The sequence below is a fragment of the Brevibacillus thermoruber 423 genome (genome assembly GCF_000454065.1).
GTDB lineage: Bacteria > Bacillota > Bacilli > Brevibacillales > Brevibacillaceae > Brevibacillus > Brevibacillus thermoruber.
The window spans coordinates 836-332,771 of record NZ_KE695654.1 but is presented as its reverse complement, the minus strand read 5'-3'; the positions used below and the strand labels follow the sequence as shown (position 1 = coordinate 332,771).

At 58.3% G+C, this 331,936-nt stretch carries 329 protein-coding genes, 14 tRNA genes, 1 rRNA gene, 4 pseudogenes, 5 riboswitches and 1 other annotated feature (1 of these 354 only partly in view); of the genes and pseudogenes, 245 read left to right on the top strand and 103 right to left on the bottom strand.

Going from position 1 to position 331,936, the window contains the following annotated elements; all coding sequences use genetic code 11:
* Nucleotides 1-75 precede the first annotated feature (75 nt).
* From M516_RS0121145 to M516_RS0120825, 62 genes are all read left to right on the top strand, one after another.
* Nucleotides 76-167, top strand: a tRNA-Ser gene (locus tag M516_RS0121145).
* A 26-nt stretch (nt 168-193) separates the two neighbouring features.
* Nucleotides 194-270: transfer RNA gene (locus tag M516_RS0121140), tRNA-Met, on the top strand.
* Between the two features lie 9 nt (nt 271-279).
* Nucleotides 280-364, top strand: a tRNA-Leu gene (locus tag M516_RS0121135).
* 10 nt (nt 365-374) lie between these two features.
* Nucleotides 375-451, top strand: a tRNA-Glu gene (locus M516_RS0121130).
* An 88-nt stretch (nt 452-539) separates the two neighbouring features.
* Nucleotides 540-615 (top strand) — tRNA-Val (locus M516_RS0121125).
* A 21-nt stretch (nt 616-636) separates the two neighbouring features.
* Nucleotides 637-713, top strand: a tRNA-Met gene (locus M516_RS0121120).
* Nucleotides 714-718: 5 nt separating this feature from the next.
* Nucleotides 719-795: transfer RNA gene (locus M516_RS0121115), tRNA-Asp, on the top strand.
* A 43-nt stretch (nt 796-838) separates the two neighbouring features.
* Nucleotides 839-914 (top strand) — tRNA-Phe (locus M516_RS0121110).
* A gap of 19 nt (nt 915-933) precedes the next feature.
* A tRNA-Thr gene (locus tag M516_RS0121105) sits at nt 934-1,009 on the top strand.
* Nucleotides 1,010-1,014: 5 nt separating this feature from the next.
* Nucleotides 1,015-1,089 (top strand) — tRNA-Gln (locus M516_RS0121100).
* 7 nt (nt 1,090-1,096) lie between these two features.
* Nucleotides 1,097-1,172: transfer RNA gene (locus M516_RS0121095), tRNA-Lys, on the top strand.
* Between the two features lie 75 nt (nt 1,173-1,247).
* Nucleotides 1,248-1,330, top strand: a tRNA-Leu gene (locus M516_RS0121090).
* Nucleotides 1,331-1,466: 136 nt separating this feature from the next.
* A tRNA-Gly gene (locus tag M516_RS0121085) sits at nt 1,467-1,542 on the top strand.
* Nucleotides 1,543-1,592: 50 nt separating this feature from the next.
* Nucleotides 1,593-1,669, top strand: a tRNA-Arg gene (locus tag M516_RS0121080).
* Between the two features lie 229 nt (nt 1,670-1,898).
* Nucleotides 1,899-2,852: an AAA family ATPase gene (locus tag M516_RS0121075; protein ID WP_029100881.1), complete on the top strand. Its 954-nt coding sequence runs from the start codon at nt 1,899-1,901 to the stop codon at nt 2,850-2,852.
* 14 nt (nt 2,853-2,866) lie between these two features.
* On the top strand, nt 2,867-4,075 hold the full coding sequence (locus tag M516_RS0121070) for a DUF58 domain-containing protein (protein ID WP_029100880.1): 1,209 nt from the start codon (nt 2,867-2,869) through the stop codon (nt 4,073-4,075).
* 4 nt (nt 4,076-4,079) lie between these two features.
* Nucleotides 4,080-6,305 carry a transglutaminase TgpA family protein gene (locus tag M516_RS0121065; RefSeq protein ID WP_029100879.1) on the top strand — a complete coding sequence of 742 codons (2,226 nt, stop codon included), beginning with the start codon at nt 4,080-4,082 and terminating at the stop codon, nt 6,303-6,305.
* 20 nt (nt 6,306-6,325) lie between these two features.
* Nucleotides 6,326-6,427, top strand: a riboswitch (purine riboswitch).
* A 173-nt stretch (nt 6,428-6,600) separates the two neighbouring features.
* Nucleotides 6,601-8,139: a glutamine-hydrolyzing GMP synthase gene (gene guaA / locus M516_RS0121060; protein WP_029100878.1), complete on the top strand. Its 1,539-nt coding sequence runs from the start codon at nt 6,601-6,603 to the stop codon at nt 8,137-8,139.
* A gap of 82 nt (nt 8,140-8,221) precedes the next feature.
* Nucleotides 8,222-8,323, top strand: a riboswitch (purine riboswitch).
* 123 nt (nt 8,324-8,446) lie between these two features.
* Entirely contained in the window at nt 8,447-9,817 is a 1,371-nt protein-coding gene (locus tag M516_RS0121055) for an NCS2 family permease (protein WP_029100877.1), read from the top strand.
* A 377-nt stretch (nt 9,818-10,194) separates the two neighbouring features.
* Nucleotides 10,195-11,499, top strand: coding sequence for a histidine--tRNA ligase (locus tag M516_RS0121050; protein ID WP_029100876.1), 1,305 nt, complete (start codon nt 10,195-10,197; stop codon nt 11,497-11,499).
* 47 nt (nt 11,500-11,546) lie between these two features.
* Nucleotides 11,547-13,166: a M1 family metallopeptidase gene (locus M516_RS0121045; RefSeq protein ID WP_029100875.1), complete on the top strand. Its 1,620-nt coding sequence runs from the start codon at nt 11,547-11,549 to the stop codon at nt 13,164-13,166.
* A 72-nt stretch (nt 13,167-13,238) separates the two neighbouring features.
* Nucleotides 13,239-14,771, top strand: coding sequence for a M1 family metallopeptidase (locus tag M516_RS0121040; protein ID WP_029100874.1), 1,533 nt, complete (start codon nt 13,239-13,241; stop codon nt 14,769-14,771).
* A 194-nt stretch (nt 14,772-14,965) separates the two neighbouring features.
* Nucleotides 14,966-15,454 (top strand): 5-(carboxyamino)imidazole ribonucleotide mutase, encoded by a 489-nt coding sequence (purE, locus tag M516_RS0121035; RefSeq protein ID WP_029100873.1) that lies wholly within the window; start codon nt 14,966-14,968, stop codon nt 15,452-15,454.
* On the top strand, nt 15,451-16,611 hold the full coding sequence (gene purK / locus M516_RS0121030) for a 5-(carboxyamino)imidazole ribonucleotide synthase (protein WP_029100872.1): 1,161 nt from the start codon (nt 15,451-15,453) through the stop codon (nt 16,609-16,611). Before purE ends, purK begins: the two co-directional genes overlap by 4 nt.
* The gene (gene purB / locus M516_RS0121025) at nt 16,604-17,899 is read left to right on the top strand and encodes an adenylosuccinate lyase (protein WP_029100871.1); all 1,296 of its coding nucleotides are present in this window, start codon (nt 16,604-16,606) and stop codon (nt 17,897-17,899) included. The genes purK and purB overlap by 8 nt, the downstream gene beginning before the upstream one ends.
* 705 nt (nt 17,900-18,604) lie before the next feature.
* The gene (locus M516_RS25330; protein ID WP_029100870.1) at nt 18,605-18,943 is read left to right on the top strand and encodes a TlpA family protein disulfide reductase; all 339 of its coding nucleotides are present in this window, start codon (nt 18,605-18,607) and stop codon (nt 18,941-18,943) included.
* Between the two features lie 9 nt (nt 18,944-18,952).
* A complete protein-coding gene (locus M516_RS0121010; RefSeq protein ID WP_029100869.1) occupies nt 18,953-19,645 on the top strand; it encodes an ABC transporter ATP-binding protein in 693 nt (230 codons plus the stop codon).
* Nucleotides 19,642-23,796 (top strand): FtsX-like permease family protein, encoded by a 4,155-nt coding sequence (locus tag M516_RS26065; protein ID WP_081656631.1) that lies wholly within the window; start codon nt 19,642-19,644, stop codon nt 23,794-23,796. Before M516_RS0121010 ends, M516_RS26065 begins: the two co-directional genes overlap by 4 nt.
* 278 nt (nt 23,797-24,074) lie before the next feature.
* Entirely contained in the window at nt 24,075-24,590 is a 516-nt protein-coding gene (locus M516_RS0120995; protein ID WP_029100867.1) for a sigma-70 family RNA polymerase sigma factor, read from the top strand.
* Nucleotides 24,591-24,744: 154 nt separating this feature from the next.
* Nucleotides 24,745-25,443 carry a response regulator transcription factor gene (locus M516_RS0120990; protein WP_029100866.1) on the top strand — a complete coding sequence of 233 codons (699 nt, stop codon included), beginning with the start codon at nt 24,745-24,747 and terminating at the stop codon, nt 25,441-25,443.
* Nucleotides 25,440-26,456, top strand: coding sequence for a sensor histidine kinase (locus M516_RS0120985; RefSeq protein ID WP_029100865.1), 1,017 nt, complete (start codon nt 25,440-25,442; stop codon nt 26,454-26,456). Before M516_RS0120990 ends, M516_RS0120985 begins: the two co-directional genes overlap by 4 nt.
* Before the next feature lie 93 nt (nt 26,457-26,549).
* Nucleotides 26,550-27,320, top strand: a complete 771-nt coding sequence (locus tag M516_RS0120980) for an ABC transporter ATP-binding protein (RefSeq protein ID WP_029100864.1) — start codon at nt 26,550-26,552, stop codon at nt 27,318-27,320.
* A complete protein-coding gene (locus M516_RS0120975) occupies nt 27,295-29,193 on the top strand; it encodes an ABC transporter permease (protein WP_029100863.1) in 1,899 nt (632 codons plus the stop codon). Before M516_RS0120980 ends, M516_RS0120975 begins: the two co-directional genes overlap by 26 nt.
* 306 nt (nt 29,194-29,499) lie before the next feature.
* Nucleotides 29,500-29,976, top strand: a complete 477-nt coding sequence (locus M516_RS0120970) for an Lrp/AsnC family transcriptional regulator (RefSeq protein WP_029100862.1) — start codon at nt 29,500-29,502, stop codon at nt 29,974-29,976.
* A 66-nt stretch (nt 29,977-30,042) separates the two neighbouring features.
* Nucleotides 30,043-31,593, top strand: a complete 1,551-nt coding sequence (locus M516_RS0120965; RefSeq protein ID WP_029100861.1) for an ABC transporter substrate-binding protein — start codon at nt 30,043-30,045, stop codon at nt 31,591-31,593.
* A gap of 31 nt (nt 31,594-31,624) precedes the next feature.
* The gene (locus tag M516_RS0120960; RefSeq protein WP_029100860.1) at nt 31,625-32,581 is read left to right on the top strand and encodes an ABC transporter permease; all 957 of its coding nucleotides are present in this window, start codon (nt 31,625-31,627) and stop codon (nt 32,579-32,581) included.
* The gene (locus M516_RS0120955) at nt 32,581-33,411 is read left to right on the top strand and encodes an ABC transporter permease (protein ID WP_029100859.1); all 831 of its coding nucleotides are present in this window, start codon (nt 32,581-32,583) and stop codon (nt 33,409-33,411) included. Before M516_RS0120960 ends, M516_RS0120955 begins: the two co-directional genes overlap by 1 nt.
* A gap of 18 nt (nt 33,412-33,429) precedes the next feature.
* Nucleotides 33,430-34,404 carry an ABC transporter ATP-binding protein gene (locus M516_RS0120950; protein WP_029100858.1) on the top strand — a complete coding sequence of 325 codons (975 nt, stop codon included), beginning with the start codon at nt 33,430-33,432 and terminating at the stop codon, nt 34,402-34,404.
* Entirely contained in the window at nt 34,401-35,384 is a 984-nt protein-coding gene (locus tag M516_RS0120945; RefSeq protein ID WP_029100857.1) for an ABC transporter ATP-binding protein, read from the top strand. The genes M516_RS0120950 and M516_RS0120945 overlap by 4 nt, the downstream gene beginning before the upstream one ends.
* 21 nt (nt 35,385-35,405) lie before the next feature.
* Nucleotides 35,406-35,987 (top strand): chromate transporter, encoded by a 582-nt coding sequence (locus tag M516_RS0120940; RefSeq protein WP_029100856.1) that lies wholly within the window; start codon nt 35,406-35,408, stop codon nt 35,985-35,987.
* Complete coding sequence (locus M516_RS0120935; RefSeq protein WP_029100855.1) at nt 35,984-36,514, top strand: chromate transporter; 531 nt, start codon at nt 35,984-35,986, stop codon at nt 36,512-36,514. The genes M516_RS0120940 and M516_RS0120935 overlap by 4 nt, the downstream gene beginning before the upstream one ends.
* 28 nt (nt 36,515-36,542) lie before the next feature.
* Complete coding sequence (locus tag M516_RS0120930; protein ID WP_029100854.1) at nt 36,543-38,153, top strand: gamma-glutamyltransferase family protein; 1,611 nt, start codon at nt 36,543-36,545, stop codon at nt 38,151-38,153.
* A 227-nt stretch (nt 38,154-38,380) separates the two neighbouring features.
* Nucleotides 38,381-38,572: a hypothetical protein gene (locus tag M516_RS0120925; RefSeq protein WP_029100853.1), complete on the top strand. Its 192-nt coding sequence runs from the start codon at nt 38,381-38,383 to the stop codon at nt 38,570-38,572.
* A 274-nt stretch (nt 38,573-38,846) separates the two neighbouring features.
* Nucleotides 38,847-39,299 carry a prepilin peptidase gene (locus M516_RS0120920; RefSeq protein WP_029100852.1) on the top strand — a complete coding sequence of 151 codons (453 nt, stop codon included), beginning with the start codon at nt 38,847-38,849 and terminating at the stop codon, nt 39,297-39,299.
* A gap of 225 nt (nt 39,300-39,524) precedes the next feature.
* Complete coding sequence (cpaB, locus tag M516_RS0120915) at nt 39,525-40,355, top strand: Flp pilus assembly protein CpaB (protein ID WP_029100851.1); 831 nt, start codon at nt 39,525-39,527, stop codon at nt 40,353-40,355.
* Nucleotides 40,356-40,358: 3 nt separating this feature from the next.
* Nucleotides 40,359-41,516 carry a CpaE/TadZ family protein gene (locus M516_RS0120910; protein WP_029100850.1) on the top strand — a complete coding sequence of 386 codons (1,158 nt, stop codon included), beginning with the start codon at nt 40,359-40,361 and terminating at the stop codon, nt 41,514-41,516.
* Nucleotides 41,517-41,528: 12 nt separating this feature from the next.
* Nucleotides 41,529-42,914, top strand: coding sequence for a TadA family conjugal transfer-associated ATPase (locus tag M516_RS0120905; protein WP_029100849.1), 1,386 nt, complete (start codon nt 41,529-41,531; stop codon nt 42,912-42,914).
* The gene (locus M516_RS0120900; RefSeq protein ID WP_029100848.1) at nt 42,892-43,818 is read left to right on the top strand and encodes a type II secretion system F family protein; all 927 of its coding nucleotides are present in this window, start codon (nt 42,892-42,894) and stop codon (nt 43,816-43,818) included. The genes M516_RS0120905 and M516_RS0120900 overlap by 23 nt, the downstream gene beginning before the upstream one ends.
* Nucleotides 43,819-43,822: 4 nt before the next feature.
* Nucleotides 43,823-44,761, top strand: coding sequence for a type II secretion system F family protein (locus M516_RS0120895; RefSeq protein WP_029100847.1), 939 nt, complete (start codon nt 43,823-43,825; stop codon nt 44,759-44,761).
* A 114-nt stretch (nt 44,762-44,875) separates the two neighbouring features.
* Nucleotides 44,876-45,091 (top strand): hypothetical protein, encoded by a 216-nt coding sequence (locus M516_RS0120890; protein WP_035290422.1) that lies wholly within the window; start codon nt 44,876-44,878, stop codon nt 45,089-45,091.
* A gap of 109 nt (nt 45,092-45,200) precedes the next feature.
* Nucleotides 45,201-46,637: a vWA domain-containing protein gene (locus M516_RS0120885; protein WP_029100845.1), complete on the top strand. Its 1,437-nt coding sequence runs from the start codon at nt 45,201-45,203 to the stop codon at nt 46,635-46,637.
* Nucleotides 46,638-46,659: 22 nt separating this feature from the next.
* Nucleotides 46,660-48,114 carry a vWA domain-containing protein gene (locus M516_RS0120880; protein WP_029100844.1) on the top strand — a complete coding sequence of 485 codons (1,455 nt, stop codon included), beginning with the start codon at nt 46,660-46,662 and terminating at the stop codon, nt 48,112-48,114.
* Between the two features lie 474 nt (nt 48,115-48,588).
* Nucleotides 48,589-49,389, top strand: coding sequence for a hypothetical protein (locus M516_RS0120875; RefSeq protein ID WP_051188326.1), 801 nt, complete (start codon nt 48,589-48,591; stop codon nt 49,387-49,389).
* 15 nt (nt 49,390-49,404) lie between these two features.
* Nucleotides 49,405-50,244 carry a hypothetical protein gene (locus tag M516_RS0120870; RefSeq protein WP_029100842.1) on the top strand — a complete coding sequence of 280 codons (840 nt, stop codon included), beginning with the start codon at nt 49,405-49,407 and terminating at the stop codon, nt 50,242-50,244.
* A 29-nt stretch (nt 50,245-50,273) separates the two neighbouring features.
* Nucleotides 50,274-50,990 carry a YciC family protein gene (locus tag M516_RS0120865; protein ID WP_029100841.1) on the top strand — a complete coding sequence of 239 codons (717 nt, stop codon included), beginning with the start codon at nt 50,274-50,276 and terminating at the stop codon, nt 50,988-50,990.
* A gap of 37 nt (nt 50,991-51,027) precedes the next feature.
* Nucleotides 51,028-51,441 (top strand): TadE family protein, encoded by a 414-nt coding sequence (locus M516_RS0120860; RefSeq protein ID WP_238551021.1) that lies wholly within the window; start codon nt 51,028-51,030, stop codon nt 51,439-51,441.
* Nucleotides 51,442-52,107 carry a Tad domain-containing protein gene (locus tag M516_RS0120855; protein ID WP_029100839.1) on the top strand — a complete coding sequence of 222 codons (666 nt, stop codon included), beginning with the start codon at nt 51,442-51,444 and terminating at the stop codon, nt 52,105-52,107.
* A 48-nt stretch (nt 52,108-52,155) separates the two neighbouring features.
* Nucleotides 52,156-53,466, top strand: a complete 1,311-nt coding sequence (locus M516_RS0120850; RefSeq protein WP_029100838.1) for a VWA domain-containing protein — start codon at nt 52,156-52,158, stop codon at nt 53,464-53,466.
* 131 nt (nt 53,467-53,597) lie between these two features.
* On the top strand, nt 53,598-53,798 hold the full coding sequence (locus M516_RS0120845) for a hypothetical protein (protein WP_029100837.1): 201 nt from the start codon (nt 53,598-53,600) through the stop codon (nt 53,796-53,798).
* A gap of 33 nt (nt 53,799-53,831) precedes the next feature.
* Nucleotides 53,832-54,032, top strand: coding sequence for a hypothetical protein (locus tag M516_RS0120840; protein WP_029100836.1), 201 nt, complete (start codon nt 53,832-53,834; stop codon nt 54,030-54,032).
* 52 nt (nt 54,033-54,084) lie between these two features.
* Complete coding sequence (locus tag M516_RS0120830) at nt 54,085-54,555, top strand: vWA domain-containing protein (RefSeq protein ID WP_238551020.1); 471 nt, start codon at nt 54,085-54,087, stop codon at nt 54,553-54,555.
* Between the two features lie 13 nt (nt 54,556-54,568).
* Nucleotides 54,569-55,333 carry a hypothetical protein gene (locus M516_RS0120825; RefSeq protein ID WP_029100834.1) on the top strand — a complete coding sequence of 255 codons (765 nt, stop codon included), beginning with the start codon at nt 54,569-54,571 and terminating at the stop codon, nt 55,331-55,333.
* 96 nt (nt 55,334-55,429) lie between these two features.
* Here the strand turns inward: M516_RS0120825 and M516_RS0120820 are convergent, their stop codons facing one another.
* The gene (locus M516_RS0120820; RefSeq protein WP_029100833.1) at nt 55,430-56,341 is read right to left on the bottom strand and encodes a LysR family transcriptional regulator; all 912 of its coding nucleotides are present in this window, start codon (nt 56,339-56,341) and stop codon (nt 55,430-55,432) included.
* Between the two features lie 94 nt (nt 56,342-56,435).
* Here M516_RS0120820 and M516_RS0120815 point away from each other — a divergent pair, with 94 nt between their 5' ends.
* Nucleotides 56,436-57,620: an MDR family MFS transporter gene (locus tag M516_RS0120815; RefSeq protein ID WP_051188325.1), complete on the top strand. Its 1,185-nt coding sequence runs from the start codon at nt 56,436-56,438 to the stop codon at nt 57,618-57,620.
* 18 nt (nt 57,621-57,638) lie between these two features.
* On the opposite strand, the gene M516_RS0120810 is transcribed toward M516_RS0120815, so the two are convergent.
* The 9 genes from M516_RS0120810 to M516_RS0120780 form a co-directional block, all read right to left on the bottom strand.
* Nucleotides 57,639-58,220, bottom strand: a complete 582-nt coding sequence (locus M516_RS0120810; protein ID WP_029100831.1) for a hypothetical protein — start codon at nt 58,218-58,220, stop codon at nt 57,639-57,641.
* 458 nt (nt 58,221-58,678) lie between these two features.
* A complete protein-coding gene (locus M516_RS24125; protein ID WP_051188324.1) occupies nt 58,679-59,326 on the bottom strand; it encodes a VanZ family protein in 648 nt (215 codons plus the stop codon).
* A gap of 129 nt (nt 59,327-59,455) precedes the next feature.
* On the bottom strand, nt 59,456-59,788 hold the full coding sequence (locus M516_RS25035) for a hypothetical protein (protein ID WP_081656629.1): 333 nt from the start codon (nt 59,786-59,788) through the stop codon (nt 59,456-59,458).
* Nucleotides 59,773-60,159 (bottom strand): RidA family protein, encoded by a 387-nt coding sequence (locus tag M516_RS25030; protein WP_081656628.1) that lies wholly within the window; start codon nt 60,157-60,159, stop codon nt 59,773-59,775. The genes M516_RS25035 and M516_RS25030 overlap by 16 nt, the downstream gene beginning before the upstream one ends.
* Before the next feature lie 126 nt (nt 60,160-60,285).
* Nucleotides 60,286-60,744, bottom strand: coding sequence for a hypothetical protein (locus tag M516_RS25325; protein WP_193747008.1), 459 nt, complete (start codon nt 60,742-60,744; stop codon nt 60,286-60,288).
* 43 nt (nt 60,745-60,787) lie between these two features.
* Entirely contained in the window at nt 60,788-61,231 is a 444-nt protein-coding gene (locus tag M516_RS26375; protein ID WP_420796332.1) for a WapI family immunity protein, read from the bottom strand.
* 788 nt (nt 61,232-62,019) lie between these two features.
* Entirely contained in the window at nt 62,020-62,352 is a 333-nt protein-coding gene (locus M516_RS0120790) for a hypothetical protein (protein WP_029100828.1), read from the bottom strand.
* 731 nt (nt 62,353-63,083) lie between these two features.
* Complete coding sequence (locus M516_RS0120785; RefSeq protein WP_029100827.1) at nt 63,084-64,199, bottom strand: aminopeptidase; 1,116 nt, start codon at nt 64,197-64,199, stop codon at nt 63,084-63,086.
* 215 nt (nt 64,200-64,414) lie between these two features.
* Nucleotides 64,415-65,614, bottom strand: a complete 1,200-nt coding sequence (locus M516_RS0120780; RefSeq protein ID WP_029100826.1) for an iron-containing alcohol dehydrogenase — start codon at nt 65,612-65,614, stop codon at nt 64,415-64,417.
* A gap of 315 nt (nt 65,615-65,929) precedes the next feature.
* Between M516_RS0120780 and M516_RS0120775 the strand changes: the two genes are divergently transcribed.
* The 8 genes from M516_RS0120775 to purN all read left to right on the top strand — a co-directional run bounded on the left by M516_RS0120775 (nt 65,930) and on the right by purN (nt 73,520).
* A complete protein-coding gene (locus tag M516_RS0120775; RefSeq protein WP_029100825.1) occupies nt 65,930-66,121 on the top strand; it encodes a hypothetical protein in 192 nt (63 codons plus the stop codon).
* Nucleotides 66,122-66,577: 456 nt separating this feature from the next.
* Nucleotides 66,578-67,297 (top strand): phosphoribosylaminoimidazolesuccinocarboxamide synthase, encoded by a 720-nt coding sequence (gene purC / locus M516_RS0120770; protein WP_029100824.1) that lies wholly within the window; start codon nt 66,578-66,580, stop codon nt 67,295-67,297.
* Nucleotides 67,290-67,538, top strand: coding sequence for a phosphoribosylformylglycinamidine synthase subunit PurS (gene purS / locus M516_RS0120765; protein WP_029100823.1), 249 nt, complete (start codon nt 67,290-67,292; stop codon nt 67,536-67,538). Before purC ends, purS begins: the two co-directional genes overlap by 8 nt.
* A gap of 3 nt (nt 67,539-67,541) precedes the next feature.
* Nucleotides 67,542-68,234: a phosphoribosylformylglycinamidine synthase subunit PurQ gene (purQ, locus tag M516_RS0120760; RefSeq protein WP_029100822.1), complete on the top strand. Its 693-nt coding sequence runs from the start codon at nt 67,542-67,544 to the stop codon at nt 68,232-68,234.
* Nucleotides 68,215-70,458, top strand: a complete 2,244-nt coding sequence (gene purL, locus M516_RS0120755) for a phosphoribosylformylglycinamidine synthase subunit PurL (protein WP_029100821.1) — start codon at nt 68,215-68,217, stop codon at nt 70,456-70,458. The genes purQ and purL overlap by 20 nt, the downstream gene beginning before the upstream one ends.
* Nucleotides 70,443-71,861, top strand: a complete 1,419-nt coding sequence (purF, locus tag M516_RS0120750) for an amidophosphoribosyltransferase (protein ID WP_029100820.1) — start codon at nt 70,443-70,445, stop codon at nt 71,859-71,861. Before purL ends, purF begins: the two co-directional genes overlap by 16 nt.
* A gap of 13 nt (nt 71,862-71,874) precedes the next feature.
* Complete coding sequence (gene purM, locus M516_RS0120745; protein WP_029100819.1) at nt 71,875-72,915, top strand: phosphoribosylformylglycinamidine cyclo-ligase; 1,041 nt, start codon at nt 71,875-71,877, stop codon at nt 72,913-72,915.
* Entirely contained in the window at nt 72,909-73,520 is a 612-nt protein-coding gene (gene purN / locus M516_RS0120740; RefSeq protein WP_035290418.1) for a phosphoribosylglycinamide formyltransferase, read from the top strand. Before purM ends, purN begins: the two co-directional genes overlap by 7 nt.
* Before the next feature lie 71 nt (nt 73,521-73,591).
* Here purN and M516_RS0120735 read toward each other — a convergent pair whose 3' ends face one another.
* The gene (locus M516_RS0120735) at nt 73,592-74,791 is read right to left on the bottom strand and encodes a CynX/NimT family MFS transporter (RefSeq protein ID WP_051188323.1); all 1,200 of its coding nucleotides are present in this window, start codon (nt 74,789-74,791) and stop codon (nt 73,592-73,594) included.
* Nucleotides 74,792-74,804: 13 nt separating this feature from the next.
* Nucleotides 74,805-75,035, bottom strand: a pseudogene (locus tag M516_RS24120) (GNAT family N-acetyltransferase); the annotation flags it as partial.
* A gap of 234 nt (nt 75,036-75,269) precedes the next feature.
* On the opposite strand from M516_RS24120, the gene M516_RS0120725 reads away from it, so the two are divergent.
* From M516_RS0120725 to purD, 3 genes are all read left to right on the top strand, one after another.
* Entirely contained in the window at nt 75,270-75,638 is a 369-nt protein-coding gene (locus M516_RS0120725) for a hypothetical protein (RefSeq protein ID WP_029100816.1), read from the top strand.
* A gap of 163 nt (nt 75,639-75,801) precedes the next feature.
* Complete coding sequence (gene purH, locus M516_RS0120720; protein WP_029100815.1) at nt 75,802-77,349, top strand: bifunctional phosphoribosylaminoimidazolecarboxamide formyltransferase/IMP cyclohydrolase; 1,548 nt, start codon at nt 75,802-75,804, stop codon at nt 77,347-77,349.
* A gap of 74 nt (nt 77,350-77,423) precedes the next feature.
* A complete protein-coding gene (purD, locus tag M516_RS0120715) occupies nt 77,424-78,692 on the top strand; it encodes a phosphoribosylamine--glycine ligase (protein ID WP_029100814.1) in 1,269 nt (422 codons plus the stop codon).
* 60 nt (nt 78,693-78,752) lie between these two features.
* Here the strand turns inward: purD and M516_RS25775 are convergent, their stop codons facing one another.
* Nucleotides 78,753-78,890: an EYxxD motif small membrane protein gene (locus M516_RS25775; RefSeq protein ID WP_162836716.1), complete on the bottom strand. Its 138-nt coding sequence runs from the start codon at nt 78,888-78,890 to the stop codon at nt 78,753-78,755.
* Nucleotides 78,891-78,902: 12 nt separating this feature from the next.
* Nucleotides 78,903-79,358, bottom strand: a complete 456-nt coding sequence (locus M516_RS25025) for a YgaP family membrane protein (protein WP_035290415.1) — start codon at nt 79,356-79,358, stop codon at nt 78,903-78,905.
* Between the two features lie 219 nt (nt 79,359-79,577).
* Between M516_RS25025 and M516_RS0120700 the strand changes: the two genes are divergently transcribed.
* The 9 genes from M516_RS0120700 (at nt 79,578) to M516_RS25020 (ending at nt 88,364) form a co-directional block, all read left to right on the top strand.
* The gene (locus tag M516_RS0120700) at nt 79,578-81,338 is read left to right on the top strand and encodes an adenine deaminase C-terminal domain-containing protein (protein WP_029100813.1); all 1,761 of its coding nucleotides are present in this window, start codon (nt 79,578-79,580) and stop codon (nt 81,336-81,338) included.
* A 683-nt stretch (nt 81,339-82,021) separates the two neighbouring features.
* Nucleotides 82,022-82,975: a branched-chain amino acid ABC transporter permease gene (locus tag M516_RS0120690; protein WP_029100812.1), complete on the top strand. Its 954-nt coding sequence runs from the start codon at nt 82,022-82,024 to the stop codon at nt 82,973-82,975.
* A 9-nt stretch (nt 82,976-82,984) separates the two neighbouring features.
* The gene (locus M516_RS0120685) at nt 82,985-84,274 is read left to right on the top strand and encodes a branched-chain amino acid ABC transporter permease (RefSeq protein WP_029100811.1); all 1,290 of its coding nucleotides are present in this window, start codon (nt 82,985-82,987) and stop codon (nt 84,272-84,274) included.
* 22 nt (nt 84,275-84,296) lie between these two features.
* Nucleotides 84,297-85,073 (top strand): ABC transporter ATP-binding protein, encoded by a 777-nt coding sequence (locus M516_RS0120680; protein ID WP_029100810.1) that lies wholly within the window; start codon nt 84,297-84,299, stop codon nt 85,071-85,073.
* Nucleotides 85,074-85,091: 18 nt separating this feature from the next.
* Nucleotides 85,092-85,799 (top strand): ABC transporter ATP-binding protein, encoded by a 708-nt coding sequence (locus M516_RS0120675; protein WP_029100809.1) that lies wholly within the window; start codon nt 85,092-85,094, stop codon nt 85,797-85,799.
* A 126-nt stretch (nt 85,800-85,925) separates the two neighbouring features.
* Nucleotides 85,926-86,585 carry a hypothetical protein gene (locus M516_RS0120670; RefSeq protein ID WP_029100808.1) on the top strand — a complete coding sequence of 220 codons (660 nt, stop codon included), beginning with the start codon at nt 85,926-85,928 and terminating at the stop codon, nt 86,583-86,585.
* A gap of 23 nt (nt 86,586-86,608) precedes the next feature.
* Nucleotides 86,609-87,325 carry an aminotransferase class I/II-fold pyridoxal phosphate-dependent enzyme gene (locus M516_RS24110; RefSeq protein WP_238551019.1) on the top strand — a complete coding sequence of 239 codons (717 nt, stop codon included), beginning with the start codon at nt 86,609-86,611 and terminating at the stop codon, nt 87,323-87,325.
* A gap of 51 nt (nt 87,326-87,376) precedes the next feature.
* On the top strand, nt 87,377-88,060 hold the full coding sequence (locus M516_RS25310) for an AzlC family ABC transporter permease (RefSeq protein WP_141669736.1): 684 nt from the start codon (nt 87,377-87,379) through the stop codon (nt 88,058-88,060).
* The gene (locus tag M516_RS25020; RefSeq protein ID WP_238551018.1) at nt 88,050-88,364 is read left to right on the top strand and encodes an AzlD domain-containing protein; all 315 of its coding nucleotides are present in this window, start codon (nt 88,050-88,052) and stop codon (nt 88,362-88,364) included. The genes M516_RS25310 and M516_RS25020 overlap by 11 nt, the downstream gene beginning before the upstream one ends.
* A gap of 40 nt (nt 88,365-88,404) precedes the next feature.
* Here the strand turns inward: M516_RS25020 and M516_RS0120650 are convergent, their stop codons facing one another.
* From M516_RS0120650 to M516_RS0120640, 3 genes are all read right to left on the bottom strand, one after another.
* Nucleotides 88,405-89,580 (bottom strand): MFS transporter, encoded by a 1,176-nt coding sequence (locus M516_RS0120650; protein ID WP_029100807.1) that lies wholly within the window; start codon nt 89,578-89,580, stop codon nt 88,405-88,407.
* Entirely contained in the window at nt 89,580-90,026 is a 447-nt protein-coding gene (locus tag M516_RS0120645) for a MerR family transcriptional regulator (RefSeq protein WP_029100806.1), read from the bottom strand. Before M516_RS0120645 ends, M516_RS0120650 begins: the two co-directional genes overlap by 1 nt.
* 177 nt (nt 90,027-90,203) lie before the next feature.
* Nucleotides 90,204-90,959, bottom strand: a complete 756-nt coding sequence (locus tag M516_RS0120640) for an IclR family transcriptional regulator (RefSeq protein WP_029100805.1) — start codon at nt 90,957-90,959, stop codon at nt 90,204-90,206.
* Nucleotides 90,960-91,172: 213 nt separating this feature from the next.
* Between M516_RS0120640 and M516_RS0120635 the strand changes: the two genes are divergently transcribed.
* Genes M516_RS0120635 through M516_RS0120615 form a run of 5 tightly spaced genes read left to right on the top strand, consistent with a single transcriptional unit; the run spans nt 91,173 to nt 96,183 of the window.
* Complete coding sequence (locus tag M516_RS0120635; protein ID WP_029100804.1) at nt 91,173-92,288, top strand: ABC transporter substrate-binding protein; 1,116 nt, start codon at nt 91,173-91,175, stop codon at nt 92,286-92,288.
* 8 nt (nt 92,289-92,296) lie between these two features.
* On the top strand, nt 92,297-93,391 hold the full coding sequence (locus M516_RS0120630) for an ABC transporter ATP-binding protein (protein ID WP_029100803.1): 1,095 nt from the start codon (nt 92,297-92,299) through the stop codon (nt 93,389-93,391).
* A 3-nt stretch (nt 93,392-93,394) separates the two neighbouring features.
* The gene (locus M516_RS0120625) at nt 93,395-94,237 is read left to right on the top strand and encodes an ABC transporter permease (protein ID WP_029100802.1); all 843 of its coding nucleotides are present in this window, start codon (nt 93,395-93,397) and stop codon (nt 94,235-94,237) included.
* A complete protein-coding gene (locus tag M516_RS0120620; RefSeq protein ID WP_029100801.1) occupies nt 94,234-95,034 on the top strand; it encodes an ABC transporter permease in 801 nt (266 codons plus the stop codon). Before M516_RS0120625 ends, M516_RS0120620 begins: the two co-directional genes overlap by 4 nt.
* Before the next feature lie 12 nt (nt 95,035-95,046).
* The gene (locus M516_RS0120615) at nt 95,047-96,183 is read left to right on the top strand and encodes a M20 family metallopeptidase (protein ID WP_029100800.1); all 1,137 of its coding nucleotides are present in this window, start codon (nt 95,047-95,049) and stop codon (nt 96,181-96,183) included.
* A 155-nt stretch (nt 96,184-96,338) separates the two neighbouring features.
* Here the strand turns inward: M516_RS0120615 and M516_RS0120610 are convergent, their stop codons facing one another.
* The 3 genes from M516_RS0120610 to M516_RS0120600 form a co-directional block, all read right to left on the bottom strand.
* Nucleotides 96,339-97,544 (bottom strand): branched-chain amino acid ABC transporter substrate-binding protein, encoded by a 1,206-nt coding sequence (locus M516_RS0120610; RefSeq protein ID WP_029100799.1) that lies wholly within the window; start codon nt 97,542-97,544, stop codon nt 96,339-96,341.
* A 273-nt stretch (nt 97,545-97,817) separates the two neighbouring features.
* The gene (locus M516_RS0120605; RefSeq protein WP_029100798.1) at nt 97,818-99,215 is read right to left on the bottom strand and encodes a HAMP domain-containing sensor histidine kinase; all 1,398 of its coding nucleotides are present in this window, start codon (nt 99,213-99,215) and stop codon (nt 97,818-97,820) included.
* Nucleotides 99,212-99,916: a response regulator transcription factor gene (locus M516_RS0120600; RefSeq protein WP_029100797.1), complete on the bottom strand. Its 705-nt coding sequence runs from the start codon at nt 99,914-99,916 to the stop codon at nt 99,212-99,214. Before M516_RS0120600 ends, M516_RS0120605 begins: the two co-directional genes overlap by 4 nt.
* Before the next feature lie 169 nt (nt 99,917-100,085).
* Between M516_RS0120600 and M516_RS0120595 the strand changes: the two genes are divergently transcribed.
* The 3 genes from M516_RS0120595 to pcrB all read left to right on the top strand — a co-directional run bounded on the left by M516_RS0120595 (nt 100,086) and on the right by pcrB (nt 102,253).
* A complete protein-coding gene (locus M516_RS0120595; RefSeq protein WP_029100796.1) occupies nt 100,086-101,132 on the top strand; it encodes a DUF3048 domain-containing protein in 1,047 nt (348 codons plus the stop codon).
* 110 nt (nt 101,133-101,242) lie between these two features.
* Entirely contained in the window at nt 101,243-101,533 is a 291-nt protein-coding gene (locus tag M516_RS0120590; protein WP_029100795.1) for a YerC/YecD family TrpR-related protein, read from the top strand.
* A gap of 18 nt (nt 101,534-101,551) precedes the next feature.
* Nucleotides 101,552-102,253: a heptaprenylglyceryl phosphate synthase gene (pcrB, locus tag M516_RS0120585; protein WP_029100794.1), complete on the top strand. Its 702-nt coding sequence runs from the start codon at nt 101,552-101,554 to the stop codon at nt 102,251-102,253.
* A gap of 105 nt (nt 102,254-102,358) precedes the next feature.
* Here the strand turns inward: pcrB and M516_RS0120580 are convergent, their stop codons facing one another.
* From M516_RS0120580 to M516_RS0120570, 3 genes are all read right to left on the bottom strand, one after another.
* Entirely contained in the window at nt 102,359-103,291 is a 933-nt protein-coding gene (locus M516_RS0120580; RefSeq protein ID WP_029100793.1) for a hypothetical protein, read from the bottom strand.
* Nucleotides 103,292-103,293: 2 nt separating this feature from the next.
* Entirely contained in the window at nt 103,294-103,683 is a 390-nt protein-coding gene (locus M516_RS24095; protein ID WP_051188321.1) for an RNA polymerase sigma factor, read from the bottom strand.
* A gap of 268 nt (nt 103,684-103,951) precedes the next feature.
* Nucleotides 103,952-104,782: a glycerophosphodiester phosphodiesterase gene (locus M516_RS0120570; RefSeq protein ID WP_029100792.1), complete on the bottom strand. Its 831-nt coding sequence runs from the start codon at nt 104,780-104,782 to the stop codon at nt 103,952-103,954.
* A 445-nt stretch (nt 104,783-105,227) separates the two neighbouring features.
* Between M516_RS0120570 and M516_RS0120565 the strand changes: the two genes are divergently transcribed.
* The 7 genes from M516_RS0120565 to M516_RS25305 all read left to right on the top strand — a co-directional run bounded on the left by M516_RS0120565 (nt 105,228) and on the right by M516_RS25305 (nt 114,876).
* Nucleotides 105,228-106,037, top strand: a complete 810-nt coding sequence (locus M516_RS0120565) for a VanW family protein (RefSeq protein WP_029100791.1) — start codon at nt 105,228-105,230, stop codon at nt 106,035-106,037.
* A gap of 226 nt (nt 106,038-106,263) precedes the next feature.
* Nucleotides 106,264-108,585 carry a DNA helicase PcrA gene (gene pcrA / locus M516_RS0120560; RefSeq protein ID WP_029100790.1) on the top strand — a complete coding sequence of 774 codons (2,322 nt, stop codon included), beginning with the start codon at nt 106,264-106,266 and terminating at the stop codon, nt 108,583-108,585.
* 42 nt (nt 108,586-108,627) lie between these two features.
* The gene (gene ligA, locus M516_RS0120555) at nt 108,628-110,643 is read left to right on the top strand and encodes an NAD-dependent DNA ligase LigA (RefSeq protein ID WP_029100789.1); all 2,016 of its coding nucleotides are present in this window, start codon (nt 108,628-108,630) and stop codon (nt 110,641-110,643) included.
* Between the two features lie 48 nt (nt 110,644-110,691).
* Nucleotides 110,692-111,573: a WD40/YVTN/BNR-like repeat-containing protein gene (locus M516_RS0120550; RefSeq protein ID WP_029100788.1), complete on the top strand. Its 882-nt coding sequence runs from the start codon at nt 110,692-110,694 to the stop codon at nt 111,571-111,573.
* A gap of 58 nt (nt 111,574-111,631) precedes the next feature.
* Nucleotides 111,632-112,702, top strand: coding sequence for a CamS family sex pheromone protein (locus M516_RS0120545; RefSeq protein WP_035290407.1), 1,071 nt, complete (start codon nt 111,632-111,634; stop codon nt 112,700-112,702).
* A gap of 309 nt (nt 112,703-113,011) precedes the next feature.
* Nucleotides 113,012-114,559, top strand: coding sequence for an L-glutamate gamma-semialdehyde dehydrogenase (pruA, locus tag M516_RS0120540; RefSeq protein WP_029100786.1), 1,548 nt, complete (start codon nt 113,012-113,014; stop codon nt 114,557-114,559).
* A 176-nt stretch (nt 114,560-114,735) separates the two neighbouring features.
* Nucleotides 114,736-114,876 carry a hypothetical protein gene (locus M516_RS25305; protein ID WP_193747005.1) on the top strand — a complete coding sequence of 47 codons (141 nt, stop codon included), beginning with the start codon at nt 114,736-114,738 and terminating at the stop codon, nt 114,874-114,876.
* On the opposite strand, the gene M516_RS0120530 is transcribed toward M516_RS25305, so the two are convergent.
* The gene (locus tag M516_RS0120530; protein ID WP_029100785.1) at nt 114,855-115,766 is read right to left on the bottom strand and encodes a diguanylate cyclase domain-containing protein; all 912 of its coding nucleotides are present in this window, start codon (nt 115,764-115,766) and stop codon (nt 114,855-114,857) included. The genes M516_RS25305 and M516_RS0120530 overlap by 22 nt on opposite strands.
* A 164-nt stretch (nt 115,767-115,930) precedes the next feature.
* Here M516_RS0120530 and asd point away from each other — a divergent pair, with 164 nt between their 5' ends.
* Nucleotides 115,931-116,779 (top strand): archaetidylserine decarboxylase, encoded by an 849-nt coding sequence (asd, locus tag M516_RS0120525; RefSeq protein ID WP_029100784.1) that lies wholly within the window; start codon nt 115,931-115,933, stop codon nt 116,777-116,779.
* A 136-nt stretch (nt 116,780-116,915) separates the two neighbouring features.
* Here the strand turns inward: asd and M516_RS24500 are convergent, their stop codons facing one another.
* The gene (locus M516_RS24500; protein ID WP_051188320.1) at nt 116,916-118,550 is read right to left on the bottom strand and encodes an S-layer homology domain-containing protein; all 1,635 of its coding nucleotides are present in this window, start codon (nt 118,548-118,550) and stop codon (nt 116,916-116,918) included.
* A gap of 216 nt (nt 118,551-118,766) precedes the next feature.
* Between M516_RS24500 and gatC the strand changes: the two genes are divergently transcribed.
* From gatC to gatB, 3 genes are read left to right on the top strand one after another with little or no spacing between them, the layout of a single operon-like run.
* Entirely contained in the window at nt 118,767-119,057 is a 291-nt protein-coding gene (gene gatC / locus M516_RS0120515) for an Asp-tRNA(Asn)/Glu-tRNA(Gln) amidotransferase subunit GatC (RefSeq protein ID WP_029100783.1), read from the top strand.
* 33 nt (nt 119,058-119,090) lie between these two features.
* A complete protein-coding gene (gene gatA, locus M516_RS0120510; RefSeq protein WP_029100782.1) occupies nt 119,091-120,563 on the top strand; it encodes an Asp-tRNA(Asn)/Glu-tRNA(Gln) amidotransferase subunit GatA in 1,473 nt (490 codons plus the stop codon).
* Between the two features lie 5 nt (nt 120,564-120,568).
* Nucleotides 120,569-122,002 (top strand): Asp-tRNA(Asn)/Glu-tRNA(Gln) amidotransferase subunit GatB, encoded by a 1,434-nt coding sequence (gene gatB, locus M516_RS0120505; RefSeq protein WP_029100781.1) that lies wholly within the window; start codon nt 120,569-120,571, stop codon nt 122,000-122,002.
* A gap of 107 nt (nt 122,003-122,109) precedes the next feature.
* On the opposite strand, the gene M516_RS0120500 is transcribed toward gatB, so the two are convergent.
* Entirely contained in the window at nt 122,110-123,855 is a 1,746-nt protein-coding gene (locus M516_RS0120500) for an RNA polymerase sigma factor (protein WP_420796331.1), read from the bottom strand.
* 198 nt (nt 123,856-124,053) lie between these two features.
* Between M516_RS0120500 and M516_RS0120495 the strand changes: the two genes are divergently transcribed.
* From M516_RS0120495 to M516_RS0120485, 3 genes are all read left to right on the top strand, one after another.
* Nucleotides 124,054-124,410, top strand: a complete 357-nt coding sequence (locus M516_RS0120495; RefSeq protein ID WP_238551017.1) for a hypothetical protein — start codon at nt 124,054-124,056, stop codon at nt 124,408-124,410.
* A gap of 144 nt (nt 124,411-124,554) precedes the next feature.
* Complete coding sequence (locus M516_RS0120490; RefSeq protein WP_029100778.1) at nt 124,555-125,283, top strand: ABC transporter ATP-binding protein; 729 nt, start codon at nt 124,555-124,557, stop codon at nt 125,281-125,283.
* Nucleotides 125,283-126,464, top strand: coding sequence for an ABC transporter permease (locus M516_RS0120485; RefSeq protein ID WP_029100777.1), 1,182 nt, complete (start codon nt 125,283-125,285; stop codon nt 126,462-126,464). The genes M516_RS0120490 and M516_RS0120485 overlap by 1 nt, the downstream gene beginning before the upstream one ends.
* A gap of 110 nt (nt 126,465-126,574) precedes the next feature.
* Here the strand turns inward: M516_RS0120485 and M516_RS0120480 are convergent, their stop codons facing one another.
* A complete protein-coding gene (locus M516_RS0120480; protein WP_029100776.1) occupies nt 126,575-127,546 on the bottom strand; it encodes an ROK family glucokinase in 972 nt (323 codons plus the stop codon).
* A 151-nt stretch (nt 127,547-127,697) separates the two neighbouring features.
* On the opposite strand from M516_RS0120480, the gene M516_RS0120475 reads away from it, so the two are divergent.
* From M516_RS0120475 to M516_RS0120400, 16 genes and pseudogenes are all read left to right on the top strand, one after another.
* Nucleotides 127,698-128,588: a diacylglycerol kinase gene (locus M516_RS0120475; RefSeq protein ID WP_029100775.1), complete on the top strand. Its 891-nt coding sequence runs from the start codon at nt 127,698-127,700 to the stop codon at nt 128,586-128,588.
* A gap of 90 nt (nt 128,589-128,678) precedes the next feature.
* The gene (gene rlmD / locus M516_RS0120470; RefSeq protein ID WP_029100774.1) at nt 128,679-130,115 is read left to right on the top strand and encodes a 23S rRNA (uracil(1939)-C(5))-methyltransferase RlmD; all 1,437 of its coding nucleotides are present in this window, start codon (nt 128,679-128,681) and stop codon (nt 130,113-130,115) included.
* 377 nt (nt 130,116-130,492) lie between these two features.
* The gene (locus M516_RS25770) at nt 130,493-130,669 is read left to right on the top strand and encodes a hotdog family protein (protein ID WP_193747004.1); all 177 of its coding nucleotides are present in this window, start codon (nt 130,493-130,495) and stop codon (nt 130,667-130,669) included.
* A gap of 102 nt (nt 130,670-130,771) precedes the next feature.
* Nucleotides 130,772-131,508 (top strand): annotated as a pseudogene (locus tag M516_RS26060) (enoyl-CoA hydratase/isomerase family protein).
* A gap of 165 nt (nt 131,509-131,673) precedes the next feature.
* Complete coding sequence (locus tag M516_RS24080) at nt 131,674-132,135, top strand: GNAT family N-acetyltransferase (RefSeq protein WP_029100772.1); 462 nt, start codon at nt 131,674-131,676, stop codon at nt 132,133-132,135.
* A 34-nt stretch (nt 132,136-132,169) separates the two neighbouring features.
* A complete protein-coding gene (locus M516_RS25300; RefSeq protein ID WP_152523448.1) occupies nt 132,170-132,364 on the top strand; it encodes a hypothetical protein in 195 nt (64 codons plus the stop codon).
* A gap of 118 nt (nt 132,365-132,482) precedes the next feature.
* Nucleotides 132,483-133,493 carry a LacI family DNA-binding transcriptional regulator gene (locus M516_RS0120445; RefSeq protein ID WP_029100771.1) on the top strand — a complete coding sequence of 337 codons (1,011 nt, stop codon included), beginning with the start codon at nt 132,483-132,485 and terminating at the stop codon, nt 133,491-133,493.
* A 371-nt stretch (nt 133,494-133,864) separates the two neighbouring features.
* Entirely contained in the window at nt 133,865-134,704 is an 840-nt protein-coding gene (locus M516_RS0120440; RefSeq protein WP_029100770.1) for a beta-keto acid cleavage family enzyme, read from the top strand.
* A gap of 103 nt (nt 134,705-134,807) precedes the next feature.
* A complete protein-coding gene (locus M516_RS0120435; RefSeq protein WP_029100769.1) occupies nt 134,808-135,830 on the top strand; it encodes a ketopantoate reductase family protein in 1,023 nt (340 codons plus the stop codon).
* Nucleotides 135,831-135,896: 66 nt separating this feature from the next.
* Nucleotides 135,897-137,219 carry a gluconate:H+ symporter gene (locus tag M516_RS0120430; RefSeq protein WP_029100768.1) on the top strand — a complete coding sequence of 441 codons (1,323 nt, stop codon included), beginning with the start codon at nt 135,897-135,899 and terminating at the stop codon, nt 137,217-137,219.
* Between the two features lie 68 nt (nt 137,220-137,287).
* On the top strand, nt 137,288-138,013 hold the full coding sequence (fabG, locus tag M516_RS0120425; RefSeq protein ID WP_029100767.1) for a 3-oxoacyl-ACP reductase FabG: 726 nt from the start codon (nt 137,288-137,290) through the stop codon (nt 138,011-138,013).
* Nucleotides 138,014-138,217: 204 nt separating this feature from the next.
* Complete coding sequence (locus tag M516_RS0120420; protein ID WP_029100766.1) at nt 138,218-138,811, top strand: YdeI/OmpD-associated family protein; 594 nt, start codon at nt 138,218-138,220, stop codon at nt 138,809-138,811.
* A 201-nt stretch (nt 138,812-139,012) separates the two neighbouring features.
* Entirely contained in the window at nt 139,013-139,732 is a 720-nt protein-coding gene (locus M516_RS0120415; RefSeq protein WP_029100765.1) for a CPBP family intramembrane glutamic endopeptidase, read from the top strand.
* Between the two features lie 53 nt (nt 139,733-139,785).
* On the top strand, nt 139,786-140,223 hold the full coding sequence (locus M516_RS0120410; RefSeq protein ID WP_029100764.1) for a GNAT family N-acetyltransferase: 438 nt from the start codon (nt 139,786-139,788) through the stop codon (nt 140,221-140,223).
* Nucleotides 140,224-140,377: 154 nt separating this feature from the next.
* Nucleotides 140,378-140,752 carry an iron chaperone gene (locus M516_RS0120405; RefSeq protein ID WP_029100763.1) on the top strand — a complete coding sequence of 125 codons (375 nt, stop codon included), beginning with the start codon at nt 140,378-140,380 and terminating at the stop codon, nt 140,750-140,752.
* 126 nt (nt 140,753-140,878) lie between these two features.
* Nucleotides 140,879-141,466 carry a restriction endonuclease gene (locus M516_RS0120400; RefSeq protein WP_413542000.1) on the top strand — a complete coding sequence of 196 codons (588 nt, stop codon included), beginning with the start codon at nt 140,879-140,881 and terminating at the stop codon, nt 141,464-141,466.
* 183 nt (nt 141,467-141,649) lie between these two features.
* Here the strand turns inward: M516_RS0120400 and M516_RS0120395 are convergent, their stop codons facing one another.
* On the bottom strand, nt 141,650-143,389 hold the full coding sequence (locus M516_RS0120395) for an ABC transporter ATP-binding protein (protein ID WP_029100761.1): 1,740 nt from the start codon (nt 143,387-143,389) through the stop codon (nt 141,650-141,652).
* A 172-nt stretch (nt 143,390-143,561) separates the two neighbouring features.
* Between M516_RS0120395 and M516_RS0120390 the strand changes: the two genes are divergently transcribed.
* The 3 genes from M516_RS0120390 to M516_RS0120380 all read left to right on the top strand — a co-directional run bounded on the left by M516_RS0120390 (nt 143,562) and on the right by M516_RS0120380 (nt 148,366).
* Complete coding sequence (locus tag M516_RS0120390; RefSeq protein ID WP_152523457.1) at nt 143,562-144,938, top strand: ABC transporter permease; 1,377 nt, start codon at nt 143,562-143,564, stop codon at nt 144,936-144,938.
* A 13-nt stretch (nt 144,939-144,951) separates the two neighbouring features.
* Nucleotides 144,952-146,460: an ABC transporter permease gene (locus M516_RS0120385; protein WP_035290396.1), complete on the top strand. Its 1,509-nt coding sequence runs from the start codon at nt 144,952-144,954 to the stop codon at nt 146,458-146,460.
* Between the two features lie 76 nt (nt 146,461-146,536).
* Entirely contained in the window at nt 146,537-148,366 is a 1,830-nt protein-coding gene (locus tag M516_RS0120380) for an ABC transporter substrate-binding protein (RefSeq protein WP_029100758.1), read from the top strand.
* 71 nt (nt 148,367-148,437) lie between these two features.
* On the opposite strand, the gene M516_RS0120375 is transcribed toward M516_RS0120380, so the two are convergent.
* Nucleotides 148,438-149,031 carry a hypothetical protein gene (locus tag M516_RS0120375; RefSeq protein ID WP_152523447.1) on the bottom strand — a complete coding sequence of 198 codons (594 nt, stop codon included), beginning with the start codon at nt 149,029-149,031 and terminating at the stop codon, nt 148,438-148,440.
* Between the two features lie 202 nt (nt 149,032-149,233).
* On the opposite strand from M516_RS0120375, the gene M516_RS0120370 reads away from it, so the two are divergent.
* From M516_RS0120370 to M516_RS24495, 10 genes are all read left to right on the top strand, one after another.
* Nucleotides 149,234-150,427 carry a helix-turn-helix domain-containing protein gene (locus M516_RS0120370; protein WP_029100756.1) on the top strand — a complete coding sequence of 398 codons (1,194 nt, stop codon included), beginning with the start codon at nt 149,234-149,236 and terminating at the stop codon, nt 150,425-150,427.
* A gap of 130 nt (nt 150,428-150,557) precedes the next feature.
* Nucleotides 150,558-151,724, top strand: a complete 1,167-nt coding sequence (locus M516_RS0120365) for an ABC transporter substrate-binding protein (protein WP_029100755.1) — start codon at nt 150,558-150,560, stop codon at nt 151,722-151,724.
* Between the two features lie 111 nt (nt 151,725-151,835).
* The gene (locus M516_RS0120360; RefSeq protein WP_029100754.1) at nt 151,836-152,717 is read left to right on the top strand and encodes a branched-chain amino acid ABC transporter permease; all 882 of its coding nucleotides are present in this window, start codon (nt 151,836-151,838) and stop codon (nt 152,715-152,717) included.
* A gap of 9 nt (nt 152,718-152,726) precedes the next feature.
* The gene (locus tag M516_RS0120355; protein ID WP_029100753.1) at nt 152,727-153,674 is read left to right on the top strand and encodes a branched-chain amino acid ABC transporter permease; all 948 of its coding nucleotides are present in this window, start codon (nt 152,727-152,729) and stop codon (nt 153,672-153,674) included.
* Nucleotides 153,667-154,452, top strand: coding sequence for an ABC transporter ATP-binding protein (locus tag M516_RS0120350; protein ID WP_193747003.1), 786 nt, complete (start codon nt 153,667-153,669; stop codon nt 154,450-154,452). The genes M516_RS0120355 and M516_RS0120350 overlap by 8 nt, the downstream gene beginning before the upstream one ends.
* A complete protein-coding gene (locus M516_RS0120345; protein WP_029100751.1) occupies nt 154,439-155,143 on the top strand; it encodes an ABC transporter ATP-binding protein in 705 nt (234 codons plus the stop codon). The genes M516_RS0120350 and M516_RS0120345 overlap by 14 nt, the downstream gene beginning before the upstream one ends.
* A gap of 33 nt (nt 155,144-155,176) precedes the next feature.
* On the top strand, nt 155,177-156,151 hold the full coding sequence (locus M516_RS0120340) for an agmatinase family protein (RefSeq protein ID WP_051188319.1): 975 nt from the start codon (nt 155,177-155,179) through the stop codon (nt 156,149-156,151).
* Between the two features lie 21 nt (nt 156,152-156,172).
* A complete protein-coding gene (gene hutU, locus M516_RS0120335) occupies nt 156,173-157,837 on the top strand; it encodes a urocanate hydratase (protein WP_029100749.1) in 1,665 nt (554 codons plus the stop codon).
* A gap of 94 nt (nt 157,838-157,931) precedes the next feature.
* Complete coding sequence (gene hutI / locus M516_RS0120330) at nt 157,932-159,218, top strand: imidazolonepropionase (RefSeq protein WP_029100748.1); 1,287 nt, start codon at nt 157,932-157,934, stop codon at nt 159,216-159,218.
* A 329-nt stretch (nt 159,219-159,547) separates the two neighbouring features.
* Nucleotides 159,548-160,696 carry a phosphodiester glycosidase family protein gene (locus M516_RS24495; protein WP_193747002.1) on the top strand — a complete coding sequence of 383 codons (1,149 nt, stop codon included), beginning with the start codon at nt 159,548-159,550 and terminating at the stop codon, nt 160,694-160,696.
* Between the two features lie 158 nt (nt 160,697-160,854).
* On the opposite strand, the gene M516_RS0120315 is transcribed toward M516_RS24495, so the two are convergent.
* Entirely contained in the window at nt 160,855-161,640 is a 786-nt protein-coding gene (locus tag M516_RS0120315; protein ID WP_029100746.1) for a DUF4362 domain-containing protein, read from the bottom strand.
* A gap of 89 nt (nt 161,641-161,729) precedes the next feature.
* Nucleotides 161,730-162,914, bottom strand: a complete 1,185-nt coding sequence (locus M516_RS0120310; protein WP_029100745.1) for an ROK family transcriptional regulator — start codon at nt 162,912-162,914, stop codon at nt 161,730-161,732.
* Nucleotides 162,915-163,159: 245 nt separating this feature from the next.
* Between M516_RS0120310 and xylF the strand changes: the two genes are divergently transcribed.
* The 7 genes from xylF (at nt 163,160) to xylA (ending at nt 171,880) form a co-directional block, all read left to right on the top strand.
* A complete protein-coding gene (xylF, locus tag M516_RS0120305; RefSeq protein ID WP_029100744.1) occupies nt 163,160-164,266 on the top strand; it encodes a D-xylose ABC transporter substrate-binding protein in 1,107 nt (368 codons plus the stop codon).
* Between the two features lie 63 nt (nt 164,267-164,329).
* Complete coding sequence (locus M516_RS0120300) at nt 164,330-165,871, top strand: xylose ABC transporter ATP-binding protein (protein ID WP_035290393.1); 1,542 nt, start codon at nt 164,330-164,332, stop codon at nt 165,869-165,871.
* Nucleotides 165,840-166,976 carry a sugar ABC transporter permease gene (locus M516_RS0120295; protein WP_231558734.1) on the top strand — a complete coding sequence of 379 codons (1,137 nt, stop codon included), beginning with the start codon at nt 165,840-165,842 and terminating at the stop codon, nt 166,974-166,976. Before M516_RS0120300 ends, M516_RS0120295 begins: the two co-directional genes overlap by 32 nt.
* Nucleotides 166,977-167,015: 39 nt before the next feature.
* Entirely contained in the window at nt 167,016-168,008 is a 993-nt protein-coding gene (locus M516_RS0120290; RefSeq protein ID WP_029100741.1) for a Gfo/Idh/MocA family protein, read from the top strand.
* A gap of 26 nt (nt 168,009-168,034) precedes the next feature.
* Nucleotides 168,035-169,579, top strand: a complete 1,545-nt coding sequence (xylB, locus tag M516_RS0120285; protein WP_029100740.1) for a xylulokinase — start codon at nt 168,035-168,037, stop codon at nt 169,577-169,579.
* Nucleotides 169,576-170,676 carry a M24 family metallopeptidase gene (locus tag M516_RS0120280; RefSeq protein ID WP_029100739.1) on the top strand — a complete coding sequence of 367 codons (1,101 nt, stop codon included), beginning with the start codon at nt 169,576-169,578 and terminating at the stop codon, nt 170,674-170,676. Before xylB ends, M516_RS0120280 begins: the two co-directional genes overlap by 4 nt.
* A gap of 34 nt (nt 170,677-170,710) precedes the next feature.
* Complete coding sequence (gene xylA / locus M516_RS0120275) at nt 170,711-171,880, top strand: xylose isomerase (RefSeq protein ID WP_029100738.1); 1,170 nt, start codon at nt 170,711-170,713, stop codon at nt 171,878-171,880.
* Nucleotides 171,881-172,033: 153 nt separating this feature from the next.
* Here xylA and M516_RS0120270 read toward each other — a convergent pair whose 3' ends face one another.
* The 4 genes from M516_RS0120270 to M516_RS0120255 are packed head-to-tail and all read right to left on the bottom strand — an operon-like array spanning nt 172,034 to nt 177,193.
* Complete coding sequence (locus M516_RS0120270) at nt 172,034-173,431, bottom strand: sodium:solute symporter family protein (protein WP_029100737.1); 1,398 nt, start codon at nt 173,429-173,431, stop codon at nt 172,034-172,036.
* A gap of 3 nt (nt 173,432-173,434) precedes the next feature.
* Complete coding sequence (gene speB, locus M516_RS0120265) at nt 173,435-174,400, bottom strand: agmatinase (protein ID WP_029100736.1); 966 nt, start codon at nt 174,398-174,400, stop codon at nt 173,435-173,437.
* Between the two features lie 27 nt (nt 174,401-174,427).
* Nucleotides 174,428-175,759 (bottom strand): aspartate aminotransferase family protein, encoded by a 1,332-nt coding sequence (locus M516_RS0120260; protein ID WP_029100735.1) that lies wholly within the window; start codon nt 175,757-175,759, stop codon nt 174,428-174,430.
* Nucleotides 175,760-175,816: 57 nt separating this feature from the next.
* Nucleotides 175,817-177,193 carry a sigma-54 interaction domain-containing protein gene (locus M516_RS0120255; protein ID WP_029100734.1) on the bottom strand — a complete coding sequence of 459 codons (1,377 nt, stop codon included), beginning with the start codon at nt 177,191-177,193 and terminating at the stop codon, nt 175,817-175,819.
* Nucleotides 177,194-177,573: 380 nt separating this feature from the next.
* Here M516_RS0120255 and M516_RS24490 point away from each other — a divergent pair, with 380 nt between their 5' ends.
* Nucleotides 177,574-178,077, top strand: a complete 504-nt coding sequence (locus M516_RS24490) for a cell wall hydrolase (protein WP_029100733.1) — start codon at nt 177,574-177,576, stop codon at nt 178,075-178,077.
* Nucleotides 178,078-178,122: 45 nt separating this feature from the next.
* Here the strand turns inward: M516_RS24490 and M516_RS24485 are convergent, their stop codons facing one another.
* The gene (locus M516_RS24485) at nt 178,123-178,953 is read right to left on the bottom strand and encodes a copper amine oxidase N-terminal domain-containing protein (protein ID WP_051188317.1); all 831 of its coding nucleotides are present in this window, start codon (nt 178,951-178,953) and stop codon (nt 178,123-178,125) included.
* A 316-nt stretch (nt 178,954-179,269) separates the two neighbouring features.
* Here M516_RS24485 and M516_RS0120240 point away from each other — a divergent pair, with 316 nt between their 5' ends.
* The 5 genes from M516_RS0120240 (at nt 179,270) to M516_RS0120220 (ending at nt 181,976) form a co-directional block, all read left to right on the top strand.
* A complete protein-coding gene (locus M516_RS0120240) occupies nt 179,270-179,554 on the top strand; it encodes a DUF4183 domain-containing protein (RefSeq protein ID WP_029100732.1) in 285 nt (94 codons plus the stop codon).
* A gap of 154 nt (nt 179,555-179,708) precedes the next feature.
* Nucleotides 179,709-180,113 (top strand): DUF4183 domain-containing protein, encoded by a 405-nt coding sequence (locus M516_RS24060; protein WP_035290389.1) that lies wholly within the window; start codon nt 179,709-179,711, stop codon nt 180,111-180,113.
* A gap of 128 nt (nt 180,114-180,241) precedes the next feature.
* Nucleotides 180,242-180,655 (top strand): BlaI/MecI/CopY family transcriptional regulator, encoded by a 414-nt coding sequence (locus tag M516_RS0120230; protein WP_029100731.1) that lies wholly within the window; start codon nt 180,242-180,244, stop codon nt 180,653-180,655.
* Nucleotides 180,656-180,658: 3 nt separating this feature from the next.
* Nucleotides 180,659-181,510, top strand: a complete 852-nt coding sequence (locus tag M516_RS0120225; protein WP_029100730.1) for a M56 family metallopeptidase — start codon at nt 180,659-180,661, stop codon at nt 181,508-181,510.
* A gap of 58 nt (nt 181,511-181,568) precedes the next feature.
* Nucleotides 181,569-181,976, top strand: a complete 408-nt coding sequence (locus M516_RS0120220; protein ID WP_029100729.1) for a DoxX family protein — start codon at nt 181,569-181,571, stop codon at nt 181,974-181,976.
* Between the two features lie 384 nt (nt 181,977-182,360).
* Here the strand turns inward: M516_RS0120220 and M516_RS0120215 are convergent, their stop codons facing one another.
* Both M516_RS0120215 and M516_RS0120210 read right to left on the bottom strand, forming a co-directional pair.
* Entirely contained in the window at nt 182,361-183,026 is a 666-nt protein-coding gene (locus tag M516_RS0120215; protein ID WP_029100728.1) for an MBL fold metallo-hydrolase, read from the bottom strand.
* On the bottom strand, nt 183,027-183,665 hold the full coding sequence (locus tag M516_RS0120210; protein ID WP_029100727.1) for a TetR/AcrR family transcriptional regulator: 639 nt from the start codon (nt 183,663-183,665) through the stop codon (nt 183,027-183,029).
* Nucleotides 183,666-183,922: 257 nt separating this feature from the next.
* Between M516_RS0120210 and M516_RS0120205 the strand changes: the two genes are divergently transcribed.
* The 6 genes from M516_RS0120205 (at nt 183,923) to M516_RS0120180 (ending at nt 189,612) form a co-directional block, all read left to right on the top strand.
* Nucleotides 183,923-185,311 carry an L-cystine transporter gene (locus M516_RS0120205; RefSeq protein WP_029100726.1) on the top strand — a complete coding sequence of 463 codons (1,389 nt, stop codon included), beginning with the start codon at nt 183,923-183,925 and terminating at the stop codon, nt 185,309-185,311.
* A gap of 223 nt (nt 185,312-185,534) precedes the next feature.
* Nucleotides 185,535-186,452, top strand: coding sequence for a homoserine O-acetyltransferase MetA (gene metA, locus M516_RS0120200; protein ID WP_029100725.1), 918 nt, complete (start codon nt 185,535-185,537; stop codon nt 186,450-186,452).
* A 174-nt stretch (nt 186,453-186,626) separates the two neighbouring features.
* Entirely contained in the window at nt 186,627-187,511 is an 885-nt protein-coding gene (locus M516_RS0120195; RefSeq protein ID WP_029100724.1) for a LysR family transcriptional regulator, read from the top strand.
* A 102-nt stretch (nt 187,512-187,613) separates the two neighbouring features.
* A complete protein-coding gene (locus tag M516_RS0120190) occupies nt 187,614-188,003 on the top strand; it encodes a CidA/LrgA family protein (RefSeq protein ID WP_029100723.1) in 390 nt (129 codons plus the stop codon).
* Nucleotides 187,981-188,676 carry an LrgB family protein gene (locus tag M516_RS0120185; RefSeq protein WP_029100722.1) on the top strand — a complete coding sequence of 232 codons (696 nt, stop codon included), beginning with the start codon at nt 187,981-187,983 and terminating at the stop codon, nt 188,674-188,676. The genes M516_RS0120190 and M516_RS0120185 overlap by 23 nt, the downstream gene beginning before the upstream one ends.
* Before the next feature lie 105 nt (nt 188,677-188,781).
* Complete coding sequence (locus M516_RS0120180) at nt 188,782-189,612, top strand: protein-glutamine gamma-glutamyltransferase (protein WP_029100721.1); 831 nt, start codon at nt 188,782-188,784, stop codon at nt 189,610-189,612.
* Nucleotides 189,613-189,809: 197 nt separating this feature from the next.
* Here M516_RS0120180 and solA read toward each other — a convergent pair whose 3' ends face one another.
* Together solA and M516_RS0120170 are read right to left on the bottom strand one after the other, a co-directional pair.
* Nucleotides 189,810-190,940, bottom strand: a complete 1,131-nt coding sequence (gene solA, locus M516_RS0120175; RefSeq protein WP_029100720.1) for an N-methyl-L-tryptophan oxidase — start codon at nt 190,938-190,940, stop codon at nt 189,810-189,812.
* Between the two features lie 227 nt (nt 190,941-191,167).
* Nucleotides 191,168-191,893: an ArsR/SmtB family transcription factor gene (locus M516_RS0120170; RefSeq protein WP_029100719.1), complete on the bottom strand. Its 726-nt coding sequence runs from the start codon at nt 191,891-191,893 to the stop codon at nt 191,168-191,170.
* 107 nt (nt 191,894-192,000) lie between these two features.
* On the opposite strand from M516_RS0120170, the gene M516_RS0120165 reads away from it, so the two are divergent.
* Nucleotides 192,001-192,603: a flavin reductase family protein gene (locus M516_RS0120165; RefSeq protein WP_029100718.1), complete on the top strand. Its 603-nt coding sequence runs from the start codon at nt 192,001-192,003 to the stop codon at nt 192,601-192,603.
* Between the two features lie 125 nt (nt 192,604-192,728).
* Here M516_RS0120165 and M516_RS0120160 read toward each other — a convergent pair whose 3' ends face one another.
* Nucleotides 192,729-193,172, bottom strand: coding sequence for an Hsp20/alpha crystallin family protein (locus M516_RS0120160; protein ID WP_029100717.1), 444 nt, complete (start codon nt 193,170-193,172; stop codon nt 192,729-192,731).
* A 196-nt stretch (nt 193,173-193,368) separates the two neighbouring features.
* On the opposite strand from M516_RS0120160, the gene M516_RS0120155 reads away from it, so the two are divergent.
* From M516_RS0120155 to motB, 4 genes are all read left to right on the top strand, one after another.
* Nucleotides 193,369-194,151 (top strand): IucA/IucC family C-terminal-domain containing protein, encoded by a 783-nt coding sequence (locus tag M516_RS0120155; protein WP_029100716.1) that lies wholly within the window; start codon nt 193,369-193,371, stop codon nt 194,149-194,151.
* Between the two features lie 159 nt (nt 194,152-194,310).
* Nucleotides 194,311-195,042 carry a ZIP family metal transporter gene (locus tag M516_RS0120150; RefSeq protein ID WP_029100715.1) on the top strand — a complete coding sequence of 244 codons (732 nt, stop codon included), beginning with the start codon at nt 194,311-194,313 and terminating at the stop codon, nt 195,040-195,042.
* A gap of 126 nt (nt 195,043-195,168) precedes the next feature.
* Nucleotides 195,169-195,969, top strand: coding sequence for a flagellar motor stator protein MotA (gene motA / locus M516_RS0120145; RefSeq protein ID WP_029100714.1), 801 nt, complete (start codon nt 195,169-195,171; stop codon nt 195,967-195,969).
* Complete coding sequence (gene motB, locus M516_RS0120140; protein ID WP_029100713.1) at nt 195,962-196,768, top strand: flagellar motor protein MotB; 807 nt, start codon at nt 195,962-195,964, stop codon at nt 196,766-196,768. Before motA ends, motB begins: the two co-directional genes overlap by 8 nt.
* Nucleotides 196,769-196,804: 36 nt before the next feature.
* Here the strand turns inward: motB and M516_RS0120135 are convergent, their stop codons facing one another.
* Nucleotides 196,805-197,212 (bottom strand): winged helix-turn-helix transcriptional regulator, encoded by a 408-nt coding sequence (locus M516_RS0120135; protein WP_029100712.1) that lies wholly within the window; start codon nt 197,210-197,212, stop codon nt 196,805-196,807.
* A 143-nt stretch (nt 197,213-197,355) separates the two neighbouring features.
* Between M516_RS0120135 and M516_RS0120130 the strand changes: the two genes are divergently transcribed.
* Both M516_RS0120130 and M516_RS24055 read left to right on the top strand, forming a co-directional pair.
* Nucleotides 197,356-197,913 carry a DJ-1/PfpI family protein gene (locus M516_RS0120130; protein ID WP_029100711.1) on the top strand — a complete coding sequence of 186 codons (558 nt, stop codon included), beginning with the start codon at nt 197,356-197,358 and terminating at the stop codon, nt 197,911-197,913.
* Nucleotides 197,914-197,983: 70 nt separating this feature from the next.
* Complete coding sequence (locus M516_RS24055; RefSeq protein ID WP_238551016.1) at nt 197,984-198,715, top strand: alpha/beta hydrolase family protein; 732 nt, start codon at nt 197,984-197,986, stop codon at nt 198,713-198,715.
* Nucleotides 198,716-199,243: 528 nt separating this feature from the next.
* Here the strand turns inward: M516_RS24055 and M516_RS24475 are convergent.
* The 3 genes from M516_RS24475 to M516_RS0120110 form a co-directional block, all read right to left on the bottom strand.
* Entirely contained in the window at nt 199,244-199,597 is a 354-nt protein-coding gene (locus M516_RS24475) for a hypothetical protein (RefSeq protein ID WP_029100709.1), read from the bottom strand.
* A 33-nt stretch (nt 199,598-199,630) separates the two neighbouring features.
* A complete protein-coding gene (locus M516_RS26370) occupies nt 199,631-200,083 on the bottom strand; it encodes a C39 family peptidase (RefSeq protein ID WP_081656622.1) in 453 nt (150 codons plus the stop codon).
* A gap of 209 nt (nt 200,084-200,292) precedes the next feature.
* The gene (locus tag M516_RS0120110) at nt 200,293-200,763 is read right to left on the bottom strand and encodes a low molecular weight protein-tyrosine-phosphatase (RefSeq protein ID WP_029100708.1); all 471 of its coding nucleotides are present in this window, start codon (nt 200,761-200,763) and stop codon (nt 200,293-200,295) included.
* A 97-nt stretch (nt 200,764-200,860) separates the two neighbouring features.
* Here M516_RS0120110 and atoS point away from each other — a divergent pair, with 97 nt between their 5' ends.
* The 3 genes from atoS to M516_RS0120095 all read left to right on the top strand — a co-directional run bounded on the left by atoS (nt 200,861) and on the right by M516_RS0120095 (nt 205,616).
* Nucleotides 200,861-202,714: a two-component system sensor histidine kinase AtoS gene (gene atoS, locus M516_RS0120105; protein WP_029100707.1), complete on the top strand. Its 1,854-nt coding sequence runs from the start codon at nt 200,861-200,863 to the stop codon at nt 202,712-202,714.
* Nucleotides 202,686-204,077 carry a sigma-54-dependent transcriptional regulator gene (locus M516_RS0120100; protein WP_029100706.1) on the top strand — a complete coding sequence of 464 codons (1,392 nt, stop codon included), beginning with the start codon at nt 202,686-202,688 and terminating at the stop codon, nt 204,075-204,077. Before atoS ends, M516_RS0120100 begins: the two co-directional genes overlap by 29 nt.
* 213 nt (nt 204,078-204,290) lie before the next feature.
* Nucleotides 204,291-205,616, top strand: a complete 1,326-nt coding sequence (locus M516_RS0120095) for a short-chain fatty acid transporter (RefSeq protein ID WP_029100705.1) — start codon at nt 204,291-204,293, stop codon at nt 205,614-205,616.
* Nucleotides 205,617-205,719: 103 nt separating this feature from the next.
* On the opposite strand, the gene M516_RS0120090 is transcribed toward M516_RS0120095, so the two are convergent.
* From M516_RS0120090 to M516_RS0120075, 4 genes are all read right to left on the bottom strand, one after another.
* A complete protein-coding gene (locus M516_RS0120090) occupies nt 205,720-207,063 on the bottom strand; it encodes a hemolysin family protein (protein WP_029100704.1) in 1,344 nt (447 codons plus the stop codon).
* 200 nt (nt 207,064-207,263) lie between these two features.
* Nucleotides 207,264-208,382, bottom strand: coding sequence for a site-2 protease family protein (locus tag M516_RS0120085; protein ID WP_029100703.1), 1,119 nt, complete (start codon nt 208,380-208,382; stop codon nt 207,264-207,266).
* Between the two features lie 119 nt (nt 208,383-208,501).
* Nucleotides 208,502-208,801 carry an iron-sulfur cluster biosynthesis family protein gene (locus tag M516_RS0120080; protein WP_029100702.1) on the bottom strand — a complete coding sequence of 100 codons (300 nt, stop codon included), beginning with the start codon at nt 208,799-208,801 and terminating at the stop codon, nt 208,502-208,504.
* 90 nt (nt 208,802-208,891) lie between these two features.
* Nucleotides 208,892-209,242, bottom strand: a complete 351-nt coding sequence (locus M516_RS0120075; RefSeq protein WP_029100701.1) for a DUF3905 domain-containing protein — start codon at nt 209,240-209,242, stop codon at nt 208,892-208,894.
* Nucleotides 209,243-209,377: 135 nt separating this feature from the next.
* On the opposite strand from M516_RS0120075, the gene M516_RS0120070 reads away from it, so the two are divergent.
* Nucleotides 209,378-210,214 (top strand): glycosyltransferase family 2 protein, encoded by an 837-nt coding sequence (locus M516_RS0120070; protein WP_029100700.1) that lies wholly within the window; start codon nt 209,378-209,380, stop codon nt 210,212-210,214.
* Between the two features lie 31 nt (nt 210,215-210,245).
* Here M516_RS0120070 and sspK read toward each other — a convergent pair whose 3' ends face one another.
* Nucleotides 210,246-210,380: a small acid-soluble spore protein K gene (gene sspK, locus M516_RS0120065; protein WP_218059943.1), complete on the bottom strand. Its 135-nt coding sequence runs from the start codon at nt 210,378-210,380 to the stop codon at nt 210,246-210,248.
* 87 nt (nt 210,381-210,467) lie between these two features.
* Between sspK and M516_RS0120060 the strand changes: the two genes are divergently transcribed.
* The 3 genes from M516_RS0120060 (at nt 210,468) to M516_RS0120050 (ending at nt 211,125) form a co-directional block, all read left to right on the top strand.
* Entirely contained in the window at nt 210,468-210,737 is a 270-nt protein-coding gene (locus M516_RS0120060) for a DUF3886 domain-containing protein (RefSeq protein ID WP_029100698.1), read from the top strand.
* Nucleotides 210,734-210,880 carry a hypothetical protein gene (locus tag M516_RS25765; RefSeq protein ID WP_160297061.1) on the top strand — a complete coding sequence of 49 codons (147 nt, stop codon included), beginning with the start codon at nt 210,734-210,736 and terminating at the stop codon, nt 210,878-210,880. Before M516_RS0120060 ends, M516_RS25765 begins: the two co-directional genes overlap by 4 nt.
* 65 nt (nt 210,881-210,945) lie before the next feature.
* A complete protein-coding gene (locus M516_RS0120050) occupies nt 210,946-211,125 on the top strand; it encodes a hypothetical protein (RefSeq protein ID WP_029100697.1) in 180 nt (59 codons plus the stop codon).
* Between the two features lie 117 nt (nt 211,126-211,242).
* On the opposite strand, the gene M516_RS0120045 is transcribed toward M516_RS0120050, so the two are convergent.
* From M516_RS0120045 to M516_RS0120035, 3 genes are read right to left on the bottom strand one after another with little or no spacing between them, the layout of a single operon-like run.
* Nucleotides 211,243-212,430 carry an ABC transporter permease gene (locus M516_RS0120045; RefSeq protein WP_029100696.1) on the bottom strand — a complete coding sequence of 396 codons (1,188 nt, stop codon included), beginning with the start codon at nt 212,428-212,430 and terminating at the stop codon, nt 211,243-211,245.
* Complete coding sequence (locus M516_RS0120040) at nt 212,427-213,146, bottom strand: ABC transporter ATP-binding protein (protein WP_029100695.1); 720 nt, start codon at nt 213,144-213,146, stop codon at nt 212,427-212,429. The genes M516_RS0120045 and M516_RS0120040 overlap by 4 nt, the downstream gene beginning before the upstream one ends.
* Before the next feature lie 27 nt (nt 213,147-213,173).
* Nucleotides 213,174-214,448: an efflux RND transporter periplasmic adaptor subunit gene (locus tag M516_RS0120035; RefSeq protein ID WP_029100694.1), complete on the bottom strand. Its 1,275-nt coding sequence runs from the start codon at nt 214,446-214,448 to the stop codon at nt 213,174-213,176.
* 219 nt (nt 214,449-214,667) lie between these two features.
* Between M516_RS0120035 and M516_RS0120030 the strand changes: the two genes are divergently transcribed.
* The 8 genes from M516_RS0120030 to M516_RS0119990 all read left to right on the top strand — a co-directional run bounded on the left by M516_RS0120030 (nt 214,668) and on the right by M516_RS0119990 (nt 221,869).
* Complete coding sequence (locus tag M516_RS0120030) at nt 214,668-216,029, top strand: glucose-6-phosphate isomerase (RefSeq protein ID WP_029100693.1); 1,362 nt, start codon at nt 214,668-214,670, stop codon at nt 216,027-216,029.
* Nucleotides 216,016-216,261, top strand: coding sequence for an excisionase family DNA-binding protein (locus tag M516_RS0120025; RefSeq protein WP_029100692.1), 246 nt, complete (start codon nt 216,016-216,018; stop codon nt 216,259-216,261). The genes M516_RS0120030 and M516_RS0120025 overlap by 14 nt, the downstream gene beginning before the upstream one ends.
* A 62-nt stretch (nt 216,262-216,323) precedes the next feature.
* A riboswitch (TPP riboswitch) is annotated at nt 216,324-216,437 on the top strand.
* Between the two features lie 174 nt (nt 216,438-216,611).
* Entirely contained in the window at nt 216,612-217,724 is a 1,113-nt protein-coding gene (gene thiO / locus M516_RS0120015) for a glycine oxidase ThiO (protein WP_029100690.1), read from the top strand.
* 235 nt (nt 217,725-217,959) lie between these two features.
* Nucleotides 217,960-219,027 carry a S1 domain-containing protein gene (locus tag M516_RS0120010; protein WP_029100689.1) on the top strand — a complete coding sequence of 356 codons (1,068 nt, stop codon included), beginning with the start codon at nt 217,960-217,962 and terminating at the stop codon, nt 219,025-219,027.
* A gap of 137 nt (nt 219,028-219,164) precedes the next feature.
* The gene (locus tag M516_RS0120005) at nt 219,165-219,566 is read left to right on the top strand and encodes a YugN family protein (RefSeq protein WP_029100688.1); all 402 of its coding nucleotides are present in this window, start codon (nt 219,165-219,167) and stop codon (nt 219,564-219,566) included.
* 200 nt (nt 219,567-219,766) lie between these two features.
* Complete coding sequence (locus M516_RS0120000; protein WP_029100687.1) at nt 219,767-220,216, top strand: NUDIX domain-containing protein; 450 nt, start codon at nt 219,767-219,769, stop codon at nt 220,214-220,216.
* Nucleotides 220,217-220,314: 98 nt separating this feature from the next.
* Nucleotides 220,315-221,115, top strand: coding sequence for an NAD kinase (locus M516_RS0119995; RefSeq protein WP_029100686.1), 801 nt, complete (start codon nt 220,315-220,317; stop codon nt 221,113-221,115).
* A 31-nt stretch (nt 221,116-221,146) separates the two neighbouring features.
* Entirely contained in the window at nt 221,147-221,869 is a 723-nt protein-coding gene (locus tag M516_RS0119990) for an MOSC domain-containing protein (RefSeq protein ID WP_029100685.1), read from the top strand.
* A gap of 36 nt (nt 221,870-221,905) precedes the next feature.
* Here M516_RS0119990 and M516_RS0119985 read toward each other — a convergent pair whose 3' ends face one another.
* The 4 genes from M516_RS0119985 to M516_RS24470 form a co-directional block, all read right to left on the bottom strand.
* Nucleotides 221,906-222,631, bottom strand: coding sequence for an exonuclease domain-containing protein (locus M516_RS0119985; protein WP_029100684.1), 726 nt, complete (start codon nt 222,629-222,631; stop codon nt 221,906-221,908).
* Nucleotides 222,632-222,643: 12 nt separating this feature from the next.
* Nucleotides 222,644-223,810, bottom strand: coding sequence for a DUF294 nucleotidyltransferase-like domain-containing protein (locus M516_RS0119980; protein ID WP_193747000.1), 1,167 nt, complete (start codon nt 223,808-223,810; stop codon nt 222,644-222,646).
* A complete protein-coding gene (locus M516_RS0119975; protein WP_029100682.1) occupies nt 223,707-225,047 on the bottom strand; it encodes an ammonium transporter in 1,341 nt (446 codons plus the stop codon). Before M516_RS0119975 ends, M516_RS0119980 begins: the two co-directional genes overlap by 104 nt.
* A gap of 207 nt (nt 225,048-225,254) precedes the next feature.
* The gene (locus M516_RS24470) at nt 225,255-225,836 is read right to left on the bottom strand and encodes an SMI1/KNR4 family protein (RefSeq protein WP_476577953.1); all 582 of its coding nucleotides are present in this window, start codon (nt 225,834-225,836) and stop codon (nt 225,255-225,257) included.
* 235 nt (nt 225,837-226,071) lie between these two features.
* Here M516_RS24470 and M516_RS0119965 point away from each other — a divergent pair, with 235 nt between their 5' ends.
* Entirely contained in the window at nt 226,072-226,629 is a 558-nt protein-coding gene (locus M516_RS0119965) for a histidine phosphatase family protein (RefSeq protein WP_029100681.1), read from the top strand.
* Between the two features lie 92 nt (nt 226,630-226,721).
* Here M516_RS0119965 and M516_RS25760 read toward each other — a convergent pair whose 3' ends face one another.
* Nucleotides 226,722-226,874 carry a hypothetical protein gene (locus M516_RS25760; RefSeq protein WP_162836753.1) on the bottom strand — a complete coding sequence of 51 codons (153 nt, stop codon included), beginning with the start codon at nt 226,872-226,874 and terminating at the stop codon, nt 226,722-226,724.
* A 151-nt stretch (nt 226,875-227,025) separates the two neighbouring features.
* On the opposite strand from M516_RS25760, the gene M516_RS24040 reads away from it, so the two are divergent.
* Nucleotides 227,026-227,412, top strand: coding sequence for a toprim domain-containing protein (locus M516_RS24040; RefSeq protein ID WP_044900356.1), 387 nt, complete (start codon nt 227,026-227,028; stop codon nt 227,410-227,412).
* Nucleotides 227,413-227,447: 35 nt separating this feature from the next.
* The gene (locus M516_RS0119950; protein ID WP_029100680.1) at nt 227,448-227,654 is read left to right on the top strand and encodes a hypothetical protein; all 207 of its coding nucleotides are present in this window, start codon (nt 227,448-227,450) and stop codon (nt 227,652-227,654) included.
* A gap of 34 nt (nt 227,655-227,688) precedes the next feature.
* Here the strand turns inward: M516_RS0119950 and M516_RS0119945 are convergent, their stop codons facing one another.
* Nucleotides 227,689-228,468, bottom strand: a complete 780-nt coding sequence (locus M516_RS0119945; protein WP_029100679.1) for an undecaprenyl-diphosphate phosphatase — start codon at nt 228,466-228,468, stop codon at nt 227,689-227,691.
* A gap of 225 nt (nt 228,469-228,693) precedes the next feature.
* On the opposite strand from M516_RS0119945, the gene M516_RS0119940 reads away from it, so the two are divergent.
* The 3 genes from M516_RS0119940 (at nt 228,694) to M516_RS0119930 (ending at nt 231,047) form a co-directional block, all read left to right on the top strand.
* Complete coding sequence (locus tag M516_RS0119940) at nt 228,694-229,593, top strand: CvfB family protein (protein WP_029100678.1); 900 nt, start codon at nt 228,694-228,696, stop codon at nt 229,591-229,593.
* Between the two features lie 519 nt (nt 229,594-230,112).
* On the top strand, nt 230,113-230,607 hold the full coding sequence (locus tag M516_RS0119935; RefSeq protein WP_029100677.1) for a hypothetical protein: 495 nt from the start codon (nt 230,113-230,115) through the stop codon (nt 230,605-230,607).
* Between the two features lie 95 nt (nt 230,608-230,702).
* On the top strand, nt 230,703-231,047 hold the full coding sequence (locus M516_RS0119930; RefSeq protein WP_029100676.1) for a hypothetical protein: 345 nt from the start codon (nt 230,703-230,705) through the stop codon (nt 231,045-231,047).
* Between the two features lie 255 nt (nt 231,048-231,302).
* Here M516_RS0119930 and M516_RS0119925 read toward each other — a convergent pair whose 3' ends face one another.
* Genes M516_RS0119925 through M516_RS0119915 form a run of 3 tightly spaced genes read right to left on the bottom strand, consistent with a single transcriptional unit; the run spans nt 231,303 to nt 234,788 of the window.
* Nucleotides 231,303-233,249, bottom strand: coding sequence for a TRAP transporter permease (locus M516_RS0119925; RefSeq protein ID WP_029100675.1), 1,947 nt, complete (start codon nt 233,247-233,249; stop codon nt 231,303-231,305).
* Nucleotides 233,250-233,780: a DUF1850 domain-containing protein gene (locus M516_RS0119920; RefSeq protein ID WP_029100674.1), complete on the bottom strand. Its 531-nt coding sequence runs from the start codon at nt 233,778-233,780 to the stop codon at nt 233,250-233,252.
* Nucleotides 233,781-233,786: 6 nt separating this feature from the next.
* The gene (locus M516_RS0119915) at nt 233,787-234,788 is read right to left on the bottom strand and encodes a TAXI family TRAP transporter solute-binding subunit (RefSeq protein ID WP_029100673.1); all 1,002 of its coding nucleotides are present in this window, start codon (nt 234,786-234,788) and stop codon (nt 233,787-233,789) included.
* Nucleotides 234,789-234,989: 201 nt separating this feature from the next.
* On the opposite strand from M516_RS0119915, the gene M516_RS0119910 reads away from it, so the two are divergent.
* From M516_RS0119910 to M516_RS0119900, 3 genes are all read left to right on the top strand, one after another.
* Entirely contained in the window at nt 234,990-236,276 is a 1,287-nt protein-coding gene (locus tag M516_RS0119910; RefSeq protein WP_029100672.1) for a sensor histidine kinase, read from the top strand.
* Nucleotides 236,277-236,280: 4 nt separating this feature from the next.
* The gene (locus M516_RS0119905) at nt 236,281-237,201 is read left to right on the top strand and encodes a response regulator (RefSeq protein ID WP_029100671.1); all 921 of its coding nucleotides are present in this window, start codon (nt 236,281-236,283) and stop codon (nt 237,199-237,201) included.
* A gap of 181 nt (nt 237,202-237,382) precedes the next feature.
* Entirely contained in the window at nt 237,383-238,438 is a 1,056-nt protein-coding gene (locus tag M516_RS0119900; RefSeq protein ID WP_029100670.1) for a tetraprenyl-beta-curcumene synthase family protein, read from the top strand.
* Nucleotides 238,439-238,448: 10 nt separating this feature from the next.
* Here the strand turns inward: M516_RS0119900 and M516_RS25755 are convergent, their stop codons facing one another.
* Nucleotides 238,449-238,622 carry a DUF5325 family protein gene (locus M516_RS25755; RefSeq protein WP_029100669.1) on the bottom strand — a complete coding sequence of 58 codons (174 nt, stop codon included), beginning with the start codon at nt 238,620-238,622 and terminating at the stop codon, nt 238,449-238,451.
* Between the two features lie 120 nt (nt 238,623-238,742).
* On the opposite strand from M516_RS25755, the gene M516_RS0119890 reads away from it, so the two are divergent.
* Entirely contained in the window at nt 238,743-239,363 is a 621-nt protein-coding gene (locus tag M516_RS0119890; protein ID WP_029100668.1) for a PilZ domain-containing protein, read from the top strand.
* Nucleotides 239,364-239,468: 105 nt separating this feature from the next.
* Here M516_RS0119890 and M516_RS0119885 read toward each other — a convergent pair whose 3' ends face one another.
* Nucleotides 239,469-239,672, bottom strand: coding sequence for a hypothetical protein (locus tag M516_RS0119885; RefSeq protein WP_029100667.1), 204 nt, complete (start codon nt 239,670-239,672; stop codon nt 239,469-239,471).
* 31 nt (nt 239,673-239,703) lie between these two features.
* Nucleotides 239,704-239,925 carry a hypothetical protein gene (locus M516_RS24035; RefSeq protein WP_035290384.1) on the bottom strand — a complete coding sequence of 74 codons (222 nt, stop codon included), beginning with the start codon at nt 239,923-239,925 and terminating at the stop codon, nt 239,704-239,706.
* A gap of 152 nt (nt 239,926-240,077) precedes the next feature.
* Between M516_RS24035 and M516_RS0119875 the strand changes: the two genes are divergently transcribed.
* Entirely contained in the window at nt 240,078-241,235 is a 1,158-nt protein-coding gene (locus tag M516_RS0119875; RefSeq protein ID WP_029100666.1) for a PQQ-dependent sugar dehydrogenase, read from the top strand.
* On the opposite strand, the gene M516_RS0119870 is transcribed toward M516_RS0119875, so the two are convergent.
* From M516_RS0119870 to M516_RS0119860, 3 genes are read right to left on the bottom strand one after another with little or no spacing between them, the layout of a single operon-like run.
* Nucleotides 241,210-242,253: an MFS transporter gene (locus tag M516_RS0119870; RefSeq protein WP_035290381.1), complete on the bottom strand. Its 1,044-nt coding sequence runs from the start codon at nt 242,251-242,253 to the stop codon at nt 241,210-241,212. The genes M516_RS0119875 and M516_RS0119870 overlap by 26 nt on opposite strands.
* Before the next feature lie 55 nt (nt 242,254-242,308).
* Nucleotides 242,309-243,184 carry a hypothetical protein gene (locus M516_RS24030; protein WP_051188314.1) on the bottom strand — a complete coding sequence of 292 codons (876 nt, stop codon included), beginning with the start codon at nt 243,182-243,184 and terminating at the stop codon, nt 242,309-242,311.
* Nucleotides 243,174-244,877, bottom strand: coding sequence for a sigma-54 interaction domain-containing protein (locus tag M516_RS0119860; protein WP_029100664.1), 1,704 nt, complete (start codon nt 244,875-244,877; stop codon nt 243,174-243,176). Before M516_RS0119860 ends, M516_RS24030 begins: the two co-directional genes overlap by 11 nt.
* Nucleotides 244,878-245,113: 236 nt before the next feature.
* Here M516_RS0119860 and M516_RS0119855 point away from each other — a divergent pair, with 236 nt between their 5' ends.
* The 3 genes from M516_RS0119855 to brnQ all read left to right on the top strand — a co-directional run bounded on the left by M516_RS0119855 (nt 245,114) and on the right by brnQ (nt 248,744).
* Nucleotides 245,114-246,034 (top strand): proline dehydrogenase family protein, encoded by a 921-nt coding sequence (locus M516_RS0119855; protein ID WP_029100663.1) that lies wholly within the window; start codon nt 245,114-245,116, stop codon nt 246,032-246,034.
* Nucleotides 246,035-246,321: 287 nt separating this feature from the next.
* Nucleotides 246,322-247,251: a DNA-3-methyladenine glycosylase 2 gene (locus tag M516_RS0119850; RefSeq protein WP_029100662.1), complete on the top strand. Its 930-nt coding sequence runs from the start codon at nt 246,322-246,324 to the stop codon at nt 247,249-247,251.
* A 143-nt stretch (nt 247,252-247,394) separates the two neighbouring features.
* The gene (brnQ, locus tag M516_RS0119840; RefSeq protein ID WP_029100661.1) at nt 247,395-248,744 is read left to right on the top strand and encodes a branched-chain amino acid transport system II carrier protein; all 1,350 of its coding nucleotides are present in this window, start codon (nt 247,395-247,397) and stop codon (nt 248,742-248,744) included.
* Here brnQ and M516_RS0119835 read toward each other — a convergent pair.
* Nucleotides 248,741-249,664: a DMT family transporter gene (locus M516_RS0119835; RefSeq protein ID WP_029100660.1), complete on the bottom strand. Its 924-nt coding sequence runs from the start codon at nt 249,662-249,664 to the stop codon at nt 248,741-248,743. The genes brnQ and M516_RS0119835 overlap by 4 nt on opposite strands.
* Before the next feature lie 158 nt (nt 249,665-249,822).
* On the bottom strand, nt 249,823-250,278 hold the full coding sequence (locus M516_RS0119830) for a DinB family protein (protein WP_029100659.1): 456 nt from the start codon (nt 250,276-250,278) through the stop codon (nt 249,823-249,825).
* 174 nt (nt 250,279-250,452) lie between these two features.
* Here M516_RS0119830 and M516_RS0119825 point away from each other — a divergent pair, with 174 nt between their 5' ends.
* From M516_RS0119825 to M516_RS0119810, 4 genes are all read left to right on the top strand, one after another.
* Complete coding sequence (locus tag M516_RS0119825) at nt 250,453-250,875, top strand: acyl-CoA thioesterase (protein WP_029100658.1); 423 nt, start codon at nt 250,453-250,455, stop codon at nt 250,873-250,875.
* 133 nt (nt 250,876-251,008) lie between these two features.
* The gene (locus tag M516_RS0119820) at nt 251,009-251,716 is read left to right on the top strand and encodes an HAD family hydrolase (RefSeq protein WP_029100657.1); all 708 of its coding nucleotides are present in this window, start codon (nt 251,009-251,011) and stop codon (nt 251,714-251,716) included.
* 83 nt (nt 251,717-251,799) lie between these two features.
* Nucleotides 251,800-252,663, top strand: coding sequence for a polyamine aminopropyltransferase (gene speE / locus M516_RS0119815; RefSeq protein ID WP_029100656.1), 864 nt, complete (start codon nt 251,800-251,802; stop codon nt 252,661-252,663).
* 288 nt (nt 252,664-252,951) lie between these two features.
* Entirely contained in the window at nt 252,952-253,416 is a 465-nt protein-coding gene (locus M516_RS0119810; protein ID WP_029100655.1) for an aminoacyl-tRNA deacylase, read from the top strand.
* 65 nt (nt 253,417-253,481) lie between these two features.
* Here the strand turns inward: M516_RS0119810 and M516_RS0119805 are convergent, their stop codons facing one another.
* From M516_RS0119805 to M516_RS0119795, 3 genes are all read right to left on the bottom strand, one after another.
* On the bottom strand, nt 253,482-254,366 hold the full coding sequence (locus M516_RS0119805) for a YitT family protein (protein ID WP_029100654.1): 885 nt from the start codon (nt 254,364-254,366) through the stop codon (nt 253,482-253,484).
* Nucleotides 254,367-254,515: 149 nt separating this feature from the next.
* A complete protein-coding gene (locus M516_RS24025) occupies nt 254,516-255,403 on the bottom strand; it encodes a GNAT family N-acetyltransferase (protein WP_051188313.1) in 888 nt (295 codons plus the stop codon).
* Between the two features lie 26 nt (nt 255,404-255,429).
* Complete coding sequence (locus M516_RS0119795; RefSeq protein WP_035290377.1) at nt 255,430-256,104, bottom strand: phosphopantothenoylcysteine decarboxylase domain-containing protein; 675 nt, start codon at nt 256,102-256,104, stop codon at nt 255,430-255,432.
* Nucleotides 256,105-256,316: 212 nt separating this feature from the next.
* Between M516_RS0119795 and M516_RS0119790 the strand changes: the two genes are divergently transcribed.
* Nucleotides 256,317-257,072 carry a DUF2087 domain-containing protein gene (locus M516_RS0119790; protein WP_029100652.1) on the top strand — a complete coding sequence of 252 codons (756 nt, stop codon included), beginning with the start codon at nt 256,317-256,319 and terminating at the stop codon, nt 257,070-257,072.
* Nucleotides 257,073-257,097: 25 nt separating this feature from the next.
* Complete coding sequence (locus M516_RS0119785) at nt 257,098-257,439, top strand: GIY-YIG nuclease family protein (protein ID WP_029100651.1); 342 nt, start codon at nt 257,098-257,100, stop codon at nt 257,437-257,439.
* A 173-nt stretch (nt 257,440-257,612) separates the two neighbouring features.
* On the opposite strand, the gene M516_RS0119780 is transcribed toward M516_RS0119785, so the two are convergent.
* Nucleotides 257,613-258,944, bottom strand: coding sequence for a glycoside hydrolase family 10-like protein (locus tag M516_RS0119780; RefSeq protein ID WP_029100650.1), 1,332 nt, complete (start codon nt 258,942-258,944; stop codon nt 257,613-257,615).
* A gap of 404 nt (nt 258,945-259,348) precedes the next feature.
* Between M516_RS0119780 and M516_RS0119775 the strand changes: the two genes are divergently transcribed.
* The 3 genes from M516_RS0119775 (at nt 259,349) to M516_RS0119765 (ending at nt 261,491) form a co-directional block, all read left to right on the top strand.
* Nucleotides 259,349-259,990, top strand: coding sequence for a futalosine hydrolase (locus tag M516_RS0119775; RefSeq protein ID WP_152523456.1), 642 nt, complete (start codon nt 259,349-259,351; stop codon nt 259,988-259,990).
* Nucleotides 259,987-260,817 carry a 1,4-dihydroxy-6-naphtoate synthase gene (locus tag M516_RS0119770; protein WP_029100648.1) on the top strand — a complete coding sequence of 277 codons (831 nt, stop codon included), beginning with the start codon at nt 259,987-259,989 and terminating at the stop codon, nt 260,815-260,817. The genes M516_RS0119775 and M516_RS0119770 overlap by 4 nt, the downstream gene beginning before the upstream one ends.
* Before the next feature lie 203 nt (nt 260,818-261,020).
* Nucleotides 261,021-261,491 carry a GNAT family N-acetyltransferase gene (locus M516_RS0119765; protein ID WP_035290374.1) on the top strand — a complete coding sequence of 157 codons (471 nt, stop codon included), beginning with the start codon at nt 261,021-261,023 and terminating at the stop codon, nt 261,489-261,491.
* A gap of 453 nt (nt 261,492-261,944) precedes the next feature.
* Here M516_RS0119765 and M516_RS0119755 read toward each other — a convergent pair whose 3' ends face one another.
* A complete protein-coding gene (locus M516_RS0119755; RefSeq protein WP_029100646.1) occupies nt 261,945-262,529 on the bottom strand; it encodes a LysE family transporter in 585 nt (194 codons plus the stop codon).
* A 77-nt stretch (nt 262,530-262,606) separates the two neighbouring features.
* Between M516_RS0119755 and M516_RS0119750 the strand changes: the two genes are divergently transcribed.
* Nucleotides 262,607-263,203 carry a helix-turn-helix domain-containing protein gene (locus tag M516_RS0119750; RefSeq protein ID WP_416358692.1) on the top strand — a complete coding sequence of 199 codons (597 nt, stop codon included), beginning with the start codon at nt 262,607-262,609 and terminating at the stop codon, nt 263,201-263,203.
* Between the two features lie 484 nt (nt 263,204-263,687).
* Entirely contained in the window at nt 263,688-264,068 is a 381-nt protein-coding gene (locus M516_RS25000) for a hypothetical protein (RefSeq protein ID WP_081656619.1), read from the top strand.
* A gap of 363 nt (nt 264,069-264,431) precedes the next feature.
* Here M516_RS25000 and M516_RS24020 read toward each other — a convergent pair.
* The 4 genes and pseudogenes from M516_RS24020 to rlmD (M516_RS0119730) form a co-directional block, all read right to left on the bottom strand.
* A pseudogene (locus M516_RS24020) lies at nt 264,432-265,024 on the bottom strand (YdeI/OmpD-associated family protein).
* 210 nt (nt 265,025-265,234) lie between these two features.
* Entirely contained in the window at nt 265,235-265,606 is a 372-nt protein-coding gene (locus M516_RS0119740) for a DUF4180 domain-containing protein (protein ID WP_029100644.1), read from the bottom strand.
* Between the two features lie 118 nt (nt 265,607-265,724).
* Nucleotides 265,725-266,108 carry a VOC family protein gene (locus M516_RS0119735; RefSeq protein ID WP_029100643.1) on the bottom strand — a complete coding sequence of 128 codons (384 nt, stop codon included), beginning with the start codon at nt 266,106-266,108 and terminating at the stop codon, nt 265,725-265,727.
* Between the two features lie 87 nt (nt 266,109-266,195).
* Nucleotides 266,196-267,587, bottom strand: a complete 1,392-nt coding sequence (rlmD, locus tag M516_RS0119730; protein ID WP_029100642.1) for a 23S rRNA (uracil(1939)-C(5))-methyltransferase RlmD — start codon at nt 267,585-267,587, stop codon at nt 266,196-266,198.
* Between the two features lie 226 nt (nt 267,588-267,813).
* On the opposite strand from rlmD (M516_RS0119730), the gene M516_RS0119725 reads away from it, so the two are divergent.
* The 6 genes from M516_RS0119725 to yhfH all read left to right on the top strand — a co-directional run bounded on the left by M516_RS0119725 (nt 267,814) and on the right by yhfH (nt 272,292).
* Nucleotides 267,814-268,155 carry a hypothetical protein gene (locus M516_RS0119725; protein ID WP_029100641.1) on the top strand — a complete coding sequence of 114 codons (342 nt, stop codon included), beginning with the start codon at nt 267,814-267,816 and terminating at the stop codon, nt 268,153-268,155.
* A 105-nt stretch (nt 268,156-268,260) separates the two neighbouring features.
* Nucleotides 268,261-268,773 (top strand): sigma-70 family RNA polymerase sigma factor, encoded by a 513-nt coding sequence (locus tag M516_RS0119720; protein WP_029100640.1) that lies wholly within the window; start codon nt 268,261-268,263, stop codon nt 268,771-268,773.
* Complete coding sequence (locus M516_RS24465) at nt 268,757-269,878, top strand: anti-sigma factor (protein WP_051188312.1); 1,122 nt, start codon at nt 268,757-268,759, stop codon at nt 269,876-269,878. Before M516_RS0119720 ends, M516_RS24465 begins: the two co-directional genes overlap by 17 nt.
* Nucleotides 269,879-269,891: 13 nt before the next feature.
* Nucleotides 269,892-270,194 carry a hypothetical protein gene (locus M516_RS0119710; RefSeq protein ID WP_029100639.1) on the top strand — a complete coding sequence of 101 codons (303 nt, stop codon included), beginning with the start codon at nt 269,892-269,894 and terminating at the stop codon, nt 270,192-270,194.
* Between the two features lie 133 nt (nt 270,195-270,327).
* Nucleotides 270,328-270,588, top strand: a binding site (T-box leader).
* Between the two features lie 92 nt (nt 270,589-270,680).
* Nucleotides 270,681-271,928, top strand: a complete 1,248-nt coding sequence (gene ilvA / locus M516_RS0119705) for a threonine ammonia-lyase IlvA (protein WP_029100638.1) — start codon at nt 270,681-270,683, stop codon at nt 271,926-271,928.
* A gap of 202 nt (nt 271,929-272,130) precedes the next feature.
* On the top strand, nt 272,131-272,292 hold the full coding sequence (yhfH, locus tag M516_RS24995; RefSeq protein ID WP_081656617.1) for a protein YhfH: 162 nt from the start codon (nt 272,131-272,133) through the stop codon (nt 272,290-272,292).
* 157 nt (nt 272,293-272,449) lie between these two features.
* On the opposite strand, the gene M516_RS0119695 is transcribed toward yhfH, so the two are convergent.
* Nucleotides 272,450-273,682 (bottom strand): aminopeptidase, encoded by a 1,233-nt coding sequence (locus M516_RS0119695; protein ID WP_029100637.1) that lies wholly within the window; start codon nt 273,680-273,682, stop codon nt 272,450-272,452.
* A gap of 191 nt (nt 273,683-273,873) precedes the next feature.
* On the opposite strand from M516_RS0119695, the gene M516_RS0119690 reads away from it, so the two are divergent.
* The 3 genes from M516_RS0119690 (at nt 273,874) to M516_RS0119680 (ending at nt 276,656) form a co-directional block, all read left to right on the top strand.
* Nucleotides 273,874-274,431 (top strand): hypothetical protein, encoded by a 558-nt coding sequence (locus M516_RS0119690; RefSeq protein WP_029100636.1) that lies wholly within the window; start codon nt 273,874-273,876, stop codon nt 274,429-274,431.
* A gap of 180 nt (nt 274,432-274,611) precedes the next feature.
* Nucleotides 274,612-275,175, top strand: a complete 564-nt coding sequence (locus M516_RS0119685; RefSeq protein WP_029100635.1) for a biotin transporter BioY — start codon at nt 274,612-274,614, stop codon at nt 275,173-275,175.
* 137 nt (nt 275,176-275,312) lie between these two features.
* The gene (locus tag M516_RS0119680) at nt 275,313-276,656 is read left to right on the top strand and encodes a cytochrome P450 (RefSeq protein WP_029100634.1); all 1,344 of its coding nucleotides are present in this window, start codon (nt 275,313-275,315) and stop codon (nt 276,654-276,656) included.
* Between the two features lie 154 nt (nt 276,657-276,810).
* Here M516_RS0119680 and M516_RS0119675 read toward each other — a convergent pair whose 3' ends face one another.
* The 3 genes and pseudogenes from M516_RS0119675 to M516_RS24010 all read right to left on the bottom strand — a co-directional run.
* Nucleotides 276,811-278,184: a sensor histidine kinase gene (locus M516_RS0119675; protein ID WP_029100633.1), complete on the bottom strand. Its 1,374-nt coding sequence runs from the start codon at nt 278,182-278,184 to the stop codon at nt 276,811-276,813.
* Nucleotides 278,185-278,904 (bottom strand): response regulator transcription factor, encoded by a 720-nt coding sequence (locus M516_RS0119670; protein ID WP_029100632.1) that lies wholly within the window; start codon nt 278,902-278,904, stop codon nt 278,185-278,187.
* Between the two features lie 324 nt (nt 278,905-279,228).
* A pseudogene (locus M516_RS24010) lies at nt 279,229-279,747 on the bottom strand (C40 family peptidase); the annotation flags it as partial.
* Nucleotides 279,748-279,752: 5 nt separating this feature from the next.
* Nucleotides 279,753-279,893, bottom strand: a riboswitch (cyclic di-AMP (ydaO/yuaA leader).
* A gap of 302 nt (nt 279,894-280,195) precedes the next feature.
* Between M516_RS24010 and M516_RS0119660 the strand changes: the two are divergent.
* The 7 genes from M516_RS0119660 (at nt 280,196) to prpE (ending at nt 285,644) form a co-directional block, all read left to right on the top strand.
* Nucleotides 280,196-280,609 (top strand): LiaF transmembrane domain-containing protein, encoded by a 414-nt coding sequence (locus M516_RS0119660; RefSeq protein ID WP_029100631.1) that lies wholly within the window; start codon nt 280,196-280,198, stop codon nt 280,607-280,609.
* Nucleotides 280,610-280,693: 84 nt separating this feature from the next.
* Nucleotides 280,694-281,389, top strand: a complete 696-nt coding sequence (locus M516_RS0119655) for a PspA/IM30 family protein (RefSeq protein ID WP_029100630.1) — start codon at nt 280,694-280,696, stop codon at nt 281,387-281,389.
* Nucleotides 281,390-281,476: 87 nt separating this feature from the next.
* Nucleotides 281,477-282,028, top strand: coding sequence for a class I SAM-dependent methyltransferase (locus tag M516_RS0119650; protein WP_029100629.1), 552 nt, complete (start codon nt 281,477-281,479; stop codon nt 282,026-282,028).
* Nucleotides 282,029-282,069: 41 nt separating this feature from the next.
* A complete protein-coding gene (gene liaF / locus M516_RS0119645) occupies nt 282,070-282,927 on the top strand; it encodes a cell wall-active antibiotics response protein LiaF (protein WP_029100628.1) in 858 nt (285 codons plus the stop codon).
* A 13-nt stretch (nt 282,928-282,940) separates the two neighbouring features.
* Nucleotides 282,941-284,101 (top strand): sensor histidine kinase, encoded by a 1,161-nt coding sequence (locus M516_RS0119640; protein ID WP_029100627.1) that lies wholly within the window; start codon nt 282,941-282,943, stop codon nt 284,099-284,101.
* Nucleotides 284,098-284,727, top strand: coding sequence for a response regulator (locus M516_RS0119635; protein ID WP_029100626.1), 630 nt, complete (start codon nt 284,098-284,100; stop codon nt 284,725-284,727). Before M516_RS0119640 ends, M516_RS0119635 begins: the two co-directional genes overlap by 4 nt.
* 95 nt (nt 284,728-284,822) lie before the next feature.
* On the top strand, nt 284,823-285,644 hold the full coding sequence (prpE, locus tag M516_RS0119630) for a bis(5'-nucleosyl)-tetraphosphatase PrpE (protein ID WP_029100625.1): 822 nt from the start codon (nt 284,823-284,825) through the stop codon (nt 285,642-285,644).
* Between the two features lie 141 nt (nt 285,645-285,785).
* Here prpE and M516_RS0119620 read toward each other — a convergent pair whose 3' ends face one another.
* Nucleotides 285,786-286,538: an N-acetylmuramoyl-L-alanine amidase gene (locus M516_RS0119620; protein ID WP_029100624.1), complete on the bottom strand. Its 753-nt coding sequence runs from the start codon at nt 286,536-286,538 to the stop codon at nt 285,786-285,788.
* A 152-nt stretch (nt 286,539-286,690) separates the two neighbouring features.
* Here M516_RS0119620 and M516_RS0119615 point away from each other — a divergent pair, with 152 nt between their 5' ends.
* Nucleotides 286,691-286,921, top strand: coding sequence for a YneF family protein (locus tag M516_RS0119615; protein WP_029100623.1), 231 nt, complete (start codon nt 286,691-286,693; stop codon nt 286,919-286,921).
* 16 nt (nt 286,922-286,937) lie between these two features.
* Entirely contained in the window at nt 286,938-287,123 is a 186-nt protein-coding gene (locus M516_RS0119610) for a hypothetical protein (RefSeq protein ID WP_029100622.1), read from the top strand.
* A 75-nt stretch (nt 287,124-287,198) separates the two neighbouring features.
* Here M516_RS0119610 and M516_RS0119605 read toward each other — a convergent pair whose 3' ends face one another.
* Nucleotides 287,199-287,966, bottom strand: a complete 768-nt coding sequence (locus M516_RS0119605) for a TSUP family transporter (protein WP_029100621.1) — start codon at nt 287,964-287,966, stop codon at nt 287,199-287,201.
* 194 nt (nt 287,967-288,160) lie between these two features.
* On the opposite strand from M516_RS0119605, the gene M516_RS0119600 reads away from it, so the two are divergent.
* The 3 genes from M516_RS0119600 (at nt 288,161) to M516_RS0119585 (ending at nt 290,393) form a co-directional block, all read left to right on the top strand.
* The gene (locus M516_RS0119600; protein ID WP_029100620.1) at nt 288,161-288,769 is read left to right on the top strand and encodes a superoxide dismutase; all 609 of its coding nucleotides are present in this window, start codon (nt 288,161-288,163) and stop codon (nt 288,767-288,769) included.
* Between the two features lie 306 nt (nt 288,770-289,075).
* Nucleotides 289,076-289,870 carry a dioxygenase family protein gene (locus M516_RS0119590; protein WP_029100618.1) on the top strand — a complete coding sequence of 265 codons (795 nt, stop codon included), beginning with the start codon at nt 289,076-289,078 and terminating at the stop codon, nt 289,868-289,870.
* 73 nt (nt 289,871-289,943) lie between these two features.
* Nucleotides 289,944-290,393 (top strand): carboxymuconolactone decarboxylase family protein, encoded by a 450-nt coding sequence (locus M516_RS0119585; protein WP_029100617.1) that lies wholly within the window; start codon nt 289,944-289,946, stop codon nt 290,391-290,393.
* A 162-nt stretch (nt 290,394-290,555) separates the two neighbouring features.
* Here the strand turns inward: M516_RS0119585 and M516_RS24005 are convergent, their stop codons facing one another.
* On the bottom strand, nt 290,556-291,002 hold the full coding sequence (locus M516_RS24005) for a pyridoxamine 5'-phosphate oxidase family protein (protein WP_081656616.1): 447 nt from the start codon (nt 291,000-291,002) through the stop codon (nt 290,556-290,558).
* A 229-nt stretch (nt 291,003-291,231) separates the two neighbouring features.
* Nucleotides 291,232-292,233 (bottom strand): metal-dependent hydrolase, encoded by a 1,002-nt coding sequence (locus M516_RS0119575; RefSeq protein WP_029100616.1) that lies wholly within the window; start codon nt 292,231-292,233, stop codon nt 291,232-291,234.
* Nucleotides 292,234-292,388: 155 nt separating this feature from the next.
* On the opposite strand from M516_RS0119575, the gene M516_RS24000 reads away from it, so the two are divergent.
* Complete coding sequence (locus M516_RS24000) at nt 292,389-292,712, top strand: MFS transporter (protein WP_044900381.1); 324 nt, start codon at nt 292,389-292,391, stop codon at nt 292,710-292,712.
* Nucleotides 292,702-293,814, top strand: a complete 1,113-nt coding sequence (gene mutY, locus M516_RS0119565) for an A/G-specific adenine glycosylase (RefSeq protein ID WP_029100615.1) — start codon at nt 292,702-292,704, stop codon at nt 293,812-293,814. The genes M516_RS24000 and mutY overlap by 11 nt, the downstream gene beginning before the upstream one ends.
* 315 nt (nt 293,815-294,129) lie before the next feature.
* On the opposite strand, the gene M516_RS25295 is transcribed toward mutY, so the two are convergent.
* The 3 genes from M516_RS25295 to M516_RS0119545 form a co-directional block, all read right to left on the bottom strand.
* A complete protein-coding gene (locus M516_RS25295; RefSeq protein ID WP_141669745.1) occupies nt 294,130-294,291 on the bottom strand; it encodes a YrzI family protein in 162 nt (53 codons plus the stop codon).
* A 135-nt stretch (nt 294,292-294,426) separates the two neighbouring features.
* Nucleotides 294,427-294,588, bottom strand: a complete 162-nt coding sequence (locus tag M516_RS25750; protein ID WP_176703334.1) for a hypothetical protein — start codon at nt 294,586-294,588, stop codon at nt 294,427-294,429.
* A 522-nt stretch (nt 294,589-295,110) separates the two neighbouring features.
* Nucleotides 295,111-295,335, bottom strand: a complete 225-nt coding sequence (locus tag M516_RS0119545) for a hypothetical protein (protein ID WP_029100614.1) — start codon at nt 295,333-295,335, stop codon at nt 295,111-295,113.
* 191 nt (nt 295,336-295,526) lie between these two features.
* Between M516_RS0119545 and fabL the strand changes: the two genes are divergently transcribed.
* The 6 genes from fabL (at nt 295,527) to M516_RS23995 (ending at nt 301,492) form a co-directional block, all read left to right on the top strand.
* The gene (gene fabL / locus M516_RS0119540; RefSeq protein WP_029100613.1) at nt 295,527-296,285 is read left to right on the top strand and encodes an enoyl-[acyl-carrier-protein] reductase FabL; all 759 of its coding nucleotides are present in this window, start codon (nt 295,527-295,529) and stop codon (nt 296,283-296,285) included.
* A gap of 123 nt (nt 296,286-296,408) precedes the next feature.
* Nucleotides 296,409-296,822: a GNAT family N-acetyltransferase gene (locus tag M516_RS0119535; protein WP_029100612.1), complete on the top strand. Its 414-nt coding sequence runs from the start codon at nt 296,409-296,411 to the stop codon at nt 296,820-296,822.
* 48 nt (nt 296,823-296,870) lie between these two features.
* Nucleotides 296,871-297,407 (top strand): DUF402 domain-containing protein, encoded by a 537-nt coding sequence (locus tag M516_RS0119530; protein ID WP_029100611.1) that lies wholly within the window; start codon nt 296,871-296,873, stop codon nt 297,405-297,407.
* A gap of 106 nt (nt 297,408-297,513) precedes the next feature.
* Nucleotides 297,514-299,307 carry an ABC transporter ATP-binding protein gene (locus M516_RS0119525; protein WP_035290363.1) on the top strand — a complete coding sequence of 598 codons (1,794 nt, stop codon included), beginning with the start codon at nt 297,514-297,516 and terminating at the stop codon, nt 299,305-299,307.
* Nucleotides 299,308-299,398: 91 nt separating this feature from the next.
* Nucleotides 299,399-300,607 (top strand): MFS transporter, encoded by a 1,209-nt coding sequence (locus M516_RS0119520; protein WP_029100609.1) that lies wholly within the window; start codon nt 299,399-299,401, stop codon nt 300,605-300,607.
* 21 nt (nt 300,608-300,628) lie between these two features.
* Nucleotides 300,629-301,492 carry an MFS transporter gene (locus tag M516_RS23995; RefSeq protein WP_051188311.1) on the top strand — a complete coding sequence of 288 codons (864 nt, stop codon included), beginning with the start codon at nt 300,629-300,631 and terminating at the stop codon, nt 301,490-301,492.
* Nucleotides 301,493-301,577: 85 nt separating this feature from the next.
* Here M516_RS23995 and M516_RS23990 read toward each other — a convergent pair whose 3' ends face one another.
* From M516_RS23990 to M516_RS0119480, 7 genes are all read right to left on the bottom strand, one after another.
* Nucleotides 301,578-302,003 (bottom strand): PH domain-containing protein, encoded by a 426-nt coding sequence (locus M516_RS23990; RefSeq protein ID WP_141669746.1) that lies wholly within the window; start codon nt 302,001-302,003, stop codon nt 301,578-301,580.
* A gap of 115 nt (nt 302,004-302,118) precedes the next feature.
* Nucleotides 302,119-302,970 (bottom strand): NAD(P)-dependent oxidoreductase, encoded by an 852-nt coding sequence (locus tag M516_RS0119505; protein WP_029100608.1) that lies wholly within the window; start codon nt 302,968-302,970, stop codon nt 302,119-302,121.
* A gap of 1 nt (nt 302,971) precedes the next feature.
* Nucleotides 302,972-303,802 (bottom strand): pyrroline-5-carboxylate reductase dimerization domain-containing protein, encoded by an 831-nt coding sequence (locus tag M516_RS0119500; protein WP_029100607.1) that lies wholly within the window; start codon nt 303,800-303,802, stop codon nt 302,972-302,974.
* A gap of 97 nt (nt 303,803-303,899) precedes the next feature.
* Entirely contained in the window at nt 303,900-304,583 is a 684-nt protein-coding gene (locus tag M516_RS0119495; RefSeq protein ID WP_029100606.1) for a zinc metallopeptidase, read from the bottom strand.
* A 249-nt stretch (nt 304,584-304,832) separates the two neighbouring features.
* Complete coding sequence (locus M516_RS0119490) at nt 304,833-309,365, bottom strand: glutamate synthase-related protein (protein ID WP_051188309.1); 4,533 nt, start codon at nt 309,363-309,365, stop codon at nt 304,833-304,835.
* 243 nt (nt 309,366-309,608) lie between these two features.
* A complete protein-coding gene (locus M516_RS25745; protein WP_162836754.1) occupies nt 309,609-309,749 on the bottom strand; it encodes a hypothetical protein in 141 nt (46 codons plus the stop codon).
* An 81-nt stretch (nt 309,750-309,830) separates the two neighbouring features.
* Nucleotides 309,831-311,123, bottom strand: coding sequence for a glutamate-1-semialdehyde 2,1-aminomutase (locus tag M516_RS0119480; RefSeq protein ID WP_029100604.1), 1,293 nt, complete (start codon nt 311,121-311,123; stop codon nt 309,831-309,833).
* Nucleotides 311,124-311,276: 153 nt separating this feature from the next.
* Between M516_RS0119480 and M516_RS0119475 the strand changes: the two genes are divergently transcribed.
* Nucleotides 311,277-312,131 carry a protein phosphatase 2C domain-containing protein gene (locus M516_RS0119475; RefSeq protein ID WP_029100603.1) on the top strand — a complete coding sequence of 285 codons (855 nt, stop codon included), beginning with the start codon at nt 311,277-311,279 and terminating at the stop codon, nt 312,129-312,131.
* Here the strand turns inward: M516_RS0119475 and M516_RS25740 are convergent.
* On the bottom strand, nt 312,110-312,268 hold the full coding sequence (locus tag M516_RS25740; RefSeq protein WP_193746999.1) for a hypothetical protein: 159 nt from the start codon (nt 312,266-312,268) through the stop codon (nt 312,110-312,112). The two genes, M516_RS0119475 and M516_RS25740, sit on opposite strands and share 22 nt — an antisense overlap.
* Nucleotides 312,269-312,352: 84 nt before the next feature.
* On the bottom strand, nt 312,353-313,384 hold the full coding sequence (locus tag M516_RS0119465) for a hypothetical protein (RefSeq protein WP_029100602.1): 1,032 nt from the start codon (nt 313,382-313,384) through the stop codon (nt 312,353-312,355).
* Between the two features lie 200 nt (nt 313,385-313,584).
* On the opposite strand from M516_RS0119465, the gene M516_RS0119455 reads away from it, so the two are divergent.
* The 5 genes from M516_RS0119455 to proS all read left to right on the top strand — a co-directional run bounded on the left by M516_RS0119455 (nt 313,585) and on the right by proS (nt 319,238).
* Nucleotides 313,585-314,595 (top strand): ABC transporter ATP-binding protein, encoded by a 1,011-nt coding sequence (locus M516_RS0119455; RefSeq protein WP_029100601.1) that lies wholly within the window; start codon nt 313,585-313,587, stop codon nt 314,593-314,595.
* The gene (locus M516_RS0119450) at nt 314,588-315,382 is read left to right on the top strand and encodes an ABC transporter permease (protein ID WP_029100600.1); all 795 of its coding nucleotides are present in this window, start codon (nt 314,588-314,590) and stop codon (nt 315,380-315,382) included. Before M516_RS0119455 ends, M516_RS0119450 begins: the two co-directional genes overlap by 8 nt.
* 3 nt (nt 315,383-315,385) lie before the next feature.
* Complete coding sequence (locus tag M516_RS0119445) at nt 315,386-316,183, top strand: ABC transporter permease (protein WP_029100599.1); 798 nt, start codon at nt 315,386-315,388, stop codon at nt 316,181-316,183.
* Nucleotides 316,184-316,471: 288 nt separating this feature from the next.
* Nucleotides 316,472-316,621: riboswitch (FMN riboswitch) on the top strand.
* Between the two features lie 259 nt (nt 316,622-316,880).
* Nucleotides 316,881-317,486: an ECF transporter S component gene (locus tag M516_RS0119440; RefSeq protein ID WP_029100598.1), complete on the top strand. Its 606-nt coding sequence runs from the start codon at nt 316,881-316,883 to the stop codon at nt 317,484-317,486.
* 285 nt (nt 317,487-317,771) lie between these two features.
* Nucleotides 317,772-319,238: a proline--tRNA ligase gene (gene proS, locus M516_RS0119435; protein WP_029100597.1), complete on the top strand. Its 1,467-nt coding sequence runs from the start codon at nt 317,772-317,774 to the stop codon at nt 319,236-319,238.
* A 66-nt stretch (nt 319,239-319,304) separates the two neighbouring features.
* On the opposite strand, the gene M516_RS0119430 is transcribed toward proS, so the two are convergent.
* Entirely contained in the window at nt 319,305-319,955 is a 651-nt protein-coding gene (locus tag M516_RS0119430) for an HAD family hydrolase (protein ID WP_029100596.1), read from the bottom strand.
* 89 nt (nt 319,956-320,044) lie between these two features.
* Entirely contained in the window at nt 320,045-320,662 is a 618-nt protein-coding gene (locus M516_RS0119425) for a winged helix-turn-helix domain-containing protein (RefSeq protein ID WP_029100595.1), read from the bottom strand.
* A gap of 193 nt (nt 320,663-320,855) precedes the next feature.
* Between M516_RS0119425 and bcp the strand changes: the two genes are divergently transcribed.
* From bcp to M516_RS0119400, 5 genes are all read left to right on the top strand, one after another.
* Nucleotides 320,856-321,326, top strand: coding sequence for a thioredoxin-dependent thiol peroxidase (gene bcp / locus M516_RS0119420; RefSeq protein ID WP_029100594.1), 471 nt, complete (start codon nt 320,856-320,858; stop codon nt 321,324-321,326).
* A gap of 88 nt (nt 321,327-321,414) precedes the next feature.
* Entirely contained in the window at nt 321,415-322,467 is a 1,053-nt protein-coding gene (locus tag M516_RS0119415) for a M42 family metallopeptidase (RefSeq protein WP_029100593.1), read from the top strand.
* Between the two features lie 11 nt (nt 322,468-322,478).
* The gene (locus M516_RS0119410) at nt 322,479-323,240 is read left to right on the top strand and encodes a class I SAM-dependent methyltransferase (RefSeq protein WP_029100592.1); all 762 of its coding nucleotides are present in this window, start codon (nt 322,479-322,481) and stop codon (nt 323,238-323,240) included.
* Between the two features lie 68 nt (nt 323,241-323,308).
* Entirely contained in the window at nt 323,309-323,869 is a 561-nt protein-coding gene (locus M516_RS0119405; protein WP_029100591.1) for a cob(I)yrinic acid a,c-diamide adenosyltransferase, read from the top strand.
* Nucleotides 323,870-324,278: 409 nt separating this feature from the next.
* Nucleotides 324,279-325,085: a GNAT family N-acetyltransferase gene (locus tag M516_RS0119400; RefSeq protein WP_051188308.1), complete on the top strand. Its 807-nt coding sequence runs from the start codon at nt 324,279-324,281 to the stop codon at nt 325,083-325,085.
* A gap of 42 nt (nt 325,086-325,127) precedes the next feature.
* On the opposite strand, the gene M516_RS0119395 is transcribed toward M516_RS0119400, so the two are convergent.
* Nucleotides 325,128-326,033 carry a complex I NDUFA9 subunit family protein gene (locus M516_RS0119395; RefSeq protein WP_029100589.1) on the bottom strand — a complete coding sequence of 302 codons (906 nt, stop codon included), beginning with the start codon at nt 326,031-326,033 and terminating at the stop codon, nt 325,128-325,130.
* Nucleotides 326,034-326,178: 145 nt separating this feature from the next.
* Between M516_RS0119395 and nth the strand changes: the two genes are divergently transcribed.
* The 3 genes from nth (at nt 326,179) to M516_RS0119380 (ending at nt 329,448) form a co-directional block, all read left to right on the top strand.
* Nucleotides 326,179-326,880 (top strand): endonuclease III, encoded by a 702-nt coding sequence (gene nth, locus M516_RS0119390; RefSeq protein WP_029100588.1) that lies wholly within the window; start codon nt 326,179-326,181, stop codon nt 326,878-326,880.
* Nucleotides 326,881-327,032: 152 nt separating this feature from the next.
* The gene (gene perR / locus M516_RS0119385) at nt 327,033-327,467 is read left to right on the top strand and encodes a peroxide-responsive transcriptional repressor PerR (protein ID WP_029100587.1); all 435 of its coding nucleotides are present in this window, start codon (nt 327,033-327,035) and stop codon (nt 327,465-327,467) included.
* Nucleotides 327,468-327,717: 250 nt separating this feature from the next.
* Nucleotides 327,718-329,448: a glycosyl hydrolase family 18 protein gene (locus M516_RS0119380; protein WP_029100586.1), complete on the top strand. Its 1,731-nt coding sequence runs from the start codon at nt 327,718-327,720 to the stop codon at nt 329,446-329,448.
* A gap of 105 nt (nt 329,449-329,553) precedes the next feature.
* Here M516_RS0119380 and M516_RS0119375 read toward each other — a convergent pair whose 3' ends face one another.
* Complete coding sequence (locus M516_RS0119375; protein ID WP_029100585.1) at nt 329,554-329,928, bottom strand: YgzB family protein; 375 nt, start codon at nt 329,926-329,928, stop codon at nt 329,554-329,556.
* A gap of 115 nt (nt 329,929-330,043) precedes the next feature.
* On the opposite strand from M516_RS0119375, the gene M516_RS0119370 reads away from it, so the two are divergent.
* Nucleotides 330,044-330,922, top strand: coding sequence for a hypothetical protein (locus M516_RS0119370; RefSeq protein ID WP_029100584.1), 879 nt, complete (start codon nt 330,044-330,046; stop codon nt 330,920-330,922).
* 245 nt (nt 330,923-331,167) lie between these two features.
* Nucleotides 331,168-331,936, top strand: a 16S ribosomal RNA gene (locus M516_RS0119365) (it continues 676 nt past the right edge of the window).

Here is a 331,936-nt window from a genome sequence, read left to right as displayed (position 1 = left end):
GTAGCTCAGTCGGTAGAGCAATCGGCTGTTAACCGATCGGTCGGGGGTTCGAGTCCCTCCCGAGGAGCCATATGCGGAGAGTTACCCAAGAGGCCGAAGGGGACGGTTTGCTAAACCGTTAGTATGCGAATAGCGTAGCGAGGGTTCGAATCCCTCACTCTCCGCCATCTTCCTTACAACATTCATAGTGCGTGGCGGTGTAGCTCAGCTGGCTAGAGCGTTCGGTTCATACCCGAAAGGTCGGGGGTTCAAGCCCCTCCACCGCTACCATCCTAAGTTGCGGTCGTGGTGGAATTGGCAGACACACCATCTTGAGGGGGTGGCGGGGTGACCCGTGCGAGTTCGAGTCTCGCCGACCGCACCATCAGAAACATGGCCCGTTGGTGAAGTGGTTTAACACAGCAGCCTTTCACGCTGTCATACAGGGGTTCGAATCCCCTACGGGTCACCATAGCAAAACGTACCTGGATCATGGGATCCGGGCCCGCAAAGGAATCGGAGTTTGTTGGGAAGAACCGGTTCGCTTTGCGGGGAGACGTGGAGGCTTAGCTCAGCTGGGAGAGCATCTGCCTTACAAGCAGAGGGTCGGCGGTTCGATCCCGTCAGCCTCCACCATTACTGCAGAATGATAATCGTCGCGGGATGGAGCAGTCCGGTAGCTCGTCGGGCTCATAACCCGAAGGTCGCAGGTTCAAATCCTGCTCCCGCAACCAAATATGGAGCTGTGGTGAAGCTGGAGTTCACGCCGGTCTGTCACACCGGAGGTCGCGGGTTCGAGTCCCGTCAGCTCCGCCATTTACTTGCCTCGGATCAAAATGGCGCACCGAGAACCGCTTACGGTTCGGTAGCTCAGTCGGTAGAGCAGAGGACTGAAAATCCTCGTGTCGGCGGTTCGATTCCGTCCCGAACCACCATTTCGTTTCATAGGATTTTGCCGGTGTAGCTCAATTGGTAGAGCACCTGACTTGTAATCAGGGGGTTGTGGGTTCGATTCCTATCGCCGGCACCACGTATTGGGGTATCGCCAAGCGGTAAGGCAACGGACTTTGACTCCGTCATTCCTAGGTTCGAATCCTAGTACCCCAGCCATGTTCATGAGCCATTAGCTCAGTTGGTAGAGCATCTGACTTTTAATCAGAGGGTCGAAGGTTCGAGTCCTTCATGGCTCACCAGTTTTTTTACAACCCCACAAGTGAGCAATGTACTCGCGCATCTTCCGTTTGCTTTGCGGGGACCCCATGACGCATGCGGGTGTGGCGGAATTGGCAGACGCACCAGATTTAGGTTCTGGCGGGCAACCGTGGGGGTTCAAGTCCCTTCACCCGCACCATAGCAGATCGGGAAGGTTTGCGGACAGTGCAAGCCTTTTATCACTGTGATACAGCAAGGACCAGCATCTTCTTCTGGAAGAGTCGCCTGCGTTGGCTGTGCTGTACTAAATCTTTTCATCATAATTACGAAACGATGCGGACGTAGCTCAATTGGTAGAGCGTCGCCTTGCCAAGGCGAAGGTCGCGGGTTCGAGACCCGTCGTCCGCTCCATTTTTTCTACTCTCTGTCCACGCGTGTCGGTCGGAGAGACAGTTGCTTGTGTGCCCTTAGCTCAGCTGGATAGAGCGTTTGACTACGAATCAAAAGGTCGGGAGTTCGAATCTCTCAGGGCACGCCATAACATTGCATATCGAACCGCAGAGTAGGAGATCTTCCTACTCTTTTTTTCTATAGGCGGTTTCTCAATTTTACAACTATTAACGAATTTTTCCTTGTATCTTCCAGAGTGATCCAGTACCTTAGGAGTAGGTTTCCTCGACGGAAGCCTCCGGATGATCAAGACAAGCGGCAGGCCATCGCTATTGCCGTAACTGGACGATAACGTGGGAACAGGAGTTGTGTCATCCATGAATCAAATCAAATTGGAGCAGCCTCATCCTGCTGTGGAAAAGTTGATTGGAAATATCGAAAAAGTGCTGATCGGCAAGCGGTCGATCATTGAATTATGCGTGACGGCCATCTTGGCAAACGGCCACGTTTTGCTGGAAGACGTTCCGGGTGTCGGCAAGACCATGCTGGTCCGCGCGTTGGCCCGCTCGATCGGGGGGGACTTCAAGCGCATCCAGTTTACGCCCGATCTGCTGCCGACGGACGTGACGGGGGTGGCGATCTTCAATCAAAAGAGCATGGAATTCGAGTTCCGTCCCGGTCCCATCTTCGCCAATGTGATTTTGGCCGACGAGATTAACCGGACATCGCCCAAAACCCAGTCGGCCTTACTGGAAGCGATGGAAGAGCGCTCGGTAACGGTAGACGGGGTGACGTATCGGTTGGCTGAGCCGTTTTTTGTCATGGCGACGCAAAACCCCCTGGAATACGAAGGAACCTTCCCGCTGCCGGAGGCGCAGTTGGACCGTTTTCTCCTGCAGCTTCGCCTGGGCTATCCCACGGTGGACGAAGAAATGCGCATGCTGAACCGCTTTGCCGAAACCAATCCGTTGGAACACCTGGAGCCGGTGATGACTGCGGACGATCTGGCCGTCCTGCAGCGCCAGGCTGCCGCCGTCAAGGTGTCGGAGGCGGTCAAGGAGTATATCGTTCGCCTGTGCCACCGGACGCGCGATCATCACCAGGTCTACCTCGGCGTCAGCCCGCGGGGCGCGCTGGCGCTGTTCCGAGCCGTGCAGGCGCTGGCGTTCGTGCGCGGCCGGGATTATGTCATTCCCGATGACGTGAAGGAACTGGTGCCTGTGACCTTTGCCCACCGGATCATTCTCAAACCGGAGGCGCGTCTGGAAGGAGCGACGATCGACCGGATTCTGTCCGCTATCCTGTCGGAAACCCGCGTGCCGGTCAGCTAGAGGCGGTGACGCGTATGAAAGAATGGACATCCGGGAAGATCAAGGCAATTGCGTTGATCGTGACCACTTACGCGTTTGCCAAGTTTCAGGGCGGTTTTGCCAGTTGGTTTTTGTTCTACAGCAGCCTGGTTTTTTTGGCGTACGAGCTGCTTGCCTATTTTCTCATGTTCGCCGGCCTTGAGGTTGAACGTGAAATCGACCGTACTCGCTTGCGGGAAGGGGAGGACGTGATCGTGACGGTCCGGCTAAAGCGAAGGATCTGGTTCCCGCTGGGCTGGAACATGGTGATCGAACCGCTGCCCGACCGGCTGGCCGGCGTGTTCGAGCCGCACCGTCAGCTCATCTTTCCCTGGTTCAAGCGCAGCGTGGAGTTTCGCTACGTCATCCCGGGACTGCCGCGCGGCTACTATCACCTGCAAGCGTGCGTCATCTGTGGCGGGGACTTTTTCGGGTTTATCGAGCGACGAAGAACGTATCCCCTCTTCAACGACTTTTTGGTCTATCCCCGTTACCGGGAGCTGACGAACTGGTCGTTGGGAGACGGCAACTTCAGCGGGACGGTTCACGTCTCGCACCGCCATTCGGATGATGTAGCGGCGGTGCGGGGCGTCCGGGACTATCAGCGCGGGGATCGGCTGAGCCAGATTCATTGGCGGGCGTCGGCCAGGGGAACCGGGCTGAAGACCAAGGAATTCGAGCACCAGGCGATGAACCAGGTCGTGTTCTTTCTCGACGTGGAAAAAGAGCGCTACCGGAACAAGCCACCTCAATTGTTTGAAACGGCGGTCAAACTGACGGCCAGCCTGACCGCGTACGCCAACCGCAACCAGTATCACTACGGATTGGTGTACAAGCAAAAGGACCGGGTGGCCATTCCTCCGGCCTGTTCCCCGGCCCACTTTTTCCGGGTATTTGACCAGTTGGCCCGCGTCATGCCGGAGGGGACGGACTCGTTTGTCCGCATCCTCAGCCGGGAAGCGCTGGAACAGCCGCCGGGCGTGACCCTGACGGTGATCACGGCCCGCCTCGACAAGGCGCTGGTCGCCCTTCTGACGCAGTTGTCCCAGCGGGGCCGGCGCGTCCATCTGCTGTATGTGCACGCCGATCCCCTGTTGACGCTCGAAGAGAAGCAGGCCCTGCGGCTGCTGGCTTCGGGCAGGGTCACCTGCAAGTCGGTGCCGATGAGCGATTTCGAAGAGTGGAAGCGGATCGGAGGTGCATGACGTCGTGAGCGTATGGAAGCGTCCCAAAGGATTCGAGTGGATCGCGGCGCTGCTCTTGTTTCTCATGCTGCGGGAGTGGCTGCTGCCGCTTCAGGAGCTGACAGACACCGGCACCCTGTGGCCGTTTTACGCGATTGCGGCTGGCGTTCTTCTGATCGACCTGGTGGTGCCGTACCGCTGGCTGACGTTTCCGGTCAAGCTGGTGGGCCTCCTGGTGATTTTGCACGACGGTTTTTTTGTCACCCCGTTTTTTGATGGGCAATGGCTGAGGGAGCTGTTCGTCCGGGTCGTGCACGACCTGCCGCTGGCGTTTCAGCAGGAGTGGACGTCCATGTCGCCGATCTCGCGCAATGCGCTGTTTGATCTGCTCCTCGCAGTGTTGATCTCGATGCTGTCGTATCTGGTGCTGGAACAGCGGCAGGGGCTCTGGTTCGTCTTTTTGACCGAGCTGTACCTGGCTGTGCTGGATACGTTCATGCCGTATGAAGCGGACGGGGGGATCATCCGCACGCTGGTGTACGGATTTTTGCTGTTGGCCGTCACCCATCTGTTCGCCATGGCCAACAAGGCGCCCATTACCGGCGGTAGGCGCTGGACGCTGTGGAGCTCCTTGATGGCACCGGTGCTGATTGTGGCGGTCACCGTCGGCATCGCCTGCGCGGCGCCGAAAAAGGAGGCTGCCTGGCCGGACCCGATCGCGTTTCTCACCGGAGAGGGGAGCGGTCTCGGGGCCGGGGTGATGAAAAAGGTGGGGTACGACAACAACGACGAGCACCTGGGCGGTCCGTTTACGCTGGACGAGACCGTGGTGTTCGTGGCCATTACCAATGAACGCTCCTATTGGCGCGGCGATTCCAAAGACGTCTATACGGGGAACGGGTGGCAGAAGGGGGACCGGGAGTTCGAAGCGATCCTGGACCCGAAAACGTATCGGTGGACCCACGCGCTGTTTGAGGGGATGGAGACGAAAGAGGTGAAGGCTTCGCTGGAATTCCAGGGGCCGAAGTTTCCGACCGTCTTTTACCCGGGGCAGTTGAAACAACTGACGGACTACACCCCGTCGAGGGCGACGCTGGTGTACGACAAGGAACATCAGCAGGTGGAAGTGCGGAACGGCACGATCAGACTGCTGAAGCAGTCCGGAGGGGAAGCGCTGGTGGGCCCCCATACGCAGCTGTTGAAGCTGGACAATTACCAACTGGTGGCGGAAGTGCCGATCATCAGCGAAAAGGCGATGGTTCAGGCGGGCACCGACTATCCCGAAGAGATCAAGCGGCGCTATCTGCAGCTTCCCGACCACCTGCCGCCGAGAATCCGCGAACTGGCCCAACAGGTGACCAAGGACGCGAAAACGCCGTACGAAAAGGTGCGCGCCATCGAGAATTACCTGCGCTCCAGCGGAGAATATAAATACGAGACCAAGGACGTGCCTGTGCCCGCGCCGGGCCAAGACTTCGTCGACCAGTTCCTGTTTGAGACCCGCAGGGGGTACTGCGATCACTTTTCCACCTCGATGGCGGTGATGCTGCGGACGATCGGCATCCCCGCGCGCTGGGTAAAAGGCTTTGCCCCCGGTCATCGGATCGGTAGCGACGGCAACGGGAACGAACTGCTGGAAGTGCGCAACAAGGACGCCCACTCGTGGGTGGAAGTGTACTTCCCGGGTCACGGCTGGATCCCGTTTGAGGCCACCAGCACGTTTTTGTCGCCGATCCGCGTGAAATACGACAGGCAGACGACGGAGCAGCAAGCGCCGCTCCCGCTGCCCGATCTTGGCGGAACGACGGCCGAGGATCGGAAAGACGGACGGCTTGACGAGCTGGAAGGAGCGGATGGCACGCCAAGCCCGTCGATTCGCATTCCGTGGCAGGTGTACGCGTTTGGACTGGGACTGCTGGCTGTGGGCGGGGCGGTGGCCTGGAAGCGCAGGCGGGACATCGCCGTCTGGTGGCTGCAGCGCCAGATGAGCAGCTATCCGAACGACCGGTACGGGGATCGCTACAAGCTGCTGCTGCGGTTGATGGAGCACCTCTACAGCCGTCGCGGCCAGGGAGAAACCTTGCGCGAATACGTCGGCCGCCTGACGATCTCCGGCGACAAGCGGCAGGACCTGTGGTACCTGACCAACTTGTACGAGCGCATGCTGTACGGCTACAAGGAAATCGAGGACAAGGCCCGCGCAGTGGCGGAACAGGTGATCGAACGGCTTACCCGTCAACTGAAACCTTGATCATTCACCCGCAGTCTGTTAGAATGACCTTCAATGAGACTCGTATAATCTCAGGGATAGGGCCTGAAAGTTTCTACCGCTCGACCGTAAATCGAGCGACTACGAGGAGAGGACTTCGGATTTTTGTACATGCAACCGCACAAGTGTACACAAACTGGGACTCTGCCTCCGCGTCGGTAAACCGGAGGCGACAGTCCCGGTTTTTTTGGTGCCGGACCTGAGCGGGTCGTACATCCGAGGGCAGGGTGGAAACTTCCGGTGACAACCTGGCGTAAACAGGAGAAGGAGGATATACATGGACAAGCCAATGGAAATGGTCGTCGTTCTGGATTTTGGAGGGCAGTACAATCAGTTGATCGCGCGGCGCGTTCGCGACCTGGGCGTGTACAGCGAGCTGCTGCCCTACAATACGCCGGTGGAAAAAATCAAGGAGATGCAGCCGAAGGGGATTATTTTCTCCGGCGGTCCTGCCAGCGTGTACGAAGAAGGGGCGCCCAAGGTGGATCCGGCCATTTTTGATCTGGGCGTGCCGCTTCTGGGCATCTGCTACGGCATGCAGTTGATGAGCCACATGCTTGCCGGCAAGGTGGAGCGCGCCGGGAAGCGCGAGTACGGCAAAGCGGAGCTTCGCCTGCAGCAGCCGCACAGCCTCTATGAGAAGTGGGACGAAACCGAAATCGTCTGGATGAGCCACTCCGACAAAGTGGTGGAGCTGCCGGAAGGGTTCCGCGTGGACGCGGTCAGCGAGAGCTGCCCGGTGGCGGCGATCAGCCATCCGGAGCGCAAGCTGTACGGCGTGCAGTTCCACCCGGAAGTGCGCCATACGGTAAAAGGAAACGAGTTTATTGCCAACTTCCTGTTTAACATCTGCGGCTGTGAAGGCACCTGGAGCATGACCACGTTTATCGAGGACGAGATCAAGCGCATCCGCGAAACCGTGGGCGACAAGAAAGTGCTGTGCGCGCTGAGCGGCGGGGTCGACTCCTCCGTCGTGGCGGCGCTGATCCACAAAGCGATCGGCGACCAGTTGACCTGCATGTTCGTGGATCACGGCCTGCTGCGCAAGGGAGAAGCGGAAAGCGTCATGGAGACGTTCGCCGAGAAGTTCTCCATGCGCGTGATCAAAATTGACGCACGCCGCCGCTTCCTCGACAAGCTGAAAGGCGTGACCGATCCGGAGCAGAAGCGCAAGATCATCGGCAACGAGTTCATTTACGTCTTTGACGAAGAAGCGTCCAAGCTGACCGACATGGAGTTCCTGGCGCAGGGCACGCTGTATACCGACATCGTTGAGAGCGGAACGGCGACGGCCCACACGATCAAGTCCCACCACAACGTGGGCGGCCTGCCGGAAGACATGAAGTTCAAGCTCATTGAACCGCTGAAAACACTGTTCAAGGACGAAGTGCGCAAGCTGGGGACCGAACTGGGGCTGCCGGACGAAATCGTATGGCGCCAACCGTTCCCGGGACCGGGCCTGGGCATTCGCGTTCTGGGCGAAGTGACGGAAGAAAAGCTGGAGATCGTTCGGGAATCGGACGCCATCCTGCGCGAAGAGATTGCCAAAGCCGGCCTGGACCGGGAAATCTGGCAGTACTTTACGGCGCTGCCCGACATGAAGAGCGTGGGCGTCATGGGCGACGTCCGCACCTACTCCTACACGGTGGGCATCCGCGCGGTCACCTCGATCGACGGCATGACGGCGGACTGGGCGCGCATTCCGTGGGACGTGCTGGAGAGGATTTCGACCCGCATCGTAAACGAGGTGGAGAACGTCAACCGCGTCGTGTACGACATCACCTCCAAGCCGCCGGCTACCATCGAGTGGGAATAACCGCATATTAAACGATAAGAAAATTTTAATGTTCGTATTTTCCGTTGACATCGATCATTCTTCCTGGTACACTTCTCGTTGTGAACAGGTAAAGAAGAAGGTTCGTATAATCCCGAGAATATGGCTCGGGAGTTTCTACGAGGCCGCCGTAAACGGCCTGGCTACGAACGAAACGTCAACGGGATACGTATGCAGATCTTATCATTCTGTTTTGCCCGGTGAGTTTTGTTCGGAGTCGAGGCGTTGCTTGCGCCTCGACCTTTTTCATTTGCCGCAAACCGCAAACAAGACTTGGGGGGACCTATCGGTGCGGAAGTATTTTGAGTTTGACAAGCTGGGCACCAACTACCGCCGCGAGACGATCGCCGGCATTACCACGTTTTTGGCCATGGCCTACATCCTGGCCGTCAATCCGTACATGCTCAGCGGGGCGGACCTGCCGCCGGAGCTGAAAGCGAACTATCCGGAATTCGGAGCCGTCTTCACCGCGACCGCGCTGGCAGCCGCCATCGGGACGCTGGTGATGGCCTTCGTCGGCCGTCTGCCGATCGCGCAGGCGCCGGGCATGGGGCTGAACGCCTTCTTTACGTACACCGTCGTGCTGACGATGGGCATTCCCTGGCAGCAAGCGCTGGCCGGCGTATTTCTCTCCTGCTCGATTTTCCTGCTGCTGTCGCTGACCGGCATCCGCGAAGCGATCGTCAACTCCATTCCGCAGGGGCTGAAACACGCGGTATCGGCCGGGATTGGTTTGTTCATTGCCTTCATCGGTCTGAAAAATGCCGGAATCATCGTCGACAATCCGGCAACGTTCGTCTCGCTTGGCCATCTGACGATCAAAGAAGGCATGAAACCGGAAGAGATTGTGGCGGTGAAAAACGCGCTCCTGGCCGTATTCGGTCTGATCCTCACCGCGGTGCTGATGTCCCGCAAGGTGAACGCGGCCATTTTTATCGGCATGCTGACGACCGCCATCGTCGGCATGATCTTCGGGCTGGTCAGCCTGCCGGAGAAGATCGTCTCCATGCCTCCGAGCCTGGCGCCTACGTTCGGCGCCGCGTTCCAGTACCTCGGCGATTTTTCCGCGCTGTTCAGCATGAAGATGCTGATCGTGGTGTTCACGTTCCTGTTTGTGGACTTCTTTGACGCGACCGGTACGCTGCTGGGTGTGGCCAGCCAGGCGGGGCTGTTGAAAGACGGCAAACTGCCGCGTGCGGGCAGCGCCCTGGCTTCCGACGCGATCGCCGGGATGGCCGGTGCGGTGCTCGGCACGTCCACGACGACCAGCTACATTGAGTCGGCTGCGGGCGTAGCCGCCGGCGGACGGACCGGATTTGCCTCCGTGGTCACGGGCGCGCTGTTCCTGCTGTCGCTGTTCTTCTCGCCGGTTCTCGCCGTGGTCACGCCTGCGGTAACGGCCCCGGCACTGATCATCGTCGGCGTGCTGATGGCGTCGCACATGGCGAACATCGCCTGGAGCGAGATGGAGGAAGCGTTCCCGGCCTTCCTGACGATCCTGATGATGCCGCTGACCTACAGCATCGCTTCCGGGATCGCCGCCGGATTCATCGTCTACCCGATCACCAAGCTGATGAAAGGCAAAGGCCGCGAAGTGCATCCGGTGATGTACGCGCTCTTCTTCGTGTTTTTGGCGTACTTCATCTGGCTGCGGGAATAGAAACACAATCACAAAGACTGTCCGCGTCTCGGCGCGGCAGTCTTTTTGTTTGCGCGGGACACCGGCGGGAGTGCACAGGGCTGCCGCCCAAACAGGAACAGGGAGGGCACCGGCGTTGGGGAAAACGGGCTTGCGTGATGGCGGGCAGGTGGTGTATGATGGAAAAAATTCATGTCAGGAGGAAGCACCGATGCTGCGTCTTCGCGTATTCCTTCAACTGCATCATCACGATTAGAGCGTTTGTATCTGTGGACGTGCAATCCATCCGCAGGTGCAAGCGCTGTTTGTGCTTGTGCCTGCGGGGTGAACGAAAGCCATGCGGGCCTTGTTTTTTCCCGCGTGGCTTTTTTGTTTGGATAAAAAAGGAGGAGATTGTCATGGAAACGACACTGCGCAACGTAAAGGGCACCAAGGATTTTCTGCCGCAGGAGCAGGGGCTCCGCAACTACATCCGGCGGACGCTGGAGGAGGTGTTTGAAACATACGGCTGCAAGCCGCTGGAGACGCCGATGCTGCAGTATTACGACCTGCTGGCGTCCAAGTACGGCGGCGGGGCGGAGATCGTCAAGGAGGTGTACCGCCTGAGCGACCAGGGGGAGCGGGAGTTGGCGCTGCGCTACGATCTGACGGTACCGCTGGCAAAAGTGGTGGGGATGAATCCGGAGATGCGGCTGCCGTTCAAGCGGTACGAGATCGGCAAGGTGTTTCGCGACGGGCCCGTCAAGCCGGGACGGTTCCGCGAGTTCGTCCAGTGTGACGTGGACATTGTAGGGACTTCCTCGATGCTGGCGGAAGCGGAACTGATCAGCATGGCGTTTGCGGCGTTTGAACGGCTGGGCCTGGACGTCTACGTGGAAGTGAACAACCGGAAGCTGCTGTCGGGGCTGCTGCAGGCGCTGGGCGTCGCGGAAGAGCAGGCGGAGGGCGTGATGCTCTCTCTGGACAAGCTGAAAAAGATCGGCGTGGACGGCGTGGTGGACGACCTGCGGCTTCGCGGCATCGACGAAGAGACGATTGCGGCCGTCGCGGCGTTCCTCCAAAGCGGCGAGCCGACGATGGACAGTCTGGCCGGCCGTTTTGCGGAGCCACTTGTGCAGGAAGGCGTCGCGGAGCTGCACGAGCTGTTTGCCTGTTTGAAAGGAGCGGGGGTGTCCGGGGACGTTCGCTTTGCTCCGTTTTTGGCCCGGGGACTCAGCATTTATACAGGGACGGTGTATGAAATCTTTCTGCGGGACGGGCGCATCACGTCCAGCATCGGCAGCGGCGGACGCTATGACCGCATCATCGGTCAATTCCTCGGCGGCGGACGGGAATATCCTGCGGTGGGCATCTCGTTCGGCCTGGACGTGATTCTCACCGCGCTCACGATGGGCGGCGCGGAGGGAGCCGACAACCGGGCAGACGTCTTCGTCGTGCCGCTGGGGACGGAGGCGGACGCGCTGGGATTGGCCAACCGGCTGCGGGCGGCCGGCATCCGGGTGGAGCTGGAGCTGTCTGGACGCCGGTTGAAAAAAGCGCTGGATTACGCCAACCGGGAGCAGATTCCGCTCGTCCTGATCTACGGGGAGAACGAGCGGGACGCCGGGGCGGTGACGCTGCGCGACATGCGCTCCGGGGAGGAGCGGACCGTGGCACTTGCGGGAGATCGGCTGGTCGACGCGATTGCGCAGCTTTTGTCCTAGCTTTTTTTTCCAGATGCGGTAGGATAAAAGGAAAGGAGGGGGGACGCGTGAGGAAGTGGGCGGGTTGGCTGGCAGGCGCCGCGCTTGTCTGGAGCGCGGCAAGCGGCGCCGGAGCAGGGGCGGCCGGAGGATACGGCGCAGACCGGGGCGGCGATGCCGGGGGAAAGACGCGGTATCTGGCGGATGTACGGGTCGAGCCGCAGCAGAAGCGGGTGACGGGCAGCGTCCAGGTGCGATTTTGGCCGCGTGACGGGAAAAAGGCGTATCTGCACGTCTATCCGTTTGCGTTTGCGGAACGTCATGACGGGCCGCTGTGGCAGGAATTTTTAGGAAAGGATGCGGTGCCCGGCACGTATCATATTACCAGGCTGTCCGTCCAGGGCAGGTCGGTGCCGGTCCAACGGGCAGGGACCGTGGTGGAGGTGCCGCTTGAGGGCGAGGCCGGATCGAGCGGTGTGAAGGGCGCGCCAGCCGATGGGAAAGGAGGGGCGGACGGCGTGAGTCGCGTGCCGTCCGCTTCCAACGGCGTGCCGCCCGCTGCCGGCGCGGCGGAGCCGGTCACACTGGAGCTGGCCTTTACAATGACGCTGCCGCACAATCAAGGCCGGATGTCGCTGGACGAACACGCCATCTGGCTCGGCAACTGGCTGCCCGTCCTGGCGGTCTGCGACCGGAACGGCTGGCATCTCGATCCGTACGAGCCGATCGGCGACCCGTTTTACAGCGAAACGTCAGACTATTCGGTAAATGTAACCGTGCCGGAGGGCTACCAGTTGGCCAGCACCGCCGACGATCGGCAGGAAGCCGGCTTCACTTCCGCTCCGGGGTTAAAGACGTACCGGCTGCGTGCCGAAAACGTGCGGGATTTCGCCCTGGTCATCATGGACCGGACGTATCAGCGCACAGAGACGACGGTTGGCGGGACGACGGTCCGCAGTTGGTGGCGGACGACGGACGACCCCGGTCAGGCCAGGCTCGTCCACGACGCCGCCGTGAAGTCGTTCGCGTACTTTCAGCACCAGTTTGGGCCGTATCCGTACAGGGAGTACGATGTCGTGCGAACCGGCGGAGGCATCAACGGCATGGAGTACCCCGGTCTGGTGTTCCTCGACGGCCGCCACTACGAACAGGTCTTTGCACAGTCGATCGCGGCCGTCGCGCATGAGACCGCCCATCAGTGGTTTTACGGCATCGTCGGGAACGACCAGGTGGACGAGGCCTGGTTGGACGAAGGCTTGTCGGAATACGCCTCGCTTTCGTTTCTGGAGCGTTGGTACCCGCAAATCGGCGACGCGCTGGTGGTGCAGCGACTGGTGCGGGGCACGGCCGCCGAAGCCTACGCGGAGAAGAAATTGCGGCCGTGGCAGCCGCTGCGCCTCTTTCCCGACAACGACAGCTACAGCGATCTGGTGTATTCCCGCACGGCAAGCATGCTGTGGCTGCTGCGGGAAGCGTGGGGCGAAGAGCGCCTGAACCGGATGCTGCGCCAGTTCGTAACGAGCCATCGGTTTGGCGTCGCCACCGGTGCAGACTGGAAGGCGGCCCTGTCCCGGGAGGCCGGGGAAGACGCGGAACCGTTCGTGGCCTACTGGCTGCAGCTTGACCAGAGCCGGGAGGCAGCCGCGGAGGCATGGCTGGACCGGCAGCGCGGGGCGAAGCGGCAGTAAACGGAGGGGCGGCTGGTACGGCTGCGCATGCACGTGAGCCGAACACGACAGCAAAACAGGCGGAGGGGTGTTATGAAGCGGTGGAGATTGGCGGTCAGTGCGGCGGTGGGAGCGGCGCTGGCTGTTTTTCTGTGGAGCAAGCCGTGGGCAGAGTGGACCGAGGCGGAGCTGCTGCCGCCGGAGCAGGTGTCCGCCCCGGCTGTGTACCGGGCGGATGTGCGGATTGATCCGCACGCGCACACCGCAGTCGGGACGCTTTCCGTCCGATTCGTACCTGGCGACGGCCAGGCCCTTTTTCATCTCTACCCCAACGCCTTTCACGAATCAGCCGATCTGAGCGGGGCCAACTGGGAGCACATCCTGGGCAAACAGCGGCTGCCGGGAGGAATCCGGATCACCGGGGTGAAGGTGGACGGCCGCCCGGTTCCGGTTCGGACGCTGGGCAAAACGGGAACGATCCTGCAGGTGCCGCTGGAAGGGGCGGCGGGCCGCCGGACGGAGGTGGAGATGGGCTTCGAACTGCGCGTCCCGTACAACAGCGGCAGGCTGTCGTACAACGACCACGCGCTGTGGCTGGGCAACTGGTTGCCGATTCTGGCCGTGCAGGATGAGACCGGCTGGCGGCTGGACCCTTATTACCCGATGGGCGATCCCTTTTACAGCGGCACGGCCAACTACCATTTGCGCGTCACCCTGCCGGACGGCTACAGCCTGGCGACGAGCGGAACGGAAAGTCAGGCGGTGGTGACCCGTCTTCGCCCGCAGGGGAAGTCGCATTACGAGGTGGACGCGTGGAATGTTCGTGATTTTGCCCTGGTGGTGATGGACGACAGCTACCGCCAGACGGTGAGCCGGGTGGGCGAAACGGTGGTGCGCACCTGGTGGCAGGAGGGAGACAGCGAGGAGACCGTGGCCCTGCTGCACGACGTGGCTGTACGGGCGCTGCGCTATTACGGAGAGCAGTTCGGCACGTATCCGTACCGGGAGTACGACGTGGTGAAGACAGGCGGCTTTTTCGGCGGCATGGAATACCCCGGCATCGTTTTTGTCCAGGGCGATACGTTCACCCGGCCGAACGGCATGGGAGCCGCCGTCGTCGCCCACGAGACCGCCCATCAGTGGTTTTACGGGCTGGTGGGAAGCGACGAGGTGCGGGAGGCGTGGGTGGACGAAAGCCTGGCCGATTACGCCGCGATGTCGTTTCTGGAAGACGAACGAATCGCCGCCGACGGCTATATCGGCTACCGGATGGAGCGGGGAAAAGTCTCGGAGCAGTACGCGAACAGGGGACTGCGCGTCCGGCAGCCGCTGGACCGCTTTCCCGACTGGAAGAGCTACAGCGATCTGGTCTATGCGCGGGGAGCGGCGATGTGGTGGAAGCTGCGGCTGGAGTGGGGGAAGGAGCGGCTGCATCGCGTGCTGCGCGACTACGTGCGGGAGCACCAGTACAAAGAGGCGGGCGGAGCGGAGCTGATCGAGGCGTTTTCCCGGGCGGTCGGGGAGGACGCGGCGCCGTTTTTCGACTACTGGCTGGGGATGGATCTGGAAAAACGGGACGAGGCGGAGGCGTGGATGCGCAGCGGACGTCCGTTCCGAATCTTTTAAAAACGAATATTTATATGACATGAAATTATTAACGTTCGGAATCAAGGTTGACAGGCAAACTCTCCCCCTGTTACACTGAAGATGTTGATATGCGTGTGATCCATACAAGCAAGCCCAGGCGATGACCGGCCGATGCGTGGCCGGAAGTCGTTTGGGTTTTCTTCTGACATTGACAGAGAGGGGCGAAGTGTGTCATGGTCAAACCGTTGGTGGGTGTCATCATGGGCAGCACGTCGGACTGGGAGACAATGAAGGACGCCTGCGCGATTCTGGACGAGCTCGCAATCCCGTACGAAAAGAGAGTGGTGTCGGCGCACCGCACGCCCGACTTGATGTTCGACTACGCCGAAAGCGCCAGGAGCCGCGGCCTTGAGGTGATTATCGCGGGAGCGGGCGGCGCTGCCCATCTGCCCGGGATGGTGGCGGCTAAGACGGAACTGCCGGTGATCGGCGTGCCGGTCAAATCGTCCAGCCTGAACGGTTTGGACTCGCTGCTCTCGATCGTGCAAATGCCGGGCGGCGTGCCTGTGGCCACCGTGGCGATCGGCAAGGCGGGAGCAGTCAACGCCGGACTGCTGGCGGCCCAGATCCTCGGGATCAAGTATCCGGAGATCCAGGAGCGGTTTGCCGCCAGACGGGACGCGATCCGCAAGAATGTGTTGGAGGCAAGTGAACTGGCATGACGAACAGAACCCCCATCAAACCAGGCGCAACCATCGGGATTCTCGGCGGCGGCCAGTTGGGGCGCATGATCGCTCTGGCCGGCCGGGCCATGGGATACCGCTTCGTCACGATGGACCCGACGGAGGACGCTCCCTGCGGCCAGGCGGCCGACCGGCAGATTGTCGCCCGGTACGACGACGTGGATGCGGCCATGCAGTTGGCCGAGATCAGCGACGTGATCAGCTACGAATTTGAAAACGTGGACGCGCGTGTGGCGGAAGTGCTGGAAAGCCGGGCCTATGTGCCGCAGGGCAGCCGTCTTCTGCGCATCACGCAGAACCGCATCCGCGAAAAGACGGCGATCCGCGAGCTGGGGATTCCGGTGGCGCCGTTTCGCGTGATCGACACGCTGGACAGCCTGCGGGCGGCGATCGGGGAGCTGGGCCTGCCGGCGGTGATGAAAACGGCCACCGGCGGCTACGACGGCAAGGGACAGTGGGTCCTGAGAAGCGAAGCGGAACTGGCCGAAGCGTACGAAGCCCTGTCCAAAGCGGGCACGGAGCTGATCGTGGAACAGTTTGTGCCGTTTCAACTGGAACTGTCCGTGATCGCGGCGCGCAATCCGTCCGGCGAGCTGGCCGTTTTTCCTGCGGCGGAAAATGTACACCGGGAGAACATCCTGCACCTGTCCATCGTGCCGGCGCGGGTGCCGGACGACATCCGGCAGCGGGCGGAAGCGATCGCCCGGACCATCGCCGAACGGCTGGACGTGGTCGGCCTGATCGCGGTCGAGATGTTTCTCACCGCAAGCGGGGAACTCTATGTAAATGAGCTGGCCCCCCGCCCGCACAACTCCGGCCACTACACGATGGACGCCTGCGTCACGTCGCAGTTCGAGCAGCACGTGCGGGCCGTGTGCGACCTGCCGTTGGGCTCGACGGAACTGCTCTCCCCCGTGGTCATGGTCAACATCCTCGGGGAGCACCTGCAGCCGGTGCTGGACCGCATCGGCCAACTGCCGCGGACGGCCAAGCTGCACCTGTACGGCAAACATGAAAGCAAGCCCAAGCGGAAAATGGGGCACCTGAACGTGCTGGCGCCCAGTGTGGAGGAGGCGCTGGCACAGATTGAGCGGCTCGAAATCTGGACGAACAAAGCGGAGGTACATCATGATTGATCGTTATACGCGACCGGAGATGCGCGCCATCTGGACGGAAGAGAACAAATTCAAGGCGTGGCTGGAAGTGGAGCTCCTCGCCTGCGAGGCGTGGGCCAAGCTGGGCGTCATCCCGGAGGAAGACGTGAAAAAGCTGCGCGAAAACGCCAGCTTTGACATCAAGCGGATTTACGAAATCGAGGAAGAGACGCGCCACGACGTCGTCGCCTTCACCCGCGCCGTCTCGGAAACGCTGGGCGAGGAGAAGAAGTGGGTGCACTACGGCCTCACCTCCACCGACGTGGTGGACACGGCGCTCTCCTACCTGCTTCTCCAGGCCAACAAGATTTTGGAAAAGGACCTGGAAGACTTTATCGCCATCCTCGCCGACAAGGCGCGGGAGCACAAGGACACCGTCTGCATGGGGCGCACCCATGGCGTGCACGCGGAACCGACCACCTTTGGGCTGAAGCTGGCGCTCTGGCACGAAGAGATGAAGCGCAACCTGGCCCGTTTCCGCGCGGCGAAGGAAGAAGTGGCCTACGGCAAAATCTCCGGAGCGGTGGGCACGTACGCCAACATCGACCCGTTTGTGGAGCAGTACGTCTGCGAAAAGCTGGGGCTGAAACCGGCGCCCATCTCCACGCAGACCCTGCAGCGTGACCGTCACGCCGAGTACATGGCGACGCTGGCGTTGATCGCCACCTCGCTGGACAAGTTCGCGACGGAAATCCGCGGCCTGCAAAAGAGCGAGATGCGCGAAGTGGAAGAACCGTTCGCCAAGGGGCAAAAGGGCTCGTCGGCGATGCCGCACAAGCGCAACCCGATCGGCTGCGAGAACATCTCCGGCCTGGCCCGCGTCGTGCGCGGCCACATGCTCTCCGCCTACGAAAACGTTCCGCTCTGGCACGAGCGCGACATCTCCCACTCCTCGGTGGAGCGCGTCATTTTGCCGGATGCGACGCAGCTGTTGAACTACATGCTGCGCCGCTTCATGAACATCGTGAAAAACCTGACCGTCTTCCCGGAAAACATGAAGCGCAACATGGACCGCACGTTCGGCCTGATCTACTCGCAGCAGGTGATGCTGAAGCTGATCGAAAAGGGCATGAGCCGCGAGCAGGCGTACGACACCGTGCAGCCGCGCGCTATGCAGGCGTGGGAGGAACAGCGCTCGTTCCGCTCCATTCTGGAAGAGGACCCGACCGTGACCGCCACGCTGACCAAGGAAGAGCTGGACGACTGCTTCGACTACCGCTATCACCTCAAGCACGTGGATACGATTTTCAAGCGTCTTGGACTGCTTTGATTTCTACACGCTACCCATACAAACGCTCCCGGCAGGAAGCCGGGGGCGATTTTTCTTTGAAGGGATTACCAAAATAAGGAATCCGTTATTTCTCTTGAGAAAGTCCTCAGCCAGTCCAAAAATACCCTCCATATTCCTTATTGTTGTTGATGACAGTAAATAAGAAATAAAACCTCCTATGAATGTAAAATAATGTCGAATATTAAAAAAACATCATGTAGAAAAAATATTTACAGAAAAGAATGAATTGAATAACATATAGTCGAGGAGTTAAATGGAAATGTTTTAAAAAAATCAAAACTGTTTGGGGTAGCTCCTATGTACGTATCTGCGACAACCCCGGCTTCATCGCTGGCCCCAAATATGTATGCGAGTATGTCACTACAAGAAATACGGCGGCGTCAAAACGTATATTCAGTACACGTATGACACGAGAAACTGAAGTGAGATGATGCTAACAACTTCGTCAGCAATGATCAGAGATTCATATCGAGACGACATCAAAATACATGCGTGGAAGCGGAAAAGGAGGCCTTCATGAAGACGACCTCCTTTTTCCTCTCTTTATGGGCAGACACATACTTTCATGTGGGGGATGAAATGATTTTTACTTCGTATATCGTCTTGGCTTTGGCATGAGGGATCTGCAAAGGAGACAAAGCGCCTTTTTTCCGGGAAAGGGATCAGCATGGGCAAATCGTAAAAATGCCGGATGAACAAGAAAAAAATACGTTGATGGTATTTACAAACGACATGTGCGGAACATGCAAACACGTGGTACCAGAATTAGATCATGTAAAAAGACATTACACCGATCTCAGAATTATTGTTGTGTCCAGTCCAATCTACTATGAAGAAGGCTTGCAGGTGCCAGATGGTGTTCATCTCATTCGTTCGGATGGGCTTATGAATACATACCTGATTCATTCGGTGCCAACCGCGATGCTAATCGACCGGGAAGGAATCATTTTAGCCACCCAATCCGTTTCCAGTTACGAGAATATTATGGACATGATTGGCCTATCGGCAGAAAAAGTAAGCTAGGGGGAACCAATGAGTACAGCCATCAAACTTGTGGACGTGGAAAAAACCTACCATGGTGACGGAGTGGTTACCCGAGCGCTTCAATCCGTCACCTTGACGCTGGACAAAGGACAATTTACGGCAATTCTCGGCCCCTCAGGGTCGGGAAAAACGACATTGCTTACCCTAATCGGCACGCTTGACCGACCGACGGCTGGAACAATCAGATACGGTGACGTGGACGTTCTGGCGTTGAAGGGGAAGCGAATTGCCGATTTCCGTTTTGAGCACATCGGGTTCGTGTTCCAACAATTTCATCTATTGCCTGCGTTGACAGCGCTGGAGAACGTGATGGCACCGCTGTTTTCGCGAAAGGTTTCCTATGACAAAAAAGCGAGAGCCCGGGAACTTTTGGCCTGGGTGGGGCTGGAGGCCAAGAGCGATGCACTGCCGTCCCAATTATCGGGCGGGGAACAGCAACGTGTGGCGATTGCCCGCGCGTTGGTCAATCGTCCAGACTGGCTGCTTGCCGATGAACCGACTGGCAATCTGGATACGAGAAACAGTGAAAACATCGTGAAACTGCTGCGAACCTATCAGCAGGAGCACGGTAGCGGCATTGTCTTGATCACGCATGATCAAACCCTAGCCGATCAAGCGGAGCGGATCATCGAGATGCGCGATGGGCGAATCGTGTCCGATTCCGGGAAGGAGACGGGATGATTCGGTACATTTGGACACAGTGGTGGCGTCACCCCGAACGCTTTCTCCTGCTGCTGGTCGGGATGTTGGCCGTCAGTTCCGTTCTCAGTTACTTTATCGGCGTTACGGAGAGCAGCAGCGGCACGACCCACGATATATTGCAAAAACGCTGGAAGGCGGCCTATCATCTGGTGGTTCGTCCCCCGGATACACGCAGTGTCACGGAACGGGACGGGCTATTGGAACCCAACTATCTGAGCGGTCTGCACGGGGGAATCAGCCTCGCGGATTACGAGGCGATCAAAAGAATGCCGGAAGTCGAAGTTGCCGCACCGCTGGCCCCTGTCGGATACGACACGACTGTTTTCTGGTTTGGGAAGATCAGCAAGCCAGAACAACCGGGAATCTATCGACATGTTGTGGAAGTATATGCCGACGATGGCGTACAACCCAATCTAATGATGCAACAGACAAGGTATTACACGGTCGGCCCTTGGAGCATGCCGACCGATTGGGAGCAGGCGCTGCGTGACTATGGGGTGGAAACATGGATACTAGATATGGGCGGAGGAATCAATCAACTGCTGGTTGTTGGCATCGATCCGCAGGCAGAAGCGGCGCTGGTCGGATTGGATCAAGCCGTGTTGCCGATCGGGAAAAGCCGGTATTTTACGGAACAGGACAAAGTGACAACGATAGATGCGGGAGACGGACGAAAGGTGATGAATGTGCCCATCCTGATGAGCAGCAGAATGGACAGCGACCTGCAGGTTATTTACAGGTACGAACGATTGGATCTCCCGTTTGCGACGAGTGAAGATGCCAACCGGACGATGGAAGAGGTGAAGAAGAACGGAGGGGTTTCCTATCTGCACCAACAAAAAAGCGCTGGAGAACGGCTGGAATATGTGTTTGACTCCCGGCAGATGCACCAATTGATTCTGGCCAGTTTGTCGGGCGTGGACCCTGAAACGGGAAAGCCTTTTTCACGCTATGATCACGGCGGCCAGTCGGCCGCTCTCGCCGGACTATTTTTGGAAAAGCCTTCTTCGCTTTCCCTGCGGAAAGTGAGCAGTCCTTACCCAGAGCGCTGGCCTTACGGGTACGAGGCGATACCCGTGCAGCCCAATATTCCGGCAGAGCTTCAGACATACTTCTTATTAATGAAGCCCGAGCGTTATCCCAACTCCTTTCGCTCCACCCAATTTTTTGTTGATTGGAAGAACAAGGATATAACCCCTTACTGGATAGGGTTTTACGATCCCGAGAAGTTACGTATTTCCAAAGAACCTGACAGCGAACTGCCCATGGAAACCTATCGGCCCGCTACTGGGCGGTTGGTGCTAGACAAAGACGACAAACCATTAAACCCCCCGGTACAGGTGAAACCGACTAACAATCCGTTTGGCCTTCTTACCAGTCCACCTCTGCTGTTGACTACCTTGGAAGCGGCAGCGGAGTTGTTGGGTGACAAACCGATTGCCGCGATTCGGCTGAAGGTAAAGGGAGTGCAGGAGGTAAGTGAAGAGAATAGGGAAAAATTAGAATTATTGGCGAGAGAGATCGAAAACAAGACAGGATTGATCGTCGATATGACCCTGGGATCGTCTCCCCAGCCCGTTCTCGTTCACATCCCGAAAAACGGGACATACGACGAGTTGGGGTGGATGGAGCAGTTTTTTATCAAGCTTGGGACGGCTTTTACCCTGGTTCAGGAGACAAAGCTGGGCTTTTCCGGGGTGATTGGTATCGTGATGCTCGTAGCTGTTGCCTACGTGTTCGCCACCAATCTGGTTACGCTGTACGCCCGGATAGACGAGTTCGGTCTGCTGCTTGCTGTCGGCTGGCGGCCCGGACGCGTGGCGGGCATGATGTTTGTCGAGGCGGCCCTGTTGGGGGGAGGGGCCGCGCTGGTTAGCTGGGCAATCGCGGGATTTGCTGTATGGCAGCAACAAGCTGCGGTGCCGGTGTGGCGTATTCTTTTCATTGGTTTGTGCGGTCTGGTCATTTATGTGCTGGCGGCGATTCCGGCTGCATGGCTAGTTCGCAAGATACCGCCGCACGTGATCATGCGGTATGGCGAGATGCGTCCCGTTACTCGACGGACCGTACGGGTGAAGGGAACGTTTTCTCTGGCCTTGGGCCATTTGTTGGCAAGGTATCGCCGCTGTCTGTTGTCCGTCTTTGCCATGGCAGTGCCCACCTGCTTTCTGGTCTTTTATGAGTTTGTCACGAACCGCCTGCAGGGAGTTCTGTACACGTCGTGGCTGGGGCAGTATGTGGCCGTTGAGATCGGGGATGCCCATTACATCGCGATGATACTCGCCTTGGCACTGGCTGTGCTGACAACGGCGGAGATCATGTGGCAAAACGTCATGGAACGAAAAGCGGAACTGCTTTTACTCAAGGCCGTCGGTTGGCGCAGCGGGGCTATTTTTCGCCTGATCGTATGGGAAGGGGTGATGTGCGGACTCCTCGCTTCCGGATGCGGGCTGGCTTTGGGATATGCCTTGATTGCGTGGATGTACCGTCAGTTGCCCGGCCTCGATGTCCTATGGCTGATGGGGGTCGGCTTGATTCCGATTTTGGCTGCCGTCCTCGGTGCTCTTTTCCCGGCGGTAATGGCCATTCGCCTAAGGCCGGCCGCAGGCATTCGCGGATCACAACGAAATCGTCAGCGTACGGAACGGAAGCTGCAGTTGACGATTGCTGTGCTGCTGGTTTCCAGCCTGTTAGGAGCCGCAGCCGGCACGACCCGATTGTGGCAGATGTATCTCCGGCAGGAGGCAGATACATCGATTTCTGCATACGCACCCAATCAGTCAACAGGGGACAGCGCCAAAGAAAGACCGGGCAAGGTTGGCGATCTGGCCGGATTTGATCCCCGTCCGGTTCCAGACGGGAGCAAAGGAACGTACCAGTTGGCATTTCACATGGATCAAAGCGGGAAGTTTACGGCTGAGGCGACGATTGTGGTGGAGAACCGTTCACCGGATACCTGGGATCGCTTGCTGTTTTACTTTATTCCCAACGCGTTTACCAACGCCAACAAGCCCCATACGGTAAAGGACGCGGCCGACGTGAAGATCGTCAGCCTCCACCTGGATCAGCAGAAAACGGATTACCAGCTTACACATGATACGCTCACCATTCCCCTGACGGAGGGGATGGCACCGGGCGAAAAGCGGGAAGTACGGATCTCGTACACGTTTACGGTCCCGAAGGACGGAATTCGTTTCGCCAGGAAAGGGCATCGCTATTACCTGGCCCAGGCCTATCCCATGCTGGCCACGTACCACAACGGATGGAACAAGCAGGATTTCCGGATCAGCAGCGAATCCTATCATACGGGTCACGCCGATTTTACCGTTTCCTACCACATTCCTACAGGGTATCTGTTCGTCAGTTCGTCTGATCAAGATCCGGTTGAAGCGACAGAGACGGGGCAGGTGACCATTTCTCGCGTCAGAGAAGTGTTTGCTGCGGTCGTAAACGGCCTCACCTGCGTTTCCGACACCGTAAGCGGAGTACAGATTCGCGTGTTTGGCGAGGAAGTGAACAGGGGGAAAATGGAGGCAGCACTCGCAACCGCCAGGGAGGCCGTGCCGTTTTTTATCAACAAGATCGGCAGCTATCCCCATCGCCAACTGGACATCATGCTGGACGATGGCGCCAGTATGGAGTATCCCGGCATCGTAACCGTCGCTCCGCAAGACGACCTTGCATCATTGAGGAAAACGGTCGTTCACGAGATTGTTCATCAATGGTTCTACGCCGTTGTGGCAAACGACCCCTATCACGAGGGCTGGCTGGACGAGGGCATCACTGAATTCGCGGTCTCTCTGTTCTTTCTTGGTCACGACAAGATGACAGAGGAGGAGGTTTTCGCTCAAGCCAACCGGGCTGCCGTCATTGCTGGTGAGAAGCCGTCCAATCTGCCGCTGGACCAGTATGACGGCGAAACCTACGGAGCGTTTTACGCCGTTCCGTCACTGCGGCTGTGGGAGTTGGTCTCCACGTACGGCGATGTGGAAGAAGGCTGGCGTTTTCTTCGCGCGTATTACGAAAGATATTCCTATCAACAGGTGGACACCAAGGAGTTTATCCGGTTTGCGACGACCTATTTCTCGGTGAAAGAGACGTATTTTTCCTCCTGGCTCAAACTGCGGTAAGCATGAAACATGGCTGGACGATTGCTACACTTACCGTTAGGCTCAAACCGAGCGAACGTACATTCAACCTTACCTCCGTTCTGAGGTAAGGTTTCAAACGTGAAGACAAAGGGCCTCCCCGCCGTCTTACTCCCGTTCATATCGTAACCGTGCGGTTCTCTCCCCACCTTACAAAAATGTAAGGTTCTTGAAATGTAACGCGATGGTTCGGGCAGCCGCCTGCTTTTACAATAAAGACAAATCATTCGGAATTCTTGATGAGGAAACGGGAGAAAACCATGAACACCACACGCACGCATGAACAATGGAATCATCAGCGCATTTACGAAGAGTATTCCGCCCACATTCACCGGTATTTCCGCTATCGCGTCAAAAACGTCTGGGACGTGGAGGATTTGACGACCACCGTGTTTGTCAAGGTGTACGCCAAGCTGGACCAGTACGACGGGCGGCATCCGTTTGGCGCCTGGATCTTCCGCATCGCCCACAATACCCTGGTCGACTACCTGCGCAAAAAGCGGGAGTGCCCGGTCGACACCGAGACGTTTGCGGCGATGAAGGCGAACGACAAGCTGCCGGAGGAGCGGCTGCTGAGCCGGGAATCCCATGACGCGCTGTGGAAAAACGTGCGGACGCTGTCCGTGGACCAGCGCCGCGTCATCTCGCTGCGCTACCTGGCCGACCTGAGAATGAACGAAATCGCAAAAATCCTGGGCAAGTCGGAAGCGTCCGTGAAGATTTTGCACTTCCGCGGCATCCGCAAACTGCAGCAGCTAATGGCTGCCCAAGGATAGGAACCCACCGAGGGATGGACGACAGCGCCATCCCTTTTCTTTCGTGTGCCCGCGCATCGCGGGGGCGAATCCGGGCGGGGGCCCGTCCGCTACTGCCGGCGGAACTCTTTTGGTATAGTACAACATAAGGAGTATGAGAGCGAGGAGTATGCCGATGTCGACGATCATGATTGTGGAAGACGATCCGAAAATCACGAAGCTGCTGCAAAACCAGTTGGAGAAATACGGCTATCACGCGGTCAACATCGAACACTTCGACCGGGTGATGGAGGTGTTTGCCGAGGTGAAGCCCGACCTGGTGCTCCTGGACGTGAACCTGCCCAAGTATGACGGGTTTTACTGGTGCCGGCAGATCCGGCAGGTGTCCAACTGCCCGATTCTGTTCATCTCCGCGCGGGAGAGCAAGATGGACCAGGTGATGGCGCTGGAGAACGGCGCCGACGATTACATTACCAAGCCGTTTGACTACGACGTGGTGCTGGCGAAAATCCGCAGCCAGCTTCGCCGCGCCTACGGGATGTACGCCGTCCAGGAAGGGGAGCGGACGGTGGAGGCGGCCGGGCTGAAGCTGTTTCCGGAGCGGATGGAGCTGGTGATGCACGACAGGAAAGTGGAGCTGAGCAAAAAAGAGGCGCTGCTCCTGGAGGCGCTGATCACCCAGTACCCGCGCGTCGTCAGCCGCGAACGCCTGCTGGAGAAGCTGTGGGACGAGCAGTTCGTGGACGAAAACACGTTGAATGTGTACATTACGCGCGTGCGCAGCAAGCTGAAAGACCTGAACCTGGACGGAGCGATTGAGACGGTTCGCGGCTCCGGCTACCGCCTGCGGGCCACCTGGGAGGACGGGCGATGAGGCTGTTTTGGAAAGACCAGCTCGTCTTTCTGGTGTTTTTCTTTGTCCAGTTGGCGCTGCTCGTGCTCATCTTTGCGCTGGACGGGTACTGGAACCCTTCGCTGATCAGCTACGCGGTGTTTCTGTGCGCGTTTTTTGCCGGCAGCTACCTGGTCGTCCGGTACCTGCTGAACCGGCCGGTCTACCAACGGCTGAGCCATCCCGTCCAGTCGCTGGACGAGCTGAACCAGCGGCACGGCAACGCCGCCCTGGGACGAGCGGTTGACCAGACGTTTCAGGAGCTGTACCGGCTGTTCAAGGAGCAGCTCCACGCCTACGAAACGAAGCAGCGGGAATACACGACGTTTATCCAGCAGTGGGTGCACCAGATGAAGACGCCGATCTCGGTCATTCACCTGCTGCTGCAGGATGATCCCGATCCGCGGGCGGAAAGCGTCCGCGAAGAGGTGGACCGGATCAAGCGCGGGCTGGAGACGGTTTTGTACATCGCCCGGCTGGACCGGTTTGAACAGGATTTTCTCATCGAATCGGTCTCGCTTAGGCAGTTGGTCCAGGCGGTGGTGTCGGAAAACAAGCGGCTGTTTATCCGCAATCAGGTGTATCCCGAAGTGAAGGTGGACGAGCGGCTTGCGGTGGAGTCGGACGAGAAATGGCTGTCGTTCGTGCTCAATCAACTGCTGACCAACGCCGTCCGCTACTCCGCGGGCAAAAGCAGCAAAGTGGGCATCCTTGCCTATCCGCGCGGGATGGATGTGGTCCTGGAAGTGCGGGACAACGGCATCGGCATTCCGCCGGAGGACGTCCACCGCGTGTTTCAGCCGTACTTTACGGGGGAAAACGGACGCCGATACCCGGAATCGACCGGCATGGGGCTGTATTTGGTCAAGGAAATCTGCGGCCGCCTGCATCACGGGGTGGAACTGGAGTCAAAGGTGGGCGAGGGCACGTCGGTCCGCATCGTCTTTGCCGCCGTCGTCCCAACCTTACAAGAACGTAAGGAGGATGAAAGCTAATTCGATAGCTTGGCTGCGCGCGCTTCCGTATAGTGGGAAGGAGAGCAGGAAGACTGCACGGTTTGAAACGCTCGAACGAAAGGAGAAGCGCACATGGACATGCTGCAAGTCAGGAAACTCAGCAAAATATACGGAGGCAAGGTCACGTATCGCGCGCTGACCGACATCGATTTTACCATTCGCAAGGGAGAGTTTGTCGGCATCATGGGGCCGTCCGGAAGCGGGAAAACGACGCTTCTGAACATGATCTCCACCATCGACAAGCCCACTTCCGGGGAGGTGCTTTTGAACGGCACCAATCCCCACCAGTTGAAGGGGAGCAGGCTGGCGCTGTTCCGCCGCCGGGAATTGGGATTCGTCTTCCAGGATTTCAACCTGCTGGACACGCTGACCATCGGGGAAAACATCATCCTGCCCCTGACGCTGGACGGCGAAAACGTGCGCGTCATGCAGGAGAAGCTTGAGACCGTGGCGGCCAAATTGGGCATCAGCGACATTCTGGACAAACGCACCTACGAGGTGTCGGGCGGCCAGCGGCAGCGGGCGGCCATCGCGCGGGCGATCATCCACTCGCCGTCGCTCCTTTTGGCGGACGAACCGACGGGCAACCTGGATTCGAAAGCCTCCCGCAGCGTGATGGAGACGCTGGAGGCGATCAACAAGAACGACGGCACGACGATGATGATGGTCACCCATGACCCGCTGGCGGCCAGCTACTGTCACCGCGTGATCTTCATCAAGGACGGCCAACTGCACAACGAGATGTACCGGGGAGAGAGCCGGCAGGCGTTCTTCCAGAAAATCATCGACGCCCTGTCGCTGTTGGGAGGGAACGCGCATGACCTTTCGACAATTCGCGTGTAACAACGTCTCCCGCAACAAGCGCACCTATGCCGCGTTTTTCCTGAGCAGCGTCTTTTCCGTGATGATTTTCTTCATCTATGCGATGTTTATCTTCCATCCGGAGATTGAGAACGGGGAGATTAACGCCAACGTGGCCAAGGGCATGATGGTGGCCGAGTACATCATCTACCTGTTTTCGTTCTTTTTTCTGTTTTACTGCGTCAGCGCCTTCTTGAAAAAGCGGGAGAAAGAGTTCGGCATCCTGTTCATGCACGGCATGACCCGCTGGCAGCGCAACGTGCTGATCTTTATGGAAAACCTCATCATCGGCTTGCTGGCGATCGTGTTCGGCATCGGCCTGGGGATGGTGCTGGGCAAGCTGTTCTTCCTGTTTGCCGGCTTTTTGCTGGATGTGGAGGCGCTGCCGTTTTACCTGCCGCTCAAGGCGATTGCCTTGACGGTGGTCGCGTTCCTCTTCCTGTTTGTCGCCATCTCCGTGTGTATCGTCCTGTTTTTGAAGCGGAGCAACCTGCTGGAACTCCTGCAGGGCAGCCAGCGGCCGAAGCGGGAGCCGACCGCGTCCGTCTTTCTCTCGCTGTTGGCGGCGGGACTGCTGGGGACGGCCTACGCCCTGGCGCTTTGGGCGGAAGGGACGTACGTCCCGGTGCTGCTGCTGCCGGTCAGCGCGATGACGATTGCCGGAACCTACCTACTGTTCACGCAGTTGAGCGTGTTCATCATCCGGCTGTTGAAGCGAAACCGCCGCGTATACTGGAAGCGCACCAACCTGGTGACACTTTCCGCCCTGGCGTACCGGATGAAGGACAACGCGCGGATGTTTTTCCTCGTCTGCATCGTTTCCACGGTGGCGTTCTGCGCGATCGGGACGCTGGCGGCCCTGGCCGGTTCGATTCAGGAAACGGTGGTCAAGACCAATCCGTTTGCGTTCGAATATCATTCGATGGCGGAAAACAAGCAGGAACAGCAGCATCTGGCCATGATTGAAACGGCGCTGAGAGAAGGCGGCTTTCCGTTTGAAAAGTACGCCCTGACGGTTCGCTACCTGCCCGTCCCGACCAGCGAGGACGAGCGGGACGCCTCGGTCGCCGTGGTGAAGCAGTCCGATTACAACCGCTTTGCCCGCGCGGCTGGCGCGGAGGAAGTGACGGTGGGAGATCGGGAAGCGGTCTACTTCCCGCGCTGGCCGGACGAGAAGCTGATCGAGAGCGGGACGCTGCAAATCGGGAACGTACGGCTGCAGCCCAAAGGGGTGGAGGGATTTCCCCTGCTCCCTTCGCTCACCGGCGGGCCGATCGCCGTCGTGCCGGATGAGCTGTATGATCGGGCAAAACCGGTGGCGGAGCAGCACAGCTATGGGTACGTCGTGGACAACTGGAAGGAGACGAAGGAGATTGGCGAAAAGCTGGAACAGGAACTGGGCGACGGACGTACCAGGTCGTATTCCCTTTCCGCCCGCGCTCCGCAGTACTACATCTTGAAACAGATGGCCAACACCGGCCTGTTCATCGGCCTCTTCGTCGGCGTCCTGTTCTTTGTCGCGGCGGCCAGCTTCCTGTACTTCCGCCTGTACACCGACCTGGAAAACGACAAGCGTCAGTATGGCGCCATCACCAAGATCGGGCTCTCCGAACAAGAGCTGTCCAAAATCGTCACGACGCAAATTGCCCTGCTGTTCTTCGCTCCCATCCTGGTGGCGATCGTCCACAGCGCCGTCGCGTTTGTGTCGCTGCAGAGCATGCTGAAGCTGATGCTCATCGCATCGGTCTTCAAACCGACGGTGATCGTGCTGGCAAGTTTTGTGCTGGTGCAATTCGTCTATTTCTGGATGATCCGCAACCGCTACCTGTTCCACTTGAAAAAAGCGGTGTTATAGAAAGCGGCCTGCGCAGATCCCGCGCGGCAGGAGGACCCTGCTGCCCGGGATCTTTGTCGTTGGAGGAAGCCGGGCGTGGCCCGTGATGCGGCTGCGCGAAGCCGGATGAATATGGCGAAACAGCATATGTTTTCAGAAAGTATATTGAAAATGCTGCGTAGAATAAATTTTGAGAAAACTATTGCACTTAGGTGAGAATCGTATTATAGTATCTAAACATAGACGATATTCGTCGGAAAATTTATTTTTATTGCCGCAATAGGTAATGACTTACAGGAAATCTGGTCGAAAAAAGGTAGGGGAGTTATGGAAGAGAAATATCATCGCTCACTGTATTCCCAACTGGACGATTTGGATTACGCCATCGCCCGCGCGCTGCAGGACAATGCGCGGCTGCCGTTTACGCAGATCGCCAAGGAATTGGGCGTCACGGAAAAGACCGTGCGGATACGCGTCCAGCAGATGCAGGACGAGGGCGTGCTCAGCCTGGTAGGAATCGTCAACCCGGTCAAGGCCGGAATCACGGTGCAGTCGCTGATCCAGGTGGCCGTCGAGGCGGACAAGCTGGACGACGTGGTGGCGGAACTGCAGGACATCTACGAGGTCAGGCTGGTCGTGCTGACCACGGGCGATTACCAGTTGATGATCCAGGTGTTGAACCGCGATTACGAGGAATTGTCGCAATTTTTAATGAATAAGCTCAACAAAATCAAGGGCATCACCAAGGTCAACGTCATCAACGAACTGAAAGTGCTGAAATCGCGCTTTCGCTTTATCCGCTGAAGACAATCGTTCCTGGCAGCAGGAGCGGTTGCCATATACATTCAACAAAAAGGAAGGGGAGGACTTATGTTATCGAAAAAGATGGGCAAAACGCTGCTGGCAGCGGTCTTGGGAACAGCGCTGCTGGCCGCCGGTTGTGGAGGAGGTGGCGGCAGTCAGACGGGGACCGCTCCGTCCGCCAGCACAGGCAAAAAAGTGATCAACATCGGGTTGAAAGCAGATCCGCCGACGCTCGATCCGAGCACCTCCACCGCGCTGGTCGACCGCATGGTGTACGCCAGCATTTACGACAAGCTGTTTGACATCGATCCGAGCGGCAAGATCGTGCCGATGCTGGTCAGCTCGTACGAAGTGTCGCCGGACGGCAAAACCTACACGCTCAAGCTGAAAGAGGGCGTCAAGTTCCACGACGGCACCGACTTTGACGCGGAGGCGGTCAAGTTCAACTTCGAGCGCAACATGAACGGCGAAAAGTCCAGACGCAAAAGCGAGCTGAAAGTGGTGGACTCCGTCACGGCAGTTGACAAGCACACGGTCAAGATTCAACTGAAGGAGCCGTTCGCGCCGCTGCTCTCCATCCTGGCCGACCGCTCGGGGATGATGGTCTCGCCGGCGGCTGTCAAACAGTACGGGGACGACTTCCTCAACCATCCGGTCGGCACCGGGCCGTTCGTCTTCGTCGAGCACGTCAAAGGAGACCACGTGACGCTGAAGCGCAACGACAACTACTGGAACGGCAAGGTGAACGTGGATGAGGTCACCTACAAGGTGTTCACCAACGGCACGGCCAAGGTGCAGAACCTGCGCTCCGGCATGCTGGACATCATCGATGAGGTACCGGTGAAGGAGATTCCGGCGATCAAAGGAGATGCCAACCTGCAGTTGGTGGCCGAACCCAGCATGGGCTACATGGGCTTCTATCTGAACAACAGCAAGCCGCCGTTTGACAACAAGTACCTGCGCCAGGCCGTGGAGCGGGCCATCGACCGGGAAGCCGTGGTCAAGGTGCTGTTCAACGGCTACGCGCTGCCGGGCCGTTCGCCGTTTGCGCCGGGCAACCTGGCGTACAGCAGCGAGCTGGACAAGCCGGTCAAGCCGAATCCGGATGAGATCAAGCAGCTTCTGGCCAAAGGCGGCAAGCCGAACGGATTCAGCTTCAAGCTGAACATCGCGACCTCGACGGAGAACGAACAGTTCGGCGCCGTGATCCAAAACATGCTGAAACCTTACAACATCAACGTGCAGTTGGAAAAGTTGGAATTCGGCCAATTGATCGAAAAAGGGGACAAAGGCGACTTCGAGGCGCTCAACCTGGGCTGGTCCGGACGCCAGGACCCCGACCAAAACTTCTATGATTTCGTCGTCACCGGCACCCCCAACAACGACGGCCGCATCAGCATTCCGAAGCTGGACGAGCTGGCCGCCAAGGCGCGCGTGGAGCTTGACGAAGCGAAGCGCAAGCAGATGTACGAGGAGGCGGTCAAGATCCTGCAGGAAGAAGCGGGCTACGTCTACGTCTACCACCAGTACAACCTGCTGGCGATGAGCAAGAAGATCAGCGGCTTTACCTACGTGCCGGACGGCCTGATCCGCACGGCGACGCTGGACAAGCAGTAACCGACACACCGTAGTACGGGGAGGAATTGTCATGATGTTTGTGGTGAGACGCCTGCTGCTGACAATCCCGATTCTCCTTCTGGTGTCGATCATGACGTTCTCCTTAATCCACTTGATCCCGGGCGATCCAGCCCGGGTCATTTTAGGACAAGAGGCGACACCGGAGGCGTATCAGGCGCTGCGGGCCGAATTGGGGCTGGACAAACCGATTGTGGTCCAGTACTTTTCCTGGCTGGGCAAAGTGCTCCAGGGGGATCTGGGCATGTCGATTACCGACCGCGTGCCGGTCTCCGAACTGATCATGCAGCGGCTGCCGGCCACCGTGGAGCTGACCATCGGCACGTTTCTCGTCGCGCTTCTCATCGCGTTTCCGGCCGGCATCCTGGCCGCGGTGCGGCGGGGAACGTGGATCGACTACACCAGCACGTTTGCCGCGTTGGGCGGCATGAGCATCCCCAGCTTCTGGCTGGCGATGATGCTGATCATTTACTTCGCCGTGGAAAATCAATGGCTGCCGTCTTCGGGCTACGTGCCGTTCAGCGAAAACCCGGCGCAGAACATCATGGCGATGATTCTGCCCTGTCTGGCCACCGGCCTGCGCGAATCGGCCGTCTTGATGCGGATGCTGCGCTCGTCCCTGTTGGAAGTGGTCAACATGGACTTTATCCGCACGGCCAAGGCCAAGGGGCTGAACGAGGTGCGCACCGTGCTCGGCCACGCGCTGCGCAACGCGCTCATTCCCGTGGTCACCACCTCCGGTCTGATGATTGCCGGCCTGCTGGGCGGGCTGGTCATCACCGAATCGATTTTTTCCATTCCGGGATTCGGCCGGCTGATCGTAGAATCGGTGTTTAAGCGGGATTACGTCACGGTCCAGGGGGCCATCCTGGTGTCGGCCATTCTGGTCGTGGCGGTAAACCTGGTGGTGGACCTCCTGTACGCTGTCATCGATCCGCGCATCAAGGCGGGGAAAGGGGCGGAAGGATAATGAACGCGATGCGAAAATTTGTGCGCAACGGCCTGGGCGTTCTCGGCGGGTTGATCATCCTCTCGCTGATCGTCGTCGCCATCTTCGCGGAGCAGATCGCCCCCTACGATCCCAACGCGCAAAACTACGACAAGGTGCTGATGCCGCCCAGCGCGGAGCATCCGTTCGGCACGGACGACCTGGGACGGGACATCTTCTCCCGGGTCATCTACGGCTCCCGCATTTCGATTGAAGCGGCGGTCATCTCCGTCGGCATCGCCATGCTGATCGGCGTGCCCATCGGCCTTTTGTCCGGCTACTACCGCGGCTTCTGGGACGAGTGGATCGTCATGCGCACCGTGGACGCGATGCAGGCGTTTCCGTTTCTGATTCTGGCGCTCGCCATCTCCGCCGTGCTCGGCTCCGGCTTCGGCAACGCCATGCTGGCGATCGGGATCGGCTTTTCCCCCGCCTTCGTCCGCATTACGCGGGGACAGGTGCTGTCGCTTCGCAACATGGAGTACATCCAGGCGGCCCGGGCGGTGGGCGTCAAGGACAGCCGGATCATTTTCCGCCACATCCTGCCCAACGCGCTCAACCCGATCGTCATCCAGGCCACGCTGGCGATGGCGGCGGGGATTCTGGCGGAAGCCTCGCTCTCCTATCTGGGGCTGGGCGTACAGCCGCCGACGCCGTCCTGGGGCAGCATGCTGAATCAGGCCCAGACGCTGATGTCCGTCGCGCCGTACGCCACCTTTTACCCCGGCATGGCAATCTTCCTGGTCGTGCTCGGCTTCAACCTGCTGGGCGACGGTCTGCAGCAAATACTAGATCCGCGGGTGCGGAAATAAACTGGGGAGGAGAGCCTCATGACGACCATACTGGAAGTGGAACAACTGAGAACGCGGTTTCGCACGGAAAACGGCGTCGTCAACGTGGTCGACGGCGTCGACTTCTCCATCCGCGCCGGCGAGACGCTTGGCGTCGTAGGCGAATCCGGCTGCGGCAAAAGCGTCACCAGCCTCTCGATCATGCGCCTGCTGCCGCCCAACGGCAGGGCGGAGGGAACGATCCGGTTCAACGGCACCAACCTGCTGGAGCTGTCGGAAAAAGAGATGCAGGCGGTGCGCGGCAACGAAATCTCGATGATCTTTCAGGAGCCGATGACCTCGCTCAACCCGCTGCACACGGTGGGCAGGCAGATCGAAGAAGCGATCCTGCTGCACTGGAAAGTGAGCAAGGCGCAGGCCAAGGAACGGGCGATCGCGATGCTGAAAGCGGTGGGCATGCCGCGCGCGGAAGAGATCTACGGGGAGTACCCGCACCAGCTCTCCGGGGGGATGCGGCAGCGCGTGATGATCGCGATGGCGATGGCGTGCGACCCCAAGCTGATCATCGCCGACGAGCCGACGACGGCCCTGGACGTGACGATCCAGGCGCAGATTCTCGACCTGATGCGGGAACTGAAGGAGAAGACGGGCACATCGATCATGCTGATCACGCACGATCTGGGCGTCGTCGCCGAGATGTGCGACCGCGTCATCGTCATGTACGCCGGGCAGGTGGTGGAGGAGACCGACGTGGAAACGCTGTTTGAACAGCCGAAACACCCGTACACCATCGGCCTGATGAGATCGATTCCCGAGCTGGACGAGGAGCGGGAGTACCTGGACACCATCCCGGGCGCGGTGCCGCTGCCCAACCAGATGCCGAAGGGCTGCCGGTTTGCCCCGCGCTGCGCGCAGGCCATGCCGATCTGTCACGAACAGCCGCCCGAGCTTTTGCAGTTGGACGGCCACAAATGCCGCTGCTGGCTGTACGCGGAAGGGAGGGATGAGGCATGAAGCCGCTGTTGGAAGTAAAAGGGCTGCAGAAGCACTTTCCGATCAAGTCCGGCTTTTTCAAGAAAACGACGGGATACGTGAAGGCCGTCGACGGCATCGACCTGCAGGTGTTTCCAGGAGAGACGCTGGGCATCGTGGGCGAGTCGGGGTGCGGCAAGTCGACCACCGGCCGGACCATTTTGCGGCTGCTGGAACCGACCGCAGGGGAGGTCTGGTTTGACGGCAAGGATCTCGCCAAGCTGTCCAAGGAAGAGATGCGGCGCATGCGCAAGGACCTGCAGATGGTCTTTCAGGACCCGTACGCCTCGCTCAATCCGCGCATGACGATCAAGCAAATCCTGATGGAGTCGCTGGAGGTGCACAACATCGGGACGCGGGAGGAACGGCTGAAAACCATCGAAGAGATCATCGAGATCGTCGGTCTTCGCAAGGAGCACCTGAACCGGCATCCGCACGATTTTTCCGGCGGCCAGCGGCAGCGCATCGGGATCGCCCGGGCGCTGGTGGTGAAGCCGAAGCTGATCATCGCGGACGAACCGGTGTCGGCGCTGGACGTCTCGATCCAGTCGCAGATTCTGAACCTGTTGAAAGATCTGAAAAAAGAGTTTAACCTGACCCTGATGTTTATCTCGCACGACTTGTCGGTCGTCAAACACCTGTGCGACCGGGTGGCCGTCATGTATCTGGGGCGGGTGGTGGAAATTGCCGACAAGCGGACGCTGTTCGACAATCCCAGCCATCCGTACACGCGGGCGCTGCTGTCCGCCGTTCCCGTGGCCAAACCGCGGCAGAAGCGGGAACGCATCCTGCTGACCGGCGACCTGCCCAGTCCGGCCAATCCGCCGAGCGGCTGCACGTTCCATCCGCGCTGCCCGCATGCGACCGACCTGTGCAAGACCAAAGCGCCGAGCCTGACCGATATCGGGGGAGGACAGTTCGTCTCCTGCCACCTGGTACATGCAGGCGAGCTGGCGACCTGACGGCGGGACGGAGGCATTCAGATGATCTACTGGCAGTTGTTTCTCGCGTTTTTTCGCATCGGCATTTTCGGCTACGGCGGCGGCCCGACGATGGTCCCCCTGTTTTACGCCGAGTGCGTGCAGAAGTACAAATGGGTAAGCGAAGAGGACTTTACCGACAACCTGGCGCTGGCCAACGCCCTGCCCGGCCCGATCGCCACCAAGCTGGCAGCGTTTATCGGGTACCGGGTCAAAGGCTGGAGCGGCGCGCTGGTGGCCAACTGCGCGGTGGTGCTGCCCATCGTGCTGGTCATGATCGCGCTGCTGCAGGTGATTTACCAGTGGAAGGACGCGCCCGGCGTGTACGGGATGATTCAGGCGATCCAGCCGGTGATCGCCGTCATGACCGGCGTGCTGACCTGGGAGTTTTTGCAGAAGGGCTGGCAGGGAGCGGGGAACAAGAGCGGCGTCGCCCTCATGCTGGTCCTGTCGCTGGTGGCCCTGCTCTTCCTTGACCTGCACCCCGGCATTGTGGTGGGCATTGCCCTGGCCGGTTCGTTTGCCTATTCCACCTGGGTGCTGCGGAAGCGGAAAACGCCGGGCGGCAAGGAGGGGGCGGCATGATTTACCTGCAGTTGTTCTGGGCGTTTTTTATCTCCAACATTCTCGGCTACGGCGGCGGGCCGCCCAGCATCCCGCTGATCCAGAACGAGGTGGTCGACCACTATCACTGGATGACGATGAAAGAGTTCGGGGAGGTGCTGGCGGTCGCCAATGCCCTGCCCAGTCCGATCGCCACCAAGCTGGCGGGTTACGTCGGCTACCAGGTGGCCGGCGTGCCGGGGGCGACGGTCGCGCTCTTGGCGACAATCGCGCCGACGGCCATCGCCATGATCCTGCTGCTGAACTTCCTCAACGTGTTTCGCAACGCGCCGCAGGTGAAAGCGATGACGCAATCGGTCCGTCCGATTGTCACCGTGCTCTTGGGCACGATGACGTACGAGTTTTTCCTCGGAGCCGTGGAGGGCATCGGCTGGATGCAGACCGGCATCCTGGCCATCGCCTCCTTTCTCCTGCTGGAAAAGTGGAAGCTGAACCCTGCGCTTGTAATCGCCCTGTCCATGGGTTACGGGTTTTTCTTCATCGGCTAACGATTACAGTTGAATCGGAGGTATACGTATGACACACTTTGACGCAATGGAGTACCCGTACGCGTCCCGGCGTATGACGACGTATGCGAAAAACGGCATGGTGGCCACCTCTCAGCCGCTTGCGGCGCAGGCCGGATTGGACATCTTGAAAAAAGGAGGGAACGCCATTGACGCCGCGATCGCCACGGCCGCCTGCCTCACCGTGGTGGAACCGACGGGGAACGGCATCGGCAGCGACGCGTTTGCGCTGGTCTGGACCAACGGGGAACTGCACGGGCTGAACGCGAGCGGTCCCGCGCCGCAGGCCATTTCCATCGAAGCGGTGAAGGCGAGAGGGCACGAAACCATGCCCACCTACGGCTGGATTCCGGTCACGGTGCCGGGGGCGCCGGCGGCATGGGCGGAGCTGTCCCGCCGCTTCGGCCGCCTGCCGCTCGCGGAAGTGCTGAAGCCGGCGATCGAGTACGCGGAAAACGGCTACCCGCTTTCCCCGACGCTGGCCCGCTACTGGGCGATCGCCTACAACAAGTTTTCCCAGGTGCTGAGCGGTGAGGAATTTGCCCCCTGGTTCTCCACCTTTGCTCCGGACGGTCGGCCGCCAAAAGCGGGCGAGATCTGGAAGTCGCCCGGCCATGCCGAGACGCTGCGGCAGATTGCCGAGACAGGAGCGGAAAGCTTCTATCGCGGCGAACTGGCGGAAAAAATCGACACGTTTTCCCGGCAGTGCGGCGGTTTCCTGCGCAAAGAGGATTTGGCCGCCTACCGGCCGGAGTGGGTCAAGCCGATCAGCGTCAACTACCGCGGCTATGACGTCTGGGAAATTCCGCCCAACGGCCAGGGCCTGGTGGCGCTGATGGCCCTGAACATTTTGAAGGGTTTTGCGTTTGGGGAGAAAGAGACGGTTGACACGTACCACAAGCAGATCGAGGCGATGAAGCTGGCGTTTGCCGACGGGTTCCGCTACATCACGCAGCAGGACAAGATGAGCGTGACCGTCGAGGAGCTCCTGTCCGACCGGTACGCCGACGAGCGGCGCCGCCTGATCGGCGAGCGTGCGCTCACGCCGGAGCCGGGCGACCCGCGCTCCAGCGGGACGGTCTACCTGGCGACGGCCGACGGGGAAGGCAACATGGTCTCGTTCATCCAGAGCAACTACATGGGTTTCGGCTCGGGCATCGTCGTGCCGGGAACGGGCATCGCGCTGCAAAACCGGGGCCACAACTTCTCGCTCGACCCCGCCCACGACAACCGCCTGGAGCCGGGGAAAAAGACGTACCACACGATTATCCCGGGCTTTTTGACCAAGGACGGCAAGGCGGTCGGACCGTTCGGCGTGATGGGCGGCTTCATGCAGCCGCAGGGGCACGTGCAGGTGGTGATGAACACGATCGATTTTCACCTCAACCCGCAGGCCGCGCTGGACGCCCCGCGCTGGCAGTGGCTGGAAGGGAAAACGGTGGAGGTGGAGCGCCACTTCCCGGAACATATCGCCCTCGCCCTGGAACAAAAGGGGCACCAGATCAAGTGGGGATCGTTTTCGAGCAACTTCGGCCGCGGCCAGATCATCTGGCGGGACGAAAACGGCGTGCTGATCGGCGGCACCGACATGCGCACGGACGGCTGCGTGGCCGCGTGGTAAGCGTTTGAGGCAGGCGAGAACCGGCAGTTAACAGAAGACAGACGAAGATCGCGTGAGGCGATAACAGGAATGCCAAAAGAACTATACCGTTCTTTTGGCATTTTTGCTATATTTTTCTTGTTCTTGGCAATGGTGAATGAGGCTGTCTGTCGGTACCGTCACAGAGAGCAGGGCGTTTGTCGTTGAAGGGAGGCAGGCTGCAAACTCATGGAAAGGGTGCAGGGATCTTGAGTGTAGGCCTTTACATCGGACTGATCGTGTTCAACTCTTTTCTGACAATCTTGGTGCTGCCCGGATTTGTGCGAAATTGGAAACGGCTCAAGACCCATGCGATGAAAGGCCGAGCCATTGCCGCGGCATTCACCGTAATCTGGCTGTGGCTGTGCATTCTGTACCAGACCGCTGTCTACCTAAGGTAGCGGTGCAGCGGTGAACCAATCGCGCCGATGCGCATCACCGCCCAGACCTTGTTTGTCATCTACCCGTACCGATTGAAACACCCCGGTTTTTCTCCACCATCCCCCCGACCATTCGTCGAACCGCCGGGCTGTCCGCCCTTCCTGCAGCCGGACGCGAAAAACGTCCCTGGGTCTTTTCGACCAAAAATTTTTCAAACCTTGCAACCTTTTCCTGACAAATTCCGTCGATGATGGTGAAAACACCCACCCCAAATAATGGGAAGGAGGGCATGGATTGCTGTCCCCGTTCGTGACCGTTCCCGTTTTTCTCATCATGGCCGTGTCCGTCTACACCGACCTGCGCCGACGCATGATTTACGACTGGCTCACGCTGCCGGGGATCGCGTACTTCCTCATCTTTCATGCCATCGCCCACCCCGGTCAATGGGTGACGTATGCGCTGGGCGCGATCGTGTTGGGCGGGATCTCGCTTGGCATGGCTGTCGTCAGCAGCGGCCAACTGGGGGGAGGGGATATCAAGCTGTTTGCGCTTGTGGGCTCCGCCGTGGGGTGGCAGGCCGGGCTGCTGATCATGGCCCTTGCCTACATCATCGCGGGATTTGTCGCCATTCCCCTGTGGGCCATCGGAAAAAGATGGGCGGCAGTAGGAAAATGGAAAGAGGTTCCGCTGGCTCCGTTCATAGCGGGGGGGACGATTCTCTTATACATGACGGCAGCCGCTGTCTGATCCACCCCGGGGAGACGGCCGTGCTGCGGCAAATCTTTTCCTTATTTTGTAACTTACAAATTGCTTTCGAAATCTTTCGACATGTTTCGCGGCTGGCATGATGGAGCATCCAGGAACCCCATCCTGCGCTTTCCGACCCAGTCGTGAGCCGATCCGCATGGTCTGACAGCATCATGCCGTGTCTCGCGGCTGACACCATTTATCCAAGGAGAGGGAATCATCTGCATGCTGGAATCCAAACGACGTGCCATCATTTTTCTCACATTGTCCTTTTTGCTTGCGGCTCTGGCGGGCTTTCTGTTTCTGAAAAAAATCAAGGATTTGAACGCCGAACTGGGGGAAATGGTGGAGATTTACGTGGCGAACGCCGACATTCCGTCCCGCTCGCTGATTCAGCCGGATCAGTTGACGACGAGGCCCATCCCGAAGAAATACGCGGATCAATCCTACGTGACCGACAAACTGAGCCTGAAAAACCAGGTGACGGTCGTTCCCCTGTCCAAGGGCGACGTCATTACCAAAAACATCCTCAAGCCCGCCAACATCGTCCGGGACCAAAATCACCGCCTGATTACGGTGTATGCCGGGGGGAACATCATCTTCGACCAGGAACTGGAGGCGCTGGACCGCGTGGATGTCATCATCTCGCACGAGGTGAACGGTAAGCCGGTGACGGAAGTGTTCATGAAAGACGTGCCGGTGGCGATGGTGGCCAAATCGGAGGGCAAGTTTAAAGGCGTGGCGCTGGAACTGCCATTTGAGGACGTGCCCCGGTTCATCCATCAGCAGAACTACGCTGAGCTCATGCGGATCCTGAAGGCCAATGTCGGCAAAGGAGAAGCGGCCATTCCCGAGCCGTTTCAAGAAACGAAACCCGGCCAGCAGGAGACGCCTGGCAAAAGCCCTGCGCCCGGAACCAAACCGGCCGCAAGTCCGGCGGCAAAACCGGCGTCACAGGCGCCGCAGACACCTCCTGCGCCGCAGACATCCCCTGCGACGGCGCCAAACGCGGGACAGCCCGCGAAGCAGCAAGCAGGAACCAAAACCGGAGGGTAAGGCATGAAAACGGAACTCAACATTCTCGTCGTAGCCGATTACGATTCGGTGAAAGACCTGTTGCGGGAATGGCTCGCTCCCTACGAGCATGTGCAGTACACCACATCGATGGAAGTGAAGAAAGAGATTGACCGGATCGGACCCGATGTCGTCCTGCTCGTGCAGCCGGAAGACGGGGCGGGGGTGGAACTGGTTCAGTACATACAGGGCGAGCTGCCCGAGGGAATTGTCATTTTTCTCACGGAAGAGCAGGATTTCGTCCTGCTGCGGGATGTCGTCCGCGCCGGTGCGGTTGAATACATCGTGATGCCCGACGAACTGGCGCTGCTGACGGACCGTCTGGAGAAAATCTCCGAGCTGGCGCAGATGCAGCAGCGCAAAAAGGGAGCGGACGCGTCCGGCAAGGCGTTGGTCCGCGGCCGGGGAAAAGTGTATTCCTTTTACAGCGGAAAAGGGGGGAGCGGCCGTACGCAGCTTGCCACCGGCTTTGCGCAGGCATTGAAACTGGAATCCACCGCCAGCGTCCTGCTGATCGACCTCAACCTGCAGTACGGCGGCGTGGAAACCTTTCTCTCGCTTGACAGCAGCCGCACGCTGGCCGATCTGATGCCGGTCATGAACGAGATGAACGAGAACCACATTCGCAATGTGGCGCAGCGGGAGATCCATTCCAAGCTGGAAGTCCTGGTCAGTCCGCGCGATGCGGAGACAGCGGAGCACATCTCGGAGGAATTTGTCACCCGGTTAATCCGCGCCAGCCGCCGCAGCTACGATTTTGTCATTGTCGACCTGCCGTCGTACATGAACGAGCTGACCTACACGGCGCTGACGGAGTCGGACCTGATCTACTACGTGATGAATCTCGACACGCCTTCGGTTCAGATCTACCGGCTCGCGGAAGAATTGTTCAGACGGCTTCGGATCGATACCGCCGGCAGGCTGGAAGTCGTCGTCAACCAGGTGGGCAGGGACAACGAATTGGCCGTCTCCGACTTGAAGGGGTTGATCACCGCCCCGATCACCGCCGAAATCAGCAGGGATCACCAGGGCGTTCAGGCGGCCGTCAATCAGGGGAAGCCGCTGCAAAAAGAAGCGAACGAGAAAAAGCTGTCTCCTGCGGCGAAGGACATTCGCAAATGGGTGCTCAGGAAATTGTCGTAAGGGGGGAGTTCGATGGCATTATTCCGACGCAGGCACGAAAAGACCCCGCCTGGCGATGAGGCGCCCCGGACCCTTGCATCTCCGCTTGCGGCTCCTTCCTACAATCCGTACCTGGACGAACTGGCGGAACATTACAAGGCCCGACTCTTGCGGGAGACCAACCTGGAACGGCTGACCAGCCTTTCGTCGACCGAGATGCGCCTGGCGATTGAGCGCCTGGTATCCCAATACATGTCGGAAGAAAAGGTCGTCATTCCGCGAAACGAAAAGGAACTGCTGCTCACCCGCCTGATCAACGAATCCGTCGGCCTGGGACCGCTGGAGCCGCTGCTGAACGACCCGGAGATCACGGAAATTTCGATCAACGGCCACAGTCAGGTGTACATCGAGCGGAACGGCCGCCTGGAACTGACCGATTTGAAGTTTCGCGACGAGGAGCATCTGCGCCACATCGTCGACCGGATCGTGGCGCCGCTCGGACGGCGGATCGACGAGAGCTCGCCGATGGTGGACGCCCGTCTGAAGGACGGCAGCCGCGTCAACGCGGTGATTCCTCCCATCAGCCTGAATGGCACGCTGGTCTCGATTCGGAAATTCCGCAAAGACCCCTACACCATGGATGACCTGATGCAGTTTGGCTCGTTCAACGAGGCGATGTCCCGCTTCCTGCAGGCGGTCGTCGAAGCGAAAATGAACGTGCTCATCTCCGGAGGCACCGGGAGCGGGAAGACGACGCTGCTCAATGCCGTAGCCTGCGCCATTCCCCCCTATGAGCGCGTCATCACGATCGAGGATTCGGCGGAACTGAGGCTGGCCCACCCCAACTGCGTCGGGCTGGAGGCCCGCCCGCCCAACATGGAGGGAAAAGGGGAGATCACCATTCGACAGCTCGTGAAAAACTCCCTGCGGATGAGGCCGGACCGGATCATCGTCGGGGAGGTGCGGGGCGCCGAAGCGTTTGACATGCTGCAGGCGATGAACACGGGGCACGAAGGATCGCTCACCACCGTTCACGCCAACTCGCCCCAGGATGCGTTCAACCGGCTGGAGGGCATGGTCGTGATGGCCGGCATGGATTTGCCGTCTTCCATCATTCGGGAGTACATCGTCAGCGCCCTCGACATCATCGTGCAGGTGACGCGTCTCTCCGACGGGACGCGCAAGATCGTCTCCATTTCGGAAGTGGTGACAACCGAAGAAAAACGCGTGGAAGTAAACGAAATCTTCCGCTTCCAGCGCACCGGCATCGGGAGCAGGGGGGAAGTGCTGGGGTACTTCGCCGCAACCGGCGTCGTGCCCCGTTCGCTGGAAAGACTCAGAACGTTTGGTATCGAGATTGACGAATCGCTGTTTGCGACAGGCGAGGTGAAACGACGTGAGCATCTCCATTCTGTTTAGTCTCTCCGTTCTGCTCGGGATATGGGGGCTCTATGAATACCTGGGATACCGGGCGAAAAAGACGGAATGGAAAAAACGAGCGGAAGAGTGGTACGATGTCAAATCCCAGCGCAAAAGTTTTCTCCTCGACTGGGGGGATCGCTTCGACCGTACCCCCCATGCCAGGCAGATACAAGGCAAGCTGATCAAAGCAAATATTTCCCTTGCCCCTTCCGAGTATTACGGCATTATGCTGGTTGGCGCGTTTGGGTTGGCCTTCTTTTTCAACAACGTCGTCGGGCTGACATTTCCCTACAATCTCATCGCCGGCTCCGCCGCCATGTACCTGCTGCAAAACCTGCTGTTTCTCGTGCGGCGAAACAAGTACCAGGAGCGCTTGAACGACCAACTGTCGGAGGTGTGCCGCCTGCTTGCCAACTCGCTGCGCGCAGGGCTTACGCTGACACAGGGAATTGAACTGGTGGCCAAGGAAATCCCGCAGCCAGCCGGGCAGGAGTTTACACGCATGGCGCGTGAAATGCGGTTGGGAGTCAGTTTTGACAAGGCGCTCGCCGATATGGAAAAGCGCATTCCGACCCGGGATTTTCGGATTTTTGCGGCCACGCTGTACATCCAGCGGCGCGCCGGAGGGAACCTCAGCGAAGTGCTGCAGGAGATGGCAGAAACGCTGGAGGATCGGCGGATCGTCAACCAGGAGATCAAGACGATGACCGCCGAACAGCGCTACGTCTCCATTCTGGTACCGATCATGCCGATCGCCCTGGTGCTGATGATGAACACGATGAACAAGGGGTTTATCGATCCGCTGTTCTCCGGCTTCGGACTGATCCTGCTGGGCGTGTTTATCCTGGGAACGATCCTGTCCTATGTGCTGGTCCGAAAAGTAACCAATATAAAGGTGTGAGACGATGGACGCGCTCATGGTCACCTGTCTGTTCCTGTGTTTGCTCTTTTTCGCCATTTTTTTGAAGGAAACCTACCGCTATTCCGTGGAGAAGGAAAAGCTGCTCACCCACATCCACGAAACCACGGGAAGACGGGGATACGAGATCCGCAAGCGGGAAACTTCTGCCGAAAAGTGGATGAAAAAACTGCTGCAGTACAGCGACGATTACGCGGCACTGGGGCAGAGGATCAACTTTTTCAGCGAGTCGCACGAGGTGGAGGAGTGGCTGCTGAAAGCGGGCCGCCCGTTGGACCTGAGCGTGGAACGCTTCCAGGGGACAAAAATCCTGCTCGCCCTGATTGGCGTCATCGCCGGTACCGTTTTCTTTGTCCTCGGCTTTCCGCTCGCTCCCTACGGCCTGATCGTCTGGCCGATGGTCGGCTACTTTTTGCCGATCATCCTGCTGAAAAGAAAGGCGAGGGAGCGGCAGGAGCGGCTTCGCTACGATCTGCCCGAATTTCTCGATACGGTAAGCGTGACGCTGCAGGCGGGCGTCAGCCTGGATCAATCGCTGCGCTCGGTTATTCAATTTTTTCCCGGACCGCTGCAGGAGGAGTTCTCCCGCTTCAATCAGGAGCTGGATCTGGGAGTGCCGCGGGAAAAAGCGTATGAGCAGCTGCTGCGGCGCAATGACAACCCGGAGTTTCAAATGCTGATCAAAGCGCTGATACAGGGGATGCGCCTGGGCGTTCCGATCGCGGTCACGTTCAAAATCCAGTCCGAGAACATGCGGCGCATACGCAAGGAGCTGATCAAGGAGAAAGCGGCAAAAGCCTCGCCCAAAGTAACCCTGATCACCACGTTTGTCGTGGCGCCTACCGCGATCGCCCTGATCGGCGGATTAATGGTGTTAAACATCTTGGAGAACACTTCGATGTTTTCCGACATGTTGAGCAAATAAAGCATGGACTTTGGGGGAGGTGATACCTTCGTCAGAATGGTTGTTTGAAGGGTTGGGAAGTTTGGAAGAATGCAGGATCACAAACATTTTTATCCATGAAGGGAGACATGAAACATGATGACAAACACGATTCAAAAATGGTATGCCAAGATGCTGGTATCCTTGAACAATCAAAAAGGGGCCCAGGCAATTGAGTGGATAGCGCTTGCGGGGGTGATTCTGGCTGTGTTTGCTTCGATTCAGTTGTTTTTTAAGGGGGATGATGCAGTTGGAAGTGCTGTTTCCAATACTCTGTCCAAAATCATCGAAGGCATTGGTGGAGGAGAATAATTAACAGATATATTGTTTGGCTAATAGGTGCTGGCAATCAGTCATCTGTTTTGCCAGCTTCTTTACATAATGAGTGGCTCAAACAAAAGGAGGAGGCGTTGCTTCTTTCATGAGAACATGCAAATCATTTTTTTTCCTTATCCTCCTCGTTTTTATTAGCGGTTTGTATGGTTGTTTTGCTGATAGGGAGGAACCGGTCGTTACAGAACCTTCTTCTAAAAAGCCAGAGTCACAATCTGTACAGCCTAATGACATTGATCATGAAGAAAACGCAACGTCTGGGGAAAGCCCCATCGACAAGGAAAAGCAGATCGAGGTACTCAAGGCTTTAATACCAGAAGGAGTGACTCAATTCCCCGAAACAGCAGAGGATTTTTATAACTTACCACCCGGACGCTTTTCAGGCGTTCAATATGGCAAGCAGAAAGAAGAGATCGATAAGGTGCTTCAGCAATTCCCCCATATCGAAAATCCAGATCGCGAAACGCTTGAGTTGTACTATCTCGCCCTGCTCGGTCTGTTTGCCGAAGATTATCCAGAACCGCAGGAAATTATCAACCAGATCAAGCTTGCTTCATTTGGCAGCCCGGAGATGGATGATCCCCGTTTTCAGTTCAAGGAGCAGTACAACGTGATGATCGTGCTGGACGCCAGCGGCAGCATGGGCAATATGGCGGGCGGCAAGACGAGAATGGAAGCGGCCAAGGAAGCGATCCGCTCGTTTGCCGCCTCCCTTCCCGCCGATGCCCGGGTGGGACTGCGCGTCTACGGACATGAAGGAACGGGATCGGAAGCAGACAAAGCGCTTTCCTGCAGCAAAAGCGATGTGATGTATCCCCTGCAGGCGTATGACCAGCAAAAACTGGACAGTGCGCTGGCGCAGTTCAAGCCTGCCGGCTGGACGCCGATTGCCCTCGCCCTCGAGCAGGCGCAGAAAGATTTGCAGTCGTACAAAGGGGAGCAGAACACCAATATCATCTACCTGGTCAGCGACGGGATCGAAACATGCGGCGGCGATCCGGTAGAAGTGGCAAAACAGTTGGCTGACTCTGACGTGACACCCATCGTAAACGTCGTCGGTTTCGGAGCAGACGGGGAAGCGCAGCGCCAGCTCAAGCAGGTAGCGGATGCCGCAGGGGGCCGCTATGTACTGATCCAGGATCAGCAGGAGTTGAAGAAGGAGTTTGAACAGGCAAGCAAGATCGCCCGAAAATGGATTGAGTGGAAACGTGGGGCAACTTATGATGCTTTATCAGAAAAACTCTCTCAAGGTGTAGAAATCAGTGTCTATGGATCCACCTGGCAGCGAATGTCAGTTCGCGAAAGCTATAATTTTCTCTCTGCCTTTTACGAATTAGAAAGACGCAAAATATTGGATAAAAGCACCATTACCAAACTGAAAGAGATCGAAAAAACACAAAGCAAATTGATTAAGCAACGAGGAGACGAAATGAAGACTTTCCTTGAAAATTTGAACGCCAAAACATATAAAGAAGCAATTGACGCGATCAACCGGCAATATAGCGAAAATGTAAAGAGAAATTAGCTGATGCAAGGAGGTGGAGGAGATGAACACACAAGTAAAAAAGGGACAAATGCTGTTCGCCATCCTTCTTGTATGTTTCATCAGTCTGTCAGCTTGTTCGGGAGAAGAGCAATCAACCAGCACAGGCTCGTCCGAGACCTCCTTGCAGAACAACGGCAAGGAAACGGCGGAGACGGCAGGCAGCAATCCTGACGGAGAGCCAATATCCACCAAACAAACCGCCACCAGCCGGGAAGAGCAGATCGAGGCGCTGAAAGCACTAATCCCGGACGGCCTGACCAAACTCCCGGAGACAGCGGAGGAGTTTTACAACCTGCCTCCGGGACGCTTTTCCGGTGTCTCGTATGGCAAGCAGGATGAGGAAATCGAAAAGGTGCTTCAGCAATTCCCGAACATCGAAAACCCCGATCACGAAATAATCAAACTGTACTACCTCGCCCTGCTCGGCCTGTTTGCCGAAGATTATCCAGAACCGCAGGAAATCATCAACCGGATCAAGCTTGCTTCATTTGGCAGCCCGGAAATGGATGATCCGCGCTTTCGGTTCAAGGAGCAGTACAACGTGATGATCGTGCTGGACGCCAGCGGCAGCATGGGCAACATGGCGGGCGGCAAGACGAGAATGGAAGCGGCCAAGGAAGCGATCCGCTCGTTTGCCGCCTCCCTTCCCGCCGGTGCCCGGGTGGGACTGCGCGTCTACGGACATGAAGGGACGGGAGCGGAAGCAGACAAAGCGCTCTCCTGCAGCAAAAGCGATGTGATGTATCCCCTGCAGGCGTATGACCGGCAAAAGCTGGACAGTGCGCTGGCGCAGTTCAAGCCTGCCGGCTGGACGCCGATTGCCCTCGCCCTCGAGCAGGCGCAGAAAGATTTGCAGTCATACAAAGGGGAGCAGAGCACCAATATTATCTACCTGGTCAGCGACGGGATCGAGACATGCGGCGGCGATCCGGTAAAGGTGGCAAAACAACTGGCCGACTCTGACGTGACGCCTATCGTAAATGTCGTCGGCTTCGGAGCGGACGGGGAAGCGCAGCGCCAGCTCAAGCAGGTAGCAGAAGCCGCAGGGGGCCGCTACGTACTGATCCAGGATCAAAAGGAACTGGAAAAGGAATTTCAGCAAGCCGAAGAAATTGCCCGCAAGTGGAGGAAGTGGAAGGATGGGGCCTCTTATGAAGCACTTTCAGCCAATTTATCGCAAGCAGTAGATATCAGTGTATATGGTTCCACCTGGTATCGATTAACCGTTCGTGAAAGCTATAATTTTTTCTCTGCTTTTATGGATATGAGAAGGCTGAAGATACTGAATGAACAGACGATAGAGGAACTGGAAAAAATTGATGAGCGGCATGAAAAATTGGCAATCCAAAGGGGCGACGAAATGGAAGCCTTTCTCGACGAGTTGAATGACAAGACGTACAGGGAAACCATCGATGCGATCAACAAGCAGTACAGCAAAAACGTGAAGGCAAAGTAACAAAAGGACAGGAGGGCAAAGGTCGTGCGAAGTAGAGGGAGAAGGTCTTGGTTGGCTGGTATCTTCGCCTTGTTGATTCTGTTGATGAATGTATTCCCGGTGGTGGTGCTGGCGCAGCCGTACGTACCGAGCCTGGGAGGGGGAACTTATCAGGCTCCCCAACTGCAAGCTCCCGATTTGCAGGCTCCCCAGCGGGAAACACCCCAATTGGAAGTACCGCAATGGGACGTGCCTGATTTGGAGCCGCCGCCTGGCAGTCCGCCTGTGCTGCAGACTCCGCATGGTGATACACCTCATTTGCAGCCGCCAGCAGGCAGTCTCCCTGGACTTCAAGCGCCCCGCGGCACAGTACCCGCATGGGAGTCTCCTGCTGGACGTGTGCCAGCCCTCCGCCCCCCTGGAGGCAGCGTGCCTGGCCTGCAGGCTCCAGATGGATCTTCGCCTTCCCCAACACCGGGAGCAGGGGTCCCCGGAGTGCATCCCCCGGGCAGCAATCCCCCCAGTCTGAACCCGAACGGCGGATCGGCTGATTCCGAGCCTTTTGGCGAGACCTTGACATACAAGATGATGGAGCTGTCCTTCAAGGATGTGATTGGCGGGACACTCAGCTATTCAGCCGGCTTGCTGGAAGGCGGAACCGTAACGGCCAGGCAGGGCGGAGCCGGCTATGCCAATTTTTTATTTCAGCTTGGGCTAAAGGGGATTGATATCGGCCTCCAGGATACGCCGTATGGCAATCTGACAGGGCTTGCGTTGGATGGCTTGGGTGCCAAAGGGGCGTATGACAGTTACAAATTTATTGTACAGAGAAATACGACCTCCATGTTAGGGGGAATAAGTGCACAGCGTTCGATTTCAAACAGCGTGCAAGGCGTTACAGGTGCTGCGGGTGCTGTACGAGTGCCCGGAATCGTTACCGGCTTAAATGTTGGTGTTGCTGCCATCAGTCTTCCATTTGACATGTATAATACGGTCAGCCAATTTCGGCAGGCGTATGATTCCAGGTTGGGTGAAGACAAGCAGAATGAAAAGTTTGTGGATGGGATAGGCAGCCTGGGAAGCACCTTTATGGACGCGGGGATTATCGCCTCCGTCATTCCGGGAGGACAGCCGATAGCGGTTGCGCTTGTCGTGACAGGGGGTGTACTCTGGGCAGGAAGCCGATTGGTAAAATGGTCCAACAAAGCCTCGGGAGGAGCGCTTTCAAAAGGAATCAGCTCGGTTCGCAAAGGAATCGGCAAAGCAATCGGATGGATGAAGTCCATCTTTTCTTAACGGAGGTCGTAGCACATGATTGTGAAAGAAACAGCAGAAGTCCGCAAACAAATCAACAACTACAAACGCTTCCTGGAAAAGCCGGAGCTGTTTAACCATGCGGCACTGCTCAACGACCAATTCTATTACAACGTACAGTACTGGCGAATTGGCAAAAAAGAAGCGGTCGGATATCTGATCCTGCGCAGCGACGGAAGTGTGCCGCCGCGTTCGGAAGCATTACCGGTAGTAGAGCGGTTTATGGTCCATAACAACTCGGCCACGAATTTTCTGACGACCTTGGCAATTGAAAAAGAAAAACCCGTATGGATGTACGAACAAAAGCGGGATTATCTGCGCCAGTTACTCCCTTATTGTGAACCAATCATGGATGTACAAACCCGCAAGGATGCTCATGATTTGATTGAGGTTTGCGAGTACATGATTGAAGGCCAGGATAAATTGCGAGAGATGTATGACACTGGCCTGCGCTATCACAAAGAAATGGTTGCACGCAATTATGTGGTGGAGGAAGACGTCAAATTGATACGGGAAATTTTGTACGAGTCCGATTTCCTGATGTACCAGGGCGTGCGCATGCAGGTGGACGTGCAGGATGCTGTAGATCGTCTTTACGCCTGGTTTCAATCCATGGAACGCAACCTGGGAGAACAGCGGAAAACCGTAACAAAGCTGCTTCATCTTCTGGGCGATTACAAAAGAAGCGGAGTCAGAAGAACGATGGAAAAGTCGGTTCGGGATATGGAAATAAAGGGGGTAACGTACCGGAATGTCGAGGAAATGAAGCAAGCTTTTGACGAGAAAAACAAGGAGATTTTACAGGATAAGGTTTTTGCGATTCTGCGCAATCCCTAAGCGTACGGGAACAAAGGAGGTGCAGATCAATGAATCCGATGAAAGAAAGCATACGGTTTTACACGCGACATATCGAAGCGCTGCTGCTTCTGTCGGGGGTGATTCTGTTTCCGTTTCTGCTGGTCCACAATTTTACGATCAATTACGTCAATTTTCTGGCTGCCCTGACCGGCGCCCCGATTGTGTCCAGCTTTTATAACCTCTTCCTGCTGCTTCTGTTTTTGACCGTGGTGCAAATCGTGTTTGCCCAATATGTGATAAGCGAGCTGGAGGGGGAGGAACGGCCGCTTCGCCATGCGTTCCGCACCTTTTTCGAGACAGCGTTCTCCGTGTTTCTGTTCGGGATCGTCTATGTGCTGGCGGTATGTTTCGGGCTTATGCTGTTTGTCGTGCCGGGGGTGGTTCTCTTGATCCTGTTTTACCTTACGCCGTTTCTGGTCGTGCTGAAAAAGAGATCGCCCTGGAAATGCATGCGGGCTGCCTATGAACTGGGAAAACGGCATTTTGTTCCGCTCCTCGGTCTGATCCTGCTGGCAAGTGCGGTCCAGTGGCTGATCAGCCTGGCCGGGCTTGTCTCCGTCACCTACATCACGACCAGCTTTGGGGCGGTCTTCTTCACCCAACTGCTGCTGACCGTGCTTGTCTTTCCGTTTTTGGCGGTCATGTTCACGATGTACACCTACAAGTGGAGCGAAGAGAGCGTACACCGCGCCAGTGCGGATGCGGCAGCGGCGGTGGAAGGGTAACATGGGCAGCAGCCAGCAAACGGAGGTGACATTACGGATGGGTGAATCGGTCCATTGCCTGAACAATGAAAAAGGCTCTGCCACCGTGGAGTTTATCGGGATTTTGCCGTTTGTCTTTCTCATTCTGCTGATTCTCTGGCAGTTTTTAACCGGTGTCTACGCCGTCATCATTGCCCAGTCGGCAGCAAATGAGGCGGCCAAAGTATATGCCGTCACGAGAAATTTGGACGAGGCGATGAGCGCCGCGCAGCATATCGTAAGCTCCGCCGGCGGGGGCATATCCTATGACAGCGGCGATTCGCACATTTCCGATGAGGGCAGCTACTTTACGGCGAGAATCGGTGTCGATCTCGACCTGTTCTTCATTCCTGACATAATCAAGCAGAACATGGCGGAGGAAGACAAAGTCATTTCGCTTGGCCGCGAGGTTCGGGGACGGGTGGTTCATTGAATGGGACAGGTGAAAAAGCTGCTTGGCAACCAGCGGGGAAATATGACCGTTTTCGTTCTGACGATTTTTTTCTTTCTGTCTCTCGTCATGTTCACGCTTCTCTTCAACATGTCCAACATCTTTGTAGACAAGGAAGTGGCGGCCAACAGCGCGCAGCAGGCGAGCATGGCGGCTGTGCAAATCATTTACGAAGAGGCGGAAGAAGCCATACGCGAATACGACAGGTCGATTGCAGGCATGCTGAACCCGGACTTTATCATGGGGGAAGTCGATCGGGAAAAGATGCGATTGCGCAGCGCTCATCCTGATTGGTCGGAAAGCGAGGTCCGCTACCATGCCATTGATAACGTGCTGCTTTCACACGTACCGGCAAATGGTTCGCTGTATGGTTTTCTCTATCAAGGCTTGGCTTCTGCACAAGATGAAATTCCCGAAGTAGTAGGGGAAATCTTGCAAGCCAACGGTGCGACGCGCAGCGGATCGGTCGTCACCATGTTTGACAGCGACATGCGGATCGAGGTGGAGACATCGGTCCGCTACCAGAGCGAAACTTTTGGACTGGCGTTCCTGAACACCGATACGGAACAGGTGAAGCAGACGGCGAAAAGCAGACGGATCGCTTTTGCCGAAGTGATGGGATGGGGCGGGAAACGCATCACCTTGTAAGCATGACGACACAGCAGACAAACAAGACGCCGGGGAGGCGATCACTACATGGCGTTCAAAAACAAATGGTCTCGAATGCTGGGCGGCTTGGTTCTGACCATGTCGCTTAGCGGTTGTTCATGGGGAGCAGCCGTTACAGGCTCAGCGCCGAACGCTTCCCGCTTGCCGCAAACCACGCAGGAATTGATCGCCGCACAACCGGGCCCGCTGGCCGGCACACATTTTTATCTGGCCCACTATCCTCAGCGCAGCGACATCGCGAACATACTGGATCGCCTGCCCCCCCTGGTAGACGGCTTGGATGAAGCGATGGTGCAGGCGTACGGGGAGAAGCTGCTTGCCCTGTTTGCCGAAGACTACGCAAGTCCGCAGACCGTTGTGGACCGCTGGCGTGTGGCGTCTTTCGGCAGCCCCGACATGGAAGATGCCCGGTTTCAATTCAAGGAACATTTCAACGTGGAAATCATTTTGGACGCGAGCGGGAGCATGGCCGGAAAAATCGGCGACAAGACCAAGATGCAGTTGGCCAAGGAAGCGATTCAAGCATTTGCGGAAAGCCTCCCCGAGGGGGCGAGGGTGTCCCTGCGCGTCTATGGACATAAAGGCAGCAATGCCGACGAGCACAAACAGCTCTCGTGCGGCAGCAGCGAGCTGGTCTATCCGCTGCAGCCGTTCGATGCGCAGAGGCTGGCGGAGGCGCTGCATCAGTTTGAACCGACCGGCTGGACCTCGATCGCCCGCTCCTTGCAGTTGGCACAGGTGGATCTGGCTGCGTTCGGAGCCGAGGACAACACCAATGTGATCTATCTGGTCAGTGACGGGATCGAGACGTGCGACGGCGATCCGGTCGCCGCGGCCAAAGAGCTTTCCCGGTCGCATATCATGCCTCTCCTGAACGTCATCGGGTTCGACGTCAATGCCGATGGGCAGAAACAGCTCAAGCAAATTGCCCAGGCGGCCGAAGGGTTGTACGCAAACGTGACGAATCAGGAGCAGTTCCAGGCAGAGCTGGAGAGAGCCCGGGGGATTGCGGAGAAGTGGGAAAAGTGGAAGCGGGACGCGCTGTCGGAAGCGGATGTGGTCCGCATCGACAGGCGCAAGTGGATCGACCGGTACGACCGGGATTGGTATGAAAAGAACTGGCGGGAAAGTCTGAACGTGGGGGCGGCGATCGAGTATTTGGCCGCCACCGGGAAGATCGGCAGCCAGGCAAAAACGTACCTGACCCGGATGCGGCAGGAGCGGGAGGCGTTGGTCACCCGGTCGAAGGAAGAGCTGACGGCCTATCTGTTGAACCTGACAGAGAAATCGTATGAAGAGATGAGGGCGGAAATCGAGCAGAAATACCGAGGGGAGTGAAGCAGGTTGGTCATGTTTGAAGGAAACTTTTGGATTCGTTGAACGTATCTTTCCAGTATAGTTCTCAAGCATGGTAACAGAGATGGTCATATGATTCGGCGCGATCCGCCAGATGAAAGGAGAGGGATGTCTTGACGGGAAAAGAAGAAAAGATGCAGCGGTTCTTGAACGTTTTGGGGATCTTTGTATATGGCATTTGCCTGCCGCTCTCTTGTCTCTTCATGGTTTTGGGTGAGCGGATTCCGTACGGTCTCATTGCAGCCTGGGTTCTCTTCCCGTATATGGAGCAGTCGGCCATGGAACAACTTCGTCGAAAGGAAGCGAAACGATGATGCTCCAACAATTGCGGATGGAAGGTGTGTAGCATGTCCAAGCAGGTACATAACTGGCAGCGATTTTGGAAGTTCATGATGATCTACTTTTACGCGTTTATCGTACCCGCCACCGTTTTGCTGGCAATTTTCCGGAAGGATCTTCCCTTCGAGCTGCTGATTCTTGCGGTCGCACTGCCGTTTATCAAGAGAAATCACCTGAATTTCGTCAAAAAGAAACATGGGTCAACCTAGTCCAGCCAACGCTAGAAACAGTGTGATCGAGGGAGGAGGGAAGCGGGCATGTGTGTCATCGTCGCGCAGTCGGCAGCCAATGAAGCGGCCCAAGTATACGCGATCACGCAAAATAAAGGCGATGCGCTGGCTGCCGCCAAGCACGTTCTCCATTCGGCGGGAGGGGGCGTCGGTTACAACAGTGGAGAATGTGATCGATCTGGTCAGTGACGGGATCGAGACGTGCGACGGCGATCCGATCGCCCCGGCCAAAGAGCTTTCCCGGTCGCATATCATGCCTCTTCTGAACGTCATCGGGTTCGACGTCAATGCCGATGGGAAGAAACAGCTCAAGCAAATTGCCCAGGCGGCCGAAGGGTTGTACGCAAACGTGACGAATCAGGAGCAGTTCCAGGCAGAGCTGGAGAGAGCCCGGGGGATTGCGGAGAAGGGGGAAAAGTGGAAGCGGGACGCGCTGTCGGAAGCGGATGCGGTCCGCATCGACAGGCGCAAGTACATCCAATACAGTTCTCAAACACAATAACGGAGATGGTCATATGGAAATGTTTATTGTCTGCCTGTTTTCATCAGTTCCACTACTGCTTCTGGTTTTTGGTTTTATGCGATCGTCGCGTGTATTGAAACGCATCGGCCTGCTCTCGTACATTGCCATGGTGGGGATTGTTTTTGCAGTTCATTGGTATTTCCATTCCGTTTATGGATTTCCTTTTTTTCTTTCCTTACAGGAATCGGCGGTTGCTATTGTCGTCCTTTTTCTGATGGGCGTTTTTTTTCTGTTATCTGTAATCATTGCCCACTTTAAAACCCCAAAATCGGTTCGCAATACAAAAGCGGTTTCCTTGTTCCTGCTGGCTCTTTTCGCACACGTGTCTGTTCTCTGTTTTTTCCTTTTTCCTGTGGGCGGCAAATGGGAATATGCAAACCTGTTGAATCGCGCGGCGAAAGTGTTTGAGAAGGAGGAGAACATCAGGGATGGCAAGATTCGTGTTGAACTGGTGTTTTCCGCCCCGAGACCATGTTGGCGGAACTGTTCCGATCAAGATTACCGCAATCTGTTTATGGTGAAAAATTATACGAATCAGCCGATGCACGTACAACTGAAGATTGAAGTGTTTAATGCCCGAAAGGAACCATTGGGCCACATTGAGTCTCTTGAAACCATTCTCCAGCCAGGTGAATACCGTCCGGTGATTGCCAAAGAGAGCAATGAAGAGCACAGCGTATGGGATCAATGGACGTTTACGTCAGATGAGCAAGTCGCTTATTTTCGATACTGGTATGACGCCAGACCAGAACGATGACGGTAGTGAAAGGCGGCGCCCTGTGCAAGGAAGCGGACAGCGTCGGAGGGGGAGGATCCGCCTCCTTGAACATGAGCGATAATGAGCGAAAGCCTGTCATTCCGGCTGCTTCTGAAACAACCGGATCACGTTTTGCAGCATGTCCCGATGAGGTGCCGTTTTCCGGTACACGGCACAGATCGGCAGGGTGAGGCGAAAGGCGGGCAGAGGGACGAGCCGCAGCTTTCCCCGTTCGACCGCTTCCTGCACGCTGGAGGCAGGCTGCAGGGCGATGCCGAAATCGGCCTGGACCAGTTTTTGCTGCGCAGCCAAACAGTCGGCGTCGATCCGCAGCCCGGGCCGGATGCCCGTCTTCTCGATCCATTGGTCCAGCATCGCGGTGATGTGCGAGGAAGGGCCTTTTCGCGCCGGGAAGGCAATCCACGGGATGTCGTTCAGGCAGAGCGGGGCGAGCGGTTCTCCGCCGCCGTCCTCGCCGGGAAACCAACGGCTGTGCGCTGCCCGGATCACCACCAGCGGTTCTTCGCCCAGCGGCACGTATTCGAGCCGCTCGTCCTTGTCCCGGAAGAAGCGGAAGCCCACGTCCGCTTCTCCTGCGGCGACGAGTTCGCTCACCTCCGCGCTTCCGACCATTTTGATGTGCAGTTGGCGCAGAGCGGGAAAGCGGTCGCGCAGCTCTTTCAGCCTGTCGGTAAACGGCGTTTCCGCCAAGGTGGCGGACATGGCGATGCAGGCGGTCGTCCATCCGCCTTTTTCCGCGTCCACGGCCGCCCGCAGGTCGCGGACGCTGCCCAAAACGGTCTCGGCGTGAGGCAGCAGCGTTTTTCCTTCCTTGGTCAACAGCAGGTGATTGCCGACGCGCTCGAACAACGTGCAGCCCAGCGCGTTCTCCAGGCGGTCAATGCGCCGGCTGACGCCCGGCTGCGTGACGTGCAGCACGTCGGCGGCGCAGGTGATGCTTCCGCACTTGACGACAGTGACAAACGTCTCCAGATCCTTCAGTTCCATATCATGATTATTTGTCATGACTTTTATAAAATCAAGTGATTTGTAATCATGAGCCCTCTCCCTGGATAATGGAACCAGAAAGGAGGGGAGAGGGATGGAGGCACACGCAACGGAACGGCAGCAGGAGCGGTTGGGCACACCGGTCCGCGTCCTGCTCGCCGCCACGTTTTTGATGAATGTCGGCAGTTTTGCCGTCGTGCCATTTTTGGCGGTCTACCTGACGCACACCCTGCACTTGTCCGCCTGGCAGGTGGGCAGCGTGCTGACGGTGCAGCTCCTGTGCGCGCGGCTGCTGCCGCTCGCGACGGGAATGGTCGGCGACCGGCTCAGCCACAGCCGCAACCTGGTGACGGGCGTGCTGCTGCGGGGGCTGGGGTTTGTCGGCCTGGCGCAGAGCGGCTGGTTTGGCTGGGTCTTTGCCGCCTCCGCGTTCGTGGGGATCGGCAGCGCCTGGTACGATCCGTCGGTCAGCGCCGTGTTTGCCGGGCAGCCGGAGCGGCAGCGAAAGCGGGCGTTTACGCTGTACAATCAGGCGCTGAATGCGGGCGCGGTGCTGGGGCCGCTGGCCGGCGCCGCGCTGATCGCCGTCGACCCGACCCTGCCGTTTTACTGGGGAGGCGTCGTCTTTTTTGTCATGGCCGCTCTGCTCTGGTATTACCGACGCCATTACCGGACAGTCCGGACGGAAAAACGCGTGCGGGACAGCATGAGCCGCCTGTGGGCGGACCGCCGGTTCGTGCGGTTCACCTGCATCATGGTCTTGTTTTGGGCGGTATACACGCAGTTGTCCGTCTCATTTCCGCTGGAGATGATGCGGATCAGCGGGGAGGAGCGGTGGGTCAGCGCGCTGTTCGTGGTCAACGGGACGTCTGGCGTCGCGCTGATGTTTCTATTGCGCCGCTTTATCGAACGGCGGCCGCCGCTGCAGGTGGTGCGGACCGGACTCTGGTGGCTGGGGCTCAGCTTCTGTCTCGTGCCGCTGGTTCCCGGCGCGCCGCTCGTCTGGCTGCTGTTCTGCATGCTGCTGTTTACCCTGGGGGAGACCATGGTGCTGCCCGGCTCTGACCTGGCCATTGCCGAGTGTACGGAAGGCGAGGATGCGGGGGCGTACTTCGGCATGTACAAGCTGTCCTGGGCAGCGGGCGGGACGGTGGGCAATTACGCCGGCGCCTGGTTGATGAACCAGGGCGGCGAGGTGTGGCCGTGGATGGTGTACGGCGCGGCGGGTTTCTGCGCGTGCGTGCTGATCGGGCGGCTGGAGCGGAATCCGGCCAGGTGAGCGCAACCCGTTCAGCCGTTAATCGTAGGCGAAGGTCACCACCTGGTTGAGCGCGGTGTCGACGCCGACCGCGATGGTTTTCAGGCCGTCGGTGTAATAGAAGAAGCGCCTGCTCGTCTCCGGGTCGTCAGTCGACGCCCTGACGAACCGGATGGCAGAGGGAGTCAGCAGCTTTTCGGTGCGTACGAATTCCGCTGCTTTTCGCTCCAGCTCCGCTTCGTTCAGGCTGCTGGTCGTCTGCTGCCCGTCCGGTCCGATGACGTCGATGGACAGGGAGAGCACCTGCCTGGTTTTGGGGTCGATGACGGCGTGAACCCCCGCGATCTCGCCCGCTTGCGCCTCCCGGGTCAGGATGGCGTGAACGGGCACCCCTCTGTATATGGGCGACCACGCGCCGTCTTCGGCCCTCTCAGCCGGGTCTTCCAGCGTGATGTTCCGCTCGCGGGTGTCGACGTCCACGTGAAAATACTGCCTGACGGCGGTCTGCGCGATGTAGGCCGCTTCCTCCTTTGTCAGGCCCTGTACGTCATCGGGCGAATCAGCGCATCCGGCCGCCAGGATGACGACCAGGGAAACCACTAGTCTCCGCCATTTTTTCATACCGGTGTTCCTCCAAGCTCGACAGTCATGATCCTCCACTATCGTAGCAGGGACGGGCGGTTTCGCAAATCGATTTTCCTTTCCGTTTTCTTACGAAGTTGTAATGTTCGCAGCAGAAAAAACAAGTAAATTGTGTATTCTCTAAAACAGGGATAAAATGGAAGTTGCTCGATAAACGAATCATGTAAAGGGGAGTCATTCACTTGTTCACCATTCGACCAGAACAACATGGGGATGCGGCTGCCATAAGAGACGTGCATACGCTAGCTTTCCAAAGAGAAAACGAACTATTACCCCAGGTTCGGTTTTCAACCTGCAAAGACCAAAGGAATTGAGCCGCCATTCCCGGTACCTGATGAAGTGTTCATGGTCTATGAAATCAAGAAGGGCTCGCTGAACGATCGTAGCGGCAAAGTGAAGTACCCTCCTGTCTTTGACGTTGTGACCTAGCTCATGCATCAGCAATCGATGGACGAGCTGTCAGCGTTCTCTTTCCGCGTGTTTGTGCCTGAACGCGAACAGACTTCATGCATGTATGCAAGCAGCGCATTCGGCGGGAGCTTTACCCTTTCCACCGAAACGGTAAACAGCCAGGCAAATATCTTGAACAGCAGAAAGCCGAACAGTACGCCCGTGAAGTTGTGGATAACGTCATTGATATCCACGTACCGATACGGAAACCCTAGCATGAGCGAAAGAAACAACTGCAACAGTTCAATGGTGACCCCCACTGTCAAACCGACAAGAACCAATTTTTTCAGATGAATGCGCGTAAGAAAAGGAATGCCGAATCCGAAAGGGATCGTCAGCAGCACGTTCAGCAACATTTCGCGATCAAATCCATTCCGCATGGAGCTGTCGCTGAACGGAATCAGATTGATTCCTTTTGAAAAATCGATGGCGGGCCCGGCGTGTATCGCAATTACGCGAGGATCAACGGGAATGGGAAACAACGTATACTTGAGGACATGCAGCACGTAGACGCAAAAGACAAAATAGAACAGCAAAAAGGGGTACCTCTTTTTCCGGGCAACCTTCAGAATCAACATAGACAGCAAGATGACAGCCATTCCTATGTAAAACGGTGAACCTTCAAACAGCAGCACGGGTTGCCCTCTCCTTTACCGGGTTATGCGTGAGCTTCGACATCTGGTGCATTCACAAAGAAAATCATATCATAAATGAAAAATAATGGGAGGATGCGCAAGGCTCGTGACCATGTACTTGTATCGAGGTTAGCGATCAAGACAACGATGGGCACGTTCATGGAGCGCGGTCGCGCTGGCAGGGAGCTCGACCTGCTTATGCGGCACGCCACCGGCGTTTCCAAAGCGACCAATGTTGCTCGATACACCAAGAACCTGCTTGAAGCCGACGTACCGAATCTGCTGATAGGCTGGCATCGCGACGTGGACGATATATGGCGTAAAGAACTGGTGCAATTTAAACCGGCCGTGTATACGGGAAGTGAGAGTGACCGCCAGGAAGACGAAGCAGTTCGACGGTTTCTCGAAGGAGACACCAATGTAGGCGGCGTCAAGCCGCCGATTCATCAGCGTGCTGCCCATGCTTCCACTTCAACCTTTATGTGGGGTTGAGCTAAAGCTGAAACATAGGCCATGGTCGTTGCAGGTGGATTCCCGTCATGGAATTCGTTCCACAACGCCAGAAATTTCTCCCGATCAATTGTTTCCGTTAGCCAAATATTTATTTTGATTATTCCTTCACACGTTACACCTTCACTACTTAAAATACGCGTCACATTGTTAAATGCGTTTCTTAGTTGTTCTTCAACATTTTCTGGTATATTTCCATCCAAGTCTGTTCCAACCTGCCCGGACAGAACGAGTAAATCCGCATCTCTTGGGATAATTGAAAGATGTGTATAAACTCCAATCGGAGGTGCTACATTGTCTGGGTTTTTTCGAATAACTTTCAAATTGATACCTCCTAACCAATTATTAGGGGATTATACCATATCTATGAAGGTTTTAACACAACATTATGTGTGACAAGGAGGAATCTGGATGAATCAGACGCAGGTAATTACAAAATGCTCAATATGTTAAATTCCTATGTGCAAAATACAGTAACCATCTGTTAAAGCTCTATCAGCGAGGTTTGCTAAATCTTTTAGTAGCTTAGTTAATTCAGTCCTATCGCATCGTATTTTTTCATAACCACCTTCCTCAATTCTTTCGCTGCTTGAGTGAGTGTATGCACCTTTAAGCTGAAAGGTCTGTGGAGCAAGGGAGAACAGGGTGCACCAGGAAAGACAGATGTCCCTGAGGAGAGCAGCGCCACCATCCTGGACAATTGTGACACCATGGTAATTAAGGCCGTAATCTGCGGGAAAATTCCGTTTTCCTGGATTATAGGTGGGTATCCACATAAGTGAGTCCCAGATGTATGTGATGATATCATCGTGAATCACAACTATTCCTTCGTGTGGAGGAGATAGATAAAACTGACGATCTACCATGATTTCTTTTCTGATTAAAAAAAATTCATGTGTTAATGGCATTCCATCAACCTCGGTATATGTAAAGTGTAGCCTGTAAAATCATCTATTCGCGAGGATTTCCGATTACAGGATAATTCTCTAACAGTAATTCAAGTTCTTTAATAAGTGGAGGTAAGCACGATTGATCTGAAGTAAAGGAAAAATGTAAGGTAGCCCCGATACCAGGAGGATAGGAAGTTTCACAATTCCATTCGAGGTGGCCTGTATTATCGATTTTGCAATCAAGATCAATGTAACTCTCCATCGACCTAAAAGTTGCGGTACCAGTTAAGTAACGGTCAATTGCTGTTAGATCGACCATAAAACTCCGGAACTCATCTGTTCTGAGTTGGGCTGGAAATGAGGCTTTGTATCCCGGAATTTCAGCTTCGATATTGCAGTTTAACCAGTTACCGTCCCAAAAATCTGACTGGTTTGGGTAGCTTCGATTGAAAGCCGTGATAGTGATTCGGGTATCCTCTCTACCCCTGATGGTTATCTGCAACATGATCACCCCAACTTGGTTTTTAATTAAATTGTCAGTAATACCAGACCCTTAAATAGAGGCATAATTATTCATTCAAATAGTTATGATTCTGGTTCGAACAAAGAGTATTTGCCGCCTGGAGTTGATACGAGCAAAAAGTCAATGTTACCTTGCAGTTGCCATCCTTCAAAAAAAGAACTGTCATGAAATAAGTCAAGAGTCAAACCGACATCAAAATGAATCGATAAATCAGAAGTTTCCGCATCATGGAAAATACGTGCAATTCTTTTTCCAACAAGCACATCTTTTACAGATTGATGTGAATACCTTTCGGGTACTTCTCTACAGTCTGTTTTACCAACTATAATGATCGTTGCTTCTTAAACGCCAAGGACATTCGATCATTAGCCAACCGCATTCAAAAATTATCCCTAACGGTAAGTTGGATTCAGTATTTACGTCAGTCACGTGCTGTCCAATGAAGAATGAAAAATCGATATCACTTTCTTTTGTCACCAAGGCAAGACCCCCTTACAAAGAAAAGTAGGAAGAGGAAGGTTAGTTAATTTTATCAGATACAGATTATTAACACACCGGTAATGAAGTAAAAAGGTGAGGTCTAAACGTGTTTGTAAAGCTTGAAATACACCAAAATAGGAGAAAGAGGCCTTCAGCCGAAAGCCTCTTTATATAAACGAGATGGTTTATGGTGTAGTGACTGAAACATTTTGCAACTCATATTCACTGTATAAACTCCCTTAATTATCCCTTTATTACTCAGATTTTGAGAAAAATTTGCATATTGTTAATTAAGTAATGAAGCGAAGTAGATTCCGCCAGAAGGGGGTTTCTAATCCTCCCCAAATGATCAGAAAGATTCCGGTAAAGATTGTGAGAGATCCCGAGGTCATTTTTGATTCAAAACGAATGGCACTAATTCCCCAATTTCCTACTTTTGTCATTGCTTCCTTACGATACTTTTCTGGATCAAATGAATTAGATGTGATTGATAAAGAAGATATTGGTTCGAATACTGTCGAAACAGTGTCTTCAGTTTTTTCCTTTAGAGTCTTGGCTTCATTCACCATAAGAAGGCCGACGATAATGAGGATGATCCCTATGATGATCTTTGGAGTTCTCATCTACTTACCTCCTTTGTGTCCTAGTTTGTAATACGAGATTTGGTAAAGAATGTTTCCATTTTTTATGTGGCTGAAGTTTTTTGATGTAATGAATGGAGAACGTTTTTGGGAGGATTGGAACTGTAACCTCTGCCCCCATCCAGTGCTCTTCATACTTGTTTATGCTACTTCCGATTGCTTCTGGCTGACCACCAGCCAGTATCTAACACATGTACTTGCTAGACAAATTTTACGTGGGTGATGTGTTCAGTAGAAGTAGCGTTTTCATTTGACATGCGTACATGAGTAAGTTAGTAAGTTATGACTTTTAATTTCATTTTATTATCTATTACGGAATAAAGTGGGTGAAGTTTGGGGCTGGATGCCAATCCCATCCGAAGCATGGCATTGGATCGGATCAGGAGACCAACAGCTTCGTATTCCCAACCGAGAGGCAGTAACGGGGGATGTGCTTGGGGTTACGTCGGAAAAAACACGCCCCCTGCTCGAAAAAAACAGGAGGCGTAAAAAAGAAGCAGATCACCCTTGCGCTCTGCAACTCAGTGATCTACTTCTCCAGCAATCGAGCCGTCCCCTTGTGGGAACGTCTATTGTGCAGACCGTAGGTGTAGGCGCACCCGCGGTCTTATGCGTTTATTCCAGTTCTACCACATATATAACGGTAAACGGATCTTCGCGATTCAGCCTATTCTTGAGTGCGTATACGTTGTCATACGCCCTTTTTCGCACGCTTACACCAGATTCTCCGGATTGAGCCCTTCCAGTTCCGGCAGGACAAACCGGCCGTCTTTGCGGATCAGGACGTCGTCGAACCAGATCTCGCCGCCGCCGTACTCCGGACGCTGGATCTGCACCATGTCCCAGTGGATGGAGGAGCGGTTGCCGTTGTCGGCCACGTCGTAGGCGTTGCCCGGCGTGAAGTGGAAGCTGCCGGCGATTTTTTCGTCGAACAGGATGTCCTGCATCGGATGCAGGATGTGCGGGTTGAAGCCGATGGCAAATTCGCCGATGTAGCGGGCGCCTTCGTCCGTATCGAGGATTTCGTTCAGCACTTTGGTGTTGGAACTGGTCGCCTCGACGATTTTGCCTTCCTTGAACGTAAGCTGCACGTCGGTAAACGAGGTGCTGTGGTAGTTGGTCGGCGTGTTGAAGTAAATCGTGCCTTCCACGGAGTCGCGAACCGGCGCGGTGTACACTTCGCCGTCCGGGATGTTCCGCTTGCCGTCGCACTTGATCGCCGGGATCCCTTTAATGGAGAAGCGCAGGTCGGTTTTCGGTCCGACGATGCGGACGCGGTCGGTCCTTTCCATCAGTTCCTTGAGCGGGTCCATCGCCTTGGACATTTTCGCGTAGTCCAGGTTGCAGACGGAGAAGTAGAAGTCTTCAAAGCCTTCCAGACTCATGTTGGACAACTGCGCCATCGACTTGTTGGGATAGCGCAGCACGACCCAGCGCTTTTTCGGGATGCGCTCGCCGAAGTGCACCTGCTTGTAGAAAATGCGGGAGTAGAGGCCCATCTTTTCTTCGGGGATGTCGGAAAACTCGTTGATGTTCTCAAACGCGCGCACCGCGATGTACGCGTCAACGTCCTGCATGCGCGCCAGCTCGTGCTTGGCGAACAGTTCCATGTGCTCCTCGCTGGTCCCCTGGATCAGTGCCCGCAGCACTTCCTGATCCTTCAGCGTCACCAGCGGGAGGGCGCCTACGGCAAACGCCTCGCGGACGAGAGCCCGCACCAGCGGCACCTGCAGGCCGGTATTTTCGATCAGCACTTTTTCCCCTTTTTGCAAATTGAGCGAATAGCGGATGAGACGGCTGGCCAGTTCGTTAATCCGTGGATCTGCCATCGTTTGGAACCCTCCATTAGTAAAAATTTTTTTACTATATCTGCAAGTATAGATTTTTCGCCGCACACATGCAACCAAGCTCCGCCACATGCATGGCGGAGCCGTATGTTTCAGGCTGCCCCTGCTGATTGGATGGGCTCACAGCGGGCCCGGCCGTCCCGAACGTCCGGACAGGCCGGCGTCCGGGAGGGGAGGCGGGCCGCTGCGCACGGGAGTCACAGGCACGCCTCGTAGATGGCGATGACATCCTGCTCATGCAGCGGCCGGGAGCTTGCCAGGTGGCCGGTGCCCCGTCCGCCGATGCGCACCGCTTCCCGCGCCAGCTCCGGCAGGGCGTCGCGCGTGACGCCAAAGTCGGAGAGGCGCTGTGTGATGCCCATCGCTTCGTACCAGCTGCGGACGGCCTGGATCGCAGCCCGTGCGGCGGCCTGGTCGTCCGCCTCCGTGACCCCGAAGCACTGACGCCCCATGCGGGCCAGCCGTTCCGGGCGGTCGGGCAGAATCACCTGTTCAAAGTACGGCAGGGACAACATGGCCAATCCCCGCCCGTGGGCCATGTCGTAATAGCCGCTCAGCGGGTGCTCCACGCCGTGCAGCGGATAGCCGGCTCCGCGCCCCGACAGGGTAAACGGGCTGATCGCCAGCGTACTCGTCCACAGCAGGGTGGCGCGCGCTTCCTCGTGATCGGGCTGGCGGATGGCCGTAAGCGAGTGTTCCACAACCAGTCGGATCAGCGTCTCCGTAAAGCCGTCCTGCACATGCGTGCCTTCCGCGCTGATCAGGTACGATTCGAACAGGTGGGCGAAGATGTCGGCGCACGCTTCCGCGGTGACGTGTGGCGGCACCGTGTAGGTAAGCGCCGGATCGAGGATCGCCACCTTTGGATACAGCCCCGGGCCGTTGATCGACGATTTTTCGTGGCTTTCCCAGTGGGTCAGCACGCTGATGTTGTTCGCCTCCGACCCGGTCGCCGCCACGGTGGGCACGGTCAGCAGGGGGAGCGCTTCCTGTACGGGCACCAGCTCTTTGGCCGTGCCGCTGGGATTGCCGCGCAGGTAATCGTAGATCGGCCGGCCGGAGAGAGCCACCGCCGCAATCGCTTTGGAGGCGTCCATCACCGAGCCGCCGCCGAGCGCGATTACAAAGTCGCATCCGTGTTCGCGGGCGAGCGCCGCTCCTTCGTCCACGGTGGTGGTGCGCGGGTTGGGTTCTATCTTGTCAAACAGCACGTACTCCACTTGTTCTTCCGCCAGCAGCGACTGAACGCGGTCCAACAGACCGGTCCGTTTGGCCGAACGGCCGCCGGTGACGAGCAGCGCTTTGCGGCCGAGCGCTTTCGCTTCCCGCCCCAACCGGGCGATTTCGCCGGTGCCGAAGAAGATCCGGGTCGGGAATAACACCTCAAACGGAAACATGCGGACTCATCCTTTCCCTGAAAAATTTACCCTCTACCAGTGTAGCACAAAAAAGGAAAGCCGCCGCAGTCCGAGCGCTTTCGCCCAACGGCTCTCATGCTGCGGCGCGTTTCCCTATCCCTGCAGGACGGGGAAGGGCGATGCATCGTGAGAGAGCGTTTCTCTGGATCAGCAGCATGCGTTCAGGAGCCGGGGATGCGACAGCAAAATGGATACATGTGGGCTGTGGCAAACAGGGATCTCCGGGATTTTTTTTCGGCAAGCTGGCCATCCTACATCGTAACAGCATTCCATGAAGACTGGAGGGGACTGGGGATGACTGCGGAAAACCGGTTTCCGCCCGCCATGCGAAATGTCGGCGATCCTGCCGAGATGAGCCCACTGGAAAACGAAAACGCCGCTCCGATGGTGGAGATCAGACAGCCGCTGCAGTACGGCGAAGCGCTTGAACACCGTGACGCGAAGTCCATTGCCGAGATGCGCGAAGAGCGGTTGGAGCCGGAGTGAACACAACGCCCTTCTTGTGAAAAGAAGGGCTTGTCTGCATGCGTTTATGCGCGTAAACGACATGAGCCGGAATCATTCGGCTGACAGGGGTTGAAGCGCAAGCGTAAACGTAAACGATTCTCCCAGTTTCATCACGTATTGTACCTGTAGAGTCCGGGCATCCGGACTTTTTCTCTTTTGCTGCGACAGGCAGCCGCCGATTGGCCCCACTTATCTCTGCAGGGCGGAGCGCAGTCCGAAAGTCCCCGCATAGGGAAAGAATAAGGCACACATGATTGTTTGCCGAATGATGAAATCGTCAACTTGAGGGATATTACATAAATTCCCGAACATTTGTCGAAGGTTAATCTGCTCATTTTCGTTGATAAATGCGTATGATTATGTTTTAATGGAGTTGAAATGTTCGTGAATATTAAGCGTTACGCAACCTTTTGATCGGGGAAGGTGACTCCGGAAGTGGAAAAACGGGAACAACTCTATGAAGGCAAGGCAAAGCGCATCTATCGTACGTCTTTAGCCGATCAATACTGGGTGGAGTACAAGGACGACGCCACCGCGTTCAACGGGGAAAAGAAAGGCACCATCGCCGGAAAAGGTGAGCTGAACAACCGCATCACCGCCATCTTTTTCTCACTGTTGAAAGAGCGGGGCATCGACAACCACTTTATCCGCCTGCTGTCGCCCACGGAGCAGTTGGTCCGCAAAGTGGAGATCATTCCGCTGGAAGTGGTCGTCCGCAACATCGCGGCCGGTTCCCTGGCCAAGCGGTTGGGATTGGCGGAGGGGACGGTCCTGCCGCACCCGGTCGTGGAGTTTTACTATAAAGACGACGCACTGGGCGATCCGCTGGTCAACCACTCTCATATCAAGGTGCTCGGAGTCGCCGGCGAAGACGAACTGGCCGTGCTGGAGCGAATCGGCCTGCAGGTAAACGAGGTCCTGCAGGGCTACCTGCGCAAGCGCGGCGTGATTCTCGTCGACTTTAAGCTGGAGTTTGGACGCACGCCGGAGGGAGAAATTCTCCTGGCGGATGAAATATCGCCGGACACGTGCCGGTTCTGGGATGCCGAGACGATGGAGAAGCTGGACAAGGACCGCTTCCGCCGCGATCTCGGCCATGTGGAAGAAGCGTATCGGGAAATGCTGAAACGATTGGGAGGAGAAGCACATGTGTAAAGCTGTGGTATACGTGACGCTGCGCCAAAGCGTGCTCGACCCGCAAGGACACGCGGTCAAGGGAGCGCTGCACACCCTCGGATTTGACGAAGTGAAAGACGTGCGCATCGGCAAGTACATGGAGCTGGAACTGGACACGGCCGACCGGGCGCAGGCGGAGGAGCGCGTCCGCGCGATGTGCGAAAAACTGCTGGCCAACACCGTGATTGAAGACTACCGCTTCGACATCGTGGAGGGCTGAGCCATGCGAGTAGCCGTAATCGTCTTTCCCGGGTCCAACGCCGACATCGACTTGTACAACGCCGTTGAAGACGTGATGGGAGTGCCGGTGGATTACGTCTGGCACGCACAGACCGACCTCTCCGCCTACGATGTCATCCTGCTGCCGGGCGGCTTTTCCTACGGCGACTACCTGCGCTGCGGCGCGGTCGCCCGGTTTTCGCCGGTGATGGAGCAGGTGGTCAAGGCAGCGGAGGAAGGCAAGCTGGTGATGGGCATCTGCAACGGCTTCCAGATCCTGACCGAAGTCGGTCTGCTGCCGGGCGCCCTGCTCCGCAACCGTTCGCTCAAGTTCCGCTGTAAGCTGTCGCCGCTGCGCGTGGTCAACAACGACACGCCGTTTACCCGCGACTACGCGGCGGGTGAAGTCATCCGCATCCCGATCGCCCACGGCGAAGGCAACTACTACTGCGACGACGAGACGCTGGCGCGGCTTCGGGCCAACAACCAGATCGTCTTCCGCTACGAAGGGGAAAACCCGAACGGTTCTTTGGACGACATCGCCGGCATCTGCAGCGAACGGGGCAACGTGCTCGGCATGATGCCCCACCCGGAGCGGGCCGTGCACGAATGGATGAGTTCCGCCGACGGACGGCGCCTGTTTACCTCGATTCTGAAGACATGGAGGGAACGCAACAGTGTCACAGCTCACTCGTAACGAACCGACCGCCGACCAAATCGCCGATCAGCGCCTGTACCGGGAGATCGGCCTGACTGACGAAGAGTATCAGCGCGTCGTGGACATCCTCGGCCGAAAGCCGAACTGGACAGAGACGGGACTCTACAGCGTGATGTGGTCGGAGCACTGCTCGTACAAGAACTCCAAGCCGGTGCTGCGCCGCTTCCCGACCAGCGGGCCGCGCGTGCTGCAGGGACCGGGTGAAGGCGCCGGGATCGTCGACATCGGCGACAACCAGGCCGTCGTCTTCAAGATCGAAAGCCACAACCACCCCTCCGCCATCGAGCCGTACCAAGGGGCGGCGACCGGGGTGGGCGGCATCATTCGCGACGTCTTTTCGATGGGCGCCCGTCCGGTGGCGCTCCTGAACTCGCTGCGCTTCGGGGAACTGACCTCGCCGCGCGTGAAATACCTGTTTGAAAACGTGGTGGCGGGCATCGCCGGCTACGGCAACTGCATCGGCATCCCGACCGTGGGCGGGGAAGTGAACTTTGACGCCACCTACGAGGGCAACCCGCTGGTGAACGCGATGTGCGTCGGCCTGATCGACCACGACAAGATTCAAAAAGGGGTGGCGACCGGCGTCGGCAACCCGGTCATCTACGTGGGCGCCAGCACCGGCCGGGACGGCATCCACGGTGCGACGTTCGCCTCCGAGGAATTGAACGACGAGTCGGAGAAAAAGCGGCCGGCCGTGCAGGTGGGCGACCCGTTCATGGAAAAACTGCTGCTGGAAGCCTGCCTGGAGCTGATCGACACCGGCATCGTCGTCGGCATCCAGGACATGGGCGCGGCCGGTCTCACCTGCTCCAGTGCGGAGATGGCCTCCAAGGCGGGCAACGGCATCGAGATGAACCTCGACCTGGTGCCGCAGCGGGAGGCGGGCATGTCCGCCTACGAGATGATGCTCTCCGAATCCCAGGAGCGCATGCTGGTCGTCGTGGAAAAGGGCAAGGAGGCGGAAGCGATCGCCATTTTTGACAAGTGGGGCCTGGCTTCGGCGGTCGTCGGCCGCGTGACGGACGACGGCATGCTGCGCCTGCTGCACCACGGCGAAGTGGTGGCGGAAGTGCCGGTGAAGACCTTGGCGGACGACGCTCCGGTCTACCACAGACCGTCGGCCGTACCCGCGTACTACGAAGCGAACGCCAACGTCGATCCGGTGGCCGCCATCCCCGAGCCGGCCGACGTCAACGAAACCCTGAAAGCCCTGCTGGCCCAGCCGACCGTGGCCAACAAGGCGTGGGTGTACGAGCAGTACGACCACATCGTCCGCGCCAACACGGCGGTCAAACCGGGGTCGGACGCGGCTGTGGTGATGATCCGCGGCACCCGCAAGGCACTGGCGATGAGCACGGACTGCAACGGCCGTTACGTCTACCTCGACCCGCAGGTGGGCGGCGCGATCGCCGTGGCCGAAGCGGCGCGCAACGTGGTCTGCTCCGGCGCGGAGCCGCTGGCGATCACCGACTGCCTCAACTTCGGCAACCCCGAGAAGCCGGAGGTGTTCTGGCAGTTTGAAAAAGCGGTCGACGGCATGAGCGAAGCCTGCCTCGCGCTGAATACGCCGGTCATCGGCGGCAACGTGTCGTTTTACAACGAACGCAGCGGCGACGCCATCTACCCGACGCCGACCGTCGGCATGGTCGGCCTGATCGCGGACGTCGACCACATCACCACCCAGGATTTCCAGGCCGAAGGGGACGCCATCATTCTCCTCGGCGAGACCTACGCCGAACTGGGCGGCAGCGAGTATCAAAAGTGGGCGACCGGCTCCATCTCCGGCCGACCGCCGCAGCTTGACCTGGCCAAGGAAGCGGCTGTGCAGAAGCTGGTGCTCGACGCCATCCGCCAGGGGCTGGTGAAATCGGCGCACGACCTGTCGGAAGGAGGACTCGGCGTCGCGCTGGCGGAATCGTGCTTCGGCAACGGGATCGGCGCAGCCGTCTCGCTGAAGTCCGACATGCGCAGCGACGTGCTTTTGTTCAGCGAGTCGCAGTCGCGCATTCTGCTCAGCGTCGCGCAGGAACAAACGGACGCCGTTCTGGCGCTGGCAAAGGAACGGGATGTGCCGGCACAGGTGATCGGAACGACCGGCGGCGAGCGACTGGTGGTGAACGTCAACGGAACGGAAGTCATCCATGCGCCGCTTGCCGACTTGAAAGCCGCTTGGAAGGATGCGATTCCATGTTTGATCGGTTGATCTGGGACAAACTGAACGAAGAGTGCGGCGTCTTTGGCATCTACAACCACCGGGAAGCGGCCCCGCTGACCTACCTGGGGCTGCACGCCCTGCAGCACCGCGGCCAGGAGAGCGCGGGCATCTGCGCCTCCGACGGCGAAACGTGGTACAAACACCGCGGCATGGGGCTGGTATCGGAGGCGTTTGGCAAGGGCGACCTGGAGAAGTTTCGCGGCCACATCGCCATCGGCCACACGCGCTACACCACGGCCGGTGCGAGCAAGATCGAAAACGCGCAGCCGCTCTTTTTCCGCTACGCCCACGGCAGCATGGCCGTCGCCCACAACGGCAACCTGGTCAACGCCTCCGTGCTGCGAAAAGAGCTGGAGGCCAAGGGCTCCATTTTCCAGACGACGAGCGATACCGAAGTGATCGCCCACCTGATCGCCCGTTCGCAAAGCCGGGACCTGGCGGAAGCGGTCAAGGAAGCGCTGCAGCACATCAAGGGGGCGTACGCGCTCTTGGTGATGAACGAGCGGCAGCTCATCATCGCGCTCGACCCGAACGGGCTGCGTCCGCTGTCCCTCGGCCGTCTGGGTGACGCCGTCTGCGTGGCATCCGAGACGTGCGCTTTTGACATCATCGGCGCCGAGTATTGGCGCGACGTCCAGCCGGGCGAGCTGATCGTCATCGACGAGGACGGCATCCGCGAGACGACGTTTACGGACAAAACCGTCCGCTCCATCTGCACGTTTGAGTACATCTACTTTGCCCGGCCGGACAGTGACATCGACGGGATCAACGTGCACATGGCCCGCAAGCGGCTGGGCAAGCAGCTCGCGCTGGAGGCGCCGGTGGAGGCCGACGTGGTGACGGGCGTGCCCGATTCCAGCATCTCGGCGGCCATCGGCTTCGCGGAGGCGACCGGCATCCCCTACGAGATCGGGTTGATCAAGAACCGCTACGTGGGACGCACCTTTATCCAGCCGACGCAGGAGCTGCGGGAACGCGCCGTTCACCTGAAGCTGTCTGCCGTGCGCAAAGTGGTGGAAGGCAAGCGGGTGGTGATGATCGACGACTCGATCGTCCGCGGCACCACCAGCAGCCGCATCGTCCGCATGCTGCGCGAGGCGGGGGCCCGGGAAGTGCACGTGCGGGTCAGTTCGCCGCCGGTGAAGAATCCCTGCTTCTACGGCATCGACACGTCCACCCGGGACGAACTGATCGCCTCCACCAAAACGGTCGAAGAGATTCGCCGCATCATCGGCGCGGACTCGCTGGCGTTTTTGTCGGTGGAAGGCATGATCGAAGCGATCGGCCGCACGGACGCGGCTCCCAACAACGGCCACTGCCTGGCCTGCTTCACCGGCCAGTATCCCACGGAGATCGAATTTGAGGCGGCACTGCCGGCAGACAAGTGTTAAGAGGGGAGAAACCATGAGCGAAGCATACAAGCAAGCAGGCGTCGACATCGAGGCGGGCAACGAAGCGGTAGAACGGATGAAAAAGCATGTGAAGCGGACGTTCCGTCCCGAAGTGCTGACCGATTTGGGCGGATTTGGCGCGCTGTTTCGCCTGGATGCGTCCCGGTACAAAAAACCGGTGCTCGTCTCCGGCACGGACGGCGTGGGCACCAAGCTGAAGCTCGCGTTTGCCATGGACAAACACGACACGATCGGCATCGACGCCGTGGCGATGTGCGTCAACGACGTGGTCGTGCAGGGAGCGGAACCGCTCTTTTTCCTCGATTACCTGGCCTGCGACAAAGTGATTCCGGAAAAGATCGAGGCGATCGTCAAGGGCATCGCTGACGGCTGCGCCCAGGCCGGCTGTTCGCTGATCGGCGGCGAGACGGCGGAAATGCCGGGCATGTACGCGGAAGGCGAGTACGACATCGCCGGGTTTACCGTCGGTGTCGCGGACGAAGAGAAGCTGATCACCGGTGCTGGTGTGCAGCCGGGCGACGTGCTGGTGGGGCTCGCCTCCAGCGGCGTGCACAGCAACGGCTTTTCCCTCGTGCGCAAAGTGCTGCTGGCTGATCGGGGGATGTCGCTGCACGATCACGTGGACGCGCTCGGCAAAACACTGGGGGAAGAGCTGCTGACGCCGACCCGGATTTACGTCAAGCCGATCCTTTCGCTGCTCCAGTCTTTCGAGATCAAGGCGATGGCCCACATCACCGGCGGCGGCTTCACGGAAAACATTCCCCGCGTCCTGCCCGAAGGAACGCAGGCGGTGATCGACGTCGGTTCCTGGCCGGTGCTGCCGATCTTCCGTCTGGTGCAGGAGGCGGGCGGCATCGCCCCGGCCGACATGTACCGCACGTTCAACATGGGCATCGGGATGGTGCTGGTCGTCAAGCAGGACGACGTCGTCGATGTGATCGGCACGCTGCAGCAATTGGGCGAGCAACCGTACCTGATCGGCCAGATCCGGGCGGGCGGGCGGAAAGTCGTGTACAACGGGGTGGCGTGGTGAAACGGATAGCCATTTTTGCCTCGGGCAGCGGTTCCAATTTTGAAGCGATCGTGCAGGCGACGAGAAGCGGCCGGCTGGAGGGCGCGGAAGTTGCGCTGCTCGTCTGCGACAAGCCGGGAGCCAAGGTGCTGGAGCGGGCGGAGCGATTGGGCGTGGAAGCGTTCGCGTTTGAGCCGAAAGCGTATCCGGACAAGGCGGCGTTTGAGACGAAGATCGTCGCCGAGCTGCGCAGGCGGGACGTTGCGCTGGTCGTGCTGGCCGGGTACATGCGGCTGGTGGGGCCGACGCTCTTGTCCGCCTACGAAGGACAGATCATCAACCTGCATCCCTCGCTGCTTCCGGCCTTTCCCGGCAAGGATGCGGTCGGGCAGGCACTCGCCTACGGGGTAAAGATAACGGGGGTAACGGTACATGTCGTCGATGCCGGCCTGGATACCGGGCCGATCATCGCACAGGTTCCCGTGGCGGTGCGCGAGACGGATACGGCAGAGAGTCTCGCTGCCCGGATCCATGAAGTGGAGCACGAACTGCTGGTCGACGTGATCGGACAACTGCTCGCCGGCCGGATGAGGCTGGAGGGGCGGCACGTGCGGCTGGAGAAGTAATAAGCGGCCCTCTGCGGCGGGAACGATTCCCGTGGCGGAGGGCCGTTTGTTTGCTTCGTGCCGCAGGGGCCTTATACGTATTTGCTGCGTCCCGCTCCGATCCCGGCGATCGTCATCAGCAGGCTGACCACCAGCAGCGTCAGCAGGGGGAGCGTCCACGAACGGGTCCAATCGTAGAGAATCCCGATCAGGATCGGCCCGCCGGCGGCCAGCAAATAACCGAAGGATTGCGACATGCCGGATAACGCGGAAGCCTGATGCGTGTCCGTTGTTCGCAGGACGATCATCGTCAGCGCCAGGCTGATGCTGGCCCCCAGCCCGATGCCGAGCAGCACAAGCGAGCCAAAGAGCAGCAAGCTGTTTCCGCCGCCCAGCAGCCCGCCGAATCCGGCCAGAAAGAAAAGGCCGATCACCAAGGCCATGCCCGACTGGTTGGGCAGGCGGGAGGCCAGCACCGGCGCCAGAAATGTGGCGGGCAGACTGACAAACTGCAGGATGGAGAGCATCCAGCCCGCTGTCGAGACGCTCATGCCGTGGTGATGCAAAATTTCCGGCAGCCAGGCAATGGTGCAGTAGAACGCAAACGACTGCAATCCCATGAAAACGGTAACCTGCCAGGCCATCGGCGAACGCCAGAGCCGGCCGTTGGCGGACGTTTTGCCCTGGTCGCGGGCGAATTTGCCGGAAGAACGAAGCTGCGGCAGCCAAACAACCAGGGCGATGAGGGCCAGCAGGGACCAGCCGGCCAGCGCTCCCTGCCATCCGAGATGCAGCGCCTGGGCAAGCGGGACGCTGAGACCGGACGCCAGCGCGGCGAAAGTGCCCATCGCGGTGGTGTACACGCTCGTCATAAGCCCGACCTTGTCCGGAAACCGCTGCTTGACAAGCCCCGGCAGCAGCACGTTGCAGATAGCGATCCCCAAGCCGATCAAGGCCGTTCCGGCAAATAACGCGGCGGTCCCCCCGAGCGAGCGGAGGACGATGCCGACGATCAAGGCGCACAGTCCCGCCCAGATGGTCCGTTCATTCCCGTAACGCTCCGCGATCTTCGGAGCGAGCGGAGACAGGACGGCAAAGGCGATGAGCGGCAGCGTGGTCAAAAAACCCGCCATGCCGCCGGACAGGCCCGTATCCGTTCGGATGGAGCCGATCAGCGGTCCCACGGAGGTGAGGGCGGGGCGCAGGTTGAAGGCGACGAGAATGATGCCCGCGACAAGAAGTATGTTTCCCGCCGGCAGGGGACGGGAAGCGATGTCTTCACGATTGGTCATGAGAGGATTCCTCCAGACGCCGTAAATTTTCACGCTGCAAGAACTTCACATGGGCTTCGCGAATATTCAGTGCAACGTCTTGTTCGGACTGCTCTTTCTGTGCAAACGGCATCCACGGTTTCAGTTCCGCAATGGACGCCTGGATGGCCTGAAACACTGCTTGTCCGTCTCCAGGCTGCGGCATTCGTATCAACAATCGGTCGGTGAAAAACCGGGTGGGAAATTCCAGCAGCATCGGATTCATGCGAAGATCTTCCTTCCATTATTTGCGTAGTAAAAGTTGTTAATTCTTTACGGGATGCACGTTTCCTTTCGCAAAAACACATAAGCGCCCAACCGACGGAGAAATGCTGCGAGGAACACCCGTGACGAACCCGTGCCTTTCCGGCCGGGGAGACGGCCTTTTTGGAAAAAACGTTCCCCACCCGGGCTTCCGCTACATACAGTAGAACGAAAGCGGAAAAAAGGAGGGGGCCACATGGGCGATTTCATTTCCGATCTGCTGGGGAAGCTGAGCAAGAAAACAGGACGGAACTGGACGCTGGAGGATATCGTGCGGCTGGCGCAAAAGCTGCCGAAGGGAGGGACCGGAAACATCGATGACGTGCTCAACGAGCTGTCAGACATGGGTCTCAACCTGAACGAGGAAACGCGGGAGCAGGTGAAGGAGCAGTTGAAAAACGGCAAACCCCCATCCCTCGAATCAATCAGCGACCTGGCGAACAAGCAGGCACAGGGAACGGACACCCCAAAGAAAGAGGCGTCGCAAGCGAGCGGGAGGGCGAAAGTCGATCCGCTTGCCGAACGATTGAAAAAATGGCAGGACGGGAAAAAGAAAAGGCGATAGACGTTTGATGCAAAAGGAACGCAGTCTCACGTGCCCCGGCACGGTGCGGCTGCGTTTGTTTTTGGGGGGAAATCTTGATAAAAACGTACAATTGTGTTTTAATTAACTTATAATGTTCGTGTTTTTTCTATTCTCTTTCCAAAAAAGTCAGGAGGTTCTATCCGTGAGTGTGAAAAAGGCACTGATCAGCGTTTCCGACAAGACAGGGTTGATTCCGTTTGCGCGCCGTTTGGCTGACGCCGGCGTGGAGATCATCTCCACCGGGGGTACGGCCGCCATGCTGAAAGAAGCGGGCATTCCCGTCATCGGCATTTCCGAAGTGACCGGTTTCCCGGAAATTCTCGACGGGCGCGTCAAAACGCTGCATCCGAATATCCACAGCGGCCTCTTGGCTGTGCGCGACAATGAAACGCACCGGCAGCAGTTGAACGACCTGCAGATTGAAACGATTGATCTGGTTGTCGTCAACCTGTATCCTTTTAAGCAGACGATCGCCAAACCGGACGTGACGTTTGCGGAGGCGATTGAGAATATCGACATCGGCGGGCCGACCATGCTGCGTGCGGCCGCGAAAAACCACCAGTACGTCACCGTTGTGGTGGACGCCGCCGACTACGAGCAGGTAGCCGCGGAAATCGAGAAGGAAGGCGATACGTCTCTGGACACGCGCCGCCGTCTGGCCGCCAAGGTGTTCCGCCATACGGCCGCGTACGACGCGCTGATTTCCCGCTATCTGAGCGAACAGGTGGGCGATTTCCTGCCGGAAAGCTACACGGTGACCTACGAAAAGGCGCAGGATCTGCGCTACGGCGAAAATCCGCACCAGCGGGCCGCGTTCTACCGCGAGCCGCTGGCGGCCGGGGCCAGCATCGCCCGCGCCGAACAGCTTCACGGCAAGGAACTTTCCTACAACAACATCAATGATGCTGACGCCGCTCTGGCAATCGTGCGCGAGTTTGCCGAACCCGCCGTGGTTGCGGTGAAACACTCCAATCCGTGCGGCGTAGGCATCGGTGCCGACATTCGCGAAGCCTACCAAAAGGCGTACGAGGCTGATCCCGTTTCCATCTTTGGCGGCATTGTGGCGGCCAATCGTCCGGTGGACCGCGACACCGCCCTGTTGATGAAAGAAACGTTTTTGGAAATCATCCTCGCGCCTGATTTCACTGAAGAAGCGCTGGCCGTGCTGACCGAGAAGAAAAACCTGCGCCTGCTGCGCATCCCGGCGCTGAACGAGTCCCGGGAGGCGGCGCAAGGCTTCCGCATCGCTCCGGTGGCGGGCGGAGCGCTGGTGCAGGAGTACGACGTGAAACAACTGGAAGATGCCGACATCCGCGTGGTGACCGACAAACAGCCGACCGCCGACGAACTGGCCCAACTGAAATTCGCCTGGAAGGTCGTCAAGCACGTCAAGTCGAACGCCATCGTGCTCGCCAGGGAGAACATGACCATCGGTGTGGGCGCCGGCCAGATGAACCGCGTCGGTGCCGCCAACATCGCCATCGCCCAGGCGGGAGAAAAAGCGAAAGGGGCCGTGCTGGCCTCGGACGCCTTCTTCCCGATGCCGGACACCGTGGAAGCGGCGGCGAAGGCGGGCGTGACGGCGATCATTCAGCCGGGCGGTTCGGTCCGCGACCAGGACTCCATCGACGCCTGCAACCGCCATGGCATCGCGATGGTGTTTACCGGCGTACGCCATTTCAAACACTAATCGTCCGGCACGAATCCATGGGAGCCGAACAAGAAAAGCGGGGATTCCAGAACCGCTGACAGGAGGGAGTACGGATGAACGTACTGGTAATCGGCGGCGGGGGCCGCGAACACGCCATCGTCTGGAAGCTGGCGCAAAGTCCCAAAGTGAAAAAGATTTTCTGCGCGCCCGGCAACGGCGGTACGGCGCAGTTGGCGGAAAACGTGCCGATTCCCGTTGACGATTTTGCCGCTCTGGCCCAGTTTGCCAAAGACGAGGGGGTTGACCTGACGGTGGTCGGTCCGGAAGACCCGCTGTTGGGCGGAATCGTGGACTTTTTTACGGAGCGCAGCCTGCCGATCTTCGGGCCGACCGCCCACGCGGCGAAGATCGAAGGAAGCAAATGTTTTGCCAAGCATCTGATGAAGCGCTACGGCATCCCGACGGCCCGGTACGAGTCGTTTCTCGACTACGAGTCCGCCCTGGCCTATGTGCGTGAACAGGGGGCACCGATCGTGGTCAAAGCAGACGGGCTGGCCGCCGGCAAAGGGGTGGTCGTCGCGGAAACGCTGGAAGCGGCGGAGGCGGCGCTCTACCGGATCATGAAGGAAGGGGTGTTCGGCCAGGCAGGGGCGCGCGTGGTGATCGAGGAGTGCATGCGCGGCGAAGAGCTGTCCCTGCTGTCGTTTGTCGACGGGGAAACGGTCAAGCCGATGGTGACCTCCCAGGACCACAAGCGCGTCTTTGACGGCGACCAGGGACCCAACACCGGCGGCATGGGCACCTACGCGCCTGTGCCGCACATGTCGGCGGAACTGGTGGAGCAGATCGTGGAAACCATCGTCAAGCCGATGGCCCGCGGCATGGCCCGGGACGGCATTCCGTTCCGGGGCGTGCTTTACACCGGCCTGATGATCACGGACGAGGGGCCGAAGGTGGTGGAGTTCAACGCCCGCTTCGGCGATCCCGAGACGCAGGTGATTCTGCCGCTCCTGGAGACCGATCTGGTAGACATCTGCACGGCTGCCATCCAAGGGGAACTGGCATCCGTCGACGTGCGCTGGAAGCAGGAGAGTGCGGTATGCGTCGTCATGGCCGCTCCCGGGTATCCGGGCGATTACCCCAAGGGAGAGCCGATCAGCGGGTTGGAGAAGGCGGGCGAGTCCGTTACCGTGTTCCACGCCGGCACCAAACAGACGGAGAAGGGCATCGTCACCAGCGGCGGCCGCGTCCTCGGCGTGACCGGGACGGGGCGGACGCTGGAGGAAGCGCGGGCTCGGGCATACGCCGCCGTTGAGCGCATCCGCTTCGAGGGGGCGCATTACCGCCGGGACATCGCGGACAGGGCGCTGCGCAGAAGCTAGATTCATGCAAATCGTGACAAGGACGTTTGCCTGCAGCGAAAAAAAGGGAGACCCGTCCGGTTACTGACGGTATCTCCCTTTCTTTTTGCCGGCTGCGTAAAAAAAGTACCCCATGACGGCGACACAGCCGATGATCAGGGCGATGACAAAGGCGTTGTGGGAAAACCACTCGTACAGCGGAGGTCCGACAAGTGACATGGGCAGTCCCTCCTAGGAATAGGTTGGATAGAGATGTTCGTCGCGGCTGTGGTGGTCGTCCGGTTTTTGTTCGCGCCCTTGGCTGCGGGAGGCTTCTTCGGCCTGGCGGTAGGAGACGTACTCCTGGACGGCCGCTTCGAGCTGTTTGTCTTCGGCCGACAGGTTGGCATGCTCCTGTTTGGGAGTCGTGCCGATGCCCATCTGCTTCAACCCCGCCTGGGCCCCCATGTCCTTGACTTTGCCCAGCATGTTTTGCAGACCGGCCCGATCGCGGCTGTTGACACCCATCGCGTACAGCATCGGACAAAAACGGGTGACGCCTTCCGCCACCTTCATGGCCGACAGCGCCATCAACAGCCAGGGGGTGCGGTACGGGCGGCGGCCCATCCGGCCGACTCCGTAGGCCAGCCCTAACAGGCCGACGGTGATGCGAATCACGGCATCCACGGTTCCGACGTTTTTTTGCATCGTTGTCCCTCCTGTCCTAACGGTTCCTGTTTGGTAGTGTGTGCCGGGAGGAAAAAAACACGCGAGGGAATTGTTGTTAGCAGCGATGCGGGGATACAGGATACCGGCGGGCGGACGGAGAAGTGTACACAGGAAGTGACCGAGCGTTCGCTAGAAAACGTCTGCTCAAGCAGAGGAATTCTCTATCCGTGCGCCAAACAGGGAAAGGAGTGCATACGTATGCGAGTCCGTCCGATGAACGAGGAGGCTTACCTGCGTCTGATACGGGTGGCGAAGCGGCAGGCCCCGGCCGACATGTGGATCAAAGGAGCGCGGGTGCTGCAGGTGTATACCAAGGAATGGCGGGAGGTGAACGTCGCCGTCGCCGGAGAGCGGATCGCCTATGTGGGGGAAAAGGAGCCGGAGGTGGACGAACACACGGTGGTGGTGGACGCCGCCGGGATGTACGCTGTGCCGGGGTACATGGAGCCGCACGCCCATCCGTTTCAGTGGTACAATCCGTTTACGCTGGCCGACTTCGCGCTGGAACGGGGAACGACCACCCTGGTGTCCGACACGATGATGCTGATGAGCCTGCCGTTTGCGCAGGTGGCGGAGATCATGGAGCGGCTGTCGGCCCATCCGGTCAAGCATTTTTTCTGGAGCCGGCTCGATCCGCAGCAGAGGCGGGCGCAGGCCGAACCGCCGTTTGACCGGGCAGGGCTGGCCCGCATGCTGGAGCATCCGCTGGTTGTCCAGGGCGGGGAACTGACCGACTGGCAGGGAGTGTTGAGCGAAGACGAGACCCTGCTGTTCGGGATCAAGCACACCCGCGATCTCGGCAAACGGATGGAGGGACATCATCCGGGAGCGTCGGCGGAGACCCTGAACACGGCGGCTGCCGCCGGGATCACCGCCTGCCACGAGAGCATCACGGCGGAGGATCTGCTGCGCCGCCTGCAGTTGGGGATGTACACCGCGCTGCGCCACTCGTCCATCCGGCCGGACCTGCCGGAGCTGGTTCGCGGCTGGCTGGAGATGGGGTTGCCCTGGTCGCCCCGCATGATGCTGACGTCGGACGGCAGCACGCCGCCGATGCATCGGCACGGCCTGATGGATTACACGATAAGGGTGGCGATCGAGGCAGGCGTGCCGCCGGAAGAGGCCTACGCGATGGCGACGCTCAACCCCGCCGTCTACTACGGCATGGACGCCGAAATCGGGGGTATTGCACCAGGCCGGCTCGCCGATGTTCTGCTGCTCGCCCGTCCGGAGGAACCGACGCCCGAGCTGGTCATCGCCAACGGACGGCGGGCGGCGGAAAAGGGGCGGCTGCTGGTGTCCACGGTGCAGCCCCAATGGGAGCGGTACGAGTTTCCGCCCGTCGACCGGCTGGGTAGGGACGTGGGGGCGGAAGCGTTTCGACTTCGCCACACGGGTGGACCGCTGCCGGTCCTGCACATGCGCAATGCGGTGATTACCACACTGGAGCGGGAGGAGCTGCCGGCCGACCGGGATGGCTGCGTTTCGTTGGAGAACGATCCCGAGCTGGCGGTGATCTGTTGTCTCAATCCTTACCGGGAGCGGCTGACACAGGCGCTGGTAAGGGGGTACAGCCGCTCTCTGGAGGCGCTGGCCAGCACCTACACCGCCTCCGACGACTGGCTGGTGATCGGGCGCGATCCAGAGGCCATGGCGCAGGCGCTGCGGCGCGTCCGGCAAATCGGCGGGGGCGTGGTGATGATGGACGAGGGACGGGTGGTCTGCGAATGTCCGCTGCCGCTCGCCGGAATGTTTTCTCCCGCGCCGATGGACGACGTGATCGGCATGGCGGAATCGCTGACGGACCTCTTGCGAAAAAAGGGGTACGCGCATTTGGACCCGCTCTATTCGCTGCTGTTTTTTACCGCCACCCATCTGCCGTATGCCCGGCTCACCGCCGAGGGGATCGTCGATGTGAAGTCGGGGGCCGTCATGGTGCCGTCCATCCTCCTTCCATGAGGGGAACACGTTTTCTCAACGGATCGCCTCAACGGATCGCTTTAATTAAATAAAGTATTGATATATTTATTTGATTTAAAAACAGGTTCATTTTTACGCTGATATATGCTTGAAAAATATGTTTTTGAAAATACCATTTTTCATCTCTTGTAAATTTCCTAATATATTTTACAATTAAGAAAGGCCAGACAGGAACGGTCCTGCGAGACGATCGGCCCATGGCGAGAATCCTCCCGGGGTGGACGTTTTACGGGCCGGACAGGTGATTTCATGGGTGGCGGTGGACGGGTGGTTCTGATATGATTATGCTAACCTGTCCCGCCGTGGAAGGGGTGCTTTGAGGGGACGGTTTCATCGTGGGCATTCGTCGATCGGGACGACCAGCCGACTCCGGAATCGCAGGGAACGCTGCTGAATAGGGCCAGACATCGCAGACTGCCGAACAAGCCTCTGCCAACCCGGGGCGACACTCAGGTGTGCGCCCTTTCTGTTTGAGGAGTTGTCCGGCGCGCGGACGAGCCTCTCGCCGACTGTGCTGCCGCTCAACGGAAAGACAGCGCGTCAGGCGAAGAACGCAGCGGATGTCCCGACAGCCGCCGGGCGGGAAGTCGTTTTTTGCGATCGTCGAATGCAGAAAATTTACAATTACCGCAAGTTTACAAAGGAATGAGGGATGGGAAAGTATGCTGCTCGACATTTTGCCTCAGGTGTTGGTTGACGGCTTGACGCTGGGCTTCATGTACGCCGTCGTTGCGCTCGGCTACACCATGGTGTACGGGATTCTGGAGTTCATCAACTTCGCTCACGGCGAGATTTTCATGGTGGGCGCCTTTGTGGGGACGGAGGTCCTGCTGATCACGGACGCCCTGGGAGCGCTGGAGGGGATGAATCCGTTTGTCGCGCTGTTTTTGACCCTGCTGATCGCGATGATCATAACCGGAGCCCTCGGCGTCGGGATCGAGCGGGTAGCCTACCGTCCGCTGCGCGGCGCACCGCGGCTCGTTCCGCTGATTTCCGCGATCGGCGTGTCGTTCCTGCTGCAGGACCTCGTCCGCTTTACGGAAGCCATTACCCGCAACGAATTTTATCTGAACAGTCCCATTCTTTTTACAGGTTCCATCCCGTTGGGCAGCATCGCCACGATTCCGACGAAGGCGTTGATCGTCATCGTGCTCGCCGTTGTGATGATGGTGTCGCTGACCTTGTTCATCAACAAGACCAAGTGGGGAATCGCCATGCGGGCCGTTGCGCAGGACCAGTCGACGGCGTCGCTGATGACCATTAACGTGGACAAAGTCATTATGCTTACCTTTTTGATCGGCTCCAGCCTGGGTGGCGCAACCGGGGTGCTGTTTGCGCAGAACTACGGCACGATTGACCCTTACATCGGCTTTATTCTCGGCCTCAAGGCGTTTACCGCAGCCGTCCTCGGCGGAATCGGCAACATCCGCGGCGCGATGGTGGGCGGCGTTCTGCTCGGCCTGCTGGAGTCCCTGTCCGGCGCGTACATGGGTCCGCTGACCGGCGGAGCGTTTGGCGCCGAGTACAAAGACGTGTTTGCGTTCAGCATTTTGATTCTCGTGCTTCTGTTCAAGCCGGAAGGGCTGTTTGGCGAAGCCGTAAAAGAGAAAGTGTAGGTGAAACGCATGGCAAACATGGTATGGAAGTCGTTCAAGGGGATTCCGCTTCCGGTTACGCTGATCTGGATCGCCGGGTTTTCCGCCGCGCTCCACTTTTTGGACAAATCGGTCATCGCGTTTCTGGGAATCTTGTGCTCCATTGTTTTGATCTACTACACCAACTCCTCGAAAATGGTCCGGATGCTCATCGGGGCACTGGTGCTCCTGGTCATCATTCCGCTGGTGGCGGGGGACAACCGCTACTACATGGAAGTGGCTTCGCAGGTGGGCATCTACGTGGCGATGGCGCTCGGCCTGAACATCGTGGTCGGCTTTGCCGGTCTGCTTGACCTCGGCTACGTCGCCTTTTTCGCCGCCGGTGCCTACGCGTACGCGATTTTTTCCACGTCCCAGGCCAACCAGTTCATTCCCGGCGACCTGTTCCCGCTGTCGGGCGAGTGGTTCTGGCCGTTCCTCATCGTCGGCTTGATCGTGGCCGCGATCTTCGGGATTTTGCTCGGCCTGCCGGTCCTGCGGGTGAAAGGGGACTACCTGGCCATCGTCACCCTTGGGTTTGGCGAAATTATTCGGATTATTTTCAATAACCTGGACAAACCGATCAACATCACCAACGGCCCGCAGGGGATTACTCCGATCCCGCAGCCGGAGCTGTTGGGGATGAAGATGGGGACGCCGTTCCACTTCTACTTTATCGTGCTGGTTGTCATCGCCTTTATCGTCCTGGCCAACCTCCGCTTTGAAAACTCGCGCATCGGCCGCGCCTGGATCGCGGTGCGGGAAGACGAGCTGGCGGCCCAGTCCATGGGCATCTCGCTGCTGAACACCAAGCTGGCCGCGTTTGCCACGGGCGCTTCCTTCGCCGGTGTGGTCGGCGTCATTTTCGCCGCCAAGCAGACGTTTATCGATCCGACCTCGTTTACGCTGATGGAGTCGATCGGGATTCTCGTCATGGTCATCCTCGGCGGCAGCGGAAGCATCCCCGGCGTGGTGCTGGGGGCGGCGTTCGTCACGGTGCTGCAGGTGCAGTTGCTGAAAGAGCTCTCCAATTTCCTGCACTCGCTGCAGCAGGCGGGCGTCATCAACCTTCCCAACCAGTTGGATCCGTCCAAGTTCCAGCGCCTGATCTTCGGCATCATGTTGATCCTCGTGGCGCTCTACCGTCCCAACGGATTGATTCCGGCGAAGCGCAGGAAGAACGACCTCGACGCCATCCGGGCAAGCAAATTCGCCGAGAACCGGCTGGGGATCCTGAGCAGGCTGTCGAAAGGCAAGCTGTCCCAGGGCAGCCAGTCGTAGCGGACAAGGAGGGAGCATCAGTATGGCACTGTTGGAAGCAATCGGCTTGACCAAGCGCTTCGGCGGTCTTGTCGCCAATCAGGACATCACGATCAAGATCGAGAAGGGGACGATTACGGCGGTCATCGGGCCGAACGGGGCCGGGAAAACCACGTTTTTCAACATGATCACCGGCTTTTACGAGCCGGACGAAGGCGATGTCCTGCTGAACGGGAAAAGCATCAAGGGACTGCGGCCGGACCAGATTGCCGAGCGGGGCATCACCCGCACGTTCCAAAACATCCGCCTGTTCAAGGAGATGACCGCCCTGGAAAACGTGATGGTGGGCACGCACAGCCGGCTGACGGCGGGGCTGTTGGGCATCCTGTTCAACATCAGGCGGGTGCGCGAAGAGGAAGAGCGGGCCCGCGTCGAGGCCTATCAGCTCCTGGAATACGTCGGGATCGCCCACGTCGCCAACGAAGCGGCCGGCAGTCTGCCGTACGGCTTGCAGCGCCGCCTGGAGATCGCCCGGGCGCTGGCGACCAATCCGCAAATCATCCTGCTGGACGAGCCGGCGGCGGGGATGAACCCGCGCGAAACGGCGGAGATGACCGAGTTTATCCGCCGGCTGAAAAACGAACTGGATCTGACCATCATCCTGATCGAACACGACATGAAGCTGGTCATGGGCTTGAGCGAATACATCCACGTGCTGGATTACGGACGCAAAATCGCCGAGGGAACGCCGGAGCAGATCCGCCACAATCCCAGCGTCATCGAGGCATACCTGGGCAAAAGCGCGTCGGAAGTGTCGTAAGCGGGGGAGGAATCAAAGATGGCATTGTTGGAACTGCATAACGTACACACCTATTACGGCGGTATCCACGCGTTAAAGGGGCTGAGCATCCAGGTCAACCACGGAGAAGTGGTGACGCTGATCGGCTCCAACGGGGCGGGCAAGTCGACCACGCTGAAGACGATCTGCGGCCAGACACGCGCGCGGGAAGGGAAAATCCTCTTTGACGGCAAGGACATCACCCAGATGCGCACGCACGAAATCGCCCTGCTGGGCATCGCCCACGTGCCGGAGGGGCGGCGCATTTTCCCCAAGCTGACGGTGCGGGAGAACCTGGAGATGGGCGCCTTCTCCGTAACGGACAAGAATCTGATTGAGGAAGGGATTGAGCGGGCGTTCCGCTACTTTCCCCGGCTGAAAGAGCGGATTAACCAGAAGGGCGGCACGATGTCCGGCGGGGAGCAGCAGATGCTGGCCATCGCCCGCGGCCTGATGATGAAGCCAAAGATCCTGATGCTGGACGAGCCGTCCATGGGGCTGGCGCCGATTCTGGTCGAGCAGATTTTTGACATCATCACGGAGCTGAATCGGGAGGGCATGACGATCCTGCTGGTGGAGCAAAATGCCAATCAGGCGCTCTCCGTGGCCCATCGCGGCTACGTCATCCAGACGGGAGAGATCATCCTGCAGGACGAGGCGGCCACCCTGCTGGCAAACCCGCAGGTTCGGGAAGCATACCTCGCATAGCGGTCAAACACCGATGGAGTCTACACGCCCCCATCGGTGTTTTTTTATGGTTGCCGCTGATCAGCTCCTGCCGGTTGGCCGATCAAGCAAAAATCAGGTACAGCCGTTCACAAGGAGTTGTTGTTCATGAATCAGGACATATCTGATAAAATGAAACGAAACATGATCCTGAGAGGAAGATTTTTAATGATATACAAAGAAATGGTTACTTTTGTGATTATTGCAGCTGCCGTTGTTGTTACAGGAGGGCCCCTTTACGGAAGCACCGATCAAACTGCATACAGCCAAGCACATCAAAGGCAGGAAGACGATCATGGGGCTGAAAACAAGGGGAAGGCGGGAACTGCGGTAAATATAAGCGGAGATGTTCATGAGCGTTTTACAACTATCGAACAGTTGAAAGACAGCTCTGAATTGATTGCTGAGGTTGAAATTGAAAAGTCGGACAGCTTCCCATACAAACATGTTGTGTTTACGCTGAGTGAAGCGAAACTGCTGCATGTATATAAAGGAGAGGTCCAAAACGACGAACCCATCAAGATTCTCGAAACCGGTGGATATAAGGATGGAACGGAATACACGTTTGAAGGCAACAAGGTATTTACGGAAAAGGAGACAGCGATTGTATTTTTGGAAAAGTACGAAGGTCCGATTGTTGATCACGCTTATGTAATAAAAGGGGGGGATCAAGGAAAATTTGTAACAGACGGTCATACAGGAAAACCAGCCAATGGCGTACAAAAGGGGCTGCAGGTAAAAACCATGGAAGAGTTGGACTTGGAATAGCATGGTATCAGACGGCCAGCCAGGTGAATCCTGGTTGGCCGTTTCCATGTGCCCGTTCCCTCCCCAAACGGCGACGGCTTCGCGCGGAGATAGCCCGCTACCTCAGGCAGGCGCGGGGAGTCGCCTGCACCCCGGACGAGATTGTGATCGCCGCCGGTACGCAGCTCTTGATCCAGCAGTTGTGCTGCCTGTTTGGCCTGGACGGCCGGGCGGTCGCCATCGAGGAGCCGGGGTATAACGGCGTGCGAATCGTCTTTCAGCATCTCGGCTTTGCCGTCACGCCGATTCCGCTGGAGGAGGACGGCATTAACGTGGAAGCACTGGAGGCGAGCGGCGCCCGGCTTGTCTACATCACGCCGTCCCATCAGGAGCCGTCCGGCATGGTCATGCCCTACGCGAAACGGATCAGGCTCCTCCAGTGGGCGGCCCGGACCGGCGTTTACATCGTGGAGGACGACTACGACGGCGAATTCCGCTACCGGGGAAAGCCGATTCCCTCGGATGCCGGCTTGTCGGTTACGGTCGAGGTGTACAGCGACAAGACGGCAGAGGAACTGACGGCGGCTGCGGCGTCGGCGGGCATCCGCGTCTATCCCACCGCGCCGAAGTGGTTCCGTCCCCCGCAAAATCGGCTGCCCGCCTTTCAATTCGGCTTCGGCGGCCTGTCGGTGGAGGAGATGGATGCGGGACTGCGGCTGCTGTACGAGGTGTGGAAGCCGTATTTGCACTCCTGCAATTGACAGAACTTACTGACAAGCGTAGAGTGTAGCAGTGTATGGAGGGTGAAGCGAGTGAACTCTGCGCGCACGTTGTTTGTCACAGGCATGATTCAAATTATCCCGGTCGCCGCCGCGGGGATCGTGGACGGGCTGGTGTTTGGCATCCTCGCCCGGCAGGCAGGTCTCGGCATCGCGGAAGCCTTGCTGTTTTCGCTCCTGGTCAATGCAGGGTCGTCGCAGTTTGCCGCCGTCGGCCTGATCTCGCAGGGGATTGTGGGCTGGCCCATTCTGGTCTCCACGGCTTTGCTGAACGCCCGTCACCTGCTGTACGGACTGTCGCTCGGGCCCCACTTTCGCGGGACGCCTCCGTGGAAGCTGTCGTTGATGGCGGCTGGCCTGAACGACGAGACGTACGCCCTGACATCCACCTATCTGGCGTCCGGCCAAAAGCCCAGCCTCTCCTTTTTTGCCGGTGCGAGCGCGGTCGACTATCTGATCTGGAACGCCAGTACGCTGGCCGGCGCCTGGTTTGGCGCGGTGTTTACGGAAACGGAGGCGTACGGCCTGGACTTTGCGTTTGTGGCCACGTTCCTCGGCTTTCTCGCGATCAATCTGCTCTCCCCGTTTCATGTGAAGGTGGCGGCCGGCGCTGCGGCTGTCGCCTGCCTCGCGTACTGGGGAGGCGGCGGGACGGCGGCGGTGATCGCCGGGACGCTGACGGCAGTGGTGATGGGAGCGGTGAGCCGTGAACGATAAGGTGCTGCTGATCATTGTCTTGATGGCCGTGATTACCTATCTGACGCGGTTTCCCATGCTGCTGATCAGCTCGCGCTGGGAGATCCCCGACTGGCTCCGGCGCGGACTGGCCATGGTCCCGGTGGGCGTGTTCAGCTCGCTGACCGTGCCGCCCATTCTCTTTCATGGGAATGACGGGCAGTGGAGTCCGGAGTACCTCGCGGCGGGGGTGGTTTCACTCGCCGTCGGCCTGTGGAGAAAGCAGGTCGTCTGGGCGCTGTTGGCCGGGGTGGGGGCGATTGTGCTGTGGCGGGCTCTTTTCTGATGATTCGGGAAGAGCGTGTAAAAAAAGGCGAGCTTGCGCATCAACGCAGGCTCGCCAGTTGTTTTTTGCCGGCGTACAGCGCCAGCATGCTGAACAGAACGGCCAGCGCGCCCGCGTAAAACGGGACGTGCGGCGAGTACCACTCGGCCAGCTTGCCGGCCAGCCAGGGCGCGACCGCGCCGCCGACGAAACGGACGAAGCTGTAGGCGGAAGACGCGATGGCACGTTCCACCGGCGCGACGTCCATCACCGATGCGGTCAGGACGGTGTTGATAATGCCCAGAATCGCGCCGGCCATGACGATGGCCAGTACCAGCGTCACTTGCGACGAAACGCCGAATCCCATGGCCGCCAGGTCTGCGGCCAACAGCAGCAGCATGGCGAACAGCGTGGGGACGGACCCGTAGCGCTCCTGCAGCTTCGGCGCCACGATCACCGAGGTGATGGCGAGCATCACACCCCAGAAGAAGAACACGTACCCCAGGCTGTGTTCGTCCATGTGCAGCACAAACGGAGAAAACGCCAACAGCGTAAAAAACCCGAAGTTGTACAGGAGCGCCGTCAGCGCCATGGTAAACAGGCCGCGGTGCCCCAACGCGCGGAACGGATCGAGAAGCGAGCTGCGCCGCTTCGGCTTGGGCACGTCGCTGAGCAGAACGAATACGGCGAGCAGCGCGATCGCCATCAGCACGGCGACGCCGAAAAACGGCCCGCGCCAACTGATGCCCCCGAGCAGCCCGCCAAGCAGCGGTCCCACGGACATCCCCAGACCGATGGCCGCTTCGTACAGGACGATCGCTCCCGCCGTGCCGCCGCTGGCTACGCTGACAATCACCGCCAGGGCGGTGGAGATGAAAAAGGCGTTGCCCATTCCCCAGCCGGCGCGGAACCAGACGATCTGCATCACCGAGTGGGACATGCCGCCGAGGAAGGAAAACAGGATGATTCCGGCCAGGCCGGCCAGGAGCGTCGCCTTGGGGCCGATCCGGCTGGAGACCCATCCCGTGACCAGCATCGTCAAGCCGGTCATCAGCATGTAGCTGGTGAACAGCAGGGATACTTCACTGGGCGTGGCATTCAGTTTGCTCGCAATCGCGGGCAGGATCGGGTCGACCAATCCGATCCCCATGAAAGCGACCACACAGGCAAAAGCGACAGCCCAGGCTGACTTGGGCTGCTGCATAATGATGCGCCATGCATGAGTGTGACTCTCCATCAGGGTTCCTCCTTTTCGTTTTCGATCTCCGCCTGCAGTTCCCGTTTTTTCCTGGCAATGCGGGTCAACTTCTCATCGTAGTTGGCCAGCAGTTCCGAGAGTTTGTTCATTTTTTCCTGCAAAAAGCCGCGCTTGGCCAGGAGCGTCCGCTCCAGTTCGGTCAGCAGGTTCAGCTTTTCTTCGGCGGACACTCCCTGGTAATAGCCCTGCTTCAACAGCTCGTATTTGTGGGCCAGGTCCATCATGTCCTTGATTTCCTGCAGCGACGCTCCCAACAGGTCGCGGGTGTTTTTGACGTGCAGGATGTGGGCGATGTCCTCGTCCGTGTACATGCGGTATCCGCTCTCCGTTCGCCCGGACGGATTGACCAGCCCCAATTCCTCGTAATAGCGAAGCGCCCTTTTCGTCAGGCCGGTTTTTTTTGCTGCCTCCTCGATGCGGTACAACGGGCTCCCTCCCATTCGCTTGCGTACTGGCACGACAACATGAAGACAGGTATTATGATACAAAACTGTAACGTTAACGTAAACGTTATTGTTTTCCGCTTATATGGGCCAGCCGCGTGCGCAAAAAAAAGCCCGGACCAGACCAAACGGCTGATCCGGGCGAAGCATGGGCAGCGCTCACGGACGGTACCCCAATTCCGCGGACATCTCTCGCACCGTCTCCAGCAGTTCCCTGAGGATCGCATCCTTCTGGGGAAGAACGCGGTCGGACGGGCCGATCACGCTGACCGATGCGGCCACTTCGCCGGTGGAATCAAACAGCGGCGCCGCCATCCCGGTGACGCCCACGTTGCGCCGGTCGGAGCTGAATTCGTAGCCCCGTTCCCGGATCTCCCGCAGCGCCAGCTTGATCTCGTCGGCTGACGTGAACGAGTAGGGCGTGTACGTCCGGATTCCCTCCGCCAGCACCTCGTCCTGAAACGATTCCGGTTTGTAGGCCAACAGCACGCGGGACGCAGAGGTGGAATAGAGGGGGAAACGGCGGTGCGTTTCGACCGTAAAGCGGATCGGGTGAGGCGAATCCACCTTGGTGACGTAGATGGCGTCGGTGACGTCCTGCACGCACAGCACGACCAGCTCCTGCGTGCGGGACACCAGGCGGTTGATATAGGGAGCGGCAAAGTCGACGATGTCGTGGTTTTTCAGCACCTTGTTGCCCAGCTCCAGCAGCGTGTAGCCGAGTGTGTACTGCCTGGTTTTTTCGTTTTGGCGGATAAATCCTTCCGCCTCCAGCGTCGCCAGCAGCTTGTGCACCGCTCCCTTGGAGAGCTGCAGCCGCTTGCTCAATTCCGTCACGCCGAGCTCCTTGGGCGCGTCGAGGAAGATTTTCAACAGCCGGCAGCTGTTGCGTACGGAAGACAGAAAATGATCCATGGACACGACTCCTCCGAAGTTCACATTTAGCAATAGTCTACCATAACCGGGAAGACTTTACGGTTCGAAAAGGGATAATCATCCCTTTACTCAGACTACCTTGAATTGTCAGTCTCTTCATGATAGTATATCACTAGAGTTCTCGGATAGGAAACGATGTTTTCTATTCGTGAACAATTTGTTAAAAACATACACATAACGGGGGATGAACACGTGAAGAAACAGGCATTATCGGTACTGTCCATTCTTGCTTTGACCGGTTCACTGCTCGCCGGCTGTGGGTCTTCCGCCGGGCAGCCAGCCGCGTCCGGCCAGCCTGCGGGGCAGGGCGGCGGCCAGGCACAGGCTCAGTTGGAGGACACACTGGTCGTGGCGGGCAACGGCGCCACGGTCGAACAGCTAATGAAAGACGAGATTTTCAAGAAGTTCAACGAGAAGTACCCGAACGTAAAGCTGACCTACGTCTCCGGCGTCTCGACCGAGATCGTGGCCAAGGTAAAAGCGCAGAAAAACGCGCCGCAGATCGACGTCACCATCGTCGAGGGCGGCGAACAGGAAAAAGGGCGCCAGGAAGGGCTGTGGGAGGCGCTCTCCGAGACGGACATCCCCAACATGAAAAACGTGCCGCAGGACCTGCGCGTCGCGGAAAACAGCGGGGTAACCGTCAACTTTACGCCGATGGGCATCTCCTACAACGCGGAGCTCGTCAAGGAAAAAGGCCTGCCGGTGCCCAAGTCGTGGAACGACCTGACCAGGCCGGAAGTGAAGGGCTACATCACGATGACCGACGTGGCCAGCAACTTCGGCCGCTCCACGATGATCATGCTGGCCTACGCCAACGGCGGTTCGGAGAAAAACATCGAGCCCGGCTTTGAAAAAATGAAAACGATTGCGAGCTACATGCCGACGTTTGCCAAGAGCGCGGCCCAACTGCAGCAAAACCTGCAAAACAAAAGCGCGGCCTACACCACCTGGACGATGGCCCGCAGCCTGACGCAGAAAGAGACGGGCCTGCCGCTGGAATTCGTCTTCCCGGAAGAGGGCGGCAACATCGTGCCGAACGTCGCCACGCTGGTCAAAGGGGCCAAGCACCCCAACGCCGCCAAAGCGTTTATCGACTTCCTGCTGAGCGACGAGGTGCAGATCATGTACGCGACCAAGCTCTACTACAACCCGGCCACGGCCGTGAAGCTGCCGGAAGACGTGGCCAAGCAGTTGGAGTTTGACCGCAGCAAAGTGGTGAACTTCGACTACGACACGATCAGCAAGGAAACGTCCGCGTGGCTCGATCGCTTCAACAAGGAGATCGCGCCGCTGACAGGAAAGTAGGTGTCCCTTTGAGCAAGGTAATTGACGTCGAACTGCGCAACATCATGAAGAAGTTCCAGAATAACGTCGTGGTTCGGGACTTCAACCTGCAGGTGGAGCAGGGAGAGTTTGTCTCGTTTCTCGGGCCGTCCGGCTGCGGCAAGACGACCACGCTGAACATGATCGCCGGATTTTTGGACCCGGACGAAGGGGAGCTCTTGATCAAGGGGCGGCGCATGAACGGCGTCCCCCCTTACAAGCGCGAACTGGGCATGGTGTTTCAAACCTATTCGCTGTTTCCGCACATGACGGTGGCGGAAAACGTCGCCTACGGGCTGAAGCTGCGCAAGGTGGGCAAAGCCGAGATGCAGGAGCGGGTGAAGCGGGTGCTGGAACTGGTCAAGCTGCCGCATGTGGCCGATCGCTATCCCAAGCAGTTGTCCGGCGGCCAGCGGCAGCGGATTGCGATCGCCCGCGCGCTGGTGATCGAGCCGTCGCTGCTCCTTTTGGACGAGCCGCTCAGCAACCTGGACGCCAAGCTGCGCGAAGAACTGCGCGACGAACTGAAGCGGCTGCACCAGGAGATCGGCGTGACCACCATCTTCGTCACCCACGACCAGGAAGAAGCGCTCTCCCTGTCGGACCGCATCGTCGTGCTGAACCACGGCCGCGTCGAGCAGATCGGCACGCCCGAGGAGATCTACAACCGTCCCGCCTCCGAGTTTGTCCACACCTTCATCGGCAAGACCAACCGCCTGGAGGGAGTCGTACTCGCCCAGGACGGCGAGGGTCTCACCGTGAAAACGGCGGGCGGCCTTATCGTCAGGGCGGCCCGGCAGCAGCGGGCGTTTGCCCCTGGCGAAAGAGTGGCGGTGTTTGTGCGGCCGGAAAAAATCCGTCTGGCGGACGGAGCGGCTGCGGATGAGGTCAACCACGCCAGCGGCCAGTTGATGATTGCCTCCTTTTTGGGCGCCTTTACCGAATGCGAGGTGAAGGCGGGAGGGCATCCCCTGTCCGTCAAGGTGCAGATGGACGGGCAGGGGATGCCGCTTACCCCCGGCAGGGCGGTCAACTGCCGCTGGGAGAGCGAAGACGTGCTGGTCATGCCGGTGGAGAGGGGATAGCCCATGAGCAAGCGTCTCTCCATTCTGCTGTTGACAGCGCCGAGCATGATCGTGCTCCTGGGCGTGTTTCTGATTCCGATGCTGCTGATGCTCCTGTTGAGTTTTCAGGACGACACGCAGGCGTTCAGCCTGCAAAACTACCTGCTGTTCATCCAGGACCCGTTTTACCTGGAGATTCTCTGGCGGACCATCCGAATCAGCCTCTGGACGGTGCTGTGCACGCTCCTGCTCGGCTTTCCCGTGGCCATGTTCATGGCGCAGGCCTCGGGCCGGATGCGGGGCGTCGTCACCATGCTGATTCTGGCGCCGCACCTGATCAGCGTGGTGATCCGCAACTTCGGCTGGGTGGTCGTGCTGGGCGAAAAGGGCTGGATCAACGAAACGCTGCTGAAGCTCGGCCTGATCGACCAGCCGCTGCGCCTGATGTACAACGAGCTGGGCGTGGTCATCGGCCTGACCGATTCGTTTATCGCCTACATGGTGCTGGCGATCGCCACCAGCCTGTACGCGATCGATCCGTCGCTGTCCAAGGCGGCGTCCATTTTGGGGGCGTCCCGCGTGCGGACGTTTTTCACCGTGACGCTGCCGCTCAGCCTGCCGGGAATTATCGCCGGCACGACGCTGGTGTTCAGCTTGTCGATGAGCGCGTTTGTGACGCCGGCGCTGATGGGGGGCACCTCGGTGAAGGTGATGCCGGTCATCGCCTACGAACAGATCATGTCGACGCTCAACTGGCCGCTGGGAGCGGCGCTGGCCTTCCTGCTGCTGGGCAGCACGATCCTGCTGGTCACCCTGTACACGCGGCTGATTGAAACCAAGCGATACAAAGAGGTGTTTGCGTCATGAAAAAGCTGAATGGGTACGGACTGATCACCTTCTTTGTGCTGCTTCTGGTCAACCTGCCGTTTCTGGTCATCATCCCCAGCTCGTTTACTTCGGCCGGCTACCTGTCGTTCCCGCCGGAGGGCTTTTCCTGGCAGTGGTACGCCAAGATTCTGGATCGGCCGGAGTTTATCGAGTCGTTCTGGTTCAGCCTGCAGCTTGCCGCGATTACGGCGGTGCTGGCGACGCTGATCGGCACGCTGGCGGCCTTTGCCTTGAGCAAGTACAGATTCCGCGGCAGCGGGGTCATCAACAGCCTGCTGCTGTCGCCGCTGACCGTGCCGTCGCTGATCATCGGGATCGCCGCGCTGCTGTTCTTTACGCGGATCGGAATTGCCGGCACGTTTACCGGCCTGCTCCTGGCCCACACGCTGATCTCCATTCCGTACGTGGTGCGGCTGGTGCTGACCGGCCTCAGCACGTTCGACTACACCCTGGAAAAGGCGGGCTACATGCTGGGAGCCCGGCCGCTTCGGGTGTTCTGGGACGTCACGCTGCCGCTTTTGCGGCCGGCCATCGTGTCGGGCATGATCTTTTCGTTTCTGACCTCGTTTGACAACGTGACGGTGTCGCTCTTCTTGGTGGCGCCCGACACGACGACGCTGCCGCTGGCCATTTTCACCTACATGCAGGAGACGCTGGACCCGCTGGTGGCCTCCATCTCCGCGGTCGTCATCCTGCTCAGCCTGGTGTTTATCGTCCTGCTGGAAAAGGTGTACGGGCTGGAGCGCCTGTTTGGACTCAATTCCCAATCCCATTAAGGAAGAGGCACGATGTCAATTCACTCGTATCTGCAACAACATCACCAACACCTGATCCAGCTCTTGGAAGCCTGCGTCAACATGGATTCCCCCTCACGCGACAAGGAGGCGGGGGATCGGATGGCGGAGTGGTTTGCCCGCCGCTTCGAGGAACTGACCGGCGGCAGGGCGGAGCGAATCCCCAACAGCGTCTACGGCGACCAGGTGCGCTGCGTGCTGGGAAGCGGCAGCAGACAAGTCCTGCTGATCGGCCACTACGACACGGTCTGGCCGCAAGGGGAAGCGGCCCGCCGTCCGTTTTTCATCCGGGAGGGAAAAGCGTACGGCCCGGGCGTCTACGACATGAAGGCGGGCGTGCTGCAGGCGATGTTTGCGCTGCGCGCGCTGGCGGAGCTGAACCGCCTGCCGGCTGACAAGCAGGTGGTGCTTTTGCTCAACAGCGACGAAGAAATCGGCAGCCCCACCTCGCGGGCACTCGTCGAACGGGAGGCGTCCCGTTCCCTGGCCGGCTTCGTGCTGGAACCGCCGATGGAGCCGGACGGCGCGCTGAAGACGTGGCGCAAAGGCAGCGCCCATTTTACCCTGCGCGTCCACGGCGTTTCCGCCCACGCCGGGGTGGACCACGACAAAGGAGTGTCGGCGATTGAGGAGCTGTCCCGGCTGGTGCAGTACCTGCACGGACTGACCGACTATGCGAGCGGGACGACCGTCAACGTGGGCCTGGTCAAAGGGGGAATCGGCTCCAATGTGGTGGCCGATTACGCCGAAGCGGAAGTGGACGTCCGGGTGAGGACGCTGGAGGAAGCGCGGCGGATCGAGCGGCTGTTTGCGGGACTGACGCCCAGCCTGTCCGGCGCGCGGCTGACGGTGTCCGGCGGCATTCGCCGTCCGCCGATGGAACGGACGGAGCAGATCGCCGCCCTGTTTGCCCTGGCCCGGAAGATCGGGGCCGAGGAGCTGGGCATGGCCCTGCAGGAGTCGGGCACCGGCGGCGTCAGCGACGGAAACTTCGCCGCCGCCTGCGGTCTCCCCACCCTTGACGGGCTGGGGGCAAAAGGCGGGTTTGCCCACTCGACGGAGGAATTTGTGGAGCTGGACGAGATTCCCAGACGCGCTGCCCTGCTGGCCCGGTTGATCGAAGAGGTGTAGCGCGTGTCGAGGAACAATCCTGTTTGTTGATGGACAACCCTTTTGCACAGCGTCTGCCGGCCCTGTCCGGCCGCTTGCGCAAAAGGGTTTTTTGCTGCGTTTAAGCCGGAAGACGCAAAAAAGGCGCCCGCTGAACGCAGGCGCCGGAAAGCGGGTCACTGTCCCGCTTCGCCGATAAACTCGGCTTTGTCTTTGCCGTACCGGTAGATATACACCTGGGAGTGCTTGTTGTCTCCTTTTTCGTCAAAGGTCACCTTGGTAAACAAACCGTTAAACTCGTTGGTGGAGCGGATGGCGTTCATCACCTGTTCGCGCGTCGGCTTTTTGCCGCCGTTATCCTTGATGGCCTGTTCGATGCCGTTCAGGGCGACCAGCGTAGCGTCATAGGCAAACGGAGAAAACGCGCCCGGCTCCTTGTTGAATGCCGTTTTGAACCGGTCCACCCACTTCTTGCCTTCCTCCTGGGAGCGGATGTCGCTGACCACGGTGGCGTAGACGATGCCTTCCGCAGCGGAGCCGGCGATTTTGTACATGTCGTTCGACTCCAGCCCTTCGCCGCCCATGAATTGGCCGGTGTAGCCCTTCTCGCGTGCCTGCTTGGCGATGATCCCCAGTTCGGCGTACATGCCGCCGTAGAAGACGAGGTCGGGCTTGTGCGCCGCCAGTTGGTTGACGATCGCGCTGTAGTCTTTTTCCCCGGGGTTGATGCCTTCATAGGCCACTTCCTTCACCCCCAGCTCCTTGAACGCCTTGCGCACCTCGTCAGCCAGCCCCTGTCCGTACGAGGTCTTGTCATGGGCGATGTAGACCGTGGTGACGCCCATCTTCTCCTTGGCGTATTTGGCGGCGGCCGGCGCGATCTGGTCGTTGCGCGCCACCAGGCGGTTCACGCTCTTTTTGCCCGCCTCCGTCAGTTCAACGCCGGTGTTGGCCGGGGAGATCATCGCTAGCTTGCCTTCCTCGTACTTGACGGAGGAGGGGATGGCGACGCCGGTGTTGTAGTGGCCGATCACGGCGTAGACGTCCGGGTCGGCGATCAGCATTTCCGCGTTGGAGACGCCGATTTTCGGGTCTGCCTGATCGTCCTGCGGGAAGAGCTGCAGGTCAAAGCCCAGCTTTTTGAAGTCTTCCGCGCGGTCCTGCACGGCCAACTGCGCCCCCAGCTTGATGCCGTCCCCCTCCAGCGACTGCGAGCCGGACAGCGGGCTTTGCGTGGCAATTTTGATTACGCTGGAGCCGGCGTTTCCGCCGCTGCCGGCATTGTCCCCCGTCGAAGAAGCGGAATTGCCCCCGCCGCAACCGGCGACGAGCGAACCAGCCAGCAATCCGGCAAGCAACAAGCGAACGGTTTGTGTTTTCATGACGTAACCCCCAACTCATTTGTGAGAAATATATTTTCTACTAACATATCAGGATAAAGGACAGGCGTCAACGAATATTCCGTATTGTTTGAAAATGGAAATTGTTTTGTACAAAGCGGGTGAACATCTGGAAGGTTCGACGGCGTTTCTTGTTTGGTCATAACATTTTTCGGCCGAATGCTCCGCCCTGCCGCTTCTGGCGGTCGGCCCTTCCACGGAAGAAAGAAAAACGGCCGGCCCGCATCAAAAAAGTCCCGGATGACCGGGACTTCTCTATTTCCTGTCGACCGGCAGCGTCACTGTAAAACAGGGGCCGTCCGCCTCGTTGCGCACGGAAATGCTGCCGCCGTGGGCTTCGAAGACGGCGCGGGCGATGGCCAGACCGAGGCCGTGCTTGCCCGATTTGCCTTTGCGGAAACGCTGGAACAGATGGGGCAGCAGGGCTTCCTCGATCGGCGGGCCGTCGTTGGAGATGGTGACGGTCACCGTTTCGCCCGCCTGGGAACCGGTGATCGTCAGCCGGCTGTTCGCGTAGCGCAGTTGATTTTCCAGGATGTTGACGAACGCCGTGCTGAGCTGCTCGCCGTCTCCTTCCAGCACCAGTTCGGAAGGCAGGCGCAGTTCCCAGGTGACGGCCGGGTTGAGCACGGAGAGGCGCTGCTGCAGGAGGCTGAACATCTCTGCCAGATCGACGCGTCCCATCTGCATCATCTGGGAGACCGACTCGATCTTCGTCAGGTAGAGGAGCTGGCCCACCACCTTTTCCAGCCGCTTGCTCTCCTCCATGATGATCTCCAGTCCCTTTTCCGCCTGGGGTCCCTTGAACACGCCTTCCAGCAGGCCGTGGGCATACCCCTGGATCGCCATGATCGGTGTCTTCAACTCGTGCGAGATGTTTTGAATAAAGTAGCGCTGCGACTCGTCGTATTCCTTCAGTTGGCTTTTCATCGACTCAAACGAGCGGGCCAGTTGGCCGATTTCGTCCTCCCGGTCCATCGTCAGCGGGATGTCAAACTGCCGGCGGGCAATCTTTTGGCACGACTCGTCCAGGGTTTGCAGCGGCTTGCTCAGATAGCGGCTGAACCAGACGGCCAACAGCCAGCTCACCAGCAGCAGGACGAGGAAGATGACCATAAACTGGCGGGTCAGAAGCGCGTTGATCTGGTTCAGCTCCCGCTCCTTGGAAAAGAGGACGAGGTAGTAGGGAAAGCCGTGGTAATCCATCAGCTTGCTGACAAACAGGTAGTCCTCCCCGCCCCGTTCGAGCGTGCCGTGCTGCAGCCGGTTCCGGGAAAAGGAGGCCGCCCCCCGGAACAGGTCGATCGTGTCCTCGTAGGAGAGATTTTCCGTCAATCGTTTGCCCAGCACATGGCCGTCCGCGGAAAAGACGATCATGTCAAACGAGTATTCGTAGCGCGACAGGAGCAATTGCAAAAAGTAGGGAGCGGCCGCGGGAACGGGGAGCAGTTCGTTGTGCTCGTTGAAGGCGATGTGTTCCGACAGGGTGTAGAACTCTTCCTCCAACAGGGCATACGTGTTGTTGACCAGGTACTGCTTGACGGCAAAGGGATAGACGATGCCCACGCCGATCCCCAGCACGCTGGTCAGCAGCATGAACAAAATCAGAATCTGCCGGGAGAGCGGCAGGTTTTTCAGGCGGAATTTGCTCATGGCCGGGTCAATCGGTAGCCGAAGCCGTAGACGGTCTCCAGCGGGAATTTGGGCATCTTTTTGCGGATGCGTTTGACCAGGTCATCCACCGCCCGGTCCGATCCGATGTAATCCTCTCCCCAGATGGCCGTCAAGATTTGTTCCCGGTTCAGGGCAAGCCCCTGGTTGTGCAGGAGGTAGACGATCAGCTCAAACTCCTTGGTGGTCAGCTCGATCGGTTTTTCCCCTTCCTTGACCAGCCGGCCTTTCTCCGAAATCAGGTACGGCCCCACCGCGACCCAGTCCTGGTACGTCTGCGGCTGGGCCGATGCGAGGGCAGGCCCCTTTTCGTACGTGCGCTGCAGCAGCTTTTGCACCCGGATGACCAGTTCCCGGGGCAAAAACGGTTTGGCCAGATAGTCGTCGCTGCCCAGCTCCAGCCCGATGATTTTGTCGATGTCCTGATCCCGGGCGGAGATGAAAATGATCGGCACGTCCGATTTGCTGCGAATCAGCCGCAGGAGCTCGTATCCGTCAATGTCGGGCAGCATGATGTCCAGGATCCAGATGTGGGGCTGTTCCGGCTCGTCCAGCACCGGCAGCACGTCGGCCCCGCTGGAAAACGCCCGGACCCGGAAACCGGCGCTTTCCAGATAGGACTGCAAAAGCCCCAGCAGATTGGTTTCGTCGTCCACGAGATAGACGAGGTAGGGAGTCTGCATGGTTCATTCCTCGCTTTGCCTCTGTCGTTTGGTAACATTGTAGCACAGCGCCGTTCGCGATGTGTGGGAGGGGCGTATGAGAATCGTGGAAAACGTGTGGAAGCAGGATTCTCCTGTCACGCGCAGAAAAGAGAGGAAGTCGAAGAGAAAACTGGAAAGGAGCGCTCCCATGCGACGACGCATCCCATTCACGTTGACGCTGCTGACTCTGGCGCTGCTCACGGCGTGCACCGGAAAGCCGGGCGACACCCCGCCCCAGCCGGAGCAGCCGCCCGCTCCCCGCGTGGAAACACCTCCGACCGAACAGCCGAAAGACGCCTACACCGCCCCGTTTACCGGCCTGGGAAGCCCGGTGAAGCTGGAACAGCGGCCGATCATGGTGATGATCAACAACGCGCCGCCCGCACGTCCGCAGTCCGGGCTGAACCAGGCGGACCTGGTGTACGAGGTGCTGGCGGAGGGGGAAATGACCCGTCTTCTCGCCGTCTTTCACAGCCAGCGGCCGGACGTGATCGGCCCGGTGCGCAGCATTCGCCCGTATTTTATCCAGATTGGCGTCGGACTGGATGCCGTGCTCGTACACGCGGGCGGCAGCCCGGAAGCGTTGGGGACGCTGGCCCGTTCCGACTACAGCCATCTGGACGAGATTCCCAACGGCCGCTATTTTTGGCGGGAAACGTTTCGCAAGGCGCCGCACAACCTCTACACCAAGCCCGACCTGATCGATCAGGCGATCCGCGACAAGGGCATGCGGACGCGGGGAGAACTGCCGCGCCTTTCCTTTCTGCCGGCCGATGCCGTGATTGCGGAGGGAGAGCCGGCCCGTCAGATCGACATCACGTTCCATCCGCTGAACAAGGCCGGCTTCCAGTACGACGCCGAGAAAAAGAAATACCTGCGCCTGACCGCAGGCAAGCCGCACCTCGACCTGACGACCGGCGAGCAGCTTTCCGCCGCCAACGTGCTGGTGATCGCCGCCCGACACCGCGTGCTGGACAAGGAAGGCCGGCGCCAGGTGGATGTCGTCGGACCGGGAGACGGTTATCTGTTTCAGCAGGGAACGGCGCGCAAGATCAAGTGGAAGCGGCAGGGCGGCGTCATCCGCGCGTACGAGGACGCGGCCTTGACCAAAGAACTGCCGCTGCTGCCGGGAAACACGTGGGTGGAGATCGTCCCCAACGCACCGTCGCTGTCCCACTATGTGAAATTCCAATAGGGACTTGCGAAGCGGCGGCATATCTTCTAAGATTAAGATAGCCTCGGGGCTTTAGTGCTTGAAAATTTTACAGCGAAAAACTTTCCCTGCGAAATGATGGGGTGATCGTGATGCAATTGGAAAAACTGAAAGGAAAAGGAATCGAGCAGCTTTTTGAAGCGATTCTCTCCCTGGAAACCATCGAGGAGTGCTATCGCTTTTTCGACGATCTCTGCACCGTGAACGAAATGCAGTCGCTGGCGCAGCGCCTGGAAGTGGCCCGCATGCTGCGCAAGGGCTACACGTACAACCAGATCGAAGCGGAGACAGGGGCGAGCACGGCGACCATCTCCCGTGTGAAACGCTGCCTGAACTACGGCAACGACGGTTACCAACTGGCGCTGGAGCGGATCGGCAAATAGAGTGGGAGGCAAACATCGGTGATTGACTATCGTGGCTGGCGCCATACCTTCAAACTGGACCCGGACAAAGCGATCGGTGACGAGGCGTTGGAAGCGCTGTGCGAATCGGGGACGGATGCGATCCTCGTCGGCGGCACCTACGGCGTGACGTACGACAACACGCTGGAGCTGATGTCGCGGATCCGCCGCTACGCGGTCCCGACCGTGCTGGAAATCTCCTCGCTGGATGCGGTGGTGCCCGGCTTTGACGCCTACTTCATCCCGCTGGTGCTCAACGCGGGCGATCCGGACTGGATCTTTGCGCCGCACGTCTCCGGCCTGAAGGCGTACGGTTCCTACATCCACTGGGAGGAGATCTTTACGGAAGGCTACCTGATCGCCAACCCGGCGGCAGGCGTGGCACAGTTGACCAAGGCCCGTCCGATCGCGGACAGCGAAGAGGCCAAGGCCTACGCCCAGGTGGCCGTCAACATCTGCCGCCTGCCCATCGTCTACGTGGAGTACAGCGGCACCTACGGCGACCCGGAGCTGGTCCGGGCCTGCCGGGCGGGAGCCGAAGGGGCGCATCTGTTCTACGGCGGCGGCATCCGCACGCCGCAGCAGGCGGCGGAGATGGCGGCGATCGCCGACACCGTCGTGGTGGGCAACGTGATCTACGACGACCTGCAGGCGGCGCTCGCGACGGTGGCTGCCGTCAAAGGCGTGCAGAAGAAGCGGTAAGGAAAAGGAAGGAGACTCATCGCGAGTCTCCTTTTCCATGTGCAGACACAGTGACGGATGGGGGAAGCCAACAATCTGAAAGCGTCAGAAATGACTGACGGCGAATCAGTCCAAAAAACCCTCTGCTGCTTTCAACAAATCTGCTTTCGTAGCATCCCCCGTTTTGGCGTAGAGCTGATACATGCGGCTTCGATTGGTGCCGGGAATCTTGCTGCCGATCCATTTCAACACCTGCATCTCTTCCCCCGACGGGTCTGTGAACGTGGCATACAGCGCGTCGAAGTCGGAAAGCGGCACTTTCTCCAGAGAGGTATAGGGAAAACCGACTTCTCCCGCTCCGGAGCCCACGTCATCAATCCAGACGGTGATCTGCCTGTCCTGGATGCGATATATCGCGTTTGCCTGCCTGATGAAATCCCGCTGCAGCGGAACCTGTTTCACCGCTACCTGCCTGTTGTTCTTAACGGCTTCCTCCCGCATCACCTGAAGGTATGCCTCTTCATCGTAGCTCGCTCGGTCTATTTCAAAGTTCAATGACCCTTCGACAAATCGGTAACCGCCCGCCAATTCTTCCGGAATGTCTGCAAACAGGCCCAACTGGTCTTGGAATGTGGAAAAATCGGAAATGACCAGGCTCTTTTGCTTGTAGTAATGGGATTCCATTTCCGGACGATCCGTTCGTTCATAGACAAGGTAAGCCGTTCCCGGCGAAAAGCGCTTTTCCAGTTCGGCCAATTCCTGATCAGCCTTTGTCTTCGCAGGCTGCATTCGCTCTTCTTTGCCGACGATCCGGGCCTCCTCGATTTTGTACGAGAAACGTCCGCTCCTGTCTGTTATCTCATCGATGTTCAGCGCTGCCAGACCTACTGAGGACGTAAAAGCCAGACTTCCCGCCAACGCAATCAGGATGCGTCTTTTTCGAGCTGCTTTTCGCCTCGTGACCAGCTTTTCGATGCGCTGCCGAATCCGGTCGTCAAGTTCCTCGGGAACCGGCATTTGTTTGTGGAATTGAGAAATCCCTTCCCATATCTTGTCCATGGTCAAACTCCCTCCGCTTCCAGACGGTCAAGCGGTGCCAACTGGTTGAGGAGAGCCTGCACATCCATCACCTCTTCCCGCGCCGGCGTTTCGTGTTCCGGCTCGTCGGACAGTTGCTGCGACAGTGTGAGAGCACGCTGCCGCTTCTGCAGTTGGGCTTTGCACTCATTGATCACGATGCGGATGAACCACGAGGAAAAATAGCGGTTGTCCCGCAGGGTTTCCAGATGGAGAAACGCTTTTTCCACCGCGTCGCAAACAGCGTCCATGCTGCTCTCCTGATCGTTCAGATACGAATAGGCAACGCGGTACGCCTTGTCCTTTACCTGCATGACTGCCTGTGCAAAGCTCTCACCATCTCCTTTTTTTGCCTTCTCGATGAAATCCGTCATCTCGTTGCCTCCTTCCTCCCATTTATTAGATAGCCGGACTCGCGAAATGGTTTTTCGTTCCCATCTGTTAATGTGGAAAAATTCCAATAAACGACATCTTTCATATGTTACTATGGTTGTTAAACGGCCAAAATCTCATATTTTCCCAATGGGTGAGTACCGCTTATGAAACAAAACAAATCCCGTCCGGCACCAAAAAAAGGGCGCCCGTACCCTGTGAGGCGGCCCTTTGCCTGCTTTTCCCGACGCATGGTGTGGCTGTTGGCGCTTATCTGCGATGGCTGCGCGGCACGTAATCCGGAAAGTCGGTAATGATGCCGTCGACGCCCGCAATCAGCAGCGGCTTCACCTCGTCCCGTTTGCGAACGGTCCAGGCGAAGACCTGCATGCCGCGTTCGTGGATGCGGTCTGTCAGATCGGCGGTCACCAGATTGCGGCTGGGGTTCACGTAGTTCGCATAGGTCGCAAACTCGTCCAGCATCGCGTCCGTCAGTTGACTCGCCTTGTTGGTCAGCACGCCGATCGGAATGTCCGGCAGGAGCTTGTGAAACCGTTTCAGCGAATCGAAGTGGAAGGACTGCACGATAACCCTGGCGCTGCGGGGCTTATCCATGCCGCGCTTCCGCAGGGCGTCGGCCACCCTTTTTTCCACGCCCGGATACAGCTCCGGCGACTTCAGTTCGATCAGGATGCCGACTTTGCCGCGGAATTCGTCCAGCACCTCGTCAAGGGTGGGGATCGGTTCCCTGGCAAAGGCGGAGTGGAAGAAACGGCCCGCATCCAGCCTGCGCATCTCCTTGAAGGTGAGGGCGCCCACCCTGCCGGTGCCGTCGGTCGTCCGGTCGATCGTATTGTCGTGGATGACCACCAGATGACCGTCCCTGGTGACCTGCACGTCAAGCTCGATGTAATCCGCCTTCATCTCCACCGCCTTGCGAAACGCGGCCATGGTGTTCTCCGGCGCGTAGCCGGAGGCGCCCCGGTGAGCGATCGTGTCTGCCCGGTGGTAAGTGAGATCGTTTGCGGCGGCCAAAGCGGCAGCCGGCTGAAACAGCGCCGTCAACAGGGCGGCGGACAAGGTGATTCCCGTGCGAAACATGCGCATCTCCTCCCCTGAATACCAGTATGTGAATGTGCGGACCTTTGGTTGCAGATGGAATGATTGGTCTATGAATGATCCTTGTGGTAAGGGGATGATTGAGAAGGCTTATATTGATCCGCTCGCCACTGCTTGATTACTACTATGCTGAAGCAGTCAATCAGTATCATTTGTTCCGGTCTGGTTTGGAGAGCTTGGGAATACCGGTTTGTATCTTGGATTCAACCGCTGCCGTTCATGATTTGTCATTACAGTACGCATCGCAATATCAGTTAGAGTCGTTTGACGCCTTGCACTTTGCGATGTCCCAGGTTAACAACTGTGACTATTTTGCAACACTTGATGGCGATTTTGTACATGGAGCATTTATAACAAATCCTGTTCACACACGAATACTTAAAATTGCGTAAATGATCCGAATTGACGCCGGAAAGGGAGGAAGCAAATGAGACCTGTCGCGCGAAGCCGGCTGCGGCTGGCGGCGGGAGTGTGTTTCTACCGCCTGAAACGGTACGCAGAGTGGCTGCTGGGGGGAAAGCGGTATTCGCGTAAAAAGCAAAGCGAATTCCTGCCCCATCTGCACATCCGTCATCAGACGCCGCTCCTGCGTCGGCTCAAGAATGTGGACATGTGGATGCAGCACAACAAAATCATCAATCTGCGCTTGGCTGCCGAACGGCTGGACGGGGTGATCGTTCGTCCCGGGGAGACCTTTTCCTATTGGCGGTTGATCGGCAAGCCGACGCGCCGGAAAGGGTACGTGGAGGGCATGCTGTTGTCACACGGCCGCGTGCTGGCCGGTGTGGGGGGAGGGCTCTGCCAGCTGTCCAACCTGCTGTACTGGATGACCCTGCATACGCCGCTGACGGTCACGGAGCGGCACCGGCACGGCTACGACGTGTTTCCCGACGCCGACCGGACCCAGCCGTTCGGCAGCGGAGCCACCTGTTTTTACAACTACCTCGATCTGCAAATCGCCAACCGGACCCGGCAGTCTTTCCAGGTGCGCGTGTTTCTCACCGACACCCACCTCGTCGGTGAGTGGAGAGCCGAATACCCTCCCACGCGGCGGTACGAAGTGTACGAGAAGGAACATGCCATTACCCCGGCCATCTGGGGCGGCTACGAGCGAACCAATGTCCTGCACCGCCGGGTGTACACGCTGGACGGGGAATGGCTGGATGACGAATTCATCGCGGAAAATCGCGCAATGATGATGTACGAACCGCTGCTGTCGTCCCATCAATCCCGCTGACAGCGATGCGGGGAAACGTTCGCGGATGGGCTGCCGGTGATTCCGGGCGCGCGGAGAAACGGACCGCTGCCGCTCCTGTGCGGGTACAGCGGTCTTTCCCGTTGGCAGGGATTGCCGGTTAGAGGTCTCGGATTCAACTGGAACTTGCCTTCGATCTGTGCGAAAATAGGAACATATGCTTTCGTTCGGGAGCGCTTTGACAGGCAAGAAAGGTGGACGTATACATATGGCAACAGTTGACCGAATTTTAGCCGGACTGAATCCGCAGCAGCGGGAAGCGGTCCTGACCACGGAGGGGCCGGTTTTAATCCTGGCAGGTGCGGGCAGCGGCAAGACCAAGGTGCTGACCCAGCGCATCGCCTACCTGATCAGCGAAAAACAGGTGGCGCCGTGGAGCATCCTCGCCATTACCTTTACCAACAAGGCGGCGCGGGAGATGCAGAGCCGCGTGGCGTCCATCGTCGGCGCGGGAGCGGAGGACATCTGGATCTCCACGTTCCACTCGCTGTGCGTGCGGATTTTGCGGCGGGACATCGACCGCCTGGGGATCAGCCGCAGCTTCTCCATTCTCGACGCGGGCGACCAGCTGTCCGTCGTCAAGCAATGTCTCAAGGAGCTGAATCTCGACCCGAAGCAGTACGAGCCGCGCGGCATCCTGGCCGCGATCAGCGGGGCGAAAAACGAGCTGACGGACCCGGCGGCATACGCCAAGCGGGCGGCCGATCCGTACAGCCAGATCGTGGCCAGGGTTTACGAAGCCTATCAGAAAAAGCTGAAGAGCAACCAGTCGCTGGACTTCGACGACCTGATCATGACCACGGTCCGGTTGTTCAAGGAAGTGCCGGAAGTGCTGGAATACTACCAGAAAAAGTTCCGCTACATCCATGTGGACGAGTACCAGGACACCAACCGGGCCCAGTACATGCTGATTTCCATGCTGGCTGACCGCTACCGCAACGTCTGCTGCGTCGGGGACGCCGACCAGAGCATTTACAAGTGGCGCGGCGCGGACATTTCCATCATTTTGAACTTTGAAAAGGACTATCCGGAAGCGAAAATGATCAAACTGGAGCAAAACTACCGCTCCACCAAGACGATTTTGCAGGCGGCCAACCAGGTAATCGCCCACAATGTCATGCGCAAGGAGAAAAAGCTCTGGACGGAAAATCCGGCCGGGGAGAAGATCGGCTGCTATCAGGGCGATTCCGAGCACGACGAGGCGTACTTCATCGTCGACACAATCAACAGGCTGATGCCCGCCTACAAGCGCTACGACAAGTTCGCTGTGCTCTACCGGACCAACGCCCAGTCCCGCGTGGTCGAGGAAGTGTTCATCAAATCGAACATCCCGTACACGATCGTGGGCGGCACGAAGTTCTACGACCGCAAGGAGATCAAGGACATTCTCGCCTATCTGCGGGTCATCTCCAACCCCGACGATGACATCAGCCTGGCGCGGATCATCAACGTGCCGAAGCGCAACATCGGGGAGACGACCGTGGAAAAACTGCAGACCTACGCCAACGCGCACGGCCTGTCGCTCTACGGCGCGATTCAGGAAGTGGGCTACATGGGGCTGCCGGCGCGCACGACCAACGCCATCCTCGCTTTTAACGAGCTGATCACCAACCTGATGCAGATGACCGATTACCTGACGGTGACGGAGCTGGTGGAAGAGGTGCTGAAGCGGACCGGCTACCGGGAGGCGCTGAAAGAGGAGAAGACGCTGGAAGCGACCGCCCGCCTGGAAAACATCGAGGAGCTTTTGTCCGTTACCCAGGAGTTTGAGCGGAAAAACGAGGACAAGAGCCTGCTCGCCTTCCTCACCGACCTGGCGCTGATCGCCGACATCGACACGCTGACGGAGGACGGGGCAGCGGAAGAAGACGTGTCCGCGGAAGGCCAGGTCGTCCTGATGACCCTGCACAGCGCCAAGGGGCTGGAGTTCCCCGTGGTCTTTCTGGTCGGCATGGAGGAAGGGGTGTTTCCGCACAGCCGGGCGCTGTTTGACGAGGGGGAAATGGAGGAGGAGCGCCGCCTCGCCTACGTCGGCATCACCCGGGCGGAAGAGCGCCTCTACCTGACCTGCGCCCGGATGCGCACCCTGTTTGGCCGGACCACGAACAATCCGCCTTCCCGCTTTTTGCAGGAAATTCCCGCAGAACTGCTGGACGGCAGCCCGGTGATCGAGGGACGCTTTGCCCGGACCGGCGTGTTCGGCCAGCGGGAAGCGGCCGGTCGTTCGTTTGGCGCGGCACCGCAAACAGGAGCGGGGCTGCGTTCCGGGACAGGCCCGCGGACGGGAGCGGGGACGGGCGCCTCGCCGTTTGCCCGGCCTGCGCAGCCCGCTGCCAAGCTGCCGGGTCACGGCGCGGCGGCAGGAATCGACTGGAAAGTGGGCGAAAAGGTGAAGCACGGAAAATGGGGCATCGGCACGGTGGTCAAGGTGAAGGGAAGCGGGGACGACATGGAGCTGGACATCGCGTTCCCCAGCCCGATCGGCATCAAGAAACTGCTGGCCAAGTTTGCCCCGATTGAACGGGCGTAACACAGGATGAAACATGAAACGGTATAGCAAAGGATGAATGAGATGGACCGATTGACGGCAGAAGCACGAATTCGCGAACTGCGGGAACAAATCGAGCGGCACAACCGTCTGTATCATGTAGAAGACCGACCGGAAATCACGGACCAGGAATACGACATGCTGATGCGGGAACTGCGCGATCTGGAAGACCTGTTCCCGGACATGGTGACGCCTGATTCGCCGACACAGCGGATCGGGGGCGAGCCGCTGCCCTTTTTTGAAAAAGTGGTGCACAAGACGCCCATGCTCAGCCTGAGCAACGCGTTTGACGACGAGGACCTGCGCGATTTTGACCGGCGCGTGCGGCAGACGGTGGGCAGCCAGACCGTCCACTACGTCTGTGAGCTGAAAATCGACGGGCTGGCCGTCTCCCTGCACTACGAAAACGGCGTATTCGTCAAGGGGGCGACCCGCGGCGACGGCACCATCGGGGAGGACATCACGCAGAATCTCCGGACGATCCGGTCCATCCCGCTGCGCTTGACCCGGCCGCTGACGCTGGAGGTGCGGGGCGAGGCGTACATGCCGCGCAGCGCGTTTGAAAAGCTGAACCGGGAGCGGGAAGAGCGGGGCGAAGCGCTGTTTGCCAATCCACGCAACTCGGCGGCCGGCTCGCTGCGCCAGCTCGATCCGAAAATCGCCGCGTCCCGCCAACTGGACACGTTTATCTACGGCATCGGCGAGCTGCAGGGCGAGAGCGTGGAATCGCACAGCGAAGGGCTCAACCTGCTGGAGTCGCTGGGCTTCAAGGTAAACCCGGAGCGGCGGGTGTTTGACAACATCGAGGACGTGATCGACTTCGTCCACGGCTGGACGGAAAAGCGGCGGAACCTGCCGTACGACATCGACGGCATGGTGATCAAGGTGGACAGCTACGCCCAGCAGCAGGAACTGGGCTTTACCGCCAAAAGCCCGCGCTGGGCGATCGCCTACAAATTCCCGGCGGAAGAGGCGGTCACGATTCTGGAAGGCATCGAGGTGTCCGTCGGCCGCACGGGGGCGGTCACCCCGACCGCCCTGCTGAAGCCGGTCAGCCTGGCGGGAACGACGGTCAAGCGCGCTTCCCTGCACAACGAGGACATCATCCGGGAAAAGGGGCTGTTGATCGGCGACCACGTGGTGGTCAAGAAGGCGGGGGACATCATCCCCGAGATCGTGGCCGTCCTGCCCGAGCGGCGAACCGGCGGGGAAGTGCCGTTTTCCATGCCGACGCACTGTCCGGAATGCGGCAGCGAACTGGTCCGCCTGGACGAGGAAGTGGCCCTGCGCTGCATCAATCCCATGTGTCCGGCGCAGATTCGCGAGGGCATCATCCACTTTGTTTCCCGGCAGGCGATGAACATCGAGGGGCTCGGAGAAAAAGTGGTGGCGCAGTTGTTTAACGCCGGCATCATTCACAGCGTCGCCGACCTTTACTATCTGCACCAGCAGCGGGACGTGCTGCTCGGCATGGAGCGGATGGGCGAAAAGTCGGTCGACAACCTGCTGGCGGCGATCGAAGCCAGCAAGGAAAACTCGCTGGAGCGGCTCCTGTTCGGCCTCGGCATCCGCCTCGTCGGAGCCAAGGCGGCACGCGTCCTGGCCGAACACTTCGGCGACATGGACGCCATCATGCGCGCCAGCGAGGAAGAGCTGACGCAGATCAACGAGATCGGACCGAAAATGGCCGCCAGCCTCGTCAACTACTTCCGGCAGCCGCAGGCGGAAGCGGTGATCGAACGGCTGAAGGCGGCAGGCGTCAACATGACCTACAAGGGCGTGCGGGCGGAGAGCGGAGCGGACCTGCCGCTGGCCGGCAAGACGATCGTCCTCACCGGCACGCTGTCCAGCATGACCCGCCAGGAAGCGGAGGAAGCGATCGCGCGCCTGGGCGGCAAAGTGACGGGCAGTGTCAGCAAAAAGACCGACTTGGTCATCGCCGGCGAAAAGGCGGGCTCCAAACTGGAAAAAGCGGAAAAATTGGGTGTGGCCGTCATGGACGAGGCCGGCTTTTTGCAGCTGCTGGAAGGGAACAAGTAGCCGTACGGCGATCACCTGCGGATGAGAATGGGAAAGGGTGTGGTAAGCATGAAACGCTTGCTGCGTGCGGGAATGGTCATAACGGTGCTGGCGCTTCTGGCAGGCTGCAGCGAGAGCGGGCGGAGCAAGCCGGTGACGCCTGCGGTGACAGCGGCCGCCATACCGGGTGACTTGACCTACCAGGACGTTCTGCAAAAAGGGGAAGTGGTGCACAACCTGACGATGACAGCGGATGCCCGGCATGTCTGGGTGGGCACCCACTCCGGTCTGTACAGCTCGACCGGCGAAGGCTTGTGGGGGCTTGTCTTCCCGCAGTTGGAGCAGGAAGACGTGGCGGGCTGGTTTGTCGATCCGCAGGACCCCCGGCAGATCTTCACGGCCGGAAGCGACGGGGTCATGCACTCCCAAGACGGGGGGAAAACGTGGACCCGGACGGGGGAAGGGCTCCCCAAGCCGGCCAACATCGGCAGCTTTGTCGGCATCCGTGAGGGCGACCAGATCCGGTTGTTCGCCTTTGTCACCGGCGAGGGCATTTACCAGTCGGCTGACGCGGGAGGCCGGTGGAAGCTGTGGCTGCCGCTGGACCAGGAAGTGTACGCGATGGATTACAATCCGCTGGAAGACCGCCTGTACGTGGCCGCACAGTACAACCTGCTCTATCACGAGAACGGGCAGTGGCACACGGAAACGGTGCCGGACGCGCAGCAGGTCTACTGTCTGGCCGTCGACCGGCAGACGGGAGTATTGGCGGTAGCCACCGAGCGGGGCATCATGGAAAAAGCGGACGGGGAATGGCGGCCGCTTGCGGCCAAGGCCCCGGAAAAGCTGATCGTGGTCGCGCCCGGAGCGGGCCCGTACAGGTGGGTGGGCATCGGTGAATCCGCCTTTGTGTACGCGCTCGCCGACGACAAGTGGACGAAGTGGAACTGATCATCCAGGCTAGAAACAAGGGCGTTTCGCCCTTTTGCAGATAAAGGGAGTACTGGTTATGAGAATGGAAAAACAATCCAAGTTCTATACGTTGGCGCTGACGGCAGTCCTGTCGGTTGTCACCGCGGGCTGCTCGCTCTGGCCCGGGGGCAACCAGGAAAACACCCTGCCGGCCAATCCCACCCTCTCTCCGGTGGTGGAGGTGTCGGAGGATTACTACGGGAGCATTCAGCCCTACAAGCCAAACCAGACGCGCGGCATGCTGGCGGAAACCCGCTACCGGATCGATTTCAGCCATCTGGAGCTGGGGATGCTGGAGATTGCCCGGGATACGTTTCCCACGGACGAGTATCTGTTTCAGGAAGGGCAGCAGATTAAACCGGACCAGGTCCGGGAATGGATCGCTCAGAACATGACCAAGGCTCCGAACGGACAGAAGAAGACGGGAATGCTCGTCCACGTGCTGGAGCACGACTATCTGGAGAGGCAAAAACAGCAGTTGTCCGGCATGGTGCTCGGCATCTCCCTGTCGCCGGTCTACCTGGACGCGACGGGTCAGGAGAAGACCTACACCACGGATGAACTGCGCGCCAAAGGGCAGCAGTTGGCCGCCCGCATCGTGCAGGCGGTCCGCGTAGACACGCCGCACGTCCCGATCGTGATCGCGCTCTACCAGGTGCCGGACAAAAACTCGTCGCTGGTACCGGGCCGGTTTATCATGTCCGGCACGGTCAACGCCAACGAATCGGCCGTGTCCAAATGGCAGAAGATCGACGAGGAGTTTTACCTGTTCCCGAGCGACGACGCGGAGAAAGCGTATCCGCAGCAGGCGCTGCAGTACGACAAGCTGATGCGGCAGACCCAGGCCTCGTTTTCGGAGTACATCGGCATGACCGGACTGGGCCGTTTCATGGGGGGGAAACTGACGGAACTGACGATCACCGCCACCGCCGAGTTCGACTCGCGAACGGAAGTGCTGCAGTTCACACAGTTTGCCGCTGCGGGAATCGATCAGTTGATTGACAAAGGCGTACACGTCAATCTGTACGTGCAGACGATCAACCAGCCGTTGGCCATCTACATCCGGCCGACCAGCGGCGAGCCGTACATGCACATTTACCGAAAATAACGATCATCTGCCGTGGGAAAACCGTACCGTTTGCGTACGGTTTTCGTTTGGCCGATGTCCGCCATGCTTCTTCTCCGGTAAGCAGCGGGGTGGCCGCGGTAAAAGAAAATCGGATGGATCGGACACACATGTGTGTATTTATGTGCAAACATTGAACACTTTTGTTCAATCATGTTGAAGCATATGCCGTGTTGATTTTCGGCAAAAATGCAAACACTATAGCGGTGGAGCAGGTCGTACAAGATTGGTATGATCCTTGCATATAATTTGGGGTGACAGTTTGGAGAACACGATAAGGAGGCGTCACAGATGCAAGTGGAATTCAAAAACGAACCGTTTACCAATTTTAGCTTGCCGGAGAACAAGCAGGCGTTTGAAGCAGCGCTTGCCAAAGTGGAAAGCGAGCTGGGCCGCGAGTACGATCTGATCATCGGCGGCGAGCGCATCAAGACGGAAAAGAAATCCCGCTCCATCAACCCTTCCAATAAAGAACAAGTGATCGGGATCGTTTCCCAGGCCGATCAGGCGCTGGCGGAAAAAGCGATTCAGGTTGCCGCCCAAACCTTTGAGAGCTGGAAAGCCGTTCCAGCGGAAGCGCGTTCCCGCTACCTCTACAAAGCGGCTGCCATTCTGCGCCGCCGCAAGCACGAATTTTCCGCGTGGCTGGTCAAGGAAGCGGGCAAGAGCTGGGCGGAAGCCGACGCCGACACGGCGGAAGCGATCGACTTCATGGAATACTACGGCCGCCAAATGGACAAACTGGCTCAGCGCCAACCGCTGACCCGCATTCCGGACGAAGACAACGAGCTGTACTACATCCCGCTGGGCGTCGGCATCGTAATCCCGCCGTGGAACTTCCCGCTGGCGATCATGGTGGGCATGACCACGGCTGCGATCGTAGCGGGCAACACGGTTGTGCTGAAGCCGGCATCCACCACGCCGGTCATCGCCGCGAAGTTCATGGAAATCCTGGAAGACGCGGGCGTTCCGGCCGGTGTCGTCAACTTCGTGCCCGGTTCCGGCAGCGAAATCGGCGACTTCCTCGTAGAGCATCCGCTGACCCGCTTCATCAGCTTTACCGGTTCCCGCGACGTGGGCCTGCGCATCAATGAGCTGGCAGCCAAACACCGTCCGGGCCAAAAATGGATGAAGCGCCTCATTGCCGAGATGGGCGGCAAAGACTCCATCATCGTGGACAACGACTGCGATCTGGAGCTGGCGGCCCAGGCCATCGTGACCTCCGCGTTCGGCTTCTCCGGCCAAAAATGTTCCGCATGCTCCCGGGCGATCGTTCACCAGGACGTGTACGACCAGGTGCTGAACCGCGTCGTGGAGCTGACGAAACAGCTCACCGTCGGCGACGTCCGCAATCCGGAATTCTACACCGGCCCGGTCGTTGACGAAAAAGCGTACAACAAGATTCTCGAGTACATCGAAATCGGGAAACAGGAAGGCAAGCTGATGGTCGGCGGCGAAAAAGGACCGGACAGCGGCTACTTCATCATGCCGACCGTATTTGCCGACGTTGATCCGCAGGCGCGCATCATGCAGGAAGAAATCTTCGGTCCTGTGGTGGCCTTCACCAAGGCGCGCGACTTTGACCACGCGCTGGAAATCGCCAACAACACCGAGTACGGCCTGACCGGTTCCGTGATCAGCCGCAATCGCGCTCACCTGGAAAAAGCGCGCACCGAATTCCACGTGGGCAACCTGTACTTCAACCGCAAGTGCACGGGCGCCCTGGTCGGCGTGCATCCGTTCGGCGGCTTCAACATGTCCGGCACGGACTCCAAAGCGGGCGGTCCGGACTACCTGCTGCTGTTTACGCAGGCCAAACTGGTTTCCGAAAAACTGTAAACCGCGAAACGACGAAGGCTGCCCCCATGCGGGGCAGCCTTTTTGCTGCGCCGGCCGCTCTTTTTGCCCGCACAAGGGAAAAGCAAGCCGAAAAACGGGCGGGTGAGTGGCGCTGGTGACCATTTATTTTGCAGGGGTGCCAAAATTGTTGGCGGTTCTCGCCGCTGCAGGGGGCGATGAAGAGGCGGCGCTGCGTTCACCACCGGCTGATGTCCCGGGGCTTGTCCGTGAAGCAGATTGTGGTGGTGCTGTACCTGGTCAGCCTGGCGGGTTCGACGTTGTCCCTTCTTCGCGTTTACTCCCTGGTCGGGGAGTAAAAGCGGTAGCCGTTTCGCCCGCCGCTCTTGGCCTTGTACAGAGCCTGGTCCGCGTGGCGCAGCAGTTGATCGGCGTCGGTGCCGTCGTGGGGAAAGAAGGCGATGCCGATGCTGGTGGTGATGGAAAACCGCTGCTTGGCTATCAACCACGGCTGCTGGAGCACGTCCAGGATGCGGGCTGCCACTTTGGCCGCCTCCGTGTCCGATTCCAGGGATGTCAGCAGGATCACGAATTCGTCGCCGCCGAGACGGGCGACCGTGTCCACATCCCGTACGCACGATGCCAGGCGTTTGGCCAGCACCTGCAAAAACTGGTCGCCGACGTCGTGGCCCCAGGTGTCGTTGATCTCCTTGAAATTGTCACAGTCGAGAAACAGGACGGCCAGGAGCTGATCCGAACGCTTTGCCTTGGCGATCGCCTGCTGCATCCGATCCAGCAGCAAGCGTCGGTTGGGAAGGCCGGTGAGCATATCGTGGTACGCCATGTGCTCGAGCTGCGATTCCAGCTTTTTGCGTTCGGTGATGTCCCGCGTCACGGCAAACACGTGGGTGCATGCGCCTTCGCTGTTGCAGATCGGGGTGAGGATGGTTTCACCGACGAACTCGCCGTAGGTGGTGAAATGGGTCGGCTTTCCGATCGCCACCGCCTGCCGGTACATGCTGTTGAGGACGGCCGCCTTTTCTTCCGGATTGGCCTCTTCGATCAGCTTGCCGTACGCCGCTTCCGTCAGGCGGGCCGCCTGCATGGCGGCCGGGTTCATCAGCACGTAGCGAAAGCGCGGTCCCTCTTCGACTGCCATGAGGAACACCATGTCGGACATATGTTCAAAAAAACGGGTCAGAACGCTGCCGTATTGATTGATCAGCACCTCAATGTCTCGTTGTCCCATTCCCCGGTCTCTCTCCTGTAGGTAAGCTTGTACCGCCATTATAGTATAGCAATCAGCCCCCTCAAAATGATGAGGCCATGGTCGGAGTCCGGGGTTTACGGCCCGCGTCAAGAAATGGTACAGTAGGGTTATGACCTTTGAACGGAATATTGAGGAGTTGTCGTATGCGCAAGAAGCTGCTTCCCGGCTTGATACACCGCCTGCCGCAGAATGCGATGTCGCGGACGATGGGAAAAATCACCGCGTCCCGCTTCAGCCGGCTGGCGATTCGCCATTACATCCGCCATTACAAGATAGACCCGTCCATCGTGGAAAAGCCGGTTAATGAATACCGCACGCTGAAGGAATTTTTTACGCGCCGCCTGAAACCGGGCGCCCGGCCGATTGCTCCGGGAGCGGATGTCGTCGTCAGCCCCGTCGACGGAACGGTATCGCAAATGGGGGACATCCGGGAGGGGACGCTGATTCAGGCCAAAGGCAAGCTGTACGGCCTTGCCGAACTGTTGGGCGATGCTCCGGAAATGGCGGAACGCTTCTACGGCGGCAAGTTCATCACGATTTACCTGAGCCCGCGCGACTATCACCGCATCCACATGCCCGTGGAAGGCAGACTGGTCCGCTACACGTACGTGCCGGGTCGCCTGTATCCGGTCAACCAACTGGGCATTGAACACGTGGACAGGCTGTTCGCCCGCAACGAGCGCCTCGTCACCTACATGGAGACGGAACAGATGGGCTGCGTCGCGCTGGTCAAGGTGGGCGCCCTGTTTGTCGGCAGCGTGAAAGTGGTGTACAACACCGCCACGACCAACGTCAAACACGGGCGGCAGACGAGCGGACCGATCCTGGGAGAGCCCTGCCTGGCCAAAGGAGACGAGCTGGGCTGGTTTGAGTTTGGATCCACAGTCATTTTGCTGTTCGAATCGAAAGAGCTGCAGTGGGCGCCCGAGGTGCGGCCAGGGGCCTCGCTTCTGATGGGACAGCGCTTGGCGACCAACCCCCATGAAGAGTGACTTCGGAACGGTAGGCCCTGTACAGAGATTCCCCGTGCGCTCAAGGAAGGAACCGTGATTGGCGGATTGGCGAACGTTCATGAAAAAAGGCGGCCTTGCAGGATGCAAGGCCGCCTTTTTGGCATGTAGCTTGCGATTATTCGATTGGCAGGGCGCCGAACATGGAATTGAACAGCACGGTCGCCACTTCTGCGCGGCTCGCGTTTTTATGGGGGGCAAACCGGTTGTCGGGGCTTCCTTTGACCAATCCGTTGGCGGTAGCCGTTTTGACGTACGGAATCGCCCAGTTCGGGATTTCCCGGGTGTCGGCGTAGGTCAGTTTGTATCCGTTTTCCATCGGCATCTGCAGACCGCGTACCAGAATGGTAACCATTTCAGCGCGGGAAATCTTTTGATTCGGACGGATGGTGCCGTCGTTGTACCCTTTGATCAATCCCGTTTCGACCGCAGTCTGCCAGGATTCCTTGGCCCAGGCGGGAACCTGATTCTTGTCTTTGGCGGTCAGGCTCTTGGCGGAAGGCTCCAGCCCCAGCGCCTTTACGGCCATCGTGACGAATTCGGAACGGGTAATGGGGTTGTTGGGCTTGAACTCGTTTTGCCCGTAACCGTTCACGATGCCCATTTCTTTCAGAAGCGAAATCTCCTGGAACGCCCAGTGGGTGTCTGGCACGTCAACAAACGGCGGTTCCTGCGGTGCGAGCGTCATGGCCACGAACTGGCCAATCAGACTGTTCTCCCCGAATTCTTCCACCAGGTCAGGGTGCTTTTCCAACTCTTCCAGCATGATGATCTGGTCCGCTGGAGGGAGTGGATACGTTACCTCTTTGTTGATGTTCCACATCTGGTCTTTCACATTCAGCTTGAAGAAGACGGAAGGGGCGCCGGAATTGTCGGAGAGGCCGCTTTCGGCGAGCACGCTGCCTGGCACGTTCACGGTCAGGCCAACCTGATCCTGAACGAACTCCTTCTCAGCGTTGATCCAGGCGTCACACACGATGGTTACGTCCCATCCTTCCGCTTTCAACTGTTTGACATCCAGTGACTTCAGCTCTTTTGCCATCTCGGCCAGGCCGTCTTTCACGCTGCCGTCATTCGCCTCATTACCCGGCATCGGGACCGGCGGAACGGATTCCAGCGCCTCAAAGAATTCGGGCTGCTTGCTCGCGTATTCGAGGGCAAACGCGAGGAAGTCAACCGCTTCCTGGAAGTCAACCGAGATGCGGACGTGAGTCGTTTCGTGGCTGCTTCCGTCAGCAAGTTCAACCGTTTCCTTGCCTACTGTCTTTACGTCTTTCAAAGAAAATTCCGTTTGCGCAAGAAAAGCTTCGAACACCTTTTTGAGAGCCTCGCCCGACTCCAAGGCTGTCTCTGCGGGTATCTCGTTGGTCACGCCGAGAAACTTGTTGTCGGAGGTGGATTTGAAGTACGCCTTGCTGCCTTCCGCGTAGATGTCGAAAGCGGGGGCATTTTTGCCCGGCCACAGGCCGGCGTTCAACAGCGGGCTCGGATCCTGCAGGGAGAACGTCGCATGGCCGCTTTCCGGACTTTTTTGCTGCACGTGGATGTTGACGCCGCTTTTCAACGCAGCAAGCAGCGCCTTGATCGATTCGTCTTCTACGGGCAGGTTGGTGTCAAGCGTCAGTGTGCTTTTGGACTCGAATGACTTGGTGTCCAATCCCTTTTTGACCGCCTCCGTATACAGAGGAGCATTCGGGGTGCACGCTGTCAGCAGCAGGAGGAAACTGATCGCAAGAAAAAGTAGTCGTTTCATAAGCCTCTCCCTCTCAAAATGATACTCTTGATGACGAAATCATTGTACATAAGCAAAACATAATAAAATAGCGGAAATAAATGGATGTATGTTCCATTTTTTGCGGAGAATGCCGAAATATTTGTGTTTTTGTCACCGCTGATGACGCGAAAATTGACTGATGCCGTTCTTTTCAAGTAAGATCAAAGTTATGTGATAGTTTCGGAGGTGGAATGGATGAGCGCCATTACCCGCAAGGAAGTGGAGCATGTAGCCAACCTCGCCCGCTTGAAGCTGACCGAGGAGGAAGCGGAGCGATACACGAAAGACCTGAACGCCATTTTGGAGTTTGCCGCCAAGCTGAACGAGTTGGACACGTCCAGCGTTGAGCCGACCAGCCACGCGACCGACGTGAAGAATGTCATGCGTGAGGATGTGAACCGTCCGTCCCTCTCGCGCGAAGATGCGCTGAAAAACGCGCCCGACCACGAAGACGGCCAGTTCAAGGTACCGGCTGTATTTGAATAACCGCAGACATACAGGAGAAGGGAGGACACCATCATGTCGCTGTTTGACAAGCGATTGTCGGAAATACATAGCGCTCTGCGCAAAAAAGAGCTGTCCGTCACCGACCTGGTGCAGGCGTCCATCGCCAGCGTCAAGGAGCACGACGAAGACATCCGTTCCGTTCTGTACGTGGACGAAGAAGGGGCCCTGGCTCAGGCCAAAGCATTGGACGAGCGCCTGGCCACGGGAGGAGAGGAGCTGGGCCTGCTCTACGGCCTGCCTGCCGGTTTGAAGGACAACATCGTCACCAAAGGCGTACGCACCACCTGCGCCAGCAAGTTCCTGTCCAACTACGACCCGATTTACGACGCCACCGTTACGAAAAAGCTGAAGGAAGCGGACGCGGTGATTGTCGCCAAGCTGAACATGGACGAGTTCGCCATGGGCGGCTCCAACGAAAACTCCGGCTTTTACCCGGTGAAAAACCCGTGGAATACCGAGTATGTGCCGGGCGGTTCCAGCGGCGGTTCGGCTGCTGCCATGGCATCCCGCCACTTCTTTTTCACGCTCGGCTCTGACACCGGCGGCTCCATCCGCCAACCGGCCGCTTTCTGCGGTGTCGTCGGACTGAAACCGACGTATGGCCGCGTCTCCCGCTTCGGGCTGGTGGCGTTTGCGTCGTCGCTGGACCAGATCGGACCGATTACGAAAAACGTGGAAGACGCCGCCTACGTGCTGCAGGCGATTGCCGGCCACGACGAGTACGACTCCACGTCGGCCAGCGTCGAGGTGCCTGACTACCTCTCCGCGCTGACCGGCGAGGTGAAAGGGCTGCGCATCGGCGTGCCCAAGGAGCTGATCGGCGAGGGGATCGACCCCGAGGTGCGCGAAGCAGTGCTGGCTGCGCTGAAGCAGTTGGAGAGCATGGGCGCTACCTGGAGCGAAGTCTCCATGCCGCACACCGAATACGCCGTGCCGGCCTACTACCTGCTCGCGTCCTCGGAGGCGTCGTCCAACCTGGCCCGCTTCGACGGGGTGCGTTACGGCGTGCGCGCCGAAAACGCCGCCAACCTGATTGAGCTCTACAAGGAGTCGCGCAGCCAGGGCTTCGGACCGGAAGTGAAGCGGCGCATCATGCTGGGGACCTACGCGCTTTCGTCGGGCTACTACGACGCCTACTACAAAAAAGCGCAGCAGGTTCGCACCCTGATTATCCAGGACTTCACCAACGTGTTTGCCGATTTTGACGTGATTTTGCACCCGACCACGCCGACCACGGCCTTCAAGATCGGGGAAAACATCGACGATCCGGTCAAAATGTACCTGGAAGACATCTGCACCGTGCCGGTCAACCTGGCGGGGCTGCCGGCCATCAGCGTGCCGTGCGGATTTGCCCAAAACGGCCTGCCAATCGGCATGCAGATCGTCGGCAAGGCGTTTGACGAATCCACCGTGCTGCGCGTGGCCCACGCTTACGAACAGGCGGCCGGCCATCACCTGCGCAAGCCGGAACGGGTGAGGGGGTAAGAGTCATGAGCCAGTTTGAAACCGTCATCGGCCTGGAGGTACACGCCGAGCTTTCCACCAACAGCAAAATCTTCTGCGGCTGCCCGACCGAGTTCGGCGCGCCGCCGAATACCCATACCTGTCCGATCTGCCTGGGCCATCCCGGCGTCCTGCCCGTCACCAACAAGCAGGCCGTGGAGTTCGCGATGAAGGCGGCGCTCGCGCTCAACTGCGAAATTTCCCGCGAAACCAAGTTTGACCGGAAAAACTACTTCTACCCGGACCTGCCCAAGGCGTATCAGATCTCCCAGTTTGACCAGCCGATCGGCAAGAACGGCTGGATCGAGATCGAAGTCAACGGGGAGAAAAAGCGGATCGGCATCACCCGCCTGCACCTGGAAGAGGACGCGGGCAAGCTGACGCACAGCGACTTCGGTGACACGCTGGTCGACTTCAACCGCGTCGGCGTGCCGCTGGTGGAGATCGTCTCCGAACCGGACATCCGCTCGCCCGAAGAGGCGAAGGCGTATCTGGAAAAGCTGAAGGCGATCCTGCAGTACACCGGGGTGTCGGACGTGCGCATGGAGCAGGGCTCGCTGCGCTGTGACGCCAACGTCTCCATCCGTCCGGTGGGCCAAAAGGAATTCGGCACCAAGACGGAGCTGAAAAACATGAACTCGTTCCGCAACGTGCAGGCGGCGCTGGAGTACGAGGTGGAGCGGCAGAAGCAGGTCGTTCTCTCCGGCGGCACGATCGTACAGGAAACTCGCCGCTGGGACGAAGCCAACCGGAAGACCGTCTCCATGCGCTCCAAGGAAGAGGCTCACGACTACCGCTACTTCCCGGACCCCGACCTGGTGCGGATGCAGATTTCCGAAGAGTGGATCGAAGCGGTGCGGGCTACCATTCCGGAGCTGCCCGACGCCCGCCAGGCCCGCTACGTGAACGAATACGGCCTGCCGCAAAGCGACGCCGCCGTCATCACGATGTCCAAGGAAACGGCCGACTTCTTTGACGAAACCGTCAAGACGGGCGCTGACCCGAAAGCGGCCGCCAACTGGCTGATGGTGGAGCTGCTGGGCTATCTGAACGCCAACAACCTGACGCTGGCTGACGTGAAAATCACGCCGCACGGACTGGGCGAGATGATCAAGCTGATCGAAAACGGCACGATTTCCTCCAAGATCGCCAAAACCGTCTTCAAGGAAATGGTGGAGACCGGCAAGGAGCCGAAACAGATCGTCGAGGAAAAAGGGCTGGTGCAGATCAGCGACGAAGGCGCCCTGCGCCAGATCGTCCAGGACGTGGTCAACGCCAACCCGCAGGCGGTTGCCGACTACAAGGCCGGCAACGAGAAGGCCGTCGCCTTCTTCGTCGGCCAGGTGATGAAGCAGACCCGCGGCAAAGCCAACCCGCCGATGGTCAACAAGCTCTTGCTGGAAGTGCTGCAAAACGCGTAAGATACAGACGGACAAAACAGGGACACGCTTTCCCAAACGGGGAGCGTGTCCCTTTCTTTACGCGGGAAGAGCCGATCCCGGACGGAGAGCGGCTCCTGTTGCGGCAATCAGCGCGCGATGTGTCTGCGCATCGTTTCCAGCAGCGACACGGCCTGCTGTTCCAAGGAGCGGAGCCGGTCGATCTGCCGGATGGCGTGCTCCCTTTGCTCGGGATGGTTCGGATCGCCGCCGGACGGGAACGGAAACAACCGGGCCAGCACGGCGTACTCCTCGGCGATTTGTCCGTAGAGGGCGGACGCTTCCCGGCAGGCGGGACGAACGGCGTCAAAGACGGCATCCGTCCACGTGTCGGCCACTTCCTGCCAGAACAGCGCGGCGTGCCGGCGGGCGTCCTGGGCGACGGCGATCGTGTAGGCGTTGCCGTTCGGCTCGACCCCTCCCCTTTGGAAGGCGTCCCGCCAGGCGTCGTAGGCGGCCAAGCCGTGGGCGCAGAGCGGACCGCCCGGTTCCTCGCCGCGATAGTGGGCGAGCGCGGTGTCGAGAGCGCCCTGCAGCATGGTGCGCCGATCGGTTTCCACCGGCTCGTCGAGGACCAGGACAAACAGTTCTTCCAACAGCCCCCGCCCGAGGGCGTCGTACGGGATGTTCTGGTCGTGGCCGCAGTTGTCCCCTGCCCGCAGTTCTCGGGCGTCGTCGTCGTACCCGTAGATCAGGCCGAACTCGGGGATGAACAAATCCCAGGAGAGCGCGGGATAGCCCTTGTCGATGGACCGGTGAATCAGCTCCAGCGCTTCCGGCAGCAGTTCCGGGAGCTGCCGCTTCAGCCGGGCTTCGGGGGTCAGCAGGTCCGGGCTGACCAGATTGGCGTTGGGGCCGGGGATGACCGCCGTCATCCGGCTCACCACGCGCGTGCGGAAACCGATGTTGCGCAGCCCTTGCTGCAGCACCTCTTCAAAGCGGAACATGGTCGGCCCGGCGATGTGCACGTTCTCGGGCACGACGTTGAGGCGAAAGGCGTGGCCGGTCAAGCCCATCACCATCGGCAGGGAGCATGGGCGCTCCGTGAATTCCAGCAGGCCGCAGATGGCCATGGCGCAGCTCGACCAGGTGCGCAGGGAGAGCGCCTCCGGTTTGTTCAGCATCACTCGTTTCATCCGTCCCTCATCCTTTCGGTTGCGTACGTAGTGGTCAACGGCGACGCGAATCTTTTCCTGAACCAGCTTTTTGCGGGAACGGGACAGGATCTGGTACACGTTGGCCGGGGACATCTGAAACAGACGGGCGATCTCCTGCGGGGAGAGATGATGAAAGAAATGGGACTCGACGATGCGCCGCTCCCGCGGATTCAAACAGCGCAGCATGCCCGCAATCGTCTCCAGCAGCTCACGGCGGACGAGCGCCTCTTCCGGATTGGCCGCCTCCCCGGCCGGATCGCTCCATCGCCGCCCCAGGCGGTAGAGGATGCTGTCCAGGTCGTCCCAGTCGGTTTCACCGTCCGCGTCCGGCGGGTTCCAGACGGAGAAGACCTGTTCCTTGGCCCGCTTGGACGCATGCAGCCGGGTGTACGCCTGGTTGCGGACGATCCGGTGCAGCCAGGGCAAAAAACGGCGGCTGTCGACGAGTGTGCCCAGATGGAGAAAGGCGCGGATCAGCGCATCCTGGACGATATCCTCCGCCAAAAACGGCTCCTGCGTAAACGACCGGGCGTAGCCGAACACCTGGGCCCGATGGCGCCGAACCAGCTCGCCAAACGCCTCCCGGTCGCCGGTACGCGCCCGTTCCACCAGGACGCTGTCGTCCTGTTCCGCTTCTTCGTCCCCAAACGTTTCCCGTACAAACACATCCTGTTCCACTGCAAACACCTCGCTCGCACGTTGACCTGATTCATAGACTTCGGATGAGGGGAATTTCTGACAGCCCATGCCTTTTTTGCGAAAGGCTCTGATGTGATGATACAAGAGTTTGCCGTCAGGGCAGGAAGTCCTTGTTTGAATTGTAAGAATGTGCCCGCTCCCCTATAATGAAAGGGACAATGTGTGGAGGAGGATGGCATGGAAATGAACATCGTGTCCGTCACGGGAGAAAGCGTGCCGCCGAGCAAAGGCGGGTCGCCTGCCGATACATTTGAACGTTCCATCGCGACCTGTGAGGTGAACGGTGAACAGAAAACGGTCACCGTCACCTACGTCCGCTACTTTGAAAAGGTGCTGGCCGAGCGGGGCATCTACGATCAGGACGCGGAGGGCGTTCCGGTAAACCGGCTGGTGGCCGTGCTCTTTTTGGAAAAGCACCCGGATGTGCGGGAGAGCCGCCACTACATCAACGACACGGACGCGTTTCTGTCGCTGTTTGCCGGTTTTTCGCTGGAAGACTTCAAACGGAAACATGTCGGATTATCCCTTGCGTAACAGGCAAGGGTTTTCTTTTTTTGTCCGTTTGTCGTTTTTTCTCAGGGGACATCGGTCGGGCGATTTCATATATAATGGATGGTAAGCCAAAAATTCGAATTCACTCGCATGATGTCGCGATTGGACCGGAAAGGGGAGCAGTCAGTGATCGAAGTCAATCAGGTCAGCAAACGATTTGGCAACATCGCGGCGGTGCGGAACGTGACGTTTTCTGTCTCCTCCGGCGAGGTGTACGGGCTGCTCGGCGAAAACGGCGCGGGCAAGACGACGACGATGCGCATGATGGCGACCATCCTGCAGCCAACCGAGGGGGATATTCGAATCGGGGGATTCTCCGTCCGCACCCAGCCGGTGGAGGTGCGGCGGCGTATCGGCATTCTGTTCGGGGGAGACGTCGGCCTGTACAACCGGCTGACGGCGCGGGAAAACATCGCTTATTTCGGCAGGCTGTACGGTCTGACGGGGGCGCGGTTGGACCAACGCATCGACCAGTTGAGCCGGATGCTTCACATGGAGGCGTTTATCGATCGGCGGGTAGGCGGGTTTTCCCGGGGGATGAAGCAAAAGGTGGCGATCGCCCGCACGCTGGTGCACGATCCCGACGTGATTCTGCTGGACGAACCGACGACCGGACTGGACGTGACGGCGGCCAACATGTTTCGGCGCATGGTGGCGATGCTGCGGGAAGAGGGGAAGACCATCCTGTTCTCCAGCCACAACATGGGGGAAATTGAAAAGCTGTGCAGCCGCATCGCGATCATTCACAAGGGAAGCCTCCGCTATGCGGGCACGGTGGCGGCGCTTCGGGAGCGCTGCGGCATGAACGATCTGGACGACATCTTCATGGCGATGGTCGAGGAGGGCGGACGTTGATGGACAGACAGGTCGTGTGGACGATTTTCGGCAAGGAGATGCTCGATCTGCTGCGCGACCGCAAGACCTTGATCGGCACGTTTCTCATTCCGCTTGTCGTGATTCCGTTTGTCTTCTTTTTGCTCAGCATGTCGTACAGCAACGTGGAAAAGGAAGCGCGCGCCTACGTGCCGATCGCCGTCACGGGCACGTCGAAACTGGTGGATCATCTCCGCTCCCAGCCGGGCGTCCGCATCCTGTCGCCGGACAGACCGGCGGAGGCGCTGCAGGCGGGAGAACTGCGGGCGATTGTAACCATCCCCGACCATTTCGACCAGGCTCTGCGGAGCGGGGGGAGCGCCCGTCTGCATGTCGCCTACGACAACACCAACCAAAAGTCGGTGTACGCGAAAAGCGTGATCGACAGCGCGGTGCAGCAGTACAGCTCCGACATCGTCAGCATGCGGCTCAGACAGGCGGGCTTGTCCGCCGAGGCGATCAAGCCGATCGAGACGACGTACGAAAACGCGGCGTCCGACGAACGGCAGACCGGCGGCATGCTGGCGGGGATCATTCCCCTGATGGTGGTGCTGTCGCTTGCTTCCGGCGGGGTGGCCGCCGCCACCGATCTGGTTGCCGGCGAAAAAGAGCGGGGCACGCTGGAGTCGCTGTTGACCACCCCGATCGCCGCCAACCAGATCCTGACGGCCAAGCTGCTGGCGGTCATGGTGATGAGCTGCATCAGCGCTACCGCCTCGCTGCTGTCCCTCTCGTTCGTGTTTCGGCTGGGACCCCTGAAGGTGGACGGCACCGTCCTTTCCTTCGGCTTTTTGTCCCCGGCGTCACTCGCCGTGCTGGCGGCGACCATTGTGCTGCTGGCCGCCTTGTTCGCCGGGCTGGAGCTGACGCTCAGCACCGTCGCCAAATCGTTTAAAGAGGGGCAGACCTACATGACCGGCGTCGTCATTCTGGCGATGATTCCGTCCTACATGCTGATGCCGATCCACCCCGTCGACATCCCCGCGCTGTACTACGTTCTGCCGGTTTTCAACGGGGTGGCCTTGTGCAAGGAGGCGTTTTACGGTGCGGTCGATCCGCTGCACACCTTGGTCGGACTGGGGACGTCGCTTCTCTACGTGTCCGTCGTCATCGCCGCGACGGCCCGGCTGTTCCGCCGGGAAGGAGCGGTCGTGAGGTGGTGACGCCGGGGCAGCCGATGCCGGCGATGATCCACTTGGCCCGGCGCAGCCTCCGGTCTACGACGGTCAGCGGCGGTTTCGGTGATGGGGGTTGTGCCGCCACGGGATTTCGCCTATGCATCCAGGCGGTCGCGAATCAGCCAGCCGGCGCCGATCACGCCGGCATCGTTGCCCAGCGTGGCGGGCAGGATTTCGGTCGACTCCACCACGTAGGAAAACGGAACAAACCGGCGGAACGACTCACGCACCCGGGAAAAGAGAAACTCGCCGGCCGCCGCGACGCCGCCCCCGATGACGAACTTGGCCGGGTTGAGCGTAATCGCCAGATGGGAGAGGGCCAGTCCCAGATAGAAGGCGGCCTGGTCGGCGATCGCCAGGGCGGCGGCGTCTCCCGCCTTGGCCGCTTCCAGCACGTCCTTGGCCTTGACGTCGCCGTGGCGGGCGAGCGCTTCCGCCAAGAGCGGGCTTGTCCCCTCCTGGGCGGCTTTCCGTCCTTCGCGGATGATCGCGGTGGCGGAGGCGTACGTCTCCAGACAGCCGGTCTTGCCGCAGTTGCAGACCGGCCCCCCCTCGGGTACCATCGTGATGTGGCCGATTTCGCCGCCGACGCCATTGATGCCGTTGACCACCTTGCCGTGCAGGATCACGCCGCCGCCCACACCGGTGCCCAGCGTGATCAGGACCAGATCTTTGGCGCCCTGGCCGGCTCCCCGCCACATTTCGCCAAGCGCGGCGGTGTTGGCGTCGTTGTCGACAGCCACCGGCAGACCTGTGAGCGCCTGCAGTTTGTCCCTAAGCCGTACAGGGCGTTTCCAGTGCAGGTTGACCGCCTGATGGACGACGCCGTTGGCCGTGTCGATCGGGCCGGGAATCCCTACGCCGATGCCGGCCACCTGTTCCTTGGCGAAGCCGTGCCGGCGAAGCATGTCCATCGCCATGTCCGCCACTTTTTGCAGGACGCTGTCTTCACCGTCCGCCACGGGCGTCGGCTCCTGGGTCTTGGCGAGAATCGCGCCGTCCGTGTCGAGCAGGGCCATTTTGATCGCGGTTCCTCCTACGTCGACCCCCACGATGATTGTGTTCACAACAAGCTCCTCCTATCTCCTCCGATTGTAATCGTTTCCTATCTTATCATGTTATCATGTCGGGAACAGCATAGCGATTCCCAAAAATGGCTATACAGGATATGATGAATAGAGAGAAGCCATGAGCGAGTACAGGAAGAAGGGACATGCGTTGAAACGTGCCAGATTGATTTACAACCCCAGCTCCGGCCGGGAAATCGTGCGCCGGCGGCTGCCGGACATTCTGGAACTGCTGGAGTCCGCCGGTTACGAGACGTCGTGCTACGCGACCAAAGGGGAAGACGACGCCACCGAAGAAGCGGAACGAGCGGTCAAGCGCGGCTTTGACGTGATCATCGCCGCCGGCGGAGACGGCACCATCTACGAGGTGGTGAACGGCATGGCGGGGAAGCCCGCCCGGCCCGCTCTCGGCATCATCCCCTGCGGAACGAGCAACGATTTTGCACGCGCCCTCGGCATTCCCAAATCGATCACCCGTTCCTGCAAGATCATCGCGGCGGGAAAGCGGAAGCGGGTGGACGTCGGCCGCATCAACGACCGGTATTTTATCAACATCGCCGGCGGCGGGTCACTGACCAACCTGACCTACGAGGTGCCCAGCAAGCTGAAAACCCTGCTGGGCCAGTTGGCTTACTATGTCAAGGGACTGGAAAAGCTGCCGTCGCTGCATCCCATCCGCGTCAAACTGGAGACGCGGGACAGGGTGCTGCTCGACGAAGAGATCATGATTTTCCTGATTACCAACAGCCATTCGGTCGGCGGCTTCGACCGGCTGGCTCCCAACGCCGACCTCTCCGACGGCAAGCTGGACCTGATCGTCGTCAAAAAAGTCGGCCTGGGCGATTTTATCCGCCTGGCGACGCAGGCCGTGCGGGGGGAGCACGTGAAAGACCCCAACCTGCTGTATTTTCAAACCGACTACATCAAGGCGACATCCCCGGCAGGCGAGACGGTACAGCTCAACCTGGACGGGGAGCTGGGCGGCGTGCTCCCCTGCGTATGCGAAGCGCTGCCGGGGCATCTCGAATTGTTCGTACCGTGAGCCAGTGGGGTCATCCTCCCGCCATGACGCGGGTCAAAGGCGGCGGGGAACGACCCGTTTTTCAGTATGAAGTGAAAAGGAGCAGAAGTTGTGGCCAAGACAGCAAAGAAGCGGCGCGGACTGGCGGTCAAGCAGGAGCTTGACCTGCCGGTCCGCCTCGGACAAACCGTAGAAGTGGAGATTACCGGACTCAATCACGAAGGAGCGGGCGTCGGCCGGGTGGACGGCTACACCCTGTTCGTGCAGGGAGCGCTGGCCGGGGAGCGGGTGCGCGCACGCGTGGAGCACGTGAAAAAGAGCTACGGCTTCGCCGCGCTGCTGGACGTGATCGAAGCCAGTCCGCACCGCGACCAGCCGCCCTGTCCGGTGTTTGACCGCTGCGGCGGCTGTTCACTGCAGCACCTCGCCTACGAGGAGCAGCTTAGGCACAAGCAGCAGATCGTCAAAGACAACCTGCGCCGGATCGGCGGCTTTCCCGTGGAAGGGGAGGGCGCGGTCGTCGTCCATCCGACGATCGGGATGAGCGATCCGTGGCGCTACCGCAACAAGGCCCAGGTGCCGATCGGCGAGGAGAACGGGGCGCTGGTGGGCGGCTTTTACGCCGAGCGCTCCCACGAGATTGTCGACATGGACGAATGCCTGATCCAGCACCCGGCCAACGACGAGGCGGTCGCCGCCGTCAAGCGGATTGCCGCCCGGCTGGGCATTCCGCCGTACGACGAAGTGCGCCACACCGGCCTCCTGCGACATGTGGTGGCCAAGGTGGGAGCGCGCACTGGTGAAGTGATGGTCGTGCTGGTGACGACGGAGGATTTCATCCCGCAGCGGGAGATGCTGATCGAATCCATCCGCGCCCAGGTGCCGGGCGTGACCAGCATCGTGCAGAACGTCAACCCGGAGAAGACCAACGTCATTTTCGGCAAAAAGACAGTCACGCTCTGGGGCAGCGATGTCATCTACGACTACATCGGCCCGATCAAATTTGCCATCTCCGCCCGCTCGTTTTACCAGGTGAATCCGGTGCAGACGGAGGTACTGTACAACAAAACGCTGGAGTATGCCGGCGCCACGGGGACGGAAACGGTGATCGACGCTTACTGCGGCATCGGGACGATCTCGCTCTTTCTGGCGCAAAAATCCCGTCACGTCTACGGCGTGGAGATCGTGCCGGAGGCGATCGCCGACGCCAACCGCAACGCCGAACTGAACGGCATCGCCAACGTCACCTTTGAGACCGGCCCGGCCGAGGTGGTCATCCCCGCGTGGAAGGACCAGGGCATCCGCCCCGACGTGATCGTCGTCGACCCGCCGCGCAAAGGCTGTGACGAGGCGCTGCTGACGACCATATTGCAAATGAAGCCGCAGCGGGTGGTGTACGTCTCCTGCAACCCGTCGACGCTGGCCCGGGATTTGAAGGTGCTGGCGGAGCTGTACGAGGTGAAGGAAGTGCAGCCGGTAGATATGTTCCCGCATACGGGGCATGTGGAGAGTGTGGCATTATTGGTAAAAAGGGGAGCCGAGCATTAGGCTCCCTTTTGTGTTGGATGTTTGGAATTGTAATGGATGGTGATTAGTCCGTCCGCCGACACTTCTATACGGTCGATGAGCCTGTGCAGGACGTGCCGAAGCGTTTCTTCGTTATCGAACTGAAGGCTGATAAAACGCTGAATTTCCGCTTGGAAAGCGTGTATGTTTGTTTCTGTGTCAACTTCTTTCGAGAGAGTATCTTCTAATGCACGCTTTTGTTGCTCCAACGCATAGCGGTCAGGTAACCTCTTTCGAAAGTGTATCCATCCTTTTGCTGTTCCAATGTGATTATTCTAGCAGACTAGTCCTTAAACTATTGTCTGAATAGTCAATCTCCTGAGGATCGACCAAGACTACATCTCAGAGAAGAAATTCATATGGCAACAATCGGTTGCGTGATTGGCTTCACCGAACTGAAGGAAAAATACCTGCCCCAGCGCTACCCGCTGCTGCTTTTAGACAGGGTCACCGGCTTTGTGCCCGGCGAATGGATCGAGGCTACCAAGGCGGTAACCGGCAATTCGCCGGAACTGGTCGGACCCACGCCAGCCTGACCATCGCCAAGGCCAAGCTGGACAAATACGTAGATGTCCCCTGGTAGGGGACGCCGGGAGGTACATCCTTATGAGCAATGTTCTCTATGAAAAAAGGATGGCGTGGCCTATGTCACCCTCAACCGCCCCGAGGCGATGAATGCCATTGACGAGGCCACCAACGCAGAACTGGCGGAAGTGTGGCGGGATTTCGCCGCCGACGATGCCGTGGATGTGGCCATTCTCACCGGCAGTGGGCGGGCTTTTTGCGCCGGCGCCGATCTAAAGACCTTTATCCCCAAGTGGGAGGGGGCCAACATGCTGGATGTCCGCAAGAATATTCCCCATGGCCTCGGCGGTGGGCTGACTCGTGGGCAGCACCGTATCTACAAGCCCATCATTGCTGCGATCAACGGCTATGCCGTCGGGCCGGCCTGGAAATCGCCCTGGCCTGTGATATCCGCATCGCTTCCGAAAAGGCCAAATTCGGTGTCTTCGAGGTGCGCTATGGCCTGCACCAAGGTGATGGCGGCCTTGTCCGCCTGGTGGCGGTGGCCGGGGTCGGCGTGGCCCTTGATCTCACCCTGACAGGACGGGAGGTCTCGGCCCAGGAGGCGCTCGCGCTAAGACTGGTCACCCGCGTCGTGCCGCCGGAAGAACTGATGCAGACCGCCGAGGAGACAGCGCGCATGATACGGCGCAACAGCCGCAATGCCGTTCGTTCCGCCAAGGAGACCATCCTTGAACTGATCGGACGCCCATTGGACGACGCACTGAGGCTGGAGACGCTATACGGCTATTCGAGTCTAGGGGACTTTGCCGATGCCCGTGCAAGGCTCGCCCAGTTTGGAAAGAAATAGGCCCTGTACCAGCGAAATGGAATGATGCCATCCACGCAGTAAAGCTACATCTGGGTGCGTGATAAGATTCTTACGATACTAGATTTAAAGTTATAAATGGACGAAACAGTTTCTTAACAGCGATCATTAAACCCTGAATGAGGGTAGAAAGGGCAAGAGATCGAAATGATTCAAACAGAGAGACTGAATATTTATCCGCTTTCTGATGAAGAAATGCTTGACGTGATTCATAACGAATCAAACGAAGCGCTGAAAGCCGCTTATTCAGAAATGCTTGCCGGTTGCCTGAAGAATCCGGAGCAACGCCTTTGGCATGCGCTGTGGGTGTTGCAGCTAAACGATGAAAGCGGAAGAATTGTTGGCAGTTTGTCATTCAAAGGACTGAACGACAATGGAATGATTGAAATCGGCTACGGAATGGATCCGGAATACGAAGGTAAAGGTTTGATGACGGAAGCGGTATCCGCAGCGGTTCGCTGGGCATCGAAACAGCCAGGAGTGTTATCGATAGAAGCCGAAACAGAGCCGGACAATATTGCCTCCCAAAGAGTTCTTGAAAAAGCGGGGTTTATTCCGAGCGGAGTGATTGGAGCTGAGGGGCCAAGGTACATCTGGAAAAACGGATAACGGCAATCCGTGACGTCCGCTGGGAGGCGCGGATTTGGAGCGGATATTGCAAAGCCGTTTTGAAAGAGCGAAAGCCGAGCGAAATCCAGGGATGCTTCCTGATTTCCTCGGCTCTTTTTTCGTCTTTCAGCGCGTCCGCGCCAAACAATGCATGATTTCCGAGCATCACATGCGGCGAACCGCCCATCCCGCTGTAAATGACCGCACCGGTCTTTATAACAGGGGGTGATGGCACCAATGCTTCCGTTTGATTACATGTACTGTATTTTTTAAACCGTAATAAAATTGCAATTGTTCTACATTTCGTATACAGTAACAGTATCGAAACGTTTTCGTGGAGGTTTCACATGGCTACGATGAAGGACATTTCCAAGAGAGCGAAAGTGTCACTTTCGACCGTTTCGGCTGTCATTAATCAATCCGCATATGTGAGTCCGGAACTGACGAAAAGAGTGATGCAGGCGATTGAGGAACTGAATTATCGGCCAAATGCAGTAGCACGGAGCCTGAAAAAGAAGTCCACGAATACCATTGGCTTCATTGTGACAGATATTTTAAATCCCTTTTACCCGCCGATGATTAAAGGCATTGAAGATGTGGCATTTGACAATAACATCAATGTAATTTTATGTAATATCTCAAATGATCGAAATCGCATTCAGGCATATTTGGAGCTCATGGTCGAAAAACAGGTCGATGGCATTCTTCTGGCGAATATTGCTACAGCGAAGGATTTAAACGAAATTGAAAAAACAGGGTTAAAATATGTGTTAATCAATCGAAAACCACCCGGGTATGATAAAAATTTTGTTGGAATCAACAATCCGCTCAGTTCTGAATTAGCCGTAAATCACCTGGTTTCTCTAGGGTACAAACGAATTGCGTATTTTGGCGGCAATCTGGAAATCAACACGGCACGGGAAAGAAAAGCCGGATTTATCGCATGTATGGCTCAACATGGATTAGAGGTTGACCCCATGCTCGTGTTTGACGGGGAATACTCTATGGAATCGGGATACCGGAATGTAAAAAAGATGCTCGAACAGGTGAAAGAATTGCCCGAGGCGATCTGTGCTGTGAGCGATATTGTCGCGTTCGGGGTGATCAAGGGGCTAAGAGAAGCGGGAATTCGCGTACCCGAGGATATTGCCGTTATCGGAAATGATAACAGCTCCTTTTCGGAAAATTTCCTGGTTCCCCTATCCAGTGTCGATCACTCCACGTATGAGTTGGGGAAATTATCGATGGAATTGCTGCTGCAGATGATACAGGAAAAGAAACAGATGGTGGCGCGGCAAATTATCCTCACGCCATCCTTGGTAATCCGTGAAAGCTGCGGTGCACAAAAAAGAAAATGAAGCTGATATCTGTATTTATGAAAAACCAGTTTCCTTTCTTACTGAAAGTGAAAATGGTTTTTTCTTGTGGCTGTAGTGAAGCAGGTAAGTTGGGAATTATAAAAATTTTCGGCAAAAACAATTGATTCTATACATTTTGCTCATTATAATAAAAATACCGATTAGCGAAACGTTTCGACAGAAGAAGCAGTGGTTGCGTGTCGGTGCAGATTGTGAGAGAGGTAGTTAACATTCATGGTTTTCCGCTTTGTTCACGAACATGTGAGATGGAATCTACAGGGACTTCACGTATTTTTTGTGCTCTTTATCGAAACGTTTCGATGATCCTTTTACGATCACGCTTTCAAATAACAATACGAGGAGGAATTGCGATGGAAAAATTGATTATCACGGTTGCCCCCACAGGTTCTCAGACGACTCGTGAGCATACGCCCTACCTGCCGCTTACTCCAAAGGAAATCGCCGATTCCGTTTATGAGGCTTGGCAAGCGGGCGCATCGATCGCTCACATTCATGTGAAAGATGAAAACGGTAACAATACCTTGGATTTGGATACGTACAGGGAAGTCGTCGCTCGCATTCAGGACAAGTGCGATATCATTATCAACTTAACGACGGCTGGCGGTTTGTTTATGAACGATGAAGACAGACTGAAGGTTTGTGAATTGGAACCGGAGATGGCGACCTTTGATGCTGGTACGATGAATTTTGGCTCGCATGTCTTTTATAACACTCCACAGTTTCTGGAGCGTTTGGCGTTAAAAATGAAAGAACATCGGATAAAGCCGGAAATTGAAATATTTGAAGTCGGTATGCTGGAGAATACGTTGAGGATGGCGGAAAAAGGTCTGATTGATTTGCCCGCTCACTTTCAATTTGTCCTGGGCATACAGGGAGGAATGCGGGCTACCCCTCGAAATCTGATGTTTTTGGTTGAAAGCCTTCCCCCTGGTTCCACATGGTCAGCGATCGGGGCCAGCAAAGATCAATTGACGATCAATACCATGAGCATTCTATTGGGAGGGCATGTCCGCGTGGGCATGGAGGACAGTGTTTATTTTCGAAAAGGGGAATTAGCAAAGACGAATGCGCAATTTGTGGAACGAATCGTCCAATTATCAAACATGCTGGGGAGAGACGTTGCAACGCCCAATGAAGCGAGAGAGATTTTGGGTTTGAAGAAATCCAAAGGGGCAGCAAAACATCCATAAGCCACGGAACATTTTTTTGATGACGATGCGTACATGAAAAAATGTAAGCGATTTCACATTAGACCAATCAAGAGAATCGGCGAGTGAACGAGGAGGAAAACAGATGAGAATGGCAATTATGGGTGCGGGTTCGTTGGGTACGATCATCGGAGGGCTCATTACAAAAGGGGGACAAGAGATAGAGTTAATCGATATTAACAAGGAGCATGTGGCCGCACTCAACGAATCAGGGGCAAAAATTACGGGCTTTTTGGACCTGTGTGTACCCGTAAAAGCGATTGTGCCGAGCGAAATGACAGGTACGTACGATCTGGTTTTTCTGCTGACCAAGCAGGTTTATAACAAAACGACGCTGGAACAACTACTCCCCCATCTGTCTGAGGACAGCATCGTGTGTACGCTGCAAAATGGTGTGCCTGAGGATTATGTCTCGTCCGTGATCGGACGCGAAAGAACCATTGGAGGCGTGGTCGGGTTCGGGGCTACATGGTTGGGCCCAGGGATTTCAGAACTGGCAACGGAAGTGCATACGATGCAAAACTATGCGTTTGACATTGGAGAACTGGATGGAACGATAACGCCTCGCATCCAGGAAGTAAAGAAGGTGCTGGATCTCGTTGGACATTGTCATATTTCTTCAAACATTCAGGGAATCAAGTGGGCAAAACTCTTGATGAATGCCACATTTAGCGGAATGTCGGCGGCATTGGGCTGCCGTTTCGGTGACATTTTGAGGAATGAGGCAGCGATGTTTCATTTGGCCCATATAGCCGATGAAACGATCAAGGTGGCACATGCGCACGGCATTCGCTTGGAGCCGATGCAGGGAAAAGACATGGAATTCCTTGAGCTCCGGGATCACGATGACGTACCTAATAAAATGAGCTTTTACCAGGAAGTATGGGGACCGCACAGCAATACAAAAGCCAGCATGCTGCAAGATTTGGAGAAACAGAGACCGACAGAAATTGATTATATCAACGGCTTCGTCAGCAAAAAAGGAAGGGAGGCAGGGCTGCAAACGCCGTACAACGATTTGGTCGTTCACTTGGTGAAAGAAGCGGAGAAAAAGGGCAGACCTCCGAAATTCGAAGACAATATTGTCTATTTTGGTTCGCGTCTATAGGAAAGCGGGAAAAGCCCCCGATGTTGAAATCACAGTATCCTCCAAAATGGAAGGGAGTGTATAGGTATGCCGCTTGTCGCATTGTTTTTAGGGATTGTCCTGTTGTTTCTGCTCGTCATTGTATGCAAGTTTAACGCGTTTTTATCGCTCATGTTATCCGCAATCTTCGTCGGACTTTTCCTGGGAATGGAGCCGTTAGCGATTGTGAAATCCATTGAAGCGGGACTTGGCGGTACGCTGGGGCATCTGGCGATTATTATTGGGTTGGGAGCGGTTTTTGGAAAAATCATCTCGGAAGGTGGCGGAGCGAACCGAATTGCTTCTACCTTGATTGACATTTTCGGGGAAAAACGAGTGGATTGGGCGATTTGTATCGCATCATTTGTGTTGGGGGTAATCTTGTTTTATGAAGTAAGCTATATTTTGCTTATTCCCATCGTGTATACAATCGCCAATGAAGCAAAAGTAAAATTGATGAAAGTGGGCATGCCCTTTTTGGCTGCAATCTCCATTACCCACGTCTTCTTGCCGCCGCATCCGGGACCAACCGCAATTTCAGCTGCGTTAGGGGCGAATTTGGGTGTTGTGCTGGGATACGGATTTTTGTTGGCCATTCCGGCTACCGTGATTTTCGGTCCGTTGATTGCGAAGCTGTATCGGAATTGGGAGATCAACATCCCCAATCACTTGGTCACCAAGAAAGAATTTAACATGGATGAGGTCCCATCCTTTGCAACGTCAGTATTCACAACGTTGTTACCCGTTATCTTGATTTTGATCGGGGTCATTGCAGAGTTCGCATTTCCGAAAACGTCGATCATCAATCAAACATTAACCTTTATCGGGAATGCGGATATCGCACTGCTTGTTTCCCTTCTCGTCGCCGTTTTCGTGTTTGGTCTGCGTAAAAAGAGAAAGACGATGGTTGAAATCATGAAAATTGCAGAAGGAGCACTGATCTCCATGGGAGGGATCATTTTCATCCTCGGTGGAGGCGGCGCATTCAAGCAAGTAATCCTTGACAGCGGCATGGCAAAATACATTGCCGATTTCACTAGCGGTTGGGATATCTCTCCCTTTATCTTGGCATGGTTGATTGCTCTGATCATTCGATTGGCTGTAGGTTCTGCCACCGTAACGGTGTTAACGACAGCAGGAATTATGCTGCCCATCGTCCAGGAAACCGGCGTGAGTCCTGAATTAATGGTACTGGCCATCGGAAGCGCTTCCATTGCCTGGGCTCCGCCGAGCGATGTCTCGTTCTGGATGACAAAGGAGTATTTTAATTTGACGATTGGTCAAACCATCAAATCTGTATGTTTCATGTATACCCTTGTAGCGATTTACGGCATACTTGGCGTATTGGCATTGGACATGTTGTTCGGATAATTTTGACAAATAGAGATTGATTGCAACTCATATAGATGGATTCGAAAATGTGATGAGGAGTGTCGCGCATGAAACTGGCGGGGAAAGTTGTCATCATTACGGGAGGAGCAGGGGGAATAGGCAAAGAAGCGAGTGTATGTTTCGCAAACGAAGGGGCACATGTTGTTGTCGTTGATTGCGATCCGCAGCAGGTGGAAAAAGTGGCAAACGAGGTGAATGGCCTCGGACTGGCCGTTGACGTATCCAGACGCGATCAAGTGGACTGGATGGTCAGTGAAGTAATCAACCGATATGGAAAAATTGATGTCTTGATCAATAATGCCGGAATCACCATGGACGCTACGCTTGTAAAGATGACGCAGGAACAGTGGGATCGCGTGATCTCCATTAACCAAACCGGTGTCTTTCATTGTACACAAGCGGTAGTACCTCATATGATCAGGGAAGGCGCTGGCAGAATCATTAATACAAGCAGCATTGTGGGGAGAATGGGGAATTTCGGTCAAACGAATTATGCCGCATCGAAAGCGGCGGTGATTGCCATGACACAAACGTGGGCAAAAGAGCTTGGCAGGAAGGGAATTCTTGTGAACGCTGTGGCTCCCGGCTTTATCGTGACCCCGATGACAGAGAAAATGCCGGAATCTATACTTCAAGGCATGAAGGAGAAAATCGCTCTCCGACGGCTGGGACAACCAAGGGATGTCGTGAATGTGTATGTATTCCTGGCAAGCGATGAGGCCAGCTATATCAATGGCGCTGTAATTCCTGTCGATGGCGGACTTTCCATTTAGATAAAAAATCTATGAGAGGATTGAGCTTTGCATGGGGCGAAGCTCAATCCTTTTCGTGTTTGGCTGGATTTGCCCCGGGGTCCCGGGGTGCCTGGTTGTTCGAAAATTATCACATTTCCGACTGACAAATAACGTGTCAGACTGACGGAAAGGATGAAACTAACGGGCAGAAGTGATCAAAACATTGAAGAAGGGGTGTTCTTCATGGCTAGCAGTAGAATGAATCCGAAAGTTGATGAATTTATCAGGAAAGCAACAAAATGGAAGGCAGAATATGAGACGTTGCGCAATATCGTTCTTGACTGTGGGCTGACCGAAGAATTTAAGTGGATGCATCCTTGTTACACGTATGAGAAGAAAAACGTAGTTCTCATACATGGATTTAAAGAATATTGTGCGCTGCTGTTTCACAAAGGGGCCTTGCTGCAGGATGCCCACGGGATTCTCATCCGACAAACGGAACATGTACAGGCGGCGCGTCAGATTCGCTTCACCAACGTGGAAGAAATCATCGAGATGGAACCCATCTTGAAAGCCTATATTCATGAAGCGATTGAAGTGGAAAAAGCCGGTTTGAAAGTGGATGGCAGCAAGAAGGCAGAACTCACCATTCCTGAAGAACTGCAAAAGAAATTTGCTGAAATGCCTGCCTTGAAAACTGCCTTTGAAGCATTGACGCCGGGACGGCAAAGAGCATACATTCTTTATTTTTCTAAACCCAAACAATCCAAAACGCGTGAGTCACGGATTGAAAAATATGTGCAGCATATTCTCAACGGAAAGGGATTGCATGATTAGGCCATAAACGAACGGGCGCGTATGTAACGCAGGCTCCCAGTCTGGAATTGCTTTATGGAGGTAATATATGACAAAATGGGCGTAAGCGACTTCAATGGCTGCTGCAACTCACCTCACCTGAGGATATGGCATGTAATCAAATCTTGTTGCGGGGGCATGTGAAGGAACGCCACGCGATGAGATTGTTGGGAGATGTTAACGATGAAAAACGTAATCGCTGTATTCATTTTAGGATTGGTGGCAGGTGCGGTGATAGGCGCATATCAAGTCATGTCGTTAACGCCTGAAATGGAAAGGGAAATTGTCGCCAAACTGGGGTCAAAAAACGTCATGATCATCGTGGCGATGCTGCAAACAGCAGTATTGGCGGGGATTGCCACGATGGCAGGTTTGTGGGCTTCGCCAAAAGTAGGTTTGAACAAACCTTTTATGTATAACAGAAAAAGCATTGCCGCGGCAGTAGCCATCGGACTCTTGTCTGCCTGCTTGATCGCCATTCCGGAAAAGCTTGTATTTGCCGAAGCGTTGGGACTGGATGAGAAATTTGCATTCTCCTGGCTTTATTTTCTTGGCAGTGTATTATACGGAGGCATCATTGAAGAAATACTGCTGCGGTTCGGACTAATGACGCTCATTATATGGATTGCCAGCAAAATGACGAGATCTGCGAATAGCAACGGAATTTACATAGCGGGTATTGTCGTCGCCGCGCTCCTGTTTGCGGCTGGACATCTTCCGGCGACTGCACAAATGCTTGGTGTAAGCCCGCTGTCTGTCACCCGTACGTTGCTGCTCAACTTTTTGCCGGGGATTGGATACGGCTATTTATATTGGAAGCATGGATTAGCATATGCGATGCTCGGACATATCTCTACGCACGTCATCAATCAAGTGATCCTGCTCCCTCTCTTGTTCAAGTAAATCGGAAAGAACAGATCGTGCAAATTTTTCGGAATTTTGGAGGGGAAGCAACGATGGCCGATCTTATTTTTCACGACATCCACATTGAACACATTCCGATTGTAAACAGCTGGTACCGCGATGCTGACAGCTTTCATGTTGAAAAACTGACAGAGGAATTTATCCATTATGTCGCTTCAAATTCTGACTATGACTGTTGGCTGATCGCAAGCCAGAACGAGTTTATCGGTAAAATCGATGTGGAAAGAGAAAAGGACAAGGCATACATATCCATCATCATAAACCCTGATTACAGGCGCAAAGGGTATGGAAAAAAAGCACTGCAGCAAATCATAGATACATACGCTAATACGGGAATCAAACAAATCATCGGCGGTATTTTCCACACGAACGAAGCAAGCAAACGACTATTTTTGTCCGTCGGATTTATTCCTCTGTCCAACGAGCCTGACGAAGATGGTTTTATTGACGTTGTGTATGCCTATAACTGAAAAAGGCGGCGTACAGCAGGCAAATGGCATCGCTGCCTGGTGGTCGACGTTTATAATGTTTTCGGCTGGACATAACGTGTGAGACTGACGGCAATCATAACGCTAACAGGCAAGTTGGAGTACGTTGCACGACATGATGATGGGAGGCAGCCGCATGGAAGTTTTTGCAACGTATTTGGCAGGCATTGATAACCCCGACCACCGTGAGCGGACAAAGGAAGTGTTGGCGTGGGTTGCCAATACATTCCCCAATTTGGAACCGCATATCAAGTGGAATACGCCCATGTTTACCGACCACGGCACATTTATCATTGCCTTTTCCACAGCGAAGCAGCATTTAAGCGTTTCACCAGAAGAAGCGGGCATTGCGCGGTTTGCCGATGAGATTGCACAGGCTGGCTACAGCGCTACCAAGGGATTGTTTCGAATCCCGTGGAATAAGCCGGTCCATTACGATCTGCTTGCGAAAATCATTGAATTTAACATTCGGGATAAAGCAGACTGTTCAACGTTTTGGCGGAAGTCTTAGAGATGAGATAGCACGTAATAAGGACATTCAAGGAATTGATTGTCGAAAAAACGAGCAATTAGCAGGAGTTTCGGAGGAAGCATGTTTTATTCCATCTTAGCCATCATTGTGATTGTTTTTATGATTATGTTTATTGCCGGTTCCAAAATATTTGGCTCAAAGAAGTTTCCTATCCCTGTGCAAAAAGATTTTGACCCGTTAAAAATCGATATAAAAGATATTGACAAGATGACAGATGGTCATGAATTCGAGCTGTACCTCTACCGCCTTTTTGTTGCTTTGGGGTATACGGGAGTCTATAAGACGGTAGGAAGCGGAGATTTTGGCGCTGACCTTGTTTTCACGGATCGTTCCGGAGTACGAAACGTGATTCAGGCTAAACGCCAAGATATCAACAATCCAGTTGGAATCGCTGCTGTCCAACAGGTCTATTCCTCAATGAGATATTACAAAGCCAAAAAGTCTATTGTGATTGCGTCAACCAGTTTCACAACTTCATGTGAAACGTTAGCTGGCATCAATCACGTAAAATTGTTAGATCGTCAGGATTTAATCGCAATTATTCATGCGTTCAAGCAAGGCGATTTGGAGAAAGCCAAGGACATCATAGAAGCGGAACCAAGAATTATTTTGGAATCTTGGTCAGATTATAAGAATGCGAATCTAGAAATGAAAAAAGATATCAAGGCTGAAAAGCTGATAAAAAGCTTATGAAGTGCCTCATTCTAAAGAGAGATATTGATTCGCAGATTTGCAAAAATATGTATGGCAATATACAGCGTGTAGACTCGTACTCGTTGTCTACACGCTGAATGCCTTTCATGCAGGGAATTTTCACACTTGATCATGTCTGCCGTGTTTTCCGTACAGCCCCCTGCTGCCGCGCTCACGCGGAAATCACTTGGTGGGAAGGGCCACCCAATGTCCTTTGGACACTTCGACAAGCTCGGAATGCTCCAGATTATACTTGTCTCCTTCATCCTGCTCGTCCATGAGCACTCTTTTCTTTTTCGACTCAATCCGCGGATCGGGAACCGGAATGGCCGCCAATAATGTCTTCGTATAGTCGTGCAGTGGATTGGCATACAGCTCTTCGCTTTCGGCCAGCTCGACAATTTTCCCCATGTACATAACGGCTACGCGGTCGCTGATATGCTTGACCATCGAGAGATCATGCGCGATGAACAGGTACGTCAGACCGAGACGGTGCTGAAGCTCCTCCAGCAGCTTGACGACCTGCGCCTGAATCGAGACGTCGAGAGCGGAGAGAGGCTCGTCGCACACAATGAATTGAGGATTGACCGCAAGCGCACGGGCGATTCCGATTCGCTGGCGCTGTCCTCCTGAGAACTCGTGCGGATAACGCATGGCAAAAGAGGGATCAAGCCCGACCATGTCCAGCAATTCCTCGACCCGCTTCTGCCGTTCCAGCTTGCTCCCCGCCAGTTTTTGCACATCAAGCGCTTCTCCAATAATATCCAGAACTCGCAGCCGGGGATTCAGCGACGCGTACGGGTCCTGAAAGATCATTTGCATGTAACGGCGCATGATCTTCATTTCCTTCGCGGACAGCCGGTTAATCGACATCCCATCGTACAGCACTTCTCCGCCGGTCGGCTCGTGCAAACGTAAAATCGTGCGTCCCGTCGTCGATTTGCCGCAGCCGGATTCGCCCACGACGCCCAGTGTTTCCCCCCGGTTAATGTGAAAGCTGACGCCGTTGACCGCTTTCAGGATATTCCCTTTTCCCAGGTCGAAATATTTTTTGAGCGACCTGACTTCGATGAACGGCCGGTCGTTGTCCGACCTGGTCAAAACGAGCGGGGCGGGTTTCGCTTTCTTTTTCTCATCCAAACGCGGAAGCGCGTGTAACAATTTCAACGTATACGGATGACGGGGAGTGGCAAAAATCTCTTCCGTCGTTCCCGTCTCGACAATTTCTCCGTCCTTCATGACGACAACGCGGTCACACATGCCGGCCACGACGCCAAGGTCATGCGTGATCAGCAGAATGGACGTACCAAACCGCTGCTGCATGGTTTTCATCAGATTCAGAATCTGGGCCTGGATGGTGACATCAAGTGCCGTCGTCGGTTCATCCGCAATCAGCAGGGCGGGACGGCAGGCCAGTGCCATGGCAATCATCACCCGCTGCCGCATGCCGCCGGAAAACTCGTGCGGGTACTGATGGTAACGGGCTTCGCTGTTTCGGATGCCGACCAGTTTCAGCATGTCCATGGCCTGCGTTTCCGCCTCTTTTTTCGACAAATGCTGATGCTTGATCAAGCTCTCCGCTATTTGCGTTCCGATTGTCATGGTGGGGTTCAGGGACGTCATCGGGTCTTGAAAAATCATGCCGATGTCCCGTCCCCGAATGTGTTCCATTTCCTTTTCCGTTTTGTGCACCAGGTTTTCGCCCAGGAAAACAATTTCACCTTCTTTGATAAAGGAAGGGGGAGAAGGGAGCAGCCGCATAATGGAGCGGGCAGTCACGCTCTTGCCGCTTCCCGATTCGCCTACAATGCCCAACGTCTCTCCCTTGTGAATCTCGAAACTTACGCCGCGCACGGCCTGAACTTCCTCGCCGCGGGATTGAAAGGATACGGACAACTCTTTTACTTGCAAAATGGGCTCCATCTTTTCTCTCACCTGCTATTGACTATGAACAAATGCTACCATAAAATATACTAAACATATCGGGATTATGCAATTTTGGGAATCAGGGGGCTGGAAGGTTGTGGGGACAGAAGCAACCAGAACGTTTGAGGCAACGAATCTGACGGCCATCATCAGCGCAACCTACCGCAAAATGTTCGCAGATCCTCCGTACCGTTATCTGCTCCTGCTGTTGGGGGCTCCCGTTCATCTTGCGGTATGGCTCGTGCATGTATACAAGCGAAAAACGGACCCCTACTCGTCCGAATTGGCCAACACCACACGCGAACTGATGGCGTCCGGTTACAAGGATGAACTGCGCGCGGAGATTATGGAGCAGCTGCTGCGAAAGCACCGTTTCTTCGGACAGCAAGTCAGTCAGCGGGAACTGAACAGACAAGTGGAAACGATAACGGAAGCACAGTTTCGGGCGGCGATCAAGGAGCGAACCGAGCAGAAGCTGCAGCAGGGCCAGCAGAAGAGAGTGAGCTTTGTCGACACGTTCACGTCACTCATTGAGCATCCGGTATTTTTGCTGGCATCGTTTCTTCCGGGCTTGCTCATGTATGTGCTGCTGTTTCTCTATCGCAATCCGTACCTGAAATACGTTGTGGAGAGACTGGTCATGAGCGTGTTCGTCATTCTGGGCGTGGCCGTCATCGTCTTTACGATTTTGTATCTGTCGCCGTTTGATCCAGCCGCCAACATCCTGGGGGAAACGGCTACGGCCGAGCAGATTGCCGCGTTCAATAGCATGTACGGCTTGGATCAGCCTTATCTCGTTCAGCTATGGCACAACATCAAAGGCATTTTCACGTTTGATCTGGGCAAATCGTTTGCCGGCAACGAAGAGATTACGTCGACCATCGCCAGAAAGTTCCCGATCACGCTTGCGCTGACGGTCTTTTCGCTGCTGCTGGCCATGGCGATCGCCCTGCCGATGGGGATCATTTCCGCCGTGAAGCGTAATACGTTCTTTGACTATACGTTTATGTTTGTCGCCTTGATCGGCTTGTCGATTCCAAACTTTTGGCAGGGACTTGTGTTCATTTTGACGTTCTCGATCAAGCTCCACTGGCTGCCGGCAAGCTACAATCCGCAAAACTGGCTGTCCATCATCATGCCGGTAGTTGTGCTGGGAACGGGGTTAACGGCCGCCGTAGCCAGAATGACGCGATCCGCCACGCTGGAGGTTATGCATGAAGATTATATCCTGACCGCCAGAGCGAAAGGCCTGGGCCAACGACAGGTGCTGCTGAAGCATGCCGTGCGAAATGCGATCATCCCGATCATCACCGTCATTGGCCTGCAGTTCGGCGGTATGCTGGGCGGCTCATCTGTGACGGAAAAAGTGTTCAATATCAGCGGAATCGGCAGCTATATTGTAGACAAGCAATTCATCCCCGATATTCCCGGCATCATGGGCGGTGTCGTGTATACGGCGATCACCATTTCGCTGGTCAACATGGTTGTCGACATGTTATACGCCTTTTTCGATCCCAGAATCCGGTCCAAGTTGAAACAAAACTGAAACGGGTGCAATCATGAGTACGACGTATGCTGTCAAACAAGAAAACCAGTTCAAGCTGAAAGCCTCCCAGGAATACAGTCAGGCCAGTTTTGCCTGGATTCTGTCGCTGACCCTGACGGTGATCCTGCTGCTGAACAGCTATGACTTCACCAACCATACCGTTCATCCTTATGGTTTCGCCGCATCTGCGGCCTACGCTGTTTTTACCGTTTTGCAGGTCATCATCACGGCCATGATCAAAAAAGACATCCTGGCTCACGGTGCCATTCAAAACGCGACGAGAGCGTTTGGCTATGTGCAATTGCTCAGTATTCTGACGGGAAATCTGTTTGTGGTCACATCTGCCTTTACCTTGATAAAAAAACAGAAAACACCCGCCTACACCTTTGCCGTGTACATGGTGCTTACCGGGCTGTTTGTGATAGCCGTATCGGCATTGAATCTGTTCAAACCGTATGTCGCCAATACGTTCCTGGCTGCCATGTTCGTTCTGCTGGCGATCGCTCTTTTTCATCTGGTCGCGTTCCTGCTCGTCTCGAAATATGTGAGGGGACCTCATGTTCCTTCCTGGTTGAAATATCTGGCCTATCCGCTCATCCTGACTGCGGCAACCGGCAATCTGTTTGCGCTGCTGCTGGGACTGAACCTTCTCGCCGGCATTCGTCAACACGGCAGTCCGGCTGCGGCAAAATGGGAAGACGTGTGGGAACGGCTCACCCGACATACCACATCGATGTTGGGGTTGTTCTTTATCATTTTTCTGTTTTCCCTGTCCGTCTGCAGCTACTTTACGTTCAGCTACGGAGTCGCCATCAACAACAATTACGGGGCGATCCTTCAATCCCCCAGCCTGGCTTATCCGTTCGGTACGGATAATTTCGGCAGATGCCTGTTTTCACGAATCGTGTTTGGCGCCCGGATCTCGTTGATGGTCGGGGTCGTCTCCACGGCAATCCCGCTGGTTGTCGGAGGCATTCTCGGCGCGATTTCCGGCTATTACGGCCGGCACACTGACAACCTCATCATGCGGTTTCTTGACATGTTGTACGCCATTCCGGGCATACTGCTCGCCATTGCGATTATCGCCGCGTTCGGCGCGAACACGGTCAACCTGATTGTGGCGCTCAGCGCAGGGGCGATCCCCACCTATGCCCGAACCATGAGGGCCAATGTCCTGCAAGTCTCTACCCATGAGTTTGTAGAAGCCGCGCGGGCGCTCGGCGCCGGGAACTTGTCCATTATCTTCAAGCACATCGTTCCCAACGCGCTCGCCCCGATGATCGTCAAATCGACGTTAACGATCGGCAGCGCCGTCATTTCCACGAGCAGCCTGAGCTTCTTGGGACTCGGCGTAGAGCCGCATATTCCGGAGTGGGGAAACATTCTGAAGCTGGGAAGCACGTACCTGGAATCCCACCCGTACCTGGCTGTTTATCCGGGGCTGGCCATCATGCTGCTGGTCTTGTCCTTTAATTTTCTGGGAGACGGGCTGCGGGACGCGCTCGATCCCAAGACGGACTAGGAATATCTCCCTTTCGTTATCCGTCCCACGCGGATTATCCATACAATCAAAACGATCATGTCCAGGAGGAGAGAACATGAAAAAACGTTCATTATTCGGCCTGGGGCTCGCTTTCATGCTCACCATGAGCGCCTGCAGCGTGCAGACAGAGAATGACGCCGCGGGGAACAGCACGAACCCCTCCGCCAACACGACAGGCAATCAGTCCGGCATCACGATTGAATTGCTCGCACAGAGCACGAGCGAATCCGACATCAACATCATCCGGGACCAGCTCGCCAAAAACGGCTTTACCGTCAAGCTGAACATTCAACCGGACTACGGCAGCTTCAAGGCTCAACAAGATGCCGGCAATTTTGACATTGCCCTGTCGAGCTGGACGACCGTCACCGGCAACCCCGATTATGCGGTGCGTTCCCTGTTCAAAACCGGCGGCGACTACAGCATCCTGTCCGATCCGGAGATCGACAAGCTGATTGATGAAGCCGCGACGCAAACGCCCGAACAATTTATCGAGACCTACAAAAAATTCGAGCAGCGCCTTGTCACCGACAAAGCCTATATCGTACCGCTGTACAATTCGTTGAAGAGCCAGGCGTTCAACAAGGAAGTCGTCGACGAGAAATCGATCCGGCTGTCCAAGTCCCGTTCCCTGCCGTGGGAAGAACTTGATTTTGTCGACAAGTCCAAGCGCGACAGCACGCCTCTGGTTCTGCAGCAAGCGTCTTCCACGTTGACGTCGCTTGACCCGATCAAAGGAAACGACGGGTCCATCAACATGATCAACACCAATATGTACGTTCGCCTGGTCAACCTGACCGATGACGACGTGATTACGTCCAAAGGCTCGCTGTCGCTCAACCACAGCATCGCCGAGGGGAATTCGGAATACTACTTCATTCTTCGTGACGACATCCGTTTTGCCAAAGTGGAGAACAAGGTGGCCGTTGATTCGGGCGAGCGCGTAGGCGCGGAAGACGTTGTCTTCTCCCTGCTGCGGGCGAAAGACAAAAATTCCGTGCCGGATCATCGCACGTACACGCTGCATGAGCATATCAAAAACGTCGAGATCGTAACCGACTTGAAAGCGCTGGAAGCCGTGAAGACAGCCGGCGGCAGCGAAACCGTAAAGGAAGCGCTGGAAAAGGGATTGAAGACGAAGATTTCCGCGCTGGTGGCCGACAAAAATCAGGCCGACAACAAGGCAGGCAAATATCAGGTGGTCAAACTGACGACGACCGAACCGTTCCCGCAAGTCCTGAACTACCTGGCGCACCAATCGGCAGGGATCGTGTCCAAGAAGCAGGTCGAAAAAATCAATACGTATGACGTCGCGACGTTCGACAAAAACAAGGATATCCCGTACGGGGATCAAAACACGGTAACCGAAGGCGACAAGTACAACAACACGCTGTATGCAAGCGGTCCGTATATTCTGGCTTACAAAAACGACTATGAGGCCGTCTTCTACAAAAACCCCGGCTACATGAAGGGAACCGAACATGAGCCGAGAATCTCGAAAATCATCGTCCGCTTCATCAAGGATGCAGACAGCGCGCTTTCCGCGCTGCGCAGCGGTGAGATTCACGTGTACTACAGCGTTCCGGAAACGAAGTACGACATTGTAAAAGGCGACAGCAAGCTGAAGCTGCAAACCATCCCGAGCAACGGCGTGACGTATCTGCTGTTCAACACCAAAAATCGGGAAGTCGCCAAGAGCGAGGACCTGAGAAAGGCTGTGCTTTACTCGATCAACCAGGACGAAATCCTGCAGTTCTACAACAACAATAAGATCAAAGCGTTCTCGACCCTCAGCCCGCTCGTGAAAACCGGCAATGAGCTGAAAGCAGATCCGGCAAAGGTGCAGGAATTCCTGAACAAGTATAGAGAAGGCGCAAAAAAATAACGCGGCTGCGAACGAACCAACCCCCATGCGACGGAATGTCGTACGGGGGTTGTTTTTGTGGAGGAGACAACTTATTCGGCTGGTTTTATGCTTAACAACTTGGGCGTTTCCGGCAGGTACCGGATGACATATGCCTGGCCTACGGTAATATCATCAAAACCGTTGCCCTCATGATTTTCATAGAACGTCCGTCCATCGGAAAAGGTATACTCGTACCCATCTTCGCCATGGTTGTTTTCATAGATGGTAAAATGGGTGATCACGACGCGTTCTTCCACGATATGTCCGGTTACGTAGTGTTTGACATCCATCATATTTTTCGACAGGTCTTTAGTCAGGAACGCTCCCAATCCTACAAAGAACACAAACAACGGGATGGAATACAAGATGGTTTTCTTTGGATCGTAGGCTGTTCGGGTAATCAGTTTGTAGGCGGCGAATCCCGCAAATCCGATGCCAAGCAATATGGAGAAAAGGCCAAACAGATTGCTCAAAATTACGGTGTGAATCACAAACTTGGCAAACTGACCGGATTCCCCGGCGTCTTCCAATGAAATCCACAAGTAAGCCAGGAGAAGGGAAAAACACCAGAAGAGTATGTGCACACCTGCCCTTGCCCATTTGTTCTTTTTGGCTCGTTTGTTCCTTGCGCTTCGCTTCTTCATGGTCCTGACTGCACCGTCCCCATACGCAGTATGTGTGTTTGGGCAGCAACTTCCTTGCATCCATACACAATTGTACGTACTAGATACAGAAAAGTCTCATAATGTAACTCACACGAGAAATGATACGATCGGCGGCTGCGGGTACGGTTCACGGATCATGCCCAAGCCGCAACCGCGCAGTCCGGAGCGAGCAGGGAGCGAAATGAAGCAAGACCCTGCACAGGCGACGTTTTCTCATCTGCTGTTGTCGGGGACGCTGGTGCACGAAGGCAGTTTTCAGGAGATGCAGGAATCGTTCGGCATCTGGGTGCATCCGCAGGTCGTGATGGTGGTCTCGATCGACCGTTATACCGATCTGGTGATCGGCAAGCCGTTCCATTGGCGCATGGAGATCGGCCATCAGGTGGTGGAAGGCGTGTGCGAGGCGGTCACCGAACCGTTTGTCTGGGTGTGGGTGGCCGAGGGCGTTCTCGCGGTCCTGGTGGAACTGGCGCTGGAATCCCCGCAGGAGCCGGGATTCCGGCAGGTCACCGGCCGGATCGCCCGGCAGATTCAGCAGCGGTGCAAGAAGCGAGGGGTGAACGTATCGATCGGGATCGGCGGCTTTTACGACAACCCCTACATGCTGCACTTTTCCTACGAAGAGGCGAAAGAGTCCATGGTGGACCGGTTTTTTCAAGGCAACGCGCTCATTTTTCACTATGAAAAGAAACAGGGACAGGAAGGCGGCTGGCACTCGCCGCTCGCGTCGGCAGAGCGGGCGGAACTGGTCGCCCGCCTTCGGATCGGCGATGAAGAGGGAACCGTCGCGTCTCTGCGGGCGCTGCTCGACAAAATGGCGCAGACGTACCGCCATGACGTGAACATGTTCAAATCGGAAGCGGTCGAACTGGTGATTACGATGTCCCGTCAGGTGCTGGATTCGGGGGCCAATGCGGCCCTCATCCTGTCGGAAAACGCCAGGTTCATTCAGGATCTGTACGTGACCATCCGGTACGACAAGTTCGTGCAGAAGGTATGCCAATACGCCCGCCGCTTGGCAGCGTACATGGAGCCGAACGACCTGACCGCAGTTTCGCCGGTCATTCGCAAGGCCGTTCAATACCTGAAAGAAAACCTTCACCGGAAGATCACGCTGGAAGAAATAGCACAATATTGCTGCGTCAGTGTGTATCACTTGAGCCGCCTGTTCAAGCGGGAGACAGGCATGAGCCCGATCGACTTTCTCAACAGGAAGCGGGTGGAAAAAGCGATGTACTACCTGAAGTCGACGGACTGCACGGTCCAGGAGATCGCGTCTTTTGTCGGCTTTCAGGACGCCAACTACTTTACCCGGACGTTTAAAAAGTACGCGAAGTGTTCCCCCACCGCCTACCGCCGAGCAAAATTGTGCTAACAGTTGACAATATCGCCTAGTGGAGAGGCCCAATCAATCCAGTAGAATACGAGATGACGACATTTCAGAAGACACAGATAATTCATAGTAGGGGAAGTTGTCAGATAACGATCAAGGGGGTCGCGTGAGCTTGAAAAAAGGTTCGTTGTTGCTGACGGGATTGGTAAGTTTGGCTTTGATTGTAAGCGCTTGCGGAGGGAACGGTTCCGGCAGCGGCGGCACAGGAGGTTCTGGCGGCGGTGGCGACACGATCAAAATCGGCTGGTTCGGCCCGCTGACCGGCCCGACAGCGACGGACGGGACGCACAGCCGTGACGCCGCTTTGCTGGCTGTTGAGCAGTTCAATGCCGCAGGCGGGATTGACGGGAAAAAGGTGGAACTGGTTGCGGAAGACGACCAGGGCAAGCCGGAAGAAGCGCTCAAAGCGGTGCAAAAGCTGATCAACAGCAACAAGGTGGTGGCGATCGTCGGAGGTGCGTACAGCGGACCCTCGAAGACGGTAGCGCCCAAGGTACAGGAAGCGAAAGTGCCCATGACAGTCGCGTATGCGGTTCACCCGGAGATTACCAAAGGCGGGGACTACGTAAACCGGATCATCTACACCGGCCCGATCCAGGGAAAAGCAATGGCCGATTACGCCGTTAACGATCTGGGCAAGAAGAAGTTCGCCGTGCTGTACGTGGACATCGACTACGGCCAGTCCATCTTCGGCGCGTTCAAGGAAGAGGCGAAGAAACTGGGGGCGGACATCGTCATCGACCGCCCGTTCAAGATGGGGGACAAGGACTTCAGCTCTCTCTTGACCGCGGTCAAGGCAGCCAACCCGGATGCCCTGTACATCGTCGGGTACTACAACGAAGCGGCCGCGATTGTAAAGCAGGCCAGGGAAGCCGGCATCACCGCCCAACTGCTCGGGGTGGACGGGTTTGATTCGCCCAAGTACCTGGAGCTCGGCAAGGAAAATACGGAAGGTTCGGTCTTCACCACTTCGTTCTACACCGCCGACCAGCGCGAGGTCGTGCAGAAGTTTGTGAAAGCGTGGAAGGAAAAGTATCAGGGCGAACCGGACATGCTTTCCTCGCAAAGCTACGACGCCGCCATGGTGATTCTTGAGGCGCTCAAGAAAGCGGGCCCGGACCGCGAGAAACTGGCGAAAGCGATCAACGAGACGAAAGACTTCGAGGGCACGTCGGGCAAGATCACGTTCGGCCCTGATCACGAGGTGATCAAGCCGGTCATCTTCATGACGGTGAAGGACGGCACGTTCCAGTTTGTCAAATCCAAGGTGTACGACTAACTGATCGTTTCGTGAGGGTTTCGGCTTGGTGTTTTATGCAGGTGAGGATCGCCCGTTGGTCCTCCCTTTTTTCTCTCAGCTTTGACTCTCGGCTTGAAAGGAGTGAGACGGGTGCTGGCACAGCAAATCCTGAACGGAGTGGCGCTCGGCTTTATCTACATTCTGGTGTCCGTGGGGCTGACCATGGTGTACGGGGTGTTGAAGCTGCTCCACTTTGCTCACGGCGTCATTTACATGGTCGGCGCGTTTGCGGCGATGATTGCCATCACGTATCTGCACCTGCCGTTTGCCCTTGCCATCCTGTTTGCCATGGCGGCGGCTGCTCTGGCCGGCGTGGCGGTCGAGCGCATTGCCTACCGGCCGCTCAGGGGAGCCCATCCCATCGCCACCTTGATCAGCGGCGTAGGTGTTGCCATTTTCCTCGAAAACCTGTTCCAGGTGATCTTCACCTCCGATACCCAGGCGTTTCCCGAGACGGGTGTCGAGGTGTCCGTCATCCAATTGACGGAATCGGTCACGTTTACCAACGTGAAACTGTTCATCATCCTGGCCGGATTGATCGGCCTGGGACTCTTGTACGCGTTCCTGAAGTGTACCCGGATGGGGATCGCCATCCAAGCGGCCGCCCAGGACATGCGGGCGGCGTCGCTGATGGGCGTAAACGTCAACCGCGTGGTGTCGGTGACGTTCATGATCGGATCGGCGCTGGCCGCTGCCGCGGGCGTGCTGGTCGCATGGAATTTTAACGCGCTCTTTCCCACGATGGGGGCGATTCCCGGGCTGAAAGCGTTCTGCGTGGTGGTCCTCGGCGGATTGGGGTCCATCCCGGGGACCATCGCCGGCGGCCTGATCCTCGGTATCGTGGAATCGCTTAGCGACGGTTTCATGACCGGGATGGTCGTCGACAAAGATGCGATCGCGTTTGTGATCCTGATTCTGATCTTGCTGGTGCGGCCGTCCGGACTGTTCGGCAAGCACGTGGAGAAAGTGTAGGTGGTCGCGATGGACGATCTCTTCAACCCCTATTACGTTGACATTGTTGTCTTCTGGATGATCTACCTGCTGCTCGGGTTGGGACTGAATCTGATCACGGGCTACGCCGGACAGGTGTCGCTGGGGCACGCCGCGTTCTACGGCATCGGCGCCTACACCTCCGTCATCCTGTCCGTGAAGTACGGGTGGAATGCCTGGCTTTCCATGGCAGCCGCCGTGGTCGTCACCTTCCTCATCAGCGCGCTGTTTGGGCTTCCCAGCCTGCGGGTGCGGGAAGACTTTCTGGCGATCACCACGCTCGGGCTCGGGCTGATCGCCCAGTCCTTCTTCAAGAACGCGGATATCACCGGCGGGGCCTACGGCATTGACTCAATCCCGGCTCCTTCCCTGTTCGGGACACCGCTGAAAAACACGGGGTACCTGCTTCTGGTGACGGTTGTGCTGATTGTCGCCGTGGTCATCATGAAAAAGATGACCGGGTCGCGCATCGGCCGGGCCTGGATGACAATCCGCGAGGACGAGACGGTGGCGCAGTCGATGGGCATCAACACGACGTATTACAAGGTGCTGGTGTTTGCCATCGGAGGGGCCTACGCGGGAGCGGCCGGGGCGCTGTTTGCTCACAAGGTGTCGTTTATCAGCGGCGAATCATTCGGCTTCACCGTTTCGGCCACGGTGCTGAGCATGGTGGTGCTGGGAGGGCTGAGCAGCATCTTCGGCACTTTCTTCGGGGTTACGCTCCTGTACATGCTGCCTGAGATGTTCCGGCTCTTTGAGTTCGAACTCGTCGATCCGAAGTACCTGGACACCTACAAAATGATGCTGTACGGCATTCTCATGGTGCTGATCATGCGGTACCGGCCAAAAGGGTTGTTCGGCAAAAACGGCACAAAGCTGGTGAACATCCGCCGGTCAGCGGTCAAAACCTTGGACAAAGGCGGTGATCGGGTTGCTTGACATGCAGGGGATCACCAAGCGGTTCGGCGGATTGACGGCGGTGGATAACGTCAGCCTCAAGGTCCGCCAGGGAGAAATCGTCGGGCTCATCGGCCCCAACGGCGCAGGAAAAACCACATTTTTTAACATCCTGACGGGCATTTACAAGCCGGACGCCGGCATGATCGCGTTTGAAGGACGGGAGATTCAGGGGCTGCGTCCCTTTCGCATCGCCCGGTGCGGGATCGCCCGGACCTTTCAAAACATCCGGCTTTTGAAGGAAGAGACGGTGCTGGACAACGTGAAGGTGGGGATGTTCCACAAAACCGGCACCGGGCTCTGGGCGTCGATCCTGGGCCTCCGTTCCGCCCGGTACGAGGAGCGGATGGTGACGGAAGAAAGCCTGCGCATGCTGGAGACAGTCGGACTCGCGGGCTGCGAGTACGAGCAGGCGGGAAACCTGTCTTACGGAAACCAGCGGCGGGTGGAAATCGCCCGGGCGCTCGTCTCCCAGCCCAAGCTGCTTCTTCTGGATGAGCCGACCGCCGGCATGAACGCCGAGGAAGTGCAGGAGATGACGGATCTCATCCGCCGTATCAGCGAACAGGGAACGACCGTCATCCTCATCGAGCACAACGTCTCCATGGTTGTCGGGCTGTGCGACCGCATCGCCGTGCTGGACCACGGGGTGAAGATCGCCGACGACGTGCCGGAGGCGGTCGTCTCCCATCCGGCCGTGATCGAAGCGTACATCGGCAAGGAAGAGGGAGAGGAGGTGGCCAGCGGTGCTGCACATTGACAAGCTGAATGTCTGGTATGGGAGCATTCACGCCGTGCGCGACCTGTCGCTCTCCGTCGAGGAAGGCGAGGTGGTGACGCTGATCGGCTCCAACGGGGCGGGCAAGACCACGACGCTCAACGCAATCTGCGGGGTGCTCCCGGCCAAGGGCTCGATCCGTTACGGCGGGAACGAATTAAATGGAGTTCCCACCCACCGCATCGTGCAGGGAGGGATCGTAATGGTGCCGGAAGGGCGGCGGGTCTTTCCCAAGCTGACCGTCACCGACAACCTCTTGATGGGCGCGTATTCGCGCAAGGCGTCCAAAGCGGAACGGGAGCGGGAGATGGAGACCGTGTTCGGACTGTTTCCCCGCCTGGCCGAGCGCAAAGACCAGCTCGCCGGCACGATGAGCGGGGGCGAACAGCAGATGCTGGCGATCGGCCGGGCGCTGATGGCGAAGCCGCGTCTGCTCATCCTGGATGAGCCGTCCATGGGGCTCGCGCCGATCGTGGTGAAAGACATCTTTCAGACGATCCGGCAGATCAAGCGGCAGGGCATGACGATCCTTCTGGTCGAGCAAAACGCGACGATGGCTCTCTCCGTTGCCGATCGCGGCTACGTCCTGGAGCACGGGGAGATCCGTTTCCACGGAACGGCTGAAGAACTGAAGGAGCAGGGCATCGTGAAAAAAGCGTATCTCGGTGGCTAGTGCTGGATCGTTGTTATACAAGGAGGGATTTTATTGAAAAAAAGGATTGATTTGTTGAATCCTCCGGAACTGGTCCGCCGGTCTAACTGGCGGGACCGGTATGAGACCAAAGTGTCCCAGTGGCTGACGCCGTGGGACGGGGAGGAACCGGTCGACATCGGGTTTATCGGCGTGCCGCTCTCCAAGACGTCGATCAGCGTGTCGGCGGCGTCCATGACGCCCAATGCGCTGCGGGAACTGTTTCCCACTGTGACGACATACAGCATCGACTATGACGTCGACCTTCAGGAGCTGCGGGCAGGCGACCTGGGGGACATCCAGATGCATCCCACGGACCTGTACCGCTGCCACGCCAACATCGAGCAGGCGCTGACCAATGTCTACGAATCGCTGCCCGACCTGCTCCCGATCATTGCAGGGGGAGACCACTCCATCACCTGCCCGTCGGTCAAGGCATTTAAAAGGAGGTTTGCCGGAAAGGTGGGCATCGTGCAAATTGACGCGCATATGGATGTACGGAATCTGGAAGACGGCGGACCGACCAACGGCACTCCGATCCGCGGCCTACTGGAATCGGGCACGGTGGAAGGGCAGCACATCGCCCAAGTGGGGATTCACAGCTTTGCCAACTCCAAGCCGTACCAGGAATACGCGGTTTCGCAGGGCATTACCCAGTTTACCGCCCGGCAGGTGGCCCGGGAAGGGATCGAGCCGCTGATTCACAAGGCGATGGAGATCGCCGGCAGCGGCACGGACGCCATCTACGTGACGGTGGACATGGACGTGCTGGATCAGGCGTTCGGGCCGGGTGTCCCGGCCATGGTGCCGGCTGGCATGACGTCGTGGCAGCTCCTCGACGCTGTGTACCTGCTTGGCCAAAACCCGAAGGTCAAAGGATTCGACGTGGTCTGCATCGATCCCCTGCAGGACCCGCGCCGGGCGACGGTTCGAACGGCGCTGCACGTGATCCTCACGTTCCTGGCAGGCGTCATGACGAGAAAACACTAAGAGAAAAGGAGAGAGGACCCCATGGCAGAAACCAAGGCGCGCGTCATCCGCGCACCCCGCGGCAACAACCTGAACGCAAAAGGGTGGCAGCAGGAAGCAGCCCTGCGGATGTTGATGAACAATCTGGACCCGGAAGTGGCAGAGCGTCCGGCAGACCTCGTGGTATACGGGGGGATCGGAAAAGCGGCGCGCAACTGGGAGTGCTTTGACAAGATCGTGGAGTGCCTGAAAAACCTGGAGGGGGATGAGACCCTGCTGGTACAGTCGGGGAAACCGGTCGGCATTTTCAGGACACATCCGCTCGCCCCCCGCGTGCTGATTTCCAACTCCGTGCTGGTGCCGGCGTATGCCAACTGGGAAACGTTCCGGGAGTTGGAGCAAAAAGGGTTGATGATGTACGGCCAGATGACCGCCGGAAGCTGGATCTACATCGGCACTCAGGGCATCCTGCAGGGGACGTATGAAACCTTTGCGGAAGCGGCCCGCCAGCACTGCGGCGGCACGCTGAAAGGGACGCTCACCCTGACAGCCGGGCTGGGCGGCATGGGGGGAGCTCAGCCGCTTGCCGTTACGATGAATGAAGGGGTGGTGATCGGCGTCGACGTCGATCCGTCCCGCATTCAGCGCCGGATTGACACCCGCTATTGCGACGTGATGGTGTACGACCTGGACGAAGCGCTGAAGCTGGCCCGGGAGGCGCAGGAAAAGGGCAAGCCGCTGTCCATCGGTCTCGTTGGCAATGCTGCCGACATTTATCCCGAATTCGTGCGCCGCGGCATCGTGCCGGACTTCGTCACCGACCAGACGTCCGCGCACGATCCGCTCAACGGGTACGTGCCCCGCGGCTTTACGCTGGAAGAGGCGGCTGAACTGCGCAAGAACGATCCCGACAAGTACGTCCGCCTCTCCCGCGAGTCGATGGCGGTACACGTGCAGGCGATGCTTGACCTGCAAAAAATGGGAGCTGTCGTATTCGACTACGGCAACAACATCCGCCAGGCAGCCTACGACGAAGGCGTGACAGACGCCTTCAACTTCCCCGGTTTCGTCCCGGCCTACATCCGTCCGCTGTTCTGCGAAGGAAAGGGCCCGTTCCGCTGGGCGGCGCTGTCCGGTGATCCGGAAGACATCTACAAGACGGACGAACTGGTGTTGAAGCTGTTCCCGGAAAACGAGCACCTGCGCCGCTGGATCACCATGGCCCGCGAAAAAGTGGCCTTCCAGGGTCTGCCGGCGCGCATCTGCTGGCTGGGGTACGGCGAGCGGGTCAAAATGGGGCTCGCCATCAACGAGATGGTGCGTACAGGGGAAATTTCCGCGCCGATCGTCATCGGCCGCGACCACCTCGACTGCGGTTCGGTCGCGTCTCCCAACCGGGAAACGGAGAGCATGAAGGACGGCAGCGATGTGGTGGGCGACTGGGCGATCCTCAACGCGCTGGTCAACACGGCGGCAGGTGCAAGCTGGGTGTCGGTGCACCACGGCGGCGGCGTGGGCATGGGCTACTCCCTGCACGCCGGCATGGTGGTGGTGGCCGACGGCTCCACGGAAGCGGAAGAGCGGCTCTCCCGCGTGCTCACCACCGACCCGGGCATGGGGGTCATTCGACACGCCGATGCCGGGTACGACCTGGCGATCCAGACGGCCAAGGAGCGCGGCGTGCGCGTGCCGATGCTGGGCATCTGAACGGTCTGGGGAAATGAAGTGCGGAACAACCTCGAAAAAAAGCGGCATCCCGAGGGAGGTTTTCCTCGGGATGCTTCCCATGAGGAGGGAGAGCATGAAACCGGAACGGATTGATCTGTTGGTACACAACATCGGTGTGCTGGTGACGATGGGCGGCAGGCCGGGGCCGCGGCGGGGCCGCGAGATGTCGGATGTCGGCCCCGTGACGGGAGGAGCCGTGGCCATTGCGGACGGCAAAATCGTGGCCGCCGGAGCGGAAGCGGACGTCCGGGCGGAAATCGCCGGGCTGCCCGTCGAGCGAACCCTGGATGCGGAAGGGCGGCTGGTGACGCCGGGCCTGGTCGACCCGCACACCCATCTGGTGCACGGAGGTTCCCGGGAAAACGAACTGGTCTTGAAACAGAAGGGCTTGTCGTATCTGGACATCCTCGCCCAGGGCGGCGGGATTCTCAGCACGGTGCGGGCGACGCGGGCTGCGACGGAAGACGAACTGTATGAAAAGGCAAGGAAGAGTCTGGATATCATGATGCTGTACGGGGCGACGACCGTAGAGGCCAAAAGCGGCTACGGGCTGACGCTGGAAGACGAGCTGAAGCAGCTCCGCGTGACCAGGCGGTTGGACGAAACACACCCGATCGACCTGGTGTCGACGTTCATGGGAGCGCACGCCGTGCCGTCGGAGTACAAAGGCCGCTCCGCCGAGTACGTCAAGCTGGTGATCGAGGAGATGCTGCCGGAAGTGAAGCGGCAGGGGCTGGCCGAGTATTGCGACGTCTTTTGCGAGCACGGGGTGTTTTCGGTGGACGAGTCGCGTGCGATTCTCGCCGCCGCGAAAGAGCTGGGTTTCGGGTTGAAGCTGCATGCCGACGAAATTGAACCGCTCGGCGGAGCGCAGCTTGCCGCAGAGATGGGCTGCATTTCCGCGGAGCATCTGCTCGCCGCCACCGATGAGGGGCTGAAAGCGATGCGGGATGCGGGCGTGATCGCCGTCTGCCTGCCGGCGACGTCGTTCAACCTGCGCGCCAAGTCCCACGCTCGAGCCCGGGACATGATCGAGGAAGGAGTGCCGGTTGCGCTGTCCACGGACTACAATCCGGGCAGTTCCCCCACGGAATCGCTGCAGCTCGTGATGACCCTGGCCTGCCTGCATTTGGGCATGTCACCGGAGGAAGTGATCACCGCCATGACCATCAACGCAGCCTATGCGATCGGCCGGGGAGACCAGATTGGCAGTCTCGAGCCCGGCAAGCAGGCGGATCTGGTGCTGTTCAACGCGGAAAACCTGGCGTATGTGCCGTACCACTTTGGCATCAACCACGTGGACACGGTGATCAAGAAAGGGCGCGTCGTGGTGGCCGGAGGACGGCTGATGGAAGATTGACGCGCTGCAGCAGTTGTTTTTGTACCTGATCTTCGTCTGGAGCGTGGTTCACAAACTGGGAATGTTGCTGCTTCGAGGCACGGAATGGTTGTTCCACAGCCACGTTGTTTTTTCTTCCGCCGGCATTCGGTCTGTAGGGGGGACATCCGCTTCCGGATATCCGATGAACAACGTCCCGATCACTTTTTTGTTCTACGGCGCGCCGAGGAAGCGGTGGAAAAAGGGAAACATGCAAAGCGTTCACGCGGTGCCCGCAAATGGAAAAACATGATAAAATAATCCTGTTTTTTGAAAGAGGGAAAAAAGTTTCGGAACAGGTGAAGGTAGAGATGAGAATGGGGAAATGGCTAGCAACCATGGTGTTGCTCGGCGTTCTTGCCCTGCCGGCGCATCTGGCCGCGCAGGGAGCGCCGCAGACGAAGGATGTATCCGCGAGCGTGATGGCGGGAAGCAAGAAGGTTTCCACGTCCGCCGGAAGCCGAACCGTCCAGTTCGTCACGATCAACCTCAACGATCCCCGGCTGGAAGTCCGTCCGGTTCTGGCCCGGGACGAGCTGGGCAGGACGGAAAGCCTGGCGGGGATGGCGAAACGAACGGGGGCATTGGCCGCCATTAACGGATCGTTTTTCATGGCCTACAACAAGGGGGACTACAAGCCGCCCTGGGGGTTGATCGTCATTGACTACGAGAAGAAACACGACGGCGTCAGCGGGTCGTCCATCGGATTCAACGGAAACGCCCTGCCGGTGATCGACCGTTCCTCCCGGTTTGATGCGGATTCGTTTCAACATGTCACCAGTGCGGGCCCCACGTTGGTAAAGGACGGCAAAATCGTCGTCAATCCGGTCGCGGAGGGAATGAACGATCCGAAGCTGACCAAGGCAAGCGGACAGCGTTCGTTCATTGGCTACACGGCGAACCATCAACTGGTGATGGGAACGGTCCCCAACGTCACCCTGGCCCAATTGGCCGGCATCTGCCAGTCGATGGGACTGGTGGCGGCGATGAACCTGGACGGCGGAGCGTCGTCCGGCCTTTACGCGCATGGAAAGCTGCTGACGGCGCCGGGCAGGGAATTGAGCAACGCCTTGGTGGTCGTCCCCCGGAAAACCGCCCCCATCCAGGTCATGCGGCAAACAGAGCGGATTTCCTTCCTCACTCCGCCCGTACTGATACGCGGGAGCATCTACGTTCCGACCGCGGAGGCCTTCGAGAAACTGGGGGCGGCCGTTCACGTTGACCAGCAGGACGGCGCACTGGTGGCAGCCAAAGAGGGAACGGTCATCCGAATAACGAAACAGGGGAAGGTTTTCCGGGATGGAAAGGCGATCCCCCTATTGGTGGAAAAGAGAATGATTGCCGGCACGGAGATGGTCCCGCTCCGGCTGGTGGCGGAGCTGCTGGATGGGGAAATCGAGTGGGATCAGCAGAAACGCATCGCAACCATTCGGAAGAAAGGAGGCGCGCCGTCTCCATAAAGGTCCGGTCAGGTTGCCGGGGGGCATCCCCCGGCTCGGACTGAGGACAAACCGAGGGGAGCGGAGGAGAAGCATGCTGCCAGGCGGAGCGACTTGCGAAGCTCTACCGGGCGGAGCGGCGGTCTGCGCGAAAACGGAGCGCCCCCTCTGTACAAGGACTACCGGGCCTGACCGTTTGTTTCCGGTGCCTGTTTCCGTTCCTCGTTGGATGTCGCGATTGCAATGATATCCTTTGCCAATGCGGTCATGGTTTTTCCGTCTTCACTCTGATCGCATTCGGCCCATTGGAATTCACGAAGTGCCCCGTTGATTTGTACGTTGAGGGAATAACGGACGTGAGGGGTGTGATTGCACTCCGTCGACAATCGCTTTTCCCCCAAATAGTTGGACAGCACCATCTTTTTGTAGATCAGTTGTCGCGCCTCGTTTGAAAGCTGATCATCGCGTATTTCAGCGACGTCTCCATGTGGAAGGTTCCCCCCGTATTGTAAAACAAATGCAAAGACATCCTGTTTCTCGACATCAAAGGAAATCGTCAACAACTTCATGGTCCCGTTATTTCCCGTACAACCCGTCAGTGTGTACTGCAGCAGCGTATCGGTTTCCTTCCGTTCCAGCGCATCGCAGAAATAGGTTGCAACTTCTCCTTTGCCGAACTGATCTTCCGTACTGTCCAGGCGAAATTCAATTTTTTTATTTTGATAGGACAAGTCATGGAAGATGGGATCGCCTTCGATGGTGTATCGGATCAACCGCAGCGTCGCAGGTTGATTGCGGGATACGCTGGCAATAAATTCGTCCATTTTTTCCAAATGTGTTACGCCGCCGTGCCTATCAATCACATCCCCTTCTTCCGGACGATCGTGACTGCTGCACCCCAGCATGAGCAGGCAGATGAACACCCACAGAACAAACGCCGTTCGTTTCGGGAGTTTTACGGACATCCTGGTCCCCCCTCGTCTTTGTCAAACGTCGAGTTGAAACGTTTTTTACGTTGACGCGTGCATGCCACAAAACGTTTCGAGGAGGCGGGCTACAGGGAAATCCGCGTGTTGGCAAAGAAGTCGTCGATCGCAAAGGAAACGGCGCCAAATACGGCCGAATGCATGTTCAAGCCGGAAAACTGGATCCGAAGCTGCTTGCGACTGTACGCAAGCGACCGGTTTTCCACGATCCGTGTGATCGGGTTGATCAGCCACTTTTCCGCAGAGGTCATTCTGTTGCCGATCACGATCAGTTCCGGATTGAACGTGTTGATGATGGTCGTGAGGCCGAGGCCGATGTATTCGCCCACCTGGTTGAACAGATTGATCACCTCGTGATGGCCTTCATCGGCCAGCGTGACAAGATGGGCGAGCGTGATCTCCGGTTCGTTCGGGGCCGGGGGAATCGCCAGGGCTTTCGCCTGTTCGAGCAGAGCGTTTTCGGAGGCGTACAGCTCCCAGCATCCCCGGTTGCCGCAGCGGCACTTTTTGCCGTTGGGCTCGATCGGAATGTGCCCCATTTCACCGGCAAACCCGTTGCATCCCTTGTACAGCTCGTTGTTGATGATGATCCCCGTACCGATCCCGATCCCCAGGCTGACGTAGACGGAGTGGGCAATCCCTTTGCCGACGCCGAATATCTTTTCCCCCATCGCGCCTGCCTTCGCTTCGTTGTTGATCGTGACCGGCAGGTGAAAGTGACCTTGGATGATGCTCTTCACATCGACGTTTTCCCATCCCAGATTGGGAGCAAACAAAATCTGGCCATGCTCGTCGACGATGCCCGGCACGGCGATGCCAATCCCGACAATGCCGTATTTGCTGGGCGGCGCTTGATCGATCAGGGCCTGGATCGTTTGCTTGAGCAGGTCAACAATGTTCTCAAACGAGAGGTTCGCAATCGTCAGCATCGTTTCCTGCACGATATTCCCCTGCAGATCGGTGAGCACGGCGAGCAGGTAGTTGACGCCGATGTCCACGCCGATGGCATGGCCCGCAGTCGTGTTGAACAAAAGCATAAGCGGTCTGCGCCCGCCCTTGGACTGCCCCAAACCGATCTCGTACGCAAACTCCTCCTGAATCAATTCGTTGACAAGCGATGATACCGTTGATTTATTCAGGCCGGTTACTTCCGAAATTTGCGCCCGCGAAATGGGGCCATTCTTTTTAATCGTCTCCAGCACGATCGATTTGTTGATCTTTTTCACCAGAAATTGGTCGCCAGTTTGCAGCATGTATCTCACCACTTTGTTTATCGGATATACCAATTATACATGAAAATTTTCCAAAAATCACGTTGATTGTGCGAAAATGACATACATTTCAGCAAAAATCCTCTTGTATTCCGTTGATTCGCCCGATAATTCGCCACCGCTAGACAATCACGAAAATTTTATTAGTTTGTCGGTTGAACAAAGTAAAGGTGGGTGATATGATAAGGGTACACATTCGCGAAAAATTGGGAAAAAGGGGAATCGTCATGAAGAAAAGGGGCAGATTGTTGTCTGGTGCAGTGAGTCTTTTCCTGTTGGCCTTTGCCGTCGCGGGCTGCGGCCAGGATGCGCGGCCGCAAACTGAAAGCGCTGCCAAACCGGGCGAATCGCAAAGCCAGCAAGCGGCGGCGGGCAAAGTCATCAAGATCGGTCTTTCCATTGATGACCTGCGGCTGGAAAGATGGCAGCATGACCGGGACATTTTCATCGAAAAGGCAAAGGAGCTGGGAGCCGAAGTGGACGTGCAGTCGGCCAACGGCGATGACGCCACACAGTTGGCCCAGGTGGAAAACATGCTGTCCAAAGGCGTCGACGTGATCGTCATCATTCCGCACAACTCCGAAGCGATGGCAGCGGCAGTGGACGCGGCCCGAAAGGAAAACGTTCCGGTATTGGCCTATGACCGTCTCATCACCAATTCCGACGTGTCCGCCTATGTCACCTTCGACAACGTGCGCGTTGGCGAGATGCAGGCCGAATCCCTGACCAAGCTGGTCCCCAAAGGGAACTACTTCCTGCTGGGCGGTTCGCCCACCGACAACAACGCGAAGCTTTTCCGCAAAGGGCAGATGAACATCATCCAGCCGTTGGTGGACAAGGGAGACATCAAAATCGTCGGCGACCAGTGGGCAAAAGACTGGCAGGCGGACGCCGCGCTGCAGATTATCGAAAACGCTCTCACGTCGACCCACAACAACATCGATGCCATCGTCGCGTCCAATGACAACACGGCGGGCGGCGCCATTCAGGCCCTGGCGGCGCAGGGATTGGCCGGCAAGGTTGCCGTTTCCGGCCAGGATGCCGACCTTGCCGCCGTCCAGCGGATCGTGGAAGGCAAGCAAGCGATGACCGTCTACAAGCCGATCAAGGCGATCGCCACCAAGTCGGCGGAAGTGGCCGTCAAATTGGCCAAAGGCGAAAAGATTGAAGCGACGACCACGATGAACAACGGCAAAGTGGACGTGCCGACGATTCTGCTCGATCCCATCCAGGTCGACAAGAACAACGTGATGGAGACGATCATCAAGGACGGGTTCCATTCGTTTGAAGACGTGTATAAAAACGTTCCGGAAGACCAGCGTCCGAAACGGTAGCCAGGTCATCAGCGGGGGGAGCCTGCCTTCCCCCTGCTCCCAACCATCTTCGGGGGTGATAGCATGTATGCGCTGGAAATGAAATCGATCACCAAGGAGTTTCCCGGCGTTCGCGCGCTTGACCGCGTCACCTTTTCCGTAAAAAAGGGGGAAATTCATGCGCTGTGCGGCGAAAATGGCGCAGGCAAGTCAACCTTGATGAAAGTGTTGAGCGGGGTGTACCCCGACGGCACGTTTACGGGGGACATCATCGTCAACGGCCGAAAGCAGCGTTTCAAAAGCATCAAGGATTCGGAGAAGGCGGGCATCGCCATCATTTATCAGGAGCTGGCGCTCGTCAAAGAGATGACGGTCGGGGAAAACATCTTTCTCGGAAACGAACCGAAAACGTTTGGCGTGATCGACTGGGATACCCTTTACCTCGAGGCGAGAAAATGGCTGAAATCGGTTGGGCTTGAGATCAATCCGGAAACAAAAGTGAAGAATCTGGGCATTGGCCAGCAGCAGCTCGTGGAAATTGTAAAGGCGCTGTCAAAGAACAGCGACATCATCATTCTGGATGAACCGACAGCGGCGCTGACGGAAGCGGAAGTTTCGCTGTTGATGGAGATGCTGCGGCAGCTGCGGAAAAGAGGCGTCACCTGCATTTACATCTCGCACAAGCTGAACGAAGTCATGTCCCTCGCCGATTCCGTCACGGTCTTGCGGGACGGCAAAACGGTAGCCACGCACCCGATCGGAGAGCTGACGGAAGAGAAAATCATTTCGCTGATGGTGGGACGGACGTTGACGGAACTCTTCCCGTACGAGCCAAAGCAGCGGGGCGAAAAAGTGCTGGAGGTAAAAAACTTCTCCGTCTACAGTCCGTACCAGAACAAACAGGTCGTCCGGGACGTGTCTTTCTCGCTCCACCAGGGAGAGATTCTGGGCATCGCAGGCTTGATGGGGGCTGGTCGGACAGAGCTGTTTACCAGCATTTTCGGCGCGTACGAGGGGAAGAAGCAGGGCGAAATCCGGATCGACGGAAGGCCGGTAACCATCAAAAACCCGAGGGATGCCATCGAAAGCGGGATCGCGTACGTCTCGGAAGACCGGAAAAAATACGGGCTGGTTCTGGACATGAGCGTCCGGAAAAACGCGACGCTGGCGGCGCTGGACAAATTGATCAGGAACGGCGTCATCGATGAAGCGGCAGAGGTGAGCACGGTCAACCGTTTCATCGAAAAATTGAAGGTTAAAACGCCCGGCCTGGAAGCAACCGTGAACAACTTGAGCGGGGGAAACCAGCAAAAGGTGGTTCTCAGCAAGTGGCTGATGAACGAGCCGAAAATCCTGATTCTCGATGAGCCGACACGCGGCATCGATGTGGGCGCAAAATACGAAATTTACAAACTGATCAACGAATTGGTTCGGCAGGGAATGGCCGTCGTCATGATTTCGTCCGAACTGCCCGAAGTGCTGGGCATGTCGGATCGCATTCTGGTCATGGCGGAAGGGAGGATCGTCGGCGAATTGACGCACGAGGACGCAACGCAGGAAAAGGTCATGATGTACGCAACCGGGGGTGGGGCAAGTGGAAAAACAGAAGCTGTCCTTTCGATTTGACATTCGCGCATACACGCTGGTCATCGCGCTGATCTTCATCGCAGTCCTGTTCACGGTGCTGACGGACGGCGGATTTCTGACCTCGCGCAATCTGTCCAACCTGTTCCGGCAGATGTCCGTGATTTCCATTCTGGCGATCGGCATGACGCTTGTCATCGTGGCGGCGCAGATTGACCTGTCGGTTGGATCGATTGTCGGGCTGACCGGCGGGATCGCGGCGATTCTCCAGGTGTGGTACGACTGGGGAACGGTTCCGGCGGTGCTGGTCGCGATCCTGGCCGGAGCCGCCATCGGGCTCCTGCAGGGGTGGCTGGTCGCCTACAAGGCCGTGCCCGCCTTCATCGTCACGTTGGGCGGGATGATGGTGTGGCGCGGGGTGCTGCTTGGTGTCAGCAAAGGGGAAACCGTGGCCCCTTTGCACGAGAGTTTTGTGCAGATTGGCCAAAGCTATCTGCCTTATGTGTGGGGGTATGTGCTGGCGGCGATCATGTGTGCGGCCATTTTTTACGGAACGGCGCGCAGGCGCCAAAAACGCGCCCGGCTTCAGCTTCCCCTGAACAGCGCGGCGAGCGATTACGGCAAAGCGTTCGCCTATGCGGTCATCCTCATGGGCTTCACCTATATGATGAACCGCTATTACGGCATTCCGATCCCCATGCTGATCGTGCTGGTGTTGGGTCTGGTGTTCCTGTTCATTTCGACGAAAACGGGATTTGGCCGCTATCTCTACGCCATCGGCGGCAATCCGGAGGCGGCCCGCTTTTCCGGCATCAACATCAAGGCGCACATGCTTTCGGTTTTCGTGATGATGGGGGCGTTGGCCGGCGTGGCGGGTGTCGTGTTGACGGGCCGGCTCAATGCGGCAACGGTGGGCGCCGGTCAAAGTTTTGAGCTGGACGCCATCGCGGCGTGCGTGATCGGCGGAACCAGCCTGGCCGGCGGAACGGGCAGCATTGTCGGCTCGATCATCGGGGCGCTGGTCATGGTCAGCCTTGACAACGGCATGAGCATGATGAACGTGCAGCCCTTCTGGCAGTACATCGTCAAGGGTTCGATTCTGGTCTTCGCGGTATGGCTGGACATCGCCACCAAGAACAAATCGTAAGCAGCCTGGCAAACTTTTTGCGAAAAGGATGGAGAAAACATGCGCACCGTGAAATGGGGGATTCTGGGGACGGCGCGGATTGCCCGGGAACAACTGATCCCGGCTTTGCAGCGGGAGGGGCACAGCGAAGTTGTCGCGATCGCGAGCAAAAGCGGAAAGGCGCGGGACGTGGCTGACCGCTTCGGGATTCCCGCCGCCTACGACGACTATGAAGCGCTGCTGGGCGATCCGGCGGTGGAAGCGGTCTACATTCCGCTGCCAAACGGGCTGCACAAGGAATGGGCCATCAAGGCGGCCCGGCACGGAAAACATGTGCTGTGCGAAAAACCGTCGGCGCTGACCAGCGCAGAAACGCGGGAGATTCTGGAGGCCTGCCGCGAACACGACGTGATCTTCATGGAAGGCTTCATGTACCGCCACCACCCGCAGCATCAGCGGGTAAAAGAAATCATGCAGTCCGGGGAAATCGGCGAGGTGGTCCTGTTTCGCGCTTCGCTCCACTTCCTGCTCGAAGATGTGGAAGGGGATATCCGCATGGACCCGGCGCTGGGCGGCGGCAGCCTGTATGACGTCGGCTGCTACTGCATCCATTCCGCACGCCACATGTTGGGGGAGGAGCCGGTATCGGTCTTTGCGCAGGGCCGCATGCACGAACGGCGGCAGGTGGACACGCTGGTTGCCGCCCTGCTCCGGATGAACAGCGGCGTGCGCGTCGTGTTTGACTGCGGTTTCGAGACCGTTTTCCACAATCAATACGAAGTGGTGGGAACGAAGGGGACGATACGCGTTCCGCGTGCGTACCGGCCTGATCTTCAAGGCGGCGAAGGGCTTGTGATCGTGACGACGGACGATGGCCGCGTGCGCGAGGAGAAAATCATCGCCGATCAGTACGTCCTCGAAGTGGCCGAGATGAACGAAATGATCGTGTACGGCAAGGCCGCCGGGTATTCTCACGAGCAAATGATCAACAACATGCGGGTGATCGACGCCTGCTATGAATCGCTGCGGACAGGAGAAATCGTCGCCTTGTGACCGAAGCGTGAAAGGAGGCAGCACAGATGGGATTCTTGTTGGGCATTGATGTCGGAACCTCCGGCGTGAAAACCTGCTTGTTTCGGATGGATGGATCACTGCAAGCGGCGGCGAGTGCCGATTATCCGCTCCTGCAGCCAAAGCCGGGATGGGCCGAGCAGCATCCCGAAGACTGGTGGCGGGCGGTGAAGCATACCATTCAGGACATCATCAGGAAGGCCGGGATCCGGCCGGCGGATATTGCGGGGATTGGGCTTTCCGGTCAGATGCACGGGCTTGTGCTGCTCGACCGGAGTGGGAACGTGCTGCGCCCCGCCATCATCTGGTGCGATCAGCGCACGCAGGCGGAAGTGGAGTGGATGGAGGAGAAGATCGGGCGGGACGCCATCATCCGGATGACGGCCAATCCGCCGCTGCCCAACTTCACCGCGACCAAACTGCTCTGGGTGCGGGAGCATGAACCGCAGGTCTATGAAAACATCGCCAAGGTCCTGCTGCCGAAAGATTACATCCGCTACAAACTGACCGGCGAATGGGCGACGGAAGTGTCGGATGCTTCGGGGACCCTGCTGCTGGATGTGGCCCACCGCCAATGGTCCCGGGACATGCTGCGGCATCTGGACATTCGCCCCGAGTGGCTGCCCGCCGTGTACGAGTCGCATGAAATATCGGGCCGCGTCTCCGCCGGTGCGGCGCAGGAGACGGGATTGGCCGGGGGAACGCCGGTTGCGGGCGGGGGCGGCGACCAGGCGGCGGGCGCTGTCGGCAACGGCATTGTCAGGCCGGGCATCGTCTCTGGCACGATTGGCACCTCCGGCGTGGTTTTTGCCTGCACCGACAAGATCGTCACCGATCCGAAAGGTCGCCTGCACAGCTTTTGCCACGCTGTTCCGGGAAAGTGGCATGTGATGGGCGTGACGCAGGCGGCGGGCGGCTCGCTTCAGTGGTTCCGCAATCAATTTGGCGATGTGGAACGAAGCGCTGCGTCGTTTTTGCAAAAAGATCCGTACGAATTGTTTTCGGAAGAGGCGGAACATGCGCCGGTAGGGAGCGAGGGGCTGCTGTTTCTCCCTTACCTGATGGGTGAACGCACGCCGCACCTGGACCCGTTCGCAAAGGGCGCCTTTGTGGGTATCACCGCACGCCACGCAAAAAATCACTTCATTCGCGCGGTGATGGAAGGCGTGGCGTACAGCTTGTTGGACAGCATCGAACTGATGAAGGCGCTCGACATGGACATCTCGCATGTCCGGGCGTCGGGCGGAGGGGCCCGCAGCCGCGTGTGGCGGCAAATCATGGCCGATATCTTCAATCGTGAGGTGGACACGGTGGAAGCGAACGAGGGGCCGGCATTCGGAGCGGCGCTGTTGGCCGGCGTGGGCATCGGTGTGTACGGCAGCGTGGAGGAAGCCTGCGAGGCGGCCGTTCGCACCGCGGATCGGCTGCTGCCCGTTGCCGCCCATGTGCCGGTCTATCAAAAGTACTACGCCGTGTACCGCCGGCTGTACGGCGATCTGCGGGAGAGCATGCACCTCCTGCACAAGCTGGTGGAAGAGGGGGAGCAGGGATGAGGCGGCAGGAAGACATCGACTGCAAACTTCAGCGGGTTCGCCGCTTTTTGCAGGAAAAGGAACTGGCAGGCGCTTTTTTCATGAGCCGCGCTTCCTTTGCCTGGATCACCAGCGGCGGAGACAACCATGTACCGAGCAGCTCGGAGCAGGGGGAGGCGGGTGTTCTGGTCACGCCGTCCGATTACATCGTCGTGACCAACAACATCGAAGCGCCGAGGCTTCGGGCCGAAGAATTGGTCGGGGTTGACGCGGCGTGGATGGAGTATCCCTGGCATGAGCAGTTGGTCGATGTGCTGTCCCGTGCGGCCGAACCGGGGCGGATCGCTTCGGATGTGCCCATAGCGGGCTGCCGCTACATGCCGCATGAGCTGGCTGCGCTGCGCTTCACGCTGACAGCGCTGGAAGTGGAGAGAATCAAGGAACTGGGAGCGGCGGCCGCCAGGATCACCGAAGAGATCTGCTTCGGGTTGAAACCAGGGGTTACCGAGCGGGAAGTCGCGGCTGGCCTGAATGCCGCGCTGATGAAACACGGCCTCGATCCAACCGTCACCCTGGTCGCCCACGATGAGCGGATCGCCCGCTTTCGCCATCCGATCCCGACAGATAAGCCGCTGCAGCGGCACAGCATGGTCATTTCCTGTGCGAGAAGGTACGGGTTGATCGTCGCGCTGACCCGCATCGTGCATCTGGGACCGGCGCCTGATTCCCTGATCGCCCTGCATGAACGGGTGGCGCAGATCGACAGCGTGATGATGGATGCCAGCCGGATCGGCACCCCCTATCGGGACGTGCTGCGGCGGGGCATGGAAGCCTACGCGGAAGCCGGATACGGGAATGAGTGGCGGCTTCATCATCAAGGGGGACCGCTTGGATACGCCAATCGCGACGTTCTCGTTACCCCTGACACCCCCGGATTGATTCAGGACGGTCAGGCGCTGGCCTGGAATCCGTCGATAACCGGGAGCAAATCCGAAGATACGATCCTGGCGGAAGAAACCGGCCCCACCATCCTCACCAGGGGAGGCGGCCATTGGCCGATGATCGAGTGCCGCGTGCAGGAGCGCATCTATGCCCGCCCGGCCATTTTGCAATTGTAGTTTCCATATTATTTGGACCACAGGAGGAGTTAGCATGACAAACGCATACCAACCGACACCTGAAGACCGTTTTACCTTTGGCCTTTGGACGGTTGCCAACCCGGGGCGGGACCCCTTCGGCGATGCCGTCCGGACCGGGTATTCGCCAGTGGAAGCCGTGAAAATGCTGGCAGAAATCGGCGCCTATGGCGTCAGTCTGCACGACAACGATCTGGTTCCGATTGACGCAACGCCTGGGGAACGAGACCGGATCGTGAACGAATTCAAGCGGGCGCTGGAAGAGACCGGCATGAAACTGCCGATGGCCACGGTCAACCTGTTTACGCATCCGGTGTTCAAGGACGGGGCGTTCACCTCCAACGATCCGCGTGTACGGGCCTACGCGATTCAAAAAACCACCGACGCCATCGATCTGGGCGTGGAATTGGGCGCCTCCATTTTCGTGCTGTGGGGCGGACGGGAAGGAACGGAAGTGGATGCGTCCAAGGACGCCGTCGAGGCGATGAAGCGGTATCGAGAAAGCATCAACTATCTGTGTGAGTACGCACGCGACCGCAAATACGACATCAAATTCGCGCTGGAAGCGAAGCCGAACGAACCGAGAGGGGACATTTACACGCCGACGACGGGCGCCATGCTGGGATTTATCGCCACGCTGGACCATCCGGACATGGTCGGGGTAAATCCGGAGGTGGCCCATGAGAGAATGGCCGGCCTCAATTTCTACCACGCGGTGGCGCAGGCGCTCGAATGCGGCAAGCTGTTCCATATCGACCTGAATGACCAGAAGTCGGGCCGTTTTGACCAAGACCTGCGATTCGGCTCGGAAGACGTGAAGAACAGCTTCTTCCTCGTCAAACTGCTGGAAGATTACAACTATCAGGGGCCCCTGCATTTTGACGCCCATGCCTATCGCACTGAGGATCTGGAAGGCGTGCGCGAATTTGCCAAGGGCTGCATGCGGACGTACCTGATCCTGAAGGAGAAAGTGAAGCGGTTCAACAGCGATCCGGAGATCCAGGGACTGCTGCAGGAATTGAAACATCATGACGCAGGCGTTCCCGGATTCGACTTCACGTATTCGCCCGCCAAACACCAGGCCTTGAAAGCCGCTCAGTTCGACCGCGACGGGATTGGCAAAAAAGGACTGGCCTACGAGAAGCTGGATCAGCTCACCATGGAAATCATCCTGGGCGTGCGTTGAGCGGCGGCACGGCGAACATGAGCGGTTGAGCGCTGGTACGACAAACCGGCATCGCAAGGAAAACAAGGAGGCTGACATCCCTGGATACATGGGGGATGTCAGCCTCTTTCCCTTGCGGCTCTCCATTCCGGTTCGCGGCGGGAGCGTGTCCCGTCACTTGACCGAATGGACGTTGTCGGAAACGCTCGGGGCGGTTGCGTACGTCATGCCGATCATCACGGCCAAACTGACGGCGATGCCGTACATGATCGGGTTTGTCGAGCTGAGTCCTTCGATCGCCAATCCGGCCAGCACGACGACGGTGCCGGCAATGATCGAGGAAAAGGCCGCTTTCGCTGTCGCTCGCTTCCAGAAGTATCCGACCACGAGCGGAACGAATATCGCACCGGATAAAATGGCGTACGCCACGTCAAGAGCGACCAGCACGTCCTGAATCCAGATCGAGAAGACGATGGCGAGCGCGCCGATGAACAGCGTCGTTACCCTGGACAGCCGCAGCAGCCGCCGATCGTCCATGTCCCTAAACCAGTACGGCTTTAGGATGTCGTGGGTAAGCAGCGTGGAGGAAGCGAGCAGCGTCCCGGAGGCGGTCGACATCAGTGCAGAGCAGACGCTGGCCAGGACGATGCCCAACACCCCATTGGGCAGAATGGAGATGGCCATGTTGGCGAACGCGTTTTGCGGGTTTTCCAGATGGGGGAGGGCAATAAACGCGCACATTCCGACGATGGTCAATGAAACCGCATACAAAATGCTGTAGACGCCGGCCAATACGGACCCGGTACGGGAAATTTGCAGCGTACGAGCGGTAAAGACGCGCTGCCAAATATCCTGGGAGACCACCATGCCGAGCGCGTAGAGCAGGAAATATTGAAGAATTTGACCGCCGCCGATGGCGGTCAGATCAAAATGGGCGGCGGGCAGTCTGGATGCCAGTTGATCCCATCCGCCGACATGCGACAGGCTCATCGGCAGCATGATCAGGAAAACGCCCGCGGTCATGACGATGAATTGGATGATGTCCGTTACCGTTACGCTCCACATGCCCCCCAAAATCGTATAGAACAGCACGATTCCGCCGCCGACGATCATCGAGAGGGTCATGTCCCAGCCAAGCAGCACGTTGATGATGGTGCCCATCCCGATCACCTGCGTAACGGCTACCATCAGCGTGTAAATCGCCGCCACCAGGGCACTGACGAGCCGGGTTTCGGCATTGTAGCGCTTGCCCAAAAACTCGCTGATCGTCGTTACGTTGGACTGGGATATCCGCTTGGTGAACAAAACGCCAAGGAGCATGATGCCTACCCCGATCATGGTGACAAACCACATGCCCGAAATGCCGAATGTGTAGCCCAGCTTTGTCGTGCCGATGGTGGAGGCCCCGCCCAAAATGACGGCGGACAGACATCCGAGATACATGAACATGCCCAGGTTGCGCCCCGCCAATGCGTACTCTTCCGTTGTCCGGGCACGCTTGGAGCCGACGACGCCCACCGCAATCAGCGACGCGAAATACAGCAGAATGACGATCGTATCGACGCTGTTCATCCTTTATCCCTCCAGGTTTTCCTGTTTTCGGCGCTGTTTCCATGCGATCAGGCTGATCATTTCGTACGCCACGGCCGCGGCCAGTCCGGCCGTAATTTCGCTGGGGTCGTGTGACGGCAGGACTTCGACCAGATCAAAACCGACCAGATGAAGGGTGTCCAGTCCTCTCACCAGTTGAATCGCTTCATAGCTGGTAGGCCCGCAGACTTCCGGGGTTCCTGTGCCCGGTGCGTACGCAGGATCGACGAAATCGATGTCAAACGACACGTACGCCGGCCGATCGCCCACCCGCTGATGGATGCGGCGGATTGCCTGCTCACAGCCGATGGCGCGCAGTTCGCTCATCGGCATCACTTCAAAGCCAAGCGCCCGGGCGTCGTTGATGTCTTCCGGTCCGTAGAGCGGTCCGCGCATCCCCACCTGTATCGAATGGGACGTATCGATCAATCCTTCTTCCACCGCCCGGCGGAACGGCGTTCCATGCGTGTACTTTTCGCCAAAATAGCTGTCCCATGTGTCCCCGTGGGAGTCGAAGTGAATCAGGGCGACCGGACCGAATTTTCTGGCAAATGCGCGCAGGCTGCCGAGCGAAATCGAGTGATCCCCGCCCAGAATGACGGGGGTCACGTCGTTGTCGATGAGCGAAAACAGTTCCCGCTCCATGATGTCGTATGTCTTGTGAATGTTGAACGGAACCACGTCGATATCGCCGTAATCGACACCGGAGCAGTATTCAAAGATATGGATGTCTTGATCGGGATTGTACGGGCGAAGCAGCACCGAAGCGTTCCGAATGTGCTGCGGGCCGTACCGCTGACCGGTTCGGTTGGACGCCCCTGTGTCAAAAGGGACGCCCACCACCGCGAAGTCGACTCCGTCCGTCGTCCGCACCTGCTCCAACCTCATGAACGTGCGCACGCCGCAGAAGCGGGGGGATTGGGATGAATCCTTGGGTTTGTACGCAACCATAGCCGGCCTCCTTGTGTGAAAGGTTCGTTACACGGCACTGCTGCCGATGCACAGTATTTCGTGTTCGTATTCCGTGATGGCTTCGTCCAGCATGCGCAGGCCGAAGTCGATTTGCTCTTTGGTAACGGTGAGCGGAGGAATCATGCGGATGACTTCGCCGCGGTTCCCGCACAGGTAGAACAACACGCCTTTGCTCAGGCACTTGTTTAGAATCGTCAGCAATCCCTCTCCATTGGGAACGTTCGTGCGGGGATCCACGATTTCGATGCCGATCATCAGCCCGACGGCGCGGATGCTTCCGATCGTCGGGTGTTTCTGCTGCAAGCGGCAAAGCTGTTCCCGGGCGTAGCTGCCCATCACGCGCGCGTTTTCCACCAGGTTCTCTTCTTTCATCACTTCCAGCGTGGCCAGAGCCGCCGCGCAGGCGATCGGATTGCCGCCAAACGTGGTGCCGTGGCTGCCCAGCGGCCACTGCTTCATCAAGTCGTGGGAAGCGACCGTGGCACTGAGCGGAAGACCGGACGCAATCCCCTTGGCAATCGCCATGATGTCGGGGGTGACCCCGAAGGTTTGCGCGGCAAACCAGTTTCCGGTGCGGCCAAAGCCGGTCTGCACCTCGTCGAAAATCAACAGGATTCCGTGCCGGTCGCAGATCTCCCGGAGCTTTTTCAGCCAGCCCTTGGGCGGAACAATGTAGCCGCCTTCGCCGAGAACCGGCTCGACGATCGCGCAGGCCACTTCTTCGGGCGTTACCTGATGGGCGAACAGCGTCTCAAAATCCTTTTCCAGTCGTTCCGCGCAATACGCGTCGGGGTCCGCCCCGGCCGGACACTCCTCCACCCTTGCGTAGGGGAGCTGGTAGGTCAAGCCGCTGGGCTGCAGAAATTTTCGGTACTTGCTTTTGGATGTCGTCACGCTCAGGGAACCCATCGAACGACCGTGAAAGCAGCCGAGAAACGAGATGACATAGGGGCGTTTCGTCACGTGCTTCGCCAGCTTGATCGCCCCTTCGATCGCTTCCGTGCCGGAATTGGCAAAGAAAAAGCAGTCCAGCCCAGCCGGGAGCACGGTGGTCAATTCCTTGGCCAGACGCAGGATCGACTCGTAAATGACGACGCCGGACGGACCGTGCACCAGTTGGTCCGCCGCCTGCTTGATCGCCTCCACCACTTTCGGGTGGCGATGCCCGGTGTTGGCTACGGCAATGCCGGATGTAAAGTCCAGGTAGGTTTTGCCGTCCAATCCGTAGTAATAGGCTCCTTCCGCCTTGACCACCGGTAGATTCGGGTGGTCTTTGGCCATGCTTGGCGCCAGCAAGGCATGCATCTGACCAACCAAATAACTCCAATCGCTTGACATGCTGCAACCCTCCTCGTGTGTCTGCCGGGAAAGAGTTGCAAGTTTCGTTCCAACCCCCTACGTGATTCCGTATTTTTTTAATTTCCGCACCACGGACGGCTGGCTGATCCCCAACGCCTGCGCCATTTTTACCGTGGTCTTGTGCGTTCGTTTCGCCTTCAGCAGAACCTGCCGTTCGACGTGATCCAAAATGTCCTGCAGCGGCCGATTTTCGTGCACATCAAGCAGCGGCAGATCGTATCGCCGGTTGATGTACTCCGGCAGCAGATCGACCGTCACCACCGGGGAGGAAGACGTGACGACCAGCCGCTCGATCACGTTGATCAATTCCCGCACGTTCCCTTTCCACTCGTAATAGATCAAGCGGTGGATCACGGCTTCGTCCAGCGTCCGTTTCCGGTTGTATTTTTGCTCAAACTGGCTCAAAAAGTACTGGATCAGCGGCAGGATGTCCTCCGTTCTCCTGCGCAGCGGCGGAATGGTAATCGGCACGACATTGAGGCGAAAATAGAGGTCTTCGCGAAAGGTTTTCTCGATCACTGCCGCTTCCAGGTCCCTGTTGGTGGCGGCGATCAGACGGAAATCCGCCTCCCGTTCCCGGGTGCCGCCCAGCCGGAAGAATCGCTTCTCCTGAATCATCTTCAGCAGTTTGACCTGGTTGATCAGCGACAGTTCGCCCACTTCGTCGAGAAACAGGGTCCCGCCGGAAGCCAGCTCGGCCAGCCCCATCTTTCCTTTCGGGTTGGCCCCGGTAAAGGCACCGCTCTCGTACCCGAACAGTTCGGCCTCAAACAGCGCATCGGGAATCGCGCCGCAGTTTACCTCGATAAACGGTCCTTTGGCGCGTCCGCTGTGGTTGTGAATAAACTTGGCGATATGCGATTTGCCCACCCCGGACTCGCCGAGCAGCAGGATGGTGGCATCCACTTCGGCCACCCTGAGCGCGGTGTCGATCACGTTTTTCATTTCCTCGCTGTTGGCGATGATTCCATCCGCATGCAGATGCTTGTTTCGCAGCATGTCCAGCTCGCTTTTCACGCGCTCGATGTCTTCTTCCAGCACCTGCAGGTAGTGCTGCAGGTTGATCAGCTCCGTCACGTCGTGGGAGTAGCTGACGATAAAGATCAGCTCGCCGTTGGGGTGAAACACCGGGATGCCCGTGACCAGGAGCTTTTTCCGCTTGTTTGTCGTCTGCACCACGGTGATTTTCTTTCGTTCCTTGATGACCATCGGCGTGACAATCGGCGTGAACAGCCCTTCCTTTTCCAGGTCGTACACCGATTTGCCGATCAGGTCCTTTGTGTCCACATCGTAAATCTGCCCGGTTTTTTCAGTGGCCCGCACGATGATGCCGTCCGTGTTCGTGACCAGCAGATCGTCCTTGAGCGACTGCAAGATGGCCAGGTCTTCGCTCCACGTGTGTTGATCACTCACGTCGCTGTCCCCCTTTGCTTGCGTCCCTTATCCATTTTTGAATAGATGCCGGCTGTACGCTTTCATTTGGCGGTGAGTTTGCCGTACAATTCCTTGCTATACGTTTTTGTATAATTATTCAGGATTGAATCATGTTCGTCAATTTGCAGATGATTTTCTTTCACACGTGCGCAGGAACGCCTTTTCTCCAAGCGAGAGAGGGCGTTTTTTCGTAACCCGGCAGAAGTTCATTTCTATTTTTTGTATCCAGGGTTGTATTTTCGACCCTTTTTTTCCCTTTGATAATGAAACGAAATTCAACGGAGCGGCTTGGGGTGAGGCCGCTGCGTTGGACACCCCTTCGTTCCATTCATCTCCAAAACATGAAAGGGGTATCAGGTATGGCGTATCCTTATGGTGAACCGTTGGTGAATATTGGCAGTGACCCGTGGGATCTCACCGAATTTATAGGGCGCGACAGCGTTGATTTGCTCGCACGCATGGTGTATGCAGAGGCGCGTGGGGAATCCGTGGAAGGGAAGCGCGGTTGTGCGCACGTGGCCAAAAACCGAAAAGCCAAAAACCTCTCCGAGTTTGGCGGGAACACGTACGAGGGGGTATTGCTGAAGAAGTATCAGTTTGAAGGAATGACGACGGAATCGGCTCGAAAGCCGGATCTGTCCTCTCAGGCATGGCAGGATTCCTTGAACATCGCCATGAACATGTCGACTACACCCAACCCGATCGGGAACTGCTTATGGTTTGTGACCAACTCGTACTATGCGACAAGGGTGTCCTACAAAGACGGTGTGGAATACTACACGTTCCCTGGTTCCACTGCGAGAAAGGTCGTGGAGAAAAAAGTAATCGGCAACCACACGTTCTTCCGGGTGGAGGGCTATTAATCAAACCAAAACCGGACAGCAAAACGCTGTCCGGTTTCACAATTGCTAGTCCTGCACGAATTCGATTGACGTTACCTGGAATTGATCCTGCACAAACTGATAGGTGATGTGAAAATGTCCCAAAAAATGTGCGGGTGATATTTGCGCGGGAACCCGGGCAAGCAGCGCGTTTTCCTGCGTTTCATAGGTCACAATGCCGCCGATTCCGACGGAAGGGAACCAGGTGGACGGTGCCGCGGGGATTTTGTTTGCGGGGATCACCGTTGTTTTTCCGCCAATCGACATCTCGACTTGTTCCTTGGCGACCTTGCTTGTCACGTTTTGCTTCACCGTCTCGACCGGATCAGGAACCCTTCGTTCCTCGAATGTATCCGTTTGAAGTACGTGGATGTCCTGTGTCAACGCCCCGGTTCCATATCCGGTCGTCAGAATGATGATCAGCTCGTGTTTTCCGTCACCCGTCAGGTCTCTGGACTCGATCTTCGGCGCGTAGGTCGGGTTTGTCACATTTTTCCAGTTGGCCAGCTTGAATTGGCCCTTGTGTTCCACGAGCAGCGGAGCATACTGGCCATCTTTTTCTTTCAGGGCATAGAGCGTGGTCTGATCAAGAGGCAAACGGGCGATCGGTTTCGGCCCTTCCGGCCTCCTGACGATCACCGACTTCTGTTCGCTGTCCCATGCCACTTCAGCGCCCATCGCCTCCGACACCGCTCGAACGGGAACCATGACGCGTCCGTTGATGATCTGCGGCGCCACATCCGTTTCGACTTTGTTTCCGTTGACGATCAGCGTGATGGTATCGGTGTTTTTCGCAAGTGCCCAACCGCCGGCAGCTGCCAGTGAGGCGCACAATGCAGCCACTACCCATTTTTTCATCGGAATCAGTCATCCTCTCGCTTGGTTTCCACAAATAAACAATCCCTATTATAGCTATCAATCCCTGTCATTTCCAGATTACAAGCGGCGTCGAAACGCAGTGAGCGGCAAGTCTCATGTTGCTGAAAAAGGACCTGTCCGCGTGAAGCAGGGCCGAACAAGAGTCCCTGTACGCGGCTTCAGGAGGCGGCATGTGACTGCACGGCCAAAATTCCGCGTTTCTCCGATCACGTTTGTCCGTTTCGGAAGATAGAAAGATAGCATTGTATAGCATTGTGAAAGGATCCTTTCACGATCAAAAAAGGGGGGGGACACCATGCCGATCATCAAGCCGTTTATGACCTCGCTGCGGTTTACGTCCACGATTGGAGCCGGAACGGGTACGGGGGCCACGTTTGCGATTGCCGCAACCGCCTTCAACGACGACACGGGCGCAGCCGCCACGGCGTTTCCGAGTTCGTTTGCTTTCTACAACCTCTACATCAACGGCGTGCTTCAGCCGGGGAATACCTCGACCGTCACCACGACATCCATCACCATTCCGGATGGCGATGCCGAAAACCCCGCTACGCCGGTTATTGTTGAGTTTGTGGTAAACTAGGCACGGGTTGGGGGAAACAGGGCTTGCCCGAAGGCTGGATTGCTGGGGTCAGGCCCTTTTCTCCTGTTTCAGAAAGGATCAACTCTCAAAGTTCCAGCCTGCCGACAAGCGGGAAAGAGAACAGCAGGGTCATGTTGGAAAAGGAGGTTCACCCATGCATAATCGGGTCAGACATTATGTGGTCACAAGGGACATCAACCCCAAAAATCAGGCGGGGTGCAGTCCGCTGGCGTTGATGGGGCCGTTGGGCTGCCCGCTAATCTTTCCGCGCCAGCCGTCTGCTCCGCAGAGTCCGACGCTGCTGAGAGGCGAAACGTTTCAATATACGGCGATTGCTGACGGTGTAAAAAACGTGTATACCAGCGGAGATGCGGTGCTCCAATTCAGTACATCCGGCATTCTTGATCCCGGCACGTTCACGTTCGCCAGTCTATTTATCAATGGCATCCTCCAGCCGCCCAACTCCTATGTGATTCAGCCGGGAATCCTGATCCTGAGCGACGTTCCGGTACAAGGCGCTCCGATTATCATTCAATTTGTGAGAATCATCTCTCAATAATTTCTCCTTTGCCGGGATTGAATCGTAAGCGGAGAGGGCAGGGGAACTTCGTCCTTTCCTTCGATTTTGGAAATACTTGACAACTGCGTATCACAGCACTACAATCTGTAGTGGGAGGTTGTACCATCATGAAAATTCTCACCTTCAAATGTCATGAGAGGGGGCTGAACCGATTCTTCGGACCGCTGGAAGCAAAGGTGATGGATGTGCTGTGGAGCGGTTCGGAAATGAGCATAAAGGACGTCCAGAAAAAGCTGGAGCGGGAGAAACACCTGAATTTCAACACCGTCATGACCGTCATCAACCGTTTGGTGGAGAAGGGGGTCCTGGTGAAGCGAACGGAGGGAAGAACTTCCCTGTACCGTCCGGTGCTGTCGCGGGAGGAATTCATGGAGACGCAATCCAGGGAATTGACGCATGAGCTGATGGATGAGTTTGGTCCGCTGGTGGTCAACCACATGCTCGACGCCTTGGAAGAAGTGGATCAGGAACTTCTGGACAAGCTGGAAGAAAAACTGAAGCAGTGGAAAAAGGAAACGTAAGCGATGTGGGAAAAGCGATCAAAGGTGATGTTTGGCTCGTCGGTACTGATTGCAGGTGTCCTGCTCGTTCAAATGGGCTTGTACGCGATGAAGGTGCTGGCCGGGTGGGACCTGCATTTCAACCTGGTGGACGTATGCTCCGCGTTGATTCGGACGTACTTTATTCCTGAACTCGCCTACGTCCTCGACGCTTTGGTCTTTTATACGCTGTTCTTCCTGGTCGCTGCGCTCGTCAGGCAGATCGTCCTCTCCGCGAGAACCTATAAGCGATTACGGCATCTTCGGCATGAAGGGCACTGCACCGCGCTCAATCAAGCGTTTTGCGGCAGCAGGGGGGAAGAGGCGATTCTGGTGGTGGAACACCCGGCACCGGTTGCCTTTACGATGGGCATGTGGAAGCCCCGCATTATCCTCTCCACCGGGTTGGTGAAGCTGCTTGACCACAACGAGCTGAAAGCGGTCATCTATCACGAAATGTTTCATCAAAAGCATCGGGACCCGGTCAAAACGTTCGTCTTGTCCCTGGTCGCTGCGGTGATGTGGTACCTGCCGATCCTCAAATGGTTCAGACATCACTACAACATCGCCAGGGAAGTGCTGGCGGACCATTACGCGGTGAACCGGCTGGGATCGGGGCAGGACCTGGGAGGCGCCCTGGTCAAAATGCTGAAATACGGACGAACGGCTCCGGTGCAGGCTGCCGTCTCCTTTTCCGACACGTCGATTAACTACCGGATCCTGCGGCTGCTCGACCCGGACATGGACATTCCGTTGAGGCTGCCGTTTGCGCCGACGATGATTTCGGTGCAGGTGCTGCTTTTGCTGTGTTCCCTGTTTCTGATCGAATTCTCCTGAATTTTTTTGGCTGCTTACACTACAGGTTGTAGTTAGAAAATCATGGGAGGGAATGGCGATGATTCAACAAAACGGATTCGGCTCTTTCATTGTTCGCGTGGTGCTGGGGGTTATCTTTTTTGCGCATGGCCTGCAGAAGTTTCAAGGCGGCCTCGACAAGACGGCAGGGTTCTTTGAAAGCGTCGGCATCCCCGGCTTTCTGGCCTATGTCGTGGCGTTTCTCGAAGGGATCGGCGGCATCTTCCTGGTGCTTGGCCTGGGCACGCGGATCATCGCCGGGGCTTTCGTCGTCATCATGCTGGGCGCGATTGTTACCGTAAAGCTGAAAGGCGGATTTCTCGGCGGGTACGAATTGGACGTGGCCCTGATGGCGATGGGGCTGCACCTGCTGATCAGCGGCAGCCCGGCGCTTGCGCTGGACAACCTGTTCCTTGGGCGGTCCAAGGAAGCGGAGCAGCGGGCGTAGCGATTGCACCGGTGAGACCATGAACGGAGGGGCATCCCCCTCTTCAGACTGTAGGCAAACCGATTGTATCGAAGGAGAAGCATGTTTCCAGGCAGAGCGACTTGTGAGCCCAACCGAGCGGAGCAGCGATTTGCGGGAAAAAGGAGCGCCACCTCTGAATGGGCTGCAAAGCGATGCGGCTTTGGCGATCCCCCGCAAATCGGTGCGGAGCGGGCAGTCTCTGCTTCCCGGCTGGGCGTTGACTGGGCCCCGCCGAACGCGAGCGTTAGCTTGTGTTCGGTGGGTAAAGCACGGAGCGGATGCCGGAAACGTGCTTCTCCCCCCAGCAGTCACTTTGTCTACACACTGAGGAGGGGGGATGCCCCTCCTTTTTCTTGCGCGGCTTTACCCGTACATGCGCATATACTCCGCCACCTGCTCCCCGGCCGCAAACACCGGTCCGCTGTGACAAACTTCCAGCCGCCTGGGCATCAGCTCCTGCACAATGGCGCTGCTTTTCACCGCTTCCGCCATGTCAGCCGTGAACATCGGCATCGGTCGGCGGAGCTGTCCGTTTTTGGAGGTAAACAGGTCGCCGGCGAGCAGCACGCGGTCCTGCTCGTGATAGTAGACGACGTGACCGGGAGAGTGGCCGGGGGTCAGATAGGGCTTCAGGCCGGCGATTGGTTCGAGCTGGCCGTCCGGGCTTTCGGCGAGCGGTGCCGCCAGTCCTTTGGCGACGCTGCGCGCCGGTTTCTTGCGGCGGGGATACGGAAGCGCCCCTTCCATGTAGGGAATCTCGATGCGGTGTGCGTATACGGGAACTGCGTATCTGTCCAGAATCCCCCTGATCGCCCCCACGTGGTCGGAATGGCCGTGCGTGAGCAGGATGCGCTGCAGCGGACCGGCGTTCAAACTGTCGATAAACCGCAAAATGCCGGTGGTCATGAACGGAAGGCCGGCGTCGACCAGCGTGACTCCGTCGTCAGCGGTGACGACCCAGACGCGCACGGGGATCAGCAGCCACGATTTGAGGCTCCAAATGTGCTCGGAGATTTGTTCCACCTTCATCTACGCACCACTTCCTTTTGTCGCGGTTTGGTGAAATCCGGCCAGCATGACTTCCCAGGCGAGGTCAAACGTGGGTTCCAGCCGCTCCAGCAGGTGGTCGAGCGGCTCGTCGGAATGGGTGTACGTCCCGATGATCCCGTGCAGGGTAAAGAAATAGATGCGGGTGTAGGCCAGCACCCGGTCGTCCGGCGTATCCGGCGGCAGACACGCCCGGACCGCCTGCCTGAGCAGGCCGAACAACCGGTTCCGAATCTGCTGCACCTCCAGCGCCGGCGTCTCCTCGTCGACGCGGGACGCTTTCGCCATGAAAAAAATCGTGTACATGTTCCGGTTCGCGAGACAAAAGCGGACGAATGCCCGGGTAACCGCCTGCAGGCTGTCTGCGGGAGCGAGCGTCCGGTCGCGCAGGACTGCCTCCATCTGCCGGTGCAGGGATTGCAGCGGCTCCATGGAGAGATGGTGAAGCAGCGCCTCTTTGTCTTTGAAGTACAGGTAGATGGTCGTGTGGGAGCATCCGGCCGTCCTGGCGATCTCCCGCATGGTCACGGCGTCAAAACCGCGTTCGGCAAACAGCGTTCCGGCCGCTGCCAAAATCGCCCGTCGGGTTTCATCGGAACGGATTTCCTGTCTGTTCGGCATGGGGATTCTCGCTCCTTCGTCGTGATCCGCTCTATTGTAACCATTGGTTAGTAACCGTTGGTTATAAAATAACCGATGGAAACCTTTGCCGTCAATCCGGTTTCTGCCCATTTCGGACGTTGGCGCGGGCGTTTGGTGATGCGGGTGCATCTGAGGTGCAAACCCCACTTGACCCATCGGTATTTGTGTCATATAAATGTATTGTTCCACATCGGAACGGAATTCGGAATTCATGCTGGCCAATCGGGGGGAGAATCATGCTGACGTTGTTGTCCATCGTAAACATCGTGTTCATGCTGCTGTTGATGGCCGGATTGTACGCCATGCAGAAGAAGCATGTGTCGTTTTCCAAACGCGTCTTTGCCGCTCTGGGGGCAGGGATCGCATTCGGACTGATCCTGCAGGCTGTTTACGGAATCAAGTCGGACGTACTGCAGACGTCGATCGACTGGTTCAACATTGTGGGGAAAGGCTATGTCAAACTGCTGCAAATGATTGTCATGCCGCTGGTCTTTCTTTCCATTCTGGCTGCCTTTACCAGAATGAAGCTGTCCGCGAACATCGGGAGGATCAGCACGCTGATTCTCGGCATCCTGGTGGGCACGACCGCAGTGGCTGCGGCCATCGGGATTGGCTTCACATTCGCGTTCGATCTGGACGGCGTGCAGCTTCAGCAGGGAGAAGCGGAGACCGCGCGCATCGAGCAGGTGGAGCAGAAGCTGGGCGAGCTCCAAACCATGACGCTGCCGCAAAAAATCCTGGAGCTGCTGCCGGCCAATCCGTTCCTGGATCTCACGGGAGCACGCCCGACGTCGACGATCGCCGTCGTCATCTTTGCCGCGATCATCGGCCTGGCGTTTTTGGGAGTGAAGCGGAAGCATCCCGAACACGCCGAACAATTCGCCGGCATCGTCGACACGTTCTACACGGTCTTGATGAGGGTGGTGACGCTCATTTTGCGCCTGACGCCATACGGCGTGCTGGCCATCATGACACGGGTGGCCGCCACCAGCGACTACGAAGCCATCTGGAACCTGGGAAAATTTGTCGTGGCGTCGTATGCGGCCCTGCTCGTCATGTTTGCCGTTCATTTGCTCCTGCTGGCTCTCGCGGGATTGAATCCGGTCACCTATGTCAAGAAGGCGCTGCCCGTGCTGACATTCGCCTTTACGTCCCGGACCAGCGCGGGTACGCTGCCGCTTAACGTCAAGACGCAGACGGACCAACTGGGCGTGCCGGAGGGAATTGCCAACTTCGCCGGGTCGTTCGGACTGTCCATCGGCCAAAACGGCTGCGCGGGGATCTATCCGGCGATGCTGGCCGTGATGGCGGCTCCGGCTGCTGGCGTCGACCCGCTGACGCCGTCGTTCATTCTGACGCTCATTCTCGTTGTTGCCCTCAGTTCGTTCGGAGTGGCGGGAGTGGGCGGCGGTGCGACATTTGCCGCCCTGATGGTGCTGTCGACGATGAATCTGCCGGTGGCGATCGTCGGTTTGCTGATCTCCGTCGAGCCGCTCATCGACATGGGCCGGACGGCTCTCAACGTAAGCGGCAGCATGACGGCGGGCCTGCTCACCAGCAAAGTGACGGGAGAGCTGGATTCCGGCGTGTTCAACGGAACGAAACAGCAGCCGGCGGAGGCGTGACCCGTACACGCCGGTCTGCCGCAAAGAGAAAAGGGAGCCGCGTTTGGGCTCGAACATGGCATCGCCCCTGACCCGCATGTGGTCAGGGGTTTTTTGCTGCGCAGATTGTCATCATTTTCTTTCCTGGATCCTATGCTGGAAGCAGGAAAGAAAAGTATACTTGTCGAATTTGTCGGATTATTGTCTGGCAGACATCACTGCGACGGACGGAAGGGGGAGAAGCATGCCAATCAAATTGCCTGACGAACTGCCGGCAACGGAGATATTGGCCAATGAAAACATTTTTGTGATGAAGGAGAGCAGGGCCTTTACGCAGGACATTCGGCCGCTGCGCATCGTCATCCTGAACCTGATGCCGGTCAAACAGACGACGGAAACGCAGTTGCTCCGCCTTTTGGGGAACACGCCGCTGCAGGTGGAAATCGTTCTGCTCCATCCCGGCAGCCACACCTCCAAGAACACCTCGGAAGAGCACCTGTCCACGTTTTACAAGACATTTGATGAAATCAAGGACGAGAAGTTTGACGGCATGATCATCACCGGCGCGCCGGTCGAACAGCTTCCGTTTCACGAGGTCACCTACTGGAAGGAACTGCAGCAGATTCTCGACTGGAAGCTGACCAACGTCACCTCCACGCTGCACATCTGCTGGGGGGCGCAGGCGGGCCTGTACCATCATTTCGGCGTGCCCAAGCACCCGCTGCCCGAGAAGCTGTTCGGCGTCTTTGCGCACACGGTGAACAAGCCAAACGTCAAGCTGTTCCGGGGGTTTGACAGCGTGTTCCACATCCCCCACTCGCGCCATACGGAAAATCGGCGGGAGGACATCGAAAAGGTGGCGGAACTGGAGATTCTCTCCGAGTCGGAGGAGGCGGGCGTCTACATCGTGGCCACCAAGGACGGCCGGCAGATCTTCGTCACCGGCCACTCGGAATACGACCAGGGGACGCTGCGGGACGAGTACGAGCGGGACCGCAGCAGGGGCTTGGACATCGCCATCCCCAAACATTATTTCCCCAACGACGATCCGAGCCAGCCGCCGGTGGTAAACTGGCGTGCCCACGCCAACCTGCTGTTTTCCAACTGGCTCAACTACTACGTCTACCAGGAAACGCCGTACGACTGGAACGCCATCCGCTAGCGCCGGAGACGCCAACCATCCGAGCTGATCGGATGGTTTTTTTGCGCGTGGACAGGCGGCGGGAGTCCCCCCGGGAAGTGGGAGATGGACCCGGAGGCGGGAGGATTTCTGCGCGCGCGGACATGTGTGGTAATCTGGAAGGACAGACGAGCTGCGCGAGGAGGAGGCAGAGCCATGGACATCAGGCAGCTTCAGTATTTTGCCGAAGTGGTGAAGCAGCGGAGCTTTACGCGGGCGGCGGAGGTCCTGCACGTCTCCCAGCCGTCCATCAGCAAGATGATCAAAAGCCTGGAAGCGGAGCTCGGGGTGACGCTCCTGGATCGGAGCGACCGGAAGATGGAGCTGACCGACGCGGGCGAGCTGGTGTACGAGCATGCGACCAAGGTGCTTCAGTTGATGGAGAGCCTCACTGCCTCTGTCGCCGAGATGAGAAACCTGCAGCGGGGCAAAGTCAAAATCGGCATGATGCCGACGGTCGGGTCGTTTCTGCTGCCCCATGTGATTGCCCGGTTCAAGCAGGAATACCCCGGCATCGACATGGAGATGAGGGAGTACAGCGCCAAGCGGCTGGAGGTGCAGGTGGAGCAGGGACACATCGACGTCGGGCTGACGGTGCTCCCGGTCAACACGCAATCATTTGCCGCCGTTCCGCTCTCGGCGGAGGACCTGGTTGCCATCGTTCACCGGGAGCATTGGCTTTCCGGCAGGGAGTCGGTCAGTCTGGCGGAACTGAAGGACGAGTCGTTTATCCTGTTCACCGAGGAGTACGCCCTGCACGATGTGGTGCGGCAGGCGTGCAGGCGCTCCGGGTTTGAGCCGCATGTCGCCTACATGAGTTCGCTCTGGGATTTCGTCGGGGAAATGGTCGCGACCCGGCTGGGCATCTCACTGGTTCCCCGTTCCGTAGCCAGGCGGCTCAACAACAGCCTCCTGAAAACCGTCCGCATCTCTTCGCCGCCGATCGACTGGCAGTACGCGCTGATCTACCGCAAGGACGGCTATTTGTCGCACGCGGCGCGGGCGTTTATCGCCTTTGTTCAACAGCACCTCACATCATAACCAACAGGCATCGATTCGATGACGATTATGTATTGTACGAATGGAATCGGGACCGCGTAGAATGAACGTAACCACTTGACATGTCCGGAGGAGGCGGTCTCGATGAAAAAATGGCTGCAGGCGATCCCGCAACTGCTGCTTCTGCTCCTGTTTTCCTGGTTGGGAAAGGCGATCGCGGCGTTTTTCCACCTGCACGTGCCCGGCTCCCTGATCGGGCTGCTGCTGCTGTTTCTCGCCCTGCAGGCGGGATGGGTGCGGCTCACGTGGGTGGAAGCGGGAGCGGCGCTGCTCTTTGGCGACATGATCCTGTTCTTCGTGCCGGCTATCGTCGGGATTGTGCAGTACCCGTGGCTGCTGGGCGCAAAGGGGCTGTTGGTGCTTGTCGTCGTGTTGAGCGGAACCGCGCTGGTGATGGCGGCCACCGGTGTCGTATCCGAGCGGCTGCACCGGATGGGGGAGGGGGAGCGGCATGATTCCGTGGAACGTGTGTAGCTTGCCGCTGACCGTCCTCTTCTACTGGATCAGCAAGCGGCTCAACCGGCGCAGGCCGGGTCTGCTGTTCTCTCCCGCCGTGCTGACCCCGGCGGCGGTGATCGCGGTGCTGGCCGTCAGCGGTCTGCCCTACGAGGTATACAGTGAAGCCACCTCCTTTTTAAACGAGATGCTGGGCGTGGTGACGGTGGCGTTTGCCGTCCCTCTGTACCGGAACTGGACGATCCTCGCCGCCAACTGGCGGATCATTGTGTGCAGCCTGGCTGCCGGTTCGCTGGTGTCCATCATCGCCGGCGTCTCGACGGCGATGCTCGTGGGCCTGGGAGAAACGGCGGCAATCAGCGTAATCCCCCGTTCCATCACAATGCCGATCGCCGTCGGCTTGTCGCAGGCGATCGGCGGGGTGCCGTCGCTGACGGCCGTGTTTGGCATGCTGACCAGTTTTGCGGGCGTCTTTATGGCACCGGCGATCATCAAGCGCTGCGCTCTCCGCCGGCCCGTGTCGATCGGGCTGATGTACGGCATGGGGGCACATGTGCTGGGCATGGTCAAGGCGTTTGAGCGGGGCGATCTGGAGGGAAGCTCTTCCACGCTGGCCGTGATCGCCGGCGCGCTCATCACCGTGGTGTGGGCGTTTCTCCTGCTGCCGGTGATTCAGACGTGGCTGGCCTAGCGGGAATGCGCACCTCGACGCGGGATCCGAAGCGGAGAAGGGGGTGATATTCCCCGCCTCGTCGCATAGACATTTACAAGGATCCGGTTAGGGAGAGGTGATAGCATGATTACAATCGCGGGTTCACCGGTCGATCCGTCCGATCTGCTGGGAGCGTGGTCGTTATCCGGGGGACAGCGGGATGTTGTGACGGCCATGGCGCGCAGTCGGGACGTGTACGCGTATCCCTCGGCCCAGGTGCTGCGGTTTGAACTGAAGCTGCGCGACCGGCTGGTGAAATCGGCCGTGGCGCTTGCCCACAGCGGGCTGGCATTCGCCACCTTCGAACGGACGAGGTGCAACGAGGAGTTTTGGATCAAAACCGAGTACGGCGGGTGCCTTCTCCGGGAAAACGTGCCGCCGTCCGTCGCCATCGAGGATATTTTCCGCCGCGGCCGGGCATATGCGCTGGAGTGCGCCACGGCGATGGTGGTCGTGATCTATTACGCCGTGCTGCAGTCGATTCGGCGGTCCGACTTTGACCGGCTGTTTTCCGGAATGCTCCTGTACGATTGGCGGTACGACCAGGACCTGCGGTTGGCAACGGTACAGACGACGTCCTTCCTGCCGGGGGACATTGTGTATTTTGAAAACCCCGACTTCAATCCGAACACACCGGAGTGGCAGGGAGAAAACGCGGTGGTGCTGGGAGGGGGCGAGTACTACGGTCACGGCATCGGCATCGGTCCGGCCGAGATGATCATCCACCATCTCAACCGGCAGCGGAGACCGGGAGCCACCCGGTCCGCCTACCTGACTGATCGGGCGACGCGGCCCGGGTTTGCGTATTTGTCCCAGTTTGAGGGCAGCTCGTTCGCCCAGGCTTCACACGCGGAGCCGCTGCCGACATGGGAGCGGATCATCGCCCGGATCGGCTCGTCCGTCTGGGAGGCGTAGTGGAACGGGGGATCGCCAAAGTCGTATCGCTGCGCAGCCTATGTCAAGGTGGCGCTCTTTTTCCCGCACATCGCTGCTCCGCTCGGTAGGGCTCACAAGTCGCTCTGGCAGGAAACAATGCTTCTCCTTCGATCCAATCGGTTTGTCTCAGTCTGGCAGCCTCGCCCCTGACAGGGCGAGGCTGTTTGCGCGATCGATTAGAAACGGGTCACCGCAAACAGAGACAGGTCGATTTCCGATTTCCCCCGGGTGATCAACTGGCTGGCCGCTTCTCCCACGGCGCTGGCGAATTTGAACCCGTGGCCGGAAAAACCGGCGGCGATGACGATATGGGGATATTCGGGATGACGATCGATGATGAAGTGTTCGTCGGGTGTATACGTGTACAGGCAGACCTTGCCCTGGCGGAGCGGCCCGGCGGCCTGGGGCATAAACCGTTCCAGGAACGACCGCGTATCCGCTTCGTCCGAGGAATAAAGGCCAAACGTCCGGTCCAGCAGGTCCGGGTCGGCCGGCTGCCCGCCGTCGTGCCGCCCCACCTTGACCCCCGCGCCGTCCAGGCTGGGAAAGCCGTAAAACATCGAATCGGCCAGTGTGAAAAGAAAGGCAGGAAAGCGATCGGCGCTGTAGAGCTGCTCGTCCGCGGCAAACCAGGAGACGGTTTTGCGGGTGGGGGTGAGCGGCAGGGAGAGGCCGAGCGATGCCAGCAGCCCGGCGTTCCAGGCGCCGGCGCTGATCAGCAGCGTACTCCCGCTGTAGGTGTCCGTCTGCGTTTGCACGATGGCACCGTCCCGCTCCGCCCGAATGCCGGTCACCCGCTCGCCGGTGCGCAGCTCCGCGCCGCAGACCAGCGCCCGGCTGCGGTAGGCGCGGATGCACTCTTCGCTGTAGAGAACGCCCGATGTCGGTTCAAAACAGCCGATAAACTCCGCGGGCAGACGGATGCCCGGCCAGCGCCGCCCGACTTCCGCCGCGTCCAGCACCTCCAGCGGCAGCGAGTATTGCGCCGCACTCTCCTGCACCTCCCGCAAGAACGGCGCGTCCGCCAGCCCCGCGCTGAGGACGCCTGTCTGCACGAACAGGCGCTTTCCCGTTTCTTCGGCCAGCTCGCTCCACAGCTCTTTGGCCCTGAGCGCCAGCGGCACGTACAGCCTGCCTTCTCCGTACGCGTACCGGATGATCCGGGTATCCCCGTGATGGCTCCCCCATTGGTGAGGCGGATCGCCGGAATCCAGAAGCAGCGTTTTCATCCCCTGCCGGGCCAGGTAATACCCCGCGGCCATGCCCATTGAACCGGCTCCGATGACAATCGCGTCGTAGTGTCGCACGATGGGTTCCTCCTTTTCCCGTTACCCTGTTCCGTTTTTCCTTGTCTCTCTTGCGTTTGTTCCATTATCCTACAGAAGCACGCGCAGGTCGAGCTCCCTTTTCGCCCCCCGAAATACCTGGTTTACCCGTGGGGAGAGGCGGGGGTAAAAAAGCAGATCGATACTGATATCGACAAAATCGGGGGACAGGTTCAAGGCGCAGCATGGAGCGGCAAACGGGCGGAACGCTACGATTCCCGCCCGTTTTCGTCTGTGTCGGGGGAAACGCCAAAGGCGTCGTGCAATCCCGTCCGTCCCGCTTCGGTCAGGATGACGGCGCGGGAGGAAGGATGCCGTCTCAGCCAGCCCAGTTCGAACAGGCGGGCGGTCAAGGCGGCGCCGAGCGCCCCGGCGAGGTGGTGGCGCCGTTCCATCCAGTCCAGACAGGGGCGGGCGAACGAGCGGCGGCTTCGTCTGAGGGCAGGGATGTCCAGCCCAAAGGCGGCCAGCGCCTCCTCGCCAGCGGGGGTCAACTCCCACTTCCCCGCTGCGGAGGGAGCGTCGAGTCGCGTCAGCCAGCCGCGGTGGGTCAACTGCTCGGCAAGCCGGACGCCGACCCGGCCGGCCAGGTGGTCGTAGCAGGTGCGGGCAAAGCGCAGCGCCTTCCGCTCCTCCGACTCGCGCAGCGAACGGACCGGACCGGGCGGGGAGAGGATCAAGAGCCCCTCCAACGCCTGAGCCACTTCGGGACCGCGCAGCCGGTAGTAGCGGTGCCGTCCGTGCGTCTCCAGAGCGAGCAGGCCGCCGGCCACGAGCTTCCCCAGATGGGCGCTGGCCGTCTGCGGCGAAATGCGTGCCCGGCGGGCCAGTTCGCCGGCCGGCAGGGCGCGTCCGTCCATCAACTGGAGCAGCATGGCCGCGCGGGACGGGTCGCCGATCAGAGAAGCGGTCTGTGCAAAGCCGGTGTGGGTCATCGAAAGAACACCTCCGTGTGCAGGCATACTTCGATCGTAGTGGAAATAACTGTCGTTTACAATGGGGGCCGAAGACGATCTCGCAGAACAGGGAGGCCGAACCCACCATGATCCATCACGTCACCATCCAACCCAAGATTCTTTACTACGGAACGCCTGTCATCCTGCTGACCACGTTAAACGAAGACGGCAGCACCAACATCAGCCCGATCTCCTCCTCGTGGGCGCTGGGCCGTTACGTGGTGCTGGGCATCGGAGGCGGGTCGAAAGGATTGGACAATCTCAAGCGGCATCCGGAATGCGTGCTGAACATCCCCGAGGCGGCGATGTGGCGGCAGGTGGAAGCGCTCGCGCCGCTTACCGGGCGGGACCCGGTGCCGGACTATAAACAGGCGCTGGGCTTTCGCCACGAAAAGCGGAAGTTTGCCGCCGCAGGCCTGACCGCCCAGCCTGCCGAGACGGTGGCGCCGGAGCGGATTGCCGAATGCCCGCTGCAGGTGGAAGCGGCGGTTCGCCATATCCGCACCCCCGAGTACGACGGGTTCTTTGCCATCGTCGAGACGGAGGTGCTGCGCGTCCACGCCCGGGAGGACATCGTCATGGGGCGGCACCATGTCAACCCGAACGCCTGGAATCCGCTGATCTACAACTTCCGCCACTATTTCGGGCTGAGTCCGGAACTGGGGAAAACGTACCGGTCGGAGACGTAAAGTAAGGAAGGGACTCCGGATGGCAAGCCCTCCGGTGAACACTTCTCCGCCGCCGGTTCAGAGCGGCTGGCCCAACGAAACAACGCCTCCCTGTGCGGGGAGGCGTTTTTCCATACTGTCGGGACCTAGTGAAACTCCACGTCAATGCGCCGCTTCTCATCCGGATGCGCCTTGGGGATGCGCACTTCCAGGACGCCGTTTTTGTAGGTGGCTTTTACCCCTTCCGAAGAGACACGGGCAGGGAGCGTGACGGAGCGGGAAAAGCGGCCGGAGAACCGCTCCTGCCGGTGCATCCGGTCTTCCTTCACCTCGTTGACCTTGTTGATGCTGCCGGTTATGGTCAGGACGTTGTTCTCGATATCGATCTGCACGTCTTCCTTTTTTTCCAGACCGGGAATGTCACACGTCGCGACCACTTCCGTATCCGTCTCGTACACGTCGATGCGGGGAGTGGACAGGAACCCCTCCGTGCCGGCGAAGAGGCCGGGCAATCCGGTGGTAAAGAAGCGGTCCAGCTCCCGGCGCACGTTCTCCAAATGGCGAAATGGTTCATAGGGAATCAGTGACATAACAGCCCTCCTTTTCGTGGTTACATTGTTATTCTGGCGGTACATGGAAATCGTATGCATCGGTTGTGCCGATTTCGTCGCCGTGCCCTTGTGCCGGGAGGGAGGGCGTCTTATAATGGAAATCAGCACAAGGATGATAATGAAAATCATTGTAGTTGAACATACTGCAAGGAGAGAACACGAAAGGAAGTCGCCCATGTCCTCCGAATTGAACCTGTCCGTCTTGGAACAAACATACCGCCTCTCGATCGCAGGGGAAGTGACGGCGCCGCTGGTGTTTGCCGCAGACGGTCTCCTGCGGAAAGAGACCGTCAAGCCGTTTTTGCGCCAGGTGGGCGAGCAGATCGGTTCCCCCACGGCCGTGGTGACGGCGTCCATCTTCTTCAAACGCTTTTTGACCGTGATTTGCGGCGGCTTGTACGCCATGTCCGTCCATTCGGCCGGGCTCGATTTATCGCTGGGCAACGTTCTCTTGACCGCTGAGAAAAACTGGGCCCTTCCCCGGTTTGTCCTGCGCGACGGGAGTGTCAGCACGCCCGGCGGCCCGGGGCGGGACGTCTGGCGGGAACAGGTGCTGCGCCGCTTTTTTGCCGAAACGGTTCAACCGCTGATTGCGACCCTGTCTGCGGTTACCGGCATACACGCGAACGTTTTGTGGGCGCATACCGCCTACATCGTGCACTACTATTACGAGGACTGGCAGCAGCGGGACGAGCTGTCTGCGCTTCGCGGGCAGCTTGCCGCCGATTTCCGTTTTCTTTGCCGCGAGGCCGGGCCGGACCTGTTCGGCCTGACAACAGGCAATCCGCTTGACACCTGCTTTACCGTCGTCTCCCATCCCAAGCAGCCGGACCGGCCGATCCGCATCCGCCGCCAATGCTGCTTCCAGTACCGCCTGGCGGGAGGCCGGTGCTGCTACACATGCCCGCTTCTGAACGAAGAAAAGCGGACGGAACAGATACTCGCTCTCGGACACTGACAGCGCCGTTTTGGACGGCGCTGTTTTTGCGTGCAGGCGGAAAAGAGGGGATCCGGGAGTCCGGAGCCCGGGATCGACGGACACCTGCCTGTTTCCTTCCTGTCCGCTCTCCGTGGTATCATGTGGGTATCGTCGACACGAAGCGCTGGAGGAGTGGGAATGGAACAACTGGTCATCGGGAGTCTGCTGTCGGCGTTGGCCACTGGCGCAGGAGCCTTGCCGATTCTCTTTTTTAAAACGGTGACGCACCGCTGGCGGGATATCTTGCTTGCCTTTACAGCGGGCATCATGATGGCGGCAGCCACCTTCAGTCTCATTCCGCAGGCGCTGGCGGAAGAGCGGTTCGTCGTCGTCTGTCTCGGCGTGTTGACCGGAACGCTTGTGCTGACCGTGCTGGAAAGCGTCATTCCGCACATCGATCTGGAACACACGCGGGTCAACATCTCGATGGATACGCAGGCTGTGTTGATTCTGTCGGCCATCACGCTGCACAACATACCGGAGGGGCTCTCCGTAGGGGTGAGCTACTCCGCCGAGCAGACCGGACTGGGCGGGCTGATCGCCTTTGCGATCGGGGTGCAAAACGCCCCGGAGGGCTTCCTCGTCGCCCTGTTTCTGATCAATCAGCGGGTAAGCCGCTTCAAGGCGTTCCTGCTCGCTACGCTGACCGGCTCGGTGGAGGTCGTCTCCGCCTTGGTCGGCTACCACCTGACGGCGGTTGTGGAGGGACTGGTCCCCTACGGCCTGTCGTTTGCCGCCGGCGCGATGCTGTTTATCGTGTACAAGGAACTGATTCCCGAGAGTCACGGCGACGGGCACGAGCGGTCGGCCACCTTTTCGTTTATTCTCGGCCTCCTGGTCATGATCGGGCTGATTCAGTGGTTTGGCTGAGCGGTTTGGCTCCGTGCCGTCACAAAGAGTTTCGATTTTTCCTCAACTTCCTCTCACAACCCGGAGCGGAAATACCGAAACCATATATATAGGGATTTTTGATTACGGGAAGTAGGGAGTGTCACCATGGAAAAGTCGACCTTGATCGGTATTGTACTAGGCATCCTCGCAGTAGGTGTCGGAATGGTGCTGAAACACGCCAGCCTGACATCGTTGATCAATCCGGCAGCGTTTATGATCATTATCGTGGGTACGGCTGCCTCCGTGTTCAACGCGTTCCCCCTGTCGGAAATCAAACGGATTCCGGCGTTGTTTCGCGTACTGTTTACCGAACAAAAGCTGCCGTCCAAGCGGGAGCTGATTGACCAGTTCATGAACTGGGCCTCCATCGCCCGCCGCGAAGGCCTGCTGGCGCTGGAGAACACCTCCGATGAGATTGAAGATCCGTTCCTGCGAAACGGCATGAAGATGATCATCGACGGCGGCGAACCGGAGTTTGTCCGCGACGTGCTCAATGAAGAAATCCACTCGATCGAGGAGCGCCATCAAGCGGGCGCGCAAATTTTTTCCCAGGCGGGCAGCTACGCCCCGACGCTCGGGGTATTGGGGGCGGTGGTCGGCCTGATCGCCGCACTGGGCAACATGAGTGATGTCAATGCGCTGGGGCAGTCAATCGCGGCGGCGTTCGTCGCTACCCTGCTCGGGATTTTTACGGGGTACGTGCTGTGGCACCCGTTCTCCAACAAGCTGAAGCGCAAATCCAAGCAGGAAATCGAGATCAAGAAGATCATGGTGGAAGGGCTGCTCTCCATTCAGGCGGGCGTGTCGCCGGCGGCCATCGAGCAAAAGCTCCTGGTCTACATCCCGACCCAGGAACGCGTGGGGTCGAAGGATGAGAAGAAGGAGGAGGCCGTGGTAAATGGCTAGACGACAAAAACGTCAGGCTCACCACGAGGAGCACATGGACGAGTCCTGGCTGATTCCGTATGCAGACCTGCTGACGCTTTTGCTCGCGCTGTTCATCGTCCTGTTTGCGTCCAGCAAGCTGGATGCGCAGAAATTTGACCAACTGGTCCGCTCCTTCAACGTCGCGCTGAACGGCGGGCTGAGCGTGCTGAACCAGCCGAGCCCGGTGCCACTTGATCCCACCCTCGCCCAGCAGACCCTGCACAAGGGGCAGCAGGCGGAACGGGAAAAGACGGAAGAAGAGCGGAAGCTGGAAGAGGCCATTCGCAAGGAAACGGAAGACTTGAAAAAGCTGCAGCAGCAGATGGAAGGATACATCATCAGCAACAAGCTGGAAGACAAGCTCCAGACCAGGATGACGGAAGAAGGGCTTCTGATCACCATCCTGGACAACGCGCTGTTTGATTCGGGCAAGGCCGACCTCAAGCCGGAAGCGCGGAAGCTGGCGACGGAACTGGCGGCGATGCTGGTGCCCCACCCCAAAAAGGTGACGGTCACCGGACATACGGACAACGTCCCGATTCACCGTCCAGAGTTTCCCTCCAACTGGGACCTGAGCGTCAAACGGGCGGTCAACTTTTTGAAGGTCCTCTTGGAAAACAAGCAGCTCGACCCGGCCAAGTTCAGCGCGACCGGCATGGGCGAGTACCATCCGGTGGCCAGCAACGCGACGCCGGAAGGGCGGGCCAAAAACAGGCGGGTGGAAGTGGCTATTTTGCGCGACCTGGCGGCACCGCCGAAAAACAGCGTGCAGCCATAATCGTAAGGAAAGGCAAAGGGATAGCGCGGCAAGCGGCTATCCCTTTTTTGACGGCTCTTCGGCTTCCGGTTCAGCGAGGCCCATCTCTTTTTTGATCGCGGCCATTCGTTTTTTCCCCCATTCGTACATCATCTGAATGATGGGCAGCAGGGTCATCCCCAGCTCCGTCAAGGAATACTCCACACGCGGAGGCACTTCCGGGTAGACTTCCCGATGAACGATGCCGTCCTCGATCAATTCTTTCAATTGGCTGGTCAGCATCTTGTGGGTAATTTTGGGGAACAGCCGCTGCAGTTCGCTGAAGCGGTGCGGCCCTTCCACTCCGAGATGCCACAGGATGACGATTTTCCACTTGCCGCTGATGATGGACAGCGTCAGTTCCTTCTCGCAGTTGAAATCTCCGTTTCGGATTTTCTCCCGAATTTCTTTTCGAATGTCAGACATGCCCTTCTCCTTGCTCTCTTGTATTTCGTCAAAAGTACCCTTTTCGTAACTATCGCACGAAAAAGTGCATGCTTCCAAAGGATGGCGTACATGACTATAATATTTTCTGTCACATAACCCCATTGTAAAGGAGTGGCGCAAGAATGTCGAAAAAAGTGCTGATCCTGACCGGCGACGCCGTGGAAGCACTGGAAGTGTACTACCCGTATTATCGATGCCTGGAGGAAGGATTTGAGGTAACGATCGCTTCCCCTACGGATAAAAAGGTACTCCATACCGTCGTGCACGACTTTGAAGACTGGCAGACGTTTACGGAAAAACGGGGCTACCAGGTGGAAGCCCACGCTTCGTTTGAACAGATCAACCCCGAAGAATACGACGCGCTGATCATTCCGGGTGGGCGCGCTCCGGAACACATCCGGATGCACAAGGATTTTCCCCGCATCGCCCGCCATTTCTTCCAACAGGATAAGCCGATCATGATTCTGTGTCACGCCAGCGTGGCCTTGACGGTGATCGCTGACGAGATCAAGGGACGGAAGATGACCGCCTACATGGCGTGCCGTCCGGAGGTGGAGGCAGCGGGGGCGACCTACGTGGAAACCCGCTTCCATGTGGACCGCAACCTGATTTCCGGCCATGCCTGGAACGATCTGCCGCAGTTGATGAAGGAGTTCATCAAACAGGTACAAGCTTCCTGATTGACAGACAGGACGAACAAGAAGGGACAGCGTCAGAAACACGCTGTCCTTTTTTTGCTGCGGGAATCAGGTGGACCTTTTCTCCCGAATCACCGTCTTGATCTGCCACGGCTTTGTCGGCAGCCGGATCGGTGTGGACCGCTTGTTTGTCAAAGCCGCGCGGGACATGGCCGCGCATGGCTTCAACGTGGTACGGTTCGACTACGCCGGATGCGGCGAGAGCGAGGGTGAATACGGTGCGGGCGGGATGGATGCGCTGCTGCGGCAGACACGGGATGTCCTGGAGCATGTGAGGAACATGGAATCGGGCGCTCCCGGCAAGCTGATTCTGCTCGGGCACAGCCTGGGCGGCGCCGTCTCGCTCTTGACCGCGGCCCGGGACAGCCGGGTGGACGGATTGGTGCTGTGGGCGCCGGTTCTCCGCCCGTTTGAGGACATCGTCCGCATTGTCGGAGAGGAATCCTACCGGGAGGCGCTCCAGTACGGCCAGACCGACCATCGCGGGTACGTGCTGCGGGATACGTTTTTCCAGTCGCTGCGGGGGTACGAACCGCTGCGGGAGGCGAAGCGGTTTACAGGAGACGTGCTGCTCCTGCACGGCAACCGCGACGAGGTCATCCCGGTCGATTCCGTCTTTCACTATGAACGGGAGCTGCGCCTGCGGCAGACGGGGCGCTGCGAGACAGAGGTCATCGTCCGCGGCGATCATACGTTTTCCGCCCACGACGCGTATCAGCGCCTGATCAGCCGAACGACCGCGTGGTTGGCACAACAGGCGGGGAACGAGACGGTGGCGGTGTGACGCGGAGGACGGATCATCCGAGCAAGGACACATGTCCAAAAGAGCGCTTGGGGCATGTGATCCGAGCATATAGATTTGCGGCTATAAGGCAAAAGCCCCTCACGCAGAGGGGCTTTCGTTTGCCTTGATATGATCGAGCAGGCCGCGGCAGCCGACACATCAAAATCGGGCGAAGTGTCAGCACGGGCGGAAGAAGATAAAAGGGGCTGACGGGGGAAAATTGTAACCCGAACTTCTTCATGCTGTTCGCCTGTGCCCTATTGGTTGCTTGAGTTTACCCATATTTCTGTTGTAGTAATTGTGATTCGCTTTTTCATCTTCTCCAAGACAGTCTCCGGTGACAATTTTTTGTACGGTGATAAGTTCAATAGCTCGGCTGCCCGGCTGGTCAACCACACTTCCTCTTTATTCTTGTCGACGTTCAAAAAGATTCCGCCGCCCTGGAATTCAAAGTAACGAACATCTTTGTCTTTTGAAACATCCTTTTGAATCGTCTTATACAATTTCATCAAGTCTTTACTGTAATTTTCACCCCCCCATCTGGATCGGCCCCTTGCTGTCCGCAATTACGATACCTTTTGTCTCACCGTTGTCCTGCATAAACCACAGCCACTGGTCCGATGGCTGTAGAATATCGGACAGCTCCCTTCCCTCGTAGGAAGCGATTTCTTCCGCCGTGAGTGTGAAGGAAATGGGGATCGAAAAGTTGGACAGTTCCAGATTGTCGACTGATGCTTGGGCTGATCCGCTTTTTTCAAATTGTTTCTGTATACGTTTATAATCCTTCAAAGCCTGCTGTTCCGGTTTGTCAGAGGCATAACCGATTGCAAAGAAGCCAATACCCAGTAATACGATTACAGATGTGAAAAGGATTTTTCGCACGTTTGTACCTCCCTTTTTTACATATTTCCAAACCTAAAAGGATGTAAAGTTGTATACTTGACCATACCATGTTTGAGAACTGCTACTCTTAAAAGAATTGTAAGACTTAACATAATGATCTCCATACCATGGATCCATGTAAGTGATATAATCAGTTGATCCATCGTCATACCCATCGATATTCACAAAGTGTCCACCGCCATTTGTCCATAGAATTAGTGCCATGACAGGATTGTCACTGTTATAGATATTGGAGATCAGGGTAGAAAAAGACATTGGAGATTCGGATACACTCGAATTTAACCCATAGGAATTGAGTCCTCTTTTCACTTCGTACATCGTTGCAGGCTGATTTAGAGTAGCTCCTTTCACCGTATTCACGAAACTTGTTTGGCTGATACTTTTTCCATAGTATTTCAAGACAGACACTGAAGTTCCAGCCCAACACCATTGATCTTTTTCTTGTTTTATATTCGGCACACCCATCCAAGAGATATAAATATAATACAGAATTTTTTATATTTTAAAAATAGAAGTCTAATCGGAGCGATTGTAGAAAATCAGGGATGTTTTGTGCAATCAATCATCGAAAGTTTGGAATTGACCACCGTTTGAATCCTATTCACCAGTTAGGACGGATAAAAATGGAAATCGTTTCTGTACGTGCAACCAACCGGTATAACGGCAAAAGCCCCTCACGCAGAGGGGCTTTCGTTTGCCTTGATATGATCGAGCAGGCCGCGGCAGCCCGCCTCCACCAACTGGTAGACGTAGTCGAACCGGCCGGTGTAATACGGGTCTTCCACGTCGCTCTCCGGCAGGTGCGGCGCGAAGTCCAGCAGGCGGTAAACAGCTTTGCCGGGCGGGGCCATGCGCTTCAGCGCGGACAGGTTTTCCTCGTCCATGCAGACGATGTAGTCAAATTCGGAAAAATCCACCGGCGTGATCTGACGGGCCCGCAGGGTGTCGTGCGGGATGCCCTTTTCGCTCAGGACTTTGCGCGTGCCGGCGTGCGGCGGCTCACCGGCGTGCCATCCGCCGATGCCTGCCGAATCGATGGCGATTCGCTCCGCCAGCCCTTCCTCCTCCACCAGCCGGCGGAAGACGGCTTCCGCCATCGGCGAGCGGCAGATGTTGCCGAGACAGACAAACAAGACTCGAATCATGGACAAGCTCCTTTCGCACATCTCAAAAACGGATACAGTTGTATGATAGAATAGGATCACACCAAAAGGCAAAAGCAAAAAGGGACGGGATTCATTCGTGAAAGCATACCTGTACCGCATCCGCTTTGTCGCCTCCGTCATCGCCGTGACCGTGCTGCCGATTCTCGTCACCGGAGCGGTTTTGCTGAGAGCGGCCGAGCAGGCGCTGCTGGAGGAGAAAAAGCAAAAACTGATCGCGGTAACGGAGCAGCTCGATTACGTGTTGTCGAAAGATTTTGACGCCATGCTCCGGGAACGGGGGATGCAGGCGGCGCCGCGGGAACAGCAGATCGAGGCGTTAAACCGGGCTCTGGCGCCGCTGACGGACCGCCTCGCCGCCGCACATCCGGGGATCGGGGTCGGCTATTACGCGGCGGGATTGGATGCGATCGTGACGTACGGTCCCAGCGAGGAGATGAGCCGTTACGTGGGCAAGTCGATCCCTCCCGACCATCCCGGGCGGCGGGTGATGCGTGACGGCGTCGTCGAGGTGGCGGTCGGCCAGCAGGTGCGGGGGAACATCATGAACGCGATGCACCCGCTGACCCGCAATGGCCGGATCATCGGCTACGCCTGGGCCAACGAACTGATGAGCAGCATCGACGTGCAGCTCGCGGGCATGCGGAAGAGCATCTACGCCATCCTGGGCATCGGCTGTATGGTGGCGGCGGCGGCCAGCGGTCTGCTCATGCACCGGCTGGAAGTGATCCTGGCTGAGATCAAGGCGGGGCTGAGGCGGCTGAGGTTTGACCTGTCCTTTCGCATGAAACGGCTGGACGGCGAGCCGGGGGAGATTTCCGACGCGATCAACAAGCTGGCCAGCGACCTGCAGGCGAGCCGCAGCCATACGGAGACGATCGTGCAGAGCATGGACAGCGGCATCGTCGCGCTTGACCACTGCGGACGGATCACCGCCTGGAACGACGCGGCAGCCCGGATGACCGGACTGGCGGCCGAGCAGGCGGTGGGGCAGACGTATACGGACATCTTTGCGGAGGAGGAGGTGCTGGTGGCTGCGCTGACCGACGCCCTGCATCACGGCCGGACGGCCCGGGACGCGGAGTGGCGGCCCGCCCGCCGCGAGCGGGGAGCACAGGTTGTCAACGTGACCACCTCCATCTGGCGCGGCCCGGCGGGAGAGGTGCTGGGTGCCATCGCCGTGCTGGACGACCGGACGGAGTGGAAGCGGATGGAGGCCAAGCTGGCGCAGGCGAAACGGCTGGCCGTGGTGGGCGAGCTGGCCGCCAGCATCGCCCACGAAGTGCGCAATCCGCTGACGTCGATCAAGGCGTTTGCGCAAATCCTCGAGGAAGAATGGCCGCCCGGACACGACAACCGCGAGTACACCGGAATCATCGTGGAAGAAGTGGAACGGCTGAACCGCTTTGCGGACGAGCTGCTGCTGTTCGCCCGCCCCAACGAGGAGCGGCACGTCCCCTCGTCCGTTTGCGACGTGCTGGACCAGACGCTGGCGCTGGTGGAGCCGGGCATGGCCAGGCAGGGCATCGCGGTGGAAAAGATGTACGCCGCTTCTCTGCCGGCTGTATTGGCCTCGCCGGAACTGCTGAAACAGGTGTTTCTCAACATATTGATCAACGCGCAGCAGGCCATGCCGAACGGCGGCAGCGTCAGGGTGGAGGCGGAGGGAGACGAGCGGGAGGCGCGCATTCACGTCACCAACGACGGCCCGCCCATCGCCGAAGAACACCTGCTGTCCGTGTTTGATCCGTTTTTTACCACCAAACCGGCCGGGACGGGGCTGGGGCTGGCGATCTCCCAACGAATCGTCCAGGCGTACGGGGGACAGATCAGCGCCCGCAACGTGCCGGGAGGAGTCCGGTTCACGGTGACGCTGCCGGCGACCGACAGAAAGGAGGAAGAGGATGAAAAAACGGGTGCTGCTGGTCGATGACGAGGCCAATGTGCGCAAGGCGCTGACGACGACGCTGCGCAGGGCGGGGTACGAGACGAGAGAGGCGTCCGGCGGAGCGGAAGCGCTGGAACTGGTGCGCAGCTTTCGGCCCGAGGTGATGCTCCTGGATCTCAGGATGCCGGAGCCGGATGGCATGGAGACGCTGCGGCGGCTGCAGCAGGTGGACGGGCCGCGTCCCAGCGTGGTGATGATGACCGCCTACGGGTCCGCCGCGGACGTGATGGAAGCGATGAAGCTGGGAGCGTTTGACTACGTGCAAAAGCCGTTTGACGTGGCACGGATCAAGCAGGTGGTGGCCAGAGCGGTGCATCAGCGCGAGCCGGACGAACCGGCGGGGGCGGTCAGGAGGTCGACGGAGGAGCTGACGGACCAGCCGGGGCTGGTGGGGTTGAGTCCGGCGATGCAGGAGGTGTACAAGCTGGTCGGGCGGGTCAGCACGACCAAAGCGACGGTGCTGATCCAGGGAGAGAGCGGAACGGGCAAGGAGCTGATCGCCCGGGCGATACACGCCAACAGCCCGCGCGCGGCCAAGCCGATGATCCCCGTCAACTGCGGCGCCATCCCGGAAACCCTGCTGGAAAGCGAACTGTTCGGCTACGAACGGGGCGCGTTTACGGGGGCGGCCGGCCGCAAACCGGGGCTGTTTGAGCTGGCGGACGGCGGCACGCTGTTTCTCGACGAGGTGGGCGAGCTGAGCATGCCGCTGCAGGTCAAGCTGCTGCGCGTGCTGCAGGATCGGACGCTGGTTCGGCTGGGCGGCGTGGAACCCGTGCCGGTCGACGTGCGGATCATCGCGGCCACCAACCGGGACCTGCGGGAGCTGATACGGCGGGGGCAGTTTCGCGAAGACCTGTTCTACCGGCTGCACGTCGTTCCCATTCACATGCCGCCGCTGCGGGAACGAAAGGAAGACATCCCGCTGTTGGTGCAGCACTTTCTCGCCAAATACGGCCGGGAGCTGGGCAAGGAGGGCTGCTATCTCTCGCCCGCTGCGCTGGACGTCCTGATGGCGTACGACTGGCCGGGCAACGTCCGCCAACTGGAGAACACCATCGAACGCGCCCTGGTGCTGGCCGGCGGCTCCGCCATCCTGCCGGAGCACGTGGAGGTGCACCCGAGGGAAAACGAACCGGCTGGTGCAGCAGACGACCTCGCCGCGATCCGCATCGAGAATCGGACGATGCGGGACATCATTCGCGAGGTGGAGCGGGAAGCGATCGTCCGCGCGCTGCGCAAAGAGCGGGGCAACCGGCTGCGGACGGCCAAACGGCTGGGCATTTCCCGCCGCGCGCTCCTGTACAAGCTGGAAGCGTACGGGCTGGACGGTCAGGAGTGGGAGTAGAGGTGCCGACCACACGCACACGGGCTGCACCGTTACGCACACGAACTGTGCAAACTGGAGTCAACGTGTGCAAAAAGTAGTCAATGACCGGCAAGTATTGTTTTGAAAGCGCATACATCCAAGCGGCTCCTGTCCTCGCTGACGGTTGGCATGCCTTTTGCTACTTCCAAAAATGGAAGGCAGCCAATTCTTTCGAAAAGGGGGAAATGTCACGTGTTTCAAGCCATGACCAACGCGTCGGTCCGATTGGTGCAGCGCTATCTGCCCGACGCCTTTATCTTCGCCATTATCCTTACGTTCGTCGTCTTTTTTGCCGGAATGGCCGTCAACGGTAAGTCGCCGCTGGAGATGGTAACGTACTGGGGAGACGGCTTCTGGGGACTGCTCAGCTTCACCATGCAGATGGTGCTGATTCTTGTCACAGGTCATACGTTGGCCAGCACGGACCTGTGCAAGCGGGGATTGCGCTCGGTGGCTTCCACCGTCAAAACACCGGGGCAGGCAATCGTCCTGACCAGCCTGGTCTCCTGTTTGGCGGCTTGGATCAACTGGGGGTTCGGGATCGTCATCAGCGCCCTGCTGGCCCGGGAAATCGCCCGGCGGGTGGAAAAAGTGGATTACCGTCTGCTCATCGCCAGCGCGTATGGCGGTTTTGTCGTCTGGCACGGCGGACTGTCCGGATCCGTCCCGTTGACGGTGGCCACGGAGAAGCACATCCTGCAGGACGTCATCGGAGTGATTCCCACGTCGGAAACGCTCTTTTCGCCGATGAACCTGACGATCGTCATCGCCATCATGATCGCCCTGCCGCTGATCAACCGGATGATGATGCCGGCGGAAAAGGATACGGTGGTGTACAAGGGGCCGGGCATCGATCATGAAGAGACGGCAGCCGCGTCTGCTGCGACAGCAGAGGACAGTCCCGCCGCCAGGCTGGAGAACAGCCGGATCGTGTCCGTGCTCATCTCCGCGTTGGGCCTGGTCTTTCTGATCGCCTACTTTTTGAAAAACGGCTTCAAACTCAACCTGGACATCGTCAACTTCGGGTTTTTGTTCCTCGGCATATTGCTGCACGGTACACCGCGCAAGTTTCTCGACGCCATGAACGAAGCGGTCAAGGCGACCGCCGGGATCGTTGTGCAATTTCCGTTTTACGCCGGCATCATTGGGATGATGACCGGGTCGGGGCTGGCCGCCAGCATCTCGCAGTGGTTCATCAGCATCTCCACGCCAACCACCTTCCCGCTGTTTACCTTCTGGAGCGCAGGCCTGCTCAACGTCTTCATCCCTTCCGGCGGCGGTCAGTGGGCGGTGCAGGGGCCGATCATGATGCCGGTCGCCACTGAACTGGGCGTTTCCCATGCCAAAGTGGCGATGGCGATCGCCTGGGGCGATGCCTGGACGAACCTGATCCAGCCGTTCTGGGCGCTGCCGGTACTCGCTCTGGCGGGGCTGGGGGCGCGGGACATCATGGGGTACTGCCTGATGATGCTGTTCGTCACCGGCGCGATTATCAGCCTGGGCTTCCTGCTGTTTTAGCGGCCCGCGAAACATACGTGGAGTCCGCCTGGGCGAAAACGTCTTTCACCATGAAGAAGCCGGCATCTGTCGAATGCAGATGCCGGCTTGCGGTCGTATGCTGTTACACCACCGTCAATTGCGATTCCTGTTGTTCTGCTTCGGGGGGGACCAACTGTTTGATTGCGATCCGCGTCACGCGGTGATTGTCCATGTCGGTCACCGTAAACAGGTGGTTTTCCCACTCGACGGAAGCGCCGACGGCAATCTCCTCTTCGAGCTGGCTGTACAGCCAGCCGCCAATGGTATCGACGTCTTCGGACACCAGTTCAAACGGCAGGTGGTCGTTCAGATCGGTCAGCAGGGTCTTCCCGGCGACGGACAGGCCGTCGACCGTCTTTTCGATGTCGGGACGTTCGTCCGTGTCAAACTCGTCCTGAATGTCGCCGACGATCTCTTCCAGGATGTCTTCCATGGTGACCAGACCGGCCGTTCCGCCGTATTCGTCGATGACGATCGCCAACTGCGAGCGCTTTTTCTGCATCAGCCGCAGCACGTGGCTGATCTCCATCGATTCCGGCACGGTCAGCACGGGGCGGAGGAAATCCTCCAGCCGCACGTCCTTGTTCTGCAGGGCGGCCAGGTAAAAGTCGGTTGCGTGGACAAACCCGACGATGTTGTCCTTATCTTCGTTCGCCACCGGAAAGCGCGTGTGGCGCTCGGTGCGAATAATTTCAAGGTTCTCCTCGAACGTGTTGGAGGTATACAGGCAAACCATGTCGATGCGCGGGATCATGACTTCCCGGGCCAGGGTTTCGGAAAAGTCAAACACGTGCTCCACGAGCGAAAGTTCGGTCTGGTCGATGTGGCCGCTTTGATGGCTCTGGTTGACCAGCAGGCGAATTTCCTCTTCCGTGTGAGCCGCTTCGTGTTCGGACACCGGTTCCAGTCCGGCCCACTTCAGCAGCCGGTTGGCGGTTCCGTTCAGGACCCAGATGGCCGGGTACATTATCTTGTAAAACAGCATCAACGGTGCTGCCACCCACAGCGAGGTCGCTTCCGCTTTCTGAATGGCCAGCGATTTCGGCGCCAGTTCCCCCAACACGATGTGCAGGAACGTGATGATGGCAAAGGCCACGCCGAACGAAATCGCGGAAATCACGTAGTCGGGCAGCGCGAAGTTGTGCAGCAGCGGCTCGACGATCATGTGCGCAATCGCCGGTTCACCGACCCAGCCCAGACCAAGCGAGGCCAGCGTAATCCCCACCTGGCAGGCGGACAGGTAGGCGTCCAGCTTTTGCGTCACTTTTTGCGCGAAGCCGGCCCGTTTGTGCCCTTCATTCACCAGTTGGGTCAAACGCGTCTGGCGCACTTTGACGAGGGCGAATTCGGCGGCTACGAAAAAGCCGTTCAGAAAGACGAGAAAAGCGACAAGCAGCAGGTTCAGCACTATCGGAATACTCTCCAAGCAAACAGTCATCCTCTCTGGAATATTTTGATTGATTCTTTTTTTATGATACAAGATTGGCCCCTGATGCACAAAGCCGAAAAACCGGCGTCCCGGCCCCTGGGGACCCGCTGCCCGGGAAAAACGGCGGTAAGATGGCCGTCTCACGTGTTTTTGCTCCCGCAACGGCCCGCAGAGGCCTGTACGGAAAAGGCGGCTCGTCAGCGCACGTGCAGCAGGTGCTGGCCGTAGACGAAGAAGGCGGAGAGCACGCCGGCCAGGGCGAGATAGGCGATCAGCACTTTCCACTTGGTGGAGGCCGGTGCCTCATAATACGTCGTCAGACGGTGCAGGAGCTCCTCCACCTGGGCCAGCCGTTGGCGGGCGGCCTGGTCCGCTTCGGTGAGCAGCGCGGAGGGAGCGGGACGGGACGGATCGCCGTCCACGAACAGCACCGGTTCGTGCTCCCACTTCCGGAACAATTCCCAGGTCCGCTCCGCATACTCCTTGTCCATGGCGATGCGGTCGCGGACAAAGCGTTTGTCATCCTGCAAAAACGGGATCAGGAAGCCTTTGGGCGCTTGGGCGGCGAACGCCTCCTGCTTCTCGGCGTAGAGCCGTTCCCGGGTCTCGATCGACGAGTCCAGAAGCGGCCAGCGGGCAATCTCCTGCAGTACGCCCTCCAGCTTTTCTTTTTCGTACCGCAGCACGCGCTGCCGGTACCCTTCCCGCGCACGGCTCCACCAGGTAATCAACCCGATCACAAAAATGAAGACCATCATCGGACCGGGGCTGGCTAACAGCATGGCGCCCAGCCCGAGCAGGCCGAAGAACCAGAGTTTGGTGGACAGCACGGAGACGATCCGCCCGCCGTCCAGCGGCGAGACCGGCAGCAGGTTAAACAGGTTGAGCAGCGCGCCGAGGTAGATCACCAGCGCCCAGAACGGATCGTGCGTCCACCAGTAGAGGGGAAGGGCCGGCAAAAAGGCGAGCATGCCCGCCAGCGGCCCGCCGTAGGCCAGATACGCTTCGGTGCCGGCGTCGCGCGGCTGGTCCTTCATCGCGATAAACGCCCCGGCAAAGGGAATGAACACGGCCGGCGACGTTTTGATCCCCTTTCGTTTGGCGGCGATGACGTGCCCCATTTCATGGACAAAAATCAGATAGACAATGGCTGCCGCGAATTTCCAGCCGTACACCATGGCGTACGCCCACAGGCTGACGATCATCGACAGCAGCGTGGTGCCGAATTTGGAAAATTTCAAGAGGCCCACAAGCCACTTCAGGTTGGTCAGCAGAAAAGCGCCAAGGGCCAATAGAGCCGACCTGGTTTTGTTCATGCCAGTTCCTCCCGAACGGTAATGCTAGGCTGTCATCCGGATATACGAACAGCAGCGGGGAAAGTTTCTCTGCAAGGGGCCGGCTGGCTGCGGGCCCGGTTTGGCGGCTTTTGATGTGTCTACGCGTCCAGCCGCGGATTGTGAAAGGTAAAGCCGTATTCCCCGTACAAGGCGTTGTAGCGCAGCTCGGCGCCGTCAAAGTACCAGAAGTCGTTCGGGCGGATCACAAAGCGCATGCCCTCCACCTCGAAGACCGCGTCGCCCGGCTGAACCTCGTCTTTTTCTATCGCGTAAAACAGGCCGCCGGTGCCGGGACCGCCCGTGCGGACGTACAGGCGCAGCGTGTCGCCGGGGCGGAATCCGGCGTATCGCTGGTAGGCCTGGGCAAACGCCGGTTCGATGGTCACGTGGATGCTCATGATGGGACTCCTCTCTCACAGGTCATGTACATCCATTGTACCATAAACGGGAAAAACGCCGCTGATGGCACAGCGGCGCAAGCGTCGTCGTCAATCCTTGCCGATGCTGACGTCGTGAGTCGGGTGCATGAACGGCACCCCTTTGGGCGGCTTGTCTTCCAGCAGACCCTTGTTTTCCGCCGTGTTCCAGCCGATGTCGTTGGTCGGGTGAACCCATTTGTCGCCGGACATGACGGACGGGTCCGTCTCCGTGCTCCACTGGTTGAGCGGCGATTCGGGCGAATTGTAGAAGCTGTCGCCAATCACGACGCCGTGTTCGTTGACAAACGGTTTTTGCATGGAGCGGGTCGAGTTTTTGAAATCGGGTGCGCTGATCTGATGGGGAAGCGTGCCATCGATCGAGACGTCTTCATTCACTTCCGTCTTTTGCTTGCGGTCCATCGTGAGCACCTCCTCCCGGCGAAGGTTGTGTTGTGAGCATTCGACTCGGCCTTTTCGCGAATGCGCAGGCACGGCCAGACTGCTCCCGTTCCATTGGACGCGGTCGTGCATAGGGTATAAAAAGGGGGAGATCCGATGTTTACCAGCGTCGTCATTCCGACAAGAAATGCGGCCGATCGGCTCCTGTACACCCTGTTCAGCCTCAACCTGCAGTATACGCCGTTTGACCAATTTGAAGTGATCGTCCTGGACAACGCGTCCCAGGACGACACGAGCGATAAGGTGACCGCCTTCCCTGCCCACTATTCCCTGCACTGTCAGCGATTCCGGAGACGGCTTGCGATGCACCGTCTGCTGAACGCGGGCATTTCCCGGGCAAAGGGGGAGATCATCGTCTTCCTGTCCGGCAGCATGATCGTGCCTCGGGAGTTTGTCGGCACCCACGAGCACGTTCACGCGCAGGAAGCGAAGCAGGTCCTAATGGGATTGGGGGAGCGCCGTATTTATTCCGTCTACGATCCGCGATTCAGCCCGGCCCAGATGGAGGAATGCAGCTCCTGGCTGGAACATTACCCGCAGATCAAACGACCCCATTCCAGCGCCTGCGTGGTGCCGCTCCTGGAAGAGAAGAAGATTGCCAGCGGTCTGCCATATCACATCGGCCTGCCCTGCCCGGAAGCGGAACGGCGGCAGGCCATTTGCGACAAGTTTGGAACCAGGCTGGAAGGATTCCGGAGACCCTGGGTGCTGTTTGGCACGGAGCACGTGTCCATTCCCCGTGCGGCGCTGATCAAGGCGGGGGGATTCAAGGAACTGCCTCGGCGGGAGACGGAGCAGGACATGGCCAAACGGCTGTGGAAAGCCGGCTGCCAGTTCCGGTTTGCCGAGAAGCTTACCCTGCTCAGGCAGGAGCGTCCGCCCGTCGGCGGCCCCGGTCAACGGAAGTCCAGAAACAACCGCCGCGCGAAGTAAAGGCCCGGCGGTTGTTTCGCGCGTGTCATTCTTACCGGTTTTCTTTTAGCCGCTCTTGTGGTTCACTATTGATGGAGCCGTCAGAGCGGACCGCTTCGGATTGGGCTTTCGGCCCGCGGATCTCGGGGGTCTTGCCGAAATCTTTTTCCTTATTTCGTACCATCATCTGCCCTCCTCTTGTGTCGCATGGTGTTAGTATGACCGGAAGCGGCAGTGATGATGAACAGGCAACGGTGAAAGGAGACGATGGTCCATGGCAAAGAAACAGCACAAACCGCAGCGGCCGACTGCACAACCGGCTGCCGCGGAGGCGAAAACGGGTCTGAACCTGAAAGAGATGCTGAGCCAGGAAGCGCTGGACAAGCTGAAAATGCTGGAGCGGGAGGTACAGGCTGCCCGCGAGCGGGAGGAGAAGGAAGCGGCGGAGCGCAGACGGCGGGAGCAGGAAGAGCGGGAGCGCAACAAGAGCTTTGCCGAACTGCTGGAGGAGTACGACAAAAAAGGCGGAGGCAAGTACAGTTGACGGCGGGCGCTGGCGGCCGGAAGCAGCGGCCGGACACGTCGAAAAACGGCCTGATGAAAAAGCGGCAGCTCTTGGTCAAGGATGAATCCGTCAAGGAGCGGGGACGCGATATCTTGTCCCGGCTGGGGAAAAGGGACAGATAGGCGGCGTACAGGGATTTTTTCCCCGCCTTTCCCATATAGCTAAAAGAAGGAAAGGGGGGAGCCCCGTGGGGACAATCCTGCTGCTTGTCAGCATCTTCTGCGTGGCGGTAGGCACTTGGCGGCTGATCGGCATCTACAAGGAGGGCAAGCCCGAAGGCAAATGGCTCTGGTGGACGGTGGCCAGCGTGGGGATTACGCTCTTTTTTCTCCTGAAGCTGGTCACGGACACCCCTGCCCTCTATTGAAAAAGCACCTGAAGCGTAGCGCTTGCAGGTGCTTTTTTTGCGTCCCGTCCGGGATCAGGCCATCAGGTCGGCGGACGCTCCCGTGCGGCTTGGCGAAAAGCCGCAGCGAAGGTGGCGTTATTCGTAGCGCAGCGCATCGATCGGGTCCAGCTTGGCCGCCTTGTTGGCCGGGTAGAGGCCGAAGAAGATGCCGATCGCGCTGGAAAAGGCAAAGGCGATAAACACGCTGTTCCAGGACATGAGCGGCGGCAGCTTGGCGAAGTAGGAAATCAGCGCGGCGGTGCCGAGGCCGAGCAGGACGCCGATCAGACCGCCAATCAGGCAGACGATCACCGACTCGATCAAAAACTGGACGAGAATGTCCCTTCGCCGCGCTCCCAGCGCTTTGCGGATGCCGATCTCGCGGGTCCGCTCGGTGACGGAGACGAGCATGATGTTCATCACGCCCACGCCGCCGACGACCAGCGAAATGCCCGCGATCACGCTGAACACCATCGTCAGTGTGCCGGTCACCTGGTTGAACTGGCTGACCTGCTGCTGCATGCTCACGGCCCGGTAGTGGCCTTCTTTCTGGTGCTTGCGGCTCAGGTACTGGATCGACTGCTGCATGGCGGTATTGACCGACTCCTTGTCGGTCGCCTTGCCGATCAGGTAGCTGACCCACGGCTCTTCGTACCGGCTCTGGTCAAACCGGATGGGCACGTAGGCGCTGTAGGACTGCTCCATGTCGAAGCGAAACTTGTCCTCCTTGAACGTGCCGATCACGACCAGCGAGGTGCTGCCCATGCGGACGCGCTGGCCCAACGGGTTCATCCGGCCGAACAGCTTCGTCGCCAGCTCCTCCTCGAGGACGACCACCGCCCGCAGCTCCTTGTCATCCGCCGCGCTGAAAAAACGTCCCCTGGACACTTTTACGGTCGGCTGCACCTTCGGAAAATCGGCCGTCGTGGCGTACAGGTTGACGCGCTCTTCCTTTTTCGGCCCCTTGAGCATCGCCGTGGTTTGGTTCATCGGCACGATGTGCTCGATGTTGGGACTGATTTTGCTCAGCACGTCGGCGTCCTCCACGGTGAGGTCGTCCGGCGCATGCTCTTCCTTGCTGTCGAAGTCAACGAAGACGTTGAACGAGTTTTGACCGAATTTCTCCATCTCGCTGACGATGGCTTTCTGTCCGCCTTCCCCCAGCGCGGTGACGGCGATCACCGAGGTAATCCCGATCACAATCCCCAGCATCGTCAAGCCGGAGCGCATCTTGTTCGCCCAAATGCCTTCCAGGGCGCTGCGAAAACTTTCCCAGACGTTCATGTCGTGATCACCTCGTCGGACGGAACGGCAATCAGCCGGTTTTCCACCCGTTCGTCACGGATGATGACGCCGTCCTTGAACGTGACGATGCGTTCGGCGTGCCGGGCGATGTCCGGCTCGTGCGTGACCAGGATGATGGTGACGCCCTGGCTGTGCAGTTCCTGAAACATGGCCATGATTTCGGTGCCGGAGCGGCTGTCCAGGTTGCCGGTCGGCTCGTCGGCCAGCAGGATGGACGGCCGGTTGACGAGCGCGCGGGCAATGGCCACGCGCTGCCGCTGCCCCCCGGAGAGCTGCGTCGGCTTGTGGTGGACGCGCTCGGCCAGCCCGACGCGCCCAAGCGCCTCCAGCGCCCGTTTTCGCCGTTCCGCCCGTCCTACGCCAGCGTACATCATCGGCAGTTCCACGTTGTGCAGCGCCGTGGAACGGGCCAGGAGATTAAAGGATTGAAAGACGAAGCCGATTTTTTGATTGCGCACCTGCGCGAGCTGCTTGTCGGTCAGTTTGCTGACCTCAATCCCGTCCAGCGTGTAGGTGCCGGAATCGGGCCTGTCGAGGCAGCCGAGCATGTTCATGAATGTCGATTTGCCGGAGCCGGACGGCCCCATGATGGCGACGAATTCCCCTTTTTCCACGGTGAGCGAGACGCCTTTCAGGATGGGCAGTACCGACTCGCCCGTCTTGTACGATTTTGTCAGGCCTTCGACGTGCAGCATCGGTCGACCTCCTTTCTTCCGAACAGGTTAGATGCCCGAATTCTGCGGTTCCGCGGATGGCTGGACCGGGGCGTTCTCTTGGAGGGAGTCAAACGGACCGAGAATCACCTGTTCGTCCCCTTTCAATCCCGACTTGATCTCAGCGAACAGCTCGTTTTCCACACCCACGGTCACTTTCCGCTTTTTCGCCACGCCGTTCTCCGCCACCCAGACAAACGTGCTGCCGTCCGCTTCCTGCTGAACCGCTTCGATCGGCACCTGCAGGGCGTTGTCGATCTTTTCCACGGAGATGTCGATGTCGACGTGGAAGCCCGGTTTCAAGGCGGACAGGTCGCCGCTCGGTTCCAGCGTCACTTTTACCCGGGTCTTCTCCCCTTGTCCCGAGCTGTTTGGCGTTGTGACGGCGATCGGGGAGATGCGGATCACCTTGGCGCTCAGCTTTTGCTTGCCCAGCGCGCTGCCTTCGATCACCGCGGTCTGCCCCAGCCTGATCTTGCTGACGTCGGACTCGTTGATGTCCGCCTCGATCAGCAGATGGTTCAGATTGGCCAGCGTCAGGATTTCCGTTCCCTTGTTCACGTATTGGCCGTTTTCTGCGGCCCGTTCGATGACCGTTCCGTCGGCCGGCGCGACCAGCACGCTTTGCACGCGTTCTTTTTCCAGCAGGGCTTTCTCCGCCAGGCGGGAGTTGATCTGCGCCTCTAGGGAGGCGATCTCTTCCCTGCGCGGCCCTTTTTGCTTCAGCGCGTACTGCTGCCTGGCCACGTTGAGCGCGGACAGCGCCGAGTCCACCTGCGCCTTCGCCTTGTCCAGCTCCTGCTGGGTCGTGGCGCCCGACTCATGAAGCTGCCGGATGCGTTCGTACTCCCGTTTGGCGTTGTCGTAATCCCGCTCCGCCTGGGCGACGCGTTCCCGCTCCTGCGCCAGTTCTTCCGGTTCGCTGCCGGCCTGTGCCTTGGACAGGTTGGCCCGGGCCAGTTCGATCTGCGCGTCGATCTCCATGATCCGGCTTTCCACGTCGGAGGTGTCGATCTTGCCGATGACCTGTCCCTTTTTGACGGCATCCCCCTCCTTCACGGCAAACTCGCGCAGGATTCCGTTGACGTTGGCGTATATCCGCTGCTTGTCTTCGACGGTGACGATCCCGGAGGTGAGTACCTTGGTCTCCAGCGCGGCCGTGGTGACTTTTCCCACGCTGACAGGCGTTCCCGCTGCCTGCTGTGAGCCCATCAGGGTCATGCTTGCGGCTCCCACGGCCAGTACGGCAGCGACGAAGCCGACGATCCACCAGCGTTTCTTCATACGTTCCTGTCTCCTTGCCTAAATTATGTTATGAGGTTCGAATGGTTTTACGGGGCTGGAGGGAAAAGGTAACAACGGGCACAGGTTGTTCACAAAATGTTCACAATTATGCGGCGAATCCATGATGGATGGACAGATCGGACTTCTTGCGCTGCCGGTTCGGCGGCAAACATGATAAGATGAGAAGCAGAAACAACCACGTCTATTGGGGAGGGAGCCATGAACCAAGCGCTTCGTTTCGACTACTCGAACGCCCTAGGATTTGTCCGGCCGCACGAATGGGCGCAGCTTGCCCCGGCGGTCAAACAGGCCCACGAGCTGCTGCACGAAAAGACGGGGGCCGGCCGCGATTTTCTCGGCTGGGTCGATCTGCCCGTCGACTACGACCGGGACGAATTTGAACGGATCAAACAGGCAGCGGCGAAAATCCAGGCGGAGTCCGACGTGCTGCTGGTCATCGGGATCGGCGGTTCGTACCTGGGCGCCAAGGCCGCCGTGGACGTGCTGGGCCACCACTTTTACAACCTTCTGCCCAAAGCCAAACGGCGCACGCCGGAGATTTACTTCGTCGGCAACAATCTCAGCCCGGTCTACGTCTCCCACCTGCTGGACGTTCTCGAAGGAAAGGACGTCTCTATCAACGTCATCTCCAAATCGGGCACCACGACGGAGCCGGCCATCGCGTTTCGCCTGTTTCGCGCCTGGCTGGAGAAAAAATACGGGCGCGAGGCAGCGAAAAACCGCATCTACGCGACCACGGACAAGGCGCGGGGCGCATTGAAACGGCTGGCGGACGAAGAGGGGTACGAAACCTTCGTCATCCCCGATGACGTCGGCGGACGCTACTCCGTGCTGACCGCGGTGGGCCTCCTGCCGATCGCCGTGAGCGGCGCGGACATCGACGCGCTGATGCAGGGAGCGGCGGCCGCCCGGGAGCGCTACCTGACGCCCGTCCTGGAAGAGAATCCGTGCTACCAGTACGCGGCCGTCCGCAATGCGCTCTGCCGCAAAGGCAAAACCGTGGAGCTCCTGGTCAGCTACGAGCCGCAGTTCCGCTATTTTGCCGAGTGGTGGAAGCAGCTTTTCGGCGAGTCGGAAGGCAAGGACGGCAAGGGGATTTTTCCCGCTTCCGCCGAGTTTTCCGCCGATCTGCACTCGCTGGGACAGTACATCCAGGACGGCTTGCGCCACCTGTTTGAAACGGTGGTGGCCGTGTCCAAGCCGGCGGCGGACGTGACGATCGGCGAAGACCCGGACGATCTCGACGGGTTGAATTTTCTCGCCGGCAAGGGCATGGACTTCGTCAACAAAAAAGCGTTTGAGGGAACGCTCCTGGCCCATGTGGACGGCGGCGTGCCCAACCTCGTGGTGGAAATTCCGGAAGCGACGGCCTATCACCTCGGCGAACTGATCTACTTCTTCGAAAAGGCGTGCGGCATCAGCGGCTATCTGCTCGGGGTCAACCCGTTCGACCAACCCGGGGTGGAAGCCTACAAGGCGAACATGTTCGCCCTGCTGGGCAAACCGGGGTACGAACGGCAAAAAGCGGAACTGGAAGCGAGACTGCGTGGAAAACAGTAAGACCTACCTGACTGTGGCCGAGACCGCCGCCTACCTGGAACTGCCGGAGACGTTTATTCTGGAAAAAATCCGCGAGGGACGCATCCGTGCCGTTCACAACGGCGAAGAATACCTGATCAACAAGGACCAGTTCCAGCATCATCTGGAGCAGATCCGCAAGCTGCGGGAATGGGAGGAAGCGACCAGGAACGAACCCATTCCCGAAAGCTACGACGTGAAAGACGAGGACTGAGCGCCGCGCTCTTGCCAGGGAGCGGCCACCGGTCTATACTGAAGGGTGTAAACGACATATCGGAAAGCAACTGGGGGAGTCCATCACGCAGGGCTGAGAGGACGGAAGCGATTGACCGTCGACCCTTTGCACCTGATCCAGATCATGCTGGCGCAGGGAAGTGGTTGCAAGCAAAAGAGCTGTCTGTGTTTGCGGATGCGCATCGGCCCACCTTTCCTGCCGGGGAAGGTGGGCTTTTCGCATGCGTTCGTCCGGCGGGGCGGCATCGGCGGGCGGGGGATGGCGGCCGTTTACCAAGGCTTCGCCGCACGGCAGGGCGGGGCAGAGTTCCAGCGAGGAGAGGAAGAACCATGACGAATTGTTTGATCGTAGGCGGAGGCATCATCGGATTAAGTCTGGCATACGAACTGTCGCGGCGCGGGTTGTCCGTCACGGTGGCAGAGCAGGGGCCATGGGGCGGCCAGGCGTCTTCCGCGGCGGCGGGAATGCTGGCTCCGCTCAAGGAGTTTTCCGAGCCCGGACCGCTGCTTGATTTGGGAATGGATTCGCTTCGCCTCTATCCGGAGTGGGCGGCGGAGCTGGAAGCGGAGGCGGGCGGTGACGTGCAGCTCAGCATCGACGGGCTTTTGACCGTGGCATTGACGGAGGAGGAAGCGGAGCGGCTGCGCGCAAAGTTCGCCTGGCAGCGGGAGAGCGGTTACGACGTCCACTGGCTGACCGGAGCGGCCATCCGGGACGTCGAACCGCTGTTGACGGATCGGGCGGTGGCGGCGATCCACTCGCCGTCCGAAGGGCACATCAACAACCGGCTGCTGCTGCAGGCGCTGGTGACGGCGTGCAGGCGGATGGGCGTGACGCTGCTTTCCGGCTGCGTGGTGACGGGCATCGCCACGGAAGGAAGCCGGGTGGTGGGCGTCGAGACGACAGCGGGACCGCTGCGGGCCGACGAAACCGTCATCGCCTCCGGGGCATGGGCCGGCATCATGATGGGCTGGCTGGGGCTGTCCATTCCCGTTCGGCCGGTACGCGGACAGATCGCGGCGGTTGCCTCGGCGGGGATTCCGCTGCGCACGGTGATTTTTGGCAGTACGGGCTACATCACGCCCAAACGGGACGGCAAAATCGTCATCGGCGCCACGGAAGACGAGGCCGGCTTTCAGCGGGAGGTCACGCTGTCGGGCTTGACCGGCGTGCTCAACGGCGTCATGCCGTATGTGCCGGCGCTCTCCTCGGCCCCGTTTTTGGAAGCGTGGGCGGGACTGCGCCCCGCTTCCGCCGACGGCAAGCCGCTGTTGGGGCCGGTGCCGGGATGGACGGGATTGTCGCTCGCCGGCGGCCACTTTCGCAACGGCATCCTGCTCTCCCCGATCACGGCCAAGCTGATGGCGGATTATCTGGAACAGGGAAGGGCGGAGCGGCTGCAGCCGTTCTTGCCCGAACGATTTGCGGGCGTCTCGTTGTAAACGATCTTCCTTCCATAAATAAAACCGGTGCTTTCTCCTAAGAAGGCGCCGGTTTTTTCGTTTCGCCGCTGGCTTGGCCAAACGGGGGTGTTCGGGGTGCCGGGCTGGGGCGCCTTGGTTGCCATTCAGGAATGGTTGGGCCGCAAAATGGGCTAGACTTGCCTGGAAAAATAGACACCTCCCCACACGCAGCCGTATATCGTAATACAGAAACAACAAGAGGGGAGGAGTTTTCATGGAGTCGTCGCAAAAACAACTGTTTCAGGCTGAACCGGCGGCGGTCAGCATGTTGAAGGATATGCGCCAAACCGTGCAGAACATTTGCAAGGAGCACGCGCGGCAAAAGGTACGGATCGAAGCGTTGGACGGCCGCGTGTACGAGGGCAAAATCCTCGATGTTGACGATTTCCACGTCTACGTGGAGATCGAGGAGAACGACGAGGGGCCGGACGAAGATCTGGGAGCGGTGGAGCAGGTCTCCAGCCGGTATCCGCAAAAACCGCGGCCGCATAACGGATGCCCGCCTCGCGGCAATGCCGTCAGTCCATACGGTACGGCCGGTCCCAATGTCAGTCCGTACGGGTTGGTGAGCCCCTACGAGACAGGTCCCAACGTCAGCCCGTACGGGTTGGTAAGTCCCTACGAGACAGGTCCCAACGTCAGCCCCTACGGGTTGGTAAGTCCCTACGAGACAGGTCCCAACGTCAGCCCCTACGGGTTGGTGAGCCCCTACGAGACAGGTCCCAATGTCAGTCCGTACGGGTTGGTGAGCCCCTACGAGACAGGTCCCGATGTCAGTCCGTACGGGTTGGTGAGTCCCTACGAGACGGGTCCCAACGTCAGCCCGTACGGGTTGGTGAGTCCCTACGAAACAGGCGGCCCTGATGCCAGCCCGTACGGAATGGTGAGTCCCTATGAGACGGCCGTTCCGCCCGGCAAACCTGACGAAGCGGTGAGCCCCTACGAGGAAGCCAGTCCGTACGAACAGCCTGCCGAGAAGGTGAGCCCCTACGAGGCGGTCAGCCCGTACGAAGCAGTCAGTCCCTATGAAACCGTCGGTCCCCAGGGCAACGTCACGCTGCAAAACAACATCAATCTGTACGGCAGCCCGTATCCCCAGGTAAGCCCGTATACTGACGTCAGTCCGTACCCATACCCGCCCGATTATCCGTACGTTCCGTTCTACCCGTATGTTCCGTACGGCGTGTACGAGGCGCCTGTTTTCAAGAAAAAAAAGCGCCGCTGTCGCCGCAAGGTCATTCCCCTGGCGCTGTTTACCCTGCTGTCGATTGCCCTGATTTGACCATGGAACCAGTAAATGTAAAAGCCTCTGCCGGGCTGTTTCCGGCGGGAGGCTTTTTCCATTTTCCCCGTTGGTTGAGTACAACCGCGCCGTTTGTCGCACACTACCGGTTAGAATCCGGAAAGGCAGGGATGGAGATGCAACCGATTGACAGCAGTTTGACGGGAACGAGAGGCACGTTCGGCTACTTTCGCGAGTCGCTCGAACCGAACGGCTTTACCCTGGCCAACTGGGATTACCACCGGGGATTTTTTGACCGCAAGCTGGACGATCAGGGGATGGTGTATCTGCGGCTGCCGGTGACGGTCAAGGAAGGGGAACTGGACAGCCCGGACGCCTGGTTGGAACTGGGCACGCCGTTTGTGCTGAAACACGTCTACCAGACCGGTGTGGAAGAAGACATCGGCTATTACGTGCCCGTCGCTTCGGCGGCCATGAACCAGTTCCAGGAGCCGGCGGACAAGGATGCGCCTGTAGAACAGGTCTGGATGCGCAAGGCGGAGGCGATCGTCAGAGAGTTGGAAAAACGGTTTGCGTAGCATCAAACGGGCCTTGGGCAGGGGCCCGTTTTTTTGCGGACGACGCCGGCTCCGCCAGCCGGATGGACCTGCCTGCCGCGGACGGAGCCGCCCGGCCAGCACCGGTCTGACCTGCCGGAGGCCCTGTCTATGGCGGGGGATTCCGCGGTGGTGTAGAATGGTAGCAACAGGAATGGATTCCCTTCAGGGAGTTGAAAACGATGGCCTGGTACTACCCGCTGCTCAAACTGTATTGGCGTATCCGCAAGCCGCTGACGCTGGGCGTCCGGCTGATTGTCACGGACGACGAAAAAGGCGTGCTGCTGGTGCGCCACACGTATGTGGGCGGATGGTATTTGCCGGGCGGCGGAGTGGAAAAGGGAGAGACGTTTTTGGAGGCGGCCCGGCGTGAGCTGTGGGAGGAGTGCGGCGTAGAGGCGAGGGAGATGAGGCTCTGCCACCTCTACTACAGCGAGCGGGAAGGGAAGCGGGATCACATCGCGCTGTTCCACGTCACCCGGTACCGCCAGCATGAACGGCCGGAGACGGACCCGGAAGTGGCGGACATGCGCTTTTTTGCCTGGTCGGAACTGCCGGAGCAGTTGTCGCCTGCGACGAGGCGCCGACTGGAGGAGTTTCGCGCCGGCCGTTTTGCGGCGGAGCGCTGGTAGTCCGCGCCCGGTATCCCGGCCGCCGGAATGTTCCTGTGACATTGTGAATAGCAGGCATGACGATTGTTTGTTATGTGCAGAAGTGAGGGTAGACCATCATGAAAATCGCCACCGTACTGCGGAATGACGACTACTCCCGGGAGGTAGAACGGGAGCTGAAGGAAAAACTGCTGGGAGCCGACAGTCCGTACCGCTTTGTCCAGGAGGAGGGCGAGAGGCCCGATCTCGTGCTCTCCATCGGCGGGGATGGAACGCTGCTGGAGGCAGTGCATCAATACGGCTTTGAGCCGACGTACGTCGGCATCCACACCGGCCATTTGGGCTTTTACGCGGACTGGCGGCCGAATGAGCTGGATGCGTTCGTGCAGGCGCTGAAGCAGCAGACGGAGCCGTTTGTTGCCGAGTACCCCACCGTTCAGTGCCGCATTCTGACCCGCGACGGCCGCATCATTCACAAATGGGCGCTCAACGAACTGGTGATCCGAAACGCTTCCCTGTCCACGCTGGTGGCCTGTGTGTACATAAACGGCGACGAGTTTGAAACGTTTCGCGGAGACGGCCTGATCGTCTCTTCCCCGTCTGGAAGCACGGCGTACAACAAGGCGGTGAACGGAGCGCTCGTCCATCCATCCATCGAAGCGATCCAGCTCTCGGAGATCGCGTCGATCAACAATCAGGCGTACCGGACGATCAACAGCTCGCTGGTACTGCCCAAGCACCACGAGGTCGAACTGATCGTGATGAATCCGGAGATCATGATCGGGTTGGACCGGGAGCAGGCGGTCTGGCGGGACGTGTGCTCCATCACCTGCCGCGTCGGCATGGACAAAGTGAAGTTTGCCCGCTACAAGCGGCTCACGTTTTGGAGCCGGGTGCGCAATTCGTTTATTACGGGATAAACGCCGAAAACAGGCGGAGGAGGCGGTTGGGATGAAAAAAGTGGGGACGCTTGCGGCGATTTTTTGCCATCCCGTCAAGGCAATGCGCGGCGAGCGGCTGACGACGTGCCGCGTGGATGCATTCGGCGTGTACGGCGACCGGGGCTATTACTTCCGGGATGAGTCCAGGAACGGCAAGTGTCTCAGTGCGGACGCGGTTCCGGGCATCTTGGGCTACACCGCTCGGCTGGCAGGTGAGAGCGGCGAGGACGCCTACCCGGAGGTGCGCGTGACCGCGCCGGACGGCACTGTGTACGGCTGGGAGGAGACGCTGTTCGCCAAAGTGGCTGAGACGACGGGACGGCCGGTGACTGCTGTGCGCAGCACGCCGCGTGAAGGCGGAGAAAACTGGGAAGATCACGTCCTGCTGGTGACCGATGCCTCGCTGCGGGAGATCGCCCGCCTGGTTGGCCGGGAAAGCCTGGACCCCCGCCGCTTCCGGGCCAATTTCGTAGTCGTGCTGGATGAGGACACGCCGTTCGCCGAGGATGCCTGGCTGGGCAGGCGGCTGCGCATCAACGACGTGGAACTGCAGGTGAACAAGCCTTGCGAACGCTGCATGTCCGTCAACATCGACCCGGATACGCTGGAGATCCATCCGGCCGTGCTGAAAACGGTGGTAAAGCGGCACCGCAACCACTTCGGCGTGTACGCGTCCGTCGTCACCCAGGGGCGGGTGGCGGAAGGCGACGAGGTGTTTGTGGAGGAACCATGACGAAAGGCTGTCCGGCGAGACTGACGGACAGCCTTTCTATCTGAGTTCCTCGTAAATCTCCCCCAGATCGGTGTACCCTCGCCGGATCGCCTTTTCCAGGTATATCCCCCAGAGGGAGGCGGCGGCGACGGCATCGCAGTAGGCGTGGTGGCGGCGGGAGATGTGAATGCCGTGGGCGGCGCACAGGGCGTCCAGCGAACTGCTGCCGATCACCTCGCCCGACAGGCGGACCAACAGCATGGTGTCCAGCAGCCGGTGGGAAAACCGCCGACGGCCATGCTTCCATAATGCGGCGCGAAAAAACTGCCGCTCGTGGCGGGAGTGGTGGGCGACCAGCGGCCGGTCGCCGACAAACTGGAAAAAGCGCTGGAGCGCGGCAGCCGGATCGGGCGCGGTGCGGACCATCTCGTCGCGTATCCCGGTGAGGGAGGCGACGTGGGGAGGAATCGGCCGGCCGGGGTCGACCAGGCTGTAAAACGATTCTCCCAAGAGCAGCTGCTCTCCCCGCATCGCCACGGCACCGATGGAGAGGATGGCGTCGCCGCGGTCAGGGGAAAAGCCGGTCGTCTCCAGATCGACCACGACCACTTCCAAATCGGCGAGCGGCATGCGGGCCCCCGTTTCTTTTCGTTCGCTCCGCAGCGAACGGAGAAAGGCGGCCAGTCCCAGATCGCTAACGTCCCGCTCCGCTGACGGCATTCGTGCTGTCTCCGCGGCCCGGCTCATGTGCCACAAGCGTCCCCACAGGTTTCGGGTGGGCATACCGGCACCTCCCTACTCCGGGTATGCGGCCAGCAGTTTTTTGGTCCGGTCCTGCAGCCGCAGCGCCAGCTTCATCGCCTCGCGCAGCATCGAGAGCGTATCCGACGACAGCTCCGACAGTTTGACGTAGCTGTTGCTGGCGTAGGTGCCGTCCCGCCAGTGCAGCGGAGCGATCAGCCGCAGGCCCAGGAGCAGCCGGAAGTGGTGCTCCACCTCCCGGCAGAACGGCTCCGGCCAGACGCCCGCTTCCCGCAGGGCCGCCAGCCGCTCCAGCGTGGAGGCGGCGTGGATGCCGTGGGCCAGGGCGAAGTGGCGGACGGCGTTGACGATCGGCAGATACACGCCGTATTTCACGTTGATCGCTCCCTGGTAGCGGCCGGTGATGTCCGGAGCGATCCGGCCCAGCCAGGTGAGCGGAATCCGGTGGAAGCGGGTGTTGCTCACAAGCCTGCCGATCAGAATCGGGTTGTGGGCGAGAAGCCTCCGGTACTGCCTGTTCAGCGGCGCAACCACGTCCGGCTCCCCCCAGAGGACGCGGGCGTCGCCCACCAACAGGAGATAGCGGGCGTGCTCCCACACCGGATCGGCGGCCCAGGCGGCGAGGCGCTCCATCCATTGGTCCGTGCTGCCGCGCCAGCGGGCGGACACGCAGGTGACGTTGCCGTGGCAGGGCGGATAGCCCACCTGTTCCAATCCCTGCACGATGGCTGCCCCCAGCAGGTGAAAGTAGCCTTCCACACGTTCCGTCTCCCGTTTGTCCATGCCGTCGGGGAGCCGGTAGACAAGCCCGTTGTCCTGATCGCTGATGACGGCCTGTTCGCTTCGCCCCCCGCTGCCAAACTGGAGAAAGGCGAACGGGACGGGCGGCGTACCGACGCCCATTTTCGCCAGGTGGCGCACGGCGAGCAGCACGCCCTGGCGGATCACCCGGTCGTGGATCAGGTTGACGGTCACGGCGTACGGAGCCATTTCCCCGGCCCGCTTCACCCCCTCCAGCCGGGACAGGTCCAAAAGCTCCCGGCGCAGGGAGAGCAGCTCCTGAAACGAATCGGTGTCAGCGATGCGGTGACAGTCCTCAGGTGAGAGAATGAGTGGATCGCCCTTGGGCGGCGGAGACGTAAGGGCGCTCCGACTGCAGCAGTTCGGGATATCCGTATCCCCCGTGTTCGCTAAGGTCAAGGCCCATCACCTCTTCTTCCTCGGTTACGCGAAGTCCCATCGTTTTCTTCATGATGGCGAGAATGACGTACGAAGCGACCAGCACATACACCAGCGCGGAAAATACACCCAGTGCCTGAACGCCCAGTTGGTGGAAGCCGCCGCCGTAGAACAGGCCCGGCATCCCGACGCCCACTTTTTCGACCAGGGCGGGGGCGGCAAAAAAGCCGTTGGACAGCGTTCCCCAGATGCCGGCGATGCCGTGGACGGAGAAGGCGTAGATCGGATCATCAATGCCCATCCGATCAAACCAGATGGCGGTATAGAATGTAAGAATACCTGCCACGGACCCGATGACAACGGCAGCCCACGGTTCCACAAAGGCGCAGGAAGCGGTGATCGCCACCAGGGCGGCCAGCACGCCGTTCAGCATGCTCGGGATGTCTGCTTTCCCCGTGACGGCCCACGCGATGCCCAGGGCGGCAACCGCGCCGGACGCGGCCGCGAGGTTGGTCGTCAGCGCCACGTGGCCGAAGAGGCCGGAGACGGAGCCGAACGTGGAACCCGCGTTGAAGCCAAACCAGCCAATCCACAAGATGATGACCCCCAGCGTGGTGTAGACCTGATTGTGGCCGGGTATCACGTTGGAGCTGCCGTCCTTGTTGTACTTGCCGAGGCGCGGCTTGAGCAGGACGGTGGCGACGAGGGCGGCCGTCGCCCCGGTCAGGTGGACAACCGTCGATCCGGCAAAATCCTGCTTGCCGTGTTCCGCCAGCCATCCGCCCCCCCAGATCCAATGGCCGACTACCGGATAGATAAAGATCGTAAACAAAATTCCGAAAACGACGTAGACGGAGAGCTTGGCGCGCTCGGCGAAGCCGCCCCAGGCGATGGAGAGGGAGACGCCCGCAAAAGCCAGTTGAAACAGGAACTTGATCCCGACCGGAATGTTGGCGAAGGAAAGGGATTCGTAGGCCGAAGCCGCCTGTTCCTCCGTTCCGTTGAAGAAAAAGCCGGTCAGTCCGATAAACGAGTTGCCGTTTCCAAACGTCAGGCCGAAGCCCAGGGCCCAAAACGCCAAGGTGCAGATCCCAAACGTCAGGACCGTTTTGCCGGCGACGTGTCCGGCGTTTTTCATGCGCGTCGACCCGGCCTCCAGCAGCGCGAATCCGGCCTGCATGAAGATCACCAACACGGCGGAGACCATCACCCAGGTGGCATCCACGGCGGAGGCGAGAAGAGGCAGTGTCGGTTCCATGTAATCCACTCCTTTTTTGATGTCAGATAAACTGACATTTTGTTTGTTATGTGAGATTATATGACATGAAATGGTGGAATGCAATCACTTTTTCGCAAGGCTCGTACATGTGCATGTGAGGAGAATCTTGTTTGCTCAAAAAGGAGGGGGGATGATCTCCAAAAGAAAAAGGACCCGTTTTGGGTCCGTAGTTAGTTAACACATTCTTCATCTGTTTTCACTGAAAAACATATCGGCATAGTATTCGATTTCGTTGTCATTGCGCATGATGGAGACGATTTTTTCTACACATGGAGGAGAAAGGACCCCTTTTTCATGAAAATGATAAGCATAATTGGCTGCGATCTGTTTCATTTCCAGATTTGCATGCTGGAGGAGAGTCACTAGCTGCTGTTCGATGAAGGCAGCGTGTCCTGTCGGATTGGCATACAGATAGTCCAACGCATGGCAGACCTCCAGCTCATCATTACTTGCCAAGGCTGTGGTCATTTCCTCCATGGTCCAATTTCTTGCAGGATGTTCTGGATCAACGTCTTCCGTTTCCACTTCTTCCAGGTATAACCCCTGCAAAAAGGAATCAAAGTTGGGCGCCAATTCAATGATCTGCTTTTGATCAGCATCAATGAATATAACTGGGGGGTCTTCTCTTGTGTTTCGGTAGTCGAAGGCCACCCACGAATGCCCACTTCCGGAGATGACAACGATATGTTTCGGCAATCCCCATTCCTGTATGAGATATTCACTTTCCAATATCCCCTCTTGTTCACCGATGCCTAAAATGTGGTCGATGTGGATATGGTCATCGGCCCAAGCTGTTCATCCATGCAAGCACACAACTCGGACAGCACTGGCGATAAAAAGAACGGATACCCGGACAGTCCCCCGCGAAGGAATGAAACCATGACGATAACGACGCCGTCCAGGACGAGCATGGCTGATGCTCGCTCAAGGCACACGGTGATGATGATGAATCCGTAATGATACAATGAAACAAAATAGGGAATCTCTTTGGGGGAAGAACCTTATGAGAACCAATCTGTATGTTGTGCGGCACGCCCATTCCGTTTATACGCCGGATGAAAGAAACCGACCATTGTCCGAACGCGGCTGTCACGATGCGAAAAAAGTAACCGAATTGCTAAAGCAGGCGAATGTTGATCATGTCATTTCAAGTCCGTACAGACGAGCGATTCAAACCGTCGAAGGAATTGCCCATTACATTGGGAAAGAGGTTGAGATCGAGGAAGGGTTCAAGGAAAGAATCTTGTCTGAAAAACCCGTAGAGGATTTTCAATACGCCGTCGCACGGGTATGGGAAGACGAGCATTTTTCATGGGAAGGCGGAGAGTCGAATGCCGCTGCCCAAAAACGGGGAATCAAAGCAACGGAACAGGTTTTGGCCAGGTTTCCCGGAAAGAATGTCGTCATTGGTACCCATGGCAATTTGATGGTATTACTCATGAATGTTTTTGACAAACGGTACGATTATCATTTCTGGCAGCAACTTTCCATGCCGGATATCTACCGATTGTCGTTCGACGGCACCGATTTGCGAGAGGTCAGCAGGGTGTGGGAAGGGTAAAAAAACCGGGGCACGTACGGGAAGCGATTCGCCCCATCCGTACCAAAACAGCCGCCTTGTGATAAGACGGCTGTTCATGTGACAGGCGGTCCCTACATGGGCCGGGGATGCTCCTTCTGCTGGCGCTGCTGCGAAGCTCCCTGGTTGTCTTCCGTGTGCGTGTCGTCGGCGACCGTGCTGCTGGTCAGGCCGGTGACAGCCAAGCCTTTCTGGTTCAAGTTTTTGGCGCTTTTCCACTGTGCCATGCTGCACGCTCCTTTCCCCCTGGTTCACCTTTAGCTTCCCCCGGCAGGCGTCCGTGTTACGCAGCCAGATGTTCCCGCTGGTCTATTTCCGGCCGCTTTTGGAACGGGTATACTAAACGTATCACCTCGCTGGAAAAGGAGGCGTGGCCGCGTGGAAGAACGCGTCATCATCGTCGAGGGGAAAACGGACAGGGAGCGGCTTCTGCAGGTATTGGCCGAACCGGTTTTGATCTACTGCACGTACGGGTCATACAGCGCGGACAAGGCGGGACAGCTTGCGGAAAAACTGGAGACGGCCGACGAGGTGTACGTGTTTACGGATGAGGACCACAGCGGAAAAAAATTGCGCAGGCAGCTTTCGGACGATTTTCCCCACGCCCAGCATCTGTATACGAAACGGATGTTTGCTCAGGTGGCCAACACGCCGTTGGATGTGCTGGCGGAGATTCTGGAGCGGGCGGGCTTTCAGGTGCAGGAGGGACAGCGGGACCCGGAAGTTTGGCCGGACGGGGATAAGAAGCGGCCGCAAGGGCAATAACAACAGTATCTGCACAAGTTGGAGGTGTCTGTTGGTTGCGCAGTCTGGTCGCCTTTATCAACAGGATGAACATCGGGATATGGCTGTTGGGCATTTTTGTCGCTCACGTCCTGCTCTACCTGTTCTTGGGAACCGCCACCTGGCTGGCCACATCGCTCTTGGCCACGGCGTTTTACGGCATCGTGCTGCTGGTGGCCAAACTGGTGGCCGGCCGGTACGGAGACAAGGAGCACATAAAGTGAAAGAGCCGGCGGCCAGCGCCGGCTTTTTGTTCGTTCATCCGCCCAAATACGGCAGGGCGAGGATGATGATGCCCAGGATCCAGACGTAGACGGCAAAGCCTTTCATCGAGCCGGTGCTGATGATCTTCAGCATCCAGCGTATGGCCACGTATCCGGCGATGGCGGCAAACATCGTCCCCACCAGCATCGGAATCATCGCGGCCGTTTCCACCGGTTCCCTGACCAGCTTGAGCGTCTGCAGCACGGTTGCCCCCAGAATGGCCGGAAGCGACAGCAAAAAGGAGAAGCGGGCCGCATCGGCGCGATTGATGCCGCGCAAAAGCGAACCGGCGATCGTCAGGCCGGAGCGGGAGATGGCGGGCAGGATGGCGGCGCCCTGCAGCGTGCCGATGATCAGGGCGTCCGTGTAGTTGATCTCGTCGAACGTCCGCGTCCCCCTGCGCATTGATTCCACCGCCCAGATGATGACCCCCGTGGCGAGAAACTCCCAACCGATCGTCACACCGGTCCGGGAAATCTCCTCAAAAAAATCTTCAAACGCCAGGCCAATGACGGCGGTGGGAATGGTGCCGACGACCAGCAGGCGGGCCAGTTTGCCGGTCGGGTTGGTCAGGACGTGACGAATCTCCGGCCAAAACACAATGACGACGGCGATCAGCGTCCCGAAGTGAAGCATCGTGTCAAAGAGCAGGCCGGCTTCCTGAAGACCGAACAGCTTGCGGAACAGCACCAGATGACCGGTGCTGGAAATCGGCAGGAACTCCGTCAACCCCTGGACGATGCCGAGAATGATATGTTCCAGAAGCACAAGCATCACGAGTCGCTCCCATCCATTCAGACTGGTAGTGGCTGCCGGTAAATACGACGGTCATGACCGGTTGGTTACACGGCGGAACCGGTACAATCCATACATATGTGATCGCCGGCCGGACTTGCCTGTTTGGCCGAATTTTCTAAGGGATGGGCAAAAAGTTGTGGAATGGATCGCCGCCGGTTGGGTATAGTTAGGATGCAAACAGGAGAGAGAGGAAATGACGGAATGAACAAGAGGCACAACAAAAACCGGGCGCAAGCCGCCCCGGCCAACCTCCAGGCGGGCATGACCGTGACGATGACGGTGGCGCGGCAGACGGAAATCGGCTATTTTCTTCACGAGGGGGAGGACGAGGTGTTTCTCCACCGGAGCGAAGCGGAAGGCCCGCTCCGGATCGGCGAAGAGGCGGACGTCTTTCTCTACCACGACCACGAGAATCGTTTGGCGGCTACCATGCAGATGCCCTACGTCTCGTGGGGCGAGTACGGCTGGCTGGAAGTGGTGGATGTGTCCCCGCGCCTGGGCATCTTTTTGGACAACGGCATCAAGAAGCACCTGCTGCTGTTCGTGGATGATCTCCCCAAGATGCGGCAGGAATGGCCCCGCACGGGTGACCGCCTGCTGGTGACGCTGAAGCGGGACAAGCAGGGACGCCTGCTGGCCAAGCCGGCGTCGGAGGAGGAAATCAGCCGGATTGCCGTCCCGGCCGACAGCGACATGCACAACAAGTGGGTGGAAGGTACGGTCTACAAAGTGATCCAGGAGGGAGCGTTCCTGTTTACGGACCACGAGCACGTGCTGTTCGTCCACCGCGACGAGATGACGGAACCGCTCCGCCTGGGGCAGTCGGTCCGCTGCCGCGTGATCTACGTGCGCGCGGACGGCCGGCTGAACGGCTCCATGCAGGCGCGCAAGGAAGTCCGGTACGCAGAAGACGCGGACAAGCTGCTCCACTACCTGATCGACCGGGGCGGCGCGATGCCGTACACAGACGACACGCCGGCCGACATCATCCGGGAGAAGTTCGCGATGAGCAAGTCAGCCTTCAAGCGGGCGCTGGGCAAGCTGATGAAGGAGCAGAAGGTGGAGCAGGACGAGGGCTGGACGAGGTTGATTCGCAAGTAAAAAGACGGGTCCCTGAAGAGGGGACCCGTTTTCCATGTCGGGTGTAAATTGTGGTGGTTCTGCAAACAGGATGATCCCGCGAAACGCGCCTGTAGATGGAGAAAGACAGGCATCACACACTTATGATGAAACGAAAGTGGTCTTGTGTCCGTCAAAAATTGTAAATAGTATCGCACTAAAGGATGCACCTGGAACCTAAATGAATGTCTCTCATTCCCCAAGCTGTACATTCCGCTTTTGTTCCCTGTCCCGGAAACATTTTGCGAACACGTTTTTCAGAATCCCCCTGCACCAAAGAAATACATATCGAATCGTTGCTTCAGAAATTGGTACATCAAGTTCCATTGGAGGATGTGTACAGACGGCAACCGTGTCCCAGGAACAGGAGTAAGTATCTCATACGGCCGTGATGATCAACCATGGAGAGGTGATGCAGGTACCATTGGTTCATAGGGGCCAACGTATGCGAGAGCCTATACAGAAATGTGGGTGGGCGGTAGAAAAGAGGAGGTTTTTTCGTTGAGAAAGCGCATGGCAGTTTTTCCTTCACTGCTTACCGTGGCGATACTCACAGGTGTCGGAATGGGAAGTGCACCCTACTATGTGGATGCGCAAAAGAAGGAAAGCAAAACAATCAAACCGGAAGACCAGATAAAGAATCATCGATCTGAGAAGACAAACAAGTTGCTGGAAAGAACCTGGAATGCCGCCATTGCAGCATTCAACATCGATACAAACGGCTTGGATCAGGTAGATTATGCGGACAACCATCATATTTGGGACAAACTTGATACGCGCGAACAGGTCAGCTACACGGAAGCATTGCATCAAGCAATGTCTCACCATAAGATTGGCGACTATGAGCCTCTTTTGTTAGTCGATAAGGATGTAACCCAAACAACGATCCTTTTCCAACGTGGGGACGACAAAACATCAGTGAAAATAGAATTGAAGTCCAAGACGGGCGACAACGGTAAGGAATGGTTTGTTGACGGCCAACCGGAAGAGAAGTAGGCAAAAAGGGAAATGAAGGTTTAGAAGATAGGGGGGATACAGCACCGTTTATGGTGCTGTTTTAGCTTTCCCCATCAAATAAAGGAGGATGTGAGATGATAAAAAGCAACTGGTTTCAAATATGGGTAGGCATTTTACTTTCTGTACTAACAGTGACGGTTGTTTACGGAATCCTTTCGTTTGCAGAGGTGACAAAATGGACTTCAACACAAATCATCGGTCATCTTCAGACAAAACCGCAATTATCAGAGCCGCCCTTCGCTCAGGATGGGGCGTTGTCCAGTGGTGATGCTGTCATCTTGCATTCCACTTTGGAAGATGGCAGCAGGTTTTTATGGATATATGACACCAAGAGCAAAAAGATGGTTCTGTACCGATTTACACTCGACGGATCCGTTTATAAAAAAGGTGAAAAAATTCTTGAGCAAATGTTAGAGTAACAAGCTGTGTTTAACCGTTTTCAGCTTCCGATTTGGCCAAACCACTCCGTGAAACATGAAGGGAAATCCAAGACCCTTATTCAACCCATTGGACAATACTGATGCAGCGTGATGAAAAAAATGTAGCTTTCCGACTTGGCCCGTCTGGGATAAGAGGAGAGCTATTTTTTGACTGCTTCGCGAAAAAAAATAGAAAAAGGCTGTCGAGATGGCATCGACAGCCTGAAATGGCTTCAGGAAACCGTATGGCACATGCTACGAAGCAACCTGAATCTGCTGCTTTTCCTTGCGCCCCTTGTAATAGGAGAGACCAAACACGAGCGCCAGCAGGGCAAAGCCCGACAAGTCGGTGGCCAGCCCGGGAATCACGGCCAGGACGCCGCCCGCGATCGCCAGGAGACGCTCCAGCGGATTCAGCTTCGACATCCAGAAGCCGATCAGCCCGGCGCCTACACCGATCATGCCGATTGTGGAGGTGATCATCACCCACACCGATTCCCAAAACGTGGTGTCGATCAACAGCAGCTGCGGCGACAGCACGAAGATGTACGGTGCCATAAAGGCCGCGATGGACAGCCTTGTCGACTCCACGCCGGTCTGGATCGGTTTTGATTTGGCGATACCCGCCGCGGCGAACGCCGCCAGCGCAACCGGCGGTGTAATGTCGGCGACGATTCCGAAGTAGAAGGTGAACATGTGCGCGGCGATGTCCGGCACGCCCATCTGGATGAGGGCGGGAGCCGCGATCGTCGACGTGATGATGTAGTTGGCCGTGGTCGGCGTCCCCATCCCCAGGATCAGCGACGCGATCATGGTGAAGAACAGGGTGAGAAACAGAATGCCGCCCGCCAGGTCAATCAAGCCGTTGGCCAGTTTCAGCCCGATGCCGGTCAGCGTGACCGTCCCGACGATAATGCCGGCGCAGGCCGTTGCCGCCACCACGCCCAGAGCGGTGCGGGCACCGGAGGCGAACGCTTCCAGGATGTCCGCGAGCGACATGCGCGTCTCTTTGCGGAACGCGCCGACGACGACCGTCGACGCAATTCCGATGATCGCGGAGCGCTCTGCCGAGACGCCCATCATCAGCACGACGATGATCACCAGAATCGGCAGCAGCAGATACAGCTTCTTCAGCACTTCCTTTTTGTCCGGCAGCTCTTCCGGGGACAGGCCGCGCAGCCCGAGGCGCTTGGCTTCGAAGTGCGTCATGATCCAGATCCCGGTGAAGAACAGGATAGCCGGCAGCGCAGCCGATTTGGCAATCTCCAGGTACGGAACGTTGATGAACTCCGCCATCAGGAAGGCGGCGGCGCCCATGACCGGCGGCATGATCTGTCCGCCGGTGGAAGACGATGCTTCGACGGCGGCGGCAAACTCGGAACGGTAACCCAGGCGTTTCATCATCGGAATGGTGAAGGCACCGGACGTCACCACGTTGGCGACGGAGCTTCCGCTGATCGTTCCCTGCAGGGCGCTGGAGAAGACGGCCACCTTTGCCGGTCCGCCGATGCGGCGTCCGGCAATCACGAGCGACAAATCGTTAAAGTATTCGCCGACGCCGGTCTTTTCCAGGAAGGCGCCAAACAGGATAAACAGGAAGATAAACGTAGACGACACCCCGAGCGGCGTGCCGAGAATCCCCTCCAGCGTGTAGTAGGAATGGCCGATGATTCGGTCGACGTCGTTGCCGCGGTGTTCCAAAAAGCCGGGCATGTACGGGCCGAAGTAGGTGTACAGCAAAAAGAGGGAGGCGATGATGGAGATCGGCAGGCCCACGACGCGGCGGGACGCCTCCAGCACCAGGAGAATCGCAATGCCCCCGATCACCAGGTCGAGCGTGGTGTAGTTCCCCGTACGCATCACCAGCCCGTCGTAATCGATGACCCAGTAGAGCGATACCAGGACGGCGACGATGGACAGGATGATGTTGACGATCCCTACTTTGCCGCTGTTGTTTCCCTTGGAGCGGCCGGCGTAGAGCAGAAAGACCAGCCCCAGGCCAAACGCCAGGTGGATGGGGCGGTGAATCTGCGGCGGCAGTGTAAAAAAGAGCGAACTGGACAGTTGGTAGACGGAAAACAGAACCAGCAGGACGAAGGTGATCCACTTCATCGGGCCGGACAGTTGGCGTACGGCGGATTCCTTGTCGTACTGCGCAATCAACTGTTCCATTTCTTGTTGACTCATGTGTTGCGTGCTCATCTAGTACCCTCCAATCGCTTGCAAAATGGAACGCTTCTCCACCCGGATGGTTACCGCCGCGCCCGGTTTGTCCACGTCGGCGAGCGGTATTTCCTGTCCGGCGAACAGCAGTGTATGATGAGCCCTCACCTGCCCGATGAACAGATGGAGGGCGGGGAAGGCGCGGTTCATGTTGACGATGCGAAACAGACCGTCACGGCTGATCAGGTGTTCACCGGGAGCCAGTTGGCTTTCCATGCCGATCCCGTAATCCTGAAAGGTCAGTTCGGATAGAATGATCTGCCCGTTTCGGACGCGGTACGTCTCCACGACGGGCGTGCGGTTGATGGAATGAGTCCAGCGTATGGCAAATGTGCCGTTTTCAGCGATTCGGCCGCTCCAAACCGGCCGGTTTGTCTCCGTGTCGCGAACGACCAGAGCGGGGAACATGGGGATGAGAGCCACCAGAATGACAGCGGTCAAAAGAAGGAAGGAGAAAAGGCGGAACGACGTCCGCCCTTTCCCGGTTCCTACCTGTTTGCGCAGAAACATGGGGTCTTACTTTACGCCTTTTTCGTCAAAGAACTTTTTCGCGCCCGGGTGTACCGGCAGGCTGACGCCTTTCAGCGCGTCTTCGATCTTGATTTCCTTTGCCTTGGCATGACCCAGTTTGTCGGTGTTTTCAAAGATTGCCTTGGTTACCTTGTACACCAGGTCTTCGCTCAGGTCGGAGCGGACGACGAGCATCGACTTGACGGAGACGGTGGTGATTTCTTCCGGTACGGTCTGGTAGGTGTTGGCCGGGATCGTCGTTTTCACGTAGAACGGATACTTCTGGATCAGCGCGTCAATCTTGTCCGCGTCAACCGGAATGATTCTCACGCCTGTGGTGGCAGCCAGCTCGGTGATGGCCGCGGTCGGCGTGCCGGCCGTCTGGAACGCGGCGTCCAATTGGCCGTCCTGAATGGCTTTCGCGGAGTCGGCAAAGGAGAGGCGCTGCAGCTTCAGATCGTCAAAGGTCAGGCCGTACGCCTCCAGGATTTGCTGGGCGTTCATTTCCGTTCCGCTGCCCGGAGAGCCGACGGAGACGCGCTTGCCTTTCAGGTCGGCGACGCTGTTGATGTTGCTGTCTTTGGAGACGACGATCTGAATGGTCTCGTTGTAGAGGGCGCCCATCGCCTGGAACGAATCGATTTTGCCGTCTTGTGCGAACATGTTGGTGCCTTTGCTTGCGTACTCGGCAATGTCGTTTTGGACAAAAGCAATGTCGGCTTTCTTGTCGCGGATGAGGCGGATGTTTTCTGCCGAAGCGCCGGTGGCTTGGGCTGTCGCCGTTACGCCGGCGTTTTTTCCGATGAGATCAGCCATGCCCCCGCCAAGCGGATAGTAGGTGCCGCCGGTGCCGCCGGTCGCGATGATCAGTTGGCTCGGATCGCTGCTGCCGCCGCCGGCATTGCCGCCCTGGCCCCCTTGCGCATTGTTTCCGCCGCTGCCGCATGCCGTCATGAGCGACATTGTTACAAGCAGCGTCAGAGAGAGAAGCAGACTGCGCTTTTTCATGAAAATTCCCCCTTATGTAAATAATCATACATATCCTATAGTACCCTTTTTTCGCAATAATACAATATTTCTACGGAAAATAAGGGACTATACTCCTGGTCAGTGTAAGCGCATACCTACAAAAAACTACAAAAATCTATAGAAGAATATAGTAAAATATAAAATAATGTCGAAACCTTCTTGAAACGAAAGCGGAAACCGATGAGAGAAAGCGTATACATCCTCATGCTGATGCTGATTGCCGTGCCGATCGCAGGCGAGTTGAAATTTCACCCGTTTCAGGACGATTTTCGCGTGAGTTTTGGCACGACCGCCTTTTTCTTTTTCCTGCTGTGGCTGCGCAAGATCCCGGCGTATGTGAGCGGACCGCTGACCGGCTGCCTGGTGGTGCTGTTCCGGGTGGGGCTCGACTGGTTGGGGTCCGATCGCTTTGACTTGCTTGCGTCGATCCACATGCACCTGCCCGCCTTTTTCTTTTACGTGACGTATTCCTGTCTCTTCTCGCTGTTCCGCGTCAACGAGCGGCATCACCGGCCGCTTTTGGTCGGCGGGCTGGCGACACTGGCGGAGATAGGGGGCAACCTGGTGGAGCTCTTGTTTCGCGCGTCGTCGTGGGAGGCGGTGCTTCAGCTTTCGGTGATCTGGCCGGTGTCGGCGATCGCGCTGATTCGCAGCTTTTTCGTGCTCAGCTTTTTCAACGTGATCCAGCTCCGCCAGGCCAAGTGGATGGAGGAGCAGCAGCGCATCCGCAGCGAGCGCATGCTGATGCTGATCGCCAGCCTGTACGAGGAGTCGGTTCATCTGAAAAAAACCTTGCGGCAGGTGGAGGAGATCACGCGGGAGTGTTACGATCTGTACCGCCGAATGAAGGACAGCGCCCGCGACGAGAACGGCGAGGCCTTCGCCCGGCAGGCGCTGCGCATCGCCGGGCAGGTACACGAGGTGAAAAAGGACAACCAGCGGATTTACGCCGGTCTGTCCAAGCTGATTTCCGACGAAAACGCCAAGGACTACCTGCCGCTGGGAGAGCTGATCCGCATCATCGTCCGCGCCAACGAAAAGTACGCCCGCCTGCTGGGCAAGGACATCCGCTTTGAGGCTCGCGTGGACGCGCCCGAACTGCCCTGCCACATCTACACGACCCTGTCGTTGGTGAACAACCTCGTCGCCAACGCCGTGGAAGCGATCCGGGAGCGCGGTACGGTTGCCGTCTCCGCCGCTTTGGACGAGAGGCAGGAGTGGCTGCGGTTTGCGGTCGGCGACGACGGACCGGGAATCGCCGTCAAGGACAAGGAACTGCTGTTCAAGCCGGGGTTTACCACCAAGTACGACGTGTCGGGCCAACCGTCCACCGGGATCGGGCTTTCGTATGTCAGGGAAGTGGCGGAAACCCTGCAGGGGCACGTCGAGATCTGCGAAAACACGGACGGGTACGCCGCTGTCTTCATCATTCGCCTGCCGGTCGCCCATCTTGTGCAGAAAGGATGATGACATGCGCTATTTTATTGTGGATGACGATCCGGCCATCCGTTCGATGCTGGCTCACATCATCGAGGACGCCGATCTGGGGGAAGTGGCCGGAGAGGCGGAGGACGGTTCGCGGATCGACAAAAACTACCTGGAACTGAAGGGAGTCGACATCCTGCTGATCGACCTGTTGATGCCGAACCGCGACGGGATTGAGACGGTTCGGCACCTGGCCGGCTTTTCCGGCCGCGTCGTCATGATTTCGCAGGTTGAATCCAAGGACATGATCGCGGAAGCGTACTCCCAGGGCATCGAATACTACATCACCAAGCCGATCAACCGACTGGAGGTGATCAGCGTCCTGCAAAAGGTGCGGGAGCGCATCCTGCTGCAGCGCTCCATCGAGGGCATCCAGCGATCGCTCAGCGTGTTGACCGGAGGTGCGGGCGGCGAGCGAAAGGAGCAGCCATTGCGGGAAAAGACGATCCGCACGGCGGGCAAATTCCTGCTGACGGAATTGGGGATGATCGGGGAGAGCGGCAGCAAGGATTTGCTGGACATGCTGGACTACCTGTACCGGTTGGAAAAGGAAGAGGCCGGCGACTACAGGTTTCCCGCCCTGAAAGACATCTTTGCCAGCGTGGCCGTGGAGAAATTGGGCCGGCAGGCGGCGGCCGCCGACGTGCAAAAAGAGGTAAAGGCCGCGGAGCAGCGGGTGCGCCGGGCGATCTATCAGGCGCTGACCCACCTCGCGTCGCTCGGGTTGACGGACTATTCCCATCCGAAGTTTGAAAGCTACGCGACCACCTTTTTTGACTTTACCGAAGTGCGCAAACGGATGATGGAGCTGGAGACCCGGATCGAACCGGCTCCGTCGTCCATCCGGATCAACGCGAAAAAATTCATCCTGGTGCTTTATCTGGAAGCAAAACGGCTGATCGGATAGCGTTTGGCGATCACCTCATGACGTTCCTTCCCCCTTTCAAGCCTGGTGACAGATGGCTCCGGCAGGAGGTGTTCCCCTTCTTTTCGGAAGGTGTGAAGAATTTGGCATGCACGGGGCAACAATGAGGAGAAGAGAGGGCATTTGTGGTAAGATAGTGCTATGTGTGTAAGGAGGGAATGACGTGAGGGAACTACGACAACCGTGGCAGCTGCTGTACAGGATCTACCGCCATGTCCGGCCTGTACTGGAGCGGGAGTTCGCCGCCTGGTACCGGCGGGCGCAGGCGATTCCGGACCCGGAACTCCGCAAGCAGGCGCTGTCCAGCATGGAGAGCAAGAAATTCCACTGCGAGGGAGGATCCGTCTACGCCGCTCAGGTGGTCCCTCACGTCGAGGTCGTCGTACCGCTTATCGTAGCCTACCAAACCATCAGCGATTACCTGGACAATCTCTGCGACCGCAGCACGTCGCTTGATCCCGAAGACTTCCGGCAGCTTCACCTGTCCATGCAGGATGCCTTGACGCCCGGCGCTCCGCTGCGGGATTACTACCGGTTTCGCAAGGAAAAGGACGACGGGGGCTTTTTGGCCGACCTCGTGCTGACCAGCCAGCGCCATGCCGGGCAGCTTCCCGGCTACGGCAAAATCATGCCGCGCGTGCTGGAGCTGTCCTGCCTTTACAGCGACCTGCAGGTGTACAAGCACATCGCCCACGATCAGCGGGAGAAACGGCTGCTCGCCTGGTGGGACGAGCACAAGGATCGGCACCGGGATCTGTACTGGCAGGAGTTTGCCGCCGTTACAGGATCGACGATCGGCATCTTTGCCCTGTTTTGCCTGGCGACGGAGCCGCACATCCGGGACGAAGAGATCGAGGCGGTCAACGCGGCCTACTTTCCGTGGGTGTGCGGGCTGCACATCCTGCTGGATTACCTGATCGACCTGGAAGAGGACCGGTTGGGCGGCGATCTCAACTTTGTCAGCTATTACGCCTCGGAGCAGGAAGCGACGGAGCGAATGCGGTACTTTATTCAACAAGCAAAGGCAAGCGTCGACCGCTTGCCCAATCCTGCGTTTCACCGTATGATCGTGGACGGATTGGTCGCCTTTTACCTCGCCGATCGCAAGGTAAACCGGAGCCAGCCGCACATTTACACCATTGCCAGAGAGCTGTTGAAACAGGCCAAGGGGTTGCCTTCCGTGCTGTTTTACGTGAACAGCCTGCTCGTTCGGCGCTGAGGCCGGAGGGTCAGCGCATGTGTTTGCGCTTGTAGGAAAAGCCGAGTCCCATCAGGACGCAAGCCCCGACGATTCCGCCGACCACGCCGAGCCAACTGCGTTCGCCGATGGCCACGCCTACCCCGATGAAGCATGCGGCCACGGCAAGTGCCAACGCCAATGTAATCCATTGATAACGACTCATTGGTTCTGTAACCTCCTATCTGTCAATGTTCCCATTATACCTCATTTTCCGTGAAAACGATCGCGTGAAGTCATTCCGGAAAAGCCGGCAAATTTTTGTGTGAAGTGGTGGAGACTGCAGATGGAAAGCATCTTGCAAATTCGAAAAGGCAAGCAATTGTTTGAAGGCAGCGTTACCTATGAAGAGGGCGACCTCATCGAGGCCGTCTTTCCCGACCAGGTGGAAGTGACGGTGGGGGACCAACTGCCTTGTTTGCGAACCAGCAATTACGACACCATCAGCAATTTTGAGGCGGTGGTGCTGGCCAAAGAACGCAATCGCCTCTTTTTGTTCCACTCGCCGACCGTCTTGGAATTTCGCGAGCAGCGCCGCCGCTATCCGCGGTTTGACATGGACGTCCAGGGCTGGATCCAGTATCAGTCCGTTGATCCTGCCGCGGCCAATGCCTTTTCCTATCAAAAGGTGGATCTCGTCAACCTGAGCCTGGGGGGATTGGCGATCCGCACCAACAAGCCCGTTCCCGACGAACGGAAGCTGTTCTTCTACGTGGAGCTGTACGGCCGCAATCGCGCCGACGGCATCGTACAGGCTGACCTGCAGGTGATCCACGAGCGTGTCGAGGGACCGCATTACTTCTACGGCTGCAAAATTGTCGGCATCAGCTCCAGGTATTTCCACACCTTGCGCAAGTACCTGCTGCAGCGGCAGTTGGCGGAACGGAGGATGATTCAACCGGAATAGCCGAATGCAAATTGGTTCTGCAGGGAACCAATTTTTTTCTGTGCTGCTGCTTGGGGGAGAAGGTAAGGAGGCCGGCGCCCCCTCATGGGAACGCCGGCCCGCTTGTCAACGGCTTTGACGGGACTTGCCATCTGCACCAAAGACATGTCGGAGCATGGTGTACCGGACAGCAGAAACGCTGTGGAACACAAAGGCGACATGTTCATCGTGCGGCTCCAGATGGTAACGCGTAATGCCGTGGCTGGTCAATACCCGGATGAAGTGCACCGCGTCCTGGAGACGAACGGAAAAGTACAGATGCTTCGTCATGGCAATCACCTCCTTTCCGAGAGCGAGGTCATTACACATGCAGATAAGGAAGGCCGTCATAGCCAAACGTCCGGAAAACAAGCTGGTATTGGCGTGCGGGCAAATCCGGAAACACCAGGGCCACATAGCCGTCTGGGATGCTGATGATGCGGTGTGTCTCTTCCAGCACAAACGGAATCCGAAAGCGGATAAATTTGCGCGTGTAGCGGGGAAGACGACTTTTCCGCACCAAGTAGAAGCAGGAATGCACCATGGAATCACGCTCCTTCCGAAAGGGAGCGTAGCAGAAAAAACTGGATAAAAGTAGAAAAAAGCCTGCAGGAGTGGGAGAGTCATCCTGACCGCCGTTTGAACAGGGGCCGAAATGACCAAACTGACAGAAAAGATGGATGTCGGAGGGATGAGATGAGGAAGTGGATGATGGCCGCCGCTGCGGCTCTCGCCTTGACGGCCGCCGGCGGGTGTGAGGCAAACAGCGTGGAACGGCAGGAGAGTCCGGCGGCGGAACCGGTCGTCGCGGCTCCCCGTCCGACGGTGCTGGCGGACGAGCAGGTGCCGTACACGCCGGAGACGCTGGCGGACAACCTGAATGTGCCCTGGGCGCTGGACGTTGCCCCGGACGGGCGCATCTTTTTTACCGAGCGGCCGGGGAGCGTGCGCGTGATCCAGCAGGGTAGGCTGCTTCCGGAACCGCTCATTACCTTTCCCGCGCCGTTCATAAGCGAAGGGGAAGGCGGGCTGTTGGGGCTGGTCGTCGATCCGGATTTTGCCGCGAACCACTGGCTGTACGTGTACCACACCTATCGCCAGGGAGGCAGCACGTACAACCGTGTCGTGCGGCTGCGGGAGGAGAACAATCGGGCGCGGGTAGACAAGGTGCTGATCGACAGGATTCCGGGGAGCGTCATTCACAACGGCGGACGACTGAAAATCGGACCGGACCGTCGGCTGTACGTCACCACCGGCGATGCGCGCGTCCCGGATCGGGCCCAGGACCGCTCCAGTCTGGCGGGGAAAATCCTGCGCCTCAACCTGGACGGCACGATACCGGCAGACAATCCGTTTCCGCAATCACCGGTGTACAGTTGGGGGCACCGCAATCCGCAGGGGATCGGCTGGAGTCCGTCCCATGGCGGCATGTACAGTTCGGAGCACGGCCCCTTTGCCCACGACGAGATCAACCTGATCGAGCCGGGGGGCAACTACGGCTGGCCGGTCATCCAGGGGGATCAGCAGGCCGCCGGCATGAAAGCGCCGATCCTGCACAGCGGCGACACCACCTGGGCCCCTGCGGGAATGACATTTGTCACCAGAGGGCCGTGGCAAGGGCGGCTGCTGGTCGCCAATTTGCGCGGTGAACGAATCCTGAACGTCGCCCTGGACCAGGGGAACCCCTCTGCCGTCCAATCGTTTTCCGTTTTTTACCAAAACAAATACGGTCGGCTTCGCGATGTCGTGGAAGGGCCGGACGGTTCGCTCTACCTCCTGACCAGCAACCGGGATGGACGCGGTGACCCTAGGCCCGGAGACGACCGCATCATTCGGCTGAGACCTGGACGCTAGCCGCCTCGGTGCGGCGGCGTCCCCAGATGACCCGCTGCAGCAGAATGCCTGCCGCCCCAATCGCCGCGATCAGGAAGCCGATCCGTTGAAACGACGGGCTGGCGCCCCAGGCGGTGATCAGCAAACCGCCCAGCAGCGGGGCGGCGATGAAGATCGCGCTCGTCAACGAATTGAAAATGCCCATCACACGCCCAATCGCTTCTTTGGGCGTTTCCTTTTGCCGCAGGTAGGCAGAGCCGACTGAGGTGAGACCGGTGCCAACGCCGGCGAGAAAGGCTGCGATCAACAGCCAGTGAATCCCTGACCCCGGCCGGTACAGCCCCAGCCAGGCAAATGCTCCCCCGATCAGCAGCACCCCTCCCCCCAGCACCCAGCCGTACGCAGTGATCTCTCGAAACCGGCCGAGCCCGGTCACCGTCAGCAGCGCCCCCAAGCCGATCGCGCTGGTTTTCCAGCCGAGCAGCTCCGGATGGGCGGGCGCTTTTTCCCGCAAAATGACCACGAACTGCGCATCCACCAACTGGACGGCCATCAGGGCGATCAGGGAATAGAGCGTGCTCGCAAACAGCACGCGGCTGCCAATAAGAATCCGCCATCCTTCCTTCCACGATTCGCCGAAGCCGGACCGCTCCTCCTGCGCTGCGGCTGTCGGCCGTGCTTCCTCCATGTTTCCGGTGGAGGAGAGAATGGCGGCGGACAGCAGAAAGCTGCAGGCGTTGACGATCAGGCAGGCGGACGGGGAGACGAAGGCGGCCGCCGCGGTAAGCAGCGCCCGGCAGAGGTCCGTGGCGATCATCAGGCGCAGCTTGTTCCGCCGGTCGGCCAAAAAGCCCGCCACCTGTCCCAGGACAAGCCCCGGACCGGCGTACACCAGCGGCAGCAGTGCCATCAGCATCGGATCGGCCTGCCAGACGTACCCGAGCAGCATCGTGACGGCGATAAAATCAAACCAGTCGCCCAGGGTCGACAGGCTGTACGCGGCGAACATCCGGACAAACACGCGGTTGTTCCAAAGCAACAACAATTCCCCCTTTCGTTCCCTTCCAGGGTAAGGGGGAATTGTCAGAGGTGTATCAGAAAGGCCGTTGGACCAGCGCGGGAATGGAGCGGGCCAGGTAGTCAAAGCGGTACTCGGCCGCCAGCTCCTCCCAGAGCGTGCTGTATTTGTGCTGCCATTCCGCGTCCCAGCCGAAGGTGTCCAGAAAAAAGAGCACGAGGCGAACCCCGTAGATGAAATGCGGGACAAACCTGGAGGCGCGCAGGACCTCCATGCCCTCCTCCACCAACTGCCTGGCCTGTTGTTGTTCGGCGCGGCGGTACATGCACATCCCTTTGAGCAGGGTGAGCGAGCCCAGCTCCCGCTGCATCGGGATGCGGCTGAGCTGCTCTTCCGACCGGCGGATGAGCTGTTCCGCTTCCGTCAACCGGTCCCGCAGCAGCGCGTAGAGAATCTGGGTGTACCGGAGCAGCAGCGTAAAGCTGTCCGAACCAAGCCGGGCGACGATCCCTTCGGCTTTGGCCATCTGCCGCTCCGCTTTATCCCACTGGCCCGTTTCCAGGTACAGACCGATCACGTTGATCTCCAGCTCGTCCCGCCACCGCGGGGGAAGGCGGTCCGGCTCAGACCGCACCCGCTCGAACAGCCGCAGCGACTCCCGCGGGTTCTTCTGCACCATGGAGAAGATGTGCAGCAGGTAGAACAGCTTTTCCTCAAACGGGATGGACGATGTCTCCACAAACCAGGCAAAATCGCCCCGGACAAAGCGGATGTAGACGGCGTAAAACGGGTCCAGCTCGATGCCGAGCACGTCCCGGTGAGCGGAGAGCGTCTGCAGCGCCGCCCCCATTCCCATGCCGTGGTACAGTTCCAGCAGGCGGATGGTTTCGCCGCCGCGGGAAACCGTGCACGCGTCCGGTTGGAATTGCAGAAGCGTCCGCTCACCGCTCATGGCTGATCCCGTACTTTCTCATTTTGTTGTACAGCGTGCCGCGCGAGATGCCGAGCAGGTCGGCCGCCGCCTTTTTGTTTCCGTAGGTGCGGTCCAGCGCGGACAGGATGCGCTCCCGCTCCGACAGGGCCGGGTCCGGGGCGAACGCGTAGCCCGCCGGTGAAGCGTGGGGAACGGGCGCGTACGGGGGTGTCAGCGGCAGCACGGCGGGCGGCGGCGCCATCGTCCGGGTGCGGATGGCGGAAGGCAGGTGCTCCGGCAGAATGACGCCCCCTTCCTGCAGGATGGACAGGCGCTCGATCACGTTGCGAAGCTGCCGGATGTTGCCCGGCCAGGCGTAGTCAATCAGGGCGTGCATCACTTCCGGAGCGATGCGAGGGACGGGCTGCTCGTTGGCGATGGCGTACTCGTGCAGGAACATCTGCACCAGCTCGGGAATGTCCTCGCGCCGCTCCCGCAGCGGCGGAATCTCCAGCGTAAAGACGTTCAGCCGGTAGTAGAGGTCTTCGCGAAACCGGCCCTCCGCCACCATGTGTTCCAACTGGCGATTGGTGGCGGCAACGATCCGGGTGTTGACGGTGATCGGCTCGGTGCCTCCCACGCGGTAAAACTGCCGCTCCTGCAGGGCGCGCAGCAGCTTGACCTGCAGTTCCAGCGGGAGTTCGCCGATTTCGTCCAAAAACAGCGTTCCGCCGTGGGCCAGTTCCAGCTTGCCGGGCTTTCCCTTTTTCTCCGCTCCGGTAAACGCCCCGCCCTGGTAGCCGAACAGCTCGCTCTCAAACAGCGCGGCCGGGATGGCCCCGCAGTTGATGGCGATAAACGGCTTCTCCCGCCGCCGGCTGGCCTGGTGGATGGCCTGGGCGAACAGTTCCTTGCCCACGCCGCTCTCGCCGTAGATGAGGACGGTGGCATCCGTCTGAGCCACCTTGCGCGCCGATTGGATGGCCGACTGAATGGCGGCGGAATGTCCCTTGATCGTGAAAAACGGGTCGTCGGCCGCCTGAAACCGGCTCATCTCCTGCTGCAGGTTGTGCAGGTGGGCGGTGGTGTGGGCCAGTTCTTCGTTGAGCCGCACCAGTTCGGTAATATCCTGTTCGATGGAAATGGCCCCGATAATGTCCCCTTCCTGCCGGATCGGGGCGGCGTTGATCAGCACGTGCCGGTCCGGCCGGGGGATGTGGTAGACCCGCTGCACCGAGGTGCCCTGCTTGAGCGCGTCCAGGAGGCGGATCGACTCGCTGTCAAAATGGGCGTCCAGCGGCGTGCCGACCACCTGCGCCCGGTCGATTTCGTAAATGTTCTCGGCCGCCTTGTTCCAGTACTGGACCACGTTGTGCGTATCGACGATCGTGATGGCCTCGCTCATCGTGTCCAGCAGCGTGTGCAGCAGGGCGGACTGGTTTTGCGCCAGCGTGACGAAAGCGCCGAACAGCCGATGGGCGGTCACCAGGCCGGAGGGCGTGCCCGCCTCGTTGAGCGTCACCAGATCGGGCACAGAGGGGCGCCCCCAGGCAAGCAGCCGTTCACCCGCCTCCCGCAGCGTCTCCGTCTCCGGGACGGCGAGAACGGCAGCGTCGCGACCGTCGACGCGAAGCACACCTTCCGTTTCGCCGGCACGTATACTGACAGCAGCGGAGCCGATCGGCACGGCCAGGGAAGCCAATGGACAATCGAGAGAAAATAACGGTTTCAAAAAACCACTTCCTAACCAAACTAGAAGTACACGCATGGTACAGACCAAACACCGGATGGGTGGTGTGTACCGTGTAATCAAAAGTGTACAAGAATGGACACAATCTGTACATATGTGTGTAATTTCCTGTTCGGCAGCCAGCAGAATGGCCGGCTTCTGCCCTGTTCGTCCTGTTTGGCACGATTTCTGCTAGGAAGATGGACACAGATGCATGTTGAGGAGGAGACCGATTTCCCATGGAACAACTCATGAAAGACTTTTTCCTGTTCCTGTCCAAAAACAAGACGCTGAACGCTGCGGCGAAAAAGTGGGGCCTGCGGTTCGGAGCGAGCCGCGTCGTCGCCGGTGAAACGATTGCCGAAGCGATCAGCACCGTTCGCCAGTTGAACCAAAAGGGGCTCGTCTGCACGCTGGACCACCTGGGCGAATTCGTCTACAGCGTGGAAGAGGCCAACGAGTCGGCAGACTACTGCATCAAAACGCTGGAAGCGATTCACCAATCCGGCGTGGACTGCAACCTGTCGCTGAAAATGACCCAGCTCGGCCTGGACATCAGCCGCGAGCTGTGCATGAACAACATGCGGCGGATTCTGGACGCGGCCAAGAAAAACGGCAACATTTTCGTGCGGATTGACATGGAGGACTACGCTCACAACGAAGTGACGCTGGAGATCCTGGACGAACTCCTGCAGGACTACGACAACGTTGGCACCGTCATCCAGGCCTACCTGTACAAGTCTGCCGATGACATCGAAAAGCTGAAAGAGAAGAAGGTCAACCTGCGGCTGGTCAAAGGGGCGTACAAGGAGTCCCCGGAAGTGGCCTTCCCGAACAAGGCGGACGTGGACGAGAACTACAAGAAGATCATCAAGCAGCACCTGCTGAACGGCTGCTACGCCGCGATCGCAACGCACGACGACAACATCATTGCCTACGTCAAGCAATTGGAAAAAGAGTACAACATTCCGCGTACGCAGTTTGAGTTCCAGATGCTGTACGGCATCCGTCCGCAGTCGCAGGTGGAGCTGGCGCGCGAGGGGTACAAGATGCGCGTCTACGTGCCGTACGGCAACGACTGGTACGGATACTTCATGCGCCGTCTGGCCGAGCGTCCGGCCAACGTGGCGTTTGTGATCAAAGGGCTGTTCAGCAAGTAGGAAGCCGCCGCACTTTCCTCGCCTGCCCCCGCGTTGGGCGGGCGGAGGATGCCCTTTTCCCGCAGGCGGTTGGCCAGGATTGGAGACGACAAAGCGCATTCGCCTGCTTCGGTGGTGGGGCGGGTGCGCTCTTTTGCCGTTTGCCCCACGCCGTGCCCTTCAAACCTTTCCTTTTCCGATTTCTTGCCGTTTCATCCCCCCTCGTGTGACAAATGGCGTTTCTTGTTGTAGGCTGGAAACAGCACAGACGGGCTGGATGTCCGCGCAGAGAGGAGCGATGTGTGTCGATGGACGGTTCCATCATTGACGTGAAACCGCCGTATTCGTTTGAACGGCTGCTGAAGAGGCTGGAAACGCACCCGGACCCGCAAATGCAGGTGGAGGCGGAGGCGCGGGTGATCCGCCGCGTGTTTCGCGTCGGACAGCGGCCGGTGGTGGCTGCCCTGCATTTTACCGGGGATGTGGAGCAGCCGGCGATCGAATGGCGGACAGATGCGGCCCTGACCGCCGGTGAGAAGGAAGCGCTCGAGGGGACGATCCGGCACATGTTCAGTGTCGACGTCGACTTGGAGCCGCTGTACCGGCACATGCGGCAGGATGATGTCCTGCGCCCGCTGACGGAGCGCTTTCGCGGGCTGCGTTTTTTGCTGGACGCCGACTTGTTTCAGTCGATGGTCCGGACGATCATCGGTCAGCAGGTGAATCTGCCGTTTGCCGCTGCCTTGACCCGCCGGCTGCTGGAGTTGGCCGGGGAGAAGCTGCAGGACGAACAGGGCCGGACCTATCTCGCCTTTCCCACGGCCGAGGCCGTCGCCCGCTTGGAGCCGGATGCCCTGCGGCCGCTGCAGTTCAGTCAGCGCAAGGCGGAATACATCATCGACTTTGCCCGCGCCGTGGCGGATGGCCGTGTCGATCTGGACAGTCTTTGGCGGATGGAGGACGAGGAGATTTTCGCTTGTCTCACCCCGCTTCGCGGTATCGGCAGATGGACGGTGGAGTGCCTGATGATGTTTGGCATGGGCCGGCCGGATCTGCTGCCCGCGGCCGACATCGGACTGCGCAACGGCATCCAGTTGGTGTACGGCCTGCCGGACAAGCCGGACGAACGGGAGATCCGCCGGATTGGCGAGAGCTGGGCGCCCTGGCGCAGCTACGTGTCGCTCTATGTGTGGGAAGCGGTCGGCGCGGTCAAACGAAAGGAAGAGCGGAACGCATGACGCCCCGGGGCGTCATTTTTTTGGACTTGAAAAAAATGAAGGTTAGGTATATAGTAAACATTCGTGTAATACCGGAAAAATTCATATAGACTATAAAAACTTTCAAAAAATTCAAATTTAACTGAGAGTTGGAGAGGAAAACCATGAGAGAGTTAACCCATAGAGAGACCCTGACCATCGGGATGATGCTGTTTGCCCTGTTCTTCGGGGCGGGCAACATGATCTTCCCGCCGGCCTTGGGGCAAGCCGCCGGTACGCATGCGTGGGAGGCCATGGCCGGGTTTATCCTCACCGGCGTGGGGCTGCCGCTCCTGGGCGTCATCGCCACCGGGATGAGCGGCGGAAATTTGCAGACGCTGGCCGGCCGGGTTCACCCTGTATTCGGCGCTGTTTTTACCGTTGTCGTCTATTTGGCCATCGGGCCGTTTCTGGCGATTCCCCGAACCGGAACGGTTGCCTTCGAGATGGGCGTGCTGCCGTTTCTCCCGGAAGGCGCGAAGGAGAGTTGGGTGCCGCTGTTCCTCAGCACGTTGGTCTATTTTGCCGTCACCTTCTGGCTGTGTTTGCATCCATCCAAACTGGTGGACCGCATCGGCAAGGTGCTGACGCCGGCCCTGCTGCTGATCATTGGCGTGATGTTCGTCCAGTCGCTCGTGCATCCCATCGGAAAGGCGGGCGAGCCTGCCGAAGCGTATCAATCGGCGCCGTTCTTCAAGGGCTTCGTGGAAGGGTATCTCACACTTGACGCCCTGGCCGCCCTGGTGTTCGGCATCGTCGTCACGTCCACGATCGAAGGCCGCGGCATCACCGGGCGCAAAAAGCTCGGGTGGGCAACCGTCAAGGCGGGGATGATCGCCGCCACCGGATTGGCGCTGGTCTACCTCGCGCTCGCGTACCTGGGGGTGACCAGCTACTCGCTGGGGCAGTCCGAAAACGGCGGGCAAATCCTGACGTCGGTGGTTCAGCACCTGTTTGGCTCAAAGGGGCTGCTGCTGCTGGCGGCCGGTGTCATACTCGCCTGCCTGACGACGTCGGTGGGACTGGTGACCGCCTGCAGCCATTTCTTTTCGGAACGACTGCAGGGCGTGTCGTACAAAACCATGGCGATGATCCTGAGCCTGTTCAGCGCGGCTGTGGCCAACGTCGGCTTGACCCAACTGATTGCGATCTCCGTTCCCGTGCTCCTGATGATCTATCCGATTGCGATCGTGCTGATGCTGCTCTCCTTCCTGCATCGCCTGTTCCGCGGATACGCGGAAGTGTACGGCGGAGCGACCATCGCTACGGCGGTCATCAGCATCGTCGACGGGGCCAAGCAGTTCGGTCTTTCGCTTGACGGGATCACGTCGTTATACGCACACCTTCCGCTTTACCACGAAGGCATCGGCTGGCTGCTCCCCGCAGTATGCGGAGCTGCGATCGGCTTCCTCGTGGGAGTCGTCCGCCAGCCGGGCAGCGCGAAGTACCAGGAAACAACAAGCGGCACACCCTAACGGGGTGTGCCTTCGTTTTTGTCGTACGATTCCGCTTGCTGCAGGTTGGACAGGGCGACGCCGCCAAAGATGAACGCGGCTCCCGCAAAAAAGCCGAGGCCCAGATGCTCGTTTAAAAGAAGCCAGCCGAGCAGCGCGCCCACGACCGGCTGGATGAAGAAAAACCCTGCCCCGCTGCCTGCCTGCATCAGCTCGAATCCTTTGTTCCACAGGTAAAACGCCCCCGCCGTGGAGATGATGCCGATGTAGAGCACGCCGGCCCAGATCTCCCAGCCGAACCCCCAGGAGACGGGCGTCACCGACAGTTCCCAAACCATCAACGGACTGGTAAAGATCATGCCAAACAGGGCGACGTAGGTCGTCACCGACAGGGACGAGTAGCGGAGCGTCGCCTTTTTGCTCAACACCGTGTACAAGCCCCAACTGACCGCCGCCAGCAGCAGAATCAGGTTGCCGATCAGGGACGATTGGGCATCCGCCTCGTCCGGGACGCCGATGACGATCAGCACGCCCACGGTGGCCAGCAGGATGCCGGTCAACTGCCGCCCGTTAATCCGTTCCTTCAACAGCCAGACGGCAAAAAGGGCGATGAAGGCGGGCGACGCCGAGGTAATCAGCGCTCCCATGTGGGCGGTGGAGAGCTTGGTGCCGACAAACTGGGCGGCAATCGAGATCGTGACGCCGACAAACGCGACGGCCATGATGAGCGGAAAGTCCCGCCTGGCAATAAACTCCCGCCGTGCCGCGACAAAGGCGCCCAGCACCACCAGCGCGATGGCGAAGCGGATGATCAGGAGCGTAAACGGCGGGATCACATCCAGGACCACTTTGCTGACGACGTACACGCCGCCCCAGATGGCGGCGGCCAGAGTGAGGCACAAGCCTCCAAACAACTGCTGCTTCCACTGCGGATTCATCATGTAAGCCCCTCCCGGGAAAATGATGTGATGCGTGTGGCGTGCCGGGGGGACATCCGAGGATCGTTCCCTCGCCGGCTAGGTGAGGAGAACGCCGGGTACATCGCATTCAAACAGCGTACGCGCCATCGTGTTTCACCTCCCGAACGAATGGGGAAAACTTACCGGCTGCCTCCGTACTTGCGAATCAGACCGATCTGGCCGGCGTGGTAACCGGTGTGGTAGACCAGCCGTCCCAACGCCTGCCGCGGGGTAAGCGTCCCGATCGGCGCCTGCACGGCAGCGTCCCACGCATCCACGGGGAACTCGTGGAGTGATTCCAGCAGATGGGCGTAGGACGAGTCCCGAAACGACAGCAGGGCGTCAAGGTCGGTAAACTGCCCCTCGTCTTGGACCGGACCAATGGTGAAGAGCGTCACCCCGTCCGGCAGAGGGCGGCCGAAAAACATCGCACAGAAGCGGTACTCCACCTCGGCAATGTGGCGGATCAAAAATCCTACCGAGTTGGAACCGGGGGCGAGCCTCCAGGCAAGCTGTTCCGCTTCCAGGTTGGCCAGCGCATCCAGATAGCGCGAACGGGCGGTTTGGAGGGCGGGAAGCATCATCTGTTCGAACATGGACACCATCCCTTTCAGCGTGCGGCTCCGCACGTGTCTGTACGTCCTATTATAAGGAATGCGAGAAGAAAAAACAGCGGAATCCTTCCGAATATTCCGAATGAATATTCACTCAGCGGCGGCGATTCGCTATACTGGAAACAAGACAGGCGAAGGGAGAGAGGGGCGATGGGGATGCAGCATCTGTTTGATCTGGTCGTTCGTTCGACCGACATCGACGTGATCGGGCACGTCAATAACGCCAAATACCTGGAGTACATGGAGTGGGCCCGGTTTGACTGGATGTGCCAACAGGGGTTTACGCTGGAGGAGCTGAAGCGGCGGCAGATCATGCCGGTCGTGGTCAGCATCCAGATCAACTACCGCAAAGAGCTGCGGATGCTGGAGCAGGTGCAGGTGCGCACTTCCGTGGTGAAGATCGGGGAGAAGAGCTTTGTCGTCCGCCACGAGCTGTACAATCAGCGGGACGAACGGGCGGCCGACGCCGACGTGACGATGGTGATGATCGACGCTGTGCAGCGCCGCTCCGTCCCGCTGCCGGACGATCTGGCCCGCGCGCTGGCTGACGCGCTGCCGAGCGGGCAGGCCAGCGGGTAACGAACAACATGGTCAGACTGCCAACAATGGCCTCTCCATTTTACCCGTTTTTCTTCTACAATGGGTAAGATGGGGGCCGTTTTTTTGCGCGAAACCGGCGCGTCGACGAAACTGGTGCAAAGGAGGAGGGGCCATGCCGGGCTTTCACCTGATCTTGTTTGATTTGGATGACACGTTGTTTGATTTCTCGGCTTGCTGGGAAAAGGGCATGCGGCAGACGATCACATCCCACCCGCTGACGGCCGGGCTTGACCCGGACGCCGTGTACGAGGCGCTGCGGCGGCACAGCGACGCCTTGTGGGCGGACATCCGGGAGAAGCGGATCAACTTTGACCAACTGCGCCGCCTGCGGCTGTCGCGCACCCTCGCCGAATTTGGGCGCCGTGCGGAGGCGGATCGGCTGGACGACTTTCAGGAGCGGTATGCGGCCGCCTGCATGGACGCCGTCGTTCCCGACCGCGCCGTTCAGTCGCTGCTGATGCGGCTCAAGGAACGGTATACCCTGGCGATTGTCACCAACGGACCCGCGAACATGGCCGTTGAAAAAATCGAGCGCCTGGGGCTCGCACCTCTCTTTCCTGCGGAGAGGGTGTTCGTCTCCGAGCAGATTGGCTGGCACAAGCCGGACCCGCGCATTTTTGCGGCCGTGCTTGAGCGCTTGGGGGCTTCTCCGGCGGAGGCGCTGTTTGTCGGGGACAACTGGACGGCCGACATCGCCGGGGCGATGGATGCGGGCCTCTCGGCGGTTTGGCTGAATCCCGCCGGAGTGCCGCCTGCTGCGGATCACAAGCCCCTCGCCGTGATCAAACGGCTGGAAGAGCTCTGGGAAATCGTCGCCTGACTGCCGCATCTCCCACATTCTTGAAAACAGACGGATTTTTCGATAGGGTGATAATGATTCTATTGTTTTCAGGAGGGTGAGAAATGAACGTATTGCCCAAGTTTGTTCAAAACAGCGCCGGAGCGTGCTGGCTGACCGAGAACGAACGGGAGAACCTGATGATCCGTTACCGGATTCGCGAGGTGATTCACGAGGAACAATCGGCGTTTCAGCATGTGATGATTCTGGACTCCTACGATTTTGGCCGGATGCTTGTATTGGACGGAGTTGTGCAAACGACATCAATGGACGGATTTATTTACAATGAGATGATTGCCCATGTGCCGCTGGCGTTTCATCCCCGGCCGCGCTGCGTTCTGGTGATTGGCGGGGGAGATTGCGGGGCGGCCCGCGAAGTGTGCAAATACCCGGAAGTGGAACAGATTGATCTGGTGGAGATTGACGAACGCGTCGTGCAGGTGTGCAAACAGCATCTGCCCGAAGTGTCGGGCGGCCTGTCGGATCCCCGCGTCCGTTTCCTGTACCGGGACGGGGTGGAGTTTGTCCGCGACCTGGAAGAGACGTACGACGTGATCATCGTCGATTCGTCCGATCCCGTCGGCCCGGCGGAGCAGTTGTTTTCCTTTTCGTTTTACCAGCATGTGCATCGGGCGCTGAAACCGGACGGCCTGATGGTCTGCCAGAGCCAGTCCCCCATCTTTCACGCCGATGTGATGGGGCAGACGTACCGCAACATCGGCCGATTGTTTCCGGTCACCCGCATGTACACGGCAGTCGTGCCCACGTACCCGGGAGGCTTGTGGAGCTTTACCCTCGGTTCGAAGAAGTACGATCAGCCGGTGGCCGGGCGCGTGTCCGGAAAGGATACCAAGTATGTCGACGAAGGAATCATCCATCAGTGTTTTCACCTGCCGGTCTTTATAAAGCAAGCGATAGGAGAGGGATAGTCCCTCTCCTTTGTTATTCGTTGCCCCCTCTTGTTGTTGGAAAAAGTGGGTTTCCCGCTTTCCCCCGCCCAACTGGCATGATGGAAAGACATGGGGGGAACGGCTGTCGATACAAAGCCCCAATATTTCAGTCGACAACGAAGAAGCCATCATGCAGATGGTAAAAATCTTGCCGCTATACATTAGCCTCCCACGGAACTGCCTTGCGAATGCTCATGCTGCCATATCCTTTTTTAGTTGTCATTTCTCTAAAAGTATAGAAAAGTTACCATAGAAAGGAGAGTGTCTATGGAACGCGTGAAAAGGTTGTTGGATGAACAAGGTCTGCCCTATGAATTGATCCCGCACGATCAACCCATCCGCTCGGCACGGGAGGGAGCATCCCTGTTGGGCATCGAGATCGGACAGACGGCGCCCGCGCTAATACTTGAAACGGACAAGGGCCATGTCGCGCTGATCGTTTCCGGCAAGCGCGGCCGGCTGGACTTCGCGCAGATGGCCCCGCTGCTGGGCTTCCGGCAGTTGAAGATGGCCGGCGCCACAGAGGTCAAACGGATCACCGGATACGAACCGGGGAGCGTTCCCCTGGTGGGACACGACCTGCCGGTGGTCCTGGACGACGAGCTGTTTTCCTACCCGTTTGTCTACGGCGGAGCGGGCGATCCGCTCTGGACGCTGAAGCTGTCTCCGCAGGCATTGGAACAGGCGAGCCGGGTGGTGGCGAGGCTGCCGCGGGAGACGGGCGGCAAATAGAATACAAGACGGCAAAAAAAACGTGCTTCCTCTGCACGAGGCGGCACGTTTTTCCAGTCGAATGGTTAGTGAATATCCCTCTTTTTAAACTGCCCGCCGCGGACGTCGTGAATGTTGCCGACGGCGAGAAATGCGCCGGGGTCCACTTCCTCGACGATCAGCTTCAGCTTGGCTTCCTCCAGGCGGGTGATGATGCAGAACACCACTTTTTTATCGTCGCCGGTATACCCGCCTTCTCCGCTCAGGTACGTCACGCCGCGTCCCAGCCGGGCGACGATGGCGTCCCCGATCTCCTTGTAGTTGTCGCTGATGATCCAGACCGATTTGGAGCCTTCGAACCCTTCGATGGTCAGATCGATCATCTTAAAGGCGATGTAGTAGGCCATCAGCGAATACATGGCGCGATCCCAGCCGAACACGAAGCCGGCGCTTCCGAGAATAAACACGTTGAAGAACATGACGATCTCACCGACAGAAAACGGTGTCTTTTTGTTGAACAGGATCGCCACAATCTCCGTGCCGTCCAACGATCCTCCGTAGCGGATGACCAAGCCCACACCAATGCCGAGAATGATGCCGCCAAATACGGCTGCCAGGAGCGGGTCTTCCGTCAACGGACGAACGTCGTGCAGCATCGTGGTTCCCACCGACATAGCTGTAACGCCCAACAGCGTTGAAATTGCAAACGTTTTTCCGATCTGTTTGTAGCCGACGATCAGAAACGGCAGATTGAGCAGGAACAGGAACAACCCGAGCGTCCAGCCTGTCAAGTGGGACAAGATGATGGATATCCCGACAATTCCACCGTCAATGATGTGATTTGGGACCAGAAAGATTTCCAGCCCGACGGAGACGAGGCCCGATCCGATCAGGATGAACAGCGCCCTCTTGAGCAATTTGCCGAGGGTCAATTTTTTGTGAGTGGCCTGTTGTTTCAACGTTTCTTCCATTCATTCCCCTCCCAGTTTTTTATCTTATTTTTTATTATATCATTGACTGTCCATTGTCTTGTGTATTTTCAGGTATGTTCAGAATTGCAAAAACAAACGGAGGGGGCACGGAAGGCTTCGCTGCCCGTTGGAGAAACAGGCTGCGGCGATTAAAAGGAAGCGGTGACCGGCAGCATGAAACACTCGCGCTCCAGCTCAAAACGCCCTCTCGCCATCAGCCAGGCCCTCGTCTCCAGCGCGACGGGTTCCCATCCGACGAGATCAAAGCGGTCCGGATGAAAGTGAACAGCGATGCGTGAAACAGGAGCGGGAAGGCGGGAGCAGAGTTCCTCCACGGGCGGCAGACTTTCCCCGATGACGTCGTACAGATGCAGCGTTTCGCCTTTCGTCTCCCAGACGACCAGCAGGTTCAGGTCGTCGATGAAGAATGCCTTTTGCTGAAACGCGGGGTTGTACATGTGCAGGAAAAAGGAAGACCCGTGGGAGAGCGGCGCAAACAGACGCGAAACGGGCGTATGGCGCTGAAACAGCATCCGCGCCCGCTGCACATCGTCGTCGGCGAAAAAGTCCCACTTTCTCGCCAGGCGGTTTTCCTGCTTGGGAACATGCCTGATCGGCGCTACAGCATAATGCTGCCGCACCTCCCGAAACCCGAACCGGCGATACAAGTCCGGCGTCGCTGTGAACAGCAGAGCGGTTTCCCATTCGCTGTCGATTTCCTCCAGCATCCGCACAAACAGCCGCTTCATCAGCCCCGCTCCCCGGTAGTCCGGGTGGGTCATCACCGACTGGATGCCGGCCGCCTCACGCCGTGTTCCCTGAATGAAGAGGGGCATGGAGAAAAAGGACGTGTTGGCCACGGCCCGTTCCCCGTCAAAAAAGGTGTAAGAACGATAGGTGGGATTCCAAAAGCCCCGTGCATGAAAATCCCTCAGCGTATCCACCGGAATCCGAAAGACCGTTTCGAACAGGGGGTACAACCGTTCCCGCCTGGCGTCGCCAGCAGAAAAGCCGGAATGGAAGGCAAGCGATTTCATCGCATCTCATCCTTTCTCGCGCCGCATCACATCAGCCGCTCCAGCATCTCGAGCAGCCCTTTGGCAGTCTCGCGTTTATCGGTATATGTCCGCACGTCGCCCGATCGGGAGACAATGTAGTGAAGCGTTTCTTCCGAATGAAGGGAGGAAGAGGCATTGGCGACCACGACATCCGCCTGCCAGCTCGTCATCCGCTCGTTGGCGCGGGCGAGAAGGTACTCCTCGTCTGCCGTGTGCTCCAGTTTAAACCCGACCAGCACCAGGTCGGACTTCCATTTCTTGATCGCGGTGATGATTTTGTCCGCCTTTCGAAAGTGAACAACCGGCGGCTGGTCGCTGGGAATTTTGCCAAGCCGGTCAACGATCCGGCCTTCCTGATCGACGATCTTCTCCACTACCCAATCGGATACCGCCGCTGCCATGATGACGGCACGGACAGGTTCCGTTTCCAGCAAGCGTCTGATCTTTTCGCGCAGGTCGGCGACTCCCTCAAACGGCTGTACGCGCAGCCGGTGATGACGCTCCGGCACCCGGGCAAAATAGCCGTGCAGATACGTGACGTCCGCTCCCCGCGCCAATGCCTGCTCAGCCAGATAACACCCGATGGTCCCTTTTGCCAAATTGGTATGTCCCCGGACCTGGTCCCACCTTTCGACCGTTCCCCCGCTGGTGATGAGTATCTGTTTTCCTTCCAGTGCCATCGGCAGTCCCCCTTTTGTGCCTGTTCCTTGTTCATTTCATCGCACCCGGCCCAATCCCTTCCGGTCACCCCCAAGTTTCTGGTGGGGCAGGAAAGCGCTGCGCTCCCTTTTTCCGTCAGCCCTCGGATGGCTACAGGTGTACCTTGACAAATTATAGACAAACGAATAAAATGTCTACAAAAATATAAACAAAACAAGGGTGTGTTTGTGTGATTGGCGTATCGGAACTGTTTTGGAACGCCTCGTTGGAGGAATTGAAGCGCGGGTACATTCAACAGGACGATCATGTCGTATGCCTGCTCTGCGGCAAGCGACTGGAGAAAGGCGTCGTCTATCCCGCTGACGGCGTTTTTTATGAAGCGGAGCGGTATATGCGCGTCCACATCGAACAGGCGCATCAGTCGGTGTTTGACTACCTGATCCGGCTGGACAAAAAGCTCACCGGCCTGACGGACCATCAAAACCGTCTGCTGCGCCTGTTTTACCAGGGGAAAAGCGACGCGGACGTGCAGAAGGAGCTGGGCATCGGCAGCGCCTCCACGATCCGGAATCACCGCTTTGCCTTGAAGGAGAAGGAGCGTCAGGCCAAGGTGTTTTTGACGATGATGGAGCTGTTGAAGGAACGGGATAAGCACGCGCCGGCCTTCCTGGACGTTCATCAGACCGCCAGAATGGTGGACGATCGTTACAATGTGACGCTGGACGAGTACGACAAGATTCTGAAGAAGTACTTCCCGGCAGGCACGGACGGGCCGCTGAAGACCTTCGCGTTGAAGGAAAAGCACAGGCTGGTGGTGCTGCGGGAAATCGCCAAGCGGTTTCAGCCTGAGCGCATCTACACGGAAACGGAAGTCAATCAGATTTTGCAGGCGGTGTATGACGATTACGTCACCGTCAGACGGTATTTGATCGAATACGGGTTTCTGGATCGAAAGGACGACGGCAGCCAGTACTGGCTGAAAGCGTGATTTTGAGGGAAAGGAAGAAAAATCGATGGATCGACGAGCGGAACTGAAACAACTGTACAAGGAAATGAAGACCGAAGCGGGCGTCTACCGGATTGTCAACCGACAAAACGGGAAGGTGTTCATCGGCAGCACCATGAACCTGAAGACCGTAAACGGCACGCGGTTCCAGTTGAAATTCGGCAGCCACAAAAACAGCAAGCTGCAGCAGGAGTGGAACGCATACGGAGAAGACGCCTTTGACATTGAGGTGGTGGAGCGCCTGGAAGTGAAAGAGGACAAATACGCGGAGGCCAAGGACGCGCTGAAAAAGCTGGAGGAAAAATGGCTGGAACAGCTTCAGCCGTTTGGCGAACGGGGCTATCATTAGTGGGCGGTCAGCGAAATCGTTTCCATCACAGAAACAAGGATCGTTGCGGGACGTCCGCAGCGATCCTTGTTGATTTTCTGCAGGTTTTCTACAGGCGTACGTTTGCGTGTCAGCAGAGCGGCCGGCTGCCGATGACGTGAAAACCCGCCGCTCGTCCGGCTGCCGGCTCGCTGTTACTGGGTGTGCGCCGCATAGTACTGTTTCAGGCTGGAACGTACCCCTGCCGTATTGTTCAGCAAGGTTTTGGCGCTGAAAAAGATGCTGCCTTTTACCTGGGGATACCCCTTGTTGAATTGGAGCTGCTTGATCAGCGCATCGCTGGTCGCCCAGTCGGTCGTGTTGCTGCCCACCCGGTACGCGGCGTGGCCGATGTAGAGTTTGACGGGGGTGCCGTTTGTTTCCGCCGCCCACCAGTGGACGAGCTTGTCGTAGGCGGCCGGCTTGTACCCGATGCTCCAGTAGAGCTGAGGCGCCACGTAATCGAGCCAGCCGCTACGGATCCACGTGCGGACGTCCGCGTACAGGTTGTCGTAGGAGCTTTGGCCGTTCGTGTCCGACCCGGTGGGGTCGTCCTTCGCATTGCGCCAGATGCCGAACGGGCTGATTCCGAACTCCACCTGCGGTTTTACGCGTTTGATCGACTGGTACAGGTCCCGGACGAAGGTGTTGATGTTGTCGCGGCGCCAATCGCCTTTGTTCGCAAATCTCCCCTGATTGTAGGCGGCAAACGTCGCATCGTCCGTAAACGCTTCCTTCCCGTACGGATAAAAATAATCGTCCAGGTGAACGCCGTCGACATCGTACTTGTTCACCACTTCCAGAATGGTGGCGATCACGTGCTGTCTCACTTCCGGAATGCCCGGGTTGAAGATCAGCTGGTTGTTGTGGGGTACGACCCAATTCGGATGCTGCCGGGCGGGGTGCTGCGCCGCCAGTTTTCCTGGATCCTTGCTCGTGCTGGCCCGGAACGGGTTGAACCACGCGTGAAACGCCATGCCGCGCTTATGCGTTTCTTCGATCATGAAGGCGAGCGGATCGTAGCCCGGATGTTTTCCCTGCGTGCCGGTCAGCCATCTGGACCAGGGAACGAGGGCGGACGGATAGATCGCGTCCGATTCCGATCTCACCTGGACGATGATGGCGTTCATCCCGGTCGCTTTCAGCTCGTCCAGCATGCGTATGTATTCTTGTTTTTGCGCGTCGATGCTCAGGCCCGGCTTCGACGGCCAGTCGATGTTGTACACCGTGCTCACCCATGCGGCACGCATTTCCTGCTGGGGCTGGTTCACAGGGGCGGTGCTCCCCTCGGCACCGGCGTTCGGATTGACGGCAGGAAGCGGAGCTGTTCCATTGACGATGTCCGGCGGGGCTGTCGGGGGAATCGATTGGCCGACGGAAGCGTTGGCGGCCGCCCCCGTGCTTGTCTGCGGCTGAGCTGCCGATGCGACCGGCTGCAGCCCAAACAGCAAGAGGAGCAGACTCATCAGCAAGCGGTATCGTTTCAATTCGCAATCCTCCTTATTGAGTGAAAAATGTCCCAATACTCACGATACTACGTAGATGGCAAGCAGTCTACCAATCTAGTAGACGTTTGAGAGAAACATTCGTTGCTTGCGGTCTGCAAAAAACGGAAAAGATGGGTCATGTGTCCCATGCCGCCACTTTCCTTGTTCGGCAAATGCTCCCTGGAAGCGCTTGTTGGGGGTGACGGTTCCGCTGGTCGAGCACATCGTTTTTCCGCAAACAACTTTACAGGAAGACCAGATAGCGATAACGTTGAGGAAGAGTGTGAACGTGCAGCCGGTTGGAAGGCCATACGGACAATGAATGAGGAGAGATCAGCGAGATGAAGATGGATCCGCAAACGGGATCGCCCGACGGCATCAGCCCCGAACGGCGGAAAGCGGTCATGCGCGTGCTCGTGATGACCGCTGTTCCGGCAGAGAGAGACGCGGTCTTGCGTGGACTGCGCGGCGACAGCCGGTTTGACGTGCTGGCGGGGGGCGTCGGCGTGGCGGCGGCGGCAGCCAGTACGGCGCGGGCCTTGGCCGCTGCCGAGTACGACCTGGTCGTGTCTGCCGGCATTGGCGGCGGCTTTACGGAACAGGCGGAAGTGGGCTCCCTGGTGGTGGCGAACGAGATCATCGCCGCCGACCTGGGGGCGGAGACCCCGGACGGTTTCTTGAGCGTGGACGAGCTGGGGTTCGGTTCCGCCCGCATCCAGGTCGACCCTGGTTGGGCGGCCCGTGTGACCGCGGCGCTGCGCGATGCCGGGCTGCCCGTCAGCACCGGCCCCGTCCTGACGGTATCGACCGTGACGGGCACCGCCGAGACCGCCCGTGAATTGGGCGCGCGGGTGCCGGGGGCGGCCGCCGAAGCGATGGAGGGCTATGGCGTGGCTGTCGCCGCCCGTCAATGCGGCCTCCCCGTCCTGGAGGTCCGTGCCGTTTCCAACCCGGTCGGACCGCGTGACCGTGCGTCCTGGCGCATCGCGGAGGCGCTGAACGCATTGGAAGCAGCAAGCTCAGTATTCCTGGAGGTGCTACGATGAGAATTGCCTTTTCTCCTTGCCCCAACGACACGTTTGTATTTCACGCCTGGGTACACGGCCTGATCCCCGGCGCGCCAAAGCTGGATGTCACGTACGCCGACATCGACATTACCAATGGCCTGGCAGCCGCACCCAACGGGCCGGACGTGCTCAAAATCTCGTATGCGGCCCTGCCGTGGGTGCTCTCCGAGTACGCGCTGCTGCCGTGCGGAGGGGCGTTGGGCAGAGGCTGCGGACCGCTGGTGCTGACCAAGACCGGCAGCAACGATCCGGCGGTTTTGACTGGTCGTCGGGTGGCGGTCCCCAGCGAACGCTCAACCGCCTACCTCCTGTTCCGCCTGTGGGCCGCCCGGAACGTGCCGGGAGGCGTTGGCGACATCGTGGTGATGCCCTTTCACGAAATCATGCCGGCGGTCCGCGACGGCTCGATCGACGCCGGACTGGTCATCCACGAGGCGCGCTTCACGTACCCCTCGTACGGACTTACCCTGCTGGCCGACATGGGAAGCTGGTGGGAAGAAGACACCGGCCTGCCGATTCCGCTGGGGGCGATCATCGCCCGCCGTTCGCTCGATCTGAAGGCCATCGCCGGCTGGACCCGCGCGTCGGTCGAATACGCATGGGCCCACCCGGAGGCGTCGCGTGAGTACGTACTGCACCACGCGCAAGAGATGGACCCCGAAGTAGCGAAAGCGCACGTCAACCTGTACGTGAACGAGTTCACCGCCGATTTGGGCGAAGAAGGGTACGCGGCGGTCACCGCGCTGCTCACGCGGGCAGCGGCGGAAGGGCTTGTGCCGGAGGTGGACCCGGCTGCGCTGCGGTGACATGGCTGGCGAATCATGCGATGCAGACGCAAAAAAGGGGCTTCCGGCCCCTTTTTTTGCGTCTGGACTTGCTGAACTCTCCCAATAAAGAGAGGGGATAAAGAGGGTTTTGGCAAACGCTGCCGAAACCATTAGCGGATCAATCATGCCGGATCGAGGTGTGTGCATTGGATAGCGATGTGAAATTGGAAGAAGTAACATCCATGGAAGAACACATTGACCAGCTTTCGGAACTTCTCGTACAGGTGGTAGAGGATGGGGCGTCCATTGGTTTTCTCCCGCCGCTGAAACGTTCGGAAGCGAAAGAATATTGGGAAACCGTATTAAAACCTGACGTGATTTTATATGCAGCGAAAGTGAACCATGAGATCGTCGGAAGCGTCCAACTGCATCTATGCACCAAACCGAACGGTCTTCACCGGGCGGAAATCGCAAAACTAATGACGCATCCGAATGTCAGACGCCAGGGCATTGGCCGTTCCCTCATGCAAAAAGCGGAAGAACGGGCAAAACAGGAAGGCCGTTCGCTTTTGGTTCTCGACACAAGAGAAGGAGATCCGTCCAATTACCTCTACACGTCGATCGGTTTTGTCGAAGCGGGACGAATCCCTCGCTATGCCCAATCAGCAAACGGGGAACTCCACGCAACCGTTATTTACTATAAGTTGTTGTAAGGCAGCCGTCGAAATCGAGTTTGCTCTCTGTTGCCATCTCGGCAGGGGCAGGCTGCCTCACGTGACAGGGATTCATTGGACGCAAACGGAATAGTTCTTTTTGTGAAGGCTATCAGGCGAGCAATCCGTTGTCACAACAGGAGTGGAAGGCAGGAACTGTGTTACGGATTCGTTGCGAGTACAAATTTCTTGGGGGTATGGTTTGACAAGCATAACAGGCGCATGAAACATTGGGAGAAAATCGCAAAAGTCTGGCATTCCCGCGTTCCGGAAAGGTTCAAGGAATGGAAAGAGATAGAAGGCTTTTTGATGGCACTGGTTTGACCGTGGAGTCTGCACGTGGATGACATGGGACTCCCCGCAGCGCTGAGCCTGGTTGGCAAGAAACCACGGTTCAGCGCTGCTTGTTGGTCGGGGGCCGGGTGTTCGAAAAGTCTTGGACGGGTACAGTATCTATTCGACAAATATGGAAACAGCGCTGTAAAGCAATAAGAGTCCCATGAATATACGGAAAGCTCTTTCGTATTTGGAGAGAATCTTTTGAAAGATTGCGCCAAAGATTGCCCAACAGGCGGTACCCAAAAAGCCTGCAAACGCAAGGAACAATGAAAAGAGAACCAGGCTGCTGTTCGAATGGTGAAAGGGGAGAACAAAAGTGGATATCGCCGTGATCCCGTACAACAGCACTTTTGGATTGACAAACTGCAAGACGAACCCTGCCAGGAACGAGTTTGATTTTTCGCTACCCTCTTTTTTTCCGCCGGGCTTGTTCATCATGATTTTCATGGCAAGGTACACCAGATACAGTCCCCCCAATATACTCATCACTTCCTTGATCTTGGGGATGAAACTGTACAAAAAGAGATTGAAGTAACTGCTCAACAGCGAGATGACGGCAATCCCGGCGGTTACACCAAAAATGAACCTGAGCGACTTCCTGAAACCGTACTTGTTCGCATACGCCATGGCCATCATGTTGTTCGGACCTGGTGTAAACGAGGTGACAAAAACATACAGCAAAAACGGAACCAATGGCATGTCTGACCGACTCCTTTGTGGGTTATAATGGGGGAAACGTTCGTTATAACGTATGTTGTTCGTTATGATTATACAACATGTTCGTTATAAAGCACAATGGGGGTGTAATATTCGTGGACAACATCAATGCTGTGCTTGCGGAAAACCTGAAAACCCTGCGGGCAAACAGGAAGCTGAGTTTGGACAAGGTCGCCGAATTGACAGGGGTCAGCAAAACGATGCTGAGCCAAATTGAACGGGGAGAATCCAATCCAACGATTCATACCGTATGGAAAATCGCCACTGGCTTGAAAATTTCATTCACGGCCCTGATCAACCAACCCCAACCCGACACGGTTGTCGTTACAAAACATGACATTCAAACCTTGCAAGAAGATAATGGGAAATACCGGCTGTATCCCTTTTTTCCTTTTGATGAGGGCAGGCGCTTTGAAATGTATGCCGTGGAGATTGACAAGGGGGGGTATTTAAGTGCCGATCCGCACGGTGCGGGAACCGAGGAATTTATCACCGTATTTGATGGTGAGCTGACGATCCGAGTGAATAACGAGGAATATACCGTAAAAACCGGGGAGTCCATTCGATTCAGGGCAGATCGGCCTCATGTTTATCACAATTCAGGTGATTCCTTAACGCGCATGAGCATGGTCATATACTATCCTGACAGTGTCTGATGTGGTCAAGGTGTGGTCAAATCCTTTTTCCCTTTCCCAAAATCATAGCAATAAAAACGAAAACCCTTGATAGACAAGGGTTTTCCGTTCTATTTCAATGTCAGCAGCCTCACGCTCTCCACATGTGTTGGGTAGACAGTACGAACAAAGAACGTTGTGTCCCCAATCAAATGAAAGGACTGCATACCTTGTGTAGTATGCAGTCCACCTTAAAAAATGGTGCAAGTACCTTAAAGGGTACAAGACCTCTCATCAAGTCATTCCCAATAGCAACTCCGCTCGTTTTTACAGACTTCATGTCGATTACTGATAATCAAGCTCCTTTCGTCACCGAGAAGTTGAAATAAGCGTTGGACATCCCCCGCCAGACGTAATCGTCTATTGTTCATATCTTTGGCGAATTTGGGGATTTGTCCCATCAATTATTTTCCTTGTGTACATATACTGTATGGAACCCTCATTCAAAAGCAAGGAGAGGTTATCCGTGACAATTGGACAGGTAACGCAGGTGAGTATACCCTACCCATCGACATGGAATCTACACGCTAGTGTTGGTGGCAGACCATTAACTTCAGGAACACTGCACATTACCGCTGTCGTAAACAACAAAATAAGTGGTGCCGTTAATTATCGCGGGACCCTTATTCCCATTCAAGGATATTGGAATGAAAACACCAAACAAATCACATTTGATTCACCTTATGCATCATACGTTGGCAATTTGACCATTTTTGATGAGCCACAGATTGCTGTTCGACATTATGTTTTAAGAGGGAGTTTAATAATGAAACCTCCTTCGATACGAGCAGGTGAGCGTGGAACCTGGGTGGCTACAACTGATATAAGATTGACCGGACAAATGTGAAAAAACAATTCCCCCCTATTCATCTTTCCTGACCAAAAGTGAACAGCACTCCAATAAGGTCGAGCAATTTGTCTCTTTCGTAATCAGGGATTGGATAAGCTTGTAACCTAGACAATAGTTCTCCAAGGGAACTATTTATGTAGGTAGCTGAAATTCCTTTTTTAAGTCACACAAGTTTGTCCATTGAACTCCCAGATACAGTTTTAATATGTACCCAATAGTCTGGTTCAAAATGATTTTTCTCCACTAATTTATTGGTTATTTTAGGCTGTTTTCGTAAAGATTGTTGCTGAATGAATACTGCCTACACGAAAAAATGGGAGCCTACGTTACATAAGCTCCCGTTAGTGCAAGGAGAATCTTCTAATCATTTAATCCCTTTCCATTGAGAATTTGCTGCATATATTTTTCAATCCTTGACTCCCGAGTTTTGGATTGTTTGGGTTTCGAAAAATAAAGAATGTACGCTCTTTGCCGTCCCGGCGTCAACGCTTCAAACGCAGCTTTCAAGGCAGGGAGTTCATCAAATTTTTTGTGAAGTTCTTCAGGAATAATGAGTTCTGCATTCTGTTTAACATTCACTTTCAAACCGGCTTTTTCCACTTCAATGGCTTCAAAAATATAGGCTTTCAAGATGGGTTCCAACTCGACTATTTCTTGAACATTGGTGAACCGAATCTGGCGCGCTGCCTGTACATTCTCCGTTTGTTGGATGAGAATCCCATGGGGATCCTGTAACAAGGCACCCTTGTGAAACAGAAGCGCACAATATTCTTTAAATCCATGTATTAAAACGATGTTTTTTTCTCAAACGTGTAACAAGGATGCATCCACTTAAATTCTTCGGTCAGTTCACAGTCAAGAACGATACTTCTCAACTTCTCATATTCTTCCTTCCACTTTTTGGCTTTGCTTATAAATTCATCAACCTTAGGATTCATCCGACGAATTGCCATCAAGGAACACACCTCTTCAATTTGTCCATCCGTTGACTGTCAAGCAGATCTGGCGTGGAAAGGTACAGGGAGCTTCTATTGCTATTCTGCCCGTTCGTAAAAGAAGAAAACCCTTGATAGACAAGGGGTTTCAACGCTATTTCAGTGTCAGCAGCGTCACGCTCTCCAGTTGGGTTCAAGAAGAGCTAAAATGCTGCCTTCGCTTGGAATTCACGCTGATATCTGGTGAAGTGCCTCCAGGGCGTCGGATTCGGTCTCCTTGAATAAGACCATGTTTCCCTGATTGGATTCGTACATGAAGGCGTTCAGGCTGTTGCTTTGGTAGCTGCTGAAATCACCGACGATCGCGACTTTCATCCGGTAGTTGGTAAACTTCTGCAGGATCTCACCGGCCAGTCCGGTTTTCAGATCAAAGAACGCTTCCGTGAAATGTTCTTTTCGCAGCACCATCTTGTCACATCCGCTGTTGTACCACACGTTGGTAAGCAGGTCCAGTGCATCCTGTGCGTTCTCAATCAGGATGGATTCACTTTCGATGACGGCGATTTTGGAACCGTTCTGCTCATTCACGGTGATCTTCAAGTGACCACTCTCCCTTCGTCCATACTTGACACTGTCCAAACTTCCTCTTCTGATTTCAGAAATCACAGGGCTAGTGAAAGCCACTCCAGCGATGGAGTGGCCCGTTCGTTTAACACAGTTACTTCTGTATCAGTTGAATAAGGTTGCCGCATGTATCGTCGAAGACAGCTATTGTGACTTCGCCTATTTTTGTCGGCTCCTTCGTAAACTTCACGCCCTTTTCCAACAATCGTTTGTACTCTTTCTGAATATCTGCAACACCAAACATGGTTGCCGGGATGCCATCGGCAAATATCTTCTGTTGATACGCTTTGGCGGCAGGATTGTCATTCGGTTCGAGTAAAAGCTCGGTACCGTCTTGCTCATCGGGAGATACAAGCGTGATCCACCTAAATTTCCCCATGGGAACGTCTTGCTTTTTTACAAAGCCCAGCGTTTCTGTATAAAACTTCAAAGCCTTCTCCTGATCTTCAACAAATATACTCGTAATAATGATTTTCAACATGTTGTTGCCTCCTGATATTTACGACGTTGGTGCTCTGTTAACAATCTGGTTTCAATCAGAAAAAACCATACGTAGGCATAGAACTTATGCCTGCCCCCACAATTTCAGCAGAGCCACGCTCTCCACATGACTCGTATGCGGAAACATATCCAACGGCTGGGCGCTGACAAGCTCGTAGCGGGCCAGCAGCTTCGCCACGTCTTTGCCCAGGGTGGACGGATTGCAGGAGACGTAGACGATCCGCTGCGGCTGTACCTCCAAGAGGGAGCGTATCAGGGCGTCGTCCAGGCCGGTGCGGGGCGGGTCCACCACAACGACGTCCGGTTTTACACCCTGCTTGGCCCACTTCGGCATCAGCACCTCGGCGCGGCCGACGTGGAAGGTGGCGTTGGCGGCCCCGTTTTTCTCGGCGTTGCGGCGGGCATCCTCGACCGCTTCGGGAATCAGCTCGATGCCCCGTACCTCCCGGGCGTAGGGTGCCAGCCAGAGGGCGATCGTCCCCGTGCCGCAGTAGAGGTCCAGCACCAGTTCGCTGCCGGTCAGCCCGGCGGCTTTTTTGACTTCCTCGTACAGCTTGCGCGTCTGCTCCGGGTTCAGTTGGAAAAAGGCGCGGGCGGAGAGGTCGAACGAGAGCTCCCCCAACTGCTCCGCGATGGACGGTCTTCCCCAGAGCTGGCGGGTGGTGTCGCCGAAGACCAGCGACGTTTTTTTCCGATTGACGTTTTGCACGATGCTGACCAGGCCGGGCAGACGGGTGCGCAGTTCCAGGATCAGTTCCTTGACGCGCGGAATCTCCTCGGTGGCCGTCACCAGCGTGAGCTGCGTCTCGCCCGTGGCGAAGGCCGCGCGGGCCACGATGGTGCGGATGACACCGGTCCGTTTTCGTTCATCGTACGCGGGAATGCCCAGCTCCTCCATGACCTGTCGCGCCGTGCGGACGATCTCGTTGGTCGCCTCGTGCTGCACGCGGCAGGACTCCAGGTCGACGAGGCGGTGGCTGCCCGTCTGGTACAGGCCGGCCACCAGCCGGCCGTTCTGCCTTCCCACCTGAAACTGCGCCTTGTTGCGGTAGCCCCAGGGGTTCTCCATGCCGATCGTCTCCGCCACCGGCGGATTTTCCAGCCGGGCGTACTTGCGCAGCGATTCGATCACCAGCTCCCGCTTGCTGGCCAATTGGGCCTGGTAGTCCATGTGCTGCAGGCTGCAGCCGCCGCATTCCTCATAGACCGGACAGGGGGGCTCGACCCGCGCGGGGGAACGCTCCACCACGCGCACCAGCCGGGCGACGGCGTAGGTTTCCTTGACGTCCGTCACTTCCGCGTGTACCACTTCCCCCGGCAAGGCCTTTTCCACAAAGACGATTTTCCGCTTGTAATAGCCGATGCCTTCGCCGTTGATGCCGAGACTTTTGATCGTCAGGGTCATCTGCTGGCCGACGCGAATGGCGGCTTCCTGCTGCTGATACGATTTGTTCATGCGTGCCGATCTCCTTCGAACGTGGTTGTCTCTTAATTATACCGCTTCTTGGACCTGTGCCAAAACGAATCCGCTCCAAATCAGCTTTTCCGGCAGGATTCTTCCGCCTTGTTTTTTCCACGCGGAACGAATGAGACAGCACCAGCCTGCCAATGATGCCGGCTTTCTCCCTTGTCCCGTTTTTGCTATAATAGGGCAGAGAAAAACGAGGGAGCTGTGACGGAAGATGCAAGAGCTGTTTGACAAAATGAAGGAATATCTGAACATGGATACGGAGATTTCCTTTGAAGAATTTGACGGGTACTATAAAAAAGTGATCGCGTTTCTGAACGACAACTGGACCGGTTTGAACGAGGACGAGACCCTGCACATGCTGTTCATCCTCGACAACCTCAAGTCCAACGGCGAGGATCGCGCCAAGCGCAAGGAAAAAGAGGCGAAAAAGTACGCCAAGATGGCGCAGCGTTCGGAAATCTGGGCAACGGCGCTGATCAAGCGCCTGCGCGACGCCGGCCTGAGCGACGAGGAGATCGGCAAGCGCTACGAAGCGATCTACGAAGCGGTGTAACTTTACAGAAGAACCAAGCGGGGACGGCGATCCCCGCTTTTTCTTTTTTGTTTGGTCTGTAACTTCTTCCCGCCTTGTACGTGTATGGGATGAGGGGAGGAAATGATGAGAGACGATTCCCTGGAAGAGATCTTTCGCCTGTACATGAACGACATCTACCGCTATCTGTATGCGTTTTGCCGTGACCACCATCTGGCGGAGGAACTGGTACAGGAGACGTTTTATCGCGCCTATCTGTCACTGGAAACGGATGTGGACGAGCGGATAAAACCGTGGCTCTTGCGAGTGGCCCGCAACGCGCTGATCGACCACGAGCGGAAGCGAAAGCGGACGAAACCCAAGGACGTGTCGTTTTTTGAGGAGAAGCTGGTCAGCCAGGGGCCCGAACAGAGTCTGTTCGTCCGGGAGCGGGTGGACGATGTGAAACAGGCGCTGCTGACACTACCCGACAAGCAGCGGCAGGCTGTGGTCCTTCGCGACTTCCGGCAGCTCTCCTACCAGGAGGGGGCGGAGGCGATGGGCGTCACACTGGCCGAATTCAAAGTGTTGTTGTTTCGCGGCAGGCAAACGATCAGGCAGCGGTTAGAAAGGGTGGATGCAAATGAACAAGGAGTTTAGACAGCGGCTCATGGCGTATGCAAACGGTACGGCTGACGAAGCGGAACGGCAGCGGATCGAACAGGAACTGCGGGAGATCGAGGCCTACAGGGAAGTGATCGACGACCTGCTGCGGGAACAGGAAGGGGAAGCCGTTTCGCTCGATCGCGAACGGCAGGAGCGGATTTTGCGCAGCAGCAGGCGAAAGGCTCACATCTCCACCGTATCGGTCGCCCTGGTCGCGCTGCTCCTGGTGACGCCGATCGCCTCGTTGGCCACGCTGTCGTATTACGCGTTCGGCAATCGGGCGGCCGAGCTCAGGCACGCGGTCATGGCGTCGATCGAGATAACCGAGCCGAATCTGAAGGTGGACGCGAGGGAAGCGGAACTGGACGTTTCTCCGTTTTTTACGATGAGCACCCGCATGAAGCTGGTCAAACAGGTGGGGGGGAAACAGGTGTACGCGGGGGAGCAGGTGACGTCGTTTGTGTTTTCCCGCCCGGAGAAGCATCAGCGGGAGATGCGGACGGAGCCTCTGCCGACGATTCCCATGCCGGACAACATTCCCTTCCTGCATCCTGAGAAGCAGGGACCGGACGACTTCCTCAGCTCGGCACGAATCGGCGAATTCGCGCGGGGGTGGGACCAATTGTCCCGCCTGCCGGACGGAACGGTGGCGGAAGCGTACCTGTCGTTCGACCGCCTGTACACCCCGGAGCAGATTGCGGAAACGCTGGCACCGTTTGACCTGGAACTGCTCTGGTACGCTGTCGACACGGGAATGGAAAAGACGTTTCAAAACAGGGACGGCGTGCACGTTCCCCCGATCGGCTACCCGGCGAAGCCGGACGAACACCCCGATTCCCCGTTTTCGCCCGAGAAGAACAATCGGGAGCAGTTTCTGCACGAACTGGCGTTTTTGGCCGAGCGGGAAGATGTGGCTGTCGCTGCCAGCCGCTCCAAGGTGCTCAACCTGCAGGAGCGCCTGGATTACATTCGCCGGCACGGGATACAGGTGTACGGGGCGGTGGTGACGGGCCCGTCCAAGGAAATCCTGAAACTGCGGCAGACGGGGCGCGTCCGCGGCTTGCTCATCGGTGAGACCGCGCTGTGGAATTGGCGCTAAAGGAGGGAATCACATGCGGACGACTCGATCGGAGATGTGGCGGGAAGCGGCTTCCTGGTTGGGAATCGCTTCGTTTGGACTGGCGGTCGTACTTCTGGCCGCGCTCAACCTGCTCATCTGGTTTGACCTGTCATTTTCCCTGGTAGAAACCATCGGGAACGGGACGATTCCGGGGGTGGGCCTGGGAGCGATTGGCGGAATCATCAAGCAGCGTCATCGAAAGTGGGCTTGGTGGGGTGTGGGACTGCATCTGTTTATCGGGCTGTTTCTGCTCACCTCGCTATTCCTGGCTCTTTGGATAAACCCCCGGCCGTAGCGGACCGGATGTTCGAGGCAGTGGAGCCGCCAACTCTCCCCTGATTCGTTTGGCTGAACAAACCGCCCCGAGCATTGACAAGGCATGCCAAAATCACTATAATTTCTTACTAATTTAAATAGTTCTTATTGGTTGAACAGCGTGGAAAAGGACGAGTAAAAACAGAAGCGGCGCACAGAGAGCTGTCCCTCGTGCTGAAAGGACAGCCGCTGGCCTGTTTTGAAGATCACCTTGGAGCTGTGCCTTGGAAAGAGCGGGTCCGCCGATTTGAGTACAGGGCAACGGTCACGCCCCCGTTACCGGGCGGGAGTTCTCCTCGGGGGAACTCGCCGAGTCTGTTTTTCGCGAGGAAAGCAGAGAAGCTGAGTGGTACCGCGATGCCCTCGCCTCAGCCAGCCGTGCGCGCGATGCGCCGAAGGCCGGAGGCGGGGGCTTTTTGCATTTTTCCGCGCATTCGACATCATCATCAGGGGAGGAGCAGAAGACATGCCTGCTGTCAACATGGAAGACATCATCGTCGCCAACCACGTGCTCAAAGACGTGATCGAAAAGACGCCGCTGCAGCGAAACAAGCTCCTGTCCGAGCGGTATGGCTGCAACGTCTACTTGAAACGGGAAGATTTGCAGGTGGTGCGCTCGTTCAAAATCCGCGGCGCCTACAACCTGATCCGCCACCTCTCCGCCGAGGAGCGGCAAAGAGGGGTGGTCTGCGCCAGCGCCGGGAACCACGCGCAGGGCGTGGCCTACTCCTGCCGGCTGCTGCAGATCCGCGGCCGGATTTTCATGCCCGCCACGACGCCGCGGCAGAAAGTGTCGCAGGTCAAGCTGTTCGGAGGCGAATACGTCGACGTGGTGCTGGTCGGCGACACGTTTGACGACTCGTTTGCGGAGGCGATGGCCTACTGCCTGGAGAAAAACATGACGTTCGTCCATCCGTTTGACGATCCGCTCGTGATTGCCGGACAGGGCACGGTCGGCGCGGAAATCATGAACGACGTGGAGGAGCCGGTCGATTACCTGTTTGTGAGCATCGGCGGCGGGGGCCTGGCTGCGGGCGTCGGCACGTACGTGAAAGGAGTCAGCCCGTCCACCCGCATCATCGGGGTGGAACCGGCCGGCGCTCCCTCGATGACAGAGGCGCTGGCTCGGGGGGACGTCGTGACGCTGGAGGAGATCGACAAGTTCGTGGACGGGGCGGCGGTCAAACAGGTGGGGCAGCTCACCCGCGAAATCTGCAAAGAGGTCGTGGACGACATCGTACTGGTGCCGGAAGGAAAGGTGTGCACCACGATTTTGGAGCTGTACAACGAGAACGCCATCGTCGTCGAACCGGCCGGGGCCCTGCCGATTGCCGCGCTTGACGCCTGCCGCGAGCAGATTGCGGGGAAAAACGTCGTCTGCATCATCAGCGGGGGCAACAACGACATCGACCGGATGCAGGAAATCAAGGAGCGTTCCCTGCTGTATGAAGGCTTGAAGCATTACTTCATCATCAATTTTCCGCAGCGGGCCGGAGCGCTGCGCGAGTTTATCGACAAAGTGCTGGGGCCGCACGACGACATCGCCCGTTTCGAGTACACGAAAAAGAACAACAAGGACAACGGGCCGGCGCTCGTCGGGATCGAGCTGAAGTGCAGGGAGGACTATCAGCCGCTGGTGGACCGGATGAAGAAGCACGGCATCCGCTACGTGGAGGTGACCAAGGACCCGACGCTGTTCCACCTGCTGATCTGATCAACCCGCGCCGGGGACACTGCGGTGTTGTAAAACAGAGCGGAAAAATCGAAAAAGTATTAATACAGAGAAAACGGGAGAAACGGACAGAAAACAGAAGCCAGCGAGCGAAAATGCGCCACAATGTTTTATAACAACGTTTTATAAAACAACTCCTGTTATAATACAATAACCTCAACGAACACGTCGGGAGGTTATGATCATGACGCCAGTCGCCACCTTTTTCCGCAACCTGGAAGCCAAATGCTGCGCCGCGTGCGGCCAAGCGATGACGGAGCAGGCCGAATCCTACATGACAGAGTGCTTCGACTGCCAGGAAAAAGCATCGAAGGATGCCTACCTGTACTATTACAGCAAGCGGTAAGCAGCATCCATGCGTTTGGAGAGGAGGGCCACCCGCGGCCGCCGCTCTCTGTTTCGGTTCCGCGCAAGCGGAGAACCGCAGGGGAGTCAGCCGCAGCCGGGTGGCCTTTTTTTGTGCCTGCTCCCGGCCCGGCGTCGGCCAGGCCGCAGGAAGCATATCAGAACGCCCAGTTTCCGCCGCGGAAGACGGGTTCTCGCGTGCCGTCGGCCAGTTCTCCGTCGATGTCCATCTCCGCCGAGCCGATCATGAAATCGACGTGCATGAGGCTGGTGTTGAGACCGCGCTGCTCCAACTCCTCGCGGGAGAGGTTCGCCCCGTCCTCCAGGCAGACGGGATAGGCGTTCCCGATCGCCAAATGGTTGGAGGCATTTTCGTCAAACAGCGTGTTGTAGAAAATCAGGTTGGACTGGGAGATGGGCGACCGGTGCGGAACCAAGGCCACTTCCCCCAGGTATCGGGCGCCCTCGTCCGTTTCGATCACCTTTTGCAATACCTCGAAGCCCGTCTCCGCCGTCACCTCCACGATGCGTCCCCGCTCGAAGCGGAGCGTAAAGTTCTCGATCAGATTGCCGTTGTGGTTCAACGGCTTCGTGCTGCGGACGACGCCGTTCACCCCTTCTTTCAGCGGAGCCGTGAAGACTTCTTCCGTCGGGATGTTGGCCATGAACGGCGTGCCGTTTGCGTTCACGCTGCCCCCTCCCAGCCATCGGTGGCCGGGCGGCAGTTGAACGGACAGGTCGGTGCCGGGCGCTTTGAAGTGCAGGCAGCGGTACTGCTTGCCGTTCAGGTAGGTCACCTTTTCGTTCAGTGCGGCTTGATGGTTCCGCCAGGCCGTCACCGGGTCGTCCGCGTCGATCCGGGTGGCGCGGAAGATGGCGTCCCACAGGGCGTTCAACTGTTCACCCTCGGGCAGGTTCGGGAAGACCTTGGCTGCCCATGCGGGAGAGGGAGCGGCGATCACCGACCAGCTAACGCGATTGTTCATCGTGTAGCTGCGAAACGTGTACATGGCTGTTCCCGCCGCTTTGTTGGCGGCGGCGATCCGCTCCGGGTTCACCCCTTTGAGCAGATCGGGGTTGGTCGCGGTTATAAAAAGAAACGCGGCCCCGTTCTCGGCCATCTCCTCGTACGCTTTCGCTCTCCACATCGGGAATTCCGTGAACGCTTCATCCGGGGCGAGATCGTATCGGATCCGGGTCAGTTCATCGTCCGTCCAGTCGGTATGTACGTGTTTGGCTCCGGCCTGGTAAGCCGTTTTGGCAATTTTGCGGACCAGTTCGGCCGTGGAGAGGGGGGCGTTGACGACCAGGGTTTGCCCCGGCTGGACATTGACGCCGATTTTCACAGCCAAGGCGGCGTAGCGGTCAAGCATGTGGTCAGCAGCGGTCATGGAAAACCTCCTCGTTTGGATATGTCGCGATCGTTTGGCAGACAGGCAGTCCGAATGCAGGATGTTGCCAATCATTATATACCAAATTATGGCTGGCGTGTGGTTTCTTGAGCCAAAGCGGTTCTTGCCAAACGGAAAAAATACGGGCATCCTAGTAGCGTGTGCCATTCGGACGGAAAGGGGGAGCGGAGGTGTTTCATCCGCTGGTGTTCGACAATATCCGGGTCGTGCTGGAAGGAGCGGTGTACGACCGCGATTTCGAAGGGGCCATCACCATCACAGGCCGCTCTGACGTGATGGACCTGGCTACGTTTGACCGGCTGTTTCAGATCGAATTCCGCCTGGCGGAAAAAGCGGACAGCGACACGGCGGTGACGGCGCAGATCCAACTGCGCACTTCGCTGGCCGACATCGCGGCGGAACAACTGGAGAAGCCGCTGACAGAGCATGTGGGCTGCACGATCTGCATCCATTTTTTCCTGGAGATCAGCGACGTGCCGCGGGAGACGGAAGCGATCACCGCGATTCTCAACGAGATGTGGGGACACCGGCCGCACATCACGCAGACGGTCAAGGCGCGCTTGGACGAGCATCGGCAGGAGTGGCCGCCGCAGCGCTTTGCCAATCAGATCACGCTCGATTTTCACCGCAAGATCGACGAGGGCAATATTGAGGACTTGCGGCGCCTGATCGATCACACCGTCGATTCGCTGGTTCACCTCCAGGCGTACTGTGACAGCCGCGCATAGCCGGAACAATCCGGTGTTCCGGCGAGGGACTTCACCCGCCTGCCTGACGACGCAGGCGTGCCGCTTGGCAGACGTGCCTGCGCGCCTCCCGTTTTTGCAATTTACATTTGTTCTGCCAGGCATTATGATTAAATGTGTTAACATATTTTATCATTTGGTTGACAAAAACGGGAGGTCAACATGAGAAACGAACGATTGAAGTGGCTGCTCTTATCCGCTGTTTTTGCCGCCGTGACGGCCGTCTTTTCGCAAATCACGATTCCCCTGCCGCTGATTCCGATTACCGGACAGACGCTGGCGGTCGGATTGGCCGCCACCATTCTGGGAAGCCGGTACGGCACGCTGGCGATGATCATTTACGTGCTTCTGGGCGCAGTCGGCCTGCCGGTTTTTGCGGGAGCGAACGGAGGGCTCCAGGTGCTGGTCGGCAAATCCGGCGGGTACATTTTCGGCTTCATTCTGACCGCCTACGTCACCGGCCTGATCCTGGAAAAAACCCGCTTTTCCTTTGGCTGGGCGCTGGTGGCCAATCACGTCGGCATGATTGTGACGCTGGTTTGCGGCGTGATCCAGCTCAAGTACGTGCTGGATATTCCGTGGAGCGCCGCAGTCATGAGCGGAGGCGTTTCCTTTTTGCTGGTGGGAGTCGTCAAGGCCGTGCTGGCGGCCTGGATCGGCATCAAGGTGCGCGAACGGCTGGTATCCACCGGGCTGGTGCAGGTGAACAAGCCGACCCTTTCGTAACAGAAGAGAGACCGCCTGATGATTCAGGCGGTTTGTTTTTTTGCCGCTGCCCCAATGGAGCGCGTGGTATAAGGAGCCGGGCCGGATGGATACTAGAGACGACGCACTGACACCAGACCTACGAAAGGATGACCGCGATGAACCTGACCATTCCCGCCCCCCGAGGGCTGCCCATATCCGGCCATTTGCTCGCCTTTCGCCGCGACCCGCTCGGCTTTTTGCAGAGGGCTGCGGAACAGCACGGCGATGTCGTCCATTTTCGTTTCGGCCCCAGACGGCACCTGTATCTCTTGACCAATCCCGATCACATTAAGGAAGTGCTGGTCACCAAACAGGCCCACTTCCGCAAGGCCAAAGGACTGCAGGTGGCGCGGGCGGTGGTGGGAGACGGCATCCTCACCAGCGAGGGGCAAAAGCACATGCGGCAGCGCCGGCTGATGCAGCCCGCTTTTCACCGGGAGCGGATCGCCGCTTACGCCGACGCGATGGTCCGCCAGGGGACCGCCATGATGGCCGGGTGGAAAGACGGCGACATCCGTGACGTGCACGAAGACATGATGAAAGTAACGCTGGCGATCATCACCGAGACGATGTTCGGCAAAGGCTTGACGGAGGGCGTCGACAAGATCGGCCGCGCCATCGAAATCGGGCTGCAGTACGTGTCGAACAAGGCTTCGGCAATGATCGACATCCCGCTCGGCGTGCCGACGCCGCAAAACCGGAAGTTTCAGGAGGCGGCGGAGACGCTGGACAAAACCATATACGCGATCATCGAGGAACGGCGGAGGAGTGGGGAGGAAGGACGGGACGACCTGTTGGCCATGCTGCTCGCCGCCCGTGACGAGGAGGACGGGCGGGGCATGACGGACGAGCAGGTGCGCGACGAGGTGATGACCATCTTTGTCGCCGGCCATGAGACGACCGCCAACACCATGTCGTGGATCTGGTACCTGCTGGCCACCCATCCCGAAGCGGAACGAAAGCTGTGGGCGGAACTGGACGAGGTGCTGGGCGGACGGCCGCCGACGGCAGAGGATGTCCCGCGGCTTGTCTATACCAATCAGATCATCAGCGAAACCCTGCGGCTCTATCCCGCGGCCTGGGTGATCAACCGGGAAGTGGTGGACGAGGTGGAGATCGGGGGGCACGTGTACCAGCCGGGCGAGACGCTGATGATGAGCCAGTACGTGATGCACCGCAGCCGCCGCTATTTCGACAACCCGGACCAATTCATCCCGGAACGGTTCAGCGGCGATTTGCTGAAGCGGATTCCCGCGTTCGCCTACTTCCCCTTTGGCGGCGGGCCGCGCATCTGCATCGGCAACAACTTTGCGCTGATGGAGGCGGCGCTGCTGCTGGCCACGATCGCTCAGCGCTTCCGCCTGCGGCTGGCCGAACCGGGACAGCGGGTGGAGCCGGAGCCGCTGGTTACGCTGCGTCCGAAAAACGGGTTGATGATGCGGCTGGAGGCGCGGATATAAAAAAAGAGGCATCTTTCCACCAAAAGCATTGGCCGCTTGGTGTCAGATACCGAACTGGGGGTTATTTATCACGGAAAGCAACACGCTTGCTTACAAATAGTACTTTAGCAGAAAAAAATAAAGCGAATATTAACCATCAATAAATTGAAATAAATTATGGTTGAAAAAACGGGATCGTAAAGGAGAAGCAGCTTCCTACGCCCAGCTCGCTGCTTACGTTGATCACGCCGCCGTGGCGCTGGACGATGCTCTGGCAGATGGTCAAGCCGAGGCCGGTGCCGCCGTTGTTCCGGTTGCGCGATTTGTCCGCGCGGTAAAACTTGGTGAACACCTTGGGCAGGTCCTCCGCCGCGATACCCTCCCCCTTGTCGATCACGGAAAAGAGCACGTGCCCGTCCCGCTGATCGCAGGTAAGCAGGATGGACCCGTTTGGCTTGTTGTAGTAGATGGCGTTGTTCAGCAGGTTTTCCAGCACGCGGCGCAGCTTGGCCTCGTCCGCCTCGATGTGCAGCTCGTTGGAGACGCGCAGCTTCCATTGAAACGACAGCCCCGCCTCCTTGATGCGCACCAGGTAGTCCTCGATGACGCCCTTGACAAAGCTTTTCACGTGGATGCGGCTGATGTTCAGCTTGATTTCCGTGCTTTGCTGGGTGAAATCCTGCAGCTCGTCCAGCAGCTTTTCCAGATCGGCCGTCTTTTCCTCGATCTTGCGCATCTGCTTTTGGATCCGCTTGAGATCGGTGACGCGACCGGACCCGATGTAGGAGGCGTAGCCTTTGATGGTGGTCAGCGGCGTGCGGAAGTCGTGGGCGATGGCCGAGATCAGTTCGGACTGCCGGTCCTCGGCAAGCCGGAGTTCGTCCACCATGTCGGAAAAGTAGCCGAACAACTGGCCAAACTCGTCGTGCGAGCGGTAGGTAAACGAGACGTACCGCTTGCCTTCCCGGATTTCCTGCGTCACGCGGGACAGTTCACTGACCGGCCGCAGGATCCAGCGGACAAAAAAGGTGAGCAGGATGAGGCCGACCAGCGCGATGCTGCCGTAGATGAACCACAGCATCATTGATACGCCTTTGGTGGCGAGAATGTCCGATTCGTCCGTGTAGAAGTAGATGATCGTCTGCCCTTGCCGCGGAGGTTCGTGCTGAAAGTGGTATTCGGCGACCACCTTCAGATCGTTGTTTTCCTGATCGGCCGGACGCGTTTTCAGCGTTTTCAGATTGTAGGCCTGTGACGGTTTGATGTAAATGGGGTTGCCGTCCGCGTCCGTGACCACCATTTTGTACATCAGGTCTTCCGGAAGCTGTGATTCCAGCTCCCGCCGCTCGGTCGGATCCTTGAACACGCTGGAGTTCAACAACTGGTTGACCCGGACCATCTCCGCCGTTTCCTTCTCGTACCGGTACTGGTTGTGCCGGTCCGTCTTCAACTGTTCCACGATGATGTCTTCGAAGACGAACTTGAACAGGAGCAGGTTGAGTACGATCAAGGCGATAAACGAGAGGAACAGCTTGTTCCGGATGCTCATCTACACTTTCTCCCCGATGAACACGTACCCCGTCCCCCATTGCGTTTTGATGAACTGGCGATCCGTCTCCAGTTTTTCGCGCAGGTTTTTGATGTGCACGGTGACCGTGTTGAGCGAGCCGTAGCCGTATCCCCAGACGCGGTCGTAGATCTGCTCCCGCGTGAAGACGATGCCCGCGTTTTCGGCCAAAAAGGTAAGCAGTTGAAACTCCTTGGTGGACAGATCGATCTTTTGGTCGTTGACGTAAACGGAGTACGTTTCCTTGTGAATTTCCAGCCCCTTGAACTTCAGGACGGTAATGGAGGATGCCGAGGTCTCTTTCTCCGCCGCCTCCTCGCTGTGACGGCGAATGCGTTCGTAGCGGCGCAGGTGGGCGCGGATGCGGGCAAGCAGTTCTTCCGTGTCAAACGGCTTGGTGATGTAGTCGTCGGCGCCGATCTCAAAGCCGACCACCTTGTCGACCGCTTTGCCCTTGGCGCTGAGAAAGAGGATGGGCAGCTCCCACTCGCGGCGAATCTGCGAGCAGAGCTCGTAGCCGCTCATGCCGGGCATCATGATGTCGAGCAGAATCAGGTTGGGCTTGGTGCCCGACTTCAGCAGTTCCAGCGCCTGCTCGCTGCTCTGCGCCGTGGAAACGTCGTATCCTTCGCTTCCCAAAATATCTTCCAGCAGCTCGAGTATTTCCTCGTTGTCGTCCACAATCAAAACATGGTCTTTCACCGGTACTCTCCCCCAGTCACCACATGTGTTCTGGTCCTATTCCTTTTATCATATCACGGTTTGCCCGCACGCGGGGACATAATCCCGTCCTTCCCGCCCAGACAGTCCAGGCAGCGTCGAAAAACGGATGTTACTACCTCTTGACACCAGGTACTAAACAAAGCCAGAAAAAGCCAGAGACCTGTCGTCCCTGGCTTGTACGCTGTGCGTCGATTACTGCTGCTGCCGCGGTTGTGATTGCTGCTGCTGTTGCTGTTGCTGTTGAGTTTGCTGCTGTTGTGGAGTCTGCGGCTGTTGTTTCGATTGTTCTTGCTGCCGCTGCGGCTGCTGCTTCGCATCGGGCAGCGATGCTGCTTGTACCGGTTTCTTTTTCTGTGGAGCCTCGGCAATGGCCTCAAGCACAGGCAGGGCAATCCGTTTGGCGCCCACAAAGCGCTTGCCCCAGTAATACGGATCGTTCAGCCTCGTGTTGACGACTCCTTTGCCGCTCTCCGCGTGTACAAACATGCCGTTTCCGATGTAGATGCCCACGTGTGAAACGCTGCGCCCGTTGGTGTTGAAAAAGACCAGGTCACCCGGCTGGAGATCGCTGCGGGACACCGGTACTCCCAACTTGAATTGGGCAGACGACGAATGAGGCAGATCTACACCCAGCGCGTCAAACACATAGCGCGTAAAACCGGAGCAGTCAAATCCGTTTTTGGTCGTGCCGGACGACTTGTAAGGAGCGCCGTACAGGTCGTTGACGACACCCATCAAGGAAGATTCCTCCTGGGCGTGTGCAGCGCCGGCTCCCATTGCAAGCATCCCGGCGATGAAGAGTGTAACCACCGTTTTGCGCAAGAGAAACTGCTCCTTTCCTGAGCCTACGAGGTTAGCTGATGGGTTCGGTCGAAAGGATTGCCCTAGGCGGCCGGCAACGGCTGCCATTCACCCCGAAAAACGTGGGTCCCCCGTTTCCGCATAGCGGAATTCGGCTAATTTCGATGTTTTTTTACACGCACTCCAGCACAATTCAACACGTGTCCGATTTTTCCTGTCTTTTTGCTTGGTTGTTCACAATTTTGTCACAAAATGTTGTCATAAATCGGAAACGATTCGTGTCGACCATGCCGGCGCACGATTCGCCAAAGCGCGGGTGCATGCTTGTCCGATTGCGGAAGGAAGGCGTCTCCGCCCCGGGACGGAGGGAAAAACCAACCGCCCGCCCGTTATGGCGAGCCCTGTCAGCCGTCTACAATAAAGCCATGAGGGTGACACCCAAACAAAGTCGATGGGAGGGTAGCAGTTGATGAGCGAGCGGTCTGGAAAAGTGCTTCTCGGACTGGTCCTGCTGCTCATAGGCGGGTTGGTCTTGCTGGATCAGATCGGCATTGACGGCGGCGATCTGCTCGGTGTGCTGATTCCCGGGCTGATCATGCTGTACGGCGCTCGCAAAGTGATGGGAAGTTCAGGTTCGCGGTTTACCGGCGTACTGATCTTTCTGTTCGGGTTCCTGATGCTGATCGGCAAGCTGCATCTGCTGTTTCACGCCGTGCTGGCCATCGGGGTCATTTACCTGGGCTTCCGCTTGCTTCGCCAACGGGATGTGCCGGACCATCCGGTTCCGACCGTCTGGGAGCGGCAGTGGGCACAGCGCGTGCTGCGAGAAGATGACGCATTGGATCGATGGGAGCAAAGCGTAACCAAGCGGCAGCAGCCGTAATCCCCGCGCCGGCATGGCCGGGTCGCAGGACAAGGATGTTAAAACAACCATGATCATGTGATATGATGAGGAGGACAAGTGACAATGGGTATCTTGAAACGCTTGCGTGATTTGACGGTGGCTTCGGTGAACGACGTGCTGGATTCGATGGAAGATCCGGTGGTAATGCTGAACCAGTACATGCGTGACATGGAAGTGGAGATCGGCCAGGTGGAAGTGGCCGTCGCCCGTCAGGTGGCGCTGGAGAAGAAATTCCGCCAGCAGTGGGAAGAGGCGCTCGCCCTCGTGGAAAAACGGGATCGCCAGGTAAAACTGGCGCTTACCGAAGGCGAAGACGAACTGGCGCGCCGCGCGCTTGCCGACAAGAAGCAGTACGAAGCGCGTGCCCAGGAGTACGAGGCGCTCTACCAGTCCGCTTCGGAAGCGGCGCAAAAGATGCGCGAAAAGCTGGCTGAGCTGAAAGAAGAGTTTTACAAGATGCGGGCGAAAAAATACACCCTGATGGCCCGCGCCCAAGTAGCCAAGACGCAGAAGCAGGTGAATCAGGCCATCGTCGGGATGGGCAGCGAAACGGCGAGCCACGGATTTGCCCGGATGGAAGAAAAAGTGATGCGCATGGAGGCGGAAGCGGATTTAAGCGGCCAGTGGCGCAAGACCAGCGCAGGCTTGGACCACTCCCTGAGCAAATGGGAGAAGGACGACCTGGACGCCGAACTGGCGAAGATCAAAGCCTCCCTGCTTGAACAGAAGGAAACGCCGCAGCAAACGGAACAGGCGTAAGCGAGAGGAACGGCGGCGTTTGATGTAGAATAGAACCAAAGGCAGCCTGGGAAACAGGCTGCTTTTCCCCTAGAGGAGGTTCTTTTTTTGGCAGACTTCTTGGTGTTTTTGCGACGGTTTATCGCCGAACCCGGACGTGTCGGCAGCATCATCCCCAGCTCCCGGTTTCTCTGCGCGCGCATGCTGAGCCGCGTGGATTGGGCAAACGCTGGCGTCATCGTTGAACTGGGGCCGGGCACGGGTGTGTTTACCCAGGCCATTCTCCAGAAAAAGCGGCCGGACGCCCGTTATCTTCTGGTTGAGCGTGATCCCCAGTTTCGGGCCGTGCTGCGCGACCGGTTTCCCGAGGTGCCGATTCGGGAAGAGGCCATGAAGCTTGGCCAGTATATGGAGGAAATGAGGTTGGGCAAAGCCGACGTAATCATCTCGGGCCTTCCTTTTGCCATCTTTCCGGAAACGCTGCGCACCGGCATTCTGGACCAAATTCAATCCGTGCTGGCCCCCGGCGGGCTGTTCATCACGTTTCAATACTCGCTGCAACTGCAATCGGAGCTGCAGGCGCGGTTTCAACGGGTGGAGACGGGTTTCACGCCGTTGAACATTCCGCCTGCGTTTATCTATACATGCCGTAACGGTTGAAAGGAAAATGAGCGGCATGGGGCGTAAGAGAGGAGACTCCTGTGAAACTGTCCCGCTTGCACAAAATGACGGCTGGTGTTCTGATCATTTTGACGGGCATTGGCCTGTTGCTCGACACCTTGCATATCATTTCGTTCAGTTTGTTCAGCCTGTGGCCGATGGTGTTGGTGTACGTCGGCGTGCGCATGTGGGAGAAGCAAAAACGCATCAGAGGCGGCCTTTTGGCCGGGTTTGGCGTCCTCATCGCGCTGGACATGTGGTTTGGCGTGGGATTCCATGACCTGTTCCATTTCGTCGTCCCTCTGGCGTTGATCTATTTTGGCTTCCGCCTGATCCGGGGGCGCTCGCGGCGGCGCGACGGACGAGCGGACACGGTCGGTGACTCGGGCGGTTTCTCCCCGGTGTGGGACACGCCGGACGATGCGCCGTTTTACCAAAAGGCGGCTCGCTGGGCCAAGCAAAAAGGATACGGGCCTGTCTTCGAGGACCGGGTGGAGACGCCGTTTCACCCCGGCTGCATTCTGCGGCCCAAGGATACCCGCAGTTCGCTGATCGGCGATTTTCATCTCACGTCCGGAAGGTTTGAACTGGATCAACTGCACATTTGGCACGGCATCGGGGATGTGGTGATCGACCTGTCGCGGGCGATGGTGATGCAGGAGGAAGCGTTCCTGACTGTCGACGGCTGGGTGGGGGACGTCACCATATACGTGCCGGTCGACATGCCGGTTGCCGTTACCGCCGAGGTGAGCATTGGCGACCTGGAAGTGTTTGGACACCGGCAAGGCGGCATCAGCCGCAGCGTGATGGTCCGCTCCGAGCAGTACGAGCAGGCCGCTCAAAAAGTGCATTTGCAAATCTCGCTGCTTGTCGGCGATATAAAAGTCAAGTACATCTAGGGGGTACTGACCGATGCGTCGACAGCGATTAGCGAGCGTACAATGGCAGTACGTGCGGTTCGGCCTGATGCTGGCCATCGGCACGGTAACCGCCACGTTCCTCTGTTTCCTTTTGCTGCACATCGCCTGGGCCAACGATCCGGAGATCCGCCGCCTCTACTCGACGCTGGCGGATGACCCGGAACTGAGCCGGTGGCTTGACAACAATCTGCAGATTCAACTGCCGGCCGAGCCGGATTGGATGATCATGCTGGCCGCCTTCGCCGTTTCGCTTGCGGTGGGGACGGTCATGGGCGTGATCGGCGGCTACATTTTCGGCAACCTGTTGAAAAAGCGGCTGTACGTGCTGGGCGAAGCGACCATGAATCTGAGCCGCGGCCTCTTGTCCTACCGCGTGCCCGATCTGGGCGCGGACGAGATCGGCGAGCTGGGCTGGCAGTTCAACCGCCTGGCGTCGCAGTGGGAAGATCAGGTGGCGTCGCTGCAGCGGCTGTCCAATCACAACGCCGCGCTGGCGGAGCAGTTGAAACAGGCGGCCGTCACGGAAGAGCGGCAGCGGCTCGCCCGCGAGCTGCACGATGCCGTCAGCCAGCAGTTGTTTGCCATCGCGATGACCACAGCCGCCTTGAAGCGGCTGGTGGAGAAAAATCCACAGCGCGCCGCCCAGCAGATCGAACTGGTGGAGGAGATGGCGGCGGCGGCCCAGGCGGAGATGAGGGCACTCCTGCTGCATCTCCGTCCGGCCACGCTGCAGAACAAGACGCTGAAGGAAGCGATTGTCGATCTGCTGGAAGAACTGGCGCGGAAAAACGCGCTCGCGATCTCCTGGGAAATCGAAGACGTGGAGGGCCTGCCCAGCGGCATTGAGGATCACCTGTTCCGCATCCTGCAGGAGTCCCTTTCCAACACGCTGCGCCACGCCCGCGCCAGCCAGATTGCGGTGAAGCTGTTTACGCTGCAGGGACAGGTCCGGCTGCGGGTGACGGACGACGGGGTCGGGTTTGATCCGGAAGGCGAAAAACTGACCTCCTACGGTCTTCGGAGCATGCGCGAGCGCGTGGCGGAACTGGGCGGATCGCTTGACATTTATTCTGCGGTGGGAAAAGGGACGCAAATCGAGGTGCGCATCCCGGTGATGCCGCAAACGGAACGGGAAGGGAGAGAGCATCCGTGATTCGCGTATTGTTGGTGGATGATCACGAGATGGTGCGGATGGGCTTGGCCGCCTATCTGTCCACGGAAGAAGACATTGAGGTGGTGGCCGAAGCGGCGAGCGGAGAGGAAGGCGTACGGCTGGCGGTGGAGCTGAAACCGGACGTCGTCCTGATGGATCTGGTCATGGATGGCATCGGCGGCGTGGAAGCCACCCGCCGCATCCGGGAGCATTGCCCCTCCTGCAAGGTGATCGTGCTGACCAGCTTTATCGACGACGAAAAGGTGTACCCGGTGATTGAAGCGGGAGCGTTCAGCTACCTGCTGAAGACCTCGCGCGCCGCCGAAATCGCCCGCGCCATCCGTGCCGCCGTGGCCGGAGAACCGGTGCTGGAATCCCGCGTGGCCGGCAAGATCATGGCCCGCTTTCGCCACGGTCAGGAGCCGCTCCCTCATGAGCAGCTCACCCCGCGTGAGCTGGAAGTGCTGAAGCTGATCGGCCAGGGAAAATCCAACCAGGAGATCGCCGATGAACTGATCATCGGCATCAAGACCGTCAAAACGCACGTCAGCAACATTTTGGCCAAGCTGGATGTGGAGGACCGGACGCAAGCCGCCATCTACGTGCATAAACACAACCTCGTGTGACCGTGCAGCGCTCACCCTGGAAAAAGGGGTGAGTTTTTTTCTTTTTTATGGTAAACAATAGAAAGTAATAGATATTTGGAAAGGAGGGGATGGGCATGAAGCACAAACCGCGGGCGCGCTCCAAAATGCTGGCGGCGGACAGGGGCGTCGACATCATCGGCGACGTGCACGGCTGTTACGACGAATTTATGGAGCTGCTGCGGCGGCTCGGCTATGAGCGCAGTCACGACGGGACGTACCGCCATCCCCGCGGCCGCACGCTCCTTTCCCTCGGAGACATTACCAGTCGCGGGCCGGATTCGATCAAGATGCTGCAGTTTTTCATCCGCCACGTCGAAGTCGGGGTGGCGGAGATGGTGGACAGCAACCACGGGTGGAAGATTGCCCGCTGGCTGGACGGACGATCGGTCACGCTGGCGCATGGCGATGAAAAAGTGGAGGAGGAGTTCCGCCGCTTTGAGCAGGAGCACGGAGCGAAACAAACGCTGCTCCTGAAAGAGCAGAGCAGACGGCTGCTGTTTTCCTCCCCGTCGCACATGATGATCAAATACGGCGGAAAACTGGCGGCGGTGGCGGTTCACGCCGGCATCCGCGACGATTACATCGGGATGGAGTCTCCATCCGTGCAGACCTTTTGCCGGTACGGAGACGTGGCCGGCATGGGAGCGGACGGCCGGCCGATCCGTCGGGATTGGGCGGCGGAACGAAAAGCGACCCATCCGCTGATCGTCTGGGGGCACGACCCCCGTCCCCAACCGGAACAAAAAAACGGCACGCTCAACATCGACCAGGGATGCGTGTTCGGCGGGATGCTGACCGCCTACCGCTTTCCCGAAGACGACCTGATGAGCGTGCCGGCCAGAGAGAATTATTCGGGTCTGAGCGACACCCCTCTGACGCGTTACGCTTCGGAGTGAAGCCGGTGCGCCTGCCGTCCGCGCCGGCGGGAACCGGTCCGCTGCTGCATGGCGTTCTTCGCCGTGACGCGCATACCCACGGCGGCAAATGCAGCCGTTATCCCCTCCGTTCGTGACCGCTTCCCGTCAAGGAAAGCCGCCTCAACCGGGGGCTCGCAATTTTTCGTACAGACGTTTGAGCACAACCGCTTCGGCCCACAGCGGAAGCGGCTGGTCCGGCTGACGCCGCCAGTCCTCGGTGGTAAGCAGTCCCTGCTCGTACATCCAGTCGATCGCGTCCCGCTTCCATTCGGGCATGTCGCCGTTTTCGCCGCTGCCGGGGGCGGACGGCGCCGGCGGTCGGTACGCCAATTGGGCGTATTCGCAAAAGGCACGGACGACCGCTTCCGCCAGCTCGCGCCAGTCGCGCTGGATTTTCTCCGCGTCCAGCGGATTGTCGGCAAAGCCGTACTCCACGATGACGGTTTCGACGCTGCCGGTCTCCCGGTGCATGTAGTAGTAATCGAGGTTCGGATTATTGGGCAGCGTCCGGGTAAAGATTCGCCGGTTGGGCATGCCGGCCGCCTCCAGTTCGTCCTTGATCAGGCGCGGCAGGGCTGCCGAAGCGTGGATGGAGTAGATGACCTCCGACCCTCTTCCGCCGCCCGCGTTGATGTGGTTGGAGATGCAGCAGCGGGCGCCGCTGTTGCGGACCAGCGCCGTCCGCGCTTCGCTCGACAGGGTGGTATCGTTGTCCGTACGGGTGATGGCGACCGGTATCTGCAGCTCCTGGAACCGGCGGTATTGATACAGGGAGATGGCAAGCGTCATCTCCTTCTCGACAAACAGTTTGTTGGTGCCGCCGCCGGGATCGACACCGCCGTGGCCCGGGTCCAGGATCAGGATGGGAGCCATGTGATCGTCACCTCCTGCAATCATCGTATGCCGGGCGGCGCCGGCATGCCGAAGGCGACCTACCCAAATTCCTCGTGTCCGCGATGTACAGAGTCGGCAGTTGTGGTACAATAGGAACGACTGTAATTCCAAAAGAGGATGGTAATGAATAGATGGCTTGGTACAACTGGGTAATCCCGATCGTTACGCTGATTATCGGCCTCGTGGGCGGATTTGCCGGCGGCACTTATTACCTGAAGAAGCAGCTGCAGAACATGCAGATGGATGAAAAGCAGCTGCAGGCGATGGCCCGCTCGATGGGCGTCAATCTGAATCAAAAGCAGTTGAAGCAAATGAGCCGCACCATGAAAAACATGAAGATGCCCAACAAATTCGGCAAGTAAGGCGGTGGGGATGCGAATGGGTCCGACCCGTCTGCGCTACACGATGATTGGTTTTATTCTCGGCGTGATCATCGTCTATGTGAAAGCACTGCCGGTAAGCGAAGGGGTTCGCTTCGCTTCCCCTTTTTACGGCGCGGGGATCGGCCTGTTGATCGACGGCATCATCGTGCGCCTGAAGGAGCGAAAAGGGAATCAAAAATGAAAGAAGCTTGGCGGGACCGCCAAGCTTTTTGTATGGGCCCGGCCCAGTTTTCGGCCGGCACGCCGCTTCCCGCGTTTACGTGAAAATCAGCTCGTAAATCATTTTGGTAATCAGGCTGATGGACACCAGCAAAAACAGCGGGCGGACGTAGCGGACGCCCGTCTTGATCGCCAGCCGCGCGCCCAGGGAAGCTCCCAAGAGCATCGCGATCCCCATCGTCAGGCCGGTGAGGAAAATCACCTTGCCTTCGACGATAAAGACGAACAGCGCGGCGATGTTGCTGGCCAGGTTGAGAATGCGTCCGTTTCCGGCGGCGATCACAAAGTCGTAGCCGAACAAGAGCACCATCAGGAAGACGAAAAACGAACCGGTCCCCGGCCCAAAGAAGCCGTCATAAAAGCCGATCAGAAACGTCAGGGGAATCCCCAACCCCAGCGAAAATCTGGTCAGTCCTTTAAAGCTGGACGTTTCGCCAAACCGCTTGTTGATGAGCGTGTAGACAAAAATGGCGGCCATCATCACGATGACCAGCACTTTCAGCACTTCCTGCGGGACAAACAGGACCGTTTTGGCCCCCAGGTAGGCGCCGACCAGCGAGACGGGAAACAGCAGGGCCATCAGCTTTTTGTCGTATTTGCCCATCCGGATAAAGGTCACGGAGCTGGTCGCCGATGAAATGGTTCCCGCCAGCTTGTTGGTCCCCAGCGCCAGATACGGGGGAATGCCAAGGCCGAGCAGCGCCGGCAGGGAGATCAGCCCTCCGCCCCCCACCGTACTGTCGATGAAGGCGGCCACGAATCCGAAGAATGCGAGAAACAATATGGTAGTTACGTCCAGGTCCACGTATAATCACCCTGCTTGTCGGAAATATGGGAATACTCCAAGTCTAGCATGGCGGTTCCGCATTGCAAGATAGTAATGAATGATATATGCTGCAAGATTACGATACTTAGCATACCGATTTGTTGTAAAAGTGCCCTGCTTGCATTATAATAAGTGGTAGCTTGACCCATACATATTACGAGGAGGAATGAAGAATGGCACACCAACTTCCTGAACTGCCTTACGCGTACAACGCGCTGGAGCCTCACATCGACGCGCAGACCATGGAGATCCACCACGGACGTCACCATGCTACCTATGTGAACAACCTGAATGCTGCCCTGGAAGGTCACGCCGACCTGCAATCCAAGAGCGTGGAAGAACTGATCAGCAATCTGGACGCGCTGCCGGAGTCCATCCGCACCGCGGTTCGCAACAACGGCGGCGGCCATGCCAACCATACCCTGTTCTGGCAAATCATGAGCCCGAACGGCGGCGGCGCTCCGTCCGGCGCGCTGGCTGACGCCATCAACGCGGCTTTCGGCAGCTTTGACAACTTCAAGGCTGAGTTCACCAAAGCGGCAACCACCCGTTTCGGTTCCGGTTGGGCTTGGCTGGTAGTGGACGGCGGCAAGCTGGCCATCACGTCTACGCCGAACCAAGACAGCCCGATCATGGAAGGCAAAACGCCGATCCTCGGTCTGGACGTGTGGGAGCACGCGTACTACCTGAAGTATCAAAACAAGCGCCCGGACTACATCAACGCTTTCTGGAACGTCGTCAACTGGGACGAAGTAAGCAAGCGCTTTGAAGCAGCGAAGTAATCACAGCGATTGTCCGTGAATGAAAAAGGCATGCCGCTTTTTGTGCGGCATGCCTTTTTGGCGTTTCGAGCGAACGCGGCTGACGGAGGATAGCGGCCGCCACGCCGGCGGATTTGACCGCAGTTGCACGCGGCAGTTTCTCATGACGGCCCCTGCGGCCGAATCCTGCCCGGTGCAGGGCGCGGCAGGCACCGTTCTCATCACGGAAGAAACGGAGAAACACGGGGGATAGCAAAAAACGTCCGGATCTGTTATAATAGTTACAAAAAGTAACCTACTGACAAAAATAAATCGGAGTGAAAAAACATGATGCCTTCCCTGTTTATCGCCCACGGAGCGCCCACGCTGGCGATTGAGAAAAACGAGTACACGGACGCGCTGCAGGATTTGGCCGGCCGATTGAAACGTCCCCGGGCCGTCGTGATTCTGTCCGCTCACTGGGAGAGTCCGGTTCAGGAAATCGGTTCAGCCGACGTGTACGGCACCATTCACGACTTCGGCGGCTTCCCCCGCGAACTGTATGAGATCCAGTATCCCGCTCCCGGCGATCGGCTGCTGGCGGAAGAGACGGCGGCCCTGCTGCGGTCGGCAGGCGTCCCGGTCCGCTTCCATCCGGCGCGTGGCTTGGATCACGGCGCCTGGGTGGTGCTGCGGCTGATGTACCCGGATGCCGACATTCCCGTGGTGCCCCTTTCCGTCAACCCTGCTCTCGCTCCGGAAGAACAGTACGCCATCGGCAGGGCGCTGAGCCCGCTGCGCCGGCGTGACATTCTGGTCATCGGCAGCGGCGGTACGGTGCACAACTTTGCCAAAATGAACATGCGGGCAGAGCCGGGGCGGGCGGACGAGTGGGCGGTCCTGTTTGAAGAATGGCTCCGGGAAAAACTGACCGCCTGGGATCTTCCCGCATTGTACCGCTACCGGGAGCTGGCTCCTTATGCGGAATGGGCGGTCCCCCGGCACGGCAGCGAACACTTTGTCCCGCTCCTCTACGCCATGGGAGCCGCCGACGATGAACGCTGTGCCGAACGGCTGCATCTCAGCTTCCAGTTGGGCAGCCTGAGCCACGTGATCTGGCAATTTGGCGCGGGGCCGGCCTGATTTTGTCACAACCTCGTCGCCTTGGTCGTCTCAGAGAGTGAAAGACCAATGCGATGAGGAAAGGACGATGTACATGAAAGCACGAATGAACTACCGCGCGGCCAACCCGCAGGCATTCCAGGCCATGTTTCAACTGGAGAAGTACGTCAGGGAATCGGGGCTGGACGAGACGCTGCTGGAACTGGTGAAAATTCGCGCCTCCCAGTTGAACGGCTGCGCGTTTTGCCTCGACATGCACACAAAAGAGGCGAGAAGCAAAGGGGAAACGGAACAGCGGCTGTACCTGCTGAACGCCTGGAGGGAGTCCGCCGTCTACACGGATGCCGAGCGGGCTGCCCTGGCGCTGACGGAGGCCGTCACCCTGATTGCCGAACGGGGAGTCCCGGACGAGGTGTACCAACAGGCGCGCGCTCATTTTGGCGAAGCGGAGCTGACGGCCCTCTTGATGGCGATTGTCACGATCAACGGCTGGAACCGGCTGGCCATCGCCACCGGGCAGATCGCCCCGTTTTCGCTGGAGTGACCGGATAACCCGTATGCCGCTCGCAGAGGCGAGGGCTGCCGAGGCGGCCCGGCCGGTGTAACCGCCGTCCGGTCCCCGGTTCGGGCGGCATAACGGCCGGGGTGCAGCCGTCCAGTCCTCATGACGGCCGGTTCGCCTGGCATTGCAGTCCGTTCCCGGCGCTCACACGTCCATCTTGTGCGTGCGCCCCGGAGAGAAACGCTTCCCTTCCGGCAGCGGCCGGTCGTAATAGCCCGGAACGTACTTGTCCAGCATCGCCTGCAGGGCGTCTCTCATCTCTTCGGGGTCCTCCACCCGCTCGACGCTGCCGAACAGGATGACGCTCATGTAGGCGGTATCGGTCAGGGCCGGCACCGGATCGGCGATCGTGCCGTATTCTTCGCAGACCGTAAAACAGACGCGGTTGTTTTTTTGCATGATGTCCGTCTTGCGCCCGGCTTCCGCGCCGTGAAAATAGACGCTGCCGTTCAGCCAGCAGAAGTTGAGCGGGACGACGTACGGCTCCAACCCGTCGGTCAGGCCCAGGTGTCCGACTCTGGCGGCGGCCAGGAAGGCGTTGATGTGCTCCTGATCCGTGCAGGTTCGTTTGGCGTAGCGAATGGGATTCATGAGAACTCCTCCGTTTCAGGGTGGACTGCTGATGCGGATACGTTCATCATAGAGAGGGACTGTGCACGGCAAAAGGGGCAGTTTTCGAAACGGGATGCGGGACAGATGGTGTCTTCGCTCCTGCTCGGCCGCCAAAGCGGAAAAACGGGCGCAATCCGGGACGCGCCGGAACATCGCAAAAAAGCGCCTGCCCACAGGGCACGCGCTTTTTTCACGGATCAAACGGACGCTAGTTGAGCTGGATCTCTTTTTCGGGGTCCAGCTTTTTGGCCAACTGCTCCTCGCCGCGGTGAATCCAGCCGACAAACGAGTCGCGGATGTGCAGTTCCTTGTCCAGATAGACGACGGCGACAAACATGTAGTGGCTCTTGCCCTGATAGCGGGCGCGGTAGCGCAGGTCAAACCACCTGACTTCGTAGCCGAAGGGCTGTTCCTTCGTCTCCACGTGGGCGTAGCGGGTAAACGACAAAAACGCCTGTACCTTCGGACTTTGTTTGGCTGCCGCCACCAGTTCGCTTTCCGGTTTGATGGCAAACACGTCCAGGATCGTGACCTCCCCGCCGTGCACCTCCCCGACGTACCAGTGCTGTTCCGTCCTGATCACGAACGTCCACTGGTTCCAGGAGAGTGTGGGAATGATGGTGTACGTGCCTTCCTTGCCGACGGTTTCCCGGACCAACGCCGTCGTCCGCTTTTGCGCCTGGCAGCGCCAGACGTAATAGCAGGCGATCAGCAGATAGATCCAGAAAAACAGAGGCCCCGGCTCCGCGCCCGCGCCCCACAGCATCAGACCGGCCACATGGACGGCAAAAATAAACGGGTCGAAGATGAAGATGGCGTTCCAGGCGATCCACTTGTCGCGAAAAGGGTAAAGGCCTTTGGTTCCGTACGCGTTGAACAGGTCGACAAATACGTGCAGGCAGACCGCCGCAAAAATCCAGCCCAACAGGTGAAGCCAGTGCGTCTGCGGCGTTACCGCCTGCACCAGGGCAAACACCGCTGCCGTCCAGACAAACAGGGCGGGAATGGAGTGGGAGATTCCCCGGTGATGGCGGATGTAGGCGGCGCTCCCCCGGACACGGGTGAAGCCGTCCAGATCGGGAGCCTGAGAGCCGATGACGGTGCCGATCGCCACCGCCTCCGCCAGCCCCGGCGTCGCGGCCACGACGGGATCGAGGTGGGCCAGGCCAGCCAGTCCGAAGCCCATGACAAAGTGTGTGGCGGTGTCCATGAATTACGTGTTCTCCCTCCTTTGTTCCTGCCGTTTCTATTCCTTATTATAGCGACTTGGGCGTGAGATTTCCCTTCGCATCTGAAAAAATTGCGCGCTTGTTCCCTGCCGCACAGACGGGTATGATGAAAGGGATCGAAAGGAGAGTAGAGGCTGTGCTTACCGTGTTTATCGAATACAAGACGGACGAGTCGAAGCGGGACCGGTGCCTGGAGCTGCTGGCTGCCATGGCCGGGAGGATGGAAGCGATGGGAGCCCGTCAGTACCGGTTTTGGGAAGGCCTGGACCAGCCGGGCCTGTTCGTCGAAGCGTTTGACGTGGAAACGGTGGAGCAGTATGAGCGCATCAAACAGTGGCGGCGCGCCGATCAGGCGTTTTGCGAGTGCGTCGCGGGAGGGGCCGCCAAGCTGAACATCTGGGCGTTTCGCCCGATCGATTTGGCTGACAAAAGGAGCAAGCAGGAATACGATGGCAGGTAAAAAACGCAAGGCATTGACGTATACGTTACCGGAAGAGTTTCACGTGTTTGGCTTTTCCCGCGATCTGCTGGCCTGGTACGATTCCCAGAAACGGGATTTGCCCTGGCGGATCAACCGCGATCCGTACCGCGTCTGGGTGTCGGAGATCATGCTGCAGCAGACGCGCGTGGAAACGGTCAAGCCGTACTACCAGAACTTCATGGCCAAATTCCCCACTGTGGCCGCGCTGGCCGAAGCGCCGGAGGAGGAAGTGCTGAAGGCGTGGGAAGGGCTTGGCTACTACTCGCGCGCCCGCAATCTGCAGGCGGCCGCGCGGGAGGTGCAGGAACGCTACGGCGGCGTCATTCCCGACACGCCGGAAGAGATCGCCACGCTGAAAGGCATCGGGCCGTACACCGCCGGCGCCATTCTGAGCATCGCCTACGAAAAGCCGGAACCGGCCGTGGACGGCAACGTGATGCGCGTCTTTTCCCGGCTGCTCTACCTGACGGACGACATCGCCAAGCCGGCGACCCGCGTCAAGGTGGAGCACCTCGTGCGGCAGGTGATTCCGCATGGCCGGGCGGGCGATTTCAACCAGGCATTAATGGAGCTGGGCGCTCTCGTCTGTCTGCCGCGGACGCCGCAGTGTCTCACCTGTCCCGTGTTTGACTACTGTCTCGCCCGGAAGGAAGGGGTACAGGAGGAACTGCCGGTCAAAGGCAAGGCCAAACCGCCTCGTGTCGTCCGGCTGCAGGTGGCGGTGGTCATGCGCGGAGAAGCCGTCTTGATCAACAAGCGGCCGGAGCAGGGGCTTTTGGCCGGCATGTGGGAGTTTCCCATGGTGGAGACGGACGCCGACACGCGTTCCCTGAAGCAGGAGGCGCTTTTGCAGGGGCTGAGGCAGCGGTTCGGGATGGACGTGGAGGTGACCGAGCCGCTGATGGAGCTGACGCATACGTTTTCCCACCTGCAGTGGCACATGGAAGTGTGGCGGTGCGACTGGATCGAGGGAGACGACCTGCCGCCGAACGCCCGTTTTGCGACAGCGGACGAGCTGGCCGGGCTCGCGTTTCCCGTGGCTCATCAAAAAATCCTGGAAACGATCAAAAGCGACCGGTGACCGGTCGCTTCAGTGTGCAGACAAAGTAACTGCTGGAGGGAGAAGCACGTTTCCGGCATCCGCTCCGTGCTCGCCCAGCAGAGAAGCACAGGCTGCCCGCTCCGCACCGATTTGCGGGGGATCGCCAAAGCCGCATCGCTGCGCAGCCCATTCAGAGGTGGCGCTCCTTTTTCCCGCAAATCGCTGCTCCGCTTGGTAGGGCTCACAAGTCGCTCCGCCTGGAAACATGCTTCTCCACCGCTGCAATAGGTTTGTCTCAGACAAAAGCGACCGGTGACCGGTCGCTTTTGTCGCAGGTGGATGTTTGCTCCGCGCTTACAGCCGCGTACAGTACTCGGGAAACTGGGACGCCTGCCGCATGCGCTGCTCTTCCCACTCCGCGATCGCCTGCTGCTGCCGGCAGCGGGCTTCGCGCTCTTCCGCGGAGATCACGCGTCTTTCGATGATGATGGTAAAGAAAATCATCGGAATGTACATGACCATACCCCTCCTGTGCAAACTGTCTGGTTCAGTCAGCCGCCGTCTATCGATTTGACTCCCGTGAACCGCATCCTTTGACGTTTTTGCCTGCTGCTCATACAACATTCCTCCTCATCGGGGTTCTGTTTCGCGTTACACGCGAGTGAGAAATTCCGGATACCGGGCGGCTTCGAGCGCCTGGGCCTCGGCGCGTTCCTGCAAATAGCGGGCGCGCTGGTACTCGGCGGCGCGCTGTTTGGCGCTGGGCTTTTTGCGCTCGATCTTCACCGTGAAAAACAAGAAGTGGAATACCATCCGTCTCACCTCCTTCCAAGGAAAAAGTGACAAAAAAACCGCGGGCCAAAGCCTGCGGTCTTGTTTCCAGCAGCAAAGAAACAGAAAGACCGCAAGCGACAGCGCCTGCGGTCGGGTATACAACGAAAGGGGCATGGCAAAGACACGAGTCCTGCTACGATTCGTCCGTCCGGGAGGCACTGCCGTATGAAGTTGGAGCAACCACGAGCAAATCGGTTCCATTGGGATTTCCTTTGATCATCATAGCGGCACAGCCTCCTTTCCATTCAAGTGATGAATCATATTCTTAGAATATGGCAATTTTTTCTTGGTGTAAAGCATTTTTTGCCCAATTGCAAGAAGAAAGTATTTTCTGACAACAACGGACAGCTCCGGCCTGGACGCGGGAGCCGGACAGCCTTTTGGCGGGGTTACCAGAACATGTACAGCAGTCCGATCATGGCGGCAAGACTGATCGCCACGATCCCGATGATGATGCCCCATTGGCGGGTTGCGGTTTTCATCGGCATTCCCTCCTTTTGTTCAATCGTAAATCGGCGCGGACGCGTGATCCCAGCCGCCGCCGTCTCCTCCGACCGGTCCGCGGGATTCCAGCTCGCGGACGATGCGGGCGTGGAGCGAACTCCCTTCGGCATTGAGATAGGCAGCCAGTTGGGACATGGCGTGATGGTAGTAGAGCAGTTCGTTCAATTCCCAACGGGAGAGCGGTGTCATCGTCAGCTCGGACAGTTCGCGGCCTATGAACATGAAAACACTCCTTCCCCGCCTTCCGGCACAAGTTGTTTCGTTTAGTATGGCTGTCCGCCGCCGCTTCCATCCCTGCCGTCCCGCCGCCGGGAGCAAGTGGTCCGGTGGCAAATCAGACAGTCCCGGTGTATAATGAGAATGTTCTTTTTTGGTACCTGATATTAATAGTTGGTGTGATAGGAGGAACCCTCATGCATACAAACCGAAAAGTGGCGCTCGTTACGGGCGGAACCCGGGGGATCGGCAAGGCGATCGCGCGTCGGCTGGCGGAACAGGGATATGACCTGGTGCTCAACTACCTGCGCAACCGCACGGCCGCCCGCGAAACGGCGGCGGAGCTGGAAGCCCTGGGAGTCCGCGTTCACCTGGTGAAGGCAAACGTGGGCGACGTGGCCAAAATCAAAGAGCTGTTTGCCGAAATCGACCGGGAGTTCGGCCGCCTGGACGTGCTGGTGAACAACGCCGCGTCCGGTGTGCTGCGCCCGTTGATGGAACTGGAAGAGAGCCACTGGGACTGGACGATGGAGATTAACAGCAAGGCCCTGTTGTTCTGCGGACAGGAAGCGGCCAAACTAATGATGAAGAACGGCGAGGGCGGGAAAATCGTCAGCATCTCCAGCCTCGGCTCGATTCGCGTGCTGGACAACTACACCGCTGTCGGCGTTTCCAAAGCGGCACTGGAAGCCCTCACCCGCTACCTGGCCGTCGAACTGGCGCCGTACAACATCGTCGTCAACGCGGTTTCCGGGGGAGCCGTGGACACCGACGCGCTCCGTCACTTCCCCAACCGCGAGGAGCTCCTGGCCCACTCGGCGGCGCGGACACCGGCCGGCCGCATCGTGGAGCCGGACGATCTGGCCAATGCGGTCATGTTCCTGCTGTCCGATCAGGCCTGGATGATCCGCGGCCAGACCATTATCGTGGACGGCGGCCTGTCGCTGTTGACCTAAGTCCGTTTGGGCCGGGCCGGACGGGCTGTATCCCCGATCGCGACCTGTTTCTCGCGTTCATACGGAGACAAAGTTGTCCAAGTGGTGTACAATAGGAGAAGAAGGCATCGAAGGAGGCAACGTATGCTGATTCGTCCGTTTCGGCTCGGTGACTATTCGGCGATAACGCGTATCTGGCAAGAAACCGGTTTGGAAGAATCGGAAACGGAGTCATTGAACGACCTGGCCAAACAGTTGGCCTGGGACAGCGATTTGGTCATGGTTGCGGAAAAGGATGGAGAAGTGGTGGGGGTGGTCGTCGGCACGATCGACGGATCACGCGCCTACTTTTACCGGTTGGCCGTTACTCCCCGCCTGCAGGGGACCGGCATCGGACGGAAGCTGGTGGAGGCGATCGAAAAACGCTTCCAGCAACGGGGTGTCCATCGCGTCTTGATCATGGTGAATCAGGACAACCCGGAGGTTCTCCCTTTTTACTATTCACTTGGCTACGAGATGCAAAAATATGTTACACTTTCCAAAAAGCTCTCTTCTTAAGGGAGGCTTATCCCCATTCATATAGAGAAGAGAAGAAAGGGGAGAGTCATGTCGCCAGCTCCAGGCTCCATCATCCGCATTGAAAGCTTTAAGCACGACCATTCACTGCACCGCATCTGGGACAAGACGACGCTGATTCATTCCAGCGATGCGGTCGTGATTGGGGGCAACGACCGGGTCAAGGTAACAGAGGCAGACGGCCGGGAATGGCGGACGAGAGAGCCTGCCATCTGCACGTTTGGCCGCGGACAGTGGTTCAATACCATCGCGATGATTCGCGACGACGGCATTTATTACTACTGCAACATCGGTTCGCCTTTTAGCCTGAAAGGAAATCTGTTGAGCTACATCGATTACGATCTGGACGTCAAAGTGTTTCCCGACATGACTTACACCATTCTCGACGAAGAGGAGTTTCTGCTGCACAGCAAGCAGATGAACTACCCTCCGTTCGTCGTCGAACGCGTGCAGACCGCTCTCCGGGAAGTGCTGGATTGGGTCCGCTTGCGGCGGGGCCCTTTTCAAAACGGATTTGTCCAACGCTGGTACGAGCGTTACCTGTTGGTGCGCGAAGACGAGGAATGATCCCTTTCCCGAACGGCCGGGAGAGGGATTTCCTTGTTTGGCCGGTCATCATCTGCCCCGGGAAGAATAGATGTAGGAGGGAAAGCGGGAACTGGCAAAAGGAGGGATGACCGTGAGCAGCATCCGGCGTTACATGGCCTACGTCATGCCCTATTGGAAACAGATCCTGGGGACCATTTTTATCGGCATCATCAAGTTTTCGATACCGCTGCTTCTGCCGCTGATGATCAAGTACGTGATTGATGACCTGCTGCCCAGCCCCATGCCCCGGGAAGAGAAGCTGACCCAACTGTTCTGGCTGATGGCGGTGGCCTTTGTGGTCTTTACCGTCGTGCGGGCGCCCGTGGAGTACCTGCGGCAGTACTACGCCCAGTGGGTGTCCAGCCGCATCTTGTTTGACATCCGCAACCAACTGTTCGCCCATCTGCAGCGGCTCTCCATGCGCTACTACAACAATCACAAGACGGGGGAAGTGGTCTCCCGGGTCATCAACGACGTGGAGTCGACCAAGAGCTTTATCGAAACGGGCCTGATGAACATCTGGCTGGACCTGATTACGATCGGCCTGACCCTCAGCGTGATGCTGTACATGGACGTGAAGCTCACGCTGGTCGCGATTCTGGTCTTTCCGCTGTACGCGGTGTCCGTCAAATACTTCTACAAGCGGCTGCGGCAGCTTACGCGGGAGCGCTCGGCCGCCCTGGCCCACCTGCAGGGTCACCTGCACGAGCGCGTAAACGGCATGTCGCTGATCCGCAGCTTTGCCCTGGAGGAGCACGAAACCCGGGCGTTCGCCAAGGAAAACAACCGCTTTCTGCAAAAGGCGCTGGACCATACGCGCTGGAACGCCAACACCTTTGCCGTGGTCAACACGGTCACGGACATCGCGCCGCTCATGGTGATCGCCTACGCCGGTTACCAGGTGATCGGGGGAACGCTCACCACCGGTACGCTGGTGGCGTTTTACGCGTATCTGGAACGCCTCTACACGCCGCTGCGCCGGCTGGTCAACTCGTCTACCACGCTGACGCAGGCCGTGGCTTCGATGGATCGGATGTTTGAATTTATCGACGAATCGTATGACATCGTCGACAAGCCCGGCGCCGGCCGGCTGCCGGTCGATCCGCAGACGGGGCGGATTCGCGGCGAAATCCGGTTTGAAAACGTCTCGTTTCGCTATCGGGAGGAAGGGCCGCTGGTGCTGGATCACGTCAATTTGACGATCAATCCGGGCGAGACGGTCGCCATCGTCGGCATGTCGGGCGGAGGCAAGACCTCGCTGATCAGCCTGCTGCCCCGCTTCTGGGATGTGACGGAAGGACGGATCACCATCGACGGGGTCGACATCCGCGACGTGCAGCAGCAGAATCTGCGCAGCCACATCGGCATGGTGCTGCAGGACAACATCCTGTTCAGCGAATCGGCGCGGGTGAACATCCTGATGGGCAATCCTGAAGCGGATGAAGCGGCCGTGATCGAAGCGGCCAAGGCGGCCAACGCCCACGAGTTCATCATGGAACTGCCCGATGGATACGACACCGAGCTGGGCGAGCGGGGAGTCAAGCTGTCCGGCGGGCAAAAACAGCGGATTGCCATCGCCCGCGTCTTCCTGCGCGATCCGGGCATCCTGATTCTGGACGAGGCCACGTCGGCGCTCGACCTGGAGTCGGAGCACATGATTCAGGAGTCGCTGGCCCGCCTGACCAAAGGGCGCACCACGATCATCGTGGCTCACCGTCTCTCCACCATCACCCACGCGGACAAGATCGTGGTGATGAAAGAGGGGCGGATTGTCGAACAGGGAAGACACGAAGAATTGCTGGCGCAAAAAGGTGTGTATCATAATCTGTGGAGCGTGCAGGATCTGGGCGCTCCCACGGAACAGCAACCGGTGTCGTAGGGAACCCAGCCTGTCAACGAATACGCGTGGGGCCGTGGAGGAGACGACGAGGCCGACGCGTTTCCTCGCACCGGAAAGGAGGAGGGCTCCCGTGGAAACGTGGAGACGCAACTTGTATGTACTGTGCGGGGCGCTGTTTGTCGTCATGATGGCGATGAGCATGGTCATGCCGTTTTTGCCTCTGTATATCCAGAAGGATTTTGGGGTGGAAGACCCGCATGAAGTGACCGCATGGGCAGGAGTCATTTTTGGCGCCAACTTTTTGACCGCCAGTCTGGTGTCCCCGATCTGGGGCAATCTGGCTGACAAGTACGGCCGCAAAATCATGATCTTGCGCTCCGGTTACTTCATGTCCGTCATCATCGCGGCGACCGGTTTTGCCGGGAGCTTGTGGCAGCTTTTGGCCCTGCGCCTCTTGAACGGAACGGTGGGAGGCATCATCCCGGCCAGCACGGCCCTGGTCGCCTCCAACGCGCCCAGGGAAAAAGCGGGGTGGGCATTGGGGCTGCTGCAGTCGTTCGTGACTGCGGGCTCCATTATGGGACCGCTGATCGGCGGGGTGTTGGCCGATCGGATCGGGTTCCGCATGATCTTTGTCGTGACCGGCAGCCTGGTCCTGTTGGCGACGCTGGTGATTACGTTTACCGTAAAGGAAGCGTTTGTGCCCCCGAAGGCCAGGGAACGCTCCAGTCTGTCGGATGATTTTCGCAAGATTTTCACCTCCAGGGAGCTGCCGGCGGTCTTCTTCGTGACGGTGATGATCCAGTTTGCCCTGTTCAGCATCGTGCCGGTGCTGCCGATTTACATTTCGCAGCTTTTGCATCAGCAGGGAAACGTCGCCTTCTGGGCGGGCGTGGTCCAGGCGTCCACCGGCATCGCCAACGTGCTGGCGGCGCCGCTCTTGGGACGGTTGGGAGACCGTTACGGCTCCCACCGGGTCTTGTTCGGCAGCCTGCTGTTCGCGGCCACATTGTTCGTTCCGCAGGCCCTGGCGGCAAATGTTACCCAGTTGGCGGTGCTTCGGTTTTTGCTCGGTTTGTCGCTCGGCGGCCTGCTCCCCTCTGTCAACGCCCTGCTGCGCCGTCTCACGCCCAGTCACATGATCAGCCGCGTGTACGGGTACAACAACAGCTTTGTCAGCATGGGCAGCATGTTGGGGCCGATGATCGGCGGCTTCCTGGCCGGTTTCGTCAGCATCAACGGGGTGTTCCTGATGACCAGCGCCCTGCTGTTCATCAATGCCGGCTGGGTGTTCTTCAGCTTCTTCCGAAAAAAGCCCTTGCGGGAAACGGAGACATAAGAAATTCGTAACCACTTCCTGGTGTTTGCCATCGCGTTTCTGGATGGCTGGGCCGCTCCGGCGCGCAACGCCCTGGTGCCCCGACTGGTGGAGCGGGAGCGCCTGCTTCGGGCCAACGGCTTGTTGGCCGCGACGGACCAGTCCGTCCAGTTTGCCGGATGGGCGGCGGGGGGCCTGCTGGTTGCCTGGCTGGGGCACGCTGCCGTACTCTGGGGAACGTCGGCCGCGTATCTGTTGGCCACTGTGGCGCTGATTTTCGTCCATCCCGTCTCCGGGACGGAACGGCGCGAGGATGACAAGGGCTTGCTGGCCGGCTGGCGGGCCATTGGCGGAAACAGGCGGCTCCGTTTGCTCGTGGCGATTGACGTGCTGGAAGGATGGGCGGGAGCGGTCTGGGTTGCTGCTATCATGCTGCCGTTTGTGACCCAAGTTCTGAAGAAAGGGGAAGCGTGGTGGGGCTATCTTAACGCGGCCTACATGCTCGGCTCGATTGCGGGCGGCGCCGTCATGCTGGCACTCGCCTCCCGCCTGCGGGACAACCTGCCGCGCTGGGTGACGGTCGGAACGGCAGCCAGCGGTCTCGTCACCCTGCTGTTTGGTGCAAGCGGCAGTCCGGTTGCCGCTCTTGTTTTCTCGTTTGCGCTGGGGCCGGTGTTTCAGCTCCAGGCGATCGCCAAACAAACCTTGCTGCAGCAGGCGGCCGGCGAGGCAGACCTGCCCGTCGTGCTGTCCGCCAAGGGAACCATGGATGCGCTGGTCTTCGGCTGCTCGGTGCTGGCGATGGGAGCGGCAGCCGAATGGCTGGGGCCGCGCTGGGCTTATTTCCTCGCCGCCGCGCTGACCGGAATCGCCGCGCTGCTGACATTGCGTTTGCGGAGAGTGTAAGGAAGGCACAGAAAAAGCCCCCTCCGGGTGTACCGGAGGGGGCTGCTGCGTGGAAGGGGCGGTTTCATTTCCCTGTCCCGTTTGTTTACCATTCCATGACCGCATGCGGACAGCGCTTTTGCAGCAAACGCATAAACGCTTCCCGGTCTTTTGGTGAAATCAGCACCGTTTTTTGATGATTGTATACAATTTCAAGCCTTTTCAGCGACAAGGCCGGACTGGCAAGCGGGTTTGAAGTTTTTCTCACCCTGTTGATGCTGTCGAGCGGGATGATTTTCTTGAACGGTCCGTATTGGATGATCAAGGCATCGTTTTCGATGATGTAGCAGACCGACGTAACCAGCCAGAGGAGGAAACAAGGCAAAACGAAGTGAACGAAAAACAGGGCGATTCTTTCGTTTGTTCCCAAGGTTCCTGTAAACAAGGATTGGACCCCTTCCAGAATCACCAGCAGCATGGTCCCCCAGATCACAACGGCCAGCCAACGATCTACTCTTGAAGGGAATCTCACAGCGTCCCACTCCTCCTTTCTCGTGATACCATCCTACCATGATTGTAGCAAACAGCACGTTCTGTTCTCCACCCACTGCTGTCTCTGCCTGTGCAAAATAAAAAATGGACCGGCTCTACTTCCGGTCCAGAAAACGCAGAATCGCCATCACGTCCAGATCGCCCAGGCCGTCCTCCAGCGCGGCGCGGTAGCAGGCGGCCACCGATTCGGCCAGCGGCGTGGAGACGCCTTCTTCGCGGGCGAGGCGCAGGTCTTTGGCCATGTGCTTGAGGGCAAACGCGGCCGGGTAGTCGTCGGCGAGAATGGACGCTTCCTTGCCGCGGATCAGCGGCGTGCCGACCGCGCTCTCCGCGATAATGGTCAGCATCTGCTCGGTCGGGATGCCCATGCTGCGGGCGAACAGCAGGGTTTCGGCCGCTCCCTGCACGGTGATGCCCAACAGCAGGTTGATGGCCAGCTTGGCCGACGTGCCGGCGCCGTTGGGGCCGAGGTGAAGCGCCAGCTTGCCCAGCTTGTCCAGCAGCGGTTTGACTTGGGCAAAGTCGCTCTCGTCGCCGCCGACCATGATTACCAGCTTGCCTTCTTTGGCCGGGCCGACACTGCCGGAGACCGGCGCGTCCAGGAAGCGGAAGCCCGCCTGCCGGCACTGTTCCGCCACAAAGCGGGACGTCTCCGGCGAGACCGTGCTCATGTCCACGGCCAGTGTGCCGCGCGCACCGGAAGCGAGCAGACCCTCCGGTCCGGTGTAGACCGCCTTGACCGCCTCGTCATCGCTAACCATCGTAAACACGATATCGCATTCCGCCGCCAGTTCGGCCAACGAGCCGGCCAGGGCGGCTCCCCGCGCGAGCAGTGGCTCCGCCTTGTTTGGCGTGCGGTTCCACACCTTCACCTCATATCCGGCGGCCAACAGATTGCCGGCCATCGGAATGCCCATGTTGCCCAGCCCGATCCATCCGATTTTCATCTCATCTGTCTCCTTTCTCGTTGCGGGAAAACTGCTGCAGCCGTTCTTTCAGCAGGGCGTGTTTGGCTTTCGTCACAGCAAACAGGTCGTCAAACGCGGCCGGGAGCGTGCGGTCCAGCACGCGCAGGCCTTCTTCGGTGATGCCCCCTTTGGTGGCGACCCGTTCGATCAACCGGTGAAAATCGAGCCGCTCGTTTTCCAGCAGCAGCGCAGTGCCCATGAGCGTCTCCGCCAGCATTCGGCGCGCCGTATCCAGTTCCAGTTCCGGGGACTGCCGCACCGCAGCACGGGCAAACGCGTCGAGAATGCCGGCAAAGAGACCGGGAGCGCTGCTGGTCAGAATGGTGGCCGTCTCGATGCTCTCCTCCGAGACCTCCTCCGCTTTCCCCAGCGCGGTCAGCAGACGGAGCAGCCCGGACCGCAGCGCAGGCGTCACGCGGCGTCCGCAGGCGTACAGGGAGACGCCGCGCAGTTCCTGCGAGGTTACCGTCGGAATCACTTTGCTGACGGGCCCCGCGTGGACCGCCTCCAGGTCGGCCAAGGTGACACCGGCCGCGACGGAGACGAGGTGCGTCTCCGCGGGGAGGTCGAGCGTTCGCAGCAGCGGCACAACATCAAGCGGTTTCGTGCAGATGAACACGATGTTCGCCCGTTGGCACACCTCTTGAGCGGTCGATGCGATCGCAAACGGGTATTCCTGCCGCAGGCGCTCCGCTTTTTCCCGCGTCCGGTTGAAGACGACGAGCTCGCCGGGGGTGACGACGCCGCTTTTGCAAAAGCCTTTCACCAACATCTGCCCCATGCTGCCCAACCCGATTATTCCTATGTACATACATGCCTTCTCTCCTATCGTAGCGGATTTAATGAAAAAGGTACAGTCTCCCGAAACCGGGAGGCTGTACCTGTCAGTGCATGCGCTGCAATTCTCATCAGTCTTCGTTGGAGCTGTTGAAGATCATCACGTACTTTGCCAGTTCGAGCACGGAGATCAGCGCGGCGGCCACATAGGTGAGCGCGGCGGCACCCAGCACCTTGTTGACGCCCCGTTCTTCCGTGTTGCGGATGAAGCCCATTTTGACCATCATGTCTTTGGCGCGGCTGCTTGCGTTGAACTCGACCGGCAGCGTGATCAGTTGGAAGGCGACCGCTGCGGAGAAGAAGACGATCCCCAAAAACAGCAGATTGGCCGCATGGAAGAAGAAGCCGGCCAGCAGCAGCAGCGGTGCGATCCCCGACGCGAAGTTGACGACCGGGAAGATGCGGTGGCGGGCCACCAGCATCGGGTAGGAGACCTTGTGCTGCACGGCGTGCCCTACCTCGTGGCAGGCGACGGAAATAGCCGAGATGGAATTGCCGAAGTAGACCGGATCGGACAGACGGACCGTGCGGGAAATCGGATCGTAGTGGTCGGTCAGCGTACCGGGGATGTGTTCAACCGGAACGTGCGTCAGGCCGTTGGCGTCCAGCATGCGGCGGGCTGCCTCCGCACCGGTCAGGCCGGAAGACGCGGGAACATCGGCGTAGCGGTTAAACGTTCCCTTGACGCGAAACTGGGCCCACAGCGACAGGCCGAACGCGATGAAAATCAGAAAATCCATGGGGTGAAACAAAATCATTCGCTATCACTCCTCATCTATGATCATACCTGATAAGAACAACACAACGTAGTTTGCCCTACACTCAATTGTACGATCATCATCGGTGACGGTTTCACTATTTATTGTACAGTCTTTGACCAACATTGACAATATCAGCGAATGCTTATATGTGGCAAAAAAAGCACTCTTCCCGGGAAAGGGAAGAGTGCGAGTGGTTGCAGGACGTCGGTCCCGTCCGGCAGGCTGCCGGGCAGGCGGGGAGCGTCACTCGGTGGAGACAGACGGATCAGCCTGCTCTTTTTTCGGCGAAATCATCAGGAAGTGGGCGGCCGGATCGTCGATCAGCTTCTGGATGCGGCCCGCCGTCTCGTACTGCTCGGTGGCAAGCAGTTCTTCCTTGTAGGCGGAGAGCAGCTCGCGCACGTCGCTTACGCCTTTTTCGTCCAGATGGTAGAGGAACACCTTCGCCCCCTTGGCGATCCGGCGCTCCAGGGCTGCCCGGTCAAAGCCCATCTCCGGCTGGAGGCGGACGTAGACGACACCGCCGGTCATGCCCGCGCAGATCCACGGACCGGGATCGCCCAGCACGACGGCGCGCCCGTTGGTCATGTACTCAAAGGCAAAGCCTTTCAGGTTGGCCCGTGCCCCGATGCCGCCCAGCTCGTCACGAATCGGCTCGGTAATTTCGCCGCCGAACACGACGTCTGCCCCGGAGAGGCGGATGCAGGCGCGGGAATCGGCGTTGCCCTGCACGATGAACAAGCCTTTTTGCGCCCCGTAGCAGAAGCTCTTGCCGACGGAGCCGTTGATGTACGCGCCGTTCAGCCCCTTGTGCTTGAGGATGGAGACGCGGCCGCCAAAGCTGGTTTTGCCGACGCCGTCCTGGGCGCCGCCTTCCACGCGAATGGTAACGCCCTGTGCGTTGTAGGCGGCCAGACCATTGCCCGGCACGCTGCCGCCGGTGAAGTGGAGCGACACTTCCGGCAGAGAAGCGTAGCTGCCGTCCAGGTAATCTTTCACCCGTGCGCCGGACCAGCGGCTGCCCAGCACGCGTTCACTGGACAGAATGCCGGCAAACGTCTCCCGGATGGGACGGTCCGGGCTGAAGTAGCGGTTCTCCGATGCGGCGGCAGCGCCGGCGGTGACCAGCACGCGCTCCTCCGCTTCTTTCGCCTGTACGGCGGCTGTCTCCGGCGTGTACAGCGGATGGACGGCCAGCAGCGCCGACAGGTCGATTCGCTCCAACAGGCGGGTTTGGACCAGGAGGTCGGAGCGGCCGACCAGATCCTGCGTGCGGCTGAAGCCGAGCGCAGCGGTGATGCGGCGCACTTCCTCGCCAAACAGGGTAAAGAAGGTTTTCAGCCCGTTGACGGCCAGGTCGAACTGGCGCGGCACAAAGCGGCGCAGCCCTTTTTCGTGGGCCTCTTCCAGCGAGTCGATCTGGGTGGCGATGCCCACGTGGCAGGTGTCCAGGTGACAGCCGCGGCAGGTGGTGCAGCCGACGGCGATCATGGCCAGGGTGCCGAAGCCGACGCGATTGGCGCCGAGCAGCATCAGCTTGACGACGTCCGCTGCGCTTTTCACGCCGCCGTCGGCCCACAGTTCCACCTTGTGGCGAAGCCCTGCTTCGAGCAAGGCATTGTGGGCGGCTTTGACGCCGATCTCGGCCGGCAGCCCCACGTGCTGCAGGGCGTGGACGCGGGCCGCCCCCGTTCCTCCGTCAAAGCCGGAGAGGGTGATGAAGTCGGCGCCTGCCTTGGCGATGCCGACGGCGATGGTCCCGATGTTGGGCACGACCGGCACCTTGACGCACACCTTGGCTTCGTGGTTGGCCGTCTTCAGCTCCGTGATCATCTGCGCCAGATCTTCGATGGAGTAGATGTCGTGGTTGTTGGACGGCGAGATCAGGTCGGAGCCGATCGTGGCGTTCCGGGCGGCGGCGATTTTCGTCGTTACCTTGGAGCCGGGCAGGTGTCCCCCTTCGCCCGGTTTCGCCCCCTGGCCGATCTTGATTTCCAGGATATTCGCCGCGTTGGCCAGTTCCACGTTGATGCCAAAGCGTCCCGACGCCACCTGGATGCCGCGCGTTTTGCGGTAGCGGCCGAGCATGTCTTTGATTTCGCCGCCTTCGCCGTTCATGCAGATCATGTTGAGCTGGTCGGCGGCTTCGGCGTAGGCGCGGAAGGCCGTTTCGTTCTGCGAACCGAACGACATGGAGGAGATCAAAAACGGCAGCGAGTGCTCGCCTACGCTGATGTCCACCTGTGCCGGATCCACCTGCCGCTCGGTCCGGTCATAGGCAAAGTCGGCCACGTGACGAATCGCAATCGGGTTGTCCCGTTCGTTTTCTTCCAGCTTCAACGCGTAGTCGGCGTACGGAATCTCGCCGGCGGCCACCTGCCCGATCAGTTTCCACAGGCGGGGGAAAATGTGGAACGTCTTGGCTTCCCGCGCCGTCGCACTGGCGTAATCCTCGTGCCGTTTGACGCTGTCCGCCTCCAGATCGGCAAAGGAGAGGCCGGCCCGATCGGAACCGCAGAAGTTGACGATGGAGAGCGCCTCCGCCACGTCCTTGTGCAGCCCGATGGAGGAGAACAGCCGGCCGTAGCCGCGCAGTTCGTGGATGCCGATGGTGGAGATCACTTTCTCCAGCCCCTTGTTCAGCGCGACGTAGAGATTGGCGGCCGATGTCGCTCCCTCTTTGGCAAAGGCGGTGGCAAACATCAGGTACGGCGAGACCGCGTCCGCTCCGGAACCGAGCGACAAGGCCAGGTCGTGCAGCGAACGGACGGCGCCGGAGCGGAGGATGATGCCGGCCCGGCGGCGCAGGCTGGTGCCGTCGGCGTCAAACGCCGCTTTCAAGCCTTGGTCGACAGCGGTCACGGCGAGCAGCGGATCGATCCAGTACCGGCCGTTCTGATGCGTCTCCGTGTCGTCCAGCACGAGCAGCACGGCTCCGTTTTGCACCGCCTGCACGGCCGATTCCTGCAGCCGTTTCAGCCCGCTTGCGAGTCCGCTTTCCCGCTCGAAGTGGGTCGAGAGGATCGCGATGCTGGACGGATGGTTGTTGAAGTAGTGAATCACCTGTTCCAGCGACAGCGTGCCCTGCTGCTGCGCCGTCTCCTGGAGCGACTGCCCTTCGAAGAGAAGCGGCGAGGGCAGCTCCAGGCGCAGGCCGTCCGAGGATTTGCCGGACAGAGGTACGCGGGTCCCGATCACGACGCGCGTGGAGAAATGCTCGATCTCCCGGTCGCGGTCAATCGCCGGGTTGGTGACGACGGCCACGCTTTCCTTGATGTAGTCGGCCAGGTTTTGCCGCTCCTTGGACAGTGCCGCCAGCGGCCCGTCGTGGCCGAGCGAACGGATCGGTTCGGCGCCGTTGGCGGACATCTGCTCCACGAGCTGAATCTGCTCGCGGTCCCAGCCGAACGCGCTGTAGACGGAAGAGGTCGGAGCCGGCGTGTCCGGTTCGGCGACGAGCGCGTTGGTCTCATAGGCAAAGTGCAGGTGCTGACGGGCACCGGCCGCCTCCACCTTTTCCGCGAAGCGGTCGCGGACGATCTCCTGCAGCTTGTGGTGCGGGATCACTTCCACCTCGCGCCCCTCGTGCAGGATGACGCCCACCTTTTCCCCGGGCGCGAGCGGTTTCGGTTCGCTTGCCATTTGATGAACCGGGATGATCCCCTGCTCGGAGGAGAAATAATAGGACGTGGCGCTTTCCACCATCCACAGCGGTCTCAGCCCCAGGGCGTCGACGCTGAACACGCACTCGCTGCCGTACCGCGAAACGATCCCGGCCGGTCCCTGGGCAAAGTGGCCCCAGGCCTGGCGCAGGTACGTGTACAAGTCCTGCAGGTCATCCGGCAGGTTTTTCATCTCGTGATGGATCGGCGGGAACACCACTTCCATCGCCTCGAACAGGCTCAGGCCGTACCGGTGGATGAAGGTCTCGATCGTGCGGTTGACGTTTTGCGAGTCGCTGCCGCCGTCGACCAAAGGCACGCCGAGCATCTGCGCTTCTTCTTCCAGCTTGCTGATCGTGTTGATCTCGCCGTTGTGGCCCAAGAGGGAAAACGGCTGAACGCGGAAGAAGTTGGACAAGGTATTGGTGGAATAGCGGTTGTGACCGATGGTGACGGACGAGACAAAGCGTTCGTCAGCCAGGTCGTGAAAGTACTGAGGCAGAATGTTGGCGGCGCCCATTACCTTGTACGCGCTGGTAACCGGGCTGAGCGAAGCGACGTGCACGTTGTGGGCCGATTCGATGGCGATGTGCAGCTCGAACAGGCGGCTGGCATACGCGGCTTGGCTCAAGCCTTCCGGCGCGAAGACGGCCAGCTGCCAGAAGACAGGTTCGTCCCGCCTGCCGTTTTTGCCGAGCACCGCCGGGTTGACGGCGTTTTCCCGCTCCAGCAGGATCTCCACGCCGTGCGCGGCGAACAGCCCGCGAATCGCTTCCTGGACGGCCTGCGGGTCGTGGCCCGTGCGCGGCACGAAGATGTGGGCGACGGCAAAGCGCGGATCACGGGCCACGTCGCCGTCCAGCCCGGCCTGGTGCAGATAGGCCGACCAGAGCGCGCGGGGGATGTCCGTCAGAATGCCACAGCCGTCCCCTTCCCCGTCGATAAAGCCGGAGCGGTGTTCCATCTGGATCAGCGAGCGGATCGTTTCCTGCACGTTGGTCCGCGTCGGCGTTCCCGACTTCTCGATGATACAGATGATGCCGCAGCTGTCGTGTTCGATCGCATGGTAGCCTTGAAACTGCTCAATCGTTTTTCTCTGTCTGTTGTGTAGCATGGTCTCGGTCAGATGGCCTGACCCTCCACCTCCCCTGTAGACAATTCGGAAAGTTCAAAATTGTAATGTCTAGAATACCACGAATAAAAGGGGGACACAAGGAATCGTCTGGCTTTTTATGCGTTTGAAAGCGTTTTTATGCAAATAAAATGTTTTTGTTCGATAAAAACGGCTGTCCCACGGGCTTTAAAAAAAGCGCATTCCCCTTTGGTAAATAGAGGAATGCGCTTTTTCGTCCATCGGTTATCGGTCGTGCTGTTGGGTTTTGTGATGTTCGGTTTTTCGCGGGTTTTGGAAGCCCACGACCTCCATCATCTTGGAACTCATCTTCGGGTCCATTGTCTTTTCCGGCGCCTGCGGGTAAGTGTGTTCGCCTTTGGACACGGGGTTCCCTCCTGTTTGTGTGCTGTCACAGGCTAGTATGCCCGGAACGGCTGGCGGCTCCCGCAGGCAATTTCTGCCCGGTTACTTCGCGAGCGCGGCAAATGCGCGGTCCACGGCCGCCACGGTGGCACGAATGTCGTCTTCCGTGTGGGCGGTGGTGATGAACCAGGCTTCGTATTTGGACGGCGCGAGGCAGATGCCCTCGTCCAGCATCAGCCGGAAGAAGCGGGCAAACAATTCCCCGTCCGCCGCCTGAGCGGAGGCGTAGTCGGTGACCGGCCGGTCCGTGAAGTAGACGGCCAGCGCTCCTTTGACGCGGTTCACCTGAACGGTGATTCCGTGTGTATCGGCAGCGCGGCGAATACCCTGTTCCAGGAGCGCCCCCAACCGTTCAAACTCCTCGTACACGCCCGGCTGCCGGAGCACCTCCAGGCAGGCAATGCCGGCCCGGATCGACGCTGGATTGCCCGCCATCGTGCCCGCCTGGTAGGCAGGACCGAGCGGCGCCACCTGCTCCATGATCTCGCGCCGGCCGCCGTACGCGCCGATCGGCAGCCCGCCGCCGATGATTTTGCCCAGCGCGGTCAGGTCCGGTTCCACGCCCAGCAGGTTTTGCGCCCCGCCGTAGCAGAAGCGGAAGCCGGTGATCACTTCGTCGTAGACGACCAGCGCGCCCGCCTCGTGGGCGATCCGGTTCACCGCTTCCAGGAAACCGGGCTTGGGCGGCACGATCCCGAAGTTGCCGACGATCGGCTCCACCAGGACGCAGGCGGTCTCATGTCCCCAGACGCGGATCGCTTCCGCAAACGCGTCAATGTCGTTGTAGGGGACGGTGATCACTTCGTTGGCGATGCTCTGCGGGATACCGGCGCTGTCCGGAATGCCCAGCGTGGACGGCCCCGACCCCGCCGCCACCAGCACCAGGTCGGAGTGGCCGTGGTAGCAGCCGGCGAATTTGATGATCTTGACGCGTCCCGTGTACGCGCGGGCGACGCGGATGCAGGTCATCACCGCTTCCGTTCCGGAGTTGTTGAAGCGGATGCGTTCCATCGACGGAATCGCCTCGCGGATCATGCGGGCAAACTGGATTTCCCACGGCGTCGGCGTGCCGTACAGCGTGCCGTTGGCCGCCGCTTCAGCGATCGCCTTGGTAATGTGCGGGTGGGCGTGGCCGGTGATGATCGGGCCGTACGCCGCCAGATAGTCGATGTACCGGTTGCCGTCGACGTCCCAGAAATAGGCGCCCTGCGCCCGTTCCATCGTGACGGGGGCGCCGCCGCCGACCGCCTTGAACGAGCGGGACGGGCTGTTCACCCCTCCCAGGATGACCTCCATCGCCTCTTCGTGCAGTTGCGCGGATCGATCTCGTTTCATATGTACTCCCTCTTTTCTGTCCACAAAGTCCTTCATCATCTTACCACAGCCGGCTCCGGGGCGTAATCGGGAAAGGTGCATCTGGCGGGGGTTTTGGAAAAATGATACAATTTTGCGGTGGTTTCCAGAGCGCAAGGAGGCGGTTGAACCATCATGCGAATCGAATGCCTGTCGATTGCCGGAAGCGGCGGCAGCCCCAACGAGGACGCCTATGCCGTCAACGAGTCCCAGCGCGTGTACGCCGTGATTGACGGCGTGTCGTCACTGGTCCCGTATACGGACGAAGCGGGGATGACGGGTGGAGCGATCGCCGCCCGGGTAGTGAAAGAGCATTTGCAGCATCTGCCTGCGGACAGCGATCTGCTCGATGCCCTGCTCGCGGCCAATGCATGTCTGCGGGAGCGGATGCAAAGCGAACAGGTGGACCTGTCCCGGAAAGAAGCGCTGTGGGGTGCGGCTGTGGCGGCGGTGCGGATCGGCGAGAAGGAGATTCGCTACGCGCAGACCGGGGATTGCATGCTGTTTGCCGTGTACGCGGATGATACGGTGCGGGCCCTGACCCATCCGCAGGTCAAACATCTGGAGGAGAGAGCCTTTCGCAAATGGGAGGAAGGCATCCAGGCGGGCATGCGGACGAGGGCGGAACTGATCGAGTACGTCCGCGATATTCTGATCGACAACCGGTATCAGGCCAATACGGACGGCGGCTACGGCGTGCTGAACGGCGATCCGGCCTGCCGCGACTTTCTGGAGTACGGGAAGATCAACCGGACCGGCGTGAAGGTCGTCGTGCTCGTGACAGACGGATTGCTGTGGCCGACCGCCCGGGGAGAAGCGTGGACCGGCTGGAAGGCGACAGTTCTGCCGATCGTGAAAAAAGGGCTGCAGGCCTATGCCGATGACCTGCTCGCCCTGGAAAACGGCGACCCCGAGTGCATCGCCTATCCCCGCTTCAAAAAGTCGGACGATAAAACCGGGATGGTGATCTACCTGTCCAGCAGCCGATAGTCCACAAACACCGCCAGGTTGAAGGAATCGATCGAGTCGCGCTTGTCGTACCGGTAGTCGCTGATCACGAGTTCTCCACGGCGGTTCGTCACGTTCCCCAGTTTGGCCAGCACGTCCCGGCTGTTTGCGGCGCACACCCCCGTCCCCCGCGGCTCCTGCAGGCTGCGGGGGATTTTTCCTGCAAATGAACGATCCGGCTCAAAACAGACCGTTTCGGCATTTTACTGATAAAAAGTACCGGTGCCCCGGGCTTCGCCGGAAAAGCGAATGATGCCAAAGTCATGGTAGGTATTTCCTGTCTTCTCGATGGCCGTGACTGTCCACTCCGCGACCACATCGCCCGTTTTGACGGCGGTCTCGTCGAACAGATTGGGGTCCGGTTCGGCATCGATCTTGACGACGGTGGCCCGGTTCCAGGTCTCCGTGGGACGGTAGTCATAGGTGTAGTGGTCAAGGAGCACCGTGGCGTGTCCGGTGCTTCCTGCGGGACCGACATGCGCGCGGATCGCGTCCGCGTTTTTGGCGCAAAAAAACGTCGCCCGCTCATCTCCCAGGCTGCGCGGGAGTCGCGTCTCGTATTCCGGGTCCACGTGAAAGCAAATGGCATTGGCCAAAAATTCCGTCTCCGCTCCAAAGTGCTGGTACGTCGCTTTCACCGTCGTTTCGCCGGCGAATTCCACGATTCCCGCGTACGAGAGAGGCATGTCGGGGAACGGTGTCATGGAAAAGGACGTGATGGTCATTCCGGCAACCACGTCGCCGGCTTTGGCCGAACGTTCGTCGAAGAGATGGGGTGCGTTTCTGTCCAGCGCCACCACCGAATCAAGCGTGACCGTTTGCAGCACCTCACCGCTGTCTCCCAGTACCTCTGCGGTGATGACGTACGCTTCGTTGAGGGGAAAATGCGGGCGTAAAACCGACCAGCCGTCCGCGGCGTCTTCATCCGTTCCCAACCGCCATGTGACCGTTTCATCCCGTGCCAGCCGGGCCGTAAACGCGACCGCTGCACCCGGGACCTGCCGGGAGAGCGAAATGGCTTCGGGAAACTCGTGCAGGGTGATGGTTCCGTCAACTTTGGGCGAAGCGGGCGTGATCACAATGGACACCGATTCGTCCGGAGAGGTCTGGCGGGAAGAGTCGGGAGAGGCAGCGGGGGCGGTTGTGGGTTCCGGCTTGTCGGAAGGCGGCACGTTTGCCCAACAGCCTGTCAGGATCATGCTGGACAGCAGAAGACGAAGCAGGGAGTGACGCATGCGGGTTGACTCCTTTCAGGGGAAAGTCGATCCTTTATACGGTATGACGAGGGAGGTGGGGGTTTGTTTCGGAAAGACGAAGCCGCAGAGCGAAAAAAAGGCGCACAGCGTTTTCCAGCACAATTGATTTTGCAGAAATGAGTGGCCTTCGCTAAACTTAGCTATGGATTACGTAGAGGCCAAGCAAAGGACGGGTTGTCATGATTCGTGTCAGTCATCTACAAAAGGAGTTTCACATCCATCAGGCCCGTGCCGGCCTGGCGGGTGCGTTTCGCGACTTGTTCAGCCGGGAGTACAAGACGGTCAAGGCGGTTGACGACATTTCCTTTACCGTCGAGGAAGGGGAGATGTTCGCCCTGATCGGGGAAAACGGGGCCGGCAAATCAACCACGATCAAAATGCTGACGGGGATTCTCACCCCGAGCGGCGGCGAGATCGTCATCAACGGCTACGTGCCGTACCGGCAGCGGGAGCAGTACGTTCGCTCCATCGGCGTCGTCTTCGGACAGCGCTCCCAGCTTTGGTGGGACCTCTCGCCGCTGGAATCGTTCCGCCTGCTGAAAAACGTCTACAAGGTGGACGACGCAGCGGGAGAGCGCTGGCTGGAGCGCCTGATCGAGGAGCTGGACATCGCTTCGTTCGTCAGCCAGCCGGTGCGCAAGCTGAGCCTCGGCCAGCGCATGCGCTGCGAAGTGGCCGCCGCCTTGATTCACAAGCCGAAGCTGCTCTTTCTCGACGAGCCGACGGTCGGGCTGGACGTGCTGGTCAAGCAGAAAATCCGGGAATTTCTGCGCAACCTGAACGAAACGGAACAGACGACGATCCTCTTGACCACGCACGACGTGTCCGACATCGAGGCGCTCTGCAAGCGGGTGCTGGTGATGGACAAAGGCCGGCTGATCTTTGACGGCCAATTGGCTGAACTGAAAGAGAAGTGGGGCAACGGCACCGAGGTGGCATTCCAGTTCAAGAAGCGGACCGCGCCGGAAGAGCTGCGGGCAGCGCTCGGCGAGCTGCCCTGTGAAATCCTGCGGGACAACGAGTTCTCGCTGCGGGTAAAGGTGGTGCGCAGCCAGGACATGCTGCCGTTCGTCCTGTCCGTGGTGATGGGCTCGTTTGAGGTGAGCGACGTGAAGATCAAGGAGGCCAGCACGGAAGACATCGTGCGCAACATCTACTCGGCCGACGGCGAGGTCGTCAGCCATGGGTAAACTCTATCTGGAACTGATCCGCATCCGGTTTCTGACCATGCTCGCCTACCGGGTGAACTACTACAGCGGCATCATCATCTACGCGATCAACATCGGCGCCTATTACTTCCTCTGGGGAGCGATCTACGGCGGCCAGCAGCAGCTCGGCGGCCTCACCGTGGAGCAGATGACCGCATACGTCGCCATCGCCTGGATGTCCCGGGCGTTCTACTTCAACAACATCGACATGGAGATCGCTCAGGACGTGCGGGAAGGCAAGGTGGCCATCGAGATGATCCGGCCCTACAATTACCTGTCCGTGAAAACGGCGCAGGCGTTCGGCGAGGGCGTCTTTCGCCTGCTCTTTTTCGCGGCGCCCGGCATCTTTCTGGTCAGCCTGTTGATCCCGTTCCGCTTCCCCGGAACGCCGGAAGCCTGGGGCCTGTACCTGGTCAGCCTCATGCTCGCGTTTGTCATCAACACGGAGCTGAACCTGCTGACCGGCCTGTTTACCTTTTTCCTGTTCCGCAACGACGGGATGATGCGGGCCAAGCGGGTGATCGTCGATCTGATGTCCGGCCTGGTGCTGCCGATCAGCTTTTTCCCCGGCTGGGCCCAGACGCTGATGGGCTGGCTGCCGTTTCAGGCGATCAACTACTATCCCAGCCTGATCTTCACCGGCGCGATTTCGCCGGAGCGGGCGTGGGAGCTGATCGGGCTGCAGGCCGCCTGGATCGCGGTGATTTTCATGCCGATCCTGATCCTGTGGCGGCGGGCCCGTCACAAACTGGTCGTGCAGGGAGGGTAGCCGATGCAAAACGCGCGACACATCATCGGCGTCTTTGCCGATTACCTCGGACAGTATTTCAAGACCAGGCTGGCGTACCGGGCCGACTTTTTCGGCGACCTGGTCTCCAATCTGATCTACGAGCTGATCAATCTCGTCTTCATCATCGTCGTCTTTCAGCACGTGCCGCTGCTGAAAGACTGGACGCGGGACGAAATCATCTTTATCTACGGTTTCTTCCTGATTCCGTATGCGCTGTTTTCGATGTTTTTCAGCTTCTGGGACTTCAACGAGCGCTACATCATCCGCGGCGAGATGGACCGCATCCTGACCCGGCCGCTGCACAACCTGGCCCAGGTGTGCCTGGAATCGATGGCGCCGGACCGCATCTTCGGCGTCATCTCCGGGCTGATCATCATGGGCTACGCCGCTTTCAAGCTGGATCTGTCCTTCCACTGGTACGATCCGCTGGTGTTTGTCGTGCTGGTGATCGGCGGGGCGCTGATCTACGCCGGGGTGTACACGGCGATTGCCGCCATCAGCTTTTTCTCCGACTCGCGCACGGGCATCGCGCCGATGATCTGGAACATCCAGCAGTACGGCCGCTATCCCGTGGACGTGTACAACAAGGTGATTCGCTTCGTGCTGACGTACATCCTGCCGTTCGCCTTCGTCGGCGTCTACCCGGCCGCCTACTTTTTGCGCAAGGAGACGTGGTACACCTACGCGGCGTTCACGCCGGTCATGGGCGTGATCTTTTTCGGCATCGGGCTCGCCGTCTGGAACTGGGGCGTGCGCAAATACAGAGGAGCGGGGTCGTGACCCGCTCTTCCCTTGACAGGCAATCTAGTACTCACCACGCGACTTGTGTTTACACAAAGCGGACCAGGGTGAGTCTTTTTGTTTATCAGGGGAGATTTTCGTGAACGAATCGGCGTATAGGCGAGAATTAAAACCACCACACGCGCCTGTTTCAATGTGGTAACGTTTGGCTTCAGGCGGGGAACAGCGGAGCCCCCGGTCGTTCGTCCGGCAAATGCGCAGAGACACTTCCGGCATTGTCAAATGAATCGGCGACGCCGTATAATAAGCTGGTAACAACCAATACCACAATTCCTTCGGGGCAGGGTGAAATTCCCGACCGGCGGTGATCGCGCAAGGCGCGTAAGCCCGCGAGCCTCCCTGGCGGAAACGCCTGGGAGTGCAGGATCCGGTGCGAATCCGGAGCCGACAGTACAGTCTGGATGGGAGAAGGATGACGACAGTACGTACACCGCACGTGCTTGTTTGCCTGTGCGCGGGTGCGGGATGCGGGGGGTGCATGCCCGATCGGGCCCCCTTCGATTTCGCATACCTGTTGGCGCAGTCATGGGTCGCTGTCCGCGTACGCAAGCCCTGAGGAGAAACGAATCCTCAGGGCTTTTGTTTTACGATTGGTTCGGATGGACGGCCGGGCAGGCGGGACGTACTCGTTGCCATTCCTCATCAGAAGGAAGAAACACGTGAGGAGATGGTACAGATGAAAGTAACAGCGATGCGCTCATCGCAAGCGACCCAGCGGCTGGTGGCGATTCCCATGCTGGCGGCGGTCGCGTTTGTTCTGCAGTATCTCGAGTTTCCGGTACCGATGCTGCCGCCGTTCCTGAAGCTGGATTTCAGCACGCTGCCCGCGTTGATCGGGGGCCTGCTCTACGGACCGGTCGCCGGGGTGCTGGTGGAAGTGCTGAAAAACGCGCTGCACATGCTGTTGAAAAATACGGACGGCCTGCTGATCGGCGAGGTGGCCAACGTGGTCGCGGGCGCCAGCTTTATCCTGGCGGCCATCTATTTGCAGCGCCGGGGCATGGGGAAAAAGGGCTTTGCCGCCGGCCTTGTGCTGGGAACGGTGCTGATGACGGCGGTCATGGCTGTCGCCAACGCCTATTTCCTGCTGCCGGCCTACGCGGCTCTCTACCAGGTGCCGCTGGAGCAGCTCCTGGCCCAGTTCCAGGCGGACAGCGTCTGGTCGTTTGTCCTGTACAGCATCGTGCCGTTTAACATACTCAAAGGGGTTGTGCTGTCGCTGGCAGCGTATCCGCTGTACGTCAAGCTGTCCGGCCGGCTCAACCTCCGCGCGGCAAATTGACAATGATTTCTTGGCTTGCTATGATAGTGCCTAACCAAAGGCAATGAAAGGACCCGCAGGTACTGGCCGTGTTCCAGAGAGTCGGCCCTTGTCTGGAAGGCCGATGCACAGGCGTATCTGCTCCCCATCCTGGAGCCGCTGGCGATGAGCCATGCCGGATGCCCTGCCGTTATCGGGCATTGAGTGGGCCGCAGCACGCCGTTGCGGTCAATCAGGGTGGTACCGCGGGTAATTCCCCCGTCCCTATTGGGATGGGGGTTTATTTTTTTACGAGGAGTGTGTCACATGGCAGACGAAAAAGCGTTTGTAAAGGAGATTACCCCGCAGTCGGAGGACTTTTCGCGCTGGTACATCGACACGATTACCAAGGCGGATCTGATGGATTACACCCCGGTCCGCGGCTGCATCGTGTTCAAGCCGGACGGCTTCGAGCTGTGGGAGCGGATCCAGGCGGCGATGGACAAGCGGTTCAAGGAGACCGGCCACCGCAACGCCTATTTTCCGATGCTGATTCCCGAGTCGTTTTTCCAAAAAGAGAAGGAGCACGTGGAAGGCTTTAATCCGGAGCTGCCCTGGGTGACCGAAGCGGGCGGCGAAAAGCTGGAAGAGCGGCTCGCGCTGCGGCCGACGTCCGAGACGATCATCGGCCACATGTACAGCCAGTGGATTCAGAGCTATCGCGACCTGCCGGTGCTGATCAACCAGTGGGCCAACGTCTTCCGCTGGGAAAAGCGGACAATGCCGTTCCTGCGCACGTCCGAATTTCTCTGGCAGGAGGGGCATACCGCCCACGCCACCGAGGAGGAAGCGCGGCAGGAAACGATGCAGATGCTGGACATCTACAGCGAGGTGGTCGAACAGGAGCTGGCCATTCCCGTCTGGAAAGGGCAGAAGACGCCGACCGAACGCTTTGCCGGCGCGGTCGACACGTATTCCATCGAAGCGATGATGAAGGACGGCAAAGCCGTTCAGGCCGGCACCTCGCACTACCTGGGCGAGAACTTTGCCAGAGGCTTTGACATCAAGTTTCTCGACAGGGACAACCAGTTCAAGTACGTCCATACCACCTCGTGGGGGACGTCCACCCGCCTGATCGGTTCGATGATCATGGTTCACGGCGACGACCGCGGGCTGGCGCTGCCGCCGCGCGTGGCTCCGACCCAGGTCGTGATGATCCCGGTCGGTCCGGTCAAGCTGCGGGAAAAGGTGATGGAGAAGTTCGATCCGCTGTTCGACGCCCTGAAAGCGGCGGGCGTGAGGGTGAAGGCGGACCTGCGCGAAGAGACGCCGGGCTGGAAGTTCAACGAGTGGGAAATGCGCGGCGTGCCGATTCGCCTGGAGATCGGTCCGCGCGATGTGGACAACGGACAGGTGGTCCTGGCCCGTCGCGATACCGGCGAGAAGGTGACGGTCTCCCTGGACCGGGCGGTGGAAGCGGTCGCCGACCTGCTGGAAGAGATTCAGCGGAACATGTTTGAAAAGGCGCTGGCGTTCCGAACCGCCCACTCCCATCTGGACATCGACACCCTCGATGCGCTGAAGGCGCACATCGCCAAGGCGGAAAGCGAAAAAAGCATCGCCGGCTGGGTGCTGGCCGGCTGGTGCGGCGACGACGCCTGCGAAGCGAAAGTGAAGGAGGAGACCAAGTTCACCTCCCGCAACATTCCGTTTGAGCCGCCGACAGTCAAGCATACCTGCATCGCCTGCGGCGGGGAAGCCAAGCATACCGTCTGGTTCGCCCGCGCCTATTAAACCGCCCTTCGGCTGGCGGGGCGAAAACAAAAGGGGCACCCGCGCATATCGGGTGCCCGCTTTTCGTTACTGCGGCTTTTGCTCGCCCAGGACCCAATCGGCAAAGGCCCCGGGGTCGGTAAACAAGTAATCCGGTTCGGGCTGGAAACGGCCCGCTTTTTGTGTGACAGGCAGCCAGTCGACGCCGACCGTGACCAGGGCGGCGGCCCGACCCGCAAGAACGTCGGCGTCGCTGTCCCCCACGTACAGCGTTTGTTCGGCGCGTGCTCCCAGCCGTTCCATCGCGGCCAGAATGCCTTCGGGGTCGGGTTTTGGCCTGGACACGTCGTCTCCGGTGATCACCACGTCAAAGTAGCGGGCCAGCCCCCACGCCTGAAGGGAAATGTCGGCGCTGCGCCGCCCTTTTCCGGTGACAATGCCCATGACGATGCCGGTCTCGCGCAGTCGGTCCAGCATCAGCGCGATCTCCGCCGGATTGTGCACGTGCCGGTGCCCTTCCGCGTAGACCCGAAAAAAGTGGTCGAGAGCCTGTTCCACCTGGTCTGGCGGGATCATCGCCTGCAGGATGCCGGTCTCCGTCGGTCCGAACATGGCGACGATCTCCTCGTCCGCGTAGCGGCGGTGGAGAAACTGCTGAAACGTCGAGCGAAACGCTGTGAAAATCAGCGGCAGCGTATCCGCGACGGTGCCGTCAAAATCAAACAGGATGGTGCGCATCGCAAGCCTCCCTTGCCGGAAACATGGCGAAAACCATCGCGCGGGATGGTTTTCGTGTGTCAGTCATTCCTATGCGTCAGGCGGAGCCGTTATTCGTCGCTGTCCTCAAACGCGTCGCCCTCGTCTTCGGCCGGATCGGGGGGCGTCAGCGGAAACAGCACGTCAAAGAACTTGAACTTGCGGCGGCCGTTTTCGTTTTTCAGCCCCTTGTACTTTTGCAGCAGTTCGCTGATCTCGTCCACCAGTTGATTCCGTTCTTCTTGATTTAAATAAAATTCAGTTAAATTAAATGCGAACGTGTCCTTGTACTCTTTGCGCACGTCCACATCGCTCGCCACAAACCGGTTGAGCGTCCGCATCAAATCCCGCTCCGTGGTGCGGAACGGCGTAAACATGATGTCGCTCAACTGCTGCGCGTTTTCTTCGATCATCAACTGCAGCTTGACCTGGATCACCTTGGCCACCGGCTGATAGTACTTCTCCACAATCGAGCCTTTGACCCGGGTGTCCACCTGTTCCAAGAGACCGACACGGACCAGCTCCTTCACGTGGTAATGCAGGCGGGCGGCGTTTTCGCCCAGCTCGGTCGCGATCTGCTTCGCCGTGCGCGGCTCCAGGTCTTCAAACAGTTCCAAAATTTTTACACGCTCCGGTATGGCAAGAGATTTAAGGGCTTCCGGTTCGGTTACCTGAAAAAACTCTTTCATGATTGATTCACCATCCAGCAACTACGCCAAATTTTTTATAATTCTTTATTCTTTACGAATTTACTATCCATTCATTCTATCGTTTTCTCTCCAAAAGCGCAACGTGTAAGCGGATGAAGTGGTCTGCCGCTTTGTGGTAAAATGAGACAGGTATGTCAAGCAGAAAATCGAAGCGGAAAGTAGGGATCCAACGATGGTAGCAGTGGGACAAGCGGCGCCTGATTTTACCCTGCAGGCGAACAGCAACCGGACGATTTCTCTCCAGGATTTTCGCGGCCAATACGTGGTGCTGTACTTTTATCCCAAGGACATGACCCCAGGCTGCACGACGGAAGCGTGCGATTTTCGCGACTATCACCCGGAGTTTGCCAAGCTGAACACGGTCGTGCTCGGCATCAGCCCCGACGATGTCAAATCGCATGACAAGTTTGCCGCCAAGCACGAGCTGCCGTTTCCGCTGCTGGCCGACCCGGATCATCAGGTGGCGGAGGCGTACGGCGTCTGGGTGCTGAAAAAGATGTACGGACGGGAATACATGGGCATTGAACGCTCCACGTTTCTCATCGACCCGGAAGGCACGATCGTCAAGGCGTGGCCCAAGGTAAAGGTGAAGGGGCACGTCGAGGAAGTTCTGCAAACGATCAGGGAACTGCAGCAGCAATAGGAACAGCCTTCTGTCGGGCTCACTCGGCGAGGAAGGTTCTTTTACGAGGATGCTGCAGCATATAACGCAAGCGATTGGGGGAAACACAATGACCGTATCGACCGACTACATGGTGGAGATGTTTTGCCGTCTGGCCAACACGCCCAGTCCTTCCGGCAATACCGCCAAAGTGATGGCCCTGGTGGAAGGAGAACTGACCCGATTGGGCATCGGCTATGTGCGCACCAACAAGGGAGCGGTGCTGGCTACCCTGCCCGGCAGCAACGACGACAAGCAGCGGCTGCTGACGGCCCACGTGGACACGCTGGGCGCGATGGTGAAGGAGATCAAGGAGAACGGCCGGCTGAAACTGGCCCTGATCGGCGGTTTCGAGTGGAACGCGGTGGAGGGCGAGCACTGCATGGTCGAGACGGACAGCGGCCGGATCATTACCGGCACGATCCTCTCGACAAAGGCGTCGGTCCATGTCTACGGCCGGGAAGCGGGCAAAATGGAGCGCACCGAGCATAACATGGAAGTGCGGCTGGACGAAAAGGTAAACAGCAGGGAAGACGTGCTGGCGCTGGGTATTCGCGTCGGTGACTTCGTTTCGTTTGACCCGCGGGTGACCGTTACCGAGAGCGGGTTTATCAAATCCCGCCACATCGACGACAAGGCCAGCGTGGCCATTCTGTTCGGCGTGCTGAAACACCTGCGGGAGAGCGGAGCCACGCTGCCGTACACGACCCATTTTCTCATCAGCAACAACGAGGAGATCGGCTACGGCGGCAACGCCAGCGTGCCGGAACGGGTGGTGGAGTATCTGGCGGTGGACATGGGAGCGATCGGCGTCGGCCAGACCACGGACGAATACTGCGTCTCCATATGCGCCAAAGACTCGTCCGGCCCGTACCACTACGGACTGCGCAAACACCTGGTGAAGCTGGCCGAGGAGCATGGGTTGAACTACCAGGTGGACATTTACCCGTACTACGGCTCCGACGCCAGCGCCGCGCTCCGGGCCGGATACGACATCGTGCATGGATTGATCGGGCCCGGCGTGGACGCGTCCCACTCCCACGAGCGGACGCACAAGGAGGCCCTGGAAAACACGGCCAAGCTGGTGCTGGCCTACCTCCATTCGGAAGTCATGCAGGCGTAGGTGAAGAGATCATGAGCGACATGTATCGTTGGGCGGAGTATTACGATGTGACGCAGCGCGGCCTGCCGGGAGACGTCGAATTTTACCTGGAGATGGCCCGCGCTGCCGGAGGTGAGGTACTGGATCTCGCCTGCGGTACCGGACGCATCGCCATTCCGCTGGCAGAGGCGGGGGTGAGCGTCACCGGGCTGGACCTGTCGGTCGAGATGCTGGAGCGGGCCCGGAAAAAGGCGGACGAGCGCGGAGTGTCGGGACGGCTTACGTTTGTGCAGGGAGACATGCGGGCGTTTGATCTGGGCAAAACCTTTTCGCTGGTGATGATTCCGTTTCGCTCGTTTTTGCACCTGCTGCACATCCATGAGCAGATGAAGGCCCTCTCCTGCATCCGCCGTCACCTGGCGCCGGGCGGGAAGTTCGTGATGAACGTGTTCGTCCCGAAAATCGCCCATCTCTACGAGGAGAGCGAAAAAATGTCCCTGCGCGGGACCTATCGGCTGGAGTCGGGCGAAGAGATCGCGATGTGGGATTACACCCGCTACGACCACTTTCAGCAGTTGGCCGAGGTGACCCGGACCTACGAGCGGATCTCCCCGGAAGGAGTGGTGACGGAGCGGGTGACGGGCCGCTTTACGCTGCGCTACATCTTTCCGGCGGAGCTGCACCACCTGCTGCGGCTCAACGGGTTGAAAGTGACGCAGCGGTTCGGCTCGTTTGCCAAGGCGCCGTTTGACGCCGCCAGCACCGAGCTGATTGTGGTGGCCGAAGCCATGTGAACCGGCGGCGCGTCGAAAAGCAGCGTGTTGTCGATTTCCAGGGAAATAACGGGAATGGGGGGCTGTTTGTGAAAATCTATACCAAATCGGGCGACAAAGGGGAAACGTCCCTGGTATCCGGCGTGCGCGTTCCCAAGCACGCCGACCGGGTGGAGGCGTACGGCACGTGCGACGAGGCCAACTCCGCCATCGGGCTGGCTCTGTCGCTGCTGCCTGACGGGGAAGCCTGGAACGAACTGCGGGGCGTGTTTCACGTCGTGCAGACCAAGCTCTTCCACATCGGAGCGGAGCTGGCGACGCCGGAAGGAAAACCGGTGGGCTGGCCGATCCGCGACGAGGATGTTCAGTTTTTGGAAGAAGAGATCGACAAGCTGGACGCGACCCTGCCGCCGCTCTCCAACTTTATCCTGCCCGGCGGCCACCCCGCTGCGGCCGCTTTTCACGTGGCGCGGACGGTAGTGAGGAGAGCGGAGCGCAAGGCGGTGCTGGTCAGCCGTCAGGAGCAGGTGAACGGCGCGGTGGTCAAGTATTTGAACCGTCTCTCCGATTACCTGTTTGTCGTCGCCCGCTGGGTCAACCGGGAAACGGGCCGGGCGGAGCAGCATCTGCACGAACAGGGAACGGATTGACCGTGTAGCACGGGCATCAGTAAAAGGCAGAAGGTAGAAGGCAGAAGGCAGGGGGCAGTCAGCGCCTGAGCAGCTTGTTTGCCGTGAGTGCCAAGGCCCGGTCGCCGGCCGCTGGTTGAACAGGAGCGGCCGGTCCGGCCATGCCCCTGAACCGATAGGGAGCAATCCGGGCAAAGGCAGGATCACGAGGTTTCAACTTGCCGAGAAGAAACTTAATTTTTCGAAATTATTATCTACTCGCGAGGAATATGCCGTCGAACCGGCGGACGTTTAGACGACCAAACCCTTGACGGTAGTCTCGCTGCTTACGCTGAGCACAACCTGGAGACGGAGCGCGTCGCAGCCAATCGGCCATCTGCTGCGCCGTGTCCGCCGTTTTCCCATCATGAAAGAAGGAAGGTGACCCAGAGTGGCTGTCCTCTCTCAGGCTGAAATCCTGTCGATTGCGGAACAGACGGACATCGCGTACAAGCGGGCGTTCTCCCGAATGGAGGCCCGTTCCTGGGGGCTGCTGTTTGTCAACGAAGAAAATCCCATGCACTACGATGCCAATCACGCCCATGTGTTCCGACCGGTCGCCGGGGAAGCCGAAGCGGAAGCGATTGTCCGTGAGACCACTGCGTTTTTTTCGCAGCGCGGCATCATTCCCCGCTTGTACGTGTACGCGCCGGAGGACAAGCAGCCGCTGATTTCGGCGTTGGAGCGGCACGGCTTTCAGACGGAATCGCTGCCTGCGCCCATGCAGTTGTGGCAGGGGGGCTTGGCTGACGTGCGGCCGATGGAAGGGATTGCGATCGAACCGGTGACGGCGGCCAATTACGACGACTGCCTCATCGTCGAGTCGATTCCGGAGCTGGGCGGCCGCGACGTCAGGGAGAAGGCGTTTGCCATGGAGTTTGCCCATCCCGATTTTGCGCATTACCTGCTGCGTGTCGACGGCGAACCGGCCAGCTCGCTCTGCCTGCTTCGCGCCGGGGAGTACATGCGGGTGGAAAACGTGGCTACCCTGCCTGCATTCCGCGGCCGCGGCTTGATCGGCCATCTGCTGCGCCATGCCCAGGAGCGGTTTTTGGAGACGGGCGGTGCCCGGCTTTTGGTCTTCCCGATCAATGATCGCGTGGAGCGCGTTTACCGCCGGTACGGCTTCGCTGCCGTTGGCGAGGTTCGGACCCTGCACGCGTACCGCGGTGGCAAAGGCATCCGGGAGATTCGCTGAAAGGCAGAACAACCCCTGATGCGTGATCGGGGGTTGTTCCGGTCATCGGACATACTGGGCAATTCCTTGTCGAAACGGGATTTTGGGCGTGTCAAACGCGCTGTACAGGGCTTCCGTGTCGGAGCAGGCGTTGCCCTCGAGCAGCATGGTGAGCTGCGTATGGGTAATCGGGAAAAAGGAGAAGCCTTCCATCAGCGTGACGACCGGCTTCATCAGCCCCACCGGGATGTGCAGCTTGCGGACGGGCCGTTTGCCGATCACCTCTCCGATGGCGTCCAAAATCTCGCTGTAGCTGAGAGGCGCGGGACCTCCCACTTCAAACGTTTGGCCGGTGACGCTCTCGCGCGTCAGCGCCTGTTCAAAGACGTCGGCTACCGTCTCGCGGGCGACGGGCTGCAGCGGGTAGGAACCGTCGCCGATGACGGGGGTGACGGGAAGCCTGACCAAATGGGCCAGCATGTTCACAAACTCGTCTCCCGGCCCGAAGATGACCGACGGGCGAAAGATCACGTACGGGATGCCGCTCGCTCTGACCAGTTCCTCGGCTTCGTGCTTGGTCCGGTGATAGGCGCTGGCGGCACCGGCTCGCGCTCCCAGCGCACTCATCTGGACGAAGCGGCGGACGCCGGCCTGTGCGGCCGCCTGCAGCACATTTCGCGTACCCTCGACGTGGATGCGGGAAAACGTCACGCCCTTTTGAGGCTGTTCCCGGATAATGCCGACCAGATGGATCACCGCTTCAGAGCCTTCCATCGCCCGCCGAAGCGAATCCGGGTCGAACAAGTCTCCCGGCGCCGGAGTGACCTGCGCTGTGTGCGCCTCCGCCCGCGCGAGCTTCGCCTCCGAACCGGGACGGACCAGACAGGTGACCTCGTGGCCGGCTGCCGTCAGCCTGGACAGCACGCCTTTTCCCACAAAACCGGTGGCACCCGTGAGAAATACCTTCACCCGCATCACCTTCCCCCTGTAACATTCTTCCAATGGTATTCTACACCGGGTTGGTCCGGCCCTGCCATCGACTGCCGCGTTTTTCTAAGGACAGGATGACGGGTTGACGGCGGACGTATAATGAAGAGGAAAGGGGGACATACCAATGGCGCAACGAAAAGTACCTGTCGACCAAATTCTCGATACCCTCTATCAGATGTACCCGGACGCTCACTGCGAGCTGAACTACACAACGCCGTTCGAACTCTTGATCGCCACGATTCTCTCGGCGCAGTGCACGGACAAACGGGTAAACGAAATCACCGGCCCCCTGTTCCAAAAGTTCAACAAGCCGGAGCATTTCATCCATTTGACGCAGGAAGAGCTGGAAGAGCATATAAAAGGGCTGGGTTTGTATAAAAATAAGAGCAAAAACATCCTGGAGACCTGCCGCATCCTCTACGAGAAGTACAACGGCGAAGTGCCGCAAACCCATGCGGAGCTGGAGGCGCTGCCGGGCGTCGGGCGCAAGACGGCCAACGTCGTCCTCTCCAACGCGTTTGGCGTGCCGGCCATCGCAGTCGATACGCACGTCTTCCGCGTGGCCAACCGGCTGGGGCTGGCGAAAAGCGACAACGTGGACGAAGTGGAGCGGCAGTTGATGAAGCGGATTCCGCGGGAGAAGTGGTCCGACGCCCATCACTGGCTGATCTGGCACGGACGTCGGGTGTGCGCCGCGCGCAATCCCCAGTGCGGCTCCTGTCCGCTGCGGGAGATGTGCAGGTATGCCCAGACAGAGGCGAAGAAATCGCGGTCAACATCCACGGCAGCGAAAAAGAAAACGGAAAAGCGGATCGCGGCCAAATGATGGACGGAGGCCCCTCACATTCCCTTTTTCAGCGGAAGGGATATTGACAGCTTTCGCCGACTAGACGTACACTTATTTAAAGTAATTCTAATCAATCACAAACAAGAAACGCTTGTTCGTTTGTCTTGCGAAAGACTGTGGGGTGTAACACAATGTCACAGCGAGTGGAAAAAGCTGTTGAAATCCTGAAAAATACCGGGGTACGTATGACACCTCAGCGTCATGCCATCCTCTCCTATCTGTTGGACAGCATGACGCATCCGACGGCTGACGAGATATACAAGGCTCTGGAGGGCAAGTTTCCCAACATGAGCGTGGCGACGGTTTACAACAATCTGCGCGTGTTCAAGGAGGCGGGCCTGGTTCGCGAGCTGACCTACGGGGACGCGTCCAGCCGCTTTGACGCCAACGTGGAGGAAGACCATTACCACGCCATCTGTACGGAGTGCGGAGCCATCCGCGATTTCCACTTCCCGTACCTGCGGGACGTGGAGGAATCGGCGGCCGAGTCGGTCGGGTTCCGCGTGACCGGGCACCGCATGGAGATCTACGGCGTTTGCGAAGAGTGCCAAAAGAAAACCCATTGAGCGGCGTGCGCCCCGGATCAACACCTTCTGCTTCAACCGGCTGTTCCTGTTGGAGAGAAGGTGTTTTTTTTCTGCCGGTGTAACCTTTTTTCGTCTGCTTCGTCTTTCTGGAAGGGAACGGTTTCCCAACATGTTCCTGCAGACAAAAGGTTGTGAATCGACCGACAATGCCATATGATCAAAAAAGTGGAAACTACCGGGTTGCCGGTCTCTTTTGGGCCGGCGGACCGTGTGCAAGGAGAGCGAATCTGTGAGTCTGGAAGTGGGAATGGCCCCTCGCCCTCGATTCAAGCGCCAGCGAAAGCGCGTGACCCCGATGCTTCTGCTGCTGGTGGCAATCGCCGCCGCGGCGTACTGGTATTTGATGGTCAAACCGTCCAATGAACACGTCGAGCCGTACGGAGGCAGCCGGCAGGCGATCGTTTGGCAGGGCAGCCTGTACGACAAGCCGTATCTGCTGGAAGCGGAGCAGGTGCTGCTGCCGTTTGAATTTCTCAAGGAACACCTCGATCCCGCGATCTATTGGGACGAGCCGACCCGATCAGTGATCGTGACCACCAGGGACAAGGTGCTGCGCATGCAGAGCGGGGAGCTGGTCGCGCACCTGAACAAACGGCCGGTTTCCCTGCAGGTGCCCGTCAAGGAAGTGAACGGCACCCGCTACATTCCGCTCGAGCCTCTGGAAAAACTGTACCGCTACTCGTTCAGCCGCAATCCCGACACCGGGGTGCTGCGGGTGGAAAAGGAAGGGTACGCCGTGCAGCAGGGGAGCGTCGTCAGCGGGGACGATCCGGTGCGCCTGCGCCTGGAGGCGACGCACCGTTCCCCCTATGTGGCCGAGCTGCCCAATGGCGAGGCCGTCGATATTTTGGGCGAAACGGATAAGTGGTACCGCGTTCTGTCCTCCAAAGGGATCGCCGGCTACCTGCCGAGAGAGGCGGTATCGCTGACCGAGGTGCGCAAGGTCAGTCTCGACCAGCCGGTCCGGGAGCAGCCGACCGTGTGGAAGCCGTTGGGGAAAAAGATCAACATGACCTGGGAACACGTGGTCAACCGCAATCCCGACGTTGCGAAAATTGGTCCCATGCCGGGTGTGAACGTCGTCTCCCCCACCTGGTTTGAGCTGAAGGACGGCAAAGGCACGCTGCTCAACAAGGCGGATCCCGGTTACGTGCAGTGGGCCCACAAGCGCGGATACCAGGTCTGGGGAGTGGTGACGAACGGGTTCAACCCCGACTGGACCCAGGCCGTATTGGGCAGCTACGACAAGCGGGAAAACCTGATTGCGCAGATCGTGCACTACGCCCATCTGTACGATCTGGACGGCATCAACATCGATTTCGAAAACGTCTATGTGGAGGACAAGGAGCGGCTCGTCCAATTCGTCCGCGAGATGACTCCGTACCTGCACGAGCTGGGACTGACCGTGTCCATGGACGTCACGATCAAATCGGACAGCGACAGATGGTCCCGTTTTTACGACCGGGCGGCACTGGCCGAGGTCGTGGACTACATCGCGGTGATGACTTATGACGAGCACTGGGCGTCCAGTCCGAAAGCGGGCTCCGTCGCTTCCCTGCCGTGGACGGAGAGAGGGCTGCAGGGCGTTCTGGAAGAGGTGCCGGCCGAGAAACTGCTGCTGGGTGTGCCGTTTTACACCCGGTTGTGGAAAGAAGTGAAGCAGCCGGACGGCAGCGTCAAGGTCACATCCAAAGCGCTGTCGATGGCCGGGGCCGCGGAATGGATGCGGGAGCGCAAGCTGACTCCCGCGCTTGACGAAGACGCGGGACAATTGTTTGTCCGCTATGAGGACCCTGCCGATGGAGCCGTCTACAAGATGTGGCTGGAAGACGTCACGTCCATGCAAAAGCGGGTCGCACTCGTGCACAAGTACAATCTGGCCGGCGTAGCCTCATGGCGGCGCGGCTTCGAACAGCCCGAGATCTGGAAGGCGATCGATGACGGGCTGAACCGAAAGTAAACGCGTTTTTTCCGGCCGCGACTTTCCGGCCGCGACGACGTTTGACCGGAGAAAAAAATCCACCTTGCGCCAATCGGCCGCAGGTGGATTTTTTGTCGTTTTTCGTCAGGTCTGGTTTTGCTGCGGCTGTTCGTCCTCCAGCCGGAGAGGCTGCCCGCAAAACATACAGGCGTCTTCTTTTCCCAGCATTTTCGTCACTTTTTTGCACGAGGGGCATTCCACTTGAGGAGCGGACATGGACACCATGCCGGAAATCATGAACAGGACGGTGCTGCCCATCGTCAGCAAAAAGCCGATGATCAACAGGAGCGTCATAAAGGCGTAGGAACCCTTCAACCATGTGCCAAGGAACGGAATAAAGTCCAGGTAACCGGCAAAAAACGCATACCCGGAATACATCAGCAGGATGCCGATCCCCATGCTCCAGTTGCCCCAGGTACGCATGCGCTTGATCTTGCTCAGGCGGTCAGTTTTCTTCATTATCATTCCTCCTGTTCCCAGTATAGCATAGAAAGGTTTTGTCTGTTGACAAGCAGGAAACGGACAAGCCTTGTAGAATCCATAAGTTCAAACTGCGGGAGAGGAGGGGAAAAAAGTGAATGAGAGGTCGCCGGCTGAAGACTGCCAGGCTCATCTGAAACTGCTGCAACGGCGGCGGGACGTTCAAGCGGTGCTGGTGATGCCGGACCATTTGAAAATCCCCCCGTTTCAGGCGGAGCCCCTGTACCTCCTCGTGATCACGCAGGCTGCAGGAAACGGGAGCGTCAAACAGTACCGGCTGTCTGACCGGATGGTGGTTGAGCGGCACATCAGCGCCTGGGAGCTGGAAAAGAGCGCGGTTCACGGTCTGGGTGAGCAGATGGCCGCCTGGATGGAGCGGGCGGAATTGGTCTGGGCCAAGGACGACCATACGAAACAGTTGATTCAGCGGTTGAGGCGGTTGTCCGATTCGCTGCAAAAGCGGATGCTGTGCAGGGAATACTCGCGCATGCTCCGCCATTTTCAGGAAACCAAAGACTTTCTCCAGTTGGGCATGCCGCTAGACGCCTATCTGGCGTTGATCAAGACGCTGCACGCCTGGGCGAGATGGATTGCGTTCGCGGAGGGCGAACAGCCGGCTCCGGAGCTCTGGACGCAGGTCAAACGGTTGGACCCCGCTGTCTGCAAGCTGTACGAAGAGCTGGTGGTCAATGATGAAGCGCTGGACAAGCGCATGGAGCTGCTGCTCTTGCCGATCGAGTTTTTCCTTTCCTCGAAATTGAGGGAATCGGTTCGCTTTCTCCTGGAGATCATGGGGAGCAAGCAGGGGGCGTGGACGTTGGCGGAGCTGCTGGAACATCCGCTGATCGCCAACAGCGGGATGGAGCTGGAGATCCTGCTGGAGAAGCTGGTCCAGCGTTCGCTCGTGCTGGAAGTCCCTTGCGGCAGCAAGGACGGTGTGGGCAGTGAAATCGGCTATCTTTCATTGAAGTAAATTTTTTTAAATGCTATTGACTTGTTTGTTTTGTCTGTGCTATATTAACAATCGTCGCTGCTGAACCAAGCAAAACGGCGACGCTGAAAAAAATACCACTTGATTTTCGAGCAAACGATGTGGTAAATTAAAAAAGTCGCCTCTGGGCGGCTGACCAATCTGAAATGCTCCTTGAAAACTGAACAGCGAAAGCGTTGAACGAGCCTAGCAATTCTTTTTCTTGAAGCTAACGATTCAACTCAACTTTATTGGAGAGTTTGATCCTGGCTCAGGACGAACGCTGGCGGCGTGCCTAATACATGCAAGTCGAGCGGACCTGTTTGAAGCTTGCTTCAAACAGGTTAGCGGCGGACGGGTGAGTAACACGTAGGCAACCTGCCCGTAAGATCGGGATAACGTAGGGAAACTTACGCTAATACCGGATAGGGCACCTTCTCGCATGAGAGGGTGCGGAAAGGTGGCGCAAGCTACCACTTGCGGATGGGCCTGCGGCGCATTAGCTAGTTGGTGGGGTAACGGCCTACCAAGGCGACGATGCGTAGCCGACCTGAGAGGGTGACCGGCCACACTGGGACTGAGACACGGCCCAGACTCCTACGGGAGGCAGCAGTAGGGAATTTTCCACAATGGGCGAAAGCCTGATGGAGCAACGCCGCGTGAACGATGAAGGTCTTCGGATTGTAAAGTTCTGTTGTCAGGGACGAACAAGTACCGTTCGAACAGGGCGGTACCTTGACGGTACCTGACGAGAAAGCCCCGGCTAACTACGTGCCAGCAGCCGCGGTAATACGTAGGGGGCAAGCGTTGTCCGGAATTATTGGGCGTAAAGCGCGCGCAGGCGGTCGGGTAAGTCTGATGTCAAAGCCCGGGGCTCAACCCCGGTACGCATTGGAAACTGCTCGACTTGAGTGCAGAAGAGGAAAGCGGAATTCCACGTGTAGCGGTGAAATGCGTAGAGATGTGGAGGAACACCAGTGGCGAAGGCGGCTTTCTGGTCTGTAACTGACGCTGAGG

Bases quoted from the DNA above. Each gene is read 5' to 3' on its own strand.
- M516_RS0121075 (WP_029100881.1), top strand. From the start codon at position 1,899: ATGAATCAAATCAAATTGGAGCAGCCTCATCCTGCTGTGGAAAAGTTG.
- M516_RS0121070 (WP_029100880.1), top strand. From the start codon at position 2,867: ATGAAAGAATGGACATCCGGGAAGATCAAGGCAATTGCGTTGATCGTG.
- guaA (WP_029100878.1), top strand. From the start codon at position 6,601: ATGGACAAGCCAATGGAAATGGTCGTCGTTCTGGATTTTGGAGGGCAG.
- M516_RS0121050 (WP_029100876.1), top strand. From the start codon at position 10,195: ATGGAAACGACACTGCGCAACGTAAAGGGCACCAAGGATTTTCTGCCG.
- M516_RS0121040 (WP_029100874.1), top strand. From the start codon at position 13,239: ATGAAGCGGTGGAGATTGGCGGTCAGTGCGGCGGTGGGAGCGGCGCTG.
- purE (WP_029100873.1), top strand. From the start codon at position 14,966: ATGGTCAAACCGTTGGTGGGTGTCATCATGGGCAGCACGTCGGACTGG.
- purK (WP_029100872.1), top strand. From the start codon at position 15,451: ATGACGAACAGAACCCCCATCAAACCAGGCGCAACCATCGGGATTCTC.
- purB (WP_029100871.1), top strand. From the start codon at position 16,604: ATGATTGATCGTTATACGCGACCGGAGATGCGCGCCATCTGGACGGAA.
- M516_RS25330 (WP_029100870.1), top strand. From the start codon at position 18,605: ATGCCGGATGAACAAGAAAAAAATACGTTGATGGTATTTACAAACGAC.
- M516_RS0121010 (WP_029100869.1), top strand. From the start codon at position 18,953: ATGAGTACAGCCATCAAACTTGTGGACGTGGAAAAAACCTACCATGGT.
- M516_RS26065 (WP_081656631.1), top strand. From the start codon at position 19,642: ATGATTCGGTACATTTGGACACAGTGGTGGCGTCACCCCGAACGCTTT.
- M516_RS0120995 (WP_029100867.1), top strand. From the start codon at position 24,075: ATGAACACCACACGCACGCATGAACAATGGAATCATCAGCGCATTTAC.
- M516_RS0120990 (WP_029100866.1), top strand. From the start codon at position 24,745: ATGTCGACGATCATGATTGTGGAAGACGATCCGAAAATCACGAAGCTG.
- M516_RS0120985 (WP_029100865.1), top strand. From the start codon at position 25,440: ATGAGGCTGTTTTGGAAAGACCAGCTCGTCTTTCTGGTGTTTTTCTTT.
- M516_RS0120980 (WP_029100864.1), top strand. From the start codon at position 26,550: ATGGACATGCTGCAAGTCAGGAAACTCAGCAAAATATACGGAGGCAAG.
- M516_RS0120975 (WP_029100863.1), top strand. From the start codon at position 27,295: ATGACCTTTCGACAATTCGCGTGTAACAACGTCTCCCGCAACAAGCGC.
- M516_RS0120970 (WP_029100862.1), top strand. From the start codon at position 29,500: ATGGAAGAGAAATATCATCGCTCACTGTATTCCCAACTGGACGATTTG.
- M516_RS0120965 (WP_029100861.1), top strand. From the start codon at position 30,043: ATGTTATCGAAAAAGATGGGCAAAACGCTGCTGGCAGCGGTCTTGGGA.
- M516_RS0120960 (WP_029100860.1), top strand. From the start codon at position 31,625: ATGATGTTTGTGGTGAGACGCCTGCTGCTGACAATCCCGATTCTCCTT.
- M516_RS0120955 (WP_029100859.1), top strand. From the start codon at position 32,581: ATGAACGCGATGCGAAAATTTGTGCGCAACGGCCTGGGCGTTCTCGGC.
- M516_RS0120950 (WP_029100858.1), top strand. From the start codon at position 33,430: ATGACGACCATACTGGAAGTGGAACAACTGAGAACGCGGTTTCGCACG.
- M516_RS0120945 (WP_029100857.1), top strand. From the start codon at position 34,401: ATGAAGCCGCTGTTGGAAGTAAAAGGGCTGCAGAAGCACTTTCCGATC.
- M516_RS0120940 (WP_029100856.1), top strand. From the start codon at position 35,406: ATGATCTACTGGCAGTTGTTTCTCGCGTTTTTTCGCATCGGCATTTTC.
- M516_RS0120935 (WP_029100855.1), top strand. From the start codon at position 35,984: ATGATTTACCTGCAGTTGTTCTGGGCGTTTTTTATCTCCAACATTCTC.
- M516_RS0120930 (WP_029100854.1), top strand. From the start codon at position 36,543: ATGACACACTTTGACGCAATGGAGTACCCGTACGCGTCCCGGCGTATG.
- cpaB (WP_029100851.1), top strand. From the start codon at position 39,525: ATGCTGGAATCCAAACGACGTGCCATCATTTTTCTCACATTGTCCTTT.
- M516_RS0120910 (WP_029100850.1), top strand. From the start codon at position 40,359: ATGAAAACGGAACTCAACATTCTCGTCGTAGCCGATTACGATTCGGTG.
- M516_RS0120905 (WP_029100849.1), top strand. From the start codon at position 41,529: ATGGCATTATTCCGACGCAGGCACGAAAAGACCCCGCCTGGCGATGAG.
- M516_RS0120895 (WP_029100847.1), top strand. From the start codon at position 43,823: ATGGACGCGCTCATGGTCACCTGTCTGTTCCTGTGTTTGCTCTTTTTC.
- M516_RS0120890 (WP_035290422.1), top strand. From the start codon at position 44,876: ATGATGACAAACACGATTCAAAAATGGTATGCCAAGATGCTGGTATCC.
- M516_RS0120885 (WP_029100845.1), top strand. From the start codon at position 45,201: ATGAGAACATGCAAATCATTTTTTTTCCTTATCCTCCTCGTTTTTATT.
- M516_RS0120880 (WP_029100844.1), top strand. From the start codon at position 46,660: ATGAACACACAAGTAAAAAAGGGACAAATGCTGTTCGCCATCCTTCTT.
- M516_RS0120870 (WP_029100842.1), top strand. From the start codon at position 49,405: ATGATTGTGAAAGAAACAGCAGAAGTCCGCAAACAAATCAACAACTAC.
- M516_RS0120865 (WP_029100841.1), top strand. From the start codon at position 50,274: ATGAATCCGATGAAAGAAAGCATACGGTTTTACACGCGACATATCGAA.
- M516_RS0120860 (WP_238551021.1), top strand. From the start codon at position 51,028: ATGGGTGAATCGGTCCATTGCCTGAACAATGAAAAAGGCTCTGCCACC.
- M516_RS0120855 (WP_029100839.1), top strand. From the start codon at position 51,442: ATGGGACAGGTGAAAAAGCTGCTTGGCAACCAGCGGGGAAATATGACC.
- M516_RS0120850 (WP_029100838.1), top strand. From the start codon at position 52,156: ATGGCGTTCAAAAACAAATGGTCTCGAATGCTGGGCGGCTTGGTTCTG.
- M516_RS0120840 (WP_029100836.1), top strand. From the start codon at position 53,832: ATGTCCAAGCAGGTACATAACTGGCAGCGATTTTGGAAGTTCATGATG.
- M516_RS0120825 (WP_029100834.1), top strand. From the start codon at position 54,569: ATGGAAATGTTTATTGTCTGCCTGTTTTCATCAGTTCCACTACTGCTT.
- M516_RS0120820 (WP_029100833.1), bottom strand. From the start codon at position 56,341: ATGGAACTGAAGGATCTGGAGACGTTTGTCACTGTCGTCAAGTGCGGA.
- M516_RS0120815 (WP_051188325.1), top strand. From the start codon at position 56,436: ATGGAGGCACACGCAACGGAACGGCAGCAGGAGCGGTTGGGCACACCG.
- M516_RS0120810 (WP_029100831.1), bottom strand. From the start codon at position 58,220: ATGAAAAAATGGCGGAGACTAGTGGTTTCCCTGGTCGTCATCCTGGCG.
- M516_RS25035 (WP_081656629.1), bottom strand. From the start codon at position 59,788: ATGGGCAGCACGCTGATGAATCGGCGGCTTGACGCCGCCTACATTGGT.
- M516_RS25325 (WP_193747008.1), bottom strand. From the start codon at position 60,744: ATGCCATTAACACATGAATTTTTTTTAATCAGAAAAGAAATCATGGTA.
- M516_RS26375 (WP_420796332.1), bottom strand. From the start codon at position 61,231: ATGTTGCAGATAACCATCAGGGGTAGAGAGGATACCCGAATCACTATC.
- M516_RS0120790 (WP_029100828.1), bottom strand. From the start codon at position 62,352: ATGAGAACTCCAAAGATCATCATAGGGATCATCCTCATTATCGTCGGC.
- M516_RS0120785 (WP_029100827.1), bottom strand. From the start codon at position 64,199: ATGGCAGATCCACGGATTAACGAACTGGCCAGCCGTCTCATCCGCTAT.
- M516_RS0120780 (WP_029100826.1), bottom strand. From the start codon at position 65,614: ATGTTTCCGTTTGAGGTGTTATTCCCGACCCGGATCTTCTTCGGCACC.
- M516_RS0120775 (WP_029100825.1), top strand. From the start codon at position 65,930: ATGACTGCGGAAAACCGGTTTCCGCCCGCCATGCGAAATGTCGGCGAT.
- purS (WP_029100823.1), top strand. From the start codon at position 67,290: ATGTGTAAAGCTGTGGTATACGTGACGCTGCGCCAAAGCGTGCTCGAC.
- purQ (WP_029100822.1), top strand. From the start codon at position 67,542: ATGCGAGTAGCCGTAATCGTCTTTCCCGGGTCCAACGCCGACATCGAC.
- purF (WP_029100820.1), top strand. From the start codon at position 70,443: ATGTTTGATCGGTTGATCTGGGACAAACTGAACGAAGAGTGCGGCGTC.
- purM (WP_029100819.1), top strand. From the start codon at position 71,875: ATGAGCGAAGCATACAAGCAAGCAGGCGTCGACATCGAGGCGGGCAAC.
- M516_RS0120735 (WP_051188323.1), bottom strand. From the start codon at position 74,791: ATGACCAATCGTGAAGACATCGCTTCCCGTCCCCTGCCGGCGGGAAAC.
- M516_RS0120725 (WP_029100816.1), top strand. From the start codon at position 75,270: ATGGGCGATTTCATTTCCGATCTGCTGGGGAAGCTGAGCAAGAAAACA.
- purD (WP_029100814.1), top strand. From the start codon at position 77,424: ATGAACGTACTGGTAATCGGCGGCGGGGGCCGCGAACACGCCATCGTC.
- M516_RS25775 (WP_162836716.1), bottom strand. From the start codon at position 78,890: ATGTCACTTGTCGGACCTCCGCTGTACGAGTGGTTTTCCCACAACGCC.
- M516_RS25025 (WP_035290415.1), bottom strand. From the start codon at position 79,358: ATGCAAAAAAACGTCGGAACCGTGGATGCCGTGATTCGCATCACCGTC.
- M516_RS0120700 (WP_029100813.1), top strand. From the start codon at position 79,578: ATGCGAGTCCGTCCGATGAACGAGGAGGCTTACCTGCGTCTGATACGG.
- M516_RS0120690 (WP_029100812.1), top strand. From the start codon at position 82,022: ATGCTGCTCGACATTTTGCCTCAGGTGTTGGTTGACGGCTTGACGCTG.
- M516_RS0120685 (WP_029100811.1), top strand. From the start codon at position 82,985: ATGGCAAACATGGTATGGAAGTCGTTCAAGGGGATTCCGCTTCCGGTT.
- M516_RS0120680 (WP_029100810.1), top strand. From the start codon at position 84,297: ATGGCACTGTTGGAAGCAATCGGCTTGACCAAGCGCTTCGGCGGTCTT.
- M516_RS0120675 (WP_029100809.1), top strand. From the start codon at position 85,092: ATGGCATTGTTGGAACTGCATAACGTACACACCTATTACGGCGGTATC.
- M516_RS0120670 (WP_029100808.1), top strand. From the start codon at position 85,926: ATGAATCAGGACATATCTGATAAAATGAAACGAAACATGATCCTGAGA.
- M516_RS0120650 (WP_029100807.1), bottom strand. From the start codon at position 89,580: ATGGAGAGTCACACTCATGCATGGCGCATCATTATGCAGCAGCCCAAG.
- M516_RS0120640 (WP_029100805.1), bottom strand. From the start codon at position 90,959: ATGGATCATTTTCTGTCTTCCGTACGCAACAGCTGCCGGCTGTTGAAA.
- M516_RS0120625 (WP_029100802.1), top strand. From the start codon at position 93,395: ATGAGCAAGCGTCTCTCCATTCTGCTGTTGACAGCGCCGAGCATGATC.
- M516_RS0120620 (WP_029100801.1), top strand. From the start codon at position 94,234: ATGAAAAAGCTGAATGGGTACGGACTGATCACCTTCTTTGTGCTGCTT.
- M516_RS0120615 (WP_029100800.1), top strand. From the start codon at position 95,047: ATGTCAATTCACTCGTATCTGCAACAACATCACCAACACCTGATCCAG.
- M516_RS0120610 (WP_029100799.1), bottom strand. From the start codon at position 97,544: ATGAAAACACAAACCGTTCGCTTGTTGCTTGCCGGATTGCTGGCTGGT.
- M516_RS0120605 (WP_029100798.1), bottom strand. From the start codon at position 99,215: ATGAGCAAATTCCGCCTGAAAAACCTGCCGCTCTCCCGGCAGATTCTG.
- M516_RS0120600 (WP_029100797.1), bottom strand. From the start codon at position 99,916: ATGCAGACTCCCTACCTCGTCTATCTCGTGGACGACGAAACCAATCTG.
- M516_RS0120595 (WP_029100796.1), top strand. From the start codon at position 100,086: ATGCGACGACGCATCCCATTCACGTTGACGCTGCTGACTCTGGCGCTG.
- M516_RS0120590 (WP_029100795.1), top strand. From the start codon at position 101,243: ATGCAATTGGAAAAACTGAAAGGAAAAGGAATCGAGCAGCTTTTTGAA.
- M516_RS0120580 (WP_029100793.1), bottom strand. From the start codon at position 103,291: ATGGACAAGATATGGGAAGGGATTTCTCAATTCCACAAACAAATGCCG.
- M516_RS24095 (WP_051188321.1), bottom strand. From the start codon at position 103,683: ATGACGGATTTCATCGAGAAGGCAAAAAAAGGAGATGGTGAGAGCTTT.
- M516_RS0120570 (WP_029100792.1), bottom strand. From the start codon at position 104,782: ATGTTTCGCACGGGAATCACCTTGTCCGCCGCCCTGTTGACGGCGCTG.
- M516_RS0120565 (WP_029100791.1), top strand. From the start codon at position 105,228: ATGAGACCTGTCGCGCGAAGCCGGCTGCGGCTGGCGGCGGGAGTGTGT.
- pcrA (WP_029100790.1), top strand. From the start codon at position 106,264: ATGGCAACAGTTGACCGAATTTTAGCCGGACTGAATCCGCAGCAGCGG.
- ligA (WP_029100789.1), top strand. From the start codon at position 108,628: ATGGACCGATTGACGGCAGAAGCACGAATTCGCGAACTGCGGGAACAA.
- M516_RS0120550 (WP_029100788.1), top strand. From the start codon at position 110,692: ATGAAACGCTTGCTGCGTGCGGGAATGGTCATAACGGTGCTGGCGCTT.
- M516_RS0120545 (WP_035290407.1), top strand. From the start codon at position 111,632: ATGAGAATGGAAAAACAATCCAAGTTCTATACGTTGGCGCTGACGGCA.
- pruA (WP_029100786.1), top strand. From the start codon at position 113,012: ATGCAAGTGGAATTCAAAAACGAACCGTTTACCAATTTTAGCTTGCCG.
- M516_RS25305 (WP_193747005.1), top strand. From the start codon at position 114,736: ATGAAGAGGCGGCGCTGCGTTCACCACCGGCTGATGTCCCGGGGCTTG.
- M516_RS0120530 (WP_029100785.1), bottom strand. From the start codon at position 115,766: ATGGGACAACGAGACATTGAGGTGCTGATCAATCAATACGGCAGCGTT.
- asd (WP_029100784.1), top strand. From the start codon at position 115,931: ATGCGCAAGAAGCTGCTTCCCGGCTTGATACACCGCCTGCCGCAGAAT.
- M516_RS24500 (WP_051188320.1), bottom strand. From the start codon at position 118,550: ATGAAACGACTACTTTTTCTTGCGATCAGTTTCCTCCTGCTGCTGACA.
- gatC (WP_029100783.1), top strand. From the start codon at position 118,767: ATGAGCGCCATTACCCGCAAGGAAGTGGAGCATGTAGCCAACCTCGCC.
- gatA (WP_029100782.1), top strand. From the start codon at position 119,091: ATGTCGCTGTTTGACAAGCGATTGTCGGAAATACATAGCGCTCTGCGC.
- gatB (WP_029100781.1), top strand. From the start codon at position 120,569: ATGAGCCAGTTTGAAACCGTCATCGGCCTGGAGGTACACGCCGAGCTT.
- M516_RS0120495 (WP_238551017.1), top strand. From the start codon at position 124,054: ATGGAAATGAACATCGTGTCCGTCACGGGAGAAAGCGTGCCGCCGAGC.
- M516_RS0120485 (WP_029100777.1), top strand. From the start codon at position 125,283: ATGGACAGACAGGTCGTGTGGACGATTTTCGGCAAGGAGATGCTCGAT.
- M516_RS25770 (WP_193747004.1), top strand. From the start codon at position 130,493: ATGGCAACAATCGGTTGCGTGATTGGCTTCACCGAACTGAAGGAAAAA.
- M516_RS24080 (WP_029100772.1), top strand. From the start codon at position 131,674: ATGATTCAAACAGAGAGACTGAATATTTATCCGCTTTCTGATGAAGAA.
- M516_RS0120445 (WP_029100771.1), top strand. From the start codon at position 132,483: ATGGCTACGATGAAGGACATTTCCAAGAGAGCGAAAGTGTCACTTTCG.
- M516_RS0120440 (WP_029100770.1), top strand. From the start codon at position 133,865: ATGGAAAAATTGATTATCACGGTTGCCCCCACAGGTTCTCAGACGACT.
- M516_RS0120435 (WP_029100769.1), top strand. From the start codon at position 134,808: ATGAGAATGGCAATTATGGGTGCGGGTTCGTTGGGTACGATCATCGGA.
- M516_RS0120430 (WP_029100768.1), top strand. From the start codon at position 135,897: ATGCCGCTTGTCGCATTGTTTTTAGGGATTGTCCTGTTGTTTCTGCTC.
- fabG (WP_029100767.1), top strand. From the start codon at position 137,288: ATGAAACTGGCGGGGAAAGTTGTCATCATTACGGGAGGAGCAGGGGGA.
- M516_RS0120420 (WP_029100766.1), top strand. From the start codon at position 138,218: ATGGCTAGCAGTAGAATGAATCCGAAAGTTGATGAATTTATCAGGAAA.
- M516_RS0120415 (WP_029100765.1), top strand. From the start codon at position 139,013: ATGAAAAACGTAATCGCTGTATTCATTTTAGGATTGGTGGCAGGTGCG.
- M516_RS0120410 (WP_029100764.1), top strand. From the start codon at position 139,786: ATGGCCGATCTTATTTTTCACGACATCCACATTGAACACATTCCGATT.
- M516_RS0120405 (WP_029100763.1), top strand. From the start codon at position 140,378: ATGGAAGTTTTTGCAACGTATTTGGCAGGCATTGATAACCCCGACCAC.
- M516_RS0120400 (WP_413542000.1), top strand. From the start codon at position 140,879: ATGTTTATTGCCGGTTCCAAAATATTTGGCTCAAAGAAGTTTCCTATC.
- M516_RS0120395 (WP_029100761.1), bottom strand. From the start codon at position 143,389: ATGGAGCCCATTTTGCAAGTAAAAGAGTTGTCCGTATCCTTTCAATCC.
- M516_RS0120390 (WP_152523457.1), top strand. From the start codon at position 143,562: ATGTTCGCAGATCCTCCGTACCGTTATCTGCTCCTGCTGTTGGGGGCT.
- M516_RS0120385 (WP_035290396.1), top strand. From the start codon at position 144,952: ATGAGTACGACGTATGCTGTCAAACAAGAAAACCAGTTCAAGCTGAAA.
- M516_RS0120380 (WP_029100758.1), top strand. From the start codon at position 146,537: ATGAAAAAACGTTCATTATTCGGCCTGGGGCTCGCTTTCATGCTCACC.
- M516_RS0120375 (WP_152523447.1), bottom strand. From the start codon at position 149,031: ATGAAGAAGCGAAGCGCAAGGAACAAACGAGCCAAAAAGAACAAATGG.
- M516_RS0120370 (WP_029100756.1), top strand. From the start codon at position 149,234: ATGAAGCAAGACCCTGCACAGGCGACGTTTTCTCATCTGCTGTTGTCG.
- M516_RS0120355 (WP_029100753.1), top strand. From the start codon at position 152,727: ATGGACGATCTCTTCAACCCCTATTACGTTGACATTGTTGTCTTCTGG.
- hutU (WP_029100749.1), top strand. From the start codon at position 156,173: ATGGCAGAAACCAAGGCGCGCGTCATCCGCGCACCCCGCGGCAACAAC.
- hutI (WP_029100748.1), top strand. From the start codon at position 157,932: ATGAAACCGGAACGGATTGATCTGTTGGTACACAACATCGGTGTGCTG.
- M516_RS24495 (WP_193747002.1), top strand. From the start codon at position 159,548: ATGAGAATGGGGAAATGGCTAGCAACCATGGTGTTGCTCGGCGTTCTT.
- M516_RS0120315 (WP_029100746.1), bottom strand. From the start codon at position 161,640: ATGTCCGTAAAACTCCCGAAACGAACGGCGTTTGTTCTGTGGGTGTTC.
- M516_RS0120310 (WP_029100745.1), bottom strand. From the start codon at position 162,914: ATGCTGCAAACTGGCGACCAATTTCTGGTGAAAAAGATCAACAAATCG.
- xylF (WP_029100744.1), top strand. From the start codon at position 163,160: ATGAAGAAAAGGGGCAGATTGTTGTCTGGTGCAGTGAGTCTTTTCCTG.
- M516_RS0120300 (WP_035290393.1), top strand. From the start codon at position 164,330: ATGTATGCGCTGGAAATGAAATCGATCACCAAGGAGTTTCCCGGCGTT.
- M516_RS0120290 (WP_029100741.1), top strand. From the start codon at position 167,016: ATGCGCACCGTGAAATGGGGGATTCTGGGGACGGCGCGGATTGCCCGG.
- xylB (WP_029100740.1), top strand. From the start codon at position 168,035: ATGGGATTCTTGTTGGGCATTGATGTCGGAACCTCCGGCGTGAAAACC.
- M516_RS0120280 (WP_029100739.1), top strand. From the start codon at position 169,576: ATGAGGCGGCAGGAAGACATCGACTGCAAACTTCAGCGGGTTCGCCGC.
- xylA (WP_029100738.1), top strand. From the start codon at position 170,711: ATGACAAACGCATACCAACCGACACCTGAAGACCGTTTTACCTTTGGC.
- M516_RS0120270 (WP_029100737.1), bottom strand. From the start codon at position 173,431: ATGAACAGCGTCGATACGATCGTCATTCTGCTGTATTTCGCGTCGCTG.
- speB (WP_029100736.1), bottom strand. From the start codon at position 174,400: ATGGTTGCGTACAAACCCAAGGATTCATCCCAATCCCCCCGCTTCTGC.
- M516_RS0120260 (WP_029100735.1), bottom strand. From the start codon at position 175,759: ATGTCAAGCGATTGGAGTTATTTGGTTGGTCAGATGCATGCCTTGCTG.
- M516_RS24490 (WP_029100733.1), top strand. From the start codon at position 177,574: ATGGCGTATCCTTATGGTGAACCGTTGGTGAATATTGGCAGTGACCCG.
- M516_RS24485 (WP_051188317.1), bottom strand. From the start codon at position 178,953: ATGAAAAAATGGGTAGTGGCTGCATTGTGCGCCTCACTGGCAGCTGCC.
- M516_RS0120240 (WP_029100732.1), top strand. From the start codon at position 179,270: ATGCCGATCATCAAGCCGTTTATGACCTCGCTGCGGTTTACGTCCACG.
- M516_RS24060 (WP_035290389.1), top strand. From the start codon at position 179,709: ATGCATAATCGGGTCAGACATTATGTGGTCACAAGGGACATCAACCCC.
- M516_RS0120230 (WP_029100731.1), top strand. From the start codon at position 180,242: ATGAAAATTCTCACCTTCAAATGTCATGAGAGGGGGCTGAACCGATTC.
- M516_RS0120225 (WP_029100730.1), top strand. From the start codon at position 180,659: ATGTGGGAAAAGCGATCAAAGGTGATGTTTGGCTCGTCGGTACTGATT.
- M516_RS0120220 (WP_029100729.1), top strand. From the start codon at position 181,569: ATGATTCAACAAAACGGATTCGGCTCTTTCATTGTTCGCGTGGTGCTG.
- M516_RS0120215 (WP_029100728.1), bottom strand. From the start codon at position 183,026: ATGAAGGTGGAACAAATCTCCGAGCACATTTGGAGCCTCAAATCGTGG.
- M516_RS0120210 (WP_029100727.1), bottom strand. From the start codon at position 183,665: ATGCCGAACAGACAGGAAATCCGTTCCGATGAAACCCGACGGGCGATT.
- M516_RS0120205 (WP_029100726.1), top strand. From the start codon at position 183,923: ATGCTGACGTTGTTGTCCATCGTAAACATCGTGTTCATGCTGCTGTTG.
- metA (WP_029100725.1), top strand. From the start codon at position 185,535: ATGCCAATCAAATTGCCTGACGAACTGCCGGCAACGGAGATATTGGCC.
- M516_RS0120195 (WP_029100724.1), top strand. From the start codon at position 186,627: ATGGACATCAGGCAGCTTCAGTATTTTGCCGAAGTGGTGAAGCAGCGG.
- M516_RS0120190 (WP_029100723.1), top strand. From the start codon at position 187,614: ATGAAAAAATGGCTGCAGGCGATCCCGCAACTGCTGCTTCTGCTCCTG.
- M516_RS0120185 (WP_029100722.1), top strand. From the start codon at position 187,981: ATGATTCCGTGGAACGTGTGTAGCTTGCCGCTGACCGTCCTCTTCTAC.
- M516_RS0120180 (WP_029100721.1), top strand. From the start codon at position 188,782: ATGATTACAATCGCGGGTTCACCGGTCGATCCGTCCGATCTGCTGGGA.
- M516_RS0120170 (WP_029100719.1), bottom strand. From the start codon at position 191,893: ATGACCCACACCGGCTTTGCACAGACCGCTTCTCTGATCGGCGACCCG.
- M516_RS0120165 (WP_029100718.1), top strand. From the start codon at position 192,001: ATGATCCATCACGTCACCATCCAACCCAAGATTCTTTACTACGGAACG.
- M516_RS0120160 (WP_029100717.1), bottom strand. From the start codon at position 193,172: ATGTCACTGATTCCCTATGAACCATTTCGCCATTTGGAGAACGTGCGC.
- M516_RS0120155 (WP_029100716.1), top strand. From the start codon at position 193,369: ATGTCCTCCGAATTGAACCTGTCCGTCTTGGAACAAACATACCGCCTC.
- M516_RS0120150 (WP_029100715.1), top strand. From the start codon at position 194,311: ATGGAACAACTGGTCATCGGGAGTCTGCTGTCGGCGTTGGCCACTGGC.
- motA (WP_029100714.1), top strand. From the start codon at position 195,169: ATGGAAAAGTCGACCTTGATCGGTATTGTACTAGGCATCCTCGCAGTA.
- motB (WP_029100713.1), top strand. From the start codon at position 195,962: ATGGCTAGACGACAAAAACGTCAGGCTCACCACGAGGAGCACATGGAC.
- M516_RS0120135 (WP_029100712.1), bottom strand. From the start codon at position 197,212: ATGTCTGACATTCGAAAAGAAATTCGGGAGAAAATCCGAAACGGAGAT.
- M516_RS0120130 (WP_029100711.1), top strand. From the start codon at position 197,356: ATGTCGAAAAAAGTGCTGATCCTGACCGGCGACGCCGTGGAAGCACTG.
- M516_RS26370 (WP_081656622.1), bottom strand. From the start codon at position 200,083: ATGGGTGTGCCGAATATAAAACAAGAAAAAGATCAATGGTGTTGGGCT.
- M516_RS0120110 (WP_029100708.1), bottom strand. From the start codon at position 200,763: ATGATTCGAGTCTTGTTTGTCTGTCTCGGCAACATCTGCCGCTCGCCG.
- M516_RS0120100 (WP_029100706.1), top strand. From the start codon at position 202,686: ATGAAAAAACGGGTGCTGCTGGTCGATGACGAGGCCAATGTGCGCAAG.
- M516_RS0120085 (WP_029100703.1), bottom strand. From the start codon at position 208,382: ATGAACAAAACCAGGTCGGCTCTATTGGCCCTTGGCGCTTTTCTGCTG.
- M516_RS0120080 (WP_029100702.1), bottom strand. From the start codon at position 208,801: ATGAGCATCCACGTGACCATCGAACCGGCGTTTGCCCAGGCCTACCAG.
- M516_RS0120075 (WP_029100701.1), bottom strand. From the start codon at position 209,242: ATGGACCGCAAGCAAAAGACGGAAGTGAATGAAGACGTCTCGATCGAT.
- M516_RS0120070 (WP_029100700.1), top strand. From the start codon at position 209,378: ATGTTTACCAGCGTCGTCATTCCGACAAGAAATGCGGCCGATCGGCTC.
- sspK (WP_218059943.1), bottom strand. From the start codon at position 210,380: ATGATGGTACGAAATAAGGAAAAAGATTTCGGCAAGACCCCCGAGATC.
- M516_RS0120060 (WP_029100698.1), top strand. From the start codon at position 210,468: ATGGCAAAGAAACAGCACAAACCGCAGCGGCCGACTGCACAACCGGCT.
- M516_RS0120045 (WP_029100696.1), bottom strand. From the start codon at position 212,430: ATGAACGTCTGGGAAAGTTTTCGCAGCGCCCTGGAAGGCATTTGGGCG.
- M516_RS0120040 (WP_029100695.1), bottom strand. From the start codon at position 213,146: ATGCTGCACGTCGAAGGCCTGACAAAATCGTACAAGACGGGCGAGTCG.
- M516_RS0120035 (WP_029100694.1), bottom strand. From the start codon at position 214,448: ATGAAGAAACGCTGGTGGATCGTCGGCTTCGTCGCTGCCGTACTGGCC.
- M516_RS0120030 (WP_029100693.1), top strand. From the start codon at position 214,668: ATGAACCAAGCGCTTCGTTTCGACTACTCGAACGCCCTAGGATTTGTC.
- thiO (WP_029100690.1), top strand. From the start codon at position 216,612: ATGACGAATTGTTTGATCGTAGGCGGAGGCATCATCGGATTAAGTCTG.
- M516_RS0120010 (WP_029100689.1), top strand. From the start codon at position 217,960: ATGGAGTCGTCGCAAAAACAACTGTTTCAGGCTGAACCGGCGGCGGTC.
- M516_RS0120005 (WP_029100688.1), top strand. From the start codon at position 219,165: ATGCAACCGATTGACAGCAGTTTGACGGGAACGAGAGGCACGTTCGGC.
- M516_RS0120000 (WP_029100687.1), top strand. From the start codon at position 219,767: ATGGCCTGGTACTACCCGCTGCTCAAACTGTATTGGCGTATCCGCAAG.
- M516_RS0119995 (WP_029100686.1), top strand. From the start codon at position 220,315: ATGAAAATCGCCACCGTACTGCGGAATGACGACTACTCCCGGGAGGTA.
- M516_RS0119990 (WP_029100685.1), top strand. From the start codon at position 221,147: ATGAAAAAAGTGGGGACGCTTGCGGCGATTTTTTGCCATCCCGTCAAG.
- M516_RS0119985 (WP_029100684.1), bottom strand. From the start codon at position 222,631: ATGCCCACCCGAAACCTGTGGGGACGCTTGTGGCACATGAGCCGGGCC.
- M516_RS0119975 (WP_029100682.1), bottom strand. From the start codon at position 225,047: ATGGAACCGACACTGCCTCTTCTCGCCTCCGCCGTGGATGCCACCTGG.
- M516_RS0119965 (WP_029100681.1), top strand. From the start codon at position 226,072: ATGAGAACCAATCTGTATGTTGTGCGGCACGCCCATTCCGTTTATACG.
- M516_RS25760 (WP_162836753.1), bottom strand. From the start codon at position 226,874: ATGGCACAGTGGAAAAGCGCCAAAAACTTGAACCAGAAAGGCTTGGCT.
- M516_RS0119945 (WP_029100679.1), bottom strand. From the start codon at position 228,468: ATGCTTGTGCTTCTGGAACATATCATTCTCGGCATCGTCCAGGGGTTG.
- M516_RS0119940 (WP_029100678.1), top strand. From the start codon at position 228,694: ATGAACAAGAGGCACAACAAAAACCGGGCGCAAGCCGCCCCGGCCAAC.
- M516_RS0119930 (WP_029100676.1), top strand. From the start codon at position 230,703: ATGATAAAAAGCAACTGGTTTCAAATATGGGTAGGCATTTTACTTTCT.
- M516_RS0119925 (WP_029100675.1), bottom strand. From the start codon at position 233,249: ATGAGCACGCAACACATGAGTCAACAAGAAATGGAACAGTTGATTGCG.
- M516_RS0119920 (WP_029100674.1), bottom strand. From the start codon at position 233,780: ATGTTTCTGCGCAAACAGGTAGGAACCGGGAAAGGGCGGACGTCGTTC.
- M516_RS0119915 (WP_029100673.1), bottom strand. From the start codon at position 234,788: ATGAAAAAGCGCAGTCTGCTTCTCTCTCTGACGCTGCTTGTAACAATG.
- M516_RS0119910 (WP_029100672.1), top strand. From the start codon at position 234,990: ATGAGAGAAAGCGTATACATCCTCATGCTGATGCTGATTGCCGTGCCG.
- M516_RS0119905 (WP_029100671.1), top strand. From the start codon at position 236,281: ATGCGCTATTTTATTGTGGATGACGATCCGGCCATCCGTTCGATGCTG.
- M516_RS25755 (WP_029100669.1), bottom strand. From the start codon at position 238,622: ATGAGTCGTTATCAATGGATTACATTGGCGTTGGCACTTGCCGTGGCC.
- M516_RS0119890 (WP_029100668.1), top strand. From the start codon at position 238,743: ATGGAAAGCATCTTGCAAATTCGAAAAGGCAAGCAATTGTTTGAAGGC.
- M516_RS0119885 (WP_029100667.1), bottom strand. From the start codon at position 239,672: ATGACGAAGCATCTGTACTTTTCCGTTCGTCTCCAGGACGCGGTGCAC.
- M516_RS24035 (WP_035290384.1), bottom strand. From the start codon at position 239,925: ATGGTGCATTCCTGCTTCTACTTGGTGCGGAAAAGTCGTCTTCCCCGC.
- M516_RS0119875 (WP_029100666.1), top strand. From the start codon at position 240,078: ATGAGGAAGTGGATGATGGCCGCCGCTGCGGCTCTCGCCTTGACGGCC.
- M516_RS24030 (WP_051188314.1), bottom strand. From the start codon at position 243,184: ATGAGCGGTGAGCGGACGCTTCTGCAATTCCAACCGGACGCGTGCACG.
- M516_RS0119855 (WP_029100663.1), top strand. From the start codon at position 245,114: ATGGAACAACTCATGAAAGACTTTTTCCTGTTCCTGTCCAAAAACAAG.
- M516_RS0119850 (WP_029100662.1), top strand. From the start codon at position 246,322: ATGGACGGTTCCATCATTGACGTGAAACCGCCGTATTCGTTTGAACGG.
- brnQ (WP_029100661.1), top strand. From the start codon at position 247,395: ATGAGAGAGTTAACCCATAGAGAGACCCTGACCATCGGGATGATGCTG.
- M516_RS0119835 (WP_029100660.1), bottom strand. From the start codon at position 249,664: ATGATGAATCCGCAGTGGAAGCAGCAGTTGTTTGGAGGCTTGTGCCTC.
- M516_RS0119830 (WP_029100659.1), bottom strand. From the start codon at position 250,278: ATGTTCGAACAGATGATGCTTCCCGCCCTCCAAACCGCCCGTTCGCGC.
- M516_RS0119825 (WP_029100658.1), top strand. From the start codon at position 250,453: ATGCAGCATCTGTTTGATCTGGTCGTTCGTTCGACCGACATCGACGTG.
- M516_RS0119820 (WP_029100657.1), top strand. From the start codon at position 251,009: ATGCCGGGCTTTCACCTGATCTTGTTTGATTTGGATGACACGTTGTTT.
- speE (WP_029100656.1), top strand. From the start codon at position 251,800: ATGAACGTATTGCCCAAGTTTGTTCAAAACAGCGCCGGAGCGTGCTGG.
- M516_RS0119810 (WP_029100655.1), top strand. From the start codon at position 252,952: ATGGAACGCGTGAAAAGGTTGTTGGATGAACAAGGTCTGCCCTATGAA.
- M516_RS0119805 (WP_029100654.1), bottom strand. From the start codon at position 254,366: ATGGAAGAAACGTTGAAACAACAGGCCACTCACAAAAAATTGACCCTC.
- M516_RS24025 (WP_051188313.1), bottom strand. From the start codon at position 255,403: ATGAAATCGCTTGCCTTCCATTCCGGCTTTTCTGCTGGCGACGCCAGG.
- M516_RS0119795 (WP_035290377.1), bottom strand. From the start codon at position 256,104: ATGGCACTGGAAGGAAAACAGATACTCATCACCAGCGGGGGAACGGTC.
- M516_RS0119785 (WP_029100651.1), top strand. From the start codon at position 257,098: ATGGATCGACGAGCGGAACTGAAACAACTGTACAAGGAAATGAAGACC.
- M516_RS0119775 (WP_152523456.1), top strand. From the start codon at position 259,349: ATGCGCGTGCTCGTGATGACCGCTGTTCCGGCAGAGAGAGACGCGGTC.
- M516_RS0119770 (WP_029100648.1), top strand. From the start codon at position 259,987: ATGAGAATTGCCTTTTCTCCTTGCCCCAACGACACGTTTGTATTTCAC.
- M516_RS0119765 (WP_035290374.1), top strand. From the start codon at position 261,021: ATGGAAGAACACATTGACCAGCTTTCGGAACTTCTCGTACAGGTGGTA.
- M516_RS0119755 (WP_029100646.1), bottom strand. From the start codon at position 262,529: ATGCCATTGGTTCCGTTTTTGCTGTATGTTTTTGTCACCTCGTTTACA.
- M516_RS0119750 (WP_416358692.1), top strand. From the start codon at position 262,607: ATGTTCGTTATAAAGCACAATGGGGGTGTAATATTCGTGGACAACATC.
- rlmD (WP_029100642.1), bottom strand. From the start codon at position 267,587: ATGAACAAATCGTATCAGCAGCAGGAAGCCGCCATTCGCGTCGGCCAG.
- M516_RS0119725 (WP_029100641.1), top strand. From the start codon at position 267,814: ATGCAAGAGCTGTTTGACAAAATGAAGGAATATCTGAACATGGATACG.
- M516_RS0119720 (WP_029100640.1), top strand. From the start codon at position 268,261: ATGAGAGACGATTCCCTGGAAGAGATCTTTCGCCTGTACATGAACGAC.
- M516_RS24465 (WP_051188312.1), top strand. From the start codon at position 268,757: ATGAACAAGGAGTTTAGACAGCGGCTCATGGCGTATGCAAACGGTACG.
- M516_RS0119710 (WP_029100639.1), top strand. From the start codon at position 269,892: ATGCGGACGACTCGATCGGAGATGTGGCGGGAAGCGGCTTCCTGGTTG.
- ilvA (WP_029100638.1), top strand. From the start codon at position 270,681: ATGCCTGCTGTCAACATGGAAGACATCATCGTCGCCAACCACGTGCTC.
- yhfH (WP_081656617.1), top strand. From the start codon at position 272,131: ATGACGCCAGTCGCCACCTTTTTCCGCAACCTGGAAGCCAAATGCTGC.
- M516_RS0119695 (WP_029100637.1), bottom strand. From the start codon at position 273,682: ATGACCGCTGCTGACCACATGCTTGACCGCTACGCCGCCTTGGCTGTG.
- M516_RS0119685 (WP_029100635.1), top strand. From the start codon at position 274,612: ATGAGAAACGAACGATTGAAGTGGCTGCTCTTATCCGCTGTTTTTGCC.
- M516_RS0119680 (WP_029100634.1), top strand. From the start codon at position 275,313: ATGAACCTGACCATTCCCGCCCCCCGAGGGCTGCCCATATCCGGCCAT.
- M516_RS0119675 (WP_029100633.1), bottom strand. From the start codon at position 278,184: ATGAGCATCCGGAACAAGCTGTTCCTCTCGTTTATCGCCTTGATCGTA.
- M516_RS0119660 (WP_029100631.1), top strand. From the start codon at position 280,196: ATGAGCGAGCGGTCTGGAAAAGTGCTTCTCGGACTGGTCCTGCTGCTC.
- M516_RS0119655 (WP_029100630.1), top strand. From the start codon at position 280,694: ATGGGTATCTTGAAACGCTTGCGTGATTTGACGGTGGCTTCGGTGAAC.
- M516_RS0119640 (WP_029100627.1), top strand. From the start codon at position 282,941: ATGCGTCGACAGCGATTAGCGAGCGTACAATGGCAGTACGTGCGGTTC.
- prpE (WP_029100625.1), top strand. From the start codon at position 284,823: ATGAAGCACAAACCGCGGGCGCGCTCCAAAATGCTGGCGGCGGACAGG.
- M516_RS0119620 (WP_029100624.1), bottom strand. From the start codon at position 286,538: ATGGCTCCCATCCTGATCCTGGACCCGGGCCACGGCGGTGTCGATCCC.
- M516_RS0119615 (WP_029100623.1), top strand. From the start codon at position 286,691: ATGGCTTGGTACAACTGGGTAATCCCGATCGTTACGCTGATTATCGGC.
- M516_RS0119610 (WP_029100622.1), top strand. From the start codon at position 286,938: ATGGGTCCGACCCGTCTGCGCTACACGATGATTGGTTTTATTCTCGGC.
- M516_RS0119600 (WP_029100620.1), top strand. From the start codon at position 288,161: ATGGCACACCAACTTCCTGAACTGCCTTACGCGTACAACGCGCTGGAG.
- M516_RS0119590 (WP_029100618.1), top strand. From the start codon at position 289,076: ATGATGCCTTCCCTGTTTATCGCCCACGGAGCGCCCACGCTGGCGATT.
- M516_RS0119585 (WP_029100617.1), top strand. From the start codon at position 289,944: ATGAAAGCACGAATGAACTACCGCGCGGCCAACCCGCAGGCATTCCAG.
- M516_RS24005 (WP_081656616.1), bottom strand. From the start codon at position 291,002: ATGAATCCCATTCGCTACGCCAAACGAACCTGCACGGATCAGGAGCAC.
- M516_RS0119575 (WP_029100616.1), bottom strand. From the start codon at position 292,233: ATGGACACCGCCACACACTTTGTCATGGGCTTCGGACTGGCTGGCCTG.
- mutY (WP_029100615.1), top strand. From the start codon at position 292,702: ATGGCAGGTAAAAAACGCAAGGCATTGACGTATACGTTACCGGAAGAG.
- M516_RS25295 (WP_141669745.1), bottom strand. From the start codon at position 294,291: ATGTACATTCCGATGATTTTCTTTACCATCATCATCGAAAGACGCGTG.
- M516_RS25750 (WP_176703334.1), bottom strand. From the start codon at position 294,588: ATGGTATTCCACTTCTTGTTTTTCACGGTGAAGATCGAGCGCAAAAAG.
- M516_RS0119545 (WP_029100614.1), bottom strand. From the start codon at position 295,335: ATGTTCATAGGCCGCGAACTGTCCGAGCTGACGATGACACCGCTCTCC.
- fabL (WP_029100613.1), top strand. From the start codon at position 295,527: ATGCATACAAACCGAAAAGTGGCGCTCGTTACGGGCGGAACCCGGGGG.
- M516_RS0119535 (WP_029100612.1), top strand. From the start codon at position 296,409: ATGCTGATTCGTCCGTTTCGGCTCGGTGACTATTCGGCGATAACGCGT.
- M516_RS0119530 (WP_029100611.1), top strand. From the start codon at position 296,871: ATGTCGCCAGCTCCAGGCTCCATCATCCGCATTGAAAGCTTTAAGCAC.
- M516_RS0119525 (WP_035290363.1), top strand. From the start codon at position 297,514: ATGACCGTGAGCAGCATCCGGCGTTACATGGCCTACGTCATGCCCTAT.
- M516_RS0119505 (WP_029100608.1), bottom strand. From the start codon at position 302,970: ATGAAAATCGGATGGATCGGGCTGGGCAACATGGGCATTCCGATGGCC.
- M516_RS0119500 (WP_029100607.1), bottom strand. From the start codon at position 303,802: ATGTACATAGGAATAATCGGGTTGGGCAGCATGGGGCAGATGTTGGTG.
- M516_RS0119490 (WP_051188309.1), bottom strand. From the start codon at position 309,365: ATGCTACACAACAGACAGAGAAAAACGATTGAGCAGTTTCAAGGCTAC.
- M516_RS0119480 (WP_029100604.1), bottom strand. From the start codon at position 311,123: ATGAAACGAGATCGATCCGCGCAACTGCACGAAGAGGCGATGGAGGTC.
- M516_RS0119475 (WP_029100603.1), top strand. From the start codon at position 311,277: ATGCGAATCGAATGCCTGTCGATTGCCGGAAGCGGCGGCAGCCCCAAC.
- M516_RS0119465 (WP_029100602.1), bottom strand. From the start codon at position 313,384: ATGCGTCACTCCCTGCTTCGTCTTCTGCTGTCCAGCATGATCCTGACA.
- M516_RS0119455 (WP_029100601.1), top strand. From the start codon at position 313,585: ATGATTCGTGTCAGTCATCTACAAAAGGAGTTTCACATCCATCAGGCC.
- M516_RS0119450 (WP_029100600.1), top strand. From the start codon at position 314,588: ATGGGTAAACTCTATCTGGAACTGATCCGCATCCGGTTTCTGACCATG.
- M516_RS0119445 (WP_029100599.1), top strand. From the start codon at position 315,386: ATGCAAAACGCGCGACACATCATCGGCGTCTTTGCCGATTACCTCGGA.
- M516_RS0119440 (WP_029100598.1), top strand. From the start codon at position 316,881: ATGAAAGTAACAGCGATGCGCTCATCGCAAGCGACCCAGCGGCTGGTG.
- proS (WP_029100597.1), top strand. From the start codon at position 317,772: ATGGCAGACGAAAAAGCGTTTGTAAAGGAGATTACCCCGCAGTCGGAG.
- M516_RS0119430 (WP_029100596.1), bottom strand. From the start codon at position 319,955: ATGCGCACCATCCTGTTTGATTTTGACGGCACCGTCGCGGATACGCTG.
- M516_RS0119425 (WP_029100595.1), bottom strand. From the start codon at position 320,662: ATGAAAGAGTTTTTTCAGGTAACCGAACCGGAAGCCCTTAAATCTCTT.
- bcp (WP_029100594.1), top strand. From the start codon at position 320,856: ATGGTAGCAGTGGGACAAGCGGCGCCTGATTTTACCCTGCAGGCGAAC.
- M516_RS0119415 (WP_029100593.1), top strand. From the start codon at position 321,415: ATGACCGTATCGACCGACTACATGGTGGAGATGTTTTGCCGTCTGGCC.
- M516_RS0119410 (WP_029100592.1), top strand. From the start codon at position 322,479: ATGAGCGACATGTATCGTTGGGCGGAGTATTACGATGTGACGCAGCGC.
- nth (WP_029100588.1), top strand. From the start codon at position 326,179: ATGGCGCAACGAAAAGTACCTGTCGACCAAATTCTCGATACCCTCTAT.
- perR (WP_029100587.1), top strand. From the start codon at position 327,033: ATGTCACAGCGAGTGGAAAAAGCTGTTGAAATCCTGAAAAATACCGGG.
- M516_RS0119375 (WP_029100585.1), bottom strand. From the start codon at position 329,928: ATGAAGAAAACTGACCGCCTGAGCAAGATCAAGCGCATGCGTACCTGG.